The sequence below is a fragment of the Sinanaerobacter sp. ZZT-01 genome (genome assembly GCF_035621135.1).
GTDB lineage: Bacteria > Bacillota > Clostridia > Peptostreptococcales > Anaerovoracaceae > IOR16.
Genome location: NZ_CP141728.1, coordinates 2,766,907 through 3,228,279, shown reverse-complemented (window position 1 = coordinate 3,228,279; position 461,373 = coordinate 2,766,907). Strand labels below are relative to the sequence as shown.

General features: G+C 37.2%; 425 protein-coding genes, 4 tRNA genes, 3 rRNA genes, 2 other RNA genes, 4 pseudogenes, 2 riboswitches and 2 other annotated features (2 of these 442 cut by a window edge). Of the genes and pseudogenes, 301 read left to right on the top strand and 137 right to left on the bottom strand.

Annotated elements, in window-relative coordinates; genetic code table 11:
• The 5 genes in view from U5921_RS15595 to U5921_RS15575 are tightly spaced (at most 60 nt apart) and all read left to right on the top strand, a layout consistent with a single transcriptional unit that may run on beyond the window.
• Positions 1-637, top strand: partial view of an MATE family efflux transporter gene (locus tag U5921_RS15595; RefSeq protein ID WP_324824380.1) — the final stretch only. It extends 710 nt beyond the left edge of the window; 637 of the gene's 1,347 nt are visible here — the last part of the coding sequence; its start codon lies beyond the left edge, outside the window; its stop codon occupies positions 635-637.
• 60 nt (positions 638-697) lie between these two features.
• Positions 698-1,138 (top strand): tRNA (N6-threonylcarbamoyladenosine(37)-N6)-methyltransferase TrmO, encoded by a 441-nt coding sequence (gene tsaA, locus U5921_RS15590; protein ID WP_324824379.1) that lies wholly within the window; start codon positions 698-700, stop codon positions 1,136-1,138.
• Positions 1,125-2,222, top strand: a complete 1,098-nt coding sequence (locus U5921_RS15585) for an iron ABC transporter permease (RefSeq protein ID WP_324824378.1) — start codon at positions 1,125-1,127, stop codon at positions 2,220-2,222. Before tsaA ends, U5921_RS15585 begins: the two co-directional genes overlap by 14 nt.
• Entirely contained in the window at positions 2,219-2,971 is a 753-nt protein-coding gene (locus U5921_RS15580; RefSeq protein ID WP_324824377.1) for an ABC transporter ATP-binding protein, read from the top strand. The genes U5921_RS15585 and U5921_RS15580 overlap by 4 nt, the downstream gene beginning before the upstream one ends.
• Before the next feature lie 24 nt (positions 2,972-2,995).
• The gene (locus U5921_RS15575) at positions 2,996-4,114 is read left to right on the top strand and encodes an ABC transporter substrate-binding protein (RefSeq protein WP_324824376.1); all 1,119 of its coding nucleotides are present in this window, start codon (positions 2,996-2,998) and stop codon (positions 4,112-4,114) included.
• Between the two features lie 164 nt (positions 4,115-4,278).
• Here U5921_RS15575 and U5921_RS15570 read toward each other — a convergent pair whose 3' ends face one another.
• Together U5921_RS15570 and U5921_RS15565 are read right to left on the bottom strand one after the other, a co-directional pair.
• Complete coding sequence (locus U5921_RS15570) at positions 4,279-5,040, bottom strand: class I SAM-dependent methyltransferase (protein ID WP_417765021.1); 762 nt, start codon at positions 5,038-5,040, stop codon at positions 4,279-4,281.
• A 28-nt stretch (positions 5,041-5,068) separates the two neighbouring features.
• Positions 5,069-5,656 carry a TetR/AcrR family transcriptional regulator gene (locus tag U5921_RS15565; RefSeq protein ID WP_324824375.1) on the bottom strand — a complete coding sequence of 196 codons (588 nt, stop codon included), beginning with the start codon at positions 5,654-5,656 and terminating at the stop codon, positions 5,069-5,071.
• A 322-nt stretch (positions 5,657-5,978) separates the two neighbouring features.
• On the opposite strand from U5921_RS15565, the gene spoIVA reads away from it, so the two are divergent.
• Positions 5,979-7,457, top strand: a complete 1,479-nt coding sequence (spoIVA, locus tag U5921_RS15560) for a stage IV sporulation protein A (protein WP_324824374.1) — start codon at positions 5,979-5,981, stop codon at positions 7,455-7,457.
• A gap of 68 nt (positions 7,458-7,525) precedes the next feature.
• Here the strand turns inward: spoIVA and U5921_RS15555 are convergent, their stop codons facing one another.
• From U5921_RS15555 to U5921_RS15545, 3 genes are read right to left on the bottom strand one after another with little or no spacing between them, the layout of a single operon-like run.
• Positions 7,526-8,401, bottom strand: a complete 876-nt coding sequence (locus tag U5921_RS15555; RefSeq protein WP_324824373.1) for a 4Fe-4S binding protein — start codon at positions 8,399-8,401, stop codon at positions 7,526-7,528.
• Complete coding sequence (locus U5921_RS15550; RefSeq protein WP_324824372.1) at positions 8,394-8,549, bottom strand: CD1871A family CXXC motif-containing protein; 156 nt, start codon at positions 8,547-8,549, stop codon at positions 8,394-8,396. The genes U5921_RS15555 and U5921_RS15550 overlap by 8 nt, the downstream gene beginning before the upstream one ends.
• 15 nt (positions 8,550-8,564) lie before the next feature.
• Positions 8,565-9,146 (bottom strand): TlpA disulfide reductase family protein, encoded by a 582-nt coding sequence (locus tag U5921_RS15545; RefSeq protein ID WP_324824371.1) that lies wholly within the window; start codon positions 9,144-9,146, stop codon positions 8,565-8,567.
• Between the two features lie 243 nt (positions 9,147-9,389).
• Here U5921_RS15545 and U5921_RS15540 point away from each other — a divergent pair, with 243 nt between their 5' ends.
• Positions 9,390-9,692, top strand: coding sequence for a DUF6506 family protein (locus U5921_RS15540; RefSeq protein WP_324824370.1), 303 nt, complete (start codon positions 9,390-9,392; stop codon positions 9,690-9,692).
• Positions 9,693-9,755: 63 nt separating this feature from the next.
• Here the strand turns inward: U5921_RS15540 and U5921_RS15535 are convergent, their stop codons facing one another.
• From U5921_RS15535 to trxA, 6 genes are all read right to left on the bottom strand, one after another.
• A complete protein-coding gene (locus U5921_RS15535) occupies positions 9,756-10,190 on the bottom strand; it encodes a DMT family transporter (RefSeq protein ID WP_324824369.1) in 435 nt (144 codons plus the stop codon).
• 47 nt (positions 10,191-10,237) lie between these two features.
• Positions 10,238-11,014 (bottom strand): ABC transporter ATP-binding protein, encoded by a 777-nt coding sequence (locus tag U5921_RS15530; protein ID WP_324824368.1) that lies wholly within the window; start codon positions 11,012-11,014, stop codon positions 10,238-10,240.
• A complete protein-coding gene (locus U5921_RS15525; RefSeq protein ID WP_324824367.1) occupies positions 11,001-11,948 on the bottom strand; it encodes an ABC transporter permease in 948 nt (315 codons plus the stop codon). Before U5921_RS15525 ends, U5921_RS15530 begins: the two co-directional genes overlap by 14 nt.
• Before the next feature lie 49 nt (positions 11,949-11,997).
• Positions 11,998-13,017 carry an ABC transporter substrate-binding protein gene (locus U5921_RS15520; RefSeq protein ID WP_324824366.1) on the bottom strand — a complete coding sequence of 340 codons (1,020 nt, stop codon included), beginning with the start codon at positions 13,015-13,017 and terminating at the stop codon, positions 11,998-12,000.
• A gap of 401 nt (positions 13,018-13,418) precedes the next feature.
• Positions 13,419-14,879 carry a cardiolipin synthase gene (cls, locus tag U5921_RS15515; protein ID WP_324824365.1) on the bottom strand — a complete coding sequence of 487 codons (1,461 nt, stop codon included), beginning with the start codon at positions 14,877-14,879 and terminating at the stop codon, positions 13,419-13,421.
• 22 nt (positions 14,880-14,901) lie between these two features.
• Entirely contained in the window at positions 14,902-15,228 is a 327-nt protein-coding gene (trxA, locus tag U5921_RS15510; RefSeq protein ID WP_324824364.1) for a thioredoxin, read from the bottom strand.
• 209 nt (positions 15,229-15,437) lie between these two features.
• On the opposite strand from trxA, the gene glyA reads away from it, so the two are divergent.
• Entirely contained in the window at positions 15,438-16,679 is a 1,242-nt protein-coding gene (glyA, locus tag U5921_RS15505; protein WP_324824363.1) for a serine hydroxymethyltransferase, read from the top strand.
• Positions 16,680-16,747: 68 nt separating this feature from the next.
• On the opposite strand, the gene U5921_RS15500 is transcribed toward glyA, so the two are convergent.
• On the bottom strand, positions 16,748-17,548 hold the full coding sequence (locus U5921_RS15500) for a LysM peptidoglycan-binding domain-containing protein (RefSeq protein WP_324824362.1): 801 nt from the start codon (positions 17,546-17,548) through the stop codon (positions 16,748-16,750).
• A gap of 158 nt (positions 17,549-17,706) precedes the next feature.
• Between U5921_RS15500 and U5921_RS15495 the strand changes: the two genes are divergently transcribed.
• Together U5921_RS15495 and clpB are read left to right on the top strand one after the other, a co-directional pair.
• The gene (locus tag U5921_RS15495; protein ID WP_324824361.1) at positions 17,707-18,429 is read left to right on the top strand and encodes a site-2 protease family protein; all 723 of its coding nucleotides are present in this window, start codon (positions 17,707-17,709) and stop codon (positions 18,427-18,429) included.
• Between the two features lie 180 nt (positions 18,430-18,609).
• A complete protein-coding gene (gene clpB / locus U5921_RS15490) occupies positions 18,610-21,204 on the top strand; it encodes an ATP-dependent chaperone ClpB (RefSeq protein WP_324824360.1) in 2,595 nt (864 codons plus the stop codon).
• A gap of 79 nt (positions 21,205-21,283) precedes the next feature.
• Here the strand turns inward: clpB and aroE are convergent, their stop codons facing one another.
• Positions 21,284-22,033, bottom strand: coding sequence for a shikimate dehydrogenase (aroE, locus tag U5921_RS15485; protein ID WP_324824359.1), 750 nt, complete (start codon positions 22,031-22,033; stop codon positions 21,284-21,286).
• Between the two features lie 218 nt (positions 22,034-22,251).
• Between aroE and U5921_RS15480 the strand changes: the two genes are divergently transcribed.
• Positions 22,252-23,187, top strand: a complete 936-nt coding sequence (locus U5921_RS15480) for a DUF975 family protein (RefSeq protein ID WP_324824358.1) — start codon at positions 22,252-22,254, stop codon at positions 23,185-23,187.
• A 121-nt stretch (positions 23,188-23,308) separates the two neighbouring features.
• Here U5921_RS15480 and U5921_RS15475 read toward each other — a convergent pair whose 3' ends face one another.
• Entirely contained in the window at positions 23,309-23,992 is a 684-nt protein-coding gene (locus U5921_RS15475) for a hypothetical protein (protein WP_324824357.1), read from the bottom strand.
• Between the two features lie 192 nt (positions 23,993-24,184).
• Between U5921_RS15475 and U5921_RS15470 the strand changes: the two genes are divergently transcribed.
• From U5921_RS15470 to U5921_RS15185, 58 genes and pseudogenes are all read left to right on the top strand, one after another.
• Complete coding sequence (locus U5921_RS15470) at positions 24,185-24,523, top strand: DUF6054 family protein (RefSeq protein WP_324824356.1); 339 nt, start codon at positions 24,185-24,187, stop codon at positions 24,521-24,523.
• 22 nt (positions 24,524-24,545) lie between these two features.
• A complete protein-coding gene (locus U5921_RS15465; RefSeq protein WP_324824355.1) occupies positions 24,546-25,025 on the top strand; it encodes a GNAT family N-acetyltransferase in 480 nt (159 codons plus the stop codon).
• Positions 25,026-25,461: 436 nt separating this feature from the next.
• Positions 25,462-25,704, top strand: a complete 243-nt coding sequence (locus U5921_RS15460) for a hypothetical protein (protein ID WP_324824354.1) — start codon at positions 25,462-25,464, stop codon at positions 25,702-25,704.
• Positions 25,705-25,894: 190 nt separating this feature from the next.
• The gene (locus tag U5921_RS15455) at positions 25,895-26,083 is read left to right on the top strand and encodes a helix-turn-helix domain-containing protein (RefSeq protein WP_324824353.1); all 189 of its coding nucleotides are present in this window, start codon (positions 25,895-25,897) and stop codon (positions 26,081-26,083) included.
• Positions 26,076-26,780 carry a response regulator transcription factor gene (locus tag U5921_RS15450; RefSeq protein ID WP_324824352.1) on the top strand — a complete coding sequence of 235 codons (705 nt, stop codon included), beginning with the start codon at positions 26,076-26,078 and terminating at the stop codon, positions 26,778-26,780. Before U5921_RS15455 ends, U5921_RS15450 begins: the two co-directional genes overlap by 8 nt.
• On the top strand, positions 26,781-28,193 hold the full coding sequence (locus tag U5921_RS15445) for a HAMP domain-containing sensor histidine kinase (protein ID WP_324824351.1): 1,413 nt from the start codon (positions 26,781-26,783) through the stop codon (positions 28,191-28,193).
• A gap of 97 nt (positions 28,194-28,290) precedes the next feature.
• On the top strand, positions 28,291-28,467 hold the full coding sequence (locus U5921_RS15440) for a hypothetical protein (RefSeq protein ID WP_324824350.1): 177 nt from the start codon (positions 28,291-28,293) through the stop codon (positions 28,465-28,467).
• A 24-nt stretch (positions 28,468-28,491) separates the two neighbouring features.
• Complete coding sequence (locus tag U5921_RS15435) at positions 28,492-30,972, top strand: ABC transporter permease (protein ID WP_324824349.1); 2,481 nt, start codon at positions 28,492-28,494, stop codon at positions 30,970-30,972.
• Between the two features lie 23 nt (positions 30,973-30,995).
• Positions 30,996-31,682 (top strand): ABC transporter ATP-binding protein, encoded by a 687-nt coding sequence (locus U5921_RS15430; protein ID WP_324824348.1) that lies wholly within the window; start codon positions 30,996-30,998, stop codon positions 31,680-31,682.
• A gap of 100 nt (positions 31,683-31,782) precedes the next feature.
• Positions 31,783-32,280 (top strand): RNA polymerase sigma factor, encoded by a 498-nt coding sequence (locus U5921_RS15425; protein ID WP_324824347.1) that lies wholly within the window; start codon positions 31,783-31,785, stop codon positions 32,278-32,280.
• Positions 32,277-33,257: a M23 family metallopeptidase gene (locus U5921_RS15420; RefSeq protein ID WP_324824346.1), complete on the top strand. Its 981-nt coding sequence runs from the start codon at positions 32,277-32,279 to the stop codon at positions 33,255-33,257. Before U5921_RS15425 ends, U5921_RS15420 begins: the two co-directional genes overlap by 4 nt.
• A 189-nt stretch (positions 33,258-33,446) precedes the next feature.
• A complete protein-coding gene (locus tag U5921_RS15415; RefSeq protein ID WP_324826013.1) occupies positions 33,447-33,977 on the top strand; it encodes a CDP-alcohol phosphatidyltransferase family protein in 531 nt (176 codons plus the stop codon).
• A 281-nt stretch (positions 33,978-34,258) separates the two neighbouring features.
• Positions 34,259-34,555 carry an ATPase gene (locus U5921_RS15410; RefSeq protein WP_324824345.1) on the top strand — a complete coding sequence of 99 codons (297 nt, stop codon included), beginning with the start codon at positions 34,259-34,261 and terminating at the stop codon, positions 34,553-34,555.
• Positions 34,556-34,848: 293 nt separating this feature from the next.
• Positions 34,849-35,355, top strand: coding sequence for a thermonuclease family protein (locus U5921_RS15405; RefSeq protein WP_324824344.1), 507 nt, complete (start codon positions 34,849-34,851; stop codon positions 35,353-35,355).
• 268 nt (positions 35,356-35,623) lie between these two features.
• Entirely contained in the window at positions 35,624-35,929 is a 306-nt protein-coding gene (locus U5921_RS15400; protein WP_324824343.1) for a Lar family restriction alleviation protein, read from the top strand.
• Positions 35,930-36,721 carry a ParA family protein gene (locus U5921_RS15395; RefSeq protein ID WP_324824342.1) on the top strand — a complete coding sequence of 264 codons (792 nt, stop codon included), beginning with the start codon at positions 35,930-35,932 and terminating at the stop codon, positions 36,719-36,721. It abuts the gene before it with no gap.
• Entirely contained in the window at positions 36,714-37,751 is a 1,038-nt protein-coding gene (locus U5921_RS15390) for a ParB/RepB/Spo0J family partition protein (protein ID WP_324824341.1), read from the top strand. The genes U5921_RS15395 and U5921_RS15390 overlap by 8 nt, the downstream gene beginning before the upstream one ends.
• A gap of 40 nt (positions 37,752-37,791) precedes the next feature.
• Positions 37,792-38,718, top strand: a complete 927-nt coding sequence (locus tag U5921_RS15385; protein ID WP_324824340.1) for an HNH endonuclease signature motif containing protein — start codon at positions 37,792-37,794, stop codon at positions 38,716-38,718.
• A gap of 42 nt (positions 38,719-38,760) precedes the next feature.
• Positions 38,761-39,702: a toprim domain-containing protein gene (locus tag U5921_RS15380; RefSeq protein ID WP_324824339.1), complete on the top strand. Its 942-nt coding sequence runs from the start codon at positions 38,761-38,763 to the stop codon at positions 39,700-39,702.
• Entirely contained in the window at positions 39,699-39,998 is a 300-nt protein-coding gene (locus U5921_RS15375; protein ID WP_324824338.1) for a hypothetical protein, read from the top strand. Before U5921_RS15380 ends, U5921_RS15375 begins: the two co-directional genes overlap by 4 nt.
• Before the next feature lie 19 nt (positions 39,999-40,017).
• Positions 40,018-41,541 (top strand): hypothetical protein, encoded by a 1,524-nt coding sequence (locus tag U5921_RS15370; RefSeq protein WP_324824337.1) that lies wholly within the window; start codon positions 40,018-40,020, stop codon positions 41,539-41,541.
• Positions 41,542-41,557: 16 nt separating this feature from the next.
• Positions 41,558-42,280 carry a hypothetical protein gene (locus U5921_RS15365; protein WP_324824336.1) on the top strand — a complete coding sequence of 241 codons (723 nt, stop codon included), beginning with the start codon at positions 41,558-41,560 and terminating at the stop codon, positions 42,278-42,280.
• A gap of 285 nt (positions 42,281-42,565) precedes the next feature.
• Positions 42,566-44,473, top strand: coding sequence for a type IV secretory system conjugative DNA transfer family protein (locus U5921_RS15360; RefSeq protein WP_324824335.1), 1,908 nt, complete (start codon positions 42,566-42,568; stop codon positions 44,471-44,473).
• Positions 44,470-44,784 carry a hypothetical protein gene (locus U5921_RS15355; protein WP_324824334.1) on the top strand — a complete coding sequence of 105 codons (315 nt, stop codon included), beginning with the start codon at positions 44,470-44,472 and terminating at the stop codon, positions 44,782-44,784. Before U5921_RS15360 ends, U5921_RS15355 begins: the two co-directional genes overlap by 4 nt.
• A gap of 19 nt (positions 44,785-44,803) precedes the next feature.
• Complete coding sequence (locus U5921_RS15350) at positions 44,804-45,703, top strand: conjugal transfer protein TrbL family protein (protein ID WP_324824333.1); 900 nt, start codon at positions 44,804-44,806, stop codon at positions 45,701-45,703.
• A 2-nt stretch (positions 45,704-45,705) separates the two neighbouring features.
• Positions 45,706-46,746 carry a M23 family metallopeptidase gene (locus tag U5921_RS15345; RefSeq protein ID WP_324824332.1) on the top strand — a complete coding sequence of 347 codons (1,041 nt, stop codon included), beginning with the start codon at positions 45,706-45,708 and terminating at the stop codon, positions 46,744-46,746.
• Positions 46,747-46,760: 14 nt separating this feature from the next.
• Positions 46,761-47,114 (top strand): hypothetical protein, encoded by a 354-nt coding sequence (locus tag U5921_RS15340; RefSeq protein ID WP_324824331.1) that lies wholly within the window; start codon positions 46,761-46,763, stop codon positions 47,112-47,114.
• Positions 47,062-47,679, top strand: a complete 618-nt coding sequence (locus U5921_RS15335) for a hypothetical protein (RefSeq protein ID WP_324824330.1) — start codon at positions 47,062-47,064, stop codon at positions 47,677-47,679. The genes U5921_RS15340 and U5921_RS15335 overlap by 53 nt, the downstream gene beginning before the upstream one ends.
• Positions 47,679-49,562, top strand: a complete 1,884-nt coding sequence (locus U5921_RS15330; RefSeq protein WP_324824329.1) for a hypothetical protein — start codon at positions 47,679-47,681, stop codon at positions 49,560-49,562. Before U5921_RS15335 ends, U5921_RS15330 begins: the two co-directional genes overlap by 1 nt.
• A 2-nt stretch (positions 49,563-49,564) precedes the next feature.
• Complete coding sequence (locus tag U5921_RS15325) at positions 49,565-50,827, top strand: hypothetical protein (protein WP_324824328.1); 1,263 nt, start codon at positions 49,565-49,567, stop codon at positions 50,825-50,827.
• 14 nt (positions 50,828-50,841) lie between these two features.
• Positions 50,842-53,328, top strand: coding sequence for a bacterial Ig-like domain-containing protein (locus U5921_RS15320; RefSeq protein WP_324824327.1), 2,487 nt, complete (start codon positions 50,842-50,844; stop codon positions 53,326-53,328).
• 45 nt (positions 53,329-53,373) lie between these two features.
• Positions 53,374-54,096 carry a Flp pilus assembly protein CpaB gene (gene cpaB / locus U5921_RS15315; protein WP_324824326.1) on the top strand — a complete coding sequence of 241 codons (723 nt, stop codon included), beginning with the start codon at positions 53,374-53,376 and terminating at the stop codon, positions 54,094-54,096.
• Between the two features lie 8 nt (positions 54,097-54,104).
• Entirely contained in the window at positions 54,105-54,824 is a 720-nt protein-coding gene (locus tag U5921_RS15310; protein ID WP_324824325.1) for an AAA family ATPase, read from the top strand.
• Complete coding sequence (locus tag U5921_RS15305; protein ID WP_324824324.1) at positions 54,825-56,210, top strand: ATPase, T2SS/T4P/T4SS family; 1,386 nt, start codon at positions 54,825-54,827, stop codon at positions 56,208-56,210. It begins immediately after the preceding gene.
• A gap of 1 nt (position 56,211) precedes the next feature.
• On the top strand, positions 56,212-57,129 hold the full coding sequence (locus U5921_RS15300; RefSeq protein WP_324824323.1) for a hypothetical protein: 918 nt from the start codon (positions 56,212-56,214) through the stop codon (positions 57,127-57,129).
• 10 nt (positions 57,130-57,139) lie between these two features.
• On the top strand, positions 57,140-58,036 hold the full coding sequence (locus U5921_RS15295) for a hypothetical protein (RefSeq protein WP_324824322.1): 897 nt from the start codon (positions 57,140-57,142) through the stop codon (positions 58,034-58,036).
• Positions 58,037-58,054: 18 nt separating this feature from the next.
• Positions 58,055-58,285 (top strand): hypothetical protein, encoded by a 231-nt coding sequence (locus tag U5921_RS15290; protein WP_324824321.1) that lies wholly within the window; start codon positions 58,055-58,057, stop codon positions 58,283-58,285.
• Positions 58,286-58,293: 8 nt separating this feature from the next.
• Positions 58,294-58,761: a DUF4320 family protein gene (locus tag U5921_RS15285; RefSeq protein WP_324824320.1), complete on the top strand. Its 468-nt coding sequence runs from the start codon at positions 58,294-58,296 to the stop codon at positions 58,759-58,761.
• Positions 58,762-58,763: 2 nt separating this feature from the next.
• Positions 58,764-59,234, top strand: a complete 471-nt coding sequence (locus U5921_RS15280) for a hypothetical protein (RefSeq protein ID WP_324824319.1) — start codon at positions 58,764-58,766, stop codon at positions 59,232-59,234.
• A gap of 90 nt (positions 59,235-59,324) precedes the next feature.
• On the top strand, positions 59,325-59,822 hold the full coding sequence (locus U5921_RS15275) for a hypothetical protein (protein ID WP_324824318.1): 498 nt from the start codon (positions 59,325-59,327) through the stop codon (positions 59,820-59,822).
• Positions 59,823-60,291: 469 nt separating this feature from the next.
• The gene (locus tag U5921_RS15270; protein WP_324824317.1) at positions 60,292-61,299 is read left to right on the top strand and encodes an S-layer homology domain-containing protein; all 1,008 of its coding nucleotides are present in this window, start codon (positions 60,292-60,294) and stop codon (positions 61,297-61,299) included.
• A gap of 75 nt (positions 61,300-61,374) precedes the next feature.
• Positions 61,375-62,649 carry a hypothetical protein gene (locus tag U5921_RS15265; protein ID WP_324824316.1) on the top strand — a complete coding sequence of 425 codons (1,275 nt, stop codon included), beginning with the start codon at positions 61,375-61,377 and terminating at the stop codon, positions 62,647-62,649.
• 57 nt (positions 62,650-62,706) lie between these two features.
• Complete coding sequence (locus U5921_RS15260) at positions 62,707-62,943, top strand: hypothetical protein (protein WP_324824315.1); 237 nt, start codon at positions 62,707-62,709, stop codon at positions 62,941-62,943.
• A gap of 104 nt (positions 62,944-63,047) precedes the next feature.
• Positions 63,048-63,263: a hypothetical protein gene (locus U5921_RS15255; RefSeq protein ID WP_324824314.1), complete on the top strand. Its 216-nt coding sequence runs from the start codon at positions 63,048-63,050 to the stop codon at positions 63,261-63,263.
• A 52-nt stretch (positions 63,264-63,315) separates the two neighbouring features.
• A complete protein-coding gene (locus U5921_RS15250; RefSeq protein WP_324824313.1) occupies positions 63,316-63,885 on the top strand; it encodes a hypothetical protein in 570 nt (189 codons plus the stop codon).
• A 1-nt stretch (position 63,886) separates the two neighbouring features.
• Positions 63,887-64,717, top strand: coding sequence for a zeta toxin family protein (locus U5921_RS15245; protein WP_324824312.1), 831 nt, complete (start codon positions 63,887-63,889; stop codon positions 64,715-64,717).
• A 2-nt stretch (positions 64,718-64,719) separates the two neighbouring features.
• The gene (locus U5921_RS15240) at positions 64,720-65,136 is read left to right on the top strand and encodes an A24 family peptidase (protein WP_324824311.1); all 417 of its coding nucleotides are present in this window, start codon (positions 64,720-64,722) and stop codon (positions 65,134-65,136) included.
• A 20-nt stretch (positions 65,137-65,156) separates the two neighbouring features.
• Complete coding sequence (locus U5921_RS15235; RefSeq protein WP_324824310.1) at positions 65,157-65,603, top strand: hypothetical protein; 447 nt, start codon at positions 65,157-65,159, stop codon at positions 65,601-65,603.
• A 19-nt stretch (positions 65,604-65,622) separates the two neighbouring features.
• A complete protein-coding gene (locus U5921_RS15230) occupies positions 65,623-65,952 on the top strand; it encodes a hypothetical protein (RefSeq protein ID WP_324824309.1) in 330 nt (109 codons plus the stop codon).
• A gap of 146 nt (positions 65,953-66,098) precedes the next feature.
• Positions 66,099-66,863 carry a helix-turn-helix domain-containing protein gene (locus U5921_RS15225; protein ID WP_324824308.1) on the top strand — a complete coding sequence of 255 codons (765 nt, stop codon included), beginning with the start codon at positions 66,099-66,101 and terminating at the stop codon, positions 66,861-66,863.
• 758 nt (positions 66,864-67,621) lie between these two features.
• Complete coding sequence (locus tag U5921_RS15220) at positions 67,622-68,011, top strand: TnpV protein (protein ID WP_324824307.1); 390 nt, start codon at positions 67,622-67,624, stop codon at positions 68,009-68,011.
• A gap of 1,202 nt (positions 68,012-69,213) precedes the next feature.
• A pseudogene (locus U5921_RS15215) lies at positions 69,214-73,977 on the top strand (helicase-related protein); the annotation flags it as partial.
• A gap of 422 nt (positions 73,978-74,399) precedes the next feature.
• Entirely contained in the window at positions 74,400-75,698 is a 1,299-nt protein-coding gene (locus tag U5921_RS15210) for a hypothetical protein (RefSeq protein ID WP_324824306.1), read from the top strand.
• 229 nt (positions 75,699-75,927) lie between these two features.
• A complete protein-coding gene (locus tag U5921_RS15205) occupies positions 75,928-76,983 on the top strand; it encodes a DUF2971 domain-containing protein (protein ID WP_324824305.1) in 1,056 nt (351 codons plus the stop codon).
• 244 nt (positions 76,984-77,227) lie between these two features.
• Positions 77,228-78,325, top strand: a complete 1,098-nt coding sequence (locus U5921_RS15200; RefSeq protein WP_324824304.1) for an HNH endonuclease domain-containing protein — start codon at positions 77,228-77,230, stop codon at positions 78,323-78,325.
• A 1-nt stretch (position 78,326) separates the two neighbouring features.
• Entirely contained in the window at positions 78,327-78,926 is a 600-nt protein-coding gene (locus U5921_RS15195; RefSeq protein ID WP_324824303.1) for a class I SAM-dependent methyltransferase, read from the top strand.
• Between the two features lie 128 nt (positions 78,927-79,054).
• On the top strand, positions 79,055-82,084 hold the full coding sequence (locus U5921_RS15190; RefSeq protein ID WP_324824302.1) for a metallophosphoesterase: 3,030 nt from the start codon (positions 79,055-79,057) through the stop codon (positions 82,082-82,084).
• A 194-nt stretch (positions 82,085-82,278) separates the two neighbouring features.
• Positions 82,279-83,100 (top strand): hypothetical protein, encoded by an 822-nt coding sequence (locus tag U5921_RS15185; RefSeq protein WP_324824301.1) that lies wholly within the window; start codon positions 82,279-82,281, stop codon positions 83,098-83,100.
• 103 nt (positions 83,101-83,203) lie between these two features.
• Here the strand turns inward: U5921_RS15185 and U5921_RS15180 are convergent, their stop codons facing one another.
• Together U5921_RS15180 and U5921_RS15175 are read right to left on the bottom strand one after the other, a co-directional pair.
• Positions 83,204-83,932: a DUF2726 domain-containing protein gene (locus tag U5921_RS15180; RefSeq protein ID WP_324824300.1), complete on the bottom strand. Its 729-nt coding sequence runs from the start codon at positions 83,930-83,932 to the stop codon at positions 83,204-83,206.
• A 94-nt stretch (positions 83,933-84,026) separates the two neighbouring features.
• A complete protein-coding gene (locus U5921_RS15175) occupies positions 84,027-84,425 on the bottom strand; it encodes a helix-turn-helix transcriptional regulator (RefSeq protein ID WP_324824299.1) in 399 nt (132 codons plus the stop codon).
• A 168-nt stretch (positions 84,426-84,593) separates the two neighbouring features.
• On the opposite strand from U5921_RS15175, the gene U5921_RS15170 reads away from it, so the two are divergent.
• The 8 genes from U5921_RS15170 (at position 84,594) to bcp (ending at position 91,004) form a co-directional block, all read left to right on the top strand.
• The gene (locus tag U5921_RS15170) at positions 84,594-84,863 is read left to right on the top strand and encodes a helix-turn-helix transcriptional regulator (protein ID WP_324824298.1); all 270 of its coding nucleotides are present in this window, start codon (positions 84,594-84,596) and stop codon (positions 84,861-84,863) included.
• 41 nt (positions 84,864-84,904) lie between these two features.
• Positions 84,905-85,321, top strand: a complete 417-nt coding sequence (locus U5921_RS15165; protein ID WP_324824297.1) for a single-stranded DNA-binding protein — start codon at positions 84,905-84,907, stop codon at positions 85,319-85,321.
• Between the two features lie 630 nt (positions 85,322-85,951).
• Positions 85,952-86,083, top strand: a complete 132-nt coding sequence (locus tag U5921_RS15160; protein WP_324824296.1) for a hypothetical protein — start codon at positions 85,952-85,954, stop codon at positions 86,081-86,083.
• Between the two features lie 86 nt (positions 86,084-86,169).
• Complete coding sequence (locus tag U5921_RS15155; protein ID WP_324824295.1) at positions 86,170-87,741, top strand: recombinase family protein; 1,572 nt, start codon at positions 86,170-86,172, stop codon at positions 87,739-87,741.
• Between the two features lie 24 nt (positions 87,742-87,765).
• On the top strand, positions 87,766-88,593 hold the full coding sequence (locus tag U5921_RS15150) for a hypothetical protein (protein WP_324824294.1): 828 nt from the start codon (positions 87,766-87,768) through the stop codon (positions 88,591-88,593).
• A 208-nt stretch (positions 88,594-88,801) separates the two neighbouring features.
• Complete coding sequence (locus U5921_RS15145; protein ID WP_324824293.1) at positions 88,802-89,689, top strand: MBL fold metallo-hydrolase; 888 nt, start codon at positions 88,802-88,804, stop codon at positions 89,687-89,689.
• A 78-nt stretch (positions 89,690-89,767) separates the two neighbouring features.
• The gene (gene yaaA, locus U5921_RS15140; protein ID WP_324824292.1) at positions 89,768-90,511 is read left to right on the top strand and encodes a peroxide stress protein YaaA; all 744 of its coding nucleotides are present in this window, start codon (positions 89,768-89,770) and stop codon (positions 90,509-90,511) included.
• A 37-nt stretch (positions 90,512-90,548) separates the two neighbouring features.
• A complete protein-coding gene (gene bcp, locus U5921_RS15135) occupies positions 90,549-91,004 on the top strand; it encodes a thioredoxin-dependent thiol peroxidase (protein ID WP_324824291.1) in 456 nt (151 codons plus the stop codon).
• 104 nt (positions 91,005-91,108) lie between these two features.
• Here the strand turns inward: bcp and U5921_RS15130 are convergent, their stop codons facing one another.
• Together U5921_RS15130 and asnA are read right to left on the bottom strand one after the other, a co-directional pair.
• The gene (locus U5921_RS15130) at positions 91,109-91,516 is read right to left on the bottom strand and encodes a bacteriohemerythrin (protein WP_324824290.1); all 408 of its coding nucleotides are present in this window, start codon (positions 91,514-91,516) and stop codon (positions 91,109-91,111) included.
• 152 nt (positions 91,517-91,668) lie between these two features.
• Positions 91,669-92,676, bottom strand: coding sequence for an aspartate--ammonia ligase (gene asnA, locus U5921_RS15125; RefSeq protein WP_324824289.1), 1,008 nt, complete (start codon positions 92,674-92,676; stop codon positions 91,669-91,671).
• Positions 92,677-93,037: 361 nt separating this feature from the next.
• Between asnA and U5921_RS15120 the strand changes: the two genes are divergently transcribed.
• The 5 genes from U5921_RS15120 to U5921_RS15100 all read left to right on the top strand — a co-directional run bounded on the left by U5921_RS15120 (position 93,038) and on the right by U5921_RS15100 (position 99,630).
• Entirely contained in the window at positions 93,038-94,354 is a 1,317-nt protein-coding gene (locus tag U5921_RS15120; RefSeq protein ID WP_324824288.1) for a glutamine synthetase family protein, read from the top strand.
• A 39-nt stretch (positions 94,355-94,393) separates the two neighbouring features.
• Positions 94,394-94,963, top strand: coding sequence for an ANTAR domain-containing response regulator (locus U5921_RS15115; protein WP_324824287.1), 570 nt, complete (start codon positions 94,394-94,396; stop codon positions 94,961-94,963).
• Between the two features lie 24 nt (positions 94,964-94,987).
• Complete coding sequence (locus U5921_RS15110; RefSeq protein ID WP_324824286.1) at positions 94,988-96,589, top strand: CTP synthase; 1,602 nt, start codon at positions 94,988-94,990, stop codon at positions 96,587-96,589.
• A 213-nt stretch (positions 96,590-96,802) separates the two neighbouring features.
• Positions 96,803-98,017, top strand: a complete 1,215-nt coding sequence (locus U5921_RS15105) for an ATP-grasp domain-containing protein (RefSeq protein ID WP_324824285.1) — start codon at positions 96,803-96,805, stop codon at positions 98,015-98,017.
• A 98-nt stretch (positions 98,018-98,115) separates the two neighbouring features.
• Entirely contained in the window at positions 98,116-99,630 is a 1,515-nt protein-coding gene (locus U5921_RS15100) for a UDP-N-acetylmuramoyl-L-alanyl-D-glutamate--2,6-diaminopimelate ligase (protein ID WP_324824284.1), read from the top strand.
• Position 99,631: 1 nt separating this feature from the next.
• Here the strand turns inward: U5921_RS15100 and U5921_RS15095 are convergent, their stop codons facing one another.
• Both U5921_RS15095 and murI read right to left on the bottom strand, forming a co-directional pair.
• Positions 99,632-100,273 (bottom strand): hypothetical protein, encoded by a 642-nt coding sequence (locus tag U5921_RS15095; RefSeq protein WP_324824283.1) that lies wholly within the window; start codon positions 100,271-100,273, stop codon positions 99,632-99,634.
• 1 nt (position 100,274) lies between these two features.
• Positions 100,275-101,111, bottom strand: a complete 837-nt coding sequence (gene murI / locus U5921_RS15090; protein ID WP_324824282.1) for a glutamate racemase — start codon at positions 101,109-101,111, stop codon at positions 100,275-100,277.
• A gap of 345 nt (positions 101,112-101,456) precedes the next feature.
• On the opposite strand from murI, the gene pepF reads away from it, so the two are divergent.
• The 9 genes from pepF to U5921_RS15045 all read left to right on the top strand — a co-directional run bounded on the left by pepF (position 101,457) and on the right by U5921_RS15045 (position 110,873).
• Positions 101,457-103,262, top strand: a complete 1,806-nt coding sequence (gene pepF / locus U5921_RS15085; protein WP_324824281.1) for an oligoendopeptidase F — start codon at positions 101,457-101,459, stop codon at positions 103,260-103,262.
• 65 nt (positions 103,263-103,327) lie between these two features.
• A complete protein-coding gene (locus tag U5921_RS15080) occupies positions 103,328-104,134 on the top strand; it encodes an NAD(+)/NADH kinase (protein ID WP_324824280.1) in 807 nt (268 codons plus the stop codon).
• Positions 104,135-104,146: 12 nt separating this feature from the next.
• A complete protein-coding gene (locus U5921_RS15075; RefSeq protein ID WP_324824279.1) occupies positions 104,147-105,043 on the top strand; it encodes an RluA family pseudouridine synthase in 897 nt (298 codons plus the stop codon).
• Positions 105,044-105,121: 78 nt separating this feature from the next.
• The gene (locus tag U5921_RS15070) at positions 105,122-105,523 is read left to right on the top strand and encodes a hypothetical protein (protein WP_324824278.1); all 402 of its coding nucleotides are present in this window, start codon (positions 105,122-105,124) and stop codon (positions 105,521-105,523) included.
• A gap of 215 nt (positions 105,524-105,738) precedes the next feature.
• Complete coding sequence (gene rarD, locus U5921_RS15065) at positions 105,739-106,722, top strand: EamA family transporter RarD (RefSeq protein ID WP_324824277.1); 984 nt, start codon at positions 105,739-105,741, stop codon at positions 106,720-106,722.
• Entirely contained in the window at positions 106,722-107,819 is a 1,098-nt protein-coding gene (locus U5921_RS15060; RefSeq protein ID WP_324824276.1) for a hypothetical protein, read from the top strand. The genes rarD and U5921_RS15060 overlap by 1 nt, the downstream gene beginning before the upstream one ends.
• Before the next feature lie 58 nt (positions 107,820-107,877).
• Entirely contained in the window at positions 107,878-108,759 is an 882-nt protein-coding gene (locus U5921_RS15055) for an MBL fold metallo-hydrolase (protein WP_324824275.1), read from the top strand.
• Between the two features lie 12 nt (positions 108,760-108,771).
• Entirely contained in the window at positions 108,772-110,043 is a 1,272-nt protein-coding gene (locus U5921_RS15050; protein ID WP_324824274.1) for an ATP-binding protein, read from the top strand.
• Positions 110,040-110,873 (top strand): DNA-binding domain-containing protein, encoded by an 834-nt coding sequence (locus U5921_RS15045; RefSeq protein ID WP_324824273.1) that lies wholly within the window; start codon positions 110,040-110,042, stop codon positions 110,871-110,873. The genes U5921_RS15050 and U5921_RS15045 overlap by 4 nt, the downstream gene beginning before the upstream one ends.
• An 80-nt stretch (positions 110,874-110,953) precedes the next feature.
• Here U5921_RS15045 and U5921_RS15040 read toward each other — a convergent pair whose 3' ends face one another.
• Genes U5921_RS15040 through U5921_RS15030 form a run of 3 tightly spaced genes read right to left on the bottom strand, consistent with a single transcriptional unit; the run spans position 110,954 to position 112,841 of the window.
• Positions 110,954-111,769: a hypothetical protein gene (locus tag U5921_RS15040; protein WP_324824272.1), complete on the bottom strand. Its 816-nt coding sequence runs from the start codon at positions 111,767-111,769 to the stop codon at positions 110,954-110,956.
• Positions 111,763-112,470 carry an ABC transporter ATP-binding protein gene (locus U5921_RS15035; protein ID WP_324824271.1) on the bottom strand — a complete coding sequence of 236 codons (708 nt, stop codon included), beginning with the start codon at positions 112,468-112,470 and terminating at the stop codon, positions 111,763-111,765. Before U5921_RS15035 ends, U5921_RS15040 begins: the two co-directional genes overlap by 7 nt.
• The gene (locus U5921_RS15030; RefSeq protein WP_324824270.1) at positions 112,467-112,841 is read right to left on the bottom strand and encodes a GntR family transcriptional regulator; all 375 of its coding nucleotides are present in this window, start codon (positions 112,839-112,841) and stop codon (positions 112,467-112,469) included. Before U5921_RS15030 ends, U5921_RS15035 begins: the two co-directional genes overlap by 4 nt.
• Before the next feature lie 242 nt (positions 112,842-113,083).
• On the opposite strand from U5921_RS15030, the gene U5921_RS15025 reads away from it, so the two are divergent.
• The 3 genes from U5921_RS15025 (at position 113,084) to U5921_RS15015 (ending at position 115,420) form a co-directional block, all read left to right on the top strand.
• A complete protein-coding gene (locus U5921_RS15025; protein ID WP_324824269.1) occupies positions 113,084-113,413 on the top strand; it encodes a thioredoxin family protein in 330 nt (109 codons plus the stop codon).
• Positions 113,414-113,544: 131 nt separating this feature from the next.
• On the top strand, positions 113,545-114,810 hold the full coding sequence (locus U5921_RS15020) for an aminotransferase class V-fold PLP-dependent enzyme (protein ID WP_324824268.1): 1,266 nt from the start codon (positions 113,545-113,547) through the stop codon (positions 114,808-114,810).
• Positions 114,811-114,994: 184 nt separating this feature from the next.
• Positions 114,995-115,420, top strand: coding sequence for an EamA family transporter (locus tag U5921_RS15015; RefSeq protein WP_324824267.1), 426 nt, complete (start codon positions 114,995-114,997; stop codon positions 115,418-115,420).
• Between the two features lie 82 nt (positions 115,421-115,502).
• On the opposite strand, the gene U5921_RS15010 is transcribed toward U5921_RS15015, so the two are convergent.
• The gene (locus U5921_RS15010) at positions 115,503-116,063 is read right to left on the bottom strand and encodes a hypothetical protein (protein ID WP_324824266.1); all 561 of its coding nucleotides are present in this window, start codon (positions 116,061-116,063) and stop codon (positions 115,503-115,505) included.
• A gap of 219 nt (positions 116,064-116,282) precedes the next feature.
• On the opposite strand from U5921_RS15010, the gene U5921_RS15005 reads away from it, so the two are divergent.
• From U5921_RS15005 to U5921_RS14970, 8 genes are all read left to right on the top strand, one after another.
• Complete coding sequence (locus U5921_RS15005; protein ID WP_324824265.1) at positions 116,283-117,368, top strand: ABC transporter substrate-binding protein; 1,086 nt, start codon at positions 116,283-116,285, stop codon at positions 117,366-117,368.
• A gap of 62 nt (positions 117,369-117,430) precedes the next feature.
• Positions 117,431-118,222, top strand: coding sequence for an ABC transporter ATP-binding protein (locus U5921_RS15000; RefSeq protein ID WP_324824264.1), 792 nt, complete (start codon positions 117,431-117,433; stop codon positions 118,220-118,222).
• Positions 118,206-119,129: an ABC transporter permease gene (locus tag U5921_RS14995; protein WP_324824263.1), complete on the top strand. Its 924-nt coding sequence runs from the start codon at positions 118,206-118,208 to the stop codon at positions 119,127-119,129. Before U5921_RS15000 ends, U5921_RS14995 begins: the two co-directional genes overlap by 17 nt.
• A gap of 50 nt (positions 119,130-119,179) precedes the next feature.
• Entirely contained in the window at positions 119,180-119,572 is a 393-nt protein-coding gene (locus U5921_RS14990; RefSeq protein ID WP_324824262.1) for a PadR family transcriptional regulator, read from the top strand.
• Positions 119,573-119,882: 310 nt separating this feature from the next.
• Entirely contained in the window at positions 119,883-121,370 is a 1,488-nt protein-coding gene (locus U5921_RS14985; RefSeq protein ID WP_324824261.1) for a DUF1538 domain-containing protein, read from the top strand.
• Positions 121,363-122,031, top strand: coding sequence for a P-II family nitrogen regulator (locus tag U5921_RS14980; protein ID WP_324824260.1), 669 nt, complete (start codon positions 121,363-121,365; stop codon positions 122,029-122,031). The genes U5921_RS14985 and U5921_RS14980 overlap by 8 nt, the downstream gene beginning before the upstream one ends.
• Before the next feature lie 162 nt (positions 122,032-122,193).
• Positions 122,194-124,296 carry an EAL domain-containing protein gene (locus tag U5921_RS14975; RefSeq protein WP_324824259.1) on the top strand — a complete coding sequence of 701 codons (2,103 nt, stop codon included), beginning with the start codon at positions 122,194-122,196 and terminating at the stop codon, positions 124,294-124,296.
• A gap of 310 nt (positions 124,297-124,606) precedes the next feature.
• On the top strand, positions 124,607-126,373 hold the full coding sequence (locus U5921_RS14970) for a methyl-accepting chemotaxis protein (protein ID WP_324824258.1): 1,767 nt from the start codon (positions 124,607-124,609) through the stop codon (positions 126,371-126,373).
• 187 nt (positions 126,374-126,560) lie between these two features.
• Here the strand turns inward: U5921_RS14970 and U5921_RS14965 are convergent, their stop codons facing one another.
• Positions 126,561-127,478, bottom strand: a complete 918-nt coding sequence (locus U5921_RS14965) for a DMT family transporter (protein WP_324824257.1) — start codon at positions 127,476-127,478, stop codon at positions 126,561-126,563.
• Between the two features lie 586 nt (positions 127,479-128,064).
• Here U5921_RS14965 and U5921_RS14960 point away from each other — a divergent pair.
• Both U5921_RS14960 and U5921_RS14955 read left to right on the top strand, forming a co-directional pair.
• Positions 128,065-128,412: a hypothetical protein gene (locus U5921_RS14960; protein WP_324824256.1), complete on the top strand. Its 348-nt coding sequence runs from the start codon at positions 128,065-128,067 to the stop codon at positions 128,410-128,412.
• A 10-nt stretch (positions 128,413-128,422) separates the two neighbouring features.
• Positions 128,423-129,601: a cation:proton antiporter gene (locus tag U5921_RS14955; protein WP_324824255.1), complete on the top strand. Its 1,179-nt coding sequence runs from the start codon at positions 128,423-128,425 to the stop codon at positions 129,599-129,601.
• Positions 129,602-129,936: 335 nt separating this feature from the next.
• Here U5921_RS14955 and U5921_RS14950 read toward each other — a convergent pair whose 3' ends face one another.
• A complete protein-coding gene (locus tag U5921_RS14950; RefSeq protein WP_324824254.1) occupies positions 129,937-130,965 on the bottom strand; it encodes a hypothetical protein in 1,029 nt (342 codons plus the stop codon).
• 339 nt (positions 130,966-131,304) lie between these two features.
• Between U5921_RS14950 and htpG the strand changes: the two genes are divergently transcribed.
• The 4 genes from htpG (at position 131,305) to U5921_RS14930 (ending at position 137,991) form a co-directional block, all read left to right on the top strand.
• Entirely contained in the window at positions 131,305-133,188 is a 1,884-nt protein-coding gene (gene htpG, locus U5921_RS14945; protein WP_324824253.1) for a molecular chaperone HtpG, read from the top strand.
• Between the two features lie 160 nt (positions 133,189-133,348).
• Positions 133,349-134,959 carry an ABC-F family ATP-binding cassette domain-containing protein gene (locus U5921_RS14940; RefSeq protein ID WP_324824252.1) on the top strand — a complete coding sequence of 537 codons (1,611 nt, stop codon included), beginning with the start codon at positions 133,349-133,351 and terminating at the stop codon, positions 134,957-134,959.
• 213 nt (positions 134,960-135,172) lie between these two features.
• On the top strand, positions 135,173-135,811 hold the full coding sequence (locus U5921_RS14935) for a hypothetical protein (protein ID WP_324824251.1): 639 nt from the start codon (positions 135,173-135,175) through the stop codon (positions 135,809-135,811).
• Between the two features lie 122 nt (positions 135,812-135,933).
• On the top strand, positions 135,934-137,991 hold the full coding sequence (locus U5921_RS14930; protein ID WP_324824250.1) for an LTA synthase family protein: 2,058 nt from the start codon (positions 135,934-135,936) through the stop codon (positions 137,989-137,991).
• Here the strand turns inward: U5921_RS14930 and U5921_RS14925 are convergent.
• Entirely contained in the window at positions 137,954-139,687 is a 1,734-nt protein-coding gene (locus tag U5921_RS14925) for a ferrous iron transporter B (protein ID WP_324824249.1), read from the bottom strand. The two genes, U5921_RS14930 and U5921_RS14925, sit on opposite strands and share 38 nt — an antisense overlap.
• A gap of 11 nt (positions 139,688-139,698) precedes the next feature.
• Positions 139,699-139,968, bottom strand: coding sequence for a ferrous iron transport protein A (locus tag U5921_RS14920; RefSeq protein WP_324824248.1), 270 nt, complete (start codon positions 139,966-139,968; stop codon positions 139,699-139,701).
• Positions 139,969-140,047: 79 nt separating this feature from the next.
• Here U5921_RS14920 and U5921_RS14915 point away from each other — a divergent pair, with 79 nt between their 5' ends.
• Genes U5921_RS14915 through U5921_RS14895 form a run of 5 tightly spaced genes read left to right on the top strand, consistent with a single transcriptional unit; the run spans position 140,048 to position 145,335 of the window.
• Positions 140,048-141,337, top strand: a complete 1,290-nt coding sequence (locus U5921_RS14915) for a DNA recombination protein RmuC (protein WP_324824247.1) — start codon at positions 140,048-140,050, stop codon at positions 141,335-141,337.
• Entirely contained in the window at positions 141,334-142,038 is a 705-nt protein-coding gene (locus U5921_RS14910; protein ID WP_324824245.1) for a metallophosphoesterase, read from the top strand. The genes U5921_RS14915 and U5921_RS14910 overlap by 4 nt, the downstream gene beginning before the upstream one ends.
• A gap of 43 nt (positions 142,039-142,081) precedes the next feature.
• Complete coding sequence (locus U5921_RS14905) at positions 142,082-143,248, top strand: phosphopentomutase (protein ID WP_324824244.1); 1,167 nt, start codon at positions 142,082-142,084, stop codon at positions 143,246-143,248.
• Positions 143,249-143,257: 9 nt separating this feature from the next.
• Positions 143,258-144,562: a pyrimidine-nucleoside phosphorylase gene (locus U5921_RS14900; protein ID WP_324824243.1), complete on the top strand. Its 1,305-nt coding sequence runs from the start codon at positions 143,258-143,260 to the stop codon at positions 144,560-144,562.
• 26 nt (positions 144,563-144,588) lie between these two features.
• Positions 144,589-145,335, top strand: a complete 747-nt coding sequence (locus tag U5921_RS14895; protein WP_324824242.1) for an IclR family transcriptional regulator — start codon at positions 144,589-144,591, stop codon at positions 145,333-145,335.
• Between the two features lie 243 nt (positions 145,336-145,578).
• On the opposite strand, the pseudogene U5921_RS14890 reads toward U5921_RS14895, so the two are convergent.
• Positions 145,579-145,802 (bottom strand): annotated as a pseudogene (locus U5921_RS14890) (transposase); the annotation flags it as partial.
• A 171-nt stretch (positions 145,803-145,973) separates the two neighbouring features.
• Between U5921_RS14890 and U5921_RS14885 the strand changes: the two are divergent.
• The 4 genes from U5921_RS14885 (at position 145,974) to U5921_RS14870 (ending at position 151,087) form a co-directional block, all read left to right on the top strand.
• On the top strand, positions 145,974-147,347 hold the full coding sequence (locus U5921_RS14885; RefSeq protein WP_324824241.1) for an amidohydrolase family protein: 1,374 nt from the start codon (positions 145,974-145,976) through the stop codon (positions 147,345-147,347).
• Between the two features lie 15 nt (positions 147,348-147,362).
• The gene (locus tag U5921_RS14880; RefSeq protein ID WP_324824239.1) at positions 147,363-148,757 is read left to right on the top strand and encodes a YfcC family protein; all 1,395 of its coding nucleotides are present in this window, start codon (positions 147,363-147,365) and stop codon (positions 148,755-148,757) included.
• A gap of 27 nt (positions 148,758-148,784) precedes the next feature.
• On the top strand, positions 148,785-149,942 hold the full coding sequence (locus U5921_RS14875) for a M20 family metallopeptidase (RefSeq protein ID WP_324824238.1): 1,158 nt from the start codon (positions 148,785-148,787) through the stop codon (positions 149,940-149,942).
• A gap of 635 nt (positions 149,943-150,577) precedes the next feature.
• The gene (locus tag U5921_RS14870) at positions 150,578-151,087 is read left to right on the top strand and encodes a metal-dependent hydrolase (RefSeq protein ID WP_324824237.1); all 510 of its coding nucleotides are present in this window, start codon (positions 150,578-150,580) and stop codon (positions 151,085-151,087) included.
• Between the two features lie 120 nt (positions 151,088-151,207).
• Here the strand turns inward: U5921_RS14870 and U5921_RS16250 are convergent, their stop codons facing one another.
• A complete protein-coding gene (locus tag U5921_RS16250; protein WP_417765064.1) occupies positions 151,208-151,288 on the bottom strand; it encodes a putative holin-like toxin in 81 nt (26 codons plus the stop codon).
• 575 nt (positions 151,289-151,863) lie between these two features.
• Between U5921_RS16250 and U5921_RS14865 the strand changes: the two genes are divergently transcribed.
• From U5921_RS14865 to U5921_RS14855, 3 genes are all read left to right on the top strand, one after another.
• Complete coding sequence (locus U5921_RS14865) at positions 151,864-152,553, top strand: S-layer homology domain-containing protein (protein WP_324824236.1); 690 nt, start codon at positions 151,864-151,866, stop codon at positions 152,551-152,553.
• 362 nt (positions 152,554-152,915) lie between these two features.
• The gene (locus U5921_RS14860) at positions 152,916-153,170 is read left to right on the top strand and encodes a TfoX/Sxy family protein (protein WP_324824235.1); all 255 of its coding nucleotides are present in this window, start codon (positions 152,916-152,918) and stop codon (positions 153,168-153,170) included.
• A gap of 33 nt (positions 153,171-153,203) precedes the next feature.
• Complete coding sequence (locus U5921_RS14855) at positions 153,204-154,103, top strand: ribonuclease Z (protein ID WP_324824234.1); 900 nt, start codon at positions 153,204-153,206, stop codon at positions 154,101-154,103.
• A gap of 276 nt (positions 154,104-154,379) precedes the next feature.
• Here U5921_RS14855 and U5921_RS16245 read toward each other — a convergent pair.
• Positions 154,380-154,772: pseudogene (locus U5921_RS16245) on the bottom strand (HDIG domain-containing metalloprotein); the annotation flags it as partial.
• Between the two features lie 233 nt (positions 154,773-155,005).
• On the opposite strand from U5921_RS16245, the gene U5921_RS14845 reads away from it, so the two are divergent.
• A complete protein-coding gene (locus tag U5921_RS14845) occupies positions 155,006-155,542 on the top strand; it encodes a spore coat protein (protein WP_324824233.1) in 537 nt (178 codons plus the stop codon).
• Positions 155,543-155,690: 148 nt separating this feature from the next.
• Positions 155,691-156,173: a D-alanyl-D-alanine carboxypeptidase family protein gene (locus U5921_RS16240; protein WP_417765020.1), complete on the top strand. Its 483-nt coding sequence runs from the start codon at positions 155,691-155,693 to the stop codon at positions 156,171-156,173.
• Between the two features lie 148 nt (positions 156,174-156,321).
• Here the strand turns inward: U5921_RS16240 and U5921_RS14835 are convergent, their stop codons facing one another.
• Positions 156,322-157,014, bottom strand: coding sequence for an MATE family efflux transporter (locus U5921_RS14835; protein ID WP_324824232.1), 693 nt, complete (start codon positions 157,012-157,014; stop codon positions 156,322-156,324).
• 257 nt (positions 157,015-157,271) lie between these two features.
• Here U5921_RS14835 and U5921_RS14830 point away from each other — a divergent pair, with 257 nt between their 5' ends.
• The 4 genes from U5921_RS14830 to U5921_RS14815 all read left to right on the top strand — a co-directional run bounded on the left by U5921_RS14830 (position 157,272) and on the right by U5921_RS14815 (position 160,399).
• Positions 157,272-157,421 carry a hypothetical protein gene (locus U5921_RS14830; RefSeq protein WP_324824231.1) on the top strand — a complete coding sequence of 50 codons (150 nt, stop codon included), beginning with the start codon at positions 157,272-157,274 and terminating at the stop codon, positions 157,419-157,421.
• 141 nt (positions 157,422-157,562) lie between these two features.
• Positions 157,563-158,603, top strand: a complete 1,041-nt coding sequence (locus tag U5921_RS14825; protein WP_324824230.1) for a M23 family metallopeptidase — start codon at positions 157,563-157,565, stop codon at positions 158,601-158,603.
• A 195-nt stretch (positions 158,604-158,798) separates the two neighbouring features.
• A complete protein-coding gene (locus U5921_RS14820; RefSeq protein WP_324824229.1) occupies positions 158,799-159,482 on the top strand; it encodes a hypothetical protein in 684 nt (227 codons plus the stop codon).
• A gap of 413 nt (positions 159,483-159,895) precedes the next feature.
• Positions 159,896-160,399: a hypothetical protein gene (locus U5921_RS14815; protein WP_324824228.1), complete on the top strand. Its 504-nt coding sequence runs from the start codon at positions 159,896-159,898 to the stop codon at positions 160,397-160,399.
• Positions 160,400-160,742: 343 nt separating this feature from the next.
• Here the strand turns inward: U5921_RS14815 and U5921_RS16235 are convergent, their stop codons facing one another.
• Positions 160,743-160,790 (bottom strand): hypothetical protein, encoded by a 48-nt coding sequence (locus U5921_RS16235; protein ID WP_417765063.1) that lies wholly within the window; start codon positions 160,788-160,790, stop codon positions 160,743-160,745.
• A 690-nt stretch (positions 160,791-161,480) separates the two neighbouring features.
• Between U5921_RS16235 and U5921_RS14805 the strand changes: the two genes are divergently transcribed.
• From U5921_RS14805 to U5921_RS14795, 3 genes are all read left to right on the top strand, one after another.
• Complete coding sequence (locus tag U5921_RS14805) at positions 161,481-161,729, top strand: type II toxin-antitoxin system Phd/YefM family antitoxin (protein WP_324824226.1); 249 nt, start codon at positions 161,481-161,483, stop codon at positions 161,727-161,729.
• Positions 161,723-161,992, top strand: a complete 270-nt coding sequence (locus tag U5921_RS14800; RefSeq protein ID WP_324824225.1) for a Txe/YoeB family addiction module toxin — start codon at positions 161,723-161,725, stop codon at positions 161,990-161,992. Before U5921_RS14805 ends, U5921_RS14800 begins: the two co-directional genes overlap by 7 nt.
• A 158-nt stretch (positions 161,993-162,150) precedes the next feature.
• Positions 162,151-163,260 carry an S-layer homology domain-containing protein gene (locus U5921_RS14795; protein ID WP_324824224.1) on the top strand — a complete coding sequence of 370 codons (1,110 nt, stop codon included), beginning with the start codon at positions 162,151-162,153 and terminating at the stop codon, positions 163,258-163,260.
• 135 nt (positions 163,261-163,395) lie between these two features.
• On the opposite strand, the gene U5921_RS16230 is transcribed toward U5921_RS14795, so the two are convergent.
• Entirely contained in the window at positions 163,396-163,476 is an 81-nt protein-coding gene (locus U5921_RS16230) for a putative holin-like toxin (protein ID WP_417765062.1), read from the bottom strand.
• Between the two features lie 78 nt (positions 163,477-163,554).
• Here U5921_RS16230 and U5921_RS14790 point away from each other — a divergent pair, with 78 nt between their 5' ends.
• From U5921_RS14790 to U5921_RS14715, 16 genes are all read left to right on the top strand, one after another.
• Positions 163,555-169,503, top strand: coding sequence for a hypothetical protein (locus U5921_RS14790; RefSeq protein ID WP_324824223.1), 5,949 nt, complete (start codon positions 163,555-163,557; stop codon positions 169,501-169,503).
• A gap of 301 nt (positions 169,504-169,804) precedes the next feature.
• Positions 169,805-170,101 (top strand): hypothetical protein, encoded by a 297-nt coding sequence (locus U5921_RS14785; RefSeq protein ID WP_324824222.1) that lies wholly within the window; start codon positions 169,805-169,807, stop codon positions 170,099-170,101.
• A 287-nt stretch (positions 170,102-170,388) separates the two neighbouring features.
• Positions 170,389-171,039: a hypothetical protein gene (locus U5921_RS14780; protein ID WP_324824221.1), complete on the top strand. Its 651-nt coding sequence runs from the start codon at positions 170,389-170,391 to the stop codon at positions 171,037-171,039.
• 62 nt (positions 171,040-171,101) lie between these two features.
• A complete protein-coding gene (locus U5921_RS14775) occupies positions 171,102-171,722 on the top strand; it encodes a hypothetical protein (RefSeq protein WP_324824220.1) in 621 nt (206 codons plus the stop codon).
• Positions 171,723-172,095: 373 nt separating this feature from the next.
• Entirely contained in the window at positions 172,096-172,818 is a 723-nt protein-coding gene (locus tag U5921_RS14770; RefSeq protein WP_324826010.1) for an IS3 family transposase, read from the top strand.
• Between the two features lie 392 nt (positions 172,819-173,210).
• A complete protein-coding gene (locus U5921_RS14765) occupies positions 173,211-173,372 on the top strand; it encodes a hypothetical protein (protein ID WP_324824219.1) in 162 nt (53 codons plus the stop codon).
• A gap of 10 nt (positions 173,373-173,382) precedes the next feature.
• Positions 173,383-174,972, top strand: coding sequence for a recombinase family protein (locus tag U5921_RS14760; RefSeq protein WP_324824218.1), 1,590 nt, complete (start codon positions 173,383-173,385; stop codon positions 174,970-174,972).
• A gap of 24 nt (positions 174,973-174,996) precedes the next feature.
• Entirely contained in the window at positions 174,997-175,812 is an 816-nt protein-coding gene (locus U5921_RS14755) for a D-alanyl-D-alanine carboxypeptidase family protein (protein ID WP_324826009.1), read from the top strand.
• Positions 175,813-175,856: 44 nt separating this feature from the next.
• Positions 175,857-176,114, top strand: coding sequence for a DUF3343 domain-containing protein (locus U5921_RS14750; protein ID WP_324824217.1), 258 nt, complete (start codon positions 175,857-175,859; stop codon positions 176,112-176,114).
• A 516-nt stretch (positions 176,115-176,630) separates the two neighbouring features.
• On the top strand, positions 176,631-177,437 hold the full coding sequence (locus tag U5921_RS14745; protein ID WP_324824216.1) for an enoyl-CoA hydratase-related protein: 807 nt from the start codon (positions 176,631-176,633) through the stop codon (positions 177,435-177,437).
• Positions 177,438-177,486: 49 nt separating this feature from the next.
• Positions 177,487-178,809, top strand: coding sequence for a GntP family permease (locus U5921_RS14740; RefSeq protein ID WP_324824215.1), 1,323 nt, complete (start codon positions 177,487-177,489; stop codon positions 178,807-178,809).
• Between the two features lie 58 nt (positions 178,810-178,867).
• On the top strand, positions 178,868-180,082 hold the full coding sequence (locus tag U5921_RS14735; RefSeq protein ID WP_324824214.1) for a CoA transferase: 1,215 nt from the start codon (positions 178,868-178,870) through the stop codon (positions 180,080-180,082).
• 19 nt (positions 180,083-180,101) lie between these two features.
• Positions 180,102-181,244: an acryloyl-CoA reductase gene (acrC, locus tag U5921_RS14730; protein WP_324824213.1), complete on the top strand. Its 1,143-nt coding sequence runs from the start codon at positions 180,102-180,104 to the stop codon at positions 181,242-181,244.
• A gap of 9 nt (positions 181,245-181,253) precedes the next feature.
• Positions 181,254-182,045, top strand: a complete 792-nt coding sequence (locus U5921_RS14725; protein ID WP_324824212.1) for an electron transfer flavoprotein subunit beta/FixA family protein — start codon at positions 181,254-181,256, stop codon at positions 182,043-182,045.
• 17 nt (positions 182,046-182,062) lie between these two features.
• Complete coding sequence (locus U5921_RS14720) at positions 182,063-183,103, top strand: electron transfer flavoprotein subunit alpha/FixB family protein (RefSeq protein WP_324824211.1); 1,041 nt, start codon at positions 182,063-182,065, stop codon at positions 183,101-183,103.
• 164 nt (positions 183,104-183,267) lie between these two features.
• Positions 183,268-184,692 (top strand): sigma-54 interaction domain-containing protein, encoded by a 1,425-nt coding sequence (locus tag U5921_RS14715; RefSeq protein WP_324824210.1) that lies wholly within the window; start codon positions 183,268-183,270, stop codon positions 184,690-184,692.
• Positions 184,693-184,879: 187 nt separating this feature from the next.
• On the opposite strand, the gene U5921_RS14710 is transcribed toward U5921_RS14715, so the two are convergent.
• A complete protein-coding gene (locus U5921_RS14710; RefSeq protein WP_324824209.1) occupies positions 184,880-185,989 on the bottom strand; it encodes an aminopeptidase in 1,110 nt (369 codons plus the stop codon).
• Positions 185,990-186,240: 251 nt separating this feature from the next.
• Here U5921_RS14710 and U5921_RS14705 point away from each other — a divergent pair.
• The 8 genes from U5921_RS14705 to U5921_RS14670 all read left to right on the top strand — a co-directional run bounded on the left by U5921_RS14705 (position 186,241) and on the right by U5921_RS14670 (position 193,246).
• A tRNA-Ser gene (locus tag U5921_RS14705) sits at positions 186,241-186,328 on the top strand.
• A gap of 283 nt (positions 186,329-186,611) precedes the next feature.
• Entirely contained in the window at positions 186,612-187,082 is a 471-nt protein-coding gene (locus U5921_RS14700) for an SUKH-3 domain-containing protein (protein ID WP_324824208.1), read from the top strand.
• Positions 187,083-187,210: 128 nt separating this feature from the next.
• A complete protein-coding gene (locus U5921_RS14695; RefSeq protein WP_324824207.1) occupies positions 187,211-187,642 on the top strand; it encodes an SMI1/KNR4 family protein in 432 nt (143 codons plus the stop codon).
• Between the two features lie 220 nt (positions 187,643-187,862).
• Complete coding sequence (locus U5921_RS14690) at positions 187,863-188,273, top strand: Rrf2 family transcriptional regulator (protein WP_324824206.1); 411 nt, start codon at positions 187,863-187,865, stop codon at positions 188,271-188,273.
• Positions 188,274-188,348: 75 nt separating this feature from the next.
• Positions 188,349-190,256 (top strand): acyl-CoA dehydrogenase family protein, encoded by a 1,908-nt coding sequence (locus tag U5921_RS14685; protein WP_324824205.1) that lies wholly within the window; start codon positions 188,349-188,351, stop codon positions 190,254-190,256.
• A gap of 20 nt (positions 190,257-190,276) precedes the next feature.
• Positions 190,277-191,497: an FprA family A-type flavoprotein gene (locus tag U5921_RS14680; protein WP_324824204.1), complete on the top strand. Its 1,221-nt coding sequence runs from the start codon at positions 190,277-190,279 to the stop codon at positions 191,495-191,497.
• A 196-nt stretch (positions 191,498-191,693) separates the two neighbouring features.
• Positions 191,694-192,434: an XAC2610-related protein gene (locus tag U5921_RS14675; protein WP_324824203.1), complete on the top strand. Its 741-nt coding sequence runs from the start codon at positions 191,694-191,696 to the stop codon at positions 192,432-192,434.
• 350 nt (positions 192,435-192,784) lie between these two features.
• Positions 192,785-193,246 (top strand): GNAT family N-acetyltransferase, encoded by a 462-nt coding sequence (locus U5921_RS14670; RefSeq protein WP_324824202.1) that lies wholly within the window; start codon positions 192,785-192,787, stop codon positions 193,244-193,246.
• A 1-nt stretch (position 193,247) separates the two neighbouring features.
• Here U5921_RS14670 and U5921_RS14665 read toward each other — a convergent pair whose 3' ends face one another.
• From U5921_RS14665 to U5921_RS14655, 3 genes are all read right to left on the bottom strand, one after another.
• On the bottom strand, positions 193,248-193,991 hold the full coding sequence (locus U5921_RS14665; RefSeq protein WP_324824201.1) for an ABC transporter permease: 744 nt from the start codon (positions 193,989-193,991) through the stop codon (positions 193,248-193,250).
• The gene (locus tag U5921_RS14660) at positions 193,966-194,712 is read right to left on the bottom strand and encodes an ABC transporter ATP-binding protein (RefSeq protein WP_324824200.1); all 747 of its coding nucleotides are present in this window, start codon (positions 194,710-194,712) and stop codon (positions 193,966-193,968) included. Before U5921_RS14660 ends, U5921_RS14665 begins: the two co-directional genes overlap by 26 nt.
• A gap of 84 nt (positions 194,713-194,796) precedes the next feature.
• Complete coding sequence (locus tag U5921_RS14655) at positions 194,797-195,537, bottom strand: MerR family transcriptional regulator (protein WP_324824199.1); 741 nt, start codon at positions 195,535-195,537, stop codon at positions 194,797-194,799.
• A 349-nt stretch (positions 195,538-195,886) separates the two neighbouring features.
• Between U5921_RS14655 and U5921_RS14650 the strand changes: the two genes are divergently transcribed.
• From U5921_RS14650 to U5921_RS14430, 45 genes are all read left to right on the top strand, one after another.
• Positions 195,887-197,263, top strand: coding sequence for a radical SAM protein (locus U5921_RS14650; protein ID WP_324824198.1), 1,377 nt, complete (start codon positions 195,887-195,889; stop codon positions 197,261-197,263).
• Between the two features lie 88 nt (positions 197,264-197,351).
• Positions 197,352-197,654: a DUF3892 domain-containing protein gene (locus U5921_RS14645; RefSeq protein WP_324824197.1), complete on the top strand. Its 303-nt coding sequence runs from the start codon at positions 197,352-197,354 to the stop codon at positions 197,652-197,654.
• 417 nt (positions 197,655-198,071) lie between these two features.
• Entirely contained in the window at positions 198,072-199,697 is a 1,626-nt protein-coding gene (hcp, locus tag U5921_RS14640; protein WP_324824196.1) for a hydroxylamine reductase, read from the top strand.
• Positions 199,698-199,823: 126 nt separating this feature from the next.
• Positions 199,824-200,528: a UMP kinase gene (gene pyrH / locus U5921_RS14635; protein ID WP_324824195.1), complete on the top strand. Its 705-nt coding sequence runs from the start codon at positions 199,824-199,826 to the stop codon at positions 200,526-200,528.
• A gap of 17 nt (positions 200,529-200,545) precedes the next feature.
• Complete coding sequence (gene frr / locus U5921_RS14630) at positions 200,546-201,103, top strand: ribosome recycling factor (protein WP_417765061.1); 558 nt, start codon at positions 200,546-200,548, stop codon at positions 201,101-201,103.
• Positions 201,104-201,113: 10 nt separating this feature from the next.
• Positions 201,114-201,320 (top strand): hypothetical protein, encoded by a 207-nt coding sequence (locus U5921_RS14625; RefSeq protein ID WP_324824193.1) that lies wholly within the window; start codon positions 201,114-201,116, stop codon positions 201,318-201,320.
• Between the two features lie 57 nt (positions 201,321-201,377).
• On the top strand, positions 201,378-202,103 hold the full coding sequence (locus tag U5921_RS14620; RefSeq protein ID WP_324824192.1) for an isoprenyl transferase: 726 nt from the start codon (positions 201,378-201,380) through the stop codon (positions 202,101-202,103).
• The gene (locus tag U5921_RS14615; RefSeq protein WP_324824191.1) at positions 202,104-202,895 is read left to right on the top strand and encodes a phosphatidate cytidylyltransferase; all 792 of its coding nucleotides are present in this window, start codon (positions 202,104-202,106) and stop codon (positions 202,893-202,895) included.
• 24 nt (positions 202,896-202,919) lie between these two features.
• Complete coding sequence (locus U5921_RS14610; protein ID WP_324824190.1) at positions 202,920-204,053, top strand: 1-deoxy-D-xylulose-5-phosphate reductoisomerase; 1,134 nt, start codon at positions 202,920-202,922, stop codon at positions 204,051-204,053.
• Between the two features lie 25 nt (positions 204,054-204,078).
• The gene (gene rseP, locus U5921_RS14605; protein ID WP_324824189.1) at positions 204,079-205,089 is read left to right on the top strand and encodes an RIP metalloprotease RseP; all 1,011 of its coding nucleotides are present in this window, start codon (positions 204,079-204,081) and stop codon (positions 205,087-205,089) included.
• A 33-nt stretch (positions 205,090-205,122) separates the two neighbouring features.
• Complete coding sequence (ispG, locus tag U5921_RS14600) at positions 205,123-206,220, top strand: flavodoxin-dependent (E)-4-hydroxy-3-methylbut-2-enyl-diphosphate synthase (protein WP_324826008.1); 1,098 nt, start codon at positions 205,123-205,125, stop codon at positions 206,218-206,220.
• A 21-nt stretch (positions 206,221-206,241) separates the two neighbouring features.
• Positions 206,242-206,691 carry an NfeD family protein gene (locus U5921_RS14595; RefSeq protein ID WP_324824188.1) on the top strand — a complete coding sequence of 150 codons (450 nt, stop codon included), beginning with the start codon at positions 206,242-206,244 and terminating at the stop codon, positions 206,689-206,691.
• Between the two features lie 24 nt (positions 206,692-206,715).
• Positions 206,716-207,627, top strand: coding sequence for an SPFH domain-containing protein (locus tag U5921_RS14590; protein ID WP_324824187.1), 912 nt, complete (start codon positions 206,716-206,718; stop codon positions 207,625-207,627).
• Between the two features lie 35 nt (positions 207,628-207,662).
• Positions 207,663-208,457 (top strand): helix-turn-helix transcriptional regulator, encoded by a 795-nt coding sequence (locus U5921_RS14585; RefSeq protein WP_324824186.1) that lies wholly within the window; start codon positions 207,663-207,665, stop codon positions 208,455-208,457.
• 469 nt (positions 208,458-208,926) lie between these two features.
• Positions 208,927-209,583, top strand: a complete 657-nt coding sequence (locus tag U5921_RS14580; protein WP_324824185.1) for a hypothetical protein — start codon at positions 208,927-208,929, stop codon at positions 209,581-209,583.
• A gap of 101 nt (positions 209,584-209,684) precedes the next feature.
• Positions 209,685-210,875, top strand: a complete 1,191-nt coding sequence (locus tag U5921_RS14575) for a Zn-dependent hydrolase (protein ID WP_324824184.1) — start codon at positions 209,685-209,687, stop codon at positions 210,873-210,875.
• A complete protein-coding gene (locus U5921_RS14570; protein WP_324824183.1) occupies positions 210,865-211,647 on the top strand; it encodes an aspartate/glutamate racemase family protein in 783 nt (260 codons plus the stop codon). Before U5921_RS14575 ends, U5921_RS14570 begins: the two co-directional genes overlap by 11 nt.
• Before the next feature lie 5 nt (positions 211,648-211,652).
• On the top strand, positions 211,653-213,053 hold the full coding sequence (gene hydA, locus U5921_RS14565; RefSeq protein ID WP_324824182.1) for a dihydropyrimidinase: 1,401 nt from the start codon (positions 211,653-211,655) through the stop codon (positions 213,051-213,053).
• Between the two features lie 220 nt (positions 213,054-213,273).
• On the top strand, positions 213,274-214,647 hold the full coding sequence (locus U5921_RS14560; protein WP_324824181.1) for a sigma-54 interaction domain-containing protein: 1,374 nt from the start codon (positions 213,274-213,276) through the stop codon (positions 214,645-214,647).
• A 326-nt stretch (positions 214,648-214,973) separates the two neighbouring features.
• On the top strand, positions 214,974-216,512 hold the full coding sequence (locus U5921_RS14555; RefSeq protein ID WP_324824180.1) for a Na+/H+ antiporter NhaC family protein: 1,539 nt from the start codon (positions 214,974-214,976) through the stop codon (positions 216,510-216,512).
• 37 nt (positions 216,513-216,549) lie between these two features.
• Positions 216,550-217,974, top strand: coding sequence for an amidohydrolase family protein (locus U5921_RS14550; protein ID WP_324824179.1), 1,425 nt, complete (start codon positions 216,550-216,552; stop codon positions 217,972-217,974).
• A 110-nt stretch (positions 217,975-218,084) separates the two neighbouring features.
• Complete coding sequence (locus tag U5921_RS14545; protein ID WP_324824178.1) at positions 218,085-222,449, top strand: PolC-type DNA polymerase III; 4,365 nt, start codon at positions 218,085-218,087, stop codon at positions 222,447-222,449.
• Between the two features lie 148 nt (positions 222,450-222,597).
• Positions 222,598-223,077 (top strand): ribosome maturation factor RimP, encoded by a 480-nt coding sequence (gene rimP / locus U5921_RS14540; RefSeq protein ID WP_324824177.1) that lies wholly within the window; start codon positions 222,598-222,600, stop codon positions 223,075-223,077.
• Between the two features lie 18 nt (positions 223,078-223,095).
• Positions 223,096-224,271, top strand: coding sequence for a transcription termination factor NusA (gene nusA / locus U5921_RS14535; protein ID WP_324824176.1), 1,176 nt, complete (start codon positions 223,096-223,098; stop codon positions 224,269-224,271).
• A 15-nt stretch (positions 224,272-224,286) separates the two neighbouring features.
• Positions 224,287-224,565: an RNase P modulator RnpM gene (rnpM, locus tag U5921_RS14530; RefSeq protein ID WP_324824175.1), complete on the top strand. Its 279-nt coding sequence runs from the start codon at positions 224,287-224,289 to the stop codon at positions 224,563-224,565.
• A complete protein-coding gene (locus tag U5921_RS14525; protein WP_324824174.1) occupies positions 224,549-224,860 on the top strand; it encodes a L7Ae/L30e/S12e/Gadd45 family ribosomal protein in 312 nt (103 codons plus the stop codon). The genes rnpM and U5921_RS14525 overlap by 17 nt, the downstream gene beginning before the upstream one ends.
• A 24-nt stretch (positions 224,861-224,884) precedes the next feature.
• The gene (gene infB / locus U5921_RS14520) at positions 224,885-227,809 is read left to right on the top strand and encodes a translation initiation factor IF-2 (RefSeq protein ID WP_324824173.1); all 2,925 of its coding nucleotides are present in this window, start codon (positions 224,885-224,887) and stop codon (positions 227,807-227,809) included.
• A 10-nt stretch (positions 227,810-227,819) separates the two neighbouring features.
• Positions 227,820-228,236, top strand: a complete 417-nt coding sequence (rbfA, locus tag U5921_RS14515) for a 30S ribosome-binding factor RbfA (protein ID WP_324824172.1) — start codon at positions 227,820-227,822, stop codon at positions 228,234-228,236.
• Positions 228,237-228,244: 8 nt separating this feature from the next.
• Positions 228,245-229,225, top strand: coding sequence for a bifunctional oligoribonuclease/PAP phosphatase NrnA (locus U5921_RS14510; RefSeq protein WP_324824171.1), 981 nt, complete (start codon positions 228,245-228,247; stop codon positions 229,223-229,225).
• The gene (gene truB, locus U5921_RS14505; RefSeq protein ID WP_324824170.1) at positions 229,222-230,220 is read left to right on the top strand and encodes a tRNA pseudouridine(55) synthase TruB; all 999 of its coding nucleotides are present in this window, start codon (positions 229,222-229,224) and stop codon (positions 230,218-230,220) included. Before U5921_RS14510 ends, truB begins: the two co-directional genes overlap by 4 nt.
• Complete coding sequence (locus tag U5921_RS14500) at positions 230,217-231,146, top strand: bifunctional riboflavin kinase/FAD synthetase (protein ID WP_324824169.1); 930 nt, start codon at positions 230,217-230,219, stop codon at positions 231,144-231,146. Before truB ends, U5921_RS14500 begins: the two co-directional genes overlap by 4 nt.
• A 125-nt stretch (positions 231,147-231,271) precedes the next feature.
• Positions 231,272-231,538 (top strand): 30S ribosomal protein S15, encoded by a 267-nt coding sequence (gene rpsO, locus U5921_RS14495; RefSeq protein ID WP_417765019.1) that lies wholly within the window; start codon positions 231,272-231,274, stop codon positions 231,536-231,538.
• 148 nt (positions 231,539-231,686) lie between these two features.
• Positions 231,687-233,807 (top strand): polyribonucleotide nucleotidyltransferase, encoded by a 2,121-nt coding sequence (locus tag U5921_RS14490; RefSeq protein WP_324824168.1) that lies wholly within the window; start codon positions 231,687-231,689, stop codon positions 233,805-233,807.
• A 246-nt stretch (positions 233,808-234,053) separates the two neighbouring features.
• Positions 234,054-236,309, top strand: coding sequence for an S-layer homology domain-containing protein (locus U5921_RS14485; protein ID WP_324824166.1), 2,256 nt, complete (start codon positions 234,054-234,056; stop codon positions 236,307-236,309).
• An 88-nt stretch (positions 236,310-236,397) separates the two neighbouring features.
• A complete protein-coding gene (locus U5921_RS14480; RefSeq protein ID WP_324824165.1) occupies positions 236,398-237,147 on the top strand; it encodes a polysaccharide deacetylase family protein in 750 nt (249 codons plus the stop codon).
• An 80-nt stretch (positions 237,148-237,227) separates the two neighbouring features.
• A complete protein-coding gene (locus U5921_RS14475; RefSeq protein WP_324824164.1) occupies positions 237,228-238,481 on the top strand; it encodes a pitrilysin family protein in 1,254 nt (417 codons plus the stop codon).
• A 31-nt stretch (positions 238,482-238,512) separates the two neighbouring features.
• Entirely contained in the window at positions 238,513-238,941 is a 429-nt protein-coding gene (dut, locus tag U5921_RS14470; RefSeq protein WP_324824163.1) for a dUTP diphosphatase, read from the top strand.
• Between the two features lie 193 nt (positions 238,942-239,134).
• Positions 239,135-240,388: a catalase gene (locus U5921_RS14465; protein ID WP_324824162.1), complete on the top strand. Its 1,254-nt coding sequence runs from the start codon at positions 239,135-239,137 to the stop codon at positions 240,386-240,388.
• A 28-nt stretch (positions 240,389-240,416) separates the two neighbouring features.
• Complete coding sequence (locus U5921_RS14460; RefSeq protein ID WP_324824161.1) at positions 240,417-241,427, top strand: deoxyguanosinetriphosphate triphosphohydrolase; 1,011 nt, start codon at positions 240,417-240,419, stop codon at positions 241,425-241,427.
• Between the two features lie 91 nt (positions 241,428-241,518).
• On the top strand, positions 241,519-243,324 hold the full coding sequence (dnaG, locus tag U5921_RS14455) for a DNA primase (RefSeq protein WP_324826006.1): 1,806 nt from the start codon (positions 241,519-241,521) through the stop codon (positions 243,322-243,324).
• 20 nt (positions 243,325-243,344) lie between these two features.
• On the top strand, positions 243,345-244,481 hold the full coding sequence (gene rpoD / locus U5921_RS14450; RefSeq protein WP_324824160.1) for an RNA polymerase sigma factor RpoD: 1,137 nt from the start codon (positions 243,345-243,347) through the stop codon (positions 244,479-244,481).
• Positions 244,482-244,491: 10 nt separating this feature from the next.
• Complete coding sequence (locus U5921_RS14445; protein ID WP_324824159.1) at positions 244,492-245,226, top strand: class I SAM-dependent methyltransferase; 735 nt, start codon at positions 244,492-244,494, stop codon at positions 245,224-245,226.
• A gap of 1 nt (position 245,227) precedes the next feature.
• Positions 245,228-246,028, top strand: coding sequence for a Nif3-like dinuclear metal center hexameric protein (locus tag U5921_RS14440; protein ID WP_324824158.1), 801 nt, complete (start codon positions 245,228-245,230; stop codon positions 246,026-246,028).
• An 11-nt stretch (positions 246,029-246,039) separates the two neighbouring features.
• Positions 246,040-246,412: RNase P RNA component class A (gene rnpB / locus U5921_RS14435), an RNA gene on the top strand.
• Positions 246,413-246,765: 353 nt separating this feature from the next.
• Positions 246,766-247,521, top strand: coding sequence for an exodeoxyribonuclease III (locus tag U5921_RS14430; RefSeq protein ID WP_324824157.1), 756 nt, complete (start codon positions 246,766-246,768; stop codon positions 247,519-247,521).
• On the opposite strand, the gene U5921_RS14425 is transcribed toward U5921_RS14430, so the two are convergent.
• Positions 247,518-248,909, bottom strand: coding sequence for an MATE family efflux transporter (locus tag U5921_RS14425; RefSeq protein WP_324824156.1), 1,392 nt, complete (start codon positions 248,907-248,909; stop codon positions 247,518-247,520). The genes U5921_RS14430 and U5921_RS14425 overlap by 4 nt on opposite strands.
• 213 nt (positions 248,910-249,122) lie before the next feature.
• On the opposite strand from U5921_RS14425, the gene U5921_RS14420 reads away from it, so the two are divergent.
• Positions 249,123-251,177 (top strand): YcdB/YcdC domain-containing protein, encoded by a 2,055-nt coding sequence (locus U5921_RS14420; protein ID WP_324824155.1) that lies wholly within the window; start codon positions 249,123-249,125, stop codon positions 251,175-251,177.
• A gap of 88 nt (positions 251,178-251,265) precedes the next feature.
• Here U5921_RS14420 and U5921_RS14415 read toward each other — a convergent pair whose 3' ends face one another.
• Complete coding sequence (locus tag U5921_RS14415) at positions 251,266-251,835, bottom strand: hypothetical protein (RefSeq protein WP_324824154.1); 570 nt, start codon at positions 251,833-251,835, stop codon at positions 251,266-251,268.
• Positions 251,836-252,066: 231 nt separating this feature from the next.
• Between U5921_RS14415 and U5921_RS14410 the strand changes: the two genes are divergently transcribed.
• The 24 genes from U5921_RS14410 (at position 252,067) to U5921_RS14295 (ending at position 278,045) form a co-directional block, all read left to right on the top strand.
• Complete coding sequence (locus tag U5921_RS14410; RefSeq protein WP_324824153.1) at positions 252,067-256,329, top strand: acyl-CoA dehydratase activase-related protein; 4,263 nt, start codon at positions 252,067-252,069, stop codon at positions 256,327-256,329.
• Positions 256,330-256,420: 91 nt separating this feature from the next.
• Positions 256,421-257,146, top strand: a complete 726-nt coding sequence (locus tag U5921_RS14405; RefSeq protein ID WP_324824152.1) for a YebC/PmpR family DNA-binding transcriptional regulator — start codon at positions 256,421-256,423, stop codon at positions 257,144-257,146.
• 161 nt (positions 257,147-257,307) lie between these two features.
• Positions 257,308-257,487, top strand: a non-coding RNA gene (ssrS, locus tag U5921_RS14400) — 6S RNA.
• A gap of 70 nt (positions 257,488-257,557) precedes the next feature.
• Positions 257,558-259,237 (top strand): formate--tetrahydrofolate ligase, encoded by a 1,680-nt coding sequence (locus U5921_RS14395; protein WP_324824151.1) that lies wholly within the window; start codon positions 257,558-257,560, stop codon positions 259,235-259,237.
• A 15-nt stretch (positions 259,238-259,252) separates the two neighbouring features.
• Entirely contained in the window at positions 259,253-259,885 is a 633-nt protein-coding gene (locus U5921_RS14390) for a cyclodeaminase/cyclohydrolase family protein (protein ID WP_324824150.1), read from the top strand.
• Positions 259,882-260,715 carry a bifunctional 5,10-methylenetetrahydrofolate dehydrogenase/5,10-methenyltetrahydrofolate cyclohydrolase gene (locus U5921_RS14385; protein ID WP_324824149.1) on the top strand — a complete coding sequence of 278 codons (834 nt, stop codon included), beginning with the start codon at positions 259,882-259,884 and terminating at the stop codon, positions 260,713-260,715. Before U5921_RS14390 ends, U5921_RS14385 begins: the two co-directional genes overlap by 4 nt.
• Positions 260,712-261,677, top strand: a complete 966-nt coding sequence (locus U5921_RS14380; RefSeq protein ID WP_324824148.1) for a P1 family peptidase — start codon at positions 260,712-260,714, stop codon at positions 261,675-261,677. The genes U5921_RS14385 and U5921_RS14380 overlap by 4 nt, the downstream gene beginning before the upstream one ends.
• A gap of 28 nt (positions 261,678-261,705) precedes the next feature.
• Positions 261,706-262,284, top strand: a complete 579-nt coding sequence (locus U5921_RS14375) for an RNA polymerase sigma factor (RefSeq protein WP_324824147.1) — start codon at positions 261,706-261,708, stop codon at positions 262,282-262,284.
• Between the two features lie 35 nt (positions 262,285-262,319).
• A complete protein-coding gene (locus U5921_RS14370; protein ID WP_324824146.1) occupies positions 262,320-263,378 on the top strand; it encodes a hypothetical protein in 1,059 nt (352 codons plus the stop codon).
• A complete protein-coding gene (gene polA, locus U5921_RS14365) occupies positions 263,360-266,062 on the top strand; it encodes a DNA polymerase I (RefSeq protein WP_324824145.1) in 2,703 nt (900 codons plus the stop codon). The genes U5921_RS14370 and polA overlap by 19 nt, the downstream gene beginning before the upstream one ends.
• 19 nt (positions 266,063-266,081) lie before the next feature.
• Complete coding sequence (gene coaE / locus U5921_RS14360; RefSeq protein ID WP_324824144.1) at positions 266,082-266,669, top strand: dephospho-CoA kinase; 588 nt, start codon at positions 266,082-266,084, stop codon at positions 266,667-266,669.
• A 31-nt stretch (positions 266,670-266,700) separates the two neighbouring features.
• Positions 266,701-268,296 (top strand): ABC transporter substrate-binding protein, encoded by a 1,596-nt coding sequence (locus U5921_RS14355; RefSeq protein WP_324824143.1) that lies wholly within the window; start codon positions 266,701-266,703, stop codon positions 268,294-268,296.
• A 59-nt stretch (positions 268,297-268,355) separates the two neighbouring features.
• Positions 268,356-268,440: transfer RNA gene (locus U5921_RS14350), tRNA-Leu, on the top strand.
• 148 nt (positions 268,441-268,588) lie between these two features.
• A complete protein-coding gene (locus U5921_RS14345; protein ID WP_417765018.1) occupies positions 268,589-269,182 on the top strand; it encodes a GNAT family N-acetyltransferase in 594 nt (197 codons plus the stop codon).
• A gap of 72 nt (positions 269,183-269,254) precedes the next feature.
• Positions 269,255-269,665, top strand: a complete 411-nt coding sequence (locus U5921_RS14340) for an ester cyclase (protein WP_324824141.1) — start codon at positions 269,255-269,257, stop codon at positions 269,663-269,665.
• Positions 269,666-269,768: 103 nt separating this feature from the next.
• Positions 269,769-270,989 carry a glycoside hydrolase family 3 protein gene (locus U5921_RS14335; protein WP_324824140.1) on the top strand — a complete coding sequence of 407 codons (1,221 nt, stop codon included), beginning with the start codon at positions 269,769-269,771 and terminating at the stop codon, positions 270,987-270,989.
• Between the two features lie 35 nt (positions 270,990-271,024).
• Positions 271,025-271,750 carry a hypothetical protein gene (locus U5921_RS14330; protein WP_324824139.1) on the top strand — a complete coding sequence of 242 codons (726 nt, stop codon included), beginning with the start codon at positions 271,025-271,027 and terminating at the stop codon, positions 271,748-271,750.
• 69 nt (positions 271,751-271,819) lie between these two features.
• Entirely contained in the window at positions 271,820-272,011 is a 192-nt protein-coding gene (locus tag U5921_RS14325) for a YwbE family protein (protein ID WP_324824138.1), read from the top strand.
• 134 nt (positions 272,012-272,145) lie between these two features.
• Positions 272,146-272,907 carry an MBL fold metallo-hydrolase gene (locus U5921_RS14320; RefSeq protein WP_324824137.1) on the top strand — a complete coding sequence of 254 codons (762 nt, stop codon included), beginning with the start codon at positions 272,146-272,148 and terminating at the stop codon, positions 272,905-272,907.
• Positions 272,908-273,044: 137 nt separating this feature from the next.
• Positions 273,045-273,266 carry a hypothetical protein gene (locus U5921_RS14315; RefSeq protein WP_324824136.1) on the top strand — a complete coding sequence of 74 codons (222 nt, stop codon included), beginning with the start codon at positions 273,045-273,047 and terminating at the stop codon, positions 273,264-273,266.
• A gap of 49 nt (positions 273,267-273,315) precedes the next feature.
• Positions 273,316-273,483: a hypothetical protein gene (locus U5921_RS14310; protein WP_324824135.1), complete on the top strand. Its 168-nt coding sequence runs from the start codon at positions 273,316-273,318 to the stop codon at positions 273,481-273,483.
• A 195-nt stretch (positions 273,484-273,678) separates the two neighbouring features.
• A complete protein-coding gene (locus U5921_RS14305) occupies positions 273,679-274,128 on the top strand; it encodes a GNAT family N-acetyltransferase (RefSeq protein WP_324824134.1) in 450 nt (149 codons plus the stop codon).
• Positions 274,129-274,143: 15 nt separating this feature from the next.
• Positions 274,144-275,283 carry an exonuclease SbcCD subunit D gene (locus U5921_RS14300; protein ID WP_324824133.1) on the top strand — a complete coding sequence of 380 codons (1,140 nt, stop codon included), beginning with the start codon at positions 274,144-274,146 and terminating at the stop codon, positions 275,281-275,283.
• Positions 275,280-278,045, top strand: coding sequence for an SMC family ATPase (locus tag U5921_RS14295; protein ID WP_324824132.1), 2,766 nt, complete (start codon positions 275,280-275,282; stop codon positions 278,043-278,045). The genes U5921_RS14300 and U5921_RS14295 overlap by 4 nt, the downstream gene beginning before the upstream one ends.
• A gap of 149 nt (positions 278,046-278,194) precedes the next feature.
• Here the strand turns inward: U5921_RS14295 and U5921_RS14290 are convergent, their stop codons facing one another.
• The gene (locus tag U5921_RS14290) at positions 278,195-278,467 is read right to left on the bottom strand and encodes a hypothetical protein (RefSeq protein ID WP_324824131.1); all 273 of its coding nucleotides are present in this window, start codon (positions 278,465-278,467) and stop codon (positions 278,195-278,197) included.
• A 210-nt stretch (positions 278,468-278,677) separates the two neighbouring features.
• Positions 278,678-278,886, top strand: a riboswitch (cobalamin riboswitch).
• Positions 278,887-279,132: 246 nt separating this feature from the next.
• On the opposite strand from U5921_RS14290, the gene U5921_RS14285 reads away from it, so the two are divergent.
• The 4 genes from U5921_RS14285 to U5921_RS14270 all read left to right on the top strand — a co-directional run bounded on the left by U5921_RS14285 (position 279,133) and on the right by U5921_RS14270 (position 283,125).
• Positions 279,133-279,435: a hypothetical protein gene (locus tag U5921_RS14285; protein ID WP_324824130.1), complete on the top strand. Its 303-nt coding sequence runs from the start codon at positions 279,133-279,135 to the stop codon at positions 279,433-279,435.
• Positions 279,436-279,612: 177 nt separating this feature from the next.
• Positions 279,613-280,293: a response regulator transcription factor gene (locus U5921_RS14280; RefSeq protein ID WP_324824129.1), complete on the top strand. Its 681-nt coding sequence runs from the start codon at positions 279,613-279,615 to the stop codon at positions 280,291-280,293.
• Complete coding sequence (locus U5921_RS14275) at positions 280,283-282,073, top strand: HAMP domain-containing sensor histidine kinase (protein ID WP_324824128.1); 1,791 nt, start codon at positions 280,283-280,285, stop codon at positions 282,071-282,073. The genes U5921_RS14280 and U5921_RS14275 overlap by 11 nt, the downstream gene beginning before the upstream one ends.
• Positions 282,074-282,258: 185 nt before the next feature.
• Positions 282,259-283,125: a uroporphyrinogen decarboxylase family protein gene (locus U5921_RS14270; RefSeq protein WP_324824127.1), complete on the top strand. Its 867-nt coding sequence runs from the start codon at positions 282,259-282,261 to the stop codon at positions 283,123-283,125.
• Positions 283,126-283,183: 58 nt separating this feature from the next.
• Here U5921_RS14270 and U5921_RS14265 read toward each other — a convergent pair whose 3' ends face one another.
• Both U5921_RS14265 and U5921_RS14260 read right to left on the bottom strand, forming a co-directional pair.
• Positions 283,184-283,582, bottom strand: coding sequence for a pyridoxamine 5'-phosphate oxidase family protein (locus tag U5921_RS14265; protein ID WP_324824126.1), 399 nt, complete (start codon positions 283,580-283,582; stop codon positions 283,184-283,186).
• Positions 283,583-283,939: 357 nt separating this feature from the next.
• Entirely contained in the window at positions 283,940-284,395 is a 456-nt protein-coding gene (locus tag U5921_RS14260; protein WP_324824125.1) for a staygreen family protein, read from the bottom strand.
• Positions 284,396-284,704: 309 nt separating this feature from the next.
• Between U5921_RS14260 and U5921_RS14255 the strand changes: the two genes are divergently transcribed.
• From U5921_RS14255 to U5921_RS14235, 5 genes are all read left to right on the top strand, one after another.
• A complete protein-coding gene (locus U5921_RS14255; protein WP_324824124.1) occupies positions 284,705-286,342 on the top strand; it encodes a bifunctional diguanylate cyclase/phosphodiesterase in 1,638 nt (545 codons plus the stop codon).
• A gap of 298 nt (positions 286,343-286,640) precedes the next feature.
• Positions 286,641-286,853, top strand: a complete 213-nt coding sequence (locus tag U5921_RS14250) for a cold-shock protein (RefSeq protein WP_324824123.1) — start codon at positions 286,641-286,643, stop codon at positions 286,851-286,853.
• Positions 286,854-287,047: 194 nt separating this feature from the next.
• Positions 287,048-287,938: a rhodanese-like domain-containing protein gene (locus U5921_RS14245; RefSeq protein WP_324824122.1), complete on the top strand. Its 891-nt coding sequence runs from the start codon at positions 287,048-287,050 to the stop codon at positions 287,936-287,938.
• Between the two features lie 115 nt (positions 287,939-288,053).
• Complete coding sequence (locus U5921_RS14240) at positions 288,054-288,374, top strand: hypothetical protein (RefSeq protein WP_324824121.1); 321 nt, start codon at positions 288,054-288,056, stop codon at positions 288,372-288,374.
• Positions 288,375-288,386: 12 nt separating this feature from the next.
• Positions 288,387-288,836, top strand: coding sequence for a thioesterase family protein (locus U5921_RS14235; protein ID WP_324824120.1), 450 nt, complete (start codon positions 288,387-288,389; stop codon positions 288,834-288,836).
• Between the two features lie 120 nt (positions 288,837-288,956).
• Here U5921_RS14235 and leuB read toward each other — a convergent pair whose 3' ends face one another.
• Genes leuB through U5921_RS14215 form a run of 4 tightly spaced genes read right to left on the bottom strand, consistent with a single transcriptional unit; the run spans position 288,957 to position 293,500 of the window.
• The gene (gene leuB, locus U5921_RS14230) at positions 288,957-290,027 is read right to left on the bottom strand and encodes a 3-isopropylmalate dehydrogenase (protein WP_324824119.1); all 1,071 of its coding nucleotides are present in this window, start codon (positions 290,025-290,027) and stop codon (positions 288,957-288,959) included.
• Between the two features lie 38 nt (positions 290,028-290,065).
• A complete protein-coding gene (gene leuD / locus U5921_RS14225; RefSeq protein ID WP_324824118.1) occupies positions 290,066-290,548 on the bottom strand; it encodes a 3-isopropylmalate dehydratase small subunit in 483 nt (160 codons plus the stop codon).
• Positions 290,549-291,811, bottom strand: a complete 1,263-nt coding sequence (gene leuC, locus U5921_RS14220) for a 3-isopropylmalate dehydratase large subunit (RefSeq protein WP_324824117.1) — start codon at positions 291,809-291,811, stop codon at positions 290,549-290,551. It abuts the gene before it with no gap.
• A 24-nt stretch (positions 291,812-291,835) separates the two neighbouring features.
• Positions 291,836-293,500 carry a 2-isopropylmalate synthase gene (locus tag U5921_RS14215; protein ID WP_324824116.1) on the bottom strand — a complete coding sequence of 555 codons (1,665 nt, stop codon included), beginning with the start codon at positions 293,498-293,500 and terminating at the stop codon, positions 291,836-291,838.
• A gap of 84 nt (positions 293,501-293,584) precedes the next feature.
• Positions 293,585-293,835 (bottom strand) — a binding site (T-box leader).
• Between the two features lie 452 nt (positions 293,836-294,287).
• Here U5921_RS14215 and ilvB point away from each other — a divergent pair.
• The 8 genes from ilvB (at position 294,288) to U5921_RS14175 (ending at position 305,986) form a co-directional block, all read left to right on the top strand.
• Positions 294,288-295,952 carry a biosynthetic-type acetolactate synthase large subunit gene (gene ilvB / locus U5921_RS14210; protein WP_324824115.1) on the top strand — a complete coding sequence of 555 codons (1,665 nt, stop codon included), beginning with the start codon at positions 294,288-294,290 and terminating at the stop codon, positions 295,950-295,952.
• Between the two features lie 27 nt (positions 295,953-295,979).
• Positions 295,980-296,474 (top strand): acetolactate synthase small subunit, encoded by a 495-nt coding sequence (ilvN, locus tag U5921_RS14205; RefSeq protein WP_324824114.1) that lies wholly within the window; start codon positions 295,980-295,982, stop codon positions 296,472-296,474.
• A gap of 86 nt (positions 296,475-296,560) precedes the next feature.
• Positions 296,561-297,556, top strand: a complete 996-nt coding sequence (gene ilvC, locus U5921_RS14200; RefSeq protein ID WP_324824113.1) for a ketol-acid reductoisomerase — start codon at positions 296,561-296,563, stop codon at positions 297,554-297,556.
• 12 nt (positions 297,557-297,568) lie between these two features.
• Positions 297,569-299,233, top strand: coding sequence for a dihydroxy-acid dehydratase (gene ilvD / locus U5921_RS14195; RefSeq protein ID WP_324824112.1), 1,665 nt, complete (start codon positions 297,569-297,571; stop codon positions 299,231-299,233).
• 19 nt (positions 299,234-299,252) lie between these two features.
• The gene (gene ilvA / locus U5921_RS14190) at positions 299,253-300,461 is read left to right on the top strand and encodes a threonine ammonia-lyase (protein WP_324824111.1); all 1,209 of its coding nucleotides are present in this window, start codon (positions 299,253-299,255) and stop codon (positions 300,459-300,461) included.
• Between the two features lie 59 nt (positions 300,462-300,520).
• The gene (locus U5921_RS14185; protein WP_324824110.1) at positions 300,521-301,591 is read left to right on the top strand and encodes a branched-chain amino acid aminotransferase; all 1,071 of its coding nucleotides are present in this window, start codon (positions 300,521-300,523) and stop codon (positions 301,589-301,591) included.
• 177 nt (positions 301,592-301,768) lie between these two features.
• The gene (locus tag U5921_RS14180) at positions 301,769-305,215 is read left to right on the top strand and encodes a pyruvate carboxylase (protein WP_324824109.1); all 3,447 of its coding nucleotides are present in this window, start codon (positions 301,769-301,771) and stop codon (positions 305,213-305,215) included.
• A gap of 114 nt (positions 305,216-305,329) precedes the next feature.
• A complete protein-coding gene (locus U5921_RS14175) occupies positions 305,330-305,986 on the top strand; it encodes a thiamine diphosphokinase (protein WP_324824108.1) in 657 nt (218 codons plus the stop codon).
• Between the two features lie 80 nt (positions 305,987-306,066).
• Here U5921_RS14175 and U5921_RS14170 read toward each other — a convergent pair.
• Positions 306,067-306,153 (bottom strand) — tRNA-Leu (locus U5921_RS14170).
• Between the two features lie 122 nt (positions 306,154-306,275).
• Here U5921_RS14170 and yajC point away from each other — a divergent pair.
• The 50 genes from yajC to U5921_RS13920 all read left to right on the top strand — a co-directional run bounded on the left by yajC (position 306,276) and on the right by U5921_RS13920 (position 357,922).
• A complete protein-coding gene (yajC, locus tag U5921_RS14165) occupies positions 306,276-306,698 on the top strand; it encodes a preprotein translocase subunit YajC (protein ID WP_324824107.1) in 423 nt (140 codons plus the stop codon).
• Between the two features lie 137 nt (positions 306,699-306,835).
• Complete coding sequence (locus tag U5921_RS14160) at positions 306,836-307,219, top strand: TIGR04086 family membrane protein (protein ID WP_324824106.1); 384 nt, start codon at positions 306,836-306,838, stop codon at positions 307,217-307,219.
• 139 nt (positions 307,220-307,358) lie between these two features.
• Complete coding sequence (gene secD, locus U5921_RS14155) at positions 307,359-308,639, top strand: protein translocase subunit SecD (protein ID WP_324824105.1); 1,281 nt, start codon at positions 307,359-307,361, stop codon at positions 308,637-308,639.
• Positions 308,640-309,542 carry a protein translocase subunit SecF gene (secF, locus tag U5921_RS14150; RefSeq protein ID WP_324824104.1) on the top strand — a complete coding sequence of 301 codons (903 nt, stop codon included), beginning with the start codon at positions 308,640-308,642 and terminating at the stop codon, positions 309,540-309,542.
• A gap of 11 nt (positions 309,543-309,553) precedes the next feature.
• Positions 309,554-311,722, top strand: a complete 2,169-nt coding sequence (locus U5921_RS14145) for a bifunctional (p)ppGpp synthetase/guanosine-3',5'-bis(diphosphate) 3'-pyrophosphohydrolase (RefSeq protein ID WP_324824103.1) — start codon at positions 309,554-309,556, stop codon at positions 311,720-311,722.
• Positions 311,723-311,782: 60 nt separating this feature from the next.
• Positions 311,783-312,232: a D-aminoacyl-tRNA deacylase gene (dtd, locus tag U5921_RS14140; RefSeq protein WP_324824102.1), complete on the top strand. Its 450-nt coding sequence runs from the start codon at positions 311,783-311,785 to the stop codon at positions 312,230-312,232.
• An 11-nt stretch (positions 312,233-312,243) separates the two neighbouring features.
• Positions 312,244-312,864, top strand: a complete 621-nt coding sequence (locus tag U5921_RS14135; RefSeq protein ID WP_324824101.1) for an MBL fold metallo-hydrolase — start codon at positions 312,244-312,246, stop codon at positions 312,862-312,864.
• Entirely contained in the window at positions 312,857-314,290 is a 1,434-nt protein-coding gene (hemZ, locus tag U5921_RS14130; RefSeq protein WP_324824100.1) for a coproporphyrinogen dehydrogenase HemZ, read from the top strand. The genes U5921_RS14135 and hemZ overlap by 8 nt, the downstream gene beginning before the upstream one ends.
• A complete protein-coding gene (gene hisS, locus U5921_RS14125) occupies positions 314,287-315,540 on the top strand; it encodes a histidine--tRNA ligase (RefSeq protein WP_324824099.1) in 1,254 nt (417 codons plus the stop codon). Before hemZ ends, hisS begins: the two co-directional genes overlap by 4 nt.
• Positions 315,541-315,575: 35 nt before the next feature.
• On the top strand, positions 315,576-317,378 hold the full coding sequence (gene aspS / locus U5921_RS14120; protein ID WP_324824098.1) for an aspartate--tRNA ligase: 1,803 nt from the start codon (positions 315,576-315,578) through the stop codon (positions 317,376-317,378).
• A 51-nt stretch (positions 317,379-317,429) separates the two neighbouring features.
• Entirely contained in the window at positions 317,430-318,041 is a 612-nt protein-coding gene (nadD, locus tag U5921_RS14115) for a nicotinate-nucleotide adenylyltransferase (RefSeq protein WP_324824097.1), read from the top strand.
• A 56-nt stretch (positions 318,042-318,097) separates the two neighbouring features.
• Positions 318,098-318,961 carry a bis(5'-nucleosyl)-tetraphosphatase (symmetrical) YqeK gene (gene yqeK / locus U5921_RS14110; RefSeq protein ID WP_324824096.1) on the top strand — a complete coding sequence of 288 codons (864 nt, stop codon included), beginning with the start codon at positions 318,098-318,100 and terminating at the stop codon, positions 318,959-318,961.
• 13 nt (positions 318,962-318,974) lie between these two features.
• On the top strand, positions 318,975-321,446 hold the full coding sequence (gene leuS / locus U5921_RS14105; RefSeq protein WP_324824095.1) for a leucine--tRNA ligase: 2,472 nt from the start codon (positions 318,975-318,977) through the stop codon (positions 321,444-321,446).
• Positions 321,447-321,483: 37 nt separating this feature from the next.
• On the top strand, positions 321,484-323,160 hold the full coding sequence (locus U5921_RS14100) for a ribonuclease J (RefSeq protein ID WP_324824094.1): 1,677 nt from the start codon (positions 321,484-321,486) through the stop codon (positions 323,158-323,160).
• A gap of 10 nt (positions 323,161-323,170) precedes the next feature.
• The gene (locus tag U5921_RS14095; protein WP_324824093.1) at positions 323,171-323,503 is read left to right on the top strand and encodes a YlbF family regulator; all 333 of its coding nucleotides are present in this window, start codon (positions 323,171-323,173) and stop codon (positions 323,501-323,503) included.
• The gene (locus U5921_RS14090) at positions 323,493-324,584 is read left to right on the top strand and encodes a Xaa-Pro peptidase family protein (protein WP_324824092.1); all 1,092 of its coding nucleotides are present in this window, start codon (positions 323,493-323,495) and stop codon (positions 324,582-324,584) included. Before U5921_RS14095 ends, U5921_RS14090 begins: the two co-directional genes overlap by 11 nt.
• A gap of 38 nt (positions 324,585-324,622) precedes the next feature.
• On the top strand, positions 324,623-325,183 hold the full coding sequence (efp, locus tag U5921_RS14085; RefSeq protein ID WP_324824091.1) for an elongation factor P: 561 nt from the start codon (positions 324,623-324,625) through the stop codon (positions 325,181-325,183).
• Positions 325,184-325,265: 82 nt separating this feature from the next.
• Entirely contained in the window at positions 325,266-326,315 is a 1,050-nt protein-coding gene (gene mltG / locus U5921_RS14080) for an endolytic transglycosylase MltG (RefSeq protein ID WP_324824090.1), read from the top strand.
• Positions 326,316-326,317: 2 nt separating this feature from the next.
• Positions 326,318-326,986: an O-methyltransferase gene (locus U5921_RS14075; protein ID WP_324824089.1), complete on the top strand. Its 669-nt coding sequence runs from the start codon at positions 326,318-326,320 to the stop codon at positions 326,984-326,986.
• 11 nt (positions 326,987-326,997) lie between these two features.
• Entirely contained in the window at positions 326,998-328,224 is a 1,227-nt protein-coding gene (locus tag U5921_RS14070) for a U32 family peptidase (RefSeq protein ID WP_324824088.1), read from the top strand.
• A gap of 94 nt (positions 328,225-328,318) precedes the next feature.
• A complete protein-coding gene (locus tag U5921_RS14065; protein WP_324826005.1) occupies positions 328,319-329,728 on the top strand; it encodes a hemolysin family protein in 1,410 nt (469 codons plus the stop codon).
• A gap of 66 nt (positions 329,729-329,794) precedes the next feature.
• On the top strand, positions 329,795-330,724 hold the full coding sequence (spoIIIAA, locus tag U5921_RS14060) for a stage III sporulation protein AA (RefSeq protein ID WP_324824087.1): 930 nt from the start codon (positions 329,795-329,797) through the stop codon (positions 330,722-330,724).
• A complete protein-coding gene (locus tag U5921_RS14055; RefSeq protein WP_324824086.1) occupies positions 330,721-331,233 on the top strand; it encodes a stage III sporulation protein AB in 513 nt (170 codons plus the stop codon). Before spoIIIAA ends, U5921_RS14055 begins: the two co-directional genes overlap by 4 nt.
• Positions 331,234-331,643: 410 nt before the next feature.
• A complete protein-coding gene (aroF, locus tag U5921_RS14050) occupies positions 331,644-332,657 on the top strand; it encodes a 3-deoxy-7-phosphoheptulonate synthase (RefSeq protein WP_324824085.1) in 1,014 nt (337 codons plus the stop codon).
• A 39-nt stretch (positions 332,658-332,696) separates the two neighbouring features.
• The gene (aroB, locus tag U5921_RS14045; RefSeq protein ID WP_324824084.1) at positions 332,697-333,755 is read left to right on the top strand and encodes a 3-dehydroquinate synthase; all 1,059 of its coding nucleotides are present in this window, start codon (positions 332,697-332,699) and stop codon (positions 333,753-333,755) included.
• A complete protein-coding gene (locus U5921_RS14040; RefSeq protein ID WP_324824083.1) occupies positions 333,743-334,936 on the top strand; it encodes a 3-phosphoshikimate 1-carboxyvinyltransferase in 1,194 nt (397 codons plus the stop codon). Before aroB ends, U5921_RS14040 begins: the two co-directional genes overlap by 13 nt.
• A complete protein-coding gene (gene aroC / locus U5921_RS14035) occupies positions 334,917-336,017 on the top strand; it encodes a chorismate synthase (protein WP_324824082.1) in 1,101 nt (366 codons plus the stop codon). Before U5921_RS14040 ends, aroC begins: the two co-directional genes overlap by 20 nt.
• Positions 336,001-336,837 carry a prephenate dehydratase gene (gene pheA, locus U5921_RS14030; RefSeq protein WP_324824081.1) on the top strand — a complete coding sequence of 279 codons (837 nt, stop codon included), beginning with the start codon at positions 336,001-336,003 and terminating at the stop codon, positions 336,835-336,837. Before aroC ends, pheA begins: the two co-directional genes overlap by 17 nt.
• Entirely contained in the window at positions 336,834-337,676 is an 843-nt protein-coding gene (locus U5921_RS14025) for a prephenate dehydrogenase (protein ID WP_324824080.1), read from the top strand. Before pheA ends, U5921_RS14025 begins: the two co-directional genes overlap by 4 nt.
• Before the next feature lie 156 nt (positions 337,677-337,832).
• Positions 337,833-338,027, top strand: coding sequence for a stage III sporulation protein AC (spoIIIAC, locus tag U5921_RS14020; RefSeq protein ID WP_206458125.1), 195 nt, complete (start codon positions 337,833-337,835; stop codon positions 338,025-338,027).
• A gap of 13 nt (positions 338,028-338,040) precedes the next feature.
• Complete coding sequence (locus U5921_RS14015) at positions 338,041-338,433, top strand: SpoIIIAC/SpoIIIAD family protein (RefSeq protein WP_324824079.1); 393 nt, start codon at positions 338,041-338,043, stop codon at positions 338,431-338,433.
• Positions 338,434-338,456: 23 nt separating this feature from the next.
• Entirely contained in the window at positions 338,457-339,530 is a 1,074-nt protein-coding gene (locus tag U5921_RS14010) for a stage III sporulation protein AE (protein ID WP_324824078.1), read from the top strand.
• Between the two features lie 11 nt (positions 339,531-339,541).
• Positions 339,542-340,096 (top strand): stage III sporulation protein AF, encoded by a 555-nt coding sequence (gene spoIIIAF, locus U5921_RS14005; RefSeq protein WP_324824077.1) that lies wholly within the window; start codon positions 339,542-339,544, stop codon positions 340,094-340,096.
• Positions 340,074-340,526, top strand: coding sequence for a hypothetical protein (locus U5921_RS14000; RefSeq protein ID WP_324824076.1), 453 nt, complete (start codon positions 340,074-340,076; stop codon positions 340,524-340,526). The genes spoIIIAF and U5921_RS14000 overlap by 23 nt, the downstream gene beginning before the upstream one ends.
• A gap of 21 nt (positions 340,527-340,547) precedes the next feature.
• Positions 340,548-341,219, top strand: a complete 672-nt coding sequence (locus U5921_RS13995; protein ID WP_324824075.1) for a SpoIIIAH-like family protein — start codon at positions 340,548-340,550, stop codon at positions 341,217-341,219.
• 59 nt (positions 341,220-341,278) lie between these two features.
• Positions 341,279-341,656 (top strand): Asp23/Gls24 family envelope stress response protein, encoded by a 378-nt coding sequence (locus U5921_RS13990; protein WP_324824074.1) that lies wholly within the window; start codon positions 341,279-341,281, stop codon positions 341,654-341,656.
• A gap of 89 nt (positions 341,657-341,745) precedes the next feature.
• Positions 341,746-342,171 (top strand): transcription antitermination factor NusB, encoded by a 426-nt coding sequence (gene nusB / locus U5921_RS13985; RefSeq protein WP_324824073.1) that lies wholly within the window; start codon positions 341,746-341,748, stop codon positions 342,169-342,171.
• Positions 342,168-343,133: an O-sialoglycoprotein endopeptidase gene (locus U5921_RS13980; protein WP_324824072.1), complete on the top strand. Its 966-nt coding sequence runs from the start codon at positions 342,168-342,170 to the stop codon at positions 343,131-343,133. Before nusB ends, U5921_RS13980 begins: the two co-directional genes overlap by 4 nt.
• On the top strand, positions 343,124-344,290 hold the full coding sequence (gene xseA, locus U5921_RS13975; protein ID WP_324824071.1) for an exodeoxyribonuclease VII large subunit: 1,167 nt from the start codon (positions 343,124-343,126) through the stop codon (positions 344,288-344,290). Before U5921_RS13980 ends, xseA begins: the two co-directional genes overlap by 10 nt.
• Entirely contained in the window at positions 344,283-344,498 is a 216-nt protein-coding gene (xseB, locus tag U5921_RS13970; protein WP_324824070.1) for an exodeoxyribonuclease VII small subunit, read from the top strand. The genes xseA and xseB overlap by 8 nt, the downstream gene beginning before the upstream one ends.
• 15 nt (positions 344,499-344,513) lie before the next feature.
• A complete protein-coding gene (locus U5921_RS13965) occupies positions 344,514-345,413 on the top strand; it encodes a farnesyl diphosphate synthase (protein WP_324824069.1) in 900 nt (299 codons plus the stop codon).
• A 17-nt stretch (positions 345,414-345,430) separates the two neighbouring features.
• On the top strand, positions 345,431-347,305 hold the full coding sequence (dxs, locus tag U5921_RS13960) for a 1-deoxy-D-xylulose-5-phosphate synthase (RefSeq protein WP_324824068.1): 1,875 nt from the start codon (positions 345,431-345,433) through the stop codon (positions 347,303-347,305).
• On the top strand, positions 347,259-348,104 hold the full coding sequence (locus U5921_RS13955; RefSeq protein ID WP_324824067.1) for a TlyA family RNA methyltransferase: 846 nt from the start codon (positions 347,259-347,261) through the stop codon (positions 348,102-348,104). The genes dxs and U5921_RS13955 overlap by 47 nt, the downstream gene beginning before the upstream one ends.
• 14 nt (positions 348,105-348,118) lie before the next feature.
• Positions 348,119-350,761: a DNA mismatch repair protein MutS gene (gene mutS / locus U5921_RS13950; RefSeq protein ID WP_324824066.1), complete on the top strand. Its 2,643-nt coding sequence runs from the start codon at positions 348,119-348,121 to the stop codon at positions 350,759-350,761.
• On the top strand, positions 350,758-352,662 hold the full coding sequence (gene mutL, locus U5921_RS13945) for a DNA mismatch repair endonuclease MutL (protein ID WP_324824065.1): 1,905 nt from the start codon (positions 350,758-350,760) through the stop codon (positions 352,660-352,662). The genes mutS and mutL overlap by 4 nt, the downstream gene beginning before the upstream one ends.
• 26 nt (positions 352,663-352,688) lie before the next feature.
• Positions 352,689-353,624, top strand: a complete 936-nt coding sequence (gene miaA / locus U5921_RS13940) for a tRNA (adenosine(37)-N6)-dimethylallyltransferase MiaA (protein WP_324824064.1) — start codon at positions 352,689-352,691, stop codon at positions 353,622-353,624.
• Between the two features lie 12 nt (positions 353,625-353,636).
• The gene (locus tag U5921_RS13935; protein ID WP_324824063.1) at positions 353,637-354,758 is read left to right on the top strand and encodes a tyrosine-type recombinase/integrase; all 1,122 of its coding nucleotides are present in this window, start codon (positions 353,637-353,639) and stop codon (positions 354,756-354,758) included.
• Between the two features lie 35 nt (positions 354,759-354,793).
• On the top strand, positions 354,794-356,089 hold the full coding sequence (locus tag U5921_RS13930) for an aminotransferase class I/II-fold pyridoxal phosphate-dependent enzyme (RefSeq protein ID WP_324824062.1): 1,296 nt from the start codon (positions 354,794-354,796) through the stop codon (positions 356,087-356,089).
• An 81-nt stretch (positions 356,090-356,170) separates the two neighbouring features.
• Positions 356,171-356,911: a TVP38/TMEM64 family protein gene (locus U5921_RS13925; RefSeq protein ID WP_324824061.1), complete on the top strand. Its 741-nt coding sequence runs from the start codon at positions 356,171-356,173 to the stop codon at positions 356,909-356,911.
• A gap of 159 nt (positions 356,912-357,070) precedes the next feature.
• Positions 357,071-357,922, top strand: coding sequence for a polysaccharide deacetylase family protein (locus U5921_RS13920; RefSeq protein ID WP_324824060.1), 852 nt, complete (start codon positions 357,071-357,073; stop codon positions 357,920-357,922).
• Positions 357,923-358,076: 154 nt separating this feature from the next.
• On the opposite strand, the gene U5921_RS13915 is transcribed toward U5921_RS13920, so the two are convergent.
• Positions 358,077-358,877, bottom strand: a complete 801-nt coding sequence (locus tag U5921_RS13915) for an AAA family ATPase (RefSeq protein ID WP_324824059.1) — start codon at positions 358,875-358,877, stop codon at positions 358,077-358,079.
• Between the two features lie 191 nt (positions 358,878-359,068).
• Between U5921_RS13915 and U5921_RS13910 the strand changes: the two genes are divergently transcribed.
• Entirely contained in the window at positions 359,069-359,371 is a 303-nt protein-coding gene (locus U5921_RS13910) for a LysM peptidoglycan-binding domain-containing protein (protein ID WP_324824058.1), read from the top strand.
• A gap of 819 nt (positions 359,372-360,190) precedes the next feature.
• Here the strand turns inward: U5921_RS13910 and U5921_RS13905 are convergent.
• The 8 genes and pseudogenes from U5921_RS13905 to U5921_RS13870 all read right to left on the bottom strand — a co-directional run bounded on the left by U5921_RS13905 (position 360,191) and on the right by U5921_RS13870 (position 366,320).
• A complete protein-coding gene (locus tag U5921_RS13905; RefSeq protein WP_324824057.1) occupies positions 360,191-360,955 on the bottom strand; it encodes a LysM peptidoglycan-binding domain-containing protein in 765 nt (254 codons plus the stop codon).
• Between the two features lie 138 nt (positions 360,956-361,093).
• Complete coding sequence (locus U5921_RS13900) at positions 361,094-362,041, bottom strand: hypothetical protein (protein WP_324824056.1); 948 nt, start codon at positions 362,039-362,041, stop codon at positions 361,094-361,096.
• A 165-nt stretch (positions 362,042-362,206) separates the two neighbouring features.
• Positions 362,207-362,824: pseudogene (locus tag U5921_RS13895) on the bottom strand (GNAT family N-acetyltransferase); the annotation flags it as partial.
• Positions 362,825-362,914: 90 nt separating this feature from the next.
• The gene (locus U5921_RS13890; protein WP_324824055.1) at positions 362,915-363,328 is read right to left on the bottom strand and encodes a zinc ribbon domain-containing protein; all 414 of its coding nucleotides are present in this window, start codon (positions 363,326-363,328) and stop codon (positions 362,915-362,917) included.
• A 19-nt stretch (positions 363,329-363,347) separates the two neighbouring features.
• Complete coding sequence (locus U5921_RS13885) at positions 363,348-364,766, bottom strand: sensor domain-containing diguanylate cyclase (protein ID WP_324824054.1); 1,419 nt, start codon at positions 364,764-364,766, stop codon at positions 363,348-363,350.
• Positions 364,767-365,058: 292 nt separating this feature from the next.
• A complete protein-coding gene (locus tag U5921_RS13880) occupies positions 365,059-365,643 on the bottom strand; it encodes a helix-turn-helix domain-containing protein (protein WP_324824053.1) in 585 nt (194 codons plus the stop codon).
• A gap of 48 nt (positions 365,644-365,691) precedes the next feature.
• A complete protein-coding gene (locus U5921_RS13875; protein ID WP_324824052.1) occupies positions 365,692-365,958 on the bottom strand; it encodes a DUF2087 domain-containing protein in 267 nt (88 codons plus the stop codon).
• Between the two features lie 20 nt (positions 365,959-365,978).
• On the bottom strand, positions 365,979-366,320 hold the full coding sequence (locus tag U5921_RS13870) for a GIY-YIG nuclease family protein (RefSeq protein WP_324824051.1): 342 nt from the start codon (positions 366,318-366,320) through the stop codon (positions 365,979-365,981).
• Positions 366,321-366,489: 169 nt separating this feature from the next.
• Between U5921_RS13870 and U5921_RS13865 the strand changes: the two genes are divergently transcribed.
• Entirely contained in the window at positions 366,490-368,019 is a 1,530-nt protein-coding gene (locus U5921_RS13865; protein WP_324824050.1) for a hypothetical protein, read from the top strand.
• A gap of 89 nt (positions 368,020-368,108) precedes the next feature.
• On the opposite strand, the gene thiC is transcribed toward U5921_RS13865, so the two are convergent.
• The 25 genes from thiC to U5921_RS13740 form a co-directional block, all read right to left on the bottom strand.
• Positions 368,109-369,413 carry a phosphomethylpyrimidine synthase ThiC gene (gene thiC / locus U5921_RS13860; protein WP_324824049.1) on the bottom strand — a complete coding sequence of 435 codons (1,305 nt, stop codon included), beginning with the start codon at positions 369,411-369,413 and terminating at the stop codon, positions 368,109-368,111.
• A gap of 1 nt (position 369,414) precedes the next feature.
• On the bottom strand, positions 369,415-370,200 hold the full coding sequence (gene thiD / locus U5921_RS13855; protein WP_324824048.1) for a bifunctional hydroxymethylpyrimidine kinase/phosphomethylpyrimidine kinase: 786 nt from the start codon (positions 370,198-370,200) through the stop codon (positions 369,415-369,417).
• On the bottom strand, positions 370,197-370,847 hold the full coding sequence (locus tag U5921_RS13850; RefSeq protein ID WP_324824047.1) for an HAD family phosphatase: 651 nt from the start codon (positions 370,845-370,847) through the stop codon (positions 370,197-370,199). The genes thiD and U5921_RS13850 overlap by 4 nt, the downstream gene beginning before the upstream one ends.
• On the bottom strand, positions 370,840-371,493 hold the full coding sequence (gene thiE / locus U5921_RS13845) for a thiamine phosphate synthase (RefSeq protein WP_417765017.1): 654 nt from the start codon (positions 371,491-371,493) through the stop codon (positions 370,840-370,842). The genes U5921_RS13850 and thiE overlap by 8 nt, the downstream gene beginning before the upstream one ends.
• The gene (thiM, locus tag U5921_RS13840) at positions 371,471-372,295 is read right to left on the bottom strand and encodes a hydroxyethylthiazole kinase (protein ID WP_324824045.1); all 825 of its coding nucleotides are present in this window, start codon (positions 372,293-372,295) and stop codon (positions 371,471-371,473) included. Before thiM ends, thiE begins: the two co-directional genes overlap by 23 nt.
• Positions 372,296-372,359: 64 nt before the next feature.
• Positions 372,360-372,468: riboswitch (TPP riboswitch) on the bottom strand.
• Between the two features lie 39 nt (positions 372,469-372,507).
• Positions 372,508-373,893, bottom strand: a complete 1,386-nt coding sequence (locus U5921_RS13835; RefSeq protein ID WP_324824044.1) for a glycosyl hydrolase family 18 protein — start codon at positions 373,891-373,893, stop codon at positions 372,508-372,510.
• A 71-nt stretch (positions 373,894-373,964) separates the two neighbouring features.
• On the bottom strand, positions 373,965-374,417 hold the full coding sequence (gene ruvX, locus U5921_RS13830; protein WP_324824043.1) for a Holliday junction resolvase RuvX: 453 nt from the start codon (positions 374,415-374,417) through the stop codon (positions 373,965-373,967).
• A 345-nt stretch (positions 374,418-374,762) separates the two neighbouring features.
• A complete protein-coding gene (locus U5921_RS13825) occupies positions 374,763-375,011 on the bottom strand; it encodes an IreB family regulatory phosphoprotein (RefSeq protein ID WP_324824042.1) in 249 nt (82 codons plus the stop codon).
• 90 nt (positions 375,012-375,101) lie between these two features.
• Complete coding sequence (gene alaS, locus U5921_RS13820) at positions 375,102-377,723, bottom strand: alanine--tRNA ligase (protein WP_324824041.1); 2,622 nt, start codon at positions 377,721-377,723, stop codon at positions 375,102-375,104.
• Positions 377,724-377,766: 43 nt separating this feature from the next.
• Positions 377,767-377,935 (bottom strand) — a binding site (T-box leader).
• A gap of 158 nt (positions 377,936-378,093) precedes the next feature.
• Entirely contained in the window at positions 378,094-378,288 is a 195-nt protein-coding gene (locus U5921_RS13815) for a hypothetical protein (RefSeq protein WP_324824040.1), read from the bottom strand.
• Between the two features lie 51 nt (positions 378,289-378,339).
• Positions 378,340-378,987 carry a class II aldolase/adducin family protein gene (locus tag U5921_RS13810; protein WP_324824039.1) on the bottom strand — a complete coding sequence of 216 codons (648 nt, stop codon included), beginning with the start codon at positions 378,985-378,987 and terminating at the stop codon, positions 378,340-378,342.
• 38 nt (positions 378,988-379,025) lie between these two features.
• Positions 379,026-380,108 carry a tRNA 2-thiouridine(34) synthase MnmA gene (gene mnmA / locus U5921_RS13805; RefSeq protein WP_324824038.1) on the bottom strand — a complete coding sequence of 361 codons (1,083 nt, stop codon included), beginning with the start codon at positions 380,106-380,108 and terminating at the stop codon, positions 379,026-379,028.
• Positions 380,109-380,112: 4 nt separating this feature from the next.
• Positions 380,113-380,565: a Fe-S cluster assembly scaffold protein NifU gene (gene nifU / locus U5921_RS13800; protein ID WP_324826004.1), complete on the bottom strand. Its 453-nt coding sequence runs from the start codon at positions 380,563-380,565 to the stop codon at positions 380,113-380,115.
• 11 nt (positions 380,566-380,576) lie between these two features.
• Complete coding sequence (nifS, locus tag U5921_RS13795) at positions 380,577-381,746, bottom strand: cysteine desulfurase NifS (protein WP_324824037.1); 1,170 nt, start codon at positions 381,744-381,746, stop codon at positions 380,577-380,579.
• Positions 381,747-381,856: 110 nt separating this feature from the next.
• Complete coding sequence (locus tag U5921_RS13790; RefSeq protein ID WP_324824036.1) at positions 381,857-382,324, bottom strand: hypothetical protein; 468 nt, start codon at positions 382,322-382,324, stop codon at positions 381,857-381,859.
• Between the two features lie 105 nt (positions 382,325-382,429).
• Positions 382,430-382,648 (bottom strand): DUF896 domain-containing protein, encoded by a 219-nt coding sequence (locus U5921_RS13785; RefSeq protein WP_324824035.1) that lies wholly within the window; start codon positions 382,646-382,648, stop codon positions 382,430-382,432.
• A 192-nt stretch (positions 382,649-382,840) separates the two neighbouring features.
• Entirely contained in the window at positions 382,841-383,647 is an 807-nt protein-coding gene (gene spo0A / locus U5921_RS13780; RefSeq protein ID WP_324824034.1) for a sporulation transcription factor Spo0A, read from the bottom strand.
• A 157-nt stretch (positions 383,648-383,804) separates the two neighbouring features.
• Positions 383,805-384,947, bottom strand: a complete 1,143-nt coding sequence (gene spoIVB, locus U5921_RS13775) for a SpoIVB peptidase (RefSeq protein WP_324824033.1) — start codon at positions 384,945-384,947, stop codon at positions 383,805-383,807.
• A 12-nt stretch (positions 384,948-384,959) separates the two neighbouring features.
• A complete protein-coding gene (locus U5921_RS13770; protein WP_324824032.1) occupies positions 384,960-385,436 on the bottom strand; it encodes a hypothetical protein in 477 nt (158 codons plus the stop codon).
• Between the two features lie 52 nt (positions 385,437-385,488).
• Complete coding sequence (locus tag U5921_RS13765; RefSeq protein WP_324824031.1) at positions 385,489-386,166, bottom strand: helix-hairpin-helix domain-containing protein; 678 nt, start codon at positions 386,164-386,166, stop codon at positions 385,489-385,491.
• A 77-nt stretch (positions 386,167-386,243) separates the two neighbouring features.
• On the bottom strand, positions 386,244-386,960 hold the full coding sequence (locus tag U5921_RS13760; RefSeq protein ID WP_324824030.1) for a TIGR03936 family radical SAM-associated protein: 717 nt from the start codon (positions 386,958-386,960) through the stop codon (positions 386,244-386,246).
• Positions 386,957-388,807 (bottom strand): TIGR03960 family B12-binding radical SAM protein, encoded by a 1,851-nt coding sequence (locus U5921_RS13755; protein ID WP_324824029.1) that lies wholly within the window; start codon positions 388,805-388,807, stop codon positions 386,957-386,959. The genes U5921_RS13760 and U5921_RS13755 overlap by 4 nt, the downstream gene beginning before the upstream one ends.
• The gene (locus tag U5921_RS13750) at positions 388,804-389,688 is read right to left on the bottom strand and encodes a site-2 protease family protein (RefSeq protein WP_324824028.1); all 885 of its coding nucleotides are present in this window, start codon (positions 389,686-389,688) and stop codon (positions 388,804-388,806) included. The genes U5921_RS13755 and U5921_RS13750 overlap by 4 nt, the downstream gene beginning before the upstream one ends.
• Before the next feature lie 8 nt (positions 389,689-389,696).
• Complete coding sequence (locus U5921_RS13745; protein ID WP_324824027.1) at positions 389,697-390,362, bottom strand: M23 family metallopeptidase; 666 nt, start codon at positions 390,360-390,362, stop codon at positions 389,697-389,699.
• A 56-nt stretch (positions 390,363-390,418) separates the two neighbouring features.
• Entirely contained in the window at positions 390,419-390,943 is a 525-nt protein-coding gene (locus tag U5921_RS13740) for an HD domain-containing protein (RefSeq protein ID WP_324824026.1), read from the bottom strand.
• Positions 390,944-391,167: 224 nt separating this feature from the next.
• Here U5921_RS13740 and U5921_RS13735 point away from each other — a divergent pair, with 224 nt between their 5' ends.
• On the top strand, positions 391,168-391,932 hold the full coding sequence (locus U5921_RS13735) for a S24/S26 family peptidase (RefSeq protein ID WP_324824025.1): 765 nt from the start codon (positions 391,168-391,170) through the stop codon (positions 391,930-391,932).
• A 117-nt stretch (positions 391,933-392,049) separates the two neighbouring features.
• On the opposite strand, the gene U5921_RS13730 is transcribed toward U5921_RS13735, so the two are convergent.
• The 9 genes from U5921_RS13730 to U5921_RS13690 form a co-directional block, all read right to left on the bottom strand.
• On the bottom strand, positions 392,050-397,815 hold the full coding sequence (locus U5921_RS13730; RefSeq protein WP_324824024.1) for a S8 family serine peptidase: 5,766 nt from the start codon (positions 397,813-397,815) through the stop codon (positions 392,050-392,052).
• 562 nt (positions 397,816-398,377) lie between these two features.
• Entirely contained in the window at positions 398,378-399,661 is a 1,284-nt protein-coding gene (gene obgE, locus U5921_RS13725) for a GTPase ObgE (RefSeq protein WP_324824023.1), read from the bottom strand.
• A gap of 79 nt (positions 399,662-399,740) precedes the next feature.
• On the bottom strand, positions 399,741-400,001 hold the full coding sequence (rpmA, locus tag U5921_RS13720; RefSeq protein WP_324824022.1) for a 50S ribosomal protein L27: 261 nt from the start codon (positions 399,999-400,001) through the stop codon (positions 399,741-399,743).
• A gap of 36 nt (positions 400,002-400,037) precedes the next feature.
• Positions 400,038-400,541 (bottom strand): 50S ribosomal protein L21, encoded by a 504-nt coding sequence (gene rplU / locus U5921_RS13715; protein ID WP_324824021.1) that lies wholly within the window; start codon positions 400,539-400,541, stop codon positions 400,038-400,040.
• A 158-nt stretch (positions 400,542-400,699) separates the two neighbouring features.
• Positions 400,700-401,707, bottom strand: coding sequence for a recombinase RecA (recA, locus tag U5921_RS13710; protein WP_417765060.1), 1,008 nt, complete (start codon positions 401,705-401,707; stop codon positions 400,700-400,702).
• A gap of 291 nt (positions 401,708-401,998) precedes the next feature.
• Complete coding sequence (locus U5921_RS13705; protein ID WP_324824019.1) at positions 401,999-403,231, bottom strand: competence/damage-inducible protein A; 1,233 nt, start codon at positions 403,229-403,231, stop codon at positions 401,999-402,001.
• 196 nt (positions 403,232-403,427) lie between these two features.
• A complete protein-coding gene (pgsA, locus tag U5921_RS13700) occupies positions 403,428-403,958 on the bottom strand; it encodes a CDP-diacylglycerol--glycerol-3-phosphate 3-phosphatidyltransferase (RefSeq protein ID WP_324824018.1) in 531 nt (176 codons plus the stop codon).
• Positions 403,955-405,277 (bottom strand): 30S ribosomal protein S12 methylthiotransferase RimO, encoded by a 1,323-nt coding sequence (gene rimO, locus U5921_RS13695; RefSeq protein ID WP_324824017.1) that lies wholly within the window; start codon positions 405,275-405,277, stop codon positions 403,955-403,957. The genes pgsA and rimO overlap by 4 nt, the downstream gene beginning before the upstream one ends.
• On the bottom strand, positions 405,274-407,874 hold the full coding sequence (locus tag U5921_RS13690) for an FtsK/SpoIIIE family DNA translocase (RefSeq protein WP_324824016.1): 2,601 nt from the start codon (positions 407,872-407,874) through the stop codon (positions 405,274-405,276). The genes rimO and U5921_RS13690 overlap by 4 nt, the downstream gene beginning before the upstream one ends.
• Before the next feature lie 305 nt (positions 407,875-408,179).
• Here U5921_RS13690 and U5921_RS13685 point away from each other — a divergent pair, with 305 nt between their 5' ends.
• Entirely contained in the window at positions 408,180-409,172 is a 993-nt protein-coding gene (locus U5921_RS13685; RefSeq protein WP_324824015.1) for an aspartate-semialdehyde dehydrogenase, read from the top strand.
• 24 nt (positions 409,173-409,196) lie between these two features.
• Complete coding sequence (gene dapA, locus U5921_RS13680; RefSeq protein WP_324824014.1) at positions 409,197-410,093, top strand: 4-hydroxy-tetrahydrodipicolinate synthase; 897 nt, start codon at positions 409,197-409,199, stop codon at positions 410,091-410,093.
• Positions 410,094-410,244: 151 nt separating this feature from the next.
• On the opposite strand, the gene U5921_RS13675 is transcribed toward dapA, so the two are convergent.
• The 11 genes from U5921_RS13675 to U5921_RS13625 form a co-directional block, all read right to left on the bottom strand.
• Entirely contained in the window at positions 410,245-410,370 is a 126-nt protein-coding gene (locus U5921_RS13675) for a hypothetical protein (protein WP_324824013.1), read from the bottom strand.
• 11 nt (positions 410,371-410,381) lie between these two features.
• Positions 410,382-410,564 (bottom strand): 50S ribosomal protein L32, encoded by a 183-nt coding sequence (gene rpmF / locus U5921_RS13670; RefSeq protein WP_324824012.1) that lies wholly within the window; start codon positions 410,562-410,564, stop codon positions 410,382-410,384.
• A gap of 132 nt (positions 410,565-410,696) precedes the next feature.
• A complete protein-coding gene (locus U5921_RS13665; RefSeq protein WP_324824011.1) occupies positions 410,697-411,899 on the bottom strand; it encodes an acetate kinase in 1,203 nt (400 codons plus the stop codon).
• Between the two features lie 177 nt (positions 411,900-412,076).
• Positions 412,077-413,300 (bottom strand): nucleotidyltransferase, encoded by a 1,224-nt coding sequence (locus tag U5921_RS13660; RefSeq protein WP_324824010.1) that lies wholly within the window; start codon positions 413,298-413,300, stop codon positions 412,077-412,079.
• Positions 413,269-414,429, bottom strand: coding sequence for a nucleoside recognition domain-containing protein (locus U5921_RS13655; protein WP_324824009.1), 1,161 nt, complete (start codon positions 414,427-414,429; stop codon positions 413,269-413,271). The genes U5921_RS13660 and U5921_RS13655 overlap by 32 nt, the downstream gene beginning before the upstream one ends.
• Before the next feature lie 73 nt (positions 414,430-414,502).
• Positions 414,503-415,036, bottom strand: coding sequence for an ATPase (locus U5921_RS13650; RefSeq protein ID WP_324824008.1), 534 nt, complete (start codon positions 415,034-415,036; stop codon positions 414,503-414,505).
• Entirely contained in the window at positions 415,033-415,536 is a 504-nt protein-coding gene (coaD, locus tag U5921_RS13645; RefSeq protein WP_324824007.1) for a pantetheine-phosphate adenylyltransferase, read from the bottom strand. The genes U5921_RS13650 and coaD overlap by 4 nt, the downstream gene beginning before the upstream one ends.
• Positions 415,533-416,090 carry a 16S rRNA (guanine(966)-N(2))-methyltransferase RsmD gene (rsmD, locus tag U5921_RS13640; protein ID WP_324824006.1) on the bottom strand — a complete coding sequence of 186 codons (558 nt, stop codon included), beginning with the start codon at positions 416,088-416,090 and terminating at the stop codon, positions 415,533-415,535. Before rsmD ends, coaD begins: the two co-directional genes overlap by 4 nt.
• A 107-nt stretch (positions 416,091-416,197) precedes the next feature.
• Positions 416,198-416,398, bottom strand: a complete 201-nt coding sequence (locus tag U5921_RS13635) for an alpha/beta-type small acid-soluble spore protein (protein ID WP_324824005.1) — start codon at positions 416,396-416,398, stop codon at positions 416,198-416,200.
• Between the two features lie 95 nt (positions 416,399-416,493).
• Positions 416,494-418,536: an ATP-dependent DNA helicase RecG gene (gene recG / locus U5921_RS13630; RefSeq protein WP_324824004.1), complete on the bottom strand. Its 2,043-nt coding sequence runs from the start codon at positions 418,534-418,536 to the stop codon at positions 416,494-416,496.
• Between the two features lie 8 nt (positions 418,537-418,544).
• On the bottom strand, positions 418,545-418,940 hold the full coding sequence (locus tag U5921_RS13625) for an Asp23/Gls24 family envelope stress response protein (RefSeq protein ID WP_324824003.1): 396 nt from the start codon (positions 418,938-418,940) through the stop codon (positions 418,545-418,547).
• Between the two features lie 190 nt (positions 418,941-419,130).
• Here U5921_RS13625 and rpmB point away from each other — a divergent pair, with 190 nt between their 5' ends.
• Positions 419,131-419,322 (top strand): 50S ribosomal protein L28, encoded by a 192-nt coding sequence (rpmB, locus tag U5921_RS13620; protein ID WP_206459164.1) that lies wholly within the window; start codon positions 419,131-419,133, stop codon positions 419,320-419,322.
• A 117-nt stretch (positions 419,323-419,439) separates the two neighbouring features.
• Here rpmB and U5921_RS13615 read toward each other — a convergent pair whose 3' ends face one another.
• The 10 genes from U5921_RS13615 to U5921_RS13570 all read right to left on the bottom strand — a co-directional run bounded on the left by U5921_RS13615 (position 419,440) and on the right by U5921_RS13570 (position 427,997).
• Entirely contained in the window at positions 419,440-419,709 is a 270-nt protein-coding gene (locus tag U5921_RS13615) for a hypothetical protein (protein ID WP_324824002.1), read from the bottom strand.
• 130 nt (positions 419,710-419,839) lie between these two features.
• Entirely contained in the window at positions 419,840-420,040 is a 201-nt protein-coding gene (locus tag U5921_RS13610; RefSeq protein ID WP_324824001.1) for a hypothetical protein, read from the bottom strand.
• 256 nt (positions 420,041-420,296) lie between these two features.
• Entirely contained in the window at positions 420,297-422,555 is a 2,259-nt protein-coding gene (locus tag U5921_RS13605; RefSeq protein WP_324824000.1) for a HAMP domain-containing sensor histidine kinase, read from the bottom strand.
• Positions 422,524-423,216, bottom strand: coding sequence for a response regulator transcription factor (locus U5921_RS13600; RefSeq protein WP_324823999.1), 693 nt, complete (start codon positions 423,214-423,216; stop codon positions 422,524-422,526). Before U5921_RS13600 ends, U5921_RS13605 begins: the two co-directional genes overlap by 32 nt.
• A 137-nt stretch (positions 423,217-423,353) precedes the next feature.
• Positions 423,354-423,899, bottom strand: coding sequence for a GNAT family protein (locus U5921_RS13595; RefSeq protein ID WP_324823998.1), 546 nt, complete (start codon positions 423,897-423,899; stop codon positions 423,354-423,356).
• 120 nt (positions 423,900-424,019) lie between these two features.
• Positions 424,020-424,538, bottom strand: coding sequence for a hypothetical protein (locus U5921_RS13590; RefSeq protein ID WP_324823997.1), 519 nt, complete (start codon positions 424,536-424,538; stop codon positions 424,020-424,022).
• 13 nt (positions 424,539-424,551) lie between these two features.
• The gene (locus U5921_RS13585; protein ID WP_324823996.1) at positions 424,552-425,340 is read right to left on the bottom strand and encodes an RNA-binding protein; all 789 of its coding nucleotides are present in this window, start codon (positions 425,338-425,340) and stop codon (positions 424,552-424,554) included.
• Between the two features lie 101 nt (positions 425,341-425,441).
• Positions 425,442-426,101, bottom strand: coding sequence for an HAD family hydrolase (locus U5921_RS13580; RefSeq protein ID WP_324823995.1), 660 nt, complete (start codon positions 426,099-426,101; stop codon positions 425,442-425,444).
• A 129-nt stretch (positions 426,102-426,230) separates the two neighbouring features.
• Positions 426,231-427,394: a DUF362 domain-containing protein gene (locus U5921_RS13575; RefSeq protein WP_324823994.1), complete on the bottom strand. Its 1,164-nt coding sequence runs from the start codon at positions 427,392-427,394 to the stop codon at positions 426,231-426,233.
• A 72-nt stretch (positions 427,395-427,466) separates the two neighbouring features.
• Positions 427,467-427,997, bottom strand: coding sequence for a YcxB family protein (locus tag U5921_RS13570; protein WP_324823993.1), 531 nt, complete (start codon positions 427,995-427,997; stop codon positions 427,467-427,469).
• Positions 427,998-428,180: 183 nt separating this feature from the next.
• Between U5921_RS13570 and U5921_RS13565 the strand changes: the two genes are divergently transcribed.
• Both U5921_RS13565 and U5921_RS13560 read left to right on the top strand, forming a co-directional pair.
• On the top strand, positions 428,181-428,828 hold the full coding sequence (locus tag U5921_RS13565; protein ID WP_324823992.1) for a DUF4397 domain-containing protein: 648 nt from the start codon (positions 428,181-428,183) through the stop codon (positions 428,826-428,828).
• 202 nt (positions 428,829-429,030) lie between these two features.
• Positions 429,031-429,480 (top strand): Hsp20/alpha crystallin family protein, encoded by a 450-nt coding sequence (locus U5921_RS13560; protein ID WP_324823991.1) that lies wholly within the window; start codon positions 429,031-429,033, stop codon positions 429,478-429,480.
• Positions 429,481-429,556: 76 nt separating this feature from the next.
• On the opposite strand, the gene U5921_RS13555 is transcribed toward U5921_RS13560, so the two are convergent.
• From U5921_RS13555 to U5921_RS13535, 5 genes are all read right to left on the bottom strand, one after another.
• Positions 429,557-430,246, bottom strand: a complete 690-nt coding sequence (locus U5921_RS13555; protein WP_324823990.1) for a SprT family zinc-dependent metalloprotease — start codon at positions 430,244-430,246, stop codon at positions 429,557-429,559.
• A 163-nt stretch (positions 430,247-430,409) separates the two neighbouring features.
• The gene (locus tag U5921_RS13550) at positions 430,410-430,589 is read right to left on the bottom strand and encodes a hypothetical protein (protein WP_324823989.1); all 180 of its coding nucleotides are present in this window, start codon (positions 430,587-430,589) and stop codon (positions 430,410-430,412) included.
• A 193-nt stretch (positions 430,590-430,782) separates the two neighbouring features.
• On the bottom strand, positions 430,783-431,637 hold the full coding sequence (locus tag U5921_RS13545; protein WP_324823988.1) for a hypothetical protein: 855 nt from the start codon (positions 431,635-431,637) through the stop codon (positions 430,783-430,785).
• A 269-nt stretch (positions 431,638-431,906) separates the two neighbouring features.
• The gene (locus tag U5921_RS13540) at positions 431,907-433,160 is read right to left on the bottom strand and encodes a coproporphyrinogen-III oxidase family protein (RefSeq protein ID WP_324823987.1); all 1,254 of its coding nucleotides are present in this window, start codon (positions 433,158-433,160) and stop codon (positions 431,907-431,909) included.
• A 9-nt stretch (positions 433,161-433,169) separates the two neighbouring features.
• A complete protein-coding gene (locus U5921_RS13535) occupies positions 433,170-434,072 on the bottom strand; it encodes a radical SAM protein (RefSeq protein ID WP_324823986.1) in 903 nt (300 codons plus the stop codon).
• A gap of 284 nt (positions 434,073-434,356) precedes the next feature.
• On the opposite strand from U5921_RS13535, the gene U5921_RS13530 reads away from it, so the two are divergent.
• Positions 434,357-435,247 carry a hypothetical protein gene (locus U5921_RS13530; protein WP_324823985.1) on the top strand — a complete coding sequence of 297 codons (891 nt, stop codon included), beginning with the start codon at positions 434,357-434,359 and terminating at the stop codon, positions 435,245-435,247.
• Positions 435,248-435,339: 92 nt separating this feature from the next.
• Here U5921_RS13530 and U5921_RS13525 read toward each other — a convergent pair whose 3' ends face one another.
• Entirely contained in the window at positions 435,340-436,866 is a 1,527-nt protein-coding gene (locus tag U5921_RS13525; protein WP_324823984.1) for a hypothetical protein, read from the bottom strand.
• Between the two features lie 265 nt (positions 436,867-437,131).
• On the opposite strand from U5921_RS13525, the gene U5921_RS13520 reads away from it, so the two are divergent.
• On the top strand, positions 437,132-438,049 hold the full coding sequence (locus tag U5921_RS13520; protein ID WP_324823983.1) for a homocysteine S-methyltransferase family protein: 918 nt from the start codon (positions 437,132-437,134) through the stop codon (positions 438,047-438,049).
• A gap of 558 nt (positions 438,050-438,607) precedes the next feature.
• Here U5921_RS13520 and rrf read toward each other — a convergent pair.
• The 8 genes from rrf to U5921_RS13480 all read right to left on the bottom strand — a co-directional run bounded on the left by rrf (position 438,608) and on the right by U5921_RS13480 (position 447,395).
• Positions 438,608-438,724: ribosomal RNA gene (gene rrf / locus U5921_RS13515) — 5S ribosomal RNA — on the bottom strand.
• A gap of 148 nt (positions 438,725-438,872) precedes the next feature.
• Positions 438,873-441,762 (bottom strand): 23S ribosomal RNA (locus tag U5921_RS13510).
• A gap of 396 nt (positions 441,763-442,158) precedes the next feature.
• A tRNA-Ala gene (locus U5921_RS13505) sits at positions 442,159-442,234 on the bottom strand.
• A 126-nt stretch (positions 442,235-442,360) separates the two neighbouring features.
• Positions 442,361-443,880, bottom strand: a 16S ribosomal RNA gene (locus U5921_RS13500).
• Together the 16S, 23S and 5S rRNA genes with 1 tRNA gene alongside form the textbook arrangement of a ribosomal RNA operon.
• 470 nt (positions 443,881-444,350) lie before the next feature.
• Positions 444,351-444,548 (bottom strand): hypothetical protein, encoded by a 198-nt coding sequence (locus U5921_RS13495; protein ID WP_324823982.1) that lies wholly within the window; start codon positions 444,546-444,548, stop codon positions 444,351-444,353.
• Between the two features lie 377 nt (positions 444,549-444,925).
• Positions 444,926-445,753 (bottom strand): EFR1 family ferrodoxin, encoded by an 828-nt coding sequence (locus U5921_RS13490; protein ID WP_324823981.1) that lies wholly within the window; start codon positions 445,751-445,753, stop codon positions 444,926-444,928.
• A gap of 56 nt (positions 445,754-445,809) precedes the next feature.
• Positions 445,810-446,469, bottom strand: coding sequence for a CatA-like O-acetyltransferase (locus tag U5921_RS13485; protein WP_324823980.1), 660 nt, complete (start codon positions 446,467-446,469; stop codon positions 445,810-445,812).
• 71 nt (positions 446,470-446,540) lie between these two features.
• Positions 446,541-447,395: an AraC family transcriptional regulator gene (locus tag U5921_RS13480; protein ID WP_324823979.1), complete on the bottom strand. Its 855-nt coding sequence runs from the start codon at positions 447,393-447,395 to the stop codon at positions 446,541-446,543.
• Between the two features lie 235 nt (positions 447,396-447,630).
• Between U5921_RS13480 and U5921_RS13475 the strand changes: the two genes are divergently transcribed.
• Positions 447,631-448,737, top strand: coding sequence for a DUF2974 domain-containing protein (locus U5921_RS13475; RefSeq protein WP_324823978.1), 1,107 nt, complete (start codon positions 447,631-447,633; stop codon positions 448,735-448,737).
• A 15-nt stretch (positions 448,738-448,752) separates the two neighbouring features.
• Here U5921_RS13475 and U5921_RS13470 read toward each other — a convergent pair whose 3' ends face one another.
• The 11 genes from U5921_RS13470 to U5921_RS13420 form a co-directional block, all read right to left on the bottom strand.
• On the bottom strand, positions 448,753-450,012 hold the full coding sequence (locus tag U5921_RS13470; protein WP_324823977.1) for an HD-GYP domain-containing protein: 1,260 nt from the start codon (positions 450,010-450,012) through the stop codon (positions 448,753-448,755).
• A 223-nt stretch (positions 450,013-450,235) separates the two neighbouring features.
• A complete protein-coding gene (locus U5921_RS13465; protein ID WP_324823976.1) occupies positions 450,236-451,438 on the bottom strand; it encodes a phospholipase D family protein in 1,203 nt (400 codons plus the stop codon).
• 178 nt (positions 451,439-451,616) lie between these two features.
• On the bottom strand, positions 451,617-453,191 hold the full coding sequence (locus tag U5921_RS13460; protein ID WP_324823975.1) for an ABC transporter substrate-binding protein: 1,575 nt from the start codon (positions 453,189-453,191) through the stop codon (positions 451,617-451,619).
• On the bottom strand, positions 453,188-454,183 hold the full coding sequence (locus U5921_RS13455) for an ABC transporter ATP-binding protein (protein ID WP_324823974.1): 996 nt from the start codon (positions 454,181-454,183) through the stop codon (positions 453,188-453,190). Before U5921_RS13455 ends, U5921_RS13460 begins: the two co-directional genes overlap by 4 nt.
• Before the next feature lie 10 nt (positions 454,184-454,193).
• Entirely contained in the window at positions 454,194-454,967 is a 774-nt protein-coding gene (locus U5921_RS13450) for an ABC transporter ATP-binding protein (RefSeq protein WP_324823973.1), read from the bottom strand.
• A complete protein-coding gene (gene nikC, locus U5921_RS13445; protein ID WP_324823972.1) occupies positions 454,960-455,781 on the bottom strand; it encodes a nickel transporter permease in 822 nt (273 codons plus the stop codon). Before nikC ends, U5921_RS13450 begins: the two co-directional genes overlap by 8 nt.
• Before the next feature lie 14 nt (positions 455,782-455,795).
• The gene (locus U5921_RS13440) at positions 455,796-456,716 is read right to left on the bottom strand and encodes an ABC transporter permease (protein ID WP_324823971.1); all 921 of its coding nucleotides are present in this window, start codon (positions 456,714-456,716) and stop codon (positions 455,796-455,798) included.
• Between the two features lie 49 nt (positions 456,717-456,765).
• Complete coding sequence (locus U5921_RS13435; RefSeq protein ID WP_324823970.1) at positions 456,766-458,517, bottom strand: ABC transporter ATP-binding protein; 1,752 nt, start codon at positions 458,515-458,517, stop codon at positions 456,766-456,768.
• A 6-nt stretch (positions 458,518-458,523) separates the two neighbouring features.
• Positions 458,524-460,251 carry an ABC transporter ATP-binding protein gene (locus tag U5921_RS13430; protein WP_324823969.1) on the bottom strand — a complete coding sequence of 576 codons (1,728 nt, stop codon included), beginning with the start codon at positions 460,249-460,251 and terminating at the stop codon, positions 458,524-458,526.
• A 4-nt stretch (positions 460,252-460,255) separates the two neighbouring features.
• Positions 460,256-461,017: a class I SAM-dependent methyltransferase gene (locus tag U5921_RS13425; protein WP_324823968.1), complete on the bottom strand. Its 762-nt coding sequence runs from the start codon at positions 461,015-461,017 to the stop codon at positions 460,256-460,258.
• A 17-nt stretch (positions 461,018-461,034) separates the two neighbouring features.
• Positions 461,035-461,373, bottom strand: partial view of a class I SAM-dependent methyltransferase gene (locus U5921_RS13420; protein ID WP_324823967.1) — the end only. The gene runs 411 nt beyond the window's last position; the window shows 339 of its 750 coding nt (coding positions 412-750); its start codon lies off the right edge, out of view — the gene reads right to left on this strand; its stop codon occupies positions 461,035-461,037.

The following is a 461,373-nucleotide window of genomic DNA, read 5'->3' as shown; positions in this document are numbered from 1 at the left end:
CATGATTTTTGGAATACCATCCGGAATTCAAGCGATGGTTATTACTTTTTCTAATATTATGCTTCAATCACAAATCAATCAATTTGGTATCCACGTAATTGCAGCGTTTACCGATTATTTTCGAATCGAAATGGCAATTTATCTGCCTATTTTGGCATTGGGTCAAGCAGTTATTTCTTTCGTCGGACAAAATTATGGGGCGGGTCAATTTTTAAGAATTCGAAAAGGAATGAAATTTTCTATCCTTTGGGGAGTCGGAATGACTGTTTGTATGAGTATGCTGCTCTTGTTTAATGGGAGTCTCGTTATGTTGCTTTTTACAGAGAATACAAAAGTTATTTTTTATGGATGCCAAATTATGAGAGTAACGATGCCGTTTTATTTTCTCTATGTGATTTATGAATGCTTGAACTGTGAGTTAAGAGGAAGAGGGATGGCGAATCTGCCAATGGCAATTACCGTATTTAGTTTCTGCGTAGTAAGAATTTCAGCTTTATATCTTATGTTGATGAAATGGCAGGATGTAAGGGGCGTTGCTGCAATTTATCCGATTTCATGGTCTGCTGCGGTTATTCTTTTGCTGATGATAAAAAGCATATTGAATAAAAAAGGCATGTTATCTAGTGCTGTAAAGTAACAGCTCGATAAAAAGTTATTGTTTATTTAGTGAGACAAGTTCGGAAAGGATTGATTGAAGATGGAACTAAAACAAATTGGATTAGTACATAGTCCTTATAAGACAAAGGGAAGTGCACCGCGCCAAGGTAAACTTTCTGAGGAGACAGCAACGATGGAAATTTTTATGGATTATGCAGATGCGATGAAGGGAATCGAGCGTTTATCTCATGTAATTGTGCTTTATTGGGGAGACCAAGCGAACAGAGAGATTCTTCAATCTGCTCCGCCTTGGCAGCAGGAAGAATTAGGTGTTTTTTCGACCAGATCACCAAACCGTCCGAATCCCATCGCATTTTGTGTCTGCAAAATAATTAATGTGGAAGGAAGATTGATTCAGGTGACCGGCCTGGATGCTTTAGATGGGAGTCCGATTCTAGATATCAAAGGATATTCGACTGAGGTGGATAGTTATCCGGAGGCATGTTCGATTCGGACTGGATGTCATGATGCCAAAAAATAAAGGACATCAAGATTTAGAAGAAATGAATCGAAATAAAAGTATCACTTTATATAAAAATCGAGTGAGACGAAACAAGCTTATAATTTTAACTTTTATTGCAAGTACCGTCATCATCGCTTTTTATGCATTGAATAAAGGGGCGGCTCCGACTGCTTTTATTGAAATTATCAATGCTTTTTTCCATTCAAATGATGAGTTAGCGGCAATTGTATTGTGGAATATACGGATGCCAAGAATTTTAGCCGGCATTTTTGCAGGTGCAGGACTGGCTTTGGCAGGCTGTGTCATGCAGACAAATTTGCGCAATCCATTGGCATCTCCTTCCACATTGGGGATTTCCGGTGCAGCTGCTTTTGGTGCTAATATCGCTATTGTATTTTTTAATGCCGGAGTTGTTCGAAATAGTTCAGAAGCTGTTATGATCAGCAATCCGTATCTGGTAACGATTTGTGCTTTTGTGGGAGCCGTCATTGCTATGTTTTTTATTTTACTGATTGCAAGAATCAAAAGCTTTTCACCAGAATCCATTGTGTTGGCTGGTGTAGCATTCAGTTCTCTTTTCAGTGCAGGTTCTACACTGATTCAATATTTTGCATCGGATTATCAAGTGGCAGCCATGGTGTTTTGGACTTTTGGTGATTTGGGACGTATCTCATGGTCTGAACTAAAGCTTTTATTTCTTGTAACGGCTGCGGCTTGCGTCTATGTGTTTTTTCATCGATGGGATTATAATGCAATCGACAGCGGGGAAGAGTCTGCGAGAAGTCTTGGTGTTGATGTGAGCAAGGTACGATTTGAGAGTATGTTTGCTGCCTCCTTGCTGACGGCCATTTCCGTTTCCTTTATGGGTATCATCGGATTTGTAGGGTTGGTTGCACCGCAGATGATGAAACGATTACTTGGGGCGGATCATCGGTTTTTAATACCTGCGTCCGCCATCATGGGTTCTTTTTTACTTTTACTATCGGATACCATAGCAAGAACACTGCTATCTCCTGTGGTTTTGCCGGTAGGGGTGATTACCTCCTTTTTTGGTGCTCCGTTATTCTTATTTTTATTAGTAAGGGGGTATTCAAAAACATGAATTTGACTGTAAATAATATAAAATTCAGCTATCCGGGAAAAGAAGTTTTAAAAGATGCAGGCTTTGAAGCAAAGCAGGGAGAGCTTGTCGCAATATTGGGACCGAATGGAACTGGAAAGACGACTCTGCTGAAATGTATCAATCAAGTTTTAAAACCTACGGCAGGCAGCGTAATCATCGGTTCTGAGGATATCACAAAGTTAAAAGGAAAAGATTTGGCAAAGAGAATCGGATATGTTGAGCAGCACCATCATCGAAGCATGAATACAGTCTTTGATGCCGTGTTATTGGGGAGAACGCCACATATAGGATGCAGAATTCATTCGAATGACATTGAAATTGTAGGCAGCGTCTTACAAGAGCTTGGCCTTTCTGATTTCTCTATGAGATATTTGGAGCAGCTAAGCGGGGGAGAGCTTCAAAAAGTGGCGATCGCAAGAGCCATCGCTCAAAAACCGAAGATTCTTTTGATGGATGAACCAACCAACCATTTGGATTTAAAAAATCAGGTGGATGTAATGCAGAGCATTCGAGCAATTACATTAAGCGCAGACATCACCTCTGTAATCAGCATGCATGATTTAAACTTAGCACTTCGCTACGCGGATCGATTTATTCTTATGAAAGAAGGCCGCATTTATGCCGCAGGAGATGCGGGAATCATTACCGAAAGTAATATTGCTCAAGTCTACGCACTCCCTGTAGAGATATTAGAACATGGTACTCGCCGTATTGTAGTACCTGCATAGATTGTTTGAAAGGGTGAAATGAAAATGAAACAAAAGAGTAAAAAATGGCCGACTTTTCTTGCATTCCTGTTGATTTTAACTTTGATGACTGCTTGTTCAAGCAACGATATAAAAGATGATGTGGAGGAGAAGGTGATAACAGTTACCGATATGCTTGGAAGAAAGGTAGAAATCCCACAGGATGCGGATCAATTTGTCAATGTAGGGGTTGGAGCTTTGCGCTTATATACCTATGTGGCACCGCTGGATCAATTAGTCGGTATTGAGAAAAAAGAAACGGAAGGACAAACCGGAGTTCCTTATTCTGTGATGAATCAATCGATTTTTGAGTCTCTTCCGATTATTGGGCAAGGAGGACCGACCGGAACCGCAGATCCAGAGCAGATTTTAACGGTTGCGCCCGATGTGATTTTTAATACGTATGCGATGGACGCCGCATCAGCAGATGAACTTCAAGAAAAAACAGGAATACCTGTCGTGGTTCTAAGCTATGGAGAGAATGGCGGGATTTTCAATCAAGAAATCTTAGATTCTCTGCGCTTAATCGGGATAATAACGGGAGAAGAGGAACATGCGGAGGAAGTGGTTGCAATCTTGAAGGAGTATGAAGCAGATTTGACAACAAGAACGTCGCAGATAAAAGAGGAAGACAAACCCACGGTTTATATTGGTGCATTGGGGAATAAGGGGCCACAGGGAATTGAGAGTACACAGGGAGACTATTCCTTGACAAATATCCTTCAAGTAAATAATGTTGTGGATCAGACCGGTAAAAAAGGCTCCTTAATGATTGATAAAGAACAATTGCTGACATGGGATCCGGAGTATATTTTCATTGATCTGGACGGCTATCAAATTGTTCAGAAAGACTATGAAAAAAACACAGCTTTTTATCAATCCTTAACGGCGTTTAAGAATGACCACGTCCATGTACAGCTTCCGTTCATTCTTTTGAGGACAAATGTTGAAACAGCAATTGCAGATGCTTATTATATGGGAACGGTTCTTTATCCGCAGGAGTTTAAGGATATTGATCCAGAAAAAAAGGCAGATGAAATCTATACGAAATTGCTGGGAAAACCTTTTTATGAACAGATGGTGCAGGATTACAGTGAATTCGGCAAATTTAAAACACAAGAATAGCAGAATATAAAATTCATTAAATAAAAAATGAAAAAAGTAATAAACGCCACTATTTTTATCAAAAAAAGTAGTGGCTGTTTATTTCCCCCACACTTTGCTCCAAGTTAGATTAAAATTATTGACACTAATTTTAATAATAAAAAAACATTTATTTTCTGAATATGTCAATCGCATGACTCGAAATGCCCAATAAATCTTCGCGCTCGCAAGTTTAAATACAACTCAAAAGTGTCATTGTCCATCGTGTCTATTGCTTCGCGCATAAATAAGGCACAGCCATCTGCCGCAACGTAATGAAGTCGGGTTATGGGAAATACAGACATTAGATTGTCGATGTTTTCTTTACGGACAAGTTCAAACAAATCCTTTGGCTCGGACTTGGCGGCAAATGTTTGGGCGTCAAGCAACCCCTTTTCAATATATTCAGCAACATTGATGTTACCACGATGGAACCCTTCGTCAAGTAGACAGCCATCGGATATAACATAGGCGGCAAAAACTATGCCTCCCGGTCTTGTTACACGAATCGCCTCGCTCAGAGCTTGTTGTTTATCCTCTTTGGTGTAAAGATGATACAACGGTCCTAACAGCAGAGTTATGTCATACCCATTGTCTGGGAACGTAGATAAATCCATAGCGTTGCCTTGTGTAATGGTTATATTTTCATTCGGTTGAGTGTTTTGTTTGAAAATCTCTATATTGTGTTCAACCAACTCCACTGCATCAACATCATATCCCTCTCGTGCCAGTGCATGGGAATATCGACCTGTTCCAGCACCGATTTCAAGCACACGGTCGTCAGACTTTATGTATTTCTCGATATATTTCATTGTGGTAAGGAACTCAACGGAACCATGTTTTGGAACAAGACGGCTATCTTCATCATAATTGTTGTAATGGTTAATTAGATATTGGTTTCTATTCATATTGCACTCCCTCTGCTGATAATAAAAATTAAGTGGGTAATTTCCAGCCCGGATTTTCTTGTCTAACCAAAGCTGTCAAAATATTTGTCACCATTTTTTCAGCCTTGCCTCTATTTAATTCTAATTTTTTCGTTGCAGCCAGAACTGCTATGCCATGTGTGTAAAGAAATAAGTCTAAAAAAATGATTTTTGATTGTTCTAATTCTACTCCAATAGTTTCCGAAAAGAGTTTTGCTTTTTTCTGATTGTCAATTTCCTTAAAAAAGTCTTTTGCATCTGTCATTTCCAAATCCATATCATTTATAAATAATAATTGAAATAAGTGTGTTTCTTTTTGAGCAAATTCAATGTAAGAAAGAGGAAGAATTAGATAGGGACTGACACTAACAGAATTCTTGTAATTGGTAACATATTGCTCGTAGTATTTATAAGCAAAATCAAGAAATTTTTTTTTTAGTTCATCCATGTTTTCGTAACAAGTAAAAATAGGCCGGGTAGAGCATTGTAGTTTACTTGCAATACTCCTTGCATTTACGGTTTGAAATCCTGATTCTCTTGTAATATCCAAGACAATTTTCAGAATCATGTCTTTTGTTATTTTGGCTTTAGGGGGCATATAAGTTCACCTCATTAATAAATTCAATATATAACGATAGTTGTATAACTATTGTTGTATATTAATTAAATTATGTCAAGAGAGAATTTCGCTTATTCTTTTGATAAAAGAATAAATCACAATTTTTGTGGCACACTTGAGAATTACGCTAAGCGGAAAATCACACCAACCGTAGGACGGGTAGTGTTAATTTAAGTCATCATTTTTATTTTTGTAATATTTTAAATTTGAATTACTTTTTTTATTTTTTGTGAATAAAGAGGACATTCGTCTAATATATTGTACAGACATCAGTGGAAATAATATGGAGGAGGGGTAGAGCTTGGAGAACCTGAATATATATGAAAACATTGCGGAACGTTCACAGGGGGATATCTATATCGGCGTGGTCGGGCCGGTGAGAACCGGAAAATCCACGTTCATTAAAAGGTTTATGGATTTAATGGTAATACCGAATGTAACAAACCGTTATGTGAAAGAGCGGATTCAAGATGAATTACCGCAAAGTGGTGGGGGAAAAACCATCATGACAACAGAACCGAAATTCGTACCGGCAGAGGCGGTTGCATTGGAATTACCGGGTAAAGTAAACCTTCGTGTACGCATGGTTGATTGTGTTGGATATCTGGTGAATAATGCTTTAGGACATATGGAAGATGGGAATCCGCGAATGGTCAGTACACCGTGGCAGCCAAATCAAATTCCTTTTAAGGAAGCAGCGGAGATCGGAACGAGAAAGGTAATTCGTGATCATTCCACAATTGGCATTGTAGTGACAACAGATGGGTCCATCGGTGAAATTGATCGGGAAAGCTATGTGCCGGCAGAGGAGCGTGTCGTCTCTGAATTAAAAGAATTGCATAAACCGTTTGCGATGGTTTTAAATACCTTACAGCCATCGGATGAGTCGGTTCTGGAACTTCAAAAAAGTTTGGAAGAAAAATATCACGTTCCTGTAATTGCAGCGGATTGTGCGAAGATGAGCAGCGAAGCTATGGCTCATATATTAAATGAGACATTATATGAATTTCCTGCAACTGAAATTCGTTTTCGTCTTCCGGGCTTTATTGAGGGCCTTGGTAATGATCACTGGATAAAGGCTACAATTATAAGCAATCTAAAAGAGTGGAGTAAGACTTTTGATAATTTAAAGGATGTGAAAGAGAGCATTGCGTCTCTGGCTGACGGAAATATCATTGAAGATGTCACAATTAAAGGGATGGAACTTGGAAATGGTGAAATTGAAGTAGACATGAATGTTGCAGATGGCCTTTACTATCAGGTGATCGGTGAAATCATGGAATGTGATATTGAAAACGATTACCAATTTTTCTCTTTGATCAAAAAGTTCTCACAAGCGAAGAAAGCTTATGATAAACTGGAAGAGGCTATGGGGCAAGTGGAAGATGCCGGGTATGGTATCGTGCAGCCTAAGCTTTCAGAAATGGTGTTAGAGGAGCCAGAAATATTTAAGCAGGGAAATAAATTTGGAGTACGTTTAAAAGCAAAGGCACCAAGCCTTCATATTATTAAAACAGATATAACCACTGAAGTTTCGCCAGTCGTTGGATCAGAAAAGCAATCAGAAGATTTAATTCGCTATCTATTAACTGAGTTTGAGAATGATCCTTCAAAGATTTGGGAAACAAATATTTTCGGAAAGTCGTTATATGAGATGGTAACGGAACAAATGGAGCATAAACTTTCAAATGTGCCGGAGAACATTCGGTTGAAAGTGCAGCGTTCCTTACAGAAAATATCAGATGAGGGAAAAGATTATTTTATTTGTATTGTGCTTTAGATTACAAGTATCAGAGCAATTATAAGAATCCTTTGGCATGGATACACCCCCAAATATTTGATGAAAATCTAATTTTTGGAGGTGTATTTTTTTGTGGAATAGGTATATTCAATCGCATTGGTAGGACAGATGCTTTTGCATTTTCCGCATCTTATGCACTCTAGATCATTTGCATTCTTCACTGGGTCTACATTCATTTTGCATTCGGTTGCACAGGCGTGGCAGTGGATGCATTTTTCAGGATTGACTCGATATTTAAAAATAGAGATTGGATTAAACACTGAATAAATTGCGCCTAGAGGGCAAATGTATTTGCAGAATGGACGGTAAATTAAAATAGAAGCGAGAATAGTTACAAGTAAAAGAAAGTTTTTCCATGCATAAAGCCATCCCACGGTTTGCTTTAGGGTATCATTCATGAGAACAAGCGGAATTCCGCCTTCTAAAGTACCGGCAGGGCAGATAAGTTTGCAAAAATAAGGGCTGCCTTGTCCGATGATATCTACAAGAAATAAAGGCATCAATATAACAAATACGATTAGAATAACGTATTTTAATTTTCTTAAAAGACGATCCCCTTTAAATGTTTTTGGTTTTTTATAAAACGGTATTTTATGGAGCATATCCTGGAAAAAGCCGAAAGGGCAGAGATAGCCACAGACAAAACGCCCCATAATAGAACCAATCACTATCATGAATCCTGCGATATAAAAAGCAAATTTAAACTCATAGCTGCCAATTACAGCTTGTAAGGAACCAATTGGGCATGAAGCAATTGCACCTGGGCAGGAATAACAATTTAAGCCGGGGACGCATACATTTTTTACTTTTCCTTGATAAATTTTTCCCTGAATAAATCCAATGAGAAAACTGTTAGTAATCAATGTCCAGATTGCTTGTATAATATAGCGCGAACGATCATTACTGATTCTTTTTTTAACCAATTCCGATACACTCCAAACAAATATTTATTGATTTTTCAAACATAACGGGGACTTCGCCGCGATAAATTCCAAAAACCATGAAAACAATACCGATAAAAAGAAAACAGATAGAAATTATATTTATATTTTTCTTTTTTTGTTTTCGCATAGCATTTCCCTCTTATTATTTTTTTATTTTGTCTAATTCTTTATTTATGATATCAATCCATTCCTCTTTTGAATGGGAGCCTACATAAGTTTCACCCACAATGTTTCCGTTTTTATCGACAAAGAAGCTTTCAGGGACTGAATCGACGCCTTTTAATCGACCCTCTCTCAATACTGAATCCGGCAAGAGAATATCATAGCCTGCATTTGTTGATTGAATGATTTCTTTTAATTTCTCTAGTTTTTTGTCGTCAATTTTTCCATCTTCATTTACATCTAAGACAATTCCAATAACATTGACTCCTTTAGCAGACAACTCTTTATCAATCTGGCTCAAATAAGGAATTTCTTCCACGCATGGAGAGCACCAGGTTGTAAATAGATTGACGAGAGTCAGGTCGTAATTTGAAAAAATATCCTTTGTAACTTCATTTCCGTTGATATCCTGTGCTTTAAAATCGCCAAGCTGTGCTTCGTTTGCGGCAATAGGGGATATCGTATTTGTTGAATCCATGTCATCATTTGGTTCAGCACAGCTTATTAAAGTAAAAATGCCTAACAAAGTGATAAAAAGTATGGGCACTATTTTTTTTCTCATTTTATTTTCTCCTTTTCTATTTGAATAATTTTTCCTCTTATATTAAGATATAAAGCTGTTTAGAAGGAAATGCTATTAAAGTTAGTATTACTAAAAATAAAAACTTTACACAGAATTTATACAGCTTCTTTTTTAATTTGGTATTGCATGGTATACTGATTGCAAAGTAAATGAATTTATCATTCTTATAATAAGGCAGTTTCAGCAATAAGAACGTACATTGTGCGTGGAAAGAGGTTCAATGTGAAAAGAAAAATAGCATTTATGTTTATTAATGCAAGCATGACAAAACCTAGAAGAATGGTCATGGATTTTGAATCCGGTGAAATGATTACGGTCGGTGTAAAAAATTATGATATGGCATGTGAAGAGGCAAAGAAGCTTGCGCAGGAAGGTATTTTACTTTTAGAGCTTTGTGGTGGATTTGGAACCATAGGGCATGCAAAGGTAAGTGAGGCTGTTTTAGGAAAGATGCAGGTTGGTGTGGTTCGATTTGATAATCATCCGGGATACGAAGGTCTTTCCGGTGATACAAAATGGTTATAACTTATTTTTGGACACAGCCATGGAATTTTAAATTTCTAACCATGGCTGCTTTTTATTGAAGAATCATGCACTTTTCCATTTAAACAAAATAACACCGCCAATCATCAGTGCAATACCTGCGTATTTTGTCCAGCCAAAGTGAATTTGCTCTGAGTCAAAAAGAGCAAACGCATCAATGATAGCTGCAACTAAAAGCTGACTGATTAAGATAATAGAGATGGCATAGGTAGGGCTTAGGTGCCCGATTGCCAGCATAACTGTTATCGTAATGATCAGACCGAGTACACCACCCAGCCAGTAAATTTTATTGACATGCAACAAATTTGCAAAATTTCCTTTTCCGACTAAAAACATAGCAATGACAGCAAGAATAAAAGCGGTTCCTTGAACGAATGCATTCGACTCATATAAGCCGATCTTTTCTCCTAAGCGAGTATTTATTACACCTTGAAAGCTCATTGCGGCACCTGCCACAATACTCATAAGAATTCCGAACATAAAAAAATCACCTCGAGGACAGTATTGCCCATGGGGTGATTTTTATACTATTTTAACAGCATGCGGTCATTTTGAATTTCAAATTGTTCGATTAATTTTTCAACTGTCATTTTTTTTCGCTCTTCTCCGGAAATATCCATGATGATTTTCCCATTATCCATGAGAATGGTTCTAGTTCCATACTGTAAGGCATCGCTCATATTATGTGTTATCATCATCGTGCAGATATCGTTCGAATTTGCAAACTGGTCGGTAAGCTCCAATACCTTTTTCGCTGTTGCAGGATCCAATGCGGCAGTATGTTCATCCAGCAGGAGGAGCTTAGGACTTACTAGGATGGCCATGAATAAAGTCAGAGCCTGCCTTTGCCCACCGGATAATAATTTCACCTTTTGAGTCATCCTATCTTCTAATCCCATACCTAAAAGAGACAAACGTTCACGAAAAATAGCTTTTTCTTTTTTTGAAATACCTTTTTGTAAACCTCTAAATTTGTCTTTGCTGAATGCGATAGCCAAATTTTGTTCAATCGTCATATCAAAGGCAGTGCCTTTCATTGGATCTTGAAATACACGGCCGATATAGCGGGAGCGTTTATGTTCCGGATATTTTGTGATATTTATCTTGTTTAAAAATATATTTCCATTGTCTGTTTTTTCTACTCCGGAGAGACAGTTCATCAGTGTAGATTTCCCGGCACCATTGCTGCCGATTATGGTAACAAATTCTCCAGGCTCTATCGTGAGATTGACATCCTGCAAGGCGAGCTTTTCATTTACGGTACCGTATCCGAAAACTTTATAAAGATGTTCAATGCGTATCATCGGGTTCACCATCCTTTGCAAAATTTTTCGTATTTGTGGTATCGTAAATTTTCTTTTTAGGAAAAGAGTCTTTCATGATTCCGGTTGATAATGCAATGGCAACAATAACTGCAGAAATCAGCTTTAAATCAGTAGCCGGCATTCCGCAGCTTAAAGCAAATGCCAAAGCAAGACGGTAGAGAATCGCACCGACTGAAACCGCCAGCAGGCGGATCAGAAGCGGAATACTCTTTGTGAAGAATTCAAAAATGGTTTCACCTACAATGACAGATGCAAGGCCGATCACTACCATACCGACGCCCATGCTAACATCTGAATAGGATTGATATTGTGCTAAAAGTCCGCCAGCAAGTCCGACGAAGCCGTTTGATAGAGAAAGTCCTAAAAGCTTCATCAGGTTGCTGTTTACTCCAGATGCACGCACCATATATTCATTATCACCGGTTGCTCGAAGTGCAAATCCGATACGGGTATTTAAGAAAAAATATAAGACAATAGTTACGAGCACTAATATGATAATTCCTAATAGCAAGGAGGAGTAGTCATTTTGCACCATCATGTGAAAGTTTTTATAAAGAGTAGGGCTCTGTGTAAGTGCGATGTTAGATTTTCCGCCCATTAAACGTAAATTTAAAGAATATAAGGCAAGCATCACTAGGATGCCTGCCAGAAGCGGTTCGATTTTTAATTTGATATTTAGTAATGCAGTGGCCGCACCAGCCAAAGCGGCCAGTAAAAAAGAAGCAAGCAACGCGACAAGGGGAGAATATCCCGTGCTGCAAAGTATGGCAGAAGCAGCAGCTCCTGTCACGATGCTTCCATCAACGGTTAAATCTGGTGTGTTCAAAGTACGAAAAGAAAGAAACACACCGAGGGCTAAAACTGCATAGATTAAACCTAATTCAAAAGAATTTAGGACTGCGGTAAAGGTCATATAAAATACCTAACTTTCTAATTTGCTTTTTTTATTCGTCTTTTATCTATTATTGATTTTGAGAAGAATCTTCATCCGTGAAAAGAGTTGCACTTTTTAAGATCGATTCAGGGATTGTAATTCCGATCTTCTCTGCGGTATCTGTATTGATATAAGTCTGCATATCGGATATGGTTTCGATGTCGATGGAACCTGGGTCTGTTCCATTTAAGACAGCACTTACCATTTCTCCAGTCTTTGCGCCAAGGGTCTTATAATTAATGCCATACGTTGCAAGTCCGCCGTCCATAACCATGGAATCTGCGCTTACATAAAATGGGATTTTTGCTTTATTTAAAGTTTCTGTAATAATCGGCATAGCAGACGCGATGGTATTGTCGATAGGTGAGAACACGATGTCAGCTTTCTTTACAAGAGAAGAGGCTGCTTGAGGTGCTTCACTGCCGTTCATGACTGGAGCTTCTAAAATAGTGAGGTTGTTTTCTTCTGCATATATTTTTAAATCTTTAATTACAGATAATGAGTTCGGCTCTCCGGAATTATATAAAACACCGACCGTTTTGAAATCAGGCGTAATTTGCTTTGCCAGATCCATGATCTGACCCGGAGAAACAGCATCTGAAGTTCCCGTGATGTTGCCGCCTGGCTGCTGCATGGAAGTGACCAGACCTGCGTCAATTGGATCTGTAACAGCAGAAAATACAATTGGAATTTCTGTTGTTTCACCCAAAGCAGCCTGTGCAGATGGTGTTGCGATCGCAATGATTAAGTCATAATTTTTCGAAGAAAACTGCTGACAGATTGTTTTCAGGTTACTTTGATCTCCCTGTGCATTCTGATAGTCGATATTGATATTTTTACCATCAAAAAAACCGTCACTCTCTAATTGTGCAAGAATGGATTCTCGAATCATATTAAGAGAAGTGTGTTCGCTGATTTGTACAATTCCAATTGTAGGAATGTCTTCAGAATTATTTTCGGTTTGCTTCGTTCCGCATCCTGTCAGTGTAGAAAGCAACATAAAAGCAATCACGAGTACCATTGTCAAAGTTTTGTTTAATTTTTTCATTTTTCTTTCTCCTTTTCTGTTTTTCTATTTGTTTGAAAAGGGGTTTCTCTGCGAGAGGGGATCTCCGAAATAAAAAAACACTTATCCTCGATTCAAGGACAAGTGTAAACCTGCGGTACCACCTTGTTTAATGTATCTTCATACATTCTCTTTGCAGAGTGCCATCACACCCTTCGCCAATAACGCCGGCTTTGCGTCGCAACTACTGTGATTAAAATCAGTTCGCCTTGCCCTCGGAGGACCATTGTGCTGTAACGTCATCTATTCGGCTTACACCATTCCGAATTCGCTGTGAGATCGTTTTACAGTTTTACTCCCTCGTCTCAGGTTTATAGCTATCTTAGCATTAGTTTTTTTTGTTGTCAATCTTTTTTTCATTAAAAGATCAAATGTTATACGGTTTAGAGCAAATCAGATAAAAGCCTTGCAATGGATTCTTTAAATTTAATGAAAAGGGAGCGGTTGTGATAAAGCTGGTTTGTTAATTCATGGCTTTTTTCAATATCTGCTTCAAAGATGGACTCCAGCTTATGAGCCTGTTCACTATCATAAATAAAGGCGTTTGACTCGAAATTAATTCGAAAGCTTCGTATATCAAAATTTGCAGAACCTATGGATACAACTTCGCCGTCCACACAGATCGTCTTTGCATGCAAAAATCCATTATCATAGATAAAGATGCGGGCTCCTGCATTTAAAAGGATGCCAATATAGGAATAGGTTGCCCAATAGACAAACATGTGGTCTGGCTTACAGGGAATCATGATGCGTACATCAACACCTGAAAGCGTGGCCATTTTGAGTGCTTCTAATATACTGGAATCCGGAATGAAATAAGGTGTTTGAATATAAATGTTTTTCTTTGCATTGCAGATCATTTTTAAATATCCAAGTTCTATCTCTGATTTTGGAGAGTCAGGACCACAGGAAACTATTTGTATGCCAGTAGAGCCGCTTTGAGCTATTTTTGGATAATAAGAATGAGAGATAGCAAGTCGTTCTTTGGACGAGAAACGCCAGTCCAATATAAAGCGTGAGTTCATATCTTCAACACTTCCTCCGGTCACACGAAAATGAGTATCGCGCCAGTATCCGAATTTTTTATTCTTTCCGATGTATTCATTTGCTACATTAAAGCCGCCTAAATATCCGATTTTGTTATCAATGATGACAAGCTTGCGATGATTTCGATAATTCAGCTTCATATTAACGTATTTCAGTTTAGGAGGAAAGAAAAAAGCAAATTGACCTCCGGCGGCCTTAAAGCAGGATAATGATTTTTTGGTTAATTGTCTGCCGCCCAATCCGTCAACTAAAAATCTAACTTCGACACCTTCTTGTGCCTTCTTCGTCAATGCATCGATTAATGTCCGCCCCAAAGTATCATTTTTTACTATGTAATACATGATATTAATGGAGATGGAGGCATTTTGAATATCTCGCAACAGCGAATTAAATTTATGGACGCCGTCTGTTAGAATCGTTATTTGATTATCTTGAGTAAAATACGCTTCGCTGTATGTTTGGTTCAGACGAATCATATCTTGCCATTTTTCTGCTTCCGGTTTTATAAACTTAAAATATCCATTTCGAATGTCATCCATTTGTTCGGAGAGTGCATTACTAATGGAAGCTTCTTCGAATTTTGATAAACGGAAGATTTTTTGCCGGGATATATTTTGAGAAAACAAAAAATAAAAAAGGATACCCACACCAGGCAGTAAGAATAAAATCATAAGCCAAGCGAGGGTAGCGGAAGGGTCTTTACGCTCAAGAAAGATGATGGTAAATGCTATTAAGAAATTTATAATGTAAAGGGCAGTTATCGCAGCCGACATATTAAATAAGTCAATCGGGAACATAAAGACCTCCTATGGATCTCTCTTATAGCAGTGCTTCCAATTTTTCCTCTAATGCCGCTTGCGGCAATGCACCTGTGATACGGTCTACGATCGCTCCATTTTTAATAAAGAATAGAGTAGGAATGCTCATAACCTTGTTAGATAAGGCGAGCTTTCGCTGTTCATCTATATTAATTTTACAAATCTTTGCTTTTCCTGCATACTTTGCAGCTAGTTCATCCATAACGGGAGCAACCATTTTACAAGGTCCGCACCACTCTGCGTAAAAATCAACTAGAACGGGTAAATCGGATTGCATTGCTTCTTTTTCATAAGTTTCTTCTGTTAAATAAATAATTTGATCTGACATATCTTTTCCTCCTAATATACTTGGTAATCGTTTCATACACTGTATTATAATTCTAATTTGAGTTTGTGTATTTATTATACCATACACTTCTCTTCTTTAAACATTTTTTATTTTGCCCGAAAAGTGAAAGTTTATGTTGACATAAACATTGAGCAGAATATAATATAAGGAAAAAATGGTAGAAATAATGTTTAGAAACGGAGGACAGAATGTATTTTAATCGTATAGACCAAGTAGACCCAGAGGTAGCTTCTTTTATCCGTAAAGAGATGAATCGGCAGGAAAATAAGATTGAGTTAATTGCATCGGAAAATTTCACAAGCTCGGCAGTAATGGAAGCTTGCGGAAGTGCACTTACTAACAAATATGCAGAAGGGTATCCTGCAAAGCGTTATTACGGTGGCTGCGAGTGTGTCGACCTTGTAGAAAATGTAGCGATTGAGCGGGCAAAAAAATTATTTGGAGCAGAGCATGCAAATGTTCAGCCTCATTCGGGATCAAATGCAAACATCGGTGTATACGTCGCACTTTTAGAACATGGAGATACTGTTTTGGGCATGGATTTGTCAAACGGCGGGCATTTGACGCACGGTTCTCCTGTAAATCTATCTGGAAAGTATTTAAATTTTGTTTCTTATAAATTAAATGAAGAAACGGAACGTATTGATTTTGAAGAAGTAAAAAGATTAGCACATGAGCATAGACCAAAGATGATTGTTGCTGGTTACAGTGCTTATCCAAGAAAATTAGAAACAAAGAAGTTCAGAGAGATTGCTGATGAGGTAGGCGCAATTTTAATGGTAGATATGGCTCATTTTGCAGGGTTGGTTGCAGCAGGACTTCTTGAGAATCCGATGGAATATGCAGATGTTGTTACAACGACAACGCATAAAACCTTAAGGGGTCCAAGAGGGGGCATGATTCTTTGCAAAGAGAAATATGCAAAACAAATTGATAAGGCAATTTTCCCTGGAATTCAGGGCGGTCCTTTGATGCATATCATTGCAGGTAAGGCAGTCTGCTTGAAGGAAGCGGCATTACCGGAATTTGTGAAATACCAAAAGCAGGTTATGGCAAATGCAAAATCTATGGCAGATGCATTGCTGTCCCACGGATTTGAATTGGTTTCGGGCGGAACGGATAATCACTTGGTTTTAGTTAAATTGACCAATAAAGGGATCACTGGAAAAGAAGCAGAACGGCTTTTGGATGAAGCGGGGATTACGACAAATAAAAATACGATACCGAATGATCCAAATGGACCATTTGTAACAAGTGGAATCCGTTTAGGAACTCCAGCGATGACAACCAGGGGTTTTAAGGAAGATGAATTTAAAAAGGTAGTAGAGGCGATTGCCCTTATTTTAGATCATCCAAACTGTGAAGAATCAAAAGAAAAAGCACAAGAGATTGTAAAGGAGCTTTGTGAAGCTTTTCCACTTTATAAGTAAATGAATAAATAAAACACTACCTTGTTTGGAAGGAGATTCATTACTAAACGAGGTAGTGTTTTTTTGAATTATCTAGGAATACAAATTTTTGTACCGGGTACGGAAAAGTCATTTAAACTAAGTTTTGGATTTGAAATAAGTAAGCTGTCGGGTTCGATCAGTAGTTTTTGGCTGATAGAGTCCAAAGAATCTCCTGATTTTACAAAATAAGCATTGGACAGAGGACAGTTCTCTGTTTCTGCCATACCTGGAATGCATAGCTCTAGACCATCTAAGGATTTTGAAAAATCAATATCTGGGTTTGCATTTTGCAATTCTTCAAAGGTCATTCCAAAACGCCCTAAAATACGAGACAAGGTATCGCCTCTTTGCGTGCGATAAAGATTGCCAATCGGACAGCTTGGAGCAGTTGAATGGTTATTGTTTCCGGAGTTATTGTTTCCGCCTGTTCCGTTTCCGTTTTCTGGTAACTCTTCAGCAGGGAAATTAGGGATACATATTCTCATGCCAACTTGAAGATCGTATGGATCCATGTTTGGGTTTGCTTTAATAATGCTGGAAAGAGGGAGTTTATACTTTTTAGCAATCATGTAAAGCGTATCGCCTTCAACGATAACGTGGTAAGTGCCGCTGCATGAAGGCGTTGTGGATTCCTTCATGCCTGGAATGCAGAGATTCATTCCAATTTTTAAAGCGTAAGGATTTAAAATGCGGTTGACTTGCATAAGTACAGGAACAGGGACACCAAAGTTTTGTGAGATTCCATAAAGCGTATCGTTTGCTTTTACAGTATATACCTCTTTGCACATATAGTTTGGTGGAATCATCGGACTCTTTGGAAAAACGGGGCATTGATTTTTATATGCCATAATGTCATTTCACCTCTATTTCTTTGAGAAAAACTCAATTGTTGTATAAAAGTTGTTTGTTACACTTGCTATCATAATATTTCAAAGATGAAGAATATGTGATAGAATATAAAATAAATTTTATAGAAATGAATAAAGAATAGAGAGGGATAAAGAGATTGAAACGATTTTTAAAAAATCCAATCGGTGTATTATTTATTGTATTACTGTTGGCTGAAGCACTGTTGGATCATTATTATGGATCACCGTTAGAATGGGTTATGGATAAAATAATGGTATTGCCGGGTATTATTATTGCACTTTCTCTGCATGAGTTTGCACATGCAAAGGTTGCAGATCTATGCGGAGATCCTACACCGAGATCACAAGGACGTGTTACGATTAATCCACTTGCACATATTGATATATTTGGTTTTATAGCCCTGTTTTTTATAGGGTTTGGATGGGGGCGTGCCGTTGAAATTAATCCTCGGAATTTTAAAAACCCGAGAAGAGATGAATTATTAGTCGGATTAGCCGGAGTTACGATGAATTTTATTTTGGCTATTGTATTTATGGGAATTTTAAAGCTTCTTTTAACTTTTTCGCCTCAATTTTTATATAGTGATTTAGGCGGAATTGTCATTTTAATTTTACAAAAAATTATATTAATTAATTTGGTATTGATGGTCTTTAATTTAATTCCAGTACCGCCTTTGGATGGATTTAACGTAGCAGCCGAAATTTTTCATTTCCGATACAAGCCGATTTATTATACGCTTTATGATAAGGGATTTATCATTCTTATGATTTTAATTTTATTTAATATCACAGGAATGATTTTGAGTCCGATCGTAACTGTACTTTACCAATTCCTTCTATTTCTATTTCAATTAATGTAGATAAGCAAAAAATATCTTAATTTTTTTATGAATGTTTGTTTAAACCCTTAGCTAAAGGGTAAAAGAATAATATAACGAACATAACTCAATCCTTATTATTATGGTACGTAAAACGTCAAGCTATTTTAAAAGCTTGTCGTTTTTCAATTAAGAAATTTTCAATTGAGGGGAGATGAAATCATGAATTTTGAAAAATGGACGGAAAAGGCACAGGGAGCAATTATGGATGCTCAAAATATTGGGATACAAGATGGTCATCAGCAATTAGAGGGAGAACACTTGCATGCGGCGCTTTTATTGCAGCAGGATGGCTTGATTCCAAAGCTTCTTAGCTATATGGAGGTTAATCTGGGCGAATTGGTTGGAGAGCTACAGGAAGAATTGGATAAACTGCCGAAAGTACAAGGTGGCGGAGATTCCATGTATTCAACCCGCAGGTTAAATCAATTGATTATGAATGCGGAAAAAATTGCTCAAAATTTCAAAGATGAATATATCAGCGTGGAACATTTATATTTGGCTTTGCTAGAAGAAAAAAATACACCTTCTGCACGAATCTTAAAAAAGCATAATATAACAAAGGAAGGTTTTTTGCAAGCCTTAACAAAAGTCAGGGGAAATCAGAGAGTTACGAGCCAGAATCCAGAGGATAATTATGAGGCTTTAGAAAAATACGGACGAGATTTGGTGGAAGAGGCAAGAAAGGGAAAGCTTGATCCCGTAATAGGAAGAGACAGTGAAATACGTCATACAATTCAAATTCTTTCCAGAAGAACAAAAAATAATCCGGTTTTAATCGGAGAACCCGGCGTTGGGAAGACAGCGGTCGTAGAAGGCTTGGCACAGCGTATTTTAAATGGAGATGTGCCGGAAGGCTTAAGAGATAAGACAATCTATGCTTTGGATATGGGAGCTCTGATTGCAGGTGCAAAATTTAGAGGGGAATTTGAGGAACGCTTGAAGGCTGTGCTGAATGAAATTGAAAAATCAGAGGGACGGGTCATTTTATTTATAGATGAAATCCATAACATTGTAGGCGCCGGAAGAACCGAAGGTTCTATGGATGCCGGCAATTTATTAAAACCGAAGCTGGCGCGAGGAGAATTACACTGCATTGGGGCAACGACTCTGGATGAATATCGTAAGTATATTGAGAAAGATGCTGCACTGGAACGCCGCTTCCAGAAGGTGCTTGTAGATCAGCCGACTGTCGAAGATACGATTTCTATTTTGCGTGGACTAAAGGAGCGGTTTGAAATCCATCATGGGGTTCGCATTACAGATAATGCATTAATTGCCTGTGCAACGTTGTCTGACCGTTATATCAGCGACCGTTTTCTTCCGGATAAAGCAATTGATCTCATGGATGAGGCGGCAGCACGCATACGTACGGAGATTGACAGTGTTCCAGCGGAATTAGATGAAATTTCAAGGAAAATTATGCAATTAGAGATTGAAAAACAGGCGTTAGCAAAAGAGAAAGATGTTGCCTCCAAAGCACGACTTTCCAATATTGAAAAGGAATTATCGCAGTTAAAGGAAACCAATGCGGGCATGCGTGCGCAATGGGAGAAGGAAAAGAAAGTCATAACGGATCAAAAAGCAACGAAACAAAAATTGGAAGAGGTAAAGCACGAAATTGAGGTGGCGGAACGCAATTATGATTTGGAACGCTTAGCACAATTAAAATATGGAACTTTGCCTGAGCTAGAAAAAAAATTAGAAGAAGAGAAACTGGTAAATACTGAAGAACAAAGTGAGAATCGTCTATTAAAAGAAGAGGTTTCTGAAGAAGAGATTGCAGAGGTTGTATCAAAATGGACAGGAATTCCTGTCAGCAAGCTAGTGGAAGCAGAAAGGGAAAAACTCCTAAAACTAAGTGAGGTTTTGCATAGAAGAGTCATTGGTCAAGAGGATGCGGTAACTGCGGTATCAGAAGCTGTATTGCGTGCAAGAGCAGGGCTTAAGGATGAAAACCGTCCGATTGGTTCGTTTATCTTCTTAGGGCCGACAGGTGTTGGGAAAACAGAGTTAGCAAAAGCATTGTCGGAAGCGTTGTTTGATAGTGAAAAAAATATGATCCGTATTGATATGTCTGAATATATGGAGAAACATGCGGTGTCTAGGCTGGTTGGGGCACCTCCGGGATATGTTGGCTATGATGAAGGTGGCCAGCTGACAGAAGCTGTTCGAAGAAGGCCGTATAGTGTTATTTTATTTGATGAAATTGAGAAAGCACATCCGGATGTATTTAATATACTTTTGCAGCTTTTGGATGATGGACGATTGACAGATAACCAGGGAAGAACCGTGAATTTTAAAAACACAATTGTTATCATGACCTCCAATATAGGCAGTAATGATTTAATTGAAAACATTCAGGAGGACGGCAGTATTACGGAAGATGCAAAGAGACAGGTAGAGGCTGAAATGAAACGTCATTTCCGTCCAGAATTTATAAACCGAATTGATGATATTATTGTATTCTCACCGCTAACTGCAACTCAGATTGAAGAAATTATTGAGATTGCAATGCGGCATTTGGTTGAAAAGCTTTCGGAGCGAAATATTCAACTCAGATTAAGCAGTGCAGCAAAGCGGTTGATCGCATTAGAGAGTTATTCTCCGCTTTATGGCGCAAGACCGGTAAAGCGTTATCTCCAAAGACATATTGAGACTGGACTGGCGGCTAAGCTGATAAGTGGAGAAGTAAGAGATGGAGATACTGTAATCGTTGATGAGAAGGATGGAAAATTAGTGTTTCAGTCATCTTAAGATATCACGATAAAAAGAGACGAAAAATCAGAGTAATGATTTTTCGTCTCTTTTACATTAAAATTATTCATCAAAAAAATTAGAAAGTTTCCTGATTCCAAATTTCTTGTGCTTTTGCTGCCTGCTCTTGCAGCATCAGACTGCCGTTAATTGTTTTTATCCCAAGCTCTCTTGCATATCTTAAAAATAATGTTTCTTCGGGGTTATATATTACATCAACTGCTATCTTTGCATTAATTAAAGTTTTTGAGAGCGGAGATTCATTGATATTCGGATACATGCCGACTGGTGTGCAGTTTACTAAAATATCGGTTTTGGGACGTTTCTCCTTATAAAAGTCATAGGAAACGGTATATTGATTATGAAAATTTTCTTTTCCTCGGCTAACTACGGTCAAATCAAAAACACCCATATCACAAAGTGCTTTTTGGACTGCTTTTGCTACACCGCCTGCACCCAGCACAATGGCATTTAAGCCTTTTACTTTAATGTCATTCTGTTCAAAAAGTGCACGGAATCCAAAATAATCAGTGTTAAATCCCTTTGCTTTGCCGTTTGAAAAGAGGATGGTATTCACTGCTCCGATGTATTTTGCTTGTGGAGATATCTCATCAAGGAAAGGAATGACGGTTTCTTTATAAGGGATGGTTACATTAACGCCGCGATAATCACTTTTTTTAAGAGATAAAAATGTATCTTGAAAAGCATCTTTTGGGATTTCAATTAATTCATAGGTGCCATCAATGCTTTTTTCATCCATGAGTTGCTGATGAAGCTTGGGCGATTCACTGTGTTCAAGCTTTTCGCCTAATAATCCAAATTTTAGCATAGCTGCTCCTTTCTAAGGGTTTTCATGTAAGTTTATTTTTTAAAATTACGAATATATAATTGTTAATATAAATAGTATACACTAAAATTCTTTTTTCGCAAAGTTAAAGGTAATAGGAATACAAAAGCATACAAAAGAGATCGATATTTGCTTTTTTTTTGGAAAAAAGATATAATATAGTGATTTTATGTTATAAAACTAAAAAGGGAGATTAGGAAATGGAACAAAATGTAATTGTAGATGAAAGCAGCAGTGATTTAAGGACATTAGCAAGGCAGGCCTTATCAGGAAATTGGTCGACAGCTGTTTTGGGAACGATTATTCAAATGGTGATTGTTGCCTTACCAGTTTTTGTGGTAACTGTATTTTTTAAATCACAATTTACAGAAGGAATTGTCAATTTATATTCTTTTTTAATTAGTGGTGCGATTGCATTGGGATATGCAATGTTTACTATTCGTATTTTCCGGGGAGAGCAAACAACACCATTTGAAATTTTTTCGGGTTTTGAATACTATGGGAAAGCGTTAGGTGTTTATGCTATGATAGCTATTTTAGCATTCATACAGTTTATACCTTTCTTTGCTTTTCTATTATTAAAATTAGCTATTCCGGGGTTAACAATTGGTATATTTCTTTTTATATTTGCAGGGATTGCCTTTATATGGGGATTAGCTATGGCAATCGTAATACAATATCGTTATGCTATGGCTTATTATATTTTAGCAGATAATTTAGATAAAGGGGTCATGGCGTGCATACGTGAAAGCAGAAGAATCATGCACGGAAATAAGTGGAACCTTTTTTGTTTGGAAATATCCTTTATTGGATGGATTCTTCTAGCTATTTTAACATTTGGAATCGGCATTTTATGGTTGAATCCGTACATAAACGTTTCTACGGTTGCATTTTATGAAATCGCAAGAGGACATCTGAAGATACAACGTATTTCTTCCAATTCTGACTTCAACAGAAATGATTTTGCTCAAAATAACGTTTCTTCTGAGGCGAATCTAGGTGTGGATGCTGATCAGAAGACGAGTGATTCAAAATCAGAAAATGGGATAAAAGATGAGAACATAAACAGCAATGAACACGAAAAAGAAAATGAGAAAGAAGAGGATGAAAGAAAGAATCCTTTTGAACTAAAATAAGAATCGTTAAGAAATCTCTTGTAAGCAGTTATTCTGTGAGCGAGGGATTTTTTTGATAAAAAAACTACTGATGCCATGATTAACATCAGTAGCTAAGTTTTCTTTTTTAAGACAAAGCAGTCTATACGGAAAAGTCATAGTACTTTTTTTTCAGAATTTTTTGGTAGGTGGAGAGATTGTTTGCTTTAGAAGTTGTATTTTTCGTGATCTGTGAACTTCTTTCTAGAATTTTTTTTCCAAAAGAAGAATTTCCGTTGAATGCGTTTTTTAAATCTTCTATGCTGGAATTTTTTAAGACAGATGGATCAACCGTGAGCTTTCCTCCTTTAAGTACAGTAATGCCTACTGCGTTTAAACTTTTTGATGCTTTGTCGGCACAGCTTGAAAAATATAGAAGATCGCGACTGTTTTCGGAAAGGTTAAACTTACTCATACAAGAAACCATATTGTTATAATTTTTTACAAAATCAGTAACATTACTTACAATTTCAGTTGTATCACCTGTTTTTTCGGCTTGATAAAATAAGGAGTTTCTTCCGTCTCTTGTGAGCTTCTCTGCGTAGGTGTTCAATTCCTTTGCAGCAGTATAGGTAATATTCTGGTACATTGTATCTTTTATATTTGAAGAAGTACCAGTTTCCTTTGAAATATAGTTGGAGGAAGAGGAACCTTTTGTTCTTTGATGGTATGATAAAATACGGGAATAAGTTCCGCTCCCTGTATGCTTTGCAGAGTTGCTGCGTTGCCTCTGAGACACGCCATTCCGTATGGATGAAATAACACTTTCTCCCCTTAATATTCGCATTATAAAACTCCTTCCCAAAATTTGAATCCATTTTTAAAGGTATGATATATTTTCTATTATACCAACTATTTCTCAAGTCTTCTATAATTTTCTGCATTTTTTTAAAACAAAATATCTTTTTATAAAAGAACATAATTATTTAGTGTAGTTTATGTTAAAATAAAGATAAAAGAGTCGAAATGGAGGGAGAAAATGGGAGAAGCAATAAAGGTATCACTTAATATTCAAGATACTGTTGAAAGGATTGAACATGCTATTGTAGATGGAAGTATAACGGGTGTATGCATTGATTCTTATGAACTAACTGCACCAAATGGAGGGGATTGTGCGGTCCGGATTTATGAAAAACATTATTATCGTGCCGGAAATCGATTGACACTCACGGTAGTGGCAGATAATTTTGAAGGAACAACCAGGATACACTGTACCAGCGGAGGTGGTGGAGAAGGCTTGTTTCGCTTTGACTGGGGTGCATCAGAGAGCTTTTCATCAATTGTTTTTCAAACATTGGAACCATATCGCATTGAATAAAGAAAGTCGGGAGAATATAAATATGATTATGCTCAGACGATTAAGGGACGGAGACATTGCTTTATTCAAAAAATGGTTAGATACACCTCATGTCGCAAAATGGTATCACAACCCATTGGATTGGATTGAAGAGATAGAAAAGCAAGATAGTGATTTTTGCTGGATTCATCACTTTATTGTGGAATATGATGGTAAACCGATTGGTTTTTGTCAGTATTACAAATACGAAGATAGCGGCGAAGCATGGCATGGCAATGTGGGAACTCGTGATACATACAGCATTGATTATATGATTGGTGAATTGGAATTTATTGGGAAAGGATTTGGAAGACACCTTGTGCGTGCTTTAATTTCTAAAGTTTGGATGGAGGAGAAGGCAAAATGTGTGATTGTTCAGCCTGAACCTGAGAATAAAGCTTCCTGTAAAACATTATTATCTTGTGGATTTAAATTTGATAATGAGAATAAAGTTTATATTAAATTTTGCAATCAGCACATTTAAGCCTCCGAAAATAATATTTCAGCTTCTTTCTCTTGTAACTTTTTAGTTAAAATGATATGGTTTGTAATAGGAATTTCTAAATGATAATAATTCCCTATATAAAAGTACTCGAAGAACGGTTCATGCGGTAGTAAATAAGACGGAGCCTTATGAAACATGCTTAAACTTTGAGGATGAATTTTCTAACTATTTATAAAAGTATTCTTTTTAAGAAATCTTGTAAAAATAATATTAAGGTATGAACACAGATTTTAAAGAAATGACGTTTCGATAAGGAAGTTTATATGTAGCACTTATTTTATTTTTTAAGATATGGAAAAGGATGATGGCTTAGTCTTTAAAAATCACTGTAAAGATGTTGTTTTGAGAGTACCTTTGGGATAATAGGTACTCTTATTTTATTGTGTAGAGAGAATAAAAAGGGGAGGGAAATAGTATGGACTATAAAATGATTCCAGAGGATGGACAATATTCCCTGTATCGGAAGTTGGAAGAAAATGAGGGAATCTATTATATAGAGGAATTAGATCGTCTGAAAAAAATTGGGAATGATATCTGGTTACATTTGAAGTCTGGAAGCCATAATGAGATACAAAGGGAATTAAATGAGTTGCAAAACTGCCCTAAATTAAAGAAAAAAATTAGTAATAATATTAAAAATATATTTAGAAAATTGTAAGACCTTTGGGCTAACTTGCATTGCGATGTAAGTGATAATGCCATATGCACAATAAAGCGCCAAAGGGAAACAATCGTCATTGCTACAGTTACAAAAAAAGTCGAGCAAAATGAAATGTTAAGAGTTGCTCTCTTGATTTAATTCGGCTAAACGAATACAATGAATATATACTCTGAAAGGATGCAATGAAATGGACTATATGACTGTGCGGGAAGCGGCTGAAAAATGGAGTATCACAGAACGCTGGGTTCAGAAGCTCTGTGAAGATAATAGAGTTAAAGATGCCGTTCGATTTAGCCGTGTCTGGTTAATACCGAAAGATGCTAAAAAGCCTATGGATGGTAGAGTGAGACAGAAATCAGGTGATACGAATGGATAGTAAAATCTTATTGGTAGATGACGAAACGGATATTGTTGATCTGATACAAGAAGCATTGCAACAAGACGGTTTTCAGTCCATTCGGAAAGCGCATACGGGACTGGAAGCATTACAAGTTTGTCGGGATTTTCAGCCTGACGTTGTTGTGTTAGATGTTATGCTTCCAGACTTTGACGGCTTAGAAGTATGCAAAAAAATACGAGAATTTTCTTACTGCTCTATTTTGTTCCTTTCTTCTAAAAATGATGACATTGATAAAATTCTTGGCCTTTCCTGCGGCGGCGACGATTATATAACCAAACCATTCAGCCCTCGGGAGATTGTTTTTCGCATCAAAGCGCAGCTTCGCCGTCAACAGTATCAGGTTACACTAGATTCAAGCCCTAACGATACTTTGAGCGTCGGCCCTCTTTCTCTCGATAGGGAAAGCGGTCAAGCTTATAAGTCAGGACAGGAAATCAGCTTGACCGGGCGTGAATTTCTGCTTTTGTCTTATCTAATGGAGAACGCCGATAAAATTATCAGCAAAGAACGTTTATACGAACAGGTTTGGGGCGAATACAGCAGTATATGTGATAATACCATTATGGTTCATATCCGACATATCCGGGAAAAAATTGAAAATACCCCATCAACCCCCCAACAGCTTATTACAGTGAAAGGCCTGGGTTACAAGCTAAAGAAGAGGGCTGAATAGATGAAAAAATCCGGTTACCGCACAATTTTTCACATTTACCTGATTTTCTTCTTATCATTGATTGGGACGATTATCGTAACGATTGGCATTTTTTATTTAATGATTACCGTTCAAGTGCCGGACGGCTCAACTGTGAAGAGCGATTGGCCTAAAACAGTTACAGAGGATTTCGGGGAGCAAATTATTTTTACAAGCGATAATCCACAGATTAAGCAGGCAGGAATAGAGCTGTTGCAAGAAAATGGGATAGGAATGCAAATTTTGGATGATTCCGGTTGTGAAATATTTAGCTATCAAAAACCAAAACAGTCTGACGATACTTATTCCGACACTGAGCTGTTGCATCTTTACCAAACAGGGCAATTAGAAAGCAGCGAAACCACTTCTTTCATCGGAACGGTTACAAACAATGGAAACGACTATACTTATATACTTCATTTCCCTGTGAAAGTCTCAAAGATAACCATGTATTTAAATGCAGAAAGATTTACAGGTGGGAAAACAATTGTCCTTCTTATTGTTGGTATATTATTTGCGGTTGTTCTTGTTTCGGGAATTATCTATGGATTTTGGACAACGCGGATAATGAGTCAACTTACCGCTTCTGTCAAGGAGATTGCAACACGCAGTTATTTACCTATTCAGATCCACGGAGCTTTCGGTGATGTATATAGCAGCTTAAACACCTTGGACACAGAGATTAAAGCAAGCGACAGGTTGCGGGAGCAGACAGAAAAAATGCGCAAGGAATGGATTGCCAACATCACCCATGATCTGAAAACGCCTTTATCGCCCATTAAAGGCTACGCTGAAATGTTACAGGCGCATAGCACCAAAACCGAGGAACAATATAAGCGGTATGCACAGGTCATGTTAAAAAATGTTGCTTATATGGAAACACTGATTGACGATTTGAAACTAACCTATCAATTAGAAAATGGCATGATTCCTTTGAAACGACAGGAGCAAAATTTTATCCGTTTCATAAAGGAATTGATCATTGATATTTTGAACAATCCCGAATATGAGCACCGTACCATTCACTTTGAAGCTACTGAGGAAACCGTTTTAATTTCTTTCGACCAAACGCTTTTGACAAGAGCCTTTCAGAATTTAATCATCAACGCATTTGTGCACGGGAATGAAAATACGGAAGTCACCCTGCAAACTTCTGTTTCTGATACCATCCTTCAAGTAATTGTGTCTGATAATGGAAAAGGAATGACCGCAGAGGAAGCAGGCTCGCTCTTTCAGCGTTACTATCGGGGAACCGGCGCGGAGCATAAGCTGCAAGGAACAGGTCTAGGGCTAGCCATTTCCAAAAGCATTGTTGAACTTCACGGAGGAACAGTATCAGTATCGAGCATACCGAGTATTGGGACGGCTTTTCAGATACAGTTTCCCATAAATTAAGGTTAATTAAGGTTGCCTGAAAGATAGATTAAGGTTGACAGTTTATCATTTGATTATGATAACTGCCAACCTTTTTTATATGTCAGGAGGTGAGAAAATGAAATTGAAAAAGATGCTGCCATTCGTGGCCACTACGACTATTACGCTTTTTGTTGCATTTGTGGCTGCAGCGTTTCTGCTACGTCCGCAGACCTTAGAGATTGGGTCTGTTGATTTGGATATGGTGGCTGATGGGGAATGTCAGGGACAACCCTCACCAGCGATACTTTTTTAAAAGCAATAGAAAGCAGGTGTTTGATTGAAAATTATATTGAAATACATTTTGACGAATGTAAAAGAACGCAAAACAAGAACAGTCGTTATGTTGCTGTCGATACTTCTATCTACTACATTGCTGTTTGTGTCTTTTTCTATTGGTGCGTCCTATGAAAGCGCACAGCGAAAAATGGCACAGGGCATGGCGGGAAGCGCAACGATTTCCGTTACGGCCACAGATGACACGAGCGGAATTGATATAAGTGCCATTCCCGATTTATCCTCCATTGGGGCAAGCGTGGGTATGCTGGAGGAGCGTTCCTTATATCACGAAAACGGCTATTACGAAACGGTTGACCTGATTGCTGCTGACCTCTCACAGCTTAACCAAATTAATCAGCCGCGTTTGTTAGATGGTGGAGAAATCACTGACTTCTCCGGTAATAAAATTATTCTGCCGGATCGGTTTACTTCAAAATATGGAATTGATAAGGGCGATACCATAACCCTGCAAATCAAGGGAACCCCTGTCAGTTTTGAAGTAGCGGAAATTGCCGCCTATGATACTATTTTTCTGCGGCATACAAGGGGAGCAACCGCTCTTTTACCTCTTTCTAAATTAACTGAACTTTTAGGGCAAACGGATGGATACAGCGAGATTTTAATTAAGTCCGCCGAGGACGTTTCTACGGGTGACTTGATCAGTGAGTTGAAAGAGAAGCTTTCTTCAAGCAACTATCAAGTGTCAAAAATTGTAAATGAAGAGCAGATTACTGCCGATGCAAGGCAAAAATCTATGCCATTTTTTCTAATTAGCTTTTTCTCGCTGACAATTAGTGTATTTATCATTTTCAGCAGCTACAAGGTAATCACGTTAGACAGACTGCCGGTAATCGGAACCTTTCGCAGCATTGGAGCGACCCAAAAAGCGGTTACCCGCATTCTTCTTTTGGAAAGTTTGCTATATGGCGGTATGGGTGGTCTGATTGGTATTCCGATCGGAATGTTTGTGCTGAAATTAATTTTACAGGGCATGGGACAATCCCTGTCGCAGGGAATTGAAATCCCCGTTGTTATTTCACCAGTCAGTATTATTGCTTCTTTCACTGTTGCTGTAGCCGTCTCTTTGCTAAGCGCATGGCTCCCGGTACGCCGGGCAAGCCGACTGCCAATCAAAGACGTTGTGCTTGGAACGGTAGAGGAAAAACACATACCCCGACGTTTTATCGTAGGGATCGGAATTGTGCTATTTTGGGTTTCTGTAGTTCTGCCAAAGATTGTTTCTGGAAATATGTTATATCTGGCGGGTGGTTTTTCCCTGTTGGGACTGATTGCCGCAACGATACTTGTCATTCCTCTTATGACGAACCTGATTTCTATGGGACTGGAACGCTTGTATGACCTGATTTTCAAAAATGAAGGTAGACTTGCCGCCCGCAACATGCGGGACAACAAAAGCATTGCACAGAACATTACACTTCTTTTTATCAGCATTTCCGCAGTTATAGCGATCAGCGTTGTAGGAAATTTCGTAACAACCTACATTGGTGACGTATTCAAAGGTGCAGAGATGCAAGGCTTTGCAGACGGACAAATGGAGCCGGATTTTGTAGAGCAGGTGGAAAATATGGATGGCATTGAAAAGGTACTGCCCCTCTTTGTGTTTGAGAATGAGGCGCAAGGAAACAGAATTAATTTTTCACGACTTGAAGCAACGGACAATCTGGAATGGTACAGCTCCATGTTGGCACTTCACTACACAGAAAGTAGTATGCAGGAACAGGCTATTTCTGAATTTGCCACAAAACGGTCAATTATATTAAGCGAAAGTTGTATGGAACGGACGGGATTTTCCGTGGGGGATACGCTCACCCTGTCAAATGGAGCCGCACCGAACGCTTATGTTATAGTCGGTAGTTTCAAGTCGAGGGCAACGGATGTGGAAGCGGTAATTCCTTCGACCTATGCGGTTTCCGATTTTGGCAAGACAACCTATGGCTTTTTAGCCTATACTGCCGCTGACCCAGATGCAATCATGGTGCAAATCCGTGACTTGTTCGGAGATACCTCGAATTGGAGCCGGACGGTAGAAGAATTTAATACGGACGCTCTTTCCACTGTGGGAGCCTTTTTGCAGCCTATGCATAGTATGACCTACTTCGTTTTGCTACTGGCAGCAATGGGCATTATCAATAATCTTCTGATTAACTATATGCAAAAGCGTCGTGCAATCGCCATGTATAAGTCCGTTGGATTAAGCAACCGGCAAAATATAAAGATGGCGTTGATTGAGGGCTTTTCTTCTGGTCTGATTGGTGCGGTAATCGCTATCTTCGTTTCCTATATGGAAATACAAACGATTTTTCTTGTGGCTGGCCCGAAAATCTCTATGGTGCCGGAACTTAGTGCCAAGACATTTCTCATGGCCGGGGCTATGGGAATACTGGTTACTTTATTGGGGTCGGTCGTTCCGATTTTCAAAACCCGTCAGATGAAATTAGTAGAAGAAATCAAATTTGAGTAATAGAGAGAGTAGAGGTTTTACAGATGAAACCATTCGTAGGTAACATTGCCGTTGAGGGCAAACATATTGTGAAAGATTTTCGGATTGGCAATACCACAACAAAGGTATTGAAAGACGTATCCTTGCAGGTTATGCAGGGTGAGTTTGTATCCATCATGGGGCCGTCCGGCTCCGGAAAAAGCACGCTCCTATATATTCTTGGAGGTTTGGACGCTCCGACGGGCGGTTCCGTTTGTCTGGGTGGTATAGATATATCCCACTTGGAAGATGAAAAAATGAGCAGAATACGGCGACAAAACATAGGCTTTGTATTTCAGTTTTACAATCTTATTCCTAACCTGAATGTAGAAGAAAACATTATGCTTCCCTTGCTTCTGGATGGCAAGAGAATGAGGGATTACAAGAAACAGTTAAATCACATCTTAGAAGTGGTGGGCTTATCTGATAGGCGTAGGCATACTCCCCGCGAATTGTCAGGAGGACAACAGCAACGTGTTGCGATCGCCCGTGCATTGATCGGAAATCCCGAAATTCTATTTGCAGATGAACCGACAGGAAATTTGGACAGCAATACAGGTGAGGGAATTATGCACCTGTTATGCGATATTAACCGGGAAAGCGGACAAACAATCATTATGGTAACACATTCACCAGAAGCTGCCAAAAGCAGCAGCCGAATCATTACAGTTCGGGATGGTATAATTGAATAAGCTTTATAATTCAGGCGGCTTATTTTTTTATAAAAAATGAACCAAAGCAAGTATTTAATTGTATTATTAGTGAAAGGCTTTCAAATAATTTGAGAAAGGTGTGACTTGTATTAATATTTCATGCGAAGCTGTGATTGAGCAATATGCTGACTTGGTTTATCGAATAGCGATTTCACATGTGACAAACAAACAAGATGCTGAAGATATCTTTCAAGATGTTTTCGTATCACTTATTAAGAATATCAGTAGAATTGAAGACGAAATGCATTTAAAGCACTGGCTGATTCGTGCGACGATCAATCGTACAAAAAATTACCATTCATGTTTTTGGAAAAGACATGTTAATTTTAATCTTGTAGTTAATACGGAAGAAACTACATATTTACAAGAGGAGAATTCACAGATTGATGAAATCAGGGAACAAATTAGCACGCTGCCGATCAAGCTGAAATCAGTTGTTTACTTACACTATTACGAAGGATATTCAGTAGATGAGATTGCTGTAATCCTTAAAGTTCCCAGCGGAACGGTCAAGTCAAGACTTTACAATGCTCGTAAAATACTTAAAAACAAATTAAGGGAGGTTAATGGTCTATGAGATTAGATAATATCAAAACGCCAGAGGCTTTAAAATTAAAAACGATTGTTTTAATGAATCAAGAGTTAAAATATAAGCCAAGAAAAATATTAAAAGTTGCTATCATTGCAGTTTGTATTCCTGTTTTGTTTGCATTTACGGCATTTGCTTGTGATATATTTTCTGGACTTTCAGGAGACGAATTGAGCTTCTCGACAGAGTATCAGGGAGATGGTATTGTAGAAGTTACAGTAAAAAACCGATCAGAAAAAGCGTTACAGTTTACAGATATTATAAAGCTGAAACAATGGTCTACAAGTCAAGAAATTTTAGAGATCAAACAAACATTGCCACGGATTAAGCCAGGTAAAACAGAAGGAATTACAATTGATTTGTCAGATTATGATATGGCAGTATTGGAAACTCCTCTTGCAGATAATGATTGGTACTATTTTGTTTTTACTAACAGTAATTTCCGGCATGGACATGATTGGATGGCATCTGTCATCTTTTGGGAAGCAAAGAGGACGGAACCATCTAATGAAGATTCTAATATAACGTCTGAAATACCAATTGAGGATCATACTTCACAGAAAACGATAGAGAGTATCAAAAATAATTATACCTTACAAGAGCCGTTGAACAAATTCAGCATAAGTTGTCCCTATAATGATTATAAGGAAAATGGAGCGTATGTTCATCCGGAATTGGATTTAGAAGCAGAATCAGGAAGTGATATTTATGCGATCTGTGAAGGAACGGTATTGGAGGCTGATTTCAACGAAAAGACAGGATTTTATATGATTATTGATCATGGTAATGGCTTAAAGTCAAAATACGCTTGCTGCAAAGAATCATTTAAGAAGCAAGGGGATACAGTTGCTTTAGGTGATGTGATTGCGAGCGTTGGCAAAACAGGAATGGCAACTGGTTCACATCTGGCATTTTCTGTCTCAATGGATGGAATTCCAATCAATCCAGAATTATTATTTAAATAGCTTCGATAATCCTTTTACATCTGCTATAGAAGTAAAAGGATTATCTATAATTACTAAAAGGCAACATCTGATATACCATTTTTTTTATATTTTGTATTGCAAAAGGGTATATATTATAATATAAAATATAATCGATTATTTTGGTGTTTATCAAGGTAAATACCTGCATTTTGTTGGGTGGTGAAGTAAATAAATAATATTCCTAACTACATTTCGATAATCAGGATATTTGCATCTGTTGAATTGTTGTTTGTAGAACCATTTTCCGGATCGTTCTTTATTCTTTATACAGCATGTGGAATCAGCGACGTTTTAGATGGTTATTTAGCTAGAAAAATGAATGCTTCAAGCAAATTTGGACAGGTCATTGACAGTATTTCTGATTTAATCTTTATTGCTATTGTTTTGTTCGTTGTTATACCGACACTCAATCTTTCACTGTGGATGATTTATTGGATCATCCTAATTGCAGTGATATGCTTGCTTTCTGTAATCATTGGATTTGTGAGGTACCGGCGATTGGCTTTTTTACATACCTATGCCAATAAGGCCACTGGTATAGCCTTGTTTTGCTTTCCATTTTTATGTTATGTAATGGAACAGGAGACAGCCACAATTTTAATCAGTTCGATTGCGAGTGTATCAGCAATAGAAGAATTGATGATTAACCTGACTTCTAAAATATTGTGCAGAGATCGGAAGTCTATATTTACAAAATGAGGTCAACCTGAGAGTGAAGATTTAATTTGCTTTCAGATTTGTTTTTATAACAAAAAGTTTTGCCTGCAAAAGAAAAATCTCTGGTATAACTGAAGCAGGCATTACATATATTCATACCTTGAAAGACGGCTGGATTTGATAAAATTTGAGATTATTTTTCAATATACTTTTTAAACTGAAAAAGGTAAAATAGCTTTCTTTCAATTCACATTTCCTTTTCCTTTTGCATAGTATAAGGATGGCTCTATAATCTAGAGAGTAGACTGGAAAGGGGAAAACAGATGGCAGGAAAGCAGAGACATATGTTCCCGGGAAATAATACACCGGAAGGCTTTTTTTCATATTATCAATATATTTTAAGTCAGAAGGAAGCAGATAAAATATTTTGTATTAAAGGTGGTCCGGGAGTAGGAAAATCTACTTTTATGAAAAAATTAGGGGAAGAACTACTAAATGATGGGCATGATGTGGATTTTTTGCATTGTTCATCGGATAATCACTCATTGGATGGGATCGTTCTTCGCGATAAAAAAATTGCATTTATTGATGCGACCAGTCCGCACGTCATGGTGTCTTAACTACAATTGTATAGTTACTCACTTTAAACAATAAAAGCAGCATGAAAGCTGTTTTTTTATTGAGTTATAAAAAAAGGATTGCTTATTACTTTGACCGGTAGCAGCAATCCTTTTTCTCACATCACCGAAGTGATCCTTGTTTTATTAGTGTAACAGGGTTGCTCCGGGTTGTCAAAAAACGAAGGAGGAAAAAGTTATGCTAAATTACTGGGGAATCTTTTTTATGTTTGGAGTAATGCCAGTGTGTTTTATTACACTGATAGGAGTTACCTACTACATTGAATGGAGGGAAGATGAGAATTAAGAGACAAGTGAAAAAGAAAATTACGCTTATACTTTGCATCTTAATTGTTTTAATAACAGGAAAGTTTGTATCAGGTGAGAACGTTACAAAGCTAGAAGATGAATACACAGGCAACCGGATTTTATGTGATGTTATTCGAGTCGTAGATGGAGACACTTTCGTGGCTACAATCGATGATAAGGAAGAAAAGGTACGGCTTATTGGTGTGGATACTCCGGAAAGCGTGCATCCGGATAAGAGTAAAAATACAAAGGCTGGGGAGCTTGCGTCAGAATATGTAAAAGACTTGCTGGAAGATCAAACGGTGCAGCTGGAATTTGATGTGCAGGAAAGAGATAAGTATGGGAGAGTTCTGGCATATGTTTACTTAGAAGACGGTACTTTTCTTAATGAAAAACTGATATTAGATGGGTATGCACAAATAGCTACTTACCCGCCGAATGTGAAGTATGTAGATGTATTCAAACAAGCAGCAGAAAGAAGAAATCAGAAATAGATAGATCAACTTTAGGCAGAATCTGCCTAAAGTGAAAGTTTAATTTTTTAAATGGGCTGACTGGAGGAATCAAAATGATATGCAAAGGTTGTAAAGCGATAAAGGGGAGCCGCCATCCCGATGATGTAACCGACTTTACAAGCGCAAAATGTGGATTAGGTTATTAGACGATATTGGACAGGGGCATGATGATGCCGGTACATAAATGCGAGAAGCCAAAGAGCTGGAAAGCTTTGGAGAGGCTTATGCGAGAGAAAGGAGACCTAGCATGAATAAATTAAAACCTTGCCCCTTCTGCGGCGCAGAAGCGGAATATCGGCAATTCGCAAACCCAAAAAACTTTTACACAGTAGTTTGCACCAATTGTCACTGTCGAACTGACGGATATAATTGCAGTCTAGACAATAACGACGCGGAGAATAAAGCAATGCAAGCTGAAAAATGGAATCATAGACTCCAAACTTCGTCGGAAATTGGAGGAGCTACGGCAGAGGAAGACATACTTTGTACGACATGCGAAGAAGCAGAACGGAAGTTGGAAGAGATAAAGAAGCGAAGTAAGGAGGAAATTTAAATGAAATCAAAAATCATTGCAATCTGGTTTGAAAAAGGCGGTGGCGGTAAAACGACTACCGCTTTTAATTTGGCGGCGGGATTAGCAAGAAAAAGTAAAAAAGTGTTACTGGTAGATGTGGATCCAACAGCGGGTAGTACCAAGCATGCGGGATTAACACCCAATACTTTACAGAGCACACTTGCTGATCCGCTCCTCAATGTATTGAGAAATATTGCTCCAAATACTGAGGAATATTTACATAGGGTAGAAAGCGATCCGTTTGATATTCTTCCTGCAAATGCATTTTTGGATACCATTGAAGATACGGTCAAAAAGGTTTTTTCAGGCTTAGAAGTAGGGCAAGCCTTAGGCGGTGTTTTAGAACCGTTAAAAGACAAGTATGATTATATCATCATAGATTGTGCGCCGAGCACACGTATTTATAATACCAGTGCGTTAGCAATTGCCGATGAAGTAATTATGCCGATGCGTGCTAATTTTTTAGATTTTGGTGGCCTGGATGATGCTACGGATGCTGTAAATACCATAAAAACAAACATCAACCCCAAGTTGCGAAATCGAGGAATATTACTTACAAATTATCGTCATATCAATCATACACGCCTTATTGAAGAAGGATTGGAGTGCCTGAAAGAAGAAAAAGGCGTGGAAACATTACAGACGAGAATCAGTCATGGCGTAGATGTGGCGGAGGCCAGTATGCGCGGCCTGAGCATTTATGCGTACAAAAAATCCGGTAAACAAGCAAAAGAATATCAAAGCTTGGTGGAGGAAATTTTAAATGGCTAAGGATGATTTTAAGAATAGGTTAACTTTTTCCTCACCAGAAAAGAAAACAACTACGAAGAGTGTAACTGATTTGTTGCTCGGAATATCAGACAATGTTGATTCAAAGGGATTAGAATTTACGATTGTACCATTAGATTTAATTGATCCGCTATTTTCTTTTCACCATTCTTTCGAAAAAACTGTAAATAAAGGCATTGAGAAATTAGCGAATAAGATTAGAGCACAAGGGGTACTAGAACCAGTTATTTTACGTCAGTATCTTAGGGATGGAATCAAGCGTTATGAACTATTAGCTGGGCATCGACGGTGTATGGCAGCACGTTTAGCTGGGCTGACGGAAGTACCAGCAGTCATTGTTAATGTCAATGATGCGAATGCAAAGTTAATCGCTACTGACACGAACTTAGAACACCGTGAAGAAATATTGCCATCTGAGATGGCTGATGCGTACAAATTGCAAGTCGAGGCACTAAAACAGCAAGGTAAGCAACGTGATTTTTCACCAGATTCCATTGACAAGAGCTTTAGGCATATTCTGCCTAAAGTAAAAGAATGGAGTGCAAGAGGCTTGGTTGCAGCATTAAATGGTATTTCAGTCAAGAAGGTTGCTTGCTATTTACGCTTAAATGAATTAAATCAAGAACTGTTGGATTTAGTGGATGATAAACAGATACCGATTTATGCAGGAGCAGATTTATCGCATTTATCGATGCAACAACAGCAATGGATCTGCGAGATATTAATGAATAATGAAAGAATAAAAATAACATCTGATTTAGCAGTGTCACTAAAAGATGAAAAAGAAAACTTGATAAGTAAAGCAATCATAGAAGCTATTCTGAATCCGCCAGCGCAGGAAACAAAAGAACATCCCCCAAGACCTACATATAAAAAAGCACTTCGTAATGTGGAAAAAAACATCAAGAAATTATCGGAAGAAGAGGTAAGGAAATTATCCGAAGTAAACGAGGATATACTTCAAAAGATTATTATTTCTGCATTAAAGGAATATATCAAATCTTTAGCATAATAAATTAGAATTTAGCTGTGAAGCAGAAAGGAAAATGATTATGTCAAAGCATAAGCCTATACCAAAGAAAAAGAGAATTGAACTACATAATAAATTCAATCATAAGTGTGTTTATTGTGGATGTGATTTAGAATACAAGGATATGCAAGTAGACCATGTTAAATCAGTATATGCAAATTTAGATATTAAGCAAACAATGACAGAGCAGGAAATGTACGATATATCAAATTTGTTGCCAACTTGCAGACAATGTAATTTTTATAAATCCACAATGACGCTAGAGGATTTTAGAAATACTTTAACAACAACTATGATGAATAATCTTCAAAAGAATTTTAATTATAGGCTTGCATTAAAGTATGGATTGGTTAAAGAACATATAGAACCTATAAGGTTTTACTTTGAAACGTTAGAATTTAAGGAGGTAGGAATGAATAAAGAAAATGAAGACCAGAAAATGTATGGAGTAGCTTGTAAACTACTGGACTATGAAGAGACTGGACTAGAACCAAGCGAAGTTGAAAATATAGTTGAAAAAATTGCAGGAGAAAACCTTGTGGAGCCGGAAGTTGCAGAGAAAGAGATTTTCCCACAGATGGAAAAGAAAAATTATTGTTACAGTTGGAATGGAGAAGATTTTTATGGTGGTTTTTACGAATCTGAGGCTGAGGCAATAAAAGATGCAAAACTGGATAAACCTGAGGCTTCTCAAGTTTGGATAGGTATTGCTGTCCGTCCCAAGCTTAAATGGAATAGCAACGAAGAAGAAATAATTGAATCTATGCAAGAAAATTTAGATGAAGATTGCGGGGAATATGCTGAATCGGGTTTAGATTCAATAACGAATGAGCAAGAACTTGACTTAGCAGAAATGATTAATGAAGCGGTTGGCAAGTGGATTAAAAAGCACAACATAAAACCATCATGTTACACGGTAAATGATTGCAGGTTACATCAACTAAACTAAAATTTGTTTGTGAGAGGTTAATAGGGGAAGAAAGGAGCTTATATGAAAAACTATTATACCAAAGAGCAAATCCAAGCTGCCAAAAATACTGATTTATTGGAAGTTGTAACGGCAATGGGAATTCAAGTTCGGTATGACGGAAAATCAAAAGGGAATGACCAATACCGATTTGTAGACCATGATAGTTTACTGATCAGTAAGAATTTATGGTATTGGAATAGTCAAGAAAAAGGAGGTAATACAGTAGACTTTTTAATGGAATATCAAGGTTTAAGCTTTACGGAGTCAGTAAAAAGGATTTTGGAATTTACGGGAAAGATAAAAGAAACAGTTATACAGAATGAAACTTTAAGTAAGAATTGCTTAGATTGGAATCATAGGGCATTATCAAAAAAATCGTCACTTATACTTCCACAAATCAATCCCGATTACAATCGTGTCATTGCATACTTAAATCAAACGCGCGGGATAGACTATTCTATTATTAAAACCTTAATTAAGAAGCAGCTGCTTTTTGAAGAATACAAAACGCATAATGCCTTGTTCTTTGGTTATGACAAAGAACAAAAAGCAAGATATGTATTTCGGAGAGGAACCATAGCAAGAAAACGTTTTGCAGGGGAAATATCCGGATCAGATAAACGATATGCTTTTTCCATTACTGGAAGCAGCAGCACAGTTTGTGTCTTTGAAAGTGCCATTGATGCATTGTCGTATTTAACCATTCATAGGGATTGTAAGGATACATTGCAGTCGCTAGGAGGAACTGCATTAGAAGCGTTAGAACAATGTTTGAAAACCAATCCGGGCATTCAGAGCATTAAGGTTTGTACCGACAATGATGATGCCGGAAAAGCTTGCTTAAAGCGGATTAAACAAGAATATAAAAATTATATAATAAAGGAAGAACTTCCTCGTAACAAGGATTATAATGAGGACCTTCTTTTTTTATTGGAATCAAGAAATAAGGAGTTAATATTATGAAAGTAAAAAAAATAAAAGCATTGGTGAAGAGAAAGGAGTTTATCTTTACCATTATGGCTTATCCTTTTCTGCTCCTTTTCACCATAATAATTGCAAAGCAGGATATTTGGCCCAAGACTCATCCAGAGTATTACAGTGCGATAATGCTTTTGATCTGCAGTTTTATTATTCTTTGCTTTTCATTAGAGATTCTGATCAAAATTTTCACTTATCGAGTACAAGGCGATAAATTAAAATTGCGGCAACGGGAGGGAATCAACATATTGGAAATAAAGGAAATCAATCATGGACATTGAACGACCGATTGAAAGAGAGTTGGAAAAACCGCAGTTAGATCTAAATTTCAAACTAGAAAGAGTTCATTATACGATATTAAAGGATGCTAGGAAAAACAACGGATTTTATGATTTAGATTTATACAAAAGAAAAGTGATAGAAAAGCATCCAGATGATAAAAAAATGCAACGGCGATTAATCTCTTGGAATCAAACTACGTTAGAGAAAATGATGAATGCCGGTATATTAAAAAAAGAAATAGGAGGATACCGTCTCATTTCCGATTTTGATTTACTGTTAAAAAAGGATTGGACACCAGGGAAAAATCATATCAAGTTATTACAAAAAAATGTAGATGGTATCATTCACAGCATAGATTTAAAAAGAGAGCATGATGGAAAAAAAGAATATGAAGCTAAAAGACAAAAAGATATGATTACTAAGATGTTAAGAAATTTATATGAAAATGGTTATTTGGAACGCTTGGATAAGGGTGTTTATAAAATTACAGATAAAAGCAAGGCTTATTTGGATAGGAATATTCCCTTTCAGACAAAACATATAAAAAAAGATAATGATACTGAAGGGATTCAAGCAATAAAGATTACTTATTTTGATCGTCATATCAAAGATGTTCTAACGGATGGAAAAATAAGCATGGAAAAATTGAAACGGCATCAAAAATCAGGAAGTATTATAAAGAGAATTAAAACGTTGGAGGATGCTGGGTTAATTATTGATGGAAAACCCAAAGATGATTTAATTCTAAAAATTGATCGTGTTATTAAGTGGTCAAGAGATCGAGAGTTAAAACTAGAAGCGTTAACAAGTGAACAGAAAAAGGTTGTAGTTGATATGCGGGTGTTTTTAAATCTTTCTTTTACGCAAATAGCAAGGTATATTTATAACAATAATAAAGATTTAGCTTATACAGATCTTACCTATTTAGTAAAACGACGGGTATTAAAGAAGGATTCGGATTTGGGCATCTATGTGTTTGATATAGCAGGTATTCGTTTATCAAATCAGATGTTAGTAGGAAAAGATGTAGTTCGGTATAAGACAAAACTAGAATCTCGAAAAGAAGAAGTCGAGCATGATATGTTGGTATATACAGCGTATCAAGAGTTTAAAAAAGATATTCAAAGGCGTGGAGCAGAAATTCTCGATATCAAAAACGATAGACAGATGCGGTATGAGGATGCAAAAAAACATGGTCATATGTTATATGGTTATCCCGACTTACGAGTGGAATATAAAGAAAAAGATTCTTTAAAAACGATGGTACATGATATTGAAATTGATTGTGGTTATGATGGTAAAACGATCTTGAGTAAAATCAAAAAGATATCACAAGGAAATAAGCTGGCAAGAGGTGGGATGCAAAGAGGAAGTTTGTCATGGTATTGCAATAGTGTAAGACAAGCTGCAAAGGTGGCTAAAGTATTGACTCAAAATACCAATAAAAGGACAAGACCACAACAAATATACTTGTTTGTACTTTCTCGTGATGGGAAGGTACATAAAATGAGGTGGCAAAGAGAATTGCTTAATTATCGATGATTAAAGGGAGGAATCTATGCTTTCAAAAGGTGAATATGACATTTTAAATCGCATCGTAGGGTATGGTGGATATGTTACAAAGGAGATCCTTCATTTATATCGAAAAGATATTACTCAAGATCGATGCTACCGAATTATATGTAATTTAGAAAGAAAAGGCTACTTAAGAAATAGGGGATATTTCGTGAGCCATCGAGAACCAAATGTCTATCAGGTAACAAAGAAAGCATGTGCTTATTTTGGAAGACCGGAAGCATACATGCGTAAGGTACATAAAGCTTTTGCAATGAGACGTTATTTAATGCGATCTCATTTTTTATTTAATTTAGCTGGACAAGGTGAATCAATTTCTCTTTTTTCATCAGATGAGAGAGCAACGTATGTAAGAAAAAGAGGGTATTCAAGTTATCATCTGCCCAAGAAAATTAATAAGGACACCATTTCTATACAGATGGAAGAATATATTTTAGATACATTTACACAAGACCAAAGTATTACCTTCTTATATGTCGATAACATACGTTATTCTATAGTTTCACAGATTTATACTCTATTAAACCGTTATCAGCGGATGCTTAGTGCTAAGATTGATGTATTTCATTTTATTATTGCAGTAGAAAATGACGATCGAGCATATGAATTTCAAAAGATTTATAAGGAAAAATTCGAGAATAATAATAGTTTGGTCAATATAAAAATTGAAAGTATAAATCGCAATTATCAATGTGAAATAAGGTAAAAAATGAGGTGTAAATTAGAAAAACAACCTATCCGAGCGGAAAATTTTAAATGGATAGTTCGCTCGGATAATTCTTTTTCTTTCCTGCCAGTTAGATTTTCAATTTGGATGGCAGTTTTAATATATTAGTATTTAGTTGCGTTTAGGGCTTCGACACCCACCCAAACCACGCCCCAAATGGGGCTGCACGGAAGGTAAACCTTCCGGCGGTTATGGGGGGTGTCGCTATAGCGAAAAAAGCGAAAAGTATGAAAGGAGGGATTAAAGATTTGGTGGGAAAAGCTAATGAAAAAAAAGGAAATTGATTTATTTGATGTGTTGAGTCAAAAATGGGTATTCAGTAGTATTATGGCAGTTATTTTTTATAGCGTACATTTCCGGTTTTCTGAGGGATTTTTTCAGCTTTCTGAGTTTACAATAAACATCTTAAATGAAAATCATACGCTGATTCAAACGGCGGAGGGGATGGAGCTTTTAAGAAAAATCTATGTAGTGGTGACATTGATCGGAATCTTTCTGATGAGTGTCATTTTTTATATTAGTTTCTTGGAACGGTTTTTATATAAAAAGCCAATAAAAAAAGAAATTGATGAGGAGGATGTACAGCTCCCACCATTTCCATGGGATCCGGAAAACCTCCAATTAATTATTGGACTAAAACACAGAAAGTTTGATTTAGATAAGGTAAAAGAGCCACAGTATTTAGTGGTTCCTTCTACAGCAATGTATCAGAATTTCTTAATTACGGGAACCATTGGAACCGGAAAGACAGCTTCGGTGATGTATTCTTTCTTAAAGCAGGCTATGTTTTATCAATCATGGAATCCAGAGAAAAAAGCAGGGATGTTGATATTGGATGTAAAAGGGAATTTCTATAAACAGCTTTTAACTTATGCTGAAGAATGTGGTAGATCAGATGATGTGGTGTTGATACATATTGATGGAAAACAAAATAAGTATAATCCATTACATAAGCCACATATGGAAGCGGTTGATTTGGCGGAACGTAGTCGATATGTCATTGATTTGTTTTCAGCTGGAGCAAAGAAAGAGGCATTCTGGAATACCAAAGCAGGACAGATGATGACAGAGTGCATTCGATTAATGCGGCTTACGAATAACGGTTATGTTACGTTAGCAGATGTAAATGCTTTAGTTACAAATCAACAGTTTTTGGAGGAGAGGTTGGAACGGTTATATGAAATGGAGCAAGAAGTACCGCCTTTTGATTTCTATGCTTGTACCAATTATTTTTTAAATGAATTTTCTTCAAAAGCGGAAACGACGATTGCGACAATTAAATCATGTGTAACAGAAATGACCGGATTTTTTGCATCCAGTGAGAAAATACATAATGCGTTCTGTCCTAATCCGGAAGAATTGAGTTTCAAAGGATTTGAGCAGGTAATCAATCAAGGTAAAATTGTGGTTCTTGCGATGAATGCAGCAAAGTATCCAAAGGTAGCAAAAACCATTGCTGCCTATTTAAAAATGGATTTCCAATCGGAGGTAGAACAGCGAACCGCAGATTGTAGCCGTTTAAATACTGAACGTCCGGTATTTTTTATTTCAGACGAATATCAGACATATGTAACTGCAAACGATGCGGCATTTTATGGACTGGCAAGAGAAAGTAAGTGTTGCAGTATTGTCAGTTCACAAAGCTATACGTCCATATTACAGACACTTGGAAACAAAGAAGCATTTGAAACCTTGCATCAAAATTTGGTAAATAAGATATGGTTGAGAACTGATGATGAATTGACTGTAAAGGTTGCACAGTTTTTAACGGGAAAGGAGGAAAAAGAGAGATACAGCAAAAATATATCGGAAAGTACGAACGATGCAAAAAAAAGTAAGGTACTTGGAAAGCTGACCGGTGAAAAATCATCCATCTCAGAGAGTATCAATGTTACGACTCAACGAGATTTTGTTTTTGAAGAGAGAATCTTTACACAGACTTTAAAATTATTTAAAGCGGTTGCTTTTACAGCAAATGCAGAAGGAATGAATGAACCATTTATCGTACATTTACTGCCTTATTTTAAGGAACCAATTTCACAGATCACTTGCAACAGAAAAAAAGATAAAGGAAATGAGGAATGTAAAGAAAAACCGGAAGAAAAAGAAAGGATTGAAAAAGAAGAAAAACCAATAATAATTAATTTGCTTGAAGTGAGGGAGAAAAAATGAAAAGAATTTATATGATAACTATGGTTGCAGTCGGGATGATGGTTGGAATGACTGTTACTGCCTACGCTGCCAAAGATGTGTTTTCAGCAGGAGAGGCAGCAATCAATGATTTTAAAGTATTTTTTATAGCAATTAGTACGGCTGCGCTAGCCGTTGCACTTGGGATTGCCCATTTGATGAAAACATTCAGCGGCGGTAATGTACAGAAAATTGAGTTTGCCAATAAACTTACTTCCGGATCCATCATTGGATGGACTCTAGTAAATGGAGTCGGTTTAATTGCAAATACGATTGCAAAGTACTTAAATTGAAAGGTTTGGGAAAATAAATATGAATATAGGAGAGGTTGTAAAAGGTATCTTTGCCTTTCTTTTCGAGGATGCGGTGACGCAGCTTTTACAGCCATTTTTAGAGCTACTGGAAATGGTGGCGTTATCACCCGAAACATTAAGTCAGATGCCTTGGATTGAAAGTATGTATCCTGTAATGACCGCAATCGGTATGGCATTATGCTTGTTAATTATCATGTGGCAAGCTCTAAAAAGTATGTTTTTAGGGTTAGGGGTAGAAGCAGATGAGCCGACGCACATAGCTTTAAAATCTTTTATTGCTATGTTTATTGTATATTACATAAAAGATATATTGCTGCTTTGCGTGGAAGTATGCAGTTCCTTTATGTCCATGATATTAAAATCGTTTACAGATGTATCCGATGGGCTGGCACTTTATGAATTGCTGACAGTAATTATGTCATGCAATATTATTTACATTGTACTGGTGTTATTTTTAATCTTTAAATGCATTGGCCTTTTTTATCGAATGTTTAAGCGGTTGGTGCTATGCGGGTTCTTAATTTTATGCAGCCCTTTGGCAGCTGCTTGTATGGTATCTAGACCAACGAGTGGATTTTGGCATGGATTTGTAAAATTAATGGCTGGCAACATCGCAATACAATTGTTGCAAGCCATTTGTTTTGTCATTATGCAGCTTTCTATTCAGACGGTTAAAGTAACCGTAACAGTTGGAGCAAATGGGCCTGCAGGGCATGCCACTGGTGTATTTGGAATCATGCTGACCATTGCAGTGGTATCGATAGCGAATAATTTGGAGGATATTATAAGAGATATGAGCTTTGGTATTGGAGTTGGAAGAGATATGCAAGGTGCTTTAGGTAAATTACAGAGTACTGCTATGCTAGGGTCCTATGCCAGTTCCATGTTTAGGAGATAATTATGACCAACGAAGAAAGGATCAAGCTTGGTTTGATTGCAGCACAGGCAGCCTGTGGTAATTATGTTAGTGCGGCTGTACAATCCATTAAAAACTGGAGGCTCCTTTTGGGGGTTCTATCAGGGGTTATTGTTACAGTTATCGTACTGGCAAGTATCATAGTGTCCTTACCAGGAATCATCATGCAATCGATGCTTCAAGAGGATAAGGAAGATCAGTATAAAGAACTTTCCCTATTTGCAAAAAATGAGATTGTAGAGGCGGATGAAGAAAAAAAGAGCTTTTTACAAAGCTTGATAGACTCTTTGAAAGGTAATGAAGATAGTGGAGAAAACGTAGTTGCCGATGTCAACTTAGAGATTGATTACCAAGACATCCTGATTTTGTATTCAGCTAAATATGGGGAGTACATGAGTCAAGATAAGCTAAACAAGAGTCAAATACGATCATTAGCACGGGCATTTGTTAAACAGGAGGGACTTATTGTTACAATAAAACCTTTTGAAGAAGTGGTAACGGAAATCGGTTTAACAGAGGAGCAACAGACAATTGCATTAAGTATGCACAACTATTATATGGGTGATTATGCACTTGGCAGTAATGAGGATGGAGCATCGGAAGATGGGAGCTTTGAACACATTGGAAACGGTCAGCTTTCAAAACCGATATACGGCGGTCGATTGACATCCAGATTTGGTTGGAGAATTCACCCAATTTCAGGCAAAAGGAAATTCCATTCCGGAATTGATTTGGAAGTAGCAAGTGGGACACCGGTAAAGGCAGCTTATGCGGGAAAAGTGATCACTGCAAAATATGGGAACAGCTATGGATACCATGTAATCGTAGATCATGGAATGATTGATGGAAAGCATATTGTTACTTGTTATGCACATAATCGATCGCTTGCAGTGTCAAAAGGGCAGACAGTAGCAACGGGACAAGTCATTGCTTTCTCCGGTTCTACGGGTGATTCAACGGGGCCGCATGTACACTTTGAGGTCCGAGTTAATGGAAAAGTGGATAATCCACTTACGTGGATATAGGAAAGGATGAGAAGATGGAGGATAAGAAAGAAAAGAGTCGGACTTACATCATACCTCATAACTATAAAAATAATGGACGTATTTTAAATTTATTTGAGCGAGAACAAATAAAGAAAACCCTGATTTGTATTGTGCCCATTACATTGATTTTATGCATTTTGCCCATTCCGATTACAGTAAAGGCTTTTTTAGGGGTTTTTCTTATCGGAGCTCCTGCAGGTGTTTTTTTATTTGAATTGGATCGAGTTATGATTGATATGTTTACTTTTTTTAAGAGTCGGCGCATTTATTATGGCGGTGAAGGGAGGTATTGGTATGAAGTGGAGAAAAGAAAACAAATCGCACGAAGAAAAAGAGTTAAACCTTAAGGAGTTAATTGGGATTAAGGATATAAAACGTGGAATTATTGTTTGTGAAAACAGCTACACCTTACCACTGGAGGTATTACCCGTAAATTTTGATTTAAAATCGAAGGGAGAAAAAAATTATATCATTGAAAGTTATGAGGAGCTTTTAAAGAAAGTAAAAACACCTTTTCAGATTTATACTTTTGCAAGACGAGCTGATGCAAAAGCACATTTGGATCATATGAGAAAACACCTTATGACAGAAGAGAATGAAACTGTGAGGGAGATGCTTCAGGAATATATGCAATTTGTATCCGATGTATCTTACAAGAGTGCAGTGAAAAAGAGATTTATTGTGATGATACCGTATGTGGTACCAGCAGGGTTTTCTTTTAAGGAGATTGATTTCAATGATGCAGCAGCATGGTTAATCGAAAAGAGGACCCAGTTTGTAGACGCATTTCGCAAATGCGGTAATGATACGGTCATTCCTAATTTGTCCGAAGAAAATCGATTTACTGCACAAATATTATTTGAACTCTTTAATATAAAAAGTTCGGAACGTTTAAGGATGGTGAAGCTTTAATGCTTGGAATAAAAAAGAAAAAAAGTACAGGAGAAAATACGGGATTGATAAGCCTCAATTTAGAAGAAAAACAGGAAAGTAATCGCTATTTAAGCAATCAGAAGAAATATGTAGATCTTATTTATCCATCCGGTATCGAGGTGACGGATCCAAGATACATATTAATGGATGGAGCCTATGTAGCTTGTCTGCTTTGCATCAATCTCTCGTATGAAATACCACAAAATTTTTTAGGAGAATTCCTGAATGCAGGAGAAGGTATTGAACTGTTTTTAAATCATACTCCTGTCAATAAGGCGGAAGCCGTCAAAGATATTACTCATTATTTAGGCTTTACAAATTATAAAAGGAAAAAAGGTGGAGAAAACCAAGTGGATTCAGGATTACAGGAAAATGCCGCAGCACATTCTGTCTACATGAAAAAGAAATTAGCGGAAGGTGATGAATTTTGGTACATTAATCTGATTGTAAAAGTAACCGCTGAAAGTGAAGAAATGTTGGATAAGAAGTTACGCATGGTGGAAGGCATTATGGCAGGAAAGGATATATTCTGCAAGCGTGCGGATTTTCGTCAGATGGAAGCCTTTCTTTCTACTTTGCCTTTGGATGCAGAAAAATTTCACCCACAAATAAAGAAGCAGACGGAACGTAATATCTTAAGCTCTGGACTTTGTGCAATGTACCCATTTACCTCTTCTTCAATATCTGATGCAGAAGGAATTTTTATGGGCATCAATGAAAAGGATAACAACCAAATTATTATTGATATTTTTGATTCTGAAAAGTATTCCAATGCAAACATGTTGCTAACAGGAAATTCTGGATCGGGTAAAACCTTTACAGCACAGATGATTGCAGACCGTTTTCGAATGCAGAAAATACCAGTTATGATGATCTGTCCTTATAAAGGACATGAATATCGTAAATTATGTGAAGCAGTTGGAGGCAATTATTTTCGCTTTGCGGCAGGATCAGCCAATACAGTTAATATGTACGATATAAGAGAGACAAAAAACATTGAACGAAAAGAAGAAAGCTGGCTTGCAGAAAAACAGCAGAAACTGCGTATGCTGCACCGCTTAATGTTGCCAGGCATTGATAAATCCATGTTGAATAAGTTAGAAGACCTTGTTGGTGAGATCTATTATAAAAAAGGTATTAAAATGGATGACAATGCAAGCATTTTTATAAGAAAGCCTGGCATCATATCTTTGACACCAAAGCGGAAAGAAATGCCTATCTTGGCTGATGTATACGAAGCAATGAAAGGACGATTGGAATTTGAGTCAACACGAGAAGATATAAAGTCATTTGTAGACGGATCGATGTCTTTTTTTAATGGACAAACAAATGTAGATTTAGACAGCATTTATACAGTGGCCGATATTTCTGACATGCCGGATGAATGGATCAGTCTGGCAATGACAATAATCACAGATATTTTTTGGGATCGAATCAAAGGAGATTTAACACAAAAAATTTGTCTTTTCTTAGATGAAATTTGGCGTGTTGCCGGAAAGAAAGCAGACCCGCTTGTATCAGCTTACATTATGGAAATTTGGAAAATTATACGGGGTTACGGCGGCAGTGCGGTTGCATCGACACAAGACATTCAAGATTTGGAGAGTGACGCAGGAAAAGCAATTGTCAATCAGTCAAAGATAAAAATTGCATTGCAAATGGAAGAAACCGAGGCAATGGTGTTGCAGCGAGTATTAGGGTTATCAGAAGAGGAAACTATGCGCATTACGCATTTTGAACGTGGTCATGGTTTACTATATGCCGCAAACAATCACTTAACGGTGAATTTTATGCCATTTGAAAGTGAGAGACGGTTAATTACAACTGACCGTAAAGAAAGATTAAAGTATAAGGAGGCATGAGATTGGCAAAGAAATCGGAAGCTACGGCATTAGCAATGCTTGGTAGCTTAGAAAATGTACGGCAATTAATTCCGGTCTTTAATCAATATGGGATTAACTTAATTGATAAGGATTATGTGCTGATTGAAGAAATCATTGAGGGAATTCAGACAGAGCGTGCAGATATCGTCCTTATTTCCGATGCAGCACTTGTAGGTACTGAGGATGGAAAAAGAGAGGTAATAAAAGCTATTCGTGAGGTAGACAAAGAGATATTTATCAGCCTATTCATTAATTATGAAAAGCCGGATGAACAATTTAAAAATTGGGCCTTTGGCTATGGAGTATATAACCTGTATTATGCAATTGATGGAAACTACAATTTCACAGAGATTATGCCGGAAATTAAAAATCGTTCTATGCCTGTGTCTAATAAATCAGTAAAGGTAGTTGAGAAGATTGTTGAAAAAGTAGGTGAAGTGGAAAAGCCAATTGAGAAAATTATAGAAAAGCCGATAGAAAAAATTGTTGAAAAGGAGGTTCCGATTGAGGTAATAAAAGAGGTACCAATTGAAGTGGAAAAGGAGGTTATCAAAGAGGTCCCTGTGGAAGTAGAGAAAATTGTAGAAAAGATTGTTGAGAAAAAAATAATGGTACCAACTGATGCCAAGCTAATGGGAAAGATTACGCTTGGTATTTTTAATTTAGCTCGTGGAGCTGGTGCAACAACAACGGCAATCTCTTTAGCAGAGAACTTGCAAAGCTTAGGCTATGATACGGCGGTCATTTCTATGGATGATAAAATTGATCTGCATTACCTTGATAAGAAAAAAAATGCCGCTTATATAATTCCTGCACCGGGAGAAAAAAGGCTGAAGCTTTTGGAAGCGTATAAGAATGATTATAAGTTTATTCTTTTAGACTTTGGTAATTTGTTTGATATTTTACCGACGGGTCAATTGAAAACAGACCGATTAACTGAAAAGGAATATGAGATTGAAGAGTTTTTCCGCTGCAATTATAAAATTGCAGTTGGATTTTCCGATGAATGGAATGCCGGAAAGTTAAATTATTTCATAAATAATCCGGCATTTGATAATTTGGAAACCTTTATATTCTCAATTCGAGGATTAACGGATCGGATTGCCAAACAATACAATTTGAATTTTTGTAGCTCAACCGATACCGCACTAGAAATATTGCTCATGTGGTTGGGAATCGAGCAAAACCGAGAAAGGCTAAAAGGAAAGGATAGAAAAGCAGCTTTTTCTTTTTTATTTAATTGAGGGGAGGAAATACATTGAAAAACAAAAAATATGGGATAAGAGTCGTCTTATTAGCAGTGCTAGTAGCAGTAGGAGCACAGGCGATGACTGTTTTAGATTTTGATCGTAGTACAGCGTATGGGTATAGCGTTGACAAAGTTTTAAGTAAGGCGGTTACTGACTCAAAAACAAGCTCTAACAATAGTTTTGATCAAAAGATGGAATATACAGATGCGGATGGATATAAAGGATCACTTGACAAAAATGGAGCCAGTTTTGTCAAGAGTGGCAGTTATAACCCAGGGAGTCCAGGGCATGTGCATACTAGCAGTTGCGAGACATATAATTATGTGTGTTGGAAGTGTGGGTATACTACCACCTACGGTCATGGGCACGGGGCTGGTTACTGCGTCAACTGTAAAAAAGACAGTTGTCTTAACCAGGGGAAAGTATTTAAGTGTGGTATGTATGAGGGACAAGGATATATCCCAGCATCAGACACAAGAATATATCAGCAGAACTATGCGGGCACAGTATATAAAACGGTGAAGGAATACCCAGAGTTAACCAGTATCGTTATTGTAAAGCAGCCAAATAAGGCACATTACAAAGAATATGAGGACTTTGAGCCGGAAGGAATGGTTGTACAAGCCATCTATGCAGATGGTCATCAAGAGGAAGTAACAGGCTATACGCTTTCTAAGCAAACAAATTTAGATCCTTCGGTAAACAGTATTCGCGTCACATTTTCTGAAAATGGTGGTACGGCTTATGCCGATGTTCCGATTACAGTAGCAAAATTAACAGGAATTCATGTGAGTAAGCTGCCGGAGACAGTAGAGTACCTTGAAGGGTTAGTAAATATCGACTTAACCGGAGGGGAGCTTGCTTTGGAATTTAATGATGGCAGTACAAAAGAAATTCCATTAACAGAAGCCAGTGTGATCACTCATGGTTCTGAGGTAGGGGAGATAGAGATAAAGGTTGGATATAAGGAATTTACAACGACATATAAGGCTAAAGTAAAAGCAAAATCACCTATTAAGCTTGAAATCATGACACCACCATCAAAATTACAATATATTGAAGACCTACCATTTGACTTTGACGGCATTTCGGTCAAGGTTACTTACGATAATGGAACTTTCGATATAGCAAAAGAGTTATCTTCTACTGATGGTGCTGCGTTGCAATTAGGACAAACCTTAGTAACAATAGCATATTATGAAAATGATGTAACCGTAACCTGCCAGCAGCCGATTACAGTAATCAAAAAATCACCGGTTAAGCTTATCGTTGAAAAAGTTCCGGATAAAGTGAAATATGAATGGAGTGAGCCGTTAGATCTAAGTGGGAGTGCCATTCGAATGTATTATGATAATGGAAAAGATGAATTGCTAACATTGGATCAAGTGACAGCAACCGGCTATGAGGCGAAACAGACAGGAAAACAGACGATTACTGTAAGCAGCAAAGGTTGCAGCGATACATTTGAAATAGAAGTTGGGAAAGCTCCAGTTACTGAAATCACCTTGCTTACCTCACCAGGAGCTATTGTTGTACAAAACGCTTCGCTGGATCTGAACGATGCAACAATTGAAGTAATAAGAGCCGACGACAGCAAAGAGACGGTTAAGGTAACAAAGGATATGATTTTACCGTTTGATTCCTCCGTTTTAGGAAAGCAGACCATTAAAATTATCTATGAAGGAAAACAATGCGAATTTGAAATTACTGTGGTAAGAAAGCCGAGCAGTAGTAAACCCAATGCGGAGAAACCAATCGGAGAGGTCATAGTGAAAGGGGAGGATCGTTTAGGAAAATCAGATGTTGTTTTATCAGAAGGAGAGAATGGTAACATTAGGGTTAAAGTAAACCAATCTCATGATGCCATGTATATGGTAATTCCGATGCTTGACAACAAAGTAGCTCGAAATGTCATTAATAATACCATCCCATCTTTTCAGGCAATTATGGAGGGTAAGCTGTATGTCAAGATAACAGGAGATGCAGAGTTTGAGTTTATCGACAATAGCAAGGACTTTGTTGATACAAATACACATTGGGCAAAGCAGGAAATTGACAAAGCAGCATCCCGAGAAATCTTTGCGGGAATAGGCGATAAACGATTTGCACCGGATGACACCATGACTATCGCAATGATGGCCGCTATTTTGCATCGATTGGATGGATATAAAGCGGATCAGCTACCAACGAATAAGGGACAATGGTATGATCCAGATTTAGCTTGGGTAAAAGAGTATATTGCCAGAGAAGAAGACCTTGTGAGACCGGAAGCAGCTGTTACCAAGGAACAGCTGGCCAGGATGCTATATCAATTTGCAGAGCATTCCGGCGTGGAAGTGGAAAAAGAGACTGATCCGGTAACCTGGATGCAGAACAATGGCATCCTAATAGAAAGAATTGGAGGGAGCTTGCAATTGTCTGATACAGCAACCAGAGCAGAGGTCGCTACCATTATCAATAAGAGCATCGAAGCAATGTTAATTCGTGTGAAATAGGAAAGGATAAACCTTTCCTTTTTTATTAAAAAAATAGGAGGAACTATGCTATTTAAGAAAAAAGAAAAACTGCAAGAGAAAGTAAAGCTTCGGAGAAATCCCGGGAAATATCTAAAAAATAAAAAGCTATTAAGCTTGCTATGCATTGTACTGGCAGCAATACTTTCCTTTGTCGTGTTACCAAAGCTTTATGAGCAGCAAGCAGATACGGCAATGGTTGTTGCAGTTGCAGAGAACATTAAAAAAGGGGAGATCATTAAAGCAAATAAAGTGATTGAAAAAAAAGTTGGAGCGTATGGATTGCCTTCAGGTATTATAAAAAGCATACAAAAGGTAGAAGGAAAAGTTGCAAAGGTGGATTTACTTGCCGGTGATTATATTACCGATGCAAAAATTGGTGATTTTGTATCGGATCCTATCATCGAAAATATTGTAAAACAGGGAAAACAGCTTACCACCATTACATTACAATCCAATGCTGCGGGGCTTGCCTCTCATTTACAAAAAGGTGACATTGTTAATGTTGGAACAGTCCGAGAAACAGATGCGGGCTTTCAGGTTATCTTTGAGACATCTTTAAAGAATCTTGAAATCTACGATATTGAAAATGCAGATGCAGTTAGTGTGGATGATGTCAAAGCATCCAAAGCTGATGCCGTCGATGCAATACCCCAAACCATAACATTCATAGTCACAGAAACGCAAGCAGCAAGGTTATTGGATGCAGAGTATAATGGCAAAATTCATATTACATTAATAAAGAGATAGGAGGCAGTATGAGCAAAATTATTGCAGTTTATGGAAGACCCGGATCAGGAAAAAGTACACTGGCAGCTAATTTAAGCTGTGCTCTGGCGACTAAAAACCAAGTGGTAATTCTAGCTTCTGCTAATCTGGATTACGGTGGGATTCAGACGTTTTTCGGAGAAAGTATTTCGGAAGAGCAGGGAATCTTTGCCGCATTGGCCGACACGGCAGAACAACCACAACGGATGCTTACTCCATGTAAAAATAGAGAGAATATTTTTCTTCTGGGAATTCCGAATAAGATGACTGAGCCATGTATGGAAGAGCTCTATGAAAACAGAACAAAGCGGTTGTTTCAGCAGCTTCAAGTATGTTCGGACTATATTGTGATTGACTGTACTGGATATTTGCGGGAACCAATGACTAGCTTGGGATTGTTTTTGGCAGATCAGATACTTTGCACCTATACCCTGTCTTCCGAAAGTGGGTTATGGCATCAAGCCATGCAGAGCTTTTTTGAACGGTTTCATATCAAAGAACTGGTAAAGCCGGTGATTGGGCAGTGGAACATAGGATGCAGTATGCATGAATTCCTTCAGCTGTATGGGCTTACCGATACCGTACAGCTTCCTGCCGTAGAGGATGCTGTGGTATTCCAAAACAGCGGGAAGCTCATTTATGAGATGAAGTCCAAGGAGGCAAAACAATATCGAGCTGTGATGGAGCAGCTGGCAGAGGAGGTACAGTAGATGGCAGATCGGCTTATTACACTGGAAAATCTGATGTATCAGAAAAACATGGAGTACCTGAATCAGCAAAAGGGGATACAGGCAAAAAATTATCCGGAAATCAAAGAACGGATGCAGCATATTATCAGCACAAATCATGCAGAAGAGTTAGCAAGAGATTGGACGGACAAAGAAAAACGGCCACGACTGGTACAATTGATTATCCACTATTTAAACGTGGAACGTTTGGTAGATAATGAGTTGTCCGTAGAAGAATTGGCACAGCGTATTTATGAGGATATGGCCGGCTTTAGCTTCGTTGAAAAATATCTGAAAGATGCTGAAGTGGAAGAAATAAATATCAATGGTTCGAACAGTACAAGAGTAATCTATAAAGATAAAACGGTACTCGTGAGAGAGCGATTTGAAACAGCAGAGCAATGCACTAATATTGTTCAAAAAATGGCACGTTCGGGAGCTGTCATTTTGGATGGTGCGCAGCCCTTGGGTGATTCTTACATATCCAAAGGCGTACGTATGTCAGGCGCAATTTCTCCGTGTGTAGACTCAGAAGTAGGAGGAGTGGCTTCGATTCGAAAACAGAAGAAATCCGGTATTACAAGAGAGACTCTTATTGAGTCAGGGACAGTTTTGCAGGAAGAATTAGACTTTATTACTACCTGTTTAGGCAGCGGGGTTTCTATGGCATTTGTAGGATCCACCGGGTCTGGGAAAACATCCAATATGAATTATGTGTTGGGAACGATTGTTAAGGAGACTCGTGTTTATACCATTGAGGATACAAAGGAACTGGATTTGCCGATTGTGGATCAAGAAGGCTTTGTTATCAATGACGTGGTACAGACATATACCAAGCCGGGAACGATCACAATGAACGACTTGCTAAAAATGGCTTTGCGGTTTCATCCGGATATTATTGTTCCTGCAGAAATGCGTGGAGAAGAGGCTATGACAGCGCAGGAGGCCGGACGTACAGGGCATACCATTGTTTCAAGTCTACATGCCAATAGTGCAGCAGATGCTTACGACAGAATCTTAACTATGTGTATGGAATCGGGAACTCGATTATCGGAAACACGCATGTTAAAAAACATTGTAAAAGCATTTCCTCTGATGGTCTTTTGCAAGCAATTAAAGGATAAATCCAGGCGATGGATGGAGATTTTTGAGGCGACTGGTGTGCAGGATGGAGAAGTGGTTGGACATAGCATCTATCGTTTTGTTATTGACCATTCCGAAAAGGACGAAGTTGGAAACGTGTTAAAGGTACACGGAGCGCATCGCAGAGTAGGATGCATTTCTGAGAATCTGGAAGAAACTTTGCGTATGAACAGTGTAGACGAAGAATTCATTAAGCGATATTCTGACACGAGAAAGGAGAAGTAAGATGCTGGGGATCATTTTTTTTCTTCTGGTAGCTGCTATATTACTGATGCAGACTTGGCACATTTCCATCCCGAAAGTAGTTCACCTTTCTTTCAGAGACAATGCAGCGAAACGGAAACGAATTTATATCATTGCAGAAAATGCCCTCAATCCACTGGAGAAGACCATGGTAAAAGTGGACAGCCTCTTAAAGAAAATTCATAAAAGCTGGAATTACTTTTATAAGGTTGTAGCTGTTTTTTTCTTAGCCGGATGTATGTGTGGAATCGGCATTTTCAGGGATGTGACGCTCTCCCTTTTCGCTGGAGCAGCCTTTATGCCTCTGGCATATCTGTTCTTGCTGTTTCGAACCATGTCAGCTAGGCGAAGAGAGCTGGAAGAATTGGAAAGTGTTATGTCTATCATTACCAATGCCTATCTGACAAGTGATGACATCATTGGAGCATTTCAGGTATATGTGGAAGAGAAGAATCGCTATGTAGATGAACGGTTTCGAGAAATTAATCCCTTTGATGAGTTTTTAACGGATGTACTTCTGATCAATCCTAATGTGGAGCGAGCATTGATTCTGCTGGATGGAAAAATTGACAATCGGCACTTTCATGAATGGATTAATAAGCTATTGCTCTGCATGAAAGATAGAAGAATGAAATTTAACCTACAATCCACTCTGCGGGCAATGAATGATCAGAAAAATATACAACAGGAAAGTGATACTGCTATGATGACGGCATGGAGAAATTATCTCATGACTGTAGCTGCTATGTTCTCTGTAATACCAATTTTGAAATTCGTTAATGTGCAATGGTTTCTCACTTTGACCCAGACCGTAATTGGGAAGGGATTTGTGATTGCAATGATTCTGACTTCGCTTCTGACAGCAGCTTATGTTATGAAAATCAATCGGCCAATTGAATAAGGAGGTTGTTATGTTACTGACACTGTTACAAATTACTATTGTATTGCTGGTGATTAAGGCTCTTGACCTAATTGGGCAGCATTACAACAAGGAGCCGCCAAGAGCTGCTACTAGAGCGTTTCGAGGGACTATAAAGCCGAAACGCAATATAAAAGAAACGTTACAAGAGGAATTGGTGATGCCAATTGCAAGGAAGATTACTCCATGGATCACACTGGAGGAACGACAGGCAGCAGAATGGAAGCTGCGGCTTGCTAGAGCTGATATAGATTGTAGTCCCCAGGAATATGTAGCTAGGGGCATTACAATAACAGGAATGACGTTTCTATTCACAGTAGTGGGACTGTACTTAGGTGGCTTGGTCATGTTTATGCCTATAGGAATCTGCATTGTTGCGATTTTAGGGTATCATCAGTTCACATTGTGTTCTGATATTTTAAAACAGAAAAAGGAGAAAATTTCAAAGGGATTACCCGGATTTGTAAGGGCAATCCTTTTTAAATTGAAGGAAGCACGGAGTTCTCCAGATCTAATTGGTATATTTGAAACTTATTTAGAGGTCGCAGATTCGGCTTTTCGATATGATGTTTCGCTCCTCATTATGGAAATGAAGTCAAAGAGCATTGAAACGGCATTGAGAAACTTTGCTAATCGGATTGGATTGACGGAAGTTAATTATCTGTGCAATACGTTAATTGGCGTGACTCGTGGAGAAAATCAGGAGCTGGCGTTAGATCGTTTAGCTAATGATATGGATCTGCGGGCAAGAGAGAATCTGAAACGGGAGTTGGATAAGCGTCCGGGAAAAGTTACGGTGGCTACGCTGCCGCTTGTTGGTGTGGCTATGACCGCCATGCTGTATGTGATTATTGCCAGCATTAGCTCTGGCTTAGGAAAAATGATTTAATTTTAGGAGGAAATGAAAATGAAAGTAAAAGCTGTGATGAAGAATGTGGAAGAAAAGTACAACAAAGCGTGCATTGGTTTCTTTTGTAAGCTACAGAAGGATGAATCCGGCATGGCTGGGTGGGAAATCCTGCTGGCAGCATTAGTAGGAATTGTGATTGTGGGATTGCTGTTAAAAGCAGTTAGCCCTACAATATCCAACCTTTGGGATTCCATGGTAGACAAGTTCAAGTCCTTGCTGACTGTTTAGGTGGCAAAATGAGAAGGAGAAAGTTACAGGCTTTTCAGCGATGGAAAGCCTTCTTTTCCGGTAGAGAAGGTGAACTGCTATGGGAACCAATCGTGATCATGCTGATTATTGTCATTATGATTTTGAACTGCATGAATTTGCTTCAAATGATGGTGAAATACCAGCATGTGCACTATATTGCAAAGGAACTTGCGCAGACCATTGAACTGAATGGACAGGTTACAAGTGATGTAAAGGAGCAGCTTCGAGATTTGAATGATAAATTACAAACGAATGCAAAAATGACCGTGGAAAATATAAGGTATCTTGATTCTTCTAAGAAAATACAGTTTCGAGATTCCTTTACGGTAGTGGTGGAGGACAGTTATGATATGACTATTTTGACACCGGCATTTTCAAAACGGCCGGTTGTATTAAAAATCCCTATAAAAAGTACCATTGAGGGAATGTCTGAAGTGTATTGGAAGGATTATTAGCAATGAGGAATTTATGCAAGGATAAGCGGGGAGACTTACTCATCACCACACTAGCTATTTTCGTTTTGCTGCTTGGTATGGGAACCTTTGTAGCTGAGTATTTAAAAGTACATGGTATGCATGACCATGTAGAGACAGAATTAAACCGAGCGGTAAACCTATCCATTAAAGAAGCCATGTATGATAGTTATCGGCAGGACTATCTAAATAAGCTCGATCCTGATGTGGCAAAAGATAAGTTTTATCGCTATTTGCACGAAGATCTCGATTTAGATTCCAATTTCGAGAAGCATCAACCAGGTCAAAAAAAATATGCTTATAAAGTAGAAATTAAAGATTTGGAGATTGATGGAGAGAACGCAAAAATGAAGGTAAAAGCGGTTGCAAATGTACCATGTGTATTTGTAGGACTACCAGATTGGCAGCTTCCCATTAATGTAGGGAGTAGAAACATGAGGGTAGATGGAAGGTAAGCGTAATCCTGTTGACGAAAAATTTCCATTATAATACAATGAAGGGAAGTGAAAAATTTGTATGAATTTTTAATATCGGAGGAATGGTGGATGGAAACGATTGTCGCCGCGGGTATTACCGCAGTTGTTACACTAATAGTAGCTTGGATCGGGTATAACAGCAAAGTGAATAAATTAATACAAGGGCATAAAGATCTATCTTCGGAGAATGGAAATCTCTCAAATGAACATGAAACTTTATCAAAAGAGCATCGCTTTTTAACCAAAGAGCATAATGGATTGGAGGATGCTCATAAGAGGCTGGAACATGGGCAGGAAAGAATATTTGACTGCACATCAAAAATTTGGACAGATATGCAAGTGACAAAAGAAAAGCAGGCTAATCGGTATAATTGTTTGACAGTGCAGCAAAAAAATATAGTAGACAGTGTTGAGAACATTAAAGCAATGGCAGATGAATTAAAGCGGATTGCTGCGGAAAACAAAGAGCTTCACCAGCGTGTTTCTGAATTGGAGCAGGAAAAGGCTTTATTGCAAAAAGAAAACAAAAATATCAAAAGAACTAGAGATAGAGGACTAGAAAGATAGAAGTATGTAAGCTTATGGTAAGTAAATCTTGTAAGAAAAAAGGAAATTATGGTATAATGTGCTAAGGATTACCGTTTGGCGGTTGGTCACTCCCATGAAGGGGGGTGGTGCTATGGTTACATATGAAGGGTTATTTGCCTATTCGGGTGTGATTATAGGGGTTATCACCATTTGCTTGATGATATACTTCAAAAAATAGCAACGACCGCTTAAACCTGAGAATTTAAGCGGTCTACTCTGACATTTCGGACTAGCCGCCAGTCTCAAAAGCGGTAATCCTTTATCTATTCTTATGATAGCATATCTTTCAATATGCGTCAAGAAAAGGTACGGCACGGGCAGAAAAACAAAATTCTCAATTAAATAAAAAATTTTAAAAATTTAAGAAAAACCATTGAAATTTCAACGGTTATAAGGTATAATTATAATATGAAAAAGAATAAATTTCATTAATTTGGAGGTGGAAATTATGAAGAAAAAGAGCATTATGTTGGCACTGACTTTAGTCGTGGCCATTGCATCGTCTACCATATCCTTTGCAGCAGCGCAACCTAATTTTAAAGATACAAAAGTAACTGATTGGTACTACTCTTACATGAGTAAACTTGTGGATAAGGGAGCTATCAGCGGGTATCCGGATAAGACCTTCCGGCCAAACAAAACGATGACGAATGCGGAGTTTATTACCACCATCGTCGCAGCGACAGTAGGCAAACAAGATAAAACTGGCCAGCATTGGGCAAGTGGCTATTTCGAGGCAGCAAAGAAAAATGAGATGCTGATTGGGGATGAGATGCAGCAGTCAGATTGGAATAAACCGATTACACGCCAGAAGATGGCAGTTGTCATTGCAAGAACCACTGAAAAGGTTCTAAAAGAAGAACCGATTGCCAATGTAGATAAATTTAAAAATGAAATAAAGGATTATGCAGGACTTTGTGACTACTGCAAACCATATATTTTGCAAGCTTACGGGAAGGGTATCATATCTGGTTATCCGGATGGAACCTTTGGGGGAAGCAAAACTGCAACAAGAGCTGAGGTTTGCTCGATGCTTACAAGGATGCTGGAGCCGGCAGATCGAACCACCGAAAAAGTGGTGGATAAAGACAAGACGGGAACAATCAAGGATATTATTACAAATTCACAGGATATTTTTGGGGGAAAACATCTGACCACATATGTAATCTCTGATCCGAAGCTTTGGAATATGGAACTTGGAGAAGATAGATTTTCAAAGTATATTATTTTGAAAAATCCAGGATTGGAATTTTTCGTAATTAATGGGAAAGTAGTTGATTCCTTTAGTTTGACTGAAATGAGAGATGGGCGCTTTGCTATAGAATATGAATTACTATTGCACAAAGAAAATATGCAGGGACGTGCGCCGATAGACATTACAAAAGTAGACTACATCGGCAGCTATGATACAGTTAACCCAGTGCTGACTCTAATACCAAATCCATTCAAAAAATAATAGATTAATATTTAAAAAAGATAAATCGTCTGTAAAAAAGCAGGCGATTTTCTTTTGCAAAGAAAGGAGAACAATATGAGAAAAAGAATCTTTTGTATGCTTCTTAGTTTGCTCATGCTAGGGATGTCAGTTATACCGGTATTTGCAGCAGAAGAAATAAAAACGGAAAAGAAAGTAAAGTTTGTCACCAGTGTAATCTTCATCTGGAGGAATAAGACACAAGAATGGGATCCAGCAGCCCCGCAAGATTTATACACCATTAACACGTCAGCGACTTTAGAAAAAGGCGCAAAGAATGTGAAAATTTATCCTTACGATATGGACAAACATGATCCGGGAACAGCTACGGATGGGGCAAGAGAAAAGATGATGTATGATAAAGAATATATGCCATATGCCCCTTCTGAACTAAGTCTTAAATTAAAAACAAATCCAGATGCACAAGGAAAGATCACATATTCGTATCAATTTAGGCTTCAGTCAAAGCGGCTTTATGATGTAGCAACAAAGCTTAGATTAGGAGAAGAGCAGAAAATAAGAGCTCTATTAGGTTACGTTTCTCCGGAAATTGAAAAATTCCTTGATTATGCTCGAAATAATACCTTATCGGATGATATGCAGGGGCAGCTTTATTTTATGCCATATGTCATAGAGTGGGATGAACCTGTGGTTGAGGAAGTACCGGAAGTTCCACCATTTGTAGAGCCGGAGCAGCCAACACCTCCTGCCGATACCAAAGGCTGTAGTGATGTGATTAAATGGTCAGAAGTAAAGGCACATACTTATTATTGTGGAGGTTGCTTAATAGGTGGAGGCTGTCCAGGACACATCTGCAGGCATGTTTATACGTATCAGACTACTTTAACAGCCAATGTAACAGTTACACCGAATAAATTGAAATCTGGATATGGTTTTGGTGTGACAGTAAATAACAGCATATCTACGAAACAAATCAGTGATAAAGGGGTATGTGGAAAAAGCTTAAAAAAAGCGAATAGTAAAATTCCGGTGCCACCAGCAGCAGTAGAAATAAGAAACGGATGGACAGTAAAGAATCGGCTTGGTACACAATTAAGAACCGTTCAGCTTGAAAAATCTTCATCCACGGCTGTATCCTCAAAATTTACTTGTCGTAAGAATCGTATCAGTGAAATCAAAGAGCGTAAGATTTACACCGATGTAGCACTAAAAGGTACAGGGAAGAAGCCTGTAACACATCCCATTTCGATTGTAATCAGCGGTGGGGGTGTTAATGGAGTACCTTTCTGCAAAACCATTCCGAAAACGATTACCATCAACGGAAATATGTATGAGGATGATTTTACAGTAGATCGGAGAACACGGAATTAGTGAATAAGGGAACTCAATTTAGGATTCCTTTATTCGTGGAATAAAGGAGGTCAAGGAGTGAATTGGATTAAGAAAAAGGCAAGGACTGTAGAACAGTTTAAAATATTACATTTTTTAAATGAGAACTTTATGCCAAATTCCATTTCAATTGAATTGTTGGGGAGAAATGAAGTAAAGATTACGGACAGAAGCAGAGAAACTGAAAAATTGTTCTATGATGCAAATTCAAAGTCAGTGATGCCTGAGGAAAACCAATTACAGCAATTATTCAGACTGTTGACTTTCATGACGTAATTTTTATTAACTTAGATACTCGGCAAACTATGTTAATTGATTTAGAGGATATTACCCAAAATAGAAAAATGTGAATAGTAGCTGAGGGAAAAGGAGAGGGTATAATGGAATATGAAATTATTCCAGAAGATGGGCAATATGCACTTTACAGAAAGTTAGAAGAAAACGAAGAAGTTTATTATTTAAAAGAACTGGAACGCTTGAAAAAACGAGAAAACAATATTTGGCTACATCTAAAATCAGGAGAAGAGGCCCAACTACAAAAGGAACTACAGAAATTAGAAAGTGGTTGTTGCCATTCAAAAAATTGGGTAAAATAATAAGATATAGGGAGTATATTAAAGTATGATGAAAAGCATAGGGGGATTAAAAATGAATGTAAAAAAAATACTAAATAACATGCTTGCTGCTCGACTGATCGAAAAGGCAGAACTGATAGAGCAAGGAGAATTATCAACGGTAAATGTAAAAAATCGGATCGAACAAATTAATGAAGGGATTGCAGTACTCTGCAAAGAGCGAGATGCTTTTCTTTCTGGCGATAATACCGTAGAAGGCCATTGCAAATTATACAGAGAAGAGCTAACGCTACGTAAAAAGCTTGGCCATTATACAATGGAGACGGATCAAGATACCTATCTGAATTATACTGAAAAACACGAATTGCCGGATATTTGTGCAGATGAATATGAAAAAATAGCTTGGGGGGATTCTGCTACAGAATTATTAGCTGAGCTTAATTGTCAACTTAGATGTGCCATTGAAAAAGAGACAGACCCTTGTAGAGTTGATGAAATGAATGCAGCGAGAGAAGAACTGAATTTAGAAAAGGAACGAGACATTCATGGAGACAAGGATGCAATGGAACGGATTTTATTTGTGTATGCAGAATTATCACGGTTGAGAAGACTGAAATATAAGGATATGAAGAAAGTGAGTTGAAATGAACTTTACATTAGATAAAAGTACTCATGATCGGCTGTTTCAACAAATAAAAAAAGATGTATTTAAAAATAAATTTCCGGAAAAAAATCCGGAAATTTTTATTGTAGGGGGACAGCCTGGTTCTGGTAAAAGTACACTGATTAAAAAATTATCTTCGCAGCATAATGCTGCGGTTATTATTAATGGGGATGATTACCGTAAGTATCATCCCCAAAGTGATTATATCGGTAGCGTACATAATAAAAGATATACAGAATTTACCGATGCAGATGTCCGAGTGTGGACAAAAAAGATATTTACTTATGCAATTAATAATCAGTATAGCATTATTTTTGAAGGTACGTTTCGAACAATGGAAATTTGCGATACGATAAAACAGTTAAAGTGTAGTGGGTACCAGGTGAATGTGCAAGTTATGGCTGTTGATCGTTATCAAAGTAGGTTGGCTACGATGTATCGATATGAAAGGCAGCTTATACAAGGTTATATTGCAAGATATACATCGGCTCAAAGTCACGAAGATGCATATAAAAATATGCCTATTACACTCAAAAAAATACTTGAGGATGGTAATGCCAACTCGATTGAATTGTATGGCAGAAATGGGAAGATACCGATTTCAGACGGTATAATTAAATGTTTAAATATGGAACGAAATAGATCATGGACACCAAATGAACATGGTCTATTTTTATGTCATGCAAAAGAAGTCGCAAAGATGATAAAGGAAAGAAACAGCAGCGCAAAAGAGATTTGTGAAATACGACAGTTAATTAAAATTGCAGAGAAAGAAAAGCTGTTGGATTGCTTAGGAATAGAAAGGGAATAAAGATGATTTGTTATTTGATGCCTATTCCTATTTTAGCGTATGCGGCTTATTGGGATTATCGCTGCCGTATCATCCCCAATAAAGCGGCAGCGTTGCTGATTGCGGTTACTTTTTTAAAAATCATCTTATTTAACAAGGATGATTTTTTTATTTCTGCCAGTGAAAGAATCTTAGGGGTGTTGGTGCCGGCTATGATTCTTTTTTTATTATATAAAATCAATCAAAGAGGTTTGGGAGGGGGTGATTATAAGCTAATTTTATCCCTGGGACTGTTTATCGGCATATCAGCCTTAAGCACAGTCTTAATGCTTGCGTGTATTTTAGCCATCTTGTATTGCTTCATCAAAAAAATAAATGCTGTACCGTTTGCAGTCCCTATCTTTATAAGTTATTGCTTCTATTGTTGTTCTCTTGTGTAAAGAGAGAAGAGGAGAGAAAAATGTTAAATGTAATTGCAGGTGTTCTTGGAAGAGAACCGGAAATTAGAACTGTAGAGTTAGCAAATGGAAAAACCAACGTTGCAAGCACGACAATTTACATTCATACGGCGAAGAACCGACCAAGTATTCCCGTTAATATCCATGCCTGGGGAGATAATGCCAAGGAGCTTATGAAATATGGAAAGGGCGAATCGATCCATTTCATTGGACAGCCAACGGCGAATCAGTATAAGAATGCATCTATGGAGAAACCAATTCAGACAATGGGCTTCAGCATTCAGAAAATCGATCATAAGAAAGTATTTATGAAAAATGTGGATGACTTATTTAAAAGGTATATTAGAATGGGTAACCTAATTGAACGATATGTTGCTGACGAAAAACAAAAAGAAGCAGGTAAAAATGAGAAGCCACAGCTTGAAGTAGCACAACCGACATTGGGTTAATAAGAAGGGGGAAAGAAGTATGTTATTGGCAATGGAAGGAATGTTTGAAGAGGCACCTATATTAAAAAAGTGGAGCATTTGCGGTAAAGATAAAGCTTTGCTACTAGGTATTATGCAAATCGAGGGGGAAAATCCGAACGAACCTGTGAGAATTAAAGTAGTAGCAAGTGATGAAGTGGCAAAGCAGATTGAGAGCTTACCGATTGAAGTTGGAAAAAAAGTGCAGTTTATCGCAGAGGTAAACGATGCACAAAGTGATGAATTTTCATTACGCATTTGTGGTATCGATCCAACCAATACAGTAGTAGAAAAACAAGATAAGCTCCTGAAGAATTTCATGGAAAGATAAAAATAAAAAAGAGGATGTAGGGAGAACGACCCCTGCATCCTTTTGAAGTACGCCTTATTACCATTTACAGCTATACTACTTCATTTACTTGTAGTATAGCCGTAATCAATTACTTTTGCAAGCTTTTTCAATAGGAGGATAAGAGAATGACGGCAATTACTGCAAGTAATCATATATTTCAATTTAATTTTGATCTGACAATCAAAGCAAGGACGGTATACGTTTATCTTGCTCATCGGTCTAACAAAATGAATACATGCTTTCCAGGACTAAAGAGAATCGCACAGGAGTGTGGGATCTCTGTATCCAGTGTGCAGCGTGCCATTCGGGAGCTTTTAGAGTTTGGCCTTTTGAAAAAACAAGCTCGCCACAGAGACGATCGAAGCCAAACTTCAAACCTATATATTTTGGCAGATAATCACTCGGAGATTGCGAATTTTAAACAAGAAAACCGTACAACAAAAGCAAGAAAAGAAGAAATAAGAAAGGAGAGAATGAAGGAGGAGCAGCTAGTTTTGGAACCAAATGAGGTTGATTCTATGACCAAAACAATGCAAGAGACAGAGCTGGATTCTATAAAACCGGAAGAAGAGAAAGCAAATAAGATGAATGAAAAAGAGGATGACGCACCATTAAAACGATTGAAGGAATCAAAACAGAAGAGAAGTAAAGTACATAAGATTTTGAATGCCATTTTCAAAACCTTTCAATTTCGAAATTTGACTAGGGGGGGTGGTCAATTTGACATGCCTAAGAACTTAGAAAGACTAACACCTTTACTATCAGAAAAAGAAAAAATATTATTAACTATTAAAACTATATTAAGCAATAGGAGGAGCAATGCCGAAGTTTACAACGATATCAAGTTTAGCACAGGATACAATAAAGAAAATCACCTCAAACGAAGATAACTGGAAACAATATTTGCAATGTGCAGGAAGATTATACAAGTATCGGTTTCTTGACCAGTTATTAATTTACGCTCAAAGACCGGATGCAACCGCATGTGCATCCATTGATTTTTGGAATACCAGGATGAACTGTTGGGTTAATCGTGGAGCAAAAGGGATTGCGTTAATGGATGAGAGCAGTGAAGCACAGAGAATAAAATATGTCTTTGACGTAGCTGATGTACATAAGGCAAAAAAGATTGGAAAATTACCAAAGCTATGGGAGCTTCAAGAGAATCATAAAGACTTTGTGTTGAATTGGTTAGAAGAGACCTATGGAGAAAGTGATTCTAGCTTAACTTTTGAGGAACGGGTTAAAGAGCTTGTCCATCATATCACACAAGACTCTTATAAAGAATTATCCAAGGAGATACAATCTCACAAAGAAAACAGTCTTTTAGAAGAACTGGATGAATTGAATATACAGGTGCGTACACGTAATTTGTTAGACTCCAGCATATCGTATTTGATTTTATATCGATGCGATGTTGATCCGGAGAATATGGAAATTGATTTTGATTTTTCAAGCATCTCAGAATTTAATACCGTGGAAACCTTGTCTCAATTAGGAAATGCAATATCAGACCTGGCGAAACCAATTTTAATCGAGATCGGAAAAGAGATTGATGCTTATGAAAAAGGTTTTACTGAAAAAGACCTTGCAAAGGAAAGTAATGTAGAATATAATGCTTTAAAGCGTAAAAGTGAAGAAGTACCTTATGGAACAAATGAAGCAACAGAAAGGGGAATTTATAATGACACAATTAACATATCAGAAGAACGGAGATTATTTCATACCAGAGATTACATTGGACGAACAGCCGGAGGGGACATTGACGAAATACGGATTGATGAGAAAGGAATATCTGAAGGAGTACAAGGGAGGAACTTACAGCGGTCTTCTTCTTTCCAACAAGCTGAAGGAACATCTACTACAGATTCAGCAGCAGGCAGAAGAGAGATTGGAAGTCCTCATGGAGCAGATGAAAAAGAGCGAGGGGATAACGGAGGAACTGAAGGCAGAGAATCAAATGCTTTGGGTTCAAAAAATGAACAATATTCAGCATTCAGCGGAGGAAATCGTTCTGACGGAACTAATATACAGCTAAGTTTATTTCCAAGTGTTGAAGAACAATTGGGGAATATAGCAGTGGATCATGCAGATGACAAGTTTGCAATACCCGCTGCTTTTTTTATTTCCGACAGTATGGTAGATCAAGTGCTTTTAAGTGGTGGTGGAAGAGAAAAGAGTCGTTTAAGAATCTTTGCTAAATACCAAAAAGGGAAAAGCGAGCAAGAAAATATTACATTTTTAAAAAATGAATATGAGATCGGTGGCAAAGGCTTTATTTTGGATGGACAATCGATCAGCGTATGGTATGACGAAAAGGGTATGCGATTTTCACATGGCCATGCTGCAAGATTTGAAGCCATGAGAATGCTTTCTTGGGAGGAAATAGAAAAACGAGTTCACAATTTAATTTTATCCGGTTCTTATATGACTAAAGGAGAGATGGCTCAAGTTGAAGGTTATGAGAAAAAATCATTAGCTTCAAAAATATATTCTTTCTTTCGAGATGAACGAAATGAGATGCCGGAGGAATTAGGGATTAATCATATTTATCCGAAATCAGAAGAAAAGATTATTCGTTTGCTGTCTCATGAAAAAGGAATTGATAGCATTTTAGTTTGCATGGATCGAGCCATTAATGAATTAGAAAGTGGAAAAGTAAAAGCGAGATTTCGACTCATATATAAACCAAGAGATATTCGTAGTGATGTGGAGGATCTTAAATTGATTCCGAAAAAGTTTCCAAGTGCCGAAACTACTAAAATCCCAATTGAAACCTTCATTACGCAAGATGAAATCGATTACAGGTTATGCGGAGGAAGTAATTTCAGTGAAAGCACTTATCGGATTTATGATTACTTTAGTCATGAATTAAAAGACAATAACGAAGCTGCAACTTTCTTAAAAAAGGAATATGGAACGGGCGGGAGTGCTCCTGCGTTACCGGGATCAGACGATAGCTATGAAGACCATGATTATAAAGGCTTAAAATTAAAAAAAGGAAGTATCTTTGAACCTAATGCAGAAATTTTATTAACATGGAAAAAAGTTGCGGAACGAGTTCATAAGCTTATAAAGACTGATCGTTATCTGTCAGCTGAAGAAATGACCGATTATTTAAAATGGAAGGAGGAAAAAGAATTACCTTCCACGAATCAGGCTGTAGATGTAATTGTTGACGAAACAAATTTAAGTGCAGATAGTGAAGAAGAAAAAGAGCCATTGGAATCAGCTTTAGATAACTTTCAGATTAAAGATGAGCAACTTGGATATGGGGGAGCCAAAGAGAAATTTCAACGAAATATAGTAGCAATCGAAACCTTAAAGCAAATTGAAAGTGAAAACCGTAAGGCGACATCGGAAGAGCAAAATCTATTATCTCAGTATGTTGGATGGGGAGGTTTGTCCCAAGCTTTCGATGAGAGCAATGCTGCATGGTCAAAAGAATATCTTAAGCTAAAGGAATTATTATCTGAAGGTGAGTTTTCTTCAGCAAGAGAATCTACACTCAATTCACATTATACAAGTCCGGTTATTATTGATGCAATGCATGCTGCATTGGAGCAAATGGGATTTGAAAACGGAAAAATCTTAGAACCGTCAATGGGAATCGGTAATTTCTTTGGAATGTTACCAAGCAGAATGCAGGAGAGCAGTTTATATGGAGTAGAGCTTGACAATCTAACAGGTAGAATTGCAAAACAGCTCTATCCAAATGCAAAAATAGAAATATCAGGGTTTGAAGATGTGCAATATCCGGATAATTATTTTGATCTAGTAATCGGTAATGTTCCCTTTGGTCAATATAAGGTGTCGGATAAAACATACGATAAATATAATTTTCTTATCCATGATTATTTTTTCGCAAAATCTTTGGATAAAGTACGAGATGGTGGAGTCGTTGCATTTATTACATCAAGTGGTACGATGGACAAGCAAAATCCTAGTGTACGTCGTTATTTATCACAGAAAGCAGAGCTTTTAGGAGCCATTCGTCTACCGGATACGGCCTTTAAAGCAAATGCCGGAACTGAGGTAATGGCAGATATTTTGTTTTTTAAGAAAGAAGAACGAAAGGATGAGTTAGAACCACCTTGGGTACAGCTTTCTCAGACAGATGACGGTTTTACTATGAACCAATATTTTGTGCAGCATCCGGAGATGATTTTAGGAAAGATGACAATGGAAAGTGGACCCTTTGGAGAAGTCCTCACTTGTAAAGCAATTACAGAAATTGATTTGAAAGAACAGCTTACAAATGCAGTCAAGCAACTACAATTACCAAAGATTTACGCACCTTTACGGGAAGAAAAAAGAAATGAAGAAACGTTTGAAAAAGAAATTTTACCTGCAGATGCAAGTGTTCGTAATTTTAGTTATACCTTAGTGGATGATACGCTTTATTTTCGTGAGAATGCACAAATGCTGCCGATTGAAGTATCGATTGATGCTGAACAACGGATTCGTACAATGATTTCTTTGCGTGACATTACACGAAAGCTGATTGAGGTACAACTAAATGATGGCAAGGACGAAGAAATTCATAGCTTGCAACGACAATTAAATCAAACCTATGATACTTTCATACAGGAATATGGGTTAATTAACCATCGTGCAAATAAAAAGGCTTTTATACAGGACTCTTCTTATTGCCTATTATGTTCGCTTGAAATATTGGATGAATCCGGTGATTTGGAACGTAAAGCTGATATGTTTACTAAACGTACCATTAAGCGAGAAGCTGCAATAAAAAGTGTATCAACCGCTACGGAAGCATTGGCAATCTCCATCGGAGAACGAGCCTGTGTAGATTTAGGATATATGAGTCAATTAATGGGTGGCTCAGAAAAAATTGAAGAAATAAAGAAACAACTGGAAGGCATTATTTTTAAGAATCCTGAGTCCGGTGAGGATCCTCTCAGTGGTTGGGAAGCTGCGGATGAGTATTTATCCGGTAATGTACGAGAAAAGCTAGCGATTGCCCGTGAGGCAGTGAACAAGGATCCTAGTTTTTCAATTAATGTATCTTCACTAGAGCAAGTACAGCCAAAGGATTTATCTGCATCCGAAATTGACGTACGTTTGGGCGCAACATGGGTGGATACTGAGTATTATAATCAGTTTATGTATGAACTCTTGCAAACACCGAGATATTTACGTAACAAGACGATTGCAGTAAGGTATGCACCAATTACCGGAGAGTTTAATGTAAGCGGAAAAATGTCTGATAGTGGAAACAATACCTTAGCAAATGTAACTTATGGAACCAAACGGCGAAATGCGTACTCCATTATTGAGGATTCTTTAAATTTACGTGATGTACGAATCTTTGATGCGATTCTTGATGCAGATGGAAAAGAGAAGCGTGTGTTAAACAGTAAAGAAACCATTTTAGCACAGCAGAAACAAGATAGCATTCGTGAGGCATTTAAATCCTGGGTATGGGATGATCCGGAAAGACGTGAGGTGCTTTCCAAAAAGTATAATGAATTGTTTAATAGTATCCGTCCTCGTGAATACGATGGACAGCACATACAGTTTGTCGGAATGAATCCGGAGATCACTCTTTTGCCACATCAACGAAATGCAGTTGCACATATCTTGTATGGTCAAAATGTATTGCTGGCACATTGTGTCGGAGCAGGCAAAACCTTTGAAATGATAGCTGCTTCAATGGAAGCAAAACGGCTAGGATTGTGTCAAAAATCACTTTATGTTGTACCAAACCATTTGACAGAGCAATGGGGTGCAGATACGCTTCGTCTTTATCCGGGAGCGAATATCATCGTAGCGAGAAAAGAAGATTTTCAACCGGAAAATCGTAAGAAATTCTGTGCAAGGATTGCCACCGGAGAATACGACGCTGTAATTATTGGGCATTCCCAGTTTGAGAAGATTCCATTGTCTGCTGAACGTCAGAAAGCATTGATACAACAAGAAATCGATGAAATTGTACAAGCTATAAAGGAAACGAAAGATGCAGACGGAGAACGCTATACAATTAAGCAGATGGAGAAAAGTAAAAAAAATCTCATGGTAAAGTTGAAGAAGTTAAACGATGAAAGTAAAAAGGATGATGTTGTAACCTTTGAGGAATTGGGTGTAGATCGGTTATTTATTGATGAAGCTCATGCATTTAAGAATTTATTTTTACATACGAAGATGAGAAATATAGCAGGAATCGGACAAAGTCAGGCACAGAAATCCAGTGATATGTTTGCAAAGTGTTGCTATATGGACGAATTAACAGGAGGAAAAGGAGTAACCTTTGCAACCGGAACTCCGGTATCCAATAGTATGGTAGAGCTTTATACGATGATGCGATATTTGCAATATGATACTTTACAAAAACAAGGCTTGGGACATTTTGACAGTTGGGCAGCAAATTTTGGAGAAACGGTTACGGCAATTGAGCTGGCACCGGAGGGAACGGGATTCCGTGCAAAAACAAGGTTTGCTAAATTCTTTAATCTTCCGGAGCTTATGGCGATGTGGAAAGAAGCCGCAGATATACAAACTGCTGATATGCTGAAGCTTCCTGTACCAAAGGCAGAATATGTAACGGCTGTTACTCAGCCAAGTATATATCAAAAGCAGATGGTTATGGAACTTTCTAAACGTGCAGATGCCGTACGAAAGGGATTGGTGGAGCCTTATGTAGATAATATGCTAAAGATCACCAGTGACGGAAGAAAGCTTGCTTTAGATCAAAGATTGAAGGACAATACACTTTCGGATGATCCGGATAGCAAGGTAAATCTTTGTGTAAAGAATGTATTTAAAACCTGGTTAGATACGGAAGAGAAAAAAGGAACACAGCTTATCTTTTGTGATCTGTCTACGCCAAAGAAAGATGGGAGCTTTAATGTTTATGATGACATACGCACTAAGCTAATTAATAAAGGTGTTCCGGAAGAAGAAATTGCATTTATACATGATGCAAACACTGAAATAAAAAAGGCAGAGCTATTTGCAAAGGTGAGAAAAGGAAAGGTGCGTGTTCTTCTCGGCTCTACGTCTAAAATGGGTGCCGGCACAAACATCCAGGATCGATTGGCAGCATTGCATCATATCGATTGTCCGTGGCGGCCAGCTGACATTGAGCAGCGTGAGGGGAGAATTTTGAGAAAAGGAAATCAAAATGAATGCGTAAAGATATTTAAGTATGTGACAGAAGCAACCTTTGATGCTTACAATTGGGGCTTGATTGAAAATAAGCAGAAATTTATCGGGCAGATTATGACATCAAAATCACCGGCACGAAGCTGTGAGGATATCGATGAAACTGCATTGTCTTATGCGGAGGTAAAAGCATTAGCGACCGGAGATCCTCTAATCAAGGAAAAAATGGATCTAGATATTACCGTTTCAAAATTAATGTTATTAAAATCCAATTATCTCAGCCAAAGATATCGACTTGAGGATGATATCGTAAAGAATTATCCAATACAGATCCAAAGAGTAAAACTAAAAATTGAAACATTGGAGAAGGATATTAAAACGCTTCATTCCTTTGGAGATCAATTTGAGATGACGATTGGAAATAATATAACGGATGACAAATCTGCTGCAGGGCAATATATTTTAGATTGTTGTAATGAGTTAAAAAATCGTGAACTACAATCTATAGGCCAGTACAAAGGACTCGAAATGCTAGTAAGTATGGAAGGTTCTTTTTTTGTGCAATTAAAAGGTTCCAATCAGTATAAAATTGAATTAGGACATGATGCTTTTGGAGTTATTACTCGGATCAACAATAAGCTCGATGCATTGCCTATGATCCTTGAAGAAAGCAAACAGCAGCTAGAAAATCTACAAACGCAAATGACTAATGCTAAGAAGGAGCTTGCAAAACCGTTTTTTTATGAAAACGAACTGATAGAAAAAGAAAAAAGGATGAATGAATTAAATACAGCGCTAAACCTGGATAAGGAGGAAGAAGAGGTCAAAAAAGAAGATTGCAAATTTATTGGTAAAAAGGAGAGCTTTGAAATGAAGTTATAGAAGAGAATTGTATAGAGAAATTTGCAATTGCAGATACGATGATAATTGTAATTGTAATGATAAAATTATATGGGCAGTGTGATGCTGCCTTTTTTTTGTTTTTTGTAATCAAATTATAAGTATTAAAAAAACACTATAAATATATAATTATGACAAAATTCCGCTTTTTATATGGAAAAAGGGAAAGGGGTAGGATATAATAATTTTGTTATTGGAAAATGTTGGGGATATATAATATGAAATATTTTCAGTAAGAAAATTATAGATATTATAGCAATAATGGGTAGCTCGAGCGATAACATAGTTTGTCAACGCTACCATGACACTTATATATGAAAACATCTATATAATTTGACAGGTAGTAAATAGATAGTTGTATTTTTCACTACAATGGATATTAATAGAGTTAGGAGCGTATGGGTATGGTAAAATTAGAAGAAGTCTTTGGTGTCAGTAGAAAACCCGTGTTAAGTTACATTGAAAGGCAAGAAGTAGATGTGCTGTTTGAAAATGCCCTTAAGTCAGACAAACAAATTATTGTTTATGGAGCCTCAAAGCAAGGGAAAACAGCATTAGTAAGTAGATACTTGATATATGATGATTGCTTAGCGGTTAGTTGTAGCCCTAAAAGTAAAGTAAAAGATATCTATAACTCAATTCTTAGGAAACTTGATATTGAAATCATGACTAATGAGCAAAAAAGCACGAGTGCAAATATTGAGGCAGGAGCGGTAGCCAAAATCAAATCTAAAATTCCTTTTATTGTATCAGGAGAGGTTGAAGGATCTACAAAGGTCGCTGGGTCAACTGAACAGCAACTAACTTATAAAACCATTGAGTTTAACTTAGAGTTGCCACAGGATATCTTTGACTTGTATGTTCAAGCTAAATCAGACAAGTTTGTTATTTTAGAAGATTTTCATTACCTTCCTATTGATGTACAAAAACAACTGGCATTTGACTTACGTACTTTTCAGGAATTAGGGCTGCGTTTTATAATTTTAGGAGTATGGAAAGAGAAAAATAGGCTTATTCAGTTTAATGGAGATTTGCAAGACAGAATAGCTGAAATACCTGTTGAACCATGGGATGAAACAGAGTTTATTAGTGTTGCCAAAAAAGGAGCACAAGAATTAAACGTAGAGTTTTCAGATGAAATTATCAAGAGGCTCTGTGCTGAATCTTTAGGAAGTATAGGAGTTCTTCAAGAACTATTAAAATTATTATGTGTTCAAAATGGAATAGTACAGAGTCAAAGAACTAAGAAGCTAATTTCCAATCTCCAGACCCTTAATTGTGCAATAAAATCTAAGTGTGATGACTATTCTTCACGCCATGTCCGTGCACTTGAAGATATTGCTAAAGGACAGAGAGATTTTAAAATTACAGATGGGAAGAAACCTCTTTTTCTGCCATATTATTTCGTTGTCGCAATATTGGGTATGGATTTTGATTCCATCATAATGGGAGTACAACGTAAGAAAATAGATGAAGCTATCAAGGATCGTCATTATCGAGCGGCAGACATACGACCAAGTGATATAGGATTTTTATTAAGCAATCTGGCAAATTTACAGGCTTCAAAAAAAATTCAACCACCATTATTCGATTATGATGTTTCACAACGCTCAGTAAATATTATAGATTCAACATTTTACTTCTTTTTCAAGAATTGTGATAAAAATGAAGTAATAGAGAACATTGAAAATCCATTGGATTAACATTTACTCCTACATGAACTTCCTCTAATGTTTATACAGTTGAACTAGCTTGAGTGGTACACAGTTAATACCATAATGGGAAGTTTTACTTGAGGGAGAGGATATGCTGTTATTAGCCATGTTATAGCATCACGGTTGATAATATTGGGGGTAAACCTTTTCGCTACCAAGGTAGCTGTGTGAAACTTTCATTTTTATTGGAAAATTGCTATTGAAGTAGAGGGTCCTTATGAAAATGTCACCTGAGTATATGGCAGAGTTACACAAGTTTCTATATTTGAGTAATGATTCTGATATGGAACGACTGGAACCTACTGTTGCAACTCATCTAAAATATATACCACGTAAAAAACTATATCGATATCGCAAATGCAACGATAGGGAACTACAAATCCTTGAAGAAAACTCGATTTGGCTTTCGGATCCAGAGAAATTTCCTGATATGTTTGATGCCACAATTCCCATGGCCGAAAGAAGGTATATAGATTTTGAATATCCTTTCTTTTTCAGCCTCGAAGCAGCCTACAAGGCTTTAGTAGACACATCAGAAGAAGGAGAAATAATTCCCAATAAGTCGGACCTTCTTGAGGCTATATACAAAACAATGGCAAAGTATAGCCAAGAGGAAATTGATGCAGAACTATTGAAGATTTTTGGTGAAGAAGAATACCGAAAAATACTAAGTCATAAATTGGATTTCTCACGCCAGATTGAACGAACGAGAAAATTTCTTTGCACTCTTTCTAATTCACCACGCAACTCACTAACTATTGCATCTTTTACAACGAGATATGATAACCGTAACATGTGGGAAAACTATGCTGAAAACTACACAGGATTTTGCATAGAATACTGTTTTTCTGACTCGCTATTATCCTTATCTTCAAAAAGTGCATGGGATATTTTGCACCTGCTCGCAGTTAAATATTTCAAAAAACGGCCTTTATTTGATTACACGGACATTCTTCAACGCATTGTACAATCTGATATGAAGTTGACAGAGTTCAATATCGACGTAGATGAATTCCTTACACAGTATTATCAGTCTGTTACTGCTAAACTTTATGATTATCGAGCGGAGCAAGAATGGCGATTGGTAATGAAACGTGAACGTCTTGGGAAATACAGTTTCCCGTATGCAAGTAAAATTTTTCTTGGGAAAGATATGTCAGATGAAAGAATCGAACAGATGAGCTTAATTGCGGATAAACTTAATATTCCGGTATTTATGCAAACGATAAATAGGGAGGGAAATACTTTCGAGTATCAAAAAAATCTAATATGAACTTGAACAACTCATTATGGCCAAGGAATTTGCCTTGACACGGCATCAATAAGTGGATGGCAGAATGCGGATAAGGGGGTGGGGACAATCTCTTGCACTAATCAACTGCATCTAATGTTTAAACTTAGATACTTAGTAGATAAATGTTGTATGAAATGGATAGAAAATCTTTTAAAATAATTTATTATTGATGGTTTTACTTATATTCTTGTACTAAAAATTAAGAAAGATGAGCTGAAGAATTATGCATTTACCATATTCGGACAAATTAGAAATACAATATCTATCACGAATATTTGATAATAAGAGTGAATCTTATAAACTATTTTGGTTTCAGGCTATTGTAAATAAAGTAATTGAAGGATATACAACTATTACATACCATGATCTTATTAATGAAATGGTTTCGGATGCTTGGTATATGGTTTCAGAATATCGATTAAATCTTGGCCCATCGGATACGCTAGAGGCATTAGTAGACCATGTATTTAATATTAGTGGATTGAAGTCAAATGAGAAAAAAGAAAATATTATAGGATATTTGAAATCTTGCAATGACAAAGAAACAAATAAAATGAAGAGGACTTTAACTCACAATGTACCATATCGGTTACAGGCTCCTTTTATGCAAAACGTAAGAGGTAAAGAATGGAACGTTTCCGAGAAGAATTTAGTTATAAAAATCAATAGTGAAAAAAGATTGATATATTATTTCAATGAACAGTCTGGGATAGATAGATCTATAATAATAATGCCTGAGTGGTATTCTTACATAATAAAAAACCAAGAAATTATAAAAGGCTGGATTCAATATAATATGATTATATATTTACAGAGAAGAAATCCAAGTGTACCAGGCATAGCAAATAAATTATATCCGCCACAAGAACGTAAGTTGGAAAAAATCAAAAAGTTTTGGAGTGAAATAACTAATATAAAACCTATTATTGATATTTATAGCGGTAATACTTTAAGCGTGAAAGAGATTTCTATAGATCATTTTGTACCATGGTCTTATGTGGCACATGATGAGATGTGGAATTTACATCCTACTACGAAGAGCATTAATAGCAGTAAGAATAATAATCTTCCTGATTGGAATAAATATTTTCCGGCTTTATGTAAAGTGGAATATGATTCACTTCAATTAGTATGGCAGTACGAAAAACTTCATGATATTTTTTTAAGATGTGAAAAAGAACATGTGAATAACAACGATATAAAAATGAGATTATATCGGCAAAAAATTAAGAAAGATGAGTTTTATAGAAATTTAGAAGAAATAATTTTCCCGGTATATCAATCTGCAAAGAATATGGGATTCAGGAATTGGGTGTTATAAAATGGATGATTCAAATAATACTTTAGCATATTATAATGAACATGCAGAAGAATTTGTTTTTTTAACTAAAAGTGCGGATATGGTTCTTTTATATGACATGTTTCAAAAATATTTAAAATCAGGCGGTAAGATTTTAGATATAGGTTGTGGTAGTGGTAGAGATAGTAAGTATTTTATGGAGCAAGGGTATGATGTAGTAGCTGTAGATGGTTCAGAAAAAATTTGTGAACTAGCTTCACAATATATTGGAAAAAATGTTTTATGTATTAAATTTCAGAATATATCTTTTGCAAATGAATTTGATGGAATATGGGCATGTGCATCATTATTACATATCCCTAAAAATGAAATGGCTGTAGTATTGAAAAAACTATCTAATGCTTTAAAAACTAATGGATATATTTATGCTTCATTTAAATATGGACAAGTAGAACGAATCAATGGTGAAAGATTTTTTAATGACTATACTGAAAAAGATATAGATGAATTATTTAATCACGAAAGTCGTCTAAATGTAGTTGAATGGTCTATTACAGAAGACGTGAGAGAAGGACGTTCAGATGAGAAATGGCTTAATGTAGTGGCAGTAAAGATCACTTAGATGTTTAATAAGAAAAGAAGAAAATCATATCATTTTGAAAATGATGAACAACTTAATTATATCAGGTCAATTGTTTAAATATAGAAATTGAAGCAGATAAAATAGAATTATTTGATAGGAGAAAAGTTATGAAGTTACAAATAATACATTTAAGTGATATACATATTACAAGTAAGAATGATGCATTTGAAATAAATGTAACGAAACTTGATCAGGCATTAAATTCTATCGAGAAAGCTGATGAATGTGTTGTCATAATAAGTGGAGATTTGGCTGCAAATGGTAAAAAAAGTGAATATGGATTTGCAAGTAGTTTATTAGGAGCTATATTTAAAACAATTGGGAGAAATAAATATATGCGAAAGCATATAGAGTTTGTATGCGTTCCAGGAAATCATGATTTGGATTTTGAACTATTATCTAGAGAATATAAAGAAATTGAAGAAGCATATAAAATGAATTGCATTGATACTATTATAAATAAAGATATTGAATCGATGGGAGCCTTTTGGGGATTTTCAAATTACAAAAAGTGTTTCACTAAGAATAAGATTGTTTCAAAGAAGATAATTAAATATGGTAAACAAAAAGTGGGGTTTGTGATGATAAATACAGCACCGCTGTCTTTATTAGGTGGTAATTCAAAGGATATGGGCATTCATTATTTGTCAGAAAAACAACTGGAGTGCATAGGAGATGCAACAGAAGCAGATATTAATATACTTGTCATGCATCATAGTATTGAATGGCTAACTAGTTCGTGTAAAGACAAATTGAGAAAAATAATTACAAGTAAATACACTTTAGTATTGACAGGACATGAACACGAACCAGTAGGAGAAAGTAGAAATATTAATGGTAAAGGCGACATTCAATGTGTACAGGGAAATGCCTTACGTGGCTATAGTGAAGATGGAAATGGATTTTGCACCATTACAATTGATTTTGACAAGGCTGTAATGGTGGCACATTCGTTTATATGGAAAGAAGATATATATATTCCTAAAAAAATATTAAATGGAAAGATAAAGACTACATTTCATGGAGATATTCAAATTGCGCCTGATTTTTTTAATGAACTACATTATGACAATAATAGAAAGAAAATAGATGATTATTTTGTGTTTCCTAGTTTAACATATAATACATTTACAGAAAATGAAGAAATTGAAAAACATGATATTGAGAAAGAAGAAGAATTATTTGAATTGGTACAAGCAAATAAAAGAATAGTTATTAATGGGGAACATAAAGCTGGGAAAACAGTCTTATCAAAGAGAATATTTAAGAATCTTATAGCATCTGGAAAAATTCCGATATTACTAACAGCTAGTGATATAACAAAAAAGAAAATCGATAAAACAATTTTATATGCATTCCAAGAACAGTATTTGTTAGAAAATAGTGCATATAATAGATTTTTACAACTTCCGAAGGAAAATAAAGTTGTCTTAATAGATGAAGCTGATTTGATAAACAAGTCAGCCTTTGATGCATTAATACAATATCTTGATAATAATTTTGATCAAATTATTATTTTTAGTGAAGAAAAGCTGAATTTAGATATTCGCAAGCAAGTAGTTGATGCTTTAATAGAAGAGGAAACTATTGAGATATCAATAAAACCTTTTTTGTATAAGAAAAGAAAGGAATTAATAGTAAATGTACTGCGTAGTAGTTCTAGTAATTTAGAAAATATTGATAAAGAAGTAAAAAAGATTAATGAGTTAATAAATATGCAGGTTAAATTTTTTAATTTGAACCCTGAGTTTATCATTAATTTCGTTAATCAATATGAAAAAGATTATCAATTTCAATTTTCGTCTGGAATGAATGTATTTAATATTGTTTACGAGAGCTCTATAAAAAATAAAATTATAGCAAATGCAAATAATATAGATGCAACATTGGTGTTAAATGTGATACGTGAACTTGCTTATTATATGCATTTTGAAAGAATTCCTTTTGTAAAATATGATGATATATCAAATGTTGTGAAAAAATATAGTGAAACATATCGACAAAAAGTAAATGTTCGTTTGTTTATAGAGGCGGCATTAAATGCAAGAATCTTAGTGGAGAATGTAAATGAGTATAGATTTAAAGACCATACATTAGTAGCTTATTTTGTTGCACAAGCGCTAAATCAAAAATACAATCAAGAAGAAAATATTGATGAAAATTTAAGATCATTATTGAAAAATCTGTGCTTTAGTATTAATAGTGATATAGTTCTATTTTTAGCACTTATTACTAATAATCCTAAGTTTGTTAATATAATAATGGAAGGTGCAAAAAAACATTTTTTTGAACAAGAAGAGTTGTGCTTTGACAAAAAAAATGTAACGTTATTTTTGAATACAGATATTCCAGTTAAAAATGCTTTACCTACAAAGGAAGAAAAACAGCAAAGAGAGGAAACAATTACTAAGCAAGAGGAAGAAATATATTTTGCAGATTTAATAGAATTGGTTAATGAATATGATTATTCAGAAGATGATCTATTAAAGGTTGAAAATCAGATTATGATATCTTTTAAATATTTAGAAATATTATCAAAAACACTACCTGCTTTTTGCCAAAATATGAAGGTTGATCAACAGGATAGACTTGTTTCATTAATCTACAAATGTCCAAATCAATTTTTATATATGATTTTAAAAGATATAAGTGATAATTTTGAAGAATTTACACAGGGCTTATATGATGAAGTGATTGATCTTCGGCGTGAAAAGAACATAATTGAGGTTAATATTGATACAGTGAAGCGTACAATAGAGCAGATTTCATCCGGTCTAATAGTTGCATTATATCAATTAGTGGCTACAGCATGTACAACAGAACAAAGCATTGCAGCATTAAATGCCTTCAATTATAACGATAACTCGAATTATCAATTGATGAATTTGATGATGCAATCAAGAAATGGTGATATTGTACAATTTTCCAAAAGAGCAAAGGGACTCTATAGAAAATTGGATAGAAAACTTGAAAAATCAATTATAAAGTTCACAGTTAGAGATTATTTTCTGAGAAATAATGTGGAAATTTATGGTGAAGCACAGTCGTTACTAGACTGTTTTTTTGGAGAACAATCTAAGCAACAAATAAAAATGGAAATGGCAAAGAAAAGGATTACATATAAAGACCGTACTTAGGGCTTTTGACCATTACAGATTAAGCCCAACTATAATGGTATTGTGTGTTAGTACGGTCAATTTATTATATGCAATATAGTTCCATTTTTATACAGAAGATTATTATGGAATATTTACTTAATACAATTAAAACAGGAAAAATATTGTTTTGCTGAATAATATTAAAGATGTTTTTTGCTACAATGAGGGTTGATATGAAATATGAAAAAAAATATGAAGCTCAAATTATTGGACAAAGCATAGGAGAAGAGATTAGAAAAATGCTTGAAAAGAGTAATAGACAGGATGATTGCAAAGAGTATCGTGAAAGGGATGAGTATGGGTATAAACGATTACTCTATTCTATTAATATTTCAGCAATCATTTCATACATAGCGGGGGCATTAGTAATGCAGTTACCCTTTATTGATAAGTTTGGGATAATGCAATATGACTTTAAACTATATTTATTATTTGGTTCTATAGTTTTTGTTATAATCCAAATTGCTTTATTTATTTTATCAATTTATGAACAATTGGTTTCTTGGCTTTCCAGTGAAATTGAATGTTGGGTTATAAACAAATTAGAAAACTATGAATTTAATGGATTAGATAATTTGATAAGAATAGTTATTTTTATTCCAATATCCTTAATATTAATTGATTTGTGTGGAAATTTTCTGGAGTTATCTTTGCCTGAAAATTATAAAGATATAATTCCTATAATAGTGTTATTCTTTAGAATCTATATCTCTCTGAGCTTAGTGTTTCAAGATAAACGGTTTGATAAAAATATGAATACTAATAATTTTGTGTTTATAATAGTGGCATTATTCATCGCTCTCTATACAGGAAGAGCATCTTTTGAACAATATCTACTAACAGATGCAAAGATAATCAATAATCATATCGAACGACCAATTGAACTGCTTTTAATCGATGGCAAGTCTGTTTATTATAAGGAAAAAAATACATATAAATATGAAATTTTAAAAGAAAACATAACTATAGAATTTTTAAATAATAGTAATCAATAGTAAAAATTAGAAATAATCTTTAAGAGTCCTATTCTATATTTATTTTAATTATGCTATATACACAAAAAAAGAAGGGGCTCCGAGATAGTCAATAACTAATCTATTAATTATCCTCTGTATAATTATGTGTAAAATCACATGGATTTGTTTTTGAATAATAATTAGGGCATCCCCAAAATTCACCATATGGTCCTGTTTTTATTTCTAATTTGGAATGGCATAAAGGACAGATAGCTTCTATAGAACAGCTTTTTAGTTTTTCTAATACTGAATTAACAGCTTCTGTATAATCAAACCCATTAGTAGTTTTTTTACATCTAACTCTTATAATTTCTAATTTTGAGTACATTGGTTTACTGTTAATTAAATCATTTATAAATTCATCTCTATTTATTGTTGCTGAATTAATATCATGACTTTTATCATCTAATTCAACTATTAAAATAAGTGTGAGAAAATCTTTAGACATGATTAAAAAATCAAAGTGTTTAGAAGTAACTTTACTTAATGCAGCCCTATCATATTCTACAATCGAGCGCACATTCACTATATCTCCAACACGTACTTTTGGAAAAATAATATACTGAGTGGGTAATTTTCTTTCGAGCTCTTTATAAAAAAAATATTCGTTAGATGAAAAAAAATATTTTTTTGGCTCATATGCAAAGTGAGAAAACGGTACAGAATCGTTAGACTTATGTAATGGTGTTTCACTTGATTCTTGTATAATCTTTTTTTTATAATATCTATGTTTACATGATTTTCCAATTATTTTAAAGACTACTATTAATACTAAGAGAAAGATTAATGCATAAATTGTATTATCGTTCATTGTAATTTCTCCAATTATATATTTATATTGTTTCCAAATCCCCCATATATCACATTTCCAACACGCCAAATCTGGCGTGTTTTTTTTCTGTCAGTTATGCGTTCTTTTTATATATCCCCAATTCAGTAGCCTGTTCTTGCTTTAATTTATCTTCTTGTGATTCTAACAGCACCTTTATACGTTCTAAAGCTGCACCTTTATTTAGTTCATTTAAAGAGTTGTAGAGTTTTAAAAGCATTTGTTGTTCAGGAGTTAAAATTGGGGTTTCGGATTTTGCTTTATTAAAATTACGAATGTCACTGCGACCAAGGAGATAATCTATGGACACATCAAAAAAGTCAGCCAAGCAACATAATTTTTCATAGTCTGGCTGTTTATTTTTTTTCTCATACCCTGCTATTGTCGATCTGCTAATTTGAATGGCAGAAGATAGTTGCTGTTGGGTTAGTTCTTTTTCATTTCGAAGAGATTTTAAACGTGATGAAAATTCCATATTTTGTTACTCCTATTTTAATATCTTAATTATATAGATATCGAAGATAGAATTCATTTTATGTTCCCAAAAACAACAAAATGCGTATAAAAGTATTGACAATGTTCCTAAAAGGAACTAATATGTAACTATAAAATGTTCCGATTGGGAACAATGGAGGGATCATTCATGCGACGGGTTTTACAAAACTTAAGAAAAAAGTTGGGTTATACACAAGCTGAGGCTGCTTGTAAAGCAGGTATCTCACGATCTCATTATACCAAAATTGAGAACGGACAGAGAGAACCTTCATTAACTTATGCAATAAAAATTAAAAAAGCATTTAATTATTATAATGATGACCTTTTTGAAAATATTTTAGACAAACCAATTATCATAAATCTTAAAACGGTTCAGAGTAACAAAATACATAAAAATGAGTCGTCTTTGGATCGTTAAGTAATAGATATTTCTAATAAACCAAAAACAAAGGAGGAATTATGAACAGTGTAGTATTGATTGGAAGATTAACAAGAGATCCGGAGATGCGAAGTATAGCGGAAACGCAAACTTCAGTGGCTACGTTTTCAATTGCAATTGATCGACATGTACGAAACGGAGCAGAAAAGAAAACCGATTTTCCAAGGATAATCGTTTTCGGAAAACAAGCTGAAAATTGCGAGCGTTACTTAAAAAAAGGCAGATTAGTAGGCATTCAAGGTAGAATACAAACCGGAAGCTATAAAACACAGTCTGGGGAAACCAGGTATACAACAGATGTAGTTGCGGAAAGAGTGGAATTCTTAGAGTGGGTCGAAAAAGTACAATCAACGTCTGAACAAAATGCATTAAGCAACAACTTTGGTGTGCCGGAAGGATTTGAAGAATTAGATAAAGACGATGACATACCGTTTTAAGCGAAAATCTTCCTTTATGTATCTTGAACCGAGGAGCTGTAAAAGCTCCTTGATTGAAGGTATATGTAGGAATACATATTGCAATCAGAAGCTCTGAATGGATACAGTTGACAAATTGGATCGTTTATCTCAGGTAGGCTGAACCTTGATAATTAAATATGCTGCATCTTGAAAGGTGAAGTTTTAAATTGTAGCGACAAACAATTTATACCTTGATCGTAAGGTATAAAGAATGAGTGGCGCGAAGATCAGCCTGCAAGTTAATGTGATTGATTCCTTACTATGATGTAAGAGAATTAAGGCTGGAGAGCGATAAACACTGCATGATAAGGGTTTTACCTATTGCGATAATGATTTAAGATGGAACGCTTGAATTAAAGTAACGATGAGGTTTCGAGACAATCAAGATGTACCTGAACGGCTTGTGTAGGCCTACCGGGGGCGGGGCAAATTGGAAACTAACATAAATAATGGCTGCTTAACGGCAGATTATATGCGGCGAAATATTTCGCCGTATTTATGTGTTGTTAAGTGTAACAATGGCGAAGATTAGAGAACGGAAATGGTTATATAAAACTATTTATAAGAGTATGTTGAATTAGGAAATTGTAATCAAAAGGAGGAAGTAAAATGGAGATGAAATTTATTGTAACGGAGACTCATCGAGTCACAGAAGAAGAACAGAAGATAAAAATAGCTGAGCGGTTAGCAGAGATTATTAAAAGTGCAGTAGAGGGGGAAATGATAAAGCAGATTGCATAATTGTCGTTTTGCTTGCAGTAAGCTATCTTATTTTATATGATTTATAAGGTGAGTAGCTATACGTCAGGTAAGGAGGTATAGTTGCAGTGTTAAGAGTCGCAATTTATTGTCGGCTTTCCGAAGAGGACGAGTTCAAAAGTGAAGGAGATGATTCGCAAAGTATTCAGAATCAAAAGAACCTTCTTACAGGTTATGCGTTTGAACGAGGTTGGGAAATCTATAAGATTTATTCGGATGATGATTGGTCCGGTTTGGACAGCGATCGGCCCGAATGGAATGAGATGCTTCGGGATGCAAAGGAACACAGATTTGATGTGATACTATGCAAAAGTCAGTCACGTTTTACGAGAGATATGGAAGTAGTTGAGCGGTATTTGCATAATTTGTTTCCCATTTGGAACATTCGCTTTATTGGAGTAGCGGATTATGCCGATACAGAAAATCGCGGAAATAAAAAGCAAAGACAAATCAATGGTTTAATCAATGAATGGTATTGTGAGGATGTATCACAAAATATCAAAGTGGTGTTCGACAAGAAGCGTAGGGATGGTATTTATATAGGGAATTATGCTACATATGGGTTGAAAAAAGATCCGAATAACAAAGGGAAGCTTTTGATTGATGAACCTGCAGCAGAAGTGGTTCGCTATATCTTTCAGATGTACACGGAAGGAAAAGGAACGACAATCATTGCAAAGGACTTGAATGAGAAAGGAATACCAAATCCTACATTATATAAGAAGCTTTGCGGGGAAACGTTTGTCAATGCGAGCCAGAAGGATGAACATTATTTGTGGAATCGCACCACAATCCGAAGAATGCTGAAAAATAAAATGTATCTTGGTCATATGGTTCAAGGTGTGCATCGCAAGCTTAGCTACAAGTCAAAGAAACAAATCGCTGTTCCGAGAGAGGAATGGATTGTTGTTGAGAATACCCATGAAGCAATCATTGATCAGGAAACCTTTGACCTTGTGGAAGCAATGATGAGTACCAAGCGACGAAGCGACGGAAAAGGGGAACCTTATTCCCTGGCCGGAAAGGTACGCTGTATGGATTGTGGAAGTACCATGACAAGGATTACACCGGAAAGTCGAAAAAATAAAAAGAAGCATAAATATTTACGATGCAGCCTAGTAGAAAAAAAGGCGGGACTTTGTACCGGACATTACATTCGATTGGATAAATTGGAAAACATAGTATTAGAGCATTTACATACTTATTTGAAAAAAGCGAGTGATGATATTTTAAAACAGAGATTGGATGAATTTGAGGGCAAAGGAAGTGTTTCTAAAGATTTAAAAACCACGCTGCGAAAGGTTGAGGAAGAAATAGCTGATAAAAACAGAGTAGTGCAGTCCTTATATTCGGACAAAGTAGCGGGAATCATTACTCCGGTACAATTTGTTGAGTTTAATGATACCTTTGGTAAACAGATTGAGCTTTTGATGAAGAAAAAAGCTGGCTTGTTAAAAAAGATTGAGGAAAAAGGGGATACAGAAAAGAAAGAAAATGTCTTACTAGAGAAGATGAAGGAATTTAGAAATGCGGATAAGATGACAACAAGGATTGCCCAGGAATTCATTGATTTCATTGAGATTGGTGAAAGAAATAAAAAGGAAGGTACGCAAGAAATTCGCATTCATTGGAAGTATTAGTCCAATGATAATAGATAAGGAACTATGACTCACGTTGTCGATCCAATCAGCCCAGGAGCGGTGGATACGATTTTGCATTTGGGCGAATATTGGAATGAAGAAGGCATTCGTAAGAATAAAGAAGCTGTTTTAAAGTGTCAGGAAGATTTGAAGATGCTCTTCGGATGCGCATACCATTACTTAGGTGCAGCAGGGCACATGTATCATAATTTGAATGATTTATATCAAAGAGCACTTAGAAAAGAAGAACTTTTTAAAATGGCAGCAGATATCATCAATCGAGAATTAATCCATAAGGAATTAAGTGCAGAACAGGGAGAAGTAAAAAAATATTTTGCCAGCGGTATTACCCCGAATGGATGTGTCAATTATCTAGACACATTATTATCTGACTACAATAAGATTTATTTAATAAAGGCTCCGATTGGAATCGGTGCTGAAAAACTATTGGATCTTTTTGCAGAAAGTGCATTATATCGCGGATATGATGTGGAGGAGTATTATTGCCCATTGGACCCATCGAAAAAATTAGAACATCTTTTAATTCCTGACCTTGGAGTTGCATTTGTTACAAGTAATGCGTTTCATCCAATTGATGAAAGCAAGTTAGAAGCAAATATAGTAAAAATATTTTTGGAAAATATAATTCATGAAGAATATGATGAAAGCCAGCAGCAGATAAAAGAAGATAATGCAGTCGGTTTAGAGGAAAACATTAAAAAAGCAATTCAATGTTTGGAGCAGGCAAAAGCAAAACATGATAAGCTTGAACAAAATTATATACCAAACATGGACTTTTCTAAAATTGAAGCATTAAGACAAGAAGTCTTGGAAGAAGTCCGAAGAAGATAGTCTAGAAAATAAAATTATAATAAAAAGCAGAAAGCTTTGCAAGATGGAATATGGTCTGTTTTGCAAGGCTTTTATTTTGCCTCTTTTCATTTAGGAGTCCTCTTTATTTCATGTAAAAAATATATAATTTATGTTACAATAAAAGGTAAATAAGTGAAAAGCAGAGTGTTAAAGCTTCCTTTTTGATGAAGTAAGGAGAAGAGTGGCAATGTATGAATTAATACAAGTTGGAGCAAAAACTTATTATATTAACTGTCCTGCAAAAATGGGAATTTATAAAATAGATGATACCAATGTTTGCTTAATCGATAGTGGCAACGATAAAGATGCGGCTAAAAAGGTTATAAAAATCCTTGACGCAAATAATTGGACATTAGAAATGATTATCAACACACACTCGCATGCGGATCATATTGGCGGAAACAATCTGTTGCAGCAAAGGACTGGATGCAAAATCTTTTCTTCTGGGGTAGATACTGCTTTTATTCGGTATCCGATTTTAGAACCTGCATATCTTTACGGAGGCTATCCGTATAAAGAGATACGGAACAAGTTTTTGCTTGCACAGCCAAGTGCCGTTCAGGAGCTGACAGAAGAGTCTCTTCCAAATGGAATGACAATGCTTCGAATTGACGGTCATTCGTTTTCTATGACTGCATTAAAAACAGAGGATGAAATTTGGTTTTTGGCGGATTGCCTGACGGATGAAAAAGTGATAGAAAAATACCATATTTCCTTTTTGTATGATGTAAATGCGTATTTAGAAACCCTTAAAATGGTAAAAGAATTACCTGGAAAATTATTTATTCCTGCACATGCAGAACCTGCCGAGAATATCGCGGAACTAGTAGGTATCAATCAAAATAAAGTATATGAGGTTATTGAAGCTTTGAAAGAAATTTGTTCAAATCCTATTTGTTTTGAAGATCTTTTAAAAGCAGTTTTTGACCGATATGGTTTGACGATGGACTTTAATCAGCATGTTCTAGTGGGTAGCACCATTCGTTCTTATCTTGCCTACTTAAAAGACTTAGGCGAGATTTCAATTACTTTTGTGGACAACAAGCTTTTTTGGTCCATAAAAAAGAAAGATTGATAAAATGCTGAATGGCGAGGAAGTGGATGCAGGTGAGCTGCCGATGATGGAATCATGATGCAGAAGAAGGAGAAAACTTTGAAAATTATAATTTCACCAGCGAAAAAGATGAAGCGGGAAACTGATTCCTTGGAAGTGAGAAACCTACCTGCTTTTTTAGAAAAAACAAAATACCTTATGGATTATTTAAAGAGTTTAACCTATGAGGAGGCAAAAACACTTTGGAAATGCAATGATTCCATAGCGCAGTTAAATTATGAAAGACTTAAAGCTATGGATCTGCAAAGAAATTTAACGCCTGCCTTATTAGCTTATGAGGGTATACAATATCAGTATATGGCACCCAGTGTTTTTGAAGATACGCATTGGGATTACATAGAAGAGCATTTATATATCTTGTCGGGTTTTTACGGAATGGTGAAGCCGTTTGACGGTATTGTCCCATATCGCCTCGAAATGCAGACAAGGGTTGTATTAGAAGACTATAAAAATTTGTATGATTTTTGGGGAAGCCACATTTACGAAAAGATGAAGGGTGAGACGGACTGCATCGTGAATTTAGCATCAAAAGAATACAGCAAGTGCATCGAAGCGTATTTGTCGGATGAAGTGAACTTTATCACATGTATATTTGGTGAGTATAAGAATGGAAAAGTGATAGAAAAAGGGACGCAGGTAAAGATGGCCAGAGGTGAGATGGTTCGCTATATGGCTGAAAATAATATAAAAGACTTGTCTCAGCTCATTAAATTTGACCGATTAGGGTATCATTATACTAATAAATTTTCGAATGAAAAAAAACTTGTATTCATAAAGGAATAGAGCGTATCTGTTTAAATAAGAAAGGAGAAAAGGGCGGATGTTAGAGGCTGGAACAAAAGCACCGGATTTTACGTTATTAGATAAGGAAGGGAAAGAGATTTCTTTAGCAGATTTTAGAGGGAAGAAGGTAATCCTATATTTTTATCCGAGAGATAATACACCCGGATGCACAAAGCAAGCCTGCGGATTTGCAGAACTGTATCCGCATTTTCAAGAAAAAGGTGCAGAGATTATTGGAATCAGTAAAGATTCTGTCTCATCCCATGTTAAATTTGCAGAAAAATATCAGCTTCCTTTTGTACTACTTTCCGATCCGGATTTGAAGGCGATACAAGCATATGATGTATGGAAAGAAAAAAATCTTTATGGAAAAAAATCAATGGGGGTGGTTCGAACCACCTATCTAATTAATCAAGACGGAGTGATTGAAAAAGCATTTGGAAAAGTGAAAGCTGCAGAGAATCCGGCTGCAATGCTGGAGATCATTTCGTAAGATTGCTGTAAGGTAGAATAAATTGTAATGCAAAAAAGTAAGAACGGCTCTTTATAAGAGCCGTTCTTTTACGTAAAGGATTTTTTGACCAAACCTATTATCGCTTAAGCATTTAAAGTTTTTGCAAATTCTCCAATTTTTTTATCTTGCTTTGAAATATGATTTACCAACCAATCCAAAATGAACTGATTTGAATTTATGACCGCACTGATCTTCGTTCCAGAAGATTCATATTCTTTTCGCAGTTCGGCCAATTTTGCGATAAATGCTGTATGCAGCTGCTTCTGCGTGTTATACTCTGGATAATTAATACTTAACATATACTTCTCTTCATCACGAAAATGAGTCTTTGTATAATCATCTAAAAAGTCAAACATTTTCATAATATACTCGCTTGTTTTTCCTTGTTTTCCGGCTTCAAATAGTTGATCTGCTTTTTCAAACCATGTCTTATGTTGTTGGTCGATTAGATCAACACCAACTGCTAAATTTTGTGTCCACATTAATGCCATGATAGGAACCCCCCAATGTTTTACATTTTTATATTATAAATCTGAGTATAGCCCTATTAGGAAAATAATTCAAGATACATTCTAAATTATTATTTATTCATAGTGCATTTTCATAGAAATTCTGTATTTAGATGAAAGTTTTTTATATGAAATTAAAGAAGAGGAATGTTTTCTTTTTTGCAATGTTGAAGTGTTTCCTTGTTCCATATGGATACCTGAACTTCTCCAATGTGTGCTTTTTCGAGAAGGAGCATAGAAAGCCTGGATTGCCCAATTCCTCCGCCAATCGTCAATGGCAATTCACCGTTAAGAAGCATTCTATGAAAAGGAAGAGATTTTCGGTCGTTACAACCTGCTTTTTCAAGTTGCTCACTCATTGCCTTTTCATCGACTCGGATTCCCATCGAAGAAACTTCAAAGGCACATTCAAGTATGTCGTTCCAAAAGACGATGTCACCATTCAGCGTCCAATCGTCATAATCAGGTGCTCGGCCGTCGTGCTTTAGACCAGATTTTAATACATCACCAATTTGCATAATAAAAGCAGATTTATGCTCTTTTAGATAGAGATTTTCTCGTTCTTTTGGAGTTTGCATTGGATATTGATCTTCTAGCTGCTGCGTGGTGATAAAACTTATATTTCGAGATAGATTTTTCGTCAGCTGAGGATAGGTTTGCATTAAAAAGTCCTTTGTATCGCAAATAGAATTTACAATCTCTTGAACGGTTCTTTTTAAATATTCAATCTTGCGTTCTTGCTCGTCGATGATTTTTTCCCAATCCCATTGATCCACATAAATAGAATGCAGCCGATCCATTTCTTCTTCTTTTCGGATTGCATTCATATTCGTATAGATGCCTTCTCCCACAGGAAAACCATATTGGTACAAAGCCATTCTCTTCCATTTGGCCAGAGAATGGACGACTTGTGCCATTTCTCCGGTTTCAGCAACCTCAAATTCAACAGGATGTTCTGTTCCATTTAAGTCATCATTTAATCCGGTTTTGGGATCGACAAATAATGGAGCTGACACTCTTTTTAAATTAAGTCGTTGAGACAAGTAATCTTCGAAGCATCGTTTCAGCATGCCGATGGCAGTTTGTGTTTCGTAGAGAGACAAGGTACTTTTATACTCTTTTGTTAGTGTAAAATATTGCATACTCCTCATTCCTTTCCAAGTATACCATTCAAAAAAGAAAAAGACGCAGTGGAAAAAAGTTCCACAGCGCCTTTGCTGTAATATTAAAAAATTTTAGCATGGAAGGAGCCTTTTGTCTAGCTTTTTATAAAAAAAATTCATATCCATTTTAGATAGTATTGACAAGAAAGAATCCTTTGTTTATTCTAATAGAATGAACAAAGGCGTTCATCAAAATAGATGTCAGATAAATATAATTAGTCATTTTAGCTAATTCTAATTTTTGACCACAATTTGATGGACGTTTTTCTTTTTTTAAGGTTTATCGTATATTTTATCTTTATATAATTATTAGAAGTGTTGAGTCTAAGGAGGAAAAAGAATGCCTGATTCTATCAAAGAAATTTTAGAATATGTCAAGACAAATGATATCAAATTTATACGTCTTGCATTTTGTGATTTGTTTGGGACGGAAAAACAAATATCCATTATGCCGGATGAACTGGAGCGTGCGTTTGAAAATGGAATATCCTTTGATGCTTCAGCGATCAAGGGATATGGAGATATTTCAAAGTCAGATTTGTTTCTCTTTCCGGACGCATCTACCTTAAGCTTACTGCCGTGGCGACCACAGCAAGGCAGAGTCGCAAAATTTCTCTGTGACATAAGGAATCCAAACGGTTCAGAATATATGTTTGATACAAGAAATCTTTTGAAGAATGCACTTCGAAGGTGCAGAGAGATGGGTTATCTTTGCCTGGTCGGAGCAGAATGCGAATTTTATCTTTTTCAAACCGATGAAAACGGTGAGCCGACTACGGTTACACAGGATCAAGGCGGATACCTTGACATTGCTCCGTTAGACAAAGGTGAAAATGTAAGACGAGAAATATGCCTGACACTTGAAGATATGGGAATTAAGCCGGAAACTTCTCATCATGAACAGGGGCCGGGTCAGAATGAAATAGATTTTAAATACAGCGATGCTTTGACCGCAGCGGATAACTTCTTAACTTATAAATCGGTAATCAAAGCCATTGCCTCAAAAAACGGATTACACGCTTCCTTTATGCCAAAGCCGATTCCTGATAAAAGCGGGAGCGGATTGCACATCAATTTATCTCTTTCAAAGGACGGGTTAAATATATTTGGAAATGAATATGGGGAATACGATTCCATTGTGAATAGTTTTATTGAGGGCATTTTAGAAAAAACAAGTGAGATATCTGCATTTTTAAACCCGAATATTAATTCGTATGACCGATTAGGAAGCTTTGAAGCACCTAAATATGTATCTTGGTCACATCAAAATCGATCGCAGTTAATACGCATTCCAGCAGAAACCGGAGAAAAAACACGTATGGAGCTTCGCTCCCCTGATCCAACAGTAAACCCTTACCTTGCCTTTTCTTTAATTCTACATGCAGGCTTGGACGGGATTGAAGCAAATTATAAACTGAGAGAACCCCTTGATTTAAATTTGTATACTGCTAAAGAGGGTTTGGTGGAAAAATTGACTAAGCTTCCCGAAGATATGATGTGCGCATTAAAGCAGATGAGAAACAGCAATTTTGTTGAAAGAGTTATTGGAAGAGAATTATTGGAAAAGTATAATCTCATGAAGGAAAAAGAGTATCAGGATTTTTTGTCAACAGATAAAAATGACTTTTATTTTGAACGTTATTTTAAAGTACTTTAATCCTTACGTAAAGGGTTCAAATAAAAGGAGTGATATTCTATGGAACGAGCTCTTATTGTATCGAGTTCAAACAATAAAATACCCGATATTTTGGAACTGCTTTATCATGCATCCTTTGCTGAGATTGTGACTTTGGAAAATTGCGGAGAAGCAAGACGCCTATTATTGGATCAAAGCTATGATTTGTGCATCATCCATACACCATTGCCGGATGAGTTTGGGGAAGAACTAGCTTTAGATATTGTTTCAGACAGCATTACTCAGGTCGTTTTAATTGTGAAGAATGAATTGTATCACATCATAGCGGAGAAAGCGGAAATAAGCGGTATCTTTACCGTTTCAAAACCAGTTGATAAAGAAACTTTCTGGAGTGTACTTAGAATGGCAAATGCAGTGTATAACCGCTTGCAAAGGTTAAAGAGCGAGAATAACCGGCTAGTACAGAATCTTGAGGATATGCGGTTGATCACTCGGGCGAAATGTCTCATTATTGAAAAGACGAAAATGAGTGAAGCAGAGGCACATAAATATCTTGAGAAACAGGCAATGGATCGGAGAATGACAAAAAGAGCTGTGGCCGAGCAGGTTCTCAAAACGTTTGAATTTTAAGAAGTTAAGAAAGAAGGGAGAAGGATGAAATATATATTTGTAACTGGCGGTGTGGTTTCCGGCCTTGGAAAAGGAATTACAGCAGCATCATTAGGAAGATTATTAAAAGAGAGAGGATTGAAAGTAGCAGCGCAAAAGCTGGACCCGTATATCAATGTGGACCCCGGAACCATTAATCCTTTTCAGCATGGTGAGGTATTCGTCACAGAAGATGGAGCAGAAACAGATTTGGATTTAGGCCATTATGAACGTTTTATTGACGAAAATTTAAATAAGCTTTCAAATCTCACAACGGGAAAGGTCTATTGGAATGTATTAAATAAAGAACGGAACGGCGAATATTTAGGGGAAACCATTCAAGTCATACCACATATTACTAATGAAATTAAGGAATTTATATACGGAGTATCAAAGAAGAGTGATGCAGATGTCGTCATTACAGAAATAGGGGGAACGATTGGCGATATTGAAAGTCAGCCTTTCTTGGAAGCCATTCGGCAGATACGCAACGAAATGGGTAAAGAAAACTGCATTTTTATCCATGTGACGTTGGTTCCGTACCTTCAGGGCTCAAATGAACATAAATCAAAACCGACACAGCATTCGGTAAAAGAACTAAGGTCGATGGGAATCACACCAGATATCATTGTTACAAGGTCCGATTCAAAAATAGATGATGGGATCAAACAGAAAATTTCTCTTTTCTGTGATGTAACACTGGATTCTGTCATTGAAAATGATACCGTTTCTAATTTGTATGAAGCACCGCTAATGCTTCATGAAAACGGTTTAGACCATGTAGTTTGCCGTGCACTGCATCTGGAGACGCCGGAGCCTGACCTGACGAAGTGGCAGGAGATGCTGCTGCGGATGAAAGCTTGCACAAAAGAGGTATCCATTGCTATTGTAGGGAAGTATGTTAAGCTTAAGGATGCTTATTTATCTGTTGCAGAGGCGTTATCGCATGCAGGGTATGAGGCAGGAACAAAAGTGAATTTTCACTGGGTAGATAGTGAAGAGATTACCGGGGATGAGGAAGCAAAGCGTCTTTTGGAGAAGTGCCAAGGCATTTTGGTACCGGGAGGATTTGGAGACCGGGGAATTGAAGGTAAGATAAAAGCCTGCAAATTTGCACGCGAAAATAATATACCTTATTTTGGTATTTGCTTAGGGATGCAGATTGCTGTCATTGAATTTGCAAAAAATGTTTGTGGAATATCAGATGCAACTTCCAGAGAATTTTCGAATCAAAGTGAAAATCTTGTGATTGATTTTATGCCCGGGCAAGATGGTAACATTCAGAAGGGCGGGACGATGCGTCTCGGAAGCTATCCGTGCAAAATGAAAGAAGAGAGCATACTGAAACGTGTCTATGGCGGGGATATGATTCAAGAACGCCACCGCCATCGTTACGAGTTTAATAATGCGTTTAGAAAACAGATGCAGGAAGAAGGACTGTTAATCAGTGGGACATCACCAGATGAGCGCATTGTAGAAGTGATTGAATATCCGAAGAATGATTTCTTTGTTGCGGTTCAATTTCATCCTGAATTCAAGAGCCGCCCGAATCAAGCACATCCTCTCTTTTTAGCATTTGTTCAGGCTGCTGTGATGGCAGGAAAATAGAGAAACGGAGACTATAGATATTGACTTTGAAATGGAGGTTTAACGAAACGGTTGAATCTCTATTTTATTTATAATAGAGGGAAAAAATAAAAAATGTAAATGTCCGTCAATAAATAGGAAGAAAATGAAGAATTTTATACCATTTATGGTATACTAAAAAGATAAGTTTATAGAGATACTAAAAAAAATAATAATAATAGCGGAGGCTGAATTATGCAAGAAAAATCATTTATTCCTTTGCTTTTTGCAGGGGATATTAATGTATACAGTGTAGCGAGAGCATTTCATGAAGAATACGGAATCACAAGCTATGTTTATGGAAAGTACAGCAGCGGTCCATGTTTCGGCAGTAAAATTATCCATTATACGGCGAATGAAAAGGCGGATGAGCAGGAAACTTTTTTACGTTTGGTCAATGAATTTGCAAAAAAACATGAAGAGAAAAAAATTCTTCTGATTGGCTGCGGAGATAGCTATGTACAGCTTGCCAGTGAAAATAAAAACCGGTTTGCAGCCAATGTGATCGCACCTTATATTGATATTGAGTTAATGAATGACTTGATTCATAAAGAAAAATTTTATGCGATGTGTGAGCGCACTGGAGTCGATTATCCAAATACTTTTGTGCATCATCCAAAGGATGGGATGGGTTTCGATCTCCCGTTTGATCCACCTTTTATTATTAAACCATCAAATGGCATTGAATATTGGAAACACCCATTTGCGACGCAAAAGAAGGTTTATAAGGCAGACAGCCGTGAGACACTGGATCGTGTGCTCGGTGAGGTCTATGGGGCAGGCTATACAGATTCTATCATCATTCAGGACTTTATACCGGGAGATGATACCTATATGCGAGTTTTAACCAATTATTCGGACAAGCATGGTAAAGTGAAGATGATGTGCCTGGGGCATGTGCTTTTAGAAGAGCATACACCGCATGGGATCGGGAATCACGCGGTTATTATAACAGAGCGTAACGAAGAATTGGAAGGCAAGCTGCAAAGATTACTGGAAGAAATGCATTATGTAGGGTTTTCTAATTTTGATATTAAGTACGATCAGAGAGACGGGAAGTACAAAGTTTTTGAAATCAATACACGACAAGGCAGAAGCAATTATTATGTAACAGGAGCCGGTGCCAATATTGCGAAGCTCGTGACAGAAGATTATATACGGGAGCAAGATTTGGATTTTCATGTGGTAACGAAGGAATCTCTTTGGTGGGTAGTGCCGAAAAAAGTAGCGTATACGTATATTAAGCCGCGTGAATATCAGGAAAAAATGAAACAGCTTGCTGCATCTGGCAAGGCAGTAAACCCTCTCTTCTATAAACCGGATAATGGGCTGGTTCGAAGATTAAAATTATATAAAAACCAATTCGGGCATCACATTAAATATAAAAAATACTTAGGGAAAAAACAATAGAGCCAAAGGAAAAGACTTTTAAGGAAGAGATTAGAGAACCGTATTATAAAAAATATTTAGGGTTATATACGAAAAATGAGGAAAGGGCGGAATGCTTCATGGAAAATAAGATACAAAGCGGAATGGAACCACCATATGCATTAGAGCAATACTTAAATTTACTGAAAGCAAATGGGCTGGTTACGGATTATCACATACAGGAAGAAAATATGGGTCGAGAGGTCTCTTTTCTCACATATGATTCAAATGAAGTCCAAAATCATACTTTATTTGTCTGCAAGGGAATCCATTTTTTAGAAAAATATTTAACTTCGGCGATAAAGAACGGAGCTTTTTGTTATGTTTCAGAAAAGAAATACGAGATAGAATCCGATTATATTATCGTCAGGGATATCCGCCAGACTATGGCACTTTTAGGCAATCTTTTTTATGAAAAACCTTGGTGTGACTTAAATTTAATAGGGATAACAGGGACAAAGGGCAAATCTACCACGTCTTATTTTATCCGTGCTATTTTAGATCATTATTTAAAAAGAATTGGAAAGCCAATGAGTGCAATTGTTTCCAGCATTGATACGTATGATGGAGTCATTGATGAAGAATCGCATTTGACGACACCGGAAGCAATGATGCTGCAACGGCATTTTCGAAATGCGGTAAACAGTGGCATTGAATACTTGACTATGGAAGTTTCAAGTCAGGCTTTAAAATATAATCGTGTGCAGGGGACTACATTTGATATTGGATGCTTTTTAAATATTGGTGAGGATCATATCAGTGATGCAGAGCATCGAGATTTTGATGATTATTTTGAGTCAAAGCTTATGCTATTCGCACAAAGTACTGTGGCCTGCATCAATCTAGATTCCAATCACATTGAAGAGATCCTTTATGCAGCAGAGGGCTGCGAACGAATTGTAACATTTGGAACGACAGAAAAGGCAGAAATTTACGGTTCGAGAATTATAAAAAACCAAGAAGGAATTTCCTTTATGGTTCGGACGCCAAGCTTTGAGCAAGAATTCCTCCTTACCATGCCGGGCTTGTTTAACGTAGAAAATGCATTGGCAGCAATTGCGGTCTGCTATGCACTGAATATTCCGGAAAAAGATATGTATGAAGGACTTCGAACTGCACGGGTAAGCGGAAGAATGGAAATCTTCCAAAATAAAGAGAAGAAAGTGAATGTAATTGTAGACTATGCTCATAATCAGCTGAGCTTTGAAAAGCTTTATGCTTCCATTCGAGAGGAATATCCGAAATACCATATCGTATCTATTTTTGGGTGCCCGGGTGGAAAAGCTTATCAGAGAAGAGAAGAATTAGGAGAGATTGCAGCCCGCTATGCAAAAAAAGTATATCTTACCGAGGAAGATGCAGGAGAAGAGTCTGTTTGCGATATCTCAAATGAAATTGCAAACTATATTAAAGAACGAAATTGTCCGTTTGAAATCATAGAAGACCGTGAAAGCTGCATTAAGAAAGCGATTGAGGAAGCAAAAGAAAATACCGTAATTCTTTTAACCGGAAAAGGAAGGGAAACCCGTCAAAAGCGAGGTATGCAATATGTGGATTACCCTTCTGATGTGGAATGCGTAGAAAAATATTTATAATTTAGTATTCGTCATCGTATTCGTTGTCAATGACTGGATTTTCTAAGTCTACAAGGCCGTCGGAGTAAGCGGTATCTTCGATTTCGCTGTCATCGCCGTCGTCTTCATCTGTTTCGTAAACAGCGTGTATCACAGAAGATAAATTCATGCTGTATGAGTCCAATTCATACTCTAAGCAGTCGGAGAAATCGTATTCATAACTGTCTTCGTTCAGCTTTTCAAGGCGGCAGAGTGCAAGTGCCTCAAAGATGGGGACATGGAGCATAACGCCGTCTTTTTTTCTAAAACAATGCACCATTCCCTCAAGCGTGTACCAGTTGTGAAATTTATAAAGTTCATCCACGAACAGGCGCCGGTCTTCCAATGTCTTTTCATTGGAAGCCAATCCAATTAGACATTTTTGAATATTTGTAAGCAACGTATAGATATCGATAATATTATCCGGTAGATTTGCTAATATATCATCAAAATAAGTTTCACTTAGCTCACATAGTATTTCAGATGGAGTTTCTGAAAGTACCATATAAAAATCTTCATATTCAATAAATGCCTGACATTCCACCAAATCAGCAAAATGCTCAAAATAGGAAAAGTCATAAGGCGATTCTAAATCTAAAAGCTCTAATAATTCACTTGATTCCATGTTATTTTCCCTCCGTTTTTTTCTCGTTGGTATCCAAATCAAAACTTTTAAAAGCTACTTTGAATTCCGAATTTTCAAAAATTCTGTTAATCATGTTTACAAAGTTTTCAGAAAGGTCGCTTGCAAAGAACGTATTTTCCGCATTGGAATTCTGTGCGAAAAGATCTCTTTTCTCCAAAACCTCTTTAATTCGAGCCACAATTTCGTCCGAAGGATTTATGATTCGCAGCTTCGGGTATAATTTTTCAATATTTTTTCGTATGAGAGGATAGTGTGTGCAACCTAATACCAAAGTATCAATGTGATGATAAGATATGAAGTGATCCATGTAATACTGAATGGTTAAATCCATGATTTCATGCTGCAAAATTCCTTCCTCAATCAGAGGAACAAATGCAGGGCACGGTGTTGCGTGAATATCCAAATTAGGGTTTAACTCTTGAATGGAATCTTCATAGGTGTGGCTTTTAATTGTGACCTTTGTACCAATAATGCCGATATGATTGTCCTTTGTGCATGTTTTTGCAACAGTTTCTGCGGCGGGGTGTATGATACCTAAAATCGGTACGCTGGCATGACGCTGCTGTAAGTCGCTTAAACAAGTTGCACTGACTGTATTGCAGGCAATGACAATCATTTTCACATCTTGCTGGATTAAAAAATCGGAAATTTGTCGGGAAAAAGTTTTAATAGTATTCGGACTTTTTGAGCCATAAGGGGTTCTTGCAGTATCGCCGTAATAAATGATGCGTTCTTCTGGAAGGGCACGTCGCAAAGGTGCAATACTGGTAAGACCTCCTAAGCCTGAATCAAAAAAGCCGATGGGTCGATTATCCATATATAATAAATTCCTTTCATAGCTGTTTGATTTTTCATAAAATAAGAGTACTTTAAAAAAGAGATTGTGCGTGTTTTCTTTTTCTATACAAGTATATATGAGGTTTTGCTGGATGAACATACTTATTTTGTAATATTTTTTTAGATTTGTCCAGTAAAAGATATGACAGCTTTGATTTATTACATAATAGGTATGAGAGAATTTATTTAACTTTTTCAAGTACATCGTCCTTTGTCAAAGCGAGATAAGGGTATTTTACTTGTATAAGTGGTGGAAAAAGTTGTATAATAAAAAATAGAGCAAAGACTTTGTCTTTGTAAACGATTATGCAGAAAGGGTTTAAAAATGGGAGATAATAAAAAAACAAAACAAAGAAGTGAGATACCACAAGAATATAAATGGAAGATTGAAGCAATGTATCAAGACGAAGCAAATTGGGATAGAGATTCTGAATCAGCCTTAAAAATGGCAGAAGACTTTAAAGAATTATCCGGTAAGCTGGGAGAATCCGCTGACGTGCTTTTGCAGGCTTTCGAAAAACGGGATGAGATCTGGCTTTTAACGGAGAAGATTTATGTCTATGCAAGGATGAAGCGGGATGAAGATAATCGCATCAGCCGCTATCAGGCAATGTGTGATAAGTCCAATGCATTGATTGCAAAAATTGCGGCAAATACCTCTTTCTTTACGCCAGAACTGCTTGCAGTTTCAGAAGAAAAAATCAGAGAATTTTTAGGGGAAAATGAAAAATTACAAAAATATACGTTTGTTGTAGATGAATTATTCCGCTTGAAAGCACATGTTCTTACCCAGCAGGAAGAACACATTTTGGCTCAATTCAGTGAGCTCACTTCCGCAACCAATGATATTTTCAGTATGATTAATAATGCAGATATAAAATTTGGCACGATACGTGATGAAGACGGAGATGAAGTAGAAGTTACACACGGACGTTACATTGGACTTATGGAGTCACCAGACAGACGTGTGCGTAAAGAAGCCTTTGAGCATATGTATGCTGCTTATGAAAAGCAAAAAAATACGTTAGCAACCACTTATAATTACAATACAAAAGCAGATGTCGTTACTGCCCGTATTCGTAAATATGAATCCTCAATAAAAAGTGCTTTGGCAGGGGACAATATACCGCTTTCGGTGTATGATAATTTGATTGATATTGTAAATAAAAACTTACCGATTATGTATCGTTATGTGGAAATTCGTAAGCGGATGCTAAACCTAGATGAATTGCATATGTACGATATGTATACACCGCTTGTGGAAATGCCGAAGGAAGACATTCCATATGAAAAAGCATTGGAAATCATTCGAGAAGCATTGGTTCCGATGGGAGAAGACTATCTGCGCAGAATGAATCATGGCTTTGCATCGGGTTGGGTAGATGTTTATGAAAATGAGGGAAAAACAAGCGGAGCTTATTCCTTTGGAACCTATGACAGCATGCCATATATCCTTTTGAATTATAACGGGAGACTCAAAGATGTATTTACTGTAATTCATGAAATGGGGCATTCCATGCACTCCAATTATACTAGAGAGTTCCAGCCGTACGTATATGGAGGACACTCCATTTTTACAGCAGAAGTGGCCTCAACAGTGAACGAATCTCTTTTGATGAAGCATTTGCTGACGCATGCAGAAAACGATGAAATAAAGAAATATATCTTAAATCTTTATATAGAAGCGTTCCGCACTACTTTGTTTCGCCAGACTATGTTCGCAGAATTTGAAAAAATGACACATGAAGCAGTAGAACAAGGAGAGGTTTTAACTGCACAATGGCTTAGTGAAGAGTATGGCAAGCTCAATCAAAAATACTTTGGAGAAAATGTAGTTTATGATTCTGAGATAAAGATGGAGTGGGCGCGTATTCCTCATTTCTACAATGCATTTTATGTATATAAATACGCTACCGGGTTTTCTGCTGCCGCAGCTTTGTCAGATCGTATTTTGAATGAAGGAAAACAAGCACAGGAGGATTATATTGCTTTCCTCAAGTCCGGTGAGAGTGACTATCCGATTAACCTTCTAAAACTAGCGGGCGTTGATATGAGTAAAACAGAGCCGATCGAAAAGGCAATGCAGACCTTTGCTTCACTAGTTGACCAATTGGATAAACTTGTTAAATAATTCGGTTGATTGGAATCATACAAAAGGAAAGTCAGAAAAGTAATTCATACTTTGGAGGAATCCATATGGAGAAAAATAGAATTATTAATATTTTTGCAAATAATTATGAGTTATCAAAGGAAATAAAGCGGATTTTAAAACAAAAACTTGAAAAAAGCGGATTCCTTGTACCGTGTGAATTTAATCCCGATGCAGAGTTGATTGTCTGTGTAGGGGGGGACGGTTCTTTTCTGAAGACCTTGCATAAGTACAAATTTCCTGATATTCCATTTATTGGTGTAAATACGGGACATCTAGGTTTTTTTCAGGAGCTTCACCCGGATCAGTTAGATGAGTTTATTTTTAAATATAAACAGAAGGCTTATGAAGTGCAAAGCTTAAAAACAGTCAAAGCGGAGATTGAGGCAGGCGAGAATACCTATACACATCTTGCACTAAATGAGGTGATCGTAAAAGGTGACTGCTCGCAGTCTGTGCACTTAAACCTTTCAATAGGAGATAGCTTCATTGAAAAATTCAGCGGTGACGGATTGCTGATTGCTACGCCGGCAGGCAGCACTGCTTATAATTATGCATTAGGAGGAAGCATTATCGATCCGAGATTGAAAATTTTGCAGGTTACACCAATCAGTCCGATGAATACAACTGCTTACCGATCTTTCACCTCCAGTGTGATTCTTCCAGCAGATCTGTTTGTAAAGATTTATCCGGAGCCCAAAGAAGGGCATGGAATTGTAATTGTTGCAGATGGAATGGAGCATCGTTATGGCAGCATCGATCAAGTTAAGGTTAATTTTGCTGAAAACATTGTAAAGCTTTTGCGTTTTGAAAATTATGATTTCTGGACAAAAGTTAAGAGCAAATTTTTGTAGTACGGAGAAAAAATGAAAAACAAATTTAAGTATGAAATAAAGGAAAGTGATGAAGGGCTCCAGATTAAGGAGCTTCTTCGTCGTAATTATGGATTTTCTTCCCGGTTGATGCGGAGGTTTAAAGTAGTTGGAGGCGTAAGCCTGAATGGGCAGCCAGTGAAGCTTTATCATAAGGGGAATGCAGGGGATGTAATTTCCGTTCGCTTGCCTGAGGAAAAAAGTGATTTTGAGCCACAGGATATTCCAATTTGTGCGGCGTATGAGGACGAGGATTTACTGGTCGTTAATAAGCAGCCAGGTTTTGTCGTGCATCCTACAAAAGGCCATCCTAATCATACGATAGCAAACGGCATAATGAAATATATGCTTGAACGTGAGGAGCAATATAAAATCCGCTTTATCAATCGGCTTGACATGGATACGTCGGGCCTCCTTATTGTCGCAAAAAATTCACATTGTCAAGATGACCTTTCCAAGCAAATGGCAAAGAATGCAGTAGTAAAAAAATATGTTGCGGTTGTACATGGAACCTTTGATGAAGACGATGGTATGATTGATTTGCCAATTGGACGAGTTTCGGAGGACCATGTGATTCGAGGTGTGATGGAAAATGGGTACCCTTCTGTTACTCGATACCGTGTTTTGGAAAGATTTGCAGAACATTCTTTTTTAGAGCTTCAGCTGGAGACCGGACGGACACACCAAATACGTGTACACATGTCTTACATTGGTCATCCTCTTGTAAGCGATGCTCTTTACGGAAAAGAGGAGGCAGAATTCATAGAAAGGCAGGCTTTGCATGCGGCTTATTTGAGCTTTCGTCATCCGGTGAACGGTGATCTTTTAAAAATAGAGGCTCCTCTTCCAAAAGATATATTGGATTTACTTGGAAAATTGAGAGAAAAATAATAGCACCCTTTATACCCTTCACACATATGATAAAAGGTCAGAAACTTTTATGATAGAAAGTAGGGAGGTGCTTTTACGGTGAATGATGAATACATAAAGACGAGTATGGAAAGAGACCGGAGAAGTTTTCGTGAGGATAGTGCTGAAGTTCATAAGGATGCTTTTAATGAACCACATAAAGATTGTCGATGTGAGCCACCTCGGAATGACTGTTGCTGTGAACCGAAGTTTGACTGCAATGATCCTTGCCAGGACGACAATGGGTTTGGAAGCTGGTGGCCGATTCTTATCTTGATTTTCTTGCTCTGCGGAGGAACTGGTAATTTCTTTGGAGGCGGCGGAGGCTGTGACCATGGAGATTGCTGCGATAATAATAACGGCGGGTTTTGGATTATTATTTTATTGATTATTTTCTTTATCTGGAATAATAACCAGGGCGGCGGCTGCAAAGACGGATTCCTCGGAGGGATTTTTGGCTAAGAATTAGGAATTTAGAATGTATTAGGGTGCCCCTTGTTAAAAGCGAGGGGCACCTTGCAGTTCTGATCGATTTTTCGTTTATTACTTGCTCTTTTGCATTTTTCAAGATAAAATAATAAAGCATGGAAAGGTGACTCTTTTCGATACGTTCTTCTAAATAATTTCTAAATTTTCTTATAGTGAGAAATAGAAAGGCTTTTTATAAGGTGAAAAAGATGCAACAGGGAATTCTTAACAGCATGGAGTATAAAAAAGGACTGGCATGTGCAGTGGGCTGCTCTATTTTATGGGGGATTTTACCTGTTTATTGGAAATCACTGCAACCTATTGATCCGCTTCTAATTATGTTCTATCGCTTACTTTTTTGCTTTATACTAGTGCTTTTTATCAATTTGTTTTTATTTGGAAAAAAAGCAATGCTGGAACCATTGAAGAAGAAGGGAGCAAAGCTCACTTTTTTTCTAGCTGGAATATTAATTTCTTCCAATTGGGGCATTTATATCTGGGCAGTAAACAGTGGATTTATCATTCAAACTAGCATAGGGTATTATATAGAACCACTTGTTGTCTGTATTTTTGGAGTCGTTTTTTTTCATGAGAAGCTGGACAAATACAAAATGACAGCGTTTATATTGGCGATTGCCGGAGTTGCTTTTATGCTGGTATCTTATCGGCAGATCCCTTTTATTGCGATCGGCTTAGCACTGACCTTTGCCACTTATGCGGCAATCAAGAAAAAGACTCAAGTCAATTCACTTCTTGCACTGCTGTACGAAACCATGTTTTTAGCTCCTTTTGTATTGCTATTTATCTCATATATGGAATTTACCGGGCAGGGGGCTCTTTCTTCTGCATCTCCTATTCAACTTGTACTTCTAAGCTTATCAGGTGCATTTACAGCAACACCGCTGATGCTCTTTGCTATGGCTGCAAATCGTATTGATTTTATCACGCTTGGTGTGACGGAATATCTTTCACCTTCAATGAGCCTGATTCTAGGCATTTTTATTTATAGAGAGCCATTTGATTTTATTCAATTGACGGCTTTTATATTTATTTGGATCGGTTTAATCATTTTTACATTTGGGAGCATCAAGAAGAATAAAAAAGAAACGGAAACAGAAGAAAATTTGAGTTGTATTTCAGAAGCGGAAGGGGAAAATGAAAAGAAAATAGAGCATTCGGAGGCGCATTTATAATGGAAGAAGAAAAAAAGGTAGAATTGTCAGTATTGCATATAGGTTTCTTATATATAGGTGCTTTGATGGGGGCAGGATTTGCGTCCGGAAAAGAAATGTGGCAGTTTTTTGGCGTGTTTGGACGCAATGGTATTTTTGGACTGTGTTTGATTACCTTGATATTTATGGGGTTTGGGTATATGACGGTTACGATTGCAAGGGCTCTTCGGACAAATGACATGAGTAAGCTGATTTTTCCCATGGATAATAAGACGTCTGAGACGTTAGTGGGAATTATTATGTCAGTTTTTCTTTTTATGGCATATTTCTCAATGCTGGCTGCTGGCGGAGCTTTGTTTCACGAACAGTTTGGAATCCATCGTTTTCTAGGAAGCTTACTTTTGATGTTCTTAGCTGTGTTAACAGCGATTAATGGGTTTGAAGTGGTATCAAAGAGACTGCAAAAAGTAACACCGATTTTGATATCGGGTACTTTGATTCTCTGCTTGCTTATCATGATAAAAAATAATTTTGATTTTCATCCGGAGGTGAAGATGGCGGCAAGTCCCTTGGCGTCCAATTGGTTTATTGCAGCGATTGCTTTTGTATCGTATAATTTAACCGGTGCGATACCGATGCTGGGAAGCTGTGCAATTCATGCTAAAAGTAAGAATACTGCACAGAAAGGAGCCGTTCTTGGCGGTATTTTTTTAGGAACCTGTTCTTTGATTTTATATTTAACCACATTAACAGATCCATTCAGAGCTTCAGAAAGTTCATTACCGATGCTTGTACTTTGTGAACAGCTGGCATCTTGGGTACGTATGATCTATGCAGTTGTACTTTTGATTGCAGTATTTAGTACAGCGACCAGTACTTTTTATGGCATTACGACTAAACTGCCGGAAACGAAAAATAGGAAGCTTTATATATGGATTTTGGCAGTTATCGGATTTGGGATGAGTTTATTTGGATTTTCAAATCTTGTGGCATTTATGTATCCGATCGGAGGATACTGCGGATTGATCTTTCTTGTGTTTATGGTTGTCAACTTTATAAGAGTACAGTCGGGTAAACGCAACTTCCATGAGGAAATAAAAGAAGACGATACCCTATAAAAGAGAGTCAATAAAAACGACAGGAAGATTTAGCATGATATAAAAAAAGGAAAAGAAAATGATAAAAGGAATGAAACGTGTTGCCGGTGGACCGGGCGGTGATGCTCTGGTTTTGATCGGCAGTGAAAAAACAGCTGTACTGGATTGCGGGATGGCATATTGTGCTCCGCGTATGATCGAGCAGGTAAAAGAGGTGCTAAAGGGACGGACATTGGATTATATGTTTTCTTCACATACCCATTATGATCATATTGGAGGATTGGCATATTTGAGACAGGAATGGCCAAACATAATAAGTGTGGGAAATGCACATGGACAAGCAGTTTTAAAGCGATCAGGAGCTTTGAAGGCGATTCGTAAGCTTTCAGAAAGTGCTGCAAAAGAATATATGAAGGAGAGCTACGAGCCTTTAGAGTATAGAGATGAAGACTTACGTATTGATTATGTGGTAAAAGACGGCGATGTGATTTCTTTGGGTGACCGTCATCTTCTTGTAATGGAAACACCAGGTCATACGAATTGTTCTCTATCTTATTACTTAGAAGAAGAACGTTTTTTATTTCCAAGCGAGAGTATAGGTTGTTATGTCGGGAATCACCATATGGTTTCACCGATTTTAACAGGATTTCAGGATACAATTACATCGATACAAAGGTGCAGGGAACTCAACCCTAAATGGGTTTCTTCGCCTCATTATGGAGTCGTTCGTAATATCACTCCACAGCAGTATTTTGATTTAGCCGTACAGGCTGCAGTGGATATGAAGGAATTCATCTTAGAGATTCATCATAAAGGGATGACACAGGAAGAAATGATTCAGGCTTGTCAAGAACGTTATTGGAATGGAGAAACTGCAAATGAGCAGCCGCTGATGGCTTTTCTAGTTAATACAAAAGCAGCGATCTCTGTAATCTGTAAGGAATTTGGTGAGGACCAATAAGGACTTGATTTTATGAAAAAAGTAAAAACGACTTTTCTTGTAGCGACTTGTATCGCGCTTGCGTCGCAAGTCAGTGTCAATTTATACACGCCAGGGTTTACAATTACATTGGCAGGCTTGCTTTTGCCGGTATTTTTATATTTTAACCGCGAATTTAATCCGCTGGAGATTGCGCTAATTACCGGAATAGTATCACCTGTATATCGTGGCCTAATTATGTATGTCAGTGGAATTGCATTGCAGGACGTTGCAGCAACGGTACTGGCTGATGTAATGTTTTATGTCATTTACGGCGCCTTGTTCTATCTTCTTTTTTGGCAGCGTTATTATGCCAGTCTGACGAGTTTTTTTATTGCAACTATGATTTCTGATTTTTTTGCAAATGCGGTAGAAATCAGCATATTAATGCGATTGCAGACCTTTCGGTATGAAATTTTTCAGACACTTGCACTCGTCGCATTTGCCAGAGCAACCATCGATGCTGGCATTATACTCTTCTATGGTTATTATAAATCTTTGTTGTCAGCAACCGAGCATGAAGAACGGTATCGGAAGTTGGTCTTAATTACTTCTAAAATTAAAAGTGAAATTTATTTTATGAATAAAAACAATGCGGACATTGAAACGGTTATGAAGAAAGCTTACAATCTCTACAAAGAACTTTCAAAGAGCAAGTATGAAGAAGATTTGCGAAATGATTCTCTTGAAGTAGCGAAGGATGTACATGAAATAAAGAAAGATTATTTAAGTGTCATTCGTGGGTTGGAGGAGATGTTTGATAATGGCTCTTTAAATGATACGAGGATGAGCGTTGCAGATATCGCCGCGATCATTATACCAGATATTAAGGATTACATTCGAAGAAATCGTTTAGATATATCCTTTGATTTTAAAATAGATAATCATTTTTATATCATTAATCATTATTATTTTGTTTCAGTTTTACGAAATCTGATTTTTAATAGCATTGAATCAATGGAAGGACGGCATCGGGGTTACATTCAAATTGCGCTCAAAAAGGACAACGGGTACTGTTTTATTTCCGTAGAGGACAATGGCAGCGGTATTTCCCGGGAAAACTTAGAATACATCTTTAATATGGGATTTTCAACAAAATTTAATGTAGAAACAGGCGATATTTGCAGAGGAATTGGTCTGTACCATGTAAAAGATATAGTAGAGGGAATTTTTTCAGGTGAAATAAGTGTAAACTCGGAATTAGGAAAGGGTACAAAGTTTACAATACAAATTGATGCAGCGGAGCTTGAGGGGAGGAATGAATGAGATACTATATCGTGGATGATGATAAAAATGTTGTGCGGATTCTCACCACTATTATTGAGGAAAACGGAGGTGCAGAGGTTGTTGGAAGTGCATATGAAGGAAAAACTGCATTTCATGAAATTCTCTTGTCCAAGCCAGATATCGTGCTGGCTGATCTCTTAATGCCGGTAATGGACGGAACGACTTTAGTAAAAAAATTGAAACCCTTGATGCCGAATTTATGTTTTATTATGGTATCTCAGGTACTCGATCATGATCTAAGAGCAGAAGCTTATGAAGCGGGGATCGAATTTTTTATTGGAAAGCCGATTAATAAGATTGAAGTGAAGAACGTTGTTTTGAAAATGGCTGAGAGAATTGAGATGGAGCAAACATTAAATCATATTAAACGCTTGTTTAAAAATGAAATGCAGCCTACACAGGCAGAGGATCCGGGCATGTTGAAAATCAAGCATATACTGGGTATGCTGGGTATGCTGGGAGGAAAAGGGACCAATGATATTTTAACGGTCTGTATGTATCTTTTAGGAAATAGCAGAGATACTTTTGAATGTGATGACAATGAAATTCAGACTCTTATCGGTGACAGCCCTCAAATGGTAAAGCAGAGGATGCGGAGAGCAATTAAAGGCGGTCTTACAAACATCGCCAGTTTAGGGATAGAAGACTATAGCAATGAGTTTTTTCAGACATACGCAGGCGTGTTATTTGATTTTACAAGTGTCAGATCAGAAATGGATGCTTTGAGTAAGGGAACCAGTGCAGGTGGGAAAATTTCGCTTAATAAATTTTTTGAGGGATTGCTGCTGATGTGCAATAAAGATAGGTAAAACTAATTTTATATATTATAATGCAGGTTTTTACACTAAGTCAGTATAAAGAACCTGCATTGTTTGTTTTTAAACGAAATCTACTCTAAGTCAAGTTTTTTATCTAAAAGAAGGATCGTACTTACACTGAAGAGAGCCGCTATAAGTATTAAATATAAAATACCTCCTGAAAGAATTGTATTGAGTATTCCAGACAAGTATGAAAAATCATCGTTTGCCGAAAAAGCTCTTAGTTTTTCCATAAATACAGCATCATTAGAGAATAGAGGTTCTATAATGGAAACCCCAGCGTTTAGAATGATTGATTCCAACCAAGAAAACGCAAAATAAAAGAGCACTCCTGCCGGGATACGAAAACGATTGAACTGTTTCAAATGGGCAACGGAGCAGGATAAAAACAGTTTAGCCATTTCTTTAATACAGGAAGTAATGATAATTAAGAGAAACAAAAAGATACTTAAGGCATTTTGTGATGGTACTTGCATCATTTTATCCAGAAAAATTTTAAATTCGGGAAAAGAACTTCCATTCAGAATCACACCCAATAGGATTAAAGCAAATAGGGATACGATGCCGGTTAAAATAATCCACATGGAACTTACAATCAATTTTGATATTACGATATCACGTGAGGTAACTGGCAGCGTTAAGGTTAGATAACCTTGGCTGGAAAATATATTCGTATTAAACAGATGAAATAAGCTACTGGCCACTACAACGATAATTGCAATAATAATGCCGAAGATGATAAAACCTGCTATCATGTTTACGATTTGATTGTTCACATTGCTGAGAACAAGTGGAAGGATTGTTACGGCAAGTATGATTGCCAGAAATATACTTACAAACTCTCTATACGTGGATCTAAAATCATATTTTATTAATTTGCCTAACATTTGAATACCTCCCGAAATAATTGATCGATGGACTTTCCTTTTGAAGAACGAATGTTATCAATATCGTCGTTCAGTACAATTTCTCCGTCTTTTATAAAGATTACGGTGTCAAAGATTCGCTCCACATCAGAAATGAGATGTGTTGACATCAGAATCGTAGCATCTTCATTATAATTTGTTAAGATTGTATCCAAGATAAAATCTCTGGAAGCAGGATCGATGCCGCCTAATGGTTCGTCTAATATATAAAGCCGTGCATTTCTTGACATTACGAGGCACAATTGGAACCGCTCTATCATACCTTTTGACATTTGTATGATTTTTTGTTTTGGATTAAGTCCTAAACGGTGAACCATTTCGAGGCATTTTGCTTCGTCAAAATCAGTATAGAAATCTTTGAAAATAGAGATGACATCTAAAGGCCTCATCCATTTTGAAAAATAGGAATGGTCCGGTAAATAGGAGATAATCGCTTTTGTGGAAGGACCGATTTTATTTCCGTCGATGGTGATGTTTCCGCTGTAATCTCTGATAACTCCTGTTAAGATTTTAATTAAGGTCGTTTTTCCGCTGCCGTTAGGGCCTAATATACCAACGATATGTCCTGGTTCCAATGTTAAGTTGATATCTGTTAATGCTTGTTTCTTCTGATAATTTTTCGTCAAATGTTCAATTTTAATCAATTCTTTATTTTGATTCATTTTACCTCACCTTTCTTAATTTTGTTTTGAAGCAATTCCACAGATTCTTGTTCAGAAAAACCCAAACTTTTCATTTGCTGAAAAAATTGTTCCGTTATTTCATTTGCAAGAGCAAATTGCATTTCATGTATTAATTTTACATCTTGCGTAATAAAACGGCCGCTTGTACGTTCTGCATAAACAAGCCTGTCACGTTCAAGTTCTGAAAGTGCTCTTTGCATAGTATTAGGGTTGACTTCAAATTGCATGGCAAGATCGCGTACGGATTCAAGCTTAGAACCGGCCTGTAGCTCTCCTGAAACGATTCTGTGTTTGAATTTGTGAACCAATTGCACGTAAATGGGTAGGTTAGATTGAAATTGGTTTGGCATAATATAGAAACCCCCTTTCGAATCTGTATCATTGTACTATTACATTAATACAATATTTGAGTTTTGTCAATAAATAATTAAAAAATATTTTAACCAATGTGGTCAGTGCGTTATACTATAATTGACTTAAATAATAAAAATATAAAATCGAAGAACAAGAGAGAAATTTATCTTGAGCATTGAAAAAGCTTTTTATAAGTAGGAGGGAAATCTGAAATGGTTTCAGAATTGAGGGGAAAAGAATGCAGGCATTCAAAAATTATAAAGAGGTAAAAGAGGCAGTTTCTGAATGTGTAATACTGCTGATTTTTGCAAAATCAGAAAACTGTACTGTCTGCGAAGCAGTGCTGCCTAAAGTAAAACAATTAGTCAATGAAGAAAAAATCCATAATGTAATGATTGGAATTGAAGATGTACCGGAATTTGCAGGACAGTTTTCTGTATTTACCGCACCGACTATTTTATTGTTTGTATCAGGGAAAGAGGTTTATAGGCAGTCGAGGTTCATCAAATGGGATGAACTGAATAAAGAAATCAAAAAATGGAAAAATGCAATAGAAAATAGAGGATAGAGACAGTGCACAGGCGCTGTCTTTTTTATAAAGTAAAAAGTTGCCTTATGATAAGCTTTTGTTCGTTTCATGTGAAAGTATTTCATTTTAATGCATATCTATTATAAAGGTTAAAAATAAGAGGGGGAGCTATGAGAAAGATAAATAAGAAGAACAGTACAGCCGCTACTTTGAGAGAGTTAGTGATGGATGTGTCTTATTTGATACCTACAAATAACGGCACATTAACCAGTATTTATTTTGACAATGCGGGCACAACACCTCCATTTAGAACGGTAGTAGAAGAATTGGAAAAATATACTCCGTGGTATAAATACATATCAGATAAATCAAGAAAAGCAAAATTCCTTTCTGAGCTGTATGAAGAAAGCCGAATTAGTGTTAAAAATTTTTTTAATGCTGATATGGAGGAAGATACAGTTATTTACACAAAAAATACGACAGAGGCAATTAACATCTTGAGCAATGTAATCTGTCAACAGAATGCGGAGACAAAACCGATAGTAATTACAACATATATGGAACATTTGTCCAATTATCTTCCTTGGAAATTTCGATGTGATACGGTCTTGGTTGACGTTGAAAAGAATGGAAGACTTTCTATGTCTGATTTAGAAGAAAAATTAGACAGGTACAAGGGAAGAGTGAAATTAGTCGCAGTCGCAGGTGCCAGTAATGTAACGGGATATATTAATCCGATTTATGAAATTGCAAGAATGGCACATTTACATAATGCAGAAATTTTGGTGGATGCTGCACAGCTAATGCAGCATCGCAGGATAGATATGCATCCGGAAGATGTAATGGAGAGTATTGATTATATCGCTTTTAGTGCACATAAAACATATGCTCCGTTCTTTACAGGCGCATTGGTTGGAAATAAACATGCACTGAATATGGGGTATCCGCTTTGTTTTGGTGCAGGAATTACGGAACTTGTTACAGATCAGGAAGTAATTCTTAAGAAAAGTCCGCAACGGTACGAGGCCGGATCGAATAATATATTGGGTGTGATTGCTTTAGCTACTGCAATACAAACGATGATACGGGTACATATGGATGTGATAAAAAAGCATGAATCTGAATTGCTTTCCTATGCAATGCGGCAGATGAAAGAGAATCCGCGTGTTATCTTATATGAGGACAGTGAAAATTTAGAAGATCAGGTACCAATTATTGCGTTTAATGTAGAAGGAAAAAAGCCGGAAGAGACTGCTAGATATTTATATGAAAATTATGGGATTATTACTAAAAACGGATATTGCGGTGCGGATTTATATGTTAAAAAGCTGGTAGAAGGGAGCCCTTATACCGGTATTGTTCGGATCAGCTTGGGTTTGTATAATCAAGATTTTGAGATCGATCGTTTGATTAAAGCCTTAAAAAGCTTCCAGTAACAGGTGGAAATAGATACTAAATGTTTTTAATCTTGTAAATTAATCGGCTCTTTTAAATGACCACTATAAGGGTTTTTATAATTGCGTATTGAATCTTTTAAATAAGAATGTTAGATTATTAATGATATTTCTATATTGCATACTACATGAGATACGAGATAGAAGAACAGGAGAGATTAAAAAGATGTGGAATTATATTTGGCCGGTTTTAGTCGTTATTTTTGCAAATACTTTTTACAATATTTGTGCAAAATCAACACCAGAAGGAGTACAGCCATTTGCAGCTCTTATGGTTACTTATTTTATGGCAGCAATGGTATCACTCCTTCTCTTTTTTATTACGAGTGAAAATAAAAATCTTATTCATGAAATCATGAATATAAATTGGACAAGCTTCGTGCTGGGCGTGTCCATTGTCGGACTTGAATTTGGATACATTCAGATTTACCGAGCAGGATGGAATGTAAGTGTTGGTTCATTAGTGACCAATATCGGATTGGCAGTTGTTTTGCTTTTTGTTGGTCTGCTTTTATATAAAGAAACGATTTCTTTAAATCAGATCATTGGAATTGCATTGTGTATTGCGGGCATAGTGTTCATTAATAAATAGATATTACAGCCTTAAATAAGCACGCATCAGTCGGTACTTCTAAAAGTAAGATTTAATGACATAATAAGGATTCTATTTATATCTAGTTCATTGAATGAGCTTTCCATTTTAACAAGTCTTCATAGTTTATTGGATTCTCATATTCCTCATCGTGTGTTTTAATCCATGCATTGATTTGTGTCATTTCTTCAGCGGTCAAATTATCGGTAGAGAGCATTTCTGACTTTATTTTCGAAGCATCTTCCCAAGTTATTTTGAAGGATAACTTATTGATATGATTTGAGTATTCATTGAAATACCAGCGCTTTTCACCTATATAAAAGTGCTTATCGTAAAACACATATTGGTTAAGCGTTTCTCCCTTTATTTCACTGTTATTTTCTAAGTATATGAAACCGATCACATGCGGGTAAAATTCTTTGTTCTCTTTGCATGTAAAATAAGGAGTCAAGCCTCCTTTATTGGGAGCACAGACTTTCCAATGATCACTTTCTGCAATCACTTGGCTAGATGAAATGGAAAATACATCTGCATAAGTAGAATTGATATTAAAAAAACCTGAAGTAAAAAAATATATAAACAGAATAAGAAGCATGACAAGAAGCATCATGAGATATTTTTTTTGAACTATGTTATTTTTCATTTTTATTCCCCCCTTAAGTCTTATTAAAGATAGAATATTCTAAATTGATTTTAATTGCAAACTAATTTTCAATATTTTAACATACAGATTATTCTTTCTTGAGATTTTATGTGAAGAGAATATAGAAGAATTGCATTTAATCAGTTGACAAATGCATAGATATAACCTAGTATTAGACTATATCTAATATTAACTTATGTGGATTAGGCGGGTGGTAAAATGAAAAAGAAGTGGAAAAGAATAGGAATTGCAGTTATTTTACTTTCTTGTATAACAGCTATTACAGGCTGTGGAGATAAGAAAGCGCCAGGAGAGATGACGGATGCGGTTCAAACGATTACAGTTGGACGTCCAGGGTTGGATATAAAGATTGCGAGTATCATCATCGCTTCTGAACTAGGATATTACACAGAAGAAGGTGTTAACGTCAAGTTTGAAACAATTTCTAATTTAGCAGACGGCATGACTGCAGTAAGTCAAGGCAAATTAGATGTTCTTCCCTTTGGTGTTATTCCGTCGTGTACTTTTGTTTCGAAAGGTTCAGATGTTGTGGTGTTTGGAGGGACCATTTCGGAAGGAAGTGAAGGTATTGTATTAAATGAGAATATAGATAAATATAAAACTGTAGGAGATTTTAAAAACAAAAAGATAGGCTGTTACCGTATGGAAACAGGACATATGGTGATAAAAGGATTTTTACGTGAAAATGGATTTGATGTAAATTCTGATGTTGAATTTGTATATCTGGACAGCCAGCAATCTATTGTGGAAGCAGTTAAGAAGGGTGAAGTGGATTTGGGTTTTGTCAACAGCGGTTATGGCTATATTGCGGAAAAAAGTGGTTTGGCAATCGCATTTCATGCGTCTGATTTTAGTGCGGATTTTCCTTGTTGCCGTCAGACAACGAACCGCTCTACTCTGACAGATAAGCATAGGCCCCTTGTAAAGTTTACGATTGCAAATCTACGTGCTTATTATACTTTGGAACATAATAAGGAAAAATCCATCGATGCGTTGGTCGCATATTGCGGTCAGGATGCACAATATGTTGAGAGTGTTATCTATGGTAGTGACACTTATGATGCGGCAATGAAGATTTCGTTAGATCCGAACAAAAATAAAGTTTGTGATTTTTATGAAGTCATGAAGAGCAATGGAGATATTGATGCAGATACAAAATTTAAAATGGAAGATCATGTGGATACCTCTATTTATAAAGAAGCATTAGAGGAGCTGATCGAGAGAGATAAGAACAGTGAATTTTACGTTTCTTTAAAAAATGAATTTGAAAAAAATAATCAATAATCATTAAAATTATTTTAATACGAGGCAATTTGTATTTTTTAGCAGAGAGGGATGAAATAACTATGTGTTTAATCAGCATCAATCATCTATCGTTTTCATATCCGGTTTGCGGTCAAGCTCATTTTGCTTTGGATGACATTGATTTTCAAATCAATGATGGTGAGTTTATCTGTCTTATTGGACATTCGGGAAGTGGAAAAAGTACATTTTTAAAATTATTGGCTGGGATTCTTTCTCCTGATGATGGGGAAATTTATATTGAAGGGCGAAAAATATCAGCGCCGGGGACTGACCGTGCAGTTGTTTTCCAAAACCATTCCCTGTTTCCCTGGCTTACGGTTATAAAAAATGTAATTTTTACGATACAGGTTACAAATAAGAAAATGACGAAAAGACAGGCGGAACACACTGCAAAAGAATATTTGACCAAAGTGGGAATGATAGACTTTCAAGATAAATATCCGGATCAATTATCTGGAGGCATGTATCAGAGAGCTGCGATTGCGCGTGCTCTTGCAATGGAAAGTAATATCCTTTTGCTGGATGAACCTTTTGGCGCTTTGGATGCAAAAATAAGAAAAAAATTGCAACAGCTTCTGGAATATTTATGGGGAAATGGAGAAAAAAGAAAAACTGTTTTATTTGTTACGCATGACATTGATGAAGCAATTTTACTTGCAGATCGTATTGTTTTTATGCATAAAGGTAGGATTATAGCTGATAAGAGGGTTACTTTTCCCCGGCCACGCAATCAGAATGAAGCGGCTTATTCTGAACATATTGCACAATTCAAATCAGATTTATTAGATTTGTTTTATCTTGAACAGGAGACGCTGGATGAAGAAGGTATTTAATACACAGGTAATTGTGACACAAATAATACTCCTCCTTTTAATTGGAGTCATTGTTTTTTTTCATGATAAAAAAACGGTTCAACCGAATTACGCTTTTTTAATTGCGCTTCTTTTGGTTGAACTCACTTATATTTATAATTTTTTTCATACTAAGCAGAAGAAAGATCATTTAAAAGCTGTTTCTGACCGGATGCTGTTATTACTTTTTTTCTTGTTTGTTTGGGAAATTTCAACCACAAAATTAAATTTAATGCATCCGGTATTGGTACCTGCACCGGAGGATGTCTTTTATGTTTTTGCAGAACAGTATCAAGTGCTTTTAGAAGGTGTCTTCTATTCTTTGGAACTGCTGTTAGTTGGATTTTTGCTTGGCCTTAGCTTAGGTGTCACATTGGGGTTGATCGTAGGCTGGATCCCGCGTTTAAGGGGTATTTTTTATCCTATGGCGAATGTTTTAACACCGATTCCTCCAGTTGTCTTTGCACCGTATCTGATTGCAATTATGCCGACATTTCGAAGTGCTTCTGCATTGGTAATTTTGCTGGGTATTTTTTGGCCGACTTTTTTAAATATGATGATTCGTATTGATTCCATTGATTATCGTATTTTGGAGTCTGCCGCAGTTTTAAATTTGAACAGGCGGACAATGATCTTAAAAATATTGTTCCCATATGTTTTTCCGAGTGTTATTTCTGGTTTAAAAGTATCTTTAACCACTTCAGTTATGATGCTGACCTTTGCCGAGATGATGGGAGCCACCAAAGGAATGGGTTTTTATATTATTAATTACACTCACTATGCAAATTACACGAATGTAGTTGCTGGCTTTATCGTAGTAGGAGTTGTGGTAACTTTTTTAAATTGGCTTGTGACAAAAATTCAAATGAGAGTAGTGAAATGGCGTTGAAAACAGAACGCTAAATGTATATAATAAAGGATAATAGGGGGATGAATCATATGGAAAATGACAAAAAAGATAGGATTGATATTAAGGGGAGATGTTCTTGCAAAGGCTATAATTTGGATAAGCTCCTTCAGCCTAATATACTTATTTTACTTACAAAAAAGAATCTGCATGGATATTCAATTATTCAAGAGTTGGAAAGCAAAGATCTTTTTAATGGAGAAAAAGCAGATAAAACTGGGATTTACCGCACATTGAATACATTGCAGGAGAAAGGTCTGATCCAGTTTGAATGGGAGCTGGAAAGCACAGGACCTGCGAAAAAAGTTTATCACATAACAGAAACCGGTTTAGAGTGTCTTTCGCACTGGGTAAATACACTGGAATCCTACAAAAAAACGATTAATGTTATTATTAAAGAAGCAAAGGCTTTATTAGAAAAATAGAACAATAGATTAAAAGAAGGAAAATAAAGGAGACCTTTTACAGCATATTTTTAATCAATCCTTATACCAGAATGAATTTGCAAGATTTTTGATATAAGGCTTTTTTATTTGTAACAGAATAGTCATTTGACAATCCTATTGGAATAATGGTATGTTTGCTTTAAGATAATTTTCCAAATGCTGTAAGAAAAGATAGGAAAGAGATAAAAGACAACTTAGAGAAACATACGATCCACTATGTCAAAGTCTGGACAAATAATAGTGTTTATCTTGCCTTTAAATTATAACGCATAGAAAGGGTGATTTATATTTGAATATCATTTTTGAAAAGTTCAAAGAAGCATTGTACTCGGTTTTTCCAATCACTGTTATTGTACTGATCTTAAACTTTACGTTAACGTCAATGGAAACACCGTTAATTATAAGATTCCTGATAGGAGCAGTGCTGGTTATTTTAGGATTGACAATTTTTTTGACCGGCGTGGATATTGGCATTACACCGATTGGAAACTATATGGGAGCAGCAATCGTAAAATCGAATAAGGTCTGGGTTGTAGTATTTATGGGGCTCTTACTGGGGTTTTTCATTTCAGTTGCTGAACCAGACCTGCACATTTTGTCAGGGCAGATTGATAGTGTCACTTTAGGGATGATCTCCAAGAGCAGCATTATTCTTGTTGTCTCTTTCGGAATTGCGGTAATGGTTGCTGTTGGACTTTCCAGAATCATATATAACTTTCCGCTGTATAAAGTCTTGTCAGCTGTTTATGGGCTGATCCTGATTCTTTGCCTATTCAGCTCTTCTGAATTTATGGCAATTGCTTTTGATGCTTCCGGTGCAACGACAGGAGCTTTGACTGTCCCCTTTATCTTAGCGCTTGCAATTGGTGTATCCCAACTGAAAAAAGACAGTAAAGCATCAGAAAAAGATAGCTTTGGATTGATTGCAATTGCTTCTACCGGAGCGATCCTATCCGTTTTAATTATGAATATCCTATCCAAAACAGATCAAATTATAGGATCTCTGGATAGTACATATGAGGTATCCACATCTATCATTGGACCATTTATTCAGCATTTTCCGAAAATAGCAGGGGAATCATTAGCTGCGCTAACACCCATTGTGGTGATATTTCTTGTTTTTCAGAAATTTTCATTTAAAATGGCAAAAACAGCAGCGAGGAAGATCTTATTTGGTGTACTTTTTACTTTTATAGGCTTAGTACTTTTTTTATTAGGTGTGAATGCGGGATTTATGGAAGTTGGAAATACAATTGGGTACCAGCTTGCCTTGATGGACAACCCAGTCTATTTGGTTGTAATTGGATTCCTATTAGGTATGGTTACGATTCTTGCAGAACCGGCCGTTTACGTGCTTACTCAGCAGATTGAAGATGTTACAAGTGGATATGTCAAAAGAAAAGCTGTAATGTTTACATTGGCTCTGGGGGTGGCTTTAGCAGTTGCTTTATCGATTATTAGAATCTTGGTCCCTGAGATACAGCTATGGCATTATTTACTGCCTGGTTATGTTATTTCAATCGCAATGACTTATGTAGTACCTAAATTATTTGTTGGAATTGCATTTGACTCAGGAGGGGTCGCATCCGGTCCAATGACTGCCACATTTATTTTAGCGTTTGCGCAGGGGGCTGCACAGGGGATAGAAGGAGCAGATGTCTTGATAGATGCTTTTGGAATTATTGCAATGGTCGCAATGACGCCTTTAATTACGCTGCAAATTTTAGGTTTTATTTTTAAGGTGAAATCTAAAAAAGGAGGAATGGATAATGGATAAGAAAGATGAAGCTTTTGATATCGAATTAATATGCATCATTGTAAATTTCGGGTTGGGAAGCAAATTAGTTAGGCTTGCGAAAAAGCATGGTATTCCTGGGGGAACGATAATGCTTAGCAGAGGAACGGTAAATAGCAGTATTTTAGATTATATGGGTCTTTCTGATGTAAGAAAAGAAAGTGTTTTCATGGTTGCAGATAAAAAGATTGCACGGCAGGCACTGGAAGAAATGAATAAAGAATTCGAATTTAACAAACCAAATCATGGGATTGCATTTGCGACTTCTATTTGCGGTGTTTTAGGAACAAAGAGCATTGTGTGCGGTAATATAAAAAATGAGAGGGAGGTGGATAATACAATGTACCATCTAGTAACGACGATTGTAGATAAAGGAAAGGGTGAATGTGTGATCGATGCAGCGACGAAGGCTGGGTCAAAGGGAGGAACCATTATGAATGCAAGAGGCTCCGGGATCCATGAAACCAGCAAGTTGTTTTCTATGGAAATAGAACCTGAAAGAGAAGTTGTCATGATCCTTTCAGAGCATGAATCAACAGAGAAAATTGTTACTTCAATCAAAGAAGAGCTAAAAATAGAGGAACCCGGTAATGGCATTATCTATATTCAAGATGTAAATAAAACGTATGGAATATATAAGTGATTATAGGAGGATCCCAGATTTCTTATAAAATAATTTCAACTTGTTTTATAAATAATAAATATGACTTTTAAGTACCTTTGATACAGTAGATGATGGATGTAATATCCAAAGGTGGGGAATATGAGGGAACACTTAAAGAAGTTAATAATTGGGATGAAAAATTTGAATAAAAAATTTGGAGAGTTGCTTTTTCCACTCGCGGTCAGACAAGGAACGACCTATTTGATTCCGATCTTAATGATTGGGTCTATTGCGCTTGTTTTTATGAGTCTGCCAATCCCTGATTATCAGATGAAAATGGAACGATGGTTTGGGGCAGGGTGGAAAAATATCTTTCTATATATTCGAGATGGTTCTTTTAATATCTATGCGCTTTTAGCTGTTCTTTGCATTAGTTATACTTTTGCGAATACATATAATGATAAGGAGGGCAGTAAAATCCCTCCTATTATGGTATCCGTTGTGTCGCTATGCTCGTTTGTGACTGTATTTGGTATCAGTAAAAGTGATTTTAACCTATCCACTTTCGGTGTAACGGGGATCTTTGTAGCGTTGCTAATTTCTTTTTTTTCTTCGCTTCTATTCATTAAATTAAGTACGATTTCATTTCCTCGCATGAAATCGTATGCTGACGGAGCAGAACCGTCTTTTCAGTACGCGATGGCGGCAATTTTGCCTGCAGCAGTTACTATTTCTGTATTTGCAATCGTAAACTGTGCACTGATTTATTTCTTCGGTATCAATAATATACAATTTTTTATTTCTAAAATTTTAAATGGTATCTTTCATCAGTTAGATTCTTCTTTTTTTAGCGGCGTACTTTTTATATTTATGATTCATGTATGCTGGTTTTTTGGTATACACGGCAGTAATATGATGGAGCCGGTTGCTCAAAATGTATTTGGAGCAGCTCTTTACGGAAATCAATTTGCAATTCATGCAGGAGAATCACCGATTTATATTTTTACGAAGACCTTTTTTGATAATTTTGTCTTAATGGGAGGCTGTGGGGCATCCTTATGTCTTGTTTTAGCCATTTTAATCGCAGGAAAGCATAAAAACCTTCGAAAGCAGGCGAAACTTTCTATAATTCCGGTTCTTTTTAATATAAATGAATTAATTATTTTTGGGATTCCAATTATACTGAATCCAGTGTATATCATTCCTTTCCTCTTTGTTCCTTTACTTTTTACCACAATCTCTTATCTTGCAATGTATTTGGGATTTGTACCATATACAGTTCATTTAGTTGAATGGACAACCCCTATTTTAATCAGTGGTTATTTCTCGACTGGGTCTATAAGCGGAAGTATTCTTCAACTGCTCAATTTGGCAGTTGGAACGCTTTGTTACATGCCTTTTGTTAAAGCGGCAGAAAATAGCAGAAGCAAACGTTTCATGAGCAGTCTGCTTCGTGTGATCCAAGCATATAAACATGCAGAGGAGCAAGGGAAAAAGTCGGCACTTCTCAATCGCTATGATGAAATAGGAAATATTTCTAGATTTCTTACTGCAAATTTGGAATCGGCGCTTTCAAAGAAAAACATCCAGATATATTACCAGCCGCAGGTTAACTTTAAGGGAGAAGTTTTTGGAGCAGAGGCGCTTCTTAAATGGGAATATGGGAATTATGGTGTAATTTATACTCCACTTGTCGTTGCATTAGCAGAAGAAGCACAGATCATTGACCGTCTTGGATACTGTATTTTTGATACAGCGTGTGCTGATTTAAAAAAATTGAATCAGCTCGGTATAACAGATGTTGCAATGTCTGTAAATGTTTCTGCTGTACAGCTGGAAAATGGTCAATTAGTGAAAGATTTAGAGAAACTGTTAAAAAAGTATGGAGTAAAGGCCGAACATCTAAAAATAGAAATAACAGAGCGTGTTGCTCTTTCAGGAAGCAAGGAAATATTATCTAGTTTAAAGAAGGTGAAAGATTTAGGAATTCAATTAGCTTTGGACGATTTCGGTATGGGACACAATTCGCTGATCTATTTAAAAGAGTATAAATTTGATACCGTTAAGTTGGACGGATCATTAATCAAGGAATTAATCAGCAATAGCAATTGCGAGAATATTGTATCAAGTATCGTGTCGTTAGGAAAAACTTTGAACTATTCGGTGATTGCAGAATATGTTGAAGAGGAAGCGCAGCGACAGATTCTGCACGAATTAGGGTGTGATCAATACCAAGGCTATCTTTACAGCCAAGCGTTGCCTTACGAACAATTTATTTCTTATCTAGAAAAACAGAGACGGTAAAATAGCACCTAGATTTAATTGTTTACATGAACATGCAGGTAGAATGGAGAAATTTCTGCAAACGTTATAAAACAGAATAAAAATAGAAAAAATATTCTTTAATAAGAACGATTATTTTTATTTAAAGTATACAGAGATAATGATATAATCTTTAATCATTATAGACTTACAAAACTAAAAAAGGATAGGAGGCGATAAAGTATAAATTTGTGAAATGCCAAATTCATCTATGACAGCTATGAGAAAACGAATCAGAAATAACCGTTTAACTTTCAAAACATGTGAGCATGCGAACAGAGGAGATGAATTTATGATGAAACAATTAAAGATAGGAAAAAAATTATTTATACTAGTATTTGTTTTACTGCTATGTCTTATCATAGTAGCGGCGGCTTCCCTTATAATGATGAGCCGAATTGGTGCTTCGAGCACGAATATTAACCAAGTGTGGCTACCGTCTGTAGTTGTAGCAGAAGAAATAAACACGATGACTTCAGATTACAGAATTTATGAACTGGGGCATATACTTTCTGAAGATAATGCAAAGATGCAAGAATATAATGATAAAATCAGTGAGGAAAAACAAGAAATCGAAGAATTTTTTGCAACGTATGAGACTATGCTTACAGGAGAGGAAGACCGTCGGTTGATGGAAGATGCAAAAACGGCATGGGATAAGTACCTTACTGCAAGTGAAACGGTATTACAGTTGAGCAGTCAAAATCAGACAGATTCTGCTATTCAAAAAATACAGGAGGAATCGAGAATATTATTTGATGATGTATCAAATAAATGTCTGAAAATAGTTGAATTCAATAAAGAGGGAGCAAATCAAGCCGGTGTCAAAAGTCACTCTTTGTTTGTTTTCTCAATTATATTTATTTTATGCGTCTTAGCTGTTGTAACGGTAAGCGGGATTTTGCTGGCAGTGTATATTGTGAGAATGATTGTAAAGCCAATGGAAGAAATCAATATTGCTGCAAATGAAATAACAAATGGAAATTTGGATATACATATCAGCTATGAATCGAATGATGAGGTTGGACAAATTGCGAAAGCCTTTACTGCTATGAGCTTTGATCTGAAAACAATCATTCAAGATATTCAATATTTACTCAACGAAATGTCAATGGGTAATTTTGTAGTAGAGACTCAATGCGAAGAACGCTATCTCGGTGAATATGAACAAATCTTGCAGGCAACTCGCCATATTAATCGAACATTAAGTCACACCTTGGCTAATATAGGAATGGCATCCGATCAAGTTGCAGTGGGATCAGATCAGGTATCGAATGGAGCACAAGCACTCTCACAAGGTGCAACTGAGCAGGCTAGTTCTATTGAAGAATTGTCCGCTTCTATTACTGAAATTTCTTCACAAGTGAAATTAAACGCAGAGACTGCGAAAATGGCAAATAGCCGTGCAGAAATAGCAGGAAATGAAATCGTTAAAAGCAATGAGCAGATGAAAAATATGGTAACTGCTATGGAGGATATCAATTTAAAATCATCTGAAATCTCCAAGATTATAAAAGTGATTGAAGATATTGCATTCCAAACAAATATTTTAGCTTTAAATGCAGCAGTGGAAGCAGCGCGAGCCGGTACTGCTGGGAAAGGATTCGCAGTGGTCGCAGATGAGGTTAGAAATCTTGCAAGTAAATCTGCGGAAGCAGCGAAAAGTACAACAGATTTAATTGAAGAGACTCTTGTTTCCGTTCAAAAAGGATCAAAAATTGCAGGAAATACGGCAAAATCATTAGAGGAAAGTGCTAAGGTGACACAGGAAGCTGTTCAGTTAATCGACCGAATTGCAGAAGCTTCTGAACAGCAGGCGCAATCGGTTAATCAAGTGAATATTGGTGTTGAGCAAATTGCATCAGTCGTTCAGACGAACAGTGCGACTGCAGAGGAAAGTGCCGCTGCTAGTGAGGAATTATCGGGACAAGCACAAATGCTAAAGGATTTGATTAGTAAATTCAAGCTTCGAAAAGAAACTTCTGCTTCTATTGGAATGGCAGCAGAAGAAAGTTACATGGGTTTAGAAGAAAATAATACAGTATCTAATAAATATTAAAAAACAAATTAACAAGATAGAAAAGAACATACGAATGAAAAGAACCTGAAAAATCGTTTACTTCTCAATCAATAGCTGAAAATAGATATAATTATAAATATAAGTAAAAGTCTTATTCGAAATAAAATTGAATAAGGCTTTTTGATTGTAGCTTTAGAAGAGGTTCTGACTACATTACTGGTTTAGTTTACTTGCTAATATCCTTTTGAGGCAGCTTAAATAAATTGAATCCAATAGTCCCAGCCAAAATTGCCACAATTCCTACGTAATGATAATAGTATAATGATTCGTGCAAAAAGACAGTTCCTGCTAAGATTGTAACAACCGTTGATACGTTGCTAAAAAGGCCCACCTTTGTAGCTTCCAATTTTCCTAAGGCATACGTTGAAAGCAAAGATGTTAGGAGAGATGAAATCACCCCAAGATATACAATCGCCCAAACAAAAGAAGGCTCTGAAAATGGTTCAAAATAAGAAGAAATATTACCGTTTATAATATGCAGGAAAATAGAAATAAGGTTAAATACAATACAACCGGTGATACTCATGACATATACGATTGAAAATACGGAATAATCCTTTGATAACTTTTTGGTCAGCACATTGTAAATCGCAAATGATGTTGCTGACATAAAAATAAATAGAAAGCCAAAGTAACTGTAATTGCTAAGATTAAAACCGTTTAATACGTTGATGTAGACCACACCGGACACAGAAATAAGTATAAAAACTTTTTGCAAATTTTTTATTTGCTCTTTTAATATAATTCTGGCGGCAATCAGTGTTAAAATCGGAGCGATGGCTTGTACTATTCCTGCTTCGGAAGATGATATTATTTTCAGTCCAAGCGTTTGGAACAGAAAAAAGGAAATCGGATAAGCAAAGCTAAATGGAATAATTTTTAACCAATCTACACGCTTAACAATAATTTTACCCGGATTAAAAAACCTATAAATACAGATACAAAGTGCAGCCAATGTAAATCTGTGAGCAAGTAAAGATATCGTATCAGCATTTCGAAGGGCTATTTTTACAAATAAAAAAGAAAAACCGATAATGAGTGATTGGAGAGTGATTGCTAAATATGCTTTTGTAGTATTTTTCATGAAAACCACCTTTTTAAAATACAACCTATATAAAACAAACTAATATATAAGCTGCTATGTTTGTTATGCTTTGTTTATATTGTAGTATAGAAAAGAGTCTGCTACAATAGCTATAAAACGAATCTGTACTGGTACTGGAAGTCTTTCCCTTATGCTGATTTTCTGCACTGTCTTAATAAAGCGATTACCACTTATGGCAAGACTTATTTCAATATGGGACAATTCGTGGTCTTCCTTCATTAATAGAGGAAGCAAAACGATTGCTTGAATCGTATCAGGTTTTTTGTACAAATAGAAATATTGTAGAATTGATTTTGATAAGCTGGAAGAAATTTTTCGTACCGAAGACATAAAGTTCTTTTATCTTATGTTGATCCGAAGTTCCGCTATAGTGTTTCAATTTGCTTTGCTGATTGGCTTGTGATACACTAAATATATAGTTAAAAATAAAGAATAAAAGAACCGTCTGGAAAAGCAGAAGGGCTTTTGGTATTGTTGCCGTTTGGCACTGATATGAAAAGCCTTTTTTTTTATAATTTATTTAAAGTATCAGATATTGGTTTTATATATTTGAAAGGAGAAAATTGTGAAAAAACAGCTATTATTTTTGGTCCTTAATAAAATAAGCGTTCTTAATAAATTGCTTATGAATCTAAATGAAAATGGGATTAAAGGAGCGACTGTAATCAATTCTGCAGGTATGGCAGGAACCCTTGCATCTGCTGAAGAAGAGATGTCTTTCTCACCATTTAAAATGATGTTTTCCGGTATTGCAGAAGATAATAAAACGATTCTAATGGTTATAGATGAAGAGCAAATTCCCATCGTTCAAAAAATTATTGTTGAGCTTGTGGGCGATTTGTCAAATCCGGATACAGCTTTTATGTTTGCAGTTCCTACAACCTTTGTGGATGGGATAACCTGCATGAAATAGGGAGGAAAAAATGCCGCAATTCACTCATTTATTATACATAGGTTCAATCCTATTATTTGGATTGCTATTTGGGCGATTTGTTAAAATTTTCAAATTCCCAAATGTCACAGGTTATCTCTTGGCAGGTCTTTTATTAGGTCCGCATATATTAGGTTTCTTTTCTTTAAAAATTATTCGGGATTGTTCAATCGTATCAGAAATGGCACTTGCTTTTATCGCGTTTATTATAGGGTGCGAATTTAAAAGAAGTTTTTTTAGAAGGTTAGGAATGACACCTGTAGTAATTGCTTTTTTTGAAGCATTTCTCGCCGTTGCTATTGTAGATATAGTATTGATTGCAACGGGACATGATGTCGCATTTTCTATCGTTCTTGGTTCTATTGCAGCAGCAACTGCTCCAGCAGCAACCGTAATGATTATTAAGCAGTATCGTGCAAAAGGCCAAGTTACTGATATGCTCATGAGTGTCGTAGCCTTAGATGATTCTGTGGCGCTTATGGCGTTTGCAATATCAGTCTCAATTGCCAAACGCATGAACGGTAACGGTGATCTAAGTGTTGCGCAAACCATAGTAACGCCTATGCTTGAAATCGCATATACGCTCATAATTGGTGCAATATTTGGTACACTCATGTATCTTCTTATGAAGTCCTTTAAAAAACAGAACAATCAATTGATCATCACAGTTTCTATTATATTTATTTGCTCTGCTTTGAGCCTATTTTTAGAATTATCGTCTTTACTATCCTGCATGATGTGCGGAATGTTTTTTTGTAATATAAGCAGTGAAAGCGATGAGATTGTTTCTTTATTAGATACCTGTACTCCACCAATCTATGTAATGTTTTTTGTTGTATCTGGAGCACAGCTTAATATTGAATTAGTACTTAAGATTGGAAGCGTCGGTTTTATCTACGTAATTGGAAGAGTAGTCGGAAAGCTGCTTGGCGCCAGAATTGGTGCAGAAATTATGGGAGCAAACAAAAAAATATGCCGTTATGTTGGTCCGGCTTTGATTCCGCAAGCGGGTGTTGCGATTGGTCTGATCGTAGCAGCTGAAACTGCTGTTCCAGAATATGCAGAGCAGATACGTACGGTCGTACTTTGTGCCACAATGTTGTATGAAATAGTAGGGCCGATTATTGCTAAATCCGCTTTAAAAAGAGCAGGAGAAATTAGAGAGGGTTAAGAAGAATAAAAAGAAGTCGTATTTTATTTAATAATAGAATGATATGATTCCATAAATTATTTTTTTTCCATATTTTTTAAGTAATAAAAAGGATATAAAGAAAAGATTTTGCATACTATGGTAGCACAAGGCTGTACGGCCGTTGTAATTTTCATTGTAATCTTGTATGAAATAGGAGGTTTGGTTATCATTAAATAAACGTTGAAATAGAGCGGGACAGGGGATAAGAGATTGACAGAAAATAAGTATAAGCCAGCGCTTTAAGCGCTGGCTTATACCACGAGTTTATAATTTTGAGCAAAGCAGCCATTTTTAGAGTGGTGCTTATAAAATGATTATCGTCTTCTATTATTACGATTGTTATTTGGTCTGCAAGGGTCACAGCAATCATTAAAGTTATTGTCGTTGCAAGGATCACAGCACGGATCGCAAATGCATTGGCAATCATCTTCTTCGTCTTCTACTTCCGGATTGTATTTGCTTTGAATTTGATTTGGAAATAGTTGAGGGAAGCTATCACAAATTGCTGAAGACTCTGGTAATAATTGAACGTAACCAGTCGAAAGAACACAAAGTTGAACTGGGATTACGATTTTCTTTTCACAAGTAACACATAATGCGATAATTAGATTAGCTTTTATTGTGCCGTCTGGGCAAATTGTTAAATCACGGCCCAGATTGTTGGTTGCCAATCTTGTTTCACATGCAGGGTTACAGAATTCAGTGAAACGTGGAAGGAATGCACTGCTTTGGGTAGAAGGAAGACAAAGTTCAAAGAAATTTGTAAGCAACAATGGAGCACATTCCTGTGCAATGTTCACCTTGGTATAAACCGTAAAGGTAACTTCGTGGTCGTATCTGTCGCAAAGCAACAGATCCAAGTAAATCATGACATCACCAGTAATGGCGATATTTTGTGTGCCGAAGATAGGGGTTCCCCTGCCCTGATCATCACAATCCTGCGTGTCTGCATAAATAATTTTTTCTGAATAAGTACCGTCCGGACCTACAACTGTCACTTCGTCGCCGTTTGCGCATTTAATAAAGGTTCCGCCTGAAATAGTCGTGTTGATATTCAGCTTTAAATTAGTTGGGTCCTCTACATTTTGCGGGTTAAAGGATCTCTTACAGCGGATATCTACGATGCGTTTTAAGCGGTGGCCTCTAGGAATTGCTGGAGTGAAGCATTGATTGTTGACTGTTTTTAATCCTTGCAGGTTAAACAGCACAGCATCAAAAACCTTTTGTACATAAATCGGCTCCGAGACAACGTTGTTTAAATTACCGTCGAATTCACACAGGTCGTGTGCGTTGCAGCAATTTGAAAAGAGGTCCGGCGATATACGTCCACCGAAACAACTCATATATTTACCTCCTTTTTTGGTCAATTAAGTAATTGGTTTCACAGATAGTATATTCAGAGAGAAAAGATGTGTTACGGATTCTGGCTTCCTAGCCGATAAAAATATAGAATAAAATGATAAAAAGTTTATTGTACAAGCAAAAATGGAGTAGGAAGGCAAAAATAAACTCATACTTGATTTTTCACTTTCTATGGTTTATAGTAATGTTAGCACTCTATATAAGTGAGTGCTAACATTACTTTTTTCTACCTCATTCTATGCAGATGAGGAAGCGAATGACCGTATGAGCGGAAAAAATTTACCGAGAAGATCGGGAAAACTACGAGGGGGAATATACACATGGCAAAAAAGCAATTTAAAGCAGAATCCAAACGTCTTTTAGACTTAATGATCAATTCCATCTATACTCATAAAGAAATTTTTTTAAGAGAATTAATCTCAAATAGCAGTGATGCTATTGATAAGCTGTACTATCGAGCATTGCAGGAAAATAATACGGGTTTTTCTCGAGAGGATTTCGCCATTACAATTGAATTGAATAAGGAAGAGCGTACATTAAAAATTTCTGATAATGGTATCGGCATGACGAAAGACGAGCTTGAACAGAACTTAGGAACAATCGCAAAAAGTGGATCGTTGGCATTTAAGAAAGAAAATGAACCGAAGGATGAAATTGACATTATTGGACAATTTGGTGTCGGCTTTTATTCTGCCTTTATGGTAAGTGAGAGGGTGACAGTTATCAGCAAAGCCTTTGGCGAAGCGACTGCATATCGCTGGGAATCCACTGGGGCAGATGGCTATAATATCGGCGAGTATGAAAAGGAAAGCAACGGTACGGAGATTATTTTAAACATCAAACAAAATACAGAAGATGAAAATTATGATGAATTTTTAGAAAACTACCGTATCCAAGGATTAATTAAACGCTATTCAGATTATATTCGTTATCCGATTCAGATGATGATGGAGAAACACCACCTGAAGGAAGGTACTGAGGACGAATATGAAGATTATAAGGAATTAGAAACTTTAAATAGTATGGTTCCGATTTGGAAGAAAAATAAGAGCGAGCTGACAGATGAAGACTACCATGCTTTTTATAAAGAAAAGTTTCACGATTTTACAGATCCGGCAAAGGTCATTCATACAAACGTAGAAGGGGTGTCTACTTATAATGCACTTTTGTTTATTCCGGTGAAGGCACCATTTAATTATTATACGAAAGATTATGAGAAGGGGTTACAGCTTTATTCCAGCGGCGTTTTGATTATGGAAAAATGTGCGGATTTACTGCCGGATTACTTTAGTTTTGTAAGAGGACTTGTGGATTCTCAAGATTTATCCTTAAATATTTCCAGAGAAATGTTACAGCATGATCGCCAATTAAAATCGATTGCTTCCAGATTGGAAAAGAAAATCAAAAGTGAATTGTTGGCAATGCTGAATACCGATCGTGAAAAGTATGATGCGTTTTTTGAAAGCTTTGGTTTGCAGCTTAAATATGGTTTATACGACGGCTTTGGAGCAAATAAAGACACCCTAAAGGATTTGGTACTATTTTATTCTTCTTCTGAGAAAAAAATGGTCACACTGTCTGAATACGTTTCTCGTTGTAAAGCAGATCAGAAATATATTTATTATGCAAGCGGAGAAAATGTTGATCGGATTGATAAATTACCGCAGATTGAATTATTAAAGGATAAAGGTTATGAAATCTTATACTTAACTGCAGATATTGATGAATTTGCATTACAGATGCTTCATGATTTTGATGGGAAAGATTTTAAATCTGCCTCAAGCGGCGATTTAGAATTAGAAGAAAGTGAAGAAGAAAAAGAAGCAGCACAAAAACAAACGGAAGAAAACAAGGAGTTGTTGGAGTTTATGAAGGAGACTTTAGGAGATAAAGTTTCTGAAGTGCGTTTATCTCAGCGTTTAAAGACGCATCCAGTTTGTTTGAGCAGTGCCGGAGAATTATCTCTTGAGATGGAAAAGGTAATTAATGCACTTCCAAATGAACAAAAGATTAAGGCTGATCGAGTTTTAGAAATTAACGCAAAACATTCAGTTCTTGAGGCATTAAAGCAATCGTATATGGATGATAAGGAAAAGGCTAAGATATATACCGAATTGCTTTATAACCAGGCATTACTGATTGAAGGATTTACTTTAGATGATCCAGTTGCATTTTCCAATTCTATTTGTTCGTTGATTGTGTAAGTGTGATCTATTTATAAAAGGATTTTAAAGTTGCACCCCTTATGACAGGTATGGTATCATAAGGGGGTATGCTTTTTTTGGAAAGTATATGATTCGATAAATAAGAAATAAAAATCGGGAATATTCCGATTATGATAGAAATGATCAGGAGGATACAAAAATGATTACAGTTACTAACGTAAGCCTGAATTTTAGCGGACAAGCGTTATTTAAGGACGTTGATCTAAAATTTAACCCAGGGAATTGTTATGGTATTATCGGTGCGAATGGTGCTGGAAAATCAACATTTTTACGCATTTTATCCGGAGAATTGGAACCTTCTACCGGAAATATATCAATCCCGTCTCATGTGCGTATGTCTGTTTTGAAGCAGGATCACTTTGCGTACGATGAATATACCGTTTTAGATACCGTAATTATGGGTAATATGAGACTTTATCAAATAATGCAGGAAAAAGATGCTCTCTATGCAAAAGAAGACTTTACGGATGAAGATGGGATAAAAGCTTCCGAACTAGAGGGTGAGTTTGCAGAAATGAATGGATGGGAAGCTGAATCGGATGCAAGCCGTTTGCTGCAGGGATTAGGTCTTTCCAATGAAATTTTATACAGTCAAATGAACACTTTGACCGGAAAAGAGAAAGTCAAGGTTTTACTTGCACAGGCATTGTTCGGCCAGCCTGAAATTATATTGCTCGACGAGCCGACAAACCACTTAGATATTCAAGCGATTGACTGGCTGGAAGATTTTCTGCTGGATTATGAGGGAACGGTAATTGTGGTATCTCATGACCGTCATTTTCTAAATACCGTTTGTACAAATATTGTTGATATTGATTATGGCAAGATTAAAATGTATGTGGGAAATTATGAATTCTGGTATGAATCAAGCCAAATTATGCAGAAGATCATTCGAGATCAAAACAAGAAAAATGAAGATAAGATTAAAGAGTTGCAAAATTTTATTCAGCGTTTCTCTGCGAACAAGTCAAAATCAAAGCAAGCGACCTCTAGAAAAAAATTGATTGATAAGTTGACTGTAGAGGAGCTTCCGGCTTCCTCCAGAAGATACCCATTCGTTGGTTTTAACATGGATCGTGAAGCAGGGAAAGAAATTTTGACTGTTGAGGGAATCAGTAAGACGATTGACGGAGTAAAGATTCTGAATCAAGTTTCATTCCGTGTAAATAAGGATGATAAAATTGCATTTGTCGGAGAAAATGAAATTGCAAATACCACATTGTTTAAAATTATCATGGGAGAAATGGAGCCTGATGAAGGAAGCTTTAAATGGGGAACAACCATTACAACTTCCTATTTTCCAATGGACAATTCTCAATTCTTTCAAGATTGTAATTTGAACCTAGTGCAATGGCTCGGACAGTATACAGAAGAAACGACGGAAACGTTTATGAGAGGATTTTTAGGGCGTATGCTGTTTTCCGGCGATGATGTATTTAAACCGGTAAAGGTACTTTCCGGCGGAGAAAAAGTTCGCTGTATGCTTTCCCGTATGATGCTCTTTGGCGCAAATGCATTGGTGCTGGATCAGCCGACAAATCATTTGGATTTGGAGTCCATTACTGCTGTTAATAATGGACTGATTGATTTTAAAGGCAATTTGCTTTTTGCATCTCATGACCATGAATTTATTCAAACGATCGCAAATCGTATCATTGAATTTACAGAAGAAGGAATGCTGGATCGTACATGTACCTACGACGAGTATATTCAAGAGCAGAGAGACCGTGCCTTAGCCTCTAAAAAATAGAGATCATACAGAAGCGTTTCAATTGATATAAATACAGAAAACAAAAAAAGAATGGAGTTTTTAAAAGAAAAAACCCATTCTTTTATTTTTTTTGTTGTCGAAAAAATCCCTATTATAATGAAGGTTATGTGAATTTGTCTCCTTTAAAGTTGATTCGCTGCTTATAATGTTATATAATTATCAGCGTTATAGATTAAGAAAAAGAGGTTAGCTATGGAACAAAATACGCCTAATATAGGTTCAAGCCGAGTGAAACAATGGTTTTTATTAAAGAAAGAATCCCTTGGCATAATTGGAATGATTGCAATTATTTTTGTGTGGGTGAAGTTATTTCTGTTTTATCAATTCATGTCTGTGCAATCTAACTTTATATTAATATGGTTTATTACTGGAGGACTAATTTATTTATTTTTTTCGTCTTTTAAGAATAAATGGATACCGGCATGTGTGTATTTAATTTTTTCGATTCTAATGTTTGCAGATGTTGCTTATGCAAGCTTTTTTAACCGCTATTTATCCATAAATATGTTAGGAGCAGCAGGCTTTTTAGGGGATGTGGGCGCAAGCATAAAAGCAGTTTTAAAACCTAAATTTTTTCTGCTTTTTTTAGATAATATATTAATCTTTATTACTTTATTCCGAAATCATTTTCTTTTAAAGAATAAAGAAAATACGGAAATTTCCTTTGATTCCGCTTTGCAAGAAGAAATTGAAGGAGATTATGACAGGCATGAAGAACATCAAGAGGGAAATAAAAATGAATTTGAGCCAAAGGAGCAGATGGATTCATCCTATGAGCACTCTGAATCTTTTTCAGAGGAAAACAAAACAGAAATGGGGCAGAGGAAATGAAGTTTTTTCAGTTCTATTATAAATTTTTTACAAATTTAATAGATTTTTTTCGTACAATAGTCGCGCGTATATTGCAAGATACTAAAACAATATGCAAGAGCACAAAAAAGAAGATTCGGACTGTGACCATCTGGGTTTTAGCGTTATTGATTCTGACTAATCCGATTGCAAGTCCTCTTTTTACATCAATTGATAATCAGGAATTCTTTTCTTATCACATCCGAGATTTGCTTCAAGGATTAACCGGAGGCGTTTTCGGTCAGGAAAAACAAGATTACTATTTAGCAACAGGAACTTATGAAAATCAAATTGACGGGCCGCTTTTTGGTGCAGCAAAAGGAAAAAATCTTATTTTGATTCAGGTGGAAGCTTTACAGAATATTATGATTAACGCATCTTATAATGGACAAGAGTTGACGCCAAACTTAAATCAGCTGATTAAAGAACAAGGTAGCCTTTATTTTGACCATTATTATCAGCAATTGGGAAGCGGGAACACTTCAGATTCTGAATTTGTCACAAATAATTCTTACCTAGGGAGTATTGAGAGTTATACATATCAGTTGTATGAAGATAATTATTTTAAGGGTCTGCCTTGGATATTAAAAGAGCAGGGTTATCAGACTGCAGTATTTCATGGATACAATAAGACCTTCTGGAATCGTGAGAGCATTTATCCGAAATTAGGGTTTGATACTTTTATAAACAGTGATGTTTTAAAAAATGATAATATTATCGGCATTGGAGGCGGTAATATAACTGGTATCAGCGATGCTGCATTCTTCCAGCAATCGACCGAAATTCTAAAGACGATGCAGCAGCCGTTTTATAGTTTCTTAATTACTTTATCTAGTCATCATCCGTTTAAACTTCCTAGTGAGCTATCACAAATAACTCTAGCGGAAGAAGACAAGGATACGCTCTTTGGAGATTACATCAACAGTGTCTGCTATGCGGATCAATGTTTAGGCATGTTTTTGGACTCACTGAAAGAGAATGGGCTTTATGATAACAGTGTGATTGCGCTGTATGGAGACCATTTTGGGCTGCCGCAGACCGATGCAGACGTCCAAGCGCAGGTTAGTAAATTCCTTGGCTACGATTATAAACTGAATCATATGATGAATATTCCATTGATTATTCATCTGCCGAACAGCGATGTAAACGAAACTCTTTCCATTACAGCCGGTGAATCGGATTTTTTGCCAACAATCAGTTATTTACTTGGATTAGAGCATTTGGATACCTTATATTTGGGACAAAATCTCCTTACGGCAAAATCAGGGTTTGTTTTTGAACAGACACATTTGCTGAAAGGCTCTTTTATCAATGATGATATTGTATTTGAAATGTCCAGAGATGGTGTCTTTTCTCACAGTAAAGCATGGCGTTTAGATGATGGGAGCGAAGTGGATGTGAGTCCGTATGAGACGGAATCTTTAAGAGCGAAGAAACTGATAGAGCTATCAGACTTTTATCTGAAAAATGATGTGCTCCGTAAAGCTTTGCTGCAAGGATTAAATATAGATGAAATTGTAAACGGAACCGTAGCAGAGACAGAAAAGCCGGAATTTGTATATACAGCAACAGCAAAAGATATAAAAGAAGACAGTGAACTAGACAAAATAGTAAAGTCAGGAGATGAAGTAACGATTTTAGTCACCCCTTCTGCGGATTGGCAGGAAGCGGATGCGTCAAAGGTTTTTTTTATGGATTTAATTAACTATTTGCAGGAAAATAAAAATTTAAAGGCATTGATGAATTTAGATGAAGATGCTATTTCTATGCTTCGTTACTTAAAGAATGACCAATTGGATACCGGTGATAATGATGCAGTAGCGGCAAGAAAAGAAGTTGTTTCTCGCCTTATTCCTGTTTTGCATAGCTTTGATCTCTATACGAAGACAGAGTATGAAGGGTTTAAAGATGTCATGGTAACTTTGAAGAAAAATTCTTATACGATTCCTGAAGTGAAGGATTTTCTTGAACAGAATAAGCCTTGGGCTGTGGCGATTAATGTAGATGATGCAAACGAGGAAAATTTGGCTTACGTCTTGAAACGGAAGAGTGAGTTTGTATATGGATATGGCTCCTCTGCCGGTCATGATGAAACGAGTTTAAAAAATATCGGATTTGATGGATTTATAGTAAAACCTGTGCAAGCACCGCTCCCACAGTAAAAGCCAAGAGCATACTGCTAAACCAGATCAGCAAGCTTTGCAGGAGAGATTGTTCTTTTATTAATACAGCGAAAGAAGCAAAGCAAGGAACAAAGAGGGTCACTACAGTAAGGACAATTACGATTTGTGGTTCATTTAAAAGTCCATCAGATATCATAGAATAGAGATGGGCTGCTCCTAAATCTTTTTTTATCATACACATGAGAAACAATCCGGAAGTTTGAGGCGGCAAGCCTAAAATTGAGGTGGTTAGAGGTTCAAGATGCTGATAAAGGAAAGCAAACCCGTTAAAATAAGCAAGTAAAGAAAGTAATATACTGCCTAAAACAAACATCGTTCCTGCGTCATGGAGAAAGTGCTTTGTTTTTTGGGCAGTTTTTTTTAATAAATTCAGAGCAACAGGTCTCCTTAATGGAGGAAGAACCAAAAATAATTCGGAAGATTTCCCGGGCAGTGTACGATTCAGAAAAATCCCAATGAAAAAGAAGAGAGACAGAATCGTAAAGAGATAAATACAAAGTGATGGAAACGACAGCTGTGAAGAAATGGCTAAAAGAATTGCAAATTGTGCAGAGCAGGGAATTCCGATACAAAGAAGCGCCGATGCAATTAATCGCTCTCGTTTTGTTCCTAAAATACGCGTTGTGATGAGCGCCATCGTAACACAACCAAAGCCTAATAGAATTGGAATAACAGCTTTTCCGTTTAATCCAAATTTAGAAAAGATACGATCCATTAAAACAGCGATACGACATAGAATCCCGCAATCCTCTAAAATAGAAAGAAGAAAGTGAAAGCCTGCAACGAGGGGAAGTAGTAACCCAAATAGATAGATCGGAACCATAGTCAAAAGGCCGTACTCTCCAATAAGAAGATAGCCTGATAATGAATCGGTTGAAAAAAAAGGTTCAAGCAGTCCCGTGATCCAATTAAAGTAGAATGTTCCCATCAGGAAATCTTCTGTAAAGTGAATGACTTCCTGTGCAAGAACTTTTCCAAGAATAAAATATATGGCAGATGCAATCAGCATTAGAAAAAGAAATCCAAAAAATGGATGAATGAATAAAAGCTCGCACTTGGAAAGCTTATTTCTAGTAATGTAAGAACTTTTTAAAAGACGATTGATTTCTTTTCTACGGATCTGATTTGCTTCTTCCTTGTATTCAGGTGCGCTTAAAAATGGAAGCTTATGTGAATAGGGCACAAAGGGTTGTCCCGTACATCCACCATTAAGAATAACATGCTTCATTTGAGAAACACCATTTCCTTTTCGCCCCGACACTGCAACGATAGGGACACCGAAACGTTTGAATAAAGTGTCAAAATCTATGTAGATGTGTTTTTTTCGTACTTCATCCATCATATTGACTAAAATGATCATAGGTTTTCCTAAATCAATCAACTGTGATGTCAGAAATAAATCTCTATGAAGCTGTGTTCCATCTATTACGTTTACAATGAGATCCGATTGTAGGACTGCGCTTAAAGTAACACGTTCTTCTTCATTTTCACAAGATAAACCAAAAACGCCGGGTGCATCCATAACTCGTAGATTTTCAAATGTGCCTTCCGTTATTTCTACAGTTGTTCCGGGGAAGTTTGATACTTCAGCATAAATGCCGGTAATATGTTGAAATAGTACAGATTTTCCAACGTTAGGGTTACCGACTAAGGTAAGCAAAGGGTGTTCTTTCATTTAAAGCCTCCCTATTTGTAATAAAGTGATTTTAGAGGAATGATTCTTATATTCTGTGTTAAAAGATAACCAATTGCAATTTGTTGGTTTTCGACTAATAGCACAATGGGACCGTGGCGAAGTTTTTCTAAACATAAAACTGAGCTCCCCTCCATCATTCCCAGACGGAGCGCTTGACTTCGAACGTCAGTATTTGGAATGGAAAGTATTTGTACAGACTGATTTTTTCTTATTTGAGAAAGGGGGAGTGAGAATCCAAAAGATGTATATTTTTTTTTCATGTTACTCTCCTTTATGCTATACTATATGTATAGCATGGAATGCATATTCGATTGATTAAAAGTATACGTAGGGGGAAAAATGGAAACACTTTTTATAATTGTTATTCTATTCATTTTTGGAATATTGGGAGCATTGGGGTTAGCTGGTGTAAAGCAGGAAATTAAGAGTACGAGGCAAGAAACTTTGCAGTATATTCAGAGAAGTTTTCAAGGCTTGGGTGAATTGCTGAATGCAACACAAAAGCAGACAGCAGATTTGCAGGATAAGCGACTGGCAGAACTGACTGGACAGCTTTCAGAACGAGTGAATACGTTACAGAAAACAGTAAACGTAATGCTTGGGCAATTGGACAATCGATTAAAAGATAATTCTATTCAAAATGAACAAAAATTGGATAATATAAGAAGCATGATAGAAATTCGTCTATCCTCATTGCAGGAGGATAACGGTAAGCGTCTAGATCAAATGCGCCAGACTGTTGATGAGAAACTGCAAAAGACGTTAGAAGAACGTATCGGTCAGTCTTTTCAGCTTGTGAGCAATCGTTTGGAACAGGTTTATAAAGGATTGGGAGAAATGCAGACACTTGCTTCTGGTGTAGGAGATTTAAAAAGAGTGCTTTCCAATGTAAAAACCAGAGGTATTCTAGGAGAGATACAATTGGGAGCTATTTTAGAACAGATACTATCACCAGAGCAATACGAAGAAAATATTACAACCAAAAAAGGAAGTACGGAGAGAGTTGAGTTTGCAATTAAGCTTCCTGGCGAAAATGAGGAAGTGGTTTATCTCCCAATTGATGCAAAATTTCCTGCTGATGCGTATTCCAGATTAATGCAGGCATATGAAAATAACGATCGTATAGAGGCGGAGGCAGCTGGTGCAATTTTAGAACGAACGATAAAATCGTTTGCAAAGAGTATACGTGATAAATACATAGAGCCACCGCAGACTACTGATTTTGCGATTATGTTTCTTCCGTTCGAAGGATTATATGCCGAAGTTGTAAGAAGAGGGTTAATCGAAACTCTTCAAAGGGAGTATAAAGTAAATATAGCGGGGCCGACAACAATGGGAGCTTTGCTCAATAGTTTACAGATGGGATTTAAAACATTGGCAATTCAGAAACATTCCAGTGATGTATGGAATGTTCTTGGTGCCGTCAAAACAGAATTTGATAAATTTGGCGATGTTTTAGCGGCGACCCAGTTCCGTATTACTCAGGCTAATGCGGAGCTGGATAAATTAGTCGGGACACGAACACGTAAAATCCAAAGTAAGCTTAGAAATGTAACAAGCTTACCGGAAGACAGTAGCCGCATAGTATTAGATATTGATTCGACAGAGCTTGGAGAAAACGAAGGATGAGCATATTTGTAATTGCAGATTTACACTTATCGTTGTCAGTGGATAAGCCAATGGATATTTATGGCGGCCAATGGGTAAATCATGCAGAACGCATTAAAAAAAATTGGATGAAGCTTATTAAAGAAGAGGATACAGTTATCATTCCCGGTGACATTTCTTGGGGATTGCGCTTGGCGGAAGCGATGGAAGATTTAAAATGGATCGACGATCTGCCGGGTAAGAAGGTATTGTTTAAGGGAAACCATGATTTATGGTGGAATTCGATTGGAAAATTGAATAAGCTTTTTGAACATTTGACATTTATACAAAACACTTATTATGAAACTGAAAATCACAGAATCTGTGGATCGAGAGGATGGACTTGTCCAGGAGAATCCGGATTTACGCAGCAGGATCAAAAAATTTATCAAAGGGAGCTTGGGCGCTTGCGTCTTTCCTTAGAAAATGCGGTTAAGAATGGAGAGAGCAGCAAAGAGCTTATCGCTGTGCTGCATTTTCCACCAACCAACGAAAAATTGGAATCATCCGGGTTTACTGATATCTTTGAAGAGTTTGGTGTTAAAAAAGTTGTTTACGGACATTTACATGGAAGAGAAGCATATAAAAACGGATTGCAGGGAATGAAAAACGGAATTGAATATTACTTGACTTCTTGTGATAAATTAGAGTGTGTTCCTTTGCAATTAGAAAAGGAATCATAAAGTGAAAATTACTGATTAAAAATTAAAAGAAAAGAGGGATAGGATGAAACGAGTGACATTGATTGTTCTGGATAGTTTGGGAATCGGGGAGTTACCGGATGCAGCTGAATATGGAGATCAGGGGGCAAACACGTTAAAGCATATTGCTGAAAAGATGACAAGTTTTCATATTCCAAATTTGCTTCAACTTGGATTTGGCGGAATTGATGGTGTGTCAGGAATTGGAAAAGTGCAAAATCCGATCGGCTCTTATGGACGCCTAGCTGAAAAATCGAAAGGCAAGGATACCATTACGGGGCATTGGGAAATTGCAGGCCTCTTGACGGAAGTACCGTTTAAGACTTTTCCAAAGTTTCCCGATCAATTTATGAAAGAATACGAAAAGGCTATCGGTCGAGAGACATTGGGGAATTATGCAGCTTCCGGCACAGAGATTATTAAAGAGTTGGGGGAAGAACATAAGAAAACTGGAAAACCAATCGTATATACCTCAGCAGACAGTGTATTTCAGATAGCAGCAAATACAGAGGTGATCCCTTTGGAAGAACTATATCACTTCTGCGAAATTGCAAGAAAGATGCTGGTTGGAGAAGTTCAAGTCGGCCGTGTCATTGCTCGACCTTTTACAGAGAAGAACGGTGTCTATACCAGAACTTCCGATCGTAAGGATTATGCGGTTTCTCCAACGGGAAAAACGGTTTTGGATCATGTAAAGGATTCGGGGAAGACCGTTTATGCTGTTGGAAAAATCAGTGATATCTTTAATCATCAGGGGGTAACGGAATCCGTTCATACTTCGGGAAATATGGATGGAGTCGATCAGACAATTGCAGCATTAAAGCAAGAATTTAATGGACTGTTGTTTACAAATCTCGTGGACTTTGATTCTTTGTATGGTCATCGGAGAGATCCACAGGGATATGGAAAAGCAATTGAGGCGTTTGATCGACGACTTCCTGAAATTATGGAAAATATGGGAGAACAAGACATTCTGATGCTTTGTGCTGACCACGGTAATGATCCCGTGCACAGCGGATGGGATCACACCAGGGAACATGTACCGATTCTTATTTATGGAAAGGCGGTAAAAGCAGGTGTAAATTTGGGAACCAAAAAGGCTTTTGCTGATATTGGGGCAACTATTTCGGAGTATTTGGGGGTCGCTCCAACAGAAATCGGAAGCAGTTTTTGGAGTGAGATTAAAGCTTGAGGGACGATTATGAATATGAATGATATGATCTTAAAAAAGAGAGAGGGAAAGACATTAACACGGGAAGAAATTCAATTTTTTATTTCTGGATATACAAAAGGAGTGATTCCTGATTACCAGGCAGCAGCATTATTGATGGCAATTTTTTTTCAGAAATTAACGGATGAAGAAACGTTTTATTTAACAGAAGCGATGCAGCATTCCGGTGATATCATTGATTTATCTGCAATAAAGGGAATCAAGGTCGACAAGCATAGTACCGGAGGCGTTGGTGATAAAACAACATTAATTGTAGCACCAATTGCGGCAGCTTGTGGCGTTCCGATTGCAAAAATGTCGGGAAGGGGTTTGGGTTTTACAGGCGGAACCATCGATAAATTAGAATCCATTCCCGGTTTTCGGACTGTACTTGAACCGGAAGAATTTGTAAATCAAGTCAATGAGATTGGACTTTCTGTAATTGGTCAGACTGCGCACATTGCAGCAGCAGATAAGAAATTGTATGCACTTCGAGACGTTACAGCTACAGTAGACAATGCATCTTTGATTACGTCAAGTATTATGAGCAAAAAATTGGCAGCGGGAAGTGATGCCATTATCTTGGATGTAAAATGTGGAAAAGGTGCATTTATGGAAGAGATGGAAGAAGCGGAACATCTAGCAAATCTTATGGTGTCTATAGGAAAGTCTGCGGGAAAGAAAACAATTGCGATCATTACTGATATGAACCAACCTCTTGGAAATGCAGTTGGAAACAGCTTGGAAGTGCAAGAAGCAATCAATACCTTAAAAGGGGATGGACCGAAGGATATAGAAGAACTCTGTCTACGGTTGGCGTCCTATATGATTTTTGTAGGTGAAAAAGCAGATTCACCAGAACACGGCTATCAATTAGCACAGGAAGCGCTAGACACGGGAAGTGCATATAGAAAATTTTTAGAATTTGTAGAACGTCAAGGCGGGATTGTTTCAAAGGAGCACGGTGATATTTCTTTGTCGCCAGCTGCTTATGAGAGTAAACTTTTTGCGAAGGAAGAGGGATATCTCTTGGAAGTAGAAGCAAAAAAGATCGGAGTCGCATCTCAACATACCGGAGCTGGAAGAGAAACGAAAGAAGATACCATTGATCTTTCAGCTGGAATTCTACTTCATAAAAAGATAGGTGATGCTGTGAAAAAAGGGGAGTGTTTAGCAACTGTTTATGGTAACAGAGAGGATAAAGTACAAAGAGCGATGACCGAACTGGAAGATGCATTTACTTTCAGTAAAAAGATGCCTCGAAAAATATCTCTGATAAAAAAAATCATTGAGTAAGGGGCAGAGAAAGGATAACCATATTCATGAAAAAAGTGACTGCTATTAATAAAGCAATCTTTATATTAAATGAATTTACTAAAAAACCATATTCCTACACAGCGAAAGAACTAAGTGAGAAATTAGGGTTCAGTAAGCCGACCGTACACCGCATATTAAATGAATTGGAGGAATTTCGATACATTCGGCGCACTTATGATGGCTTATACACAATTGGATACAAAGCTTATCAAGTAGGCATAATTTATGCGAATCACACAGATATTTTTTTAGAGATTCGAAGGATAATTGATGAAGTTGCCAGAAAAACGGGGGAACAGGTTGGCTATGCTGTATTGGAAGGAACGGATGTGGTGAGTATTTATGAATCACAAATGCAGGATTCTAGGATTCGCTATATTGCCGGTGCGGTTTATCCAATTAATGCAGGTTGCTACGGAAAAGTATTGATGGCGTTTTCACATTCAATTAATGAGTTGCGTGAGATTGTTCCTAATTTGAATTTAGAAAGAGTTTCGCCCGGAGCGATCATGGACCCGAAAGTGCTATTAAAGGAATATGAAAAGATAATCGCAAAAGGGTATGCTGACAGTATAGATGAATATTTAGATGGCACGGTTGGATTAGGGGTTCCTGTTTTTTTTCATGATGGTAGTCTTCATGGTTGTATCTCCTTGGGTGCGATCAAATCGAAACAGTTTGATGAAAATAAAGAAAATTATATAAAGGATTTATTAGAAGCATCACGAAGTATCAGCTTGATTTTGATATAGAGAATGATTTATCGGCACATAGCAAAAAATTCAAGGTCATTTTGATACGAATAGTACACAACAAATTGATATATTTGGGTTAAGGATATCGATACTGAGAAACACAACTACTAAAGGGTACAGAAATTAATTAAGCGATGAATAAGGATTGAATGTATAGGGCTATAAGCCCTCATTACCGGTCAGCGTCTAAAGGGCGCTGATTTTCTTTTTGTTCAAGTTGAGGGGAGGTGTAGTACTCAATTAACCCTTGAAAGTTTCGGTATACTCTTTCACACTTAATTGATTTAAATCAATGTCATGCTTTTTCCATTCTTGAATGTATTTTTTTATTCTCCTTTCGTTTAGCCCCATGATGCTTATATAATAGGTTTTTTATAAAAATGTTGGTTTTCATATTAGTATTTTAGGTTTGCATGATTATCAGATATCATTAACGCACATTTTCCTCTAAGATAATAAATAAAAAGTCTGATAAATCAGTCTTATTTTTATTGACGTTGTGCGGAGCAAGTGATATACTACATAAAAGTCCATATACTGACCCCATTCCACATTGTGGACTTTTGGAAGTGTGTAATCATATATCGATTGCAAAGCATAAGAAAAGATTAATTGAATAAGAAAGGAGGGATATCATGTTAGACATCCTCATCAAATCTGCACAGTACCCTGATTATGAGAAAGGCGAAATGCTCAATGGTGACATTGGTATCAAAGATGGAAAAATTTTGAAAATAGGAAAGGTTACAGAATCTGCGAAGCAAGTTATTTCTGCTGAGGGAAAGGTTGTTTCTCCCGGTTTTATTGATATTCACATGCATGAAGAAGATTTTATCAATGAAGGGGAGCGGTATGTTATTTCAGAGATGATGTTGAAAATGGGGGTTACGACTTGCTTAGGCGGAAACTGTGGTTTACAGCATCAAAGTGTAAGAAGCTTTAAAAAAACAATCTCACGTTTGGGTGGAGCCCCAGTGAATTATATGCTGCTTGCCGGCTATAACAGCATGCGTACTCAAGCAGGAATGGGGCGCTATGAGGAAACACCGGAGATCCTTGTATCAGAAATTTCTAAAAAGATTAAAAAGGAAATTGAAGATGGCGCATTTGGAGTTTCTTTTGGATTGGAATACGATCCTGGGATTACCTTTGATGAAGTTATTAAGGTGCTAAATGAGCTGACTTATGATGATATCTTTGTATCGATGCATTATCGTGAAGATTCAGCAGGATCTTCGGATGCAATTAGGGAAATGATTGAGATTGCAAAGGTATCAAAGAAAAAGTTCCAAATTTCACATTTGAGTAGCTGTTCTGCAATGGGACAAATGAAGGATGCATTAAAGGAAATCAATGATGCAATTGTAGAAAATCCAAAATTAGATTACGACACCTATCCGTACAATGCTTTTTCAACTAGTATTGGTTCAGCTGTTTTTAATGAGGGATGCTTTGAACGCTGGAATAAAAGCTATGAGGATATACTTTTGACGGATGAGCCATATAAAAACTGTTTTTGTGATAAAGAACTGTTTGTAAAGGCGAGAAGTGAACATCCGCAAATGTTGGCAGTTGCATTTGTCATGAATGAAGAAGAAATTTCTGAGGCGATTTCTAATCCATATGGGATGATTGCAAGCGATGGGATTATTAATAATGGGAATGGGCATCCTAGAGCAGCCGGGACTTTTCCAAGAGTACTTGGGCGGTATGTGAGAGAAACAAAATGTATCTCTATGATTAATGCATTGCGCAAGATGACGTTTGAACCAGCGAAGCGATTAGGATTAAATCAGAAGGGGCAAATTCAGGAAGGATTTGATGCAGACCTAACTATATTTGATCCAAAAATTATTATGGATGGAGCAACTTTTGAGGATATTACGGTTGCGCCAATCGGAATTAATTTTGTGCTCCTGAATGGGAGTATTGCATTGAAAGACGGAAAACTTATCAATGATCGACTTGGCCAGTTTATTTCTTCGGAATTAAAAAAAAATTACACTTAAGAGGAGGCCTTTAATATGGAAACGAAAAAGAAATTACAAGTACCGCACGTTTATATCTTATTAATTGGTATTATTTTAGTTTGTTCTGTGCTTACTTATATCATTCCGGCCGGACAGTATCAAATGATGACTCTTGAAAGCGGGAGAGAGGTTGTTGATCCATCTTCTTTCCAAAATGTTGAAAATACCCCTGTAAATCTGATGGGGTTCCTTACTTCCATACCGAGAGGAATGGTTGAAAGTGCCAGTATTATTTTCTTTATTTTTATTGTAGGGGGGAGCTTTACTGTTTTACAGGATACCGGAGCAATTGAAGCTGGACTTGGACGTCTTACGAAAGCTTTATCCGGAAGTGAAATTATTATTATACCTGCAATTATGATTGCATTTTCTTTAGGCGGAGCAATTATTGGTATGGCAGAGGAGACATTGCCGTTTATACCAATTATGGTCAGTTTGGCAGTTGCGATGGGTTTTGACTCGATGACAGGGACGGCTATGGTCTTATGCGGAGCAGGCTGCGGCTTTGCCGGAGCTTTTATGAACCCGTTTACAATCGGGGTTGCACAGGGAATTGCAGGGTTACCGTTATTCTCTGGAATGACACTTCGTATCGCTTTATATATCTGCATGCTGGTTGTGACCATTACTTTTGTCATCCTTTATGCAAGAAAGGTAAAAAAAGATCCAAAATTATCCTCGATGTACGATGTTGACGTCGCGCGGGAAGATAAGCTTGATTTGTCTAATCTGCATGAATTTGGGGGAAGAGAAAAACTGATTTTATTGGTATTTGCTGCATCCATTGTTCTTTTAATTTATGGTGTTATAAAATACGGATGGTATATGAATGAGATTGCTGCACTCTTCTTGGGGATGGCTATGATTGTAGCTGCAATTGGACGGTTAGGTTTTAATGGATTTGCAAATTCTTTGGGAAAAGGAATGGCTGATGTAGCGGCTGGTGCGTTGATCGTTGGATTTGCCAGAGGAATTCTTGTCGTTATGACAGATGGAAACATCATACACCCAATTCTTTATGGTGCTGCAACTTTCTTAGGGAAACTTCCGGCAGCGGTAACTGCAGTTGGAATGTACATTTTCCAGTGTTTCTTAAACTTTATTGTACCTTCAGGAAGCGGACAAGCGGCTGTATCAATTCCAATTATGGCACCATTAGCAGATCTAGTAGGTGTTACAAGACAAACGGCTTGTTTGGCATTTCAATTAGGGGATGGGATTTCTAATATATTTACACCGACCTCTGGTTACTTTATGGCAGGATTGGCACTTGCTAAAATTCCTTGGACGAAATGGGCAAAATGGATACTTCCTCTCATCTGTTTGCAATATACTATAGGTGCAATATTTGTTATAATTGCACAGATGACAAATTTTGGACCATTTTAATTTTTAAGCACTTAAAAGGAGTGAGCTATGAAGGAACGTATTAAAAAAAATGCGAAAGAGTATCTTAACGATGCCTTTCAAATAGCGAATTATTTATATGAAAATCCTGAGCTGGGATATCAGGAAGTAAAAGCTTGCGAAGCACTATGTAATGCTTTTAAAGAAGTTGGATTTGAGGTAGAAAGAAATATTTATGAAATTCCAACTGCTTTTAAAGCTACTTACGATAGTGGGAAAGAAGGAGCTAATATTGTTTTATGTGCAGAATATGATGCATTACCGGATATTGGACATGGATGTGGTCATAATCTGATTTGTTCAATGGCATTTCTCGCTGCAGTTGCTTTGAAACCGATTCTTCCTGAAATTGGAGGAAAGGTTGTTGTTTTTGGAACGCCGGCGGAAGAAACAAGTGGTGCAAAGGTTGAGATGGCTGAACGTGGTGCTTTTGACGATGCTTCTATTGCCATGATGGCACATCCCGCTCCGGTTTCTGAAGAAAGCGGCTCTTCTCTCACTTTGATACCTTTGCAGTTTCAGTATTATGGAAAGGCTGCGCACGCAGCTGCTTCTCCGGAAGAAGGAATCAATGCACTGGATGCGGTGATTTTACTTTATAACGGAATTAATGCAATGCGTCAGCATGTTCCAAATGATGTGCAGTTTCACGGATACATTTCAAATGGAGGATCGGCACCTAATATTGTTCCCGATTTTGCAGAAGCGCGCTTCTATATTCGTGCAAAGAAAAAAGCGACTGCAGAAGCTGCGATAGAACGTGTAAAAAAGATTGCAGAAGGTGCTGCTTTAATGACAGGTGCACGCTTGGAAATGTCACATTTTGAAGCAACTTATTACGATCTAGTAACCAATCATGCGTTATTAGAAGCATTTACTGCAAATCAAGAGGCACTTGGAGATCATGTAAAGCCTGCGGAAGCTGGCATTGGTTCTTTGGATTTGGGAAATGTAAGCTATAAGGCACCTTGTGTTCATGGCTGGATTGGATTTAACGATTCTTCATTAGTAATTCATTCAAGAGAATTTGCAGATCGTACGGTAACTGATGAAGGAAAAGAGCTACTCTTCCGAGGTGCATGCACGATGGCACTTACTGCATATGATGTTCTTACAGATAAAGAGCTTCTTGCTCGTATACGAAAAGAATTTGAAGTTGCTAAATAAGCTAGGTCAGTTTGTATAAGTATTTGTTTAAAAGGTCAGAGTCCAGCTTTTCTGAGCAGACTCTGACCTTTTTATCGTGAATCTAAATGGAGAGTGTTAAAAATCCATAGGTGCAGAATACATCGCTTGGAATGTATATGGAAAAGTGCTATAATTAATAAAAGGCTTCGATAAAATACAGATTAAATAAGAGTTATAAAAGGGAAAATCAATTATAAAATCAAGCCTTTCTCCGATTCAAAAATAAAATTTTTTATAGGAACTTTTAATTTGCTGCTTCAAAAAGGTAGGCTTTTTACTAAATTTTTATTAGGCAGTGATATTAAACGAAAATTTAATACCAAAGATGCAGTATGTCGCATCTTATTTTTTTGTTTATGTTTTATTTTTAAGCCTTTTGAATTTGAGAATAAAGCATAAATAATTGATATTATAATAGGACGCACAATGTGTTTCTAAAAATTGTAGATAAATCATGTTATAAGAAAAAGATTAGAATTAAAGGGTGAAATTTAATAACCGCATAATCAATATGCTCTGTTAGAGCCATTTTATCCCGCTAAGTAAAAAATTATCCGAGTAGAAGCAAGATATCTTGTATATGAAATAAAATTAGCAGAAGAGGTACGAAAAAAATGAATTATATAACGCACGCATTAGGAGGAGTTGCTGCAGGATTTGCTGTTATTTCAGCAGTAGGGGTCCATGAGCCAGTTCAAGAAAGCATAATAATGACAGGAGCAGTATTGGGATCATTATTTCCAGATATAGATCACCCAAAAAGCTGGATTACAAATAAAGTACCGCTTGCGGGCACGATCATTTCCAGATTATTTAAGCATAGAGGCTTTTTGCATACACCATTATTTATTCTGATTACATGGGCGTTCATATCTTTTTTTACTCCAATTTGGATACAAGAAGCAGCAGAATTATATAGGATAGTGTTATTTTTTAATGGATTCATCCCTGGGATGCTGTCTCATTTAATCTTAGATACACTTAATGTACAAGGAGTCATGTGGTTATATCCTATATCGCGAAAACGATTTAACCTTTTGTCGATTCGAACGGGAGGTTTTGGGGAGGCTGTTGTTTGTGCAGTTTTAAGTATTATGCTTTTTGGACAATATAAGGGCTTTTAGCCTTTTTTCTCTTGCACAAAGTTGAGAACTATGATATATATTAGATAAGAAAAGGATTACCGCTTTTGGTAGGGCGGCAGATCCTAGATAGAATGAGCCACCTTTTTTAGGTGGCTTTCGTTATTTCTTACTGTGTAAACACAGAGAAATGACTGCTACAATTAATAATCCAAATTGAAATAATTCAGAGTATGTAATCATTGCATCACCCCCCTTCAGGGAAAGTGATCCGCCACCAAGCGATAATCCTTATAGTAAGTATAACAGAAAAGAAATTTTATTTCCTTAGCTTTCAAAGAAAAAATCTTTTACTGTTATCACCCTGATACACCTTGTGGAAATAAGAAGTTTTTGATTCCAGCATTTCCACTTTATATATATATATGTTGGATTTAAAGAGATGCAGCCGATCGAAGTGACACACTGTAGAGTTGAAATAAAGAATTAGATCGTAATTTCATAGGAATGATTTTCTAACAAACAACTTAAAAGGTTTACAATAATATGTAAAATGTAAAATGTAAAAACCTTAAGAACAAAATGATAAAAGCGAGTGTTTTTTAAATTCAAGTCTTATGGATTTTAAAATATTTTTCTTGAATTACAAACAATTTCAAGGTAGGATAAAAATAGAACAATAGAATTTCTAATCATAAATTTACGGAAAAGAGAACGAGGGGATAGCGTGTAGTTTAAGTTAGAGAAAAGAATGCGATTGAGATGAGTAATAGAAGAAAACAATCGCTTGATTATAAAGCATAGGGGGAAAATTTTAAATGAAAAAGATATCTGTTATTACATTGACGGCGATACTGCTCTTTACAACTTCAGCAGTTTACGCTGTGAAACAGCAAACATATAAAGACCTGAAAGCAACCAATTGGGCTTATGAATCTATTCAGGCCATGTCAGATAAGGATGTTATGAAAGGCTACCCAGACTCGAGTTTTAAGCCTCAAAGTACAGTGACTTATGGTGAGTTCATTAAAATGATGGTGGTAGCAGTAACAGGAGAAGTATTGAAGGTAGCGGAAAAGCCGCACCATTGGGCACATAACTACTATAAAGAAGGGTTGGAACTGAGTTTATTTGAGGAATCAGAGATCGATATTACTATGCTCGATCAGCCGATTCCTAGAAGTGATATGGCGCTCATCATAAGTAATGGATTGGAAAAGACCGGAATTGAAAACTACTCAAAGATTGAGGCGATGGTCAAGGATGTAGAAAGCACTACAAAGTACAGCTATCAGATTATCAAGTCTTATGCAGCAGGCATTCTTTCCGGTTATAGTGATGGCACGTTTAAACCACAAGGTACTTTGACACGTGCAGAGTCTTCCTTAGTGCTGTATCGATATATCGATGAGAGAAAGAGAACACCGATTAAAATTAATGAGAAAAAGACTCTAAATGACGTGGAAAACAACACAGAAAATATTGATGCCAAGGAAAGTGTGATTTAAATATTTTATTTCATAAATTTTAATGATTTGTATAAATCATCATAACCTTTTATATAATAATTTTCAATAGAGTAAGTTATTTCTTCGTCAGGAGATAAATTATAAACAGTAACTCTTGAATTTTTCTTCGATTGTAAAATAGATAATCCGTCAGTATAATATATTTTTATAGCAAAATCGTTTGGATCAGCAGGGTCCCATAGCTTCGAATATAATATCATTCATAATGCAGGGCAGCCAAAAATGGAAGAAGATGCTCTGATGCGAGATGCAATCATTGGACAGTATAGATGGACAAAAGGGTGAGAGCTTAGAAGAACCATTAATGAAAAACTACAGTTAGTTGAAACGAGGAGCTTTACATGAGAGAATTATCAAAATTACCCAATATAGGTAGAATTGTAGAAATGCAATTAGAGAATGCAGGAATTAAAACAATAGAAGAATTAAAGGCAGTTGGAAGTAAAGCGGCTTGGTTAAAAATCCGAGAAACGGATCCTTCAGCCTGTATTCATAGGCTATATGGGTTAGAAGGCGCCATAAGAGGAATAAAGAAAAGCTCTCTGCCAGAAGATGTAAAGCATGACTTGCGAGATTTTTTTGAATCGTACCAGTAAGTAAAACGGTGTGAATGTAAAGGAGCAAATCAAATGATTGATGTATACCTGCCGGGTACAGGAGGTATGATTCCGCAAAAAGAACGGTGGCTTAGTTGCTGCTGGGTTGAACATCAAGGGAAAGCGATATTAATTGATTGCGGAGAAGGAACGCAAATTGCATTAAAAGAAAGCGGTTGTAAAATAAGCCATTTAAATACGATATTATTTACACATTTTCATGCAGATCATATAGCAGGACTTCCTGGGCTGCTGCTCACGCTTGGAAACCATGGAAAAAAAACACCGTTAACACTTATAGGGCCATCGGGGTTGAAAGGCATCTTTAATGCTTTAACAGTGATTGCGCCGGTTATACCTTATCCGATAGAAATAATTGAATTAAAAGGTGATAAAAATGTATTTAAAATTGATGGATCTGAGTTGATGTATGCTTCATTAACGCATAGTATTCCATGTTATGGATATAGCATTATATGGAAAAGAAAACCGATATTTAACCCACAAAAGGCGGACAAACTGGGAGTACCAAAAAAGTTCTTTAGAATTTTGCACACAGGAATGGCCGTGAAATTAGACGACGGGCGTATTATTGATCCGCAATCGGTTTTGGATGGAGTGCGTAATCCGATTAAGCTTTGTTATTGCACAGATACTTCATCGAATGATTCAATGATAAATCTTGCAAAAGATGCAGATTTATTTGTTTGTGAGGGAATGCACGGAGAACGTGACATGCAAAAAAAATTTGAAGGCAAGGGGCATATGCTGTTTCATGAAAGTGCATATATCGCAAAAAAAGCTTGTGTGAAGGAACTATGGCTTACACACTATAGTCCTGCTTTAAGAAATCCAGACGATTATGTTGAATCAGCGAGAGAAATTTTTCCATATACGAACGCTGCGCATGATGGAATGCATACAAAGCTTTAAAACAAAATTTACAGACTTTTTTTATATGGGCTTAGCTTTTGTTTTTCCACTTTTTGCTTTTCCTTGAATTTCCGGTACTGGGTCAGTATCATTTTTGGGTATGTGTGTTTTGTGGTTACTTTCTGTGCCATGAGGTTCTTTGGGATCTGGTCTTTTCATGCCTGCCTTAGCCATAATCGAACTCCTTTCCTTTTTTATATTTAATTTATCTAAAAATAATTGAATATTTTTTTCTTCTTCTGCTAAATTCGCATTGGTTCTTCCGAGCCTGTCACATAAACCCAGTAGAGCGACTTCAGTAATGTTTGCATTTTTTCTTAATCCTTCTAGATCAGAAAATGGCAGATCTTTAATCACAAATAAGATGTGCATATGATATTTGATTAAGGAACATACTTGATTTATAAAGTGTGTATCTTTCGTAAATGCGGACAAAAAATTATACGCTAATTCAGCTCCAGCTATATCATGCTTATAAGAGATAATTTTCCCTTTTTTTATCTTTGTTGTGGAGGGTTTCCCGATATCATGAAGGAGAGCCGCCCACATGAAAACCGAAGGATTACGGCTTTGTTTTTTTCTTTTAGCAGCTTCATCAATAACAAGCATCGTATGATTCCAAACACTGCCTTCTGGATGATAAAGTGGAGATTGCTTTGTTGACTGCATGGATAAAAATATTGAAAAAGGGTATTCCTTACAGCAATCCGATTCAATAAAATGATTCATAAAGTGGGATGGCGTGTTATTTGTCATTAAATTTTGATTGATCAATTCATAAATCTGTTTTTTGTTATCCATGGCTGCACCTCATTTTTTATTATTTATATTTGAGGGAGAAATATTCAAAAGAGATACATTTTTTTAATAATACGGTGCATATTAAGTTTGAGGTGATTTATATGAGCACATTAACACAAAAAGAAACGACATTATTGCAAGATGAGAAAAAACATGAAGAGATTTGCATAGAAAAATATAATAAATATGCATCTCAAGCATCCGATCCGCAGTTAAAGGCATTGTTTAAGGAATTAGAAAGCAAAGAGCAAGAGCATCTTAACACAATTAATCAAATGTTGAGCGGAACGGTTCCGACAATGAACACGGATCAGCAAAAGCCGCAAATGCAGGCAATGAGTCAGGCACAGAATGCTATGCAGCAGCCTACACAGTCACAGTCTACGATGCAGTCCCAGGTACTTGCACAATCGCAATCGCAACCACAAGGAAATGCATCTAATACTTCACAAAGTGATTGTTATTTATGTACAGATGCTCTTTCCACTGAGAAATTTGTATCTTCTACGTATAATACCGCTATATTTGAATTTAAGGATCCAAATATGCGGCAGGTTTTAAATCATATACAAAAAGAAGAACAAGAGCATGGTGAGCAAATTTATAATTATATGGCTCAGAATGGAATGTATAATTAGTCCTGCGTAGTAAAATTGAAGAACAATGATCATGACCGCTGTTAATACCAGCGGTCATGATTATTCCTACGGAATTTATCTTCCTTTGGTCTAAAATTCCTGATTCCACAATATCTTTTAGAGAGAAAGAGAGTGAGGGGGGTTTAGGTTGAATTTATATAAAAAGAAAAAAGGAATGCCGTTGGCTTTGTCAGCAGTATTAATTTTCGCTATTATTTTTACTTTTGTCGTTTCATTTTCTCATTTTTGGAGATTGCCTTTTATGGAATCATCTGTAAAGAAAGAAACTACTGCGGCACCATCTGCCGTAGAAATAAATACGGATGTTGCGGAGGGGAGTCTTAAAATTGATGCGAAATCAGCCGTGCTTTTAGATGCTGATTCGGGAATGGTAATTTATGAACAGAATAGTCACGAACAGTTACCTCCGGCTAGTGTAACGAAGATTATGACGATGTTGCTGTCGTTAGAAGCAGTAGAGAATGGGCAGATCAAGTTGCGTGATGAGGTGACAATTAGTGAGCGTGCAGCTAGTATGGGCGGCAGTCAAATGTATATGGAAGCCGGCGAAACGCAGAGCGTAGAAAATTTATTAAAAGGAATGGCAATTTGCAGTGCTAATGATGCGTGAAATAAACCAAACAAACGGAAAGTATTGAAAAATAAAGAATTTTATAGGATTATATTACAGAGATTGCAGGAGAAAAGCAATCTTTTTTTATTACATAAAAGAAATAGAGGTACAAGATGGCAGTATTCAGAGTTATGAAAAATCAAAATTATACCGTCGCTCCATTATTACTATACTGAAATGCTTTTAGTGCTGTCCCTCTAACACGGAAATAAATTTTTGCACCATAGTTGTATCCAACAATTGGTTGTATTCCTTGTCCTAATCCGATTAACGGCATGTAAACTAGCATAAAAATAGTTGAAATAATGCTGTAGGCTGCTACAGCGGTGCTACCGCCATAAATTCTGCAAACGTGATTAAAAACTAAAGCTACTAAGCTTAATGCAAACTGCCCGATAAAACCGGAAATACCGATTGAAAGAATCTTACTAACAATCTCTTTATCCAATCTTAAATTTGGGACACGTAGTCTGATAGTATTTTTCTTTGAATACAAGAATTGAATAGCAAGCACAGCACAAAGCAAATTTCCGATAATGGTTGCAAATGCCGCACCCTTTACTCCCCAATTAAATATGAAAATGAATATAGCATCCAAAATCAGATTTACAATAATGCTAGAAATAAAATTGATCAATGAACGTTTTGCATATCCCATACCTCTAACAAGACTGTTCATTGATTGTGCTAAAACAAAACATATTGTCCCAAGAAACATAACGCTTGTATACTCACGTGTATATGTATTGTTTTCAGCATCAGCACCATACAGCTTTAGGAGCGGATTTAGGCACAGAATACCTATAATAGAAATTGCTATGGCTAATATAAATGACATGCAAAACGAGTTTCCTACGAGTTAAGTCATGCTTTAGAAGTTAAAAATCCGCTAGAATGAAAACGGGGAGTGTGCATGGGAAGACGCCGGCAGATGGCATTCGAAAAGGCAACTTAATTTAATTCAAAACATAGATCAGAGCGACCTTTGTATTTGGGTGCATTTAAAAATACATTTGAGCATATGGATAAGAATGAAACGCAGTACAAGCAAAAAATAAAGCCGATCAGTTTCTTTAAGAGTCATTTTGCGAAGAAATGGGAGAAGATTGCTACCATGCTGTAACTGAGAAATACGGAGCAGAGATTGTAAACCAGTATGACTTTTCTAAATTGGAGAAACAAGGCGAAAAATCAAGCTATGCAGGAATTGTAAATGCGCTTAAGGCAGAAAAAAACAAACCGTAAAAAAACACGCTGAGAATGGCACCAAAATACGTAGCGAGGAAAGCGAAAAGTGCGACCGAAAAAAATAATGGAAAAGAAAGCAGTTAGAAAATCACGAAATGAAAAAGCGTGAAAAAGAAGAGAAGGGAAAAGGCATATTAAGTGAGTCGAAGAAGAGCAAGAAGAAATAAGAAACTGAAAAAAATATTGCTTGTGGCTTCGCTGCCGTTGCTACTGGCATTTTCGGTGGTAGGCGTTATGATTTCCAACTCTTCCAGCTTGCCCGCCATTGCAGATAATATGCTGGTCAATTATAAGGCTGCGGCCGAATTTGCAGGATGCACCTGGCAAGACCTTTTGGTTTACGATACCGTGCGCTCAGAAAATGAATTTGACGGTATTGACCCGTTTGTATCTGCCGTGGATTTTATTAAACTGCATTATGAAAAGTGGATTTGGATTGCATCAAAGGAAGGCGACGGATATTGGCAGAAAAAAGAGAGTAAAGACTATACTACGACAACTCTTATTTACTCCTTTTTTCGCCTTGATGCCGAAAGTGATATACAGGCTGTTTTAGATGCAGCAAAAGCAAGAGTGGAAGAGACAGATACATATGCTAAATATGTAATTGAATTTACAAGTAAAGATTTAGAGAACCTAATCATTGAAAAAGGATTCAATGAAGAGCAGATTGAATGGATTGATTTACTCATTAGTGAAGGCTTGCTAGATGAGATGTTCGGTGGCCTTTATGATTTACCGGATTACATCGAGGACGCAGCAGGAGGATACTTTGCATGGCCAACACCAAAGCTTCACAGCGTGACCTCTAAATTTGCATCAGTAAGAGTGCATCCTGTTCTTGGCATGAAACGAGCACATAACGGAGTGGACATCAGCGGCAGTAACGCAATGGGTTCTCCCGTGATTGCGATAGAGGGAGGCACTGTAATCTATGTAGACATGGCAGGAGGAGAGAGGGGCATCAATATAAAAGTACAACATAAAATTGGAGATGATGTTTGGATCTCCAGATACCAGCATCTTTCTGCGGTCAAAGCAGCGGTAGGAGATGAGGTAACACGAGGTACTGTCATTGGTGCGGTCGGCAATACCGGTATTGGTACCGGAGCACATTTACATATTGAGCTGATCTATAATGGTGTTTTGATCGATCCGCTGCCACTTATTCAAGAATGACTGGTAAAACTCAATCTAATCACAAATTATATCGAAAAATTTCAAATAATCTCATTTTAACATTCCCGAACAACATTTTAGACCCGAAGTATTGTAACTTTGAATTTAAAATGATATTGTTTGGATATAGAAATTTCTAAATAAGGCAAATAGCAGGTAAAATATATTTTATGTAACTGAAATAAGGAGAAAAAATTGAAAAACCATTTAATTATTAGTTTTATTATTATTTCTTTACTTATTGTTGGATGCAGCAATGTAAATGATATAAACGATGCGAATAAAGTAAATAAGTTTGCTAAAGAAGGTTCTTCTACAGATATAAAGCAAATCAAGGATACCTACTCGACAGAAAATTCAGAATTAAATTATAGTATTGATTTACAAGTAGCTAAAATATATCATAATATTAGTTCTGATCAATCTTCTGAAGCAACCAGAATAATAGGAAAAATAGAAGAGCAAGAGATAACAGCTAAGGAATTAGAAATACGTGCTCTAAAACATCAAGCGTCAGGTTCAAAAAATCCTTATAAAAACGCATGGGATGATATGAAATTAAATATTTATGAACAGCAATTAGCTAAAGAATATAATATAAATGTTGATAAAATAGTACAAGATAATATAGATTATACAAGAAAAGAACTTGAAGAAGATGATAAAGTAAATGAAATACAAAAAACTTTAATAAATGCATATGGTGTATCTGAAGATGAATATTGGAATGTAATAGTATTTAATGGAATAAAAAGGTTAATCCTTCATAATACTATATCAGAATACTTAAATACTAATAATATAAAAGCTATTGATGTCAATTCTATAAAAAACGAAGTGTCTGATTCTTTGTATTACAGTAAAATTTATAAAAATTAATATTTTATGTTATAATACATCTAATATTTTCCTAAAATCGGTTAATACATCATGAATAATAGATTACAGTAAGAGTACTTTTAGGTGCTCTTATTTATTTTATTGCACAGAAAAATAGAAATGAGGACGGAGTACATCCCCGAACAACATTTTAGACCCGAAGTATTGTAACTTTGAATTTAAAATGACATTGTTTGGATATAGAAATTTCTAACTAAACAGCATTTGATTAATTAAAGGACTTTACATGTCGTTAAAAATGATCAAATTATTTATAATATCAATGATGGAGAAGTGATAAAGAGTATTGGAACTTTAAAAGGAAAGTATTTTCGGATACATCTTCAATTATTATACACCAAAGATGTTTAGGTAACGGGGAATATAACGGTAACGTTTATTGAGGAGATATAATGAATAAAAAGGTATATTGGGGCATCGCTATTACAGTTTTATTGATATTTATTATAGGATCGATATTTATTTCTCATCAAAATAAACAGAAGGAAAACATGAATATTGAACAAGTTGTTAATTCAATAAATGATGAAAAAGTGAAAGAAATTGCGTTGGATTTATATGTTTATCCAGTCTATGGAATAACTGTTACTTATGAAGAAACGGGGGAAGAAGAACCTGAAATCACAAATAATGATGAAAATGTCGACGATGAAGAAATAATTTTAGAAATCAAAAAATTATCTAAATTAAAGGGTGATGAATTAGAAGAAGAAGTAAGAGGTGTTGTTGAAAAAATATTGTTAGATAACATAGATAATCCAAATATTCGATGGGAAGAATCATTTGTCAAAAACTATGTATCAAAATATTCTCCGGAATATATTAAAAAAATTGAAGAAAATAAAAAAAATCAAGAAGAATTCAATGATACTTTGCTTGATAAGGAAACTGAATAAAAAGCATTTCTCTTTTCTGAGCCGTTGAGCAGATACTCGATACATTGCAAATTGCAAAGTGATGAAATCAAATATTACGTGGATGAAATTCATCGCCTTAAAATACAAGATAACGCTTTTTGGTTAGAGCTAGGGAAGTTGAAAATAGAGGGACAAAATATAGAAAAATAAAGGACATTTAAAATATATCTATTTTGTGAAATCATCTAAAACACTTGCATTTTCTTGGAAGTTATGGCTATAATATAGAAAAGAGCCGCAGTGATAGCTGGCTCAACAATGGAATAACGAATTAGACGCTAAACCACTCTCAAGTCGCCAAACTCACTGAGTGGTTTTTGCGTTATGTCAGGCTTACAATTGCAAGCACCAACATAGCGAAGCTTATCATCAGCATCAAAGCTTGATAAACACTCATGGCTTTTCTCCTTTGTGATTTTGATATATGCATCCATATATTCATCACCTCCGTAGGATACCGAGGCAGCCACCACTCTTTACGACTCTTTCATGGAAAATTATAACAGACAACGAAATAAAATTCAATGAAATAAGAACAGGGTTTTTCCCTTGCATAAGCAGGTGAACTATGGTATATATTAGATAGAAAAGGATTACCGCTTTTGAGACGGCGGTTAGTCCGAAAGTCGATTGAGCTAGACCGCTTAAATTCTCATGTTTAAGCGGTCATTGCTATTTTTTGAAGGTATCATCATACAAATGGTGATAACCCCTATAATCACACCTGAATAGGCAAACAAGCCTTCATATGTAACCATACTGCTTATCTTTGTCCTGTTTTTCACAGGGCTTTTTTATTGATCGGACAGCAAGTATCAGCTAATAAACAATATTAAATTTCCAAATAAAAGAATAAATAATAAAAAAATAAATAAAAGATGTTTACATTAATTACAAAATATGTAAAATATAAATAAGCACCTTGAAAATTAAAAAAGAAAGCAAGGCAAAAGAAAAGACAATTTACCAGAATAATTAAAAAAATCCTTCTAATATATTGACACACTTATAAATGTACTTCATACTGTACATAATATGTATAGTAAAGGAGTGATGAAAAATGACCAGTACGAATATTACTAATTTCCGTAAAAATGTTTTCAAATATATGAGTCAGGCAATTCAATATAACGATGTAATAAATGTTAATACAAAAGAAGGAAATGCAATCATTATCAGTGAGGATGATTACAATAGTCTTATGGCGACCTTATCGTTGTCTTCCGTTCCCGGTTTGATCGAGAGTATAAAAGCGGGGGAAAAAGAATCAATTGAAAACATGGTCGATGCAGATGAGGTAGAATGGTGAGGTATCAAGTAAAATTAACTAAGCAAGCACAGAAGGACCGAGAAAAATTGCTGAAGTCGAACTTGTCAAAAAAAGCAAAGGCTTTGATTGATCTCATAAAAGAGAATCCCCTTCAAACTCCGCCTTCCTATGAAAAACTGGTGGGTGATTTGAAAGGATACTACTCAAGGCGAATCAATATCCAGCATCGAATGGTGTATAGAATCATGGAAAATGAAAAGCTGGTTATCATTCATAGCCTTTGGTCTCATTATGAATCGTAAAGAAGTAAAGGAATCATCTATGAACCAGAGAATCACTAGGTAAAAAGAATGCAGGAATTGAACCGCCATTTTCAAACTAAAAGAGAAGTTTATCATATAGACGAGATTATAAGAGAAGAAAATTTCCTGATAATCAAAGCGTATAAGGAGGAATCCCAATGAAAAAGATACTTTCCGTTACACTGGCAGCAACGCTGCTCTTCGCATCCGCTGCCGTTTACGCAGCTGATCAGCAAACATATAAAGACTTAAAGACTACAAGTTGGGCATATGAATCCGTCAAAGCCATGTCGGATAAGGACATCATCAAAGGCTATCCGGACGGGAGCTTTAAACCGCAAAGCATCGTAACTTACGGCGAATTCATTAAGATGATGGTCGTAGCAGCAACGGGGGAAGAACTGACAGTAGCAGAAAAACCGCATCACTGGGCATATAACTATTATCAGAAAGCCTTAGAACTGAACTTATTTGCAGAATCAGAGATTGATACCACAATGCTGAATCATGCCATTCCAAGAAGCGATATGGCACTGATTATCAGCAACGGACTCGGAAAGACTGAGGTAGAAAACTATTCAGACATTGAGGAAACAGTGAGCGATGTAGACAGCACCACAAAGTACGATTACCATATCATAAAATCCTATGCGACAGGTATTCTTTCCGGTTACAGTGACGGCAGCTTTAAGCCAAAGGGAACATTGACCCGTGCAGAATCCTCTGTCGTGCTGTATCGATATACCGATGAAAGCAAAAGAACGCCCGTGACAGCCGAAAATCCGCAGAATACCGTACAGATCATAGAAGGCTCCGTTGCGAACCGTGGCACAGACCCAATTGATATGATGGATCTATCTCCTTCCACGAAGCCAGTGGAACAGGCAGTAAAAAACATCCGAGGAAACTCCGTATTTGATGACATCAAGTATTATGAAGTCATTTCGGATTATCCGGAAAAGATGACCATCATTTTAGGAAGAAGTAAAAAGAAAGAATTTATAAAAATGGATTGGGACGGTTCGAGAGGCATGATGCTGATTAAAGATAATAAGATATTAGAGTATTATGACGGATACCCGGTATCTCTTACCGATTACGGAGACGGCGATATAAGTTATTATACATGGGATACTGATGCATTAGGATATAAGCTGCCGGACTTCGACTATTTCGGCATCTATAGTGCTTCAGATACCATGCTGCTGGTTGCAAATCCGTTCAAGAACGGATACCAAATCTCGGAAGTGATTCCTCCGTTTGAGTGAGTAGCATTCTGCTTGCATAAGCAAGGAATCTATGATATATATTAGATAAGAAAAGGATTACCGCTTTTTGCAGGGCGGCAGATCCAAATACTGTGATTTGAAAGCCGTCTAAACTGCTAATTTAGGCGGCTTTCGTTATTTCTTACTGCGTAAACACAGAGAAATGACAGCTACGATCAACAATCCAAATTGAAATAATTCAGAATATGTAATCATTGCATCACCTCCCTTCAGGGAAAGTGATCCGCCACCAAACGGTAATCCTTACCATAAGTATAACAGAAAGGAATGAAAATGCACAATCAAATATGCCGAAGCAGTGTATCCGCACTTCTTATTTTTGCCCTGCTTTTCACAGGGCTTTTTTATTGGCCGGATTTTACATACGCAGAAACACAAGAAGTTGAAGTCACACATTACCGCTTAGATACCGGATCAATTTTCATCTGGTGTAATTCATCCGAAGTCTGGCAAAGCGGAAAACAGCCAAATGGACCGTATACTTACCAGGCTTCCATTAATATCGGAAAAGGGAAAAAAGACCCGAAAATCACTGCCTACAATAAAAAGAACTTCGATTTTGAAGACAGCAAATATTATACCTGGTACAGCACAAAAAAGGCAGATGATAAGATAGCATATGACTTTAATTACTGGAATGACGGTGCGAAAATAAACAGCGCATCCGTTACCGGTTACGATAAAAATACCGGAATCTTATCCTTTACGGTCAATACTACGTTAACGGCAAACGATAAAAAACCTTATGATGTAGTGTATACACTAGAGACTCGTGGCAAGCAGGAAATTTTAGATTTGCTTGGCGGTACGGCTAACAAGGAATTGGAAAGCTTTATGAATAAAACGGACTTTGGCGATAAGGTAAAAGGCCAGCTGTATTTTGTTCCAACCGTCATCAGCTGGACAGAAACCGAGATTCAGGAAGTTCCTGATCCGGAGCCGGAGCCAATTCCTTTAGAGCTGAATGCCGTGTTAGGACTTCCCAATGAAGCAAAGGTGGGGGAGAGCTACGAAGCAGCAGATAAGACCATCCTGCCGAAGGATGCTAAATTTAAAAGCAGCACCTTAGAAAAAAACGACGGCAGCGGCTGGACGTTTGTATCCGCTTGGGATGGAACGAAAGCAGGTTCTTCCTTATCGGAAACCGCAGCAAAAGAAGGACCGATCACCTACCGACTGACCGTGACCTTACAAAGCGGCGAATCCGATACCGACACCAAGACGATCAATATCTTAGACGGCACCGTAGTAGATGCCACTGCTATTTTATCCCTTCCTTCAAAGACCTATGAAAGCCATCCCGTTACCGCAGAAGATGGATCGACTTACGTTGTGGATGGAGAAAACTATTCCGCACTGCGAGCCTATGAAGAGCGAAAAGCAAGCAATCGTTTCTCCATCCTGGAAAGCGGAGCAGGGCAGATAAAAAAAGACCGAGTCACACCGATTTATGCAACCGCAACGTTTCCGAACAAAGGCTTTTACAACGTGCAGTTAAAGATCAGTCCCAAAAACGGTGGCAGTCTGTACGACACCAAACCCATTGAAGTTTTGAAAACCCCGACCGTGCTTGCAAACTTAGGCGGAACCCAAAAGCAGAACCGAAAGCAGGTATTGACCATAAAAGTCGCAACGAATGCAGACAACCCCTTAAAACAGCTTTGGGCAGAAGTCACCAATTTAGAAACCGGAGAAAGCGTACATCTGACACAGAATTTCGACGGCAGAGAAAACACCCTGGACAATACCGAAGGAATCAAGACCCGCCCCATTGAAAAATTAGAGTCCGACCCATATTGGAACAACTGTCAGCTGCTCTTTTTAACGAAAAATACGAAGCCGGAGAAATTCAGATATAAGGTGTATGCAAAAGACAGCCGAGGGCTATGGGATGCAGCCGAACAAGAATTCACCGTACAGCCCGACCTACCGCCCAAAGCAGAAATTTCCGTGCAGGATGCCTTTTTCAGAGAAAAGGGAACCAATACCGCAACAATTGAAATGGAAGATGTTAGCAGTACAGACGGCGACCAAATTGAACGCAACTGGTACATTACAGAAGACAGCGACCTCGATGAAAGGTTTGAAGCAGAAACAGAAGTCAAAGCAGAAGAGAAAACAGGCTTTACCGACAGTTCCTTTGGAACAAAAAAGATCATATCCGTGAAAAAAACCGGAGTCGGCAAAGTAAAGCTGCGGCTTCATGTCAAAGACGTATGGACCGAAGAAACATTAGAAGAATACATCACCGAAGAAGACTATTTGACCGATGAGACGATCGCCATTACAAAAATAGATAACATTGCACCGATTGTAAGCTTAAAGCCAATTACGACAAGAACAGCAGACATTTTGCTTTTAGCAGGCAGTGTCGAAGAGTATAAGAAGCTGAAAAACGGCATCAATACCATGCAGAGCTACTTCCTTGGAAATGCAGTGGACGCAGATGTAAAAGTCAAACTGCTGGATGAACCCTTAGAGCGGGATTACCCCTGGTATCGCTATTTCGTAGCACAGCCATATGGATACAATGGAGACGGTACCGCTTTTGAAGATCGTTGTTTTCTGGTGGACAACCACGGCTTATACACGATAGAAGGAACCTGGCATGCAGGAGAAAACTATTGGAACAGTTATGTAAGCCCACCCTATATTTTACGAGCCTTTGACGCAAATTGCGAATATCCGCTGGAACGGTGGAACGCTCGCCTTTATGATATGACACAGCTTCCGTTAAACGCAGAGTTCCGCTTCGAGCAGGATGACAGTGAACAGTACCTTTACTTTGTATGCAATGGAAAAACCGCACTCTTTACAAAAGATAACGGAACCCTCTTGACCGTGTTACCGTTTGAAGTCGGAGAAAGTAACTTTGTAAGCGGTGACTTAATCTATACGGTAAAAAGCAATGGAATCTATGCGATTAACGGCAAGAAAGGAGGAATCCAAACCATTGTCAAAGGGAATCTGTCCGAAAAAGCAAAAATGATTAATGGGAAAGTACACTTTGCACTGGTGGAATCTACAAATTTAAAACGAGGAATCCTTGATTTAACGAGCGGCTTGGTGCAGTATGAAGCACTGGGCAAAGCAGACCGGGAAGGGTATCACTTAATTGGAATCGATAATAAAGGCGTCATGGTGTTCACCGCAGAAGAGGAAACGAGGTACGAAAAATCCGATTATTACATCCACGTATATAACAGAGAAAACCACCTGATAAAAACGCATACCGTTTATTTACGTGAAGGGCAAGATTGCATTACCCCGGTATCCGACAGCAATGGCACATACAACTATATCACATGGGCAACTGCAAGCAAAAGTAAGAGCAGTTACCATTGTGGAGCAAGTGTAATCGGGATCTATAACGGCGTAGAAAAAAGCTGTGATGTGAGAAGCAAGAGCAAACGGACGACTACTAATATAATCTATACCGAAGAACTTCCAAGCGGAGAAGTGTATGTAATCACAGGAGCCTATTACATAGACACAACTGGAGGCTATCATATCTATCCGGAACGAGCCAGAGCCTTTGTATACAATCCCCAAAGCGGAGAAATGTATGAAAAGAAAAACGGCCTGATGGGTGGAATCGGCGATACCGATGAATACGGTATGCATTCCGATGCGTTCATAGCCGTGCATTGCGGAGACAATAACATGGAGCAGCAAAAAGCAAAAAGCACAACAACCCTCATAAAACGTTCCAGAACATTAGATCAAGTCATTACGAGTTTTTTAAACCGCAATTTGGATGGAACCAAAAACATGCGAGCCGTTGGACTGTATGACCATTCCCTGACAAGCACAAACTCGTTTTGGAGAGCCGAACAAATCCTAAGAAAAGAAGGCTACGATTTTTACTGCTTGACCGATCAAGAAAGAAACACTTATGGAGAGAACCTGGCACGCCGGCTAAACGGAACGGTGCTAGTATCCGAGAAGCCAACCGAAGAAATGGCACAACGCATTCTTTCAAAAGACAAACAAGAGTCCGTTCTTGAGATAAAAGCAAACGCAGAAGATGCAAGCTTTACAAAATCACTTCCACTGCAAACCGGGAAAGAATATTTCTATGAATACGAGATAAAGTCTCGATCCGATTCCGCTTCCGATCCTTCTCCGATCAAAGAGCGGTTTCAAAGTGGCTTAAGTTTTACACCGTTAATCAGTGAAAGCCTTTTAACCGGAGAAACCGTAACTGTGAGTGACGTCGTGAAGGAATCTTTTGACAATAAGATCAATCCGATGTTTCGCTTTTCATCAAACGAAGTATTTGAGGAATCAAATGCTTGGAATCAATCCGGATTTATAGAAAAAACCTCAGCAGAAGGTTATGATTACAGATATCCAAAGGGAATTGGAAAACTGTACGGTGTACGGAAACGCAAAAGCAATGGACCGATTACTGCGAACATGAAATTTAATATACCAAGTGGTAAAAGAGCTGCTTTGTCTTTTGACTATGAGATGTGTGCCTCTTCAAATAATTTAAATAGACATCGAATAGATGGAAAAATAGAAGTGAATGGATTTTCATTTACACCCCCAAATGAAAAATATAGAGGCTATTATGAATCAAGTGGAAGGTACACTTATCCCGGCCTTTTATATTCGGGAGAAACGGAAATTAAGATTACCCTGACATCTCATGAATACGGCATTTCCGGATATCTTTTTATTGATAATCTGCAACTTATCTTAATCGATGAAGAAGCACCTTCACAAATGCAACCGAATATACAGACAAAAGAGAGCGGATGGAGTACGGTAAGCGGAAGCTTCCAAACACCGGGAGAAATTGCCTACTACGGCGCATTAAAAAGCAGCTATAGCTCCAATCCAAATGCCTTTTATTACAGAGGAAAAACTTACGTTCCCGCCATGCGATTTCATCAGAGAGGAAATTTGGGATTTTCATTCAAAAAAGACGAAACCGTACAAATCCGCAACCTGAAAGTGTATTGCATCGAAGGTGGGAAAAAAATCTATGCCATACAAGATACCTTTAACCGAGAATCACCATTGAGCGGATGGAACAAAAATAAAGTAACCACTCAATTTTCAAGAACTGAATTGGAGGAAGAAGAAGACAAGCTCGTCTATAAAAAAGGAGAATGGATTCGTTACGGGATAAATTACTACGACTATGAAAACGATCCATCCAAGAAACAATATTGGCGGTATACCCATACCCCATTTAACGACGGTTCCCATCCGAATGCTGCAACCGTTTTAAACGAAGAGGGAAACGTCGTATTCCAAGACTTAAATAAAGTATTGAACCAGCCGATTCAGAGATTCTATGTAGACGGCAAGTATACCGTAGAACATTGGCAGGAAGACGATACCTCAAGAAGAAGCAAGGCCGGAGGCAACCCGCTATACGACAAAGCCTCCAACATCGAAAGCCTGACCTTCTATATTGAAGGAGGCGCCTCCGCCCCGTGGATTACTTCCATTAAGACTGTGCCAAAGACAGTGAAAGAAGGAGATGCTTTTCGGATACAAGTCGGTGTAGACGATGCCGAAAAAGACACACTGCGTTTAACCACCGAAGTATACAAGGAGAAAAAACTGCTCTATACCCATCGAAGAACCGGACTGAACGCGACAAACGGAAGCTATCCGCTGACCACAACCGGAACCGTACAAAAGAAAGCACAGAGCGGAACGTATGAAGTCGTATGTACCGTCAGAGACCACACCGGGGCCGGAATCGGGACGTACCGCTTTACCGTAATATCCGAAGGCAAGATCACAGGCATGGTATACCATACCGAAAACTGGGAGAAAAACAGAAAAAAATATAACTTGAATCGCTTTAAAGACGAAGTCAATAAAGAAATCCTCTATACAGACTACTTGAAGCTGAAAGCACCGAGAAAGCGAGGAACCAATGTCTTTTGGAGCGGAGAAAAATTCATGCTGCAAGCAGAAGCCGCAGGAAGCCCGACTAAAGTAACCTGCAAGATCGAAGGCTATCCATCCTACAGCACGACAATGAAAAACACCGGAAAGAAAAATGCAGCAAACGAAACCATTTACAGCGGAAGCCTGTGGGAGTCCTCCATGCTGAATAAATGGGGAAGAAAGAAACCAAAAGAGCTGACCTTTACCTTCACGGCAACCTACAGCGCAGGCACAACAAAAACCTATACGGCAAAGATTATAGTGGATAGCAAAGAAGACTATTGGCAGCTGCATCGGGCGTTTTAATCAAGTTTTAAACGACAAAAAAGCAAATAAAATAAGATACGAATACTTAAATTAATAGAAAACTATCCTATTAAATGATAGGAAACAAAAAAGGAAGAGTAAAAATAAATGCTCTTCCTTTTTTGTGTTTTGAAAGGAGTCTATCCATGAAAGAAAATGAGATTTTAAACCTTCTGCGGGTAGAGGGAATTATGGTTCAGGGCTATACTCTAAGTCCCAAAATTATAATGAGAGATAAGAGGTTGACAGTTGAAGTGTAAAAGACAAAGGTAATATTTACGGTAAAAATATATATACGATTGTGGCACTCCCTGATCCGCAGGTCAAAGAAGAAACGGAAGAGCAGACAGCACAGGAGAACGCATCAAATCACGACCAAACACGATCGAATAAAGCAAACCCCCGTAAAAATAATATTGGACGTCTAAAGGTAAAAGGAAAGTCAAGTGTGCAGGAGCTACGGGAACGGTTGCAAATTGAGCAGCTAAAAGAAGAAGAAAGATGCCATTCAGGAGCTCCTGAGTCGCCTTACAGCAGAGCATATACGTTTGGTGACAAAAACTCTTTAATATTACGTTATTATACTAAGATACTTTAATAATAGTCATTCATCATTCAGTCTATAGGAAAAAACGATATACCTTATTCAAATCCATTCTTATTAATGGAGATATGTATGAAGATGTTTCACAGTGGATCGAAGGACCAGGAATAGATGAAGCGAGGAACTTATTGTTGATTTTTATCAAATTAAGTCTAAAGAAAACGAATCCTCAATATTGTAATTAATAACAAATAATGGTATAATTTATGTAGAAATTTCTAATAAATATTTGATTAATCAAAGTTATTACAATATCTTATAAGATGTCAAAAGGAGGAAAAATGAAAAAATTAGTAAGTTTAATATTAATGACTGTTTTAATGTTTAGTTTTACGCCGATAGTATTTGCTACAGATTCAGATAAGAATGTAAAAGAAGCTCTCAATACTTTGAGTGATGAATATACAATTGAGAAGGTATCTGAGGAGGAATATTGCAAACATTTAGCTGAGGATCGTGGAATTAGTTTAGAAGAAGCAAGACTATTAAATGAGGAAATTATCCAAAGCGCTTATGAACAAATGCCAAAAACGAGAGCTGGTAACATTAGTTTTGGCAAATTTAAAGATCATATTTCAAATGCAAGAGTGTATAAAGAATTTAGTTATAGAAATTATGGAAAGGCAAAAATAGAAGTAGGCGCCTATGTAAAAGTGAACGCATATGGTTCGGCCAGAGGATTTGTTTCTGGGAGTGCATGCGATGCATATTATTATAATAAAGGAATTGGAGTAGTGGATTTTGAAGGAGTCGCACATGTTGACCTATTGAATACAAATGCAATTGAAGTATCGGCTAGAGGCGTTTATGTTTATACAATTGCTTGGGCAATTAGCGTAAATATTCCAAGTAGCGAATATAGTATATCTGCAGGATCAAATATTTATGCTCGATCTAAAACACAAGATTATAGTTTTATTTATAATTTATAAAATTTAAAATAGCAAGTCCATAGAAGACCTCTATGGACTTGCTATAAATAAGGAGGGAGTGTATGATACGAAAAAAGTATATTGTTGTTATATTCTGCATTATAATTTTAGTTCTTGCATTACTAGTCGATATTTTTTTCCCCGATCTGTTTAATGTGTATCCGAGTACTTTTTCTGAGCAATTAAAGAGGATTACAATAGAAGATTATTTAAATAAATATAAGACTGAAAAAGAAATTTCTAGAAATAAGGCATTTTTAGAAATAGAAGATATTTTAGCAAACTATAAAGGGGATGAATTAAAATTTGATATACAGCCAATCGAAATTACTAAAGTAGTAAGTAGCGATAATGTTCTGTTAAAATGTACAATTATTGCTTTAATAGATTTAAAAAGTGATAGCAAAGTAATTATTATACCGAAAAGCACTTTTCTGATTCAAGCCATTCCATTAGACAAAGAGATTCAATTTAAGCTTGCAGGTCCGCATTGTGACATATGGGAAGAAGAACCTACAATTTTGTTTATGGGACGTGGAAGAATAGCTGTCTCTAAAGAAACAGCAGAGAAGAATAAAATTGATTTAAGTACATATGAGGAAGATTTTATTGAAGACAATTACTATTCTACGCTTGATATTACAGGAGAGTATGTATTCAGTGATCATTTATCTTTCAAATAATTTTTAGAAGGTTAGAAAAAGGGAATATCGTATCATAAAAGCCATAAAATTTGGGATTGCGATGAAGAATTATTTGGTGGTAAATTTTGAAATTAAGAGAGGAAAATGAAATATTAAAAAAGCTACCGCCATATTCGCCAGAAAACAATAGATGAAATCACTCGCTTCCTAACAGATCATAAAAATATTTATCCAATTAAGATCATGTGCAAAGTACTTAAGATTAACAGAAGCACTTATTACAAAGTTGCTAATCATAAGCCCTCAGATTGTGCTTTAGAAAATCAAAAGCTTGATGAAGCTATTTTAGCAATCTATCAGAGCTTCCAATAATTGAAATTTCAGCTTTCATACCAAGTCCCTTTAAAATAGGATAGCCATACAGATAATTACTCTCATATATGATGTCAAAAGACGTTATGGAGCACCAAAGATTCATCAAATTTTACTCTCGAATGGCTGGCATGTCAGCTTAAAGCGAGTGCAGCGAAGAATGGAAACTCTTGGTATTCGTTCCATTGTGATCAAAATATATCGTCATTATTCGAATCAAAATTCTATTATAGAGAAAGAAAATATTTTAAAACAGGATTTTACGGCAACTGCTATTAATCAAAAATGGTGCACAGACATTACTTATATTCATACACAAAAAAATGGATGGACTTATTTAGCTTCTGTCATGGATTTCTACAGCAAAAAGATTATTGGATGGGCATTCGATACTACAATGTCAGCTGAACTAGCTGTGAAAGCAATTAATAATGCCTGTCTAAATGTAAAGAATTCAGAAGGAATTATTTTGCAAAGTGATTTGGGAACTCAGTATACCAGTGAATTATTTGAGCGTACACTTGCAAAGAAGAAAATACGTCATTCTTTTAGCCGAAAAGGATGTCCATATGATAATGCTTGTATTGAATCTCTTCATTCACTCCTTAAAAAGGAAGAAGTGTATTGTAAAATATATAAAGATTCATCCGATGCATACAAAAGCATCTTTGAATATATCGAATCCTGGTACAACCAAAAGAGGATTCACAGTATCTTAGGCTACAAGACACCAAATGCATTGCATGTAAAAGGTGTTGCATAAAAGTCGCCTTTGTGGTGTCCACTATATTGACTTAAGACCAAAGCAGCATTCTTAAGGTTAGTTGATAACTTTAAGAATGTTTTTTTATTATCTGTTTATGTAGAATGTTATAAGGATTTAATCTAAAATGATTCTTTTCAAATAAAAAATCCCTTTAAAAAATTTTCAAAGGGATTACTTTTCCATAAATCTCATCTTTTAAGCGTTCTTTTTATATATTCACGAATCTATATTTTGCTTTTCTTGCTCTTCTAAAAGCATGGGTTAAAGATATTTTAATTAACAGTAGATACTATACGGCGAAGGAAAGTTTCGCCGTATCAATGTGCTGTTCCAAGTGATAGATGTCAGCTGCCTAGCATAAACATATAAAAAGAAAGGGGGGGGATTACATGCTGCGTGCAGAAGAATCGGTAAAGATTAAGAAAAACTGCGTTGTGAATCTCTTTAAATCAAAAGAGGAAGAACGCAGGCAAAGTGTACAGACAGGCCTTGCCAACGTTATTTGCAGGACAGAAAGCACTTCGGCAATCAAATACATAAGAACGAAATGAGGATGTCATCATGAAACAGGATCAACAGCATGTCCCACGAAATATTGTAGCTCTTTACTGCCGTTTATCCGATGAAGATTTGAAAAAAAGGAATAAGGGCGATGATTCTGAGAGTATACAGAATCAAAAGACGATGCTGATTAATTATTCTTTAAAATCCGGATGGGAGATTTATGACATCTATTCAGACGACGATTATTCCGGGGCAGATGAAGCAATCGAGCGTCCGGAATTTTCAAGGCTGATGAAAGATGCGGAGGCAGGAAAGTTCAATATTGTACTTGCAAAGTCTCAGTCTCGTTTCACGAGGGACATGGAATATGTCGAGCAGATCCTTCATAAAAAATTTCCACTTTGGGGGATTCGTTTTGTGTCGGTCGTAGACAGTGCTGACACAGCGGTCAAAGGAAATAAAAAAAGCCGACAGATTAATGGCTTGGTGAATGAGTGGTATGTGGAAGACCTCAGTGAAAACATAAAGGCTGTCTTTGAAGTGAAAAAACAGCAGGGTAAATTTGTAGGTGCTTTTGCTCCATATGGATACCTGAAGGACCCGAAAGACAAAAATCATTTTATTATCGATGAGCAAGCCGCAAAGGTGGTACGCATGATATTCAAGCTCTATTTGGAAGGATACGGTTTGACTCGCATCGCACAACATCTAAATGACTTAGGGTATCCCTGTCCTGCGGAGTATAAACGGCAGCAGGGTCAGAATTACATTCCGCGTCAGAGGGGAAAGCAGGGGAGGATATGGCGAAGCAGCTCTGTTAATGTTATCTTGAAAAACCGTGACTATATTGGTGACATGGTGCAAGGGAAAAGTGGAACAATCAGCTATAAAAACAGTGCAAAGGTCAGAAAAGACAAATCAAAATGGGTCATCGTAGAGAATACGCATGAGCCTATTATTGACCGTCAGACCTTCGAATTGGTTCAACAGCTGGCAAAGACACGCACCCGGCCGGAAAGTACGGGAAAACGTCATATTTTTGTCGGTAAGCTGAAATGCGGGACTTGTCAATCTGCATTAATTAAGCATCATGGACAGGGGGACAAAAGGTATTTTATCTGTCCGATGAAAAAGTATGATGTTTGTAGCATAGGCGTATCGGTTTCTTACAAGTTAATTATGGAAACGGTATTTACAGAATTGAAAAAGATAATTCGCCAGTACGGATCGGAGCAGGATTTGGAGTTTCTTATTAAAGGAGAGACGACCGTTTCAGTACAGCTGGAAAAATCAAATGCAATGTTACAAACTGTCAAGGTGCAGCTTGCGGATGCGCAGCTGGCGTTAGAAAACCTGTATATGGATAAAGTGAAGGGAGTGATTACAGAAGAGCAATTTATTTCTCTGAATCATGGTTTGGCAGAGCGAGAAAAAAGATGCAAAAAGCAGATAAAAACATTAGAAAAGGAAATTGAAACTTACAATGTAAAAATAGATCTCGCATTGGAGAAGAAGAAAGCCATAAAAAAATACATGGATATCACAGAGCTGAACCGAGAGATCGTAGAGGAATTTGTAGATGTGATTTATGTAAAAAATACGAAGGTGAGGGGGGAAAAGGAGATTACAATTCAGTGGAATCTTTAAACATTTTAGCAGGTAAAAAATGAAATTGGTTTATTACAAGCTTCTAATGATGCGTGCGTAGCAATGTCTGAATACGTGGGTGGAACAGAAGAAATTTTTGTAGAGAAAATGAACAAAAGGGCAAAAGAACTGGGTATGAAGGACACAAACTTTGTGAATACGAATGGCTTACCGGTAGCCGATCATTATACAAGTGCATATGATATAGGACTAATGTCAAAGGAACTTATGAAGCACCCGGAGACAAAAGAATGGTTCAACACCTGGCAGACAAAGATAACAGTGGGGTTGAGCGGTAAGAAGCAAACTGAGTTAGGACTAACAAATACAAACCGTTTAATCAAACAATATCCCGGCGCAAATGGAATCAAAACTGGTTTTACGCAGGAAGCCGGATATTGCCTTTCAGGTTCAGCAACAAAAGGTGATCTTACTTTAATATCAGTTGTTATGGGAAGTACGACTTCTAAGATTCGATTTGCCGAAGTAAGTCGCCTACTTGATTATGGTTTCGCAACCTATGACAGTGCAAAGCTTGCAGAAAAGAATGAAATAATGGGCAGTGCACCCGTTCAAAAAGGCAGTGCTGAGATTGTAAACGCAATTTGCCCAGAAACAGTAAGTTTTCTTGTGAAAAAAGGACAGAAAGAAGGAATTACTACAAAGGTCAAATTAAATTCATCGATTACGGCTCCTATTAAGAAAAACGATGAAATCGGAACCCTTCTGATATATAAAGATAAAAAACAGATAAAATCTTATCCGCTTCTTGCTGAAATGGATGTGGATCGTGTAGGATTTTCACAAATGTACATACGAATGCTAAAAACCTTACAATAGTATAGGTCAAGGAACGAAATTCAACGACAGAAAAGAGGGATTTCATGAAAGATTATGTCATTGCATTTTCGTCCTTTTATAAGGCTGCTTATGCACAAGAGAAATTACAGGAGCAACAGATTCGTTCGACTTTGAAAAAAACACCCCCGAAATTGTTAAAAAGTTGTGGCTATGCACTTTATGCTCGAACGAATCAGATACAAAATATTCTCGATACTTTATCAGAAAGCAATATTAATCATAGCGGAGTATATGAGGTTCAAGAACAAAATAATCAAATTGACTATATTCGTGTAGATTAATGCATAGGAGCTTCCAAACAAGTCATAGGATGAAGCTGCAAAATATGATATAAAATAAAAATGTGTAATGGATTCACTCTATTGCACATTTTTATTGCTTAAAAGTAATTATTAATTCTCTGTTTGTAGAAAAAACATTCTGGAAAAAGATTTACGCGAAAAATATTTGTGCGAATAGCTTGAAAATAAGAGGAAAATGCTAAAATTCTACGTTTGGAGAAATAATTATCTGATTGGAGAATAATAGTTATAATTTTCGGGGAAAAAGAATGCTTTGGTATTCGAGCTAACAAATAATTTAGAGAAAAAGGCAATAAAAAAAGAAAAATATCTTTAAAAGAAAGAGAATTTATAATTAAACGATATTTTTTTAACAATTTTTTTGATTGTAATATTTTTGGCATAGCAATTGCTTTTAAATAATAAGGAGCCGGAAATACAACTGGAAAAAGTTTTAGTGATGCGGCCGCACAATCTGAAACTTGGTAATTTTCGTAGATTAAGAGGAGGAAACTTATGAACAACGACCTGACAAGATTGATGGAAACACTGGAAAACATTAAGGTTGAATACAATGATGGGATTGCATTGGTGATTATGAATCGCCCCAAAGCCCTGAATGCCTTAAACAATAAGACATTAAACGAATTAGAGATAGTATTTGAACAATTGAATGAGTGCAAGGAAGTAAGAGGTATTGTTATTACCGGAGAAGGGAAAGCTTTTGTCGCGGGTGCAGATATCCTCCAAATGCAAAGCTATAAGAGTGAAGAAGGAAGAGATTATGCAGGGTATGCACAAAGCGTATTTAATAAAATTGAGGCGATTGACAAGCCCGTAATCGCTGCGGTAAACGGGTATGCTTTAGGAGGAGGCTGTGAACTTGCAATGTGCTGTGATTTGAGAATTGCATCCGAAAAAGCCATTTTCGGACAACCCGAGGTGAAGCTTGGCGTCATTCCTTGCTTCGGAGGAACCCAAAGACTCACGAGGTTGGTTGGTGCAGGCAGGGCAAAAGATTTAATTTATACGGCACGGCAGATAAAGCCGGATGAAGCCCTTTCTATGGGACTTGTCAACCGTGTGACTACTGAAGAGGCTCTGATTGCTGAGGCGAAATCTTGCATGAAAATGATAATAGAGAACGCGCCGATTGCAATAAAGTATGCAAAGCTTGTCATTAATAAAGGCACCGACCTTGACCTCATGAATGCGCTTGAGCTAGAGAAGGATGCGGCAGGACTTGCTTTTGCAACAGAGGACAAGCAGGAAGGCATGAATGCATTCATAGAAAAAAGAAAACCAGTATTTAAATGTAGATAGATTCTAATAGACAAAAAAATATTAAGAAAGTAGAAAAGGAGGAACATATATGTCAATAAATGAACTGGTCAGCTTGATTGGTATTCTTGCAGCATTAGGATTGCTCATGTACCTCATTATGCGCGGCATCAATATTTTTGTCATCGCATTTATAAGTTCTGCCATTGTTGCAATCACAGGGGGCATTCCAATCTACGATGCAATGAAAACAGATTTTGTTGGAGGGTTTGTCGGATTTTTTCAAGCAAACTATTTGATTTTTTTAACCGGTGTGCTCATGGGGAAAATGATGGAAGTGACGAATGGTGCAAAAGCCATTGCGAAGCTGATTGTAAAAGCTTTAGGCAAAGAGAAAGCGCTCATTTCAATCCCTTTATCCTGCGCCATTCTCGCCTACGGAGGCGTCAGTGTTTTTGTTTGCTCCTTTGCAGTTTTTCCGATTGCGCTTGAGGTATTTCGAGAAGCGGATCTGCCAAGACGGTTTATCCCTGCGGCACTTACCTTTGGGTGCTCTACGTTCGCAATGGTAGCTCCGGGTGCGCCTCAGATACATAATGCCATTCCTTCGTCTGCCTTGGGAGTTACCTATATGGCAGGTACAAGCGTTGGGTTTATTTCCTGTGGATTTATGTTTTTGCTTGGTTCAGTTTTATTGTTTCGTTTAGTGAAAAAAGCGCAGACGGACGGGGAACATTTTATTGCAAAGGATGTGGATACCTTCCATGAAGAAGCAAAACTTCCAAATCCATTTATTGCATTGATTCCGCTCCTCATTACGATTGTTTTAATTAATGCCCCGTTAAAAGACGGTAAGCCTTTGGTTCAGTTGGAAACCGGTGTGTTTATCGGTGCTGTTTTGGTATGGCTGCTGTTGAATAAATACCAGCAAAATAAGGAGCTTCTTTTTCATGTTGGGGAAGGGTGCAAAACGGCGATTGTATCAATCAGTAATACGTGTGCAGTGGTTGCATTCGGTTCCGTTGTTAAGAGTGCCTTGGCATTTCAGGTTGTCATTGACGCTATGATTGACATCCCCGGGCCAGATCTTGTAGGCGTTGCCGTTGGAACGACCGTGATTGCCGGTGTATGCGGTTCAGCTTCTGGGGCCTTGGGGATTGCTGCACCACTGTTGGGCCCTATTTATATTGCAAAAGGCGTCGCTGCGGAAGCCATCTCGAGAACGATGTCCATTTCGTCGGCGGCATTGGACTCTCTGCCGCACAACGGATACATTGTTACCGTCACCAATGGGCTTTGCAATGAGACTCATAAAGACGCATACAGACCAATCTTTTGGGTTACGGTATTTACACCGCTTGTCGGTTCTGTCGTTTGTGTCATCTTATTTACACTGTTTCCGACATGGCCATAAAGATTGAAGCAATTGGAACTCAAAATAAAGCAAATGCAAATTTAGGAGGTAGTATTTTATGTTGAATAAGCCGTTAGAAGGGGTAAAAGTAGTCGATTTAACTTATTTCGTAGCAGGACCCGGAACCGCTAAGATTTTAGCCGACTGGGGGGCGGATGTCATTAAAGTAGAACCAAGCTTTGGTGATCCGGGAAGAAAAACGGGTGCCACCATGTTGATGCCGATTGAAGATGATGTGAATCCGTTTTATACAACCTACAATGCCAATAAACGCGGATTTTCGGTAAATCTGAAATGCGAACAGGGCTTGCAAATCATGGACCAGCTTCTCTCGAAAGCAAATGTATTTGTTTCAAGCTATCGAACCGGCGCTTTGAAACGATTGGGACTTGATTATGAAGCTTTGGCAGAGCGCCACCCTCATCTTATCTGGGCGCAGGTAAATGGATTTGGTGACTATGGTCCGGCAAAGGACAGTCCTGGTTTTGATACGGTTGCTTTCTGGGCTCGAAGCGGAACTATGCTGGATATTGCTGAAAAAGACACTTCTCCGATCAATCCGCCCATTGGATTTGGAGATGCGACCACATCTTGCAGCTTAGCAGGCGGAATTTGTGCAGCGCTGTACCATCAGGCCAAAACAGGCAAGGGGCAAAAGGTGATGGTGTCCCTTTTTGGACAGGCGATTTGGAATGCGAGCTCCTTGATTGCATCCACGCAATATGGAGACGAATACCCGAAAACAAGAAAAGATGCAGTTTCTCCGGTTATAAATTCTTTTAGATGCAGCGACGGAAAATGGATTTTCTTAAGTATTCTTGAGTATGAACGTTACTTCCCAACACTTTGTGAAGTATTAGAAAGAAAGGATCTGATTCAGGACGAACGATTTGCTACAACGCTTTCCGGAAAGAACAACGCGCCTGCATTGATAGCAGAAATCGATAAAGAGTTTGCAAAGCATACCCAAGAGGAAATGGTTCGCTTATTGTCTTCTGCAGACATTGCGCATGAAAAGATTCAGCATTATTCCGAGATTATCTCCGATGCACAGGCGTTGGAAAACAACTATGTGGTTGAAGATACAAATAGAGACGGTTCAAAAACAACCTACGCGATGACACCAATTAAATTTGGCAACATAGAGGTGAATTTAAGCCGAACCTCTCCATTGATCGGTGAGCATTCGGAAGAGATTATGAGCGAAATCGGATATTCTGAAAATGACATTCTAAAATTCATTAAAGACGGAGTTATTGCCGTAAGTAAATAAATGGTTAGGAGGAAGATTCATGGATTTTAAATTTACAGATGCACAAATTATGTTGCAGAAGGTTGCAAAGGAATTTGCGGAAACAGAAATTGCACCCATTGCTGCTGAAGTGGATAAACTGGGTTATTTCCCGAAAGAAAGCTTTGAAAAAATGACAAAGATAGGATTTACCGGAATAGGTACTCCTGTTGAACATGGAGGAAGTGGTGGCAGCGATATTGATAAGGCAATTGTGGTAACCGAAATTGCTAAAAAATGTGCTGCAACGGCTGCCATTCTGTCTATACATACGATCTTTGCAGCGGTCGTCGAAAAATTCGGGAATAAAGAGCAAAAAGAAAAGTATTTGCCGCGAGTCACACAGGGCGGTAGTCTAGGAGCGTTTGCACTTACAGAGCCAAATGCGGGAAGTGATGCTGCGAGTGCAAAAACAACCGCAATCTTGGATGAAGAGAGCGGGGAATATGTACTCAATGGAACAAAGTGCTTCATTTCCGGAGGTGGACAGGCAGAGTACCTTGCTATTTTTGCCCTTACTGACGCAACAAAGGGTTTAAAGGGTATGTCCTGTATTCTTGTAGAAAAAGGAACTCCCGGCTTCTCAATCGGAAAAATAGAAGAGAAAATGGGGATTCATGGTTCAGAAACAGCAGAACTTATCTTTGATAATTGCCGTGTACCAAAAGAAAATTTGATCGGCATGGAAGGAAAAGGCTTTCATATCGCGATGTCAGCTCTTGACGGAGCAAGAATTGGTGTTGCAGCTCAGGCTCTTGGCATTGCGGAGGGGGCATTGGAAGAAACAATTAAATACGTACACGAGAGGGTTCAATTCGGAAAAACGATTGCTCAGCTCCAAGGAATTCAATGGTACATTGCAGATATGGCGACAAAGACAGAATGTGCAAAATGGATGATGTATCGTGCTGCTTATTTAAAAAAAGAAGGGCTTCCGCATACAAAAGAGGCAGCAATGGCAAAATTAAACGCTTCTGAAAACGCAAGGTTTGTAACGAATCTCGCGTTACAAATACATGGCGGTTATGGTTATATGAGGGATTATCCTTTGGAGAGAATGTATCGGGATGCAAAGATAACCGAAATTTATGAGGGCACATCCGAAATTCATAAGGTTGTAATTTCCAGAGCAGTGATCGGATAGGAGGAAAAGATGAACATAATTGTATGCGTAAAGCAAGTTCCAAATACAAATGAAGTACGAATTAATCAAGAGACCGGCACGTTAATCCGAGATGGCGTTCCAAGTATTATCAATCCGGATGACAGGAATGCCATAGAAGAAGCATTGGCATTGAAAGATGCGCATGGTGGAAAGGTTATCATCGTCAGCATGGGACCGCCTCAGGCAAAGGAAGCTTTGAAAGAAGCTTTGGCTATGGGTGCGGATGAAGCGGTCTTGGTAACGGATCGTGCCTTTGGTGGATCGGATACGTGGGCGACTGCTACGATTTTAGCGGCTGCCGTTGAAAAAATCGGAGACTATGATTTGGTGTTTTGCGGTAGACAGGCTATTGATGGAGACACGGCGCAAGTGGGCCCTGAAATGGCTGAATTTCTGAATCTTGCACAAATTACCTATTGCAAAGAAATCAAGGTTGACGGTGATAAAATTATTGTAAATCGATTTACAGAAACCGGCGATTATGTATTAGAAGTAAAACCACCTGCATTATTTACTGCAATTAAAGAGTTGAATCAACCGAGATATCCATCAACTAGAGGTATTTTTAAAGTGTATGATGGGCCAGATTCAATTAAAGTGTATACGCTGCAGGATTTAGATGTGGATGTAACCCAAATCGGATTAAAAGGTTCTCCTACAAATGTATACAAGTCATTTGTTCCAGTCAGATCGAAAAACAGTGAGATCATTGATGGGTTCAATGAGAACGAAAAAGCGGCAATTCTTGTAGACAAGCTATATGATTTGAAACTCATATAAAAGGAGGATTACATAAAATGAAACGAGCAAAGGTAAACCAGAATATAAATTTGGCAGACTACCATGATGTATGGGTTATCGGAGAACAAAGAGAAGGAAAGATTCATCCTGTAACGGTGGAACTCATTGGAGAAGGAAAGAAGTTAGCAGAGAAAATCGGGAAAAAGGTTGTTGCAGTTGTTGCGGGATCCGAGATAGAAGAGGAAGTTAAAAAATTGCTTCACTATGGTGTTGATAAAATAATATACATTCAGCATCCGTTGCTGAAAGATTTCTCAACAGATGGGTATGCGATTGCAACATCTCAGCTGATTTTGGAAAAAAAGCCAGAAATTGTTCTTGTTGGGGCAACCTCGATAGGAAGGGATGTGGGACCTAAAATTGCTGCGCAGGTAGGAACTGGATTGGTTGCGGACTGCACCTCTCTTGACATTGATCCAGAAGATGGGAAAATCTTGCAGACACGACCGGCATTTGGGGGAAATCTGATGGCTACGATTATTTGTCCGAAGAATCGTCCGCAGATGTCTACCGTGCGGCCGGGAGTTATGCAAAAGGCAACGTATGCGGAGAATCCAAAAGGGGAAATCGAAATCTTTGTGCCAAAGCTTGAAGAAAAAGATATTCGTGTAAAATTAATCGGCAAGATTGTAACGGATAAAAAGAGCGTCAATTTAATTGATGCAAAAATAATTGTTTCCGGCGGACGAGGACTAAAAGGGGCAGAAGGATTTGAAATGATACAAAAGCTCGCCGATACGCTTGGAGCCGAGGTCGGAGCTTCCAGAGCGGCTGTGGATTCGGGGTGGATCGATTCGATTCATCAGGTAGGGCAGACCGGAACGACCGTGAGACCGGATGTATACATTGCGTGCGGAATTTCCGGCGCCATTCAGCACCTTGCGGGAATGGGTGAGTCAAAATATATTGTTGCGATCAATAAAGATCCGAATGCGCCGATTTTTAAGGTCTGCAATTACGGAATTGTCGGTGATCTTTATAAGGTAATACCGGCGATGATCGAAGCCATTGATAAAAAAACCGAATTTGATTTTTAATTTTTTTTATAAGAGCCGATTGTGAAAGCAAATCGGCTCTAACAGTTTCGTTTGATAAGAATTTCGGAACAATTAACGTTTGAAAAAGCTTGTCGATGTATTTTTTTTCTTATATCATAGACATAGGGATGCGTAGGCTTATGATACTTTTTAGGAGGGAAATCATGTCTGACAAAAATCTTGCAAGGTACAAATATATATTTGATGAAATCTTAAGGATGACCGATGATGGTTTTATCGTTGTGGATCAAAAAGGTATTGTTACAGATATTAATGATCAGTACTGTCACTTCTTAGGAAAGAAAAAAGAAGATATCATCGGATACAATATAAAGAAAAATATTTCCAATTCAAAAATGTTAGATATTATACAAAAAAATTACAGCGAAGAGCTTGCCCTTCATAAATTTGAAAATGGGGAAACGAAGGAAAGTGATGACAGTTTTCTTTTGGTAAGTCGATCCTGTGTTTATGATGAGGCACATGACATTGTTGCAGGCGTTGCGCAGGTAAAATTTCGTCTGCAGACATTGGATTCAGCGAAAAGGCTTATGAATGAATATGCGGAGCTTGAGTTTTATAAAGAGGCTTACCAACAGAACACGTCGCAAAAGAAATATTGTTTTCAGAATATCATTGGAAGCAATATAGAATTTGTTGAAAAGAAAAAGGCCGCTACAAAAGCAGCCAAAACCGATTTTTCCATTCTGCTTACAGGCGAGACGGGAACTGGAAAAGAGGTTTTTGCACAGGCCATTCACAATGCCAGCCATCGTGCCAATAAGCCTATGGTCAGCATAAATTGCGCGGCCATTCCGGCAAATCTTTTAGAATCAGAACTTTTTGGATACGAGGAGGGGGCATTTACGGGAGCGAAGAAGGGAGGGAAAAAAGGTAAGTTCTTAATGGCAAACAGCGGTACGGTTTTTCTTGATGAAATAGGCGATATGCCTTTAAATATGCAAGCTAAAATTTTAAGAGTGCTTCAGGAAAAGGAGATTGAACCGGTGGGAGGGCTAGGACCGATACCGGTTGATGTAAGAGTTATTTCGGCAACGAGAAAGAATTTGAATGAAATGATCGAAAACGGAGAATTTCGTGAAGATTTGTATTATAGAATTAATGTGATAAACATTGATATGCTACCACTAAGGACCCGGAAAACAGACATTTTGGAGCTTGCCAACTACTTCTTAAAAGAGTTGAATAAGGAGTATAATAAGACAATTGCACTATCAAAGGATGTGAAAAGATGTTTTACCGGATATGCTTGGCCAGGAAACATTCGCGAACTGGATAATGTGATCAAAGCGGCATATGCAATCTGTGACGGTTTTTTCATTGCGCTTTGTGATTTGCCGTCAAAAATGGTTTCAAGACATAAGATTGAAGAATGCATTTCCGTGAATAAAAAGCTGCCGGATCTGGTGGGCGAATATGAGAAGGATATCATTATTGATACCTTAAAAAAGAATGGTGGGAACTGCGAGCTTTGTTCCTCTGAGCTGGGTATCCATATAAGTGCTTTATATAAAAAAATAAAGAAGTATAATATCCGCTATAAAAGCAGTAAGCTTACGATTGAATAACAGACGGTCTGTTGATGTACTATAGGATGGAATTTCTAAATAGAAAATTTAGAAGTCAGGTATATGTTCAATAGGTGTTTTTTATAGAAAAAAGGACAGAAACGAAAATTTCAATTCTGTCCTTCCTTTTATTCAATTGTAAATGTTGTTTCCTGTCAATCCTATGGGGAACGGCGAAGCCGCTTTTTTATTTTAAATTTTCTGGGTTTAAGCCCTTTAATTCTGGAAGAACAAAAATTCCGTCTTTTCGAATCAGAACATCATCAAAATAAATTTCCCCGCCGCCATATTCAGCTCGTTGAATCATTACCAGATCCCAGTGGACAGCAGATTTGTTGCCGTTGAAAGCATCTTCATATGCACAACCAGGTGTTAAGTGGAAGCTGCCTGCAATCTTTTCATCAAATAGAGTATCCATCATCGGATGTAGTATATAAGGATTTACACCAATTGCAAATTCACCAAAGTAACGTGCTCCCTCGTCGGTATCAAGAAGCTTATTTATCCGTTCGTTATTGTTTGAAGTCGCATTGACGATTTTACCGTCTTTTACTTCAAAAACAATATTTTGGTAGGTGAAGCCTTGCTCTTCCGATGGAGTATTATAGGAAATTTTACCGTTCATCGAGTTCTTAACTGGAGCAGTATAAACTTCGCCATCAGGAATATTCCTTTCTCCGTCACACTTGATTGCTCCAATCCCCTTGATAGAGAAGGTTAAATCTGTTTCAGGACCGACTAATCGGACTTTATCGGTTTTGTTCATTAATTCAACCAATGGATCCATTGCATCAGACATTTTCTGATAGTCTAGATTGCACACATCGAAGTAAAAATCTTCAAAGGCTTCTAAGCTGCTGTGCGCCAATTGTGCCATGGCATTGTTTGGGTAACGCAGAACGACCCATTTCGTATGATTGACACGGTAATCCTGTACAGGTCGTAATATTTTACTATACAGGTTCATTTTTTCACTGGAAATATCCGAGTATTCAGAGGTGTTGTCTGCTCCACGAATAGCAATAAATGCATCCATTCCTTCCATTTGCGCCAGTTGAAATTCTTTCATAAAGTTTAACTGCTCTTCTTCGCAATTCAGCAATATTTCGCGGTTTACGGAAGAGTCACGGATTTCTAAGTATGGATAGCCTCCGGCGGCATATACATCCTTAATCAGTTGTCTCGCTAAGGGTTTTACACTTGCTCCCTCATAAGAAATCAATACTTTCTCTCCTTTTTGTACGGAGCAGGAATAATTGACTAAATTTTTGGCTAATGTTTTAATTCGTTGATCCATTTTTTTACCTCACTTTATCTATTATATTGTTTCCAAATAATGAATTACTTGGAAAAATTAAAGTCTGTTAAATATATTATACCCAATTGCTTAGAAAATCAAAAGGGTTTTACTAAAATAGTCCTTGAAAACAGCCATTAAAAAGCTGGAAGGAATTGAAAGAAGATCTTGCAATTAATCTTCTATTATGCTATAATTTCTAAGATTTGACGATTTTATGCGTCATATTTTTTCTGATTTAAAAAGACTGAGGAGAGTTGTCAGAGTGGTCGATCGTGCGGCACTCGAAATGCCGTGTCCTTAACTGGACCCAGGGTTCGAATCCCTGACTCTCCGCCAAATAAAATACTCACTCAACGGAGTGAGTATTTTTGTATAAAAAAGTACGAGGAATAAGCCGAAAGGGTAACAACTTTTTAATTTTTCGCAGCAGACAGATGTTTTTATTTTGAAACTCTTTGGACTATTTAATTGTACAGAAGTATATGCTACAAATAAAGCATTACAGAATGGTGATATAGACAATATTTTCTTGAATACCAAAACGGGAGAATATGCTCCTCTTTGTGACAACTGTAAAATAACATTTAATGGTTTTCTTATGCCAAATGGAGAATAATATATGAATGATATTACATTAAAGCGGCTAGAAGAGTCTGGATGGTTTTTAGAAAGAAAAATTAATATTAAAGAAATTAAAAAATTATATGAACAGAGGGGATTAGTATTGGTTGATATTGTACAGAGATTTCTGGAGAATTATGGAATGTTAGAGTTCAAATTCCCTAAAAAAGGGTCTCCTTTTAATACAATAGAAATGGTAAATTTTGACCCTTTTTCTGCGCTGGGTGATAATAATAGAAAAGAGTTTTTTAATAAAATTTTAGAAGAATTTTCTGAAGTGGCAGAAATAAAAGAAGATGAGTTCTATCCAATTGGCGAAATTGCTAGAGGTAATATGATTTTATTAATGACGAATGAAGGAAAATTTTTCAGCTATACTGATGGATGTTTAGTAAAGAATGGAGAAAATATTAGTGAAATGCTAGACTGTGTAGTCGGAGAAATATGCCTTCCATATTTTTATGATTAATTTTTATATGCTAGTTTCAGGGTGGTAGGACTATATTGATAAAGGAAAGCGGTGAATCTTGGTGAGAATTAGCTTATGATAATTCATGTGGCGTGCCGATACAGACATTATGAAAGGTTAGTAATAAAATGAGTATATTAAAGGATTTAAGCAGTAGTTATAGAATTAATTCCTATGGGCCGGCTTCACTTGAAAATGATATAAAAGAATTAATAAATTTTTCTCAAATAGAGATTCCAGAAGATTATTTAGATTTAATAAGAGAAAAAACAGAAATTGAAATTAATGTAGGTAAAGAAAAGTATATTAGGATATGGGGGGCAAATGGTTGTATAGAAATGAATGAATCCTATGAGATTCAAGAAAACATTCCTTCCTCTTTAGCAATAGCAGATGATGAGGGAGGAAATGCATTATTATATTTAAATGGAAACCATGGCTTTGGATTATATCTTATAGCATTTAATAATTTAGATGCGGATGAATTGCAATTTGTGTCTGATTCTTTAAGTGATTTGTTGTCAAAAGAAATCGGAAGAAATATATTAAAAAATTGTTAGAGTTATTAGTTTGTTATTCTAGAAAGGTATATGAAAGAGAATAAGTATTTACAATATTTTATGCGGTGTACCTTGAAGAGGGGTGAGACGAATAGCCATTTCATTTTGAGGGAAATTTTTTTACTCATAAATAATAAGACAATTCTGTTATTTCAAAGAAATATACTTGACAAATTTTATACAGTATAGTAAAGTACTTCTAAAAAGGAGGAGTTTTTGATTGTTGATCACGAAGGAAACAGATTATGCGATGCGGATGCTGCGAGCATTGGCAGATGGAAACCGCATTACTGCGACAGAGTTGGCCAGAGGAGAACAAATTCCTCAACAATTTGCTTATAAAATTTTAAAGAAGCTTCAAAAGGGCGGCCTTATTCATATTTTGCGAGGAGCAGACGGCGGGTGCATTTTAGCAGCTGAATTAAAACAGGTATCACTGCTACAGTTGATTCATATTATGGAAGGGGATCACTCAGTAAGCTCATGCATGAAGCCGGGATACCAGTGCCTATGGTGTAAAGCTCATAATGAAACAGTTTGCCGTGCCCATATTCACCTAACCTCCATCCAGAAGAAGTTGGATGAACAGCTTGAGGCATACAGCCTTGAGAAAATTTTATTTGGCGATTAGGAGAGTAAGGGTTTTTTTACTTTTAAATTGGATAAAAAATGTCAAGTATGGTTAATGAAAAAAGGAGGAAGAATTATGTTATTCACGACCACACAGCAGCAAGAAGAGCTTCGAGCTAAGGTTCGAGCATTTGCAGAAGAGGAAGTCAAGCCTTTGACCTTCCTTATGGACAAAGAAAACGAATTTCCTGGTGAGGCAGTTGCCAAGCTGGGTAAAATGGGATTGATGGGAATTCCCTATCCAAAGGAGTATGGCGGTGCAGGACTCGACACTATCAGCTATGCCATTGCTGTAGAAGAACTGGCGAGGGTAGATGGAGGCACGGGTGTTATTTTGTCAGCTCATACCTCACTGGGTATTTGGCCGATTATGGCGTTTGGAAATGAAGCGCAAAAGAAGAAGTACGCGGTTCCTCTTTGTAAGGGAGAGAAAATTGGTGCGTTTGGTTTGACAGAAGCGAATGCAGGCTCAGATGCGGGCGGTACAGAAACTGTTGCTCTGGATAAAGGAGATCACTATCTTCTTAATGGCGGTAAGATTTTTATTACAAATGCACCTAAGGCTGATACATATGTTGTGTTTGCGATTACAACACCAGATATCGGTACGAAAGGAATTTCTGCTTTTATTGTGGAAAAGGACTGGAAAGGGTTTGAATTCGGCGATCATTATGACAAGATGGGGATTCGGTCTTCTTCTACTGCAGAATTGATCTTTAATGATGTAAAAGTTCCGAAGGAAAATTTGCTCGGAAGAGAGGGGCAGGGCTTTAAAATTGCAATGGCTACTTTAGATGGTGGGCGGATCGGAATCGCGGCACAGGCTCTTGGAATTGCACAAGGGGCATTTGAGCAGGCGGTGGATTATTCCAAAGAACGCATTCAGTTTGGAAAACCAATCGGTTTTCAGCAAGCCATTTCTTTCAAAATTGCGGATATGGCAACAAAGCTCCGTACTGCTCGTTTCTTGATTTATTCTGCGGCAGAGCTGAAAGAGCATCACGAACCTTACGGCATGGAATCTGCAATGGCAAAACAGTATGCGTCTGATATTGCACTTGAGGTTACGAATGATGCACTTCAGATTTTCGGAGGTACGGGTTATCTGAAAGGTATGGAAGTAGAGCGGATGTATCGCGATGCGAAAATTACGACAATCTATGAAGGAACGAATGAAATTCAGCGTGTTATCATTGCTTCACATATTTTAGGCAAAGCGCCGAAAGAGGCCGGATCGTCGGGACACGCAAAAAAGGCGGCACCGGTTACCGGTATCCGCAAGCGTATTATTCTTCGAGATGGCGATGCGAAAGCACAAGTAGAAGCTTTGGTAGAAGCATTAAAAAAGGATGGATTTGATTTTACGGTAGGGATTCCAATGGATACGCCGATTGCTCTTGCAGAACGTGTGGTCTCTGCCGGTAAAGGAATCGGAGAGAAAAAAGATATAAAGCTGGCAGAAAACTTGGCAAAAGCTGTTGGAGCAGCAATTGGATCTTCCCGCCCTGTAGCAGAAACATTGAAATATTTGCCTTTAAATCGGTATGTGGGTATGTCCGGACAAAAATTTACTGGAAACTTGTATATAGCCTGTGGAATTTCCGGAGCAAGCCAGCATTTGAAAGGAATCAAAGACGCTTCTATCATTGTGGCAATCAATAAAAATGGGAATGCACCGATTTTTAAGAATTGCGATTATGGTATCGTGGGAGACGTACATGAAATTCTTCCGCTTTTGACTGCGGCACTGGATACCGGAGAGAAACAGCCTGCACCGCCTATGGTGAAGATGAAACGGCCGCAGATGCCGAAACCAGAACCGATTGGACCTCGTTATGTCTGCAATGGCTGTGGATACGAATACGTGCCGGAGTTGGGCGATGAAGAGAGTGAAGTTGCACCTGGTACATTGTTCAAGGACTTACCGGAAGAATGGGTATGTCCGGAATGTGCAGAACCTAAAGAACAATTTATTGAGGTGTAAAGAGAAGGGAGGAACGATTTATGTACTGCGTAAGAAATGTAACAGAGGATTTATATTGGGTAGGTGCCAATGATCATCGTTTGGCCCTGTTTGAAAATGCATATCCGATTCCAAGGGGAGTATCTTATAATGCATATTTATTACTGGATGAAAAGACAGTTTTATTTGATACAGTAGACTGGTCAGCTTGCCGGCAGCTGATTGAAAATTTGGAGCATGTGCTCGATGGACGGCCTTTAGACTATCTTGTCATCAACCATTTGGAGCCGGACCATGCGGGTTCCATTGAAGAGATTCTGCTCCGTTGGCCAAAAGTAACCATTATAAGCAATGAAAAAGCATTTATGCTGATGCGTCAGTTTGGATTCCGCGTAGATTCCCATGAGCAGGTGGAGGTAAAAGAAGGAGATACCTTCAGCTTTGGAACACATTTGGTCACTTTCGTATTTGCGCCGATGGTACACTGGCCGGAGGTTATGGTCACCTTTGATACAACGAATGGCGTTTTGTTTTCAGCGGATGCTTTCGGTACGTTTGGTGCACTGGATGGAAAGCTCTTTGCGGATGAAGTGAACTTTGATCGTGACTGGCTGGATGATGCACGCCGCTATCTTACAAATATTGTAGGGAAATACGGCCCTCACATTCAGCTGATTCTGAAAAAAGCAGGAGGAATTCTGGATCAGATTAAGTATATTTGCCCTCTGCATGGTCCGGTTTGGCGTGAAGATCTGATGTATTTCATTCAGAAATACGATTTGTGGAGCCGTTATGAGCCAGAGGAAAAGGGAATCCTGATGGTGTATGCATCGATGTACGGAAATACAGAATCTGCGGTTCAGGCGCTAGCTGCTAGATTGTGTGAAAAAGGAGTTACAAATATTGCGATTTATGACGTATCCTCCACGGATGTTTCTCAGCTTATCTCAGAAGCCTTCAAGTATAGTCACATGGTGCTGGCCTCTGTAACCTATAATTTGGGAATCTATCCGGCAATGCATAACTTTCTGATGGATATGAAAGCATTAAATGTACAAAACCGTACGGTAGCTGTCATTGAAAATGGTTCATGGGCAATTAAATCCGGTGATCTGATTCAGAATTTCTTAGATGAGGAAATGAAAAATATGACCGTTTTAAATGAACGTATCAGTATGGCCTCTTCGCTTGGATCCGACAAAGTTCCTGAGCTTGAAACACTGGAATGTGCAATTTTGGAATCCATAAACGGCGTTGAATAAGATTATAGCTAAAACAGAAACGACGGTTGTTAAACCGCCGTTTCTTGTATGCAGACTTTATACCTGCCAATTATAAAAAAGGATGTTTTTGTAGCTTAAAAGGATTTTCTGTTAGTATTTTTATGTCTCCTGTAACATAGATTGTATAAATTTATAACTCGAGTTTCATTCATATCATAAGTTTAGGAGATGGTAAATGAAAAGACTAAAAGTGAGAAGCTTTTTATTTGTTATTCTGATATTCCTTATGTCATCCTGCAGCAATGCAGTGCCGGAGAACAGTAGCGACCCGGCAATTTTGAATGGGGAGACAGAATCAGATCTTGCTTCTGAAGCTTCAGATACTGTACAGGATGCAGCTGAATATGTTTTGACAGAGCCCATTGTTGTAGACAACGGCAGAAAACTTACTTTAAAATTGCATGGAAAAAAATTATCCGAAGAAGATGAGCGGTATGGCATCAATACAATTGATGTTTATGAGGGGGATAAATTCATTCAGACGATTTCAATACACAATGCCATTCTTGCCGAATGGGATGGAACGGATGACTTTGGCGGATACACGGACGCATTTACCCAAGACGGAGGATTCACAAGTCAAGATATGAATTTTGACGGATCGGGAGACATTGGATTGATCGGATGGACGACGAGCGGTGCTAATATCCCTTATTATTATTGGCTCTGGAACAAAGAAAAACAGCAGTTTGAATATGCATTTTCTCTTAGCAATGCTGAGGTCGATTCCCAAAATAAGCAATTGATTACCAGAACGAGAGACGGGGCAACACAATATGATATCAACTATTATAAGTATGATGAGAATGGAAAGCTGCAAAATGTGAAACGTATTGTTAAAATAAGAGAGGAAGACGGGAAAACAATAACCGAAATTTATGAATTAGTTGATGGCAGACTTGAGAAAATAAATTAACGTTTAATTTGATTCTTGCGTTCCTTAATAAAGATAGAAAATGACGTCAAGCTTTACTACAGACGCCATTTTCTCAGTTTCTCTGATTTTCAATTGGTACTTTTTCTCTTAATATTTTCGCAATAACTCAAAAGGAAATATCCTTATTGAATCCAAAAGAGAGGCAATTTCCTTTTTTTAATCGTCGACTTTTCTTGCTTTGTATTAAATCTTAAAGTATAATTTATGTATTTAATAATCCGCAAGCAAGTTTTCTTTGGGGTAATTCCAATGCTATAGTGGCGATTTCATTAATTACTAAGGGCTTGCGACGAAAATGAATTTTTTTTAATAAAATTATGAGGTGGACGATGATACTTCGAGCGTATAGACCAGAGGACTGTGCTTTTATGGCGAGACTTTTTTATGATACTGTGCACACAATTAATGCCAGGGATTATACAAATGAGCAATTGGATGCGTGGGCGACAGGAGACGTTGATCTAAATGAATGGAACCATTCTCTTTTAGAGAATGATACCTTGATTGCAGAGATAGATGGAAAGATTGTTGGATTTGCCGATATGGAGCAAACCGGCTATTTAAATCGATTGTATATCCATAAAGAGTATCAACGTAAAGGGATTGCTGCCGCTCTAGTCAATGAATTGGAACAGCGTGCAAAGGTGAAAGGCTTATTTAACTTTGAAACCGATGCATCTATTACAGCAAAACCATTTTTTGAAAAACAAGGTTATATGGTTAAAACAAAGCAAGAAGTTATCCGAAGTGGAATCATATTAGTAAATTATAAAATGACAAAATTCATTTAAGCTATTCCCACTTAAAAAATCGGACGGAAATTCCTATACAAATTATAGCAAGCAGGAGCATGATAAGAATCGGAAGCTGTGCTTGTTGAACAGACAGTCCGAGTGATGCAGCTTTCAGGAGTTTAATCCCTTGAGTCAATGGCAAAAAATTTACTATTTTCTGAAGCGTATTTGGCATGACTTCATAAGGTAAAGTTGCACCTGAGAAGATGAGCATGGGGAAATATAAGATGCTAGCAGATACACTTGCTATTTTTGTGTTAGGTGAAATACCTCCTACCATCATGCCGATGCTAAACATGGAGAGCATAACTAAAAGATAGCTGCTTAGAAAATAAATCCAAGAGCCGGAAAATTGGTAATGAAAGAAAACTACAGCAGTGATATAGATTAGGAAAAATGACAAGAGCGCATAGATTGCATAGATGCTCACTTGAACTATTAAAATAGTAAACGGATGAATTGGTGTAACCTTTAAACGCTTTAATATTTTTTTACTGCGGTAGTCAGACACAACTAGGGGAAGGCCCATAACCCCTCCTGCACAGATTGAAATTGTTACAAGTGCACCGAGAGACTGCTCTAAAAATGTATACTCGGCACCTTCAAAAGCAGGTTTGTTTCCATAAATAATTCCGAGTAAAACTAAGACCACAAGAGGCATACAAATTGCAAAGATAAACATATCCATCCCCCTCAGTGAAAGAAGCATTTCTGTTTTAAGCATTGTGCGAAACGTTTTCATTTTCTATAACCTCCTCATTGGTATACCACAAGTAAGCATTTTCAAGCTTGTTGTAAGGACTGGAGTCGATTGCTTCAGTGACTGTTCCATAAAAAACACTTTTCCCATTTTTTAAAATACAAATTGTATCACAGAGAATTTCCACTTCATCCATAAAATGTGATGTTAGGAAAATGGTAAGGCCTTTTGTTTTTAATATCGAAAGATAGCTCCAAACATCATGTCTTGCTTTTGCATCAAGTCCTGTTGTCAATTCGTCCAAGAAAACGACTTCTGGGTTTGGAATAAGAGCAAGAACAATAAAAAGGCGTTGCTTTTGCCCTCCTGATAATTCATTTACAAATTTTTTTGTTTTATCTTCGATACCGAATTGTTTTAATAAGTCCAGGTAATCAGAAGCTGTCTTATACAAAGATGCTGTTACTTCACATAATTCACCAACTGTTATTTTTTCTTGATAATTGGATTCTTGAAATTGAATCCCTACTCTTTCAAACAGTTGTCTTCGATTCTTTTTCGGATGCATTCCCAAAATAGAGACGCTACCTTGCTCTGGAATTCGTGTACCCAGAATACATTCAATGGTTGTACTTTTTCCTGCACCATTTGCACCAAGCAGGCCAAATATTGAGCCTTGCTTTACTGATAGGCTCAGGTCTTTGATTGCGGGCTTTCCGTCGTAAAATTTGGACAGATTGTTTACTTTAATGATTTCTCTCAAACTGAAATCCTCCTTCTATGAAAATAAGCATGCTTTATAAAGAAGAATAACACCAGCTGAAAGGCTGGTGTTATAATGTAAGGTTTAATATTTTATTTTCATAGTTTGAAGCTGCTCAATCATTTTCTTTGCATTCTGCTTTGCCGCCTTTAATGAACCCATCAGCTCATCGCACACGGTTCTGATTTCAGCATCTTTTTTTACAGTATTAAGAGCTTGTCTTATGTTTGTTTCGGGGTCGTAAGACAACTCATTAAGCATTCGCAAAATCGCTTCGAGAGAATAATTTGCAAATCGGAGGGAACGGATGATTTTTAGTCGTTTTATATCTTTAATGGTATAAATGCGGTATCCGTTTTCTTTACGTTTTACAGATAAAAGCCCATTCATTTCCCAATTTCTCAGAGAATCCATAGAAACATTCAGATATTCAGACACTTCTTTTCTTTTTAATGGCTGCATAATTTCATAAGGCTCACAGGATAGCAGCTGGTTTGTTATCTGTATAGCTTCCTCAGCATGGATCTGTTCTTGGCGAAGCAGAAATAAATATTCGGCTGTGAGATTGAGTGCTTGCTCAAAATTTTTCGTTGCAGATATTTTTAAGATCTCAATTATTTTTTTTCTAAGTCCATTTTGTAATAGTTCTATTTGAAAGGCAGTCCGGACGAGTCTGAGTTGATCAATGTGAAATTCTGTAAAAATGCGGTATCCGTTCTGCAAACGCTCCGCTTGAGGGATCAGTCCCCATTTTTCGTATAGGCGAACGGTATTTGGATGAATTCCAATCATTTTTGCAACTTCTGCAGTTTTATAAGTATTCATAGACACCTCTATTAAATCAAGAAATAATACATCTTAAAAAAATTTAAAATTGAAGAGAGCCTAGTATAACATAATCACTCAGTAAAAATCTATTTTTTGCTGAGTTAAATTTTTTTCTTTAAGCATAATCGTAAAAAGTCATACGTAGAATATAAGGAATGAATAAATGAATATGAAAATTTAGATGTACAACCCGAAACCTATAAAGATAATTGACTTATATTTATTTTGTGAGCAAAATATAGACAATCCTTATGAGATGTCCAGTATTTAAACATGAGGTAGGTTTTGTCTATATTTTTTTTGAATGAGAGAGTTATATTAAAGGTAGAAAAAGGAGTGATTTTGTATGAGCATTGCAGAAAGTGTAAAATGTTTGGGGCTAGTTCAAGCCTTTCATTATTTGGATAAGGATCCCGAAAAAAACCTTCCCAAATTAATGGAATGGATTGACCGGTTTTCCAAAAAAGACGTTTATCCTGAGCAGCGTCGTGCAATTCGTCAAATAATCTCGGACGAAAATAATAACTGGTATCAGCTGATTCATAGTCTTTATACGGATATAGACAGTGAAGTGCGAAAAACGTTATTTGAAAATTTCGTATTAAATGCGACATTGCTTGGTTCGCAGAAGATTAAAGCTTCTAAACAAAAATATGATTGCAATGTGCCATGGGCGATTCTAATGGACCCGACTTCCGCTTGTAATTTGCATTGTACGGGATGCTGGGCTGCAGAATACGGAGATAAGCTAAATATGAGCTTTGAGACGCTAAGCAGCATTGTTGAGCAGGCAAAAGAATTAGGAATCCATATGTTCTTATACTCTGGGGGAGAGCCGCTGGTTCGGAAAAAAGATATTCTTGAACTTTGTAAAAAACATCCCGACTGTGTTTTTACAGCATTTACAAATGGTACGTTGATCGATGAAGAATTTGCAGAAGCAATGTTAGATGTTAAAAATTTTGTTCCTGCGATCAGTGTAGAAGGCTTTGAAAAAGAAACAGATTTTCGCCGGGGCGAAGGCACTTTTTCTAAAGTCGTATGTGCAATGAAAATTCTAAAAGAAAAGAAGCTGCCATTTGGTATTTCTTGTTGCTACACAAAGAAAAATTATGACGTGATAGGAAGCGAAGCGTATTTTGACCAAATGATTCAATGGGGAGCTAAATTTTGTTGGTTCTTTACATATATGCCGGTTGGAAAGGAAGCGGTTCCGGAGTTGATGGCGACTGCGGAACAACGTGAATATATGTATCATCAAATTAGGAATTTCCGAAAGACAAAACCATTGTTAACAATTGATTTCTGGAACGACGGAGAATATATAAACGGGTGTATTGCCGGCGGCAGAAATTATTTACATATTAATGCGAATGGTGATATTGAGCCATGTGCTTTTATTCATTATTCCAATTCGAATATTCATAAGGATTCCTTATTAGATGCATTGCACTCACCTTTATTTATGGAATATAGGAAGAATCAGCCATTTAACGAAAACCACTTGCGTCCTTGCCCGCTTCTTGATAATCCGGGAAGATTAACGGCAATGGTAGAGTCTTCAGAGGCACATTCTACAGACTTAGAAGCACCTGAAGATGTACGAAACTTGAGTGACAAATGTGTTGCTTCTGCCCAAAATTGGGCACCACTTGCTGATGAATTATGGGAGAAAACCCATCCTTGTGCAGAATGCGTAAAATGTGATAAAAAGATAATTTAGAAATTAGAATATTTTTTTTGTATTATTAGCAAACTATTTTTAAAAATATCAGAGAGCATCGAGCAGATGAAGTGGAGGGTAAAAAGATATGGCTAATAATCAGAAAAATTTATCAAGTTTGCCTATGATGGCAATGGAGGAAGTTCCGACACCAAATGAAAATGCCAAAGAAATTATCGGACTGGTGAAAGAAAATGGTCGTGTTACGGGATATCAATTATCAGATGGACGAGTTTTGGGAAAAGATGAAGGTGTACAGCTTGCCAAGGACGGAGGCATTCAAGGGGTTGGTGTTGCAGTAAGAAATGGGAATGAATATTTAAAATCTCTTCCCGATGGAAATGATGAAAATAATTTAAGCAACCTTCCTTCTGTTTCTCCAAGGAATTAAAAAGATATTTATTTATCTGTTAGATTTAATTAGACCATCCTTTAATCCGGGATGTGATTGAAATAAAAACCGTTATTCAACAAAGGTTGGATAACGATTTTTTTTGAGACGATCTCAGGTTGTGTGATAAAGAAAGGCGAGACGATGGGGCGTCCTGAGTCAGAGCAAGATGATATCTCAATTGACTTGGATTAAAAATGACGGCAGACTCATAGATAAGATTTTGAGAATTATTATAAAAATAAATAATATTTATTATGCGTAACATCCGTTACATACTTTTCATAACACAATGCTATAATCAGACATAACGAAAAACAATATGGAAATAAAATTCAGACGAAACATTTATCAACACCATATTTTTATCGTCAAGAAGCCGATTAAAAACTAAGGTAAAATTTAGGAGGTAAATTTATGAGCATGTATTGTTATCAATGTCAGGAAACTGCAAAAGGTACTGGTTGTGAAATTCGTGGAGTATGTGGGAAGAGTGAAGAGGTTGCAAAACTTCAGGATTTACTAATTTATACAGTCAAAGGCATCTCTCAAATCGTCATAAAAGGTGATTTAAAAGCAGAAACTTTAAATGATGTAAACCATGAGGTGCTTAACAGTTTGTTTATGACAATTACAAATGCAAATTTCAATGATATTGCAATTGAACAGCAGATAAAAAAGTTAATTGATATTCGAAATGATTTAAGAAATAACGTAAAGTTAGATAATCACGATGCAGCAAGCTTTGAAACAGATACGAGAGCATCTATGTTAGAAAAAGCTGCTTCAGTCGGCGTTTTGGCAACAGAGAATCAAGATATACGTTCTCTTCGTGAAATGATTATTTACGGCGTAAAAGGAATGGCAGCTTATGCGGAACATGCGAAAAATCTAGGCAAAGAAGATATGGATATTTACGCATTTATTTATGAAGCAATGGCAGCAACTTTAGATGATAGCTTAGATGCGGATGATCTGGTTGCACTTACTTTAAAAACAGGAGAATACGGCGTAAAGGTTATGGCTTTACTGGATGAAGCGAATACATCAAAATATGGAAATCCTGAAATTACTACGGTAGATATTGGAGTAAAGGGAAACCCTGCTATCCTAATTTCCGGTCATGATTTAACGGATTTAGAACAGCTTTTAGAGCAAACGAAGGATACGGGAGTCGATATCTATACGCACGGAGAAATGCTGCCGGCTCATTATTATCCGTTTTTTAAGAAATACAGCCATTTTGTAGGTAATTACGGGAATGCATGGTGGAAGCAGATCTCAGAATTTGAATCTTTTCATGGACCGATTTTGTTTACTACCAATTGCATTGTTCCTCCAAAAAGCGAGGAAGTTCGAAGTCGTATTTTTACAACCGGTTCGGCTGGATTTCCAGGATGTTCTCATATCATACCGCGAGAGGACGGAAAGAAAGACTTTTCAGCACTCATAGAGCTTGCAAAAACATTACCTGCTCCAGATGAAATTGAGACGGGAAGTATTGTCGGAGGTTTTGCACATAATCAAGTACTCGCACTTGCAGATCAAGTCGTTGACGCTGTGAAATCCGGTGCCATTAAAAAGTTCTTTGTAATGGCAGGCTGTGACGGTAGAATGAAATCGAGAGATTATTACACTGAATTTGCACAGAAGCTGCCGAAGGACACGATTATTTTAACCGCAGGGTGTGCAAAATACCGTTATAATAAATTGAATTTGGGTGATATCGGAGGAATTCCAAGAGTGCTAGACGCAGGGCAATGCAACGATTCTTATTCATTAGTTGTCATTGCATTGAAGCTGAAAGAGGTGTTTGGACTGGATGATATAAATGAACTTCCGATTGCTTATAACATTGCATGGTATGAGCAAAAGGCAGTGATCGTTTTACTTGCATTATTGTATTTAGGAGTAAAGAATATCCATCTTGGTCCGACACTTCCAGGTTTTCTTTCTCCAAATGTTGCAAATGTACTGGTAGAAAAATTCGGCATCTCGGGAATTGGAGAGGTTGATTCGGATATTGAATTGTTCATGCAATAAAAATTTTTTGAGAAGTCCGGTATGGAAAAATAAAATTGAATATGCTATAATAAAGGGACACTATAGACAGTAGTGTCCTTTTGTTGAAATTAAGTAAGTTAATAACCAAATTGAAAGGACATGAGAATGGAGCCAAAGTATAAAAGAGTATTACTTAAAATTAGCGGAGAAGCCCTTGCCGGTAACAAAAAGACAGGGTTAGACGATGAAATGTTGATTTCCGTAGCGAAAGAAGTAAAAGGACTTTTGGAAATTGGAGTACAAGTTGCAGTTGTTGTAGGAGGCGGAAATTTCTGGCGTGGAAGAACCAGTAAGAGCATGGATCGTGCAACAGCAGACTACATGGGAATGCTTGCAACGGTTATTAATTCGTTAGCTTTACAAGATGCATTTGAAGCGCAAGGGATTCCGACCAGAGTGCAGACTGCGATTGAAATGCGTGAAATTGCAGAGCCATATATTCGAAGAAGAGCGATGTCTCATTTAGCAAAGAATATTGTTGTTATATTTGCAGCAGGTACGGGAAATCCATTTTTTTCAACTGATACAACAGCTGCTCTTCGTGCAGCGGAAATTGAAGCAGATATTATTCTGCTGGCAAAAAAAGTGGATGCTGTTTATGATTGCGATCCGGAAACAAATTCGAATGCAAAGCGTTTTGATACACTGACTCACAAGGATTTGTTAGATAAAGGACTTGGTGTTATGGATTCGACCGCAGCGTCTCTTTGTATGGACAATCATATTCCGATTCATGTATTCGGATTGTCCGAGAAAAATAATGTTATAAAAGCCGTATACGGTGAAAAAATAGGAACGATAATAAAATAAAACATTTAGGAGGATTTATTATGAGTACGATCCAAGAAATCTTAACGGATAAAATGGGGAAAACATTGGGGGTTTTGAAATCAGAATTAAATACTGTACGAGCAGGACGAGCCAATGCCGCACTGCTTGATAAAGTGACCGTAGAATATTACGGTGTAGAGACTCCTTTAAAAAATCTTGCAAATATAGGGGTTCCTGATCCAAGAACCCTTATGATTACACCATTTGATCCAAAGGTGGTTTCTGACATCGAAAAAGCTATTAATATGGCTAATTTAGGAATTAATCCTTCTAATGACGGTAAAGTCATTCGTTTGGTTATTCCACCGCTGACAGAAGAAAGAAGAAAAGAGCTTGCAAAACAGATTAAAAAAATTGGTGAAGATGCAAAAATTGCAATTAGAAACAGTCGAAGAGATGCGAACGACCATATCAAGAAAGAAGAGAAAGCGGGAGAATTGACTGAAGACGAAAGTAAAAAGTTGCAGGATCAGATTCAGAAACAAATAGATAAATGTATCAAAGATATTGACAACATTGTTGCAGAAAAAGATAAAGAATTAATGGAAGTATAGGAGATGTGTATTGATAGATTTTCCGGATTTACTTGGAATGATGTTGGAAGATGCGGTAAAGATATTGCAATTAAAAGAGATTCCTTATCAAGTCATTGAGACAATACCCACGAAGAAAGATGCCGTTCTTGGCTTTCAAAGAGTGATAAAACAGAAAAAGAATGATGGGATTTATCAAATATACGTATGTAAAGTTCCTGATCTTTTTCAGAAATAATAAGGTCGGGCATTTGCCCGACCTGATTTTGATATAAAAAGAGAAGTGAGGCTATTTATGGATATACCAAGGACATTGGACAAGCAGACGATACCAAAGCATGTAGCGATTGTTATGGATGGAAACGGAAGATGGGCCAAGAAAAGAAACTTACCAAGAGTAGCAGGACATAATGCAGGTATGATTGCATTAAAAGAGATTGTGAAAGCATCTTCGGTTTTAGGACTTAAGCATTTAACGGTCTATGCTTTTTCTACGGAAAATTGGAAACGTCCGGAGGAAGAAGTAAAAGGCATTTTTAAGCTCCTGATCATATATATAGAGAAAGAATTGGCCGAGCTTCATAAAAATAATGTAAAAGTAAATATTTTAGGTGATTATCAGCAGCTTCCCAAAGAGGCATTAACCAAATTGGAAAAATCTTTGGAAACGACGAGAGATAATACCGGACTTCAATTTAACATTGCTTTAAACTACGGTGGCAGAAGAGAGATCTTAAGAGCAGCGCAGCTCTTAGCAAAAGATTTTTCCGAGGGGAAAATTTCTGAAGAGCAAATGACAGAAGAATACTTTGCATCAAAATTATATACCAAAGGGATTCCTGATCCGGATTTAGTGATTCGAACAAGCGGAGAAATGAGATTAAGCAATTATTTGTTATGGCAGTCGGCTTACAGTGAATTTGTTTATACCAATGTACTTTGGCCCGATTTTACCCCAAAAGACTTAGAAACTGCCATTGCTTCGTTTCAGCATAGAAAGAGACGTTATGGAGGAGTGTAAATGAAAACGAGAATTCTTTCATCACTGGCAATGCTTCCGCTATTGCTCGTGATATATTACGGTGGCTACCCATTGATGCTTGCCTGTTTTTTGGTGGGACTAATTGGTGTCCGTGAATTTTATAGAGGCTTTGAAGTCCTCGATATCCATGCAAATTACCCAGTTGCATTAGTTGCAATTGTTTCATTATATCTGATTCATCTATCTAAAATAATTTTAGGATATATGCAGAATGAATGGATGATGTTTTGGTTTTTCGGGGTTATTTTACTGTCTTTGCTCACTCTTTTTCAAATTGAAAAACGCAAGCTGGAAGATGCCATGGTTACGATTACTGGAATTTTTTATGTGGTCTATTTTTCATTTCACGTGCAGCTGATTGCGTCTACGCAGCATATTTTTATTTGGCTCGTATTTTTAACGGCTTTCGGTACGGATATTATGGCTTATTTTTCTGGATATTTATTTGGAAAACATAAGCTTTGTCCGAAGATCAGTCCGAAAAAAACGGTAGAGGGTTCTGTTGGGGGTACCTTAGGGAGCATGATACTGTGTGGACTGTTTGGATATTTTGTTTTGCCGCAATTTATGATACACTGCATGATTATTGGAGCATTAGGTGGAATTATTTCTCAATTTGGAGACTTGACAGCTTCCATTTTTAAGAGAAAAATGGGAATTAAGGATTATGGAAAACTAATACCTGGGCACGGTGGAATTATGGATCGTTTTGATAGCGTACTATTTACTGCACCAATGGTATATTATTATATAGTCTTGGTTTTAAAATGAAGCAATGAAAAATGGTGAAGTTGAATGAAAAAAATATGTATATTAGGGTCCACTGGATCAATTGGAACGCAGGCATTAGACGTGGTGGAACGCAACTCAGAGTTGTTTGAAGTGGAGAGCTTAACCTGCGGAACAAATATTGATCTATTCCGCACGCAGTTAAAGAAGTATTCTCCGGCATTTGCAGTAACTGCCTTAGAAGAAGACGCAAAAGTCTTAAAGAAAGAATTTCCAAAAATTGATTTTTCATATGGATTAGAAGGTATGATTTTAGCAGCAGCAGGGACTGACTGCGATTTGGTTTTGAATTCTCTCATGGGAATGATGGGATTAAGACCTACTTATGAAGCAATTCGTGCCAAAAAGAACATTGCACTTGCAAATAAAGAAACATTGGTAGCCGGTGGGGCAGTTATTATGGAGGCTGTGAAAAAAAACGAGGTTCAGCTTCTTCCTGTAGATAGTGAACACAGCGCTATATTTCAATGTCTTCAGGGAAATAGAAACAATGCGGTACATCGCATTCTATTAACGGCTTCGGGCGGACCTTTCAGAGGATATACGAGTCAGGCATTAGAAGAAGTTACCTTAGAACAGGCTTTACACCATCCGAAATGGGTGATGGGGAATAAGATCACAATTGACTCTGCCAGTTTAATGAATAAAGGATTGGAAATAATAGAAGCGCATTGGTTGTTTGACGTACCGGCAGAAAAAATTCAAGTAGTCGTGCATCCGCAAAGTGTAATCCATTCAATGATTGAATTTAAGGATCGTTCTATTTTGGCACAGCTGGGGATGCCGGATATGAGAGGACCGATCAGCTATGCTTTTGGTTTTCCAAATCGTATAGAAAATACATTTGAGAGTGTAGATTTTTTTAAATTGGGTACTTTAACCTTTGAAGAGGCAGATACAGACGTTTTTTCTTGCTTAAGGCTGGCATATGATGCATTAGAAGCGGGGGGAAGCTATCCGGTTGCTTTAAATGCAGCAAATGAAGTATTAGTGCAGAAGTTTTTAGATAAAAAAATTAAATTTACAGACATTCAAAATAACCTTGAAATCATCATGCAGAGACATAAACCGATGTATCATTTGACATTAGATGATATTTTAGATATTGATGCACAAACGAGAACCGAAATTTTAATTTAAATGAAGAATAGTTAGGGGGATTCTTATGGGGTTAAATACAATTATTTATGCAATATTGATTTTTTGCTTTCTTATTTTCGTTCATGAACTGGGGCATTTTTTATGTGCAAAAGCAGTTGGAGTACGAGTTAACGAATTTTCTTTGGGAATGGGGCCGCTTCTTTTTCAGAGAAAGAAGGGTGATACCGAGTATTCACTCCGTGCGTTACCGATTGGTGGCTATGTAAAAATGGAAGGGGAAGACGAAGATTCAAATGACCCCAATGCATTTAATAATAAGCCATTTTGGGCAAAAGCACTTGTTTTGGTAGCCGGTTCTTTTATGAATCTTTTAACGACGGTTATAATCATTGCGTTGATGGCCGGGATTATCGGCATGCAGACAAATATTATAGATGATGTTTCGGAAGGTTCTCCGGCGGATCAAGCCGGAATTATGAGCGGAGATACCATTATAGGAATTAATAATCAGGAAGTAAAAGAGTGGGGGGATATTTTATCCCTCATTTCGGAAAGTACGGGAGAGACTCTTGCTCTGACAGTGGACCGTAACGGAGAAAAAATAAACTTGACGAGCGGTGTGCTGGAGAATGAAAGCGGTCGGCGGATGATTGGTGTAACTTCACTGATAAAAAAATCACCGGGTATGGCAATTAAAACAGGTTTTACTACAACCGGCGACATTGCAAAGCAGATGGTAGATTATCTGGGACAGTTGTTTACGGGAAAAGGTTCTATGAATGATTTGGTAGGTCCAGTCGGCATTGTTTCTATTATTAATGACCAAGCAAAGCTTGGAATCATATATATTGTCAATTTCACTGCATTGATCAGTTTAAACTTAGCGATTGTCAATATGCTTCCTTTCCCTGCGTTGGACGGAGGCAGACTTGTTTTTCTTGTTGTTCGTCTTATTACCGGAAAAGCGGTCAGTGATGAATTAGAGGCGAAGATCCACTTTGCAGGAATGTTAGTCTTGTTTGCGTTGATGTTTTATATCGTAGTTCATGATGTAGATCGCTTTATCTTGCATTAAAGCACTGATTCAGATTCGGAATATGGAGAAAGAATAATGAGAAGAGTTTCAAAACAGGTTATGTGCGGTGATGTGGCAATCGGTGGAGACTCCGCTGTTTCAATACAATCTATGACAAACACGGATACACGGAATATACCTGCAACTGTAGAGCAGATTGCAAGGCTGAAGAATGCGGGGTGTCAAATTGTCAGATGTGCAGTGCCGGACCAGGAAGCAGCAGAAGCACTGGGCGAGATAAAACCTAAAATACAGATTCCTTTAGTCGCTGATATTCATTTTGATTATCGTCTTGCTATCTCCGCAATAAAAAATGGAGCGGATAAGATTCGCATAAATCCCGGAAACATAGGAGACAAGGAAAAAATTCAGAAGGTACTCGATGCAGCAAAAGAACGTCAAATTCCAATACGTGTCGGAGTAAATTCCGGTTCTTTAGGAAAGGATATTTTGCAGAAATATGGGAGCGTTACGCCTGATGCACTTGCTGAGAGTGCGTTAAATACCGTTACATTGATTGAAGAGATGCATTTTGATGAACTGGTTTTGTCAATCAAGTCTTCCGATGTCAGACTGAACCAGCTAGCACATCGTTTGGTTGCAGAAAAGACAAAGCACCCCTTACATATCGGAATCACAGAAGCTGGAACGGTACAAACCGGAAAAGTAAAATCGGCAATCGGAATAGGGGCTTTGCTATTGGATGGAATCGGTGATACGATGCGTGTTTCTCTTACCGGTGATCCGGTAGAGGAGGTTCTCTATGCAAAGGAGATTTTAAAAGCTTTGCATCTTCGAAAAAATACGGTTAACTTAATTTCTTGTCCGACTTGTGGAAGAACAAAAGTAGATCTTGTAAAAATTACAAAAAAAGTGGAAGAAGAAATTGAACCGCTTGAAAGACAGATGGAAAAGCAGAATATAAAAGAGATTACCGTTGCGGTTATGGGATGTGAAGTGAATGGACCTGGCGAGGCGAGGGAAGCAGACTTTGGAGTTGCCTGCGGAAAAGGAAAGGGTGTATTAATTCAAAAGGGTGAAATAGTTCGAGTAATACCAGAGGAAAGGATTACTGATGAATTATTTCAAATGATCCGGCAAAACCTAGGGATACAGGATCATTCGAAATAAAGTAATAGAGGGAGGAGATATATGGAATTATTTGGTATTGTAATGCACGGTGCATTGGTATGGATTTTTATTGCAGTTATTTTTGCCGTAATAGAAGCTTTGACGATGGGGCTTACCACAATATGGTTTAGTGCCGGTGCCGTTTGCGCGGCAGTTGTCTCTATGCTGCATGCGCATATGCTGATGCAGGTGATCGTTTTTTTAGTCGTATCTGTTGTTTTGCTTTACTTCACAAAACCGTTGGCTGAGAAGAAATTAAGGATCGGACAAGAAAAAACAAATGCCGATGCTTTAATTGGAAGAAAAGGTTTAGTAGTAGCAGAAATCGCTCCATATCAAACCGGCTTGGTTAAGGTGGATGGTCAAGTATGGACGGCAATTGGAATGACGAATGATACACATATTGAAAATGGAACTGAGGTTACCATTACAAAGATACAAGGTGTAAAATTAATTGTTATTGCAGAATAAAAAAATAAGAAAGAGGAGAAAAAGATGGAGGATATTTTTACGAGCATTGCAATTATAGCATTGATTATTATTGCAATTTTATTAGTTGTAACAAACATAAGGGTTGTACCACAAGCGAGAGCTTACGTTATTGAGCGTCTCGGAGCATATAGTGATACTTGGCAGGTAGGACTTCATATAAAAATTCCGCTTATCGATAAAATTGCAAAAAAGGTATCTTTAAAAGAGCATGTGATTGATTTTCCGCCACAGCCTGTTATTACAAAAGATAATGTGACAATGGAAATTGATACTGTAATCTATTTTCAAATTACAGATCCAAAGCTTTATACCTATGGTGTAGAGAATCCGATGGCAGCAATTGAAAATTTAACAGCAACAACACTTCGAAATATCATTGGTGAATTGGAACTGGACGGGACGTTAACCAGCAGAGAAGTGATTAACACTAAAATTCGTATTGTGCTTGATGAAGCAACTGACCCTTGGGGAATCAAGATTAACCGTGTGGAAGTGAAAAATATCATTCCGCCAAAAGATATTCAGACGGCAATGGAAAAACAAATGCGTGCAGAGCGGGAACGCCGTGAAGCAATCTTAAGAGCGGAGGGTGAAAAGAAATCTGCTATCCTGATTGCAGAAGGAAAGAAAGAAGCTCGTATTTTAGAAGCAGAAGCACAAAAACAAGCAGTAATTAAGGCTGCAGAAGGTGAATCGGAGTCTATCTTAATGGTACAAAAAGCAACAGCGACTGGTATTCAAATGCTGAATGAATCCGCTCCAACTGACAAAATTATCGCACTTAAGAGTCTGGAATCATTTACAGCAGCCGCAGATGGAAAAGCAACAAAAATTATTATTCCATCAAATATTCAGGGAATTGCAGGGCTTGCAACATCAATTGCTGAGCTGGTAAAAGATACAAAAGCAGAATAAGTAAGGTACAACATTGGAGAGAGAGGTGCAGTTTAGTGGCCTATTTAGAAGAGAGTGAATGGATGCTGCTTAACGAAATTGCTTACAATATTTCTTTTATTTATTCTTTTGATGAAATGCAAAAAAGCATTTTGGACTGGTTAAAGCTTCTCATTGATTATGATGGAGCTGCCTTTGCTCTTATAAAAAAAGACGAGGACAAAAATCTACTGTATAACTCGGTAGGCAATGGTATTAAAGAAAAGATGCTAAAAAAATGGCAGGAACAAACTGCTGAATTGGATAACACAAGGTGGATTATTTATAGTGCACGAAATACAGCTTTTCGTGAATCTGATCTTATTTCTCCGGATAAAAGAACAGATAATAAATTATATAAAGAATTTTATCTCCCTTCCCAGTTTTATTATTCGGCAGGATTATGCATTGTTTTTCGAGAAGAACCGGTTGGACTTTTAAAGCTTTTTCGCAGCAGAGGCGCAGGTGATTTTTCAGCAAGAGATCTTTTTGCGCTGGATCAGTTGCAAAAACATTTTGCGTATCGACTTTATTATGAAAAAACCAAAGGAGATACAAGATACTTTTTTGCTAAGGGTTATCATGAAAAGATATGCAAGCGTTATAATTTAACGGAAAGAGAAAGCGAACTTTTCAATTATGCGATACAAGGGTTTACTAACATTGAAATTTCTGAACAGATGAATATTAGTATTCACACGGTAAAAAAGCATTTTCATAGCATTTACAACAAAATGCATGTAAAAAATCGGGTACAACTGTTACAGTGTATGCCGCTTTCTACAAGTAAGATTAATTTTGATGAACTCTAAACAGCAGGAGTATTACACCTAAGGTGTGTAGTACTCTTTTTTTTATCTAGTAGGAAATATCGATAGATTTTCCTACTAGATAAAAAAGGGAAGTAAAGAGGAGCAAGAAGCCTCTTTGCCTATAAAGGAGGGTGCTCAGCAAATGAAATGAGCGCCGAAGGGGAACCATGCCCTTTTTGCCCCAAGCTTGCTTAGCTAGGCAAAACGGACAGCAGTGAGCGAAGCGAGTCGGAGGCGTAGCCGTTGGGTTCCATACCGGCGTGGCGAAGCCACTACTTTTATCTTTAATAAAAATAAAAAGCATTATGGTAAACAAAAGTATAGCAAAAATAAAGAACTGGATAGGGCAAAGAAACAATGGTCTGAAAAAAATAGAAAGGTGAATGAATAAAATGGGGTGCCTGAGGAATTTCAGGTGCCTTTATTTTTTGATATATTCTGAGTAAAAGAGAAAGAAGAGGAGATAGTTATGAAAAAAGAAGATATAAAATGGGTATTTGCCTATGCTGTCCTGTTCGCAGTAGTGATGATTCTCATAATAACGGAGGGATTTGCTTGGGCTAACATGAAATTTCCTTATCTTGCAGGCTTTTTTCAATTTGCCATCTTTGCTTCTGCAGGAGAGATTTTATCAAGCCGTATTCTGGAAGGGGAATGGGTAATGAATCGTGCTACAGCCTTTAAAGCATTCTGCTGGGGGGGCGGCGGCATCATCGTTACCTTGGCATTTCGTGTATTTAGTGAAGGAACGGAATGCGTGATGCAAATAGGACTTTTACCTTTCTATGGAAATTCATTGGCGTTGGCTTTTTTTACAAGCTGCACAAATAACTTTTTTTTTGCGCCGTTGCATTCTGCCGCAATGCGCGTTTGTGGAAGTTATGCAGAATTACGGTATAAGCAAAGCGAAAAGATTACGGTACGCCAGGCGATAGAATTTATAGATTGGGGTGAATTGGTTGATTTTGTTCTGTTTAAAACAATTCCATTTTTTTGGATACCCATTAATACCTTAGGTTTTCTTTTGCCAGTAGAATACCGTATTGTGTTTGCAGCGATGCTGTCTCTGGTGTTTGGCATCTTAATGACTGTACTGAAATTGCGTGAACGAAGGGTTCAACAATGAGGTTATAGTAAATGAGCCGTGTTGGATCAACTACATTCAGCAGATTAAAATTTATTATGCGGTACCAGTCGCAGTACCAGATTATATTCAGGAGGAATGCAATGAAAGTAAACGGTGAACGCTTGCTTTGCCAAATTCAAGAGCTTGGTAAAATTGGATTTAAGGAGGGAAGCGGAACAACACGGATTTCTTATAGTAAAGAATATGAAATGGGAAGAGACTACGTTAAAAAGAAGATGCAGGAAGCAGGCTTGCAAGTTTCTGTAGATGCAGTCGGCAACCTTTGTGGATTACGGAAGGGGTATGGCAAAAAGATTTTGGTGGGTTCTCATATAGATACCGTTCCCAGTGGAGGTATTTACGATGGAGTTTATGGAGTAATGGCAGCAATTGAGTGCTTAAAAGTAATGGAAGAAGAACAGTATTCAAATCATCATCCGATCGAGGTCATTGCCTTTATTGAAGAAGAGGGAAATGTGATTGGAGGAACCTTTGGAAGCAAGGCCTTTGCTGGAGGAGTGATTGATCGTGCGATGCTTCCTAAAATGCACGAACATAAAATTACGATGGAACAGGTACTTTCTTGTAAACGAAGTCGAGAGGAGTATGCTTGCTATCTGGAATTACATATAGAGCAGGGTGGTCGTTTGGAAGCTGAAGAAAAAGAAATCGGTATTGTTGGAGGCATTGTAGGAATTTTGAGATATCAAGCTACGGTAGAAGGCAAGTCAAACCATGCCGGGAGCACTCCGATGGAACTGAGAAGGGATGCACTTGTAAAGTCGTGTGAAATCATTACCGAATTGATGAAATCAGTACGCAGCAATTCACCGGAAATGGTTTGTACCGTCGGTCAGATGAATGTGTTCCCTGGAGTTGTAAATGTAATTCCCGGTAAAGTGGAATTCATTATTGAGCTTCGAAATAAAAACATGGAGCCTATGAAAAAGATTATCTCAGATCTATTGAAAAAGTATAGGGAAGATGGATTTTCTGTTTCTGAATTTATCCATCAACCGGAAACTTTATGTGATGCGAGATTATTAAATATTGTAAGGAAATCTGCAGATGAATTGGGAGTTTCTCATAAAGAGATGTTTAGCGGAGCGGGGCATGATTTGATTAATATGGGATTGTTTACCCCGTCAGCGCTTATTTTCATTCCAAGTCAAAATGGAATCAGCCATAGCATTGAAGAATACAGCAGCCCAGAAAATCTTATCAAGGGAGCAGATCTTTTGCTTCATCTACTTTTAAAATTGGATCAAAAGGAGGATGTAAATGAAGATTAAAATGATTAACCCAAATACTACCTTTTCTATGACAAAAAGTGTAGAAGAGCTGGCAAAAAAGGTTGCACGTAAGGATACAGAGGTTTATGCGGTTAGCCCCAAAACTGGACCGGACAGCATCGAATGTTACTTGGATGAATATCTAGCAATACCGGGTGTTATTAAGGAAGTTATCAAAGGTGACAGAGAAGAAGGTGCGGATGCATTTATTATCGCTTGTTTTGGAGATCCTGGTTTACAGGCTGCGCGAGAAGTAACCGATAAACCAGTATTAGGAATTGCAGAATCGGCTATTACAGCAGCAAAATTTATTGCACCTTATTTTTCCATCATTTCTGTATTAGATCGTTCCCGTAAGGTGACAGAAGATGTGGTAAGCAATTATGGTGCAGAGAAGTTTTGCAGATCAATTCGTTCTACAGGATTGAGTGTTCTGGAATTTGGGAAAAATCGTGAAAAAGGTTTGAAGGCTTTGGAGTTGCAGAGTGAATTAGCAATTAAAGAGGATGGCGCAGAATGTATTCTGTTAGGATGTGCCGGTTTTGTAGATTTTGTAGAAGCTCTTAAAAATCGATTGGGCATTCCGGTGCTGGATGGTGTTATGCCTGCTGTGAAATTTGCAGAAGCGATGGCAGATATGCGGCTTGGTACGAGTAAGTTTTCTACGTGGAATTATCCGGAGAATAAAGAAATTAAAGGATTTCCTATGTTTAAGCCGGGAGAATTAAAGTTTTCGAAAGCGACGGAACGAAAAGAGAAAGAAAAGAGGTAGAACCCATGAAAACATTAATCAAAAATGGAACGATTTTAACGGCATATAATGAATTTAAAGGTGACATTCTCATTGAAGATGAAAAAATAGTGACGGTGGCAGAGCATATAATCGAAAAGGTTGATAATATGATTGATGCTACCGGAAAATATGTTTTTCCGGGCGGGGTAGATCAACATACACATTTTTCAGCACTTTGCAATGTAGGAGACAAGGATACCGCAGGCTATGAAACCACGGATGCAGTAATCGTAGGAGGAACAACTACAATTATAGACTATGCACCGCAAGATCCAGGAACAGGGTTATTGGATTCCATTGATTATCGTATCAATGTGCGTGCAAAAAATAAAACTTGTGTGGATTTTTCACTGCATGCAATGGTAACAGAAGTAATGGATAGCATCTTTGATGAAATAAAAAATTTTTCTAAAAAAGGAATTTCCAGCATTAAAATTTTTATGGCATATAATGGATCACCACTTCATGTGGATGATGGAGCTTTTTTTCGTATTTTAGAAAAGAGTAAGGAAGTGGGAGTGACTGTCTTTGTTCATGCGGAAAATGGGGAGATTTTAGATTTTTTAAGAAATGAGTGCGTGAAAAAAGGACAGACCACGCCTCACTATCATCATGTTTCCAGGCCGCCGTTTACGGAAGCTGAGGCAGTAAGAAGAGCAATTTATATTGCGGGTCAGACTGGCACACCACTTTATATTGCTCATATGACTTGCCGAGAAGCATTGGCTGCATTGCAGCAAGCAAAGGGAACCAATCAAAAAGTCTTTGGAGAAACTTGTACGCATTACTTAACTACGACCAAGGAAGTTTTAGATAATCCAGATTTTAATGAGGCGGCTAAATTTGTATGCTCTCCGGCATTGCGTGAAAAGGAAGACTGTGAAGCCTTGTGGAAGGCTTTACGTGAAGGCCTGCTAAATGCAGTTGTTTCTGATCACTGCGGAATTGATGTAAGGGAATTGAAGCAGGCAGGAAAAAATGATTTTACACAGATTCCAAATGGTTCGCCCGGTGCCGCAGATCGTCTGCACATGATATGGACCAATGGGGTAATGCAGGGAAAAATTTCAAAGCAGAAATTCGTGGAAATCTGTGCAACACAGCCGGCTAAGATTAATGGAATATATCCAAGAAAAGGTCACATTGATGTGGGCAGTGATGCCGATCTTGTCCTTTTCGATCCAGAGTACCGCGGTGTCATTCGCCTAGGGGATAATCCCAATGGTGTGGATTATAATGTGTATGAAGGCAGAAAACAAATAGGAAGAGTGGATACGGTGCTTCTTCGAGGCAAAGTAGTGGTGGAAAAAGCAAAATTTGTTGGGAAGTATGGTCAGGGTAAGTTTGTATCGGCTAAGACGTATGCTTCCTGTTATCAAGAATAGAGGGGTACAAAGATAGACTTTATCAAACATTTCGTGTCTCCTTTAATTATCGAAGAAGAGTGACCTTTACCACCGATAAAGGTGCACTCTTTTTCCGTTTCATTAGGTTCGATTTATTCTAACTTATTTACGAAATAAAGTTTTTTGCTTCTCGTAGCATATGAAATAGGATAGAATAAAAAAAATAAAACTTTTAGGATGACAAGAAAGGGAGAATTACATGGCAACGCTGAACATTGAACGAATATTGAATATGTATAATTATTTTGATGGGGCCATTATTACCGATGAAAAAGGTAAAATCTTGTATTACACTAATTTTAGAACAGATCTTTACGATTTGAAGATAAAAGAAATTGTAGGCAAGACCATTCTTGAGATTCATCCAGAGATGAAAGAGGAAGACAGCAGCATTATGAGGGTGCTGAAGGATGGGGTACCTATTTACGATCACATTGAAACACTTACTACACCGCATGGACAAGAGATTACCAACATTTATAGTACTCTGCCAATCATTCAGGATGGCAGAATTGTAGGAGCAATTGATCTATCACGCTGCATCAGTGAAGGCGGACAGCGAAAAAATATTGTTTTGCCTAAGTTCGATGGGGACAGCAAGAAGGGTTTGTATCATATCAATGACATCATTACTGCTTCGTCAGAGATGAAACAAATTAAACAGTTGATTCCCCAGATTGCTAATACAGACTCTTCTGTTTTAATTTACGGAGAAACCGGCACCGGAAAAGAACTGATTGCACAGAGCATCCATACCTGTGGAAATCGCAGCGACAAAAACTTTGTGTCCCAAAATTGTGCGGCCATTCCCAGCACCTTACTGGAGAGCATTTTATTTGGTACGGCAAAGGGAAGTTATACAGGAGCTGAAGATCGTCCGGGTCTTTTTGAAACAGCCAATGGAGGAACTCTTTTTTTAGATGAAATTAACTCCATGGAATTAAGTATGCAGGTAAAAATATTAAAAGCAATTGAGGAAAAAAAGATTATGCGTATTGGAGACAATAAACCTGTCTATTTTGATGTGAAGATCATTTCTGCGGTCAATGAAGAACCTTATGAGTGTGTAACAAATAAAAAAATAAGAGAAGATTTGTTTTACCGATTGAATACAGTGCAGATTGACATTCCCCCTCTTCGTGAGCGTATTGTGGATATTTCTTATTTGACGGATTATTTTATTGCGAGTTACAATTCAAAAATGAATAAAAACGTCCTAGGGGTAACAGATGAAGTAAAGGCTATTTTTGAGGATTACAATTGGCCGGGAAATGTAAGAGAGCTTCGCAATCTTATTGAAGGAGCGTTTAATATTATTGGATCTCGTTTTATTCAAAAAAAGAATTTACCACAATATCTCACTCGTAAGTATGATCAAGAACAGGAGAGGTTAGAAGCAAATAATCAAAATATGTCTCTGGTACAGAAGGTAGAATTTTTTGAGAAGAGATTGATTGTAGCTGCGCTCGATTCTTCCTCCGGTGTTACTGAAGCAGCTGATAAATTGAAAATTTCAAAACAGGCATTGAATTACAAGTTATCAAAATATAGATTAAAGGAGTATAATGAATGATGGGAGACCGATAGCTTTGCTATCGGCTTTTTTATAACATACGGAAATATTGCCGTAGAATTGATATTTGCGTATGTTTCAAAGAAAGCACCTTGACTGTTGTCGCCCTTGAGGCGACATGTGGAAATAAGAATCTTTGATTCCGTCATGTCCACTTTTTTTAATAGAGTAAAAATTTTTTTATAAAATACGGGAAAATGGAAAATTTTTTTTACCTTAGAATAGAAAAGAAAATGGAAAAGTCTGAAAATATGCAATGCTTGTGTTTGGCATAGTTTTTGCTTGTTATTAGCATAAAGGTACCATAATAAAAGGAGGAATTCAATATGGACACAAGTTTTGGAATTTTATGTTTATTACCACCAATCCTTGCTATTGTATTAGCATTGATTACAAAGCAGACGATTCTTTCCTTGTTCGTAGCAGTTTGGCTGGGCTCTACTATGATCAATGGATGGAATCCAATTGTGGGATTTGTAAAAATCATCTCAGATTACATGGTTCCATCCATTGCCAGCGAATGGAATGCCAGTTTGCTGATTTTAGTTACTTTATCTGGGGGCTTAATTGCTATGCTTAGGGTAACCGGAGCTGCACAGGCTTTTGCAGGTTTGGTTACAAAGAGCATAAACAATGCAAAAAAAGGTCAAATTGTCACATGCCTTAGCGCCTTTATTTTCTCGTATACGGAACCTTGTCTCATATTAGGTACCATTATGAGACCGGTGACTGATGTAGTAAAGGTATCTAGAGCAAAATTAGCGTATATCTTAGACTCCATGGGCTGCAATCTTGCATCTTTTTCACCGATCAGCAGTTATGGTCCATTTATTACGGGTCTGATTGCAACACAATTATTGGCGGCAGGAATAGAGGCAAATGAGTGGTCCATCTGGGCACAAATGCTTCCATTTAATATGTATAGTCTTTTTGCAATGATCACGGTAATCGTTGTTGCGGTATTTGGATTAAACATTGGACCAATGTATGAGGAGGAAAGACGTGCAAGAGAAACCGGAAAATTATTAGCAGATGGCGTAGAGCCATTAGTTCCGGAAGTGAAAAATGTGCTCCCCGAAAATTACAAGTTAAGTGCGTGGAATTTTGCTATACCTATGGCTTCTTTATTTATCACGTTGTTTGCTGTTATTTTCTGGACGGGTAATTTTTCACAGAACGGTTTTAAGGGCGCATTTTTAAACGGGAACATTACACTGGCGATTTGCATGGCTTTTATTTGCGGTGGTATTGGCGCAGGTGTTGTGGGGGTAATCACTAAATTATTCTCGCCGGCAAAGGGATTTAACCATTTTATTGACGGTATGGCTGACTTGATTTCTGTTCCCTTTATTCTAATCTGTGCATGGTCCATGGGAAGCATTACTGGAACCATGGAAGTGGGGAATTACATGGCTGGCGTGGTTCAGAATTATTTAACACCAGGATTGGTACCAGCAATGGTCTTCCTATTTGGTGCTGGAATTTCTTTCGCAACCGGTTCTTCCTGGGGCGTGTGGTCGATTATGATGCCAATTGCATTTCCGATGGCCGTTGCCTTTAACCTACCGCTTCCTTATGTCGTTGGTGCAGTGATCGGCGGGGGTATGTTTGGGGATCAGTGTTCACCAATTTCTGACACGACTATTTTATCTTCGACAGGTGCTTCTTGTAATCATGTGGTACATGTCATGACACAACTGCCTTATGGAATCGCAGTGGGCGTTTCTGCGTTTCTTGGATTTCTGGTAGGGGGATTAACCAAACAATATGTATTAAGTATAGCAGTTACAGGAGTCATTTTATATGCGATATTGTTCGTAATGACCAAACTATCTAAACAGAGAAATAGCGCGTTGGCTCGTTAAAAAAAATTATAGCTGAAAAGTAATTTGAGGGTAGAAAATGAGAAAAGTAGATATGATTGTAAAGGCACCCCATTTTTATACGATGGAGGGCGATGGTGTAGGATATAAATTAAATGCTGCCATGGTAGTCAATGGTGGTAAAATTGTTGAGATTGCAGAGGAAGAGAAAATTCTTTCAAACTACGAAGCAACTGAAGTCTTGGATATGGAACATCATGCGATTTTACCGGGTTTTATTGATGGGCATATGCATACGGCGTGTAACATTATGCGGGGGTTGGCTCAGGACACCAATAACTGGATGATGTATGGATTGCAACCTTTTGATAATGTGGTAACCAATGAAGAAAAAGATGCGGGAAGCTATGTTGCAATGATTGAGGCAATTAAAGCAGGCACTACAACGTTAGGAGATTATGAATCGAATATGGATAATGTGTGCCGTTTCATCGATAAAGTAGGCGCGCGTGGAAATATTACACAGACAATTCGTGCAGCGAAGCGGCGGGTTTATAAACCAGGTGAGCTCTATGAGTTTGATGATGAATTGGGTGAAGAAAGTCTCGCAAGAAATTTAGCGCTTTATGATAAGTGGCACAACAAAGCAGACGGAAGAATCAAAATTTTATTTGGACCCCAAGGTGCTGACTTTGTCAGCCCAGAAATGCTGTTAAAAATTCAAAAAATAGTAAAAGAACGAAAAACCAAAATTCATATGCATACCCAGCAGGGAGATCGTGAAACCTATCAAATTGAAAAACGTTATGGAAAAAGACCAGTAGCTTTTTTACAGGAGCTTGGATACTTAGATGAAAGTCTCATGGCGGTTCATTTAACGGATTGCAATGATGAAGAAGCAGCAATTGTTGCAAAAAGCGGAGCTTCTCTGATTCTTTGTCCTGGTTCGATTGCGATTATCGATGGAATCGTACCTCCATCTGTCGCTTTTCATGAAGCTGGAGGCAATGTGGCTTTAGGATCAGATCAAGCACCGGGAAATAATTGTCACAATATTATCAATGAAATGAAAAATGTAGCCTTATTTAATAAAATCAAGTACAGCAATCCAGAGATTATGCCAGCATGGAAAGCATTGAGAATGGCTACCATTGAAGGCGCTAAGGCTTGCGGACTTGGTGAGATGGTAGGTTCTTTAGAAATCGGAAAACAAGCAGATTTCATTGCAATTGACCTAAAATATCCCTCAATGTTACCGGTCTATACTTATCCGATGAGAAATATTGTGCCGAATTTAGTTTATAGCGCTAGAGGGCAAGAAGTTGCTCTGGTTGCAGTCGATGGAAACGTAATTATGCAAGATGGAAAAATTAAAGGAATTGAAGAAGAAACCTATCTGAAAGATATTGCAGATTACCCTGCTAGTATCGGGAAAAGAGCTGCTAAAGAGTTTTTTGAAATTTATGGTACGAATGCAAGATTTATGGATCAGGATAAGCTTTAAGTTCCATTTATATGATCGTTTTAAGTAAACATAAATTTACAAAAAGGAGCCGCCATTGTCGCGGTTCTTTTTTTATGGTATACTATGTAAATTAAATAGGGGGTTTTTTAGTGAAGACTTTAATAGAACGCTATATCAACTGGTCACAAATTGGAAAGCACGCCAAGCGAGAGTATATCTATTCAATTGGAAACACATACATTCAGAGAGAAATAAAGCGATTAAATATAGAAATTAAATTAAATTTTATCATTCCTTTTGCTGATGTGCAAAAGTTAAAAGCAGCGTTACAAAGGGAATTTCCTCAGCTTTCTGACGTAGCCTTTTATTTTTTTTATGAGAAAATGATTTTAGAGCCTCAAGAGATTATAAGGCTTGCGATTCCGCATATGATTGAAGAAATTAACGGTACTTATGCACACCTGACCCGGACTATTTTTACCGATGAATATACGTTAAGAGATTCCTTGCTTCAAATTAAGGCACTGGGAGAGACTGCTGTTTCGGAGTTAAACGAGAAAACAGCACGAATTTTTGAGCGGATTATTAAAAGAGATTTTAATTTGGAACTTCAGGTTCGGTTTTTGAATCACCAAGATAGTTATATGCAAAAAGAACAGGAAAAGGCAAAATTAGATGCGAAAGAGCTGGAAAGCATAAAAAATGCGATCAAGGAGGCGGAGGCAAATGCTGCTGTTTGCGGGAGCATGGGCGGAGACACAGGAAAAGGCTCTGCCGATTCAAAACCATGGCAAAAAAAAGGAGCAAGGCTTGTTCGTCAGAAATACACGCCGGTTGAAGGAAATCGCATTATGGGAGAGGACATTGAGGGAGAAGCGGTACCTCTTAAGACTCTGCATAGTGACAGCGGATCAGTCATCATTGAGGGCAGGGTTTTCCGGAAGGAAGGCAGAGCGTTAAAAAGCGGCAGGCAGCTTATTACATTGTTAGTGACCGACACGACAAACTCGATCTGCGTAAAGATATTTGCGAACGAACAAAAGTGGAATGAAATTGATGAACACATCAAAGTTGGGACCGATGTCCGTATTCGGGGAAATGTAGAATTTGATAGCTATGAAAATGCCATTGTCTTAATGGGGCGGGATATGGAGAAAATTCATAAAGACGATCGCAAAGACCTTTCGGAGGAAAAACGGGTTGAACTGCATGTACATACTAAAATGAGTGCAATGGACGGCTTGATTGAAATCAGCGATCTGATAAAAACGGCAGGGTCATGGGGGCATAAGGCTTTGGCAATTACGGATCATGGGGTCGTACAAGCCTTTCCGGAGGCTGCAAAAGCGGTTAAGAAAAACAAATTGGATATTAAGTTAATATTTGGACTTGAAGGATATTTGTTGGATGATGAAGGAAATACAAGTGCAATGCCCACGGGGCTTGATACATCGGGAGAATACGTTGTTTTTGATTTAGAGACAACCGGGTTATCACCCACGGCAAATGAAATCATTGAAATTGGTGCAGTAAAAGTCAAGAATAAAGTAATTATTGATGAATTTTTAACCTTTGTAAAGCCTTCTGTGGCACACCTTCCGGAAAAAATTACAGAACTGACAGGCATTACAGATGACATGCTGAAAGATGCACCGCCTTTGGATGAAATCTTTGACTCCTTTATGACGTTTATAGGGGACTTGCCTTTGGTAGCACATAATGCGGATTTTGACATTTCCTTTGTCCGTGTAGCATGTGCAAAACGAGGAAAAGAATTATTAAATGCAAAAGTCGATACACTGTACATGTCCAGAACGTTATTAAAAGATTTAAAACGTCATAAATTGAATTTGGTTGCAAATGCTTTGGGTGTGGCTTTAGAAAATCATCATCGCGCTGTTGACGATGCGAAAGCTGCTGCTGGAATTTTAATTAAGCTGTTTGATAAAATGGAAGAAGCGGGCTTTACACGCTTAAATGACATTGAGAAAGTAAATGGAAGCAGTGAGATTGACTATAAAACGAAGGGAACAAATCATATTATCTTACTGGCGAAAAATCAAGAAGGACTAAAAAATATCTATGAATTGGTATCGCGATCACATCTGGACTTTTTTTATAAAAAACCAAGAATACCGAAGTCAGTTTTACTTCAATATAGAGAGGGAATTATTATTGGTTCAGCTTGTGAAGCCGGTCAAATTTACCGAGCTGTATTGGAAAAACGCTCTGAGAAGGAAATAGAAAAAATCATAGATTTATACGATTATTTAGAGATTCAGCCTTTATGTAATAATCATTTTCTAATTGAAAAAGGAAAGGTGATCGATGAAGAGGAACTAAAGCAAATCAATCGTTCCATTATTGCTTTAGGGGAAAAATACGGAAAACCTGTAGTTGCTACTTGTGATGCACACTACAAAGACAAAGAAGATGCGATCTATAGAAAAATATTGATGGCAGGGCAAGGCTATAAGGATGTAGAAGATGGAGAGGGCCTTTATCTTCGGACAACGGAAGAAATGCTCGATGAATTTTCTTATTTAGGAGAAGAACTTGCAAAAGAAGTCGTAATCTCTGCACCAAATGCAATTGCGGATATGGTGGAATGCGTTATTCCAGTACCAGAAGGAAAATTTCCACCTAAAATTGACGGTGCGGAGGAACGCCTGCGAAGTCGGTGTATGGAGACAGCATGGGGAATTTACGGAATGCCCTTACCAGAACTGGTACAAAGCCGTTTGGAAAAAGAATTGGATTCGATCATCGGGAATGGATATGCAGTTATGTACGTATCAGCTGAAATGCTGGTACAAAAATCACTAAAAGATGGATATTTAGTAGGCTCAAGAGGTTCTGTCGGCTCCTCTTTTGCAGCTACGATGGCAGGAATTACAGAAGTAAACCCTTTGGTTCCTCATTATATTTGCCAAAATCCAGAGTGCAAACACGTTGAGTTTATTGAGGATGGCAGCTACGACTGCGGTGTGGATATGCCAGATAAAAACTGTCCGAAATGCGGCAGACCATATAAAAAGGATGGATATTCCATTCCGTTTGAAACATTCTTGGGCTTTGAAGGTGATAAGGAACCGGATATTGACTTAAATTTTGCTGGTGAATATCAGCCTGTGGCGCATAAATTTGTAGAAGAGATATTTGGAAAAGAAAATGTGTTTCGTGCCGGAACAATTGGCACAGTAGCCATGAAAACGGCATTCGGTTTTGTCTTGAAGTATTTTGAGGAACGGGGACAAGCTGCAAACAAATGGGAAATTGAACGGCTGGCAACTGGATGTACCGGCGTACGTCGTACGACAGGACAACATCCGGGCGGAATTATTATCGTGCCTCGAGGGCATACGATCTATGAATTTTGTCCGGTACAGCATCCGGCAAATGATACCAAGACAGATATTATCACAACACATTACGACTACCATTCAATTGATGAAAATCTACTGAAACTGGATATCTTAGGACATGATGTTCCGTCTATGATACGTCAATTGCAAGACCTCACTGGTGAGGATCCTCTTGATGTACCTTTGGATGATAAAAAAACAATGGGCATTTTCAATGGTATTGAAGGACTTGATATCAAAATTAACGACTATAAGTACGTGCATGGAAGCTATGGAATTCCTGAGTTTGGCACAAAATTCGTTCGCCAGATGTTAGATGATACGCATCCGAAGCGCTTTGCAGATTTAGTTCGAATTTCCGGCTTTTCACACGGGACTGATGTATGGATTAATAATGCGCAGGAATTTATCCGTAACGGAGAGGCTTCTATGAGCGAAGCGATTTCCACTCGTGATGACATCATGAATTACTTAATTTTAAAAGGCGTTCCTAAAAAAGCATCTTTTAAAATCATGGAGTGTGTCCGAAAGGGAAAGGGATTAACACCGGATCAAGTCGAAATTATGGAAGCAAACGATGTACCGGAGTGGTATATTGAATCCTGCCGCAGAATCAAGTATATGTTCCCAAGAGCACATGCTGTAGCGTATGTTATGATGTCTTACAGAATTGCTTATTATAAAGTTTATTTCCCTGCTGCTTTCTATGCTGTTTTCTTTACGATGAAGATCAGTGAGTTCAATGCTGATGTGATTTTAAATGGACTTCAGGCGGTACAGGATCGAATTAAGGAAATTGAGAACAAAGGAAAAGAAGCGACAAAGAAGGAAGAAGACGAGGTTACGGTATTGGAAGTTGCGTATGAAATGTATGCGAGAGGATTTGAGTTTTTGCCAGCGAAGCTTGGGAAATCCGATTCGGTAAAATTTGAGGTGGTGGACGGAAAAGTTCTGATTCCTTTCTTAGCATTGAATGGAGTTGGCGAAAGCGCGGCAAAACGTTTGACGGAAGAATGGGAGGCGCAGCCGTTTTTTTCCATAGAAGAAATACGTACAAGAGCAAAGCTGAATCGTACGGCAATTGAGGCACTAAAAAACCATGGTGTATTAAAAGGAATGCCAGAATCGGATCAAATGAGTTTATTTTAATACTTTTCTGTGTTTTTCTTGCTATTTTAGTAAAAGTGTGGTATCCTATTAAGGAATAATCGTACTTGATATGTAAAAGCAAAAGAGTGGGCAGTCCCACTCTTTCACTTTTGCTTGGAGAAAATTGCGTTGAGAAAGGAATGTGAGAATGGCCAAAAAGAAGATCACAGAGCTGATTGCTTCTGAACTGCAACCTTTTCTTGAAGAAAATAACTATGAACTTTTCAATGTGGAATTTTTAAAAGAAGGAAGAGACTGGTTCCTTCGTATTTTCATAGAAAAGTGTATCAACGATCAATATGAAAACATTGGTACGGATGATTGTGAGAAGGTGAGCCGATTTTTAAGTGAGCGTTTGGATAAACTGGATCCAATTGAACAAAATTATTATTTAGAGGTCTCTTCACCCGGCATAGATCGCCCTCTTATAAATAAAAAAGATTTTGAACGTTTTAAAGGTTCATTGGTTGATGTGAGCTTATATGAAGCAATTGATGGGCAAAAGCTTATTACTGCAAAATTGGTTCAACTGCTGGAAGATAAGCTTATTTTATTAGATGAACAGGAGCATCAAATAGAATTACCGTTAGATAAAATAGCAAAAACAAAACTATCAGTAGTTTTTTAAGGAGGAATAAAATTAAAGATGAATAAGGAATTTATTCTTGCGGTTGAAGAATTAGAAAAAGAAAAGCAGATTTCAAAAGATTTGCTTATTGATGCAATCGAATCTGCATTGGTGTCTGCTTATAAAAAAAATTATGGAACCTCTCAAAATGTTCGTGTGAATATAAATCGAGAAACCGGCGATATCGATGTTTTTATGAGAAAAGACGTTGTGGAAGAAGTGTATGATCCGTTTATTGAAGTGGATGTGAAAGAGGCTCAGGAAATTGATCCCAACTATGAAATCGGTGATGTGATTGAATACCAAGTGACACCAAAGGACTTCGGAAGAATCGCAGCACAGACCGCAAAGCAAGTCGTTGTACAGCGTATCCGTGAAGCAGAGCGTGGAATGATTTACGATGATTATATCAATCGTCAAAGTGAGATTGTGAACGGAATCATTCAGAGAATCAGTAACGATACAATCTTTATTAATATGGGAAAGACAGAAGGTATTTTGGCAGCTACCGAGCAGGTAAAAGGTGAACATTACGAAGTGAATCAGCGTGTCAAAACATTCATTATGGACGTAAAAAAGACAACAAAGGGACCGCAAGTATACCTTTCAAGGTCACATCCAGGCCTGGTTAAAAGATTATTTGAATTGGAAGTGCCTGAAATTCAAGAAGGAATTGTAGAGATTAAGAGCATTTCCCGAGAAGCTGGCTCCAGAACAAAGATGGCAGTTTTTACTAACGATGAAAATGTTGATCCGGTCGGAGCTTGTGTCGGAGCACGAGGTACTCGTGTGCAGTCTATAGTAGATGAATTATTCGGGGAAAAAATAGATATTATTAACTGGAGTGAAGACCCTGAAAAATTAATCAGTAGTGCATTGAGTCCGGCAAAAGTAGAGCAAGTTATGATTAATGAAGAAGAAAAGTCAGCGACGGTTGTCGTTCCCGACTATCAATTGTCCCTAGCCATCGGAAAAGAAGGTCAGAATGTTCGGCTGGCAGCAAAACTTTGTGGATGGAAAATTGATATTAAAAGTCATTCACAGTTCCAGCAGTCGGAAGATTATTTTGTGGATTTAGACGACTTAGAAGAGGAAGAAGTAAATGATTTTAATGAAGAACCGTTAGATGAGTTTGAAGAAGATGGCATTGTTATTTTAGACGAAGATGTAGAAGATATGACACACGAAGAATAAAGAAGGTATGTGCATATGAAAGTAAAAAAAATACCAATGAGAAGGTGTGCTGGCTGTATGGAATCAAAGCCAAAACGCGAATTAATACGTATTGTTGCAGAAGGTGAACATTCCCTGCGTATAGATAGTACAGGAAAAGCAAATGGACGCGGTGTTTATTTATGCCCGAATCACAATTGTTTTACTTTGGCAAAGAAGAAAAAAGCAATTGGGAGAAATTTAAACATCAATATCAGTGAAGAAGAATTAAATCGTGTTTTTGAGGAGCTTACCAAATATGAAGCAAAAGATTGAGACCTATTTGGGATTCGCTAAAAAATCAAGAAATTTAATTTCGGGATATAATGCTTGTATCTATGCAGCAAAGAAAAAACAATTAAAATTGTTGTTAATTGCTGAGGATGTTTCTGAAAATACAAAGAGTAAATTCAATAAATTGGCGAAAACCGGAAACATTCCAATAAAAATTTATGGAACAAAAGATATATTATCAAGACTAACCGGAGAAGTAGACAAAGGGATATTTGGAATCTCAGATAGTCATTTTGCCCAAATTATTGGAAAGGAATTGGATAACAAAATGGATTGAAGAAAAAAGAAGGAGGTGTATTCTATGTCAAAAAGAGTATATGAACTGGCAAAAGAATTGAATCTGGCCAATAAAGAAATGTTGGAAAAGATCAAGTCGATGGGAATAAAAGTAAAAACTCATATGAGCGTCATAGAAGATGAAGACGCAACGGCAATAAAGAATACGATAGCACATGGGAAGAAAATAACCGATCATGCAGCAGAAGGAGCAAAAGCGTCAAAAAAAGAAGGAGAAGCAAAGGTGACTACAAAACCAACATCGAAGCTAGATAATAAAACAGCAGAAAAGCCACTACAGGATAAGGCATCGGTGAAGGAGGAGACCACTGCATCAACGAGTAAAGCTGCACAAGATAAAAGTATGGCTAAGACAATCATTGCGCCGAACGGAAAAACAATGCTGCAGGGGAAACCTATGCCTAAAAATGCTGTACCGCAAACCATAGCTGTAGAAGAAAAGATGGAAGAAAAAGTGGAAGCAAAAAGAGAGATAAAAAATGAAGTAAAAGCAACTGCAAAGGAAGATGTACCAGTTACTGCTGCTCAAATTATGGGAAGACCGGAGCCACAGAAATTTAAAATTATTAAAACCAGTGAACAGGTGACAAAAGAAGCGGAAGAAAGAGCTGCACGTGTAGCTAAAAAGAAGGCACAGGCAGAAAAACTTCCACAGCAGAGCGAAAAGAAACCGAATGAAACAAGAAGAAATGATTCGTATCGAGATCGAGACGGACAAAGAAGCCAACAGAATCGAACAAATCGCAGCGGAAACAATCAAAATAGCAGATATGAAAAGAAAGATTCTGAGGGGAATTTTGCACGAGGAAATCGTTCTGAAAGAACTACAGATCGAAGTTCAGATAGAAATGTAAATCATACAGATAAAAATAACCGTCCAAATCAAGGAAACCGTTCAAACCAAGGGAATCATTCTTCCAAAGATCGAAATACAGGGAAGGATCGTTTTAGTAAACCAGAAGTTGCTGGAGATGTCTTGGTTACGAAACCGTCCAGAAACAAAAAGCAGAATGACAAAAATGATTATAAAAAAGAATCCAATAAAGCTCCGCATCATAGAACTTTTAAACCTTTGGATTTGACAAAATCTACGCCTAAAAAACACAAGAAAAATAAAGCAGAAAAAGTAGCAAATCAAGTGGAAGAAAGCAATATCGAGGCAGAGGAACTACCAGTTGGAACTAAAATCATTACTGTTCCAATTACAGTAAAGGGGTTATCCGAGCAAATAGAAAAGTCGACATCTCAGATTATTATGGCGTTGATGAAGCTTGGAATTATGGCAAATATTAATCAGAACATTGATGAAGATACTGCAATTCTTTTGGGCGCAGAATTAGGAGTAAGCATTGTAGTTGGAAAAGTAGATCAAGAAGTCGTTGAAGAAGGCTTGGAACTCTTTGAAGACAAGAAAGAAGACTTGAAGTCGCGGCCGCCGATCATTACCGTAATGGGTCACGTTGACCACGGAAAGACATCCCTATTGGATGCCATTCGGAAGACCAGCGTTACAGATCGTGAAGCTGGAGGTATTACACAGCATATTGGAGCTTCTGAAGTCGTGTTAAATGGTAATAAAATTGTGCTTTTAGACACTCCTGGACACGAAGCATTTACTGCGATGCGTGCAAGAGGAGCAAATGTAACCGATATTGCGATTCTTGTTGTAGCAGCAGATGATAGCGTAAAACCTCAGACGATTGAGTCTATAAGTCACGCAAAAGCTGCCGGCGTTCCAATTATTGTGGCAATCAACAAAATGGATAAACCCGGAGCAAATCCAGAAAAAGTAAAGCAGGATTTGACAGAACATGGCATTTTAGTAGAAGATTGGGGAGGAGATACAATTTGTGTTCCTGTCTCTGCAAAATCTGGTGAAGGCATTGTAAGCCTGTTGGAAATGGTATTACTTCAAGCAGAAGTATTGGAATTGAAAGCAAATCCAAACCGTTTAGCTATGGGTACTGTTATTGAAGCTCGTCTAGATAAATCAAAAGGACCAGTTGCGACCTTATTAGTATTGAATGGTACGCTAAAGGCAGGGATGTCCGTAGTTGCCGGAACTTGCAGCGGCCGAATCCGTGCTATGACAAACTTTAAAGGGGATACCATTGCAAAGGCAGGTCCTGCAACTGCAGTTGAAATCTTGGGATTAACCGAGGTGCCGGAAGCTGGGGATGAATTTAATGCAGTTCGTCAGGATAAACTGGCGAGAGAAATTGCAGAAAACAGAAGAACTAAGATGCGTGAAGAAGTGATGGCACGCAATTCCAGCGTGACACTGGAACAATTATTCAGCCAAATTGAAGAGGGTGAGATTAAAGAATTAAACCTGATTATTAAAGCGGATGTACAAGGTTCTGTAGGAGCGTTAACAACTTCATTAGAGAAACTTAAAAATGAAAATGTAAAAGTACGCATCATTCATTCAGGCGTCGGTACAGTAACCGAATCCGACATCATGCTTGCAAACACGTCGAATGCCATTATAATCGGTTTTAACGTAAGACCGAGCACAGCGGTAGCTACGTTTGCAGAACGTGAGGGCGTAGAAATACGAAATTACCGTATTATTTATGAGGTGATTGATGACATCGAGGCAGCTATGAAGGGCATGCTTGATCCGGTATTTAAAGAAGTGGTTCTGGGTAAGATAGAGGTAAGAGATACCTTTAAAGTTCCGGGAGTTGGAATTATTGCAGGAGCTTATGTCTTAGAGGGAAAAGTGCAGAGAAATGCGGAAATAAGATTAGTTCGTGACGGAATTATCATTCACGAAGGTAAAATCTCTTCACTAAAACGCTTTAAAGATGATGCGAAAGAAGTTGCTTCAGGCTATGAATGCGGCATAGGAATCGAAAATTTCAATGATATAAAAGAAAACGATATCATTGAAGCTTTCAAAATGGAGGAAATAGAAAGAAAGTAAGAGGATTATTATGGGGAAGGGTTATCGGGCCGGCAGGCTCGGCGAAGAGATTCGCCGAATTGTGAGCGGAATGCTGTTAAGAGAACTGAAAGACCCCAGATTTAAAGGAATGTTAAGTGTATCTGCTGTTGATGTTACTTCTGACGGCAGCTACGCTACTCTTTATATTACAGCAATGAATTTTGCTTCTGACAAGGAGCTAACAGAAGAGGAAAAAGAAGATGTTCTTCTTGCATTTCGTAAATCAAAAGGTCGAATACGAAGTGAAATTGGCCGGCAGGTGAAAATTCGACACATACCGGAATTAATATTTAAATTTGATACATCTATGGAATATGGACTTCATATGGAAAAAGTGATGGCAAAGTTAGGGCTGGATCAGGATAAAGAAAATAAGAAAGAAAAGCATTTGGAAGATTTAGAATAGGTGAGGTCATGCAAAATAACACATTAAAAGAGATCGGAGAACAGCTGCTTTCAGCAAACCGCATTTTATTGTTTCCGCATATGCAAATTGATGGAGACGCTTATGGATCCGCTGTGGCACTTTGCTATGCTTTAAGAAATTTAGGTAAGGATGCCTATGTTTTATTGGAAGATAAAGTTCCTGCATTTCTTTCTTTTTTAACCCAAGATTTTTGTTTGGAGGGAGAGCCGCCATTTGAATCTGCGGATATATCCATCGCGATTGACTGCAGTGACGTGGAACGCTTTGAAAAGCGAAAAGATTGTTTTTTTAGAGGGAAAACCTCTGTTTGCTTGGATCATCATATGACAACGAAAGTGTTTGCAGATTATAACTATATCGACGCAAAAGCTGCAGCCACTGGAGAAATCATTTATGACTTACTGAAAGTGATAGATTGTGAATTTAGTCCGCTCATATCAGATGCGCTTTATGCTGCAATCACAACAGATACAGGAAATTTCCGATACTCTAATACGACTAAGCGTACACATATGATTGTTGCAGATTTGTATGATAAAGGCTTGAATCATGCAAAGGTATGTGTTGAGATTTATGAAAATGTTCGAAAAGAAAGAATTGCCCTTTCTGCGAATGTCCTAAAAGATTTGCATATTTTTTGTGAAGGAAAAGCTGGATTGGTTTCTGTCACACAAAAAATGCTGAGGGATAATCATGCTTCTTTGGAAGAGACGGAAGGAATTATTGATACTTTAAAAAGTATAGAAGGCATTGAGATAGCAGTACTTTTAAAAGAAAAAGAAGATGATTTGATCAAAGTTAGCCTGAGGGCAAAGAGCTATGGAAATGTTGCGGAAATTGCAAAAAGTTTTCATGGAGGAGGTCATATTAAGGCTGCAGGCTGTACCATTCACTCCCCTTTAGCAGATGCAAAAAAGATGATTATACAGGCAGTTGAAAAGGAATTGGCGAAGGGAAGCTCTTTATGATAAAAGATGGAATCATCAATTTATTAAAACCTGCAGGGATGACTTCACATGATGGAGTGTCCATGCTCCGCCGTCTTACCGGAGTGAAGCGAATTGGGCATACAGGTACGCTGGATCCGTTCGCAGTCGGAGTTTTACCTTTATGCATTGGAAGTGCTGCAAGAATCAATGAATACCTTGATTTGGATGAGAAGCGATATCGCTGTGAAATGCAGCTTGGTATAGAGACCGATACGCAGGATATTTGGGGGGCTGTCATCGCATCGAATCCCGAAAAAGCTGCAAAGGTTACTCTAAATCAAATTCAATCCGAATTAAATCAATTTAAAGGGTATATTAAACAAATACCGCCGAAGTATTCGGCGATTCGAGTAAATGGGAAACGGCTTTATGAATATGCAAGAGCGGGAGAAAGTGTAGAAATTAAAAGCCGTCCTGTAGTTATATCTGAAATAGAACTGATTTCATATCATAAGGATACGGGTAGAATTATGATTGAAATCCTTTGCTCGAAAGGCACCTACATACGGTCGATTTGTCAGGATTTAGGACAAGCGCTTGGTTGTGGTGCGGCTATGAGTTTTTTACTGAGAATACAAAGTGGCGCTTTTCATTTAGACAATTCCGTAACCATTGAGGAACTTCAAAACTGGGCTAACGTTTCTGAAAGTGGCAAATTAGATATAGAACATACAGATGAATATCTGCTCCCTACGGATAAACCACTGTGTTATTTTGGAAGCCTTTTATTGTCGCCAGGAAGAGAAAAATGGTTTTTAAACGGAGGCTATCTGATTGAAAGAGATGTAAAAAGGATAGAAGAGCCATTTCAAAATTATGATATAGAGAGCATTCAGCGTCGTATGGAGCATTTAGGAATAAAAGAAATCTATCACCAGGCCTACAAGGTTTATTCAAATCAAACCTTTTTGGGAGTTGTATTTTATCAGCCACAGACAAATCGATACGTTGCAGATAAGGTGTTTTACAAATGAAAGTATTTACAAAATTAGAAGAAATTAAAAACATACAGCCTACAGTAATTGCATTAGGAAACTTTGATGGGATTCATAAAGGACATCAAGAATTAATTCGGCGTACGGTGAAAAGTGCCAGAATTGCAGGATTAAAAAGTGCAGTGTTTACATTTACGAATCATCCGAAGAACGTTCTTTCTGGAACCTCTTTAATTAAAAATATTTTATATTTTGAAGATAAAGTTCGTATATTGAAAACACTTGGCGTAAATTATTTATTTTCCATTGATTTTGATGAACACATTCAATGCTTAAACCCAAATGAGTTTATAGAAAAGTTGCTTGTGAATACGTTTCGCATGAAAGAAGCTTATTGCGGGTTTAATCATCGATTTGGGTATAAGGCAGAGGGAAATCCGGAAATACTAATGCAGCAAGGATTAAAGTACGATTATGGCATCCATGTCCTTGAACCTTATAAAGTGAATGGAAATGTAGTCAGCAGCACCTTAATACGAAATTTAATTGCTGTCGGAGATGTGGAGACTTGTATGCTGTATATGGGCAGGTACTATAGCGTTGGCGGTACGGTAGTCATAGGCAACCGCATTGGAAGAACGATTGGGTTTCCAACTTCAAATATAACTATTGATGAAACGATGGTAACGCCGGCAAATGGAGTATACGTAACGAATTGTACTTATAACGGCATTTGCTATCACAGTATTACAAATGTAGGTTTAAAACCGACAATTGGATTAGAAAAGCGTAATATTGAAACACATATGTTTGATTTTAATAAAGAAATTTACGGAAAAGAAATACGCGTGGAATTTCTGAAAAAAATACGAAATGAACATAAATTTAAAGATGTAAAGAGTTTAAGTGAGCAGATTCAGAAGGATTGTCTATCCGCACGACAATTTCATGAAAAAATGCAGTAAAATAAGCCTTTACAAAACTTTGGATAACATGATATGATAGAGTGTAAAAATTATACCTATAACTGAGTAATGCGAATCTCCGACGTAGTACCCGGTTGCAGGTGAATAAGAAAAGGAGAATCATCATGATTACACAAGCAAAAAAAGCAGAAATTATTAATGAGTATAAAACTCACGAAGGAGATACGGGATCTCCAGAAGTTCAGGTTGCAGTTTTGACCTACAGAATTAATGACCTGAATGAGCATTTAAAAATTCACAAGAAAGACTTCCACTCCAGAAGAGGTCTTTTAAAGATGGTAGGGCAGAGAAGAAATCTTCTAGGCTACTTGAAATCCAAAGACGTTGAAAGATATAGAGATTTAATCGCACGTCTCGGATTAAGAAAATAATCAAAGAAAAGGCGGGGATTTACCTCGCCTTTTTTTAAATCGGGTGCGGGTCAGGCTTGAGAACTTAACTTATTGATCGGAGAGTTGACAATAGGTTAACTTGTCAAGCCGGACCTGATTAACAATTGAAAGGAAAGGTTTTTAGTAAATGAGATTTGAGGATTACAGAACGTTTAAAACAGCATTAGGAGGCCGGCTCCTGCAGTTGGAGATTGGGAAAGTCTGCGAGATGGCAAGCGGACAGGTCATGCTTCGATATGGCGATACGGTTGTTAACGTGACCGCAACCTGTTCTGCAGCACCAAGACAGGATATTGATTTTTTCCCTCTAAGTGTAGATTATGAGGAAAGAATGTATGCAGCAGGAAAAATCCCTGGCGGATTTATTAAAAGAGAGGGACGCCCCTCTGAAAAGGCAATTTTAAATTCACGTTTAATAGACCGACCGATACGCCCTCTCTTCCCAAAAGGATTTTATAATGATGTACAGGTTGTAGCTACAGTTATGAGTGTGGATGCTGATTGTGCGCCAGAGATTGTGGCAATGATCGGTTCTTCTGTCGCATTGTCCATATCCGATATTCCGTTTGATGGACCGACTGCTTCCGTTATGGTTGGAAGAATTGATGACCGTTTTATCATTAACCCAAGCAAAGAAGAAAGAGAAGAAAGTGATTTACATTTAGTTGTATCCGGAACAAAGGATGCAATTATGATGGTAGAGGCTGGCGCAGATGAGGTACCAGAAGATGTTATTTTAGATGCAATTATGCTTGGGCATGAAGAAATTAAAAAGTTGGTTGCTTTTATTGAAGATATTGTAGCGGAAGTCGGAAAACCAAAAAGAGCGCTGAATTTATATACAATACCTGAGGACATTGATACTGCAGTTCGAGAGTATGCAGAAGACAAAATGAGAGCTGCCATTCAGACCTATGACAAACAGGAACGTCTAGATAATATGGATGCAGTTGAAACAGAAACAAAAGAATATTTTGCAGAAATTTACCCAGAAAATCCAAAAGACATCTCTGCTATTTTATATAACATAACAAAAGAGCAAGTTAGAAGTCTTATCTTAGATGATGGAATACGTCCGGATAATCGTAAATCAACAGAAATCAGACCAATTTGGTGTGAAACTGGAGTCTTACCTAGAACACATGGAACCGGATTGTTTAAAAGAGGGCAGACTCAGGTTCTTTCAGTAGCAACATTAGGTGCAATGGGTGATGCACAGACGATTGATGGAATTGGAGATGAAGTGCAAAAACGCTATATGCACCACTATAATTTCCCACCATACAGTGTCGGTGAAGCAAGACCGATGCGAAGTCCCGGAAGACGTGAGATTGGACATGGAGCTCTCGCAGAAAGAGCTTTAATACCAGTATTACCGTCCATAGAAGAATTCCCTTACGCGATTCGTGTAGTATCAGAAGTTTTATCTTCAAACGGGAGTACGTCTCAGGCGTCTGTATGTGGAAGCTGTTTGGCATTAATGGATGCTGGCGTTCCAATTAAAAAACCAGTAGCTGGTATCGCTATGGGTTTGATTGAAAGAGTGGAGGAAGATGGATCCAGTAAAATTGCAATCCTTTCCGATATACAAGGTATGGAAGACTTTTTAGGGGACATGGACTTTAAAGTAGCAGGAACTGAAAATGGAGTTACCGCTATTCAGATGGATATTAAAGTGCACGGATTATCAAAGCAGATTTTACAGGATGCATTAAAACAGGCCCATGACGGAAGAATGTTTATTATGGAGCAGATGATGCAGGAGCTCTCTTCACCAAGAGAGGAATTATCACCTTATGCACCGAGAATTATATCCATGCAAGTTCATCCTGATAAGATACGTACGATTATCGGACCGGGTGGAAAAACAATTAATCGTATTATTTCTGAGACCGGTGTTAAAATTGACATCAATGATGAAGGTCTTGTTTACATTGCAGCACCTGATATGGAATCTGCGAATGCAGCAGTTAAATCGATAGAGCTTCTTGTAAAAGATGTAGAAGTCGGAGAAACTTATGAAGGCAAAGTGATGCGTTTAATGGCATTCGGAGCATTTATAGAAATTCTACCTGGAAAAGAAGGATTGCTTCACATTTCTAAAATGGCAAAAGAGCGTGTAGAAAAAGTAGAAGACATCATGAATGTCGGCGATACCGTAACGGTAAAAGTAGTTGAAATAGATAATCAGAACCGGATAAACCTAACAAGAAAGGGTCTGGAGGAAATTGAGATCGTAAAAGCTTAATCGTTACCAACTGTCAAACTATTGAATCAAACATCATAAAAAAAGCAGTAAGAGTGGGATATCCAAATTAATCGGGTGTCCTACTTTTTATCTAGCAGAGATAAAAGAGTATCTTTAGAGAACTTTGGGGATCGAATTTAACAGAAATGTCACAGAAAAGAAATCAAACAGAACCTTGATATTTCTATGGTAATTTTATAGAATGAAACAGTCAAGAAATATGGAATAAAAAAGGGAGAAAGGGATATGCAGAAAAAGAAATTAGCAGCCATACTTGCGTTAAGCTTAACGTTAAGCACGGTGTTAAGTGGATATGCATTTCAAGAAGGAATTGGAAATATCTATTATGAATCGAATCGAGAAATCGCAAATCAGACATACATAAAAGAGCAGATAGCAGGACATATTCAAAATGGGATTGAACATGCTTATATGGTAAACAGTGATGAACTGGATGGATTGATACAGCCGTATGTATTCTCCGGTGAAGTCGCCGGAAAATACACATTAAGCAGCATGATCGACTGGATTGAACAAGGCGGGTATCGTGTCATTGCCGGGATTAACGGAGATTTATACGATACTGCATCGGGTACACCGAAAGGGTTAACCGTACATAACAATAAAATAAAAAGCTCTGGATATGCTCCAGATCGTGTTCTGGCTTTTGATGCATCGGGTGCAGCTTCTTTGGCTGCCGTCAATTTAACGTATACTGCAAAAGCGAATAATGGAAACGGCGAAATCCCAATGCAGATCAATTATTTTAATGTTCCGCATGGAGGGGCAAAGGGATTACATTTGTTTAATCGTCAGTATGCTTCTACAACAAAGACTTCTGGAAATTGTGTAGAAGTTTTACTGGACGCAGGAAACTTAGATAACACGGAGCCGATGATTGGTGGAACCATAACGGCAACGGTTGTGTCAGTCACGCAAAATACCAGAAATACTGCGATGACAGATAATCAGATGGTACTGTCAACAGTATCAGATTCTGCAAGTGCACCGATCCTTTCTTCCTTGACACCTGGAAACACAGTTGAAATTTCCGTTACGGATAATGATGAGTCTTTAACGAATAAAAACGAAGTCATTGGTGTATATCATGTGATTGCAGAGAACGGAAAGGTAACAGCGACCAGCAATTCTGTTAACCCAAGGACTGCTGTTGGCATTAAAGAAGATGGCTCTATGATAATCTATGGTGTAGATGGGAGGCAGTCTTCTGTTTCTGCTGGTCTTGGACTGGTTGATTTGGCAAAGCATTTGATTGCACAAGGATGTACAACCGTTTTAAATATGGATGGAGGCGGGTCAACTTCCTTTGCTGTTAGGTACCCAGGAATTTCAGATAAGGCATCCGTGATTAACTCTCCGTCTGAGGGCAGTCTTCGAAAACTTAGCAATGGATTATTTTTGGTTTATGAAGGATCTGGTAATGGAATTGCCGAAAATCTTCATATTTATTCTGCAATGACGTTAGCTATGCCTGGTGCTGATGTACAATTTAAAACGTATGCTTCTGATTCCCACTATGAATCAGCAAGCCTTCCAGGAGCCTTATCTTATGAAGTCACAAAAGGAAAAGGAACGGTAAATGATACGGGTTATTACACTGCCGGAATGGAGGCAGGAACAGAAGAAGTGACTGTAAAATCCGGTGATCTTTCTGCTACAGCCGAGGTACAGGTAGTGGATGATATTATTTTCACCCCTTCGGTAAGCAGCTTAACGATAGACCCAAAAGGAACAAAGGATATCAATGTTGTTGCAAAATTTGGATATGCTCCTGTCAAATCCAAGGACTCTTTATTTAAATGGTCCTGCGATAAAAACATTGGAACGATTGATGAAAACGGATTGTTTACTGCGACAGAACAAGCTGCGATTGGCGGTTATATTTATGTTGGCTATGGAGATAAAACAAAATCCATTCCAGTTCAAGTTGGAGGGACGAAAATTACATTTGAAGACATTCAAGAGCATTGGGCAAAAGACTATATTGAAAATCTTGCAGGAAAGTCAATTGTAAAAGGCATGAGTCAAACGATGTTCCAACCAGATTCTCAGTTGACACGTGCACAATTCTTAACTATGCTTGCGGCCGCTTCTAAGGAAGACGTACAAAATGTTCAACCGAGTGGGTTTGCGGATGTTCCAAGCACAGAATGGTATTACAACTATGTAAATTGGGGAGTATCCAAAGGTATTGTAAAAGGGATGGATGAAATCACTTTTGCACCAAATTCAAACATAACGAGAGAGCAAATGGCCATTATGCTGAAAAATTATGCAACATTAGCAGATATTAAGCTTTCTTCAGAAGGAAATACTGCGTTTACAGATTCCGCTCTCATTAGCCCGTGGGCATTGGAAGCTGTGCAGGAGATTACATCAGGTTCTGTTATGAGCGGAAGACCAGAAGGAAATTTTGACCCGCAGGGACTTGCAACCAGAGCAGAAGCAGCGACAGTGCTTTGTAAAATGCTGAATCAATAAACCTTCCTAAATTTACAAAAGAATAAAATCTATAAAAAAGGAATAAGAAACAGCACTTCAAACATACATTACTTTGAGGTGTTGTTTTATGTTGAAGTGGAAAAAATATACGTTTCTCATTGTCGGTACGATCGCTATTCTATTTGGAATTTATCAAATAGCTGCTTTTTTTATTGTTTTATTTGGACCGGTTGAAAGCACTTGCGGAAGAGGGATACAGGCAGCCGCTGTAAAAGGAGAAGAAGATATTGTAATGCGAAGCGGACCACTGGAAAGCCAAAAGTTATCTTTTACCTGTAATGTAGATTGGGGAGAAGAAGTTTTACCGGGTATGTTGGATACGTTAAAAGAAAAGGATATAAAAATTACATTTTTTATATGTGGAAGATGGGCGGAAAAAAATCCGAGCTTGCTTCGACGGATGTACGTAGAGGGACATGAGATACAAAGTCACGGGTATTCGCATAAACTTAGTACGAAAATATCAAAAGAGCAGGAAAAAGAAGAAATGGAGAAAACGGAGGACGCAATTGCTCTTTATATAGGTGAGAAACCTTCTGTATATGCGCCACCCTCAGGAGATTATGATAGTGAAACGCTTGAACTGTGCCGAGAGATGAATTATAAGCTGTCTCTTTGGTCATCAGATACCATAGATTGGAAGCCGGGCTCTACAAAGGATATTATAAAAGAACGTATTTTGAAAAAAGATTTATCTGGCGCTATTGTTTTAATGCATCCAAAGCCGGAAACAGCGAAAGCCTTACCGGAAATGATAGATGAAATACAGCAGAAAAATATAACGATCGTTCCACTGAGAGAAATGGGAATTTATTAGAAGACATTGCAAGATAATTGAAAATTAGATATAATAATATATATGTTTTTGTAAACAAATGAAAAGAAAGTGGTGTATTTATGTTAATAAATAGAATTTTAGATTGCGGCATTCGGGTTGCTATGGAAAAAATACCCTATGTGCAATCGGCGTCAATAGGAATTTGGGTAAAGGCAGGTTCGGCAGATGAAAATGAAATAAATTCCGGAATCTCCCATTTTATTGAGCATATGCTGTTTAAAGGGACTGAGCTGCGCTCTGCAAAGGAAATTGCTTCCGATGTAGATAAAATAGGGGGTCATATTAATGCATTTACGGGAAAAGAGGCAACTTGTTATTATCTCAAAACTTTAGATTCTAATTTGGAAAAGGGTTGTGAGATATTACTTGATATGCTGTTAAATTCAAAATTCGACCCTGATGAAATGGCAAAAGAAAGAATGGTCATTTGTGAAGAAATGAAGATGATCGAAGATTCCCCAGACGAATATGCTCAGGATTTAATCAGCGAAGCAGTTTTTCATGGAACGGATTTGCAAAGTCCAATTATCGGTACAGAAAAATCACTGATGGGCATTCAAAGAGATGACATTATGGATTATATGGGTAAAGAATATACGCGTGATAATATTGTAATCTCTTTGGCGGGAAATTTTAATGAAGATAAAGTTTGCGAGTTTCTAGAAGGAAAGCTCCATTCTTTAAATGAAAAAAAAGAAAGAAAAGCATTAAAAATTGCTGAATATAAGCCGACTTATCTTGTAAAAACGAAAGAAATCGAGCAGTCACATATCTGCCTTGGGTTAAAGGGAATTGAACTGGAGCATAAGCTTTATTACGCAATGGCTGTCTTAAATAACATTATGGGCGGAAGTATGAGCTCTAGATTGTTTCAAAATATTCGTGAAGAAAAAGGACTGGCATATTCTGTTTATTCTGCGGCTGCAGCATATGTAAACTTAGGAAGTTTTACGATTTATGCGGGAGTCAGCCATAATAAAGTAAAAGATGCGATTTATGGTATTATGGAAGAATTACATTCTTTAAAAAATAACGGCATTACGCAAGAAGAATTTTTAACTGCAAAAGAGCAGTTGAAGAGCAATTATATTTTTGGACTTGAGAATGTAAATGGACGTATGTTTACCATCGGGAAAAATACATTGTTGTTAGGAAAGGTTCATACGCCAGAAGAGGTCTTGAGAAATATCAGCGGAGTAACGATGGAGCAAATATTTGATACTGCAAATATCATTTCAGATGTGAAACAGTATTCAGCAGTTTTGGTAGGCAGAAAGGAAGTAGATTTAAAAGGAATTTTACAAAAATCCTAGATATTGTCCTATTTTAACGAAGGAGAGCTTCATGAATATAAAAATTAAAAGTGCAAGCGGACGATTACCGCAGTATGAAACAGAAGGTTCAGCAGGTTTGGATTTACGAGCCTCTATAGATGAAACGATACGACTGAAACCGATGGAGCGTAAACTGATTCCGACTGGAATTTTTATTGAACTTCCACAGGGATTTGAAGCACAGGTACGTGCGAGAAGCGGACTGTCAATTAGACATGGGATTAGTATGGCTAATGGAGTGGGTACGATTGACAGTGACTACCGAGGTGAGATTAAAGTTTTACTGATTAATATGGGTGATAAAGAATTTGAGATTCGCGACGGCGACCGCATTGCTCAGCTCGTGATTGCAAAATATGAAAGAATTGAATGGGAAGAAACTAAAAACTTGTCTGAAACTCGTAGGGGTTCAGGAGGTTTTGGACATACAGGAATTTAAATATCGGCATAGAAGATTCAGTGGAACAGATTCCTCATTTTCACATATATTATAATATAGTCTTCGAACATCCATGTGTTCGATTTCTGTTATCATAAGCAACCTTGTAAAGTGAGTCACCAAACTTTTGGTTGGCTCATAATTTTCATAAGAAGCTTATAAAAAAAGATATATGTATAAATGGGGGGTTACTATGAATGAAACAATTAGTGAATTGGACTTTATTGATCAAGCCGCTCTATTAAATCGACAGAAATTACCGGAACGATTGTTTCATGCAAAAGGTGCAGGAGCTTATGGATATTTTCGGCCATATATGTCGCTAAAAGAGTATACAAAGGCAGACTTTCTGCAAAGCAGTGAGAAAGAAACACCCGTATTTGTGAGGTTCTCTACCATGAATGGGCAGAGAGGATCTTCGGATACCGTAAGAGACACAAGGGGATTTTGTGTAAAATTTCATACAAAACAGGGGGATTATGATTTTTTGGGAAGTCATCTTCCGGTTGAATTTGTCAGTGAACCGGCAGCATATTTTTCGTACTTAGAATCTATAAAACCTCAAAAGGAAAGCAACATAGTAGATAAAGGAAAGTTTTGGGATTTTATTGCGAAAACACCAAAATCCGTGCATAAGTTATTGTGGCTTTATTCCGATTATGGAACATTAAAAAGTTATCGGAAAATGGCTGGCTATAGTGTTTTTCCATATGAATGGATCAACGAAGAAGGAAAAAAGTATCTGGTAAAATATTATTTTAAACCGCTGGAAGGGATCAAAAACATTACGAGACAGGAAGCAGAATTTTTAAGCGGATTTGATGTAGATGCTGCTCGAAGAGACTTGTTTGAGACTTTAGAGGATCAGAAAACAGTGGAATATGAATTATATATTCAGATTTTACCAGTTAATACAAAAGCGATTTCATTTAATCCATTAGATGTTACATGTGTTTGGACGGAAAAAGAGGCTCAGAAGCTTGCGGTCGGAAAACTGGTTCTTCAAAGAAATTGTAAAGATTATGAAAAAGAAGTAGAGCAAGTTACATTTTGCCCTGGAAATATCGTACCTGGAATTCGGCTTTCCAATATACCATTGCTGCGCATTCTTAATTTTGCGTGTAAAGATTCAGAGCGGTATCGGTTAGGGAGCATTCGGCAGCAAGAAGAAATGGTTAAAAAGCTGCAAGTTGAAAGAGAAGAGTGGCCGGTTTATAGCACTGAAAATTATACCAATGTCAATTTGGAAGCCTCGATTAGACGTTGCTTTATGCAGGCAGGGATATTCTTTCGCAGTTTGGATGAAACAATGCAACAGCGTCTAATGGATAACATCATGGATGATTTGATGTTCTTAGATGATTCAATACAACAGGCTGTTGTGATGCATTTGCAAAAAGTAGAGGATGCATTGGGGAAAAAAATTGCAAAGAGTTTGACATTTTAATAAAATGTCAAACAAAAGGAGGAAATCTGTGATTTTAAGAGAACAATTAGAAGAAAGAGAGCGGAATATACTATCTGTTTTTGCAGCGAAATCAGCAGAAACAAAGGGGAGAATTCAGGTAGAACCAAAATGTGAAATCAGGACCGAATACCAAAGGGATCGAGACCGCATTATTCATTCTAAATCGCTTCGAAGGCTGATGCATAAGACACAGGTTTTTCTTTCACCAGAAGGAGACCATTTCCGTACTCGTCTTACGCACACCCTTGAAGTTGCACAGATTGCAAGAACTATAGCAAGAGGACTTGGATTAAACGAAGATTTGACGGAGGCAATTGCTATGGGGCATGATCTAGGTCATACGCCATTCGGGCATAACGGAGAAGCATTTTTGGATGAGCGGCATCCCGGAGGTTTTCAACATAACGTACAAAGCCTTCGTGTCGTTGATTACCTTGAAAGAAACCAATATGGAAGAGCGATGAATCTTACCTTTGAGGTTAGGGATGGGATACTGAACCATACGGGACTGAACAAGCCGGTTACTCTGGAAGGGCAGGCAGTGAGATTCAGCGATCGGATTGCTTATATTAATCATGATATTGATGATGCAATTCGGGGAGGAATTATATCTCAGGAAGATTTGCCGAAAGAATGTATTTTAGGCCTGGGAGATAATCACAGGAAACGAATTGATACTTTAGTTCGAGATTTAATACAAAACAGCGATGGAAAAAATGAAATGAAAATGAGTGAACCATCGTTGGAGTTGATGGATCACCTCCGTAATTTTATGTTTAAAAATGTTTATCACAGTAAAATAGTGAAAAAAGATGAAGAATTAGATAAAATTAGGAATATGATTTTCTTTTTATATGATTATTTTTTAGAAAATCCGTCTAAACTCCCAAAAGAAAGATTAGAAATGATAGATGAATTTGGATTAGCTGAGGTCGTTAAGGATCATATTGCAGGAATGACGGACCGTTATGCTGTTAATATGTTTAATGAAATATTTGTTCCAAAGGGTTGGAAGTAAAATATAAATATAAAAAAGAAAAAAACTTATAAAAAAAAAGGAAAGCAATCTCTTTTGTCGAATATGATTAAGAAATCATATTGTATTGCTGATGACAATACATTCAAAGAGTGGAGTTGTTTCGGAATTGAGTGCAGGATTTCAGGAAAATGTAATAGAGGAAATAAAAAGTAGGTGCAGCATTGTTGATGTAATCGGTCGCCATGTGGTGTTAAAAAAAGCTGGCAGTAATTACAAAGGGGTATGCCCTTTTCACAATGAAAAGACGCCTTCTTTTGTTGTTTCTGATGCAAAGCAAATATTTACTTGCTTTGGCTGCGGAGCCAGTGGAGATGTGATAGAATTTGTCAAACGCTATCATAATTTGGATTTTCAGGGCGCCGTAGAAAAATTAGCAGCTGAATATGGAATTGAGTTAAAGAAGAATCAATATGATAAGGAATCAAAAAAAGCAATTTATTACGACATAAATAGAGAAGCGGCATCTTTTTTCTATCGGAGCTTTACCCGGACGGCTAATCCAGGAATTGAGTATATGAAAAAAAGAGGAATGGATGCAGGCACGCTTAAGAAATTTGGTATCGGATATGCGGACGAAAAATGGGACAGCCTATATCGTCATTTTATGGAAAAAGGAACGGATATTAAATTACTTTTAGAGCTGGGTTTGATTTCACAGTCCAAAGGCCGCTACTATGATAAGTTTCGAAATCGAGTTATGTTTCCTATTATCAATACAAGGGGAAAAGTAATTGGATTTGGAGGAAGAGCAATTGCTGATCAAACGCCAAAGTATTTAAATTCACCGGAATCCCCTGTGTTTTTAAAGAAAAATAATTTATATGGATTGAATTCGGCAAGACAGGATATTAATAAAGAAGACTATGCCATTTTAGTAGAAGGCTATATGGATGTGATATCTCTATATAAAAGCGGGATTAAAAATGTTGCTGCTTCTTTAGGGACTGCATTGACAGAGAGTCAAGCATCTATGCTGAAACGCTACACAGATCATATTATATTATCTTATGATGCAGATGAAGCCGGACAAGCTGCTACACTGCGAGGGATGGATATTCTCCATCGCATGGGATGTAAGGTGAAAGTACTTCATATTCCGGATGGAAAAGACCCCGATGAATTTATTAAGAAGAATGGAAAAGATGCCTTTTTACAGCTTGTGAAAAAAGCGCTTCCTTTTGCAAGCTATAAAATTCAAAAGCTAAGACAAAAATATGATTTACAATCAACAGAGGAAAGTGTAATTTTTCTACAAGAAACTGCAAAATTTTTAAGACAATTAAGTCCAGTGGAAACTGATGTTTATATTAAAAAAATTGCGAATGAAACACATATTTCAGAAGGAGCAATTCGTCTCGAGGTTTATGGAAGCAATATGGAGCATTTGAACCCCAAAACACGAGAAATGTCTCAGCCTGAACACGAAACGGATAAAAAAAGTATTAAGAAAATGGACGGTTCAAAGCTTCTTTTGGAGAAAAGCTTAATAAAGCTGATGCTTTTAAAAAGCTCTTATGTTCCAAGGATAAAGCCTTATGAAACGATTTTTCAAAATCCTTTTTGTATGCGTATTTATGGATTAATTCAATCGCTTTATAAAGATGATGAAGAAATTGATCGCAAAAAACTAGCAGATGCTTTGGAACCAGCTGAATATCAAATGCTAAGATCTATATGGAAAGATGTATATTTAGCTGACCGAGATGAAGATGTTTTTACGGATTGTATCTCTCATATAGAAGATGGCTTTCGACATAAGAGAGAGCAAGAAATTATACAAATTCTATCCTTATCGGATGAAGATATGGATTCGAGTGTCATCGAACAGCTTACTAGGGAATTAATGGAAATACAAAAACAAAAAGTGCAAAGATAAATGAGCAGAGGAGTATATTTATGGGATATGAAACAGAAAGCCATGACGAAAAAAATTTTAATACAGTCAATGATCTGATTGAAAAAGCAAAAAGAAAAGGCTCTATTTCTTTTCAGGAAATATCAGACCAGCTGGAGCACATTGAGCTTGATAAAAATCAAATGGATGATATTTACGATGCCTTGGTTTCCATGGGGATTGAGATTGTAAGTGAAGCGGACCCGGATGATTTTGAAATTTTGGCTCTTGAGAATGAAGATGATTCGGAAATCGAAGCGCTGGGTAAAGAAACCGAAGTAGACCTGGAAGCAACCCTTCCAAAGGGAATTGCGGTAGATGATCCGGTTCGGATGTATTTAAAAGAAATTGGGAAAGTACCGTTGCTTTCGGCAGATGAAGAAATTAATTTAGCTAAAAGAATGGAGCAAGGGGATGAAGAAGCAAAAAAGAGACTATGTGAGGCAAATCTGAGATTAGTTGTGAGCATAGCAAAAAGATATGTTGGACGAGGAATGCTCTTTTTGGATTTGATTCAAGAAGGTAATCTAGGTCTTATCAAAGCGGTAGATAAGTTTGACTGGAGAAAAGGATATAAATTCAGTACATATGCTACCTGGTGGATACGACAGGCAATTACAAGGTCCATTGCGGATCAGGCCAGAACGATTCGTATTCCGGTGCATATGGTTGAAACCATCAATAAACTGATACGTATTTCGAGACAGTTATTGCAGGAATATGGAAGAGAACCAACGCCGGAAGAAATTGCATTAGAGATGGATATTTCCGAGGAAAAGGTACGGGAAATATTAAAGATTGCTCAGGAACCAGTATCTTTGGAAACCCCGATTGGAGAAGAAGAGGATAGTCATTTAGGAGATTTTATTCCGGATGATGACGTGCCGGCACCTGCAGAAGCAGCCGCTTTTTCTATGTTAAAAGAACAACTCGTAGAAGTATTAGATACTTTAACAGATCGGGAACAGAAAGTATTAAAACTTCGCTTTGGTCTGGACGACGGACGAGCCAGAACGTTAGAAGAAGTTGGACGCCGATTTGATGTTACACGTGAACGAATTCGTCAAATTGAAGCAAAAGCTTTACGTAAACTGCGTCATCCAAGCCGAAGTAAAAAATTAAAAGACTATTTAGAATAAAGGAGTATCCATGGTGAAGTTATCAGACAGGCTGCAAACAATAGCTGAAAACATTCATGTGGGAGAAACGATTGCAGATATAGGCACAGACCATGGTTTGTTGCCTATTTTTCTGTATGAAAATGCAATTTCTCCTTTTGTTGTGCTAATTGATATTAATGAGGGACCTTTGCAAAAAGCTAAAAAAAATATCGAACAGTATACAAAGAATTCTAACTTTGATTTGCGGCTGGGCAGTGGACTAGAGCCTTTAAAAAGCGGAGAAGTAGATGTCGTAGTTATCGCCGGTATGGGCGGACTTCTTATGTGTGAAATTTTACAAAAAAACTTGCAGAAATCAAAAACTTATAATAAATTTGTTTTACAACCTAGAACTGCACCGGAAAAATTAAAAAAATGGCTTCTGTTGCATGGATTTCAAGTTACCGATGAGATATTAGTAAGGGAAGGTCGTTTTCTTTGTGAGATAATTGTTGCACAGTTAAATGAAGATACTGAAAAAATAACAGAAAAACAAATCAAGGAAATGGAAGAAAGATTAGAATTGGAAGTGAATCCGATTCTATTTGAAAAACAAGACCCCCTACTGTTAAGTTATATTGAAAATAAAATTAGAATTGAAAACGGCATTTTAGAAGAGATCCTGATAGGTGTAGGACAGGAATCCCATGAAAGATGTCAACAAGCAAAGCAGCGTATTTCTTTGCTGACAGAAATGAAAAAGAGGATAGGAAGGAAATTGTAAAATGAGTATTACTATACGTGAATGCCGAAAAATATTAAATGAAATTGCACCAGAATCTTTACAGGAATCTTGGGACAATTGCGGAATGCAGATTGATATGGGACGAGAATCTGTAGAACGGATTTTAGTATGCTTAGAAATTACGAAAGACGTGGTGAATGAGGCAATCGAAGAAAATGCAGATTTGATCATAACACATCACCCTCTTTTGTTTCACGGCGTAAAGCAAATTGATAAAAATACCGTGATTGGAAGTTACTTGATCGATCTTATTTTTACCGGCATTTCCGTATACTCTTCTCATACGGCTTTCGATACTGCGGATGGAGGAAATAACGATGACCTTGCAAATAGATTAGCTCTCCTGGATATTGTACAGATGAAGCAAGAGGCAGGCAGAGAAGAGCGAGCGATGGGAAGAATGGGTTATTTGCCACATCCGATGTCACTTTCCAGTTTTGCAAATGTTTTAGATCAAGTATTAGAATATGGAGGAAGCTTTAGAATTTCAGGGGATGCAGATAAAATCATTTCAAAGGTAGGTCTTTGCACGGGCGCTGCAGGTGAATTTATAGAAGATGCTGCTCTGTGTGGATGTGATGTATACATCACTGGTGACGTGAAACATCACGAAGCGCAGATGGCAAAAGAAATGAATCTTTGTCTTATCGATGCAGGACATTTTGGTACAGAACATTTGTTTCGTAAAAATATGGCAGCACAACTTCGTGAAAAATTAAATGACCGTGTGGTAATTATTGAGTCAAAAATTGATTTAAATCCATATGATTTTATGATATAATAGAAAAGATATGAGTAAGCCAGACAGTCGCAGGTAGCTTATGCTACGTGAGGAAAGTCCGGGCTCCATAGGGCAAGGGTGCCAGATAACGTCTGGCGAAGGTGACTTTAGGGAAAGTGCAACAGAGATATACCGCCACATTAAGTGGTAAGGGTGAAAAGGTGAGGTAAGAGCTTACCGGCAGGATGGTAACATTCTGCGTCCATGTAAACCCCACTCGGAGCAAGACCAAGCAGGGAGGTAATTGCAGCTTTAGCTGCATAATGCCTGAAAGGCGGCTGCCCGTCGCTTCCCGGAAGGTAGGTCGCATGAGCGTATTGGTGACAATGCGCCTAGATAGATGATTGTCAAATACAGAACCCGGCTTATAGACTTGCTCATATTCATAATAATAAAAAGACTGAAACTAAAATGTTTCTAATCTCTGTACCGTGTCGAATCTAAGGATTTAATTAATTTACACACGTTACAGAGTTTTTTTATATACTAAAACATAATTATTTCATTGTATATATGGTAGTGATTTTTTGCTCAGCGCTTGAAACCTTGGCTTTGATTATGAGCTCTGTCCTTTAAAATATAACGATTTATTTGACAAAAGATCGCTTAAAAAAGATTTTATCTGAAAAAGTTACGATAAGTTACTGAAAAATCGGGTAATAAATAAAGTGTGAAGAAAAGTACGAATGATTGCACTTATGGTAAAATAAATTAATAAAGAGAGGACAAAAAGTGAAATGAAATTAATTACATGGAATGTAAATGGATTAAGAGCTTGCATGGGAAAAGGATTTTTAGATTTTATTAAAAAGGAAGAACCGGATATTGTGTGTGTTCAGGAGACAAAGATGCAGCAGGGGCAAGCTGAAGTTCCATTAGAAGGATATGAACAGTATTGGAATAGTGCAGTGAAAAAAGGCTATTCCGGAACTGCAATTTTTACGAAAAATAAGCCATTACAAGTACAATATCATATTGATGCAGACGGGCATGATCAGGAAGGGCGAGCCATTACTTTGGAATTCGATGATTTTTACTTAATGACCGAATACACGCCGAATGCACAAGATAAACTTGCGCGAATTGCTTATCGAATGGATTGGGAAGATGCAAGAAGGGATTATTTAAAAAAACTAGACGCAAAAAAGCCTGTTATTTTATGTGGAGATTTGAATGTCGCACATAAGGAAATTGACTTAAAAAATCCAAAGTCAAATCGTGGGAATGCAGGATTCTCTGATCAAGAGCGAGGAAAATTGCAAGAACTTTTAGATGTCGGATTTATAGATGCGTATCGTTATTTGTATCCGGAAAAGACTGGTGTATATACTTGGTGGTCGTATCGATTTAATGCAAGAGCGAACAACGCAGGATGGAGAATTGATTATTTCTTAACTTCCGAACGTCTGAAAGATAAGATCAATGAAGTTGAATTATGTACAGACGTCTACGGAAGTGACCATTGCCCGGTTATTTTAGAAATTTCTCTTTAGTCTCTATATGGTTTAATTTCTTTTTTATAAATTTTAATATAAAAAAGTATGCTTGCTGCTAATGCAAATATTTCAGCAAGAGGGAAGGAATACCAAGCATAATTTAAGCCTAAGTAATGAGATAGCAACCATGTAAGCGGCAGAATTAAAATTAGTTGACGCATCATGGAAACCCATAAACTCAGAAATCCATGGCCAATCGCTTGAAATAAAGTTGAAGTCATAATTCCAATTGCAGCAGGAATGAAGCAAAGACTTATAATACGTAATGCGCGTGTACCGATCTCTAACATTTCATCCGTTGCATTGAATAAGGAGATAAGTTGAGCTGGAAACACTTGAAAAATAATTGCACCGATCGTCATAATGATGATAGCAGTCAGTAAGGCTAGCTTAAAAGCCTTCATAAGCCGTTCGCTATTTTTTGCTCCGTAATTATAACCTAGTATTGGCATAGTTCCTTGATTTAATCCAAAGACAGGCATGAAAATAAATGATTGCAATTTAAAGTAGATCCCAAGTATATTTACTGCTGCCTCTGAAAATGTAATTAAGATTGCATTCATTCCAACAAGCATGACAGAGCCGATTGCCTGCATTATCATAGCAGGAAGTCCTACCGAATAGATATTCTTAATTGTTTTAAGCTGAAAGCGCACCCCTTTTAATTTTACATGAACTTCATGCTTTTTTGTAAAAAGGAAGATCAGGCCGAAAACCATGCTTACAAATTGTGCAAATACCGTAGAAATTGCAGCACCTGCTATTTCCATTCTTGGAACTCCAAAGAGACCGAAAATTAAAATGGGGTCCAAAATGATATTTGTAATTGCACCGACCAGCATACATATCATAGGAATTAACATGTTGCCGGTTGCCTGCAATATTTTTTCAACGGTAACTTGTACAAAGATAAAAAGGGAAAAAACAGTGACAATTGTGCAGTAAGAAATACCGTAATTTACGACTACATTACTGTCCGTAAAAGATTGCACAAATGTTCCGGAGAAGAAAAGACCGAAAATAGCAAAAATGATCCAGCTAAAAAAGGATAGGATCATACCATGGCTCGCTACATTGTCTGCTTCTTCAAATCGCTTTTCGCCTAATCTTCGAGATATTAAAGAATTGAGCCCAACCCCGGTTCCAACTGCGACTGCAATAATCAGGATTTGAATAGGGAATACAAGGCTGACTGCTGCCAAAGCTTTATCGCCTACCATAGCAACAAAAATACTGTCGACTATATTATATAAGGCTTGAATCAGCATAGAAAACATGGCCGGCAAGGACATAGAAAGCATCAGCTTGCCCACGGGCATAGTACCCATTTTATTTTCTTTTATTTCGTTTGTTATTTGTTCGGAAGTTTGTTGTTTTTTATCCATATTATTTACTCTACTTTCTTATTTCGAAAAAATATTATATCATTTTTTTTAATTACTTTCAAGAGTTATAATTGAAGCTATAGGAATAGTAAACGCAAAGTTTTCATGAGAAAAAGAAATTTTATCTAGGGGTGTAAATGGACGGGAACTTTTTTTGAAAATTACCGTCTTACTTATTAGTTGCAGGATAAAAATAAAAAAGGAGTGTGTAAAATGAAAAAAACTTGGAGTATATTATTGTGTTTAACACTATTGTTTACTTCATCTATTTCTGTATTTGCTACAGATTCAGAAAGCAAAGAACTGGAAAAGGTGATTCTTTCTGTAAAATCCGTTATAAGCATACCGGAAAACTTTACAAAATTTTCAAACTACTCTCGCCAAGAGGAACTTGATGATAAAAGTACTATTACTATATGGGAGCTTAGTTGGAGTAATGAAGACAGAACAGAAAATTTAAATGTTTCGGTTGATAGTAATGGTAATTTTTTAAGTTATCGACTTTATAAGGAACGGGATAAAGAGGGGCTTTCTAATACTACAAGGAAAGCGGGAGAAAAAACTGCACTGGCTTTCTTAAAGAAGGTACTTCCTAAATATGCAAGTTATTTTAGACAGGTCGATGAAGCAGAAAATCAGATGAATACATACAATCTATCTTATACCTTCCAACCATATATCAATGATGTGCCCGCACAATTTATAGAAGCCGCTATTCGCATTGATAAATATTCTGGTGAGGTCATTTCTTTTTCACTAAATGGGGACGCGGCTGACATTGGAAAAATTCCATCGAAAGAGGGAATTTTATCGAAAGAAGAGGCTGAAAAGGCTTATTTAGAACAATTTGGAATGAATTTAAAATATTATTCTTATTATAATTGGAAGGATGACAAATTTGGAATCTTTCCGGCCTATATTAATTCTGCAAAACAAAACCAAGCGTTGGATGCTAAGACGGGGAAAATTGTCAAAATAAGTTTACCTATAATATTTTATGGTGAAGCTAGAGGAATGGGTGACAAAGCAGTAGCAGAGGAAGCAGGAAGTTTGACACCTGAGGAACAAGAGCAAGTTGATACGGTAGCAGGCTTGATTTCAAAGGAAAAAGCAGACACCATATTAAAAGCTGCTTTTGAAGAAATTGGATATGCAGCTTCTTATAAAGCAAGTTTAAAAAGGATAGAAAATAGCCCGAATAAAGGACAGTATATCTGGGACTTATCTTATGAAAAATCTAATGGACGTGTTGACGCAAAAACTGGTGAAATAGTATCGTATCATCATTATTATGATGAAGACGCCAATACTAAGAGCATGAAAGTTGATGAAAAAAATGCAGTTGCTGCAGCCGAAACGTTAATTTCCAAAATTTTATCGGCAGATAAATTAGGATCTTTAGAAAGAATTGAAAATGAATATAATGAAGAAAATCCTTATTATAGCGTTTGTTATAATCGAAGAGTAAACGGAATTAATTATTCCGATAACTACGTTGATGTCACCGTAAATAGAAAAACCGGAAAAATAAGCCGGTATAATTTGAGATGGTATGCCAACGTAGAGTTCCCATCTATTGAAAATGCGATGGATAAACAAAAAGCCTATGCGGCTTATAAAGACTTATTTGATCTGTCCTTAAGTTATGAAAAAATAGAGAAAGACGGGGTAGGAGAAATAGGCTTAGTATATAATTTTGAATCAGTCAATGATAATTGTATGATCCACCCGGAAACAGGAAGTCGCATAGATCGAGATGGGAAGGAATACAAGGAGGAGAAGGGAATCCCTGTATATACGGATATAAAAGGACATTGGAGTGAAACAGTAGTCAATCAATTAAAGGAGAATGGTTATTATTTGGCTGGTGAAAAATTTATGCCAAATAATAAAATAAGTCAAAAAGAATTTTTGATTTACCTCTATCCTTATTACAGAGATTACGAAGAAGATGAAATGTATGAGACATTGATAGAAGAAGGTATGCTTAAAAAAGGAGAAGAAAATCCGAATGCTGCATTAAGAAGACAAGAGGCTGCAAAGCTTATGATTCGCTTTCTTCATTTAGAAATTGCGGCCGAGCATCCAGAACTGTTTCAAACGGTATTTAAAGACAACGTAGAATATTCTTATAAAGGATATGCGACATTATCAAAGGGACTAGGAATTTTATCAGAAGATAAAAATGGAAAGTTTAATGGAAAGAATATGATGACGCGTGCAGAAGCTGCAAGTGCAATCCACCGTTTGCTCAACATATCCAATTAAGTAAAAATAAAATATTAAAATAAAATTAGCATCAGAAATTCTGATGCTAATTTTATTTTAGGATTTTTTATATAAGTGAAGAAGCCATCTATTTAGGATAGACGGCAGTAATCGTTTCACGAATACAAGAGTCCCATTTTACTAAATCATAAATCAAAGGGTCTTGAATCAATCGTTTCCAAACAGTATAGCTCGATTTTAAAAAGGAAGGGGTTAGCTCCATTTTTTTTGAAATCAGAGGGCACGTGTAGGGTAATTTGGAGTCCGAATAAATAAGGAGCAGTTCATCGTCGTCTGTAAGATGTGGTGCAATAGGGAAAAAGCGGCACTGAAGGGGTCGCATTTCCCTGGGGCAATGAGGAGCACAATTACAACGGACAAAATAGATTTTGCCGAACCAGGAATCTGGAAAATCATAATCCTCTGCATATTCTACACTCCATTTTAGCCAAGTTTCCTTTCTGGTAAACAGCTTTTCTTCTCCCGGAAGCAGATAGATGCCCATTTCAAAATCTAATCCATCCTCATCAGAACTATCTCCGCCACAGTTGCAGCAAGCGGCTTGACATAAAGTACCGCAATCTTCAGCAAGGGGGCTTACTCGATTAAGCAAACGATAAATTGCAGCAAATGTTTTTCTTTTAATAGTACTTTTCATAATACAAATATTATACAGTAAAATTGAGCGTTTTAAAATAATAGTTTGTACAAGATTTGGTTTCTATAGAAATTTTACAATTTTGGTAAAAAACTTTACAAAGGAATATCTATTTTTTAAATTTGGTTTGTGGTATAATATCCAATCATATATATATATATGTAGAAACACAGATTATTTTAAAAATTCACTGACAAATGGCGGGGTGACATAGGAGGAACGGAGTCATTTATGAGATTAGGAATTGATGTGGGATCCACAACCGTAAAAGTGGTGTTATTGGGAGAACAGAAAAATATAATTTTTCGCCGGTATGAAAGGCATATGTCTAATGTGTTTGATAAGGTGCAGGAACTATTGCAATTACTGCATCAAGAAATGCCGGAGATTCAACCAACGGTTTGCATTACCGGTTCAGGAGGTCTTGCACTTGCAAATGTAATTGGTGTTCCATTTGAACAGGAAGTCATTGCATGCAGTAAAGCGGTAGAAACGTTTATACCGCATACTGATGTTGCGATTGAGCTTGGCGGCGAAGATGCAAAGATTACATTTTATGGAAATACAATTGAACAGCGCATGAATGGGACTTGCGCAGGGGGTACGGGAGCATTCATTGACCAAATGGCCATTCTATTAAATACAGATGCACAGGGGTTAAATACAGCTGCAATGAGTCATAAATTGATTTATCCGATTGCAGCACGCTGCGGCGTTTTTGCCAAAACTGACATCCAACCATTGATTAATGAAGGGGCAAGCAAAGAAGATTTAGCTGCTTCTATTTTTCAAGCCGTTGTAAATCAAACAATCGGCGGATTGGCTTGCGGAAGAAGCATTGAAGGAAATATTGCCTTTTTAGGAGGCCCATTATCTTTTTTGTCCGAGCTTCGGATGCGTTTTATTGAAACGCTGGAGTTGAAAGAAGAGCAGATAATTTTTCCGGATGATTCGAAATATTACGTTGCAATTGGTGCTGCAATTCTATCTGCAAAAAACGAACCAATTACTTTAGAATCCATTTTAGAAAAAATGAAAAAAAGCGGAAAAAACAGTTTGTCAGAAACGAAGCATCTAGAGCCTCTTTTTAGAGATTTTAATGAATATAAAACATTTAAAGAACGTCATGATCAAAATAAAATAAAGAGAAAAGATCTTTCAAAAGCAAGAGGAAAATTATATTTGGGAATTGATGCAGGCTCTACAACAACAAAAGCTGCTCTAATTGATGATGAAAAAAATCTCTTGTACTCTTTCTATAGAAACAATGAGGGAAAGCCACTTGAAGCAACACTGCGTCTACTTCGCGAAATATATGAATCCTTTCCTGAAAGTGCTTATATTGCAAACTCTACCGTTACCGGATACGGAGAAGGGCTGATTAAAGCTGCATTCGGTATAGATATGGGCGAAATTGAAACGATGGCACATTATAAAGCAGCACAGGAATTTCTACCTGGTGTCGAATTTATCTTAGACATCGGCGGGCAGGATATGAAATGCATGAAAATAAAGGACAATGCGATCTATAATATTATGCTCAATGAAGCTTGTTCCTCAGGGTGCGGTTCTTTTATTGAAACGTATTCAAAATCTGTAAATATGGAAGTAGAATCCTTTGCAAATGAAGCTTTATTTGCAAAAGAACCAGTTGATTTGGGAACACGTTGTACGGTTTTTATGAATTCCAAAGTAAAACAGGCACAGAAAGAAGGTGCGACGATTGGTGATATATCGGCAGGCCTTTCTTATTCCGTCATAAAAAATGCCTTATATAAAGTAATCAAGCTGAGGGATACGGAAGAAGCTGGTAATAAAATTGTAGTACAAGGCGGGACATTTTTGAATAATGCAGTACTACGCAGTATCGAAAAAATAATGGGAAAAGAAGTGGTTCGGCCGGATATTGCTGGATTGATGGGAGCATTTGGAGCCGCTTTGATTGCAAAAGAAAATTATATTGAAGGAACCGAATCTACAATTATCGGACTCAATCAAATGAATTGTTTTACGGTTATCAATACACATACACGTTGCAAAGGGTGCGAAAACAATTGCTTGTTGACGATAAATAAATTTAATGACGGAGCAAAATTTATTACCGGAAATCGTTGTGAAAAAGGTGCAGGAAAAGAAATACAAAATTCTAATTTGCCGAATCTTTTCGAATATAAATATAAACGCTTGTTTTCCTATACTCCGCTTTCCGAAGAATATGCACCAAGAGGATCAATAGGGATTCCGCGCGTATTAAATATGTATGAGAATTATCCTTTTTGGTTTACCTTTTTTACGCAATTAGGTTTTAGTGTGGTTCTTTCACCAAAATCCTCAAAGCATCTTTATGAGATGGGAATGGAATCGATTTCTTCCGATACGGCATGTTATCCGGCCAAAATGGTTCATGGGCATATTAAATGGTTAGTAAACCAAGGCGTTAAATGGATTTTCTATCCAAATATCAACTATGAACGGAACGAAGATCCGCAGGCTCCTAATCACTATAATTGTCCAATTGTAGGAACGTATCCAGAGGTTATTTCAAATAATATGGATGACATTTTTAAAGAAAAAGGGGTGCATTTTACCCATCCATTTTTACCATATGACAACGATGAACGTTTGGTTCGAAGATTATATTCTGTTTTAAGGGACTTGAATCTAGGTATGGAGGAACTAAGAAAGGCGGTAAAAGAGGCCAGAAAAGAAGATAAGCGTTTTAAAGATGATATCAAACGTCAAGGGGCTTATGCCATTAAGTATATTAAATCGCATAATAAAAAAGCAATTATACTAGCAGGAAGACCATATCATTTGGACCCTGAGATTAACCATGGAATTGACCAGCTGATTACTTCATTTGGAATGGCTGTTTTAACGGAAGATTCCGTTTCCCATTTTACAAATCTTTATCGACCGATTCGAATTTTAGATCAATGGATGTATCACTCCAGATTATATAAAGCGGCTGAGGTTGCAGGGAGAAACGATGACATTGAACTGATTCAGCTTACAAGTTTTGGATGTGGTTTGGATGCCGTAACGACAGATGAAGTAGAAGAATTGTTAAAGGTGAAAAACAAGCTGTATACGGCTTTAAAAATTGATGAAGGAACAAATCTAGGTGCAGCCAAAATACGAATCCGCTCTTTAAAAGCAGCGATGGAAGAACGGACAAAAAACCATATAAAACACAGCATGGAAGAAAAGGCTTTTGAAAGAAAAATCTTTACTAAATCGATGAAAAAAGAATATACTATTTTACTTCCGCAGATGTCGCCGATGCATTTTCAGTTTATAGAAGCTGCTATGAAGCATGGAGGATACAAAACGGAGCTGCTTCCGTCTGTCGACAAGCATGCTGTAGAGGAAGGCTTAAAATATGTAAATAATGATGCTTGTTATCCGACCATGGTAACCTTAGGACAAATTATCAACGCATTAAAATCAGGAAAATATGATTTAAATAAAACAGCAATTGTACTTTCACAGACAGGAGGACAATGCCGTGCAAGCAATTACATTCCGCTTTTAAGGAAAGCTCTGCTGGATTTAAAGATGGAACAGATACCAGTTATTTCTGCGAACGCCTCAGGGTTAGAAAATAATCCGGGATTTCAATTTACTCCGGGAATTTTAAAACGTGCAGGGATGGGGCTTGTATACGGGGATGTTTTAATGCGTGTTCTTTATGCAACGAGGCCATATGAGAAAGTAAAAGGCTCTGCAAATGCACTTTACGAGAAATGGTCCAGAATTGCGAAAGAAAATGTAGAAAAAGGAAGCTTCATAAAATTCAAGAAAAATCTAAGCAAGCTGGTAGAAGAATTTGACCACCTGCCTCTTTACGATACAAAAAAACCAAAGGTTGGTGTTGTCGGAGAAATTTTAGTAAAATACCATCCAACGGCTAACAATGATATTGTAGGAATTATTGAAGCGGAAGGTGGAGAAGCTGTCGTCTTGGATTTGATTGATTTTTTCTTATATGGTATGTATAGCAAGGAGTTTAATTATCATTATTTAAATGGTTCTTATAAATCTATGCTTTTGGGAATGATCGGAATCAAATTAATTGAATGGTTGCGTGCTCCTGCTCGGAAAGTTCTTGATAATAGTAAACGTTTTCATTCTCCTTTGTACATTAAAGAAATGGCAAAGAAAGCACAAAAAATCACTTCACTGGGCAACCAGTGCGGAGAGGGATGGCTTTTGACTGGAGAAATGGTAGAATTGCTGGATAGTGGGGTTGAAAATATCGTTTGTTTGCAGCCGTTTGCTTGCTTGCCTAATCATGTAACAGGAAAAGGAATGATGAAAGCGCTCAGAAATTATCATCCGCTGGCTAACATTGCTGCAATTGATTATGATCCGGGAGCCAGTGATGTGAATCAATTAAACCGGATTAAATTAATGATGGCAACTGCATTTCGTAATTTAGAAAAAGGTAAAAAAGATGTAGTAGATGATCACTCAATAGAGCACATCGGGTAGAAAAAACTCCGGAAATAACAAAAATAAATTTTTTTTAACAAAAATTGTGGTATAATGTTCCGTAGCAAAAAATCAAAGAGGAGGAAGATTCATGGGTAGACATGGAACGATCGCAGGCAGAAAAGCCGCTCAAGACTCAAAAAGAGCAGCTGTCTTTACAAAATATGCAAGAGCAATTACCGTTGCAGCAAAGGCCGGAGGCGATCCTGAATATAATGTTTCTTTGAAGCATGCCATTGAAAGAGCAAAAAGCATTAATATGCCGAATGACAATATTAATAGAGCGGTAAAAAAAGGTACCGGCGAATTAGGAGGAGAATCCTATGAGAATGGAACCTTTGAAGGATATGGTGCCGGCGGTGTCGCAGTTATTGTGGATGTTTTAACGGATAACAAAAACAGAACGACAGCGGCGATTAAACATGCATTTGATAAATACAGTGGTAATTTAGGAGTTCCTGGCTGTGTTTCCTATATGTTTGAAAGAAAAGGAATCATTACGATTGAGAAAACAGATGAAATTGAGGAAGAAACTTTGATGGAGACTGCTTTGGAAGCTGGTATGGACGATATGGCTGCATACGATGACAGTTTTGAAATTCAGACGTCTACGGATGCCTTTAGTGATGTTAGCAACGCACTAAAGGATGCAGGGTATGAATTTGTAGAAGCGGATATTGAGTTAGTGCCTTCAATTGAAGCGACTCCTACGGAAGAACACGATATCAAAAACTTGAAAAAAATGATTGATATTTTAGAAGACAATGATGATGTGCAAAAAGTTTATACAAATTGCACGATTGATTTATATGAATAAATTTTAAATGAAAATTATGTTATATTTTCCAATCTGCCTGAATTTGGACCTGTAAATTTTTTTGTAACGGTTGATTTTCATGGCAAATCTGTTATACTTGTTTACAAGAAAGGCTTCAGAAGCAACTGCATAATTTTTCTTTGATAAAATATAATAAAAGTATGATCCTGAGGTGTTCGTTAAGGTTATGTAATTTAACCTACATTATGTTCACGGGACTTCGCGTTTTCGATACCTATGTCAAGCCTCCCTTGAGTGGAAGACAGAAGTTCGAAACAGATAACCCACCTATCACTAGATAGGGTGTGAATTAGTGGCCTGACGACACATTCGGGATTTTCTATTTTTGTTTTGCTTTTTTTAACAAAAAATTGTAAAATAAATATATTATAATTATGTACGGAGGGGAAGATGAAATACAAAAGTGATCTTGAAATTGCCCAGGAAGCAAAAATGAAACCGGTGGAGGAAATTGCAAAGAAATTGAATCTCATCGAGGATGATTTGCTGGGTTATGGTAAATATAAAGCGAAACTAGATTCTCACCGGATTCAAGCTGCAAAAGAAAAACAAAATGGAAAGTTGATTTTAGTTACCGCTATTAACCCCACCTCTGCAGGAGAAGGAAAAACGACGACAACGGTAGGACTAGGAGATGCCTTGCAAAGAATGGGGAAGAAAACAGTAATTGCTGTGAGAGAACCATCGTTGGGACCGGTTTTTGGAATTAAAGGTGGAGCAGCTGGCGGTGGATATGCACAGGTTGTACCAATGGAAGAACTGAATTTACATTTTACAGGAGATCTCCATGCAGTTACGACCGCAAATAATTTAATTGCTGCATTGGTTGACAACCATATACATCAAGGGAACGAACTGAACATAGATACCAAACGGGTGGTTTGGAAACGCTGTATGGACATGAATGACCGTCAGTTGCGCTATGTAGAAGACGGACTTGGAGGAAAACCAAACGGAGTACCAAGATCCGACGGTTTTGATATTACGGCAGCATCGGAAATCATGGCGATTTTATGTTTGGCTGATGATTTGGATGACTTTAAACAGAGAGTTGGAAAGATCCTCGTTGCATATGATATAGAAGGGAATCCGGTTCATGTAAGTCAATTGCATGGACAAGGGGCGGTTGCCGCTTTGATGAAGGAAGCAATTTTGCCAAACCTGGTTCAAACTTTAGAGCATACACCGACTCTAGTTCATGGCGGCCCATTTGCAAATATTGCACATGGATGCAATAGTGTCATTGCAACTAAAACAGCATTGAAACTTGGAGATTATGTTGTTACGGAAGCGGGGTTCGGAGCGGATCTTGGCGCAGAAAAATTCTTGGATATTAAATGCAGAAGCTGCGGAATTCATCCTGACGCAGTCATTGTGGTTGCAACCGCACGTGCATTAAAACTGCATGGCGGGTGCAGTAAAGATGAATTAAATGAGGAAAACATCCCGGCACTTAAGGCAGGAATCGAAAACTTATTAAAACATGTGGAAAATATGAAGCAGGTATATGGACTTCCCGCAATTGTCGCAATCAATCGTTTTCCAACCGATACGGAAAATGAGTTGTCATGCATCGAAGAAGAGTGTAAAGTCATCGGCGTAAAAGCAGTTTTATCCGAAGTATGGGCAAAAGGTGGAGAGGGTGGCCTTGCACTTGCAGACGAAGTTCTTTCTATCATGGAGACCGAAGCAAATCATTTTCAATTTGCTTATGATGTAAAATCTTCTATAATAGAAAAAATTGAAGCAGTTGCAAAAAAAATCTACGGAGCGAATGGAATTCTTGTAACAGAAGAAGCACAGAAAAATATAGAGAAGTTAGAGAAATTTGGTTTTGGACAACTTCCGGTTTGTATTGCAAAAACGCAATATTCTTTATCGGACGATCCAAAAAAATTAGGACGACCTCGTAATTTTGATATTACAGTAAGAGAAGTTCGTGTCTCGGCAGGGGCGGGATTCTTAGTTGTTTTGACTGGTAATATTATGACGATGCCGGGACTTCCAAAACGTCCGGCTGCTGAACGCATTGATATCAGTAAAGATGGAACAATTACAGGCTTATTTTAAAATGAGGAGTTATTCATGTTAGAAAACAGCTGCAAAAAATTTATAGAAGATTTATCCTCCAAACAACCGGTGCCCGGCGGAGGCGGTGCATCTGCTCTGGTAGGTGCCATTGGGATGGCATTGGGCATGATGGTTGGAAATTTAACCATCGGAAAACCCAAATATGCAAAAGTACAAGATGAAATGCAAGCTTTGCTTGAAGCATCCAAAAACTCTTTGGAAGGCTTAGAGCTTTTGGTGCAAAAAGATGCATCTGCTTTTGCGCCTTTAGCAGTTGCATATGGCCTATCCAGTGATACAGAAGAAGAAAAGCAGACAAAACAGAAAAAGACACAGGAAGCTTTGATTTTGGCAATTGAAACTCCAATAGAGGTCTTAGAGGAAGCTTGCAAGGCACTTGGTTTCATGAAAACATACGCAGTGAAAGGCAGCACATTGGTTTTAAGTGATGCCGGAGTCGGTGCAGCCTGTTTAAAAGCAGCAATTTTAAGTGCGAAGCTGAATGTGCAGATCAATCTGAATTTGCTTAAGGATACTGGGAAGAAAGAATTGTACTACCATAGGATGAATCGCCTAGTAGAAAACGGAACTGCTTTGGCAGATGAAATATATACTTATGTAGAAAATCGCTTGCAGGAGGACATATGAGATTAGAAGGAGCAAGAGTCGCAGAACAAGTAACAGATGACTTAATCAATCGCTGCAATTGGTTAAACCAAAATAGACCAAATTCGAAAATTATAATATTTCGCTTAGGAAATAACCCGGAAGATATTTCTTATGAGCAGAGAATTTTAAAAAATTGTGATAAGATTAATTTAAAAGCAGATGTGGTTTACCTTGATGAAACTATAAAGCAAGAAAAGTTTATTCAAGAGATATCCGGTTACAACGAGCAGGAGGAAGTCATCGGAATCTTAATTTTTCGTCCTCTTCCTGAGCATTTAAATGAAGCGCACATCGGTGAAGTGATTTCTCCGCATAAAGATATTGATTGTATGAATCCGGTCAATTTGAAAAAGCTATTTTTAGGAGAACTTGAACGCATTGCACCATGTACACCGGAAGCAGTTATGGAATTGATTAAATACTATAATATTCCGTTAAAAGGAAAAAGAGTTGTGGTAGTGAATCGAAGTATGGTTCTGGGAAAACCGCTGGCATTGCTGCTTTTAGAACAGGATGCTACGGTTACTGTCTGCCATTCTAAAACAGAAGATTTGGCAAAGATTACATCAGAGGCAGATATCGTTATTACTGGGATCGGTAAAGCAAATTATTTTGGAAAAGAATATTTCAAAGCCGGAGGGGTTGTTATCGATGTAGGTATAAATTTCACTCCAGAAGGCATGTGTGGTGATGTAGATTATGAATCCGTAAGCGATCACGTTTCAGCAATTACCCCGGTTCCCGGTGGAATTGGAACCGTGACTTCTATGATTTTATTAAGACATGCACTGCAAAAGGTGGAACAATGAAAGAAATCAGCATAACAAATATAAAGGGAATTAAAATAGGTCATGCACAGAATAAAGAAGGCGGAACCGGATGTACGGTGATTCTTTGTGAAAACGGCGCATATGCAGGGGTTGATGTAAGAGGCGGCGGTCCGGCATCCAGAGAAACGGAACTTTTAAAGCCGATTAATATGATCGAACAGATTCATGCGGTAATGCTCAGCGGAGGAAGTGCATACGGGTTAGACGCTGCGAGTGGAGCAATGCAGTATCTAGAGGAACGAGGAAAAGGCTTTGATGTACAAGTTGGTTACGTACCCATTGTCTGCGGCGCTTCTTTATTTGATTTAGTCATTGGAGATCCCAAATGCAGACCGGATAAACAAATGGGATATGAGGCTTGCCAAAATGCTTCTGAAGCCACACTGCTGGAAGGAAATGTAGGAGCTGGAACTGGAGCAACCGTAGGAAAATTCCTAGGACCAGAGCGTATGATGAAGGGCGGACTGGGAACGTATGCGGTGCAGATTGGGAAGCTACAGGTTGGAGCTATCGTTGCCGTCAATGCTTTGGGTGATATTATTGACATAGACAGCGGAAAACGATTAGCCGGTATTCTAAATAAAGATTATAAAAGCATTGGCAATACAGAGGAAATTATGTATGCACAATACGATGAAAATCGAAATGTTTTTAATGGGAACACAACAATAGGGTGTATTGTAACAAATGCAATTTTAACAAAATCACAAGCAAATAAGCTCGCTTCGATTGCACAAAACGGACTTGCACGTGCGATTCGCCCTGTGCACACTATGGCAGATGGAGATACTGTTTTTACACTGGCAACCAGTGAAGTTGAGGTTCTTCCGGATGCTGTCGGAGCATTGGCTGCGGAAGTTATGGCAAGAGCAATCAATCGTGCCATTTTAAAGGCAGAAGCTGCATATGGATTAAAGGCGGCTTGCGATTTTTACAAATAATTGACTGGGAAAATGGAGAAGATTAAAAGTGGACAAAAGGGAGAAGGAGCTGATTACGCGGGCAAAGACCGGCGATGAGACGAGTTTTGAACAGCTTATAGAGAGTTGCAAAACAAAGGCTTATAATATTGCGTGGCGGTATATGCGTAATGAACAGGATGCTTTGGATGCCTTACAAGAAAGTTTTATTAAAGTTTTTCGCCATTTAGGGAAATTTAAGGGTGAGAGTAGCTTTGACACATGGGTTTACCGCATTGTTGTAAATACATGTAATGATATGCTGAGAAAAAACAATAATTTAAAAGCAGTGACGACTGTTTTTGCAAATGACGAGGAAGAAGTGGTCGTTAGATTGCCGGATACCGGACCCACTCCATGGGAGGCACTGGAACGAAAAGAAAAATCACAGTTTATACTGGATTGTTTAGAAACTCTGCAGCCGGATCAAAAAGAAATTATTATCCTTCGCGATATTCATGGATTTTCTTATCAGGAACTAACAGAAGTTCTGGAATGTTCTATTGGTACAGTGAAATCAAGGATTAATCGAGCAAGAAAACGACTAAAGCAGATTATTATGGAACATAAAGAGAAAAATATCGTCTAACTTATACATACAGAAAGGAAGAGAGGAGGAATGAAATGAAAAAAAACTTAGATGAACTGGATATCATCAATGAACAGGATGAGCAATTAAATGAAATTTTAGACTTACTTCATGAACTTCCTTCAGTCGCACTTCCAACCATATTTGACTCGAGATTAAAGCAGGCACTTAAGCTGGAACGAAAAAAACGAAAAAACTTAATTTGGAAACGATTTAGCGCAGTAGCTGCGGTCTTTGTCGTAGGATTTTTATCTGTTTTTTTCTTAAAGGAAGGGAATGTAATTATTCCAACCGGAATTCCAATTGAAAATCAAAAACAGGAATCGGGCAAAAGTATACAGCAGGATGAAAAGAATGAAATATATGGCGCATATGGCGCTTTAAAAGAAGATGAAGATCAAAAAGAATCCGATGAGAATCAAACTTTAAAATCACTTGTTTCTGATAAGACACAAGTGCAAATGAAAGAAAAAACAGAAGCGATAGCAAGAGAGAATGAGCAAATAGCGGAAAGTACAGCTGCAGAAGAGAATGCGATTTTTTCCAAAAGTAACTTAGCAAAGTCCGCTTCCGAAAAACCATCAAGAAGTTTCACTTATTCTGGAACAATTGAAGAATTTAATCGATGCAGTGAGACAAAAATAACTAATTTGATTGAAAAAATCAACCAACAAAATACGGCTTTAATCAAGTCAAACAATTCTTCCGCTGCCAGTTTAGAAGAATCCATTTATGAAGAAATAACACCAGCTGCTCTGAAGCTTTATCAAGATTTTTTTAATGGACAACAAGTGACTTATAAAAAGATGCTAAAAAACTCTGTTTTAGGTGAGCGCCAAGACTATAAATTACAGGGAAATGAAAAATCGACTCAGGTTACAATAACCAATTTAAAAGATGGCATTCATATTTCAGAACCTATTTTAGATCACGCAGATTGGCTGGATCAACAGCTTTCAAATACAACATATCTTTTTCAAGATTATGAAACGATAGATGAAGACTCTTTTATTTTTCATGTAACTATTTTGGTTAATGAAAATGGAGAGCAGGTGAATGAAGTAAGGAGTATTGTATGGAAACCAACCGAATAATTATTATAGATGGAAATAGTTTGATTAATCGAGCTTATTATGCCATACAGAGACCTATGATGACAAAGAGCGGACTGTACACCCATGCGGTGTACGGTTTTCTTAATATGTTAAATAAAGTGGTAAAAGGGCAGGAACCGAAATATATACTGGTGACTTTTGATCGAAAAGCGCCAACTTTTCGTCATATTGAGTATAAAGAGTATAAAGCGGGGCGAAAAAAAATGCCTATGGAGCTTGCAGCACAGCTTCCCCTTTTAAAAGAAGTTTTAGAAGCGATGAATATAAAAATACTTGAAATCGATGGGTTTGAGGCGGATGACATCATTGGTACAGCTTCAAAAAAGGCAGAGAAAGAAGGCTTGCAGCCATTGATTATATCCGGAGACCGTGACGAACTGCAATTAGCTACAGAAATCACAAAGGTTATGATTACAAAAAAAGGAATTTCTGAATTTGAATTGTATGATAAACAAGCAATGATTGATAAATATGGATTTACGCCGGAGCAGTTTATTGATTACAAAGGGCTGATGGGGGATCAGTCTGACAATATACCGGGACTTCCCGGGGTTGGTGAAAAGACTGCGCAAAAACTTATTTTGCAGTTTGGAAACGTAGAAAACCTTTTAAAAAATACAGAAGAAATCAGCAATGCAAAACTGCGAACCAAGATTGAAGAAAATGCACAACTGGCGATGATGAGCAAACGCTTGGCTACCATTTGTACTGAGGTTCCGATCGATATTAATTTTTCAGAATGTTTCATGCAAAAGCCGGATTATGAGAAACTGATGGAGCTTTATCACAAACTGGAATTTAACAGCTTGATAAAAAAACTTTCACAAGAAGGTGTTTCTGTCAGCATAGAACAGGAAGGTTCAAACAATCTGGAAAAACCCGCATTAAAAGAAGTTCATTTCATACAGACTATTGATAAAAAAGAGGATATGGAGTTCATAAAGAAAGCGTTTGAAAAAGAATCTACTGTTTATTTAAAAATATTCACTGATAATAATCGCAGAGAGAAGCCGATTGTTTATGGGATTTCTCTATTGACTGGAGATGAGTTCTTTTATCTTTGTACAGAAAAAGAGGGCATTTTGGAAGCATTCATTGAACTATTGAATACATGCTCTCTTAAATTTGCCGGACATCAGCTACAAACAGAGTACTATGCGCTTTTATCCAATGGCCTTTCTGCTCATTGTCTCGATACTGCTTTTGATAGTGCAATCGCACAGTATTTATTAGAACCAACGAGAAGCAAATATGAATTAAAGACCATATTGTTTGATTATGCGCAGCAGGAAATTCCAGATGAAAAAGAATTCTTATCTAAAAATGGTCAAATGGATCTTTTTTCAGATCAAATAAAAAAATATCAAGAATACGGAGCAAAATGGTGTGCAGCAGTTGCTTGTATAGAGCAGATTATAAAAGAAAAACTTTCTGCTGAAGAATTAAATGAAGTCTTTTATGAAATTGAACTGCCCTTAATTACGGTATTGGCATCTATGGAATATCAGGGAATGGCCATTCATAAAGAAACTCTTCTGGAAACGAGTGGTCATATCAGCGGACAAATACAAGAATTAACTGATAAAATTCACGAATTGGCAGGAGAAGTTTTTAACATCAACTCACCGAAACAATTAGGTGTTATCTTATTTGAGAAATTACAACTAAAAGGGGCGAAGAAAACAAAGACAGGATATGCTACGGGTGCGGACATCCTAGAACGATTATTGGAAGAACATCCAATTATCCCTTTGATTTTGGAATATCGCATGCTCACGAAACTAAACAGCACTTACATCGAAGGGATTTTGCCCTTGATTGATTCAAAAGGAAAGCTCCATGCGCATTTTCAGCAAACAGTGACTGCGACAGGGAGAATCAGCTGTACGGAACCAAACTTGCAAAATATCCCAATCCGTCAGGAATTAGGGAGAAAATTGCGTAAAGCATTCGTACCGGAGAGCGATGCGTTTACTTTAGTTGGTGCAGACTATTCACAAATTGAACTTCGAGTTTTAGCACATATGTCGGAAGATCCGACTTTAATTGAGGCCTTTAATGAAGGAGACGATATTCATAGGATTACAGCAGCAAAAGTTTTTGGAGTAGCAGAAGAAGATGTAACCAGCTTGCAAAGAAGCAACGCAAAGGCAGTGAATTTTGGTGTGATATATGGAATGAGCGGATTTGGCCTTTCTTCAAACCTCAATATCAGCAGAAAAGAAGCAGAAAAATACATTGATGAATATTTCAAAAAGTATACTAGAGTAAAAACATTTATGGATGAACAGGTTGCATTGTGTAAAGAAAATGGTTATGTGACTACGATAAAAAATCGTCGCAGAAATATTCCCGAAATTAATGCCAGCAATTATATGGTACGTCAATCCGGTGAACGTTTGGCGATGAACTCTCCGATACAGGGCAGCGCGGCCGATATTATTAAGATTGCAATGATTAAGGTTCATAATGAGCTTATCAACAAACAAATGAAATCCAGTCTAATTCTGCAGGTGCATGATGAATTGATTCTACAGGCACACAAGGATGAATTAGAGCAGGTAAAACAGTTACTGGCAGAGAATATGGAGAACGCTGTGAAAATGCATGTGGTCTTGTCTGTAGATTTAAATACAGGAGATAACTGGTATGATTTAAAATAGAGATTGAGGTAGTCTTTAAATGAAAGTGATTGGACTTACAGGCGGAATCGGTTCCGGAAAATCAACGGTCTCAGATTATTTGAGAAATAAAGGAATAACCGTATTAGATGCAGATCAGATTGCAAGAGAAATCGTACTTCCCGGAAAGGAAGCTTTAAAAGAATTGCTTGCTTATTTCGGAGAAGAAATCTTGCTTGAAAATGGTTTGTTGAACCGTAAGAAGCTTGGAAAGATTGTATTTTCAGATCCAGATAAAAAATTAAAGTTAGATCAAATTATGCATGATAAAATACGCAGCCAAATATTAAAAAAATTACAGGATGAAAGCAGTCAAGGTGCACCCTACATTATTCTCGATGCTCCATTACTGCTTGAAACTGGAATGGATAGAATAGTAGATCAGATATGGATTGTAGAGATGCAAGACACGCTTCGAATCAGCCGAGTCATGAAACGAGACAATTTAACTGAGGAAGAAGTAAAGGCTCGCATTTCTCAGCAAATGAGCACAGAGGAAAAAAGAAAAAAAGCACATAGTATTATTGATAATTCTTCCGATTTGGAAAATTTATACGCACAAGTGGATCAATTGCTGGCAAATTTATAAACCGTTAAAAAAAGATATATTGGAGAATGAAATGTTTAAAAAAAAGCTTTTATTTATTTTAGCAATTTTATTGGGATGTACCAGTATTACCGCTTGCAGCAAGGCGGTTCCTTTTTTATCAAATTCCGATGAAGAGCAAGCTCAGGTAACGACCTCCAATGAAGTAAAGGTTCCCATTCATAAGATCCGATCCTTGAATCCTTTGAATACAGCGGATGAAGATGCTTATTATATTAACAAGTTAATTTATGAGGGGCTTTTTGCTTTAGATGAAACGTTACAAGCTGTACCGGTACTAGTCTCCTCCTATGAGTATAATCAAGAAAAGGCATCACTTACAATCCACCTTAAAAATGGAGTGAAGTGGCACGATGGCACGAATTTTACCGCAGATGATGTGAAATACAGCATCAATTCTTATTTATCTGCTAGTTATTCTAGTACGTTTTTATATAAGAATTCAATTAATAAAATAAAGTCGGCAGCAGTTAATGGGAGTCAGTCTATAACCATTACATTCAAATCAGCAAAAGATATGGCCGTTGAAAACTTAACGTTTCCAATTATGCCAAAACCGTCATCGAAAAAAGAAAAGAGTATGCAAACAGCAACAACCGATTTTAAGCCGATTGGAACCGGTCCTTATAAAATTAAGGAGATTAATGGAGTTCAAGAAATTATTTTGGAAGGCTTTTCGGGATATCATGCCTCACCAGTACCGAGTAACGTATTAACATTTCGAGTTGTTCCAGATCAAACAGATGCGATCAATTTATTTGAGATACAGGATTTGTCCATTGCTTTTTCAAAAGAGATTAACCGTGATACTTTTTTAAATAACAACGATGCACATTCCATTCCTTTTCCATCAAATGAAATTGAGTTAGTAGGATTCAATGTAAATAAATTAACGGATAAGACGGTGCGTAAAGCAATTGCATATACGATTAATGCAGAAGAAATCATGGAAACAGGCTATTTCCGAAGCGGTGTACTGAATGATTCTCTTTATTATCCTGGATATTTGGGAAGTGACGAGAAAGAAAATTTACTAAAGGTTGATTATGAGAAAGCAAAAGAGCTTCTTACGAAAGCAGGCTATATCGATCGAGATGGAGATGGAATTCTCGAAGATACAAATAATGAAGAACTTACCATTCAGCTTCTTGTAAATGCAGATAACTCTTCTAGAAAAGTTGCAGCACAAACAATAAAAACAGGGTTGGAAAAACTAGGGATTCGTGTACAGATTGAAGAGAAAAACTGGGATGCCTATCAATCAGCTTTATCGAATAAAAATTATGATATTTATGTAGGCGGATATCGGATTGCAGAAACTTTTGATCTGCGCTTCTTACTGCATTCACAGCACTCCAATCCAGCTGATTATTCTAATACTAAGCTAGATACACTGCTTGATAAGATGCAGTCCGGTGTTACAGAAGAGCAGCGCAAAAATACATTTTCACAAATAAAAGAGATTTTAAGTGAAGATATGCCGTATTATTGTCTTTTTTATAAAACGTATGGTGTGAGTGCTTCCAGTGGCTTAAAGGGTGAAATTACTCCGACTTTTTTTGATATATATCGTGGTTGCTCTGAATGGCGATGTGAATTCAGCTATTAAAAAAACTTTACATTAACTATAAGATATGATAGTATGTATATCGTGGTAAAACACGATATGCGGTCGTGGCGGAATCGGCAGACGCGCACGGTTGAGGGCCGTGTGGGTAACACCGTAAGGGTTCAAGTCCCTTCGACCGCACCAAAAAAAGTCATGTATGAGGATTTACCTCACACATGACTTTTTCGTTTTATGAAGAAAAGCAGAATGTAATTATTTTAAATATTATTGCGTTATACATAGGCAGGACGCAGCGGATTAGTTATATAAATATAATATTGTTAGTAATCAAATGAAAGAAGGGCTTATAGTGAACACAAACGTCTCGATCAGGATGGCAACGGAGGCGGATGCAGAAGAAATTTTAAAAATTTATTCCCCTTATGTTACAGATACTGTTATCTCTTTTGAATATGAGATCCCATCTATTACTGAGTTTTCACGGCGAATCAAGGACACTCTGCAGATGTATCCCTACATCGTAATATTGGAAGAGAAGCACATTGTTGGATATGCATATGCATCGGCATTTAAAGGACGTGAGGCATATAATTGGGCTGCTGAAACCACCGTCTATCTGAAGCAAGATTGCAGGGGGAAGGGTTTAGGCAAAAAGCTATATCTTACTTTAGAGGATATCCTTAGACGTCAGAACATTATCAACTTGAACGCCTGCATTGCATATACCTCTGTTAAAAATGTGTATCTCAGTAATACAAGCGCGATTTTCCATGAACATTTAGGGTATTCAAAGGTAGCTCACTTTACAAAATGCGGTTATAAATTTGGCAACTGGTATGATATGATCTGGATGGAAAAGATACTTGGAAGACATCCAAACGTGCCTGATCCGGTCATTCCAATAACAGAGATTCAAGCATTATAAACATGACTCCATGTGTGAGTTAAGAATATGTATAAAAATAATTTGTAAAATTGAGATTTGAGGAGGGATAAAATGACAAATAAAGACATTGTAAAATATTTCTACGAGACAATCATTTCTGAAAATCGACTTGAAGAACTGTCAAAATACATATCTGAAGATTGTGTTTTGAAAATTGGAGAAAAAATAATACCAATTGGATTGCGAGGCATGAGAGAGCATCTTGCAGATGTAAAAAAGACCTATCCTGATTATACGATGAAAATGATTCGCCAATATTCTGATGGTGATTTTGTAATTTCTGAATTCATTATGGAAGGAACACATAAGGGGGAATGGATTGGGATAAAGCCCACAAATAAAAAATTGGCTTTCACAGGAGTAGACATAGATAAGATTGTAGATGGTAAAATTGTTGAGCATGGCGGTGCAGTAAATACGTTTGACACCTTATTTGAACATCATTTAATCCAACCTGTATAAATTGAAAATTTTACTAGAACTTTAGGCATAACACAAAGCGACTTAACTAAAGTTTCATCTGAGAACATTTACTGCTCAGCTTAAGATGAAAATAGGAGACGGTATGGATATTAAGACAAAAAGTTTAAAAAATGTTATTAATGTATTGATTCTCATTGCAATCTTTACTCTTGCCTCATGCAGTCCGGCAAAAGGAGAAGATTCGGATTCTGCAAATAATATACCGGATATGCATCTTAATAAAACACGTTGCAAAGCAGAGAAGTTGCTGAGTAGCATGACATTAGAGGAAAAAGTTGGTCAGCTATTTATGATTCGTCCAGATTCACTTAATCCAAATTTGACAGCAGAGCAAATCAGCGATGTTTCAAATTATGATGTAACAGAATTGAGCAGTCAAATGACTGAATCATTACAGCAATACCATGCTGGTGGCATTGTAATTTTCCAAAAAAATATTTTATCACCTATCCAATTGACTCGGTTTATTGATGAAATGCAGGGTGAAAGCAAAATCCCATTATTTGTAGGAATTGATGAAGAAGGCGGCCCTGTGTCTAGAATTGCAAATTCAAAGGAATTTGACGTAACGACGTATGAAAGCATGGCCCAAATTGGAGCGATGGAAGACAGTGAGAGTGCAAAAAATGTAGGCTTTACAATCGGGTCTTACTTAAAACAATATAAATTTAATTTAAATTTTGCTCCGGTTGCTGATGTGAATACAAATCCCAAAAATATTGTGATTGGAAATCGCTCTTTTGGCAGTGATCCCATACTTGTAGCAAAAATGGTGTCGGCAGAAATTGAGGGATTTCATAAAGCTGGAATTATGAGCTGTATAAAACATTTTCCCGGTCATGGTGATACTACAGGCGATACGCATAAGGGATTTGTATCCACAGAAAAGACATGGGAAGAATTAAAAGAATGCGAGCTGATTCCGTTTATGAGTGCTTCCAAAGATGCAGATATGATTATGATTTCACATATTACGGCACCGAACGTGACTTCTGATGATCTACCATCTTCACTTTCCAATGAAATGATTGAGGAGAAGCTGCGAGGAGAAATGAACTATAATGGAGTCGTTATTACTGATTCAATGGCAATGGGAGCAATTACACAAGAGTATACAACTAATGCTGCTGCCGTTAAGGCTATTTTAGGTGGAGCTGATATTATCTTGATGCCTGAAAATTTCAAAGAAGCTTACGAGGGAATTTACAGCGCGGTCAAAGGCGGAAAAATCAGTGAGAAGCGAATCGATAAAAGTGTATTGCGTATCTTGTCTTTAAAAGAAAAATATGATTTACTAAAGTGAGTCTGTTTTGTAAAAGAAAGGAAAGCTAGAATTCTATGAAATATTATCCATGCCATATTAACATTAACGAAGCAGAGGGGTATGTTTTTACGACAGGAGTTGAATTCCGAGTGTTTATCAATGCATTACCGCAAATTCCGAACGGGATTTTAATGCTGAAGGGGACTCCTGAAAACGCACAATTTGATCTTCATACATGTCTTGAATACATCTCTCAAGAAGATATGCCTTTGTTTCTTTCGGAGGATGTATATAATTACGGTGACTTCTGCTGGGCAGATTTCCAATCGGAAGGTGATCTTAATAAAATAACAGATGAAGAACTTTCAGAGCTGTTGTTTGCTGCACATTTGAAGAAGCCGTTGACAAAGAGCTTTTTTCCGTCTCTAAATAATGAATATTTGTACCTTTGCCATGATGATGAATATTGGGTAAAGATATATATGAGAGATGTGAAAGCTTATAAAACGGTCATTGAGCAAAAAATTCGATCTGTATTTATGGGTCGCAAAAGGAGTATGACACCAATTCCTGATGATATATTAAGCGAACTTTATCATTTTTTCATTGGCGGAGGTACATTCGATTTTGAAAACTGTACGGTATCCTCCATTCATACAGGAGTTCGAATGTATCCAGCTAAAAATGTAGGCCTCTGTGAGGATAATATTCACAAATCATTGGATCGACAGCGTAATATAATGGGAATCGGGCGGTATTTGGAATACAATCCAAAAACAAAAAAATGGGCACTGTTGTAAGTTATATTTATGGAGAATTTCAATCAGACTGCCCAAGGAGAAACTGCAACTCAAAATGGAGGAGGGAAGATGAACGGACAAAATAGAGCGAATGTTAAAATTGGTACAAAAGTAAAAATTATATTAAAAGCGGACCAGAAAACTGGAAAACTTACAGAGGGAACAGTCGAAAAAATATTGACTAACAGTGCTTTTCACCCACATGGTATCAAAGTAATGTTAACAGATGGACAAGTGGGAAGAGTTCAGGAATTAATTTAAATTCATTAAGATGTTCTTTCTGCAGAAAGAACTTATGCAGTGATATTAAAAGAAGTTCTGAACTTTCCATTCTTCATATAATTGGTTTAAACGATAAACAGAGAATTTAAATAATAAGAGGGAGGAATTGATTAATGAGTGATTGGTTTACAATAGATCAGATTGACAAAGATACATACATTATTAGTGAGTATCGGCATTGGGAGGAAACGCATTGCTATTTACTTAATGGTTCTGAGCGCAGCCTTTTGATTGATACAGGGTTGGGTATCAGCAATATTTATGACGAGGTAATCAAGTTAACGGACAAGCCGGTTACAGCGGTGGCAACGCACGTTCATTGGGATCATATTGGTGGACATAAGTATTTTCCTGATTTTTATGCTCATAAGGATGAGCTGAATTGGCTAAATGGAGAATTTCCACTTACTATAGAGCAGATTAGGGAAATGGTCATCGACCGATGTGATTTACCGGAAGGTTATGATGTTAACACCTACGATTTCTTTCAGGGTACGCCAATAAAATTGTTGAGCGATCATGATACGATTGATCTTGGTAATCGTTCCGTTTCTGTGTTGCATACACCCGGCCATTCACCCGGACATATGTGTTTTTTTGAAAAAGAACGAGGGTATCTGTTTACAGGTGATTTGGTTTATAAAGACACATTATTTGCATACTATCCGTCTACTGATCCGGAAGCTTATCTTTTGTCTTTAAAAAAAATTGCGAAACTCCCAGTAAAGAATGTATTTCCTGCCCATCACACGTTGGATATTGGACCTGAAATACTTATTCGAATGAGGGATGCATTCGAACAATTGAAGGCAGAGGGTAAACTACATCATGGAAGCGGGATCTTTAAATATGGTGATTGGGGCATATGGCTTTAATCCCTTCAATGATGTTTAAAACAGTACTTGTATTTTGATGTTGTATACAAGTCCCCAGCTGGTTTTAGTTTCAGCTCCACCTGATCTTTATGAAGGTGCAGGTATCTTCGTCTACACTTACAGCACTGGATTATAAGATGCAACATGTTTTTCAAAATGAACAATTTAATTCTGAAATTCTTGATGTGCCGAATGTTTTAGTGTATGTATCTTGCAGCCATGATACACCGATACAAGTTCTTAATAAAATTACATCTAAAATAAAGAAGCATGTTCAATCAGAAGTACAGATCAAAGTGGGATGTGGAATGTGCGATGAAGAAGATTTCATACAGCTCTATATAGTTGGAAGCAACTAAAGTTCAGGCTTACAGGATAAAGTTCATTGCATATAGAAAGAGATGAATTATGGAAGAATTAAATGATTTTGATATACCATATCTGGAAAACAAGTTATTTAGTAAATGGAAAGAAGAGCGAAATTATGCTTATTTTGTAAAAGATGGAGTGGTGAATCCACAAATATGGAAAAAGCAAAAGATTAAGATTACATTTGTACTAAAAGAAGCAAATTGACATGCAACTTTTAAAAAATGGTATGAAGATATGTGTATCATAGCAGAAAATCTGGTGCGTTGATAAACTTCTCTATTTTTTTAAGATGGATAAACCTGTTCGGAAAACTTATAGTTTTTAGGTGTCAAGCCAGAGGAACAACATTTGATACAACGCCGTCAGAGCGCAGAAATGCGATTCGATAAGGAGATGCATATGAGAATTGAGAAAATAGAAGCTGACAAAAACCGCGATGCCCTGTTACTCATAAAAAGAACATTTATGCAATATGAAGCTGCGGATTTTTCTGAAAAAGGGGTAAGCTCTTTTATGAAAATTCTAGATGATAAAGATTTTATTAATGAAATTGAAATGCTTGGTGCATACATTAACAGTGACCTTGTGGGCATGATTGCAACTAGAAACAACAGAAAACATATCACTTTATTCTTTGTAGATAGCAATTATCATAGGCAGGGAATTGGAAAAGCACTTTTTAACCGAGTACTTCAAAATAATAATAACGATAAAATAACGGTTAATTCATCACCTTACGCTGTCTCTGTGTATCTGCACTTAGGATTTGCTGCTGATTGCGAAGAATGCCTTGCGGATGGCATTCGTTATGTACCAATGACGTACACAAAAGAAGCAGTTATTGAGTAAGGGAGAAGAACGAGCATGAAACTAATTCACTTATCTGACCTTCATCTTGGAAAGCGTGTCCATGAATTTTCTATGTTAGAGGATCAAAAATATATATTGGATCAAATCATCAAAATCATTGATAATGAAAAGCCTGACGGGGTTATCATTGCAGGAGATGTGTATGATAAAACCGTCCCGCCTGCTGAGGCAGTTCAGCTGTTTGATTCTTTTCTGGTCTCTCTTTCTCTGCGAAATCTTAAAGTATTTGTAATCAGTGGAAATCACGATTCAGCTGAACGAATTTCGTTTGGCTCACGTTTAATGGATAAAAGCGGTATCTATTTAGCACCTGTATATGATGGCAAAGTCGAACCAATCGTTTTATCAGACCCCTATGGTGAAGTAAATATTTATATGCTTCCATTTCTGAAACCTTCTCATGTAAAACGATTTTATGAGGAAGAAGAGATTACATCCTACACCGATGCAATTTCTATTGCCGTTCAGAACATGTCTGTGAATGAGACGGAACGCAATCTCCTTATTACGCATCAGTTCGTTACAGGAGCGTCTCGTTGCGATTCTGAGGATATTTCTGTAGGTGGTTCCGATAATGTGGATGCTGCAGCTTTTAAGGGTTTCGATTATGTGGCTTTGGGACATCTTCACAATCCGCAAAATGTGGGAAGTAATACGGTTCGATATTGTGGCACTCCGTTGAAGTATTCTTTTTCGGAAGCCGATCGGAAAAAGGCAGTTACAGTTGTTACTCTTTGTGAGAAGGGCAGTATTTTTATAGATACCATTCCATTAATCCCGAAAAGAGATCTGAAAGAAATAAGGGGAACGTATACAGAAATTACCCAAAGAAGCTTTTATGAAAAAACCAGTTACCGGGAGGACTATGTACATATTACCTTAACCGATGAAGAGGACATTCCCGATGCAGTCGGAAAACTGCGTACAATCTATCATAACCTAATGAAACTGGATTACGATAATAAACGCACACGTTTTCATTTTGAGATTTTGGGAGATGACAGTGTCGAACAAAAAACACCACTAGAGCTTTTTTGTGAATTCTATGAAAAACAAAATAATCAACCGATGCGAGAGGAACAACAGTCATTTACTTCTGATATGATACGAAAAATTTGGGAGGACGAAATATGAGACCGCTTAAACTGACCATTTCTGGGTTTGGTCCCTATGCAGGAACTACGACGCTCGACATGGAAAAGATTGGACAAAGTGGCCTTTACCTTATTACAGGAGACACCGGCGCAGGAAAAACAACTATATTTGATGCCATCACTTATGCCCTATATGGGGAGGCGAGCGGGGGCAGTCGCGAAGTTTCGATGCTGCGTTCCAAATATGCTGAAATAAATACGCCGACTGAGGTAGAGCTTATTTTTGAGTACAGAAAAAAAAGATATCGAGTGAAGCGAAACCCGGAATATGAGCGTCTTTCAAAACGAGGGGAAGGAACAACAACTCAGAAAGCAGAAGCTGAATTGATTTACCCTGACGGGCTGGTAATTACCAAAACAAAGGAAGTGACTGCTGCCATTATTGATATTATGGGGATTGATTATCATCAGTTTTCACGCATTACCATGATTGCACAAGGTGAATTCCTTAAGCTTCTGCTTGCATCGACTGAAGAACGAAAATCTATATTTCGCCAAATTTTCCAAACGAAGCGATACCAGACACTGCAAGAACGGATCAAAGCAGAATCGGGTAGTTTAAAGAGTCAGTGTGAATCCCTTAAAAGTGGGATTAGTCAGTATGTTTCCGGCATTTGCTGCGAAGAGGATGATGAATTGTATGCGAAGTTTGAACAGGCAAAGGCAGGAGAGCTTACTTCAGAAGAGACGATCGCATTGATTGAAAAATTGATTCAAAAGGATTGTGAAGCGGAGAAGCAAAAGAAAAACATGCTTGAAAAAGTGGAAGAGCAACTAGCGGAAATTAGTACGCAGTTAGGAAAGGCAATTGCAATTGAAAAAGTGAAAAAAAACCTTTCCAGTACAGAAGAAATGCTGCTTCAAAAAGAAAAAGAAGAACAGCACTTATTTACGATATTGGAATCTGAGCAATCAAGACAAGCAGAGCATGAGCAGCTTAGTGAAAGAATAACGATGGTTCGCAGCCAGCTTCATCAATATGATGAATTGGATGCTTCAAAAGAAAAATTAGAACAGATGAATCGCACCTTTTTAGAAAAGAGCAAGTATCTGGATCAAAAAAAAGAAAAGTTAGAAGAAGAAATGCTGCAACTTATGGCCTTGAAAAAAAAGTTAAATAACCTAAAAGATTGTGAAACCTTGAAGGAAAAACTGATCAATCAATATGAGAATGAAAGGCAGCGGCTTGAACGTTTAAATGCACTCGCTAATAGCCTTAATAGCTGTATGAAATTAGAGAAAAAGCAAAAAGAGGCACAGGAAGAATACAGAGATGCTCTAGAAGTGGCAGAGCGTGCGCAACGAGACTATAGTAATAAAAACAGAGCTTTCCTTGATGAACAGGCAGGAATTTTAGCCGAGATGCTGCAAGAAGGAGAAGCATGTCCGGTTTGCGGTGCTGTGGAACATCCTTGTTTAGCCGTAAAATCCAAAGGTGCTCCTACCGAAGCAGAGCTTGAAAAAGCCAAGAAAAACAATGAGAAAATGCAGAAGAGAGCGGCTGATGCAAGTACAGCGGCAGGAGAACTTTCCGGTCAAATTTTTTCAAAGAAGTCTGAGATTGAAAAGAATTGCACGGATCTTATTGGTGTGTATAATTATGATGCAGTTCCAGAACGACTTTCACATGCTTTGGAGAAAGCAGAAGCAGCGATTGCAGACTTTGAAGAGAAGATTTCGATAGAAGAGAAAAAGGTTAAAGAAAAAATTAAGATTGAAAATGAGATTCCGATAGGAGAGACGAAAATCAGAGAATGGGAAGATGAAATATCGGGTCTAGACAAGTATACTTCTACACTTTATGCAGAAATCGAGAGCATGACTGCTGTATGGAAAAAGCAATCGTCGAAATTAGAATATGAAAGTAAATCTGATGCAGAAAAGATAATCCAAGAGATGAAAAGGAAAAGAACAGCAATGGAAAAAGCGCTGGAGCTTGCACGAAGAGAGCATCAGGAAATGAAATCTCAGATAGACGGATTGCAAGGGAAGATTCGGGCACAAAAAGAACAACTTAAAGATGCGGACTGTATTGATATTAATTTAGAAAAAGAAAAACAGGCGGCATTGCTTCTAGATAAGCAATCTCTAAATCATATTTTGACTGCGCTCACTTCCCGAAGCAGCAGCAATCATTCAGCTCTTCATAACATCCATCGACAGAGCAGAGAACTGGCTCGGCTGGAAACTAGATGGGGATGGGTAAAATCCCTTTCAAACACGGCAAACGGAAATATAAGCGGAAAAGAAAAAATCATGCTGGAGACTTATATACAGATGACCTACTTTGATCGGGTTATCGCTCGCGCAAATACGAGATTTATGAAAATGTCCAGCGGTCAATATGAACTGAAGAGAGGAATCGAAGCAGACAACAACCGGAGTCAAAGCGGACTTGAATTAAATGTGATTGATCATTACAACGGGACAGAGCGCAGTGTCAAGTCTTTATCGGGAGGAGAATCTTTTAAAGCATCGCTTTCACTAGCCCTTGGACTTTCAGATGAAATTCAGTCCTACGCAGGAGGAATCTGTTTAGATTCCATGTTCGTCGATGAAGGATTCGGTTCTTTAGACGAGGATTCATTGCAGCAAGCAGTTAAAGTACTGGCAGGCCTTACGGAAGGCAAGCGACTTGTCGGTATCATTTCCCATGTAAATGAACTTAAGGAAAAGATCGATAAACAAATTGTCATAACGAAAGAAAAATCCGGCGGAAGTCGGGTGACGATTCTTTCCTAAATTTCTTTACTTTTTTCCATACATATTTCATAGGTACGTTACGTGTTTATTTACGCTGTGTAACACAAAGATATTGTTAATCGAAATTTTCAATTACTATCTGCCCCGCATAGGTTAATGCAATGCTGCCAAATTCTATGAAGGGAATATCAAATAAGAAGTCCTCGTTCTCTTTTCCTTGTGCTACAGACCGGAGCGAGCGCTACTGATTCTAAATGGCTTGACTTGCTGCTTTTCAATATAAAGCGGGCCAAAGGTAAATAAGGAATCTGTGCTAATTGTTTTAGGAATTCCGTTTCTTCTTCCGATATTTGCATTTTTTTTTGATGATGTCCGCAATTACATCCACAGCAACTATGCTCGTTTTCGTAAGTGCTTTCATGGTTGCTTTGGCAGCAGCAGCCTTTTTGTGTGGTATTCATAATATAATCCTTTCTATTTAAGCAGGTAATTCAAAACTAATTCTTAATAATTATTAAATTTAAAGTTAGCTTAAACTAACAATCTAAATAGAATAGCATAGGATAGTTAGGTTGTCAATAAGCTGTGTAATACGCAGAGTGTTCTTTCATTGAAAGGGGAATTGAAAGCTAGTTTGACAAGCGAGTAAGAAAATGAGATACTGAATATAAATAAAATAGTAAAGTTTATGTTCCATCAGTAGAAAGTTGCTGATGGCTAAGATGGAACTCCGGTGCAAATCCGGGACGGTACCGCCGCTGTAAGTGAGGAATCCAAGCCGCAGCTATGGAAAGTAGCAACCACTGAGTAAAACTTGGGAAGGTCGGCAAAGGGTGATGATACACGAGTCAGAAGACATGCATAAGTTTTAAGCGCAGGAAGCTATGGTAAACAAATTGTATTGTAGTGTGTAATGTGCATAAATAGATCCAGTTAAAAACGGAACTGTGACTTTCATCTAGTCACAGTTTTTTTATGCTACAACATGACTTGTCGATAAGCTGTTTCTACATAATTGGGCAGAAGTTTTAATATGATCTGCATAAAGCGGAGCCTTTGTAAATCGAAATTTTCGATTTCATTCTATTCACTTTTTTATGATATAAAATAAATGGAGGATTCTAGTATGAACATTCAGTGGTTTAAAAATCCGGATAACATTGTGTATGCGGAAACAGACAAGGTTGTTCCGGCCTTGTCAAAGGAAACAGGAATTTCCGACTTAGGAAATAAGCTTAAGAGCTTTCAGCGCAACCCCAGTCCGGAAGGGCTGACCCTTCGAGGGACAAAAAGAGTTTCAGTTAAACTTTTTATTCCGAATCAAACGTTTGATGAGAGATTAGAGATGGGAGATAATGTTTGGATTTATATGGGTGAAACAAGAGAGTGCTATTGTGTTTATACTCCATGGGAGACAGCAGCTGACTGAAGCCGGGCGAATGTAAAAAGAAATATGGAATATTTAACAAAAAAATCTATAAGACCGCATTTTTTTATTGTGGTCTTATTTTTTTATTCTCTGATTTCATTTACAGTAAAAGATTTCTTTAGGACATAAAGAGAACATATCGGTATAATAAGATATACGGCAGAAGGAGGTAATGAGATGACCTATAAAATATTATTGGTAGAGGATGAATTAAAAATGCAGAATATCATAAAAGACTATTTTGAAGTAAAAGGCTGCAATCTAGTTTGTGCAAATAATGGATTGCAAGCACTGGAAGTTCTTTCTTTGCAAGAATTTGATCTCATCTTGCTCGATGTAATGATGCCAAAGCTGGACGGATTTTCTTTATGTAAGAAGGTACGAAGAGACTCGGAGGTTCCCATTATTTTTTTAACTGCCAAGACAGACGAAGAAGATAAGCTTTACGGATATGAGCTCGGAGCAGATGACTATGTTACAAAACCGTTTTCACTTGCAGTCTTATTTGCAAAGTCCACTGCACTTATAAATCGAACTGCAGGCAGGGTAGTTAGTGAGAAGCTTCAGGCAGGAGGGATTACCATTTATCCTGAAAGAAAAGAGATAAAAATCGATGACAATTATATTAATCTACCCAATCTAGAGTATAAGATATTACTTTTTTTTATTAGAAATGAAAAACGGATAGTAACCAGAGAGCAGCTGTTGAATCAGGTATGGGACCATGCTTTTGATGGGAGCGACCGTGTTGTGGACAGTCATGTGAAAAAGCTGAGAAAAGCGATTAAGCCATACGATTCTTATATAAAAACAATTGTAAAAACAGGATATAAATTTGAGGTGAACCATGAAAAATAGATATGAAAAGAAAAATATATACGTGAGAACTTTAATTAGTCTCTTGATTTTTTATTTGATTACCATGATGATTTTTACCGTGATCTATGAGCAGATTGTAGTGTCAAGAACTGCCTTTGTTAATACCAACAAATTAAGCAATGCAGTGTACATGGCCCAGAAAAGTATGTTCGAATACGAAGCCGATCCCAGCTTGGTAAATCGTTATGCGATTTCAAAAATCTGCAATTCGATTGCAAGCAGTATGGGAGAGCCGCTTTTATATGGAGCTTGTGCTATTTTTGATGAGAATAAAGACTTAATCAGTAAGAGTGGAGAATATCTTGTAATAAATGAGCATATTCAGACAGAATACGGCGACTGGACAACGCAAGCCTTTGGAATCTGCTTGGATGACTATATGAAACCTGACGAAATAAATGAGCTAGAACAGTATTGGCAGTATAGTCCACATTCCTTAGATGAGAAGGTAAAAACGGGCGATTTAGTAAAAGAGTATAAGATTACAGCGGATATATACATAAAGGATAATGAAATTGTTCCAAAGAAGATCATTGTGACAGAAGAAGAATATGAGATAAATGATATTACTTATACATCATTAGAAGATGGGAGTGGTTCGATAGCTTCTTCTTCCCGAAAATTAAATGAGCAATTGGAGAAAGAATATATCTTCCATCCGGAAAATATAGATGATTTTGAACTAAGAAACTTTATAGATTGTTCACTTGAAAATAGTTATACTGTGAAAAATGGATTAGACTATCTTCCTTTGTCAGATTCTGAGAATTTAAAAAAATCATCCTTAGCAAAAGCAGCAGCAGATCCTTCCGTACTGAATCCTATCAACTTAAAGGATCGTTACGTTTACAATTATGCAGAAGGGTTTTTGCAGGTTAAGGTAACCGATATTTGCTATTTTAAAGACAGAGAAATCATGGATGGGAAGGGTTTCTATTTTGTAGTGGAAGGGGTCTTTAACCCTTGGCTATATACTTTTAAATCCCTAGTTTTGGTTTATTTATCCTCGTTCCTCTTACTCCTGTTTACGTGGATATTTCTGTCACGCAAGCTTTGGGAAATTTACAAAAGACAAGAGGCACTTGAAGTGAACAGACGCAGGTTTACGGATGCAATTGCACACGACTTGAAAACACCGGTAGCACTTATCAGTGCCTATACAGAAGCGCTAAAGGAAAATATCAATTTTAAAAAAGACGAATATCTGGATGTCATTGCAGGAGAAGTGCAGAGGATGGATCATATGATAATGGAAATGCTGACATTATCTAAACTGGAATCTGGAGTGCAGTCACTTCATTTAGAAAAAATAAAGATGAATGATCTTATAAAACAAGAGAGTTTAAAATACAATCGGATGCTTATGGAAAGAGAGATTTTGTTGCATATAGAAGAAAATGACTTATTCATCTTAACGTGTGACAGCGTGCAAATGACAAAGGTTCTTCATAATCTTTTCTCAAATAGCCTGCGTTATTGTATAAAAGGGGGAGAGATAACCGTAAGAATAGAGAAATCAGGGTTTCAAATAGAAGATACGGGCGAGCCAATTCCGGAGGAAAAAATGGATCATATTTGGGAACCATTTTACAAGGCGGAAGAATCGAGAAAAAGGGATGAGAGTGAAGCGGAGAATATTGAGGGGACCGGTTTAGGACTCGCAATCGTAAAACAAATACTGGATATGCATCATCTCCAATATGGAATTATGAATACACAAACAGGCGTTTCTTTTTGGATTAGCGAAGAGCGCAGATGAAAAACTTTAATCGAAATTTCTGAATCTTATGGAAATAATATTTTAACAGTATATAATAAACGTATTAAGCCAATTGAGAAAACGAATTAGGAGAATCCAGCAGGGTTTTAATTCATAATACCGATTGGTTATCAAAACAATTTAGCAAATGAAGGAAGTGTGAATGATTGAAAAAGGAGGATTTGATGATGGCTAAATTAGTTGATTTTAAATGTCAATATGCTGATTATCGGGGAATTACACCTGAGTACGCAGCTTCCCTAGGAATGAAGCTACCAGATTTATACTTGCATGCTGAAGATATGGTAAAACTAGCTCTTCAAATTAAACAAGAAAGAAAAAGCAGTTTTTGTAAACTTCCCTTTGACACTTGTGTAGAAGCTGAAAATTTGGGAGGGATGATTAAATATGATGAATCTCCGCTTGGTCCTCGAAAAAGTGTAGATTGTTTAAAAGAAACGGAAGAATTTTTGACTTTGCCTGGAATGGACCCATCAAACGGAAGAATGGCAGAGCTTTTAAAAGCTTGTAGGATATTGACCGAACAAGGTGAAACGGTTGCCTTAGAAATAAGAGGAATATTTGACATGCTTAATTCCTTAATGGACATTCAAAAGGTTTTTATGACATGTGTGGCGAAACCAGATCTTATGAAACAGGTATGTGAAAAAGCAAAAACAGATTTAATTACCTATTTTCTTGCGGCTGAAAAAGCGGGATGCCACTTATTTTTTTATTCGGATTCATCTGGGGGAGTTAATATCATTGGTCCGAGATTTGCGAAAAAAATCGTAGATTGGTTTACATACCCTCTCATCAAAGAGTTGGAACGTGTACTTTCAAAAGAGAGCATTGTGCACATGTGTCCGAAAATTGCATTCATGCTTACTGGTTGCAGCAAGGCAAAATGGAAAGAAGAAACGATTGAAGGAGAAACCGATTATTTGTCAGCTTATCAAAACAACCCGACTGTAAGATTTACAGGTCAAAAATGCAACAGGGAATTAAATGTTGCAGCAAAAAGAAAGATTTTTCATTTAACTGTTAAGTAGTAAAAAAATCCGTCATGAAACGATAAAAACATATCGCATGGCGGATTTTTTCTCTATTTTATAATTGAACTTCTTCAAATTTCCCCTTCATATCAGCGATTTCGGCAACCGGATCTTTCATGTATATCATACCGAGTTTCTGGCCGGTGGTGTCGTTATAAATCTGTTTCAACATAGGCATTGTTTCAAATGCAGCGGAAAGAACTTCCGAATTATCATCAACGATTACTTCACCACGAATCCGGATCCACTCATTGTCTTTAGAGGATGTACAAATTTCAACGTGAGGATTTTTCAATATTTGCTGAAACGTTTTCTTATGTTTTCCAATTGCAAAATAAAGTTTTCCTTCATATACCATGAAAAAACCAAACGGTCTTACCTTTGGAAGCCCTTCTTCTACCGTAGCAAAATAAAAAACTGGATTTTCTTTTAAAAATTGAATAACTTTTTCCATTTCAATCTCCCTTTCTTTACTCCATTTCATTTATTGATTAGAATAATTTTACTTCAATTTTTTTAAAATGACAAGTGAACAACCAGAAATGATATTTTCCGTAAATATATAAGAATTTACATATCATTTGTGAAAGAATGCAAAACGACAGCGATATACTTTAAAAGGAGGAAGATTTATGAAACATAATATGAAATCAGAATTAGCAATTTTAATTGATTGATGGGGGAATGGGTTGAAAGAGAAGGGGGAGAGACGGGACGTAACAAACGGGGAAACTAAAAAGCAAGCAAATTAAAACAGATTTTAACTGAATCCGTGATAAACGGATTCAGTTTTTTTATGTATTATTTGTAATCATGTCTTCATCTCATAGTTCCCGATTGTTCCGAAATCATAGGTTTTATTATATGCGGGATCATCCGAAATAAAATGAATGAGTACGGGGGCATCATTGAGATGTGGGTACTCTTCAAATAAAAATCGGTCTGCCTGACGCAATGCTTCTAGTGCAACCGGCATTTCATTATAAAAAATTGCGTTGCGTATTTTTGCATTTTCAATAACACCTTTTTGATCAACTAAAACAGATCCAATTAGAGTAGGTTTTCCTTCTCTCTTTTCCCAAGAAAGCCGTACTTCATCCCGAATTTCTTTGATCTTGTCTTCTGCATATTCTTCAGAGATCACTATGAATAATTCTCCTGTTATATCTGAGTGCGTTATGGTATATTTACGTGCCGCAATCGGCTCATATGGCGTCATCTTATTTCTATATTGTACAAATATTTTTTTTGGATTTATTTTGCTCAATTAATCACCTTCTTTTTACATTATATGAAAAACAAATTAGATCGTTCTTGAAAGAGACTGATGAGTCGATTACACATATGAACCTTATGTGAAATTTACATAGAAAATATATTATTTTTGCAATTTTTGATGAACTTATCCTTGTTATAAGAAAGGAGGGATAAGAGTAAAAAATAAGATATTTATTAATGCTTAAATAAAATATAAAAAATCTTTATGAATTATTATTATATTTTTGAAAAATATATAATAATAGATTATAATGTTAGAAGTTGTCGTAATAAAAATACTTTAAGTAAGGAACAGGTTATGTTTAACGAATCGATTAATAAATGTATAAGCACCAAAAAAAAGATTTTGGGCTACTTTTTGATAGCATTCTTAATTGCATTGACAGATTTTTTTGTGTATTCAGACGGAGGCTCACAATCAATATTTTCACATGTTATGTATTTTCCAATCTTATTAGCGGCGCTTATTGGAGAAATGAAGCTTTCATTCATGACTGCACTAATAGGAGGTATAACACTGGGTCCACTCATGTATAGGGATGTATCGACTCAAACTTCGCAAGAACCGAGAGAATGGGTTTTTCGCTTATTGATTTTCGTAATTATTGCAATTGTTTTTGGTTTTTTAGTTCAGCAAATTAAGCAGTATGAGATGAAAGAAATGGATCAGTTCTTTTTTAATGATGCCATTGGTTTAGCCAATGCCAATCAGCTAAAAGTTGATTTATCAAAAAGGATTGAAATGAAAGAACCTTTCTCTCTGATTGCCTTTCAAATTTCAAACATGGATCATATCAATCGATATGTTGATTACAGGGTCGGAGAAAAGTCTTTAAAAAAAGTAATACAGATGTTTTTGGATTTTGAAAATTTAGAGCTTGTTTATTTTATATGCAGTAATGAATTTGCCGTCATTCTGCCTAAGCGTAATGTAAAGGATACATATGAGCTTGCTTTAAAGTTTTTACAACGATTGATAGAACCGATTTCTATCAATGGCTTTTTAATTGAAATTATAATGAAAGCAGGGATTGTACATTGTCCTTCGCATAGTTGTCATCCTGATGAGCTATTTAGAAAAATGGAACTTGCATTGGATGAAGCACACGATTCCCTTGAACCGTATATTTATGATGAAGAAACGGAAAGAAAGAATAAAGAAAAATATGAAATACGCCTTTCTTTGCATGATGCCATTCCGAATGAGCAGCTTTTCCTTGTTTATCAGCCTAAAGTTAGTTTAAAGGAGAAGAAAATAATTGGTGTTGAAGCGTTGTTACGTTGGAAGCATCCTAAGAAAGGTTTTATTAATCCAGAAAAATTTATTGCCATTGCAGAAAATGTAGGCTTGATCAACGAAATCACAAAATGGGTTATTCAAAATACAATACAACAATTAACCTTATGGCAAAAAGAAGGAATTTTAGTAAATCTGGCAATTAATTTTTCTCCCAAAGATATGAAAAATAGTAATTTGGTGAATTTTTTGAAACAATCTGTGGAAAGATATAAAATAAATTCCCAATGGATTGAACTTGAAATAACGGAACGTGGGATTATAAAAAATATGGATTTTGTAAAAACACTGCTAAATGATGCTAGAAGTTGTGGATTTACAATTTCTATGGATGATTTTGGAACAGGATATAATTCATTGCTTAATTTAATTCAACTTCCTATCGATTATATAAAAATTGATAAGTTATTCATTGATCAAATTAAGGATGATGAGGACCCAATTGAATTAAAAAATATTATACAAATGGCACACAGATTAGGTATTCAGGTTATCGCTGAAGGCGTTGAAAATCGGAATCAATTAGAATGGCTTAAGGAAAATGAATGCGATTATATACAAGGCTACTATTTTAGTGAACCTTTGTTGCCGAATGACTTGGTGAAGTTTATCAAAAACTTTCCTATAAATTTAGGATGATGGGATTTCTTAAGCATAAAAAATCGAACCAGCATGTAGGATACAACAATAAATGAATCATGCTTTTTCTTAGAATATGAAGAAAGCTTTTACTTGAGGACAAGGATCTTTTGTATGCATTTTACAGAATTAATCTTTAGTTCTTGACAAATATAGTTGTTAAATGTATAATTCAAGATGTATACTAAATGTTCGATTGAGTTCACATGTTTTTGTAAGTCATTTGCTCGTTTTATGGTTTACAAAGATATGTGAACTTTTTAAATGTTTGGTTGCAATAATTTTAGGAGGTACTCATATGCATAATGGTACAGTAAAATGGTTTAACGCAGAAAAAGGATTTGGATTCATTTCAAATGATGACGGTAGTGATGATGTATTCGTACATTTCTCCGCTATCGTAGCTGATGGTTTTAAAACGCTCACTGAAGGTCAAAAGGTTACTTTCGATACCGAAACTGATTCTAGAGATAGCAGTAAAATTAGAGCCGTAAACGTTCGTTTAGCATAGCAATCATACATTGAAATAATAAATTCTTGTTGAGTCAAAAAGAACAGTCATGTAATATTTCTTGATTGTTCTTTTTTCATACAAAGAACAATCGATTGTAAATCATATTGACAAATATAGGAATACCATATAATATGACAAAAAAGCTAATGCAAGATCACGATAAAAAGTGAAACAGATAGGAGAATCTTTATATGAGATATGCGAAGCTGATGATAGTAATAGGACTGCTTATTATTTCTACGATGATTTTTTCTGCATGCACAAAGTCGGAAGAGTACGAGAATAGAGGGTATCAGAAAATTACAGCCGAAGAGGCTTATCAGGAAATAAATGAAAATCAAGACGCTATTATTTTGGATGTACGTACAAAGGAAGAGTACGATGCAGGTCATATAAACGGGGCGATATTGCTTCCAAATGAATCCATTAAAGAGGAGAAGCCTGAGCAGCTTCCGGATTTAGATGCAGAGATTTTAATCTATTGCAGAAGTGGAAATCGAAGCAAGCAAGCCGCTGAGAAACTGGTTGATTTGGGGTATACTAATGTGAAAGAATTTGGCGGAATTTTAGACTGGACTTATGGAATTGTGAGCAGTGATGAAAATTCTCCGGCAGAAGTCAAACAACCAAGCATGAGTTGGTTTGAGACAATGGATTTAGAAGGTAATGCTGTTACACAGGAAATTTTTTCAGAATATGATTTAACCATGATTAATGTGTGGGGAACTTATTGTACACCATGCCTAAGAGAAATGCCGGATTTGGGGAAGATCAATAAAGAATATAAAGAAAAGGGTGTTCAAATCATCGGAATTCCTATTGATGTATTTGGACCTGATGGTAATATATCAGAAGATCAAGTGAAAAAAGCAAAGGGAATTATAGAAGATACCGATGCTTCTTATATTCATTTACTTCCTTCTGAAGATTTAATCTATGCAAAATTAAAGGACGTTGATGTGATTCCATACACCTTTTTTGTAAATAGCCAAGGTGAAATCATAGGGGATGCGTATGCAGGTTCCAAATCGGAAGAAGAGTGGAAGCAGATTATTAAAGAGAAATTAAATATAAAGAAATAGCATAGAACATATTTGACATAAATGACAACCCTTGATTTCATGTAAAGGCGTGCTATTATAAATAATAGATTCTATTGCAGAACATCGTATTCAACAATAAAGAAGGAGTAACTTTATGGTATGTAAACATTGCGGAGGACAGCTTAAAGATGGAAGTAAGTATTGTGAGTTTTGTCAAGCGGAAACCGATTCTCCTCTATCCGAAGAAGAAAAAGCAAAGAAGCATATAGAGGAATGTTTAGGAATGACGGAATCAGAACAAAAGGATCCGACTTGGTGGGAAGACAGTTGCGGAGGTAGTGAGAATGGCGGCTTCGGACATGGCTTGACCGGAAATGATAAAGATTTAAAATATGCTTTGACAATAGTCGGTATTGTTGCAGGCATTATTATTATAGCCCTTGCTGTAAAAACGATTGCAAGCGTATTTATATAAAGGAGAATCGAATTGAAAATATTACCGCTGATAAGAATTGCAAATTATTATGAAACGGATCGCATGGGAATTATTCATCATTCAAATTATATTCGATGGTTTGAAGAAGCGAGAGTCGATTATTTAGATAAAATTGGGATGCCGTATTTTGAAATTGAAAAAATGGGAGTAATGATGCCTGTATTAGAAGCGCATTGCGAATACAAAGATCCGGTTCACTTTGGTGATACAGTTGTTATTTTGACTAAGATAAAAGAATTTAAGGGAGCAAGGCTCACGATTTCTTACGAAATTTATGATAAAGAGACGAAGAAGATAAGGACGAAAGGGGAAACAAAGCATTGCTTTGTACATGCCGAAACATTTCAGCCTTTACGTCTTCGCACCGATTATCCAAAGATGAATGAACGCATTTTAAAATTGGTGGGAGCTGATATAGTGGACTGGGAAAGCAATTCTTAATTTAATTAGATCTACATAGATATAAAAGTATTGCATGACAAACATAGAAAAAGCGGATACAAGACATATCCGCTTTTTTATTTCACAGGTATTTTTTACCAACAAATGAAGAAGTTCAACTTATAAGTTTTCAATAATGAGTTTTCCCATTTCTGTACAGGATACTTTTATTTTACCTGAACTCATAATATCCGTAGTCCGATACCCCTGATTTAATACACTGTGGACAGCGGCTTCAATGTTCTCGCTTTCTCTTGCCATATCAAAAGAATATTTCATCATCATAGCAGCAGAAAGTATGGTTCCAATTGGATTGGCAATATTTTGTCCTGCAATATCCGGTGCAGACCCGTGGATTGGCTCATACATACCGCGGGTACCATTACCTAAGCTTGACGAAGGAATCATGCCTATGGAACCGGTTATCATGCTTGCTTCGTCAGATAGGATATCGCCGAACATATTTTCTGTAACAATAACATCAAATTGAGAAGGACATTTTACAATCTGCATTGCTGTATTATCAACCAGCATATTCGTATATTGAATATCTGGATAATCCTTTGCGGTCTGCTCCATAACGCGTCTCCACAGTCTGGAAGTATCCAAAACATTTGCTTTGTCTACCGATATGACATTTTTATTACGTTTTCTTGCTGTTTCAAAAGCAATTTTTGCAATACGTTTAATTTCATGCTCGCTATAACTCATTTCGTCGCGTGCAATCAACTCGTTATTTTCTGTGGTTGTGCTTCTTTTTCCAAAGTAAACTCCACCAATCAATTCACGAACAACGACGAAATCAATTCCTTGATTCACGATGCTTTCCTTTAGTGGAGATGCTTCGGAAAGTTGAGGAAAGAGCTTTGCAGGGCGAAGGTTTGCATACAGCCCCATTTCACTTCGAATAGACAAGAGTGCCTTTTCCGGGCGGATGGAAGGGTCTGTCTTATCCCATTTTGGTCCGCCGACTGCACCAAGCAGTACGCTGTCGCAATTCAAGCATTTTTCTAAACTTTCTTTAGGAAGAGAAGTGCCGTACTGGTCAATTGCATTTCCGCCTGCTGCAACTTCTTGATAGATAAACTGATGCCTGTATTTCTGGCCGATCGCATCGATTACCTTCATTGCTTCGGTTACGATTTCCGGACCGATACCGTCTCCTTTTATAATTGTAATTGTTTTATTCATATATTCATCTCCAGACTTTTTTAGCTTACTAACTTCTATTATTGGTTGATTGAATTTAACAAACCATTGCTTCGGATAATTTCCTTAATAAAGTCAGGAAATGGTTCCGCTTGATAGGTTTTATTCGTTGTAAGATTTGTGATAACTCCGTTATCAAAGTTGACGGATACTTCATCGCCGTTTTGAATGTCGTCGCTCGCTTCTTCACATTCAAGGATTGCTAAACCTATATTGATTGCATTTCGATAAAATATGCGAGCAAAGGTTTTTGCAATAACACAGGAGATACCCGATTCTTTAATTGCAATTGGCGCATGTTCTCTGGATGAACCACATCCAAAATTGAAGCCTGCTACCATAATGTCTCCATCTTTTACTTTTTTTATAAAATTTACATCGATATCCTCCATGCAGTGAGAAGCAAGCTCTTTATGATTTGCTGTATTTAAATGGCGTGCAGGGATGATGACATCTGTATCTACATTGTCGCCATATTTATGTGTAAAGCCTTTTGCATTCATTTATTTTACCTCCTTAGTACCGCTGATTTTACCGGTAATTGCCGAAGCCGCTGCCACAGCTGGACTTGCCAAATAAACTTCTGAATTTTTATGTCCCATTCTTCCAACAAAATTTCGATTTGTCGTTGCTACACAACGTTCTTGTTCTGCAAGGATTCCCATATAGCCACCAAGACAAGGACCGCAGGTCGGGGTGGAGACAATGCAGCCTGCATCAATAAATGTTTCTAAATATCCCAGTTTCATTGCTTCTTTATAAATTGCCTGAGTAGCCGGAATAATGATTGCCCGAACATCCTTATGGACGTGTTTACCTTCTAATATTTTTGCCGCAATGGCCATATCAGATAGGCGGCCGTTCGTACATGAACCGATGACTACTTGATCGATTTTAATGTCACCGACTTGATCAATGGTTTTTGTATTTTCCGGAAGGTGAGGGAAGGAAACGGTCTGCTTGATCTTCCCTAAATCAATTTTGATGGTTTTTTCGTATACTGCATCTTCATCTGCTTCGTAAATGGTATATGGACGGTTCACTCTTCCTTCCATATAGGCAGTCGTGATTTCGTCAACCTTAAAGATACCATTTTTCGCACCAGCTTCAATCGCCATGTTCGCCATGCAAAGCCGGTCATCTATTGTCAAGCTTTGCAAACCATCTCCTACAAATTCCATTGACTTATATAAAGCACCGTCAACGCCGATTTCCCCGATGATATGAAGAATAACATCTTTTCCGCTGACATCCTCGGAAAGCTGTCCGGTCAAAACGAATCGAATGGCCTCCGGAACTTTAAACCATGCTTTACCAGTCGCCATACCTGCAGCCATATCCGTACTGCCTACACCAGTCGAAAAAGCACCGAGTGCACCATAAGTACAGGTATGCGAATCCGCACCAATGATGAGTTCTCCTGAAGCAACCAGCCCTTTTTCCGGAAGAAGTGCATGTTCAATTCCCATCTCACCTACATCGTAATAATTTTCAATTTCAAAACGCTTTGCAAACGTACGGCATTGCTTGCATTGTTGCGCTGCTTTTATATCCTTATTTGGCGCAAAATGATCCATTACCATAGATATTTTTTTCGTATCAAAAACCTGATCGAAACCCGCCTTTTCAAATTCATTGATGGCCACAGGGGAGGTGATATCATTGCCTAAGACCATATCTAGATTAGCACGAATTAGTTGCCCAGCTTTTACAGAAGGCAGTCCGGCGTGTGCGGCTAATATTTTTTGTGTCATTGTCATTCCCATAATGATGACTCCTTTCTATACTCCTTATTTTAACGTTCGATTGATGGCACTTACCATAGCGTTGACGGACGCAGAAATGATATCCGGATGAATGCCAACGCCCCAAGTTACATTGCCTTTTGAATCCTCTACGCCTACGTAAGCACAGGCTCTTGAATTCGAACCATTTTCCAATGCATGTTCACTGTAAGAGATGATATTATAATCAAGCTCCAAACAGCAATTTTTTAATGCATTGCTGACTGCATCCAAACGACCGTTTCCGTTCGCAGTAAAAGAGTAGGGTTCTCCATTGATTGTAACCCATATCGTGGCGATGATACCATTTTTTTGCTGAAATTTAACTTTGGTAATTTCAATTGGATTAAAGCAATTCACGTATTCACTTGTAAAGATATCATGGATTTCCTGATGGGAAAGTTCTTTATGATTTTCATCAGAAATTTGCTTAATCTGGTATCCGAAGCTTTCTCTCATGGCATCTGGCAGCTGATAGCCAAAATTCTGTTCCAAAAGATACCCAATGCCCCCCTTACCGGATTGACTATTGATACGAATTACATCCGTTTCATATTCTCGTCCGACATCATTTGGGTCAAGAGGAAGGTAAGGGACATTCCAAATTCTTTGTTCTTTTTTATCGCGATATTTCATTCCTTTTGCAATCGCATCCTGATGTGATCCGGAAAATGCTGCAAATACTAATTTTCCGCTGTATGGCTGTCTTTCATGAACACGCATGCGCGTAACCGATTCGTATAAATCTACGACAGCCGGCATATTACTGAAATCAAGGTGTGGATCAACCCCATGTGAGTACAGATTCATTGCCAAAGTTACAATGTCAACGTTTCCAGTACGTTCCCCATTTCCAAATAAGGTTCCCTCAATTCGATCCCCTCCGGCGAGCAGTCCAAGTTCGGCATCGGCAACTCCAGTTCCACGGTCATTATGAGGATGAAGTGAAATGATTAAACTTTCTCTGTCATGTAAAGCACTGCACATGTATTCAATTTGACTTGCATATACGTGAGGCATCGACATAGAAACGGTGGCTGGAAGATTAATAATCATTTTTTTATCACGAGTTGGTTTCCAGATGTCTATGACTCGGTTACATATTTCTGCAGCAAAGTCCATTTCCGTCCCGGTAAAGCTTTCTGGTGAATATTGGAATTGAAATTCTGTTTCAGGATAGGCTGCGGCATACTTGTTGAATAAATTTGCACCGAATTCTGCGATTTCAATAATCTGTTCTCTTGATTTTTTAAAAACTTGCTCTCTTTGTGCAAGTGAGGTTGAATTATATAAATGAACAATTGCCTTTTTTGCACCTTTTAGTGCATGGAATGTTTTTCGAATGATATGTTCCCTCGATTGTGTCAGTACCTGAATGGTTACATCATCGGGGATATGATTTCCCTCGATAAGGGTTCGCAAAAACTCATATTCTGTATCAGAAGCAGCCGGAAAACCAACTTCAATTTCTTTAAAACCAATGGATACTAGGAATTTAAAAAACTTTAATTTTTCCTCTAAGCTCATAGGAACAATCAGAGCTTGATTTCCATCACGTAAATCCACGCTGCACCAAATAGGAGATTTCTCAATGTGATCTTTTTTTGTCCAATGCATTTCACAAGACGGCGGCATAAAATAGCCGATTTGATACTTATCAAAATTTTTCATAATATCTTCCCCATTTCTTCTTATTTTTCATTCTGATTTCTTTTAAGATAAAAAAAATCAGCCTTCGACTCATGCACTTTTGTGCAAAGAGACGAAGGCTGTTAAAAAGCATCCGTGGTACCACTCTCGTTGGTATGAAAATACCCACTCAATCGTATCGGCAAAACTGCGAATACGCTCTCATATGTAACGGTGAGAAACCCGGTCGCGCCTAAGAAATCTTTTAGCTGACTGCTCAAGGGTGAGCTCGTTTTTAGAAAATGTGTTATCTCGCACCAGACGATAACTCTCTGAAAGCATTTGATCTAAAACTTTGTCCCTGTCATAGCATTTAATTATAAAGTTTTCAATATCATACTGTATTATTTTAGATGTGTCAACCTCATTTTTGAATTTTTTTATTATATTATAAATATCCTTTTAGAGAGATTGTCTAAAAATTCTAAAAATAGATGTATGGGATGGAAGCTACTTTATTATACAATTCAAAAGAATGTTTTCATACTATAAAGTTTATTTTTACAATTGCTATAATTTAAACTTTTTTATCTCAATTTTCTTTTCAAATTTAATAATTTGTTGTATACTAACAAATAATTGAATTATTCTTTGATGCAATGTTTGAAAAAATGAATTCTACTATTTTTTTAAATATTTTTAAAAATCGTTTGACAGAGTAAAATGTATCCGTTAAAATAGGTGCAATAACCATCTTGAAAACAGATGGTTTTCAAACTATATAGCAAAAGATAGACAGAGATGGGAAATTGGAAGGCGGTGAATAAGTATGAATTTGACAGGCGCAGAAATTTTAACAGAAGTTTTATTGGAACAGGGAGTCGATACCATTTTCGGCTATCCCGGAGGCGCAGTCCTAAACATATATGATACCCTCTATGACTACCAGGATCGAATTACACACATTTTAACAGCTCATGAACAGGGAGCTTCTCATGCTGCGGATGGCTATGCCAGAGCAACTGGGAAAACAGGTGTTGTCTTGGCAACAAGCGGACCGGGTGCAACGAATTTGGTCACCGGAATTGCGACTGCATATATGGACAGCATACCGATGGTAGCCATTACAGGAAATGTTAGTACTTCGTTGTTGGGAAGAGATTCATTTCAAGAAATTTACATTACCGGAATTACGATGCCAATTACAAAACATAATTTTTTGGTAAGAGATGTAGAAGAATTAGCTGATACTATACGCAGCGCATTTCGAATTGCAAATTCCGGTAGAAAAGGTCCGGTGCTAATTGATATTCCGAAAGATATTACAGCAGCCAAGTGTGAATTTGTAAAAAAAGAACAAATTCTTATTAAAAAACAATCCAAGAAAAATAGGGATCAGATTGAAAAAGTGTCAGAAATTATAAACGAAGCGAAACGCCCTGTTATTTATTTTGGAGGCGGTGTCAGCTTGGGAGATGCTTCGAAAGAATTAAAGCAATTCATAAATAAATCAGGAATTCCTGCGGTTCATACAATGATGGGAGCAGGGGTATTATGCCACGATGATATTCATAATTTAGGCTTGATTGGAATGCATGGAAAAAGCAGCACCAACAATGTAATTAGTGATGCGGATGTTGTGATTGCAATTGGCGCTCGATTCAGTGATCGAGTGGCACTGAACCCTAAATATTTTGCACAGAAAGCAACGATTATTCAGCTTGATATCGATCAAAGTGAAATCAATAAAAACGTGTATGTTGATTATGGCGTTGTCGGGGATGTAAAGGATATACTTAACGATTTATATCCTCGTATAAAAGAAAACCAGCAAAGCGAATGGATGAAAAAAATACAGGTGTGGCAGGATAAAGATTACAAGCCAGTCGATAGTGATACAGTCTTAAAGCCTCACCAAATTATTCGGATTCTTTGTGAAATGTCGGAAAAAAATACGGTGTACGTCACTGACGTAGGACAGCATCAAATGTGGGCTGCACAATATTTGGAACATCTTGAGCCTCGTTGCTTTATTACAAGCGGAGGACTTGGTACAATGGGATTTGGATACGGTGCGGCAATTGGTGCAAAATTCGGTGTTATGAATGAAAAGAGAGTGATTCATATTACAGGTGACGGTTCATTCCACATGAATTTGAATGAAGCGTGTACTGCTAAAACTTATGAATTACCGATTATTACTATTATAATGAACAACTCTGTTTTAGGTATGGTTCGTCAATGGCAAACCAGTTTTTATAAAAAGAAATATTCCCATACTGATCCACAAAGGAAGACAGATTTTATGAAAGTAGCGGAAGGATTTGGCGTAAAAGGATACCGTGCATCAAATCCAAAAGAATTTGAAGCTGTATTAAAAGAAGCATTAGAGCAAAAAGGTCCGGTTTGGATTGAATGCTTGATTGATAAGGATGAAAAAGTATTGCCTATGATTCCGGCAGGCGGAACGATTGACGATATGATTATGGATTAACTAGGAAAGAGAGGGGTCATGATGTCAATGCAAAGAAAAGTAGTGAGTGTACTTGTGAATAATCATCCCGGAGTTCTGACTCGAGTGACCAGTTTGTTTGGACGCCGTGGGTATAATATTGATTCTTTAACGGTTTCTGTTACGAACATTCCTGATATTTCCCGTATTACCTTAGTTATTACGGGAGATGTGCATATGTTAGAGCAGATGATTGCACAAACGTCTAAATTGGAAGAAGTGAGAGAAATATTTGCATTAAATATGGATGCGAGCTTAGTGCGTGAGCTGCTCTTAGTAAAGGTAGCTGCAGATGAAACCAATCGAGGGAACATTACCGCCATTGCAAATGTGTTTAAAGCTAAAATTATTGACTTATCGGTGGAAAGCATGGTGCTGGAGCTTACCGGCGAGCAGAATAAAATCGATGGATTTTTAACGGTATTGGGTGAGTATGAAATTTTGGAAGTTTGCAGGACAGGAATTACTGCCTTAAGCAGAGGCCCTGTGAATTATCACGTATAAATTGAAAGACAATTTGATTCGTTAAAACCATAATAAATGTATTACATGTAGTTAAAGATAAAGGATAAGAAAAAGGAGAGATGGAAATGATTAAAAAGTATTATGATGAAGATTGCAATTTAAGTTTGTTAGATGGTAAAACCGTTGCAATTATTGGTTATGGAAGTCAGGGGCACGCACATGCCCAGAATTTAAAAGAGAGCGGAGTTGATGTTGTAGTCGGTCTTAGAAAAGGTTCTGCAAGCTGGGCAAAGGCAGAAGAAGCCGGACTTTCGGTTATGGAAGTGGAAGAAGCAGCAGAAAAAGGAAATCTGGTTATGATGCTCGTACCGGATGAAGCTGCGGCCGACATTTACAAAGCACAGGTTTCCAAGCATATGAAGGAAGGCGATGTGCTTATGTTTGCGCATGGATTCAATATTCACTTCAACCAAATCATTCCTGAGAATTCCATTGATGTTATTATGGTTGCACCGAAAGGACCGGGACATACGGTTCGCAGTCAGTATCTTGAAGGAAGAGGTGTACCAAGTTTAATTGCCGTTTATCAGGATAAAAGTGGCAAAGCAAAAGATTATGCACTTGCATATGCCAGTGGAATTGGAGCAGGGCGTGCCGGCATTTTGGAAACTACCTTTAAAGAAGAAACTGAAACTGATTTATTCGGAGAACAAGCAGTACTTTGCGGCGGTGTTACCGAATTGATGAAGGCTGGATTTGACACTTTGGTAGAAGCAGGATATGAACCGGAAATGGCTTATTTTGAATGTATTCATGAAATGAAATTAATTGTTGACCTGATCAATAGCGGTGGGTTTGCAATGATGCGTTATTCCATCTCCAATACCGCAGAATACGGTGATTACAGAACTGGCACACGTTTAATTACAGATGAAACCAGAAAAGAAATGAAAAAAGTTCTTCATGAAATACAGAATGGTGAATTTGCAAGTGAATTTATACAGGAGTTTAAGAGCGGTGGACAAGCAAAGTTCCTCGCAACACGTCGTATGGAATCACAACATCCATTAGAAAAAGTTGGAGCAGAGCTCAGAAAGATGATGAGCTGGTTAAAAAAATAAGGAGAAAATTCTATGGCATTACGTAGTGCAAATGTGACACAAGGCATAGAACGGGCTCCGAATCGAAGCTTATTTTATGCAATGGGTTATACAAAAGAAGAATTAGATCGTCCTTTAATCGGAGTGGTATCCGCGCATAGTGAAATTGTGCCGGGCCACTTCCATTTAGATAAGATCACAGAAGCAGTAAAAGCAGGCGTACGTATGGCAGGAGGAACACCGATTGTTGTCCCTGCCATTGGTGTTTGTGACGGCATTGCAATGGGACACCTTGGAATGAAATATAGTCTTGCCAGTCGCGAATTGATTGCTGATAGTGTCGAGACCATGGCAATGGCACATTGTTTCGACGGTTTGGTGTTAGTTCCGAACTGCGATAAAATTGTCCCTGGCATGATTATGGCAGCTGTCCGTTTGAACATTCCTGCAGTCGTGTGTTCCGGCGGTCCGATGATGGCTGGACTTGTTGATGATAAAGAAACAAGTCTATCCCAAATGTTTGAAGCTGTTGGCGCTAGAAAAGCAAATTTGATTGATGATGAAAAACTGATGGAATTTGAAAATAATACCTGTCCGGGATGTGGTTCCTGTGCTGGAATGTATACAGCAAACAGCATGAATTGTCTCGCGGAAGCAGTTGGCATTGCACTTCCAGGAAATGGAACGATCCCGGCAGTTCACAGCGGTCGAATGCAGCTTGCAAAGCATGCTGGAATGGCGATTATGAATCTAATTGAGAAAGATATAAAAGCAAGAGATATCATTAATGAAAAATCTCTTAAAAATGCGCTTGCTTGTGATATGGCACTCGGCTGTTCCTCAAACAGTGTACTTCATCTTTTAGCAATTGCAAATGAGGCAGGTGTATCTTTAGATTTAAATTTATTTAATGAAATCAGCGGAAAGGTACCAAATCTTTGCCACTTAGCCCCAGCCGGTGAAACGCATATGCAGGATCTAAATCGTGCAGGAGGAATTCCTGCCGTGCAAGCCGAGCTGGTAAAAGGCGGATATTTGGATGACAGTGTAATAACTTCTACAGGAAAGAGTATAAAAGAAAATATTACAGGTGCTTATATTAAGGATACCAATGCGATTCGCCCGATTGAAAATCCTTATAGTAAAACAGGAGGAATTGCTATTCTTTGGGGTAACATTGCTAAGGACGGGTGCGTTGTAAAGCAAAGTGCGGTAGCAAAAGAAATGCTGGTTCATACCGGCCCTGCGAGAGTCTTTGACAGTGAAGAAGAAGCGATTGATGCAATCTATAAGGGTAAAATTGTTTCAGGCGATGTTGTTGTCATTCGATATGAAGGGCCAAAAGGGGGACCGGGCATGCGAGAAATGCTGAACCCTACAAGTGCCTTGGCTGGAATGAAGCTGGATAAAACAGTAGCGTTAATTACGGATGGAAGATTCAGCGGAGCAAGCAGAGGCGCATCGATCGGTCATGTCAGTCCGGAAGCTGCAAGTGGTGGAGAAATCGGCTTGATTGCAGAAAATGACTTGATTGAAATTAATATACCAGAATCCAAAATTAACGCAATGGTAAGTGAAGAAGAATTTGAGAAGCGGAGAGCGCTTTATGTACAGCCGGAGCCAAATATAAAAACCGGATGGCTTGCACGCTACGCTAGGATGGTTTCTTCCGCAAACACTGGAGCGGTTATGAAATAAGACTGGAGGAACTAGACCTATGCTAACTTTGGATAAAATATATCATGCTGCTTTTATTCTAAAGAATGTGGCACGTAAAACAGACTTAATTGCAGCTTCAGCTCTGCCGAATAAAGGGTGCGAGCTTTATTTAAAAACAGAAAATCTTCAAGTAACCGGCAGCTTTAAGCTGCGTGGTGCTTACTATAAAATCAGCCAATTAAACGAAGAAGAACAAGCAAAGGGAATCATTGCCTGCAGTGCAGGCAATCATGCGCAGGGCGTTGCATTAGCCGGAGCAAAAAATAACATTCCGAGCATCATTTGTATGCCAGATGGTGCGCCGATCAGTAAGGTGGAGGCAACAAAAAGCTATGGTGCTGAGGTATGTCTTGTAAAGGGAAGCTATGATGATGCGCACACAAAGGCGGTTGAATTGCAAGAAGAACACGGCTATACCTTCATTCACCCTTTTGATGATGCAGATGTGATCGCAGGGCAAGGAACCATTGGGCTTGAAATTTTAGATCAGCTGCCTGATGTAGATGCTGTTATTGTGCCGATTGGCGGCGGTGGACTAATCAGTGGTATTGCGTATGCAATCAAACACTTGAAGCCCGAGTGCAAAGTTTATGGAGTACAAACTAGCGGGGCACCAAGCATGTATCAGTCCATTCAAAAAAAAGAAAAGATTACTTTAAATTCTGTGGATACCTTCGCAGATGGAATTGCTGTCAAGCATCCGGGAGATTTAACGTATGATATCATTTCAGAATATGTAGATGAAATTGTCACTGTAAGCGATGATGAAGTGGCGGCTGCTATTTTAGCATTGATTGAAAAACAAAAGCTGATTGCTGAAGGCGCAGGAGCGGTTTCCGTAGCGGCTGCATTATTTAATAAAATTGATCTTTCAGGAAAAAAAGTAGTAAGTGTAGTAAGCGGCGGAAATATTGATGTCAGTATTTTAAGCCGTGTAATTACCAGAGGGCTTGTAATGAATGGAAGAAACAGCACGTTGACCATTGCACTTACTGACAAGCCAGGACAACTGCAAGGTGTAAGTGAGATTATCAGTCGTTGCGGCGGAAATGTGGTTAGTGTACATCACGATCGTGGTGATCAAAATATGGCAATTAATAGCTGCTTCTTAAAAATCAGCATGGAAACAAGAGATCATGAACAAGTAGCAGAAATCAAGAAGGCACTTACGAGTGCCGGTTTTAAATTGGTAAGCGAACGAGTATAGGCGAAATATATCCGCTCTGTATCAATATAGATGATAGCCTAAGAAAGGATGTGACAACATTGGAATCTATAAAAATTGAATTAGCAAAAAATCCAAAAGTAAAGCCAACTGATGAAAATTCTCTTGATTTTGGGAGTGTTTTTTCAGATCATATGTTCATTATGAATTATACAAAAGAAAAAGGATGGCATTCTCCGCGAATTGTACCTTACGGACCGCTGTCTCTCGATCCTGCAGCAATGTGTCTACACTATGGGCAGGAAGTATTCGAAGGAATGAAGGCTTATCGCGCGGAAAACGGGAGTATAAATCTATTTCGTCCGGATGAGAATTTTAAACGCTTAAATTTATCCAATGACCGCCTTTGCATTCCGGAGATCGATGTGGATTTTTGTATTGAGGCAACTAAAAAACTAGTGGAAATTGATAAGGAGTGGGTACCAAGTGCTCCAAATACATCCCTTTATTTAAGACCTTTTATCTTTTGTCACGAACCAAACTTGGGGGTAAAAGCTGGGGATGAATATCTGTTTGTTATCATTGCATCCCCATCTGGTCCATATTATAAAGAAGGCCTGAACCCCGTTAAAATTTATGTAGAAAATCAATACGTTCGTACAGTAAAAGGTGGAACTGGCATGGCAAAAACTGGCGGGAATTATGCTTCCAGTTTAAAAGCAGGTGTTGAGGCACACGAGCAAGGATACAGCCAGGTATTATGGCTGGACGGAATCGAAAATCGTTACATTGAAGAGGTTGGTGCTATGAACATCTTTTTCCGAATCAATGATGAAATTATTACACCAGAGCTTTCCGGAAGTATTTTAGGTGGAATTACTCGTAAAAGCGTCATTGCACTGCTTCAAAAAGACGGGTACAAGGTAAGCGAACGAAAAATCAGCATTTTAGAAGTAGAAGATGCACATAAAAACGGTGAATTAAAGGAAGTCTTCGGAACCGGCACGGCAGCGGTAATCAGTCCGGTAGGTATCTTAAAGTATAATGATAACGTAATGGAAATCAATCATCAGGAAATCGGTGAATTAAGCCAAGCACTTTATGATAGATTAACCGGAATCCAATGGGGAAAAATAAGCGGGCCCGAAGGTTGGGTCGTAAAGGTTTCCTAAAAAAACATTTCTTATTTTCAGTAAGAAATAATACGATAAATCGAAGACCTACTTTTATTAGTAGGTCTTGCATTTTTTGGCGTATTTTGATACAATCTATAGATATATTATTTTTTTGAAAGAATGAGATAAGCCTTTTTTAAAAGGATTATAAATAGAAATAGGAAAGGGGAATTTATGAAAACATTTAAACGTATTTTAGTTGCGAACCGTGGTGAAATCGCAATCAGAGTATTTCGTGCATGCAAAGATCTCGGTATTCGATCCGTTGCCATTTATTCGGAGGAAGATAAAAATTCACTATTCCGTACAAAAGCAGATGAATCTTATCAGGTTGGCAAAGGGAAGGCTCCAGTTGAGGCTTATTTGGGGATGAGTGAAATCATTGAATTAGCAAAATCAAAAGGTGTTGATGCAATCCATCCTGGTTATGGATTCCTTTCGGAAAATACAGAATTTGCCCGCCTCTGTCAGGAGGAAGGAATTGAGTTCATTGGTCCGACCCATCAAATGATGGAGCGATTGGGTGATAAAATTCAATCGAAGATTGTAGCACATGAGGTTGGCGTTCCGACCATTCCGGGTGTGGATGAAGCGATTAAATCCGAAGAAGATGCATTAAAATTTGCTGAATTCTGCGGCTATCCAGTTATGTTAAAAGCAGCAGCCGGCGGCGGTGGACGCGGGATGCGTATTGTAAGAGAAGAAAAAGATTTGCTTCCGGAATTTAATAGTGCTCAAAGCGAAGCCAGAAAAGCATTTGGAATCGATGATATTTTTATTGAAAAATACGTAGAACGTCCAAAACATATTGAAGTTCAAATTCTAGGAGATAAATTTGGAAATATCGTACATTTGCATGAAAGAGACTGCTCCATTCAAAGAAGACACCAAAAAGTAGTAGAATTCACTCCTGCTCTTTGCATTACAGAAGAGCAGAGACAGGCAATCTGTAACGATGCGCTGAAAATTGCAGGCGCGGTTGATTACCGAAGTGCAGGAACCGTCGAGTTCTTGCTGGATAAGAATGGGAAACATTACTTTATTGAAATGAATCCGCGTATACAAGTAGAGCATACGGTTACAGAAATGGTTACAAACATTGATATTGTACAGGCACAGATTTTAATTGCGCAGGGTTATACTCTCGACTCAGAAGAAATCGGTATCAAATCTCAAACAGATATTAAGCCAAGAGGATTTTCCATTCAATGTCGTGTTACAACTGAAGATCCAACGAATCAATTTGCGCCGGATACCGGAATTATTGATGTGTATCGTACCGGATCGGGCTTTGGGATTCGACTTGACGGCGGAAATGGCTTTACAGGTGCAACGATTACTCCTTATTATGACAGCTTACTTGTTAAGATTACTTCTTTAGGTAGAACTTGGAAAGATGCTGTCAACAAATCGAGCCGTGCATTAGATGAATTAAAAATTAAGGGAGTAAAAACAAACCTCAATTTTCTTGTGAATGTACTTCACAGCAAAGAATTTATTGAAGGTACTTGTGATACAGGCTTTATTGGAGATCACCCAGAATTATTGAATATAAAAGTGAGCCAAGACAAGGAATTAAGAGTTTTGCGTTTCCTTGGAAATAAGAGTATCAATGAAAGAAAAGGTAATAAACCACAATTTGACGTACCACACGTTCCGAAATTTGAACCTTCCAAATTAGAAAACCTCTCAGGCACAAAACAGATTTTAGATAACCAAGGCCCTGATAAGCTTGCACAGTGGGTTTTGGAGCAAAAACGACTGCTTCTAACCGATACAACAATGCGTGATGCACAGCAATCATTGATGGCGACGCGTGTAAGAACGATTGATATGACAAAAATTGCACCAGCTATTTCTTATTATGGAAAAGATTTGTTTTCTTTAGAAATGTGGGGAGGCGCAACCTTTGACGTTGCATATCGGTTCTTAAATGAAGATCCGTGGGAACGCCTTGCAATTCTTCGTGAGAAAGTCCCGAATGTGTTGCTTCAGATGCTCATACGTGGTGCAAATGCAGTTGGATATAAAAATTATCCGGATAATGTTGTACGCAAGTTTGTTCAAGAGGCTGCGAAATCAGGTGTTGATGTATTCCGAGTCTTTGATTCACTAAATTGGATTCAAGGTATGGAAATTACTATGGATGAGGTTCGTAACCAAGGAAAGGTCGTTGAAGCTTGTGTTTGTTACACAGGAGATATTTTAGACGAAAAAAGAGATAAATACAACTTGAACTATTATTTGAAAATGGCCAAAGAATTAGAAAAACGTGGTGCGAATATTCTTGCTATTAAAGATATGTCCAGCTTACTGAAACCTATGGCTGCTCACAAGCTGATTACGGCATTGAAAAATGAGCTGACTATACCTGTGCATCTTCATACACATGATACAAGCGGAAACGGTGGCGCGACTATATTGATGGCTGCTATGGCGGGAGTTGATATTGTAGATACTGCATTTAATGCGTTTGCAGGATTAACAAGCCAACCGGCTCTGAACTCCATTGTTGCAGCTCTTGAAAATACGGATCGTGCAACAGGCCTTCCTTTAGACGGCATGCAGGAGATTTCAAACTATTGGAATTCAGTGCGCCCGGTATATACACAGTTCGAATCAGAGTTGAAGGGCGGAACCGCGGAAATTTATAAGTATGAAATGCCGGGAGGACAGTATTCCAACCTACGCTCACAGGTACAGAGCTTTGGACTGGAACATCGTTTCCAAGATGTTAAAGAAATGTATAAGATTGTAAATGAAATGCTGGGAGATATTGTGAAAGTAACACCGTCTTCAAAAGCTGTTGGAGATATGGCGATCTTTATGGTTCAAAATGATTTAACGCAGGAAAACATTTATGAAAAAGCAAGGGACATGGATTTCCCAGATTCTATTGTGTCTTATTTTGAAGGGATGATGGGTCAGCCTGAAGGCGGTTTCCCTGAAAAACTTCAAAAATTAGTATTAAAAGAGCGCAAAACTATTACAACCAGACCGGGCGAATTGCTTCCGGATGAAGATTTTGAATTGATACGCAAGCACTTGAAAGAAAAATATAGTATCGAAGCAACTGACAAAGAAGTTTTAAGCTATGCGTTATATCCAAAAGTTTTTGAAGATTATCTAAATAACCAGAAAAAAGAAGGTAGCTTTAAATACATGGGAAGCGATATTTTCTTCCATGGTTTAGAAGAAGGCGAAACCTGTGAAGTAAAAATTGAAGAGGGTAAAGTACTTGTAATTAAGCTTTTGGAAATTAAAAATACAGATGAGGATGGTAATCGTGAGGTTGTATTCCAAGTAAATGGCATCACTCGATCAGTTGTTATTAAGGATAAAGAGGCGAATACAAAAGCCAGTAAACAATCCATTTTAATTGCAGATAGTGATGATGAACATGAAATAGGAGCTAATATTCCGGGTAATATCATTAAGTTATTGGTAAAAGAAGGAGAGACTGTTAACGCAGGTCAGCCAATCGCAGTGATTGAAGCGATGAAAATGGAAACCAATATTATTGCGATTATCGAAGGCGTGGTTGATAAAATCTATGTAAAAGAAGGACAGCAGGTAATTTCCGGAGAATTGATCGCTAAAATGAAAAAAGAAGAAGAATGATTTTTTCTAAATTTCAATCAAACAAATACTAAAAAAATGCAAGTCAATTGACTTGCATTTTTTTTTCTTGAAAGGTAGAATAGAGAAAATAAATCCACGGAGGAAAAGCGTGACATGAAAAGATGCATCATCATAACCGCATATTTAGAAAAACCAATTCGACAATCTTTACGCCTTCATGAAGATGATTTTATTATTTGTGCGGACGGCGGATATGATTTAGCGAAAAAGGAAGGGATTATACCGCATATTGTAATTGGTGATTTCGATTCAGGCAAAGAGCCTGAAGGTGTACCTGAAAACGTCATTCATGTTCCGGTTGAGAAAGACGACACCGATACACTTTTGTGCTTAAAATACGGGATACAGAGGGGATTTCAGGTTTGCGGCATCGTAGGAGGTATTGGAGGACGTCTGGATCACACGATTGCAAATTTACAAGCGCTTTCTTATGGTTGCGATTTAGGGAAATACGTCGTGCTTTTAAATGGAGATAATATTGTAACACTTCTCAATCCGGGTAAAATGCAATTTTCAAAAAGGGAAGGATATAAGCTTTCTTTATTTTCTTATACGGAATATTGTAAAAATGTCACGATAAAAGGGGTGAAATATCCTTTAACAAATGCATTATTAGATCATAGCTTTCCAATCGGTATCAGCAATGAAATTCTGGCGGACAAAGCCGAACTTTCTTTTGATAAAGGCAAGCTCCTGGTAATGCTCAGTAAGGATAAGGAAGAGAATCATTTATTTAATCAGTTTCTTTAAGCGGGCGATAAATAAGAAATTAAGTATAAAAAATCATAAAAAAGACACAGTAATTATCATACTGTGTCTTTTTTCTTTCTTGGTGCCGGCGATCGGGGTCGAACCGATACGGTGTTGCCACCACGGGATTTTGAGTCCCGCACGTCTGCCAATTCCATCACGCCGGCGCAACATAATTATATTAGCATAAATAAAAAGAGAAATCAAGTATAAAATGTATAAAAAACCCTTTTCTTTTTGCGGAATATAATATATAATTTTTATTGTAGGTTGAAAAGGAGGATTCGTTATGAACAATGCACTTGCAATGCAATTTATTCCTTTAGTGCTTTTGATTGTCGTTATGTATTTCTTATTGATTCGTCCGCAGAAGAAAAAGGAAAAACAAGTTGCGGACATGCGTAATAGTATCAAAGTCGGAGATGACATTGTAACCATTGGCGGTATTTATGGCAAGGTTGTCAAAGTAAAGGATGAAAGGCTTACCATTCAGGTTGGCGCAGACAAAACAAAATTTGAAATTACGAGATGGGCCGTTTCTAAAATAGAAAATGAAGCTCCAAAATCAAAAGCAAAACTTGCTGAAGAAGAAGTGGAGGGAACGACTAAAAAAGCACTTCCAAAAAAACTGAAAAAGCTTGGGGCAGAAAAAGAGATATTAGAGCCAAGCACTGATTCGGAATCACCAGAGAAATTAGAAGACAATAAATAATGAACGCATTTTTTGCATTGAAAAACAAGGCTTTGTCCTTGTTTTTTTATTGAATAAAAACAACAAGGGATACGTATGCTGTAGTACAAGAGTATATCGCATCATGCAAATAGCCAAGATGCAGAATTGGAGGCAATATGAAAGGGTTTGGATTACATAACTATATTACAAAGGGAATAAAGGCCTTTGTTTTTTCATTCCTGCTATTTTTTGTTTTATTTACAATGCTTTCTTTATTACTAATGTTTACAGCACTTCCGGAAAAGGGAATCTTGTATTATATCTTGATAATCTGTGGAATTGCCAGCTTTTTTATCGGAATTCAAGCAGGTGTTGTATTTAAAAAACGAGGACTGATTTTCGGAGCTCTGTTCGCAGGGATTTTACTTTTAAGTATTCTTCTGCTTAGTTTTGTTTTATCTGGGATGGAAAACTCAATCTCCTTTTTGCGCTTAAGGTACCTCCCATGTATCGTTTTAGGCAGCTTAGGCGGAATGTTTGGAGTCAATCTTAAAATTTAAAGGAGATTTCTGATTTTAAAGCAGGTTTTACTTGTAGAAGTTGAGAAAAAGTAGTAAAATATTCTGTAGCATTCAATTAAATTGAAGCTTATTGAGCGGAATATTTCGCAAAAATACGTAAGAGAAGGTGAATAGTAGAATGAAAAAAACATTAGCAATCGTCCTGGCAATTCTTATAGCCGGATGTTGGTTTGTTACCTTAATGGGTGCAGGATCATTCGCTCCGATTAAAGATCAACTCAAATTGGGGTTGGATTTAAAAGGTGGTGTTTCAGTAGTCATGGAGGCGCAGACGGATGCGACCGGTTCCGAATTAAAAACTTTAATGCAGCAGACACAGGCTATCATTGAAAAAAGAGTTAACCAAATGGGATTATCAGAACCGGTTGTAACGATAGAGGGAGATAAGCGTATTCGTGTTGACTTGCCTGGTGCAGATGATGCTGATCAGGCTATTACGCAAATCGGTAAAACTGCACAGCTTCAATTTGTCATGGCTGATGGAACAGTTGTATTGGACGGAAGCCAGGTAAAGGATGCTGGAGTTTCTAAGAATCAAGGAAAAAGCAACATTTCACTTGATACCGGATACGTTGTAACTTTGGAATTTGATGCAGAAGGGTCAAAAGCTTTTAAAAACGCAACGGAACGGATTGTCAATAATCAGGTCACGCCTACAATTGAAGGAATGCAGGCAAATCAGATCATGATTATTTTAGACGGACAAGTGCTTTCAAATCCAGGAGTATCCGAAGTCATTTCCAATAATGCACAGATATCTGGCAATTTTACAAACGAAGAAGCCGCAAATCTAGCTATTCTGATTCGCGGTGGCGCATTACCTGTCGGTTTAGAAGAAGTTGATACGACTACTGTTGGACCGACTCTTGGAATCGACTCCCTTAAGGATAGTCTTCTTGCCGGAACAATTGGTATCTGTTTAGTCATCATTTTTATGATTGCCATGTACGGCATTATGGGATTGGCGGCGGATATCGCACTGATTTTATATGTATTAATTGTAATTTGGGCAATGGCAGCCTTTGGAGCTGTTCTAACTTTGCCTGGAATTGCAGGTATGATTTTAGGTGTTGGAATGGCAGTGGATGCAAACGTTATTATCTTTTCTCGAATCCGTGAAGAGGTTTTGGGAGGAAAAAGCATTCGTGTTGCTGCTCACGAAGGATTTAAACGAGCTATGTCTACGGTTATTGATTCTCAGGTAACAACGATGATTGCTGCAGTTGTTTTATATCAGTTGGGTTCTGGCCCGGTTCGTGGTTTTGCTATGACATTAATGATTAGTATAATAGCCAGTATTTTTACTGCTGTCGTCATCACACAGTTTTATCTTTCCATTTTTTCCGAAAGCAAAATCTTTGGAAACAATAAGTTTTTCGGTATAAAGGAGGTGCAGTAAATGTTTGTAATAAAGAAAGAATTATCCTTTATAAAGCACAGAAAAATCTTTTATATCATTTCTCTTGTTTTAATTATCGCAGGAATTGGTACAGGCTTGATTCGAGGCTTTAATTTTGGAATTGATTTTACAGGTGGTACACGTATTCAATTTGATATGGGTCGTGAGGTTTCTATTGAAGAAGTACAATCGGTATTAGATGCAAGTAATATAGAAGCAGAAGTTCAGCACGCCGGAGAAAATAATGATCAAATTGTCTTGAAAACAGTACAAGCACTAGACAATGATGCAAGAACAAACTTATATGAAAATATGTTTTCTACATTTGATCTGGACAAAGACAGTGTTGCAAATGCTCAGCTTATAGGTCCTTCGGTTGGAGACTTGTTAAAGAAAAATGCAATAAAAGCAGTATTGATTGCTTCAATATGCATGTTGATATACATTATTATTCGTTTTGAATGGAAATTTGGCGTGGCCTCAATTGTTGCACTGTTACACGATGTTTTAATGTTAATCGCATTTTACGGACTTTTTCATGTCAGCATCAACAACCCATTCATTGCAGGCATGTTAATCGTTGTAGGATATTCCATTAATGATACGATTGTTGTTTTTGACCGCATACGTGAAAACTTAAAATTTATGCGAAAAAAACAATTAGAAGAATTGGTTGACAAGAGTATTAATCAAACCCTAGTTCGCTCTTTGATGACATCGATTACAACTATATTGGTTATTATACCGCTTTATATTATATGCGGAGATACCATTCGTGAATTTGCACTGCCTTTAATTGTAGGTATTACAGCAGGTGCGTATTCTTCTATAACAATTGCAAGTCCGCTTTACTACGATCTGACGAAACTGACTGAGAAAAAATCAAAATATAAAGGAAAGTAAGGAATCATCTTATGATGGAGCAATTCTTAAACTATCTGTTGAATGTGAATCCGAATTATGACTTAGATATCATTGAGCGGGCTTATAAAATTGCAGAAAGACAACATGAAGGTCAATACCGAAAATCAGGCGAGCCCTACTTGATCCATCCGGTTGAAGTGGCTAAAATATTGGCGGATTTAGGCATGGATGAAAATACAATTATCGCAGGCCTGCTTCATGATGCCGTAGAGGATACTCCATATACGCAAAAAGATTTAGAACGTGATTTTGGTGAGGAGGTTGCTTTACTTGTCGACGGTGTAACGAAACTAGGTTCTCTCGTCTATGAAAGCAAGGAAGAACGACAGGCTGAAAACCTGCGTAAAATGTTTTTAGCCATGTCTAAAGACATTCGTGTTCTGATTATCAAATTAGCCGACCGTCTTCATAACCTTCGCACCATTAATTACATGACCGAAGATAAGATTATTGAAAAATGTAAAGAGACTCTTGAAATTTATGCGCCGCTTGCGAGCAGGTTGGGTATTTATACCATTAAATTTGAAGTGGAAGATATTGCTTTGAAAATGCTGGAGCCCGAATCTTATTATAATTTAGTGGCTGAAGTTAAAATTAAAAAACAGCAGCGAGAAGAGAATATCAATCGTGTAATGGATGAAATTCGTCAGTCTTTGGATGGATTAAGCATCGCTTACGAAATTACAGGACGATCCAAGCATTTTTACAGTATCTATCGTAAAATGAAGTATCAGCATAAACAATTAGATGAAATTTTTGACCTGACTGCAGTGCGAATTATAGTTGATACGATAAAAGACTGCTATGCAGTTTTAGGCATCGTGCACACGATGTGGAAACCTCTTCCCGGAAGATTCAAAGATTATATTGCTATGCCTAAGCCTAACCTCTATCAATCCTTGCATACCACAGTTTTAGGTGATAACGGAGAACCGTTTGAAATACAAATTCGAACAAAAGAAATGCATAAAATCGCCGAATATGGTATTGCTGCGCATTGGAAGTATAAAGAGGGAATTTCTCATGAAAGGGAAGAGGTTAAATTAGCATGGCTTCGCCAAACGCTAGAATGGCAAAAAGATTTAAATGACCCAAAAGAATTTATGGAAACCTTAAAGGTGGATTTATTCTCTAATCAGGTTTTTGTATTCACTCCAAAAGGAGATGTCATAGAACTTCCAGCTGGGTCTACCCCTCTTGATTTTGCTTTTAAAATTCATTCAGCGGTTGGAGCAAAATGTATCGGCGCTAAAGTCAATGGAAAGATGGTTCCAATTGACTACACTTTATCCAACGGACAAATCGTTGATATTGTAACTTCTTCAAACAGTAAAGGTCCAAGCATTGATTGGTTAAAAATCGCAAAGAGCAATACTGCAAGAAATAAGATACGTGCATGGTTAAAAAAAGAGAACAAATCCGAGTCCTCCGATAAAGGAAAGGAAATGTTGGATAAATATGCGAAACGTAAGGGTTATGATTTACAACAGATTTTAAAAAATCAATATATTAATAAAGCGGCAAAGGCTCTTAATTATTCAAATACAGAAGATTTATATACGGCAATCAGCTATGGTGGTGTCATTCTCAGCAAAGTTATGGTGATGCTGGAAGGGTATTACCATGAGGAAAAACAAGCCGAACTTAAGAAAAAAGAAAAAGAACAATCGAAGGCAGAAACAAAAAGAAAACAACGAAAAATCAATCCTACCGGTGTTACGGTTGAAGGCGTTGACAACCTTTTGATTCGCTTTTCGAAATGCTGTAACCCAGTACCGGGTGATGAAATTGTCGGTTTTATTACAAAAGGGCGTGGAATTTCTGTTCACCGCAAAGACTGCATTAATATTTTGAGCTTACCGGAAAACGAGCGGAAACGTTTTATTCATGTTGAATGGGATCAAGATAAGAAAGATTTATCATATGATGTGGATATTATTATTCTAGCAGAAGACCGAAAAGGACTTTTTTCTGATCTTTCTCGACTTTGTGAAGATATGGATGTTCATATTACAGGTGTAAATGCAAAGAGTGCAAAAGATCGTATTGTTAATATCACAATGACTTTATCTATTTCAAATACAAGTCAAATGGAGAAGGTGTTGCGGTCTTTACGTTCCGTACAAGGTGTTGCAGACGTATATCGAGCCATTACCTGAGAAAAAGTGTTATCTAATTTTATTGAAAGGCAAATAGAAAGAAATGAGTGGGAGGAATTTGTGAGAGCAGTTGTACAAAGAGTTTTACGGTCTAGCGTTACAGTGGAGCATAAAATTACCGGTTCCATTGAAAAAGGCCTAATGGTTCTTGTTGGCGTGGAAGATGATGATGAACTCGCTGATGTGACTTATATAGCTGATAAAATTACCGGTCTTCGCATTTTTGAAGATAAAGAAGAAAAAATGAATTTATCGGTGAAAGACATAGGAGGGGATATCTTAGCGGTATCTCAATTTACGCTTTTTGGAGATTGTAGAAAAGGAAAACGTCCAAGCTTCATCAAAGCAGCACGCCCCGAAAAAGCAAATATGCTTTACCGCGCTTTAATCGATGCTTGTAAAGCATGCGGTGTGCATGTGGAGGAAGGTGTTTTTCAAGCCGATATGTTGGTTCACATTGAAAACGACGGACCGGTGACGGTTCTTCTAGACAGTAAAAAACTATTTTAAAGGAGAAGGCTATGATTGTAAAAGGATATTACAGCGGTGCATTACAGGTAAATTCTTATCTTGTTTATGACGAAGAAACAAAAAAAGGTTTTATTGTGGATCCTGGTGGTGTAAATGCCGGATTGCTTCAGAAGGCAGAAGAAGAGAATCTAGATATTTTATATATTATATTAACGCATGGTCACGGAGATCATATCGGTGGCGTTGGTGTGCACCAGCAAACATTTCCGAAAGCTAAGCTTGTTGCATGCAAGAAAGAAAAAGAATTTCTTAAAGACGCATCTTTGAATTTTTCCAAAGAAACTTGCGGTGTAAGCTTATCTTTAGAAGCTGATTTATATGTAGAAGAAAGTGATACATTACAGGTTGGCAATCTGCTTCTCCAATTCATTGAAACACCGGGTCACACTCCGGGGGGAATGTGTATACTGGTTGAAGATTCCCTATTTAGTGGAGATACACTTTTTGCACAATCCATCGGCAGAACAGATTTTCCTATGGGTTCCTTTCCTGACTTGATATCCTCGATAAAAGAAAAGTTATTTTTGCTGCCGGATGAGACAAAAGTATATCCTGGTCATATGGGGTATACAACCATCGGTCACGAAAAGGAGCACAATCCATTTGTATAAAATTAACTGCAATGAAATAAAAAATAAATATGACTTAGAAGAGTTAGTTAAAATGTTCCTTAAGCCAACTGATTATATCTTATTTAATAATGACACTTTGTCAAATGAGATGGAAGAAGGCAAAGCTGAAAGAAACGAAGTAAGTTCTGTCACTGAAATACGGATTCCCAGTAGTATTACAGATAAAAACGAGGCAAAGCGTTATCTTTTCGAAAGATTAAGCGCCGATACACAGACACGCCCAGATTGGGGAATTTTAACGGGTGTAAGGCCTGGAAAACTGGTTAGAGAATATCTAAAAAAAGGAAAAGACCTGAAAGAAATTCAAACTCTTTTTAAAAAATTTTATTACGTATCGGATGAAAAAATAGACTTATTGATGGAATTATATGAAAATCAGAAACACATACTTTCTAATTGCGAAAAGAAAGATGTGGGAATTTATATTGGGATTCCATTTTGTCCGACCCGCTGTATCTATTGTTCCTTCACGTCAAATCAAGCAAGCGATGAGAAAATAGAGCAGTACTTGAACTCCTTATTACGAGAAATCATGTATGTCGGAAAACGTATGAAAGAGACTGGTATATACGCAGAATCTATTTATATTGGAGGGGGAACGCCGACTACCTTATCTGTTGCGTTGCTCGAAAAATTGCTTTCTGTCGTTTCAACTCATTTTGACTTGTCTCACCTGAAAGAATACACTGTGGAAGCAGGGCGTCCTGATACTATTACAAGAGAAAAATTACAGATAATTTTTGACTTTAATGTTGATCGGATTAGTATTAATCCGCAATCAATGAAGGCAAGAACTTTGGAGTTAATTGGACGTTCACATAGTCCAGAGCAGATTTCAGACGCTTTTTGTATGGCGAAGTCAATTGGTATTAAACATATAAATGCAGATTTAATTGCAGGTCTTCCTGAAGAAGACCCCAAAGACTTTGAAAATAGTCTTCGTAAAATAATTGCGCTCGAGCCGCAAAACATTACGGTTCACACTCTAGCGGTGAAACGTGCCTCCAGATTGATTGACCTACACGCTGATTATCATTATCATCAAGGGGAGCAGGTTCGAAACATGCTTGCTATATCAAAACAGCTTATGAAAGAAAACGGATATATTCCTTATTATATGTATCGTCAAAAACATATGGCTGGAAATTTTGAAAATATCGGGTATGCAAAACCAAAAACCGAAAGTATTTATAACATTCGCATTATGGAAGAAAATCAAACGATTCTTGCACTGGGAGCAGGGGGAATAAGCAAAGTGTATTTCCCAGCTGAAAATCGTCTGGAAAGAGTGCCGAATGTTTCCAACTATGAAATTTATATAGAACGCTTGGATGAAATGCTCAGTCGGAAAGAAAAGGGTATTTTCATTCCTTTAGCAACAGAAAAAAATGGAGGTATTCGATGATTACAAATATTCCAAAAGGAACGAAAGATGTATTGCCTTCCCAATCCTATAAATGGCAGTATGTAGAGCGGATATTCAGAGAACTTTGCGATCTCTATTTATTTAAAGAAATTCGTACGCCGATCTTTGAACATACAGAATTGTTTAAGCGCAGCGTAGGAGATACGACTGATATTGTAGAAAAACAGATGTATTCCTTTGATGATTATGGCGGAAGAAATTTAACTTTAAAGCCAGAAGGAACTTCCCCGGTTGTACGTGCATTTACAGAGAATAAACTATTTGCGGAGGTACAGCCTTCCAAATTTTATTATATTACACCTTGCTTTCGCTATGAAAAACCACAGTCTGGCCGTCTAAGAGAATTCCATCAACTAGGTATTGAGACTTTTGGTGCTGCAAATATGATGGCAGATGCTGAAGTAATTGCACTCGCAATGGATTTTTTGGACAAGCTGGGCATTCAAGATTTGCAGCTACGCATCAACAGCATCGGCTGTCCAAGCTGCCGTCAAAAATACAGAGTTGCTTTGCAGGAATTTTTAAAACCAAATTACGATGCATTTTGCGATACCTGTAAGGGACGTTATGATCGCAACCCAATGCGTATCTTAGATTGCAAATCTCCCGTCTGTCAACAACTAGTGGAAGGTGCGCCTAAGATGCTGGACTACCTCTGTGAAGAATGTCAAACTGCATTTACAGATTTAAAAAACAACCTAACCGCAATGGAGATTCCTTATCTAGTAGACTCTGGTATTGTACGTGGTTTAGATTATTATACAAAAACAGCATTTGAAATTGTATCCAACTCAATCGGTGCACAAGGCACTGTTTGTGGAGGGGGGCGTTACGATCATCTTGTAGAAGAAATTGGCGGGCCTGCTACTCCCGGTGTTGGCTTTGGACTTGGAATTGAACGTCTGCTTCTCGTTATGGAAGCAGCAGGTATTTCCATTCCGAAGAAAGAGACTACCGATGTGCTCATTGCAGTAATGGGAGAACGAGGAAAGAGCTTCGGCTTGAAGCTGATGCATGATTTCAGAAAAGATGGGATTGCCGCTGCAATAGACATTGTAGGGCGGAACTTAAAAGGTCAATTTAAGTATGCGGATCGTTTACATGCAAAGTATACCATCGTCATTGGAGACAATGAGCTGGATAAAGGCATCGTATCACTGAAAAATATGCAAACTTCAGAACAGAAAGAAATTTCCATTGATGCGATTCGGAACGAAATAAAATTTTAAATTCAGTCTATACTAAATTAGAGGAGATACAAAACATGGCAAATATACTGAAGAGAACACATATGTGCGGTACACTGAACCTTGCAAATGTGCAAGAAGAAGTCATCTTAAACGGATGGATACAAAAAAGACGAAACTTAGGCGGATTAATTTTCTGTGATTTGAGAGATAAGACCGGACTAGTACAGATTGTATTTGATGATACCATTCCAAAAGAATTATTTGAAAGAGCAGATAAGCTGCGCAGCGAATTTGTAGTAGGGATCAAAGGCATTGTAAAAGAGAGACAGTCAAAAAATAAAGAGTTGCCGACTGGAGAGATTGAAATCTTTGCAAACGATTTGTTGATTTACGCAGAATCCGAAACACCACCAATTTACGTAAAAGATGACGATAAAGTATCAGAAGACCTGCGATTAAAATACAGATATTTAGATCTCAGAAAATTAAAAATGCAGCAAAATCTGACATTCCGTCATAAGATAACGAAAATAGCTCGTGACTTTTTCGATGCAGACGGTTTTACAGAAGTAGAAACACCAATCTTAATTAATTCGACACCGGAAGGCGCTAGAGATTATGTGGTGCCTAGCAGAGTGAATCCAGGTAAATTTTATGCATTACCGCAGTCTCCGCAGCTATTTAAGCAGCTTTTAATGGTGTCGGGAACGGATCGCTATTTTCAAATTGCAAAATGCTTCAGAGATGAAGATTTAAGAGCAGATCGTCAACCGGAGTTTACTCAAATTGACTTGGAAATGTCATTTGTGGATGCCAATGATGTTATGGCTACGCAAGAGCGTTTTATGAAGAAGCTATTTAAAGAATTGATGAATATGGAACTCAAAACACCATTTCCAAGGCTGACATATGATGAGGCGATGACCCGTTTTGGAAGCGATAAGCCGGATACTCGTTTTGGGTTTGAATTAAAAAGTTTAAACGAAACCGTAAAAAATTGTGAATTCCAAGTATTTAAAAATGCGCTTGCATTCGGCGGGGATGTTCGCGGAATTAATATTGATGGATATTCGGACCGATTCAGTAGAAAAGATTTAGATAAACTTCAAGATGCAGCGAAAACTTATGGTGCGAAAGGTATCGCATGGATTCGTGTTGGAGAATCAGAACACACTTCTTCAATCGGTAAATTTTTCACATCAGAACAAATGGCAGAAATCATTCGAGTATTTGAAGGAAAGCCAAATGATTTAATACTGATTGTAGCTGATAAGCCATCTATTGTATTTGATACGCTGGGCTTTCTGCGAAGAGAAATTGCAGGAAGACTCGACTTATTAAATGACAAACTATATAATTTTCTCTGGGTTGTTGATTTTCCGATGTATGAATACAATGAAGAATTAAAACGTTACCAAGCTATGCACCATCCATTTACTTCACCAAAAACAGAAGACATTCCTCTCATGGATGTTGAGCCTGCAAAGGTAAAAGCTGAAGCGTACGACATTATTATGAATGGCGTAGAACTCGGCGGTGGAAGCATACGTATTCATGATCGTAACTTACAAGCGAAAATTTTTGAAATCTTAGGATTGTCTGAAGAAGAAGCGAACAACAAATTTGGATTCTTGTTAGAGGCTTTCAAATACGGCGTTCCTCCTCATGGCGGACTAGCTTATGGATTGGATCGTTTGGTTATGCTTCTTACTGGTTCTCAGAGCATTCGAGAGGTCATGGCGTTTCCGAAAAACCAAGCAGCACAATGCCTGCTTTGCGATGCCCCTTCCGTAATTGCACAGGAACAACTGGACGAATTGGCGATTGCAACAGTGGATTTGCCTGAAAAACAAGCAGATGATACAGATATAAAATAGCATACTTTCATCTAATATAAAAAAATGCACCCCATCATTTAGAGGTGAAAAATGAATAAAATCGGCATTTTCGGAGGAAGCTTTGACCCCATTCATTATGGGCATCTATTACTGGCAGAACAGGCACGCTGCACATTTGATCTAAGTCGTGTTATTTTTGTTCCCGCAAAAATTTCTCCATTTAAATTAAATACAGTCCCGACGAGAGGAGAAGACCGCTATAACATGGTCCGTGAGGCAATTGAAGAAAACCCTTACTTTTTTATTTCCGATTATGAGTTGCAAAAGAAAACGGTATCCTATACAATTGAAACTCTCCAAGCTTTAAAAAAGGAATGGGGAGACCAAACAGAATTATATTTTATTACTGGTACAGATGCATTTTTAAGTATAATGAATTGGTCTCATTCGAAAGAATTGCTGACTGAATTTTCATTTTTAGTCGGCAATCGTCCAGGGTATCAGATAGAAGCACTGGAATATGTTATGACTGAAGTTCGATCCCGTTATCATACGAAAGTAGAAACAGTTGAAATGCCGCAGGTTGACATTTCTTCTACTGATATCAAGGAGCGTCTATATTATGGAAAGTCCATAAAATATCTGTTGCCTGATTCTGTTGCTGAGTATGCACTCGCACATCAATTATATAGCAGAAAGTAAATATTTTTGGAATTTATGTCAAGCTTGTCAATGAAAAAGATTAATGGTACAATGGAATGTATACAAAAAATGGAATAAAGAAAGAAATCACTGATTACATCACAAAGAATTTAAAACAAAAACGTTTAACTCACACCTTTGGTGTTGTAGAAGAAGCAAAGAAATTAGCTGTTAAATATGGGGCTGATGCAGAAAAAGCTGAGTTAGGAGCATTGTTTCACGATGCATTCCGGGAAAGAGGAAACTTGCTCCACGGAAGTATTGCTGCAGATGCTCTACAAAATACCTATCAAATTTATGACGAAGATATTTGCAACGCTGTACGTTTTCATACTACAGGAAGAGCGGGAATGTCTTTGTTGGAAAAAATATTATATTTGGCAGATGCCATCGAGCCGAATCGAAGCTATCCCGGAGTGGAAAAGCTTCGACTCTTAGCGTATAAGGATTTGGATGCTGCTTGTTTGCAGGCACTTCAAAATACAATGCGGTATGTTGCCGAAAATGGTTTGGAATTGGACCATAATACGTTAGAAGCTTACTTGGATATTAAAAAAGGAGATCATATGGAAAATAAAGAGATTGCACTGTCTGTAGCCGCTGCGTTAGACCAAAAAAAAGCGATTGATATCGTGGTGATGGATATAAAAGAAAAGTCTTCCTTTGCAGATTTTTTTGTAATTGCATCTGCAAATTCAGAGAGGCAGCTTTCAACCTTATCAGACGAGATTGAAGATCGCCTTGCAAAGGATAACATATTAGTAAAGCATATTGAAGGAAAGGGAACGAGCGGTTGGATTCTAATGGATTTCGGCGATGTTATCGTAAATTTATTTTCACTAGAGCAAAGAGAACGATATAATATTGATAAGGTTTGGGGTGACTGTGAAATTGTTCCGTTTGAGGAAACGGAAAATTAGGAGGTAGTTTAAGATGCAACAACATTATGATTTTACTGACATTGAAAAAAAATGGCAGGATATTTGGCAAAAAAATAGCTTATTCCATACAACAGAAGATAAGGGAAAAGAAAAATTTTATCTTCTTGAAATGTTTCCATACCCTTCCGGAAAACTTCACATGGGTCATGTAAGGAATTATTCTATTGGTGATGTTACTGCGCGTTACTTGACAATGAAGGGCTACAATGTTCTTCATCCGATGGGATGGGATTCTTTTGGTCTGCCCGCAGAAAACGCCGCAATTAAACATGGCATTCATCCAGCCGTATGGACAAAACAAAACATAGCAGAAATGAGAGAGCAGTTAAAACAGCTTGGATTCAACTATGACTGGGAACGGGAAATCGCTACTTGTACGCCAGAGTACTATAAATGGATGCAATGGATTTTTATTCAATTTTATGAAAAAGGCTTAGCATATAAGAAGAAGAATCCGGTAAACTGGTGTCCATCCTGTCAAACTGTACTAGCTAATGAACAGGTTGTTGATGGAAAATGTGAACGCTGTTCAACCAATGTCGGAAAAAAAGATTTAGATCAATGGTATTTAAAAATTACCGATTATGCAGATCGCCTTTTGGATGATTTAGATCAATTAGAAGGATGGCCGAATAAAGTTAAAACCATGCAGAAAAACTGGATAGGGAAAAGTGTGGGTGCAGAAGTTGATTTTACCATTAAAGGATTTGAAAAGAAACTTCGGATTTTTACCACACGAGTTGATACTTTGTATGGAGTCACTTATATGGTACTGGCACCGGAGCATCCTTATGTTAAAGAGCTTGTTTCTGGCACTGAATATGAAGACTCAGCGAAAGCCTTTTTAAATAAACTTCAGCATTTGAGTGACATTGATCGTACCTCAACCACCTTAGAAAAAGAGGGGATGTTTATTGGAAGCTATGCAATTAACCCAATGAATGGGAAGGAGATTCCGATTTATATCGCAAATTACGTTCTGATGGATTATGGAACAGGAGCCGTTATGGCTGTCCCTGCACATGACCAGCGTGATTTTGATTTTGCAAAAAAATATAATCTAGAGCTTCTACCAGTTGTAGAAGCAAAAGACCCTTCCATTGATATTTATAACTTAGAAGATGCACTCGTTGCGGAAGGAAAATTAATTAATTCCGATCGCTTTAACGGGCTGGATAATATTTCTGCTCAGAATCAAATCATTGAATATTTAGAAGAAAAGAAAATCGGAACAAAATCCATTAATTTCCGTCTTCGTGATTGGCTTATTTCAAGACAGAGATACTGGGGCTGTCCAATTCCTATGGTTTATTGTGAAGAATGCGGATGGGTTCCGGAAAAGCTGGAAAACCTTCCTGTGGAATTACCAACTGATGTTGTTTTTTCAGGAAAAGGAGAATCGCCTCTTACTACCAGTCAAACCTTTTCCAAAGCGGTTTGTCCGAAATGCGGAAAACCCGCCAAAAGAGAAATGGATACAATGGATACCTTCCTAGACTCTTCTTGGTATTTCTTAAGATATACTGATGCGAAAAATGATAAAGAAATGTTTTCTAAAGAGAAAGCAAAATATTGGATGAACGTCGATCAGTATATTGGTGGAGTGGAACATGCTATCTTACATTTATTGTATGCCCGCTTCTTTACAAAAGTACTGTATGATATTGGCTATTCTCCGGTAGAAGAACCGTTTGCAAATCTTTTAACGCAAGGAATGGTTCTTAAGGACGGTAGTAAAATGTCAAAATCCGTAGGAAATGTAGTCAGCCCGGAAGAAATTATAAGTAAATATGGAGCCGATACTGCACGACTGTTTATTTTGTTTGCTGCTCCTCCGGAAAAAGAATTAGAATGGTCAGATGCCGGAGTGGAAGGAAGCTTTCGTTTCTTAAATCGTGTATATCGATTGGTATATGAAGCAGCTGAAATCACAAATGATATACCAGCACAGTTTACTTTAGAGACAAAAGAAGATAAAGATTTGGCTTTTGTTCTAAATAGCACCATAAAAAAAGTAAGCGAAGACATAGGAAATCGCTTTAACTTTAATACAGCTCTCAGCTCTATTATGGAACTGGTCAATGAAATGTATAAATATAAAGCTTTGGACGACATGAATCTAGGTTTGTTTAAGCATGCCGTTGATTCGCTTATTCTCTTATTAAATCCGTTTGTTCCGCATATTTGTGAAGAAATGTGGAAGCATACAAACCATGAAGGTTATGCTTATAATGCAGCTTGGCCAACGTATGATGAAGCTGCTTTAGTGCGAGATACAGTGGAAATTGCCATCCAATTAAATGGTAAGGTTAAAGAAAGAATTCAAATACCTACAGGACTAGACAAAGAAACTTTTACAAGTGCAGCTATGGACGATGAGAAAGTAAAAGCACTTTTGAGCGGAAAACAAATCGTAAAAGTCATTGCCGTTCCGGGTAAATTATTGAATATAGTCGTAAAATAACAGGTGGGATGTCCCACAGAAAGAAAGGATGTATTTTTTGAAAATCAACAACAATAATAGGGGAGGAAGCATTAAATTGATTCCACTTGGCGGATTAAATGAGATCGGCAAAAACATTACCGTCTTGGAATCAAAGAATGATTTAATGATCATTGACTGCGGCTTGTCTTTCCCCGATGATGAAATGTACGGAATAGATATCGTGATTCCCGATTTCAGTTATCTGATCAAAAACAGAGAGAAGATCAGAGGTATGGTGCTGACTCACGGTCACGAAGATCATATCGGCGCAATTCCTTATTTGTTAAAAGAAATCAATCTGCCGATTTATGGAACGAGACTCACACTTGGGCTTGTCGAAAACAAACTAAAAGAACATGGCATTAAAGGAAATCTAAATGTTATCACAGCAGGTGATACGGTAAAGTTGGGTGACTTTAAAGTTCAGACCATACGAACGACGCACTCCATTGCAGATGCAATCTGTCTTGCTATTGATACACCAGCAGGAAGAGTCTTTCATACAGGAGATTTTAAAATCGATTATACGCCACTTGATGGAGAGCCGATTGATTTTCACCGTTTAGCAGAAATCGGAAACAAAGGGGTTCTGTTAATGCTCGCGGATAGCACAAATGCAGAAAGAAAGGGATATACTGCTTCGGAAAAAACCGTCGGTGTCACTCTTGAAAATATTTTCCGCTCCTATAATACGAGAATATTAATTGCTACTTTTTCTTCCAATGTACATCGAGTGCAAAAAATTATAGATACCGCATTAAAATTTAAAAGAAAAGTTGCAATTTCAGGAAGAAGCATGCTGAATGTCGTAAATATTTCTATTGAGCTTGGATATTTAAAAGTCCCTGACGGCGTTTTAGTTGATATTAATAAAATAAAAAACATAAAGGATTCTGAACTTGTCATCATTACTACAGGAAGTCAAGGAGAACCTATGTCCGCACTAGCAAGAATGGCTTCGAATGATCACAAAGCGGTACAAATAAAAAAAGGAGATGTCGTTGTCCTTTCCTCCAGCCCAGTTCCAGGAAATGAAAAAACAGTTTCCAATATTGTAAACAAACTGTTTGAAAAAGGTGCTGAGGTAATTTATAATGACATTGCCGATATTCATGTTTCTGGACATGCGTGTGCAGAAGAGCTGAAATTGGTTCATTCTCTAATAAAACCGAAGTATTTTTTACCTGTACATGGAGAATACCGCCATTTGCGTCAGCATTCTTTAATTGCAGAAAATCTAGGGATGCGTAAAGACCATATTTTTATCTTAGAAAATGGACAAGTACTCTCTCTAAGAAGAAATAAGGTTGAAAAATGCAAAGAGGAGGTTCCTTGCTCTTCAGTAATGGTAGACGGACTCGGTGTTGGCGATGTTGGAAACATTGTTCTCAGGGACCGAAAACTGCTATCGGAAGCAGGCTTGATTATCGTCGTTGCAGGAATACAAAAAGGAACAGGAATGGTTACCTCAGGGCCAGATATCATTTCCAGGGGATTTGTGTACGTCAGAGAATCCGAAGACTTGATTGATTCTGCAAGAAAAGTTGTAGAAGCACGCTTAGAACGATGCCATTCTGAAGGTGTTCGAGACTGGGCTGCACTGAAAGTGGCTGTTCGTGATGAACTGCGGAATTTTATTTATCAGAGAACGAAGAGAAGCCCCGTTATTTTACCAATCTTTTTAGAAGTATAGGAGGATATTTATGAACCCTTATGATAAAGCGCATGAACTGGCAAAAGCGTTAAAAGAGTCGCAGGAATACAAAAATTATATGGAAAAAAAAGAAAAGATCTCTCATAACGCAGAATTAAGTGAGATGATTAATGATTTTCAGGATAAAAATATGCAGATGCAAACACAGCAAATGCTGACCGGAAATGCAGATCAAAGTATTATGGAACAAGTACAATCCTTATATCAAATTGTTATGGCCGACCCTCTAGCTGCTGAATATATGCAGGCAGAACTAGGCTTTACTAAATTGGTTTCGGATGTATACGGTATTCTTGGGGAAGTGATTCGCATTGGAAAATAAGTCGGAAAAAGCAATTCGAATCTCAAACAGAATTACAAAAGTAAGAAATGCATTAAAGGAACAGCAACTTGATGCAATTTGGATCACAAAAAAGGAAAATCAGATTTATTTATGTGATTTTCCATCCTCAAATTGCTATCTTCTTCTTACAAAATATAAAAATTATTTACTGACAGATTTTCGATATATAGAAGCCGCAAAAGAAACCTGCCCGATGTATGAGATTGTTTTAATTGACAATCAATACTCAGAGATGGATTTTTTGAAAGAGATGCAGCTATCTGTTATTGGAATTGAAAACGATATCTTAACAGTAAATAGTTATCGTAAACTAAAAAAGAATATTCAAAATGTGCAATGGCAGGATTGCAGCGGGTTGGTAGAAGGAATCCGCTTGATAAAGGACGAATATGAATTAAATGCGGTCAAGCAAGCCGCTTCCTTGACGGATGATTGCTTCACTCATATGTTGACGGTATTAAAACCTGGTATGACTGAAAAAGAAGCGGCATTGGAAATTGAATTTTATTTTAAAAAAAATGGTGCAATGGGACTATCTTTTGATTCAATCTGTGTTTCTGGTATAAGGAGTTCTTTGCCACATGGTGTGCCGACGGAAAAAAAAATAGAGCCCGGTGATTTATTGACCATGGATTTTGGATGCATTCTGGATGGTTACTGCTCAGATATGACAAGAACCGTTGCCATCGGTTCTGTAACAAAAGAGCAAAAACAAATCTATAATTTGGTTTTAGAAGCGCAAAAATCAGCCATTGAAGGGCTGAAACCAGGGATCACTTATGCAGAAGGAGACCGTTTAGCACGGCAAGTCATTAGCGACGCTGGTTATGGTGACTATTTTGGGCATGGACTTGGTCATGGAGTCGGGCTTGAAATTCATGAAGCACCAACTTTGAGCCCAAGAGGAAAAGGAATTCTAAAAGAAAATATGACAGTTACCATTGAACCGGGAATTTATCTTCCGCAGAAGTTTGGAATTCGAATTGAAGACTTGGCAATTATCACTTCTTTTGGTATAATAAACACGGTTCATTCAGAAAAAGAGCTAATTATTATCTAAAAGGATTGATTAGATATATCACAATGGAGGAGTAAACAATGATTTATGCAAGTGATTTTAGAAAAGGCGTTACATTTGATATTAACGGAGAACCACATGTAGTTTTGGATTTTCAGCATGTAAAGCCCGGAAAAGGTGCAGCTTTTGTGAGAACCAAGTATAAGAATATATTGACTGGCGCAACCAGAGAAGAAGCCTTTAATCCAAACGACAAATTCCCGAAGGCGCACATTGATACAAAACAAATGCAGTATTTATACAATGATGGAGAACTGTATTATTTTATGGATCAAGAGACCTTTGATCAAGTTCCGATTGGAGAAGAGCAAGTTGAAGATGCAATTAAATACCTGAGAGAGAATGATATGGCTACAATTAAATTTTATAAAGGGAATGCATTCTTAGTAGAAGCTCCAAACTTTGTAAATCTTAAGGTTATTGAAACAGAGCCGGGTGTAAAGGGTGATACCGCTACAAACGTAACGAAAGCAGCTGTTGTGGAAACCGGCGCATCGATTCAAGTTCCAATTTTTATTGAAGAAGGAGAACTGATTCAGATTGACACCAGAACTGGCGAATATTTAGGCAGAGCTAAATAAATACAACAAATAATTTCGCAGAATGGTAACATTCTGCGAAAATTTTTTGTTAACATATATTGATTACATAGGGAGATTATATATGGAAAAAAAATCAAAAAGGAAAAAGAAAAAGCTTAATCGCGTACTACTCATTTTAGCAAGCATATGTATGGTTTCTTTTGCTGCATTTTTTTTATTTTTAGAGCAAGCTGTAAAGCCTATAGAAGCAGAAAACACACAGGCCATTTCCGTTCAAATACCGACAGGAACAAGTACAAGGGAAATTGCTGATATCTTAAAGGACAATGGATTAATCCGCAATACCGCTGTATTTCGTTTAGAATCGAAAGCAAAGGGGTATGATGGAAGATATAAAGCAGGAGAGTACATCCTTTCAAAAGATATGTCTATGCTGAAGTTGATGGAAAAAATCATATCCGGAAATGTAAATACCGTTCGCTTTACAATCCCGGAAGGGTATACGTTAAAGAAAATTGGAGAGAAACTAAGCGAACAGGGTTTAATTAATCAAGAACTCTTTATACAGGAATTGCAAAGTGGAGAATACAATTATGAATTTTTAAAATATGCACCGCAAGGTCAATTTCGCCTAGAAGGCTATTTATATCCTGAAACATATGACGTTTATACAACTGCTTCTGAGCAAGACATTATTAATCGAATGCTGTTGCAGTTTGATACTGTTTTCAAATCAGAATATTATGATAGAGCTAAGGAACTAGGTTTAAATATTAATGAAATCATTACGATTGCTTCAATCATACAGGGAGAGGCCGCAAAAGAAGATGAGATGGATCTGATTTCCAGTGTCATTTATAATCGTCTGAAAATCGGCATGAAACTGCAAGTCGATGCAACCGTTCAATATGTGCTGGATGAGCGCACAGATCGAGTCACGACAAAAAATACAGAGGTCGATTCGCCATATAATACGTATCAAAATTTTGGATTGCCGCCTGGTCCGGTTTGCTCACCGGGAAAGAAAGCAATCGAGGCTGCGCTGTACCCAGCAGATACAAATTATGTTTATTTTGTAGCAAAAGGCGATGGATACCATGCGTTTACCGATGATTATGATCAATTTTTGAAGGATAAAAATGCATATATTAAAAAAACATTTGGAGAATAAAAATGAACATTATCACACAACAAGTTACGGCATATTTAGATGAATTATATCGTCCGCTCAATTCATTTTTAGAGGAATTAAGAAAAGAAGCAGAAAACAATCACGTTCCAATTATTCTACGTGATACAGAGCAACTGCTTGGAAATCTATTGCGTATGCGGCAACCGAAAAAAATCCTTGAAATTGGAACAGCTGTGGGATATTCTGCGATTTATTTTGCCGCCGTCTGTGATGATGCATTGATTACTACATTAGAAATTTCAGAAGAAAATGCTGAAATTGCAATAAAGAATATTGAAAATGCGGGTGAATCTGAACGAATACAGATCATAAAAGGAGATGCAAAAAAAAGCCTTGTTTTTCTGCAAAAACAGATGAAAGAGGAACAAGCTGTTCCCTATGACTTTATTTTTATCGATGCTGCAAAAGCACAATATCAAGCGTTTTGGGACGCTTGCCAGCCACTTTGCAAAAAAAACACATTAATTGTATCGGATAATATCCTATTTAAAGGAATGACAGCTTCAGATGATTTTGTTTTGAATCGCAGATATAAGACAATCGTTCGTCGTATGCGGGAGTATCTGAACCATATTACAAACACGGAAATAGCAGAGACCTGTGTATTAGCAGTCGGAGACGGTGTCGCTGTCAGCTTAATGAAAGAATAAGTGAGGAAATTATGAAAAAAATCGAACTCTTAGCCCCAGCCGGAGATCTGGAAAAATTAAAGATTGCAATCGATTATGGAGCAGATGCAGTCTATATGGCAGGTGAATTATTCGGCCTTCGTGCAGGTGCAAAAAATTTCAGCTTAGATGATATGCGGGAAGGAATAGAATACGCTCATATTCGCGGAAAGAAAGTATTTCTCACCATGAATGTTTTTGCACATAATGACGATATCGAAAGGATGGACAGCTACCTAAATCAACTGAAAGATCTAGAGATTGACGCATTCCTTGTTTCTGATGCAGGCGTGATTCAAATGATTTGGGACATCCTTCCCAATGCCGAAATCCATTTAAGTACACAAGCAAATACAACAAATTATAAAACAGCAGCTTTTTGGTATCAGCAGGGAGTAAAACGAATTGTACTTGCAAGGGAACTTTCTTTTGATGAGATAAAAGGATTTCGCGATCATTTACCTGCAGATCTAGAATTAGAAGCTTTCGTTCAGGGTGCTATGTGTATTTCGTATTCCGGGCGTTGTCTTTTAAGCAACTTTATGATAGAACGCGATGCAAATAGAGGTATGTGTGCACATCCATGCCGCTGGAAATACAGTTTACTTGAAGAAAAAAGACCTGGTGAATATTACCCAGTGGAAGAAGATGAGCGAGGCACTTACATTTTTAATTCTAGAGATTTATGTATGATTGAGCACATACCCGACCTGATTGAATCCGGACTTTCTTCATTAAAAATTGAAGGACGTATGAAAAGTATTTTTTACGTAGCAACGATTATCGGGGCTTACAGAAAAGCAATTGATGCATATTATGAAGAGAAAGAGAATTATTCTTTTAAGCCTGAATGGATGGAAGAACTGAGAAAAGTAAGCAATCGCCATTTTACAACCGGATTTTATTACCGTAATCCCACCAATAAAGACCAAAATTATGAAAGCAGTGCCTACTATCGTGAATATGTATTCTTAGGGATTGTACATGATTATGATGCAGATACGGGGTTTGCAACGGTAGAACAGAGGAACAAAATCACTGTTGGAGATGAAGTGGAAATTTTTGGGCCTGATTGTGGCTATTTTAGACAAAAAATTGAAATAATGCTGAATGAAGACGGAGAAGAGATCTCAGAAGCTCCGCATGCACAGCAAGTATTGAAAATCAAAGTTTCAAAACCGGTTGCTTCGAAGTTTATGATTCGCAAAAAGAAAGAATAAGATTGAATTTTCGTTAAATTTATGGTATAATATACTAAGTTTTGATAGAAAACATATAATAGGATTTCATTAAATTAGGAGGAATATAAAAATGTTGGACTCTAGTCCAGACCCCAGTATGCCACTGGCTTTTAAACTGTTATTTTTAGCATTGCTAATATTAATTAATGCTTTTTTTGCTTCAGCAGAAATGGCATTTGTATCCTTGAACAAAAATAAGATAAAATTACTTGCAAATCAACAAAATAAAAAAGCATTACTGCTTCAACGATTAATTGAGGAACCAAATAAATTCTTATCAACAATACAAGTTGCAATCACGCTCGCTGGATTCTTATCCAGTGCATCAGCTGCTACGTCTTTGTCCTATGATATCGGTGCTTTTCTGCATCAGTTTGGCATTCCATATGAAACGCAGATTGCAGTTGTTTTAGTTACCTTAGTTTTAAGTTATTTTACATTAGTATTCGGAGAACTTCTACCGAAAAGGCTAGCGTTGCAAAATGCAGAAAAAATGGCTCTTTTTGCAGTGAAACCAATCCTATTTATTTCTAAAATTGCTTCACCATTTGTAAAGTTATTGTCTATTTCAGTTTCATTCCTGTTGAAGCTTTTAGGAAAAGATCAATATAATCAAATTGATGAATATTCTGAGGAAGAGATACGATCTTTGCTTGAAGCCGGTCAGGAGTCTGGGCAAATCAATGAAACCGGACGTGAAATGATCAATAGTATTTTTGAATTCGATGATAAATTAGCTTATGAAATTATGACACCAAGAACAGACGTATTTTTAATTGACATCAATGATGATTTGTCAGAATACGTAGATGAACTCTTAGAAGAACGTTATTCCAGAATTCCGGTTTATAATAAAGACAGCGATGACATCATTGGCATTCTTTATATGAAAGATTTTATGATTGAAGCTCGAAAACAGGGATTTGAGAATGTAGATATCCGTCCAATTCTGCAAAAACCGTTTTTTGTTCCGGAAAGCAAAAAAATTAATGAGTTATTCAGTGAGTTACAACTTTCTAAAATGCATATTGCAATCTTAATTGATGAATATGGCGGATTTTCTGGCATCGTTACCATGGAAGACATTATTGAAGAAGTAATGGGTAATATTGATGATGAATATGACGATGATGAACCAAAATTGGAATTAATTGATGAAAATACGTACATGGTAGATGGGCAATATTATTTGGATGACTTAAGCGAAGAATTAGGGCTGGAGTTGGAATCGGAAAACCATGAAACCATTGGCGGGTTTATCATAGACCTGATGGGTGAAATCCCAGATGAAAATGAAACGGAAGAACGAATCGTACAGCATGAAGGCTGCACCTTTAAAGTAGAATCCGTAAAAGACCGTCGTATTGATAAGGTTCGAATTCTTCTTTTACCAAAAGAAGCGATGAATGAAGAGGAAACCGTATCAATGGGCGATAATGAAAATATCGAAATCGTTACAGAACAAAAAACACAGCAAGCATAATAGAATAAAGCACATAACTCCCTGTCCTTTCTGCATATAATGAAAGTAGGACAGGGGGTTTTTTTTATGAAACAAAACATTGGCTTATTTGAAAAATTGCCGTTAGATTTATCTATTGAGCTACAACGCTTGACACCAGAAATCCAAGAACAAATCCAGGAAATCCGCATTAAAATAGGACATCCTATTTTAATTTACGCAGGAAACAAAGAATATAAACTAAAAAATAATTCCGACGCAACGGTTGGTAAAGAATATATTAACAACGTATGCAATTGCATCCTTAATCACTCTGTTTACGCACACCAGCAAGACCTTGCAAATGGCTTTGTTACAATGGAAGGCGGACACCGTGTCGGATTCTGCGGGAGAGCGGTCATGGATAATGGGAAAATCAGTACATTAACAAATATCACTTCGATAAATATTAGAAAGAGCCGACAGATTATAGGAATTTCAGAACCGTATTATTCCTATCTGACCAATAAAGAAGGAGGATTTTTTAACACCATCTTGATCTCTCCCCCAAAATGTGGGAAAACAACAATGCTTCGAGATTTAATACGCAATTTAAGTTCACATGGTTTTAAAGTGGGAGTGTGCGATGAACGTTCTGAAATTGCAGGCTTTGACCATTTCGGAACGTCATTTGATTTAGGAATGAGGACAGATATTCTCGATTCCTGCCCAAAAGAAAAGGCAATGACTATGCTGATACGTTCTATGGCACCTGACATCATTGCTACTGATGAAATTGGAAAGGAGTCTGATTATGAAGCCGTCTGCGCAGCAGTGACTGCCGGTGTGGGACTCTTGACTACCATACACGGGAACACCTATGAAGATTTAATTCGTTCTCAAGCTAAAAAATTCTTAGACAATGGAATTTTTCAAAGAATCGTATACCTTGGGAATCGCCCTAAAGTTGGAACCGTAAGAAAAATAACGGATGAGAAAAATCAGATTCTTTTATCCGGAGAAAGGAGCCTTGCATGAAATTTGCTTTATGTATTCTTATTGTTGTTTCCTGCTTTGGTGCAGGAATGGTAAAAGCATTGGAATTTTCCTACCGTCACCGGCAATTGCGAGAAATACATCGAAGCTTTAAAAGGCTGCAGACGGAAATTCAATATGTCAGAGAAACGCTTCCCATTCTTTTAGAACGCCTTGCCAAAGAGGAAAATGGACTTCTTGCTGCTTTTTATAACGATGTTTGTGAAGGTTTAAAAAAAGGTGAAAAAAGTTTTTATGAGTGCTGGGACACATCCGTTTCCAACATATATAGCAATAGCAGCCTGCTTAAAGAAGATAAAGAAATTCTGAGACAATTAGGTCAAGAGCTTGGAAAAAGTGATTTACAAGGACAAAAAAGTGCATTTGAACGCTTTTTTTCCAGATTGGAAGAACAAATAAAAGAATCCGAGGAAACAAAGAAGAAAAAAGGTAAAATGTATCAAAGCCTTGGATTTTACGGTGGAATCTTAATTGCTTTATTACTTTTTTGATCTCATTATTATGTATTTTTTTGATTATTAAAAAAATAAAACGAAGATATTTGAAAAAAATAGTTGACAATTTTCATTTAAGAGGTTTATGATATCCATAAGTTATAAGTTAAAAAACGAGAGAGGAAATAAAAATGAGAAACTTAATGTCAACAAAATTAAATAACTTTACTTATTTTAACTTTTGGGGCTACTATTTTAGCGCTGACATTTTTTCATGTAAATATTTCGATTCGTATGAGTCTTGTAACATCAAAATCAATTAGTCAAACTATTTTGAAAATTTTGAGAACTCAGCGATGAGTTCTCTTTTTTTATACACAAAGGGAACTCGGAGTTCCCAGTAAGTAGAAAATTTAATGGAATTTGTCAAATTAGGTACTAAAAATTAGAAAATGGAGGGAAAAAACATGATTATTGTATTGAAACCAAATACCTTACAAGAGGAAATTGATAAATTATCCGCACTTGTTAGAACAAAAGGTGTAGAGGTATACCCAATTGTAGGTACCGAACTTTGTGTTTTAGGTTTGGTAGGAGACACCAGCAGAATCGATTGTTCTCAGTTAGAAGCGAATCGCAATGTTGCACGTGTGATGCACGTAGCCGAACCATTCAAAAAGGCAAATAAGAAATTTCATCCACTGCCGACTGTCATTGATGTATGCGGTAAAAAAATTGGTGATAATCAGCTTACCATTATTGCAGGCCCGTGTTCTGTTGAGAATAAAGAACAAATTTGCGGAATTGCAGATGAAGTGAAAAAACTTGGAGCACACTTCCTTAGAGGCGGTGCCTTTAAACCAAGAACCTCTCCTTATGCATTTCAAGGCTTAAAATACGATGGGTTAGAACTTCTGATGGAAGCACGTCAAAGGACTGGGCTTCCGATTGTATCAGAAATCATGTCTACAAACGATTTAGAAATTTTCGAACAAGAAGTCGATGTCATCCAAGTAGGCGCAAGAAACATGCAAAATTTTGATCTTTTGAAACAATTAGGTCAAACCTCAAAACCAATTCTGTTAAAAAGAGGCTTATCCGCAACCGTTGAAGAGTGGCTGATGTCTGCAGAATATATCATGTCGGGAGGAAATGAGCAGGTTATCTTATGCGAACGGGGCATTCGTACTTTTGAATCTTACACAAGAAATACACTTGATCTCAGTGCGATTCCAGCAGTTAAAGAATTAAGCCATCTTCCAGTTGTTGTTGATCCAAGCCATGCAACCGGGAAATACTGGATGGTAGAACCCCTAGCAAAAGCGGCAATTGCCGTTGGTGCAGATGGTCTGATTATAGAAGTTCACAACGACCCGGCAAATGCGCTTTGTGACGGGCAACAGTCCATTAAACCAAAATTATTCGGCGAGGTAATGGAAGAACTTCGTCCGATTGCAAAAGCAGTAGGAAGAGAATTGTAATCTGGGATAATAATTAGATATAAGTGAGTGAGGATATCTATGGAAAAACAATTAAATGTCAGTTTAGGAGAAAACAGTTACTCCATTCATATAAAAAATGGATTATTGGTAGATGTTGGGGAAAGAATAAAGAACATTTATCAAGGAAATAAAATTTTTGTGTTAACGGATCACAATGTTCATGCGAAGTATACAAAAGCTTTGCTTTTTTCTCTCAAAGAAGAGGGCTTTGCAGTTCATGTTTATTCGCAGGAGCCAGGGGAATCATCAAAATCATTGTCCCAGCTCCAAAAAATCTACGAAGAACTTCTGCGATTTTCAATGACCAGAAAAGATCTGCTAATTGTTTTAGGTGGAGGTGTTGTTGGTGACATTGGCGGATTTGCAGCCGCTACATATTTGAGAGGGATTCCCTTTATACAAATACCAACCTCACTTCTGGCACAGGTTGACAGCTCAGTTGGCGGCAAGGTCGCCGTTGACCTTCCACAGGGTAAGAACTTAGTGGGGAATTTCTACCATCCAAAAGCGGTCTTTATCGATCCGCTTGTTCTATCCTCCCTACCAGATAAATTCTTTCGGGATGGTATGGCAGAAGTGATAAAATATGGCTGCATAAAAGACAAATGTTTATTTGACCTGATTTCTGCAAATATTGAGCGCTGCAAAATTATGAAACATATTGATGAAATTATTTTTCGCTGCTGTGATTTAAAAAGGCAGCTTGTAGAAGAAGATGAAAAGGATATAGGAAATCGTATGCTTTTAAATTTTGGCCATACTATAGGACATGCAATCGAACAGGTCCAACATTATAAAGGGTTATCGCACGGCGAAGCCGTTGCAGTCGGTATGTACCAAATTACGAGCAAAAGTGAACAACTGGGATTGACTGAAACAGGAACAGCTGAAAAAATTAAAACGATTTTACTCACTCATGGTTTATCTGTTGAATTGCCTTCTCTTTCTTTTGGAGCAGTTAGAGCCGCTATCATGAACGATAAAAAGAAAATGGGAGATCAATTAAACGTTGTCTTATTAAAAAAAATTGGAGAAAGCTTTTTGTATAAAGAAGGGAGGACTTTATGGGAAATTTAAAAATACAACCTAGAAAATTATCAGGAACCGTTGCTGTGCCTCCCTCAAAAAGTATTGCACATAGAGCTGTTATTTGCAGTGCCTTAAGCAATGCAGAGTCCTTTTTACAATTAAATCTATCAGATGATTTGCTCGCTACCATCAAAGGAATGCAAGCACTTCGAGAGGGAGGGGATGTAACCATTGACTGTAACGAATCAGGTTCGACTCTGCGGTTCCTAATACCTATTTCTTTGGTTCTGACGAATGGGGGACGCTTCATTGGAAAAGGGAATCTTGGGAAGCGACCTTTAACTCCTTTTTTCCCAATCTTTGAACAGTGCAATATAAATCATAAAGAGGGAAACGGCGATTCACTTGACTTTCAGGTAAAAGGCACGTTACTTCCCGGTCATTACTCCATATCAGGTGATGTCAGTTCTCAATTTATCAGCGGACTTTTCTTTGCACTTCCTCTCTTAAATGGAGATTCCATATTAACAATCACGACTCCCTTAGAATCAAAGGCTTATCTGGATCTAACACTTTCTGTAATGGAATCTTTTGGCGTTCATATTGAAAAAAAAGACAATCAAGTCTATGAAATTAAAGGAAAGCAAATTTATCAAAATATACCTTATGAAATGGAAGGCGATTACTCACAGGCTGCTTTTTTCCTTTGTGCGAACGCATTAGGTTCTGATGTAAATGTCAAAAATTTAAAACTGAATTCAGAGCAAGGAGATAAAGCGGTGATTGAATTAGTAAAAAGATTTCAAGAGCATGATTCTCAAGACTTGATTACCATCGATGGCTCACAATGTCCGGATATTATGCCAATCATAGCCTTAACAGCCGCTTTGCAGAACAAAAAAAGAACGCAAATTATCCATGCAAAAAGACTACGTCTCAAAGAATGTGATCGGATTTCTGCGGTTTGCAAAGAACTCAATCAATTAGGTGCGAAAATTAGAGAACTGGAAGATGGCTTTTACATCGAAGGGGTTTCACAGCTTTCAGGTGGCTGTGAGGTTTGGAGTCACAACGACCACCGAATTGCTATGATGCTCTCAATTGCAGCAACTGTATGTAAAGAACCTATTTTATTAAAGAACTATGAATGCGTTTCAAAATCCTATCCAAAATTTTTCGAAGATTATTTACAGTTAGGAGGTGGTGTCCATGAGTGGAGTATGGGGTAAACAATTAGAACTTTCTATTTTCGGGGAATCCCACGGCAGTGGAATCGGAATCGTCATCAATGGCCTTCCATCTGGTTTTGCTATTGACCTTGAAGAGATTAATCGGGAAATGCAGCGTCGTGTTCCTGGTAAAAACACCTATTCAACAGCGAGAAACGAAGCAGATTCACCCCAGATTTTAAGTGGTCTGTTTAACGGAAAAACAACGGGAACGCCCTTATGCTGCGTGATTGCAAATGCAGATAACCATTCCTCTGACTATTCCGTCTTAGAGCAAGTTATGCGCCCCGGGCATGCAGACTATCCTGGATTTGTACGCTACCACGGAGCAAATGACTACCGGGGCGGCGGACATTTTTCCGGACGGCTCACTGCACCCCTCGTTTTTTGCGGTGCTATTTGTAAACAGATTTTAAAAGAAAAGGGGATTTTTATTGGGTCACACATCCAGCAAATTCGAGAAATTCAAGATAGTTCCTTCCAAGAAAAAACAATCACACAGGAAATTCTTTTTCACTTAAACAGTCAAACATTTCCTGTATTAGAAGAAAAGAAAGCCGAATGCATGCAAAATGAAATCCTTTCTGCAAAGAAAGACGGCGATTCCGTTGGCGGAACGATTGAATGTGCAGCAATTGGAGTTCCCGCCGGAATTGGAGATCCGTTTTTTGATTCGGTAGAATCCACCCTTGCGCATTTACTTTTTTCCGTTCCTGCAGTAAAAGGCGTCGAGTTCGGTATTGGTTTTAAAATGTCAGAAAAAAAAGGCTCTGAATGCAATGATGCCTATTATTATGATAAAGAACAAGTAAAGGCAAAGACGAATCACAACGGTGGCATTCTTGGAGGTATCACTAACGGAATGCCGATTATTTTCCGAACAGCAATCAAGCCGACTCCGTCTATTTCCAAAGAACAAGAAACGATTAACATTAAAACAAAAGAGAATACAACCCTCTCTGTAGCTGGGAGACATGATCCGTGCATTGTACAAAGAGCCGTACCTATAATTGAAGCAGTATGCGCAATCGGGATTTATGAATGTATAAAAAGGAGCGACATAGATGGAAGCAAAAAGTAAGACAGTTGGTTTTCCGGGGACAATCGGCTCATTCTCTGAGGAAGCGTTGATTCGATATTTTGGTGAACAACAAGCAAAAAAAGAGTATCAAGATTTTGAGGATGTATTTATTGCACTGAACAAAGAAGAAATTGCTTATGGAGTCTTGCCAATTGAAAACTCCTCTACCGGTGCTGTTGCCGTAACCTATGATCTTTTGAAGCAATATGGCTGTTACATCGTTGGAGAAACTTATTGCTCAATTCGGCATCACCTGATCGGCCTTCCAGATACCAGTTTTTTTGATATAAAAGAGGTTTATTCCCATATTCAGGGACTGGAGCAATGCAGTAATTATTTAAGTCGTTTCCCTGATTGGAGCTTAATTCCTTTTCATAATACCGCAGTCAGTGTGAAACTGGTAAAGGAAGAAAACTGTAAAAGGAAGGCTGCGATTGGCAGTGAACGGGCAGCAAAGGTATATGGTCTGACCATTTTAGAAAAAAATATTCACAATCAAAAAAATAATACTACACGTTTTGTTATTGTCAGTAAAACATTAGAACAAAACCCGAAAAGTAATAAATTCAGTGCAATGCTCTCTATGGAAAATCGAGCCGGTTTTCTTTATGAACTATTAGGCGCATTTGCAAGCAATCATGTAAATTTAGTGAAAATCGAATCCCGTCCATTAAAAGAGCATGCATTTCAATATTGTCTTTATTTAGATTTTGAAGGTGACTTGCAAAGTGAAAATGTGAGACAAACACTCTCCGTCATTGAAAAAAGACGGTATGATTTTAAGCTATTAGGTTCTTATGTGAAAGAGGTACAAGTATGAAAATAGCCATTGTAGGGTTAGGCGTAATCGGAGGTTCTTTTGCTTTAGCACTGAAAGAAAAAGGATATAAAGAAGTTTATGGTATCGATACCGATGCGCAAACCATCAATCAGGCCAAAGAAATGAATATTATATGTGAAGGCAGTGCGGACGGCAGAGAGTTTCTCTCTGAAATGGATCTTATTTTACTGGCAATTTATCCAAAGCTGATCGCTCCTTTTCTAAAGAAAAATAAAGAATTGTTTCATGCCGGGACCATCTTAACAGATACTGCTGGCGTGAAAGGCGCTATTTTGGATGATGTTTTAAAACTTCTTCCACAAAATGTGGATTTTATATTTGGTCATCCGATGGCAGGCCGTGAAAAAAAAGGGCTTTCTTATGCCAGCAGCGCGGTGTTTCAAGGTGCGAATTATATTTTTACGCCTACAAAATTCAATCGTCCAGAAAACTTAGATAAAATGGAAGAATTGATGAAAGAAATCGGATTTGGAAGGGTAAAGCGGATTACGCCAGATTTTCATGATGAAATGATCAGTTTTACTTCACAATTGCCACACGCTATGGCAGTCGCACTCATTAACAGTGATAAAGAGGGGCGTGATACGGGAAGCTTTATCGGTGACAGCTATCGAGACTTAACAAGAATCGCAAATATGAACGACTCTCTTTGGGCAGAGCTGTTTCTTGAAAATAAAGAAAACTTATTACACTCTATTGAAAATTTTCAAAAAGAGCTAGAAATAATTCAATCCGCACTAAAAAGTCAGAATGCTGAAGTTCTGAAACAATGTTTTCGTAAGTCGACTGACCGAAGAGAAAAATTAGACCCCAAATAGCAATCTCAGAACAAAAATACCGAAATGAAAAACTAATTTAAGTATTTCATTTCGGTATTTTTTATTGCATAAAACTTTGGACAAGGAATATACATGGTATAAAGAAATTGTTAAACAAAAAGGAATAAAAAGATAGGCGGTGAAACACTTATGACAATCGATGTGGATATTATTTTTAAAATTGCAGCTATTGGAATTATTGTTGCAGTTTTAAACCAAGTTCTAATCCGGGCAGGGCGTGAAGATCAAGCAATGATGACTACTCTGGCCGGAATTATTGTTGTATTGGTCATTATTATACAAATGATCAATGATTTTTTTATCGCAGTTAAAACAATGTTTCAATTTTAGGAGGACAAAGACCATGGATATTTTTCAAATTTGTGCCATTGGTCTTTGTGGCATGATTCTTTCGTCTATTGTAAAGGCATACAAACCAGAATTGGCAATTTACATTGTAATTTCTACCGTTTTACTCCTCTTTGGTTTTTTACTTTACCATTTGCGAAGCATTTTTGACTTTCTCAATACAATTTATAATCAAATCACCTACGGAAAAGCATTCTTTTCAGTCATGATTAAAGTATTAATTGTTGCCTACGTGGCAGATTTCACATCACAACTGTGTAAGGATGCAGGAGAATCTGCCATTGCCGGAAAAGTAGAATTAGCCGGAAAACTATTTATATTTTATCTTGCGGTTCCAGTTATGATGTCCATTTTGGAACTTTTAGAAAACTTGCTTCCCATACAATGAAAAAGTAGGTGATACTCTTGGAAATGGAAAATTTAATTAACGAGCAGCTGGCCTCAATGGATATGGAACAGCTACAGGAACTTATGGGGATGGCAAATTCACATGGACAAATTTTTGAAAATATGTCTCTAATGGAAATCATTCAAAGCTTAATAAAAGGCGAACCTTTATTTCAATGGGATCAATTATTAGGCCGAATTACAGAATTATTCTTCATTGAGGTCCGCTCATCCGTTTTTTTATGCATTCAAATTCTTCTGATTTGTATGATTGTCAATTTGCTACAAAATATGTCATCTTCCTTTGGCGAACATACTGTATCCAAAATGGGTAGTATGATTTGCAGCTGCGTTGTTGCTACATTATGCCTCAGAAACTTTGTAGATGTCTATAATCTTTGCAGCATTGCCGTTACACAGATGGTCTCGGTTATGCAAATGCTATTGCCCATTTTGGTTCCTATGATGATTGCTACGGGAAATATCACCTCAGGCGGTGTTCTAAATCCCGTTATTTTAGCAGCCATTACCTTACTTTCCAAAGTAATGGAACAATTAATCCTTCCAGCCATCTTTTTATCCTGCATTTTTTTATTGGTAAACAGCCTCTCAGACAGAGACTACATTAAAAAATTAGCTGGATTTTTAAGAGGTTTTGCAGTTTTTCTCATGGGACTTTCCGTTACATTATTTTCCGGTTTAACTGCAATACAGGGAATTGCTACGGAATCAGTAGATACGATGCTTATGAAGACCGCGCAATTTTCTGTTGAACGTTTCATTCCAATTATCGGCGGATTTGCATCCGACTCTATGGATATCATACTCAGTTGTACAAAAATCATTAAAAATGGAATTGGAATCTTCGGCCTGCTTCTCATTCTTACCATTTTGCTGATTCCATTATTAAAACTAACGGCCATCGCTATCGTTTATAAGGTCGCTGCCGTCATTGCAGAACCGATCGGATCAAAAAAAATTGCTGTGTGTTTAGATGAGATTGGAAATACCATAATAACTTTAGCTATCGTTCTGCTACTTGGGGCTATTTTGTTTTTAATTTTTCTTTCTATTCTCATTGCTATGGGTACAGCTTGAAGGGAGATGTTATGAATTTTATTTTAGAGTGGGTACGGAATGTCTTCTTAATTGTTTTGGCCATCTCATTTTTAGAAATGCTCCTTCCAAGTGGAAGCATGCGGGGATATTTAAAATTTATCTTCTCTTTGCTTTTGCTCACTGTTATGCTTTACCCTCTGCAAACATTAGGAAACAAAGATGTTTCAGCTTTTTACTCGATTCCTTATTCTGCAGCCAATTCTCAATCCTATGAAACCGATGAGAATTCTATTTTAGAATATAATCTTTCTCAAGTGCAGACCAAGCAAATTTCGGATGTATACAAAGAAAAAATAAGTGAACGGATAAAAGAAGAGTTGGAAAAGCAATTTTCAGGCATAAGTGAGGCAGTAATTGAAATATACATTAACGAGAATAGAAGTAGCAGACAATTCGGTGAACTGAATAAAGTAATCCTATACACAAATGATTTGACTGAGCAAGAGAACATTCGAAAAGCCCTTTCTGATTGCTTAAACCTGTCAAAAAGGAATATTTTCATTAAAGAAAAGGAGGCGGAAAATGAAGCTGCTAATAAACAATGAGACAAACATAAAAGATTTATTCTTTAAATTAATTACGGTTATAATTATCGCTTCTATGGGTCTGATACTATTAAACGTACTGACGCAAAGTAAAGATGGAAGAAAACAGATTGTTGACAATGACGGAAGCACAGAGTATATCGGAACGCAAGAATCTTCTTCAGCGACAAGAGAAGAAATTCGGCTTTCTGAAATACTTAGCGGAATTAAAGGTGTTGGAAAAACGGATGTATTCATTACGTATCGAGATGATCTACAGACAGCAAACGTTTTTTCTTCGTCTTCATCACAAGACGGTCCTAAAATCAATGGAGTAATTGTTAGCGCAGAAGGTGCGGACAATATCATTATTAAAAATGATATTATCAATGCTGTTGCTTGCGTATTTAATATATCGGCTGGTAACGTGACCGTATTTGAAAAAGAATAGAGAAAATGGAGGGGTAAAAAAGTGAGGTATGAAAAAAGAAAAATTGTGGTCTTAGTGAGTATGTTGGCATTGATTGTATGTGTCAGTGTGGTAAACAACCAATTGAGCAAAAAAGATGCTCTCAGTGCATCCGCTGGATATGAAGATTATGAAACCAAACAAATGCAGATGCATGACGGAGAAGTTCTGGTAGACAGCATCAATGTAGTAAAGGTCCCTGGAAAGAGTCAGGATTCGGTTTCCATCACAAATAAAGAAGGGGACGAGGCACAAGAAACACTGAGTGAATCTACCCAAGATGAAACATCTGTTGTAACCTCGGACAATTTAGAAGAATTGAAAAACACAGATACCTATTTTGAAGAAGTTCGTGCTACCATTAATATGGATCGAAATGAAATTCTATCTATGCTTACAGCTGTGATTGATGAAACAAAAGATGGACCAGAGAAAAAGAATGCAACCCAGCAAAAACTGAAAATCATCGACTATATGAATAAAGAAAAAGTTGTTGAAAATTTAATTGAAAACAAAGGATTTGCCGATGCCTTGGTTCTGATTACAGACACCTCTGTAAATGTAACTGTAAATAAACAGGAATTATCTCAAACAGATGTGGCTAAAATATATGATATCGTTATGCGCGAAACAGAAAGAAATGCGGATCAAATTGTAATTCAAAGTAAATTTTAAACTTTGAAGGCGTTGTCTATTCTGCATATTTCTGCTATAATAAGCAAGAGGTGAGTGGAGTGGGCACAATAAATGACGAAAAATATGGTATGATAAAAATATCTGACGAAGTAATTGCTGTGTGCGCTATGAATGCCACTCTAAAGACTGAGGGTGTTTCAGCTTTAAGCAGAGGCATTACCGACAGCATTTCAAATATGCTGGGAAAAGAGCCTCTCTATAAAGGCATCAAGGTTGCTCAAACTGATTATGGCATTGTGATAGATATATATCCCATTGTTTTTTTAGGAGTAAAGATACCTGAAGTTGCTTTTAATATTCAAAAAAGTGTAAAAAAAGAAGTGGAACATATGCTTGATGAAACAGTAAAAGCAGTAAATATACATGTGCAAGGTATTGATGTCAAGCAAAATGAGAACAAAACTCATTCTAGCTAAAGCTGGAAAAGTATATACAGCACCTGCTGCATTCAGACTAGAAATCAGATCAGGTGTTATAGATAAAGCAAATACAATCGGAGGAATGTATGCGGAGAACACAAGCAAGAGAGCTATTTATGCAGATGCTTTTTCAAATGGAAGTACAAAATGATTACAGTGATTCTATAAAAAATAGAATGGCCAAAGAAAATTTAGAAGAATCCAATCAAAAAGACTACTTTGAAAAAATGTATGACTTAATTCATACGTACCTGCCGGAGATAGATCAGCAAATCGAAAAACACAGTAACCATTGGAAGATTAATCGTCTCGCCAAGGTGGACTTGGCTATATTACGTTTATCCATAGCAGAACTCTTATATAGAGATGATATTCCCGATTCTGTCTCGATAAATGAAGCGGTCGACTTAGCAAAAAAATTTGGGGGAGACGATTCGGGGAAGTTTATCAATGGTGTATTAGGTAAAATAGCACGAAATAAATTACAAGATAATAATGGAGAGATGAAATGATACTTGGTATTGATACCAGTAACTATACAACATCCATTGCATTAACCGATGCAAATGGTTCGATCCAAATGGATAAGAGGATACCGTTAGTGGTAAAACAGGGCGAAAGAGGGCTACGGCAATCACACGCCCTTTTTCAGCATATGGAGAATTTACCCCTTCTTATGAAAGAAGCACTTATTGAGCCGTTTCGCTCGCAGATTAAAGCAATTTCTGTTAGCACCAGACCACGCCCTGTTGAAGGATCCTATATGCCTGTCTTTCAATCAGGAATGCAGTTTGGAACGGTACTCGCTCATGCACTTTCTGTACCGTACTATACATTTTCTCATCAAGAAGGGCATTTGGCAGCAGCTGCTTACCATACACCTGTTGCAGAGCAGACTTCTTATCTCGCTTACCACCTATCCGGCGGGACTTGTGAATTGTTAGAGGTAAAGAAAGAGAATTTATCTATTATCGGGGGTACAAAGGATATCTCCTTTGGCCAATTACTGGATCGTTTTGGTGTTGCAATGGGGCTTGCCTTTCCTTCTGGAAAAGAAATGGATGAAATTGCACTCCTTCAATGGAAAAAAAATCCATGTAAAGAGCAGAAATATCTGAAACCAATTCCACTAAAAGATCTATGCCTGAACGTATCCGGTATAGAAACACAGGCAATCCGTACATTGGAAGCAATGAAAAAAGAGGGTAGTAAAGAAAAGCAGGACGCCTTGGTCCTTGAATTATTTTTAAAAATCGGTGATTCCTTAGTCAAACTAACGAGAGAAGCGGTAAAACAAACCGATAACAATCAAATCTTATTTACAGGAGGCGTATCTGCGAGTGTTTTTCTGCGAAAGTATCTTTTAGAATCGCTTTCAGAGGATAAATTGAATCTTTATTTCGGAGAGCCGAAGCTTTCTTCAGATAACGCGGTTGGTATATCCTTATTAGGAGGGAAAGCATTATGGCACTAAAACCGTTTCGTGTATCGCAAGTGAACGGATACATAAAACGTATTTTACAATCCGATCCAATTTTAGGCAATGTATCTGTGATTGGAGAAATTTCAAATTTAAAATACCATAGTTCTGGACATGTCTATTTTACATTAAAAGATGAAAACAGTAAATTGAATTGTTTTTATGCTGCGGATTATTTAAAAAACCTCCATTATGAGCTTTCAGATGGAATGGAAGTAACAGCAACCGGTTACCTCTCTGTTTATGAACGAGGAGGAAGCTACTCTTTAAATGTTAAAGACATTACCTTATCCGGAATAGGAAATTTAAGTATTGCATTCGAAAAACTGAAGAAAAAATTAGAAGCAGAAGGAATCTTTGATGTAAAATATAAAAAAAAGCTTCCGTTTTTCCCTAAAAAAATTGGGATAATAACCTCTTCAACCGGAGCTGCGGTGCAAGATATCATTAAAATTATCAAATCAAAAAATAACTATGTAGACATCATCGTATATCCTTGCTTGGTACAAGGTCCGGAAGCGGCAAAAGACATTTCAAAAAGCATTGAAATTGTCAATCAGAGATTTCCGGAGCTGGACGTTCTCATTCTTGGAAGAGGAGGTGGCTCCATGGAAGAGCTTTGGCCTTTTAATGAAGAAGTTGTTGCAAGAAGTATTTTTTCATCAACTATTCCCATTATCTCCGCAGTCGGTCATGAAACTGATTTTACCATTTCCGACTTTGTAGCAGACTATCGTGCAGAAACACCAACTGCAGCAGCACATATGTCAGTGCCGAATACATTTGAATTGCAAGAGATTTGTCAGGACTATATTCTCCATATAAAGCAAAGCTTATCACAACGCATCCAATACAGTACTATGCAGATTCAAATGCATGATAAGCAAAAGTTATCTGATTCCCTTCAAAACCGTCTTCAATATGAGAAAATGCGTTTGCAGCAGCAGAAAGAAAAACTAGATGCGCTCAATCCTTTGTCAATTATGGAGCGCGGTTATGGCATACTTACCGATGAAAATGGGAATCTTATTAATATGATTTCTCAAATTAATCCAGGAAATAAAATATTTTTACGATTAAAAGACGGGCGTTTACACTGTACCGTGGATGAGAAATATGATATGGACGAGGAGATGATAAGCTATGACTGAAAGTAAAAAACTGTCATTTGAAGCGGCCTTAAAGGGTTTAGAATCCGCAGCAAATGCATTGAAAAGAAATGACGGAACACTAGAAGATGCAATGAAACATTATGAACAAGGTATTTCTTTTTATGAACAATGTAACCAAATATTGAAAGAAGCAGAACAGCGAATTGAAATTTATGATAAACAGACACAGGAACAGATGGAATTCTAAAAGGAGGAAATAGTTATGAAAAATAAAGAGTATGCTCATTTAAAGAATTTGCTGGAAGATCATCTTTTAGATTTCTTGCCAGAAGTTGACCATAAAAGTATTACGTTGTATGAGTCTATGTGTTATAGCTTATCTGCCGGAGGAAAAAGAATTCGGCCAGTATTGCTTTTAGCTGCCTGTGATTTTTGCGGCTATGATATTAAGCAAGCCTTGCCTTATGCCTGTGCGATGGAGTATATTCAAACATATTCGCTCATTCACGATGATTTACCTGCTATGGACAATGATGATCTTCGAAGAGGGAAACCATCCAACCATAAAATTTATGGCGATGCTATGGCAATTTTAGCTGGCGATGGACTCTTAACCTCTGCTTTTGAAGCGATGAATAAGGATATGCTTCTTTATTTCGATGATTTTGACAAGTTGATCTGCCGTATCAAAGCAAGTTATGAAATTTCAAAGGGTGCAGGCTGTCGAGGTATGGTCGCAGGCCAAGCTTCCGATATCGAAAATGAGAATAAGCAATGCTCCAAAGAAATGATTGATTATATTCATTTAAACAAAACAGCATCATTAATCATCTCTGCAATCATGGCCGGAGCTTACTTGTCAGGTGCAGATGATCAAAAGCGCCGTGATTTGAACGCATATGCAGAATGCATAGGTTTAGCTTATCAGATTGTCGATGATATTTTAGATATTTGCGGTAACCAGGAAGCTCTGGGAAAAAAAGTTGGAGTAGATGCACAGCAAAACAAATCAACTTATCCTGCCATTTACGGTATGGAAGAATCCAGAAGAAAAGCGGTCACACTTTTAGAAAATGCTCTAAGTATTATGGCACCTTACTATGATCAGGCTGAAGTCTTTACCGCAGTTGCCGAATATTTATTGGAACAAATTAAAAAATGACAGGAGAATTTCCTTTTATGAAACGTTTGTTAAATGACAAAGCCTTTCCACAAAAACTAAAGTCGATGACAGAGCACGAATTGGAACTCTTGTCTTATGAAATACGTCAATTACTATTGGATACTGTATCTGTTACCGGCGGACATTTATCTTCTAATTTGGGAGTTGTAGAGTTAACCATAGCACTTCATACCGTATTTGATACACCAAAAGATAAAATCATATGGGATGTAGGCCATCAAGCCTATGTTCATAAAATACTAACCGGCAGAAGTGATAAAATGTGTACGCTAAGAACACATGGTGGGATCAGCGGCTTCCCTCGCTTAGAGGAAAGCGTACATGATATGTATGCGTCCGGTCATAGTAGCACCTCTATTTCGGCAGCACTAGGCTATGCAGCCGCCAGAGATTTAAACCATGACAACTATTCTGTGGTTGCCGTAATTGGAGACGGGGCCTTAACAGGAGGCATCGCTTACGAGGCGTTAAACAATGCAGGTCAGTCAGACCGTCCTATGATCGTAATCCTAAATGATAACGAGATGTCAATTTCAAAAAATGTTGGGGGTATGTCTCAATATCTAGGAAAATTAAGAGCCTCTCATACGTATTTGGAATTTAAAAAGAAAGTGAAACATGCGGTGAAAGGCATTCCTAAATATGGCGAAGGACTTTACTCTGGTATGGAACACATCCGTGACTCAGTAAAATATGCGGTTGTATCCGGAGCTATATTTGAAGAATTTGGTTTCAAATATTTCGGACCGATTGACGGTCATAATATACATGATTTGATACAGGCCATGCAATCTGCGAAGGGCATGCAGCAGCCTGTTCTTTTGCATGTTGTGACAAAAAAAGGCAAGGGGTATCGAAATGCAGAAAAAAATCCCGGCAAATTTCACGGTATCGGCGCCTTTGATCTTAATACAGGAGAATTAATTTCTGTTACAAAAAATGATTCTTATTCTCAAATTTTCGGAAAAAAGATGCTGCAAATTGCACAAAAAGATTCGCATGTTGTGGCAATCAGTGCCGCTATGGTAGAAGCAACCGGTCTTGGGCGTTTTCAAGCAAGGTTTCCCAACCGTCTTTTTGATGTGGGAATTGCAGAACAACATGCAGTGTCTTTTGCCGCAGGGTTAGCTCTAAACGGCATGAAACCTGTTGTCGCAATCTATTCGACTTTTTTGCAAAGAGCTTACGACCAGATTTTAATTGATGTCTGTATGCAGAATCTACCCGTCATCTTTGCCATTGATCGAGCCGGTAATGTGGGAAACGATGGAGAAACTCACAATGGACAGTTTGATCTTTCTTACTTGTTACATATGCCGAACTTAACCATTATGGCTCCAAAAGACGGCAAAGAGCTTGAAGATATGCTGGAGTATGCTTTCACGTTAAATTCTCCCTGTGCGATACGTTATCCGAGAGGGGAAGCAGAACGTCTGATCGCTGAAAACGATAATTCTTTACAAATAGACGGTAAAATAGAAGCTTTATCTGAGGGAAAAGACGGTACCTTGCTTGCTGTTGGTAAAATGGTAGGACCTGCATTAGAAGCAAAAGAACTCTTGCAAATGAAAGGGTTTGATTTTGGAGTGGTAAATATACGTTTTGTAAAACCGCTTGATGAAGATGGTATTCTTTCTTGTATCCATTCTAAAAAGACCATCGTAACATTAGAAGATAATACGGTCATTGGAGGGTTTGGATCAATCATCTGTCAATTATTAGAAAAAGAAGGGGAATCTTCTCAACAATTACTACAGATTGGATGGCCTGATGAGTTTATTTCCCAGGGAAAGGTTTCAGAACTAATGAAAGACTACCAATTAGATGCAAACGGAATCACAGAAAGGGTGGCTGAATTTATTGAAGGATAGATTGGACGTAATATTAGTAAGCAAAGGTTTATTCCCATCCCGTGAAAAAGCAAAAGCCTCCATCATGGCAGGTGTTGTTTTAGTGGATGGAAAAATAGTGGATAAAGCAGGAACTTCTGTTTCGGACGAATCCGAATTTACAATAAAAAGTGCCATTTGCCCTTACGTTAGCCGTGGTGGGCTAAAGCTGGCAAAAGCATTGGAATTGTATTCCTTTTCTTTAGAAGGGGCTGTTGCTATGGACATTGGTGCCTCTACGGGAGGCTTTACCGATTGTATGCTGAAAAATGGAGCTAAAAAAGTATATGCCGTTGATGTCGGATACGGACAGTTGGATTGGAAGCTTCGAAATGATGAACGCATTGTAAATATGGAACGAACAAACATTCGGCACTTAGACCCCCTGACATTGGAAGAGAAACTGGATTTTATCAGCATTGATGTATCCTTTATTTCCTTAAAACTAGTACTTCCCGTTGCTTCTGCACTTCTCGCTCCATCCGGCAAATTAATTTGTCTGATAAAACCTCAGTTTGAAGCTGGAAGAAATCAGGTTGGGAAAAATGGGATCGTTCGTGAAAAAAGCACACATTTGGAAGTCCTTCATAAAGTTGCAATCTATGCGGAGGAAGCCGGATTTTATATCGGCGGTTTAACCTACTCGCCAGTGACCGGTGCAAAAGGAAACATTGAATACTTGATGTATTTATGCAAAGAAAGATCGGATTGCGAAGCGTTTGACTATGAAGAATCAGCAATTAAAATAGTCGACGCATCTCATGATGAGTTAGAAAAATAGAAAAGAGGTAACCTATGGCACTTACACCCATGATGCAACAATATATGGAAATAAAAGAAAAATATCAAGATTGTATCCTATTTTTCCGTTTGGGTGATTTTTATGAAATGTTCTTTGAAGATGCCATTACCGCCTCAAAGGAAATGGAAGTTACATTGACGGGAAAAAACTGCGGTCAAGAAGAACGAGCACCTATGTGCGGTGTTCCTTTTCATGCAGCAGACACTTACATAGCCAAGCTTGTGGAGAAAGGATATAAAGTAGCGATTTGTGAACAGGTCGAGGATCCTGCTCTTGCAAAAGGAATCGTAAAACGTGAAGTCATACAAGTTGTGACTCCGGGAACCGTAGTTAGTCAAACAATGTTAAATGAAAAAGAAAACAACTATCTAGCCTCCATTTATATGGAAGGCACCTATACGGGTCTCGCTTTTTGTGATATTTCTACAGGAGAAATCAGTACCACTGAATTTCATGGAAAAACGGCCAAAGAGCTTCTTTTAAATGAACTTGTAAAATTAAAAGCAAAAGAAATCTTAGTAAATGAAACGATTTTATTTGAAGAGTTTGATCAGGATATTAAACTGGCAACCGATGCTTACATAACATCTTTAAACGGCGGATATTATTCAAATCACACTGCAGAAAGCCGCATTTTATCTCAGTTTAATATCAGTTCTTTAAAAGGCATTGGCCTTTCTGAACACACCTATGCCACTTTGGCTCTAGGCGCTTTGCTAATCTATTTGTTTGAGACACAAAAACAAAATCTTTCTCATTTGTCTCACTTAAAGGTATATGATACGGGAAAGCATATGTCTTTAGACAAAGCAACCATTAAGAATTTAGAATTGACGGAAACTCTTTTTGAAAAAAAAGTGCAGGGGTCTCTTCTTGGCATTTTAGATAAAACGCATACAGCGATGGGTTCAAGGAAATTAAAGCAATGGCTGCGAGAGCCTTTGAATAGTGAACCTCAAATCCAAGGAAGATTGGATGCAGTAGAACTTTTGTTTAATGACATCCTAATGCGTAATAATCTGAAGGAAAGCTTGAAAAAAATCTATGATTTAGAACGCCTTTGCGGTCGGATTGCATGCGGAAATGCAAATGGAAAGGATTTTATTGCCTTGAAAAATTCCATTTTTGTTCTGCCAGATATGAAAGAAGAATTAAAACAATGTGAAAACCCACTGCTGGAGCAATTGGAAACGGAAATTCACGATTTGAAAAGCGTATACGAACGGATTGATTCCGCAATTGTTGAAGACCCCCCTTATACAATCAAAGAGGGCGGTGTTATAAAAAACGGATTTTCCGAAGAACTGGATAAAATGAAAGAGTCCATTAAAGATGGACAAGCATGGATTGCTTCTTTAGAAAGCGCGGAAAGAGAACGGACTGGAATCAAAAATTTGAAGGTTGGCTACAATAAGGTATTCGGCTATTATCTCGAAGTCACAAAATCATATTTTCAGCTGGTGCCGGAGAATTACATACGAAAGCAGACATTGGCCAACTGTGAACGATACGTCACACCGGAACTAAAAGAAGTAGAGTCCGTCGTATTAAATGCAGAAGCAAAGATCAATCAGATGGAATATGAACTTTTTCTTGCACTTCGTCAAGAAATCCAAAACAGCATCGGAACCATTCAAGAGACCTCTCTTTCCATTGCAGTACTCGATGTTTTGGTTTCCTTTGCAGAAACCAGCAGCCGACTGGGTTATGTCAAACCAAATATTCATAATGGGGATGAAATTACCATTGAAAAGGGCAGACATCCGGTTATTGAGGCTAGCATAAAAGATGGCATCTTTGTATCAAATGATACCTATTTAGATCGTAAAGATACCAGTATGCTCTTAATTACAGGGCCAAACATGGCTGGTAAATCCACTTATATGAGACAGACTGCATTGATTGTGCTGTTAGCTCAAGTCGGATGCTTTGTACCCGCAGAACGTGCTTCAATCGGCATTGTTGACCGTATCTATACAAGGATTGGTGCATCGGACAATTTAGCACAGGGGCAAAGTACCTTCTTTGTTGAAATGAGTGAGCTTGCCTATATTTTAAACACAGCAACCGAACGCAGCCTAGTCATATTAGATGAAATCGGAAGAGGAACCAGTACCTATGACGGCCTTTCCATAGCCTGGGCTGTTGTGGAATACCTTTGCAGCCATAAAAATCATATTCGGACCTTGTTTGCAACTCATTACCATGAATTAACCTCCCTAGAAGGAAATCTGGAAGGGGTGAAAAACCGTAATGTCGATGTTTCAGAAGACAATGGTTCAATTGTCTTTCTCCATAAAATTATTCCGGGAAGTGCAAGCAGAAGCTACGGCATACACGTTGCAAAACTGGCAGGCGTACCGTCTTTACTGTTGCAGAGTGCACAAGAAAAATTGGACGAGCTTGAATCAGAAAGTGGAGAATTAGATTTAAATCAATGCCAAAATTCTTCTTTAATCAAAGCAAATTCGCCGCAAGAAGAGATGCAACAGCTCTCCTTATTTGACTTTGCTCCAAATGAAATCGTAAAACGACTCAATGACTTAGATTTGATGAACCTGACACCATCAGAAGCCTTTTCTATTTTAGAAGACTTAAAAGATGCCGCTGAAAAATCAGAAAGGAGTTACCGTTGAAGACAATTGAGCGAAAAAAAATACAATCCCTTTCAAAAGAAGTTGCCGACAAAATTGCTGCCGGTGAAGTCGTGGATCGTCCTCTTTCTATCGTGAAAGAACTCTTGGAAAATGCAATTGATGCTGGAGCGGATTCCATTGTAGTAGAAATAAGAAATGGGGGAAAGACGTACATTCGTATTACAGATAACGGTTGTGGCATCCGAAACGAGGAAGTAGAGCTTGCTTTTCAGCGTCATGCTACCAGTAAAATTAAAGATGCATCTGATTTAAATCATATCTACACCTTAGGTTTTCGCGGCGAGGCACTTTCTAGCATCTGCGCAGTTTCCCGAACTGAATTGATTACCAAAACTCCAGAAGAAAAGATCGGTATTCGTTTGTCTATCAATGGTGGAGAAGTCATCGAAAAATCTGACACAGGATGCCCTGACGGGACAACTCTAATCGTTACGGATTTATTTTATAATACGCCAGCACGTTTAAAGTTTTTAAAAGCGGACCATACAGAAAGTACGTTAATCATTGATTTTATTTCTAAAATGGCACTTGCTTATCCGGAAGTTAAAATTCGTCTGGTCAATAATGGCTCTATTCTGTTTTCAACACCTGGAAAAGGAGACATCTACACAAATATCTTAACCATATACAGTAAAGAAATTGGAAGAAAATTGATTTACCTAAAAGAAGAAGCCGAGGGAATTCAGCTACAAGCTTATGTGTCTTCTCCTGACCAAACAAAAACCAATCGAAAAAGCCAGATTTTTTTCGTGAATGGAAGATATATCAGCAGCAAAGTTCTAGATAAAGCTGTTTCAGAAGCTTACGCTGAAAAGCTGTTTGAAGGACGTTATCCGATTGTATTTCTTTTTCTCAACATTGATCCTGAATATTTGGACGTAAATATCCATCCAAATAAGAATCAGATTCGCTTTGAAGATGAGAGCAGTGTAAGCCAGTTTGTGAGAACAGGCATTCGAAAAGCTCTATTAAGTACAGATGCAATTCCTGAAGTGAAACAAAAAAATTTATTTATGAATCCAGCTTCAGATCGTGCCACAAAGAAAAAGGAAGAACAGATTGACATAAAAAGATTATTGGAAACAAAACGAAAAGAGGAGGACACGGCTAAGCTTCAGCCTGTAAAAATACAGGAAATTCATGAATTGGATTTAGAGAAGCATTCAGAGAATAAAAAGCCTGCATTGGTACAAAGTATAAAACAGAACGAACCGATGGAAGGCACTTTTATTAAAGAAAGCCCAGAAATTTATTCAATACCGGAACAAAAAGTGATCGATCAGAAAAATGGCACTACTGCATTTGACCTATCGAATCTTCGACCAAATGGATCGTTGTTTGGTACGTATATTACAGCATTTGATGAGAAATATTTTTATTTAATTGATCAGCATGCAGCACACGAACGAGTATTCTATGAAATGTTGCTGGAACAATATCAAAAAGAAGAAAAGCTGTCGCAGCTTCTTCTGACACCCTATTTGATAGAGGTTCCCTATCGTTTAAAAAATAATGATACACATTGGATTCATTGTCTAGAACGTATGGGATTTGCTTTAGAAGAGTTTGGTCACCGTTCTTTTCGTATTTCGGAAATTCCGATGTACATGAGCCTTACGGAATCCGAACAGTTTCTAGATTATTTCTGTGATAATCTAACGGAAGACGAAGAACTTTTAGACCCCAAAAAATGGGACGCAATTGTCATGAGATCTTGTAAATCGGCCATTAAAGCAAACGATTCGCTGGATATGCAAGAAATGATTCAGCTGCTTCAGGATTTATCCCGAACAAAAAATCCATTTTCCTGCCCTCATGGGAGGCCTACATTTATAAAAATGAGTAAATATGAGATTGAAAAAATGTTCAAACGAACTTAAAATACAAAAAAGGTATGGTGATTTCCTTGAAACAAAAGGTAGTAATGATTGCAGGTCCTACCGCCGTTGGAAAAACAGAATATTCCATTAAAGTAGCACAGAACCTAGGAGGAGAAATTGTCTCAGCTGATTCAATGCAAATTTATCGTTACATGAACATTGGAAGCGCAAAGCCTACAAAAAAAGAGCTTTCCATGGCTCGTCATTACATGGTAGATGAAATTGATCCACGCACTCCATTCAGTGTTGCAGAATATCAAAAAAAAGCAAAAGAATATATTGTCCGTATTTTTGAAAAAAACGCACTCCCGATTATCAGCGGTGGAACCGGACTTTACGTAAATTCTCTAATTTATGATATGAATTTTTCCGTTGTTCCAGAACAGAGTTCCCTGCGAAAACGGTTACAAGAAGAAGCAATTACCCATGGAAACGCTTTTATCCATGGAAAATTAAAAGCAAAGGATCCCAAGGCAGCTCTGCGCATTCATCCCAATAACGTGAAAAAAGTAATTAGAGCTTTGGAAATATTGGAATCTGGAGAAACGGATGTTCGAAAGTTTGAAGAATCCTTTGTTAAAACAAAAGATTATTCCGTTATTCTAATCGGATTAAATCGAAATCGAGATGAATTATATGAAAGAATCAACCGAAGGGTTGATCTTTTAATGAAAGCCGGACTTCTTCAAGAAGTACAAAGCCTGCTAGATATGGGGCTGACCGAAAGCAATATTTCTATGAAAGGAATCGGTTACAAAGAATTGATCGATTACGTTCACGGTGCTTCTTCTCTCGAAAATGCCGTAGAACAAATTAAAAAAAATACCCGCCATTATGCAAAACGTCAGCTGACTTGGTTTCGCCGTTATCAAGAAATGCAATGGTTTAACCTATCAGAATTTAAAGATACAGCTAAAGCGGAAGAGGCTATCCTGAATTATATTCAACATGAAATATCTTGACGGAGGTTTATTATGAGCTCACATAAAAAAATACAAATACAAAATAAAAAAGGGAAACCCGCTAATATTCTATTAAAAGAAAATGATATTATAAATCATTGTACCGAAATAGAAAAAGAACTTCCCCGCTGGTTAAATGGGTTTTTTATGTATTTAAAAGGTAATTTACTTCCTATGTCACGCTTAGCTTATTTGAGGGATGTTCGTTTTTTTTGCCATTATTTGATAGAAGAAACCGATTTAACACAGGCAAAAACGACAAAAGATATACATACAGAAGATTTTTCTAAAATTCAAGCAGTTGATATTAATTTGTTCATTGATTATTGTCGCCGTTATAAAGTAGAGACTGAGAAGAACATCATCATCTATGAAAATGATAAAAAGTCTCTTGCTCGAAAAAAATCGTCCTTATCCGTCTTTTTCAAATATTTATATCGTGACGGTATGGTTCCAAAGAATATTACGGATGGTTTTGATCCAATTAAGCTTCCTAAGGCATCCGATCGGGAAATCAAAGCACTGCAGGACGACGAAGTCATGATTATGCTGGATGCCGTTACCAACGGGACTGGTTTAACCGATCACGAACGCCATTATTGGGAAAAAACAAAGCATCGAGATAAATGCATTCTCATTTTATTTGTCACTTACGGGCTGCGCCTCTCCGAGCTTCAGCAACTGAATGTATCTTCCTTTAATTTCAGCCGTGGTGAATTTAAAATTTATAGAAAAAGGGCCAAAGAATCCATCATGCCTTTAAATCATACCGTGATTAGTGCTTTGCAAAATTACTTGGATTTAGAAAGACCCAGCAGTGAGCAGCTGCCAAAAGAAGAGGAAGATGCATTCTTTCTTTCTTTACAGAAAAAGCGCATGACAGGACGACAAATTCGTGAATTGGTGAAAAAATACACCTCTATCTCTCTGAAAACTGCAAGAAAGAGGGGATACAGTCCTCATAAACTCCGTGCAACCGCAGCAACCTCCCTGATCGCACGAGGTAACTCCATCTATGACGTACAAGCACTTTTAGATCATGATAACGTTACAACAACACAACTGTATGCTGCTCACAAACTGAACGTAAAAAGAGATTTAATTAAAGTTTTTGAATGGGAAGATGAGGACTAAATTAAAAGATATAGAAATCAATAAGAGGAAACGAAATGCAAAAAAATACAAGTCAATTATTAAAAGAATCAATGGGAATTCATGAAAAGGTAATTCAAGCCGTTTCCACTGCTGAAAACGAAGTATGTGAGATCTTTTCAGATCTGGATGATATTATGGCATTCAATCAATATAAAGTACTGGATGTATTTCAAAAATGCCGTATCAGCGATATGCATTTTGCGTGGCAAACAGGATACGGTTATGACGATCAAGGGCGAGCTGCTTTAGAAAAAGTATATTCTATGCTTTTTAAAACAGAAGCCGCTTTGGTTCGACCGATTATTGTAAATGGAACACATGCCTTAACTTTAACCTTAACGGGTATTTTAAGACCCGGCGATGAGATGATTTATTGTACGGGAAGACCTTATGATACGCTAGAAGAAGTCATCGGGCTTCGCGAAGAGGGCAGGGGTTCGTTAAAAGAATTTGGCATTTCCTATAAGCAGGTAGAACTTAAAGAAAACGGTACCATTGATCTGGAGTCTTTGAGAGATGCTATTTCTACAAAAACCAGAATGGTATGTGTACAAAGAGCGACTGGCTATGGCTGGCGCAAGGCAATCACCATTGCGGAAATGGAAGAATGGACAAATTTTGTAAAGGAAATAAATCCAAATATCATCTGTATGGTTGACAACTGCTACGGAGAATTTTTAGACACCAAGGAACCGACAGAAGTTGGCGTCGATGTCATCGCCGGTTCTCTGATTAAAAATCCAGGCGGCGGCTTAGCTTTAACCGGAGGTTATATTGCCGGACGCTCTGATTTGATAGAAAGTATTTCTTATCGTATGACCTCACCGGGCATCGGAGGAGAATGCGGGCTTACCTTTGGGCAAACTCGTACCATGATGCAAGGACTTTTTATTGCACCCAAAGTGGTAAATGGTGCTGTAAAAGGTGCGATATTGTGTGCAAAGGTTTTTCAAAATCTAGGATATGAAGTCTGTCCAAAGCCAGATGAAAAAAGAAGTGACATCATAGAAGCGGTTAAACTTGGCACTCCGGAAGCCGTTATTGCCTTTTGTGAAGGAATTCAGGCAGCAGCACCGATTGATTCTCATGTGAAACCAGTTTCTTGGAATATGCCCGGTTATGCTGATCCCGTAATTATGGCAGCGGGAGCGTTTGTTCAAGGCTCTTCCATTGAATTAAGCGCAGATGCGCCGATTCGTCCACCTTATATCGCTTATTTTCAAGGCGGTCTTACTTATGAACATTCAAAATTCGGTGTTATCAAAGCATTGCAGGCTTTATTTGATAAGGAAATGGTTACAATAATATAGTACGTTCTTTCACGTATGCAATATCAAATCTTCTAAGAGAAACGAAGGATAGCAGAAAACAGAATGAATCAGAGGTATTTTATGCAAAGGGATAAACGCAAGAGACAATTTCAAATATTTTTTTCGATTGTGAAGCTGACACTTTTGCTGGTCATCGCATTAGGAATCCCTTTTATTCTTTATTTTTGGTTTCCGGATATTTTAAATCGATTTCATACACAGGAAGAACTGAATGCCTTTCTTTCGGAATACCATACGTTTGGCATGTTCCTATACATCGGACTGCAAATTTTGCAAATTGTCATCTGTATTATTCCCGGTCAGATGATGCAATTTGCAGCAGGCTATGTTTATTATTTCTGGATTGGTTTTTTCCTTTCTATGATAGGGATCGGTCTGGGTACTGTAATTACATTTTATTTAGCTAGAATATTAGGTAAAAATGCAATGCATGTACTCTTCGGTGAAAAAAAAATCAATCATTTTATTGAAATGCTGAACAGCAAGCGTGCATACATGGTTATCTTTATTTTATATCTCATTCCAGGATTTCCGAAAGACCTGATTACGTATGCAGCTGGTGTATCAGAAATCAAATTAAAGCCTTATTTGGTTTTATCACTTGTAGGAAGAACTCCCGCTTTGATGGCGACGATCATGATTGGTGCAATGACACGAACCGGGAGCTACATGAACGTCATTCTGCTTTGCATTGCGGTTGCTTTTGTAACCCTGATCTGTTTCATACACAGAAAAAAATTTATCGGATTTACCGATATTATATATCATCGACTAGTTCAAACTAAAAAAAGGAATTACTGATAACTACAAATACAAGTGGAACAAAACCTGAAAGGAGCATTCGTTTAAGAAACAAACGTATTAAAAAAAATTATGAAATATCGATTTTTACTTATACTTTTTACAATAATCGTCGCATCCAATTGTAACTCTACCGCATTTGCATTAGAAAAATCTATTATGACCCACGCAGATACTCAAATAAAAATCACAAAAAACATAGTGGATCATTTAAGAAAAAAAGCAGGAACGCTTGAAACAATAAATCACAGAGTCATACCTGTGTGCATACCGATTTTAATGTTTCACCATATCTCCGATGAAGAAAATGCTTCTTTAACTTCCGATACCTTTCGGCGCTACATGATAGAATTGAAAGAAGGCGGTTATGAAACCATTTTTTATGAAGATTTGTATGGATTTGTTAACGGAAGCAATGATCTACCTGAAAAGCCAGTCATTGTTACCTTTGACGATGGATACGAGAGTAATTATCTGTACGCCTATCCTATTTTAAAAGGACTTGGTATGAAAGCTGAAATTTCAATTATTGGAAGCTCTGTTGGACTAGATGAAAATCCGAGCACCGGTCTTCCGATCATTCCTCATTTTTCTTGGGAGCAAGCGAAAGAGATGATAAATTCCGGTTATATTCGAATTCGTTCTCATAGCTATGAATTGCACCAGCATGTTTCCGCAGAAGAAGTTGACCGTCTAGGTGTAATAAAAAATTCATATGAATCACCGGAGTATTACAGTAATATGTTCTCTCAAGATGCAAGGCTTATGAAACAATTGATTAAACAAAATTTAAACTATGATGATTTTGTCTATACATATCCTTACGGCAAATATAATATACAAACAGAGGGATTGTTAAGAAACTTAAAATATAAGGTTACGGTTACAACAAATAGCGGTATTAATCAAGTAAGAATCGGAGATTATGACTCTCTGCGCCTAATGAAACGTATCCCTTGCGATACAAATAATTCACAAAATATCATCGAACGAATTTATTATTATAAGTAAATATTCTTATTTTTATAACGAATTACAACGAATAAATTATAGACAAAAAAGACCTTTTAAAAGGATAAAAAAATACCATTCCTTTATGCAAGAGGTCTTTTTTATAAGAATCAGTTTCAATTAAATTTTTCTTAACATTCATTAGCACTGCAAGTCATTGAAAACATATTTCTTTTTCCTTAAAAAAATTATAATAAGTCCGAATATTTTCCAAATCATACCACTTAGATTCCGTTATTTCTTTTTGATCTAGGTCATATATCTTTCCATCCAATATTCCCAAAAGAAAAGGGGAGTGTGTTGCGATAATAAACTGACATCCGAGCAATCGTGCACTTCTTCTTATTTCATCTGCGAGCTTTATTTGGTTGCTTGGAGAAAGAGAAGTCTCTGGTTCATCTAATAAGTATAAAGAATCCGGCTTTATTTCATCTTCTAATATTTGAAATGCGACCTCACCATTTGAATATTTTTCTTTACTGAATTCCAAATTCTCTAGTGCCTTTGTCAATTTCACAGAATGCATTCTTCTTTCGATCGTCGTTTCGTCGGCGCTTTCTATTCCAAGTGTTTTTGCACAATGACGTATATAAGCATCAAGCATTGTTTTTTTATCCTCAACTTGCTTTACTTCATTTAAAATATCCTCACTTTTAATATATTTGCTTTCTGGCGGAAGTTTTACTATTTCGTCTGCAAAAACGGCTTTGCATTCTGAAACATATTGAAAAAAAGGCTTTCCATAAGCTTGCGAAGAAACCAAACCATTTAACTGACAATGATTTGCAAGGATATTTAATATACTTGATTTTCCAGAAGCATTTCCTCCATAAAGTAATGTAATGGAATCAAAAAACATCGTGTCGAGTCTATTTGAACTCAAAATATTATAAGGATAAATATTTTGTGTCATATCTATATTTTTAGAAAATTCAAAGCCTCTTAAGTAAACCATTTTGTGTACTCCTATCTTTTTCATTAAAACATCTACAATTAATTATAACATAAAAACAAAAAAGAACAAATGTTTCAACAAAGCATTTACATCGAACATACATTCTGCTATTATATACATACAAACATTTGTTCTTTGTGGTGAGCTTTAAAAAACAAAGGAATTCGTGAGAAAAAATGGAGGATTTTAAAATGACTAAAAAATATCGAATTGTATCAAAAACTCGTTTTACTATTTTTATGAGCCTATTATTTATACTCCTTATTATTCTAATAAACTCTTTATCCGGATTATATCAATCAAACAGTTTAACACGCATTGATTATACGGAAATTCAGATTCAGGCTGGAGATACTTTATGGAAATTGGCACAAGAATTTGGACCATCCAATCAAGATCTTCGTGCAGTCATTTATGAAATATGTATGATAAATCAAATTTCCGCCGATTCTATACAACCTGGACAATCCATTCTGATCCCAGCATCCATTTAATAAGGATAAGGATAACATGATGCTTTTAAAATTTGAAAGATTAATCTAATCTGTAAATTACATATATTTTGATAGGATTCCTTAAAATATGATAATTTTTAATTTCAAAGAAAGATTTTAAGGTATAAAACTATTAAAACAAAAAAAAAGTTGCTTAAATCGAAGATTTAAGCTTTGTCCATTTTAAACGTTGAAATTTCAACGTTTTATTGTGCAATTTTCAATAGGATTATAAAATTGTAATTTTGATTGATTCTAACGTAGTTTTTATAAGCTACTAAGAAGGATTGTTTTAAATAAAGTTAATGAGGAACCAAAAGATTTACTAAAAAAAATAATGCATGATCTATAAGAAATATTTTAGATAGAGTGTAATTATGGAATGAGGCTATAGGTTTTTGAGATAGAAAAGCTTTGATAAAAATAGTTAAAATCGAATTAAAGAATTTCACAATATAGAACCGCATAGTAGAGTAGAAAGATAATTTATATATTGTTATAAATATCAGAATATAATAACTATATAAAATGTGGCTTAAAAGCATTATAAATGGCCTGTTTTTTCAAAAACCTTATTAACTATTCCGAAAACACACATTTTAGGAATAGTTACGCCTCTCTTCTGCTTTCTTTTCCTTATAAAACATTTTAAAATAATTGTAGTGTCTAGAATAAAATTTATATTATTTTATAATACAATTCCCCTAAGTCTTTATACTTTTGAAATATAATAAAAATAACTGAGCAATGTAAATAGCATTACCCAGTTATTAACTTACATAAATAAGTAGCTATAAAATGAAAAGTCTTATATCATACTTACTCTGCAGCCATTTCATTTTGTCTTTGCTCTGCAAAATCATTTTCCAACATTTGAATACCATCAAGCATTGCAACGATATTTTCAATTGTCATCTCATAATTTTTATTTTTGATGGATTCTCCTAAATCATTTAACAACATATCAAATTCAACAATGTTATCATTGTATTTTTCGTCAAGTTCGGGTTTTAATCTCTCCCAATATCTTTTTGCAGTCATGTAGTTATTATTTGCTTCATTCCAATCGTTACTTTCGATATTAATAATCATCTGCCTGCCTAGATAAGATAGCCTTTTTATGTCTGGCGGAATGATCACTTCATAATAATCCAGCATATCAGCAAGAAATCTTGTGACTTGATTTGCTTGAGAAATTGCAGGATAAGTTCTTTTTTGCATTACATTTTGATCTAAACTACGAATTGCAGTATTCATTGAAGATATAAGCTGATTTGGAACATAGGCCTCCTGTAGATAAGTCATCGCATCGTTCATTGCTTTTTGTATAATTTCCACCTTACCAATTGCCTTTGCCCAATCACCTAAATAAATATCATCGATAACCCCTACTGCATTTTCTTCTATTGTATCAAATTGTTCTGGGATCCTAAATAAGTCAGGAATTTTTATAACTTGCCCAATATAGATTAAATTGGGATTGGCTAATTCAGGATTTGCGTTGATTAATTGTACTAAAGGGATCCCAAATTTCTTTGCAATGTAAAATAATGTATCATTGGGTTGTATGATGTACTCTTGCATTGTAATCCTCCTTTCTATTTATTCAATTTATAATATGTTCTAAAAAATATATTGCTACTAACTCGCTTAAAATGCCTAAGATAAAAAAATAACATGCCTCGAAAAACATGCTATTTTTTATTTATTTTATATGTTTACTCAATTTAATATCACTTGTTCCAATTTTTCTTGTGTTTGCTGTATTTTATTTTGAATCTCCTTTTTCGTATCATCCAAGTGTTTTTGCATCTGACGAACCTGTTTATGAATATCTTCAATTTTATTTTGACTCGTTTGAATATGATTCAGTACTGTCCAATCCGCAAAGATACCATCGAAGAAAAAATCAGCAAAATATAAAAAACCACTGACCTTCGCATGTACTTCAGATTGAATCTTCACATCTTCAAGTTCTTCTTTATATTTTTCTAAAAGAGTTTGCAATTGCTGTATTTCCTGTTCTGCCTCATCTAAGTGGGAATGTTTTGCTATATTAGAAACCAGCCCCCCACCAAGCAAATCCCAAGTCCCCCACCCTTCGGCGCTGTCTAAGGATTGTGTAATGCTGTGTATTTTATTTATAACACTTTTTCCGATTGAGTAAGCTTCGTTTAGTTCTTTACCCTGCTTCTTTAATGCAGATAACTCATTTTCAAGTTTAAAAATTTTAGGCCCATTAAGCGAGTCCGTCTTTTTCATAATTTCTTTTTTCTCATTTAAAAGCTGTTCGTATTCCCCTTCGCAAGAAGATAAATCTTCAAGTTCTTCTTCATATCTTTGAATGTCCTGATTGATCGTTTTTAATTGTGTGCAAATCCGCTCATATTTTACCGATGCCACATAGGCTTCTTTGGATTCTTTTTGCAGCTGCTCTTCTTTTCGTCCTGTAATGGAATAATACACGGAAGACAAGCTAAGACCCTTTAATTTATTTACATCTGTCTGCTCTTTATCACGCAATGACTCCAAGATGTTTTCTTTTTCTTCCAAAACTGCTCTTTCATTTTCTAAATCTGCTATCATATCTTCCAGATTTTTCTTCCGTGTAACCTTATTCTGCAAACTCTTAATTCGCTGTGTTAATTGATCCATTTCAATATTTCCCATTATACTCCCCTACATTTCATTATCTGACTAATTAATACTTACCCATACGTAAAATTTAGTTCATACATTATATTCTTTCCAGTTCTCCTTTTACTAATAGGATTATATAATAATATGTAACTCAATTTTTTCATAAAATCCCTGCATTTTATTATATACTCTATACTACTTTTTAATGTAAACCGTATAAGGATAATCCATATGATATCCAAGCTTTTCTGCCAACGCAACAGAACGCAAATCATGTGCATCCCAACTTGGATACAATCCTCGATCCAAACATTCTAAAATTAATCCTGCACCACAAGCTGTTGCAAGTCCTTTTTTTCGAAATTCAGGCTTTGTGTCTATTTCAACCTCTATACCATCATTATAAATCGTATATGATGATGCCCCGGAAACGGGTTTGCCGTGATCGATTACAGCAACTCCAATTCCTCTTTTTCTATAATCATGGAAATCTAAAAACTGTGAGCAGAGATCCTTTGACCAATTTTCACCAATGATGTAATCGTAGATTTCCTGGTCAATCAATTTGAGAGTATATGTTTCTCCTAAGGATTTCACATATTGCTTCAACCTTTCAACGTTAAAAATGTTTGGTTCTTTCTTAATTGCATATCGCAGAGTCTCCTCTACACGATTTCTCCAAACAGATTTAATGATTTGACCCCATTCTTCATTCCGAGGAATCATAATCGGTGCTGCCGCCTGAGCCACAAGTTTCTCATTTGGTTTTCCCGCATAGAAGCAAAAGTCCCCTATTACAATCTGTGCTGCAGATGGATTTTCATTTTCAAGTCTTTGATAGAAATGACCGGTTCATTTTGTAAATTCATAAGTTATTCCCTCCCCCCGAATATAAAAGCGATCTTAATCTGGAAGTTTCCTCCCGCATCTACTGCAAAATTCAAAATCAGCGTTTGCATTTGCTCCACAATATGGACAATAATGAAACTTCTGATCCTCTATTTTTAGATCCATATCGCTTTCAGAGCCTTGTTCGTCTTTTACTCTATTATTTATATATTCCTGCATCGGATCACGCTCTTCTGAATTTTCCACGATATCATATTCTGAAAAACGATTTTTATTTGTTGCATTATTTAAATTGTAGATAGCCTGCACAATAGCCATGCCTACAAATATGATTCCGAACAATGCAAAGAACCACGGTGCTCCCATGCTGACCGCAAAAAACGTCCAAAATATTCCAAATATTCCTGCTGCAATGGACCCAATTCCATTCATCATGGAAGGCCCTCTACCCGGCTTAATACTTTTCAAGACTTTCTCCCTTTCTTTACTATATGATATGAAACTGGTTTTTTCCGTTTTTTTTCGCTTCATATAAACCCTGGTCTGCGCGTATCATGATCGAATCAGGTGTATCAAAAAACTGTACCTGAGTCATCCCTAAGCTGATTGTAATTCCGTGTTCTTTCAGCTCTTCTATTGAACCTATATATTCCACTAAATCTTGTGCTGTCTTCTGCGGATCGCTTCCTGATTCGTAAAGAATGCCCGCAAATTCATCACCACCCCAGCGGGTAATTAACGCTTCTGCTCCCATTTGTTTTTTTGCCATAGTCCCGATTAATCTTAATACTTGATCTCCAAAAATATGTCCATGTGTATCATTCACACATTTGAAATTGTCAATATCAAATACAAATACTGTAAATAATTTACCTGCTTTATTAAATTGATCTAATGCATCGTAAATCGACTCATCAAAAGCTCTCCGATTCGGCAGATTTGTCAGCTGGTCGGTCTTAATCAATTCTGTAATATGTTGTTCATATCGGCGAACTAGATAAAACCCTAGTAGAAGTAAGAGTAAAATGACCAGTAAAATTATAAAAAGATCGCTTAGCATCTGGGACTGAAAGGATTTTTTTAATATTGAAGTATCTTTTTTTACCATAAGGTACCAGTCCATCTCCGGTATGTATCTCGTTATTAAGTATCCGTCTAAATTTTGCTCTCGGTAGCGAAATGTTTCCAATGACTCTTTATTTTTTATTATCTCATCTTTAAATTGAGCAATCACCGGTTCATCAAACAAATTTACTTTTTCAATCAATTTGCTGCGGGTATGAACCTGCATTAAGCCTTTGTCATTGATTAGACAAGCTTCTAAGTCAAAATTATCTTCAAATTTTTTTAGAAGGAATTGTACTTCATCCATTTTTACGCCAACACCGACAACCCCCATGAGAGCACCGTTATCATCTTCAATTCTGCAATTAATAAAAACCGTCAGTATGTTATTTGCAACTTCATCCGTATCTACATCTAAATCATAGAGCATTTCTCCGTCAACAAATGTATAATACCATTGATCGTGTTCATTGTCTCCGGAAATTTTTTTATGGATACCTTCATAATGGTAGTAGTGATTCGATTGTGCTGAAACTAAAAAAACTGAATTATAGTTGTATTTCAGCTTGATCCCAACAAGGAAATCCTGTAATTTTTTTATGTAATCAACATCGTCTAAATGATCCTGTTCGTTAGATAACCAATCCTTTAAGAAATGATCATTTGCCATAGTCAAGGATACGAAAATAGGCTTGGTCAATTCATTGTTAATATCAGAATAAATGTTGGTAGAAGTCAGCTTTGATATATTTTTAATATCATCTTTGATCACTTTGCCATAAGTATAATAATTTACAAACGAAATCGAAATGAATCCAATTAAAATTATTATACTAATCATTAAGCTTATCCGCATTTTCAAATACTTTATCATAAGTTACACCTACATCTAGTTTCGCTTTTTAGCAAATATGTTTTTATTATACACCAAAATTTAAAGTTCGACATTATTTATTCTGTAAAATAACACTCCTATCAAGGTATTTTCTCTTGCTTACTTTTTCATTAAAATCGTTTTTTATTATTTTGATCCCACTTAAAAAGGAGCAACATTTCATTGCTCCCTTTTCGTTTTATTTTTTATGAATGGAACTTTATTTTTCATTACAAGCTCCCTATCATAAAATATATTGTTATAGTAATTGATAAAACAGCCCATGCTTTGTGCAATAAAAATATAATTTTCCGTGTCCAAGCCGTGGAAGGCGAAATTGCAGTCCCCATTCCGGATATTGCTTTACAAGAAAGACCTTGTCTCCTGTTGCAAATGCAGCAAAAGAAATAAAATGATCTTTTTTCATCTCATGATCGGATGAAATATATAATTCATCTTCAATCGATTCTACCTTAAGTTCATGTTCATCTGGTGCTTTTTCTGCTGTCAAACCATTTAATCTTCTTCCGCAGCATGAAACATTTGCTTCACTTGCCGCAGTCAATAAATTACCACATTGCGGACAGACGTAAAATTTTATCTTTTTCATGTTTCCTCCGACACTTTCATTGAGATTCACTCTTCCCAATAAAATTTCTTCTATATTTACTCCAAGTATTTGCGATAAATCAGAAAGTAACGAGACATCCGGGCAGCCCAACCCACGTTCCCATTTACTGATCGTTCGATCACTAATATTCATAAGATCCGCAATTTCTTTTTGGGTCATTCCTTTTTCTTTTCTTAGCGTATAAATTAAATCTCCAACCTTTTTGCAATCCATTTTCTCACTCCTTTCCACCTTTTTTAATAAAATCCCAGCTTTTTTACATCAATCCAAAAACGATTCTTTCCAGTACTTTTTACCATCCCATGTTCTCGACAAAAAATGAGAATCAATTAACTCCCGTCTCAGTAAAAAATAATCTCCAAAAGTATGCCAATGATCAATTATGGAATTTACTTCTTTTTCTGTATAATCCTGATTATATGAAAATTTTTCAGCAAGATACAGCAATACTTCTCTCTTCTTTTCTCCTTTGGCGGGCAATCGAATAATTTTTCCGTTTTCATCTAAAAACGTTTCTATCGCTTTCATAACGATCAAACACTCCTTCTCTAATATAGTATATCAGGGTCAATCTTTTCCATCCAGATTTCCTCTAATGTCTTTATGTCTTCACTGAATTCCTTTTCTGTTTGTGTCTCTTTTTGAGTTAATTCTTCTAAAACTTCAAAAACAAAAGAATCTTTTCCAAATATAGTCCACTCTTTTTGCAATTTATAACTAATACAGCTTCCTGTATAGCAAGAAAAATCAAATCTATTTTTACTTCCGGCCAAATCAGTAGTACTCTGTAGAAGACATTTTCCATTTATAAGGTTTTTAATTTGATAAACACCTCCGTTAAGCCTGCGCCGTTTATAAGCATTTATCTTTTCTTTTCGGCCTTGCTCCATAAGATCACCTCTCTTTCAAATCAACATGCAGTCAACCCTTGTAAAAGTATACACCCATAAAAGAGAAAGAAGCAATCAACGAACCGTAGAGTTTTGATCTGAATTTTTATAGTGTACAGTTTCTTCTTTTTTGCATACATTATTATTACCTTGAAAGGGGAATCACATTGTGTATGAATTTAAAAAAATAACCCCATTAAACGGGTTTGATCTAAATGATTTGAATAACGCTAGACAAAACAACTACGCTTGGTCTATGTGTGAACTAGATGATTATATTTACGTCGGAACCGGAAAAAACATCCCGTATTCCACGATTAAAAAATTTGCGCCAAATGCTCAAATACCTTTTTTAATTAAACCAAATAATCCACTTAACCACTCTGCTGAAATATGGCGCTATAAAAAAGACGGTTCGCAAAAATGGGAAAGAGTATTTCAGGCAAAACAAAACTCTAAGCTGACAGGTTTTCGTTTTATGATGCAGGATAATCCGCCAAACAGTGCTCCTTGTATCTATGCGGCAGCTGTTGGAGAAAAGACTTCAATGCAAATATTAAAATCCAGCAATGGAATCAATTGGTTCTTTGTTCAGATGTATGAGCTGCCTGGCTCTTCAACCAATTCAATGCTTCGACATGGAAATTATCTGTATGTTGCTCCAATTGACGAATTCAGTACAACATCCTTTCCACCACTCTACCGCAGTCAAAATCCTGAATTTTACGATTGGGAACCTGTTATAAACCCATTTGCACTTTATTTTGATTCAAGCTGTAATCCACATTCTCAGATCACGGCTATGAGTGAGTTTCACGATAAAATATACGTGGCAACTGTAAACAGCGATGGAGTTCAGATTTGGAGAACAAACAGCGAAGAGCCTGAAATGAATCATTGGACATTGGTAGCTGACAAAGGATTTGGTGATTCATTAAACAAATATACCTTTAGTATGGAAGAATTTAACGGCTATCTTTATGTGAATGCAGCCAAGGAGCTACCATTTGCATGGGCTGTCCCATTGGGTTGCGATGTGTTACGCATTGATCAAAAAGACCGTTGGGAATTGGTAGTCGGAGGTAGACCTCTTTTACCTTCAACCCCATCTACAGGAACGAGAAAGGAAAGTTTATCCGGACTCGGATCTGGATTTAATAATCCATTTAATGTATATGCCTGGCAAATGAAAGAATTTAATAAACAACTCATTGTCAGCACATTTGATGATTCTAGCAATATGGAGCTGCTCTTAGCAATCTTACTAGCAAATAAAACAGCAATTGAAAATGCCATTGGTCCTCATAATACTAAAATGATCCTTTCTATTTATGAAAAAATTATAGCAGTTCTTCACCAATTTGAATATTCAATTGGTTTTGATTTTTATGTGTCTGATGATGGTGTTCATTTTAAGTGGGTCACCTTAAGAGGTCTTTGCAATCCAAGCAACTATGGCGGGAGGACTCTTTATATTGATACCTTCAATGATTTGTATCTTGGAACAGCAAATCCATTCCAAGGCTGTGAAGTATTTAAGACAGATGGAAACACTCATTTTGATGGCTGTCCAGTTGAAAAACTTCATTATGAGTATCTAGCAGATATTGAAGAAATGCTCGAAGTGCATTGGGATATTTTATCCAAGAATCTTCCGGTCATTTTCGATCATGTAACTTTATTTCATTCAATGAATTAATCTCACTTTTATAAATTAAACAATTTGCTATAAAATCAATTGCTCCATTCTAGAAATAAAAGTATTCTTTGAATGGAGCAACCTCTTTACTATAAAATGTCTATATATTCACCAGAAAGTGCCTTGTTCATACTCCGTACCGCACAGAATTTCCCACACATCGAGCAGGTATCTTCATGCTCTGGTTTTCTTTCCTCACGTATCATTTTTGCTGTTTCAGGATCAATTGCGCGGGTCCATTGCGCATCCCAGTCCAAAGTACGCCTTGCGTCTGCCATTCGATCATCCTCTTCTCTTGCTCCCCGTACTCCTTTTGCGATATCGGCTGCATGCGCTGCTATTTTTGATGCAATGATACCTTGTTTTACATCTTCAACATTGGGCAGTGCAAGATGTTCAGCTGGTGTTACGTAACATAAAAATGCAGCACCAGAGGCAGCAGCAATAGCTCCACCGATTGCTGCGGTTATGTGATCATAGCCTGGTGCAATATCCGTTACAATCGGACCTAATACATAAAATGGAGCTCCCATACACAGCGTCTGCTGAATTTTCATGTTCGCTTCAATCTGATCCATAGGAAGGTGTCCCGGCCCTTCAACCATCACTTGTACATTTTGTTCCCATGCTCGCTTTGTCAATTCCCCTAAACGCACCAGTTCTTCAATCTGGCAGACATCAGATCCGTCGGCCAGACACCCCGGACGGCAGGCATCGCCAAGAGAGATTGTAACGTCATATTCTTTACATATTTTTAAAATTTCATCGTAGAATTCATAGAATGGATTTTCATTTCCGGTCATACACATCCAAGCAAAGACTAAAGAACCACCACGAGACACAATGTTCATCTTTCTTTTATGTGTTCGAATTTGATCGATGGTTTTCCGTGTAATGCCACAATGTAAAGTTACAAAATCCACTCCATCTTCTGCATGAAGCCGTATCACATCTAAAAAATCTTTAGCTGTTAAAGCGGCCAAGTCTCTCTGAAAATGAATCACAGAATCATAAATCGGAACTGTTCCTATCATGGCAGGGCATTCGGATACAAGCTTTCTCCTAAACGGAATTGTGTCTCCGTGAGATGAAAGATCCATGATTGCATGGGCTCCTAATCGAATGGATTCTAATACTTTTTTCATCTCCACATCATAGTCCTTGCAGTCACGTGATACGCCTAAATTTACATTGATCTTTGTTCGAAGCATAGAACCGATTCCCTCAGGCTCAAGGCATGTATGATTTTTATTTGCACATATTACAACTTTTCCAGACGCAACAAGCGGCAGCAATTCCGCTACATCCATCCGCTCTTTTTCTGCTACTTTTTTTAATTGTTCTGTAATAATGCCTTTACGTGCGGCTTCCATCTGTGTTGTATAATTTCTCATTTCATCCTCCTATCTGAAAGCAATGGTTTATTGGACCATTCCCCTCTCCCAAATTTAGATTTGACCGGATTGCTCCTGATACATATTCCTTTGCATTTCTCACACTCACTTCTAAAGAAAATCCTTTTGCAAGACCGCAGGCAATGGCAGAACTAAGCGTGCAGCCGCTTCCGTGTGTGTTTTCATTTTTTAATCTAACTCCTTTGAACCACTGTATTTTTCCATTTGCATATAAGACATCATCTGCATTTTTCTCGCTATGTCCGCCTTTTACCAACACAGCCGCATTACATTTTTCTGAGATAAGCTTTGCGGATTTTTCCATAGATTCCGCATCTTTAATGGAAATTCCGCTCAATATTTCTGCTTCACTAATATTGGGTGTCAGAAGGTCTGCCAAAGGGGCCAGTAAATTTAATATGGAACTCACAGCATGATCCGTTAGCAACTTGCTTCCGCTGGTAGATACCATAACCGGATCCAAAACAACATTTCTTACTCGATACTGCTTTAGTTTGTCTGCAATAACAGTCATCAGAGCTATATTTCCGACCATACCGATTTTTGTTGCATCGGGATAAATATCTGTAAAAATAGAATCCAATTGTTTTTCTAAAAATACAGGCTCACATTCAAAAATAGCCTGTACTCCCATTGTATTTTGAGCAGTCAAAGCAGTAATGGCACTCATTGCATAAACGCAATGTGCAGTCATCGTTTTCAAGTCTGCCTGTATTCCTGCTCCTCCGCTACAATCAGAACCCGCAATTGTCAAAGCAACATTCATAGTAATTCCTCCATTGAAAAAATACTTTTATCTGCAATTTTTCTCAGCGCTTCCCAATCTCCTTCTGCGCTTGCATCATATATGCCAATCACTCGAAACCCGGCATGTTTAGCTGTAATCGCTGCATGCAGTGCATCTTCAAAGACATAGGTCTCTCCTTTTACTGTACCAAGAGAGTCTAATGCTTTTTCAAAAATAGCGGGTGTATCCTTACCACATCCGACTTCCTGACACGTCACAATAGTTTTAAAATAGTGTTGGATATTGAGGCGTTTTAAGCAAGCCTCCGCCAGATATTTATCCGTTGCAGTCGCAACGCACATTGGAATATCATGGCTTCTTAGTAATTGCAAATAGGCTTTCACTCCTGGCTTCATTGGAATTTCATTAAAATAACTGTCTTCAATGATGAGATTGATTTCCTTTTCAATTTCTTCGTTCGTCTCTATCAGTCCATATTGCTTTTTGATGAATGCAACCCCTTGTGTAAGGCTTAAAAACTTTAGTTGCTCCCAGAGGTTCGGTTCAGGCTGATATCCTTTTTTTCTTAAATAAGATGCAGCTACCTGATTCCAAACGGGCATGGAATCTAAAAGAGTCCCATCCATATCAAAAATGACACCTTTTATATTAATCAGACTATTCATAATAAACAACTGCCTCAATTTCTTTCTTTAACTTCTTTCCTGCTTCATAAATCGAGTTACCCCCAAATAAGGAAGATACCACTGCAATTCCCGCAATGCCACTCCCTGAAAGCAGCGCTACATTATTAGCAGAAATCCCCCCAATTGCTACGACCGGGATCGATACCGTAGCACAAATTTCTTTCAACGTCCGGTAGGAAACCTCTGCAGCATCTGTTTTGGTAGATGTATTAAACATCGCACCAACACCCAGATAGTCTGCTCCTTCCCTTTCTGCAATTTTCGCCTGCATAACAGTTTGTACGGAAACTCCTAGTATTTTCTCAGCTCCAATCAGGGCTCTTACTTCACAAGCTCTCATATCACTCTGTCCGACATGAACACCATCCGCATCACTTTCCAGTGCAATTTTAACATTATCATTAATGACAAACGGCACATTGTATTTTCGAGCCAGCACTTTTATTTGCTTTGCTTCTTTTAAAAATTCACACTCTTCCATTTCCTTTTCACGAAGCTGCAAAAAGGTTACTCCTGCTTTCAGTGCTTCTTCTACTTGCTCCCAGAAAGTCTGCTTTCCAATCCAAAAACGATCCGTAACCGCATATAGTAAGATGTTTTTTTTATCGAATTTCAAATAAAGCACCTTCCTTCAATTTTTCATCGTTCATCTGACTCATTACATCCATGAAAAATGCTTTAAATGAACCGTTTCCTCCATGTATTTCCCGAATCTTTTCCCGGGCAATTTCTCCGGAAAGCCCAACTGCACAGACTGCAGCTGCCGTTGCTTCTAGGAGGCAGTTTGGATTTGCCGTACCATAGGCAGCAATCACAGCCGTTAGCATACAGCCACTTCCTGTAATATGAGACATCATTGGATGCCCGTTTCGGATGACATAAGTGGTATCTTGATCAGATACCAAATCAATTGCTCCGGTTACTGCAATAATCGAATCTGTTTTTTTACTCAATTTCTTAACAAAATCAACTGCTGCAAAAAGATTATCTTCTGTAATTGCATCTTTGATATCTGCATCAACACCCTGTGTCGTCCCTCTTCCGTTTGCTATTGTTTTTATCTCTGAGATATTTCCTCGTATTACGGAAAACTTCACTTCATCCAAAAGTCGAAATGTTGTTCTGGTACGTAGCGAAGAGGCTCCCGCCCCAACCGGATCGAGAATGGTGAAATGATTCAATTCGTTTGCTTTCTTTCCTGCGGCAAACATTGACTGGACGGTTCTTTCGTTTAATGTTCCTATATTTATATTCAGCCCGCCACAGATACTTGTAATTTCTTCTGCTTCCCGGATATCATCGGCCATAATCGGTGCACCGCCGCATGATAATAGCATGTTTGCAACATCCACTACTGTTACATAATTGGTGATACAGTGTATCAACGGTTTTCTTTCTCGAACTGTCTCAATGACTCTTTGATCCATATCTGACCTCCCCGCAAATAAAAAGAGTTCATACTCATAGGAATATGAACTCAAAAATAAAATTTACTTCTGTGTTTATTTTCCCTACGTTGGCATTATCCAAATCAGGTAATATAGGTCGAAGTTCGATTACTTCCTCTCAGCCTGCTTCACAAGCTCCCTTTTTTTTCAATGTATCATAGATTATTATACTTGTCAAATTACAATTCGCATTATTCTACGTATGCTGTACGTGTATTATTGTGCCATTGTTTGATCGTACATCCGGCATTTTCAAAGAAAGCACGCATTGGAATATAAGTTCGGTTATTGTAAATCACGGCTTGTGTATCCAATGCAATCGTTTGTCCATTTACGGTAATGCTTGGTTGTCCAATTGGAATTTGGATTGTTTTACCGTTTCCAGTCGCTTTGGCTACCTGGTTTACTGCATCGTAACTTACCGTCATTCCGACGGCTTCTGCACTTTTTCGAAATGGAACCATTGTCCGGTTTGCCGCATCAATAAAAGGATATCCGGAATTTGCATCATACATGATCTCTCTGTTCTTATAAACAACTGTCGGCTTATTAACAAAGTTAGATACTCCCATAGCCTGTGCTTCTTTAATCGTATCATAAATCAATGCAGTCAAACTTTGTTCTCCTGCAGCATCGACATTAATAACCCAACTAAACATACCACCGCCATTCTGCAAACCCAATTTTGTCTTTTCACGAATGGTATTGATGCCATTGTAATTCGATTCTTGTGTTTCATCTGCTCCCAATACTTGATCTATGTATGCATATTCTGGATCTTCTGCAATTAAATCACGATATGTTTTCCAGCTTGGTAATGCATAAAAAGGTACACCTATTACCAAACGGTCTGTACTAATTCCTCTTATATTGTGCCAGTACTGAAGGGATACGTCCGGGAACCACAAAGGACTATTTGTTCTTTGCAAGCTATAGGTCATTACATGGATCCAGTCAAAGCAATCAAGACATGCATCGGTAAATCCATTTGTACTGGGGATACCTTGATCTGCTTTATAGGTACCTGAAACTGCTACAGTGAAATACTTTCCTTTTGCTTTCAATTCTTTACTTAACTGCTGCATAACTGATTCACAATTTTTTGCAGATTCTCCGACTAATGGGCTTTCCCAATCAATATCGATTCCATCTAAATCATAATCTTCAAAAAGACCCATAGTTGATTTTATAAAACGGATAATCGAATTCTTGTCCGAAGCCATAACATCGAAATCCATAGCAGTAGAACCGCCTCCGATCCCCATAAAAACCTTTACTCCATGCGTATGTGCCCTTTCTATCAAATCTTTTAGCTGATCCGGATTCTCTAAAGGGCGAAAACTTCCATCTGCATAGGGTTCAACAAAAGCATAGACGATATAATCCAGCTTATCAAAACGAATATCATCTAAATTTGTTTTATAAGAATAATGAAAATAAGCTCCTGCTCTAAATTTTGAATTCAATCTGTCATTCGTCGTTTCTGCTCCGTAAACAGAGACAGGAACGCAAATACTCAAGAGGCAAAAACAGAGCGCCCCTATTATACATTTCTTTATTTTTTGTTTGGTATACATATGCTTCTAATTCTCCCAGTCTGATTAAATTTTTTAATTATATTTATTGAAAGACCTGTTTTTTTATTTCTTCAGAGTGTTTCATTTTTATTCTCATTTTTGCAGCGATCTAAATAACTCTGTAATATAATGACCGCTGCCTGCTTATCAATTACTTTTTTTCGTTTCTTGCGACTGACATCGGCTTGAATTAAAACTGTTTCTGCAATGACTGTGGTAAATCGTTCATCTTCATATACCATTTCAATATGCGACATACCCGTACTGCGTAATTTATTTTCCAGCATTGTTTTAAAGGTATATACCTTTTCTGTCTGCACACTGTCTGTTCCATTCAAATTTTTAGGCAATCCAATGACTACTGTGCTGCATTCATGCTCTCTAATCAGCTGTATTACCTTATCTGCATCCTTTCGAATGCCTACTCGTTCAATGGTCATTAATCCCTGTGCGGTTAAAAGCAAGCTGTCACTTACCGCAACACCAATGGTTTTGTCTCCTACATCCAGTGCTATACATTTCAAAACTATTTCCTCCATCCCCTCTTTTCATTCATCTTGATTAAAAAAGCCGCCCTGTCACTCCTCTAAAAGTCTTCCACCTCATTTCCACTACTAGATAAAAAAAGTGTAAATGAATGAAATAAAAATTTCAATTTACACAAATTGGCTGAGTTCTATAATCAGGTACAGTCAATCAATTCAAATGCTTTTTTGAAAACACATGAAAGTACCAAATCTTAAATACTGCTTTATTTTGTAATTTTAATGTCAGGTCAAGGTGCATTTTTGAAACATAGGAAATAGCATTCTATAACGATATTTCCTATGTTATAAAAAGGAGCGGACAAGAATGTCCGCTTTAACTTTTTATTTTTTTAAAAAATTTCTCAACAATTCCTCAACCAAATCATCTCTTTCAATATGCCGAATACGATTTCTTGCATTGTTGTGACCGGTAATGTAGGAAGGATCTCCCGATAGAATGTAGCCTACCATCTGATCGATTGCATTATACCCTTTTTCTTCTAACGCATTATAAACCGTTCTCAGGATTTCTTCGGTTGTTTGTTGTTCGCCTTTATCTGGGCTATTAAACAGTATGGTATTCCTGTCCATTCTTTCACCTTCTTTCCTATTGAGTTCATTATAAGCAAAATAAAAAACAGAAACAAGGTGTTTTTCGATTCTTAATATTGTTGTAATATTCTATAACAATGTTTCTGCCAAAGAAAAGGCTTCCTCAATCTTGGAAGGATCTTTTGCTCCGGCTTGAGCCATGTCTGCCTTACCGCCGCCACCGCCTCCAGCTGCTGCCGCAATTTTCTTTATAATATTTCCTGCATGATAGCCACGGTCCAATAGATCATCAGCAACTGAAACCATAAAGGTTACCTTGCTTCCATTTACCGTTGCAAACAATACAATGATTCCTTTTTCCTTATCCTTTATTTCATCTGACAGTTTTCTTAAATCATTGATATCACAATCTTCAAATCGTTTGGTAATCAAGCGAATTCCATTCACTATTTTTGCATTTGCTATCATATCTTCCAGCTCGGAACCCATCGCCTGCATTTTTATTTGCTCGAGTTCTTTTTTATATGTCTTAAGCTCTTCGTTTAAAGTTTGGATACGAGAGATTAAATTAGAAGGATTTGCTTTCAATTTTTCAGAAGCAATAGTGATTAACCCTTCGTCTTCCGTTAATTTTGAATAAAGCCCAGTTCCTGTAATAGCTTCAATCCGACGAACACCAGAAGCAACACCAGACTCAGAAAGAATTTTGAAGGCACCGATTTGACCGGAATTGGAGACATGTGTTCCACCACAAAATTCAATACTGTAATCTCCTACGGAGACTACACGCACTCTTTCACCGTATTTTTCTCCAAACAACGCCATCGCACCTAGTTTTTCTGCTTCTTTAATTGGCATTTCTTCACATTTAACTGGTATAAATTCAATGATTTTTTTATTGATTTCTTCTTCAATTTTTTCAAGAGTCTCTTTTGTTATCGCTTCAAAATGAGTAAAATCAAAGCGGAGCCCTTCTGCGCTGACGCTGGAACCTTTCTGCTGAATGTGATCTCCTAAAGTGTTCTTCAATGCTTTTTGCAATAGATGTGTCGCCGTATGATTACATGTAGTCTTGTTTCGATTCTCAACTTCTACGGATACATCAAGAGTCTCTCCTACACAAATCTCTCCGCTTTTCACCAGTGTCTTGTGTAAAAAAACATTTTTAACTCGGCTCACGCCTAAGATCTCAGCATGACATGCCGCACTTTCTGCACTACCCTTATCACTGGCCTGTCCTCCGCTTTCTGCGTAAAATGGAGAACAATCAAATACGAGATGTCCTTCTTCTCCTTCCCTCAATACGTTAAGTGAAGTTTTTCCAGAAAAAATACCTACTATTTTCGCTTTTGCATAAAGTGTTGTATATCCGATAAATTCAGTGTCCGGTAAATCGACATATAAAGAAGAATCGTCTGCCCATCCCGCATCTGTTTCCGATTTTCTCGCAGCTCTTGCCATTTCCCTTTGATGTTGCATATGTTGATTAAAACCATCCAGGTCCACTTGTAAATCAGCTTCTGCTGCAATTTCCTGCGTCAATTCAAGTGGAAATCCATACGTATCATATAATTTGAATGCTTGTTCCCCAGAGAGGCATGTTCCGCTCTTCTGTTTCGCATCGTGAATATAGTCATTCAAAATTTGATTTCCCTGATCAATCGTCGTGCTGAATTTTTCTTCTTCTACAGATATAACTCGCTGGATATATTCCTTCTTTTCCTCAAGCTCCGGATATGCACATCCAGATGCTTCCATTACCTTTTGAGACAAATCCGCTAAAAAAGGGCCCTCTAATCCCAAAAGCTTTCCATGTCTTGCCGCTCTGCGAAGAAGCCTGCGAAGTACATAGCCTCGTCCTTCATTGCTTGGCAGAATCCCATCGCCAACCATAAAGGTAACAGACCGAATGTGGTCGGTAATAATCCGAATGGAAACATCCGTCTTAGCCTCGCCATTATGATAAGCAACACCGCTGATTCGAACTACCTCATCCAGTATAATTCGTATGGTGTCTATGTCAAAGATCGAATCGACGCCCTGCATGATGCAAGCTAAACGCTCCAAACCCATTCCGGTATCTATATTGGGATTTGCAAGGTTTGAATAGCTGCCATCTTCTTCTCTGTTAAACTGTGTAAATACATGATTCCAAAATTCAATATAGCGATCGCAGTCACACCCTGGCTTACAATCCTCTTTTCCGCATCCATATTCTTCTCCACGGTCAAAATAAATCTCCGAGCATGGGCCACATGGACCTGTTCCAATTTCCCAAAAATTGTCCTCTTTTCCCAAAGGTACAATTCGCTCTTCCGGCATTCCTATAATGTTTTTCCAAATATTTCGTGCTTCTTCATCTTCTTCGTAAATGGTCGCCCAAACACGTTCTTCCGGCAGTTGTAGTTCCTGTGTAATAAACTCCCATCCCCAGCGAATTGACTGTTCTTTGAAATAATCTCCAAATGAAAAGCTCCCAAGCATCTCAAAAAATGTGCCGTGACGTGATGTAATCCCTACATTTTCGATATCTCCAGTTCGAATACATTTCTGACAAGTAGTCATTCGTTTACTCGGTGGTGTGTCTATGCCAGCAAAATACCGTTTTAACGGTGCCATGCCAGAGTTGATCAGTAACAAACTTTTGTCTTTATCTGGAACCAAAGGAAAGCTCTTTTTTACGTAATGTCCCTTTGTTTCGTAAAAATCTTGAAATTTCTTTCTGAGTTCATTTAAACCTATTTTTTCCATACCATAACCTCCATCAACAAAAAAATAAAAAAACCTCATCCCACATAGGGACGAAGCTAATTCGCGGTACCACCCTAATTACCTCGGTAAAGGTCTCTCATTCCAGTAAGGCTCCAAGGCAGCTTCCCAATTCCGCACACAGAAGGCTCACACCAACCCTTCTTCTCTTTGCTGTACATAAAAAAGGTACTCATCCTTTTCATTGCCTTTTTATTTACATTTTATCAATAAAATTATAATCAATTCCTCTTTCAGTGTCAATCTTTCTCAAAAAAATTATTATATTTAAACAAAAACCCTATTTTTTTCTTTAAAATAGGGTTTTTGTTGTCATCAATTACAGACTTTTAGGTGTAATCATTTTGATTTACTAATCCATCATGGAAATGTCATTCAAACGATCTCCAATTTCTTGGACTAAGTCATTTAATTGATCGGCTGCATTTCTTACATTTTTTTGAATTTTGCGTTGTGTTCTCGGTGTCATCTTTTGATAAAGCTGCATACCTGCAATTGTTCCAGCGACTCCCAATCCAATCCCATACGTTAAATTACGATTGTTCATTAAACTCATTCCTTTCTATATAGAATAAGTTTAGGTTTCCCTTATCAGCTTTTACTTATTCGCAGGATAGCAGGAATGACGGTAGTCCAAAAATTGTTTTTCAGAAATAGGTTCCGGCTCACTTCCATTTATTTGCAAAGCATAAAAGTAAAGTTGTGCTACATCTTCAACATAAGTAATTTTTTGACGTGCTTCTTCACTGTTTATACCACCTGTTAAAACACCATGATTTTTTAATAAAACGACATCTGCAAATTGCAGTGGTTTTTTTATTCCTTCTGCCAATTCCTTGCTTCCAGGTAAAAAAACATTTGCCAGCTCCGTTTTCCAGCCATAAAAAAAGGCTTCAAAAGCAACCGGCGATATTTTTCTTCCGCTGATTGCAAAAGCAGTTGCATAATGTGAATGAGTATGCGCTACTGCAAAAAAATCTTGACGTGTTTCATAAGCAGCAAGATGCATTCGCCATTCACTAGAGGGTTTATGACCGGATATATTTTCTATTACATCTCCGTTTTGATTTAAAACAGGCAAATCTTTTAAATGAAGTGCCTTTCGTTCTAATCCGGAAGGTGTAATAACCATAAATTTTTTCTCTCGGTCAATTGCGCTAAAATTTCCGGATTTGTTTTTGCAAAGTCCATCTTTTTCCGCCCGAACCGCTGCATGAATCACTTCTTCTTTTAATCTCTCAAGCATAGTCTTTCTCCTTAGTTTATAAAAAAACTGATAATATTCTACTGTTTTTGAGAAATAAATCCCCCGCCGATTAGACGGCTTTCCATGTAAAAGACAATTGACTGACCTGGAGTTGCTGCTCTTTGCATCTCTTCAAATTCTGCTCTCACCATACCATTCTCCGCTTTGTAAATTATTGCTTTCGATGGTTTAGAAGCATAGCGAATCTTAGCTAAAACAGATATACCATTGTATTCCTCCGGCATTTCTGCTTCTTCCTCTTGAATGGAAAAGCGACAATTTTTTGCATAGATAGTTTTTTGAAATAAGTCTTCATTTTCACCTAATACCACTTGATTCTCAGCTTCATCCATTCCAATCACAAACATTGGTTTTCCAAAGGTGATTCCAAGCCCCTTTCTCTGCCCAATGGTATAATTTATGATTCCACTGTGTTTTCCTAAAATCGTTCCTTCTTTATCTACAAAATTGCCTGGTTTTCCGGTATATCCATTGTGATTTAAATAGTCAATATAGCTTCCTTCTTTAATAAAGCAGATTTCTTGGCTATCTTTCAAATCTGCATTATGAATACGGTGTTCACGAACGAAATTACGCGTTAATTCTTTTGATTCAATACTGCCTAATGGAAAAAGCAAGCGTCTTATAATTGACTGCGGCAGTCGATACAGCATATAAGACTGGTCTTTTTTTTCATTTTCAGCGCGCTTGATAAAATGACATCCTGTTTTTTGTTCAAATTCAATTTTTGCATAATGCCCTGTCGCTAAATAGAATGCACCTAATCGGTCTGCTTCCTCTTGCATCAGCTTAAATTTAATCGTTGGATTACATAATATACATGGATTTGGTGTTTCTCCTTTTTGATAGGATTTACAAAAATAAGAAATCACATTTTCAGAAAAAGCTTCTTTTATATTTCTATATACAAAAGCAATTTCAAGTTCTCTGGCTGCTTGTTCTGCACGTTCTTTTTCTTTTTTTTGATTACCAAGTACATCAAAAAAAAGACCGATTACCTCATAGCCTTTTTCTTTTAATAATAAAGCAGCGGCAGTGCTGTCTACACCGCCGCTCAACCCTAATACAACTTTATTGTTTTTCTCCATGGTTTTTGTCATGGTATCATTCTCCATCCTCTTCATCTTGTTCGTGCAGATGCTCGTCCTCTGAAGCATTCGGGTCATAATCTTTTAAGCCTTCAAATTCCAGTCCATTTTTTTGGGCATAATCATAAATTGCAGCTTTAATGGCTTGTTCTGATAATACCGAGCAGTGGATTTTTGGCCCAGGCAAACCGCCAAGTTCTTTTAATACGTCCTTATTGGTAACATCCAATGCTTCCTCAATCGTCTTGCCAATAATCATTTCCGTAGCCATACTGGATGAAGCGATTGCAGAGCCGCAACCAAATGTTTTAAACTTAGCATCTACAATTACGTTATTTTCGACTTTTAAAGAAATCTTCATCATATCCCCACAAATAGGACTGCCATACGTACCAATCCCGTCTGCATCTTCAATCTCGCCGACATTTTGTGGATTCATAAAAAGATCCATAACCTTATCATTATACATTGCCATATTGTTTACCAACCTTTCTCGCTTGAGACCGATGAAATAGCTCTCAGCTTTGTTACAATCTCAATCAAATTCTCTACGGTATAATCCAATTCTTCCTTCGTCGTAAAATCCCCTATTGAAAAGCGAAGAGAACCATGTATTTTCTCAACCGGAACTCCTAATGCAGATAATACATGTGAAGGGACCAATGAAGCGGAAGAACAAGCAGAACCGGTTGAAATACAAATACCCTTCATATCCAACAAGATCAGCAGTGATTCTCCTTCAATATAATTAAAGGTTAGATTTACATTACCCGGATGACGGTATTTCATTCCACCATTTACATCTACATCTGGAATTTTTGAAGTTACTTCTTTAATGAGGTAATCTCTTAATTCAGTCAATCGTGCAATGTGATCTGAAAGTCCTTCTTTTGCTAATTCAGCCGCCTTTCCAAATCCAACAATATTCGGAACGCTTTCAGTGCCTGCTCTCTTTTTAAATTCCTGTGCGCCTCCGTGGATAAAGCCGGGCAACATGACACCTTTTCGCACATACAAAGCACCGACTCCTTTTGGTCCATATATTTTATGTGCAGACATAGACATCATATCAACACCAAGCTCTTTGACATCAATTTCAATGTTTCCCACAGCCTGGACAGCATCTGTATGGAATAAAATTCCATGTTTTTTTGCAACATCAGCAATTTCTTTAATTGGTTGAATTGCACCCATTTCATTATTGATAAACATAATACTGATTAAAATTGTCTTATCTGTAATTGCAGCTTCCAGCTCAGAAAGATTAATTCTTCCATCACTATCCACACCTAAATAGGTCACTTCAAAGCCTTGTTTTTCTAAGTACTTGCAGGTATGCAAAATAGCATGATGCTCAATCGCAGTTGTAATAATGTGATTACCTTTGCTTTTTTTCACCTCAGCCGTACCAATTAAGGCCCAGTTATCAGATTCAGAACCACAAGATGTAAAAATCACTTCTTTATCTTCTGCTCCAATTAATCCAGCAACTTGTCCTCTTGCTTTCGTAATTGCTTCTTTTGAATCCGCGCCTATTTCATATAAACTCGACGGATTTCCAAACTTTTCAGTAAAATACGGAATCATTTCATCGAGAACTTCTTTTTTTACAGGTGTGGTAGCGGCATAATCCAAATATACTTTTCGCATTGCCACCTCTCCTTTCAAATATATATTGTTTTCTTATATGCAATACTTATATATTATACCAATAAATTTGAAAAGATAAACACAATTTTTTGGGATTCTGCTAAAAAGAATTAATTTTCTTCAAAATCTGCTAAAATCGGTTCGAATTCAGATATTTTTGCCTCTCCATCCACCGTTTTTAATACGATAAAATAATCACCTTGAGAAATATAATCTTCATTTAAGCCTTTCATATACCATTTCAAATTTACTTCAAAAGATTGATAATGGAACAGCCGCATTCTTCTTTCAATTGACTTCATCTCCATTTTTTGTACCAGGTCCAATTGACAAGGGTCGGCAGCACGAAGTGCAGTAATATCTTCTCCAAGCAGCGGTTGGGTTTCAATTTTCTGCAATTGTTCCTGCGCTTTTTCGAGAGGAAGTTCACCATAATAAGATTGCTGTAGAATGTCTGTCCTCTGTTCGATCAAATGACGAACATTTACACTTTCAGAATTCCTTCCAAAGCCTGAAAAAATACTAATTAATAATATCGCAATGCAAGGGACTACAATGAATTTATAGCGTTGGTACAAAATATCCACCTCTTTCTCGTATATAATAAAAGATTATTGTATACCTACACTATAAAAGAAAACCAGCGAGAAAAATGTTCCTTCTCGCTGGTTTTTTCAATTTTTTTAATGCTTTTCTCTATTTTTTTCGACGTCTTTATGTTCTTCTCCTATATCTTCTACAAATTCGATATTATCCAGCTGCTTCTTAAATCTCGCTCGAAAATCAATTAAAAATTCTTCTCTTAAAATATGCTGTTCTTTTCGCTCTTCTTCTGTAAGCCCCTCCCCTTTGGATTTTTTAGCCAAAAAATTGATTCGGTCTATTTTTTCTTTTTCTAACATAGTTTTCTATTCTTTCCTCTCATACAATATCATATTTTAATGGATCACTACCCAATAAATTTCTATTTCTTATTATAATAAATAAAAGGTCAACATACAACAAAAAAACTCCTTTTCGCCAAGAGTGCTTTCCCAACTCTAAGGAAAAGGAGTATTTTTAACAAAATAAATTGTATAAAGCAAGATGAATGTTTAGCTTACTTTTCTTTCTAATCTTAATTTATCAGCAATAATTGCAATGAATTCTGAATTCGTTGGTTTTCCTTTGTCATTATGTACCGTGTACCCAAATAGATTGTTTAACGTTTCAATCTTCCCTCGGTTCCATGCGACTTCTATGGCATGACGGATCGCTCTTTCCACACGGCTTGGTGTCGTGTTGTTCATTTTTGCAATTGCAGGATATAATTCTTTTGTAACTGCACTGAGCAAGTCCATATCATTGACAACCATAGTGATCGCATCTCTCAAATATTGGTAACCTTTAATGTGTGCAGGTACTCCAACCTCATGGATCATATTTGTAATATCCATTTCTAAATCAACTGTTTTTGTTTCTTCTCTTTTAATAATTGCTTTTGCAGAATTATTCCGATTCCCATTGTTCCCTGTTTTCTCTAACCCGGATAATTGATTGATGCGTTTTGCCAAAATGGTAAGATCAAATGGCTTTACCACATAATACTCTGCACCTAAGTTAATGGCTTTTTGTGTGATGGATTCCTGCCCAACAGCGGAAAGCATAATTACCTTTGGAAAAGTTTCTAATTCCATTCCGTTTAATCGCTCTAAAACCCCTAATCCGTCTAAGTAAGGCATAATCATGTCCAAAATCAGCACGTCCGGTTTCTCTTTTACCACCGCATCGACGGTTTGAATCCCATCGTGAGCCGTAAATGCAATCTCCATGTTCTGCTGTGCCTCAAAAAAATCTGTTATAATTTCACAGAAATCTTTGTTATCATCGGCTATGCCTACTTTGATTTTTGTCATAAACATTTCCCCCTTTTATCTTCTTTTTAATAAGAATTTTATGTTTATTCAAACAATTTTCTAACTAAAGTATAATGAAATTTATCCTATTTTGCAATAGAATTCGGAAATTCGCTGTCATTTTTTACCTACAATCCGCGAGGCTTTCCGACAATTTCCGACTTTAATTCGAGCTCGTTTCATCTTGCTCGATTTTTTCTGATTCTTTTAGCATCCATTCGATAAAAATTCCATAACCCTTTTCCGGATCATTCACAAAAACGTGGGTTACCGCTCCAATGATTTTGTTATCCTGTATGATTGGACTTCCGCTCATTCCCTGTACAATTCCACCACTTTTTTCCAGTAAACGTTTATCGGTAACCTTAATAATCATGCTTTTTGTATCTGGTTTTGACTGATGGTTAATCTTTTCAATCATTACACTATACTTTTCAACTTTGTTTCCGTCTAATGTACTTAAAATATAAGCGTCTCCCTTATGAACTTGATCTTGATAACCTACAGCTATCGGCTTTAAAAAGAGTGGATTTTCAATCGGATGATATAAGTATCCAAAAATACCAAAATCACTATTATTCTTTAAAGCCCCCAATGGTTCATCTGCTTCATAAAAAATTCCTCTTATTTCTCCAGGTTCTCCTGCCTTTCCCTGTTTCACCGATTCTACCTTGGAATCGATCAGTTCCCCTTTTGCAACAGATAATACATCACCTGTGTCCGGATCTGTAATTGCATGCCCTAACGCACCAAATATATTTTTTTCCGGATCATAGAAAGTCATGGTACCAAGACCAGCTGTTTTATCACGTACCCAAACACCCATTTTATACGTATTGTCATCAGCAGATAAAACGGGGCTTAAGTAGATAATTTTTGCTTCTCCTTTTCGCATTACTTTTAATCGTACTTTTTCTTTTACTTTATTTATTTTTTTCTGCACTTCACGTGCATTATTTACAGTTTCTCCATTAATCGTAAGGATGCTGTCGCCAATCTCCAATCCGGCTTTTAAACCGGGATTTATACTTTTTCCATGCAGAGTATCAATTTCCTCAAGCCCAACAACTAACACCCCTTTGACATCCATTTTTACTCCAACCGATTGTCCTCCCGGGAGAAGTACTTTTTCACTTACGACTCCAACTGCAGTTTCCTCTGAGGGCAGCCCGCTTATTAGTGCACTTTGACTAAAAAAAGTGCCAATGTTATGAAAGCCGGAATACCAAATACCAAAGGCTGCCCACACAATAATGCTTGTACCAATAAATCCATAGAAAAATTTTCGAATTGCCACTCTGTTCATTCTTTTCCCCCTTTAACTCTCAAAGTCTTGTAAAAGTTCAACTAAATCATCCTCTGTTTTTTTTATGATTCCTTTTTCAAAAAGAGTTTGATCACTTTCACTTAAAAGAGAAAAAGAGATTGCGGTAGTTCGCACTAAATGGCTTTCTCCATTACTATTAAAATAAAAAACCTTAACAAATCCGTCTTGTTCTTGTATAAAATAACATGGGTAATCCGCTTTAGTAATTGCTGGTTTCTCTTCATTTTCTACTTCGTCATCCGTATTTTCTACATCTTTGATATCTGAAACGTACTTGTCCTTATTTATTTTTTGATTTTCTTGTGTATCCTTTTGATATTCCGATACCGGTTCACTTTTGCCTGCTTCCTTTGAATTTAGCTCTTTAGAAGGTGCTGCATTCATCCAAACCCCAAATGCAAAAACACATACTCCAAGAGCAATATAAAATATCTTTGTTTCATAAAATTTCTTTCTTTGACTAAACATTGCTATCACCTCAGTGATATTTTTGGCAATTTCAATCAATACTATACAAAAATCATTCAATATATATATAATTTTTTAATTTTTCAAAAGTTTTTTCTCCAATACCGCTTACATTTTTTAATTCTTCAATGCTCTTAAATGCACCATATTGTTCGCGATATGCTAAAATACGTTCTGCCGTGGACGGACCAACACCTTTTAACTTCTGAAGTTCCATTGAATCTGCCCGATTTAAATTTATTTTATTTTCACCATCTCCGCCTTCTTTATTCGTGTGAATCTTTGATTCAACCTTTGTCCCAGATAAAGCTTCTTCTTTTGTTTGTATATAAATTTTCTCTCCATCTTTCAGTGTTTGTGCCAAATTGATATTCTTTGTATCTGCTTCTTCATTGATTCCTCCTGCCAATTCAATGGCTTCAAAAACACGGCTTCCTTCTGTCAACTGTACTACAGACGGTTTATGAACCGCTCCGCTTACATCAATAAAAATCACGTTATCTTCTAAAACTTTATTATCCTTTTCGTTTAATTCTTCAGCCTCGTCACTCACTTCATCGCCACTGGATTTTTCTATTTCACTGATTTTTTCTTTAGGAAACAATTCAATATCTCCACTCTCTTGATCTTTTATTTTTTCTCCGAAATAAATAAAAAAAGCAATTCCGAAGAGCAAAAGCCAAGGAATTACTTTCTTTATTTGAGATAAAGTATACTTATTTTTCAGCATAATTCATTCCCCTTTCCATTTGTAATTTTTTTACATTATATAAGAAAAGGTTTGAATTGTCAATATTTTACATTTTATTAAAGAGCTTCTTTGTCCATTTCTATAATAGGCGTTAATCTTTCATCTTTTATATAAAAGATCTCTTTCCTTTCTATAGAAACCTCTTCTTTTTCAAAAGGATGACCAAGAAAGTCAAAGAAACTTTGTAACAGCTTTTCAGGGTTTAAATTAGAGATACTTCCAGCATCAATCATAGCATTTAACATAATATGATTATTGTTAATATCAACTTGCTGAACGGATAATTTGCGAATCATAGATTTAATATCTTGTTCCACGTATTTTTTACTTTTCTTCTGCTTTTTTAAAATCATAATCTTATCTTGTTTTAAGAAAGCTTCTATTTTTTCACTCCAGTCGCAGGTGTCATCCATTTGAAATCGCAGTTCATAGCACGCACACTCCACCATAGCTGCAAGTGTTTTTTTCGACTGCGGAATAAGACGACACGCAAGAATTTCGATCCCATGCGGGGTAGCCTCATTTAATTTCTGCATAATATGATTTGTTTTTTCCTCTGTAATGGTCTCAAATTCCAGATACTCAGCAACGCTTGTATATCCTAATGAAAGCGGTTGTACAAAACTCATTTTAGGATGCGGATTGAATCCTTGTGAATGCTGGAGCTTAATGCCTATACGTTTAAAACTCCTTTTAAATAAACGTAAGAGGTCTAAATGGGATATATACTTCATGTATCCCTGCTTATGAAATTTCAATACATACCGACTCATAATGTCCCCTCCTGTCTGCATTCCACATATTGATTGATGCCACAGCCCTCGCAGCCATGTCTGCAATCCTGCGTTTGCTCACACTGGTTGGCTTTCTTCCATTCTGAAAGTAAAAATTCTTTTGAAACGCCACAGTCAATATGTCCCCAAGGAGCATTGTCCTCCGGGTTTCCAGCCTTAAAGGCATAGGAATTATCATCAATACCAGTTTCTTGAAATGCTTGAATCCACTTTTCATATTGAAAGTGTTCTCTCCAGCCGTCAAATTTACAACCCAAAGACCACGCCCGAATTAAGGTCTCACATACTCGTCGGTCCCCTCTGGCAAAAACGGCTTCCATATGACTGGTCTGTGTTCCATGATAATTAAAACTCACACCTTTAATTTTTTTGATTTTTTCACGCAGATAGCGATGCTTTTCCTCAAAGCTCTCCATGGTATCCTGCGCACACCATTGGAAAGGAGTATGCGCTTTCGGAACAAAATTAGATACGCTCACCGTAACGTTAAAGCGTCCACGCTTGTTTCCATTTACCCGATATGCAATATCCATAATATTTTTCGCAATCTCTGCAATTCCATCTAAGTCTTCATAAGTTTCAGTTGGAAGCCCAACCATAAAGTAAAGCTTAACGCTTGTCCACCCCAATGAAATCGCCTGCTCCATACTGCTGTAAATATCTTTATCCGTTATACATTTATTAATTACATCGCGAAGTCTCTGCGTACCTGCTTCTGGTGCAAAAGTAAGCCCGGTTTTCTTATATCCTTGTATTTGCTCTAAAACATTAAAAGAGAAGGAATCCAAACGTAGTGATGGCAAAGATAAAGATACGTTATTTTCTCTACACATCCCCATTAAATCCGTAACCAATGGCTCAATTTCAGAATAATCACTGGTGGATAGTGAAAGAATAGACATCTCTTCATAACCAGTCGAAGTAATTTGATTTTTTGCAATCTCTGTAATCCGATTCCGCGAACGCTCACGCACCGGACGATAAATCATCCCAGCCTGACAAAAACGGCATCCTCTTGTACATCCTCTAAAAATTTCAACAACGGCACGGTCGTGAACGACCTCAATTAAAGGAACGATTTTGCTGTTTGGAAAATCAACACCATCCAAATCTTCAACAATATTCTTTTCTATTTTATCCGGAGCTTTATTGAAAATTTTCTCCATAGACTGGAATGTTCCATTCTCATTGTATATTGGTTGATAAAAGGCAGGAACATATACACCCTTAAGCTGGCTGATCTCTTCTAAGAATTCCCGTTTGCTGCCATTTCTCGCCTTCCATTGCTGATGAATTTTGCAAATATCTATTAATATTTCTTCGCCATCGCCGAGCATAAAAAAGTCGATAATTTCCGCTAATGGTTCTGGATTAAATGCACAGGGACCTCCTGCGGCAATCAACGGATCTGATTCACTCCGTTCTTGGCTCTTAAATGGAATTCCCGCCAAGTCCAGCATATTAATGATATTGGTAAAGGAAAGCTCATATTGAAGCGTGAATCCTAAAATGTCCATTTCTTTTACGGGTGTCTTAGTTTCTAATGTAAATAAGGGGAGGTTTTCTTCTCTCATCAGCTCTTCCATGTCAAGGCCAGGCGCAAAGATACGCTCACAAAATACGGAATCAAAATGATTTAATATGTGATAGATTATTTGAAGCCCCAGATAAGACATGCCAATTTCATAGGTATCCGGAAATGCAAATCCAAATCTCGTTTTTACACCGCCTAAGTCCTTATTTACTGAGTGTAATTCTCCGCCAATGTAACGAGCAGGTTTTTCCACTTTCATCAGCAGCTTATCCAGTTGTTCTGTTAAAGTCATTGATTGTTCTCCATTCTTTTATTTTTCTTTTGCTTCCAAATTAATAACTTATGAAAATCCGCATAGATTCCACAGTCGTAAATCCCTGATAAAACTTCTTCTTCATTTAGCTGACCTTTATAGTTTCCTTTACGATTAACAATAGTAAACATGCGGGCTTCATAAGGGCGATATGCCTGCAATATCTTCATTGCCTGTATATGCTGGTTGCACACAACCATTCTAGGCTTAAAATTCTGCCTTCGATCTTCAATCCGTTTTGTCAATTTGTAGAAGAGAAAACGATTGTCTTCTCTTGAAACGATAGCTAAGTTGACAGCTAAAGCGCAAATCAGCAAATTCATCAAATTATATTGTACCAAGTAAACTCCTAAAAAGAAAAGGAAAACTGAAAATATCTTTGAAAAAATTTCAGAGAATCGGTCTGCCTTCCCATATCCAAAAAAATATGTAAGGTATAATCCAATTATCTTTCCGCCATCTAAGGGATAAAATGGCATTAAATTAAAAATTCCTAAGATTATATTACATAAAATTAGTTCATTAACCCAACTTCCAGAATAGAAAAAAGAAAAGGCATAGAAAATTGACGCAACCAATATATTAAATGCCGGTCCCGCTAAATGAATCCACAATTCATGTAATGGCTTAATTGCTGTTTCTGACAAATAAAGAACACCACCAAATAACCCTGCTGATATTTTTTGAGGATGATACCCCAAAGCACGAGCAACCGTCCCATGTGCAAGCTCGTGAAACAAAGAAAAAAAAGCAGAGGAAAAGGCAATTAAAAAATTTCCTGTAAAAGTAACTAGAATAATCAACAGAAAAAAAGTAAAGTGGATTTCTGTTTTAATTCCTCTAAGATAAATATGAATCATATGAGAACCTAAAATGAGATATAATCAGCGGGGTTTGCAATTTCTTGATCAACCCATAGTTGAAAAGAAAGATAATTTCCGGTATCCGCAGATACAGAGGCTATGAGCTGTCCCCGTTTTACTTTTTGCAATGGCTTTACATAAACTTGCGTACAGCCTTCATATCTAGAGTCTATTTGATCCCCGTGGCTGATTTGCAAAGTTGTTCCTCTTTCCGCATTTTCCTGTACTTCTGCAACCGTTCCTCCGGCTACTGCATAAACTTGAAGTTCACGATCAGAGGAAAATTTCATTCCTCGTTCAAACCCGTTTGTTTCGGTTCCGAAATACGCCTTTTTTTCTCCAAAGGTAGAAATAATCGCTTCTTCATCAGCGGGAGGAACAAAGCTAATCGTTTTTTCGCTTTCTTTCAATTTTTCATTTACTTTTTTAGGTAACTCTATTGCATTGGAAAAAACCGCTTTTCCTGAGTCTATTAACTCAATACTAGTGTAATCCTTTTCAATATACGTCTGGAATGTCTGCATCGTTTCATTCAATAAGGCTAAATCTAATTTTTTTATTAAAATAACTAAAAGTAAGATCAGAATAGAAATAAGAATTTGCTTTAAAAGAGTCTGCATCCAAGTCCTTTTTTCACGTTTTAAACCCCATCGGTCATATCGCTGCATCATAAAATCACCCCTTCGTCCCTATGTTAAAACATATGACAAAGTAAGCAATGACATTCCTATTTCATAATTTCAAACAAACTTCTTCCAAGCAGCGTTTCAACATATTTCAGAAAGAGCTTCGTTTGCGAAAAACTTTTTCGAATCCGCTCTTCCGCACTCTTATCCTCTCTAGATTTGTTTATAATATAATCCATTCTTAAATCTAAGCCGACAAACTTGTCTTCCAAAACCATTCGATCTGCCAGACACAACACATCTAGTTCTGTGATGTTTCTTTTTTCACCATTGATTCGATAAGACATATGCACCAAAATCAAATCCGCAATATCATCATACCCTAGATCATAGGCAATCTGCGCCCCTTTTTCCCAATGCAGCTCTTCGACTCTTTTAATATCATGCAGCCATCCTGCACTCTGCACTAAAGGTACATTTAATGGAACACCACATTCTGACAATGCTTCAGCAAGAATGGTCGCCACACGTGAAACCTCTTTGCAATGTCCAATTACATGTTTGGGTGTATTATGTTTTAACCATAATTTTTCACATTCTTCTATTGTAGGATATTTTTTCATCATATTTCCCATCTTTAATATCACTTTCTCACTACAGCAATACGTTCCTTAATATTGTTTTATTATAAATAGGAATTTACCCCCTGTCAAACATCCATAACCGTATATTGTATATAATTTTAGGAAAAGAGATTTGTTTCGGCAACATCTAGTAAACAAATTGACATTATGTGACACTTAATGATATAGTTAATTATCTACTGAACTGAAAAACAGGAGGAAGCTTCATGAATTATGCGAAAATGCTTGAACAAATTATAGAAAAAAGCGAATTATCCTTACGCCAAATCTCAAAACGGTGTGCCGACTTAAATTTAACAATAACTCCTTCATATATATCCCAATTAAAAAATGCTAAATTACCTCCTCCATCTGAAGAAGTTTCACTTATCTTAGCAAAAGTATGTGGTTCAAAAGAGCAGTCCCAGCTTGTTTTTCAAGGCTATATGGAAAAAGCACCAGAACTGGTAAGAGAATACATGCTGGCCTCTTCTACTTTAAATAAAATCATGCTGGAAAGTCTATGCCGTGCAGACAATAATGGAGAGTTGTCATCTGAATTTCGAAAACACATTGAAAAGTTAGATGTCCTTTCTACTTTAGAAATTTCATCAAAATACATAAGTCTGGATGACACTTCAAAAGCTGGTGAACTTTTGAAAGAAATATCCTTATCCAGCGGATGCGTTACAAAATCTGATACAAATGGCGAGCTCTTGAATGTATTTTTAGGAGATACGTCTATGTCACCCACCATTCCAAACCATTCCTATTTGTATATTTTACCAACAAGAACATCCCTATTAAAGGATAGAGATATTATTGCATTTTATCCAGTTGGGCGTAAGATTCCAACGCTCCGCCGTCTTTTTCATGTGAAAGACAAGCTACTTTTAATTCCAGACGAGCGGTCACATGAAATTTATTCTTATGATGCCATTCATGAGGTTGATTATATTGGTAAAGTTGTCTCTTATAAAGTAGACTTATAATTTCTAAACTATGGCTTTAAACGCAACCTCTTTATATAACAATAGCAAAAATATCCGCAAGAAAAATCCTGCGGATATTTTTATATTTTTATAGTTTTCTGTATTTCGTATCCTAATTTAATTCAATGCAACGTCTACAAAATTCTTGACTATTGTTGCTACTTCAGCTCTAGTAACATTTCCAGCTGGATCAAAATCTCCATCTGTTTTTCCATGAATAATACGATAGCTTTGCATATTATTGACGGATTCTACAGCCCAGCTGCTGATTTGACTGTAATCCGAAAATCCATTATTCTTTGTTTTGTCAAATTCAAAGCTTTTATATTTAATATAACGATCTAAAAGTACTGCACTTTCTTCTCTTGTAATTTTCTTTTCCGGAGCAAAATTCCCATCGCCCGTACCATCTACAAGTCCCTTTTCTGCTGCCCATGCAATTGCCTGAGCATACCAAGCATCTGTAGATACATCAGCAAATGCTGTACTATTATATCCTTTGATATCTGCCTTTTCCATGTTTGCCAATATCATTGCAAACATACCTCGAGTCATTCCTCCATTTGGATCAAAAGAATCTGCTCCGACACCTCCGAAAATACCCCGGTCTGCTACAAAGCTTATATTATCTTTTCCCCAATGTTCCGATATATCAGCAAAGGTTTTTCCGCCAGAAATTACTTTGAATTTTCCGCTTCCATAGCTGAATAATGTGACAGCTTTTCCCACTTGCTTACTGAAAGTCAGCACATTCCCATTCTCATCTGCAATTAAGGAATTGGAAGAAATACCATCAAGCGTTAATTTGATTGGATTTTTCATGGACTCAACCGCTACATTTTTTCCATTTTTTTCAAAATAAACTTGATCCTTATTGATTGTAACTGTTAGGTCTTCTCCATATTTTTCTTTTAACTCAGATAGAAACGCCCTGGAAAGTTCCGCTTTATTAGATTTAGTTTGGGTTATCAGTCCCGTCTGCCCTGCTAGCTTTGAAAGTGGCAAACTTACCTCTACTTTTTCTGCCTGTATCGCCTTAATTTCCATCATACCATTTTGAATATATTGCGCAACATTATTTTGAGTCAATCCAACCGTTGCAACATTATTCTCAACTTTTACGATATCACTTGTCTTTCCGTTGATCGTCGCTCTTGAGGAAGTATCTGATGTGGGAGTCGACCTACCGCTACGGCCAGAGCTTCCTGAACTGTTAGAGCCTCCTTCAGAAACTTTTCTTACTGTTATATTGGAATCTGCATGATATTCTGTACCGTCTACCGGGTTTGTAAATGTCGCTGTGATCTTGGCTGTTCCTGCAGAAACCGCCGTGACTGCTCCACTTTCAGAAACAGTTGCCACCGCTGCATTTGAAGTTTTAAAACCTGCGCCGGATGTCACATCAATAGACCGATTCGATTCTTCATAAAGTTTTACAATAAGTGATGCACTTTGCCCTTCTTTTAATACCAATGTTTCTGGCGAAATGATAATCCCATTATAAGTGGTGGTTTCTACTGCTGTGACAACACTGCGGATCATAATTGCACCGCTTACACTCGGTTCTCGCCATGCTCCTCCGCTTAAAAGGTAAGAATTCTTACTGTTAGGGCTTGTTCCATCTATACCAATTCTCGGCGCCGCTGTCTTGTCACCTATCTGCGTATATGCCACATAAAAACTTTCGTCCACAATGAGTGGTTCTGCCAAAGAAATTTCCGTCCAGTCATCAGCAGCTGTAACTTCTGCGGTGAAAGGACCGGCAAGGATTTCCCCTGCATAACCATCTGTTCCGCTATCTCCGTAAATTGTATACATAAATTTTTTCCCAACCGGATTTTGCTCTGTGTTTTCTGCATCTCCATCTGTAAAGAACATTTTAATGGCATCAATTTTGACCATTTTGCTCGGCGTCATTTTTACACCGTAAACTCCGCCATCACTTTTAAATCCGCTCTTAGTCGTCACCGTACCACTGTCATAAAAGAGTTCATACTTCTCACCCTCTGAAAGTGAAGAAAGTGTAAGCGTACCGAGATCTGCCTGTTCTCCTTCTACAATTTCAATCGTTCTTTCGATTGGTGCATAACCAGGTGCCGTTACTTTCACAGCATAATTCCCTTCATATAATCCATCAATGCGAGTTGCACCAAATTCATCCGTCACTCCTCTAAAAATACCAGAAGCGCCGACTGCAGTCACCTTTGCATTTGCGATCTTATTTCCCGCAAGATTTTTCACAGTTAAGATCAGTGTGCTCTCTTCCAATGTGTTAAATTCAACATTTACAATCACATTTTCGTCTTTTGAAATCGTTACTGGAATTTCCTGCTCTTTATACCCGTTCGCTTCAAATACAAGGGTGTAATTTCCGGCCGGGTGATTAAAACTGTAAGCACCACTTCCGATTTCACTTTTTATGCCAACTCCACTCTCCTTAACTGTGATATTTGCAGAAATTGGCAAATGGCCGCCGCCAATCCCTTCTTCTGTTTTTACAAATTCTCCGTTTGTATTAGCGACAACATCCGATAAGTCAAACGAAGTTAGTTCATTGCTCGTTTTTGTGCTCCCACCAATGTCTGGAGCTCCACCGGTAATTTCAATATCGTCAATATACCAGCCGCCACAACCCGGTCCCGAATCTTCATCTCCAGTTTCAAGAACAAAGCGTATTTTAAAGTTCTCAGTTAAATATTTTTTTGGAATATCTTGAGAATCCAAATACCAATTTTCACGCACTCTTGAGTTTTTCATACTTTTTTCATTGAATATAAAAATTTGTTCCCAGTTCTCTCCGTTGTCTGCACTGTAATAAACATAGCCGATGTCATCCTTATAAGGTCCATACCCATAATCATCATAGCCTTTTCTTCCAAAACTGTTAAACCAGTTTTGATAATAAAGCCTTGCACTCGTTTGGCTGCTTAAATCAATTGCTGGTGATTCAAGTGTATATTTTTTATCCACTTTTCTATATTCATTCAATTCTGTTCCCCACACATTCGGGCTATCTGGATTTTTTCCAAGAGAAGTACTTTCTTTCGGCATATTGTGATTTTTATACTCACTAAAATCTATGGTTCCTCTTGTAAAAGAAGCATCGTCTTCACTTTCTGCTTCTGAAACCCAACCTTGATCGTCTTCTTCAAAATCGTACTTTATAATTGTTTCTCCTTCTGTAAATGTATGAGAAAAAACTTGTGTCGGTCCGCTTTCATTCTCGCCAATACGGCTGACTGCATAATAATAGTAAGTTCCTGCCTGAGGAAGGGGAACATCCTTAAGCGTAACGGTAGTATATGCTATTTCTGAAACATCAACAGTTGAAATGAGTTCATACGGACCAGCCTGTGAGGTTGAGCGATACATCGCATAGCTGGAAATCCGTGCATCGTCGATTTTATTAAATGTGATTAACGCCGTCGTGCGATCTTTCAATTTAAAATTCAAATACTGATATGGAGTTGCCGGAATTTCTTCTGACGGCTCGACAACCTGCAGGTCATCAATATACCACCCCAACTCACTCTGATCGGAAAAGCTACCATAACGAAGCCCAAACATAACGACAATTTTTTTCCCCTTATAAGGAGTCAAATCGATGTATTCAAAATCCCATTTATCATTGTGACTTTTATAAATACGTGCTAAGTTAAAATCTATGTCAGAAGGATCGGTACTCCCGCTTGGTAATTCTCCAATCCACACTTCAGCCGTGTCATTAAAGACACCATAAAAGTCTCCTAAGTCATACCAATGATTGAATCTTAAAGCTGCACCGTCTCTATCAGATAAGTCAATCACCGGCATTACCATAATGGAATCCACTAAACCCTCATATGATCCATCTAAATTGGTAGCCACTACTTTTTCTCCAGATGCTGCGCTTTCCACTCCTGTGGTCGGTACTCCCCACTCCCACATCGGAGTTGTTCCTCCAAACTCAAATCCGTCAATATTGTCTTCAAAATCCTGTAAGTATCCTACTTTTACTCCACTTGATACTACAACTGGATATACATCTGTTTTCGCTGTATTTCCTTCCGTATCCGATGCGCTTATATAATATTCAACACCATTCAAATCCATCATCGTCACAGGAATCATCACTTGGTAAGTTCCATCTTTTTTATTTCCAGCAGAAAGCTTCATTTCTAACTTGGAATACTCTGTTTCGGTTCCGCTTTTCCTGATAAAGAAGTCTACGGAATCCACACCAATGTTGTCTGATACTTGTGCTTCTATCGTTGTATCATAAACATTATATAAATTTTTAACCGGAACATGGCTGACGATCGGAATAGCTGAATCTTCACCTCGAACAGTTGTCGTACCACTTACAGTACCGATCCCTGCTCCACTCGGTTCTGCCATTTTAACAGCTCGATATGCATTAATTTGTCCACGCCCATATGCATTATTCGGTGAGTTTACATACTTTTCATCAGTCAATGGTGTTGCGGTTTCCTGTAAAATTGTTTCTACTTGTTCAACGCTGAGACTCGGATTCGCATTCAAAACCAGTGCAGCAACGCCTGCTACATGAGGACTTGCCATTGATGTTCCATTTAGAAGTCCATATTTCCCTCCAGGAAGAGAAGACCGGATATTGACTCCGGGTGCCGAGACTTCAGGCTTTATTTCTCCATAAGAAGAAGGACCTAATAAAGAAAAGTAAGCAATTTTGTTTGAACGATCCAGTGCTCCAACTGCAATTGCTTCTGGATAGCACGCAGGTGAGGTTACAGATCCTGCACCACCGAGATTCGAATAGCTCGTATTACCTGCTGAAAAAACGGGAACAATTCCAGCTTTGCGCCATGCTTGTACAACATCTCTAAAGAATTCATCATTTGTATCTCCCCCCCAAGAATTGTTGATTACATCAGGTGCCATTTCTGCGTGTGGCTTTCCAGCCTCATCAGTTGGTGCAATCAGCCATTCTCCGGCACGCATAATTGTACTTGACGTCGTTTCTCCCTCATCATCGAATACGCGTGCAGCGATCCACTTTGCGTCTGGAGCAACACCTATTTTATTCGTTCCATTTTCCAGCTCACCAACCATTGTGCCCATAACATGTGTACCATGTCCGTCTCCATCTGTCGGCACACTTGTCTGATTTACCGAATCAAACCAACTGTATTCGGTCAAGTCCGAGTCATTTCCACGCCAACTTTCACTTAATGCGGGATGGGTATAGTCGACACCTGAGTCCATATTTGCAACCACAATTCCGTTTCCGGTATAGCCTTCATCCCATGCCTGCTCTGCATTGATATTCGAAAGGTTCCAGGGGATTCCCATGCTATCTTCCAAGGCTTGCATCGAAATATCCGCTTCTTCCGGTATAATATAGTTAAGGGTATACGTTTGATCTTGTACAACTTTTTCTACGTCTGTACGTTTTGCAATTTCTTGCATGACTTCTTCTGTACTGCAAACAGAAATTGCATTCACTATATAAAAAGATTCATACGAACGTATGGTTCCAATCTCTTTTTGTCTTTCAATATAAGTAAGCAAACTGTCTTGCGTTTCTTCTGCTGTATCGATTAGCTCATTTAATACATAATTGTGTATGCGAATCTTAGCCTTCTGTGGGGTATCTTTTGCAAACAAAGAAATTCCAGCCGCCTTTTCAGATGCTGTTTGCAGATCTCCCTGCTCTTTCAATTTTATAATGTAATTTACATATGTTTCATCGGTGAATTTCTGCACGACATTTTCATCAATCTTTTCCCCAAGTGAAACAGAATTTATCTGTCCCTCCTCATAGGCAAATGCTGCGTTTCCGAAAGGAAGCACAAACATAAAAGCAAGCATAAAAGCAAGCATCGATGCACTAATCCTTTTTAGCCTTCTCTTCCTTAGCTTCATATTTTTCTCCTTGTTTTGTACAATTTAATTGGCTATACAATACAGTTATCCCCATGCATCTCTCATTTCTCCTAGTAATAATTATCTTATTACTAACTGTTCAGCACTTTAAATTAAGCAATCCCTCTGTTTAATTTAGCTGGAATCATAAATTTAAAAGCCTTTAGTTCACCCATATTTTTCCTTTATGAACGTGCATGGTACTAAAAAATAATATCGATGCACGATTGTTAGCAGCTGCTAACTAAGAATCTACCATTTAATTAAAACCTTGTCAACAAAATTTTCTAAACTGATTTACGCAAATTTTTATAAAAAGTAGTAAATCTTATAAGCGTAGCCCTAATATATAGAGAAAAAAGAAAAATATTAAAAATATTTCTTCCGTAATACAAAGCCTTTATTTATAGATTAATTATTATCTATACTTTACATAAAAAAACCAAAGCATGTTAAGTATGCTTTGGTTTTTTACTTTAAAATTCATCCTATGCAGCCTAGTGTCTCAATTTATTGCGAAACACTTTTAGCGGCTTTATTATATTTATGAATCACTCTCTTATTACTCATCAATATATTCAAATTCATAATCAATGATTCGAATCACATCTCCATCCTGCAATCCCATTTCCTTTAGTCGTTCAATTGCACCTTTTTTTTCTACATATTTGTACAGATACCGGAGTGAACCTGCATCATTAAAATTCGTAGAATTAAAGATTTTTTCTAACTGTTTTCCGGTAAGAATATATGCGGAGTCCTCTTTGGTGATATAAATTTCGCGATAATCCTCATCCTCGGCGTCTCTTTCAAAGTCAAAATATTCATAAGGCAGTTCTTCTTCCGGCTGTTCCCTTAATAGCTCCAGCTCCTTAAGCACTGCGGTCAAAAGCTCTGTAACACCTTCGTTAATCGGAGCGCAGATCGGAAACACCTGATACCCTTTTTCCAAAATATAATCAGCGAATTCTTGATATCTTTCTTCCGATGCCATGTCCATTTTATTGGCGGCAACCAGCTGCACCTTCGATGGCAGCTTCTTTCCATAGGAAGCCAGTTCTTGATTGATTTTTTCAAAATCTTCTATAGGGTTGCGCCCTTCGGAACCGGAAACATCTACAACGTGAATTAGCATCTTGGTACGTTCGATATGCTTTAAAAAATCTAAGCCTAGCCCAGCGCCGGTATGTGCTCCTTCAATCAGCCCAGGAATATCAGCCATAACAAAACTGGTATCATAGATTTGTACTACACCTAGATTCGGAGTAATCGTGGTAAAATGATAGTTGGCAATCTTTGGTGATGCACTCGTACTAACCGACAGTAAGGTTGATTTTCCTACGTTTGGGAATCCGATCAATCCAACATCTGCAATCAGTTTTAATACCAATGTTATTTTTCGTTCTTGCGCAAAGCCTCCAGCTTCTGCAAAGTTCGGTGCTTGACGTACTGAATTTTTAAAATTCACATTTCCTTTACCGCCTTTACCTCCTTTAGCCGCAACAAAAGAATCTCCATTGTGCACCAAATCTTTCATGACTAAATTACTTGCATCATCAATAATAACAGTTCCAGGCGGTACTTTGATAATGAGATTTTCTCCCTGCTTGCCAAATTGCTTTTTTTTACGGCCATCTTCTCCATTTTGTGCCTCATATTTTCTTTTATAACGAAAATCCATTAAGGTTCTTAAATTATTATCTGCCTGGATGATGATATCACCACCCCTACCGCCGTCTCCTCCGTCCGGACCGCCTTGCGGTACAAATGGCTCTCTTCGAAAAGATACCGCACCATTTCCACCTTTTCCGGATTTTATAATTATTTGGGCTCTATCTACAAACATGGGCCACCTCAATTCTAAAATTCTCTTTTTTGTCAAATTTCGTCAAAAAAGCCCCTATAAACTATAGGGGCTTCATTTTTTAAGCTTCTTTTGGATAAACACTTACTTGCTTTCTAGTTTTGTCATATCTTTCGAATTTAACAACACCAGACTCTTTTGCAAATAAAGTATCATCTCCACCAATGCCTACATTATTTCCGGGATGAAATTTAGTCCCTCTCTGTCGAACCAAAATGCTGCCAGCATTAACATACTGACCGTCTGCTCTTTTGACACCTAATCGTTTCGACTCACTATCTCGACCGTTCTTGGAACTGCCGACTCCCTTTTTACTTGCCATAGATCAGACACCTCCTTACTATTTCTAAATAAGAAATTATTTGATTGCTGCTTCAATGGTTGAGATTAACTCTGCATTTGTTGCTTTTTCGTTAATTTCAATATCCATTTCTTTAGCATATGCGATAAGTTCTGCTTTTTTCATGGACTTCAAAGAAGTCTTTGACGGTTTACCTTCCGCAGCTTCTGCTGTTTTTTCAACCTTATCTGCTACTTTTTCAGATTTGCCATTAACAGAAACCTCATCAATCTTAATCATCGTGTAAGGCTGTCTGTGCCCTTGCTTCTTTCTGAAATCCTTCTTGGCTTTGTACTTATAGATGATAACCTTTTTCCCTTTACCGTTTTCAACTACGGTTCCGGAAACTTTTACTGCATCTACAACTGGTGTGCCAATTTCAAGATTCGTTCCATCGCTTGCAAGTAGAATGCGGTCAAAATCAATTTTCTCACCTGCTTCTACATCCAATTTTTCAACGGAAATCACATCACCAGGCTGCACTCTGTACTGCTTACCACCTGTTTCAATTACTGCATACATTTTCTATACCTCCTCTATCCAGTCTCGCCATCCTAGGTAAAACTTACGCTTTTTCAACAACCTATTCTGAGCGGCTTACAGTCAATTATATTATCATATAAGACATGCAGTGTCAATTGTTTTTCTTTAAAAAGCAACGTTTTTCAAATGAAATAAAATTATTTTTCGATTACAACTCCGTCCTCATCAACAACCAAATTTTCTGAATCCGCCTCCGGTTTTAAAGTTTCCTTGAGGCGACGTTCCAATTCGTCCATAATTTCAGCATGCTCGACTAAATAATTTTTTACATTTTCCCTTCCTTGACCAATCCGATTGCCGTCAAAGCTATACCAAGCTCCTGCTTTTTCTACAATCTTTGCTTCTACTGCACAATCCAGCAGATCACCCTGTCTTGAAATACCTTGGCCATACATAATATCAAATTCGGCCAGTTTAAAAGGAGGAGCCACTTTATTTTTTACTATCTTTACACGGGTACGATTTCCTAATATCTGATCTCCCGATTTTATGCTTTCAATCCGCCTTACATCCAAACGCATCGAAGAATAAAACTTTAAGGCACGTCCACCGGTTGTAACCTCAGGATTTCCAAACATAATGCCTACTTTCTCACGAAGCTGGTTGATAAAAATAACAGCAGCATTGGATTTATTAATCGCCCCTGTAAGTTTACGGAGAGCTTGTGACATTAATCGTGCTTGAAGTCCAACATGGCTATCACCCATATCCCCTTGAATTTCTGCTTTTGGGACAAGGGCTGCAACGGAGTCTACAACCACCACATCAATTGCATTGCTACGAACAAGCATTTCACAGATTTCGAGAGCCTGTTCTCCGGTATCAGGCTGCGATACTAATAAGTCATCAATATCAACGCCTAAATTACCTGCATATTCCGGATCTAAAGCATGCTCTGCATCAATAAATGCAGCCTTTCCACCTGCTTTTTGTGCTTCTGCAATGATATGTAAAGTCAATGTTGTTTTTCCTGAAGATTCCGGTCCATATATCTCGGTAACTCTTCCCTTCGGGATGCCTCCGATCCCCGTAGCAATGTCTAAGCTAACCGCTCCTGTAGAAATTGCGCCGACATTCAGCTTCATGGAATCGTCTCCAAGCTTCATAATCGCACCTTTTCCAAATTGTTTTTGTATCTGCAGCATTGCTGCTTCTAATGCTTTTTCCTTATCGTCCTTATTAACCGCCACAATCATATCCTCCATTCCACTTCCGAATGCACGTTTATTTTTATCTATTTCTTGATTCGTATTCCTTCAGTTGTATTTTATAGCAACTTAGTAATTGCAAATAGGCTACAAGAACATTTGTTCTTACTTAACAATATAAATTATTCTTAAAAAAAGGTCAAGCTATTTTTGAAATTCTAATAGTCCTATTTATATATTCCAAAATATACCATATTATATTTATCTTGTCAATTTTTTATATGATACCTATAAGATTGTCTTATAAATAAGAAACAACATATGCAAGAGTGCATAGTTACGATTCCAAATTCGATCTGAATTTCCCGTACGAAGTTCTTTACAAATCGTTTTTTCACCATATCTAACACAGAGGTAAATCAATCCGACCGGTTTATCTTCTGTTGCACCAGTTGGGCCTGCAATACCTGTAACAGCTATACAAAGCTCTGATCCTGAAATCTTTTGTAGTCCCTCTGCCATTTCAATAGCTGTCTGTTCGCTCACAGCACCAAACCGCTCTAATGTAACTTCTTTTACTCCCAATTCTTCTATTTTTGCACGATTGCTGTAAGTAACAATACCCCGGTCAAACACCTCGGAAATTCCAGCCATATTAGTAATTGTCTCAGCGAACAATCCTCCGGTACAAGATTCTGCGCAGGAAAGTGTAATGTTTTTTTTCAACAGCAACTTCCCGACCACCTCATATAGTTCCTCACCGTTCTCACTGTAAATGTAATCTCCAACTATTTCTTTTACTCTTTCTACCATCTCTTTTACTGCTGCTTCTGCTTCCTCTTCAGTTTCTCTTTTTGAAGCAATCCGAAGTTTTACTTCGCCTTGTTTTGCATAGGTTGCTAAGGTCGGGTCTGTTTGCCTGTCAATCAATTCAAGCAATGCAGTTTCAAGTGAAGATTCACCAATCCCGAATAATCGTAACATTTGGTATGAAAGAAATCCATTCCGATCCTTATTTAAATATGGTTTTACTTGATTCAGAAACATTGGCTGCATTTCCTTAGGCGGCCCTGGCATACAAATAACGATTTTTTTTCCTTCTGTCAATGCAAACCCAGGTGCCGTTCCAAAATGATTTTCAAAGATAACGGCTCTTGATGGAAAATAAGCCTGCTTGCGATTATTTTCTGTCATATTCCAATTACGTCTTTTAAATTGCGCCTCTAAAGCTTTTAAAATTGCTTTGTCTAAGCAGAGTTCATCATGAAGTACCTCTGCTACAATTTCTTTCGTCATGTCGTCTTGCGTTGGTCCTAAACCTCCGGTAGTCAAAATCAGATCACAATTTTTTAAGGCATCCTTTATCGTCTCACTCAAACGTTTCGGATTGTCTCCTACTGTATAGTGATACAGAATATCAATTCCCAAATCATTCAGCTGCTGAGATAAATATTTCGTGTTTGTATTTAAAATTTCCCCAAACAAAAGCTCTGTACCCACACTTAAAATAGCTGCTTTCATATTATCTTATCACTCCGTTTCTTTGCCTCTATCTCTTTTCTTATAAATTTGTATGAACAAAAAGTGGCTGCTTGCCCTTCTTTATCGGCGAGAAATCGTCCCTCTGCACCCTTCTTTTTTTATAAGATAGGAACATATTTCTCATGTTATAAAAAAGGATTGCTAAAAAGAGATTTCTTCAGCAATTCCTAATGTTTTATGCAGTAAAAATATTTTTATTTTTTACAATGTATTCGATGCCGGAATAAATTGTCATGAAAACTGCGGCCCATAGTACAATGCTATCTACTCTTACGGTTGTAAATAATCGGAACGGGTAGTTTTGCAGTAAAAGAAAAACAATAGCCAGCATTTGTAAAATCGTTTTTAACTTTCCCGAATTAGCAGCTGCAATAACGATTCCATCTCCTGCTGCTACCGCACGCAAACTTGTGATTGCAAATTCTCTTGCCAAAATCACAATCAGCATCCAGCTTGCAACCTGCCCCAACTCTACTAAACATGAAAGTGCAGAGACAACAAGAAGCTTGTCCGCTAATGGGTCCATAATCTTTCCAAAGTTTGTAACTAAATTATATTTCCTCGCAATATGCCCATCCAAAGCATCTGTCAAAGAAGCTATAATAAATATTCCGCAAGCAATAAAAGAATAACCCATCATTAATGTTACAATAAACACAGGGATTAATATTACTCTTAACATCGTTAACTTATTAGGTAAATTCATTTTTCTTCCTCCACTTCTCCAATCAGATCATAATCAAAAGCATCTGTAATTTTTACATTTACAAAAGTGCCTATATCACACGCCCTCGTCGAAGTGAAAATGACTTCATTATCAATTTCCGGTGCATCGTAAATACTTCTTCCCGTATAACTTCCGTCATCTTCCCTGCGTTCTACCAAAACTTCTAATGTTTCTCCGATATGCTTTTGATTGCATTCCAAAGAGATTTCTCTCTGAATAGACATAATCCAGTCTTTTCTCTTTAATTTTACATCTTCACGAACCTGACCCTTCAAAAGAGCCGCAGCGGTTCCTTCTTCCTTTGAATATGAAAAAACACCCAAGCGTTCAAACCGCATTTCTTCTACAAATGCAACCAGTTCTTCAAACTCTTCTTGTCTTTCACCCGGGAACCCAGTAATCATCGTCGTCCGAATATGGATATCCGGCATTGCCTCTCGAAGGCGTTTGATTGTGTTGGTAATCGAATCCCTAGTAGAATGACGATTCATGCTCTTTAATATGACATCGCTTCCGTGTTGAATCGGAATATCGATATAATGGCATATCTTTTTTTGTTCAGCCATAATAGAAATCAATTCGTCTGTAATCCGGTCTTCATAACAATACATGAGGCGAATCCAATGCAGAGGTTCAATTTCACAAAGAGACCGGAGCAGCTCAGCCAAACAGTATTCTCCATATAAATCTTTTCCGTATGCAGTCACATCTTGTGCGATCAAAATAAGCTCCTTGCATCCGTTTTCGGCAAGTTCCTTTGCTTCAGCTAAAATGTCCTCTTTCTTTCTGCTCCGATATTTCCCACGTATAGAAGGAATAATGCAATACGTGCATATATTATCACACCCTTCCGCAATTTTTAAATAAGCACTGTATGACGGTTTTGACTGTTTGCGCTTTCCAAGCTCCATATAAACCTTTTCGTACGTATTTATATATTTATCTCTTCTCCCATTTTTATGCTCTTCTAAAATGCGAGGCAGATTTTTATAATCATTGACTCCTAAAAAAATATCTACTTCCGGCATCTGTTCATACAGCTCTTCACCATATCTTTGGCTCAAGCATCCGGACATAATTAAAATTCCGCCATTCTTTTTATATTCGGCCATGTCAAAAATCCGATTAATGGATTCTTCTTTTGCATCGTTTATAAAGCCGCACGTATTAACCATGATAACTTCTGCCTGCGTCGGCGAAGCCACGATCTCATGGCCTGCGCGCTCCAAAATTCCTGCTGCACTTTCCGAATCGGCTGTATTTTTTTCACATCCGAGTGTTTCTATAAAAATTCTCAATCCGTTGTCCCATTCCCTTCTTCACTCTTTTCATTTAATCCCAATAATTCATCCAAAGTCATTAATACCTTACGAGGACGGCTGCCGTCAGCAGGGCCGATAATTCCTCTAGCTTCCATTGAATCAACTAATCTGGCAGCACGGTTATATCCGATTCGGAATCGTCGCTGCAGCATAGATACGGAAGCTTGTTCTGCACGAACAACTGTTTCTATTGCATCAGGCAGTAATTCATCTTCATCCTCTTCACGTGACTCAGATTTCACCCGTTCAATGCTATGCAGCACATCTGCAGCATATTGAGGCTCTTCTTCGCCTTGTTTTAAAAATTCAATAACATTATGTACCTCACTATCTGAAATAAAACATCCCTGCACTCGAACTGGTTTTGACATACCAATTGGACTAAATAGCATGTCTCCTTTTCCAACCAATTTTTCGGCTCCTCCCATGTCTAAAATCGTCCGCGAGTCAAATTGCGAAGATACTGCAAATGCAATACGGGACGGGATATTCGCCTTGATAACTCCAGTGATGATATCTACTGATGGACGCTGTGTTGCGACAATCAGATGCATACCAGCAGCTCTTGCCATTTGTGCTAAACGGCATATTGCTTCTTCTACCTGAGATGGTGCTGCCATCATCAAGTCAGCCAACTCATCAATAATAATTACAATTTGCGGTAAAATGCGATCTTCTTCTTCTTTCGCCTTTACACTTTTATTGAAGGATTCCAAATCACGAACCCCTTCTTCTGCAAATTTTTTATAACGGTCGGTCATCTCAGCCACTGCCCAATTTAACGCAGCAGCCGCTTTGCTAGGTTCCGTAACCACCGGAATTAAAAGATGAGGGATCCCGTTATAATTACTTAATTCCACAACCTTTGGATCAATCAGCACAAATTTAACTTCATCCGGTTTAGCCTTATATAAAATACTTACAATTAAACTATTAATGCAAACACTCTTTCCAGATCCGGTCGACCCCGCAATCAACATATGAGGCATGCCTTTTAGGTCCGCTACAATTGACTTTCCTGCAATGTCCTTTCCTACTGTAAAGGTTATTTTGGATTTTGCTTTTTTAAATTCACCAGACTCAATAATTTCCCGAATAGAAACCATATTTACCCGATCATTTTCCACTTCAATGCCTACAGCCGCTTTACCCGGAATTGGCGCTTCCATACGAATGCTCTTTGCTTCTAAGTTCAACGCAATATCATCTGCTAATCGCACGATACTGCTCACCTTTACACCAGTATTCGGCTGGATTTCATAACGTGTTACCGCTGGACCTTTCGTCACTTGCAAAACCTTTGCATTCACTCCGAAATTATGTAGGGTTTCTTCCAGCTTCACAGCTTTTGCCTGCAATGCTACTTTTTCACCCACGTTTTTGTCTGCTGAAACCTTATTCAATAAATCAATTGGCGGCTGCTTATAAGCAATCGGCTTTGTGGATGGTACGGACGAAGGAATGGATATAGGAGATTCTTGTTCTTCTTTTTCTTTAAACGGAGGAACATAGTTTCCTTTTGATGGTCCTTCCATAATTTCACTTTTCACTTTTGACGGTGTCATATCGCTTGCGTCTGAAGTGACATCCTCCACTTCTTCCAAGCCCTTCCCCGCTTCTTGAAGCCTAGGTTCCTCAATACCACTCTCAAAGGCAGAAGACTCTCCCTTTTCAAAAAGTCCGTCATCTTTCATATAATCAATGATCTTCATTTGTCCAGTCGACATCCGCGTGGGTACAGGAGATGAAGATTCCAAATCATTAGTTGCTGAGGCATCTTGTAAGTCATCACTTGTTTTAATTGGAATGGCCTCTGTCCGAGACACCTCTCTCTTATTTTTCAATGTATCTGATACTTTTTTTGAAAAAGAAGACAGGCTTCCTACCCCTGCAACCGCAACTGCATCTTCTTCCTCTTGATTGACCTCTTCTTCCGCTTCTTTCTCCTCTTCACGCTGCTTAACCACTGCTTGATGTTTTAGTTTTAACTCGTCCAAATAATGAGATACCGGCGTATCTAAAACGAGTAAAATACAGATTGCAATTCCAACAACAGAAAAAATATACAAGCCGGTTTTTCCAATTAATGTAATCAAGAAAAATCCTAAAACCATGCCGAATAGACCGCCGCTTTCATTTCCGGCATCAAAAACAGTCTTTAAATAGGTAATATTAAGAGCTTCGGATGCATCTTTACTTAAATGAAAAGATGCGTTTAATATGGTTAACAATAATAATATTAAGGAAACGCATACGGTAGATCTCTTGCTTATATGTGCCGTATTCTTTGTAAAAAGCAAGAGTGCATATAAAATTAAATAGTATGGTAATATAAATGCGACACTACCCATAAAGCCAATTAAAAAAATCTTGATAGCATGTCCAAATTGCCCCGCTGCTTCTGTTTGCAGCGACACAACAAGAAATGCACCGACTGCCATAAAAAGAATGGACCAAATCTCGTCACGTAATCGTTTTTTCGCAGCAAGTTTTTCTATTTCCGCTTTGCTTCTCCCTCTTTTTTTATTTTTGCTTCCAGGCGGTCTTCCCGCCTTTTTCTTTTGCTCTGTCATGAATAATCCCCTCTAACATTATAATTTTTTACAAAATGCAGAAATTAAGTTAATCAGAATTATAATAAACGGTTTTTTTGTCGAAAATTACTCTTATTTAGTAATTATTAAGACAATTTACCTTTTTTATCGTAATTACATTACTAACTTAATATTATACCATAAAACATTCTTTCTTTTAACAAAAATAACTATTGTTGCTTAAAAAGTCATTAACATTCACTGCGAAATAAGATATAATGGAAAAATATAATTACATTAACAATTCAAATCATATTGAATATACATGATAGGAGGAAACAATTATGAACAAAAAACCAAATATTGCAGTCGTAGGTGCCACAGGGCTCGTAGGCAGTACTTTTTTAAAGGTACTGGAAGAAAGAGATTTTCCGTTTGAAAATCTTTATTTTATGGCTTCTGCTAAGTCCGCAGGAAAAAAACTGTCCTTCCGAGGGAAAGAATATGTTGTTGAAGAATTAAACGAGCATTCTTTTGATAAGCCAATTGACATCGCTCTATTTTCCGCAGGCGGCACTGCAAGTGAAAAATATGCTCCAATTGCTGCTGCTCACGGAGTAACCGTAGTAGATAACAGCAGTGCTTGGAGAATGGATAAAGAAGTACCTCTTGTTGTTCCTGAAGTAAATCCAGATGATATTTCTTGGAATAAAGGTATCATCGCAAATCCAAATTGCTCAACCATTCAAGCAATGGTTGCTTTAAAACCGCTTGATGAACACTTTAAACTAAAGCGAGTTATTTACTCAACTTATCAGGCTGTTTCCGGTTCTGGATTAAAGGGCATCAATGATTTAAAAGAAGGTTTAAAAGGAAATGACGTAAAACAGGCATACCCTCATCCGATTGCTGGAAATTGTCTGCCTCAAATTGACGTATTTCTTGAAAACGGCTATACAAAAGAAGAAATGAAAATGATCGATGAAACTCATAAAATATTAGGTAGAGATGATATCAAGGTCACAGCAACAACTGTTCGTGTTCCTGTCTTCGAAAGCCACAGCGAATCCATTAATCTGGAATTTGAAAAACCATTTGAAATTGAAGAAGTGAAAAAAATATTAGCAGCGGCTCCGGGCATTGTTGTTATAGATGACATCGAAAACAGCCAATATCCCCTTGCAAGAGACGCTTCTGGTAAAGATGAAGTTTTTGTCGGAAGAATCCGCAGAGATTTCAGCGTAGAAAACGGAATCAACCTCTGGGTTGTCGCAGATAATATTAGAAAAGGCGCAGCAACCAATGCTGTTCAAATTGCCGAATTATTAATAAAGTAAAGTTCGGAAGGAAGGGATGTCTATATGACATTATTCTCAGGTGCCGGTGTTGCACTCGTTACGCCATTTTCAAATGGAAAAGTTGATTTTCCAAAACTTGCAGAACTCATTGAATGGCAAATTTCTCACGATATTGATGCAATTATTTCTTGCGGCACTACGGGAGAAGCCTCAACACTTAGCGATGAGGAACATATAGAAACCGTCAGATATACAATCAATAAGGTGGCCGGCCGAGTACCAGTCATTTCCGGTTCAGGAAGTAACGATACCGCCCATGCAATTGCTATGAGCCAAGCACTTCAAGACGTTGGAGTCGATGGTCTTTTAACGGTTACACCTTATTACAACAAATGTACACAAGAAGGACTGATAAAACACTACACTGCCATTGCAGATCAGATAAAGATTCCTATGATTCTATATTCTGTTCCGGGAAGAACTGGTGTAAATATCAGTCCTTCTACTGTTTCTGTGCTCTGCCAGCACGAACACATCGCTGGCATTAAAGAAGCGAGCGGTGATATGTCGCAAGTTGTAGAAATTGCAAAGCATGTTTCCGATCAATTTGCATTATACTCCGGTAATGATGATATGACTGTTGCACTTCTCTCTATGGGAGGAATTGGCGTCATTTCTACAACGGCGAACATCATTCCAAAACAAATGCATGCAATGGTTAAAAATTATTTAGATGGTCACGTAGAAGAAGCTTGTAAGATGCAACTGGAAATGAAATCACTGATTGATGCTATGTTCATAGAAGTCAATCCAATCCCAGTTAAGGCAGCACTTCACCTTATGGGAAAGATAGAAAAGGAATATCGTTTACCAATGTGTGAACCATGCGAAGAATCTCTAAGAAAAATAGAAAGAGAGTTGACCGCCTACGGCGTCCTTCCTCCCTATTCTTGTTCATAGATTTATTCTTTAGAAGCTGCTCTTATTTCTCAAGCTAAGAAGCAATAGCAAAGTATCTTTTATTTCATTTTATTCATTAAAAAAGTTTATAACAGCATTTCCTATGACATAAAAAATAACCGCTAACTAAATATAATAGCTAGCGGTTATTTTATTGTCTTCTTTGTGTTTTGATTTCTTCTAATACTTTTAATATCTTGTTCAGCGTAGATTGTATCGATGCCAAGATGATAAGTACTACGGCAACAACAAAAATGATGAAGCCATCATTAACCATACCCATATCCTCTATGCTTCCGAAGCTACGACTTCCTTACCATCATAGTAATTACAATTCGGACAAACTCTATGAGGAAGCTTAGGCTCATGGCACTGTGGGCATACAGATAATGCTGGTGCTGACATTTTCATGTTAGGAGATCTTCTCTTATCTCTTCTGGCTTTTGATGTTTTTCTCTTAGGTACTGCCATTCTTGACACCTCCTTTGTTGGTTAAATTTCCATTTTATCACTTAATTTTTTCTAAACTAACTACTAAATTATATAGTCAAGCCGTTTACTTGTCAATACTTATTTAATTTGTTCTCTAAAAGAAACAAACAATTATTCTTCACCATTTACGATTTCCAGCGTATCTCTCGCAATCATTAATTCCTCATTTGTCGGAATCAGCAAAATTTTAACTCTAGAGTCATCGGTACTGATTACAGTTTCTTTTCCTCTAACCTTATTTTTAATTAAGTCAAGGCGAATCCCTAAATTGCTTAAATCCTGACAGATGATATCGCGCATGCCGATATCATTTTCACCGACTCCGGCAGTAAATACGATTGCATCCACGCCATTCATTTCAGCCATGTAAGCACCGATATAGAAACGAACTTTATGTGCAAACACTCTTTGTGCTAACTGTGCTCTCTCATCGCCTTCCTCGGCTGCCTTTTCAATATCTCTGAAATCACTGCTCAAGCCAGAAATACCGAGCACTCCTGACTTTTTATTTAAAATATTGTTCATCTCACCTTGAGGAAGGTTTTCTTTTTGACGAATGTAAGTAACAATTGCCGGATCAATATCGCCGGATCTTGTACCCATTACCAAACCTTCAAGAGGAGTAAAGCCCATACTCGTATCAACACAAACTCCACGTTTAATCGCGGATACACTTGCACCATTTCCTAAATGGCAAGTTATGATTTTTAATTCTTCAATCGGCTGGCCCATCATTTCAGCAGCTCTGTTTGCAACATATTTATGACTGGTTCCGTGGAAACCATATCTTCTTACTTTATAATTTGTGTAATATTCATATGGAATTGCATAAATATAAGATTCCGGAGGCATAGTCTGATGGTATGCTGTATCAAATACACCTACCATTGGTGTATTTGGCATCAATTCCTGACAAGCACGAATACCTAAAATATTAGGTGGATTATGCAAAGGTGCTAAATCAGTACACTCTTCAAGAGCATCCATAACACTTTCTGTAATTAAAACGGAAGACGAATATTTTTCTCCTGCATGCACGACACGGTGCCCCACAGCACCAATTTCATCCATTGACTTAGCAACGCCCTGTACCGGATCGATAATTGTGTTTAGCACATGTTCGATGGCATCTTTATGATCCTGCATCGGTGTCTGAAGAATAAACTTGTCCATTCCTTCCTTTTCATGCTTCAACACAGAACCTTCTATGCCGATTCTTTCAACTAAACCTTTGCATAGCAATGATTCGTTGTCCATCTCTAAAACCTGGTATTTCAAAGATGAGCTGCCGCAATTAATGACTAATACCTTCATTTTATTATACTCTCCTTTATATTGTTAAATTATTCTCAATCCCCTATAAAACAGAACGCCCCATCTTTCGATGTGGCATTTAAACTGAGGATTTTTTCAAAACAATTTGCTCCTATAGATTATAGACCATTTTTCATAAAAAATCCAGTATTTTTTCATAGAAAGGCACTAATTGCACTATTTCTTGTAATATGGAGCCATTACAAAGTCGGATTTGCTGTAAATCGTATCATAAAAAAGCAAATTATAAAGATCAGAAGCTAAAATATCGTATTGAAGCAAGAGGTTAGAGTGGTAAGTTCTAACTTCTTGTTTTTTTAAATTCGCAAAAATCGGAAAGTCTGCACAGTTTGTCTTTTTCAAAATATGCAGCAGTTCCACCCCTTTTTTATTAAATCCAAGAACTCTTCCATACATCATTTGTTCTCTTTTTATCCTCTCATAATCCGATCTTTTAAAGTTTAATAAAACATGCAGAAGTATTCTTTTGATTCTTGTCTCCGTATAACGCTTGCTTTTTACACGGGCAATTAACTCATCCATGTTCTTTGAAAGTAAGACGGCTTGTTTCATTCGGTTTTCCAGACCTTCGGTGATCGAATAAATTTCACTTAATTCACTCTTACTCATTGTGTGCAGTTTATAAAGAAGCATTTTATCCAATTGTTTTTTCTTATGTTCTGTATGAGATGAGCCAAAACGAATTACATTTAATGTTTCGTTCGGCAGAAAATCTGCAATTCCATCTGTCTGATATGTTTGTTTCCATTTTTTTCTAATTGCAGTAGCACTCGCAAAATTTCCATCTAGATTCAAGCTTTTATATCCGTTATCCTTCCTCTTTATTGTCCACGGCTGCATGGCTTGTCCTATCATCATCCACTGTTTTAAGTACTCTACCGCTAAAATGTTATTTGAGTTTTGAAGCAAAGCATCCTCTAGATCAATCCCACATGCGCACAAAGCTTTACTCCTAGCCGCAGGAAAAGATAGCCCTGTTTTTAATAAAGCATTTATTTCTTGTCGATATTCCACTGGTTCTTTGAGTAAAAAATCTGCAATCTTTTTTAAATCATCTAAATCTCCGCTTTCACTGCCGAAAGAAAAATCCGTTACGCATCCTAGTCCATCTAATAAGCGTACGGCACCATAAGCAAATTCTTCTGCATTATTGCACGCAAAAACAAAAGGGAGCTCCAGCACTAAATCCACGCCGTTATCCACGGCCATTTTTGCTCTCTCCCACTTATTCCAATCAGAGAATTCTCCTCTCTGCATAAAATTTCCGCTCATCACACAGACACAAAAATCCGCACCGATACGCTCAGATGATCTTTTTAAATGATATAAATGCCCATTATGAAAGGGATTATACTCTGCTATGATCCCCAGAATCCGCATAGGTCTCCTCCTTCTTTACAATCCATTCATTTAGTCCAATCAATAGTAAAATTAACAGTATCATCATTATAACCATTTTAGTCGAAAATAACAAACCATATGCAATGCTAAAATTCTCATCCGTTAATGCTCCTGCAAACAAGCCAACATCAAGGGTGCTCTTAATACAATGCGGCGCCATCAGCAAGGCAAGGATTGCTGAAATCATTCCATGAGAAAGTTTCAATTTTAAATAAGTCCAAATCCGAATTCCAGTTCCAGTTAACAAACTCATTGATTGTGCCATAATGGATAGCCCGCCAAAAGAAATTAAAAATGAAGCAACCGCACATTTGATAACAGAAGAAACCCCCTCAGCTGCAGCAATGCTGTTACAGCCTACAGTCATCTCAAAAAAACCTCGAAATAAGCTTTTGCCTATTTGATTTGGAAACAGTTGAATCAATCCGCAAAATTGCATGAAATCCGTTAATAAACAGAATAAGACTAAATAACCGCAAATGATGCCCAGCGTACGAAGTGCGGATAAAATAGCTTCTGTAAAGCAAACAAGTAAATTAGGGTAACTGTTCTTCCCCAGGCTGCTTTGTGAAACCGTTCGTGAATTCAACCCATGATGTATTGAAAAGCGCTGCGGAATATTGCAAAATAAAATTCCATTTAGTATAGCACCTATATAATGGGAAAGGGCAATTACTGTACCGAGCGCTGCGGAATGAAGCATGGAGACTCCTACCGTCCCAAGTAAAAATAACGGCCCAGAGGTGCTGCAAAAAGAGAGCATTCGAACTGAATCTTGCTGCGTAATCTGCTTTTCCCTATATAAATCTGAAATTAATTTTGCTCCCATCGGGTATCCCGAAGTAATACTGACTAGAAATACGAATGCAGCATGACCCGGCACATGAAAAACAGTTCGAAACAAAGGTTCAAAATATCGGCCAATGATTCTAGGCACGCCAAGAGACACCATAAAACCCGCACAGATGAAAAATGGCAGCAGTGCCGGTACAACCGAGGTGGCCCATAAAGAAATACCCCTGCTGGCAGATTCCAAAGCAATTTCAGGAAACAGCATCATAGCAATACAGCCGACACCTGAAAAGATGCCGGCCGCTATGTAATTCATTCTTAAATTTTTTAAATACACATATCTTTTCATATCAAAAGCTATGCGTTTTCTATGTAGAATATGCTATATTTTAAGATTCTTCGCTTTCCATTTGTGTACGATAAATCATATCCTTAATTTCATTTCGGTTTGAAGAAATCGTTCCATTAATTTGATCAAATGTATTTTGCAGATTATTAAACATATCCGTAAAATAGATTGCATTCATCTGCTCCATCTTATCTTGAAAATTGTATAAGATGCTGTCAATATAATCAAACGTACTCATTTTTAAATTGATCGCATTTGCACTTGCGACTGACATAATCTCATCCGCACGTACTTTTGCTTTTGAGGTAATATCATCGTTTTCAATCAAAGACTCTGCTTGCATTTTAGCATCCTTCAGTATCGTCTCCGCTTCCCCCTTCGCTTCATCTAAAATGCGCTGCCTTTCATCTTTAATCCATTGCGCTTGTTGAATTTCATCGGGAAGTTCAATGCGGATTTCTTTTACAATTTCCAATATTTCTTCGGCATCCACCAAGATTTTTCCTGTCAAAGGAAATCCAGAGCTTGTATCTACAATTTCTTCAATCTCCTCCAATAATTCTAATACCTTCATTTTCCAATCCCTCCCGTTTTATCTGCCAATTTTTTTTCCATACACTCTAAAATTACATCCGGAACCAGACCCTTAATGTTCCCCTTTAAAGAAAAGACTTCTTTTATCATACTGGAACTAATAAAGGAATAGTCCGGGCTAGTCATTAAAAAAATGGTCTCAACATCTTTTTTAAAGAGCCGGGCATTCATCTGCGCCATTTGAATTTCATATTCGAAATCCATAGTGGCACGAAGTCCCCTCACCACGGCTGAAATTTCATGCATATTTACATAGTCAGCTAAAAGTCCACAGAAGCTATCCACGTTTACATTTTTTAGATGGCTTGTCGCCTTTTTGATCATACCCACTCGCTCTTCTATCGTGAAAAAAGGTATTTTAGATTTGTTCTCAATGACGCCTACCACTAGCTCGTCGCAAAGCTTTGATGCACGATTAATAAGGTCTAAATGCCCGTTCGTAATCGGATCAAAAGAGCCGGTGTATAAAACTCGCTTCATTCAATATCCTCCTGTGCGACATAAATCGTAATGGCGATGTTCCCATATTCCTTTTGTTTTAAAATACGAAAACCAGCTAACGAATCCGGTAATTTTTCCTTGGAATCATGCTCTGCAACAATTACTCCATCCCTCTCTAATAAATCCAAATCAAAAATCGTTTGCATACAATCCACAAGAACACCATCCTGATAAGGCGGATCTAAAAAAAAGACATCTATTTTATTTGAAATACGGTCAAGCACCTGTTTATAATCGCCAGGCAATACCACGGATTGCTCTTCAACCTTACAATAAGAAATATTCTGCCGAGTTAATGCAAGACTTTCTCTTGAACGATCTCCGAAATAAACTAACTCTGCTCCCCGGCTGATCGCCTCTAAGCCTAAGTTTCCAGTCCCCGAAAAAACATCTGCTGCAATAATACCTTCTCCAATGTATCCAGCAATCATGCTAAAGATTGCCTCTTTTACTTTATCTGATGTCGGTCGAATTTGCCGATTTAACGGCGTGTATAATCGCCGACCTTTTAATCTACCTGAAATAATGCGCAAAAAATCGCTCCCTTCTTTCTATTATTTTAGCATATCTGCAAAAAAAAGCAAATAAATATCCAGCAGTTCATACTGCTGGATATTTATTTTTTTGAAAAAAAATTGTTTTATTTTCCTGACATCTGTTGTTCAGCCATTTCAACTAACTTCTTAGTCATATAGCCGCCTACATAGCCGTTCTGTCTTGCAGTTAAGTTACCCTTATCCATAGTGTTGTAGTTTGCAAGACCTAATTCGTTAGCTACTTCAGTCTTCATGTTGTCTAATGCCGGTTTTGCATTGACGTTCATTTTGCTCTGTAATGTCATTTGTAATCACCTCCTGTTACGTTATTATGTTATCCCCAGAAGATGAAAGTATGTAATGTAATAATTTCTTATACTGGCTAGTTTTGGAACATTGCTCAAATTCCTATATTTTCAACGTTTTCAAACATTTTTTCAATTTTCATACGCAAAAGAGCATGGTCAGGTTCCTTTAAAAACGGATCACATTCCAAAATAGAAATTGATTCTTTTTTTACCGTTTCCAATATTCTAATATGTTTCCCTAAATCAGCAATTTTTAATTCGGGTATTCCATGTTGGCGCATACCAAAAAATTCACCCGGTCCACGCAGCTTTAAATCTTTTTCTGCAATAAAAAAGCCATCATTACTTTGTGCCATAATTTTTGCCCGCTCTTTTGCCAATTCATTTTTTTGATCAGCAATTAATAGACAGTAGGATCGTTCGGTGCCTCGCCCAACTCGTCCACGCAATTGATGAAGCTGAGCTAGTCCAAAACGTTCTGCATTTTCAATCAGCATAACCGTTGCATTCGGTACATTGATGCCAACCTCAATTACAACCGTTGCAAATAAAATATCTAGTTCGCGCTCATAAAAAGCTTGCATGATTTTATCTTTTTCCGATTGTTTCATTGTTCCATAAAGTAGTCCTGCACGAATTTGAGGATATTTTATCTGAAATTCTTCAAAAGCAGAAACGGCAGATTGACATTCCATGGTTTCTGATTCTTCAATCAAGGGGGCTACTACATAAGCCTGCCGTCCTTGCTTTACCTCTGCTATTAAAAAGGCATAGGCTTGCTCCCTCTGCATAGGAGATAATGCTTTTGTTTCAATGGATTTTCTTCCGGGTGGCATTTCGTCAATTACAGAATAATCTAAATCTCCATATAAAATAATTGCCAATGTGCGGGGTATCGGAGTCGCTGTCATGACCAAAACATCCGGATGCTGTCCTTTTTCCGTTAATAAAGTTCTTTGATTCACACCAAACCGATGCTGTTCATCAGTAATAACCAAGCCTAAATTTTTAAAAACTACTCTTTTTTGAATGAGAGCATGTGTACCAATAAGAAGTTGGATGTTTCCTTGCTCTAGCTCAAAAAGAACCTGTTTTTTTTGTTTTTCTGTGAGGCTTCCTGACAAGAAGCCAACTTTCACGTTAAACGCATTAAATTGTTCTTTTAAGCCCTCATAATGTTGTTTTGCCAAGAGTTCAGTCGGTGCCATCATCGCAACCTGAAATCCGCTTTTTACGGCTTTAAAAATAGAAACGGCAGCAACGGCAGTTTTACCAGAACCAACATCTCCCTGTACAAGACGATTCATTACATGGCTTGATTCCATATCTTTATTTATTTCAGAGATTACTCGCAGCTGTGCTTTTGTTAAAGAATAAGGAAAGCTTCTTATAAAATCTAAAACATTGATCTGATCTGAAAAAGAAATGCCCTTCTGCTGCATAGTCAAACAATTTTTTGTCAGCATCAAACCCGTTTGTAGTAAAAACAATTCATTAAAAACAAGGCGGAATTTCGCTTCTTTTAGTTTTTGCGGTGACTGCGGAAAATGAATATTCATCATTGCATATGTAAAACTGCAAAGTCTATTTTTTTTGATTATTTCCTCTGGTAAAAACTCATTTAATTGTGCAATAAATGGTTTTATTGCGGCTTGCCATTTGCGCAATTCCTTTTGTGTCAATCCCAAGGTAAGCGGATAAATTGGTAAGATCTGATTCTCCGTCTTTCCCTCAAAGATATGAAAATCCGGTTGGATCATTTGCAAGCGTCCATTTCGAGAAGCTATTTTTCCGAAAAAAATATATTCTTGATCTCTCATCAGAGTCTTTTCTAAATATGTCATTTGAAAAAATACAATTTCAATCGCTCCAGTAGAATCTTCCACCAAAATGCGAAGTATTTGTTTTTTTCCAAAATTTTTTCTGCTTTTAATTATTAACTGTATCTTTGCACATATAACTGCATTTTCCCCTTCTTTTAATAAATCTATACTTTTCAAGTTTCTTCGGTCTTCATAATCTCTCGGATACAAAAACAATAAATCTTCAATAGATGAAACACCTATTTTTTTTAAAGCCGCTTGTTTTTTCGGTCCGATTCCTTTCAAATTCTTAATTTCACTTTGCAATTCCATGAAAAGCCTCACGTTTCTTTCTTTATTTCTATATTTCGCCGTGCAATTTGTTTTGAGAAAACTCCTGTAATCACGACTGAGACACTGTTCACAGGAACGCCTGTCCCTTTTTCTACTTCATTTTTAATTTGTTCAATAATTAACTCTGTTGTCTTATTTATGCTGCTTCCGAACCGAATTAATACATAAATACGAATATCAAATCCTTTTTTTCCATTTACGATCTCAATGGTTCCGCCATCTTCTTTTCCGCTAACGCGTGCAATAAAATGGTATATTTTGCCTTTTTGATTTGCAATCAATACTTTTCCTGCAAATGTTTCCATAACTCTTATTATAATTGCAGCAACCGCTTCTTTAAAGAGCGTTATCGTTCCATTCTCTGTCTGAATCTTATATAACACAGTTTCGCCCTCCTATTTTTCTTATTTTAACATATTTTTTTTGTGTATATGGTCTATTTTAAAAAAAAGTATTTTACAGTTGGAAATTTGTATGCTATAATGACATTTGTTCGATGCGTAAATTAATTGCTTTAAGCATTTGATAAGAAAAACTTACGTCCCACTGGGATGAAAGAAGGAGGTGCAGCAGATGTCAAGAAAATGCGAAATATGTGGTAAGGGTCAAGTTTCCGGTAATAACGTGTCCCACTCCAATAGACATACAAGAAGAAAATGGAACGCAAACATTCAAACAGTAAAAGTGAATGAAAACGGTACGGTTACTCGTAAAAACGTATGTACAAGATGCATCAGATCGAACAAAATTACAAGAGCCATTTAAAAATGAAATCACAATTAAACCTGCACATCGCAGGTTTTTTTACTTGCATTCTTATTTTATGCAGATTTTAAAAAAACATAAAAAATATTCCTCATATATAGAAAAAGTAGGCATAGCCTACTTTTCTTTTTCTTCTAAAGATTCTGTTGTATTGTTTTCCATTTTCTCATCCTTATTTGCAATGGATTCCGATTCCGAAACTGGAATAACTGTTTCCTTCTTGTCACTTCCATGCGCTTTGATATAAATCTTAGCAACCTTAATTCCATAAAACATCATAATTATGAAAAAAACCAAGGCAACTATACATAGTAAGATGCTGACAAACGATACAATCATCGTAGCAATCTGTACATTTTGTAAAAATAAATAAATGCCGTCACTCATCAATTTTGTGACCTCCTTTTTTAATAATTCCTTTTCATTATATCGCTTGCATCTCTGCCTGTCCAATAGAATTGGGAAAAAACATGTCTTTTCACCAAATCTTTATCTTTTGTTCTCTTCTCTCACGTAATTAACACCGAAATAGTTTATAACCGCAGAAAATCATGATAAATCCCATAATAAGTAACCATATTTTAGAAGGCAATAAAAATGCACAAATTGTAACAACCCCAATAATCAATAAGATCAGACCAAACAGCTCAATTTCACCTGATCTTCTATAATACTTCTTTTTGCAATTACAATTATGATTTCCCGTGTAATTTCCCATAATACTGTCCCTTCTTATGCCTAACCATTCATTCCTCCAAAAATTAATAAGATTAACGCTGTGATCATAAGAACAAGCAGCGCATACCATACACCAAGTGGTATGATTCTCACTATAATCATAGCACCGATTATAGCCAATATAATGCCGAGGAACCTGGTTCTATTTTTACTTCTCCTTATTTTTCTCAAAAAAACCACCCACTATAGTCTATGTGGGTGGCAAAAATTTGTGCTAAGAATTTTAGATTTTAAAATTAACCTTCAAAGTTCATCTCGAGTTCTTTCGAATCCAGCGTCAAAATCGCTTTAAATAAATCACCATCAATTAAAATATCAAAATCAGCCCCTTGTATCTGCATTAAATCTTTTGCAATCGAAAGTCCTAGCCCGCTGCCTTCGGTGCTTCTGGAGGTATCTCCTCGCTTAAAACGTTCCAGTAATTCTTCCGCAGGAATATTCAGGGGATTCTCCGATACATTCTTGATCTCTATAATCGTTTTTTTAGATAATTCTTCACCAACTTCTTCTCTTATATCAATATATACTCTTGAATTTTTCTGTGCATACTTAATAATATTTCCAAATAGATTTTCTACCACACGCCAGAGCAATTGTCCGTCAGCTAAAGCATAATATTTTTCTTTCTCTGCTTTAATAATTATTTCTAATCCTCTCTTTTCAAAGCGGTCATTCATTTCTCCAAGCCCCTGATTAATCAATGACAGCAATTCAACTTCGTGCATGTCAAGAGGTATATCTCCGCTGGAAGCTTTTGCCGCTTCAAACAAATCCTCAGTCAGTTTTTTTAGACGAATACTTTTTTGGTCTAAAATCTCTAGATATTTAGGTGCATCATCGGAATCAAGGCCTTCTTTTTTCAACAAGTCTACATAGGTAATAATAGAAGTCAACGGAGTTTTTATATCATGTGATACATTTGAAATCAATTCCGTTTTCAGTCTTTGGTTTTTCAATTCCTGTTTTACTGCCACATCAAATCCTTCGGAAATGTCGTTAATATCTTGTGCCAACCCTTCAAACTCTCCTAAAGCATTTCCATTTAACTTAATTTTATAAGATAAATTCCCATTTTTCATCTCATGTACGCCTTTTTTTATTTCTTCGTATTGCTTTATAGCTTTAATACAATATAGTAATGAGATAACCAAAACAACTGGCATCATTACTACACTGGCTGAAAAAAGACACATCGCCGCAAGGAGGAATGCCACCTTTCGAGTTATATTGCTCCCGTAATATAATTCTTTAACCGTAGTAAATACGGATTTTACAATACGCCATAAAATGAAATCCGAGAAAAAGCGCTTTGCTTTTATTTTTCTTGCCATGCTCAGAATAAAAAATAAACCAAATGCTGCCAATGCATATGCAATCGCATAAAACGCCAATATAATTGGTGAATATGGATTCCCATAGTATTCTACCATATTTAAAAATTCATCAAATGCGCTTATGGTTAAAGCTCCTCCGATTATTAAAATCAGAGTAATGAGAATGAGTTGTATTTCCGTAGACCAACGGTCTATTTGGTACAAAATAAGAGTCCCATCTTCTCTTTTTTTTCCAGTCGTAACCAAAAGATATACAAATAATGCCACTGTCATGAATAAGCAAAATAATATGATACCAATATAAATTATAATCTGACTTCGAATTTCTTGAAATAAAGCACTTTGATTTTTTACATATTCATCATCATAGGCCATGTAAAGCAAACTATCTTCTGCAGAATTATCATATAAATGGTTTTTAATCCGGTCTTCCCAATAACTTTGTATCCTATTCGTTTGTGGGTGGCTAAAGTATTCTCCCTTAAGGTATAGACGATATGCATATTGTTCTTGAAAAAATTCCCGTATAGCATAATCTGATGCATATTTTGTTTGATCAAGATTTGTCAAAACATGATCTCCATTCTCTGCATAGTAAGAAAAACCCTTTATTTTATTTAAGTAGAGGATATCATCTCGATATTCTCTCAGATCTCGTTCGATCAGCTGATTTTTTAGTTCTTTAATTTTAGCAGCATAAGATGTCTCAAACAGCTTTCTTGCATCTTTATTATCATAATCCAATACGATTTGCTCATTTCCATCTTCTACTACATAGGCATCATAGCTCTCGTTGTAATAACGATATCCGAAATTCTGGTTAAACTCATTATTAAATAATGTTCTTTTCCTATGTTCCAGCTCATTCGGATCAATCGTATTTCCCATCTTAATATTTTCTTCACTCTTTAACCATTGAACCGTATCAACAAGAGTAAGCATCTTTTGATAAAAACCCAGTTCAAAAGAATTACTTTCTGTATAATTTTTTGAAGAGAGTAAATCTAAAGGATCATCAACATATATGCCATCGTCCTGATTTATCAATAATATAACCGCCATAGATTGAATCAATACTGCGATAAAAAAAGCAGCACAAAGTAAAAAAGCAATTACCTTTCCAAATGAATTATGACCGAATTTTTTCAATTTTATATCCAATTCCCCACACCACCTTTAAATATCTTGGATTTTTCGGATTTATTTCTATTTTTTCACGAATTCTTCGAATATGGACGGCTACTGTATTTTCCGGATTGTAAGCGGGTTCCTTCCAAACCGCTTCATAAATTTGCTCCATTGAAAATACTTTTCCAGCATTTTTAGTCAATAATTTCAGTATTCCATACTCGATTGGTGTTACCAAAACCTGCTCATCATCCAGAGTTATAGTCTTTGTTTCATCATCCACCAAAAGTCCACCTGATCGATAAGCTCCTACCTTTTTTTCCATACTTCCAAGGTTTACATACCGCCGCAGCTGTGACTTCACTCTTGCGATTAGCTCCAAAGGATTAAATGGTTTTGTAATATAGTCATCTGCTCCAAGGTTTAATCCTGTTATTTTATCATAATCCTCTGATTTTGCTGAAAGCATAATAATTGGAATATTCTTCGCTTCTCGTATTTTCATTGTCGTACGCATTCCATCTAAGCGTGGCATCATGATATCCATAATTACCAGGTGTACTTCATTTTTATCGAGAATGTCCAAAGCTTCCATACCATCATATGCCTTTAAAATAGTGTATCCTTCATTTTTTAGATAGACTTCAATTGCTGCTACGATTTCTTGGTCATCATCACAAACTAATATATTCATTTCATAATCCTTTCTTTTTATTAAAAAACAAGTACCCCCTTTTCTTTATTAGAAAGCGAAAGGCTTACACTGCTTTCCTAATTAAGAGGATACTCTTCATTTCTTACTAAACGCTTTATAAAATTCTTAATATATTCTTACAGGTTATCATTCCTCATATTTTTAAAATACTCAGAACGAAGCATGGACATTAAATGTAGATCCACATATTTCCCATCTTTTTTTCCTGCGTGACGTGCAATTCCTTCATACTGAAATCCTAATTTTAAATATAAATGAGCCGCTCTTTTATTCTCCGGTACATGATCAAGCGTAACTCGTTCCATATGCAGATAAATAAAGCAATATTCCAATAATAGACGTAAAGCTTCTTCACCTAAGCCCTTTCCGCGATAAGAATCCTCTCCGATATAAATGCGGGTAATGTCCAATGAGTCAGCATGTTCATCCAGCCTGCTGATAAAAATACGGCCAATCGGCTTATCTTCATCTTTCTTGACAATCGTAAATTGCAGCATGCTAGAATCCAAAGCTCTAACTGCAAATTCCTGTGCGATTTCATTATAGTCTCTGCCTTGACTAATTGTAAAAAACTCAATAATATACGGTTGCTCCTCCCACTTTGCAAACAATGTGCAGTCTTCAAATATAGAAGGACGTATGATTAGATGATTTGATTGCATAGCTGCCTCCTGTCATTATTCCGTTTTCCTTTCACGGTATTTTAATACTTCAATCTAAAATTACTTTATCATATTTGTAGATAAAAAGGAAGAAAAAGCGAAAGACTGCATACACCAACATTAATTCGATACAATTGCTAAAATTAATCCGATTGCAGCAAGCAAAAGCTTTAACCAATTGTAATCCTGCTTTTCCTCTGAATGATCCAATTCCTGATTGCCAGTCTCTTCATATTCTGCATCATTCCCCTCAGATTCTTTTACCGGAAAATTCTTTTCCGTTTCCTCTTCTCTATCTTGTATCATGCCTGCTTCATTTTCTTCAGCGAGGGGGTCTTCATCCATAAAGGTTTCTTCGCTCCATTCCTTTAGCCTCTGCACCGAAGCCTTCATTGATGACCTGAATTCACTTACATGCTTTTTCACTGCCTCCTGATCTGTAAAATCTCTCACCTTGTTTTGACCAGAAAGGGCTTTGTCTTTCACATCTGAAATTTTGGAAGTAATTTCCCTTTCTAGGGAAAACGGCTCCAAATCACCTAAATATTTTGAGTTCAATCTCTTTTCCCACTTTCCTTCAAGCGGATTATAAATTGCATCTCTTTTTACGAATGCAGAAGGCTTATTTCGTTCCATCATCAACTCTCCCTTCTTAGAGATACCGTTCTAAAATGATAAAAATTCTATCTTTTTTAGTTTCTTTTCCAATCTCTTTTAAGATCGATTTCCCCTTGCCCCGAAAAACAAGCTTATCACCTTGTTTCATAAGAAACTCCGGCTTCATTTTTTGTATTCCGTTAACAAAGATGCTTCCTTTCAATACTGCTTCTGACGCCTTTGACCGAGACAATGAAAATGCAGAGGCCACTAGATTATCCAACCGCAAAGAAGCGACCGTGTCCTTAATTTCTACCCGTTTTCCTTCCGGCACAACCAAATTCTCTATAGGAGACAGCTCTGTCTTTAAACGCATGTTTGCAGCTTTTTCAAAGTTTAGCACAAGGAAATTTGCAATATCTTTAAATGTAATAATGTCACAGCCTTTTTCCCGAACCAAAATATCCCCTATTTTTTCTCTTTTAATTCCTAAGCTCAAAACAGATCCCAGATAATCTCTGTGCGTAAGTTCCCTGTGTCCCTCATAGGTTATATGTAAAAGGGCTAAAGGATTATCTTCTGGATTTGTTTTGAAATAATTTATGATGCCATTGTTTTCTTTCAGTAAAACGTAATCCGGCAAAAACAGAATGATGTTGCGTTCCGCATCCTCATATCCGCCATAAAGTACATAGTGAAATACCTTAAGATCCTTGCAATAAGACTCAATTATATTTCGTTGCCGTGTATCAAAGAACAGGGAGTATGTCATTCGATATTGTTCATTGCACTGGCATATTTTATCTTTTATTCCCGCTATTAATATTTGATCTTCTTTTATCATATATCAGCATGCTGTCCTTTTCATTTTTATATTATAGAATTTCGAATTTTTTAGTGTCTTTAAAAAACCAAGACCTATAACCGATAGCTTTTTTAGGATCTCTATAATCCTTCATCCAATAAATTTAACAATTCTTTTGGTTCATCAATAATATAATCAGCACCAACCTGTTTTAAAAGCTCCCTTGTTCGGTATCCCCATGTCACACCTACGCTTCTTAAATCTGCATTTTTAGCAGTTAAAATATCCACATCTGAGTCTCCTACCATAATCGCACTGAAAGGCTGACAATGCAATAATTCCAAAATCCTTCTCACTCCATCCGGAGCAGGTTTTTTGGGAATTCCTTCCGTTTCTCCAAGATAAGCATTAAATAAGCCACTAAAGTAATGTCCTGTCAGTGTACCTACGGCTTCATGATATTTATTGGATATAACCGCCGTTCTATAGCCTCTCTTTTTTAATTCCTGCAAAAGCTCTATTATTCCTTCATACGGCCTTGTCTTATTCTCTTTGTTCTTCTCATAGTGTGCTTCAAAAAAAGTAAAGCAACGCTCTGTCTCTTCTTTCGTAGTTCCATTTGGCACAGCTCTTTCTATCAACTTCCAAACGCCATTCCCTACAAAACTACGGATCTCTTCTATACTTCTTAACGGATACCCCATTTTATTCAAGGCGGCATTTGTGCTATCACACAAGTCTTCTAAAGAATTCAGCAGAGTTCCGTCTAAATCAAATACTATGGTTTTATACTTTTTCAATTTCATTTACTCTTTCTACTTTTTAAGTTCAATAAATTTCTTTCTTGTTATAAACTTTACAGGCAATCAACTTTTTTTGCCACTTTAATTTTCTTAGACAACTTACTTTCGAGACAATCATTCTCTTTTTCAAAGTTTTGCTATAAATCGAAACAACAGCGGGCGTTTTATTTCCACTGCTTTTTTCGGACAAAGCTCCTGGCAGCAAAAGCATCGAATACATTTTCCTAAATCCACCTCTGGCCGATTTCTTTGCATTGTTATAGCTGTAGGCGGACAATTTTTATAGCAGTCTTCACAACCTATGCATTTTTCATGCAGAAAAACCGGACGCGGTTGACACGTATAATCAACTATTTTTTTTACAAATAACGGGTAATTTCCCATTAATGGATTAACCAGTTTAACGGCAGGTGCCTTAAAATCATCCAAAATAAATGATTCTAAAGCATCCCCAATAAATGTAATTTTCGAAATATCAGAGGGGCAAAGTCCGCGATCGATGCTTCTCTTGACAGTAGGAATCGACTTTGGCGCCGCCGAAATAATAGCAGAAGCGGCCAAATCCATGGAAAACGCATCCTGTGAGGCAATCACAACTCCTACGCTTCTGGGTGTTCCTGAAGTGGGCCCATCCCCTTCCATTGCAACAATTCCATCTATAAGAGAAAGCACCGGGTTAGCACAAAGATAAATATCAATCAACGCATCTGCAAAGTTCTCTGGCTCCGGACGATTTAAGTGATATTCCGCTTTTAAAGTTCCGGGAATCGTACCGAACATATTCTTTACCGCACCTGTCATCCGCATCATTCCATGTGTTTTCAATTTACTTAAATTAATTACTTTATCAACTGAGCGTAACACATCAATATTGGTTAATTTTTTTAAAAGCAGACCATTGGGGTTTTTCACCTCAGAATAATCTATATTGTAATTTAGTTCTGCACCACTTCTCTCCGCTGCTTCCTTCATACCACAAACTTGATAAATTGCGTGCAGCCGGTTTACGGTAAATGGCCCTCCCGGACTGTCTCCAATCAATACCTGCACACCTTGTTCTATTAACAGATCGGATATTGCACGCACGAAAACAGGATGACTTGTCGCTGCGCTTTCCGGAGTCTTCTTCATCACTAGGTTCACTTTAAGTAAAACCTTCTCTCCGGCCAAAACAAACAGGTGCCACCCACCTAAATTCTTTACAGATTGATCGATTACACTCTTCACCGCTTCATATTGATAATCTATGCATGAGAGTAGAGAAACCATATGATTTTTTTCACTTTGCATGAACTTTTTCCTCAATTATCTATATTTTTTTATTCCATAAATAAAATGCATTTTTGTCTCCATGCTATTTATCTAAACCGTGCGAAATCGCTCTTTAAATTGTTCCCTTAAAAGAGTCTCGATCCCCCTGCACGTTGACTGATCCATATCTTTTTTGCGAATTAAAGATGCCATTGTCTCATTATAATATAATATCAAATAAGATTTGCTGGAATAGACTCTATAAAATTGGTCATACCGTAATTTACTTCTTCCCTCTACACGAGAACTTTCTGAAATCAAATAATCCTTGTAAAAAGAAATCGTTTCGGAAGAACCAAAAGTGCCAGTGTTGTCCGTTTGTATTCTTCTTTTTTTCTTCCATTCAACCTTATAACAAAGCACCGCCAACATCAGACCTAATAGACAAATCCAAGCCAAAAAAAACAGCTTCCATTCAAAATGGTCCATGAGATAGCGACCTAACAAAGCCCCTAAACCAGATAAAAGAAACATCATAGGAATCGTAAAAATGTTTTTTCGAAATGTAGCAAAATATAAAAAATTTCTATAGTCTTCCTTCTCCATCGTTGTTTTAACGCGAAACAATGGCAATTCCTGCATAAAAAAATTCTCCTTTTCATAAAATTTAATATTTCTTTAAAAATTATACATCAATTTTCTTTCTTTTCCCAGTGTATTCTCTTTATTTAATAATACTGTAAATTAACACTTTATACCTTGCATCATATATTATACTGAACCAATCTGTACAAACAATTTTTATAAATCAAAAGAGGTGAAGCTATGAACCAATATAAAAAGTGCGAAAGAAGAGGCTGTTGCAACAATAACAGCAACCGGGTTTTAGGTTACTTCCGTATTTTTCACGCACATCCAGATGCACCAAATGTTGATATATACCTAAATGATAAAATCATTTCCGAAAACTTGCCTTATAACTCCTACTCAGGGTATTTTCCTATGTGCTGTGATGATTACAAATTAACCATAAAAATGAATGGATTCGAAAGCCCGCCTATGGTAGTTGATCTTTTAACGATAAGTGAAAATGAGATGCAGACGATATCTTTGATTAAAACAGAAGAAAAAGCCGGATTATTAAAAAATCTCGATGATTCTAACGTGACTGAAAAGAATACATCCATGCTGCGTTTTATCCATCTCTCACCGGATGCTCCTGCAGCTGATTTAACTTTACCCGATGGAACCATCATCTTTGAAAATATATCCTATCAAGAATCCACACCTTATCTTTTAGTTCCCTCTTCCTCCTATACACTTCACATACGTGAAACGGGAACACCGAATGTTCTACTGACTGTTCCGGATTTAACATTACATGGAGAAAAATCTTATTCATTAAATGCAACTGGCCTACTTGATGGATACCCTAAATTAGACTCTCTTATACTATTAGATGACTTTCATTAACATAAAAAGTCTAAGATGTGGAAATGCGAATATCTGATTCCGTTATTTCCACTTTTTATATTTATATATAATTTGATTATGATTTTTTAATTTTTTTCAAAAAAGTATTGACAATATAAAAAGAATGATGTACTTTAATAATATATTTAGCACTCACCGACATAGAGTGCTAACAAAAAAATATTTTTAAGGAGGAATCAGTATGTATGGATTAACACCTTTTAACAAAAATCAGATGCAAAGAAGAGATGGTCATGATTTTGTAGACTTCTATAACATGTTTGATGACTTTTTTAACAATAACCTCTTAAATGCTAAAAGTCTGAGAAATGATACGTTTAAGTTAGATGTCAAAGAAGAAGATACATCCTACATTGTCGAAGCAGAAATGCCAGGCGTAAAAAGAGAAGATATCAAATTAGATTATCAAAATGATAATCTAATCATCAGTGTACAATCAAACGAGGAAATTAAAGAAGAAAAAGACAACTTTATTCATAGGGAACGAAGAAGCACTTCCATGCAGAGGGCTATCTATTTAAAAGATATCAATGCACGTGAAATTGACGCTGCGCTTCAGGATGGAGTCCTCAAAATTGTACTTCCAAAGACAGAGCCTACAGATGCTCGATTACAAATTGAAATAAAATAGAAAACGAAAAATCACTCTAGCATAAAAATAAGCTATCTCCAATTTTAAAAGGTTGGAGATAGCTTATTTAAATATTCTAATTCGATGTATTTAATTCTTTCTTTACTAATTTCCAATCAGGAAAATAAATGTCCATGTAATTTTTAAATACCGCATTATGGCTTTTTTCCAGTAAATGGCACAGTTCATGAACAATCACATATTCCAAGCACTTTGGGTGCTTTGGAGCGAGTCTCAAATTCAACCAAATTCGCTTGACTCTTATATTGCATGTACCCCAGCGGGTCTTCATATCTTTTATTCTCCATTCCCTTGCATGAACGTTCATTTTTTCTTCATATTTTTCAGCAATAGCCGGTATTGCCTCCTGCAACTGCTTCCGATACCACTCTTTCATTAGGCTTTTTCGCTGTTCAAGCGTACTTCCTGCATGAATTCGTAATTGAATTTCATCATCAGCCAAAGTAATGGAGCGTTCTCCTGAAAACGGAATGACTCGTAAAGGGTATTCCTTTCCCCACAAAGAAAACAGTTCCCCGGAAAGGTAACTTTTTTCCGGCTTTGGCGCCTGCTTTGAAAATTTTTCTTTATTTTTAATAATCCAGGCCATTTTCAACTCCAAAACTTCTTGAATCCGTTTATCACTTAAGTGTTTCGGAACGGAGACATACACTTCCCCATACGGTGGTTTTATGCGTAAATGAATATTTTTTATCATTTTTCTTTCTAGCTGTATTTCAATTTCATTCAAGATAATTTTCTTCATGAAATCCCCCCTCTTCATTTCACCGTTTTCGTATTTTTTAAGAACTTTTCCTATTTTTCATTTAAATGCATTTCTATTTTTATCGGTTTATCTAATTGTACCATGCGTGAATAAACCGGTGACAGATATACTACATCAAAGGGATAGTTTAGTAAAGAAAATTCTACATAAAATTTCTCTGGATCATCCTTGTATTCGTTTTCTTCCTCATCAAAGTAACTTTGTACACTGCTTCATCTACTGCATCTAGCGCACTCGCTTCATCATTTAAATATAAATATGCTGTCCGGTACAGCTGATTTTTCAACAGCTGTATACATTCAGCAAACTTATCTTTACTCATACGCAAGGGCTCCTTTCTAGTTTAAATTAAAATTACATTCTTATATTAGATTCATTCGAACTCTTTTTTGATTTATCTATTTAAAATTATAATTGAAATAATTACACACTTATATTTTTTTCAGCACAAAACAAGAGAAAAAAACCTCATTAATCCTTTATCGATTAATGAGGTTGGTTTCTCAGACTGCCTATTAAATTTGAAGTAAAGCACCCATAGGCTTCGGCACTTCTTTGTCATCAATGCGATTCATATGACAAAAATATTCTAAGAATTTCTGAGCATTTTCTTTTTCTACCGGATTATCTTTTAATAGAACAACATCTCTCAAAATCTGTGCCATCCAGATATTATCAAAATATCGATATTTTCCTGAATTCCACGTAATATTTTTAGGATACTTTTCATTTAGATAATAGTTCCAAAAAAGTAATTTATCCGCCTCTTCTGTTGTAAATTGAAGCCGATGCTTTGGATCGGAAGGAACCATTCCGTCTTCACATAGCTTTCCGATGAAAGTCTCATTGACCATAAAAATACCTATAATACGCCGTTCTTTTTCCGAAGTATTTGAGGCTCTCCTTGTCAATAAACATGCACTATTTTTATTCAGTCGAATTGGTCGGTTCGGCTGTCCTTTTTTTGTTCCACTTTTCGCTACACCTGTAAAAACAGTCCAGTCTTCAAAGAGATTTTCTATTTCTTCCTCTTCACACCAAAAAACCGCCTGTGAACTCGGATGTATCTTGAAATTTTCTAAGAACTTTTCTCTTTCCAAAGTTAATTTTTCTTCTTTTCTTTTCTCTTCTCTTTCTTGCTCTATAATTATCGCTTCTTTTCTTAATTGAGTCTGCTTTTTCTGTATCATATGTTCAATTGAATTTGCAGCTTTGGGATCCGTTAAGGTTAAATACCTCCCAAAAGCATCAGGAAAAAGAAACTTTTTATTTCCCGATTTAAAATTTACTTCTATACGAGAATCGGAATGCTTCACCACGCTTCCTTTACCAAAGCTCTTATGAATTACTTGCTTGTTAATAAGATTCATTTCTCTGTCCCCCTATGTCTTTACAAATCCTCTATTATTAATATATTTTAACATAAATAAAGAAATAAATCAAATTTTCATTGACAAGAATATTTATTTAGGTGTAAAATAAAATTTTATTTTATTTTACTTATAAAAAAATACATAAATAGACTTTTTATTTGCAGTTACGACAGAAAATATGTTTCTTTTTTTTATTAATTGCCATACTTTTTTTGGATTTTATTGTGATTCAGGTTTTTTAGTATATTTATTTCACATTTTGCTTATTAGAACTTTATCTCTTTCGGAAATGCTTCCCGATTCATTAAGCTCCACATTTGGTCGATATAAGAAAGTGTATAGTAGTTTTCATAATAATGATAATAATAGGCTCCCTTTTGGGTCATTTCATAACCAAATTCACTTTTTTTCAAAAATCCAAATACTCTTGCAATCCATAATTCGAAACCATACTGTTTCTCCAGCTTCATACCAAAGAATTTTTCGAATGCAAGAGAGTCAATTCTTGTTGTATATGCAGTCCAAAACAGATAATATATCATCCTCTGTCTCATTGTAAATCGAACCGTTAACGATGTCGGCAATTGTTTTTTCTGTATTCGTTTTATATATTCCTTAATAGAAAAGGTATTGATTTTAAACTGATCTTCAAGCAGAGTTGTGGCTGAGCATCCAAATCCCAAGAAATTATCTCGTGTCATGGAAGAATACTTTTTTGTCTGTGGTCTTCCAAAAGTCCAAATAGAATCTCGGACATACCCTCTTTCCATACAATATTCTGTAATATCATCTAACAATTTTCGTTTTTCCGTTTTTCTCATTTTTCTAATTTGACTTTGCGTAAAAGTAAAATCAATAAACGGATAAATTGCAATGTGATTCGCTCCATTTTGAAAAGCCATCTCAATGTCTTTCCTTATTCCTTCAAATGTTTGCCCCGGCAGAGCAAAAATCAAATCCATCGATACAGTTTCAAATGAAACTTGATGGATTGCATGAAACATCATAGAAAAGTCTATTTTTTTTCTGCCAAGAACTTGTAAAAAATCATCTTGAAATGATTGGATTCCAATACTGATTTTTGTAATCCCTGCTTCCTTTAATATTTCTAATTGATTCACAGACACATCCTCCGGGTGCAGTTCAATTCCGATCCCTTCTGCAATGTCAAAATATTGTTTGAGTACAGATATAATCTCCTTGATTCGACTGCTGACCAACGCAGGCGACCCGCCTCCAAAATACAAGCTTGTTACTTTTTTTCTTTCTTTATCCTGGTGAGCCACCAGGTGAATTTCCTCTATTAATGCATCCACATATGCATCTGCTATTTTTTCCTCATAAATAACCTTGCAATACGGGCAGAATTCACAAAGTGTTCTACAAAACGGAATATGTATATACAACCCCATATTTTTTGTATTTTTATACTCTAACTGATTATCATATTCATTTGTAAATAAAAACGGCTTTAGTGACCTTGTCAGCCACATTCTTGTCGATGTTGTTAAAACACTCATTTTTCCTCCTTATATATAACGTAAATAGGTTCTCAACATATCAAAGATAACACGCAACTTTCCTTTAAAAATCAAAGCATATTCTGCAGCAAAAAAATATCCGCATTTTTCGCATAAGCCAGCTATTTCAACACACCTACCGCAAATAGATTGTTTCCCGTTTTCTATGACCACACACTGATAACAAGGCGTTGGAAAAGTATTGTGAATCAGATAAGGAAATGCACTCTTTAAATTAAAAATTGGATATCCTTGTCGCATCATTCTTTTGATCTCCATACAACACGCTGTTTTTTCATTAACACTCAATGCTAGGTTTTCTGTATCTGGATAAGGTGTATGAAAATTAAATGATACTGCTCTTACTTTCTTTTGTTTTTTTGCGACTTCACATACATGCTGAATTTTATTTTTATTTATTTGATTGATTGCCATATATAAACAAATATTATCGGATGTTGCCTGCTCTATATTCTGCATAATCGTATCATAGGTATTGTCGCGAATCTGGTTATGTTTTAATCTGTCTCCATCCAAACTTAGTAAAATCAGATCTGCTTCTGGCAAATCTATCTTAAATGTGCCGTTCGTTACAACATTTACAATTAAGAATCCCATTTCCTTTGCTTCTTTCACTAAATCTCTTATACCTTTCTCAGAATCTTTCCATAGAAAAGTCTCGCCACCGCAAAAAAATAAAATGCGAATTCCTTGTTCATATAAATGTTTCATTTCTATTTTTATTTGTTTATAAGGGTATATCATACCATTGATATTGTTTACCGAGCAATGCTTGCAAGATAAGTTACACCGATCCGTCAAGATAATCGTTCCAAGTATCGGTTTCTTACGCTGAAAGAGAATTGTATTAATACCAAATGCCGAAAATTTTATAAGAGAAGAAAACTTCATTTTTAACCTCCATTTAGATAAAAGCCTTGCTGTTTTTATTCTCAAAAGAGAGTTAGTAATCGTTTTAGATGAATTTTAACACTAATAGTATAATATTACACCATTACTATTGCTTTGTAAATGGTATATCGGAAGTTAAAAAAGGTATTATTTAACTGAAAAAATAATAAAAATGTATTTGATTTAATTATATGCTATACTGATTATAAAATCTTTTACACATCTATGTATAAAGACAATACACAGCAGAAAAAATATCTGTTTAATATTAAGGAGTTATTGTTATGAAAAAACATACGTTACCTATCGTTATCGCAATCTTTTGTTTAGTCCAAATCACATTATTTGTGAAGATCAATACCCTGCAAAACAAAATCCAGAACATGGAAAACAATTTAACTTCCTCTATATCTGGTGTTCGTTCTGGGATAAATACAATATATTCAAATGTAGATGAAAAGCTGAAACAACAGAGTAGTATAATCGATAATATTGATTATAAGCTTGGAGACGTCGATCCTGCTACGCTTACCGTTCCTGCCACTTTTACTTTGACACCAAAAGAAATTACAAAAGAGAGTATCGTTACCCTTTACATATCTGACCAAATCTTTACTATGGCACGTAATGGAACAACGTTTGAGGTCACTGCTCCATTAAGCATTTTTAACGAATCCACTCCGAAAGTGACAATTGAAGATAAAGATTCTGTAAAAAGTGAGCATTTAAATCATCTTTCATTAGAAAACATTAAAGAAAAAGTTCTTCCCGTCTTATATTCTTCTATAGGTGGTCAATCAAGCTATCAATCAGGAATGTATCATCGTACTGGAACCTTAGATATTGAATACAAGAAAGCAGACTCTAATGTCGCTTTTACTGAGGCAAGGCTTCTTATTGAAGTCGACAACAAAGTAATTTCTAACAAGAAAATTTCTTCCGATCAGGAATGGAATCAATTAAGCCATGAGATCGATGAAGCTATCCCTCTAAAAGAAAATCAAACCTACACGATGACACTAATCGCAACTGATACATTGGGACTTGTACATCATTCTGTTGTAGATTCCTGGGAAGATGGTGACGGATTTAGACAAGCAAATTTAGAAGAAGAAACCATTTACAATAAAAACGGTGAACTTCTTTATAAACCAGAATATATTCAATTGAACTAAATATTACGCATGTCAAATGAATAATAATAGAGATAAAAAAACGGATAGCAGTAAACTTCTATCCGTTTTTTTTTAACTAAAAATAGATATATCTATGCATAGCCTAAAAAGCTGCTTATGTTTAACCTTAGATCATCATTATCAGTAAACTGTGATATAAACTGGTTCCAATTCTTTGATAAAGTTTCTATTCCAGATTCTTTATCAATATAACCATTTGTATTTGAAAGGGAAGGAATCACTGCATCTTCTCTATATTTCAACGTATTTTGAAAAAAGTTATTCCAAAATGCCGAGCCGCTTCTCCCATAACGATTGAGTGAAGAATACCGACTTGTTTTTGTTTTATTCATATGCTGCTCTTTAGCAAACCGCGCTCCTTCTTTTAACGCTTTTATCATGTCACCCGTTGTTTTATAAGTATTCATCATTTTCTTATAAACAGAAAACACTTCCCTTTCATCAATATCTGCCATTCGGCTGGGCTCTGCAACTTCACTTCTTGCTTCTTTTAATTCTTTATTTAAACGATCTACCGTATTGGAGACAAATTTTTGTATGCTTTTTGCAATAGCGTTTTTTAAACTATCAGAAACGTCACTGTATTTTTGAAACACTTCCCCTTTTAAAGACAGTTCCGCTAATTTAAATCCGATTTCTTCTTCGCTGTCGTAATAATTAATCTCTCTTGCACCATAGTTCCTATAGTCTTCTACCTCTGATATCATTTGCTTTGTCTTTTCAAGTTCTTCCAAAGAATAATATTCACTTTTGTTCTGAGAAGATTCAATCGTTGTATCTTCCTGTATTGACCTTCTGAGCTGGCATGCCATATACGAGTCATCATTTTTAAGCCATTCATCCTCTGTCCCACCTAAATTTGCATAGTCTTTATTTTCCTTTATATAATTCGAATAATTATTTACCGAATCATTATACGCCTTCATAACGCTATCATATATTTTTTGTGTTTCCCCAGTAACACCGCCTTCTTCAAAAAAACCGCCAATCTCTTCTGATGCTTTTTTTGCAATTGACTCAATTGCAGAGTCAAACTTTGCCTTTAGATCACTTAGCAACTGCTGCTCTTTTTCTTCATCTAAATTACTTTCCCTTATATGATCCGCGCAAACAGAATAACCAGAGGCCAAATAATCCACACTCTCCTGTATATTAGAAGTATCACAATTTAAGCCCATTAGATAAAACTGTATTCTTCCGCTGTCAAATTCATCATCCTTCAATCCATTTTGTTTTAAAGAATCAATAAATTCTTGAGGAACAGAAGCAGCTGGCATAGTTAACTTCATATTTTCATATTTCCCATTTATTAGATCATCTAAGCGAATTGTAAATTGTTTATTATATTGATACCGAATTGCATCTTCCATTGTATACTCACGTTTTGACGATGGAACAATTTCACATTCTGTAATTGGTGTTCCTGTATAATTTTTCATATTTGATTTTACAACTTTACCTGAATATAATATTTTATCCATATCTATCAAGCTTTCCTTTGTATCGGAACGCTCTAAGCTCTGTTTTACGTAACTTTTCATAGGACTTAATCGATTCAAGCATTGATTATAGTTGCCGCTATACCCAGAAATATTCATTTTATTTTTTCTCCCTTTTGTCCTTTTAAATATCTTATCATTTATAATATCGGATAATTATCAAATAACTTAAATTATTTAATAAAATATTCACTCAGAAAAATAAAAAGCAACTGAAACACATAACAAAATTTTTATCTTTCTAACGGTCTTTTTATAAGCTATAATTTTTATTAGATGCCACATATATAATCCCAAATTTATATAGTTGCCGCCTATATTTAGATTTTATATGATAGACATACTTGTAAAAATAGGAGGAAGTATGAACTTTATAAACTGTATTGAAAAACAACCTAATATTTTAATGGAAGGTGCTTTAGGAGAACGTCTTAAAAGAGAATATAGTCTACAACTTGATCCTTATCTCGTAATGGCTACATTGATATATCAAGACAGAGGACGCGTCGCTCTCTCCAAGATTTGGGGCGAATATATTCAAATAGCTAAAATTCACGATCTACCGTTTATAGCAACTACGCCAACTCGTCGTACTAATCAAGAGCGTGTAAAACTAGCCGGCTGCGATTCTTCTATCATCATTGATAATGTCATGTTTCTTCGCAATATACAGCAAGAAAGTAAGATAGAAATGTATATTGGCGGGTTAATGGGCTGTAAAGGTGATGCATACACAGGAAAAGATGCTTTATCAGAAGCGAATGCATGGGAATTTCATGCATGGCAGGCAAATTTATTTTGTAAAGCAAAAGTCGATTTTTTATATGCTGGTATTATGCCCACATTACCGGAAGCGACGGGCATGGCAAAAGCATTCGCAGACACTAGCTTACCTTATATCATTAGCTTTACCATTCAAAGAGACGGTAAATTGATTGATGGTACAAGCATATCTGATGCTATCGCTTACATTGATAATTCCGTTCACAGAAAACCAGTCTGTTATATGACAAACTGCGTCCATCCAAGCATTGTTTATCAGGCACTATCTGAACCTTTTAATCAAAATGACCTTGTACGTAAACGTTTTCTTGGAATTCAGGCCAATACTTCCCCCCTCTCCTACGAAGAACTTGATGATTCTTCTGACCTAAAATGCTCAGATCCAATTTCATTTGCAGAAGAAATGATAAAACTACGCCATATAAGTAATATTAAAATTTTTGGAGGCTGCTGCGGTACAGATTACAGACATATGGAAGAAATTGCTCGCAGACTATGAGACTTGGTAAGTACCCTTTCAGTAAAAATAGATTCTTGACATAAAAAAAGAAGCTATCAAAAGATAACTTCTTTTTTTAAAACTGGCAACGTTCCGTGCTTTTCACGTCTCTCCGACTCGAAGCTTCCGCTTCTCCCTGCTGTCCTGTTTTACTTTAAATCCGTATAAAAAAGCGAACTTAGTTTTTCCAAGTTCGCTTTTTGTAAAACTGGCGACGTCCTACTCTCCCAGGCAACGTTCGCCTCCGGCTCTCTCCTACGCTCATTTCATTCGCTTCGCTGTCCCATTTTCCATTGCAGCTAAAGCTTGCGCAAAATGGGCACCTTCCCACCTATTAGAATTAGGTAGGTACTTGGCTGTTACCCTTTCAGTAAAAAATAGATTCTTGACATAAAAAAAAAGAAGCTATCAAAAGATAACTTCTTTTTGTAAAACTGGCAACGTTCCGTGCTTTTCACGTCTCTCCGACTCGAAGCTTCCGCTTCTCCCTGCTGTCCTGTTTTACTTTAAATCCGTATAAAAAAGCGAACTTAGTTTTTCCAAGTTCGCTTTTTGTAAAACTGGCGACGTCCTACTCTCCCAGGCAGCTGCCCGCCAAGTACCATCAGCGCAAAGGAGCTTAACTACTGTGTTCGATATGGGAACAGGTGTGACCTCCTTGCTATAGTCACCAGATATGAAGGTTAGGCAATAAAATTCTAACAAACAAGTTTGTTGAATTTCTTGCACAAATCTGTCATCCATTTAATTCTTAAATGGGACAGGCTCATGTACCCTCAAAACTAAACAATGTAATCTTTTCTTCGTTACTTTCTTGAAACCATTGGTCAAGCGTTCGACCTATTAGTATCGGTCAGCTGAATATGTTACCATACTTACACCTCCGACCTATCAACGTGATAGTCTCTCACGGGTCTTATCAGTAAACTGAAGGAAATCTATTCTTGTGGGGGGCTTCGCACTTAGATGCTTTCAGCGCTTATCCCTTCCATACTTAGCTACCCAGCCGTGCCCTTGGCAGAACAACTGGTACACCAGAGGTATGTCCATCCCGGTCCTCTCGTACTAAGGACAGCTCCACTCAAATTTCCGACGCCCACAGCGGATAGGGACCGAACTGTCTCACGACGTTCTGAACCCAGCTCGCGTACCTCTTTAATGGGCGAACAGCCCAACCCTTGGGACCTACTTCAGCCCCAGGATGAGACGAGCCGACATCGAGGTGCCAAACACCCCCGTCGATGTGGACTCTTGGGGGGTATAAGCCTGTTATCCCCGGGGTAGCTTTTATCCGTTGAGCGATGGCCCTTCCACTCGGTACCACCGGATCACTAAGCCCGACTTTCGTCCCTGCTCGACTTGTTGGTCTCGCAGTCAAGCTCCCTTTTGCCTTTACACTCTTCGCGCGATTTCCGACCGCGCTGAGGGAACCTTTGGGCGCCTCCGTTACTCTTTAGGAGGCGACCGCCCCAGTCAAACTGCCCGCCTGACACTGTCCCAGTACTGGTTCACAGCACGTGGTTAGAACTTCAATGTTACAAGGGTGGTATCCCAAAGGTGGCTCCTCTAATACTGGCGTACTAGATTCTTAGCCTCCCACCTATTCTGTACATGCAACACCGAAATCCAATATCAAGCTGCAGTAAAGCTCCACGGGGTCTTTCCGTCCTGCTGCGGGTAACCGGCATCTTTACCGGTACTACAATTTCACCGAGTCTATTGTTGAGACAGTGCCCAGATCGTTACGCCTTTCGTGCGGGTCGGAACTTACCCGACAAGGAATTTCGCTACCTTAGGACCGTTATAGTTACGGCCGCCGTTTACTGGGGCTTAAGTTCTGTGCTTCGATTGCTCTGACACTTCCCCTTAACCTTCCAGCACCGGGCAGGCGTCAGCCCCTATACTTCAGCTTTCGCTTTAGCAGAGACCTGTGTTTTTGGTAAACAGTCGCCTGGGCCTTTTCACTGCGACCACATTTCTGTGGTTCCCCTTCTCCCGAAGTTACGGGGTTATTTTGCCGAGTTCCTTAACAATAGTTCTCTCGCTCGCCTTAGGATTCTCTCCTCATCTACCTGTGTCGGTTTGCGGTACGGGCACCTACGATCTCGCTAGCGGCTTTTCTTGACAGTGTGAAATCAGTTGCTTCGGTACTTTATTTCCCTCCCCATCACGCCTCAGAATTGTTACGGCGGATTTGCCTACCATAACTCCCTTGACGCTTAGACACGCTCTACCAACGGCGTGCTCAACTTATCCTTCTGTGTCCCCACTTCGCTCAAACGATTTTCGGTGGTACAGGAATCTCAACCTGTTGTCCATCGCCTACAGCGTTCGCTCTCGGCTTAGGCCCCGACTAACCCTGAGTGGACGAACCTTCCTCAGGAAACCTTAGATTTTCGGCGGGTAGGATTCTCACCTACCTCTCGCTACTCATGCCAACATTCTCTCTTGTATACAGTCCAGCTCGCCTTACAGCTCACCTTCTGCCCGTATACAATGCTCCTCTACCAATTGCCTAAGCAATTCCAAAGCTTCGGTAGTAAGTTTTAGCCCCGTTTATCTTCGGCGCAGAGCCACTCGACTAGTGAGCTATTACGCACTCTTTAAATGAGTGGCTGCTTCTAAGCCAACATCCTAGTTGTCTATGCAGCTCCACATCCTTTTCCACTTAACTTACATTTTGGGACCTTAGCTGTTGGTCTGGGCTGTTTCCCTTTCGACTATGAAACTTATCTCACATAGTCTGACTCCCAAGTATAATACTGCGGCATTCGGAGTTTGATAGTCTTCGGTAACCGGTGAAGGCCCCTAGGACATTCAGTGCTCTACCTCCGCGTATCTTTCCTTGAGGCTAGCCCTAAAGCTATTTCGAGGAGAACCAGCTATCTCCGGGTTCGATTGGAATTTCACCGCTATCCACACGTCATCCCAGCCTTTTTCAACAGACATGGGTTCGGTCCTCCATATCCTTTTACGGATACTTCAACCTGCACATGGATAGGTCACCCGGTTTCGGGTCTACAGCATACAACTCATCGCCCTATTCAGACTCGCTTTCGCTTCGGCTCCGGTGCTGAACACCTTAACCTCGCTGCATACCATAACTCGTTGGCCCGTTCTACAAAAAGTACATGGTCACTTGCGCTCCCATTGCTTGTAAGCATAAGGTTTCAGGTTCTTTTTCACTCCCCTTCCGGGGTTCTTTTCACCTTTCCCTCACGGTACTATTCTCTATCGGTCACTAGGTAGTATTTAGCCTTGGGGGGTGGGCCCCCCTGCTTCCCACCAGGTTTCACGTGCCTGGTGGTACTCTGGTGCCACTCTTTACTCGATTCATTTCGTCTACAGGACTCTTACCTTCTACGGTCGGCCTTTCCATGCCGCTTCGACTATCAATCTTGTAAGTGATGAGTGGTCCACAACCCCGGATAAATCCGGTTTGGGCTCTTCCCCGTTCGCTCGCCGCTACTGAGGGAATCGATGTTTCTTTCTCTTCCTCCGGGTACTTAGATGTTTCAGTTCCCCGGGTTACCTTCTCTATACCTATTTGATTCAGTATAGGATACTTGCGCATTACCACAAGTGGGTTGCCCCATTCGGAAATCTACGGATTAACGGTTATTTGCACCTGCCCGTAGCTTATCGCAGCTTGTCACGTCCTTCTTCGGCTCCTAGTGCCAAGGCATCCGCCTTATGCTCTTATTCACTTGACCTAAGTGAATCGTCCACTGAGTAATGTGGACTTATTTTTTACTATGTTAAAAAACTTAGTAATTCTGGTTTCTCGGTTCAATTAATTTGAAATTGTAGTAAATACCCAGTCAGCTTCTCTTTCACTTCCTCTTTCGATTCCATGCTCGAAAAGACTGTCTTAGTTTTTACTTTATTTTTTTGCCTTTGTCTTACTTGCTTGACTATGTTCCGCCGTAGAATTCTACAAACTAAAGTTTGTGAATTCCTGACGAAGCACGTTCTAACATTTCCTACGGAAACGTAAGACAAGTGCACTTCGATTTCGTCTTAATTTGAATTTTAAGATTTACATTGTTCAGTTTTCAAGGTACGTTCGGTTACTTGCGCAACCTATTTCTCTGTATAACAATACAAAGTGGTGGAGAATAAGAGGATCGAACTCTTGACCCCCTGCGTGCAAGGCAGGTGCTCTCCCAGCTGAGCTAATTCCCCATACTAGTTTGCTTCATTTCTATTGTAAATGATAAGCAAACGGACACAACGAATCTACAAATCTTCGATTTGCACATTTCAATTGTTTTATATAAACTCATAGTGTAGAAATTGTAGTCTCCTTAGAAAGGAGGTGATCCAGCCGCACCTTCCGATACGGCTACCTTGTTACGACTTCACCCCAGTCATTGATTTCGCCTTAGGTAATCTATTTCTCGACCAACTTCGGGCGCCCCCAACTTCCATGGTGTGACGGGCGGTGTGTACAAGACCCGGGAACGCATTCACCGCGGCATTCTGATCCGCGATTACTAGCAACTCCAACTTCATGTAGGCGAGTTTCAGCCTACAATCCGAACTGGGACCGGTTTTAGAGTTTTGCTCTTCCTCACGAATTTGCTTCTCTCTGTACCGGCCATTGTAGCACGTGTGTAGCCCAGAACATAAGGGGCATGATGATTTGACGTCATCCCCACCTTCCTCCGAGTTATCCCCGGCAGTCTCACTAGAGTGCCCAGCCGAACTGCTGGCAACTAATGACAAGGGTTGCGCTCGTTGCGGGACTTAACCCAACATCTCACGACACGAGCTGACGACAACCATGCACCACCTGTCTCCTCTGCCCCGAAGGGAAGCCTCGATTAAGAGACGGTCAGAGGGATGTCAAGTCCTGGTAAGGTTCTTCGCGTTGCTTCGAATTAAACCACATGCTCCGCTGCTTGTGCGGGTCCCCGTCAATTCCTTTGAGTTTCACACTTGCGTGCGTACTCCCCAGGCGGAGCACTTAATGCGTTAACTACGGCACCGAAGGATCGCTCCCCCGACACCTAGTGCTCATCGTTTACGGCGTGGACTACCAGGGTATCTAATCCTGTTTGCTCCCCACGCTTTCGTACCTCAGTGTCAGTTACAGTCCAGAAAGCCGCCTTCGCCACTGGTGTTCCTCCTAATATCTACGCATTTCACCGCTACACTAGGAATTCCGCTTTCCTCTCCTGCACTCAAGCCATGCAGTTCGTAAGGCTAACAATGGTTGAGCCATTGCCTTTCACCCCACGCTTACATAACCACCTACGTACTCTTTACGCCCAATAATTCCGGATAACGCTCGCCCCCTACGTATTACCGCGGCTGCTGGCACGTAGTTAGCCGGGGCTTCCTCCAAGGGTACCGTCATTTTTTTCTTCCCCTTGGACAGAGCTTTACGACCCGAAGGCCTTCCTCGCTCACGCGGCGTTGCTGCATCAGGCTTGCGCCCATTGTGCAATATTCCCCACTGCTGCCTCCCGTAGGAGTTTGGACCGTGTCTCAGTTCCAATGTGGCCGATTACCCTCTCAGGTCGGCTACTGATCGCTGCCTTGGTGAGCCGTTACCTCACCAACTAACTAATCAGACGCAGGCCCATCTCATACCGATAAATCTTTGACGAAAGTGTCATGTGACACTCGCATGTTATGAGGTATTAATCCCGGTTTCCCGAGGCTATCCCTCTGTATGAGGCAGGTTGCCTACGCGTTACTCACCCGTCCGCCGCTTTCCTCTCACTCATTCGACCGAAGTTTCATTCGTGAGCTTCTCGCTCGACTTGCATGTGTTAGGCACGCCGCCAGCGTTCATCCTGAGCCAGGATCAAACTCTTAATCAATTTGGTATCTAAATGTTCCTTTCGGAACCTTCAAATCTAGCTCAGCTAAACGCATTGCGTTTTGCTTGGTTTCATTTTCATAATTGCTCGAACCCCTAACAAAATTCGTTTCACAAATTTTAGTAGGTGTCGTACAGAAATCTCATCAACTTTAGTTGATAGAGATTTTTCAGTTACGAATCTGAAATTATTGTTTTTAAGAAATTGTACGAAGATCCATCCAATTTATTGAATGTTTCTTACCAATCTTTTGCAGATTGTTTTTGTACTTAAGTCTTTTTCGTCTCTGTCAGTTTACACTGTTTCGACGTTTGAGATTTATTTAAAAATCTCTTGACTCAATTTCTACACTATGGAGTTTTCAAGGTTCATCCCTTTCTTCTTTTATGCCGAGCATACTTTCCGAAAGGTCTCAGACTGAAAAATGTTTCAAATTCTTTTGTCCATCTTCTTCGTCCGATGCACTGTTTTCAAGTGCTGCTCCGTGTTGACGAAGCTTTTTTATTATAGCTTGCCGTGCTCATTTTGTCAACTGCTTTTTTCTGTTTTTCAACTTTTTTCGCAATTGCTTGATGTGCTTCGAATGTGATGTTTTCACATTTCATACAAGCTGTTTGTGTTATCTCATGTTCACGAGACAACTCATTCATAATACCAAGTTTTGGCATTACTGTCAACTACTTTTTTCGATTTTATTCGACTTTTTTTCGTTTGCACATCTGTTTATAAAAGAACCAGTCAAGGACTTCAAATATCCATCTGTGCGAGACAGCTTTATTATATTAGCAACTTATTCGTCTATTGTCAAGTCATTTTTTAATTTCCTTCTGATTTTTTAACTGGACTTTTTATCTGTGCAAATCAAATAACCTTATATAAATACCACTCTTACTTCATTATTATATTATAAGCATGCTTTTTCAAAATCGACAGGACGTTAGATTATTTTTGCTGTCTCTTCTATTCGAATGCCTTTCTGATAAATATCTTTTTACAGACCGTCATAGATTCTCCAATTTCCACCATATGATAATCCGTTTCTTTTTTACCCAATGAAAAATTCCGGCTCAGCCCGCCTTGCAAATCCATCTTCCAATTCATGCTGATGATAAAGATACTTCTCATCATCATAATATTTCGCACCCTCAGGACACTTCTTAACACACGCCCCGCATTTGATACAGATCCCAATGTATTGTGTCACATCCTCACGACTGATGGAACCCATAGGACAGACCTCCGCACAGATGCCGCACTGTGTACAGTTATCCTTCGTTTTCGGCTTGACTTTCAAAATATTTACCGGATTCCCTTTGCGGTCTCGTGGCGTATAATATGGACGGATTGGATCTTCTCCTTTTACAAATGCTGGTTTTGATGGTGCTTCACTCATCTCACATATATATGTACAGATTTTTTCTGCAAATTCATCTGCGACCTTTAAATCTTTTTCATCCGGCCTATGTGCGGCCAAGGTATAGGAGAAGGAATGTTCTCCTATAAAGGCTCCCCCTCCTATCGTATGACATTTATTTTCTTCTAAAATATTACGAAGTTCAATTAAGGCATCGTCATAGTTGCGATTCCCATACAAAACAATTGGAATCGCCAACGCACCTCCTCCTTTTATATCGTTGGTTAAATACGGTAAAAGTACATTTGGAACTCGTCCTGCATAAACCGGTGTTCCAAAGATAACGATATCCTCTTTTGAAAATTGAAGTTTTTCTTCTCGTGCTTTTGGTAATGTAAAATCAATATACGAAATAGGAAGTTTCAATTTATTACTTAAACCTCTCGCAATACGTGTTACGATTTTTTCTGTAGTGCCTGTAGCACTGAAATAAACCGCATAAATGTTTTTAAGCTTCATAATAACACTCTCCTTTTCGTTTTCATTGACTCATCAGTTATTAAAAAGTCAAATTTTTAAAGCCATTCTTCTGGGTGATTCATTGTTCTTTGCAGTTCTTCGAAAAAAACCTTCAGATGGTACCCTTCCGTTGTCGCATGATGAACCGTAACAGAAAGAGGCATGTATGTTTGCCCGTTTCTTTCAAAGAATCCCCCCGCCTCAAAGCTCGGAAAATAATAATCCTTTATCCCGTGATTATGCAGGGAAAAGCTCCGGAACGTAAACCATGGAATGCAAGATATCACGTAAGTATTCGGAAGAGGCAGACCTTTCGAGGAAAGAATGCCATGGCTATCACCATGCATTTTCACATCCTCGATATATCTACTGTAAAAATCCAAAAAATTTTCATCATACTCCGTCCACAGTAAGGATGTGGTACAATCATCTTCATGAAATTGAGGATATGCGGGAGTCAAAGAATCCCAATAACCTAAAACTCCATCCTTTACACCAATACGAAATTCTCTTTGCTTGCTAATTGCTTTAGTTACTAAATATAAATACGCAGGGAAAAATTTATATTTTTTCTCCTTTAATGTATTTCTAAGAACCGTAACATCCATGTCCACGTTGATTGTATAAGTGGTCGGTGCCATCTGAGTATAATAATGGAATGCCTGCATCATCGGCCACTTTTGCATATCAATTGGATAAAAATTTATATCTTTCATATTCATTACCTCCATGTATTTATAATAAATAGGAAGGGAATGAAAACACAATCAACGCTCCGTAGACCTCATTATTTCTTTTTTACAACCGGAACCCATATTTCAAATTTTGAATTTTGCGGATCAGGATTTAGATATACCTCTATATCCGGTGCATTTCCATACTCATATCCTGAATTCGGAAGCCATTCCATAACAATCCTCTTCTCCATCTCTTGAATAGAATGAGGCATCGGCCCTTCTCCTTCAAATATTGCCCAAGTTGTGGCTGGCACAATATATTCTTCTAAAGGTGCCTCTACTTTCGCATCACTGGCAATTGCAATGAAATATTTCCATTCCTCCTGCTCATTGCATGCACTGATTCCAAGTATACCTCTAATTTCTTCTTTCATCATCGGTACCATCTTTTCAATCGTTCCATCCATTGCGGCTTTCTGCCACATCTCCGGCACAACTTTAAAGTTTTCCTCTATTTCATGACAAAGTGGCCTTGAAACTCCAATGATTCGGAATGCTTCTTTCTTTTCAATACGATAGTTCATTTCAACATCTCCTTTAATAGTAATATTGAAGCTGATCGGCGGAAATGCTTTTAAGATTACCCCTCCTTTTTTAGCTTGAGAGGGTGCAATTCCATGAACACTTTGAAATGCGCGATTAAATGCAGTCGGCGAATCGTATCCGTATTTTACAGCCACATCGATTACCTTTTCTTCACCGCTCTGTAAATCTACAGCAGCCATCGTCATGCGTCTTCTCCGAATGTATTCCGAAAGCGGTACATCCGCAATATAAGAAAACATCCTCTGGAAATGATACACGGAGCAGCAGGCGATTTTAGCCGTCTGATTATAATCAATCGGCTCCGTCAAATGTTCTTCAATATACTGCACTGCGTTGTTTAAGCGTTCAATCCATTCCATTCAGTCAACTCCTTACTATGCAAGTATAAATTGCTTTTCTTTTTTATACCTCTCTTTTTTGTATAAATCAATGAGAGGACAGCATGAAAAATTAAAAAAAAGGCATTCTAAATAATGTTAATCATATGCATTCATTGCTTTTCTTTTATTGGTATATTATAGTAAATATAATCAAATGATTCAACGTTTCGTGTGAAATATTTAAATAGTTCAGTATTCTATTAAAGGAGATTTTATGAAAAATATTGTCGACTATGTATCGGAATTTAAAGAAGATTTTTGCTCAAAACCTTTTAATGCAATAGACAGCTTGGTTCTTTCTCAGCTTTCCTACTTATATTTTGATGGTATTGTATCTATTGAAACAACTATCGATAAGGCCGTCAGACTCAAAGATATAAAAAAAAATGATAAATTTGATGAAATATTTCACAATGTGCGTGACAGCGAGAGCAATCAAAAGCTTCTCCGTGCATTGATAAAAAGTCCGAGATTCAAGGATACAAAGTTATGTTTTTATGTCAACAATCTTGATTATGAGTCAGAGAAACAATTCTCAGCAATCACCTTTTTAATCAACGACGGAACCGCCTATTTAGCTTACCGGGGTACAGATGCCTCATTTGTCGGATGGAAAGAGGATTTTAATATGGCTTTTTTAACACCAGTTCCATCCCAGGAGGAAGCTGTCTCTTATCTGAATTTTGTAGGAAGTCTCTTAACTTGCGATTTTAAAGTTGGCGGTCATTCAAAAGGTGGAAATTTAGCAGTCTATTCTGCGGTCAAATGTGAATCAGAAGTTCAGAAAAAAATTACCCATGTTTATAGTCATGATGGACCAGGTTTTCGAGAAAATGTGTTTTCACAGGAAGAATATGATTTGATAAAAGAACGCATTTACAAAACACTGCCCGAATCCGCCCTGGTTGGAATGCTCCTACAAAACATGGACGCTTATTCGGTTGTAAAAAGCAACCGAATCGGAATTTTGCAGCATGATCCGTTCTCCTGGAGTGTAAAAGAAAATGATTTCCAATATGTAAAAACAGTAGCAAGCAGTGCTGTGCTACTGAATAAGGCAATTAATTCATGGCTGAATTCATTAGATGATGAAAAAAGAAAAATGTTTATTGAATCCTTATACCAAATTGTAAAGGTTACAGAAGCGAAAACATTTTATGATTTGACTGATAACTGGCAACAAAAAGCCATTACTTCACTTTCTGCCATTAAAGATATAGACGATGAAACACGGTTATTCATCCGACAAGCAATTTTATCTCTGATTCATCTAGCCATGCAGAATTTAAAAGAAGAAGTACGTAGACCATCAAAAGACTAAATATATGTTACTTTTTTATTTAAAAGCACAAAAATCATTGTAACGCTTTGCAGCTGCTTTTTGAAAACTGTCACGAATATTATTTATATCTTCAAAATTTTCAATCAAAACACGAACTACTTTTTCATCCAACGCATTATTTTTCACCATTTTTCTTAAGATATGAATTGCTGCTTCATTCTGCATACCTAAACGATATGGACGATCTTCTTTTATTGCAGTAAACACATCTGCGACAGCCATAATTCGAGAGCCAAGCGGAATATTTTCCCCTTTAATATGGAATGGGTATCCTGTACCATCTAATTTTTCATGGTGATAAGATGCCCACTTATTTATTTCATTAAATTGCGGTATTCTTTCCAGCAATCGATAAGTATAATAGGTATGCATTCGGATTTCATTAAATTCGCCTTCATTCAGCTTACCATTTTTTTCTAATATACTATTGTTTATCGCTATTTTACCCAAATCATGCAGGTATCCGGCAATGAGCATCATTTTACATTCATAAGTGGAAAAACCAATTAATCTTGCAAGCTGTTCCGCCGTCTTTGCTACACCTGCGGAATGGCGTGCTGTAAATTCACTACGAAAATCTATGATCTGTGAAAAAATATAAGAAAGACTCATAACATCGTCGATTTCTAACAGCAAGGTATCAAAGAAACTAAAATCGTTAATCATTTCCATTGGTGTCGTCGCCATTAAATCCAGCCATATGTATTCATATTTACTCAGCTCTTCCAGTGCATCCACCAAACTTGATTCAAAGACTATCCCAGTATTTTTTTTGATTTTTTGGATAATATTAGGTAAATTTGATATCACATTTTTTTCCGCATATAGAAATGTACACGTACGGTCTGCTAAATGAATGATGTGACTTTCAAAAGGAACTTCTTCTCCTTTGTAATTTTGCCCCTCTCCGTAATTCCATGCGATATGGTGAAACTTAATAATGCGTGCTGCTTCCTCCAATGGTTTAAATTCACCCAAAAGTTTTGCACCGATAAATGCATGATTATTTACCTGCATTGTTTCCGTCTCGATAATTTCCAACCTTTCCTTTTTAGACAACGCACCGATATCATGTACTAGCGATGCAAGAATGATGTTTTTCTGTCTTTCAATCGAAAGTCCCAGTCTCTCTGCCAGCCGAAATGCGAGGTAAGCTACTTGTTGATGATGTTTGGAAAGTGTCGGAGACATTAGATCCTGTGCATCCGAAATACATAATAAAAAATCTTTTAAATTAATCTTTATCTTATCCATTTGTTAAAAATCCTCATCTATTTTCATTATTGTTACTACGTATAGATAGCCTTATCTAGTTTGAAAATTTCCAACTATATTATACCATTTAAAGATAAATATTCCTATAAAAATCCTACATTCAAATCAAGAAATATAAAAAGGTAAAACAGAGTGTTTTTCCACTAAGTTCTACCTTTTTTATTTACTTTCTTTAGAAACAGAATCTATAGCACAGAATGCATTACCTCCACAACATACTGTCATAAAGGGGTTTAAACATCATTATATGACATAGAATTTCATCTCCAATCTCTTCTACCTCTACCTTTTGGTCGTCTATAAACGGATGATAGACTGTTATGTAGGACTTTGCTCCCTTATCGTATTTTTTTATAAAATTACAAATTTCATCCGTATTTTCGTTATCGATCTCAAAGGAATCATACATATTTTCTTTTGAATTAAAAATCTTCCATTTTATATTACCGCCTTTAAATTTGGCAATTTCTCTTGTTATCCTTGCATTTCGTTCCTCTATTTGAGATTTTGTATACATCCGATCAGCCAATTCACCTTTTGTTTCAAAATGCATGCGCACGATAAAGCCTGTTGATAGAATTGTAAATTCAAACTTTTCATGATTTGCGCTTTTACCCATGCTGCCGTTTTTTATGTCGTACGCTCTCTGAGAAAAAGCTGCTTCCCTGTTACTCCGTCCATACCAAATGCTCAATAATTCCCCTTGCGACGCATCACCTTCAGTTGCATGTAAAAGGAACGACAGATTCGAAGTGCAGTACAAACCCAGTCTTTGGATTTGCGGATAGATATAATTATGAACTGCCATCATTTTCTCTATATCATAATCCTTGAATCTAAAAGCACCTTGCTGTAAAGGATAACCGCTCTTAATTTTATTTTTTAATTCTTTCTGAACTTTCTTTAATTCTTTTATTTCATCCTCTATCTCTTCATAGTATTGAATCACTTCATCCGTAACTGTAGTGGCATGCAAATCACAGTAATCGAAAAAATGTTCAATCGCACTCAATTTTTTCTCTCCGATTTCCTCAATACTATCAAATTCGATATTTTTATAAAAACCGCCTGCCGTAAAATTAGAGGAACCATATATTAGCTTATCAATATCCCCTCTCAGCAAATACACCTTTGCATGATACATACGGTGAAAAAATATTTTTACAGTTGCAAGCTGCAACACTTCTTTTAACAACTCATGCGGTCTGTCCTGAGAAAATTCATCCGATAAATAGAGGCATACATTTTCCTTTTTTAAATTATTTTTGTTTATAACACTTTTTAATATGCGAAGTCCTTCTTTTGAAAAAAAAGCAGTCCCAATTTGTAATTTCCTTACGTTATTTACTTGGAGCAGCTCTTTTTCTAGATAAGATTCCTTTGCATCTTCATTCCAATAATACATCGATACTCCCAATTTCTGCCGAAATTTTTTCTATACAAGCACAGTTAAAATAACTTCTATCCATTCAATTTTATTTATAAATGAAAGAATTATTACAGTGAATCCATTGAAATGCTAAAAGAAGCTATATTCTTTATCAGATAAAAAAAGCCGCAGTATTCTGCAGCTTTTTTCTGATTTACTCTTTGATATTAATTAAATTCCATTCTACATTTTCATAGGATGTCGGTGCCATAACCAAATTTTCCAAACGTGTATTATATACATACTCTCTTAATGGATAATAAATTGGAATTGTGTAAGCCTGGTCATTGAGATATTTTAATACTTCATCGTATTTTTCCTGTCTCTTTTTCTCATCTTGTATTCTTATTACTTCATCTAAGTCTTTGTTCAAAACTTTATCAGACCAGCAGATTCCGTAAGTATCCTCTGTATAAGTAAACATAGATCGAAGGAAGCCATGCGGATTCCAAGAATCCTCATAGGTTCTGTATAAAATCAGATCAAAATCTCTGTTTTTCCAAATGGAATCATAGTATGCTGCAGATTCTTTCAAGTCCAATTTAAGTTCTACTCCAATTTTCGCATATTCAGACTGTAAGAATTGACTTAGCAATTTCCAAGAAGCGTATTCTTCTGTCTGAAAGACCAGATTTAAAGATAGTTTTTTCCCATTCTTTTCTACAATTCCATCTCCATCACTGTCTTTATAGCCCGCTTCACTCAAAAGCTTCTTTGCTTCTGCTATATTATAAGCATAGCCTGGACTGTTTTCATCTGTCACATAAGGTGTTGTATCAGGAAGGAGCCCCTTTGCTGCCGTACCTCTGCCGTTAAAAATATTTTCTATAATTGTTTCGCTATCTGTTGCATAATTCAATGCTTTTCGCACCTTTGCATCCTGCAACACCTCATTTTCTTCATTCAACATTACGAAGAATCCCATCGTCCCTTTGGCACTCAATATTGCTAAGTTTTCATCTTTTTCTACGACCGGTAAGCTGTCTTCCGGAATATCTGCAATCGACAAATCCGCCTCTCCACTTTGCAGTGCCATGATTCTAGACTGTCCATCTGTTACTTTTTTAATAATGATCTTATCCAGGTTTGGCTTCTTTCCATAATAATAAGGATTTGGAACCAATACAACTTCTTGCTCTGAGACATAACTTTCTATCATCCATTCTCCGGTTCCGATCATGGATACAAATTCTCCGCTGTCATCATACGCGGATTGTGATGCAAAGCGATAAGGTCTTGGATATGTAAGCTCTGTAAGACACGGATAACAAGCATCTTTAAATGATATTTTTACAGTGTAATCATCTATCTTTTCTATCCCCGTCATTTCCGAAGAAAAAGTTTTCGGATCCCATTTTTCAGCACTGAAGATAACACTGTTTGCATTAAAATCACTTCCGTCTGAGAATTTTACACCTTTACGAAGATAAAAAGTATATGCATTTCCCTCAGGACTCACTTCCCATTTTTCAGCAAGTGCCGGTTGATATTCACCATTTTCTCTGTATTTTATCAACGGCTCATAAATCATTTCATATAAGCTGAATTCCGTGCTTGCTTCCGTCGGTTCTCCTAATTCCGGATCTAAGCTGGCGCTTGATAGTACGACAATTTCATTCGAATCCTTGTCTCCTTCCTGTCCTTGTCCATCTTTTTCTGACGAACAGCCGATGAGTGATAAAAGCAAGATCATTCCAAGGATTGTACATAAAATTCTTTTCATTTTCATAGTTTTCTTTCTCCTTCCATTTTATCATTTATCATATGGCAAGCCACCATATGGCCTGAATGAATCGATTTTAAATCCGGTTCTTTCTCAAAGCAAATTTCCTTCCGACACGGACACCGATCTAAGAAAGCACAGCCGCTTTGGGTTCTATCACTCATGCAAAAGCAAATAGCTTCATCCTGATCTATACAAATTTTTCGATTGGATGGATCTGCCGTAGGAATGCAATTCATTAATAATTTTGTATAGGGATGCCTCACTGTCTCAGCCAGATGTTCTACCTCATCAATCAATTCTACTATTTTCCCACGATACATCACTGCAACGTGATCGCATACATATTTCACTGTAGATAAATCATGTGTTATAAAAAGATATGTCAGGCCCATCTCTTTTTTCAGTTTATTCAGCAAATCTAAAATCTGTTTTCGAACAGAAAAGTCCAAACTTGAAACCGGCTCGTCACATGCAACAAATTCCGGGTTTATGACAAGTGCTCTCGCAATATTTACTCTTTGCTTTTCACCTCCGGAAAGCTGATACGGGTACCTGTTTTTATGCGCTTCCCTCAATCCTACCTGGTTCAATATACGAATAATTTTTTCATCACAGTTTTTCTTTGATACCTTTTCATTATTTAAAATAACTTCTTTTAAACTCTCATATACGGTGTAAGAAGCATCAAATATCGTGCTGCTATTTTGAAAAATCATTTGTATGTTTTTTCTGTAAGCCTTCATTTTCCTCAAATTCAAATTGGTTATATTGTTTCCTTTGAAATATATTTCACCTTTGCTTACCGTTTCCAATGCACATATCATTCTTCCTAATGTCGTTTTTCCGCTTCCGCTCTCGCCGATTAGCCCAAGAGATTTCCCCTGTGAGATTTTAAGATTCACCTCATTGACAGCCAAAGTATCCTTATTTTTTGATAAAACTCGACTTGTACGAAACTGTTTACTGACATTTTGTATTTCGATCAGATCGGGCATGACATTCCTCCTAAACCATAGCTTTCAGAAGCATTTTAGTATACGCATTCTCCGGCCGTTCAAATATTTTTTTTGTAGTACCTGCCTCAATAATTTTTCCATTTTTCATGATATACACATCATCTGCAATCTCAGCAACAACACCTAAATCATGTGTAATAAACAGTACTCCCATATCAGAATTACGGCTTAAATGATAAATTTGCTTTAATATTTCAGCCTGTAAGGTGACATCCAATGCAGTAGTCGGTTCATCTGCAATCAATAGTTTTGGCTGCATGAGCACCGCAATTGCAATCATTACTCTCTGACACATTCCTCCGCTTAACTCAGAAGGGTAGCTCTTCATAATCGCCTCTGGGTTATCAAATTGAAGGAGTTGCAGCTGTTCCATACCAATTCGATAAGCTTCTTTCTTAGAAATATTCTTGTGTGCCAAAATTCCTTCTATTATTTGATTTTCTAACTTAAATACAGGATCAAGGGAATCAAGAGAATCTTGAAAAATCATGCTGATTTGATTCCCCCTTATCCGGTTCCATTTTTTTTTATCTACCGTCTTCAGCGGCTCTCCATCCAGTTCGAAGATATCCCAATTGATTTTGGCCTTTTTGCTCAAAAGTCCCATGACTGCCAGAGACGCAGTCGTTTTGCCACACCCGCTTTCTCCAACTAAAGCAGTAATCCTACCGCTATGTACACTTAAATCAAGGCCTTGCACAATTTTCTGTTCGTTTAAGCTTACTTCCAAGTTCTTAAGCCTGAGCACTGCTTCCTTATCCATAGAATTCTCTTCCCAACGCATTTTTTAGCCCTTCTCCTAACATATTAAATCCCATGACAACTATAACAATTGCCATTCCGGGATAAATCATAAGCTGCGGTTGTGTTTGAATGTAATCTTTACTGTCACTGATCATGACACCCCATTCCGGTGTCGGCGGCTGCGCCCCCAGCCCAATGAAGGAAAAACTTGCAATTGCAAGGATAATGGAACCCAGTTCCAAAGCTGCTAGTGTGATAATTGGTGCTGCCAGGTTTTTTAATATATGTTTTATAATAATTTGTGAATGCAAACAGCCTGATGACTTTGCAGCCATAATAAAATCTTCTTGCCTTATTTTTAAAGTCATACCACGGATCAGTCTGGCGTAACCAGCCCACCATACAAAAGACATCGCAAGAATCATATTTCCAGCACTGGCACCAAGTGTTCCTGCTACGGCCAACGCAAGCATAAAGCTTGGAATCGCAAGGATGACATCAATTGCCCTCATGATGAAATCGTCTGTTTTACCACCTGCATAGCCTGCAAAAAGTCCAATCGGTATACTAATCACCAGCGTTACAAGCAGCACTGTACAGCTATATAAAAGGGAAGCTCTTGCCCCATATATGATTCTTGAAACAATGCATCTTCCCAAATTATCTGTTCCCAGCCAATAGTGCATACTTGGCGCTTGAAGCTTATTCGCAACATTGATTTCATAAGGATCGTTCGGCGCAATCTCCGGTGCAAATGCAGCTAACATAATGAAAAAGATAACGATAGCAAAGCCAAAAATAGCTTTTTTTTGTTTTAGTAATTTCTTCAGCAACGAAACTCCCCTCCTTATGAAAGCCTGATTCTAGGGTCTAGGAAGGAATATAAGATATCAACCGCTAGATTGACTAATACAACAATAGCCGCCATGACCATGACATAACACTGAATGACAGGAACATCCTTGCTCACTACTGCTTCCAATGCATACTTCCCGATTCCTGTTATTGAAAAAATTGATTCAATAATAGATGCTCCACTTAAAAAGCCTCCAAATATCATTCCGAACTTTGTTACAACCGGCAGAATCGCATTCTTTAATGCATGTTTTCCATACAAATTCAAAGAAGAAATACCTTTTGCCTTCGCCGCTTTCATGTAGCCTTTGTCTAATACAGAGCTCATACCTTCTTTCATAAGCCGAATGTTCATTCCCAACATTCCAAACGCCATCGTAAATGCTGCAATAAACATTCCGTCACCGCCTAAAATTTGAATGACTTTTAATTTTGCTCCCAGTATATATAAGAGCATAAGGCCCACCCAAAAAGATGGCATCGAGACAGAAAAAAAAGTAATGATTTTACCTACCGTGTCAATCACGCCACCCGGTTTTAATGCTGAGAGCATTCCGAAAGGAATCGCGATTACAATCACAATAAGCAGTGCCTCGAATGACAATTTTAAAGTATTGGGAAAGTAATGAACAAATTCTTTTAAAACAGGTTTGTTCGTTTTATACGAATTCCCAAAGTCACCCGTACATACTTTTTTTAGCCAATGAAAATATTGCTCGACCGCAGGTTTATCCAGCCCATATTTTACTCGAGTAAGCTCGATATTCGCTATCGTTGGCCGCACGTATTCTTTTTCTGCTAAAATTCTAGCTGCATCTCCAGCGCCTAAAAAGCTCAGAGAAAAAGTCAGCACCGATACAATGAATAAGACTGGCACTAAAAATAAGATTCTTTTTAATATAAATTGATACATGAAATTACCTCTCCCTGAAAACTTTCAAATATATTTTTCTAAAATAATTTTATTCGAATTGTGCTTTTACAAGGTTCCGGTATACACCTTCTTCTCTTATGAGCTTTTCATGGTTTCCAACCTGAGCAATTCTCCCTTTTTCGAATACAATAAGCTTGTCCGCAGACAGGATCGTGGAGAGACGGTGCGCTACAATTAATTTGGTGTAGTCTTTACAGTTTTCCTTAATTGCTTCTTCAATCAGCCTTTCATTTTCTGTATCCAAATTAGAAACAGCTTCATCCATAATTAGAATAGACGAACCTTTTAAGATTGCTCTGGCTATCGCAATTCTTTGTCTTTGTCCTCCGGACAACTGAGCACCTTTTTCACCGGCTAATGTATCATATCCGTTTTTCATTTCTATGATAAAGGAATGCGCCAATGCCGCTTTTGCTGCTTTTTCTACTTCTTCATCCGATGCGTCTGGTTTTCCTAATCGTATATTTTCTCTTATGCTTTTATGAAATAAATACACATCTTGAAAAACAACTGAAATGAGATCCTGCAGGTTACCTAAAGCCATGTTCCTAATATCCAGTCCGCCTATTTTAATGCTTCCGCTTTCTATGTCCCACTGCCTGAGAAGCAAACGAATACAGGTAGATTTTCCTGCTCCGGAAGCCCCTACTAAAGCAACTGTTTCTCCTGGATTTACTGAAAACGAAATATTCTCCACGGCCAGTGGCAGTGTTTTTTTGTAACGAAAGCTTACATCAGAAAATAAAATCTCTTTATTCAATTGAGATATATCTGTCTCCTTACCGCAATCCTCAACTACAGGTTCTGTATTTAAAATTAAAAATACACGATTTGCCGCTGCAAAAATCAGTCCAAAATTTCTTGCGGTATTACAGATCTCAATGATCGGATTGAATGCAATTCCTGACAGCATAACGACTACCGTAAACCATTCAAATACTAAATTCCCATCGAATACAAGAAGGGCAGAATATGCGGTAACACAAATCATCGCAATACCAACAACTACTTGAAGCAGTGCGCCTTCCGTTCCAAGCCGCTTTCCATATTCCAACTGGCTTGTATACATCTTATGCATATATTTCATATTTTTCTTCTTGTATCTATCCACATAGTTCAATGTAAGAAGCTCTTTAATTCCCTGAACCCCTTCAACAATTACAGCATTTGCCTCTCCAAGCTCTGCTCTTACTTCTTGTCCTTTTTGATCTGCTTTTTCTTTCATTGAAAGCGGTACCCATATGAGAACCCCTATAAATAAAAGCATGATCAGGGGAAGCATTATATGAAAGCTCCCTAGAAAAATCAACAAGATTGCAGGCACAACGAAGGCAACTACAATACTGCCAAAGGAATGTGCAAAAAACCATTCTAATAACTCTACGTCGCTCATTAATATCGAAGCAATCTGTCCAAGTCTTTTGTTTAAAAGCAATGCCGGAGACACCTTTTCAATGGCATCGTAAAGTTTAATACGAAAATCAGAAAGCACTTTAAATGCCACATCGTGTGCAAGCCACATTTCGCCAAAATAAGCCGCCACCTTGCCTAAAACCAATCCGAGAAGAATGGCAATGAGAAGGTTCATTCGTCCATCCAGCTTATTTTCAAGCACCAATCCAACCATATATGCACAGGTACATGAAATTCCAATTGTAAAAATATGATTAAGAATCCCTGTTACAATCGCTCCGAGCATACGAGCAGCATATGGTTTTAAATGCTTCGATAAATAAAATACATTCTTTAAACGATATTGCTCTTTGTGATCTGTCTGCATTCATCCTCACCCCGCTTCCTGCGCCTGTACCAGCTGCTTATAAGTACCGTTGTTCTGAATGAGTTCGAAGTGCGTTCCAGATTCAACAACTTTTCCTTGTTCCATAACCACAATCTCATCTGCATGCTCGATGGTTGAAAACCTATGTGCAATGATAATTGTCGTCCGATTCTTCGTTAAATTCTCCAGTGCACTTTGAATGAGTTCCTCGTTTTTAATGTCTACACTGGAAGTGGCTTCATCTAAAATAAGAATTGGTGCATTCTTTAAAATTGCTCTTGCAATGGAAATTCTTTGCCGTTCTCCTCCGGAGAGCGTAGCCCCCCGTTCTCCAACAATCGTATCATAGCCATTCGGAAGATCCATAATGAATTCATGTGCATTTGCAGCCTTTGCTGCATTTATAACTTCATCCATTGAAGCCTTCTCATTTGACATCTTTAAGTTTTCAGCAACTGTTCCATAAAACAAATAGGTATCTTGAAATACTACTGCAATTTTCTCTCTTAAATATTCTAAAGAATACTCTTTGATGTTTTTCCCATTAATCAAAATCGTTCCTTCTGAGAGGTCATAAAATCTTAAAAGTAAATTCACCAAAGTAGATTTACCAGATCCAGATTTACCGACAATTGCCACTGTCTTTCCTCCGTCAATCTTTATATGAACCTTATTTAGTACAAGCTTTAAATCTTTTTTGTACCTGAAATCCAGATCATGAATTTGAATCATAGGTTTTTCATTAATTCCTTCTGTGATATCACCTGACTCTTCTGTCAATGCTGTACTTTGATCCATCAATTCATATAGCTGCTCTGCAACCGAAAAACCCAAATAACTGCCATGCCAATATGTATTTAAGTCTGCTAGCGGTTTCATGCATTCTCCTATCAGAAATAAAATAATCAGAAGGCTGGCATAGGATATTTCTCCCACTGCCGTATGATATACCGACAATGCAACTGACATAGAGGTGCCTATGCTTATAAAAAGAATGATTGCCGCTGAATCTGCCAAAGACATTCCTGTGTTTTTTATAGATTCTTCCGAAAAGTCCTTAGCATCTTTCGCCATCTGCTTTCCGATACGCTTACTTGCATGAAATGCTTTTAACGTCTCCATTCCCTGCATGGAATCGACATACGCTGCATTTAAATCTGCATACTTTCTCCAATATGTAATCATCAACTTGGATACCGCAGGCATAAAAAAATGCGGCACAACAATCGATAAAATGGTCATCAGGATCACAAGCAGTCCCACATAGACATCTAATATGGATAGATATACCACCGATGCCAAAACAGATAGAAAGACGATTGCAATCTGCGGTATATAAGAGACCAAAAAAACCTCAAATGCTTCAACTCCATCCGTTAAAAGCGACTGTATATTGCCACTCTTAACCTCATTCAAATACCCCGGGCCCAAGTCAATGATTTTATCCAGGATCATATTTCGAATCTTCGTCTTTACTTTCGCTGCCATTTGCTTTGCGTATCCCTCCTGATAACGCAATAGGAATGCACGGATTAAAATGGCAACAAGGCATACTGAGAGATAAAGCATGACCGTTTTCATCGAATCTTCGTTAAAGGCGGAGGTAATCCCTCTCGCTATCATAAAAGCTTGCAAAAAACTCATTGCAATAATGCCTAATCCGATTAATATTTTTATAGTTACTTCTTTTTTTAAATCTTTTAAAAAGAAAAGCAATCTCATATATGAACCCATAATTTTATTTTTCTCCGCCTACCATGAATTGAGGTGTGACTCCATTTAACTCTTTTCCAATCTCATCCCATACGCGTTCTGAAACATCAATGGTTGAAAAGACTTTAGAAAAGCCAGTTTCAACTAAAGCCTGCAAATCCCATTGCGGTCTTTTTTTATCACTCATAAACAAGCTTCTGCCCAGCGCATCCCCTTCTTCCGGATCTCTATGTTGATGAACTCCTCTCAGGTATTTTTCTTTAATACGTCTTTCATTTTCTTCATACTTTTTTCGCAGCTCTTCATCAAATAAATGCAGATACCAGCATGCATCAAAGATTAATAGCTTCCCGCCGGGTTTTAAAACACGATACCACTCTTTATATGCTTTTACAGGATCATCGATTGTCCATGTAAGGTTTCGGCAAACGGCCATATCAAATGTATTATCTTGAAATTCTAATTCCTGGCTGTCCATTGTAATTAAACGTGCACAAAATCCTTCTTTTTTCAGGTTTTTATCGGCATATGCAATCATATTTTCCGTAATGTCAATACCAGTCACACGATGGCCTGCTTCCGTCAATACAATAGGGAAGAAACCCGGTCCGGTTCCAATATCTAAAATATCAAGAACAGAAGTTTCTTCTGCATAAGATGGTTTATTTTCTAAAATAAGTTTTTTCCATTCCTCCCTCTGGAATCCTTTTAATTCATCTTCAATTCCACTGCTGTAAACACTTGCTTCGCCTTCCCAGTAATTTTTAATTCTTTGGTTGATATCCATTGCTGTTCTCCTTATTTTTATTTTTCTCCACAAACCATAAATGGCAGTGTTTTTTTATTAAACTCTAGCGTTAAATCATCCCAAACCAAATCAGAAACATCTAAATAGGTTTTAATATTTCTATATCCGATTTTTTTCATGACGTTAATATCCCATTCCGGTCTTTTTTTATTACTTAAAAAAAGATCCTGATCTATTTTTTCGCCTTCTCCCGTATTGCAGTATAGATGCGTTCCTCTATTGTATTTTTTTATCAAATAGTTCTGATATTCCTGATATTCTTTTTTCAATTTTGGATCAAATCTCCATAGATTCCAATTCGCATCAATGATAAAAATTTTTCCGCTAGGCTTTAG

Coding starts and splice junctions, on each gene's coding strand:
- U5921_RS14725 (WP_324824212.1), top strand. CDS start 181,254: ATGAACATAATTGTATGCGTAAAGCAAGTTCCAAATACAAATGAAGTA.
- U5921_RS15390 (WP_324824341.1), top strand. CDS start 36,714: ATGGCTAAGGATGATTTTAAGAATAGGTTAACTTTTTCCTCACCAGAA.
- U5921_RS15015 (WP_324824267.1), top strand. CDS start 114,995: ATGTGGAATTATATTTGGCCGGTTTTAGTCGTTATTTTTGCAAATACT.
- U5921_RS15230 (WP_324824309.1), top strand. CDS start 65,623: ATGTTATTGGCAATGGAAGGAATGTTTGAAGAGGCACCTATATTAAAA.
- U5921_RS13615 (WP_324824002.1), bottom strand. CDS start 419,709: ATGAGTGACGGCATTTATTTATTTTTACAAAATGTACAGATTGCTACG.
- U5921_RS15360 (WP_324824335.1), top strand. CDS start 42,566: ATGAAAAAAAAGGAAATTGATTTATTTGATGTGTTGAGTCAAAAATGG.
- U5921_RS15330 (WP_324824329.1), top strand. CDS start 47,679: ATGCTTGGAATAAAAAAGAAAAAAAGTACAGGAGAAAATACGGGATTG.
- U5921_RS14390 (WP_324824150.1), top strand. CDS start 259,253: ATGTTAGAAAACAGCTGCAAAAAATTTATAGAAGATTTATCCTCCAAA.
- U5921_RS13635 (WP_324824005.1), bottom strand. CDS start 416,398: ATGACATTACAGAGCAAAATGAACGTCAATGCAAAACCGGCATTAGAC.
- U5921_RS15050 (WP_324824274.1), top strand. CDS start 108,772: ATGAAAAAAGTAAAAACGACTTTTCTTGTAGCGACTTGTATCGCGCTT.
- leuS (WP_324824095.1), top strand. CDS start 318,975: ATGCAACAACATTATGATTTTACTGACATTGAAAAAAAATGGCAGGAT.
- U5921_RS14015 (WP_324824079.1), top strand. CDS start 338,041: ATGGATATTTTTCAAATTTGTGCCATTGGTCTTTGTGGCATGATTCTT.
- U5921_RS14775 (WP_324824220.1), top strand. CDS start 171,102: ATGATACGAAAAAAGTATATTGTTGTTATATTCTGCATTATAATTTTA.
- U5921_RS16230 (WP_417765062.1), bottom strand. CDS start 163,476: ATGATTACATATTCTGAATTATTTCAATTTGGATTGTTGATCGTAGCT.
- U5921_RS15395 (WP_324824342.1), top strand. CDS start 35,930: ATGAAATCAAAAATCATTGCAATCTGGTTTGAAAAAGGCGGTGGCGGT.
- U5921_RS14355 (WP_324824143.1), top strand. CDS start 266,701: ATGTTTAAAAAAAAGCTTTTATTTATTTTAGCAATTTTATTGGGATGT.
- U5921_RS16250 (WP_417765064.1), bottom strand. CDS start 151,288: ATGATTACATACTCTGAATTATTTCAATTTGGATTATTAATTGTAGCA.
- U5921_RS14925 (WP_324824249.1), bottom strand. CDS start 139,687: ATGAAAGAACACCCTTTGCTTACCTTAGTCGGTAACCCTAACGTTGGA.
- coaD (WP_324824007.1), bottom strand. CDS start 415,536: ATGAAGCGAGTTTTATACACCGGCTCTTTTGATCCGATTACGAACGGG.
- U5921_RS14340 (WP_324824141.1), top strand. CDS start 269,255: ATGACAAATAAAGACATTGTAAAATATTTCTACGAGACAATCATTTCT.
- U5921_RS13545 (WP_324823988.1), bottom strand. CDS start 431,637: ATGAATCTTATTAACAAGCAAGTAATTCATAAGAGCTTTGGTAAAGGA.
- rseP (WP_324824189.1), top strand. CDS start 204,079: ATGGGGTTAAATACAATTATTTATGCAATATTGATTTTTTGCTTTCTT.
- U5921_RS13745 (WP_324824027.1), bottom strand. CDS start 390,362: ATGATGCAGCGATATGACCGATGGGGTTTAAAACGTGAAAAAAGGACT.
- nadD (WP_324824097.1), top strand. CDS start 317,430: ATGAATAAAATCGGCATTTTCGGAGGAAGCTTTGACCCCATTCATTAT.
- U5921_RS15025 (WP_324824269.1), top strand. CDS start 113,084: ATGCAGGCATTCAAAAATTATAAAGAGGTAAAAGAGGCAGTTTCTGAA.
- aroC (WP_324824082.1), top strand. CDS start 334,917: ATGAGTGGAGTATGGGGTAAACAATTAGAACTTTCTATTTTCGGGGAA.
- U5921_RS13760 (WP_324824030.1), bottom strand. CDS start 386,960: ATGAGTCGGTATGTATTGAAATTTCATAAGCAGGGATACATGAAGTAT.
- U5921_RS14425 (WP_324824156.1), bottom strand. CDS start 248,909: ATGGATAAAAAACAACAAACTTCCGAACAAATAACAAACGAAATAAAA.
- U5921_RS13920 (WP_324824060.1), top strand. CDS start 357,071: ATGACCCACGCAGATACTCAAATAAAAATCACAAAAAACATAGTGGAT.
- U5921_RS15145 (WP_324824293.1), top strand. CDS start 88,802: ATGTATGAATTAATACAAGTTGGAGCAAAAACTTATTATATTAACTGT.
- U5921_RS14790 (WP_324824223.1), top strand. CDS start 163,555: ATGCACAATCAAATATGCCGAAGCAGTGTATCCGCACTTCTTATTTTT.
- U5921_RS13705 (WP_324824019.1), bottom strand. CDS start 403,231: ATGAAAGCAGCTATTTTAAGTGTGGGTACAGAGCTTTTGTTTGGGGAA.
- U5921_RS14715 (WP_324824210.1), top strand. CDS start 183,268: ATGTCTGACAAAAATCTTGCAAGGTACAAATATATATTTGATGAAATC.
- U5921_RS14270 (WP_324824127.1), top strand. CDS start 282,259: ATGATGGCTAAATTAGTTGATTTTAAATGTCAATATGCTGATTATCGG.
- U5921_RS13430 (WP_324823969.1), bottom strand. CDS start 460,251: ATGGGTTCATATATGAGATTGCTTTTCTTTTTAAAAGATTTAAAAAAA.
- U5921_RS14710 (WP_324824209.1), bottom strand. CDS start 185,989: ATGGATCAACGAATTAAAACATTAGCCAAAAATTTAGTCAATTATTCC.
- U5921_RS14965 (WP_324824257.1), bottom strand. CDS start 127,478: ATGAAAAATACTACAAAAGCATATTTAGCAATCACTCTCCAATCACTC.
- U5921_RS13740 (WP_324824026.1), bottom strand. CDS start 390,943: ATGATGAAAAAATATCCTACAATAGAAGAATGTGAAAAATTATGGTTA.
- U5921_RS13525 (WP_324823984.1), bottom strand. CDS start 436,866: ATGAATATTTCTGGGTATAGCGGCAACTATAATCAATGCTTGAATCGA.
- U5921_RS13765 (WP_324824031.1), bottom strand. CDS start 386,166: ATGCTGAAAAATAAGTATACTTTATCTCAAATAAAGAAAGTAATTCCT.
- U5921_RS14880 (WP_324824239.1), top strand. CDS start 147,363: ATGGAAACGAAAAAGAAATTACAAGTACCGCACGTTTATATCTTATTA.
- U5921_RS14410 (WP_324824153.1), top strand. CDS start 252,067: ATGAGATTAGGAATTGATGTGGGATCCACAACCGTAAAAGTGGTGTTA.
- U5921_RS14970 (WP_324824258.1), top strand. CDS start 124,607: ATGATGAAACAATTAAAGATAGGAAAAAAATTATTTATACTAGTATTT.
- rnpM (WP_324824175.1), top strand. CDS start 224,287: ATGAAAGTAAAAAAAATACCAATGAGAAGGTGTGCTGGCTGTATGGAA.
- U5921_RS15200 (WP_324824304.1), top strand. CDS start 77,228: ATGCATTTACCATATTCGGACAAATTAGAAATACAATATCTATCACGA.
- U5921_RS14940 (WP_324824252.1), top strand. CDS start 133,349: ATGATTACAGTTACTAACGTAAGCCTGAATTTTAGCGGACAAGCGTTA.
- U5921_RS14135 (WP_324824101.1), top strand. CDS start 312,244: ATGATTGTAAAAGGATATTACAGCGGTGCATTACAGGTAAATTCTTAT.
- U5921_RS14255 (WP_324824124.1), top strand. CDS start 284,705: ATGTTTAACGAATCGATTAATAAATGTATAAGCACCAAAAAAAAGATT.
- pyrH (WP_324824195.1), top strand. CDS start 199,824: ATGGAGCCAAAGTATAAAAGAGTATTACTTAAAATTAGCGGAGAAGCC.
- yajC (WP_324824107.1), top strand. CDS start 306,276: ATGAACAATGCACTTGCAATGCAATTTATTCCTTTAGTGCTTTTGATT.
- U5921_RS13475 (WP_324823978.1), top strand. CDS start 447,631: ATGAAAAATATTGTCGACTATGTATCGGAATTTAAAGAAGATTTTTGC.
- asnA (WP_324824289.1), bottom strand. CDS start 92,676: ATGCAATATTTTACACTAACAAAAGAGTATAAAAGTACCTTGTCTCTC.
- aspS (WP_324824098.1), top strand. CDS start 315,576: ATGGCAAATATACTGAAGAGAACACATATGTGCGGTACACTGAACCTT.
- U5921_RS13910 (WP_324824058.1), top strand. CDS start 359,069: ATGACTAAAAAATATCGAATTGTATCAAAAACTCGTTTTACTATTTTT.
- U5921_RS14680 (WP_324824204.1), top strand. CDS start 190,277: ATGTACTGCGTAAGAAATGTAACAGAGGATTTATATTGGGTAGGTGCC.
- U5921_RS14275 (WP_324824128.1), top strand. CDS start 280,283: ATGAAAAATAGATATGAAAAGAAAAATATATACGTGAGAACTTTAATT.
- U5921_RS14475 (WP_324824164.1), top strand. CDS start 237,228: ATGTTAATAAATAGAATTTTAGATTGCGGCATTCGGGTTGCTATGGAA.
- spo0A (WP_324824034.1), bottom strand. CDS start 383,647: ATGTTTATGACAAAAATCAAAGTAGGCATAGCCGATGATAACAAAGAT.
- ilvA (WP_324824111.1), top strand. CDS start 299,253: ATGCTAACTTTGGATAAAATATATCATGCTGCTTTTATTCTAAAGAAT.
- U5921_RS15275 (WP_324824318.1), top strand. CDS start 59,325: ATGGAAACGATTGTCGCCGCGGGTATTACCGCAGTTGTTACACTAATA.
- U5921_RS14175 (WP_324824108.1), top strand. CDS start 305,330: ATGAAAAGATGCATCATCATAACCGCATATTTAGAAAAACCAATTCGA.
- U5921_RS15080 (WP_324824280.1), top strand. CDS start 103,328: ATGGAGAAAAATAGAATTATTAATATTTTTGCAAATAATTATGAGTTA.
- U5921_RS13785 (WP_324824035.1), bottom strand. CDS start 382,648: ATGTTAGAAAAAGAAAAAATAGACCGAATCAATTTTTTGGCTAAAAAA.
- U5921_RS14560 (WP_324824181.1), top strand. CDS start 213,274: ATGGCAACGCTGAACATTGAACGAATATTGAATATGTATAATTATTTT.
- U5921_RS15060 (WP_324824276.1), top strand. CDS start 106,722: ATGGAAGAAGAAAAAAAGGTAGAATTGTCAGTATTGCATATAGGTTTC.
- U5921_RS13575 (WP_324823994.1), bottom strand. CDS start 427,394: ATGCAAAGTGAAAAAAATCATATGGTTTCTCTACTCTCATGCATAGAT.
- U5921_RS15235 (WP_324824310.1), top strand. CDS start 65,157: ATGTTAAATGTAATTGCAGGTGTTCTTGGAAGAGAACCGGAAATTAGA.
- U5921_RS15165 (WP_324824297.1), top strand. CDS start 84,905: ATGAACAGTGTAGTATTGATTGGAAGATTAACAAGAGATCCGGAGATG.
- pepF (WP_324824281.1), top strand. CDS start 101,457: ATGGGAGATAATAAAAAAACAAAACAAAGAAGTGAGATACCACAAGAA.
- U5921_RS13425 (WP_324823968.1), bottom strand. CDS start 461,017: ATGGATATCAACCAAAGAATTAAAAATTACTGGGAAGGCGAAGCAAGT.
- U5921_RS15295 (WP_324824322.1), top strand. CDS start 57,140: ATGTTACTGACACTGTTACAAATTACTATTGTATTGCTGGTGATTAAG.
- U5921_RS15310 (WP_324824325.1), top strand. CDS start 54,105: ATGAGCAAAATTATTGCAGTTTATGGAAGACCCGGATCAGGAAAAAGT.
- U5921_RS13935 (WP_324824063.1), top strand. CDS start 353,637: ATGAGCTCACATAAAAAAATACAAATACAAAATAAAAAAGGGAAACCC.
- U5921_RS13815 (WP_324824040.1), bottom strand. CDS start 378,288: ATGAACAATCGTAATTTAACGTATGGGATTGGATTGGGAGTCGCTGGA.
- recA (WP_417765060.1), bottom strand. CDS start 401,707: ATGCTGCAGATACAAAAACAATTTGGAAAAGGTGCGATTATGAAGCTT.
- U5921_RS13455 (WP_324823974.1), bottom strand. CDS start 454,183: ATGCCCGATCTGATCGAAATACAAAATGTCAGTAAACAGTTTCGTACA.
- U5921_RS14895 (WP_324824242.1), top strand. CDS start 144,589: ATGAAAAAAGTGACTGCTATTAATAAAGCAATCTTTATATTAAATGAA.
- U5921_RS14765 (WP_324824219.1), top strand. CDS start 173,211: ATGCTGCGTGCAGAAGAATCGGTAAAGATTAAGAAAAACTGCGTTGTG.
- U5921_RS14415 (WP_324824154.1), bottom strand. CDS start 251,835: ATGAAAAGTACTATTAAAAGAAAAACATTTGCTGCAATTTATCGTTTG.
- U5921_RS15210 (WP_324824306.1), top strand. CDS start 74,400: ATGGTAAAATTAGAAGAAGTCTTTGGTGTCAGTAGAAAACCCGTGTTA.
- aroB (WP_324824084.1), top strand. CDS start 332,697: ATGGAAAAACAATTAAATGTCAGTTTAGGAGAAAACAGTTACTCCATT.
- U5921_RS15365 (WP_324824336.1), top strand. CDS start 41,558: ATGCTTTCAAAAGGTGAATATGACATTTTAAATCGCATCGTAGGGTAT.
- truB (WP_324824170.1), top strand. CDS start 229,222: ATGATAAAAGATGGAATCATCAATTTATTAAAACCTGCAGGGATGACT.
- U5921_RS14915 (WP_324824247.1), top strand. CDS start 140,048: ATGGAAACACTTTTTATAATTGTTATTCTATTCATTTTTGGAATATTG.
- U5921_RS15225 (WP_324824308.1), top strand. CDS start 66,099: ATGACGGCAATTACTGCAAGTAATCATATATTTCAATTTAATTTTGAT.
- hydA (WP_324824182.1), top strand. CDS start 211,653: ATGAAAACATTAATCAAAAATGGAACGATTTTAACGGCATATAATGAA.
- U5921_RS13560 (WP_324823991.1), top strand. CDS start 429,031: ATGTATGGATTAACACCTTTTAACAAAAATCAGATGCAAAGAAGAGAT.
- U5921_RS14250 (WP_324824123.1), top strand. CDS start 286,641: ATGCATAATGGTACAGTAAAATGGTTTAACGCAGAAAAAGGATTTGGA.
- U5921_RS15405 (WP_324824344.1), top strand. CDS start 34,849: ATGAGAATTAAGAGACAAGTGAAAAAGAAAATTACGCTTATACTTTGC.
- thiD (WP_324824048.1), bottom strand. CDS start 370,200: ATGAATGTTGCTTTGACAATTGCGGGTTCTGATTGTAGCGGAGGAGCA.
- U5921_RS13465 (WP_324823976.1), bottom strand. CDS start 451,438: ATGTATTATTGGAATGAAGATGCAAAGGAATCTTATCTAGAAAAAGAG.
- U5921_RS15585 (WP_324824378.1), top strand. CDS start 1,125: ATGCCAAAAAATAAAGGACATCAAGATTTAGAAGAAATGAATCGAAAT.
- U5921_RS15120 (WP_324824288.1), top strand. CDS start 93,038: ATGCCTGATTCTATCAAAGAAATTTTAGAATATGTCAAGACAAATGAT.
- U5921_RS15385 (WP_324824340.1), top strand. CDS start 37,792: ATGTCAAAGCATAAGCCTATACCAAAGAAAAAGAGAATTGAACTACAT.
- U5921_RS14795 (WP_324824224.1), top strand. CDS start 162,151: ATGAAAAAGATACTTTCCGTTACACTGGCAGCAACGCTGCTCTTCGCA.
- U5921_RS13550 (WP_324823989.1), bottom strand. CDS start 430,589: ATGAGTAAAGATAAGTTTGCTGAATGTATACAGCTGTTGAAAAATCAG.
- U5921_RS15150 (WP_324824294.1), top strand. CDS start 87,766: ATGACTCACGTTGTCGATCCAATCAGCCCAGGAGCGGTGGATACGATT.
- U5921_RS13690 (WP_324824016.1), bottom strand. CDS start 407,874: ATGACAGAGCAAAAGAAAAAGGCGGGAAGACCGCCTGGAAGCAAAAAT.
- U5921_RS14595 (WP_324824188.1), top strand. CDS start 206,242: ATGGAATTATTTGGTATTGTAATGCACGGTGCATTGGTATGGATTTTT.
- U5921_RS13565 (WP_324823992.1), top strand. CDS start 428,181: ATGAACCAATATAAAAAGTGCGAAAGAAGAGGCTGTTGCAACAATAAC.
- U5921_RS14525 (WP_324824174.1), top strand. CDS start 224,549: ATGAAGCAAAAGATTGAGACCTATTTGGGATTCGCTAAAAAATCAAGA.
- yqeK (WP_324824096.1), top strand. CDS start 318,098: ATGTATACAAAAAATGGAATAAAGAAAGAAATCACTGATTACATCACA.
- U5921_RS14815 (WP_324824228.1), top strand. CDS start 159,896: ATGAATAAAAAGGTATATTGGGGCATCGCTATTACAGTTTTATTGATA.
- U5921_RS14160 (WP_324824106.1), top strand. CDS start 306,836: ATGAAAGGGTTTGGATTACATAACTATATTACAAAGGGAATAAAGGCC.
- U5921_RS14315 (WP_324824136.1), top strand. CDS start 273,045: ATGCAACATGTTTTTCAAAATGAACAATTTAATTCTGAAATTCTTGAT.
- U5921_RS14865 (WP_324824236.1), top strand. CDS start 151,864: ATGAAAAAGATATCTGTTATTACATTGACGGCGATACTGCTCTTTACA.
- pgsA (WP_324824018.1), bottom strand. CDS start 403,958: ATGAATTTACCTAATAAGTTAACGATGTTAAGAGTAATATTAATCCCT.
- U5921_RS13540 (WP_324823987.1), bottom strand. CDS start 433,160: ATGAGTGTTTTAACAACATCGACAAGAATGTGGCTGACAAGGTCACTA.
- U5921_RS14430 (WP_324824157.1), top strand. CDS start 246,766: ATGAAATTAATTACATGGAATGTAAATGGATTAAGAGCTTGCATGGGA.
- U5921_RS14385 (WP_324824149.1), top strand. CDS start 259,882: ATGAGATTAGAAGGAGCAAGAGTCGCAGAACAAGTAACAGATGACTTA.
- U5921_RS15000 (WP_324824264.1), top strand. CDS start 117,431: ATGTGTTTAATCAGCATCAATCATCTATCGTTTTCATATCCGGTTTGC.
- U5921_RS14735 (WP_324824214.1), top strand. CDS start 178,868: ATGTTGAATAAGCCGTTAGAAGGGGTAAAAGTAGTCGATTTAACTTAT.
- U5921_RS15340 (WP_324824331.1), top strand. CDS start 46,761: ATGGAGGATAAGAAAGAAAAGAGTCGGACTTACATCATACCTCATAAC.
- U5921_RS15580 (WP_324824377.1), top strand. CDS start 2,219: ATGAATTTGACTGTAAATAATATAAAATTCAGCTATCCGGGAAAAGAA.
- U5921_RS15500 (WP_324824362.1), bottom strand. CDS start 17,548: ATGGCATATAAAAATCAATGCCCCGTTTTTCCAAAGAGTCCGATGATT.
- U5921_RS13660 (WP_324824010.1), bottom strand. CDS start 413,300: ATGCGGATTCTGGGGATCATAGCAGAGTATAATCCCTTTCATAATGGG.
- U5921_RS14885 (WP_324824241.1), top strand. CDS start 145,974: ATGTTAGACATCCTCATCAAATCTGCACAGTACCCTGATTATGAGAAA.
- mltG (WP_324824090.1), top strand. CDS start 325,266: ATGGAAAAAAAATCAAAAAGGAAAAAGAAAAAGCTTAATCGCGTACTA.
- U5921_RS15020 (WP_324824268.1), top strand. CDS start 113,545: ATGAGAAAGATAAATAAGAAGAACAGTACAGCCGCTACTTTGAGAGAG.
- leuC (WP_324824117.1), bottom strand. CDS start 291,811: ATGGGAATGACAATGACACAAAAAATATTAGCCGCACACGCCGGACTG.
- U5921_RS13980 (WP_324824072.1), top strand. CDS start 342,168: ATGATACTTGGTATTGATACCAGTAACTATACAACATCCATTGCATTA.
- U5921_RS13480 (WP_324823979.1), bottom strand. CDS start 447,395: ATGGAATGGATTGAACGCTTAAACAACGCAGTGCAGTATATTGAAGAA.
- U5921_RS13440 (WP_324823971.1), bottom strand. CDS start 456,716: ATGTATCAATTTATATTAAAAAGAATCTTATTTTTAGTGCCAGTCTTA.
- ilvC (WP_324824113.1), top strand. CDS start 296,561: ATGATTAAAAAGTATTATGATGAAGATTGCAATTTAAGTTTGTTAGAT.
- U5921_RS14935 (WP_324824251.1), top strand. CDS start 135,173: ATGGAACAAAATACGCCTAATATAGGTTCAAGCCGAGTGAAACAATGG.
- U5921_RS14095 (WP_324824093.1), top strand. CDS start 323,171: ATGAACCCTTATGATAAAGCGCATGAACTGGCAAAAGCGTTAAAAGAG.
- U5921_RS13555 (WP_324823990.1), bottom strand. CDS start 430,246: ATGAAGAAAATTATCTTGAATGAAATTGAAATACAGCTAGAAAGAAAA.
- U5921_RS14295 (WP_324824132.1), top strand. CDS start 275,280: ATGAGACCGCTTAAACTGACCATTTCTGGGTTTGGTCCCTATGCAGGA.
- U5921_RS14335 (WP_324824140.1), top strand. CDS start 269,769: ATGGATATTAAGACAAAAAGTTTAAAAAATGTTATTAATGTATTGATT.
- U5921_RS15040 (WP_324824272.1), bottom strand. CDS start 111,769: ATGTTAGGCAAATTAATAAAATATGATTTTAGATCCACGTATAGAGAG.
- U5921_RS15455 (WP_324824353.1), top strand. CDS start 25,895: ATGGACTATATGACTGTGCGGGAAGCGGCTGAAAAATGGAGTATCACA.
- U5921_RS13665 (WP_324824011.1), bottom strand. CDS start 411,899: ATGAAGGTATTAGTCATTAATTGCGGCAGCTCATCTTTGAAATACCAG.
- U5921_RS13730 (WP_324824024.1), bottom strand. CDS start 397,815: ATGAAGCTAAGGAAGAGAAGGCTAAAAAGGATTAGTGCATCGATGCTT.
- U5921_RS13870 (WP_324824051.1), bottom strand. CDS start 366,320: ATGGAGCAAGGCCGAAAAGAAAAGATAAATGCTTATAAACGGCGCAGG.
- U5921_RS15245 (WP_324824312.1), top strand. CDS start 63,887: ATGAACTTTACATTAGATAAAAGTACTCATGATCGGCTGTTTCAACAA.
- U5921_RS14330 (WP_324824139.1), top strand. CDS start 271,025: ATGAAATATTATCCATGCCATATTAACATTAACGAAGCAGAGGGGTAT.
- U5921_RS13755 (WP_324824029.1), bottom strand. CDS start 388,807: ATGACTTTAACAGAACAACTGGATAAGCTGCTGATGAAAGTGGAAAAA.
- U5921_RS13530 (WP_324823985.1), top strand. CDS start 434,357: ATGAAAAAACATACGTTACCTATCGTTATCGCAATCTTTTGTTTAGTC.
- U5921_RS15545 (WP_324824371.1), bottom strand. CDS start 9,146: ATGAGAAAAAAAATAGTGCCCATACTTTTTATCACTTTGTTAGGCATT.
- U5921_RS14955 (WP_324824255.1), top strand. CDS start 128,423: ATGCCGCAATTCACTCATTTATTATACATAGGTTCAATCCTATTATTT.
- alaS (WP_324824041.1), bottom strand. CDS start 377,723: ATGGAAAAAATAGGTTTAAATGAACTCAGAAAGAAATTTCAAGATTTT.
- U5921_RS15270 (WP_324824317.1), top strand. CDS start 60,292: ATGAAGAAAAAGAGCATTATGTTGGCACTGACTTTAGTCGTGGCCATT.
- U5921_RS15195 (WP_324824303.1), top strand. CDS start 78,327: ATGGATGATTCAAATAATACTTTAGCATATTATAATGAACATGCAGAA.
- U5921_RS15520 (WP_324824366.1), bottom strand. CDS start 13,017: ATGAAAAAATTAAACAAAACTTTGACAATGGTACTCGTGATTGCTTTT.
- efp (WP_324824091.1), top strand. CDS start 324,623: ATGATTTATGCAAGTGATTTTAGAAAAGGCGTTACATTTGATATTAAC.
- xseB (WP_324824070.1), top strand. CDS start 344,283: ATGACTGAAAGTAAAAAACTGTCATTTGAAGCGGCCTTAAAGGGTTTA.
- U5921_RS15110 (WP_324824286.1), top strand. CDS start 94,988: ATGAAATATATATTTGTAACTGGCGGTGTGGTTTCCGGCCTTGGAAAA.
- U5921_RS15355 (WP_324824334.1), top strand. CDS start 44,470: ATGAAAAGAATTTATATGATAACTATGGTTGCAGTCGGGATGATGGTT.
- U5921_RS14325 (WP_324824138.1), top strand. CDS start 271,820: ATGAACGGACAAAATAGAGCGAATGTTAAAATTGGTACAAAAGTAAAA.
- U5921_RS14025 (WP_324824080.1), top strand. CDS start 336,834: ATGAAAATAGCCATTGTAGGGTTAGGCGTAATCGGAGGTTCTTTTGCT.
- U5921_RS13900 (WP_324824056.1), bottom strand. CDS start 362,041: ATGGGAAATATTGAAATGGATCAATTAACACAGCGAATTAAGAGTTTG.
- U5921_RS15055 (WP_324824275.1), top strand. CDS start 107,878: ATGATAAAAGGAATGAAACGTGTTGCCGGTGGACCGGGCGGTGATGCT.
- obgE (WP_324824023.1), bottom strand. CDS start 399,661: ATGTTTGTAGATAGAGCCCAAATAATTATAAAATCCGGAAAAGGTGGA.
- U5921_RS13750 (WP_324824028.1), bottom strand. CDS start 389,688: ATGATTCATATTTATCTTAGAGGAATTAAAACAGAAATCCACTTTACT.
- U5921_RS14665 (WP_324824201.1), bottom strand. CDS start 193,991: ATGAAAACGTTTCGCACAATGCTTAAAACAGAAATGCTTCTTTCACTG.
- mnmA (WP_324824038.1), bottom strand. CDS start 380,108: ATGACAAAAACCATGGAGAAAAACAATAAAGTTGTATTAGGGTTGAGC.
- U5921_RS15410 (WP_324824345.1), top strand. CDS start 34,259: ATGGCAGGAAAGCAGAGACATATGTTCCCGGGAAATAATACACCGGAA.
- U5921_RS15375 (WP_324824338.1), top strand. CDS start 39,699: ATGAAAGTAAAAAAAATAAAAGCATTGGTGAAGAGAAAGGAGTTTATC.
- U5921_RS15220 (WP_324824307.1), top strand. CDS start 67,622: ATGGAACAAATGAAGCAACAGAAAGGGGAATTTATAATGACACAATTA.
- thiM (WP_324824045.1), bottom strand. CDS start 372,295: ATGGATCAAAGAGTCATTGAGACAGTTCGAGAAAGAAAACCGTTGATA.
- U5921_RS15535 (WP_324824369.1), bottom strand. CDS start 10,190: ATGTTCGGAATTCTTATGAGTATTGTGGCAGGTGCCGCAATGAGCTTT.
- U5921_RS14010 (WP_324824078.1), top strand. CDS start 338,457: ATGGAAAATTTAATTAACGAGCAGCTGGCCTCAATGGATATGGAACAG.
- U5921_RS13470 (WP_324823977.1), bottom strand. CDS start 450,012: ATGGATAAGATAAAGATTAATTTAAAAGATTTTTTATTATGTATTTCG.
- coaE (WP_324824144.1), top strand. CDS start 266,082: ATGAAAGTGATTGGACTTACAGGCGGAATCGGTTCCGGAAAATCAACG.
- U5921_RS15420 (WP_324824346.1), top strand. CDS start 32,277: ATGAGATTAGATAATATCAAAACGCCAGAGGCTTTAAAATTAAAAACG.
- U5921_RS14830 (WP_324824231.1), top strand. CDS start 157,272: ATGGGAGAAGATTGCTACCATGCTGTAACTGAGAAATACGGAGCAGAG.
- U5921_RS15280 (WP_324824319.1), top strand. CDS start 58,764: ATGAGGAATTTATGCAAGGATAAGCGGGGAGACTTACTCATCACCACA.
- U5921_RS14675 (WP_324824203.1), top strand. CDS start 191,694: ATGAAAAGACTAAAAGTGAGAAGCTTTTTATTTGTTATTCTGATATTC.
- U5921_RS15450 (WP_324824352.1), top strand. CDS start 26,076: ATGGATAGTAAAATCTTATTGGTAGATGACGAAACGGATATTGTTGAT.
- U5921_RS13875 (WP_324824052.1), bottom strand. CDS start 365,958: ATGAAAGCGATAGAAACGTTTTTAGATGAAAACGGAAAAATTATTCGA.
- U5921_RS13915 (WP_324824059.1), bottom strand. CDS start 358,877: ATGGTTTACTTAAGAGGCTTTGAATTTTCTAAAAATATAGATATGACA.
- U5921_RS14685 (WP_324824205.1), top strand. CDS start 188,349: ATGTTATTCACGACCACACAGCAGCAAGAAGAGCTTCGAGCTAAGGTT.
- spoIIIAF (WP_324824077.1), top strand. CDS start 339,542: ATGAATTTTATTTTAGAGTGGGTACGGAATGTCTTCTTAATTGTTTTG.
- U5921_RS14900 (WP_324824243.1), top strand. CDS start 143,258: ATGAATATGAATGATATGATCTTAAAAAAGAGAGAGGGAAAGACATTA.
- U5921_RS14870 (WP_324824237.1), top strand. CDS start 150,578: ATGAATTATATAACGCACGCATTAGGAGGAGTTGCTGCAGGATTTGCT.
- rpoD (WP_324824160.1), top strand. CDS start 243,345: ATGGGATATGAAACAGAAAGCCATGACGAAAAAAATTTTAATACAGTC.
- U5921_RS15190 (WP_324824302.1), top strand. CDS start 79,055: ATGAAGTTACAAATAATACATTTAAGTGATATACATATTACAAGTAAG.
- U5921_RS15095 (WP_324824283.1), bottom strand. CDS start 100,273: ATGGAATCAAGTGAATTATTAGAGCTTTTAGATTTAGAATCGCCTTAT.
- aroF (WP_324824085.1), top strand. CDS start 331,644: ATGATTATTGTATTGAAACCAAATACCTTACAAGAGGAAATTGATAAA.
- U5921_RS15005 (WP_324824265.1), top strand. CDS start 116,283: ATGAAAAAGAAGTGGAAAAGAATAGGAATTGCAGTTATTTTACTTTCT.
- U5921_RS13685 (WP_324824015.1), top strand. CDS start 408,180: ATGAACAAAAAACCAAATATTGCAGTCGTAGGTGCCACAGGGCTCGTA.
- U5921_RS15440 (WP_324824350.1), top strand. CDS start 28,291: ATGAAATTGAAAAAGATGCTGCCATTCGTGGCCACTACGACTATTACG.
- U5921_RS14995 (WP_324824263.1), top strand. CDS start 118,206: ATGAAGAAGGTATTTAATACACAGGTAATTGTGACACAAATAATACTC.
- U5921_RS15480 (WP_324824358.1), top strand. CDS start 22,252: ATGGAACAAAATGTAATTGTAGATGAAAGCAGCAGTGATTTAAGGACA.
- U5921_RS14240 (WP_324824121.1), top strand. CDS start 288,054: ATGGTATGTAAACATTGCGGAGGACAGCTTAAAGATGGAAGTAAGTAT.
- rarD (WP_324824277.1), top strand. CDS start 105,739: ATGCAACAGGGAATTCTTAACAGCATGGAGTATAAAAAAGGACTGGCA.
- U5921_RS14305 (WP_324824134.1), top strand. CDS start 273,679: ATGAGAATTGAGAAAATAGAAGCTGACAAAAACCGCGATGCCCTGTTA.
- U5921_RS14420 (WP_324824155.1), top strand. CDS start 249,123: ATGAAAAAAACTTGGAGTATATTATTGTGTTTAACACTATTGTTTACT.
- U5921_RS14760 (WP_324824218.1), top strand. CDS start 173,383: ATGAAACAGGATCAACAGCATGTCCCACGAAATATTGTAGCTCTTTAC.
- U5921_RS14570 (WP_324824183.1), top strand. CDS start 210,865: ATGAAGATTAAAATGATTAACCCAAATACTACCTTTTCTATGACAAAA.
- U5921_RS14265 (WP_324824126.1), bottom strand. CDS start 283,582: ATGGAAAAAGTTATTCAATTTTTAAAAGAAAATCCAGTTTTTTATTTT.
- U5921_RS15250 (WP_324824313.1), top strand. CDS start 63,316: ATGAATGTAAAAAAAATACTAAATAACATGCTTGCTGCTCGACTGATC.
- U5921_RS14670 (WP_324824202.1), top strand. CDS start 192,785: ATGATACTTCGAGCGTATAGACCAGAGGACTGTGCTTTTATGGCGAGA.
- U5921_RS13535 (WP_324823986.1), bottom strand. CDS start 434,072: ATGAAGTTTTCTTCTCTTATAAAATTTTCGGCATTTGGTATTAATACA.
- U5921_RS15030 (WP_324824270.1), bottom strand. CDS start 112,841: ATGCCAAACCAATTTCAATCTAACCTACCCATTTACGTGCAATTGGTT.
- U5921_RS14040 (WP_324824083.1), top strand. CDS start 333,743: ATGGGAAATTTAAAAATACAACCTAGAAAATTATCAGGAACCGTTGCT.
- U5921_RS14575 (WP_324824184.1), top strand. CDS start 209,685: ATGAAAGTAAACGGTGAACGCTTGCTTTGCCAAATTCAAGAGCTTGGT.
- U5921_RS14500 (WP_324824169.1), top strand. CDS start 230,217: ATGAAAGTATTTACAAAATTAGAAGAAATTAAAAACATACAGCCTACA.
- U5921_RS14145 (WP_324824103.1), top strand. CDS start 309,554: ATGATGGAGCAATTCTTAAACTATCTGTTGAATGTGAATCCGAATTAT.
- U5921_RS13810 (WP_324824039.1), bottom strand. CDS start 378,987: ATGCTTGAGAGATTAAAAGAAGAAGTGATTCATGCAGCGGTTCGGGCG.
- ilvN (WP_324824114.1), top strand. CDS start 295,980: ATGCAAAGAAAAGTAGTGAGTGTACTTGTGAATAATCATCCCGGAGTT.
- spoIVB (WP_324824033.1), bottom strand. CDS start 384,947: ATGAACAGAGTGGCAATTCGAAAATTTTTCTATGGATTTATTGGTACA.
- U5921_RS15115 (WP_324824287.1), top strand. CDS start 94,394: ATGGAACGAGCTCTTATTGTATCGAGTTCAAACAATAAAATACCCGAT.
- U5921_RS14950 (WP_324824254.1), bottom strand. CDS start 130,965: ATGAGTTGTTTCGGTGGACGTATATCGCCGGACCTCTTTTCAAATTGC.
- U5921_RS13590 (WP_324823997.1), bottom strand. CDS start 424,538: ATGATGGAACGAAATAAGCCTTCTGCATTCGTAAAAAGAGATGCAATT.
- U5921_RS15255 (WP_324824314.1), top strand. CDS start 63,048: ATGGAATATGAAATTATTCCAGAAGATGGGCAATATGCACTTTACAGA.
- ilvB (WP_324824115.1), top strand. CDS start 294,288: ATGAATTTGACAGGCGCAGAAATTTTAACAGAAGTTTTATTGGAACAG.
- U5921_RS14695 (WP_324824207.1), top strand. CDS start 187,211: ATGAGTATATTAAAGGATTTAAGCAGTAGTTATAGAATTAATTCCTAT.
- U5921_RS14245 (WP_324824122.1), top strand. CDS start 287,048: ATGAGATATGCGAAGCTGATGATAGTAATAGGACTGCTTATTATTTCT.
- U5921_RS14510 (WP_324824171.1), top strand. CDS start 228,245: ATGCAAAATAACACATTAAAAGAGATCGGAGAACAGCTGCTTTCAGCA.
- U5921_RS14745 (WP_324824216.1), top strand. CDS start 176,631: ATGAACAACGACCTGACAAGATTGATGGAAACACTGGAAAACATTAAG.
- U5921_RS15475 (WP_324824357.1), bottom strand. CDS start 23,992: ATGCGAATATTAAGGGGAGAAAGTGTTATTTCATCCATACGGAATGGC.
- rimP (WP_324824177.1), top strand. CDS start 222,598: ATGGCCAAAAAGAAGATCACAGAGCTGATTGCTTCTGAACTGCAACCT.
- nifS (WP_324824037.1), bottom strand. CDS start 381,746: ATGCGAAAAGTATATTTGGATTATGCCGCTACCACACCTGTAAAAAAA.
- U5921_RS13965 (WP_324824069.1), top strand. CDS start 344,514: ATGAAAAATAAAGAGTATGCTCATTTAAAGAATTTGCTGGAAGATCAT.
- U5921_RS13460 (WP_324823975.1), bottom strand. CDS start 453,191: ATGAAAATGAAAAGAATTTTATGTACAATCCTTGGAATGATCTTGCTT.
- U5921_RS15100 (WP_324824284.1), top strand. CDS start 98,116: ATGGAAAATAAGATACAAAGCGGAATGGAACCACCATATGCATTAGAG.
- U5921_RS15400 (WP_324824343.1), top strand. CDS start 35,624: ATGAATAAATTAAAACCTTGCCCCTTCTGCGGCGCAGAAGCGGAATAT.
- U5921_RS14780 (WP_324824221.1), top strand. CDS start 170,389: ATGAAAAAATTAGTAAGTTTAATATTAATGACTGTTTTAATGTTTAGT.
- U5921_RS15430 (WP_324824348.1), top strand. CDS start 30,996: ATGAAACCATTCGTAGGTAACATTGCCGTTGAGGGCAAACATATTGTG.
- U5921_RS14290 (WP_324824131.1), bottom strand. CDS start 278,467: ATGAATACCACACAAAAAGGCTGCTGCTGCCAAAGCAACCATGAAAGC.
- U5921_RS14620 (WP_324824192.1), top strand. CDS start 201,378: ATGGATATACCAAGGACATTGGACAAGCAGACGATACCAAAGCATGTA.
- thiC (WP_324824049.1), bottom strand. CDS start 369,413: ATGAGAAATTATACAACACAGATGGAAGCCGCACGTAAAGGCATTATT.
- rbfA (WP_324824172.1), top strand. CDS start 227,820: ATGGGGAAGGGTTATCGGGCCGGCAGGCTCGGCGAAGAGATTCGCCGA.
- cpaB (WP_324824326.1), top strand. CDS start 53,374: ATGCTATTTAAGAAAAAAGAAAAACTGCAAGAGAAAGTAAAGCTTCGG.
- xseA (WP_324824071.1), top strand. CDS start 343,124: ATGGCACTAAAACCGTTTCGTGTATCGCAAGTGAACGGATACATAAAA.
- U5921_RS15010 (WP_324824266.1), bottom strand. CDS start 116,063: ATGAAAAATAACATAGTTCAAAAAAAATATCTCATGATGCTTCTTGTC.
- U5921_RS15045 (WP_324824273.1), top strand. CDS start 110,040: ATGAGATACTATATCGTGGATGATGATAAAAATGTTGTGCGGATTCTC.
- leuD (WP_324824118.1), bottom strand. CDS start 290,548: ATGAATGCAAAAGGCTTTACACATAAATATGGCGACAATGTAGATACA.
- dxs (WP_324824068.1), top strand. CDS start 345,431: ATGAAACGTTTGTTAAATGACAAAGCCTTTCCACAAAAACTAAAGTCG.
- U5921_RS13585 (WP_324823996.1), bottom strand. CDS start 425,340: ATGATAAAAGAAGATCAAATATTAATAGCGGGAATAAAAGATAAAATA.
- U5921_RS13450 (WP_324823973.1), bottom strand. CDS start 454,967: ATGGATAAGGAAGCAGTGCTCAGGCTTAAGAACTTGGAAGTAAGCTTA.
- U5921_RS15305 (WP_324824324.1), top strand. CDS start 54,825: ATGGCAGATCGGCTTATTACACTGGAAAATCTGATGTATCAGAAAAAC.
- hcp (WP_324824196.1), top strand. CDS start 198,072: ATGAGCATGTATTGTTATCAATGTCAGGAAACTGCAAAAGGTACTGGT.
- pheA (WP_324824081.1), top strand. CDS start 336,001: ATGGAAGCAAAAAGTAAGACAGTTGGTTTTCCGGGGACAATCGGCTCA.
- U5921_RS14055 (WP_324824086.1), top strand. CDS start 330,721: ATGAAATTTGCTTTATGTATTCTTATTGTTGTTTCCTGCTTTGGTGCA.
- U5921_RS13735 (WP_324824025.1), top strand. CDS start 391,168: ATGAATTATGCGAAAATGCTTGAACAAATTATAGAAAAAAGCGAATTA.
- U5921_RS14310 (WP_324824135.1), top strand. CDS start 273,316: ATGGAAGAATTAAATGATTTTGATATACCATATCTGGAAAACAAGTTA.
- U5921_RS15285 (WP_324824320.1), top strand. CDS start 58,294: ATGAGAAGGAGAAAGTTACAGGCTTTTCAGCGATGGAAAGCCTTCTTT.
- U5921_RS14610 (WP_324824190.1), top strand. CDS start 202,920: ATGAAAAAAATATGTATATTAGGGTCCACTGGATCAATTGGAACGCAG.
- U5921_RS15550 (WP_324824372.1), bottom strand. CDS start 8,549: ATGCGAAAACAAAAAAAGAAAAATATAAATATAATTTCTATCTGTTTT.
- U5921_RS15470 (WP_324824356.1), top strand. CDS start 24,185: ATGGGAGAAGCAATAAAGGTATCACTTAATATTCAAGATACTGTTGAA.
- htpG (WP_324824253.1), top strand. CDS start 131,305: ATGGCAAAAAAGCAATTTAAAGCAGAATCCAAACGTCTTTTAGACTTA.
- U5921_RS13600 (WP_324823999.1), bottom strand. CDS start 423,216: ATGAATATATTAGTTTGTGATGATGACCAAGAAATCGTAGCAGCAATT.
- U5921_RS13655 (WP_324824009.1), bottom strand. CDS start 414,429: ATGAATTACATAGCGGCCGGCATCTTTTCAGGTGTCGGCTGTATTGCT.
- U5921_RS14905 (WP_324824244.1), top strand. CDS start 142,082: ATGAAACGAGTGACATTGATTGTTCTGGATAGTTTGGGAATCGGGGAG.
- dapA (WP_324824014.1), top strand. CDS start 409,197: ATGACATTATTCTCAGGTGCCGGTGTTGCACTCGTTACGCCATTTTCA.
- U5921_RS15300 (WP_324824323.1), top strand. CDS start 56,212: ATGCTGGGGATCATTTTTTTTCTTCTGGTAGCTGCTATATTACTGATG.
- U5921_RS15180 (WP_324824300.1), bottom strand. CDS start 83,932: ATGAACGATAATACAATTTATGCATTAATCTTTCTCTTAGTATTAATA.
- acrC (WP_324824213.1), top strand. CDS start 180,102: ATGGATTTTAAATTTACAGATGCACAAATTATGTTGCAGAAGGTTGCA.
- U5921_RS14800 (WP_324824225.1), top strand. CDS start 161,723: ATGGTGAGGTATCAAGTAAAATTAACTAAGCAAGCACAGAAGGACCGA.
- U5921_RS15105 (WP_324824285.1), top strand. CDS start 96,803: ATGCAAGAAAAATCATTTATTCCTTTGCTTTTTGCAGGGGATATTAAT.
- U5921_RS14855 (WP_324824234.1), top strand. CDS start 153,204: ATGATTGATGTATACCTGCCGGGTACAGGAGGTATGATTCCGCAAAAA.
- U5921_RS15185 (WP_324824301.1), top strand. CDS start 82,279: ATGAAATATGAAAAAAAATATGAAGCTCAAATTATTGGACAAAGCATA.
- U5921_RS15240 (WP_324824311.1), top strand. CDS start 64,720: ATGATTTGTTATTTGATGCCTATTCCTATTTTAGCGTATGCGGCTTAT.
- U5921_RS14750 (WP_324824217.1), top strand. CDS start 175,857: ATGAAAGATTATGTCATTGCATTTTCGTCCTTTTATAAGGCTGCTTAT.
- U5921_RS15175 (WP_324824299.1), bottom strand. CDS start 84,425: ATGGAATTTTCATCACGTTTAAAATCTCTTCGAAATGAAAAAGAACTA.
- rpsO (WP_417765019.1), top strand. CDS start 231,272: ATGATTACACAAGCAAAAAAAGCAGAAATTATTAATGAGTATAAAACT.
- cls (WP_324824365.1), bottom strand. CDS start 14,879: ATGTTCCCGATTGACTTATTTAATATGTCGGCTGCGATAACTGCCCTT.
- U5921_RS13770 (WP_324824032.1), bottom strand. CDS start 385,436: ATGTTTAGTCAAAGAAAGAAATTTTATGAAACAAAGATATTTTATATT.
- ilvD (WP_324824112.1), top strand. CDS start 297,569: ATGGCATTACGTAGTGCAAATGTGACACAAGGCATAGAACGGGCTCCG.
- U5921_RS14990 (WP_324824262.1), top strand. CDS start 119,180: ATGGAAAATGACAAAAAAGATAGGATTGATATTAAGGGGAGATGTTCT.
- U5921_RS15460 (WP_324824354.1), top strand. CDS start 25,462: ATGGACTATAAAATGATTCCAGAGGATGGACAATATTCCCTGTATCGG.
- U5921_RS13485 (WP_324823980.1), bottom strand. CDS start 446,469: ATGAAAGATATAAATTTTTATCCAATTGATATGCAAAAGTGGCCGATG.
- U5921_RS14285 (WP_324824130.1), top strand. CDS start 279,133: ATGAACATTCAGTGGTTTAAAAATCCGGATAACATTGTGTATGCGGAA.
- U5921_RS13905 (WP_324824057.1), bottom strand. CDS start 360,955: ATGCAAGAGTACATCATACAACCCAATGATACATTATTTTACATTGCA.
- U5921_RS13495 (WP_324823982.1), bottom strand. CDS start 444,548: ATGCCAAAACTTGGTATTATGAATGAGTTGTCTCGTGAACATGAGATA.
- U5921_RS13520 (WP_324823983.1), top strand. CDS start 437,132: ATGAACTTTATAAACTGTATTGAAAAACAACCTAATATTTTAATGGAA.
- U5921_RS15575 (WP_324824376.1), top strand. CDS start 2,996: ATGAAACAAAAGAGTAAAAAATGGCCGACTTTTCTTGCATTCCTGTTG.
- U5921_RS15445 (WP_324824351.1), top strand. CDS start 26,781: ATGAAAAAATCCGGTTACCGCACAATTTTTCACATTTACCTGATTTTC.
- U5921_RS14740 (WP_324824215.1), top strand. CDS start 177,487: ATGTCAATAAATGAACTGGTCAGCTTGATTGGTATTCTTGCAGCATTA.
- U5921_RS14320 (WP_324824137.1), top strand. CDS start 272,146: ATGAGTGATTGGTTTACAATAGATCAGATTGACAAAGATACATACATT.
- U5921_RS15035 (WP_324824271.1), bottom strand. CDS start 112,470: ATGAATCAAAATAAAGAATTGATTAAAATTGAACATTTGACGAAAAAT.
- hisS (WP_324824099.1), top strand. CDS start 314,287: ATGATTACAAATATTCCAAAAGGAACGAAAGATGTATTGCCTTCCCAA.
- U5921_RS14445 (WP_324824159.1), top strand. CDS start 244,492: ATGGTGAAGTTATCAGACAGGCTGCAAACAATAGCTGAAAACATTCAT.
- U5921_RS13675 (WP_324824013.1), bottom strand. CDS start 410,370: ATGGTTAATGATGGCTTCATCATTTTTGTTGTTGCCGTAGTACTTATC.
- nusB (WP_324824073.1), top strand. CDS start 341,746: ATGCGGAGAACACAAGCAAGAGAGCTATTTATGCAGATGCTTTTTCAA.
- U5921_RS14000 (WP_324824076.1), top strand. CDS start 340,074: ATGAAGCTGCTAATAAACAATGAGACAAACATAAAAGATTTATTCTTT.
- secF (WP_324824104.1), top strand. CDS start 308,640: ATGTTTGTAATAAAGAAAGAATTATCCTTTATAAAGCACAGAAAAATC.
- U5921_RS14465 (WP_324824162.1), top strand. CDS start 239,135: ATGAATGAAACAATTAGTGAATTGGACTTTATTGATCAAGCCGCTCTA.
- U5921_RS14395 (WP_324824151.1), top strand. CDS start 257,558: ATGAAATACAAAAGTGATCTTGAAATTGCCCAGGAAGCAAAAATGAAA.
- U5921_RS13490 (WP_324823981.1), bottom strand. CDS start 445,753: ATGAAGCTTAAAAACATTTATGCGGTTTATTTCAGTGCTACAGGCACT.
- U5921_RS13835 (WP_324824044.1), bottom strand. CDS start 373,893: ATGTATACCAAACAAAAAATAAAGAAATGTATAATAGGGGCGCTCTGT.
- U5921_RS14920 (WP_324824248.1), bottom strand. CDS start 139,968: ATGAAAAAAAAATATACATCTTTTGGATTCTCACTCCCCCTTTCTCAA.
- spoIIIAA (WP_324824087.1), top strand. CDS start 329,795: ATGAAACAAAACATTGGCTTATTTGAAAAATTGCCGTTAGATTTATCT.
- U5921_RS13570 (WP_324823993.1), bottom strand. CDS start 427,997: ATGCAGGAATTGCCATTGTTTCGCGTTAAAACAACGATGGAGAAGGAA.
- U5921_RS14875 (WP_324824238.1), top strand. CDS start 148,785: ATGAAGGAACGTATTAAAAAAAATGCGAAAGAGTATCTTAACGATGCC.
- dnaG (WP_324826006.1), top strand. CDS start 241,519: ATGACAATACATTCAAAGAGTGGAGTTGTTTCGGAATTGAGTGCAGGA.
- U5921_RS14645 (WP_324824197.1), top strand. CDS start 197,352: ATGGCTAATAATCAGAAAAATTTATCAAGTTTGCCTATGATGGCAATG.
- rpmA (WP_324824022.1), bottom strand. CDS start 400,001: ATGGCAAGTAAAAAGGGAGTCGGCAGTTCCAAGAACGGTCGAGATAGT.
- U5921_RS15525 (WP_324824367.1), bottom strand. CDS start 11,948: ATGACCTTTACCGCAGTCCTAAATTCTTTTGAATTAGGTTTAATCTAT.
- U5921_RS15130 (WP_324824290.1), bottom strand. CDS start 91,516: ATGGCATTAATGTGGACACAAAATTTAGCAGTTGGTGTTGATCTAATC.
- aroE (WP_324824359.1), bottom strand. CDS start 22,033: ATGCTAAAATTTGGATTATTAGGCGAAAAGCTTGAACACAGTGAATCG.
- U5921_RS14910 (WP_324824245.1), top strand. CDS start 141,334: ATGAGCATATTTGTAATTGCAGATTTACACTTATCGTTGTCAGTGGAT.
- U5921_RS14480 (WP_324824165.1), top strand. CDS start 236,398: ATGTTGAAGTGGAAAAAATATACGTTTCTCATTGTCGGTACGATCGCT.
- U5921_RS14180 (WP_324824109.1), top strand. CDS start 301,769: ATGAAAACATTTAAACGTATTTTAGTTGCGAACCGTGGTGAAATCGCA.
- U5921_RS15565 (WP_324824375.1), bottom strand. CDS start 5,656: ATGCCCCCTAAAGCCAAAATAACAAAAGACATGATTCTGAAAATTGTC.
- U5921_RS14070 (WP_324824088.1), top strand. CDS start 326,998: ATGAAAAAAATCGAACTCTTAGCCCCAGCCGGAGATCTGGAAAAATTA.
- U5921_RS15380 (WP_324824339.1), top strand. CDS start 38,761: ATGAAAAACTATTATACCAAAGAGCAAATCCAAGCTGCCAAAAATACT.
- U5921_RS15205 (WP_324824305.1), top strand. CDS start 75,928: ATGAAAATGTCACCTGAGTATATGGCAGAGTTACACAAGTTTCTATAT.
- U5921_RS14590 (WP_324824187.1), top strand. CDS start 206,716: ATGGAGGATATTTTTACGAGCATTGCAATTATAGCATTGATTATTATT.
- U5921_RS15265 (WP_324824316.1), top strand. CDS start 61,375: ATGAGAAAAAGAATCTTTTGTATGCTTCTTAGTTTGCTCATGCTAGGG.
- U5921_RS14720 (WP_324824211.1), top strand. CDS start 182,063: ATGAAACGAGCAAAGGTAAACCAGAATATAAATTTGGCAGACTACCAT.
- U5921_RS13650 (WP_324824008.1), bottom strand. CDS start 415,036: ATGAAGGTATTAGAATTATTGGAGGAGATTGAAGAAATTGTAGATACA.
- U5921_RS15075 (WP_324824279.1), top strand. CDS start 104,147: ATGAAAAACAAATTTAAGTATGAAATAAAGGAAAGTGATGAAGGGCTC.
- secD (WP_324824105.1), top strand. CDS start 307,359: ATGAAAAAAACATTAGCAATCGTCCTGGCAATTCTTATAGCCGGATGT.
- leuB (WP_324824119.1), bottom strand. CDS start 290,027: ATGAATAAAACAATTACAATTATAAAAGGAGACGGTATCGGTCCGGAA.
- U5921_RS14980 (WP_324824260.1), top strand. CDS start 121,363: ATGGATAAGAAAGATGAAGCTTTTGATATCGAATTAATATGCATCATT.
- U5921_RS13595 (WP_324823998.1), bottom strand. CDS start 423,899: ATGCAATCAAATCATCTAATCATACGTCCTTCTATATTTGAAGACTGC.
- glyA (WP_324824363.1), top strand. CDS start 15,438: ATGTATTTTAATCGTATAGACCAAGTAGACCCAGAGGTAGCTTCTTTT.
- U5921_RS14075 (WP_324824089.1), top strand. CDS start 326,318: ATGAACATTATCACACAACAAGTTACGGCATATTTAGATGAATTATAT.
- U5921_RS14440 (WP_324824158.1), top strand. CDS start 245,228: ATGAGTATTACTATACGTGAATGCCGAAAAATATTAAATGAAATTGCA.
- U5921_RS15335 (WP_324824330.1), top strand. CDS start 47,062: ATGAAGTGGAGAAAAGAAAACAAATCGCACGAAGAAAAAGAGTTAAAC.
- U5921_RS14215 (WP_324824116.1), bottom strand. CDS start 293,500: ATGAAAAATTTTGATAAGTATCAAATCGGCTATTTTATGCCGCCGTCT.
- recG (WP_324824004.1), bottom strand. CDS start 418,536: ATGGAATTGCAAAGTGAAATTAAGAATTTGAAAGGAATCGGACCGAAA.
- U5921_RS13885 (WP_324824054.1), bottom strand. CDS start 364,766: ATGATTAGTATAATAATTTTAATTGGATTCATTTCGATTTCGTTTGTA.
- murI (WP_324824282.1), bottom strand. CDS start 101,111: ATGGATAATCGACCCATCGGCTTTTTTGATTCAGGCTTAGGAGGTCTT.
- U5921_RS14405 (WP_324824152.1), top strand. CDS start 256,421: ATGGGTAGACATGGAACGATCGCAGGCAGAAAAGCCGCTCAAGACTCA.
- infB (WP_324824173.1), top strand. CDS start 224,885: ATGTCAAAAAGAGTATATGAACTGGCAAAAGAATTGAATCTGGCCAAT.
- U5921_RS13930 (WP_324824062.1), top strand. CDS start 354,794: ATGCAAAAAAATACAAGTCAATTATTAAAAGAATCAATGGGAATTCAT.
- trxA (WP_324824364.1), bottom strand. CDS start 15,228: ATGTCAGATCAAATTATTTATTTAACAGAAGAAACTTATGAAAAAGAA.
- U5921_RS15570 (WP_417765021.1), bottom strand. CDS start 5,040: ATGAATAGAAACCAATATCTAATTAACCATTACAACAATTATGATGAA.
- nifU (WP_324826004.1), bottom strand. CDS start 380,565: ATGTATAATGATAAGGTTATGGATCTTTTTATGAATCCACAAAATGTC.
- rpmB (WP_206459164.1), top strand. CDS start 419,131: ATGTCAAGAAAATGCGAAATATGTGGTAAGGGTCAAGTTTCCGGTAAT.
- tsaA (WP_324824379.1), top strand. CDS start 698: ATGGAACTAAAACAAATTGGATTAGTACATAGTCCTTATAAGACAAAG.
- U5921_RS15170 (WP_324824298.1), top strand. CDS start 84,594: ATGCGACGGGTTTTACAAAACTTAAGAAAAAAGTTGGGTTATACACAA.
- U5921_RS14345 (WP_417765018.1), top strand. CDS start 268,589: ATGAAAGAAGGGCTTATAGTGAACACAAACGTCTCGATCAGGATGGCA.
- U5921_RS14550 (WP_324824179.1), top strand. CDS start 216,550: ATGAGAAAAGTAGATATGATTGTAAAGGCACCCCATTTTTATACGATG.
- dut (WP_324824163.1), top strand. CDS start 238,513: ATGAATATAAAAATTAAAAGTGCAAGCGGACGATTACCGCAGTATGAA.
- U5921_RS14845 (WP_324824233.1), top strand. CDS start 155,006: ATGAGCACATTAACACAAAAAGAAACGACATTATTGCAAGATGAGAAA.
- U5921_RS13825 (WP_324824042.1), bottom strand. CDS start 375,011: ATGGACAGGAATACCATACTGTTTAATAGCCCAGATAAAGGCGAACAA.
- rplU (WP_324824021.1), bottom strand. CDS start 400,541: ATGTATGCAGTAATTGAAACAGGTGGTAAGCAGTACAGAGTGCAGCCT.
- mutS (WP_324824066.1), top strand. CDS start 348,119: ATGGCACTTACACCCATGATGCAACAATATATGGAAATAAAAGAAAAA.
- U5921_RS15465 (WP_324824355.1), top strand. CDS start 24,546: ATGATTATGCTCAGACGATTAAGGGACGGAGACATTGCTTTATTCAAA.
- U5921_RS13610 (WP_324824001.1), bottom strand. CDS start 420,040: ATGGGAAATTACACGGGAAATCATAATTGTAATTGCAAAAAGAAGTAT.
- U5921_RS14700 (WP_324824208.1), top strand. CDS start 186,612: ATGAATGATATTACATTAAAGCGGCTAGAAGAGTCTGGATGGTTTTTA.
- U5921_RS13880 (WP_324824053.1), bottom strand. CDS start 365,643: ATGGATTGCAAAAAGGTTGGAGATTTAATTTATACGCTAAGAAAAGAA.
- clpB (WP_324824360.1), top strand. CDS start 18,610: ATGAATTTTGAAAAATGGACGGAAAAGGCACAGGGAGCAATTATGGAT.
- U5921_RS13850 (WP_324824047.1), bottom strand. CDS start 370,847: ATGAATAGTCTGATTAATATAAAAGGTGTCATTTTTGATATGGATGGG.
- U5921_RS14805 (WP_324824226.1), top strand. CDS start 161,481: ATGACCAGTACGAATATTACTAATTTCCGTAAAAATGTTTTCAAATAT.
- U5921_RS13955 (WP_324824067.1), top strand. CDS start 347,259: ATGCAAACGGAATCACAGAAAGGGTGGCTGAATTTATTGAAGGATAGA.
- U5921_RS14580 (WP_324824185.1), top strand. CDS start 208,927: ATGAAAAAAGAAGATATAAAATGGGTATTTGCCTATGCTGTCCTGTTC.
- U5921_RS15350 (WP_324824333.1), top strand. CDS start 44,804: ATGAATATAGGAGAGGTTGTAAAAGGTATCTTTGCCTTTCTTTTCGAG.
- bcp (WP_324824291.1), top strand. CDS start 90,549: ATGTTAGAGGCTGGAACAAAAGCACCGGATTTTACGTTATTAGATAAG.
- U5921_RS14650 (WP_324824198.1), top strand. CDS start 195,887: ATGAGCATTGCAGAAAGTGTAAAATGTTTGGGGCTAGTTCAAGCCTTT.
- U5921_RS15530 (WP_324824368.1), bottom strand. CDS start 11,014: ATGATACGCATTGAACATCTTTATAAAGTTTTCGGATACGGTACCGTA.
- U5921_RS14280 (WP_324824129.1), top strand. CDS start 279,613: ATGACCTATAAAATATTATTGGTAGAGGATGAATTAAAAATGCAGAAT.
- U5921_RS14485 (WP_324824166.1), top strand. CDS start 234,054: ATGCAGAAAAAGAAATTAGCAGCCATACTTGCGTTAAGCTTAACGTTA.
- U5921_RS15290 (WP_324824321.1), top strand. CDS start 58,055: ATGAAAGTAAAAGCTGTGATGAAGAATGTGGAAGAAAAGTACAACAAA.
- U5921_RS14655 (WP_324824199.1), bottom strand. CDS start 195,537: ATGAATACTTATAAAACTGCAGAAGTTGCAAAAATGATTGGAATTCAT.
- U5921_RS14380 (WP_324824148.1), top strand. CDS start 260,712: ATGAAAGAAATCAGCATAACAAATATAAAGGGAATTAAAATAGGTCAT.
- nusA (WP_324824176.1), top strand. CDS start 223,096: ATGAATAAGGAATTTATTCTTGCGGTTGAAGAATTAGAAAAAGAAAAG.
- polA (WP_324824145.1), top strand. CDS start 263,360: ATGGAAACCAACCGAATAATTATTATAGATGGAAATAGTTTGATTAAT.
- U5921_RS14860 (WP_324824235.1), top strand. CDS start 152,916: ATGAGAGAATTATCAAAATTACCCAATATAGGTAGAATTGTAGAAATG.
- U5921_RS14490 (WP_324824168.1), top strand. CDS start 231,687: ATGAGATTTGAGGATTACAGAACGTTTAAAACAGCATTAGGAGGCCGG.
- U5921_RS13925 (WP_324824061.1), top strand. CDS start 356,171: ATGCAAAGGGATAAACGCAAGAGACAATTTCAAATATTTTTTTCGATT.
- U5921_RS14555 (WP_324824180.1), top strand. CDS start 214,974: ATGGACACAAGTTTTGGAATTTTATGTTTATTACCACCAATCCTTGCT.
- U5921_RS14835 (WP_324824232.1), bottom strand. CDS start 157,014: ATGTCATTTATATTAGCCATAGCAATTTCTATTATAGGTATTCTGTGC.
- U5921_RS15345 (WP_324824332.1), top strand. CDS start 45,706: ATGACCAACGAAGAAAGGATCAAGCTTGGTTTGATTGCAGCACAGGCA.
- U5921_RS13435 (WP_324823970.1), bottom strand. CDS start 458,517: ATGCAGACAGATCACAAAGAGCAATATCGTTTAAAGAATGTATTTTAT.
- U5921_RS15160 (WP_324824296.1), top strand. CDS start 85,952: ATGGAGATGAAATTTATTGTAACGGAGACTCATCGAGTCACAGAAGAA.
- U5921_RS14615 (WP_324824191.1), top strand. CDS start 202,104: ATGAAAACGAGAATTCTTTCATCACTGGCAATGCTTCCGCTATTGCTC.
- rpmF (WP_324824012.1), bottom strand. CDS start 410,564: ATGGCAGTACCTAAGAGAAAAACATCAAAAGCCAGAAGAGATAAGAGA.
- U5921_RS14370 (WP_324824146.1), top strand. CDS start 262,320: ATGAAAAAAAACTTAGATGAACTGGATATCATCAATGAACAGGATGAG.
- U5921_RS14300 (WP_324824133.1), top strand. CDS start 274,144: ATGAAACTAATTCACTTATCTGACCTTCATCTTGGAAAGCGTGTCCAT.